Here is a 451,466-nt window from a genome sequence, read left to right as displayed (position 1 = left end):
TCACATTTTCAAGTGGGGTTGCTCCTTAACTTCCACAACTGGCCCATCAAGGCGGGAGGCCTCAAGCGGCTCGTCAATACCAGACCCTGATCTGGATTTGGCCCCATGCCTGGGTCGAAATGTCGCTTCCATTTCTGGCGGCCTACACTCGATCACCTGAGCGTGATCACCGTGGCTCCCGCGCCACCCTGGTTCTGCGGCGCGTCCTCCACCTTCGCGATGCCGGGGTGGCCCTTGAGGGCCTCGCGGACCGCGGCCTTGAGCCGGCCGGTGCCGTGGCCGTGGACGACGCGGATGAACTTCTGGCCGGCGGCGATGGAGGTCTCCACGAAGCGGTGGATCTCGGTGTCCACGTCGTCCGAGGCCCGGCCGATGAGGTTGATCTCCGACTGGATGTCCTCGGCGTCGCCGCGGAACCGCACGGAACCCCTCCGGGGGCTCCCGGAGCCCAGGGCGCCCCGGTGGATGGGCTCGAGCTCGCCGGCCCGGGTCTCCAGGCGCCGGCCCTGGGGGGTCTCCAGCACCACCCGGTCCCCCTTGAGGCTGGCGATGCGGCCCTCCACCCCCAGGCCCCGGTGCCGGGCGAAGCCGCCCTCGCGAAGCTGCGGGAGGTCCTGGGCCCGGGGCGGGGCGGCGCCGGCGCGAAGCTCGGTGCGGGCGATCTGCTCGATGGTCTTGACCCGCTCCCGGGCGTCGGTGCCCACGCGGTCGGCGTTGAAGGGCTCGGTGGCCTTGTGCTTCTCCTTGAGCTCTCTCACGAGGCGCTTGGATTCGTGGTCGATGAAGTCGAGCACCCGCTGGACCTTCTCGGCGGATTCCCGCTGGAACTTCTCCTGGCCCAGGCGGAGGGCCTCCTCCCGGTGGGCGAGGATCTTCCGGTCCTTCTCCACGGCGGCCGCGGCCTCCTTGAGGGCCTGGGTCTCGTCGGCCAGGCGCAGGCGGTCGGCCTCCAGCTGCCGGAGGAATTCGCGCCAGTCCTGCTCGCGCCGTCCCAGCACCTTCTCGGCGTGGTCGAGGATGGACCGGGGCAGGCCCAGCTTGGCGGCGATGGTCAGTGCCCGGCTCTGGCCGGGCATGCCCACCATGAGGCGGTAGGTGGGGGCCAGCCGCTCCTCGTCGAACTGCACCGAGGCGTTCTGGAAGCGGGGGTGGCGCAGGGCCCACTGGCTGATCTCCCCCAGGTGGGTGGAGCAGAGCACCCAGCACTGGCGCCGGGAGAGGGCCTGCAGGAGGGCGATGCCCAGCGCCGCCCCCTCCTTGGGATCGGTGCCGGTGCCCAGCTCGTCCAGCAGGACCAGCCCGCCGGTGCGGGCCTGGCCCACGATGCGCTTGAGGTGGAGGATGTGGCTGGAGAACGTGGACAGGCTGCCGATGAGGGTCTGGTGGTCCCCGATGTCGGCGTGGAGGGTGGCCAGCTCCGGCACCTCGGTGCCGGGCCGGGCGGGGATGGCGCAGCCGGACCGGGCCAGGGCCGTGAGCAGGCCCACGGTCTTGAGCACCACGGTCTTGCCGCCGGTGTTGGAGCCGGAGATGATGACCCCCGGCCGCTCCCGGTCCAGCTCCAGGGTCAGGGGCACGGCGTCGTGGTCCAGGGGGTCCAGGTCCAGCGCGGCCCGCACGTTGGGCAGGAGCAGGGGGTGGCGGGCCTCCAGCAGATGGAGCCGGTCCCGGCCCAGGTCGGGCAGGGCGCCGTCGCACAGAACGCTCCAGCGCAGCAGGGCGAGGCCCTCGTCCGCGTCGGCCTGGAAGCGGTGCCACCGCTCGAAATCGAAGCGCCGGGCCCGGAGCCCCTCCAGCAGGTCCCGCAGGAAGGCCTGCACGGCCTGGAGGTACTCGCGGTCCGCCTCCACGTGGTCGTTGTTCAGGGAGACGGCCTCGAAGGGCTCCACGAAGACCGTCGCGCCGCTGCTGGAGCGGTCCAGGACGAGCCCGGGAAACATGCCCCGGCGCTCGGTTCGCACCGGCAGGCAGAACCGCCCGTTGCGCTCGACGACGTTGAACTCCTGGAAGGCGTCGGGGAAGTCCCTCAGGATCCTCTGCAGGCGGTTGCTGACGGCCTGGAAGCACCGGGACCGGACCCGGTGCAGGTCGGCCAGGCCCGGCACCCGCATGGGGTCCAGCTGCCCGTCCTCGGTGAAGCTGCGCGCGAGCTGGTCGGCCACGGGGCCGGGGTCGGGCAGGAGGTCGGCGGTGACCTGGAGCCGGTCGATGCCCAGCTCCGTGCCTTCGGGACCGGGCTGGTCAGCCGGCCATTCCAGGCCCCTGGCCGTGCGCAGCAGGGTGGCCAGGGAGCGCAGCCCTTCCCGGAGCTGGCGCCAATGCTCGGGCTGGGGCCAGCCGGCGGGGTTCAGCACCTCGTCCAGGGCCTCGTCGAAGGGCACGATGGGCAGGGCGCCCGGATCCAGGGACCAGGTGGGCCCCAGCTCCATCTGCTTCAGGCGCCGCAATCCGCAGAGGCCGTCCCAGGGATGGAGCTCCCGGAGGGCCGCCCGGCCCAGGCGCGTGCGGGCCCCCCCCGCCACCAGGGCGGCCAGGGTGGGGAACTCGACGGCTTGGAGTTCGGAGGCGAGGGGTGGTCTTGTCATCTGGGCACGAAAAAGGCCCGCCGTGGGCGGGCCTCTCTATCCTATCGGAAACGAGGGCATCAGCCCATCAGCCTCCGCTCCTGGGCGAGGCGCTTCAGCGTCTTCTTGCGTGCGGCGAGCATCTTCCGCTTGCGCTTGGCGCTGGGCTTCTCGTAGTGCTGACGCTTCTTCAGCTCGCTGAGAATTCCAGACTTCTCGCACTTCCGCTTGAAGCGGCGAAGCGCGTTCTCGAAAGTTTCATCTTCCTTGATTTTGACCAGTGGCATGTGGGGACACCTCCTTCCGCCTTGAATTCGCCCGAAAACCAGAACTCCGGTTCAAGGGCCGTCCATCAGGTTACCAGCCGTATGCAGGTATTGCCAGCATTCGTTGTTGAAGATGACCAGTTGGCCGCGCCCGCTCCTGCGGTCTATAATTGCATTTTCTCGAGAATTTATGGCCCTGGCTCACCTGCTCATCGTGGACGGCGAATCCTTCCGGACCCCCGACCTGTCGGCGGTCATGCGGAACGAAGGCTGGGACGTCGTCTGGGTGCAGGGGGCCGCCAGCGGCTTCCAGGGCGCGGCCTCCACCCCCCCGGACGTGGTCCTGTTCGATCCCCAGGCCATCGGCGGGGAGGGCCTGACCCTGCTCCGGGACCTCCAGCTCCGCAAGCCCGGCATCGCCCTCGTGGCCCTCGGGGGCACGGAGGCCGACGTGGCGTGGGCCCTGAAGGCGGGCCTGGACGTCACCGCCCTGCATCGCATGGGACGGGAGACCTCCCTCCAGGCCTGGCCCGCGACCCTGCGCTCCTGCCTCGGGGGCTTCGGCCCCGGGGCCCAGAAGTTCACCACCGAGGACCTCTTCGCCGACATCCTGACCGACCTCGACGAGGTGCCCCCGGAACAGCCCAGGGCCGTCACCCCCCCGCTGCCCAAGGATTTCACGCTCGGCGGCGTCCCGAGCATCTCCAGCTTCTTCGAGGGCTCCGAGGTCGACATCAAGGCCACCGGCCCGCTGCCCCAGGTCCCCGAGAACTGGCCGCCGCCGGCCCCGCCCGAACCGCCGGCCCCCCTGGACGAGAGCATGGAGGAGTTCGGGAACTACTACCTCCTGGAGAAGGTGGCCGTGGGCGGCATGGCCGAGCTCTTCAAGGCCCGGCAGCGCGGCGTGCACGACTTCGAGAAGATCGTGGCCATCAAGCGCATCCTCCCCCACCTCTCGGACAACGACGAGTTCGTGCGGATGTTCATCGACGAGGCCAAGCTCGCCGCCCAGCTCACGCACCCCAACATCTGCCAGATCTTCGACCTGGGCAAGGCCATGGGGTTCTACTACATCGCCATGGAGTTCGTGGACGGCCGGGACCTGCGCAGCCTGCTGCGCAAGGTGCGGGAGTACCGCCTGCCGGTGCCCGAGCCCATCGCCGCCGCCGTCACCATGAAGGTGGCCAGCGCCCTGGACTACGCGCACCGCAAGCGCGGCATCAACGACAAGGAGCTCAAGCTCGTCCACCGGGACATCAGCCCCCAGAACATCCTCATCTCCTACGAGGGCGCGGTGAAGCTGGTGGACTTCGGCATCGCCAAGGCCGCCACCAAGAGCACCCAGACCATGGCGGGAGCCCTCAAGGGCAAGCTGCTCTACATGAGCCCCGAACAGGCCCTGGGCGGGGCCCTGGACGGCCGGTCCGACATCTACTCCCTCGGCCTGGTGCTCTTCGAGCTCCTGACCGGGGAGCGCTGCTTCCAGGCCGACAGCGAGCTGGGGGTCCTCGAGAAGGTCCGCATGGGCAAGGTCCAGGAGGTGCGTTCCGTCAACCCGGCCGTGACCCCGGAGATGGCCGCCATCGTGAACAAGGCCCTGAACCGCGACGTCGACCACCGCTACGTTTCGGCCCGGTTCCTGGAACGGGACCTCAAGAACCTCCTGGTGAAGACCAGCAGCGAGCCCACGGAGCACGACGTCGCCGAGTACGTGAACATGGTCCTGAAGGGGTCCCGGTCCGAGCTGGAGGAACTCCTGCAGCACCGCTACCCGGTCCTTCAGCCGGCTTCCCCCGTGCCGCCGCCCCCGCGCCCGCCGCAGCCGCTGCCGGTCCAGCCGCAGCCCCAGCGGGTGCGCCCCCCCGAGCCCATGCCCATGCCGCCGGCTCCCATGGCCCACGCCCAGCAGCCGCTGTGGCTCATCCCCGTCCTCATCGCGGTGATCGCCGGTGTGGCCTGGGTGGCGTACCGGATATTCAACTAATTGCCCTTTCCCCCCTCCCGGCGGTTCCAGGTATCCTTGATCCATCCGAATCATTGGCGTTTCCCTTCCCTTGTGTATGGAGTATTCATGGACCTCAGCAAAGACCAGCAGCAGTTCTACGAGCAGGCCCGTGAGCGTTGCCGCCAGGACGTCGACCAGATGAACAACACCATCCGGGTGGAGTGGCAGCACCTGAACGACGAGATCAAGCGCGTGCAGGAGCTCATCCAGACCCTCGAGACGCGCAAGCAGACCGTGGGCCAGATCTACGCGTCCTCCAGCGAAATGCTGGGCATCGCCAACGATCTGGATGTGTCCCCGGCCATCAAGGACAGTTCCGAAGACACCGCCGACGAGCTGGGCGTCGGGGAGATTGATCTCTGATCCATGGCAATACGAGCGTTGCTGAGCCGGACCCTGGGGCTTCCCCGGGGTCCGCTTCGTTCCGGGGAGGGCCTTTGAGCGATGAGACCGAGCAGGTCAACCGTGCCCGGGGGAAGTTCGCAGCCATGGCCGCGGCCTTCTTCCTGGGCGTCTTCAACGACAACTACTACAAGCAGGCGGTGCTCATCCTCGCGGTGGCGGCGGGGCGGATCAGCCTGCAGGGGGTGGCCATCTTCGTGTTCACCTTCCCCTACCTGCTCTTTGCGGCCCCGGCGGGCTGGGCCTCGGATCGCTTCGCCAAGCGCACCGTCGTCATCACGGCCAAGGCCGTGGAACTGGCCGCCATGCTGGTGGGGGCCGCGGGCATCGCCACGGGCAACTGGTGGCTCATCATGGTCATGCTCGGCACCATGGGCACCCAGGCGGCGTTCATGAGCCCGGCCATCAACGGCTCCATCCCCGAGCTCTACCCCGGGGACTACGTGACCCGGGCCAACGGCCTGCTCCGCATGGTGGTCACGGTGGGGATCCTCGTGGGCATCGCGGCGGCGGGCTTCACGCTGGACGTGACCGGGGCAGGCTTCCACGGCATCGACCGCGGGCGGCTCCTGGTGGGCGCCGGCGTGATCCTGGTGGCTCTCGGCGGGCTCGCGGTCAGCTTCAAGGTCGCCTCCTATCCCGCGGCCGACCCGCGCGCCCCCTTCCCGTGGCTGGGCCCCCTGGCCACCCTGCGCGACCTCGCGGGCATCCGGAAGGACCGCCTCCTGGCGTTCACCGTGGGGGCCTCGGTGTTCATCTGGTTCTCGGGCTCCCTGCAGGTGCTCCTCATCAACCCGCTGGGCATCCAGGAACTGGGCCTCAGCAAGTCCCTGACCAGCGCCCTCATCGTCAGCCAGCTGGCCGGCATCGCCGCCGGCGGCATCCTCAGCCCCCGGTGGGCCAAGGGCGAGGACTGGCACCGGGTGCTGGCGCCCGCGGGGGCCGGGATGGGCCTTTCGATGATGGCGCTGCCCGCCCTGCGCCTGCTGCCCGCGCCCTTCGTGGTCCCTGCGGTCTTCGTGGCGGTGGCCCTGGTGGGGCTGTTCGGCGGCATCTTCCTGATCCCCGTGGAGAGCTTCATCCAGCGGCGGCCCGAAGCCTCCCGCCGGGGCGCGGTCCTGGCCTCGGCCAATTTCGCCGTGTTCGGCGGAATCATGCTGAGCGGCCCGCTTTCGAACCTCCTCAACGCCCATTGGGCCCCCACCACGGGCATGTGCGTCGTGGGGTGCCTCGCCCTGGTGCTAAGCGCGGGCATGCGGGTCCTGCTCCGGAGTGCGCAATGGGCGTGACGGCCTCCCTCTTCATCGCACTGGGCCGCGGCCTCCTCTCGCTGCGCTACCGCATCCGGGTCAAGGGGCTGGAGGAGGTGGCCTCCCGGGGCGCCGGCGGCATCCTCTTCCTGCCCAACCACCCGGCCCTCATCGATCCGGTCATCGTGGCCGGGACCCTCTACCCCCGGTTCCGCCCCGCCTCGCTGGCGGACCGGGACCGCATCGCCAGCCCCGGCATCAACTGGATCACGAAGCAGTTCGGGGCCAAGCCGCTGCCGGACCTGGCCAAGTACGGCGAGAGCTGCCGGCCCGAAGTGGAGCGGGTGATCCGGGAATGCGCGGAGGACCTGGCCCAGGGCCGGAACATCCTGCTCTACCCCGGCGGCCACCTCATGCGCAGCCGCCTGGAGGACCTGGGGGGCAACAGCGCGGTGGAGACCATCCTGGCGGCGGCGCCCGGAGCCCGGGTGGTGCTGGTGCGCACCCGAGGGCTCTGGGGCAGCCGCTTCAGCCGCGCCGCGGGGCACTCCCCCGATTTCATGCGGGTCCTGGCCCGCCAGGCCCTGGACATCCTCGCCAGCTTCGTCTTCTTCTGCCCCCGCCGGGAGGTGACGGTGGAACTGGCCGAGCCCGCCGACTTCCCGCGGTCCGAGGGCCGGGAGGCCATGAACCGGAGGATGGAGGCGTTCTTCAACGAGGACGCGCCGCCCGCCCTCCACGTGCCCGCCACGCCGTGGGAGCCCGGCGGCCGCCGCGTCCTTCCCGACCCGCCCCAGGTGCGTCTCCAGGGGGACCCGGGGGAGGTCACCCCGGCGGTGCGGGAGCAGGTGCAGGCCCGGCTGAGGGACATGTCCGGGAAGGCCGGGCTCCAGGACGCCGACCAGCTCGCCCGGGACCTGGGCATGGACAGCCTGATGCGCCTGGAGCTCCAGCTCTGGATCGAGCAGGAATTCGGCCACCACCTGGGCGACCCGGATTCCCTGGTCACCGTGGGGGACGCGCTGCTCGCGGCCTCGGGCCACGCCATCGACACGGCGGGGGCCCCCCTCAAGCCCGTGCCCTCCTCCTGGTTCCGGCCGATGGGGCTGCCCGCGCTCGTGCCCGAGGGCGCCACCATCCCCGAGGTCTTCCTGCGCCAGGCGGCGCGGGATCCCGGCAGGGCGGTCATCGCCGACCAGGCTTCGGGCGTGAGGACCTACCGGGACCTCATCACCTCCATCCTGGCGCTCAAGCCCGTCCTGGAAGCCATCGAGGGCCCGTACGTGGGCATCATGCTGCCCTCCAGCGTGGGCGCGGCGGTGCTGTACCTGGCCGTGCTCTTCGCGGGCAAGACGCCCGTCATGGTGAACTGGACCACCGGCGTGCGGAACATGACGCACGGCCTGGACCTGCTGGACGTCAGGCGCGTGCTCACCGTGGGCAGGGTGGTCGAGCGCATCCAGTCCCAGGGCATGGACCTGGAGGCCCTGCGGGACCGCCTCCTGCTCATGGAGGACGTGGGCGCCTCCCTGACCCGGGGCGCCAAGCTCAAGGCCCTCCTGGGCGCCTGGCTCTCGTGGAAGCCCCTGCGCAGGGCCCGCATCACCGAAAACGCCGTGGTGCTCTTCACCAGCGGCAGCGAGAACCTGCCCAAGGCCGTCCCCCTGACCCACGGCAACCTGCTGGCCAACGTGCGCGACATCACCGCGGAATACCGGTTCCTGGACGGAGCGCGCTTCGTGGGATTCCTGCCGCCCTTCCACTCCTTCGGGCTCACGGGCACCGTCGTGCTGCCCCTGTGCTGCGGGTTCCAGGCCGTGTACTACCCGGTCCCCACCGACGGCACGGCCCTGGCCCGCCACATCGAGGCCTACCGCGTCACCGCCCTGGTGGGCACCCCCACCTTCCTCAACGGCATCGTGCGGGTGGCCCGCACCGCCCAGTTGGAGTCCCTGGGCTTCGTGATCACCGGGGCCGAGAAGTGCCCCGAGGCCCTCTTCGAGGCCATCGGCCAGCGCTGGCCGGGCATGGTGATCCTGGAGGGCTACGGCATCACGGAGTGCTCGCCCGTGGTGGCGGCGAACCGCGAGGAGGGACGCAGGCACGGCACCATCGGCTGGTGCATGCCCTCCGTGGACCATGCGCTGGTCGACCCCGACACCGGGGAGCGGTCCCTTCCGGGGGCCATGGGCATGCTCCTGGTCAGGGGGCCCAGCATCTTCGGGGGGTACCTGGGGTTCGACGGACCCTCGCCCTTCGTGGACTTCGAAGGCCACGCCTGGTACCGCACCGGGGACCTGGTCCGCGAGGAGGACGGCAGGCTGGCGTTCGCAGGCCGGCTCAAGCGTTTCGTGAAGATGGGCGGCGAGATGGTCAGCCTTCCCTCCGTGGAGGAGGCCCTCCTGGCCCGCTTCTCGGGCCCCGGGGACGACGAGGCGGTCCTGGCCGTCGAGGCGAAGGAGACCGGCAACGCCGTGGAACTCACCCTCTTCACCATCCGGGGCGTCACCCGGGAGGAGGCCAACCAGGCCATCCGGGAGGCCGGTTTCAGCCCCATCCACAACATCCGCACGGTCGTGGACCTGGAGAAGATCCCGGTGCTGGGCACGGGCAAGACGGACTACAGGACGCTCAAGGCCCTGCTGTAGCGTCGTCCGGAGTGGTCTCCCGGTTCCCCAGCATCGTGTGGGGCGGAAACCACCGGTCCAGCACCGCCACGTGCCGGGCCGCGAATTCCCGGGCCAGGAACCCGGCCCTGGCCTTCAGGGGCACCCCGGAGGTGTCCGCGGCCACGCCCGTTGCGTCCAGGCCCATGCTGGAGGCCAGGTAGAGGGCCCTGGGCAGGTGGAAATCCGAAGTGACCACCACGGCGCGCTTCACCCCGAAGACCGCCTGGGCCCGCCGGAGGCTGTCATAGGTGCGCCTGCCGCCGTAGTCGCTCACCACCCGCTCGACGGGGACCCCCCGGCGGATGAGCCATTTCCGCATCGCCTGGGGCTCGTTGTAGTTTTGCGCCCGGTTGTCGCCGGAAACCAGGATCCAGCCCACCTGGCCGCCCCTGAACAGCGCCAGGGCGGCCTCGAGCCGCCCCTCGAGGATCGGGGAGGGCTCGCCGTCGGCGTACACGCCGGCCCCCAGGACCAGGGCCGGCCCCTGCACTGCCGGAAGGGCATTCCGCAGAAAAATGCGGGAAGCGAACTCCTTCGGGAACCATAGGAGAATCCAAAGCAAATCAATGGTAAAGAATACAAAAAGGGTTGCCCACAGCCACCGCCGTGAACCCGAACGGAGAGTAACCCAGGCAGATAGTCCCATCGTGAGTTAGCATAGACCCTTACCCCCATTGGGGCCCAACGCGAGTGAGAATTAATGAATCATACAAGCCCCGTGCGGCCATTGACACCTTCCCTTCCCCGCGTGGGCCTCGCCTTCGCCGTGCCGGCCCTGCTCGCGCTGGGCGGCACGGGCTGCTACCGGGCCACGGGGTTCCAGCGGACCACCGTGGTCGCGGAGGCCATTCCTGAATCGGGTGGCGACCGGGTGTCGGGCCTCAAGTCCACCGCAGGCCCCGGCGACTACTACCTGGGCAACGACTTCGTCCAGGTGGCCATCGACGGCACCCGCTGGGGGGATGCCTCCCAGGTCCCCATCGCAGGAGCCCCATCGGGCGGCAGCATCGTGGACGCCGGCTACGTCGCCCTCGACACCAGCTACCAGCGGGTCAACATGCCCGGGGATTCCCTCGAACGGCTCACGCCCGTGGTCAACCAGGATCCGGACATCCAGGTGGTCTTCGACACCTTCGAGCCCGAGACCCTCACGGAGCCGAGCACCCTCACCATGCGGGGCCGCATCCTCGACAAGGCCCACAAGCTCACGGGCGCGGACTGGGAGACCTCGGGCATCGTGCGGGGCGTCTCCGTGGTCCATGTGCTCTCCCTCGGCAAGCTCTCCCGCTACGTCCTCGCCTCGACCACCGTCGTGAACGAAAGCGGCTCCCCCGTGGGCGTGCGCAGCATCGGGGACTTCCTCCACCAGACTTCGAGCGGCTACCGCTTCTGCGTTCCCGCGGGCGTGTCCGTGTTCGGCGAACCCCTGGCCAAGCCGTGGGGCGTCCAGATCCCCGGCAGCGATTTCGGAAACCCCATCGCCACTTCCGTCCAGTCGGCCATGGTGGTGCTGATGGCCGTCGAGCCCAGCGCCGCATCCATCGATTCGCACGCGTCCATCGGCATCATGAGCCAGGATTCCCCCGCGGTCGCCGTCGCATCCGACCCCCAGGACGCCCTGGAGGCCATGCGGCCGTCGTTCCCGGAACGCCTGGTGGTGGGCTGCCTTCCCCTCCCCCCCGCGGGCCTCGCGGCGGGCGCCTCCCTCTCCTACAACCGCCGCCTCTACATCGTGGGCGGGATGAGCAGCTCCACCGCCATGCCGAACCACGGCGAGGCGCTGTTCGACGAGATGGCCCTGACGAAGTACAACGCCACCGACGGGCTCTGGCCCCTGGGCTTCGGCCAGATGAAGTTCTCCCTGACCGGGTCGGCCATGAGGCAGGGCCCGTTCCCCACCGAGGTCCGCGTCGAGCGCAACGCCGGCCAGACCGGCAAGGATATCTGGATCCCCGAGCGCGTCGTCTGGCTGGAGCCCGGCGAGAACATCACCGGGACAAGCACCTTCTCGGCCGACTCGACGTCCATGTACCTTCCCGCGGGCACCTACCGCATCGTGGTGACCAACAAGGTCGGCCAGCAGATCAAGTACGAGACGGTGAACTCCTACAACACCCTCAGGCCCCTGCTCAGCGGCCCCATCGTCATCTACCCGAGCCAGGGTTTCTACGTCGGGTCCAAGGACTACCTGTGCCCCGAAGCCGACCAGATCGTCAGCGAGACCGGCACCGCGATCCGCGGCCTCTACGCGGCCCACCTCTTCGATACGCGGGAGGCCGACGCCCCCGAAGGCAACATGCAGCCGATGCGCTTCACCTTCAAGGGCACCGGCACCACGCCCGATCCCGCCTTGCGCAGGACCCGGACCCTCTCGACCTACTACGACGCCATCTCCAAGAAGGTGGCCGTCGCCGTGGCCCCAGGCCAGGACCAGTTCCGCGCCGGCAACGAGATGTTCGGCACCGGTTTCTTCAGCAACGTGCAGACCCGCTACTTCTGGCTCGCCAACGGCATCCCCACCGGCGAGATCTCCGATGCCGGCAACCCCGTGATCAGCGGCGGCACCTTCCGCGCCTACGCGACCCGGGGACCCCTCTCGGACCTCCAGACCAAGGACATCACCGCCTACGAGGGCCAGACCAGCAACAGCCACTCCTTCATCGTCTGGCCCAGGTCCCTGCCCGCGGGCTGGACCACCTTCGACGTGCCCGGGCCCTCCCAGGCCAGCGGCGGCGGCTACCTCCCGGTCGAGAAGCTGGTCTCGGCCCTTGCCGAGGCCGTCCAGGTCGTGGCCACGACCGAGAAGGACATGGCCGCCGACGGCCACCGGCTCTACAACGACTTCCGCATGGAATTCGACGGCGTCGGCTGGAGCGCAGCGCAGCTCGCCGCCGTCAAGAGCGATCCCTTCGTGATGAACGCCCGCACCTCCGAGCTGCCCGGCTACGGCACCGCCACCGCGCTGGGCACGCCCGCCGCCACCGCCTACCGTTTCGGCGGGGCCCTGCAGCCCGACAACTGGACCCTGTCCGACTTCATCACCCAGGCCCGGGGCTCCTTCACCATCGTGCACCGGCCCCGGGGCGCCAACGGCCTCTTCACCCTGACCGGGTTCGACCGCACCGTTCCCGTGGGCACCGGCGTCAACGCCTGGTGGACCGGCAAGGGCTTCTACGCCGACGGCACCACCAACGGCGGCTTCGACGCCATCGAGCTCCTGCGCGGCGAGGGCTTCGTCAAGACCGCCCCCGATCCCTGGTTCCAGGAATTCCTCCAGGTCCGGGCCGACTGGTTCGCGCTCCTCAACCAGCAGACCCCCGCGGCCTTCACCAAGGCCCTGGGCCTGTCCTCGGCGAGGTTCAGCCTCGACACCCCCGTGGGCCTGGCCCGCACCTACCTCAAGGCCACGCCCGTCCTCGCCAACCCGCCCATCGCCGGCACCACGCCCACCTCGGACCTGGTGCAGGACCTCTCCACCGTGCTCGCCGCCCTGAAGTCCGGCGCCGCGGTGGCCTCCACCGGTCCCTTCCTGGACGTGACGGTGGGAGGCGCCGGTCCCGGCGGCCTGGTGAAGGGCCCCCTGGCCACGGCCAATGTCGTCGTGAACCTCTACAGGCAGGACTGGATGCCCCTGGACCAGGTGCGCATCGTCATGAACGGCAAGGTGGTCAGCACCATCGATCCGGCCGCCCTCACCCGGTCCGCCACGGACGACCGCCTCTTCAGCGGCACCTTCCCCGTCGCCCTGCCCACCACGGGCACCGGCGCCTGGATCGTGGTGGAAGCCGGCGTCGCCCTCGACCAGACCGGGCCCTACAAGGCGGGAACGCCCTGGTACGAGATCATGCGGGGCATCTACCCCATCGCCGTCACGAACCCCATCTTCATCGATGTGACGGGCACCGGCTACACCCACCCCTGACGTGACCCCATGAGCGAGTGGCTCCCCCAACGCCTGCCAGAGGACATCGAGGCCGAACGCGCGCTGTTGGCCACCTGCTGCGCGCCGGGGGCCGAGACGGCCGCCACCGAGGTCTCCTTCGTCCTGACGGAGGAGGACTTCGTCCACCCCGCCCACCGCGCGGTGTTCAAGGCCCTCAAGTCCCTGATCGAGGCCCAGCTGGAGGTGAACTCCCTCACCCTCAAGGACGCCCTCGACCAGGCCGGGGACCTCGCCCGGGTGGGCGGGTTCACCGGGCTGGTGGACCTCCTCAGCGCCGAGGAGGTGGGACGGCCCAAGGTGCTGGCCGACCTGCTCATCCGCAAGCGCAAGCTCAGGCAGCTCATCCGGCTGGGGGCCCAACTGGTGCGCCAGGCCGCGGAGGAGGAGGCGCCCCCCGACACCCTCGTGGAGCAGGCGGCGGTCGACCTCTTCCGCCTGGCCCAGGGCCAGGACAAGCGGGGCCTCGAGCACATCGCCGACGTGGCCAAGGACGCCATGGAGAACCTCCTGGACCGCCTGGAGGGCCGCGGCTCCACCGGCCTCAGGGTGGGCTTCTCCAGGCTGGACGCCATCACCCAGGGCTTCCAGCCCGGCAACCTCATCATCCTCGCGGCCCGCCCCGGCATCGGCAAGACGGCCCTGGCCCTCAACTGGCTGCTGCGTTCGGCCATGTACCATCAGGCCCACGCGGCCTTCTTCTCGCTGGAAATGTCCAAGGAGGAGGTCTTCAACCGCCTGCTGTCGGCCCACTGCGCGGTGAACCTCCGCAGCGTGGCCGCCGGCAACTTCGACGAGGCCATCCAGGCCCGGCTGCTGAAGAGCCGGGACGCCCTGCTGGAGCTCCCCATCTACATCAACGACCAGGCCGCCATCACCACGCGCGAGATCACGGCCATGGTGGACCGCCACCTCTCCCACGCCAACCACAAGCTGGACCTGCTCATCGTGGACTACCTGCAGCTCCTGAGCAGCCCCGACTCGTCGCGCGCCGCCAAGCAGAGCGAGGCCACCCGCATCGGCGAGATCAGCCGCGGCTTCAAGCTCCTGGCCAAGGACCACGGCATCCCCATCGTCGTCCTCTCGCAGCTGAACCGCGAAGTGGAGCACCGCCAGGGCGGGCGCCCCCAGCTCTCCGACCTGCGCGACTCCGGCGCCATCGAGCAGGACGCCGACATGGTCATGTTCATCCACCGCCGCATGCAGCCCCCCGCCGACGGCCAGGTGGAGGACGACCGCAGCGCGGAGCTGATCATCGCCAAGCACCGCAACGGCCCCGTGGGCTCCGTGGGGCTCTACTTCGAGGGCGAGTACGCCCGCTACCGCGAGATGGAGCGCGCCACCGATCCCGGGCAGGGCTGATGGCCACGGCGCTGCCGCTCTACCCCCTCTCCTCCAAGGTCACGGCCCTGCGGGGGGTGGGACCGGCCTTCGCCGAGGCCTTCGAGGCCGCCGGCATCACCACCCTCAAGGAACTCCTCTGGTCCCTGCCGTACCGCTACATCGACCGGGGCAGCCTCCAGAAGATCGGCGAGCTCGACACCCGCTGGAGCCCCGACCGGGAGCCCGTGACCGTGCTGGGCACCGTCAAGGACCTCCGGAGCACCACCACCCGCTTGCAGCGCATGGCCCTCACCGAGGTGCTCCTGCAGGACGGCACCGGCACCATCCGCCTCATCTGGTTCAACCAGGGCTACCTGGCCAAGGCCCTGCGGCCCGGCGACCGGATACTGGCCTTCGGGCCCGTGGCCATGGGCCGCGGGGGCCTGGAGATGCGGGGACCGGCCTTCGAGAACATGGGCAAGGCGGCCGACGAGGAGAACCTCTGGATCCGCCGCTTCCTCCCCCTGTACCGCAAGCTGGGCCCCATCACCGGCCGGTACCGCCAGAAGCTGGTCCAGGAGGCCCTGGCCCGCGCCGCGGACCCGGGCGAGTGGCTGCCCCCGGACCTGGCCCGCGGCTATCCCGACACCCTGGGCGCCCTCCGGCTGCTGCACCAGCCCCCCGACGACGGGGACGCCGACCTGCTGGACGCCCACGCCACCCCCGCCCACCAGCGCCTGGCCTGCGAGGAGCTCTTCGCGTTCTCCCTGGGCGTCTCCCTGCGCCGCGCGGGCCGCATGGCGCGACGCGGCCAGCTGGTGGCCACCTCCCCCGAGCTGCGCGAACGGCTGCGGAGCTTCCTCCCCTTCCGGCTCACCGGGGCCCAGCGCACGGCCTTCAAGGAGATCGTGGAGGACCTCACCTCGGGCCGGGTCATGCACCGCCTGCTCCAGGGCGACGTGGGCAGCGGCAAGACCCTGGTGGCCTTCCTGGCCATGGCCATGGTGGCCGAGACCGGGGGCCAGGCCGCGCTCCTGGTGCCCACCGAGGTCCTGGCGCGCCAGCACGCAGCCACCTTCCAGCGGATCCTGGGCGACCAGGCCGGGCGCATGGAGCTGCTCCTGGGCCCCATGAAGGCCGCCGCGAAACGCGCCGCCCTGGCCCGCATCGCCTCCGGCGAAGCCTCCTACGTGGTGGGCACCCACGCCCTCTTCCAGGAGTCCGTGGCCTTCAGCCGGCTCCAGCTGGTGGTGGTGGATGAGCAGCACCGCTTCGGCGTGCGCCAGCGCGAGGCCCTCAAGGAGAAGGGGCTGGACCCCCACTGGCTGGTCATGAGCGCCACCCCCATCCCCCGGTCCCTGGCCCTGGCCCTCTTCGGCGACCTGGAGCAGTCCGTGCTGGACGAACTGCCCCCGGGCCGCCAGCCCATCACCTCGAGGCTCCTGGAGCCCGACCACGCCGGGCGCGCCTGGGAGCTGGTGGAGCGCGAGCTCCAGGCCGGGCACCAGGCCTTCGTCATCAGCCCGGCCATCGACCCCCAGGACGAGACCAAGGTGCCCCTGCGCGACATCCAGGCCATGGAGGGCCTCCTGCACGCCCAGTTCCCGGACGTGCCCATCGCCGTCGTCCACGGCCGCCTCAAGGCCGACGAGCTGGCCCTTCGCATGGACGCCTTCGTCAAGGGCGAGGCCCGCATCCTCCTGGCCACCACCGTGGTGGAGGTGGGCGTGGACGTGCCCAACGCCACGGTCATGGTGGTGGACCACGCCGAGCGCTTCGGCCTGTCCCAGCTCCACCAGCTGCGGGGCAGGGTGGGCCGCGGCTCGGCGCGCAGCCAGTTCATCATGCTCTCGGCCAGCGAGACCGAGCGCCTCCGCGTCCTCACCGAGACCCAGGACGGCTTCCGCATCGCCCAGAAGGACCTGGAGCTGCGCGGGCCCGGCGAATTCTTCGGCACCAGGCAGGCCGGCCTCCCCAGGTTCCAGGCCGCGGACCTGGTGCGGGACCGCAGGCTCCTGCTCGCCTGCAAGGAGGCCGCGGAGAAGGCCCTGGCCAGGGGCCTCACCGGGCCGCAGAGGGACTGGCTGAAACAGGAACAGGCACGGCTCAAGCTGGCGGAGATCTCATGACAGGCTGGAGGCCCACGGTGGCCGCGATCATCGAACGCGAAGGACGCTTCCTGGTGGTGGAGGAGACCGACGGGGTCCATCCCGAGCGCGTCTTCAACCAGCCCGCGGGCCACGTGGATCCGGGCGAGACGATGCTCGAGGCCGTGGTGCGCGAGACGATGGAGGAGACGGGCCTTCCCTTCACCCCCCAGGCCTTCCTGGGGGTCTATCACCTCAAGGCGAGAAACGGCCGCGACTACCTGCGCTCCGCCTTCATCGGCACGGTGCCCGAAGGGCAGGAGCCCGCTCCCCGGGACAGCGTCATCCTGGCCTGCCACTGGCTCACGCGGGAGGAGATCGCCGCGCGGCCCCGGTCGTCGGTGGTGGTGGCGTGCATCGACGACTACCTGGCGGGGACGCGCTACCCGCTGTCGGTCGTGGAGCGGTCGTTCTCCGACAGGTGATCCCGTACGGCCCGCGCCGCCGCGCGATTCGGCGATAACAGAAAGTTTTTTACAGGAACCATTCAAGCTTCTCAGCACGCATGTATTGGTATGCGGTGCGGGTAAACCAGCCAAGCTGTCGGCATTCCGAAAAACCATTTATAAATCCCTGCCCGTTTCCTCGTAAGCACGGATTCGGCGGGACTTCCCCGGGAAAAGGGCCTGATAGGATGGCGTCAATCCCTTTCGCCCGCAGGCTCTTTCTCCCGCAATCCAACCGGAACCCCTTCCTGATGGACATGCCGCACGACAACCTCCACGAACCCGGGGACCCGTCCGAGGTCCTGCAGCGCATCTGCGAGGTCCTGGCCCGGAAGACCGACAACGACTTCAGCCGCTACAAGCCGGGGACGCTCCAGCGCAGGATCCAGAACCGCGCGCGGGCCACGGGCTCGCGATCGCTCCAGGACTACCTCGCCCACCTCCGGGACTCCCAGGAGGAGGCCGAGGCCCTGCTGGCCGACCTGCTCATCGGCGTCACCGAATTCTTCCGCGACCCCATGGCCTTCGTGAGCCTGGCCAACAACCTGATGGCGGAACTCGCGTCGGGGAAGGCCGATCCGGATCCCCTCCGCATCTGGGTCCCGGGGTGCTGCACCGGCGAGGAGGCCTACTCCATCGCCATGCTGGTCAGGGAGCAGCTGGACGCGCTGGGCGCCACCCGTCCGGTGCGGATCTTCGCCACCGACATCGACACGAGCGCACTCATGCACGCCAAGGCGGGCCGCTACGCCCCCGAAGCCCTGCGGGGCGTCTCGCCGGACCGCATGGCACGGTTCTTCGTGCCGGAGGGCGCCCTCTTCCGGGTGGTGAAGGAGCTCCGGGACATGTGCGTCTTCTCCGTGCAGAACCTGGTTCGGGACCCTCCCTTCTCCTCCCTGCACCTCATCGCGTGCCGGAACGTGTTCATCTACCTCCAGCCGGACCTTCAGCGCAGGCTGGTCCCCCTGTTCCATTTCGCCCTCAAGGCCCGGGGCCTCCTTTTCCTGGGGCCCGCGGAGGGGCTGGCCTCCAACCCGGACCTGTTCGAGGCCGTGGACAAGGTCCACCGCATCTTCCTCCGTCGCGAGGTGCGGTACCGGCTCCCGCTGGACTTCCCCCTCGGGGACCGGCGGCTCCTGTACCGCGACCGGCCCAGGGCGGAACGGGCCCCCGGCGGGCCCGCCGCCACCACCGACGGGCTTTTCGAGCGGATGCTCCTGGAGGAGTACGCCCCGGCCAGCGCCATCGTGAATGAGCTCGGGGACGTCCTGTTCTGCGCCGGGCGCATCGGGCGGTTCCTCCATCCGCCCATGGGTCCGCCCACCAGCAACCTGCTCCAGAGCACCGCCGGCCCCCTCCGGAGGGAACTGCGCAGCCTCCTGGCCCAGGCGGCGGACCCTGACGGCGCGGGCCCGGCCACAGCCGTCGTCAAGGCCGATTCGGGGCAGGGCGAGGAGACCCTCCGCGTGACGGTGCGCCCCATGCCGGGCCTGGAGCGGGAATCCGGGGTGTTCGCGGTGATCCTGCAGACGCTGGAGCCGGTCGGGCTCCAGGCGCCCCCCTCCGGCGGGGACAACCCGCTCCTGGACCAGATGGAGATGGAGCTCCGGGCCACCCAGGCCGAGCTGCAGGCCACGATGGACGAGCTGGGCTCGACCAACGAGGCGTTCAGCGCGTCCAACGAGGAGCTGCAGGCCTCCAACGAGGAGCTGCAGGCCTCCCAGGAGGAGCTCCGGTCGGTGAACGAGGAGCTCACCACCCTCAACCACGAGCTCCAGCAGAAGGTCGGCGAGCTCCGCCTCGCCAACAGCGACCTCCAGAACCTCCTCGGGGCCACCGAGATCGCGACCATCTTCCTGGACGCGGACCTGCGCATCACCCGCTTCACGCCGGCCTCCGCGGACGTGTACCGGCTCATCGACGGCGACCTGGGCCGCCCCATCGGCGACATCCTGCCCCTCTTCCGGGGCGCCGACGTCCTCGAGCTGGCCCGCCACGTCCTCGCCACCCACGGGATCCGGGAGGAGCACGTCCAGGGCGCCGACGGGAAGCGTTGGTTCATCGTGCGGGCCCTGCCGTACCGCACCCTCGCCCAGGCCGTGGCGGGCGTCGTGCTGACCTTCACCGATATCACCGAGATCATGCTGGCCCAGCGCGCCCTCGCCGAGAACCAGGAACGCATCCAGGTCAGCGAGGAGCGCCTTTCCTATTCGCTGCAGCGCAGCCACACCGGCGCCTGGGAGTTCGACAACACCGACGGCTCCGCGTACCGGACCCTGGAGCAGGCGCGGATCTTCGGCTACGACTCGACCGAGGGCGAGTGGACCCGGGACCTCTTCCTGGAGCACGTGGTGCCCGAGGACCGGGCCGAAGTCCGCCGGATCATCCGGGAGGGCGCGGCCTCGGGTTCGGACTGGACGTTCCAGTGCCGCATCCGCCGCACCGACGGGGAGATCCGCTGGGTGCTGGTGGCCGGTGGCGCCAGGGGCGGGAGGGACCACAAGCCCGGGCTCATGGCGGGGATCATCCAGGACATCACCGCACGCAAGCAGGCCGAGGAGGAGGTCCGCCGCTCCGAGGAGCGCTTCGCCCTCACCTTCCACGCGAGCCCGGACGCCATCGCCATCACGCGGATCGAGGACGGCACCTACCTGCTGGTGAACGAAAGCTTCACCCGGTTCCTGGGCTTCGCCCCAGGCGAGGTGCTCGGGAAGACGTCCATCGAGCTGAAGGTCTGGGCCGATCCCCGGGACCGGGACCGGTGGACCGGGGAACTGCGCCGGGAGGGCCAGGTCACCTGCCTCGAGATGTCCTTCCGCAAGGCCGACGGCAGCATCGCCGTCGGGCAGGTGTCCTCCAGGATGATCACCCTGGCCGGCGAGGCCGTGCAGCTGTCCATCATCCGGGACATCACCCGCCAGCGCAGCGAGGAGGAGCACCGCCGTCTCCTCGAAGCCGAGGTGGAACACATGCAGCGGATGGAGAGCCTCGGACGCCTGGCGGGGGGCATCGCCCACGACATGAACAACGTCCTGGCGGCCATCTTCGCGCTCACCCAGGCCCTCCGGGTGCGCCACGCGGACGACGCGGAACTGGACGGGGCCCTGGCCACCATGGAACGGGCCGCGGGCCGCGGACGGGACCTGGTCAAGGGCCTGGTCGGGTTCTCCCGCAAGGGCCTGAGGGAACCGGCGCCCGTCGACCTCAACGGCCTCGTCCGGGAGGAAGTGGCCCTCCTCGACCGGACCCTCATGCAGAAATACAGGCTGGTGATGGACCTGGACGAGACGCTCCCCTCGATCATGGGGGAGGCCGGCATCCTGGCCAGCGCGCTCATGAACCTGTGTATGAACGCCGCCGACGCCATGGCGCCGGGGGGCACCCTCACCCTCCGCACCCGCCGCCCCGCCGAAGGGCTCGTGGAGGTCTGGGTCGAGGACACCGGGGAAGGCATGCCGCAGGAGGTCGTGAAGAAGGCCATGGAGCCGTTCTTCACGACGAAGCCTTCCGGCAAGGGCACCGGCCTCGGCCTGTCGATGGTCCTCAACGCGGCCCTGGCCCACGGCGGGACCCTCGCCCTTCAGAGCGAACCCGGAAAGGGCACCCGCGCCATCCTGCAGTTCCCGGAGGCCGCGGCCTGCCAGGGCCCCGCCGCCCCCGAGACGGCGCCGCCGGTCCCGCCCCTGGCCATCCTGATGGTCGACGACGACGAGCTCCTGCGGGCTTCGGTCCCCACCATGCTCAGGATGCTGGGCCACCACGTGGAGACGGTGGACGGCGGCGCGGCGGCCCTGGCGTGGCTCGACGCCGGCGGCAGGGCGGATCTGGTGCTCCTGGACATGAACATGCCCGGGATGGGGGGCCTGGAGGCCCTGCGGGGCATCCGCGCCCGGAACGCCGCCCTCCCCGTGCTGCTGGCCACCGGCTACCTCGACCCGGACCTGGAGGAGGGCCTGGCGGAGGATCCGCTGGTGCGCGTCCTGGGCAAGCCCTTCACCCTCGTCGGGATCCAGAGGAAGTTCCTGGAGCTGTTCGGAGGCTGACGGAACGTATCTCGCCGCGTGCCTGATGCCTTGAACGATGTCCCTGGAATTTCTTTTGGCCTCCTTTACCTGGCCAGGGCCAACAGGAGCGGGAAGCAGCTCCTCCTGCGCCCGCTTGCGGCTTTCGCGGCCTGGCATATCCATTCCGGGACGCAAAGAGCGGTCCGGTCTTCGGCCGCCCTGGATGCGTTCGTCCTGAATGGTGCCTTGACGGGCAGGAGGGGCTCCCGTGGGTGGCGGATCTTCTCGACCGTTGCGGAGAAAGAGTCTTGGTCCCTGGCTGGTTGCGCCATGGATCCTCCTTCCGGTGCTCCTTTTCATGGCGGGACCCGCACATGGGAGCGGCCTCCTGCGGGGAGCCCTGGACGTGGATCCAGGCCATGGCGCCGTGGCCCTGAGGATCGAACTGGGCCCCGGCCTGGGTTGCCCGGCATTCAGGTATGCGCCTGCCATCGTTGGACGGTTTGCGCCGGTCCTCGAGGCGAGGGGGGGCTCGGGGTTCGCGCTCTGGCCGGGCGTTCTGGAATTGGCATTGCCCGGTGGGGGGGCACCCGAAGGGGAACCGCTCGCGAGATGGACGTGTCCGGACGGTTCAGGCGGGAGCGCGATGGCTGTTCCAGCCGCGGGCGTCGCGTGCCATGACCTCTGGAGGAAGTTCGGATACGGCATCCAGGATCCGGGCCGGGTGCCTTCGCCCCTTGTGCCAGGCCTCCGAACCCCGGGTCATGGGGTCTGGGCAGGGCCAGGCGGGGACCTTCTCCTGCCCCTTCCGGAGGGAGACGGGGACGATGCGGGGCGGGGCGCGGATGGCCTTCCTTGCGCCCTGCTGGCGGTTCGGGGGGAGACCGCCTTCGAATACCGGAAGGCGCCCCGCCCGGAGGCGACCACGCCTCTGCGCTTCCGCCTCTCGGCCATCCGGTCCAGTTCCGGCGAAACGCTTTCCTTCACCTACGGCGAAAACGGGGATTTCTTTGAAGCAACCCTGGGGCCCGAGCACCTTCGAGTCGCCCTTGCAGGCCTGGCCGCAACGGCCCCGGTTCCGGCCCTGGATTCTTGGGCCCCTGAAGGGCTCCATCGGAATACGGAAGCGCGGCTGAGGGTCACTTACGAAGGCTCGTCAGGAAACCCGGAATTCTCCGTCACGGCCATGGTGGACCCGGCAGGCGCGGACGCCTGTCCCGTGGAGGAAGTTCGGATACGGCATCCAGGATCCGGGCCGGGTGCCTTCGCCCCTTGTGCCAGGCCTCCGAACCCCGGGTCATGGGGTCTGGGCAGGGCCAGGCGGGGACCTTCTCCTGCCCCTTCCGGAGGGAGACGGGGACGATGCGGGGCGGGGCGCGGATGGCCTTCCTTGCGCCCTGCTGGCGGTTCGGGGGGAGACCGCCTTCGAATACCGGAAGGCGCCCCGCCCGGAGGCGACCACGCCTCTGCGCTTCCGCCTCTCGGCCATCCGGTCCAGTTCCGGCGAAACGCTTTCCTTCACCTACGGCGAAAACGGGGATTTCTTTGAAGCAACCCTGGGGCCCGAGCACCTTCGAGTCGCCCTTGCAGGCCTGGCCGCAACGGCCCCGGTTCCGGCCCTGGATTCTTGGGCCCCTGAAGGGCTCCATCGGAATACGGAAGCGCGGCTGAGGGTCACTTACGAAGGCTCGTCAGGAAACCCGGAATTCTCCGTCACGGCCATGGTGGACCCGGCAGGCGCGGACGCCTGTCCCGAGCGGTTCTGGAACAACCTCCAGGTCACGCGCATCACGGATGAATCCACAGGGGAATCGGTGGCGTTCGCCTACGGAAAGCCTGCGCAACCCCTCGACCCGGGCCCTGCCTTGATCGAGGACCGGATGCCTGCCGTAGTCCGGGAGATCACCCTGCCCGGGGGGAGGACCCTCGTCCTCGAATGGGAGGGTTGCAGGAACGAGGCTCCCGGGGGAACCCGGTTCGGAGTCGCCGCTCTAAAGGAAGGCCGGATCCTCGGCCACGAATTCAAGGAAACGGCCGCCGCCTATCGCCGGATCCCAACCGGCGCGCGGGAATCCATGCCGCCGGGCCCTCCGGTCTGGGTCCATCAGGCACGTCACTTCATTCTGGGACTGGAACGGCAGGCTCCGACCCCGTGCAGGACCCATATTCGGGACCATTGGAACCTTATTAATAGCGAACCGGACATTGGTTCAATCCCGACGTTTGAAGAGGACGGGCCTTCGTCCACCCTGCGGCCCGTCGCAGGGCGGCTGACCCGGCAAGTCACCTGGACGGAGGGAACCCCTCCAGAGGACGTGCATGAATCGGGCCGGCCCGGTCTCAAGGGGGGTTCGGGGTTCGGCCCGAATGTGCGGATGGGACCCATCCGGTACGACCCCGCGAAACGGGAAGCCACGATGGAATCCATTTCCGGCCTTCCACCCCTTGGTGCGGCCGGCCGGGTCATGACGCCGGAGGAAGCGGGGAGCCAGGGGGCCACCATCCTCGCAAACGAAATCGCAAAGAACATGCAGTCCATTCGAGAAACCAGCCAAAGGGCCAGCGGCATCCAGGCGAGCCTGGCGGCCGCATTGGCCTCGACGAAGGCCCTCGAGACCCAGCAGACCGCCCAGAGGGAACGGCTGGATGAACAGATCCGAAGCCAGGGGAAGCAGCAGGCCGCCCAGTTTGAACTCTGGAAGCTACAGTCAGGCCTTCAGGCGGAAGCCGAGCGCAGGGCCCCGATTCAGCCTGCCCAGGCCCAGCCGGCCCAAGTCCAGCCGTGGTGGGCCATCATTCCAGCGTCGCTCATGAACGATGGGATTCCTCCGCTGACGGAAGAGGAGCGGGTTGGGTCCAGGCCACGGTACAACCGGTCGGGGGATCCGCTGGGGGTGGATCGGCCCCCGCTCAAACCCAGAGAGGACCAGGAGGTCGTCCTGCTCCTCAGCAGACCGGTGACGGGTGCATTGGGATTCCTTGCGAGCCACACCGCCACGATCATCCAGACGAAAGGGCTGGACCTCGTCATTCAGTCCGGGCCGGATGTCCAGGGTTCAGGGCTCAATATCGCAAGTGTCGATATCACCCCCGCTGGACAGGGTCGGGCCCGGTTCGCAAAGGAGGCTGCGGTCACCCAGGTCCAGGCCAAGTGGTTTGTCCCATCCGGCCTGCTGACCGAGAACAGGGCCAGGTCCTTGGCGGATGAGTGGAATGGACACCATGTCAAATATTTCGACCACGAAAGGCATCTTCCCGTGACCACTTGCAACACCTTTTCCAGGTGGTTCGCCAGAAGACTCAATCTGAAATTGCCAACCGACATGCCAACACCGATCCTGTACGGTTGGACCAAGGAATTCGACTAGGGGGAGGAAATGTCATGAGCGTTCGGAACCGTTTCCTTGCTGGATTGGCCCTAACCGCCTCCTTGTCCGGGCAGCAGGCCCTGGTGCTGAGCCAGGGGCAGATCGTTGCCTTCCACGGGAATTCAATCGGCATGATCACGAAGCAGCTGGCCAAGGATGAGGCCACCTTCCGTTTCAACGGGCGCGATTACCCGAATGGCGGAAAGCTTTTCGAACAAATGGTAAGGGACACTGAAAAATCCAGCGTGCTGGATTCCCTGAAGATCGTGAACGGCGACATGGCATTCGAAGGCAGGCCCATCGAGGCTGGAACCCGCATCTTCCAGGTGGACGTCGCCATCCGGTGGGGGGACCTGATCGCGTGCCTGGCCCTGGTGCCCCATAAGGCCATGAATCGGCTTGAACCCGGACGCGCAATGGCGCTCGTCATCTTCTCGCCAAGGACGGGCCAGGGAGCCTTCAGGACGCTTCACGTCGAGGGAAAGGGCTCCAGCGACCTCTGGCTGCTGGATCCGATCGAGCATGCGAAGAAACGCTAGAGGGCTGATTCATCCCGGCAGCTTGAGCCGTGCAGCGATCCTCTCCACCAGCACCTCCGGCACCAGCCCCGAGATGTCCCCGCCCATGCCCCCGACCTCCCGGACCATGCGGCTGCTCACGACGCTGTATTCCTCCTTGGGCATGAGGAAGACGGTCTCCAGGTTCGCCGAGAGCTTGCGGTTCATCAGGGCCATCTGGAACTCGTACTCGAAGTCCGAGAAGGCCCGCACCCCGCGCACGATGAACTGGGCGTCCCGCTTGCGGGCGTAGTCCACCAGCAGGCCGTGGAAGCTGGTGACCTCGACGTTGGGCATCTTCCCGATGAGCTCCTTGAGGAACTCGACCCGCTCGGCCACGGTGAAGGCGGTGTTCTTGGCCGGATTGTGGAGGACGGCGACGATGAGGTGGTCCACCAGCTTGTCGGCGCGAAGGATCAGATCCCAGTGCCCGAACGTGACGGGGTCGAAGGAACCAGGGTAGATGGCAGTGCGCAAGGGAACTCCTGCGGAAGGCGAAGGTCCTAGTTTAGACTTGTGGGATGAACAACGCGCGCCTTTCCATCGGTCTCCTTTTCGGCGGGGAAAGCCCGGAACACGAGGTGAGCATCGTGTCGGCCCGGAGCATCGCCGCCCACCTGGACCCGGACCGCTTCGAGGTGCGACCCATGGGCATCGCCCGCAACGGCGTGTGGGTGCTCAACGGGGACCCCTTCGCGAGGCTCTCGGCCGGGGAGCTGCCGGAACGCGGGCCCTATCCGTTCCTGCCCCTGGAAAGGGGCGCCGAGATGGCGGAGCTGCCCGACGTGTTCTTCAACGCCATCCACGGGGCGGGGGGGGAGGACGGGCAGATCCAGGGCTTCCTGGAGCCGCTGCACCGGCCCTACACCGGCGCCGGGCTCCTGGCCATGGCGGCGGGGCTGGACAAGTGGATCACCAAGCGCATCTGGGAATCCGGAGGGCTGCCCGTGGTGCCCTACCTGGGGCTCACGGAGGAGGAGTGGAGGCGGGGCCCCGGGGAGGTCCTGCGGTCCGTGGCGGCCCTGGGCATGCCCGTCTTCGTCAAGCCGGCCAACCTCGGGTCCAGCATCGGCATCGAGAAGATCAAGGCCGCCGCGGACCTGCCCGCGGCCCTGGACCGGGCCTTCACCTTCGACCGGCGCGTCCTGGTGGAACAGGGCCTCACGGTGCGGGAACTGGAAGTGGCGGTGCTGGGCGGCGACGACCCCGTCGTCAGCGTCGTGGGGGAGATCCTTCCGGCCGGGGAGTTCTACGATTTCAAGGACAAGTACCTGGACGGCAAGAGCACGACCCGAATACCGGCCGAGCTGCCGGAAGGCGTCGCCAACCTGGTGCACCAGTACGCCGTGGACGCCTTCCGGGCCCTGGACGCCTACGGCATGGCCCGGGTGGATTTCTTCCTGGACCGCTCTACCGGTCGCCTGTTTCTCAACGAGATCAACTTCATCCCCGGTTTCACCAGCATCTCCATGTATCCCAAGATGATGGAGGCCAGCGGGGTGCCCTACGCGGAACTCCTGTCCCGCCTGGTCGACCTGGCCATCCGGCGCTTCGAGGAGAAGGCAAAAAAGACCCGGCTGTTCCAGAGCGGCAGCACCTGGTACGAACAGCCTTGAGAAGTTGAAGGTTGGGCCTATCCTGGAACTACCGAGGGGCTTCATGGACGGCATTTCCGCAGGCATTTCCGGCATCGGCGTTTCCGCGCAGGGCGTCGCCCTGTCGGCCAACAACGTCGCCAACCTCAACACCGACGGCTACAAGGCCAAGACCCTGGGGCAGCAGGATCTCCAGCAGGGGGGCGTCAGGGCCTCCGGCATCGGCGAGAGCCAGGAGCCCACGAACCCCGGCGGATCCAACGTCGACCTGGCCACGGAGGCCGTGAACCTGGACACCCGGGGCCTCAGCTACAAGGCTGACCTCAAGTTCCTCCAGGTTCAGCAGAACCTTCTGGGCGTCGCGCTGGACATGAAGGCCTGATCCAACCATCCTCGGAGGATGAGGAAACGGTCCTTGGCGATGGTCACGGTGGCCCTGATGGGGTTCGCCTCGGGTCTGCCCCTGTATCTGACCGGCTTCACCCTCAAGGCCTGGCTGACGGAGTCGGGACTCGATCTCAGGGCCATCGGCCTGTTCGGCCTGGTGACCCAGCCCTACGCCCTCAAGTTCATGTGGGCCCCGGTCCTGGACCGCTTCCTGCCCCCCTTCCTGGGGCGGCGCCGGGGCTGGATGGTGCTCTTCCAGGGCGCCCTGGTCCTGCTCATGGTCCTCATGGCCCTGGCGGACCCCAAGGTGAGCGTCACCCGCATCGCCCTGCTGGGCTTCATGGTGGCCTTCGCGAGCGCCAGCCAGGACATCGTGGTGGACGCGTGGCGCCGGGAGGCCTTCGCCGAGCGGGATCTGGGGCTGGCCAACGCGGTGCACATCGGGGCCTACCGGGTGGCCATGCTCGCCAGCGGGGCGGGGGCCCTCATCCTGGCGCAGGCCGCGGGGTGGCGGGCCACGTACCTGGCCATGGCCGGCCTGATGGCGGTGGGCGCCCTCGGCACCTTCCTGGCCTGGTCCACGGACGGCCAGGTCCGGCCCCCGAAGACCCTCCGGGAGGCCGTGGTGGCGCCGCTGGCCCAGCTCCTGAAGCGCCCCGCCATCGTCGAGATCCTCGCCTTCTGCCTGCTGTACAAGATCGGCGACCAGCTCGCCGACGCCATGAGCGCGCCCTTCCTGCTCCGGGGCATGGGGTTCACCAAGCTCCAGATCGGCGCCACCACCAAGACCGTGGGCATGGTCTCCATCATCCTGGGGGGCCTCCTGGGCGGGCTCCTCATGAAGAAGCTCAGCCTCAGGCGGGCCCTGTTCCTCTTCGGCCTGTGCCAGGCGGCCTCCATCCTGGCCTTCTGGGCCCTGTCCCACCTGGGGCCGCGCCTGGCGGTGCTGACGTTCGCGCTGGCCCTGGAGAACCTCAGCTTCGGCATGGGGGGCACCGCCTTCGCCACCTTCATCATGCTGCTCTGCGACCGCCGCTTCACGGCCACCCAGTACGCCCTGCTGAGCAGCCTCCTGGCCATCACGCGGGGCTACCTCACGGCCCCGGCGGGGTGGTTCGCCCTGCGCTTCGGGTGGTCGGGATACTTCCTCACCTGCGCCCTGGTGGCCATTCCGGGGCTCCTGCTCCTGGCGCGGTACGACCATTGGGGAATCGTGGAGGACAATCCCGGCGCAGAGGGCTAGAATTCGGGCCGACCCTCACCTACCGGAGCCACCATGTTCGAATCCGCCGAACTGGGCCATTCCATCGAGAAAGCCGTCTACGACCAGGAGGTGCCCGCCCTGCGCGAAGCCCTCCTGGACGCGCAGTACGACCTGGCTTCCGCGAAGAGGTTCCCCGTGATCATCCTCATCGCCGGGGTGGACGGCGCCGGCAAGAGCGCCACCGTCAACACCCTGAACGAGTGGATGGACCCGCGCCACATCCTCACCCACGGCTTTTCCGAACCCTCCGACGAGGAGCTGGAGCGCCCGCACATGTGGCGTTTCTGGCGGCAGCTGCCCCCGAAGGGCAAGATGGGGATCTTCGACGGGAGCTGGTACACCTGGCCCATCCTGGAGCGGGCCTACGGCCACATCAAGGATGCTCGCCTCGCGCAGTCCCTGGACAAGATCCGCCGGTTCGAGGAGATGCTGATCAACGAGGGCGCCCTGGTCGTGAAGTTCTGGATGCACCTCTCGAAGCAGGCCCAGAAGAAGCGCCTGAAGAAGCTCGAAGGCGACGCCCTAACCCGCTGGAGGGTCACGGACCGGGACTGGAAGCACTTCGAGATGTACGACACGTTCCGCGAGGTGGCCGAGCGCACCCTGCGCAGCACCAGCACCGCCGAGGCGCCCTGGATCGTGGTGGAGGCCGCGGATTCCCGGTACCAGAAGCTGACCGTGGGGAAGATCCTCCTGGAGCGCCTCCGGGCCCGCCTGGACAGCCCCGCGCCCCCGCCCGCCATCGTCCACGCGCCCCCCGCCGCCTCCAGCATCGACGGGCTGAACATCCTCAAGACCCTGGACCTCACCCGGAAGGTGGAGAAGGCGGAGTACGAGACGGAGCTGGAGAAGTACCAGGGCCGCCTCAACCTCCTCACCCGCCACAAGGCCTTCAAGGACCACAACGTGGTGATGGTCTTCGAGGGGGCCGACGCGGCGGGGAAGGGGGGCAGCATCCGGCGCATCACCCAGGCCATCGACGCCCGCCTGTGCGAGATCACCCCCATCGCCGCCCCCACCGAGGAGGAGCGGGCCCAGCCCTACCTCTGGCGGTTCTGGCGCCGCCTGCCCCGGCAGGGGCGCTTCGCCATCTTCGACCGGAGCTGGTACGGCCGCGTCCTGGTGGAGCGGGTGGAGGGCTTCTGCACCGAGGCGGACTGGATGCGCGCCTACGGGGAGATCAACGACTTCGAGGACCAGATGGCGCGAAGCGGGACCATCGTGGCGAAATTCTGGCTCCAGATCAGCCGGGAGGAGCAGCTCAGGCGCTTCAACGAGCGCCAGGAAAGCAAGTTCAAGCGCTTCAAGATCACCGATGAGGACTGGCGGAACCGGGAGAAGTGGGACGCCTACGAGTCGGCCATCTGCGACATGCTGGACCGCACCAGCACCGAGATCGCCCCGTGGACGCTGGTGGAGAGCGAGGACAAGTACTATGGGCGCCTGAAGATCCTCCGGACGCTCTGCGCGCGCATCGAGGAGGCTCTTTGACCCGGACCCACCCCGCCGCCCTGTGGATGGTCCTGGGGCCGCCCGCGGGGCTCCTGCTCCTGGGCCTGTGCATGGCGGCCTACCGCTGGCTGAGGCTCCGGCGGCGCCCGGTGGTCGACTCCGAGGAGGTGCTGCTGGGCGCCGTGAGCCAGAGCCTCCAGGAGCGGGGCCGGCTCGCGGCGAGCCTGGGCGAGCTGCGCACGGTGCACGAGCGGCTCCTGGACGCGCTGCCCTTCGGCATCCTGTGGGTGGACCAGCGCCAGAACCTGGCGGCCATCAACGCGGCGGCCCAGGCGCTGCTGGGCGTCAAGGCCGGCGTCGTGGGGCTGGAGGCCGGCTTCGTCCTGGAGGCCTACCCCTGGCTCCTGGAGGGCCTGGCTCGGGCCCCGGGGCCTCCGTGGCGCTGCGAGGGCGGGGGGCGGCGGTGGCAGCTCCGGCGCATCGAGGCCCCCCACATCGTGGGCGCCCTCCTCCAGTTCGAGGACGTCACGGACCTGGAGGCCGAGGAGCGGCGCCTCCAGCTGCGGGACCGCTTCGCCGAGCTGGGCGAGATGACCGCCGGCGTGGCCCACCAGCTCAAGAACGGCCTGGCCGTCCTGAAGGGCCACGGCCAGCTCCTGGATCGCGCCGGGCACCGGGACGCCGCCCAGGCCGTGCTGGCCGAGACCGACGCCCTTGAGCGGCTGGTGCAGCGCTTCCTGCAGTGGGCCAAGCCCCTGGAGCCCCAGTGCGTCGACCTGCGTCTGGAGGAGGTGGCCTCCCAGGCCGCCCAGGAGGTGCACCGGCGCCCGGCCTTCTACGACCGGGTGGTGACCGTCGAGGGGGCCGGAAGGGCCCAGGCCGACCCCATGCTGCTGCACCAGGCCCTGCTGAACCTCCTGGAGAACGCCTGCCACGCCACCCCTCCGGGCCGGCGGGTTCAGGTGCTGGTGCGGGACGGCGTGGTGGACATCCTGGACGAGGGGCCCGGGCTCAGCCCCGAGACCCTTTCCCGCATGCTCCGCCCCTTCGAGAGCGGCCGCCCCGACGGCACGGGCCTGGGCCTTCCCCTGGCCCTGAAGTGGCTCAACGCCCAGGGGGCGGACCTGGCCTTCTTCCCGCGGCCCGAGGGCGGGACCCGGGTGGAGGTGAAGCTTTGAGACGATGCCGGAGTGGACGATGACGATCCTCGACCTGAGCCCGCAACCCGGTGGAGAAGGCCTGGAGCGGGCGCTCCGCGACCGCCCGACGATCCTCGCCTACCTGGAGGACCTCCAGCGGACCGGGGCGGAGGCGGGGCTGCTGCTCGAGGGCCATGCGAGCCTGCCCGCGCGCGTGGAGGAGGTCCGGGAGGATCCCCCCTGCTTCCGGGTCCGCCTGGGGCGGGCCCTGCCCGAAGGCTGGCGCGCCGGGGCCACGCTCCTCTTCACCCTGGACGGCATCCGCCTCCTCGCCCCGGTGGACCTCCTGGAGCGCGGGCCGGAGGAGGCCTGGTTCGGCCTTCCCGCCTCGGTGGGCTTCGCCGACCGGCGCACCCGCATGCGGGCCCATTTCGGACCCCGGGAAAAGGCCACGGTCACCGTCCTGGAGGGCTTCCTGGGTGCCCGGGGCGCCACCGGGCCCCTCCTGAACCTCTCGCTGGAAGGCATCCGCATGCGCGTGGAGCGGGCCATCACGGTGCACGGGAAGGCTCCGATCGCCGTGGGCGCGGCCACCTTCCCCCCGGGGGCGAGGTTTCCCATCCTGCGCATCGACCAGCTGCCCTATTCCCCGGCGCTGGTGTGCGCCGGGGTCCTGGCGCACGTCTCCCATGCCGCCGACGGCATCCAGATGGGCATCCGCTTCGAGGACCTGGGGGAGATGGAGGCCCAGACCATCCGGCAGATCCTGGGCCGGAGGCTGCCCCGGTTCGGCGCCGGGTTCCCGGTGCGCGGGCACCGGGAGCCGCCCGGGAGGGCCACGGTGGCCGTCCAGCACGGCGAGGCCGTCGCCGAGCCGCCCGGGGACCCCCGCAAGGCGGGCCGGCGCATCCTCCTGGCCCTTTCCGACGGCCTGGACCGCGCCATCCTGGCCTCCGCCCTGCGCGCCGAGGGCTACCGCAAGGTCCACGAGGCCCGGAACACGGCCGAGGCCCTGGACCACCTGAAGGTCTTCCCCATGGACCTCGTGATCCTCGGGGAAGTGGTGGGAACCCTCTCCGCGGCGGACTTCCTCGCGAGGGTCCGGCGCCAGACCGGGGACCGCACGCCGGCCCTGCTCCTCGCCGCCCAGGTGGACGTGCGCACCCTGGCCCTGGCCCGCACCGCGCAGATCGAGCACGTGCTGCCGCTGGGGCAGGACCTCGGAGACGAATTCCGGGAGGTGCTGGCGGGGCTGCTGGCCACCCTCTGATATGTATTGGCCTGTCAAGGCTGGCAGCCAACTATTTCTCTTTTCCGGCAGTGTGTAGGGAGCAGAACGGACGGCATGCCGACGGTTGATCAGTCTGATATGCGCGGGTTGGGTACCGCATGACAACGGGTTCGTCGAGGAGCTGCCTCGATCTAGTGGCGAGGGTCATTCCAGAAGCGAATGCCTCTTAGAGGGTTCGAGGATTCTCCCACCGTTGTCCGTTCTGCTGCCGACACACTGCGGCTGCACTTCAGCCAGCTAAGGCTTGGGGGTAGGCGGTGGCAGGGCCTGGCCAATGGCCCAGAGGAAGCCGGTCAGCTCGCGGGCGATGGCCGTGCAGGTCTGGACCTTCTTCTTGCCCCTGGCCTCGAACTGCCGGTAGCGTGCGCAAAGGCGCTTCTGTGCAGCCCAGGCGATGGTCTGCACTGCTTCTGGAGCACGTTCGGCCCGTCTTTGCAGGCTCGGGGTTTTCCTCGCGGGATGCCGGTAGGTCCATGCTGCCTCCACCAGGACCCTGCGCACATGGCCATTGCCGGTCTTGGTGATCCCCCCGCGGGACCGGGTCTCGCCACTGGAATGCTCGCTGGGAACCACCCCCAGATACTTCATCAACTGGGGTGCATTGGCGAATCGCCTCAAATCGCCGATCTCAGCCACGATCGTGGTCGCAGTGAGGCGGTTGATCCCGCGCAGGGCCATGTAGCCTTCGATCAGCCTGGAGAAGGCCGAACTCGATCCGGCGGTTTCGATCTGCTCGTCGAAGGCCGCAACCCGTCTGGTCATGGCCTGGACCGTATCGACATATTCCTGAAAGACGATTTGTTGGACCGGCTGGTCGAACTTCATGGTTTCCAGCCAGCGGAGATGGGCCTGGGTCCACCGGGTTTTTCCGGAATAGGTCCGCCCGTGCCGCAGCAGGAAGGCCAACAGTCGCTGCTTGGCGACGTGCTGCAAATGCTTCAGGTCCTCCCGAGCCCGGGTCAGATCCCGCAGGGCCTCCTGGGCTTCGTCGGGCACCCATATTGCCGTTAGTTCCCCGGCCCGGTGGAGCCTGGCCAAGGTCAGACTATCGCGGCGGTCGGTTTTGACCCGGTCCCCAGGTTTCCTGGGAATGAGGGACGGCGCCACAACCTGGCACTCCAGCCGTAAAGCGAGTAGTTGCCGATAAAGGATGTAACCGCAGGGGCCCGCTTCGTAGCAGAACGAAAGCGTCGCGCCATCCTTCCGGAGTTGCCTCACAAGTTTCACCACGGCCTCCGGTGTATTGGCGATCTCACCCACGTACCGAACTTCCCCTTCGTGGGCTTCAGCCACCGAGACCGCAATCGTCTCCTTGTGGACATCCAGCCCGACGTACTTGCTCACCTTGCTAGAATCGTTCACGGCCTGTCCTCCTCAATTACGGCTCTGAGCCGGTTGTGTAATGCGCACTGAGCTTAACCCGCGTCATTTAAGGACGGACAGGCCCCTTTGAGGAGCCTGGGGCCTTGCCTCGGTGGGCCTTGCGCACCACCCTTTAGACAGCCGGGCGGAGGTTAGGGCTACCGCAGGGATGCGACCCGAGCGCCGACCCGGGCCCGGAAACAGGGTGGGCCGGAGTCATCCGGCCCCGTCCTTGGCAACCGCCTTTCCAACCGGCCCAGTTTCTGGGCTTCAGGCGATAAATCCCGGGGGTCTGGGGGCAGAGCCCCCGGGGATCTCGTTCTAACGGCCCGCCTGATTCGTGTCAGGCCAATACATGATGTCTAGACCGGCCTCCGCCCCTCCAGCGCCCGGTCCAGGGTGAGGTCGTCGGCGTACTCCAGGTCGCTGCCGATGGGCAGGCCCAGGCCGATGCGGGTGGTCTTCAGGCCCAGGGGCTCAAGGATTCGGGCCAGCCACGCGGCGGTGGCCTCCCCGTCCAGGGTGGGGTTGGTGGCCAGGACGATCTCCTGGATCCGCTCGTCCTCGAGGCGGTGCAGGAGCTCGCGCACCTTGAGCTGGTCCGGGCCCACGCCCTTGAGGGGCGAGATGAGCCCGCCGAGGACGTGGTAGCGCCCGTGGAAATGTCCGCTGCGCTCGAAGGTGAGCACGTTGCTGGCCTCGGCCACAACCACCAGGGTGCGGGTGTCCCGCTGGGGATCGGCGCAGATGGAGCACACGGGGCGGTCCGTGAAGGCCCCGCAGGTGGTGCAGAAGCCCACCGACGTGGCGGCGTGGCGCAGCAGGTCGCCCAGGTGCTCCATGGCCCCGGGGCCTTCCTTGAGGAGGTGGAGCGCCATGCGCTGGGCGGACTTGGAGCCCACCCCCGGAAGCTTCTGCAGGGCCTCCACCACGGCTTCCAGGGGGGCCGGGAGCTTCATTACAGGCCGAGGCCGGGGATGTTGAGCCCGCCGGTGAGGCCGCCGGTGATCTTGCCCATGGACTCGTCCACCTTGGCGGAGGCGTCCTTGAAGGCGGCGGAGATGAGGTCCTCCAGCATGCTGGGATCCTCGGGGTCCATGGCCTCCTTGGCCACGGAGATGCCCACCAGCTCCTTGGAGCCGTTGAGGGTGACCTTGACCATCGCGCCGCCGGCGGTGCCTTCGGCCCTCAGGTTCTTCTGGGCCTCCTGGAGCTTGGTCTGCATGGCCTGGGCCTGCTTCATGAGGAAACGCATGTCCATGGTGTTCTCCTACGTTGACGGGGGTTTGGGATGATGGAGGTGGGGCATGTGGAGGTGGAGCTTCCGGAGCCGGCGGGCCAGGCGGAGCATCACGAAGTAGCCCACGGGCATGGCCAGGGCGCTCAGCACGAAGCCGCCCAGGAGGTAGGGCAGCAGGATGGGCTTGAGCATCGCGAACAGGCCGTCCAGCCCCTCCCGGGAGATGAAGCTCCGCCACGTGATCGCGTGCCAGTGGATGGCGCTGAGGTTGAGATTCATCCCGCGGCCCAGGAGGAGGTTGCCCGCGAGGGCGCTGGCGGTGGCCATGGGGACCATGGTCCAGGGGTTGTTGATGAAGCAGGCCAGGAACATGATGGGCCGGTGGAGGCGCCGCGACAGGAAGCACGCCAGGAGGACGATGGCCGTGTGCAGCCCCAGGAGCGGATTCCACGCCAGGGAGAAGCCCACGCCGAAGCTGAGGGCGATCTGCTCGGAGGTCATCTCCGGATGCAGGATGTGACTCTTGAGTGAGGCCCACAACCCTGGCCTGGGTGCGTCCTGCGAGGGCTGGTCGGTCATCGGGTCCTTGGGGCGAAGTGGTCGAAGCTGAGGTCCGGCAGGGGCCGGAGCGTATCTCCATCATAGTGGAGAAGGGGCCCTTCGCCTCCATCCAGCGCGGTGCCCACCGGAATCAGGGGGATCCCCAGGATCCGCTCCAGGGCCGCCCGGGGCAGGGAGGATGAGAAGCACCGCGCGTAGTCCTCGCCTCCGGTGACGGCGTCGGGCGACAGGGCGCGGTCCAGGACGATGGACCGGCCCGAGGCCAGGGCCAGGGTGCGGAGATCCCGGCTCAGGCCGTCGGAGATGTCCATGCAGGCATGGACCTCGGGAATCGCGGCGAGCCGGGGGCCCAGGCCGATGCGGGGCCGCGGGTCCAGGTGGGCCGAGACGTCGGGATCGGGCAGGAGCGGGTCCTGGCCGGCCTGGAGCTTGTGGAGCCCCCGGAGGCTCGCCCCCAGCTCCTGGTCCGCGAAGAGGCCGTCGCCGGCCTCGAGGGTGTCGCGGCGAAGCCAGCGCCGGGCGGAGCCGAAGGCGGTGATGCCCAGGCCCAGGCCCCGGTCCCGGCCGACGGTGTCGCCCCCCAGGACGGGGACCCCGGCATCCCGGGCGGCCCCGGCCAGGCCCTGGAGGAATTCGTCCACCCAGTCCGCCTCCAGGTCCCGGCCCAGGGCCAGGGTGAGGGTGAAGCCGGTGGGCGCGGCGCCGCTGGCGTCCAGGTCGGAGAGGTTCACCATGAGGAGCTTGCGCCCGAGGAGGCGGGGAGGGTGCCACGCGCGGCTGAAGTGCTGGCCGTCCTCCATGAGGTCGGTGGTGACCAGGAGGGTCTCGCCGGGGAGCGGCGGGGGGACCTTCCCGCAGTCGTCCGTGAGGTCTCCGCCGCCCGGAAAAAGATCCCGGATCCTGGCGAGGATGGCATTTTCCGATAGGCGCACAACCCCTCCTGGTTCCGTACGATAGCCCAGAAAACCAGCCTCGGCCACCCGTGGCATTCCGTCACAATCCGGCTTGGAGGGAAGGGTTCGAGATGATAGGTTTGAAGGAGTGCAAACAGGTGGGGCCGAAGCCCCTGATAAGGAGAAACTCATGGCCATCACCAAGGTTTGGATCGAAGAAGGTTGCATCGTGTGCAACGCCTGCGACGCGGAATGCCCCGACGTCTTCCTGGTGACCGACACCACCTGCGTCATCAAGGCCGACGTCCGCGAGGACGGCCTCGAGACCGAGAACCGCGACGAAATGTCCGCCCTGAAGGGCGAGTTCCAGGATTCCCTGGAAGCCGGCATCGAAGCCGCCGCCGCGGGCTGCCCCGTGGAAGTCATCAAGTTCGAGAAGGCCTAGGCCTTTCCCGACCCCATGAAAAAGGCGCCGCGAGGCGCCTTTTTCATGGGAGCGACAGGCTTCTAGCTCTCGCGCAGCCCGACGTTCACCTCGAAGTCGCCGAACTCCGTCGTGAACGGGATGGCGATGCAGGGCACGTCGCCGCTGCGGCTGATCTTGTGGCCCACGCCGATGACGACCGTGGGGATGGAGATGTTCAGCTGGTGGCCGTCCTGGATCAGGCTGCGGCGGGCGTCCCCCACCACGATGTTGCCGATCTCGCCGATGGCGTCCTCGACGTTCTTGTTCAGGGACTGGATGTCCTCCATGAGCATGTTGGAGGCGATCTTGCAGGCCAGGCTCTCGGGCATGCTGATGATGATGGAGCCGGAGGTCTCGCCCGTGAGGCCGATGATGGCCGACACGTCGTAGGTGGTGATGAGGTCCTCCTTCAGCTCCAGGCCCGATTTCTCGGCCTGGATGCCGGCCATCATGTCCAGGCTGCGGAGGGTCGACTCGATGAATGGGTTAATGAAGGCAACGTTCATGGGGGGGTAGCCTCTCGGATTGTTTTCATTATTTCACTGGTTACGGTCCCCTGGCGCGGATTATTTCCACAACCGATTGAAGGCGGCACGCTTCAAGGGCAGGATAAAGATGTAGGTTGACTGGAGTTTTCCCCGATGCTGGACCGATTGCAAGCCGAATTGAAGACCTCGATGATGGCCCGGGACGCCGCCCGGACCGCGGTGCTGCGCATGGCCCTGGCCGCGTACAAGAACGAGGCGGTGGCCAAGGGCCTGGGGCCCCAGGGCGTCCTGGCCGACGCGGACGGCCTCACGGTCATGAAGCGGCTGGTGAAAAGCCGGGAGGACAGCGTCGAGCAGTTCACCAAGGCCGGCTATGCCGACCGGGCGGCAACCGAGCTGGCGGAAATCCAGGTCCTCAAGGAATTCCTCCCCTCCATGCTGGGGGGAGCCCAGCTCGAAGAGGCCGTGCGCGCCGCCATCGCCCAGACCGGGGCCCAGAGCCGCAAGGACATGGGCGCCGTCATGAAGGCCCTCCAGGCCGCCCACGGGGGCGCCTACGACGGCAAGGCCGCCAGCCAGATCGTCAATTCCCTGCTCGCCTGACCCTGACACCCACCGACCTGAAAGAGAACCGATGAAGCAGACCAAGATGTTGATCCAGACCCTCCGGGAGGTTCCCCGGGACGCCGACGTCGTGAGCCAGCAGCTCATGATGCGGGCAGGCATGATCCAGAAGCTGGCCGCGGGCATCTACGACTACCTGCCCCTGGCCCTGCGGAGCATCCGCAAGTTCGAGCAGATCGTCCGCGAGGAGCTCGCCAAGGACGGCTGCCAGGAACTGCTGATGCCCACCGTGCAGCCCGCGGAGCTCTGGCAGGAATCCAAGCGCTGGTCCTTCTACGGCAAGGAACTCCTGCGCTTCAAGGACCGCAAGGACGCCGACTTCTGCCTCGGCCCCACCCACGAGGAAGTGATCACCGACATCGTCCGCAAGAACGTCCGCAGCTACAAGCAGCTGCCCATGAACCTCTTCCAGATCCAGACCAAGTTCCGGGACGAGATCCGGCCCCGGTTCGGCCTCATGCGCGGCCGGGAGTTCATCATGAAGGACGCCTACTCCTTCCACGTGGACGACGCCGACGCCGACAAGGGCTACTGGGAGATGTTCAACGCCTACAAGCGCATCTTCTCCCGCCTGGGCGTCAAGTTCCGCCCCGTGGAGGCCGACAGCGGCGCCATCGGCGGCAGCTTCACCCACGAGTTCCACGTGCTGGCGGGCTCGGGCGAGGACGGCATCCTCTCCTGCGACTCCTGCGAGTACACCTCCAACGTCGAGAAGACCGAGGCGCCCCGCGTCCCCGCGGTGGACCACGGCCCGGCCCTCCCCCTCAGCCGCTCCCACTTCCGCACCCCCGGGATCACGGCCATGGAGGAGCAGGCCCGGGCCTTCAAGGACGACGTCCACGACGGCCTGCCCCTGCACCAGACCTCCAAGGTGTACTGGCTGACCGCTGAGTTCCCCGTGGAGGGCGACACCGTCCGCCAGGTGGCCGTCGCGTGCGTCCTCCGGGGCGACCACGAGCTCAACCCCGTCAAGGTGAAGAACTTCCTGGGCGCCGTGGACCTGCAGCCCATGGCCGACGGCGAGGATTTCTGCGGCGCGGCCCCCGGCTTCCTGGGCCCCCTCCCCCAGGAGGGCACCCGCCACTGGGCCCTCCACCAGGCCCCCAAGGATGCCCTGGTGTACCTCGTGGACCGTTCCCTGGAAGGCGCCGTCAACCTCACCTGCGGAGCCAACGTCACTGAATGCCATCACTTCGGCTTTGACCCCAAGCGCGACCTGCCGGGCGCGACGTTCCTCGACCTGCGCCTGGCCCAGGAGGGCGACCTCTGCCCCCGCTGCGGCGCGGGGCACTTCCAGGCCTTCCGGGGCATCGAGGTGGGCCAGGTCTTCAAGCTGGGCACCAAGTATTCCAAGTCGATGAACTGCGTCTACGTGGACGAGCACGGCAAGGAGAACCCCATGGTCATGGGGTGCTACGGCATCGGGGTCACCCGCACCGTGGCCGCGGCCATCGAGCAGAACTACGACGCCGACGGCATCGTCTGGCCCTGGCCCATCGCCCCCTACCAGGTGCACCTCCTGGACCTGGATCCGGGCAACGACCAGGTGCGCGCCGTCGCCGACGGCCTTGAGCGCGACCTGGAGGCCGCGGGGTTCGAGGTGCTCCACGACGACCGCGAAGGCCTGAGCCCGGGCGCCAAGTTCAAGGACGCCGACCTGCTGGGCTTCCCCCTGCGCGTCATGGTGGGCTCCAAGGGCCTCAAGGACGGCGTGGTGGAACTCAAGGACCGCCGCACCAAGGAGCTGCGCAAATTCAAGCCTGAAGCCCTGGTGGCCGAAGTGACGGAAGCCAGGGACCGCATCCTGCGGGATCTGGAGATCCAGGGCGGGAGGTGAGCATGTCGGAAGGCCCGGTCTACCTGACCACCTTCATCGAAGGCGTGCTCGTGCACGGATCGGCCATGCCCTTCGTGCTCCTGGTGCCCTCCGTGCACCCCCCCCACCGGGGGCTCCTCATGCCGCCCCAGGTGCCGTGGTCCCCGGGCTACCTGCCCCCGGCCCTCCTCCAGGCCCAGATCGACGCCACCTGGAAGATCCCCTTCCGCTTCCACGACCCTTCCCGGCTGCCGGTGGTCTTCGACGAGCGCACCTCCCGGCTCCCGACCCCCTGGCTCCTGCGCCTGGAGGGCCTCGAGGGCCAGCAGCGGCTCTACCTGACCCACCTCCTGCGCACCAAGGCGCCCGAGGAGCAGGTCCCGCCGCCCCCCGAGGGCGGGCAGTGGGTGGGCGAGAAGGCCCTGGCCTCCCTGGACCTGGTGCCCGGCGTCCGGCGCCTTTGCCAGGCGGCGCTTTCGCTGGTGAAGGAACTGTAGGCGGATTCGGCGCACGTCCAGGGTGCCCGGCCCGTGGCTGCGGAGCAGCGGGACTGTGGCATCATGCCATTCGGGAGTGATGCATGGTTCAAGGGGCATTCATGACGGCGCGGCCGGCGGTCTTCATCGACAGGGACGGCACCCTCAACGTGGAGGTGGGGTACCTCCACCGCGCCGAGGACGTGGTGCTGGTGCCCGGGGCCGCCCAGGCCCTGGCCCGGCTCAACGCCCTGGGCATCCCCGTGGTGGTGGTCACCAACCAGAGCGGCATCGGCAAGGGCCGCTACGGCTGGGACGAGTTCAACGCGGTGATGGAGCGCATCGCCGAGCTCCTGGCCGAGCATGGCGCCCGCATGGACGGGATCTACGCCGCTCCGCATCACGAGCGGGGCCAGGGGGACTACGCCCATCCCGACCATCCCGACCGCAAGCCCAACCCCGGCATGCTGGTGCGGGCCGCCGAGGAGCACCGGCTGGACCTTTCCCGCAGCTGGATGATCGGCGACAAGGAACTGGATCTGGACGCCGGCCGCAACGCGGGCTGCAGGTCGGCCCTGGTGCGCACCGGCTACGGGTCCCAGGTGGACGGCGCCCGGGCCGACCTGGTCGCCGCGGACCTGGCCGAGGCCGTCGACCGCATCCTGGCCCAAGGCTTCTGATGGCGAAACTGGCCCCCAAGTACGCCGCGCTGGTGGTGGTGGGCCTGGCCTTCTTCGCCGACACGGTCGTCTACGCCATGCTGCCGCCGCTCCTGCCGGAGTACGCGCGGCTCCACGGACTGAGCCAGACCCAGCTGGGCTTCCTCTTCGGAAGCTACGCCGGGGCCCTGCTGCTGGCAGCGCTCCCCCTGGGCACCTGGGCGGACCGCCGCGGGCGCCGCGGACCCTTCCTGGGGGGCCTGGTGGGCTTCGGGGCAGCCACCATCCTCTTCGCCTTCGCGGGGAGCTTTCCCCTGCTCCTGGTGGCCCGGGTCCTCCAGGGCATCGCCGCGGCCGCCACCTGGGTGGCGGGCCTGTCCATGGTCGCGGACCACTTCCCCTCCAACCAGCGGGGCAAGGCCATGAGCACGGTCTTCGCCTGCGCCAACATCGGCCTGTTCCTGGGCCCGGCCTTCGCGGGGTGGATGACCCGCGTCTGGGACATCCGCGCCGCCTTCCTCTTCGCCGCGGGCCTGGCGGTGCTGGACGCCGTGGTGCGCCTCACCCTCCTGCCCGCGGACCCCCCGGCCCAGCCCTCGGGGACGGGCTACCTGGGCCTCCTGAAGGACGGCACGGTGCGGGTGTTCGCGGGAGCCATGGTCATGGGCTCGCTCCTGGGGGCGGTGCTGGAGGCGGTGCTGCCCCTCCACCTGTCCCTGCACCTGGGCATGGACGCCATGGCCATCGGCCTGGCCTTCACCACCACGGCCCTGGCCAGCATCGTCACCTCGCCCCTCGTGGGCCACTGGACCGACCGCCGCGGGCCCCGGGGGCCGCTGAGCCTGGGCATGGTGCTGGCCGCGGTCCTGCTGGCCACGGCGGCCGTCCTCCCTGGCCGCGCGGCCGTGTACGCCTTCATGCTGGCCATGGGGAGCACCTGCAGCCTGCTCATGTCCCCCTGCGGGCCCGCCCTGGCCGGGCACGTGGAGGGGAAGGGGAGCACCGACTTCGGGTCGGTGTTCTCCCTGCTCAACATCGCGTTCTCCCTGGGCCTGATGGTGGGCCCCATGGCGGGGTCGGCCCTGGCGGACCTGGTGGGACTCAAGGTGGCCATGGCGGTGCTGGCCGCGGCCTTCCTGGCCTACCTCCCGGTCCTGCGGACCGCCAGCCGGCATAAATAATTTAATCATGTTGCCAAGGCGGGCTCCCCGGCAGACTGGTACCTATGCTGATCCGGAAAAAGGGCCTCGTGCCCGGAGTCATCCTCAAGCGGTACAAGCGTTTCCTCGCCGACGTGGAGCTGGAGGACGGGTCCGTCGCCACGGCCCACTGCACCAACACCGGCACCATGGCCACGTCCTGGGAACCGGGCGACGCCGTGCTGCTGGAACCCAGCGCCAACCCCGCCCGCAAGCTGGCCTACACCTGGCTGGCCTGCAACCGCGGGGGGGCCTGGGTGGGGGTGGAGACCGGCATGCCCAACCGGGTGGTGGCCGAGGCCGCCCGCCAGGACCGCCTGCCGGGCCTGCCCGGACTCCATTCGGTGCTCACCGAGCAGAAGTACGGCGACGAGCGGAGCCGCATCGACGTGCTGGCCCGGGACGCCGAGGACCGCTGCGTCTACATCGAGGTCAAGAACGCCACCATGCGCGTGGGGGACCTGGCGTGCTTCCCTGACGCCGTGAGCCTGCGCGGCGCCAAGCACCTGCGCGAGCTCCGGGCCATGGTGCGCCTCGGGCACCGCGCGGCCATCGTGTTCTTCGTGCACCGGGGCGACGTGACGGGCTTCGACGCGGCGCGGGAGATCGACCCGGACTACGCCGCCGAGCTGGACCGGGCCCTGGAAGGGGGCGTGGAGATCCTGCCCCAGGCCGTGGCCCTGGAGGCCCGGCGGGAGCCCGGAGGGCTCTGGAGCCTGGCGTGGGACCTGCCGGGTGTGCTTCCCTGGCTCCGGAGGATGTGAAAACCCCGGGGTATGACCTACAATCAAAGATCCGATACGTTCAACTTGCCCAACTGATGGAGAAGCCATGTCCGAACTCTTGAAGACCCCCCTCAACGCCGTCCACCGGGCCCTCGGGGCCAAGATGGTGGACTTCGGCGGCTGGGACATGCCCGTCCAGTACCCCGCCGGCATCATCGCCGAGCACGTCGCCGTGCGCACCAAGGTCGGCCTTTTCGACGTGAGCCACATGGGCGAGATCCGCGTCAAGGGCCCCCAGGCCATGGCCTTCCTGGACTGGCTCACCCCCAACGCCGTGGTGAAGCTGGCCCACGGGCAGATCCACTACACCGCCTTCCTGTACGAGAACGGCACCTTCGTGGACGACCTGCTCCTCCACAAGATCGCCGACGACCACTTCCTGCTCGTGGTGAACGCCTCCAACGTGGACAAGGACTTCGCCTGGGTGAAGGAGCACGCCGCCAAGTGGGACGTGGAGGTCACCAACGAAAGCGACCAGACGGGCCAGGTGGCCCTCCAGGGACCCCTCTCCATCGACGTGCTCCAGCCCCTGGTGGACATCGACCTCTCCCAGATCAAGTACTACTGGTTCGCCTTCGGGAAGTTCAAGGGCATGCCCGTCATGTTCGCCCGCACCGGCTACACCGGCGAGGACGGCTTCGAGATCTACTGCCCGGCCGAGAAGACCGAGTGGGTCTGGAACGAGCTCATGCAGAGCGGCAAGCCGCTGGGCCTCGTGCCCACCGGCCTGGGCTGCCGCAACACCCTGCGCCTGGAAGCCAAGATGGCCCTCTACGGCCACGAGATCGACGACACCACCAACGCCCTGGAAGCGGACCTGGGCTGGATCATCAAGCTCAACAAGGGCGAGTTCCTGGGCCGGGAGGCCCTGGCCACCCTCAAGGAGCAGGGCTTCAGCCGCCGGCTGGTGGGCTTCCGCATGCTGGAGAAGCGCGAGATCGCCCGCGACCACATGGACGTCCTCGTGGACGGCAGGAAGGCCGGCTACGTCACCAGCGGCTCCCCCAGCACCACCTGCGGCTTCAACCTGGGCCTGGCCTACGTGCCCGTCAGCCACGCCCCCCTGGGCTCCCGCATCCACATCGACATCCGCGGCAAGGCCTGCGAAGCCGAGGTGGTTCCCACTCCCTTCTACAAGCGCGCCAAGTAGTTGCACCTGGCCACCCCTGACCGGCCCACCGCGGCTAGAATCATCCCTCTGGAGGAATCCATGTACCCCGCCGACGTGAAGTACACCAAGAACCACGAATACCTCAAGCCCCTGGGCGACGGCACCGCGCTGGTGGGGATCACCCACTACGCCCAGGAGGCCCTGGGCGACGTGGTGTTCGTGGACATGCCCGAAGTGGGCGCCCGCTTCAAGGCCGGCGACGAGTTCGGCACCGTGGAGTCCGTGAAGACCGTGTCCGAGATCTTCATCCCCTCCGCCTGCGAAGTGCTCGAGATCAACGGCGAGCTCGAGGCCCACCCCGAGTACGTCAACGAGGACGCCTACGGCAAGGGCTGGATGCTCAAGATCAAGCTGGACGGCGCCCTGAACCCCGAACTGCTGGACGCCGCGGCCTACGAGGCCCTGGTCAGCGCCGAGAGCCACTGAATGACCTGGCCGGCCCCGGATAGCCCCCGGCGATTCCGGGGCCGGCTTCTCGCCCTGCTCGTGGCCTGCGCGGGCCTGGGTGCCCTGGCCTCCGCGCCGCCCCAGCCGCCCAAGACCGCCTCCGCCAAGGCCCGGCCCGAAGTGGCCCGGCTCAGGACCCTGGTGGAGGACGGCGAGCGCAACGCCCGGGAGAAGGACTGGGACGCCGCCTCCACCCGCGCCGAGGAGGCCGAGGTGCTCGTGGCCGACTGGCCCGCGGAGGCCCTGGAGACTCCCGAGGTCAAGGCCCTCCTGGACCGGCTCCTGGAGCTGGAGCAGCACCTGCCCGACAGCGAGGGCGTGCCCGCCACCCCGGATCCCGGCCTCAAGGAGGCCACCGAGGTCGTGCCCCTTTCCGGCGAGGCCCTGAAGGCCGAACTGGAGCAGGTCAAGGGCGGCACCGAGGGCGCGCTGTACGACTTCCCCATTGACCTCAACGACAAGGTCCTGGCCTGGGTCCACGAGTTCACCACCAGCAAGCGGGGCTTCATGGAGCGCACCCTGTCGCGGGCGACCATGTGGCTGCCCATGGCCCGGCAGATTTTCGCCGAGGAGCGCATCCCCCAGGACCTGGCCTACCTGGCCGTCATCGAATCGGGCTTCATCAACAGCGCCCGGAGCTACGCCCAGGCCGTGGGCATGTGGCAGTTCATACGCTCCACCGGGCGCATCTACGGCCTCAACGGCAACGCCTGGGTCGAGGAGCGGCGGGACCCCGTCAAGGCCACGCGCGCATCGGCCCGCTACCTGCGCCGCCTGTACGAGACCTCCGGCGACTGGTACCTGGCCCTGGTGGGCTACAACGCCGGCCCCCTCACCACCGACCGCGCCGCCCAGAACCTGGGCAGCCGAAACTTCTGGGACATGGCCCGCAGCCGCTGGCTCCGGAACCAGACCAAGAACTACGTGCCCGAGCTGTGCGCGGCCATCCTCATCGGCCACGACCCCCAGCGGTACGGCTTCAAGGTGGAGCAACTCCAGCCCTACGCCTACGAGACGGTGGAGGTGGACAGGATGACGAGCCTCGCCGTCCTGGCCCGCTACGCCGGCACCGACGTGGAGTCCCTCAAGGAGCTGAACCCCGAGCTCCTGCGTTCCAGCACGCCCCCGGGACGCTACAGCCTGCGGGTGCCGCCGGGCCTCAGCGGCGCCACGGCCCGTGCCCTGGCCAGGATCCCCGCCGGCCAGAGGCTGGACTTCCAGAGCTACAGGATCCGCAAGGGCGACACCCTGGCCAAGGTGGCCGCCAAGTTCAAGCTCAGCCCCGAGGACCTGCTGGAGGCCAACGACCTCAAGAAGGCCCAGTTCAGGGCCGGGAAGGTCATCAAGGTGCCGCCCCCGCCCCCCGCCCCCATCGACACCCGCGACCTCCTCACGCCCGTGGAGCGGAGCCAGGTCATCGAGGACCACCCCCTGGAGGCGCTGCCCGCCATCCCCTCCCCGGCCCCGGAGGCCCCTGCGCAGGCCGCGCCGGCCGCGGACCTGCCGCCGGTGCCCCAGGCCGTCAAGACGCCCGCGCCCAGGCCGGCCCTGGAGGCCCGCCCCAAGACGCACCTGGTCAAGAAGGGCGAGACGCTCTACGCCATCGCCACCCGGTACGGCGTGGATGTGGAGCATCTCCGGAAGTGGAACAAGATCAAAGGGAACCGTATCCAGAATGGGCAGAGGCTCCGCCTTGGCCCGTGAATTTCCGCTTGCGGTTTTCTCCATCCGGTGGCATGATTATTACTTCCCCCGGGGCTATAGCTCAGCTGGGAGAGCGCTTGCATGGCATGCAAGAGGTCAGCGGTTCGATCCCGCTTAGCTCCACCAAAACAGAGGCCACCAACCCGGTGGCCTCTTTTCTTAAAAAAACAGATATGCTCGCCAGCCTCAACCACGCCTTCCTCAGCTTCGGCCCCCACGAGGTGCTGAAGGACGTCACCTGGGCCATCCAGGAGGACGAGTGCTGGGGCGTCATCGGCCGCAACGGCGCCGGCAAGAGCACGGTCTTCAAGGTGCTGCTGGGCGAACTGGAGCTGGACAACGGCACCGTGGTGCGGCCCACCGCCGAGCGGGGCATCCGCGTGGGCCACTACGCGCAGGACCTGGTGCCGGCCACCGGCGGCACCATCCTCGAGGAGGCCATGGCCGCCTTCGGGGACGTGGAATCCCTGCAGCACGAGATGCGCGACCTCGAACACCGCATGGCCGAGCCGGGCGTGGACCTGGACGCCGTGATGGAGCGCTACCAGAAGGTGCAGGAGGCCTTCGAGCGCCTCGACGGGTTCACCATCCGCAGCCGGGCCGAGAGCATCCTGTTCGCGCTGGGCTTCGCGCCCGAGCTGATGGAGAAGAACGTGCTGGAGCTCAGCGGCGGGCAGAAGAGCCGGGTGATGCTCGCCAAGGCCATCCTCCAGGGCCAGGACCTCCTGCTGCTGGACGAGCCCACCAACCACCTGGACCTGCCCAGCCTGCGCTGGCTGGAGAGCTTCATCAACGGCACGAACGCCACCGTGGCCGTCATCAGCCACGACCGCTACTTCCTCGACCGCATCGCCACCAGCATCCTCGAGATCGAGCTGGGCCGCAGCCGCGCCTACGAGGGGAACTACACCGAGTTCATCGAGAAGAAGGAAGCGGAGATCGAGATCGCCGAGCGCCATTTCGAGCGCCAGCAGGAGTACATCAAGCGGCAGGAGGACTACATCCGCCGCAACATCGCCGGCCAGGACACCAAGATCGCCCGGGGCCGCCGCACGCAGCTCTCCAAGATGCAGCGCCTGGAGAAGCCCCTCAAGGACCGCCGCCGCATCAAGTTCAGCTTCCCCGAGACCCAGCGCAGCGGCGACACCGCCCTGGTGCTGGACAAGGCCTCGGTGGGCTGGGACGGGGTCCCGCTGTTCGAGCCCCTGGACCACTTCCAGGTCAAGCGCGGGCAGAAGCTCGCCATCGTCGGCCTCAACGGCACCGGGAAGTCCACGCTCCTGAAGGCCATCGCCGGGGAGATCGAGTTCATCACGGGCGGCTCGCGCCTGGGCAGCCAGGTGAAGCTGGGCTACTTCGACCAGCACCACAAGAACCTGGATCCCCGCAACACGGTCTTCCAGCAGATCCAGGCCGTGATCCCCATGGCGCCCAAGCAGGACGTGCTGGGCTTCCTGGCCAAGTTCTCCTTCCGCGGCGACGAGGTGGACAAGCCCGTCACCGTGCTCTCCGGCGGCGAGCGCGCGCGGCTCTCCGTGGCCACACTGATCCGCGAGGGCGTCAACCTCCTGCTGCTGGACGAGCCCACCAACCACATGGACATCCACTCCATGGAGGCCATGGAGGACACCATCCTCAGCTTCACGGGCGCGGTGGTGGTGGTGACCCACGACCGCTACCTCCTGGGGCGTGTGGCCGACAGCATCCTGCGCGTGCACGAGAACCGGACCGAGTTCCGCGAGGGCGGCTACGAGGACAACCAGGCCTGGGTCGACCTGGACATCGGCCAGGAGCCCGCGGAGGCCGAGGTGGAGGAGGAGAAGCCCCGGCGCAAGCCCGAGCCCCCCAAACCCCAGCCCCAGAAGTCCCAGCCCCAGAAGCCGCAGCCCATCGACCGCGAGCGCCAGAAGACCGTCAAGCGCTGGGAGCGCAAGGTGCAGGAGGCCGAGGCCGCGGTGGCGGACCTGGAAGGCCGTCTCGCCGGGCTCGCCAGGGAACTGGCCGCGGCGGACCCCGCGGACTGGGAGGTCTTCGGCGCCAGGCTGGGCGCCCAGAAGGCCCTCGAGACCGAGCTCGCCTACGCCATGAGCGCCTGGGAGGAGGCCCAGACCGCGCTGGAGGAAGCCCAGAAGTAGCCGCTATACTGGCGTATCCATTCGATGGGGGTACCAGGGTGACTGTCTTCTTCCGATACGGCGCGATGAACGCCGGCAAGAGCATCCAGGTGCTCACCGTCCGCTACAACTACCACGAGCGCCACCAGAGCGTGCACCTCTACAAGCCCAGCGTGGACACCCGCGAGGGGGCCAACCTCATCCGCGCCCGCATCGGCCTCGAGGCCCCCGTGGACGCCATGATCAAGCCCGACACCGACATCTTCGAGCTCCACGCCGCCACGGTGGCCGGGAAGGGCGCGCCCAACTGCATCCTCATCGACGAGGCCCAGTTCCTCACCCGCGAGCAGGTGGTCCAGTTCTGCGACCTCTCCGACCGCACCGGCATCCCCGTCATGGCCTTCGGCCTGCGCTCGGACTTCCGCGGGGAGCTCTTCCCGGGCTCGGCCGCGCTGCTGGCCCTGGCGGACCGCATCGAGGAGCTGAAGACCATCTGCTGGTGCGGCAAGAAGGCCACCATGAACGCCCGGATCGTGGACGGGAAGGTGGCCCTGGAGGGCCCCCAGGTGCTCATCGGCGGCAACGAGAGCTACACCGCGCTGTGCCGCAAGCACTGGAAGGAAGGCATCAGCGCGCCGCCCTCCCCATTACAGGCCTAATGGATTGATCGGCATCGCGACGTAGGCCATTCTTGGAGGTTGGAGCACCTATGAGCCTTCTGCTGGCCGTGGACGTCGGCAACACCAACATCGTCCTGGGCATCTTCGACCTCGCCGCGGGGGACGCGGGCCCCATCCTGCATTCCTGGCGCCTGGCCACGAGCCGGGAGCGCACCGTGGACGAGTACGGCCTGTCCAGCCTCGCCCTGCTCAAGCACGCTGGGATCGATCCCGCGGCGATCCGGCACGTGGTCATCTCCAGCGTCGTGCCGCCCCTGCATCCGGTCCTGGACGCCTGGCTCCGGGTCTACTTCAAGGCCGAGCCCCTCTGGATCGAGCCCGGCATCAGGACGGGCCTCAAGGTCCTGCTGGACAACCCCGCCGAACTGGGCGCGGACCGCATCGTCAACGCCGTGGCGGGCCTGGAGGCCTACGGCGCCCCGCTGATCGCCGTGGACTTCGGCACCGCCACGACCTTCGACGTGGTCAACGACAAGCGCGAGTACCTGGGCGGCATCATCTGCCCCGGCCTGAAGATCAGCGCCGAGGCCTTGTTCCAGCGCGCCTCCCGGCTGCCCCGGGTGGAGATCGCCGAGCCCGAGCGCCTCGTGGGGCGCTCCACCATCCAGGCCATGCAGTCCGGCCTCTTCTACGGCTACGTGGGCCAGGTGGACGGCATCCTGGAACGCCTGCTGGCCGAGTTCCCGGGCTCCAAGGTGGTGGCCACCGGCGGCCTGGCCAAGGTCATCGCCCCCGCCAGCCGCTTCATCCAGGAGGTGGCCCCCGACCTCACCCTGGACGGCCTGCGCATCCTCTGGCTTAAGAACCGCAAGCCATGCCCCTCCCGCTGATCCGCCTGGGGGTGGTGGATTCCACCCAGGCCTTCCTGGAGCGCCACCCGGAGCTGGGCTGCTGCGGCGTCCTCGCCGGCGAACAGCGCCTGGGCCGGGGCCAGGCCGGCAACACCTGGGTGAGCCGCCCCGGCGCCGGGCTCTGGCTATCCGCATGCCTGCCCGCGCCCCGGGTGCCCCCCGGCCTCCTCCTCCAGCGGGCCATGGCGGCCGTCGTGGAGGTCCTGGAGCCCTCCGGGGCCCCTCTGGGCCTCAAGTGGCCCAACGACCTCGTGGCGCGCAAGGAGGGCCGCCTGGTGAAGGTGGGCGGCATCATCGGCCAGGCCAAGGGGGACCGGGTCCTCCTGGGCCTGGGCATCAACCTGGAGCAGGCCCCCGACATCCCCGGCCGGAGGATCCCCCCCGCCTGCCTCCGGGACCTGGCCACCGGCCCCGTCCCGGCGGCGCCCGCCCTGGCCCGGGACATCCTGGACGCCTGGGAGGACCTGGAGATCCTCCGGGTGCCGCCCTTCCTCTGGCCTGGCGCCGGGGACGCCGTCCGATGGGAGGAGGGGCAGGGTGTCTGCGTGGGTTGGCTGGGCGACGGCCGGCTGAGAGTGGAACTCGCCGGCGGGGGTTTTGCCGATCTCACGGCAGGGGATGTGTCCGGCCTGGCCTAAGCTACATAGGCGTCACAACATGTAATGGCGATGCACCTATGCCGCCAGAAATACATGTACCTAATACCGTGTTCCAGGCACCTGCCAATGGGTGACGGAATGGCACATGCCGGGCGGGTTGATCCACAACTGGCCGCTCAAGGATGGCGGGATCAGGAGGGTGGTCAACCCCAGAGCCTGATCCCTTCGGCGATCCTCGGCTCCTCGGCGCCTCGGCGACAAGCATTTCCCCACAGCCTTCGAACGGATGGGATTCTGCAAACCCGAAGATCCTCTTGCGCCTTTCGCCGCGTTGGAACGGATTGCCACATTTATTTCTGGCGGCCTACCCGAACAGCGTCCGGAAGGCCGCGCGACGGGTCCAGGCCATGTAGAGCTCCAGGACCAACGCCACCATCCCGGGCCCGATGCCGGAGGGCAGCAGGAAGACGTGGAAGCAGATGATGTTCACGATCACCGGCGCCAGCAGCGTAAGGGCCAGGGGCACGAACCGGCCGAGGAGAAGCAGGACCCCGGCCACCACCTGGGTTCCCGCGACGAGCTGGAGCAGATAGCCGGTCTTCATCATCGCCCCCGCGAAGGCGGCGGCCCCTTCCGGCATGGGCGCCGTGGGCCTGGGGAGGAAGTCGAGGAAGCCGTTCAGGCCGGTGACCGTAAAGAGCAGGCCAAGTACCAAACGAGCTGCAATGGGTGCGGCCTGGGAGAGGAATCGAGGAAGAGTCATTTGGGCCTCCCTTCCTTGGATGCCGGTCAGACGCTTCCTTTCTCCAGCATCGTCTTCAGCCGAGCGTACCCGCTCTTGCTCACCGGCAGGCGGGTCCCGTCGTGCAGCACGGCCACCCAGCTCTCCGACGGCGTCTGCTCCAGGCGGGCCAGGCGGTCCAGCTGGATGATGAAGCTCCGGTGGATGCGCAGGAAGCGGTTGGGGTCCAGGCGGGTCTCCAGGCTGGAGATGGTCTGCTGCTTGAGGTGGCTCTTCTCGGGGGTCTTCAGGAGCACGTAGTCGTCCTGGGCCTGCACGTAGTCCAGCTTGGCCAGCGGGATGAGGGTCACCTTGGTGCCGTCCTTGACCACGAGGCGGTCCAGGGGCCAGTCGCTGCGGGCGGCGTCGGAGAGCTCCGCGGGCTGGGGTCCGGCGGGGGCGCCCTGGTCGCATCTCGCCTTGGCGCGCACCAGGGCCTCCTCGAACCGCTCGGCGTCGAAGGGCTTGAGGAGGTAGTCCACGGCGTGGACCTCGAAGGCCTTCAGGGCGTGCTGGTCGTAGGCGGTGATGAACACGACCGTGGGCTGGGGGTCCAGCAGCTCCAGGACCTCGAAGCCGTTGAGCTTGGGCATCTGGATGTCCAGGAACAGGAGGTCGGGCTTGTGCTCCGTGGCGGCCTTGACCGCCTCGAAGCCGTTGGCGCAGCTGGCGACGACCTTGATCTCGGGATGGACGCCCAGGTGCTCGGCGACGATGGCCCGGGCCAGGTCCTCGTCGTCCACGACGATGGCGGTGTAGGTTCTCTCGTTCATGGCTTGACCTCGCTTGGAAAGACCATCCGGACCCGGTGGACCCCGTCCGACGTGCCCGCCTCGAACCGCATGCGGTCCCCGAACCGCATCTGGAGCCGGCTCCGCACCTGCCTGAGCCCGAGGCCCAGGCCGGGCACGACCGGGGTGTCCGCATCCACGGGGTTCTCCACCAGGAGCTCGAGCACGTTGCCCTCCCGGCGGGAGGCCACGCGCACCACGCCGCCCTCGGTGAGGCCGGCGATGCCGTGCTTGATGGCGTTCTCCACCAGGGGCTGCAGGAGGAGGGCGGGGATCGGCTCGCCCAGGGTGGACGGGTCGATCTCCCACTGGACCTGGAGCCGGCTGCCGAACCGGATCTGCTCGATGGAGAGGTAGGCCTTGAGCAGGTCCACCTCCTCCGACAGGGAGACCAGGCGCTTCTCCCCCAGGCGCAGGCTGCCGCGCAGGAAGTCCGAGAGGAGGATGCACATGGCGCGCGCCCTGGGAGGGTCGATGGTGGTGAGGGCGCTGATGGAGTTGAGGCTGTTGAACAGGAAGTGGGGGTTGAGCTGGGCCCTGAGGGCGCGGAGCTCGGCGTCCTGGGCCAGGATGCGGAACTCCGCCTCCCGGGCCTCGGAGAGCTTGCCCAGGTCCACGGCGTCCAGGAGGTAGTGGAGGGTGAGCGTGGCCAGGTAGAGCACCACGCCGATGCCCAGCAGGGTGGGCAGGGCCGCCTGGGCCCGGTGGTAGAGCCCGGCCAGGGGCGTCAGCTTGTCCAGGCACCAGGCCAGGGCCACGCCCGCCCAGGCCCAGAGGGCGGCCATGATCACGGCCGCCAGGATCCACGCGGTCCAGTGGCTTCCCAGGCGCGTGGACCGCAGCGGCAGGGCGCGGCACAGGTACCAGGAGGACAGGAACAGGAACGCCCCCCCCGCGCACATGGGCACCCCGAGCACCAGGGCCTCCGCGAGGCGCCAGCCCTGGCTCATGGCCACGAAGGTCAGGAGCGCCACGATGGGGACCCACCCCAGGAGGTAGGTCCCCAAGCGGGCGCGGCTGCTGGTGATGGGGTTCACGTCAGTTCATTACGGTGAGGCCGCCGAACAGGACCAGGCCCGTGACGACCAGGTGGACCCGGGGGGCGTCCCCTTCGGCCGAGGGCATGTGGAGGGTCTTGTCCTCGAAGCCGCCCAGCATCGCCGTGCCCTTCATGGACACCGCCCAGTGCTGCGGGATCTTGATCTCGCCGCCGCCGAAGAGCACGAAGACGTCCACCCGCACCTGGTTGCCCTCGACGGTGGCCTGGCGCAGGTCCAGCTCGAACCCGCCGAAGATCGCCGTGAGCTCCCCGCCCTTGAAGTCCTGGTGCGTGACCCGGCGCTTGTTCCCGCCGAAGATGGCCGTGGAGGAGATGAAGCTGTCGTGCGCCGCCAGGTCGGGGGGGACGCCGCGGTTCTTGCGCAGGGCCTTGGTGACCAGGAAGACGCCCACGGCGACGATGAACAGGGGCCCCATGGCGTTGGCGAGGCTGTCGCTGCCGAAGTTGTGGATCAGGATGAAGCCGCCGGCGAGGATGAAGAGGTAGCCCGAGATCCCCTTTTCCGCGGAGCCGCGGCTCAGCTTGCCGATGCCCACGATGATCAGGATCACCGGCCAGAGGTTCAGGAAGAAGTGCTCGTGGTCGCGGACGAACGGCAGGTTGTCCAGGGCCGCGAGGATGCCGAAGACGATGATGGCGATGCCGATCCACAGGCGGGTGGAGTGGGGCTGCGGTGCGGGGGTCTCGTTCATCGTTTGCATGGATCTCTCCAGTAAAGCCTAGCAGATCGTCAGGAGCGGCCACTTTTCTGTGCGCTGTTCATGGGGATGAGGGCGACCAGGGTCGGGGTGAGCAGCGCGGAGAACCACCAGAGGGCCACGGGGCAGCAGTCGATCACGCCCTGTATGAATTCCATGGTTCCAACCTCCCTGCATCCAGGCTACGGAACGCAGGGGCCCGGGGGAGGGGCCATTCGGCGAACGCCGGAGCAGGATCGGCGAACGGCCCTTAGAGGGTGTCTGCTAAAAGGAAGGCCCCGCGATGATGGCACCGGCCATGGCAGGACAAGGACCGCGAGGAGAGCGATTCGGGTAATCGGTCGACGAGTGGAACGCTGGACTGCCGTGGCCGCTGCCATCACCCGAAGGGCGGCGCCCAGAGGCCCGCTTCTCGTGTGCAAGACCCTTGAAAGTATGACTTATACTTCCTGCGGGCCTTGCGCTCGATAATCGGGCCTCTGGACGCCGTCGCGGGGCCTTCCTTTTAGCAGACACCCTCTAATCCCAGTCCACGCGGCCGCCGCGGCTGCGTTCCAGCCAGAGCGCGGCCAGGGCCGCCTCCCGGGCCCCGTCGGCCGTCAGGGGCAGGCGGAACCGCAGGACGGCCTCCTCCCCGCGGAAGTCCTGGCCCAGGATCTCCGCCTCCGGGAAGGCCCCCAGCACGGAGAAGGGCAGGTGGGCCTGGCCGGGTCCCGCGGTGATCGAGCCCTGGCGCCAGGCCCTCACGGTCTCCAGGAGGCCCTGTTCCCGGGCCAGGGCGACGGCGCCCTGGACGCCCTCCGTGTAGGCCCTCACCAGGCCTCCCGTGCCCAGCTTCGTGCCTCCGAACCACCGGATGCACACGGCCAGGACGTCCACCAGGCCCTCGCCCTCCAGGACCCGGAGCATGGGCGGCCCGGCGGTGCCCGAGGGCTCCCCGTCGTCGTCCGAGCCCTGGGCCCCGCCCAGCTCCCGCCAGGCCGCGCAGTGGTGGTTGGCGTCGAAGTCCCGCTTGCGCAGGCGCGCCAGGATGGCCTCCCGGGCCGCGGCGTCGCCGGCGGGGTGGAGCTCGGTCAGGAAGACCGAGGCCTTCTCCCTGAACTTGTGGACGGCGGGTGCGACGGGGCGCTGCATGTCTTCCAGGATGCCAAAAAAAGCTCCCGTTTCCGGGAGCTCTTTTGCCTACTTCGTGCCGAGGTCCTGGAGGATCTTCGGGTTGGGGTCGTCCTGGGCCAGGATGGTGTGGCAGGTGTCGCAGTCGCCGGCGATGGTCCTGCCGTCCTTGCTGACGTGGCTGCCGTCGTGGCAGCGGAAGCACCCGCCGTCCTGGTGGCCGATGTGGTTGGGGTGGGTGCCCCAGGTCAGCTTCATCTCGGGCGAGACGTTGCGCAGGTAGGCGTCCTTGACGGCCACGGCCGCGGCCTCGATCAGCGCCTTCTTCTCCTTGTACACCTCGGGGTAGTTGGACTGGTAGAAGTCGACCAGGGCCTTGGGGATCCGGGCGGTGGCGTCGTTCTGGTCCCTGTACTCGACCTTGAGGACCTCCACGCCCTTCTTGTGGATGAAGGGGATGTCGCGGCTGACCAGGCCCTCCTGGATGCGGCGGTCCATGGCCCACTCGGGGCTCTCGAAGGCGTGGGTGGGCCGGTTGTGGCAGTCCACGCAGTCCATGCCCCGCTGGGGGAGCTTGGCGAGCTGCTCGGGGGTGAGCTTGGTGTCCGTGGAGACGTACTCGACCGACTGGCCCTTGTCGTCGCGGTAGATGACCCGGGGGATCACCTGGCGCCGCTCGTCGCCCGCGGAGTAGGTGATGCGCTCGGAGGTGTCGATGTGCCGCCCGTGGATGCCGGTGTTGGCCTCGCCGCTGCGGCCGCCGATCTTGAGCATGAGGACGGTGATGGCCGGCGTGTTGGCGATGTCGTCGCCGTAGTGGGTCTTCACCAGGATCTTGTTGCCGTGGAACTTCTGCGGCCAGTGGCAGGATTCGCAGGTCTCCTTGGCGGGGCGCAGGCTCTCGACGGGGCTGGGGATGGGCCGGTGGTAGTTGTTGAAGACGACCCCGAACAGCTGGCGCACGCCGGCGAGCTTGGCCCTCATGAAGGAGTCCGCGCCGGGGCCGATGTGGCACTGGGCGCAGCCCACCCGGGAGTGCGGCGAGTCCACGAAGGCCCGGTATTCCATGATCATGGGCGTGTGGCAGGTGAGGCCGCAGAACTTGCTGGAATCCATGTACTCCACGCCCCGCACCGTCGCCACGCCCAGGAGGGCGATGTTGAGGACGGTGGCCACGGCCACCACGGTCAGGACGTGGCGGATGTGCCGGGTGGTGAGGTCGACCTTGGGCATGACCTCCGGCGCCTCGCCCGCCTTGGCCATCTTCTTGTATTTGAGCCACATGCCAAAGGGGATGAGGACCAGGCCCACCAGGAACAGCAGGGGCAGCAGCACGAAGAGCAGGATGCCCACGTAGGGCAGCGCCGAGTGCGGGCTGGCCAGCTCCCGGAACCAGGACCACAGCAGCGTGAAGCCCGTGGCCGTGGTGAGGATGCCCGCGCAGATGCTCACCCAGTTGTCGCCGTAGAAGAAGGCGTGCCTGAACCACACCGTGAGCCGATCTCTCCAATCCATGGTCAAACTCCTATTCGGACAAGAATATCCGATATTGAACCTGTTGGGAACGAGGCATTAGATCACAAATTCGGGGGGAGCGCCGAGCTTGCGCAGACTTCGGGACAGGCGTTCGCGGTAGCGTCCGGCCAGGTCGGCGCCGGGCAGCCACCGGGCCTTGTCCCAGTCCAGGGCCAGGACCTGGCCGTCCGGCAGCACCTGGAAATTGGTGGCGTTGAGGTCCGGGGCATAGAGGCCCCAGGCGCACAGGGCCCCGAGGAGGGCCCGCACCTGGGGCAGGGCGGCCTCGTCCCAGGTCCGGGGCCACGGCGCGCCCCCGGCGAAGCGGGTGAGGAAGGCCCCCTCGCAGCCCCAGAGCCGGGGCCGGAAGGCCCACCCCAGCGGCTCGACGGTGGGGAAGCCGGCTTCCCACAGGGCCCGGTGGATCCGGTACTCCCGCTCGAAGCGCTCCGGCCCGGGGTAGATCGACGCGTTCATGTGGCGGACGAGGCCGCCCCGGCGGTAGGGGCGGATCACGGCGTCCCCGCACCGGTAGACGCCGCCACGCCCGAAGGACCCGCCCAGGGGCTCCGGGGCGCCTGCCAACTCCAGGCCGGGCGCCGCCGCCAGGGTCCACAGGCCCTCCCGGCCCGGCAGGGCCGCGGGCCGGGCCTCGGGGACCGGACCCGGTTCCCTGGGCGCGAAAGGCCAGGCGGATGGAAGGGGCGGATGCATGCCCCCCATTAGATCATCCTTCGGAGGTCCACGGCCCCCGCCGCGTGGGAACCCGCAGGGCCTGGGCCAGGAGCGCCAGGAAGGCGTCCCGGTCCACCACCCGCGCGCCCAGGTCCTCCAGGTTGGCGTTGGGCACCTGGCCGTCGATGAGGTGGAAGCCCCAGCCCCAGGCCAGGCGGCACAGGGCGGCGAAGGCCGCCCGGGAGGCGTAGCTCTCCAGGCTGAACATGCTCTCCCCGAAGAAGGCCGCCCCCAGGGACACGCCGTAGAGGCCGCCGCACAGCTCCCCGCCGCGCCAGGCCTCGATGCTGTGGGCGTAGCCCTCGCGGTGCAGGGCGAGGTAGCCCGCCCGGATCTCCCGGGTGATCCAGGTGCCGCCCTGGCCGGGGCGCTCCACCCGGGCGCAGTGCTCCACGACTTCCGCGAACCGGGTGTCGACGCGCACCTCGAAGGGGTTCCGGGCCAGGGCGCGGCGGGTGCTGCGGGAGAGGTGCTCGTCGCCGGGGAGGAGGATGGCGCGCCTGGGGGGGGACCACCAGAGGATGGGGGAGCCCTCGCTGTACCAGGGGAACACGCCCAGGCGGTAGGCGCCCAGGAGCCGGGGCACCGAGAGGTCCCCGCCCACCGCCAGCAGGCCCTCGGCATCCGGGAACCGGGGGTCGGGGAAGGCCGGGGAGGGGCCGAGGCTGTAGACGGGGCTCATGGGAGGGCCGTCCTCATTCACCGATGGGCGTGATCTGGATCCCCTGGTAGTAGTGCTTCAGGATGCCGTCGAAGGTGGCCCCCTCCAGCGCCATGCCGTAGGCCCCGGTCTGGTCCATGCCGACCCCGTGGCCCCAGCCGCGGCCGTAGATCACCCAGCGGCGGGTGGGCGCTTCGCCCACGGTCGTCATGCGGAAGACGTTGTCCTTGAGGCCCAGGAGGTTCCGGATGTGCATGCCCCGGAAGCGGTGGGGGCGGTTCTGGCCGTCGCGCACGACCATGTCCGTGACCCGGCCCTGGGGGTTGTGGGTGAGCTCGAAGCCGCGAACCGCCTTGATGCCGGCGCGGGTGCGCAGCCGGTCCAGGAGGTCGGCCTCCTTGATCTCCACCTTCCAGTGGGCGGTGGGATTGTAGCGGTCCAGGGCCGTGCCGTCGGGGTCCAGGCGGCGCACCAGGAGGGGCGAACCGCCCGGGACGGGGGTCCACCGCACGCGGTCGCCCACCTGCACCGCGCTCTCGGCCACGAGGCGCAGGCTCCCGCCGGGGGCCTCCTCCGCCACCAGGATGGCGGGGGCCAGGGGCAGGGGGCCGGGGCCGCCGTTCTTCACGCGCACCTGCCCGTCGCGCAGCAGGGTGCCCTCCAGGAATTCCGCGGGCTCCAGCTCCTGCCAGAGGCGCCCCAGCACCTGGAGGGCCTGGCCCAGGGTGGGGGCGGTGCGCCAGAGCGCCGGCGGCGCGATGCCGCGGCGCGCCAGGAAGGAGGCCAGGGGCTGGTCCGCGGCGCCGGGGACCGCATCGCCCAGGAAGTAGCGGGCGTCCTCGGGGCGTTCCTGGCCGTCCACCACGTCCGCGAAGCCCAGGGATCGCGCCAGCCACAGCAGGATGTTCCGCTCCGGGGCCACGGGGGCCCGGCCCAGCCTCGACGCCAGGGCGGCCACGGTGGCCCGCAGGTCGTCCACCCGCGCGGGCTGGGTCATCCGGGCGGTGTCCAGGAAGGCCGAAGGCACCAGCCCCGCGGCGCAGAGGCGCAGCAGTTCCGTGGTGAGCCACGGCGTGTCGCCGGCCACCTCCAGGGCGCCCTTGAAGGTGATCGTCTGGGGCGCGGCCGCGTAGTTGGAGACGCCCTTGAGGTAGGGGCTGCCGTCCCCGAAGACGAAGGTGTTGTCGATGGTGGCCCCGCCCGAGTCGGCCATGAAGAGGGCCTGGATGGGCCTTCCGCCGTAGGTGGCGATGAGGCCGGCGGTCTCGGCCACGGCCCGGTCCGTGAGGGCCTGCTCGCCGTCGCGGCCCCCGTAGACCTGGTCCGCCACGGTGTCCAGGAGGTCGAAACCGTCCTTGGCGCGCTTGCCCAGGTTCACGAACGCGTAGGTGCGCGCCGCCACCGCCTGGGCCTTGAGGGCCTCCAGGGCCGGGTACTCCCAGGCCCCCATCTCCCGGGGCACCACGCCCCGCAGGTAGGTCTCCAGGTCGAGGGTGTTGACCACGGAGAGCCGCCCCTGGGCGTTGGGGAAGATCCGCATGGCGCCGCGGTAGCGGCCCTTGCCCACGATCGTGGTGAGCTCCCTGGCGGGCGCCAGCAGGACGCCCGCGTTGGGCAGGGCCAGGCGCTCGTAGCGCTCGGTGACCGCGTAGAGGGCCCGCGCCTTCCTGGGCGCGCCCTTGCGCTTCTCCGTGGACACCCACAGCTCGTCGTAGCCCTGGGCGGCCAGCTTCTCGAGGATGGGTTCGGCCTCCCTGGCGCTCTCGAAGCGGCCCGTGAGCACGCGCCAGGTGCCGCCGTCGGGCACCTCCACCCGGTCGGGACGCTCGCCCAGGGTGGCCAGCTTCTTCATGACGGCCGTGGCGTCGGCCAGGTTCATGGCGGTGCCCACCTGCACCCGGTACTCGTCGGTGGGATCGGCCTCGCCGCGGCTGTCCCACCAGATCCTCAGCTTCTCGCCCTCGGCCACCTTGAGGATGCGCCGGCCCTCCAGGCTGCGCACCTCGCCGCCGCCTTCCAGGCTGACGATCCACTCCAGGGCCTGGGTGTCCAGCCCCACGCGGATCTGGGGAGCCGCCGCAAGAACGGGCACGGCGAGACAGAGCAGGGCGGGGAGGGATCGCATGGCTCCAGCTTAACGCATGGAACATGAATGATGGGTTCATTGAATGGAGATGCGGCCTGTCCGGTTCATCGGGTGTCCTGGCGACTTCAGCTTGAAAAAATTTCAATAATGGGGAGTTGACATGAATTAGTAGTTAATTAAATTCATAACCGAGACCCGCTCCAGGACCCTTCCCCCGCCCGCACCGCCTCATCCCACCCCGCCGCTTCCTTCCAGGAGGTCCGCCATGCCCATGCCCCGCGCCCTGAAACGTCTCGAGTCCGCCCGGCTCCCGTGGTTCCAGTTCAGGGACCCTGGCCGCTGGCGCCTGGGCCGCGACCGGCACCGGCGGCGCCTCCTCTGGGCCGTGGACTTCCAGAAGGCCTGTCCGGCGCTCTGGCGCCACGGCACGGCGGCGGAGGAGGCCCGCGCCCAGGCCCGCACCGCGGCCAAGGCGGCGGCGAGAAGGCCCCGGCGCTTCCAGAACTAGGAGCCTGTCTACGTAATAGGAGGCCCCGCGATGATGGCACCGGGGCTAGCAAATCAAGGAAGGCGAGGAAAGCCTCAGCGGGACTGCGGTTGACGAGCCTGACGCAGAGTTGCTGGCCCCGCTGCCATCACCCGAAGGGCGGCGCCCGGAAGCGCGCTTATCGTGTGCAAGTCCCTTGAAGGATTGACCTAATCCTCCTGCGGGCCTTGCGCTCGATAATCACGCTTCTGGGCGCCGTCGCGGGGCCTCCTATTACGTAGACAGGCTCCTAGAGCTTCTCCCAGTGACTCGCCTCGTAGGTGTGCTTGATGGCGTAGTCGGTGTGGATCTGGGCCAGCTGCAGGTCCCCTGACGCGTCCTCGTTCACGGCGTGCCACCGGCAGTAGGCGTCCAGGGCCGAGGGGCCCGCCTCGCGGGTGCCGTTGCCGCTCCATCCCATGCCGCCGTAGGGCACGTGGACCTCGGTGCCGGTGGTGGAGTTGTTGATCGACGTCAGGCCCGCGCGGATCTCCCGCGCGAACCGCTGCGCCAGGGCGTGGTCGGCGGTGTAGATGGCGCTGCTCAGGCCGTAGGGCGTGGCGTTGGCCCACTCCAGGGCCTGGTCGAAGCTCTCCACCTGGCAGAGGTTCACGGTGGGGCCGAGGATCTCGGTCTGGAACAGCTTCATCTTCGGGGTGACGCCCTCCCACACGCAGGGCTGCATGAAGTGGCCCTTGGCGAGGGGGCCGTGCACCTTGGCCGTGCGGTTCTCCTCGGTCCACTTCGCGCCGCCGCAGAGCAGGGTCCCGCCCTCCTCGAGGCCGCCGTGCCAGTGGTCCTCGAAGGCCTTGGCGAAGCGGGCGTTGATCATGGGCCCGAAGAAGACGTCGGGGTTGCTGATGGGGTTGCCCAGCTCCAGGTCCGCCACCGCGGCCAGGAAGTCCTCCTTGAACCTGGCGTAGATGTCCTTGTGGATGATGATGTTGCCCACCGAGGTGCGGCGCTGGCCGGCGGTGCCGAAGGCGCCCCACAGGGCCCCGCGCACGGCGTTGGCCAGGTCGCAGTCGGGCATGACCACCATGGGGTTCTTGCCGCTGAGCTCCAGGCTGGGCACCGTCAGGTTGCGGCCCGCGGCCTCGGCGATGAGCCGGCCCACGGTGGTGCCGCCGGAGAAGCAGAACTTCTGGTAGAAGCCCTTGTCCAGGCCCGCCACCACGTGCTTGCCGCACCCCGTGCGCCCCTTGCCGTTCAGGATGTTCACCACCCCGGGGGGGAGGCCCGAGTCCATCATGCACCGCGCGAAGAGGTAGGCGATGGTGGGGGCGTCCTCGGAGGCCTTCCAGACGACCGTGTTCCCGCACAGGATGGCCGGGATGATCCGGGCCGCGGGGGTGGACAGGGGGAAGATCCCGCCGGCCATGACGGCCACCACGCCCAGGGGGCGCCGGTGGACGGTGATGGCGCGCTCGGGCAGCTCCGAGGGGATGACCTGGCCCAGCTGGCGCCGGCCCTCGCCCTGGAGGTAGTGACAGAGGTCGATGGTCTCCTGCACTTCGCCCCGGGCCTCGCGGATGGGCTTGCCCACCTCGCGGGTGATCACCGCGGCCAGCTTCTCCTTGTGGCGGGCCAGGGCCTCGCCGATGCGCCCGACCAGGGCGCCCCGCAGCGGCGCCGGCATGCGGCTCCAGGCCGGGAAGGCGGCGGCGGCGGCCTTGGCGGCCTTCTCCACGTCCCGTTCCCCGCACTCGGGGAAGATGCCGACCGTGTCCCGGGTGTCGATGGGGGACCTGGAATCGAAGGAGGGCAGGTCGCCCTCCACCTCGCGGCCGCCGATCCAGTTGAACCCGATGACCGTCCTTCCATGGCTCGACACTGAGGGGGGATTGTCCTTCAGGTACATTTCGGGCTCCGGGGTACGTTGAACGTCCCAGGATAGCCGGGAGGGGGGCCCTTTCACACGGGTTACTTGTGACCTGCGACCTTGGACGAAGGGGTGCCACTCCGGCCATACTCTCCTGTCCGGAGGGTAAGTTGCGTAGATTCGATGTGGTGGTCGTGGGCGCCGGGATCGGCGGGGGCTCGTTCGTGTACAACCTCCTGAAGCAGGGCTTCACGGGGTCGATCCTGGTGGTGGACCGGGGGGATGCCGTTTCCACGGGCGCTTCCGCGTATTCGGCGGGGGGTTTCCGCAACCTGTGGACCACCCCCATCAACCAGCAGCTCTGCACCCGCAGCATCGGGATCCTCAAGTCCTTCCAGGACGAGATGGGCGTGGGCATCGGGTTCCGCCAGAGCGGCTACCTCTTCACCTACTACCAGGACGCCTGGAGCCGCATCCCGGCCGCCGCCGAAATCTGGAAGGCCAACGGCGTGGACTTCGAGCTCTTCACCCCCGCCCAGGTGGAGGCCATGATCCCCGGCCTGCGCTGCTCGGTGGACGCCGTGGACCCCGACGTGCGCGAGTACCTCGAGATGGAGCCCATCGCCGGGGCCGTGTTCGGCAGGGACTGCGGGAGCTTCGACCCCAGCCAGGCCGCGGTGGGCTACTTCGAGCGGGCCCTCAAGGACCACCCGGGCAAGGCCCAGCTGGAGCTGCGCACCGAGGTGGAGGCCCTCACCTTCGACGCCGCGGGCAGGGCCACGGGCCTGCGCATCACGGGCCCCGGGGGCCAGGAGACGCTGGAGGCGGGCCTGGTGGCCCTGTGCTCGGGTCCCTGGACCAACGGCCTCCTGAAGCGGTCCGGGTGCCCCGATGAGGATCTCATGCCCATCGTGGCCCAGAAGCGCATGATGTTCCTCACCGACTTCCCCGACCAGGACCCGCGCTGGCAGGACATCCCCCTCACCATCATCGACCAGGGGATCTACTTCAAGTACGAGAGCGGGAACCTCCTCATCGGCAAGGCCAAGGCCGACACCCCCGACAGCCTGGACACCACCTTCGAGCCCGACTACTACGTGGAGGAGATCAACCTGGTCATGCAGGAGCGCATGCCCCCCACCGCCACCTGCAAGCTCAAGAGCGGCTGGGCCAGCCTCTACGACACCACCGGCCCCGACCACAACGCCATCCTGGGCTGGCACGCCAACCACCCCGGCCTGCTCCTGCAGGTGGGCTACAGCGGCCACGGCGCCATGGAGAGCCCCGCCGTGGGCATCGGCCTGGCCGAGCTGGTCATGACCGGGGGCTACCGCAGCATCGATCTCGCGCCCCTGCGGTGGAGCCGGTTCCGGGAAGGGGATCTGGTGAAGGAGACGATCGTCATCTGACGGTATGATGGGGGTCCTGGGGGACCCTTGTTCGACAACATCCACATCGCCACGATCCTCGTCTCGTACGTGGCCATCCTGTTCGCCCTGAGCGTCCACGAGGCCGCCCACGCCGCGGCGGCCTACTACCTCGAGGACGACACGGCCGCCCGGCTGGGCCGCATGACCCTGAACCCGCTGGCCCACATCGACCCGCTGGGGACCCTCATCCTGCCGCTGCTGGGCATGATCTCGGGCATCCGGGTGCTGGGCTGGGCCAAGCCGGTGCCGGTGAACCCGGGCCGGCTCACCCGGAAGTACCCCATGCGGGTGGGGTACGCCATGGTCGCCGCCGCCGGGCCCGCCTCCAACATGGTCCAGTCCCTGGTGTTCCTGGTGATCCTGGCGGTCCTGATCCGCGTGGTGGGGCCCGAGAACCCCTCCATCCGCCTGAACTGGTTCTTCGCCTCCATGCAGATTCCCGTGGAGCGGTTCATGCAGGTGCCCGGCATGGGCACCGGCACGGCGCTGGCCATCACGCTCCTGGGGCGCCTGGTCTGGATCAACATCGGCCTGGCCATCTTCAACCTGCTGCCCTTCGGGCCCCTGGACGGCGCGGGCATCCTGCGCGGCTTCCTCCCCCACCACACGCTGCCCACCTTCGACCGCATCCAGCCCACCATCACCATCGTCCTCCTGGTGTGCTTCCTGGTGCTGCCGGTGGTGATCACGACGATCCTCAGTCCCTTCTTCTACGTCGCGGACGTCCTGTACATCACCCCCCTGGCCCGGCTCCTGCTCGGAGCCTGAGCCCCCACCGGAGCCCGAATGGAAGAGAAATTCATCACCAACGCCGAAGACGTGGAGGGCGAGTCCGCCACCTTCCTGGAGGCCTCGAGGCGCAGCCAGGCCATCTGGGAGGACCTCCCGAAGCACCCCTCCAAGTACCGGGTCCTCACCGGCGAGCGCCCCACGGGGCCGCTCCACATCGGGCACCTCTTCGGCACCCTGGCCAACCGGGTGCGCATCCAGGAGCTGGGCGCCACCACCTTCATCGTCATCGCCGACTACCAGGTGCTCACGGACCGGGACAGCGCCGAGAACGTGGGCGCCAACGTCCGCGAAGTGATCCTGGACTACCTGGCCTCGGGCCTGGACCCCGAGAACGGCCGCACCTTCTTCTTCAGCCACAGCCACATCCCCGAGCTGAACCAGCTGCTGCTGCCCTTCATGAACCTGGTCACCACCGCCGAGCTGGACCGCAACCCCACCGTCAAGGAGGAGATCAAGGCCGCGGGCCTCAAGCAGGTGAACGCCCTCATGTACACCTACCCCATCCACCAGGCCGCCGACATCCTCTTCTGCAAGGGCAACGTCGTGCCCGTGGGCCGGGACCAGCTGCCCCACCTGGAGCTCACCCGCAAGATCGCGCGGCGCTTCAACGACCGCTTCGCCGCGGACGCGCCGGTCTTCCCCATTCCCGACGCCCTCCTCTCCGACATCCCCCTGGTGCTGGGCACCGACGGCCAGAAGATGAGCAAGAGCCGCGGCAACACCATCATGCTCAAGATGACCGCGGAAGAGACCGCCAAGGTGATCAAGGGCGCCAAGACCGACGCCGACCGCAACATCGCCTACGACCCCCAGAACCGCCCGGAGGTGGCCAACCTCCTGCGCCTGATCTCCATCTGCACCGGCGAGGCCCCCGAGTCCATCGCGGCGGGCATCGGCGACGGCGGGGGCGGGAAGCTCAAGGGCGCCCTCACCGAGGCCCTCAACGCCCACCTGGCGCCCATGCGCGAGCGGCGCGCCCGCTACGCCAAGGACCCCTCCTACGTGCAGGACGTGCTGCGCCGCGGCATCGCCCGGGCCCGGGAGGAGGGCATCGCCACCCTGAAGCAGGTGCGCAAGGGCATGAACATGGACCACGGGCTGGACGGCTAGGCCGGCCAAGGGATGCGCGCCGGATTCCCGCTACCATGGCAGGGACTGGAGCGCCTGCCATGACACCGTCGGACATCCTCGCCGAGCTTGAACTCCCCTACGACGGCCTCCCCGAGGCCGCGCTCCTGGAGGCCATGGACCAGCCCGCGGCCGTCATCCCCGGCCTCCTGACGATCCTGGAGGAGGCCGCCGCCGACCCCATGGACTACATGGACGCCGCGGGTTCCAACGCCCACCTCTACGCCCTCTACCTCCTCGCCCAGTTCCGGGAGCCCCGGGCCCTGGCCCCGCTCATGGCCATGCTCCGCCTGCCTGCCGAACAGCAGGACGCCCTCCTGGGCGACCTGCTCACGGAAGGCGTGCCCTCCCTCCTCGCGTCGCTGTGCCTGGGAGCCCCCGAGGTGCTGGAGGCCGCCGCCGGCGACGTGGACCTGGACCCCTACGTGCGCGGCGCAGCCATGGACGCCCTCCTGGTGCAGTCCTTCCAGGGGCACCTGCCCGAGGAACGGCTCATGCGGAGCTTCGACGCCCTTCTCAGCGCCTTCGAGGCCCGGGGCCCCGCCGAGGATCCCACCGCCTGGGCCTTCCTCGTCATCGCCCTGGAGACCGCGGGCTTCGCCCCCTTCCTCCCGCGCCTCCAGGACGCCTGCGCCCGGGGGCGGGTGGACCGGGAACTGGTGGACGAAGGCGAGCTGGAGGAGGCGCTCACGAAGCACAACGCCCACCAGCGCCGCCGCTTCCTGCTGACCCACCACCTGGTCGAGGACGCCCTGCTCTCCCTGGAGGAACTCCACTGGCCCGGCGACGGCAACGCATTCGAGGACGAGCCCGTGGAGGACCTGCCCACCTTCGCGCCCGAGGCCCTGCAGTCGATCATCGCCCGCCAGGGCTACCCGCGCGACGCCGCGACCCCCGCGCTCAACGCCCCGTGCCCCTGCGGCAGCGGGAAGAAATACAAGCGCTGCTGCGGGAAGCCCTAATACCCCGTCAGCAGGGCCCTCTCCCAGTCCGGGCGCCCCCGGAGCGCCGCCAGCCTCGCCATGGGCGCCGCGTCGTATTCCACCTTCAGCAGCCGCGCCTCCCAGACGTCCCCGGCCGGCTCCAGCAGCGCGTACCGCGCCTCCGGGCTCCCGTTGACCACCGAGTGGCGGTAGGGTTCGTCCACGTGGAAGGCCTGCAGCCCCACGCTGCCGGGGTTCACGATGAGCTGCCCCCGCGCCGTTCGCGCCACCCGCGGCGTGTGGGAATGCCCGCAGGCGATGACCGGGGCCGCGACGGAGCCCAGCCTCCCTTCCACCTCCTCCGCCGTCGCCGGCCGGATCCCGCCGCCGTCCACGGTCTCCAGGAAGTACACCAGGTCCGACGCCGGGGTCCCGTGGCAGAGGAACACCGCCTCCCCCAGCCGCCCGGTGCCCGGCAGGCTCCGCAGCCAGGCGAACTCGGCCTCGCCCAGCCTGCCGTGGGCATAGGCGTCGGACGCGCCCATCGCCCCCCCTTCGAGCACCTGCCGCTCGTGGTTCCCCGCCAGGTGCAGCCACCCCGTCCCCATGAGGAACCGCGCCGTCTCCAGCGGCAACAGCGGCCCCGAAACGGAGTCCCCCAGGTTCACCACCCGGTCCACCCCGCGTCCTTCCAGGTCCCGGACCACCGCCTCGAGGGCCGGCAGGTTCCCATGGATGTCAGAAACCAGAGCGACGCGCATGGAAAAAGCTTAGCGGGTCCCGCCCCCGGTTGCCTCCGGATCCTCGCCCGCCCGCACTGCCAGGGCGCTTTTCCCGTTTGAATTTTCCTTGCGTTCCGCACCATGGCGGGTAAACTAGAACTTCCGAGTCGGTTCCTTAGCTCAGCTGGTTAGAGCATCTGACTCTTAATCAGAGGGTCCAGGGTTCGAGTCCCTGAGGGACCACCAGTCGGAACAGCACTTAGGCCCACCCACAAGGTGGGCCTTACTGTTGTATGACACCCAGGTGACACCCCATTGCGAAATTTACGGTCTTGGTTGGGTGTGGAAATGGGTGGACGGTAGGCTCATTCCGGACCCCCCCCCTACGACCTCCTGTTGAGCGCCTACCGTTCCCAAGTGTCTCCGCGCCGGATATGGTTGCGGTTGCGGCGGAGGGATCCAACCCTTCTCGGGTGGGATGGACATATTCCGACCTTGTCATCGCCCTCGCCTTGTAGCGGTTCTTCCTGTTCACGTCGACCTTCTTCTCCTTGCTCAATGCCGGGAGCTGGTAACCGGTCTGGATTCAATTCTGTCACACGACTCCTGACGCATCTGGTGAAAATAAAAATACTTGGGGGCATTGACTGACGTACAGAAAAACACGGAACTGGACCGCAAGGAGGTACCAATGCACGTGGCTGAAACGGTCAAGAACGCCCTCGCAGAGGAACTGCAAGCGGAAATCAGGGAGCTGATGGCAGAAGCTTCTCGACGCACTCAACAGGTCAAGTTGCGCGTGAACGATGTGGTGGCCCAGTACGGCTTCGCTCGATCCACCGTCTACAACCTAATGAAGGACGGCACTCTGCCCTACACGCAAGTGCGTGGCATGAGGTTGATTGCGCGTGAGGACGCCGATGCCCTGGCCCCTTCGAGGAGGCAAGCCTGATGTGTGAGGCCCCTTGCGCCACGAACGCCCACAACCTGAGGCATGTCTATAGCCTTCGCTCATTCGTCAAGCGCCTAATTGTTCGCATGGCTTGCCATCGGCTGATCCCGACCTGGCTCCCCGATTTCCTGATCCAGCGAGGGGGGCTTGTCCATGACTGAAGTCAGCCTCTACCAGATCAAGCCGAAGGACTTGGAGACTAGGCCGCCCTTCTCCGACTTGTTCCCGGTCAACCAGGTCGCGGTGGAAACCCTGGCCGAGTCCATGCGGGCCGATGGCTTCCTTAAGGTATACCCCATCGCCGTCTGGAATGGAGTTGTGGTGGACGGCCACACCCGCCTTGCCGCCGCCATAAAGGCCAACCTCATTGAAGTGGAGTGTGCCCACCTGGCCTTCGAGAGCGAGGACGAAGCCTTGACCTTTGCCATAGAGGCCCAAGTCAACCGCCGAAACCTCTCCGATGCTGAACTCTTCCGATGTATCGAAACGTTGGATGTACGTAGGACCAGGGCAGAAGGTCAGCCGAGGGAAGTGGGAAGATTCCAACCGATTGCGCCAGATGGCGCACACGGTGCAGCCCGCACGAGCTCGGCAACCGCCGAATTGCTGGGTATCTCCCCTCGCAAGGTCGAGAGGACCCGTACTGTTCTGGATCATGCAGCTGACGAGGTGAAGCAGGCGGTGCTCGCAGGCGAAAAGACCATCAACGCTGCCTACAACGAGACCCAGGCAGAGCGGACTCCCAGGCCGAAACCCAAGCCGAAATCCAAGCACGACAGCCGTGACGAACGTATCGCCGACCTGGAGGTTGAGGTCGCCGAACTCAAGGAACGGTTGGCCGAGATGGCAGACCTCCTCCAAGGTGCCCAGGCCGACAACGAGAGCATGGCCAGGATTCTGGATGCCGATGATCTTCGAGCGGCATATCAGATGGAAGTCCACCGAGCGAGCGAACTGGCCCGGGTCACCCAGTCCCGGAACAACGGGCTAATGGATGAGAACGCCGAACTCACGCGGCGACTCAAGTCCGCCTTGCGCAAGATCCAGCTCCTCACTAAGGCGGGCGCTCCCCCTTCGACCGAGGAAGAGGAGATCATCACCACCTTCGAGGAGGTCATGTGAACCCCTTTGAAGGGACCTTTCCGCCTCTGCGGGACTTCCAGGCCAATGCCCATGAGGCCCTGCGGCAGGCGGCCCGCGAGGGCCAAAGGCGGATCATGGTCATGGCTCCCACCGGAGCCGGCAAAACCATCCTGGCCATGAACGTCATCAACGAGACCATGAAGAAGGGCCGCCGGGCTATCTTCGTCTGCGACCGGAAGACCCTCATCGCCCAAACCTCCAACGTGGCCAGGGACCTGGGCCTGGGGAACCACGGAATCATCCAGGCCAATAACCCTATGATGGACCTGTCCCGCAAATTCCAGATCGCCTCCTGCCAGACCCTTATGCGTCGCGGCTGGCCAGAAACCGACGTCCTGGTCATCGATGAGGCTCACACCCAGTACAAGACCTGGGTGGACTATGTGATGAGCCCGGAATGCACCGCCATGGTGATCGGTCTCAGCGCCACCCCCTTCTCCAAGGGGCTGGGCGGGATATTCACCAAGCTCATCAACGCCGCCACTCTCCACGACTTGACCAAGCAGGGGATCCTGGTCCCCATGCGGATCTTCTCCTGCCGCAAGCCGGACATGACCGGGGCGGAGACATCTGGCGGAGAATGGACGGACCGCGCTGCCGAGGAGCGCGAACTGGTCATCGTCGGAGATGTGATCTCCGAGTGGCAGCGCTTGGCGCGCGGGCTCAAGACCATCATCTTCGGCGCTACCATCCGCCACTGCACGGAGATGACCCGCCAATTCAATGAAGTTGGGATCGCCGCGGCTACCTTCTGCGCCGATACCCCGGACGAGGAGCGCGCCCAGCTCCTGGCGAACTTCTCTTGCGGGGCCCTCCAGGTTCTCGTCAGCGTGGAGGCCCTGGCCAAGGGTTTCGATCAGAAGGACGTCGCGTGCATCTGCGACTGTCGGCCCCTCCGCAAGAGCCTCTCCACCGCGATCCAGATGTGGGGACGCGGCCTCCGCTCCAGCCCGGAGACCGGCAAGGCTGAGTGCTTGCTGCTGGACTTTAGCGGCAACATCATTAGATTCGCCGATGACTATAGCCGGGTCTATTTCGAAGGCTTGGAAAAGCTGGACGCTGGCGAAAAGCTGGACCTTGAAATCAGGAAGGACAAGGAACGCGAACCCAGGGCCTGCCCGAAATGCGGATACACTCCCGTGGGCAGGCGTTGCGTGGGTTGTGGCTTCGAGTCAGTGCCCAAGTCCCTTGTGGAACACCTCCCCGGCGAAATGCATGAAATCAAACTGAACGGGAAGACGCTGGCACATGACCAGACGGACCTATACGCCCAGTTGGCGACCTACGTTAAAGCCAACACTGCCCCGGAGAAGCAGCGCAAGCGGGTTTGCGCCCTGTTCAAGGACATCACTGGCACCTGGCCTCCGCGGGAATTCCAGGTTGAAACCGCGCCGATCGTGAATCCCTCGCGGAACACTCTGAACAAGATCCGAAGCCTGAACATTGCCTTCGCGCATCGGAGGGTGTCATGAGGGATGAGAAAACGACGGATGCTGCCCGGGGATGCTGGAAGGAAATACTCACCTTGCTTGGCGTGGATCCCAGGTACCTTGAAGACAGGCACCAGGGTTGTCCCTTCTGCGGCGGGAAGGACCGGTATCGGTTCGACGACAAAAACGGGAGCGGCAGTTATTTCTGTTCCGGCTGCGGGGCAGGTAAGGGAATAGATTTCGTGATGAATCTTCGTTCCTGGGGATTCGCCAGGGCTGCTTGTGAAGTGGATTCCCTCCTCGGTCGCGTTCGTGCAGATGAATCGAAGCCGGAACGTTCGACGAAGGACAAGGCGAAGGCCCTACGTCGACTCCTGGAACACGCAGATCGTGTCGTTCCGGGTTCAGTCTCATGGGAATACTTGAACCAGCGTTGCGGCCATCCAGGCTGCATCCTGGGTGATCTACGCCACCATGCCGGGCTCAAACACAGTGTGAGTGGGCTGACCTTCCCTGCGCTATTGGCAATATTGCGCTATGCCAACGGGGTCGGTGCTAGTGTCCATCGAACATTTTTGAATCGGGACGGCACCAAGGCCCCGGTTGACCCCGTGCGCATGATGATGCCATCCCCTCTGCCCCTGGCTGGTTCGGCCATAAGGCTGGGGATGTGTGCGGAACGTCTTGGAATTGCCGAAGGTCTGGAAACTGCCATCTGTGCTGGGAAGTTGTTCAATCTGCCGGTCTGGTCTGCCATCAGCGCCAATACCCTCTTGGACTGGCAACCTCCGGAGGGTGTCCGGTCGGTAGTAATCTTCGGCGACAACGACCTTTCCATGACCGGCCAAGCTGCGGCATTCGACCTTGGGAAAAAGCTCCGCATCAAAGGCATCGACGTTGAAGTTCAGATTCCCCCTTCACCTGAATCCGACTGGGCGGACGTGTGGTCAACCCAACAACATCCAGGAGCAGTGTAATGGGCGGATATTCGAAACTCTTCTCTTCCATCGTTACCTCCTCGGTATGGTGCGAGGACAACGCTACCCGCATTGTATGGATAGCCATGCTCGCATCTTGTGATGCCCACGGCGTTGTCGATGGTTCGATCCCCGGATTTGCCAACCTAGCCCGAGTCACTCTCCCCGAGATGCGCCAAGCAATTGATCGACTTTCATCCACTGACCCTGACAGCCGCACTCCAGACAATGAGGGGCGGCGGATTGAAGCTTTCAACGGTGGCTGGAGGATCTTGAACTATGAGATTTACCGCAATCGGCTGCAAGAGAAGGCTGGGAGCAAGGCAAGAGCCATGCGGGAGTCCCGAGAGAGGAAAGGTAACGCGTTACCTTCAGGAGTAATGCGTTACTCGGATGGGCAACAAGTTACGATACCTGCTTCTGCTTCTGCTTCTGCCTACCAGGGGGAACCTATAACTGGAACACAGATAGCTGAACAGGAACTTGACTGGGCTGGTCCCATTCCGATGGAGGAGGACAGCGATGAAAATTGATCTGCAGGTTCCAGGAAAAGCAAAGCAGTTCAATGCGATTCAGGGCATTAAGGCTGGCCTGCCCTTCGTCCTTTCGTGCAAGAAGCGTAGTAGGGCATATTACATCGCCCTCAAGGTAGGCCTTGAGGTGATTTCATGAAGTTCTGCAAAACCCTGATTGAGCATGCAGGACCCGTCTTAAACAATCCACACTTGCCGGGGTGGACCGGCCTAAGGAGCTAATGATGGTCAGCAAAATAATGACTTCTACTGGCAAACGCCTCCCACCCAACGCTGGGAAGGGTCGGAAGAAGGGTGTTCCCAATCGAGTCACTGGCACCGTGAAGAAGGCCATCGAGGACGCCTTCATCGAACTTGGCGGCAAGGCATGGCTGGTCAAGCTGGGTGAGACCGACCCGCGCACATTTGCGACCTTGTTGAACAAGCTTGTGCCTGCAGACATCCACGCGGAGGAGAAGGGCAAGGTTATGACTCTTGAGGATCTCGTCTGCGGGACTACCGACGAACGGATTCGGTGATGTTTGAGTCGGTTTGGGCGGCAGGTCAGGTTGACTTCAGTTGAGGGTCAGGGTGCCAACGGCGATGGTGACCGGTAGGGCGGGCGGGCCCGACTTGCCCATGAGGTTGCCCATGCCGCTGTCCTTGAGATATACGCTTCCGGCGGAGGCCCCAGGCACCAGGGTGAGGGCGATCTTCGCGATGATTCCGCCCCCCAGGTTGGGTACGACGGCCCCAGTGGCGTGGCCTTTGCCTGCGACGATTCCCTGGAGCCGGGCTCCCGCCACCCAGCCTTGGGCGAATTGCAGGCCGATGTCCACTTGGTTGAAGCGGTCGCCGTTGGTCACCACTGGTGTCGTGACCCAAGCTACCTTGGTGGTGTCAGCATCGAAGGCGATCCGTAGCGACGTGGAGGGGGTAACTGCGCGGATGGCGTCGGCAATGGCAGACTGTGGGAGATGGCCACACTGATTCTTGACACTGAGGGTGAACCGGACCACTACCGAAGACTCAATCGATGAGAGTGGCCCAGGCTTTTCTTCCCCGGGTGGAAGTTGCGCCTGATCCATTGCGCAGTCGATGCCGGATTGAATTTGAAGTAGCCAAGAGGGCTGGCCTTCTCTTCTGGTGAGCCGCCTCCACGCCGCCCCAGGTGGGCTTCAAGCCTCAGGACCGCTTGGGCTGGGCTAGTGCTTTCTCGTGGACCTTCAAACCCATGCTGGAGTCAGCTGCAATATTGCATTCGGGCGATGCGGTTGTCCTGCTTGCCAGTCCAAGCCCGACCGGCTCCTGCCGAACCGGGCCATGACTTCCAGTTCTGAGGACCACGTGGGTTGGCCATGGTCTCCATAGAGGTGGTCTCCTCGGGTTTTGGGAGGTGCCCTCTCGGATGAGGGGTTGAAGGTCTGCGCCACTTGGCTTTTGGAGTGCGGCCCTGCATCACGACCTGTAACTGCACCGGGTTCGGAGTCGAGGCCTGCCCCTTTCCAAGCTTTTCGAAGGCTGAGCGGTGTCGAAGATCCAGGTTCATGGACGGGGGCACCTAGAATCCTAAGTTCTCCGCCATTTCCTTGAACTCATCTTCGGTAAGACCAGGGTGCGCCTTCATGCAGGCCTCCATCGCTTCCTGATTGCGATACTGCTTCGCCTCCTTCTGCTGGAAGGTGGGCGTCTCGCTGGGCTTCTCGAGATCCTTGGCCATGAATCTATCCATCCATATCATTCAATGCGGTGCCAAGTGGTTGCCTGTCGGGGCCACTTTGCCTTGGGAGAACGCCCTTGCATCGCGACTTAGAACTGAACCGGGTTCGGAACCGAGGCCTGCCCCTTCCCGAACCTCGCGGAGGCTGATTCCATGGCGCACAGCTGCTCCTGCAAATCCTTCACGATGGAGGCGTCCGGTCCATACTTCGCTGTCTGCCGCTCCAGCAGGCCGCGCAGAAATTCGATCTGTGAGGGCATTGATCCTCCCCTGGAACTCATGGTTGAAGATGACATCTGTGTCTTGCCCGGCATCTCCTCCAGCCAGGACTCGGCCTGCTTGGGGTTTACTGCCCCGTATTTCTTTGCTGTGCCGGAGGGGTCGGGGACGGTGCGTTCGACGGAGGAGTAGAAGGTTGGGGCTAACTGGAAGAGAGTCTGTCCGGTGGCATGGAGTTGTCGGATTTGCGCCTTCTAGATCTCCTTCTTCGGGATCTTGGCCTTGAGGTAGTCCAGGAGCCGTCCTGGGCATGCAGTAGGGTCCGCTGGCCCACCTCGCCTTCGGTTTTGGAAGGAGTCAGTAAGGGCTTGTTGCAGGCAGCCTTAGAATCCATGGAACCTCACCATCTCGTCATACTCCTCTGGTGTAAGACCAGGATGCACCCTCAGGCCGGTCTCCTTCGCATCCGATAACCATTTCTGAAACTGGTCGATTCTCCTGCTGCTGACCGCTGCCACATCGCCAGGTTTCCCTGTTGAATCATCTGTGGTCATTTGATATCCGTCTTTCGTATGGGGGCCTTGGCAGCCACTGTGGCGCGGGACTCGGGTTTGTACGGAGGGATGAACCGTTTCAAACATTCCTTCGGTCCGAGTTTGTCTTTCAGCTACTCAATGCCCTTGATGACCTCGCATGGGTTCGGGCCAGGGCCACGCCATTCGATAGTCTGCGCGAAGTTGAGGAGCCTACCCAGGGTACGGACGCAGTTTATGGCGGTGGGGACAAGGGTCTTCTCTTCGGTGCCCTTCTCGCAAATCGTGCGGTAGAGGTCCTTCACCTGCTCGAGCTTGATGTCGTTGACGAGCCGGGTGCCGATGGCGGGGAGTATGTGCCGGGTCATCCAGCTGGTGAAGTCGGCCTTCGCCTTCTTCGTGCGGGAGGTGTATTCCAGGTCGAGGACGAACTTCTCGTAAAGGTCCTGGATGGACTTGGGGCTGCGCTCTTTGCGGACGATGGAGCGAATGTCCTTGCCTTCACGGAACAGCTTGCGGAGCCGCTGGGCCTCGTATCGGGCAGCGTCCAGGCTCATCACCTCGAGTTCGTCGCCCTTCTTCGGCTTGCAATACTGGCCGAGGTTGACCCAGGTCTGCTTCTTGTCCCGGGTCCCAACGTAGTAGAAGCTCTTGAACCCGGCGGGGGTGATCAGCAGGCAGAGACCAGGGACCTGCCGATCCCACAGCTTCTGGCTCTTGCCGTTGCCCTTGGCCCGGTCGCAGAACGTGGGGGTGAGGCTGAACTCTGAACGCTTCATGGTTAGTCCCTCCCAGTAGCGGAAATGACCAAAATTTCAACAGTGGTTGCCTCGTGAAGTGGCATTCCACTGGAGAAGGCCAAGCTCGGCACGTAAGCACTCATCGCGTCCTCCATTTCAGGTTGATTCCTGCGCATGGGACCTTGTGGTCCTGGGCACCGTGCCATCTTGGTCGGTTGCCGCGCCCACGATGGGCGACTCCTCATGCAACCCTCATCATACACTTTTCTTGGAAAGCAAGGGAATCTCGGTTTCGTCGATGTTAAGTAATTAGCAGTTCCCAGCCTTCATTGGAGCTGTCTCCCACGCAGTCCATGGGGTCCTCCAGTCCAAGGAGGGGTTGGGCCTCTGAAATGAGGCACTGAGCGGGTCAAGATCCCCATCCTGGGCGAAGTTGCAGGAGATGCCCATGGCGTTGGGGACGAGGCCTGGGGACCCCCCGCGTCCAAGAGAACGTGGCCCTCGCCCCGGGCCTAATGCCGCTCCGGCCTGGCTCTCCGCTTTCCGATCCACTGACCAAGTCCGGTGGTGGCGTAAGCCCAGCGCCGCCCTGCTCCAGGGGCTCCGTAAGACCGTACACGACACGAAGATCCCCGCGCCGGTGTTCGGGCGCCCGTGGATGACCTTCTTTATTGCATCGATGTTATGGGGTTTCAAAAGGCTGGCCTCATTGATCCGCGAGTCCGTGGCATAGCTCTGGGGGAAGACCATGCCGTATTTGGCGGTCGTGAACCCATCCGGGAGCCGCTTGATCTCGGGTCGCCCAATGATTGAGAGAGGGCGCCTTGCCCTTGGGATGGTGATTCAGGCCGTCATCGAGTCTAGCGATAAGTTGAAGATCCGGAATTGCTCTGCAGCATGAAGGTGACCCTCAAGGTGGCGACGCCATCCTGATCCCCCTCAAGATTGCCGGAGCCTAAGTTTCCCTGGAGAACCAGTACGACCTCGATAGAATTGAATATTCAATAACAAATCGAGGGCCCACATGCCTACAAAGCCTACCGCCTCAAGGAGGGTTTCTGCGAAAGTGCTAAACACGATCAAGCGCTCGCATCTTCTGCAGGCCCTTCAAGATTTCCAGAACGGCAAACCCCACGAATTTGTGGCTTCGATCGGCTACGACCTCATCCATGAAGGTGCAACATTCCCTCCCAAGGCAATTCTCGGCCTTGCTGGACAGTACGCGCTAGGCCGAGTGCTCCAACCCGAGGACTTTTCAGGAGGAGAAGGCAGCACTTGTTTTCGAATTCTCCGCAAGGAAGGGTTCACCGTCATTCCCAAGACTGCACCTTTGGCTGAATTCGTTATTGGTAAGACATACAACCGTAAGAAGGATATTCATAAAAAATTCAATGGGCAGGAACAGGGTGGGATCTCTACCCCTGCAGAATGGCCTTATATTTTTCTTTTCACGGGTGATTCAGGAAATCAATTTGGCTACCTTGATCATTGGAATGAAGATCAGTCCGTGTTCACCCTCGCAGGTGAGGGGCAAGAAGGTGACATGGAAATGCAAGGGGGTAATCTTGCCATCCTTGAGCATTCGAAAAACAGCAAAGAACTTCATCTTTTCAAGGCCCTAGGAAAGTACAGGCCGGTGGAGTATATGGGTCGATTCCATTACCAAACGGACCACCTCACCCGAGGAATGGACAAGACAGGCAATGAAAGAAATGTGATTCAATTTGACCTTATCCCCTGGGTTGAGTTTCGTCCAACAGCAGACGCAGCCGAATTGGAAAGTGAGACGGATAAAATCCGAGGGCGTTCCTGGGCAAGCCCACCCAAGGGGCAGAAAAGGCCTGGCCGGCGATCAGCTTCTGAAGGGATGGTTATTGAGCGAGATCCTGGAGTTCGCGCATATATCTTGGACCTCGCGAAGGGGCAATGCGAAGCTTGTGGAAAGGAGGGGCCTTTCAAAGACAAAAGGGGCCGCATCTATTTAGAGGTTCATCATGTATGCCAACTCGCGTATGATGGCTCCGACACTCCCGAAAATGCCGTGGCACTTTGCCCAAACTGTCACCGGCAGTTTCACCATGGTGCCTCGGCAAATCAGCTAATCCAGAATATCTATCAACAAGTGGCTCGCCTAACTCCTGAAACTCCGCAAATTAAGGACGATACAGATTAAGGTAGCCCTCAACTTCCTCGAAGATGGAGTCGCACAATGCTCCTGCACTCGTGGCCCCGCAACTCAACCTTTCTTCCTCCCCAAGCCGGCCATTTTAGGACTCAGCCCCGAACCTCAAACTGATTGATTGGCTCTTCGCTGGGCCTCATTACGATAGATCCCTAATCCCCCCACCCTCAGTTGGATATTTCTGGAAAGTGCATCGGCCATGGCTTGGTTATTTTTAATCGGATCACGAGCTGTCAGCGAGGCCCGGTCCGATTCTGATTGGGATTTCGTCAGGATCGGCGATGATGCCCTTCCAATGAGAGATCACGTTCCTGCGGGCGTGCCAGAGCGGTTGATCAATGTCGTTGACTTCGACGAGGCCACGTTTGCTCAGCTCTATGAGAACGGCAGCCTCTTTCTGCACCACGTTTTCCGGGACGGAATTCGGTTGTCCGGACCAGCCGACTCTTGGGAGCGGCTGCGAAAGGGATTCGAAGTACAGCGGGTGTTTCAGATTGAACTGGAACAGATCCGGGGGCGGCTGGCGGTGATGGACCGGGTTGAAATTTTCGGAAGGACTTTCCTGATGCCCTTAGTCCACGCCCACACGGAGCTCAAGAACCTGGCGATCTTTACCCTGGCCCACCATGGCATCTACGAATTCAACAAACATCGGTGCTTACCTCGGTTGGCTCAACATCTTGGGATTCCACTGATGGTTCAAGACCTCTCCGCTTTTTACAACTATTCTGTCCGGGAACTGGATGTGGACTTGCCCTTCAGCCCGGCGGACGAACCCACGTGCTCAGCGGTCCTACACAACGCCTATCGAATGGCACAGGAGGCTTGCAATGCTTGTCGATAAATCCATGCTTCCAGTTCTAGCGGCCCTATTTCGTGACTATGTCGGTTCTGACGACCCCATGACCTTCATGAGGAAAAACCGCAAACAAATTCAGCAGCACGTGGACACCATCACGGAACAGGTCACCCTACATTTCACAGAGGAGCGCCCCAGAAATTCGATGGGGGCGCGGCAGCTGCTGAGTGGCATTGATCGCAAAGCACTCGCCCATGAGGATGGAATGGTGATCCGATGCCTGGTTGAGGTATTACGTGAGTATGAAGTGTTCTTGGATAAGCGCTATGTGGATACGGCCCAAGTGCTCAACTCCGTCTTCATCGGGAACCTGCGTGATCTATGCCTGAAGCTGGCCTTCCACAGTATCTTTGCAGGATCGCAGGAATCCAAACAATTGGCGGAGATCCTTGGGAGGATCGGTTCATGAGCGACCAGGAACAATCTACCGTTCTTCTCAAGTCCTGGGAATGCATGCAGAACCTTGCGAAGAGCAATGGCGAATCCGCCTGGAAGGTCAAGACCTGGGCCATCTCCGTATGGTCCGCCATGACCGCCTATGCCTATACCTCCCATGCCAAGGAAGTCATCATTGTTGCAATTGTGCTGGTGGTGACCTGCCTACTCGTGGAAGTGTCGATCCGACAGGTCCAGTACAAATTCATCGAGAAGTCCCTTGAGATCGAAAAATGTGTGAACGAAATCCTCGTAGGCGAGATTCCGAGGCTTCCCGCCACCGGCATATCTACCAACATTCAGACTCCCGGCATGTCGGACTTTTTCAAAATGTTCGATCTGCGCCGCTGGATTATTTGGTTGCCAACTTTGATCCTGGTGATGTTTTCATTGATTGCATATCGGCTGCTGCCCTAGTGGCTGGGGCCCAATGGGGGTTCATGTTACAGCTGGAGCTGCAAGTGACTAAATAATTAATTATATGCGACATTATTGCCGGTTTGCCGAGGACAGAATGAAGGATTTGAAACGTATCTCTTCTTTATAGAAGTTGTAAGCTTGATAAATTGCTAAAATCGCTGATGAAATCACTATGACAGCCAGTCTTCCGCAATGGATGATGGTTGGTGCAAGAAGAACAGTTGCAGTGACAGCGAGATTTACAACGGCCCAAAAAAGGCCAATAATAATAAAATCAACAATAGAAATATACTGGTCCCATGATTTAATGCTTTCTGGAAGACTTTCACCCTTGGGAAGCAATATTTCCTTTCCCGATTTTCCAACAAATAGAAGAACCGATAACGGAATTGCTGTTATATATTTAGCTAGTTCTTTTTCGCTTACAAGAATCCATCCTATAGCTCTGAATTTGAGATAGCCCATAAAGAGTAATGCGGTGCAAGTAGCAATTATTAGAAATTCAAATGATATAAATATACCAAATATAATGAGTATGATTCTGTTTGTAATTGCTTTACTGGTCATTATGGATGCTCCATATGCCGTTCTTGCTCAATCCGCTTAAACAAGGCCAAGGCTGTACCAAAGATTACGTCAGGTTCTGCGTCGGTTCTCATTTTGAAACCGTGAACCGTATCAGAAGTATGAACCGGAACAACCTGTTCCCCTTCCATGCCAGTGACTGTACCGTGGCCATAACCATCTGCTGCCATAATGATTGAGGCATCGGTCAAAGACGCTGAAAAACCCGTAGCGATTAAACCATCTAGAGCTTCATTTATAATCGCTTCAACCATTAAATGTAAATCAGAATTAATTCCATTCTCTTTGCCGTTTTCATTTATGTTTAGGGAAGACGAATTCCTATTTATCAAATAGTCTCGAAGCGGTTTCCAAAGAATACCAAATAGCGGATTCGGTGGATATACTTTTGATTTTATTGAAATGATTTTGTCCAATGCTTTAATTTTAATGTAAAATTGCCGAAGGTCATTAATGAATTCTAGCTCGATCGAATTTAATATTTCATTTGTTGTTGCTTGATAAATTTGAGGGAATATTCTGAAAAACTTTGTTCTTTCAATTTGATTTGGAACATGCAGAAAGGCAATACCTGCAAATTTAGGAATATATACGAATGGACTTGAAGCAGAAAGTAGATTCTTTTCATTTTTGTTTTCTTCTGCCTTTTCAGCTTCATTTACAACGCTAAGATCTGCTTCAGGTCTGTATTTTGCCAGTCTGCCATAAAAGTAAGCAATTCCTTCGGTTGATAAAAAGGATTGCCCATCCAGGATTGTCCACTTTGCCTGGCCCAAGGTCAGGATCGCTGGGTTTTCAATGGCCATTGCAACTTGCTCAGCCCGGGCGTTGCCTGCCTTAAGGACTCTAGCGAGACAAAACGTGCCAAATCGTGGCATTTCGTACCCCCTTCGTCTGATCAATAATTGTCAACCGAACTTTTGTCGTTTCTTAATGCTACACACAGCTCGTTCAATCACCCCAAATTTTCCCCGAACGGTCGAAATTGAGGGTTGAACGGTGCTTTTGGGAGCGGGCGATATTCATCTCACTCACGGCTGCCCAGGGTGCCTGTTCGCAGCGGATGCACGGATGGAATCGACAATAGTGGTTGGAGCGAGGTGGCCGTAATCCTTGCTCACCATCCGGGTTAGGCTTTCTTTGATTCCTTGGTGATGACCTTCTCACCGGTTTTTGGGTGCTTCCCTGCCAACGCTGCAGAGAGCCAGTCAGCTGTGGATTGACTGGCTTCAGCCAGGATGCCTCTGGCGCTCATGTGGGTGTAGGTTCCCGTGACACCCGGAAGCTTGTGCCCCAGCAGAGTGTCGAACACCTGGGGAGGGTATCCCAACTCTGCGCATGTAGAGTTGAAGGTGCGGCGGAGATCGTGGATCACGCAGTCGGCTACGAACTCCTTCTTATCGCCCTTGCCTTGCCACTCTCCAAGGGCAGCCCGTTGCACTACCTTTGCCCATGCGCTTTTTGGACTGGACAGGGGACCGGTGGTGGGACCCTTGGTTTCCTTTTTGCTGGCGCCATCCTTGTCTTTTAGCTTCAATCGACGAAAGTATCCGGGGAAGACGAAGCTCGAAAGCTTGTCTTTGCCCCTGCGGTTCAGGATCTCCTTGAGGTGGGAGTTGAGCGGCAGTTCCTTCTTCCCGGCCTTCTTGCTCGTCTTGTGGACTTTGAAGGTCATGGTGCCGCCATCCATGTCGATGTCCTCCCATCGGAGGTTCAGGGCTTCGGCCTTGCGCAGCCCGCTAAGGAGGAGGAACCGGAAGACATCACCAATGAGGGTGTCCAGTTTCTTCTCGTCCTCCATGCCAGCCAGGGCATCACCCAGGGCCGCGAGTTCCTTTTCATCCAAGGTGCGGTCCCTGGCTACTTCAGTCGGCTTCTCGAAGCGGATCACAGGATTGCTGCCGCTCGGCCTCCAGCCCTCACGCTCCGCGATGTTCATAAGCCTGCCCATCATAGTTACTGCCCGGTTCGCCGTTACCGTATGCCCCTCTGCAGCGATGGATTTGTGGATGCGCTTCACGTCGGCAAGCCCAAGGTCGGGAACAAGCCGGGATTCCAGGCCTGGGATCGCCTTGCCCATTTTCTTGAGCAGGGACTCGAAGCAGACCTGGGTATGCTCTCGCAGCTTCGGCTTCTCCTCGTCCCGCCAGACATCCACGAGCGCCTGGAAGGTCTTCTGATTTCGCTTATCCTTCAGGTCGGCCTTTGCGTCCTTGCCGTCCTCATGGAGTTTGCGGAGTCGCCGGGCCTCCTCCCGTGCATTGCTTACCTTCCAGGCTGGGAAGGTGCCAATAGTGCCCTGGACCTTCGTCTTGTCGGCCCTGGTGAATTGAAAGATAAAGCTCTTGGCTCCGCTGGGAGTGACCCGTAGTCCGAATCCGGCAGTTGTGATGTCCCACACCCGCAGCACCCCGCTGCCGGGCTTAAACCGCTCGACCATGCTGTCAGTGATCTTCTTCTTCAAGAGTCCCCCTGTATGACACCATGGTGACACTCTACCGCCGAATCCTCAGCTGTCCATCTGTTTCTTGGATTGTGTTAACTATCAAATTACACTGTCATTTGGGACATGACACTGGATGCCTGTGGACACTCTTAACCGTAGTTCCCTCTATCTCTTAATCAGAGGGTCCAGGGTTCGAGTCCCTGAGGGACCACCAGTCGGAACAGCACTTAGGCCCACCCACAAGGTGGGCCTTACTGTTGTTGCCCTGCTCCTGTCCCGATCGGGAACACCGCCGCCTTCTTCAGTTCGTCAAGGAAGCTCGCTTCCACCCAGTAGATGGCCATCCTTCCGTTCTCGCCCGGACGGCGGTCCAGGTCCTGCAGGCGCCGGAGGGTGATCTTCTCGCCCCGGGCGAACGACTCCTTCCCGCCCCGGGCCGAGGCGAAGAAGAGGTACGTGCCATCCTGGCTGAGGCTGGCGCTTTCCTCGCCGTTCCCGGGGTGATTGATCATCGGGCCCAGATTCCGGGGCAGGCTCCACTGGTCCTTGGCGTTGCGGAAGAGCACATAGTAGTCCAGACCCCCCACGGAATCCTGGAGGCCCATCGCAGCCACGATCATCAGACTCTCGTCCGGCGCGATGAAAGGATTGAAGCGGGCCTTGCCGACCTGGACACGGTCCGGCAACCTTTCTGCGGCCTCGAGGCCACCGCCCCTCCGGCGAGCCCGCCAGATGCTTCCCCTGCCGTCCGCTCCATCCCGGCAGAAGTACAAGGTGCCCTCGCGGGTGGCGGTGGGGAAGAAGCTGCCATCGGGACCGTTGATGTCGGACCCGAGGCGCCGGGGCGCTCCCCACCCTGCGGGTCCGCGCTCCATCACCCAGATCCCCATGGGGGCGGGCGCCTGGGCCTCCGGATCCTCCGGGCGGTCCGACACGAACCAGAATCGCTTGCCGTCCGGACTGATGTGCGGCTCCAGGGTCTTCCACCGTGGATCGGCTGCGAACTCAGGCACTTCGGGTGCGGTCCATCCGGAGGCCGTCCGCCGGACCTCCACGATGGCGCTGTGGACGAAACCCTCGGACGAGACCCGGAAATAGGCTTCATTTCCGTCGGGAGAGAAGGTGATGTCCCGGGTCGTCATCCCTGTGTTCACGAGGCCGGGCGCGAACAGTTTTGGCGTCCTTCCCGGAGCGGGCTGGTTCAGGTAGGGAGCATGGCCGGGCTGGCCCGCATCGGAAACGTGGGAGAACGCTAAGGCCAAGACGTTCAGAAGGACGCAAGCCCATGCCCGCAGCCCTCGATCGAAACGGAAATTGAAGGACATCATCCCTCCTGACAGGCCGTTCCCGGTTGTTCAGACCCGACTATAGCGGCTCTTCGCGCAAGCGTGCGGCTGTCCTGCCGACCTTCGTCCAGGGGGTGCCTTCTTGGACGACCCGGTTGACGGCCATTCTCCGCGACCCATCTCCCCGGGGAGGCCGGCCCGGCGCCTTCACGCCTTTCCGCACGACCCCAGGTTGTATCGCAATTCCTCTATCCCGAAAGGCTTAGCCATAAGCGTGACCTGGTCGTAGGCGGCGACGAGATCCAGCGCGTCCTGGTCGGTCCGCCCCGTGGCGAGCAGCACCGGAATCCCCGGGCAGAGGGCGCGCAGGCGGGGCAGGGTTCCGGCCCCGCCCAGGCCGGGCATGTTCATGTCGAGGATCACCACGTCGGGCCGGTAGCCCTCGCCGAGCCGGGCCAGGGCCTCCTCCCCGCAGGCGGCCGCGGTGAACGTGTGGCCCAGGTACTCCAGGACATTCTGGAGGGTGCTCATCATGAATTCGTCGTCTTCCACCAGGAGCACGTCCAGGACCGGACCGGCGGCCGCCGCGCGGGGTTCCGCCCCGTCCACCGGGGCCGAGGCCGCCGGGGCGCAGGCCGGGAAGGTCATCCTCACCCGGGTGCCCCTGCCGGGTTCGCTCTGGAGTTCCAGTTGGCCGTGGTGGGCCTTGACCGTGCTGTAGACCATGGACAGGCCCAGGCCGGTGCCCTTGCCCACGCCCTTCGTGGTGAAGAAGGGATCCAGGGCGCGGTCCAGCACCTCGCGGGTCATCCCGCTCCCGTTGTCCTCCACCACGGCCTCGATCCTCTGCTCAGGCAGGTTCCGGGTCCGAAGCACCAGGGTGCCGTTCTCCGGCATGGCGTCCATGGCGTTGATACACAGGTTCATGAACACCTGGGCGAAGGAGCCGGCGTCGCCCTTCATGGGCCGCAGCGCCGGATCCAGGTCCAGCTCGAAGCGCACCTTCACCAGGGTCGTGCGCTCCAGCAGCTTGATCTCCTCGCGCACCACGTCGTTCAGGTTCAGCAGGCGGTTCTCCACCACGCCCGCCCGGGCGAAGCTCAGCAGCCCCTTGACCACGTTGGTGCCCCGCTCCGCCGCCTTGACGATGGTCTCGAAGGCCCGGTGCGTGGCGCTGTCCGCTTCATGGACTTCCAGGTTCACCGAGGCCAGGGTCAGGATGGCGCCCAGCACGTTGTTCATGTCGTGGGCGACGCCCCCGGCCAGGAAGCCGAGACTTTCCATCTTCTGGGACTGCACAAGCTGGCTGTGGGAGGCCTGCAGTTCCGCGGTGCGCTCCTTCACCCGCTCTTCCAGGGTGGCCTTGGCTTCCGTCAGCTCCCGGGTGCGCTCCTCCACGCGCTCCTCGAGGTGGGCGTTCCGCCGGGCCAGCGCCCAGGTCCTCCACCGGGCATAGGCGATGGCGCCCGCCACCACGCCGAGGCCCGCCAGCACCCGGAACGTCCAGGACCCCCACCAGGGGGGGAGCACCCGGAAGCGGATGGGCGTTGAATACACCCACGGCCCGCCGCCGGCCTGGCTGCGGACCTGGAAGGCATAGAGGCCGGGGGCCAAACCCGTGTACCTCGCCTCCCGGCCTTTGGCCGCATGCCATTCCGGCTCCAGCCCCTCGAGCCGGGCCCCCAGATGGAGGTCGTCCTGGTGGTGGATGCTGAGGGCGGCGAAACGGGCCTCGAACGTGTTGCTCCGGAAGGGCACGTCGAGGGGCTTGTCCGGGACCTCATGGAAGGACGCCTGGCCCAGGGTGAAGGCATAGGTCCGCAGCACGGGCGGGGGCGGAAGGCCATCGTAGGCCCGCGCCACGAAACGTGCGATGCCGTCGACGGTCCCGATCCACACGTCGCCGTTGGGGTCCGGGAGGAAGGCCATGTTGTTGGTGCCGTCGCTGACGAGTCCGTCGCGGTAGGTGAACACCTCCACGCCTCCACCGGCATGCACGAGGTGCACGCCCGCGCCGGAGCCGACCCACAGGTTGCCGTGGACATCCTCACCCAGGAGGAAGATCGTCAGGGCCGGATCGATCTCCGCGTCGAAATGCTTCAGGATGCGGAACCGCCCCTTGTCGTAGCGGGCCCGCGCCACCCCGAGGTTGCTGGAGTAGGCCAGGAGCAGGTCGCCGTTGCGAAGGGACCGCGTGAAGTCCAGGGCGTCCTCGCGCAGGCCGTCCTGGCGGGTGAAGCGGCGCCATCGGCCGCCTTCGCGGAGGGCCAGGCCATGTTCGCCCGCGGCCCAGAGCCGGCCTTCGGCATCCTCGTGGAGGTCCCCGATGGATTCCCTGGGTGTGCCGCCAGGCAGCGGTTCAGGGGTGAAGCCCCACAGGCTCCCATGGCCGGTTCCCCGCAAAAGGCCGCCTGAATCCGTCGCCACCCACAGCGTGCCCGAGCGGTCGAACACCAGGCGGAAGATGCGGCCATCGGCTCGAACCCCCTGCTGCGGCCCGAATTTAACGGTCTGTCCCGTGGCCGGGTCCCACCGCCGCACCCAGGCCGAGCCCGCCAGATAGAAGGCGCCATCAGGCCCCTGGACCACGGACCGGACCTGGGTGTCCTCCGTTCCGGGGATCATCTGCCATCCGCCGGGCCCCAGCCGGGCCAGTCCCCGCTGGGTCCCCGCGAACATCGTCCCGAACCTGTCCCGGATCAGGCTCCAGACGCACGGATCCGCCAGGCCGCTCTCGGCGCCATGGCTGCGCCAGAACCGGCGGCCCTTGACCCTCCCGAGCCCCCGTCCACCCGCCCAGAGGGCGCCCCCCCGATCCATCAGGACGGCCGCTCCGAGCCCTCCGGGCCACCCCTCCTTCACGCCCATCCTCAGGACGTCCCCCTTGTCCAGCCACACAAGCTCGCTGTTGCCCGGCATCCAGAGCCGTCCCCGTCCGTCCACGTGGAGGCTCACGCCCCCATTGGTTCGTTTCACCGGGAACGGCGCGGGTTCGAACCTCCCCTGCCTGAGGCACCAGAGGGCCTCCGTCGAACGGGCCCAGAGCGTTCCCGTTCCATCCACCGCGAGCGCACGCAGGGGCCGTTTCCCGAAACCCGCGGGGCCCGCAAGCTCCTGCCAGGCCCCGCCCTCCGCCCTGAACACCCGGGCCCGGTGACCATCCCAGGAGGAGGCGACCAGCCCCCCTCCTTCGGGCAGGGATGCAAGGGCGGCAACGGCGCCCCCGGGCCAGGAGGGCATGGTTTCGAAATGATCCCCGGTGGTTTGCCGGTAGGGGCCGGTGGCGGTTCCCACATGGAGGCGCCCCCCGGGTCCGACGGCCAGGGCCGTGATGGACGGGGCCGGATCGGGCAGGCCGGCGCCCACGGCAACGAACCGGTCCCCCTCGCTGCGGGCCAGGCCCCGGAAGGTGCCGATCCAGAGCTTCCCGTCGGGATGGACCAGGACCGCCTGGACCACGCTGCTGGGCAGCCCATTCGGACGCCTAAAGCTCTGGAAGGATTTCCCGTCGAAGCGGTGCAGGCCCGTCTCGGTGCCGACCCAGACGAACCCGTCCCTGTCCTGGCTGAGTGTTGAAATGTTTAGGTCCTGAAGGCCGTCCTCGAGTCCGAATTCCAGCCACTTCAAGCGGCCGGGGGGCTCCGGCGGGCGAGCCCGCAGCGATCCCAGGCCCACCAGCAGGGCCAGGGTCAGCCGCAAGAGGTCGTTCATGGTTGCCAAGGCAGGCCCCCTAGGCTTGCTCCGGACCATGGAAGGGCGATCGTAGCAAGCTTGCTTCTGCTAATTGTTTCAGCTTTTGTAATTTAGCTGGAATGCAAATATTATACAACCAAAGTCCTGGAACCGTGAAGGATCATGGAAGCCGAGGTCCCGGGCGCCCCTCCCGCGGCCCCGTTCCGGCAGGAAGTCCCCCGGATCCATGCCTTCTGCCGACCCCATCCCTTTTTCAAGGGTTGGTGCCCACCCCGGTTCTGGTCATGATGGGAGTCTCGATTCAGATCACCCTGTTCAAGGAGCATTGCGTGGGAAACGGCGTCGGATCCCTTCCTTCCGCCGGGGCATGGGCGCGGATGGGCCTGTTGGCCTGGGTGGCGGCATTCTCGTCCGCGGGTCTCCCTGCCCAGGCGCCCTCGGGCTACCTCGAGGCCGGGATCGGGCGCCGGCAGGGGGACTACGGCCTCGCCACCACCAACCGCCTGGACCTGGCCTACGGCGCGGCAGGCCTGGCCACCTCCAGCTACGACGTGAACGTGGCGGTCCCCTACCTGCGGGTTGAAAGCCAGGAGGGGGGCAAGACCATAAGGACGACCGGGTTGGGGGACGTCCTCGTCCGGGGCCTCCGCCGCATCCTGCCCGAGACCCTCGGCGGCCAGGCCCTGGACGGGGGCCTGGCCGTGAAGCTGCCCACTGCCAAGAAAGACAAGGGACTTGGGACCGGGCTGACCGATGTGGGCGGCTTCCTGGCGGCCCACCAGCGGTTTGGCCGGATCCAGTTCTCGGCGTCCGGCGGCTGGATCCAGAGCTCCTCCAGCAAGGACGCGGCCGGGACTCCCATCCGCGCAGGCATCTACACGGCCGGCGCCGGGCTTTCCTACGAAGGCAGACGTTCCAAGGTCTCCCTCACGTGGCTGGGCCAGGGTTCCCAGTATCCGGGAATGCCCGCCCCGCGGGAGGTCGCGTTGGAGCTGTACCAGAGCCTCGGGTATCCCTTCGCCCTCGGCGCCTCCTTCGGCGCGGGGCTGAACGATGGAGCCCCCAGGACCCGCTTCGGGCTCTCCCTCTCCTACCGCCCCTGAGGATCCGATGCCCGCCCTTGGAGAGGAGGCCCTGCCCTGAAACCGCTCTGGCCCGCGCTGGTCTTTGCCGTCACCCTCGGTCTGCGCCTGGCGGGGATCGTGGATCCGGCCGAGCTGCTCCTCCGCGATGCCCTGCTGCGCCGTCTCCCCTCCAAGCCGGCCGCCAAGGTCGCGGTCGTGCTCATCGACGAGGAGGCCCTCCGCGCGGGCGGCAGCTGGCCCTGGGACCGGGCGCGGCTGGCCGCCCTGGTCCAGGGGGTGTTCGACGCGGGGGCCAAGGGCGTCGTGATCGATCTGCTGCTGCCGGAGGAGAGGGCGGGAGACGCCCTGCTGGCGCGCGCCCTGGAGCGGGGGCCGTCCCTGCTCGCCGCCGGCATGGACGATTCGGGCGAGTGGGTGCTTCCGAACCGGGCCCTGCGGGGGGCCGCGGTGGGACATGTGAGCTACGACCTGGACCGGGACGGGGTGGTGCGCCGGTTCTCCTCCACCAAGGAGCGGGGTGGACGGGTCCTCCCCGCGCTCTCTGTCGCGGCCGCGCGCCTCGGCGATCCGCGCCGGCCGGTGCCCGTGGCCGTGACCCTCCGGCCCGGCTACCGCACCTGGCCGGTCCCCGCGGTGGACGCCGCCACGGTGCTCGCGGGTCGTCCGGCGGAGGCCCTCCGGCAGCGGATCGTCTTCATCGGCATAAGCGCCGCGGGCGTCGGGGACCGGTTCGTCTCGCCCCTTTCCAGGGACGGCTCCCCGGATCCCGGGGTGCTGGTGGAGGCGGTGGCGGCCGAGGCCATCCTGTCCGGGGACCTGATGCGGGAGGCTCCGCCCCTCGTGGACGCGCTGCTGGCCTTCGGCCTCGCCCTCCTGGGGGCCTTCCTGACGGAGGCTCCGGGCCGGGTCCGCCGCGCCCTCGCCCCCGCCGTCCTTCTGGCCCCGCCCTTGTTCGCCCTGGCGGCCCAGGCCTTCCTCAAGGTCGAACTGGCTCCCCTGGCGATGCTGCTGCCCCTGGTCATCCTGGCGGGATTGGCGCGGGTGCGGCGGGCGGGGCGGGCCGAGGGCGACGCACGGTCCCGGATCGAGGAACTGGAGCGCCTCCAGGCCGCCCAGGCGGCGCTGCGGACCCAGGATGCCGAGGCCCGCCGGAGGGTGGCCCACGAGCTCAAGACCCCCCTGACATCCATGAAGGGGCTGGCCCAGCTCCTGGCCCAGTTCAACCTTTCGGTGGAGGAACGGAACCGCGTCGCCGGGATGGTGGTGTCCGAAACCTCACGGCTCGCCCGGATGGTGGATGACCTCCTTGACCTGGAACGCCTGGGCCTGCGGGATTTCCACCGGGACGCCCGGCCCCTGGACCTCTCCGCCCTGTGGGGAAAGCGGGTGGACTTCCTCCGCGCCGGCACCTCGCGGGCGATCACCGCGGACCTGGCCGCCGGCCTGGGGGTGCTGGGAGACCCGGCCCTCCTGGACCGGGTCCTGGAGAACCTCGTCGCCAACGCGGTCAAGTTCTCCCCGGAGGGGGCCCCGGTGGCCGTCGCCCTCCGGGAGGCGGAGGGCTGGGCCGTCCTGGAGGTCGCCGACCGCGGGCCCGGCATCCCCCCCGGGGAGCGGGAGCGAATCTTCGGGCGGTTCGCCCGGGGCAGCGCCCAGGGGATGGCGCAGGGCCTGGGCCTGGGTCTCGCCCTGGTGGCGGAGGTGGTCGCCTGGCACCGCGGCGAGGTCGGGGTCCTGGAGGGCCCGGGGGACGGCAGTGTGTTCCGTGTTAGACTCCCGCTGGTCCGGAGGGCGGAATGACGTGGGTTCTCGTGGTGGACGACGACCTGGCGATCCGTGAGATGGCGGCCCTCGCCCTGGAGAAGACCGGCTACCGGGTGGCCCGGGCCGAGAATCTGGCGGCGGCCCGGCGCGCCATCCGGGACCGGCGGCCGGATGCGGTGCTCGCCGACATCTACCTGCCGGACGGGAGCGGGATGGACCTGCTGAGGGAGGTCCGGGAACTGCCGGATCCCCCGCCCGTCATCATCATCACGGCCAGGGGCTCCATCGAGACCGCCGCCCAGGCCCTGAAGGAGGGGGTCGCGGACTACCTGGCCAAGCCGTTCGATCTCCAGGACATGATCGGATGCGTGCGGGCCGCGCTCCGGCAGCGGGCGCCCGAGGTTCCGGCCGTCGAAAGCGGTCCTGCGAGCGTCATCATCGGCTCGCATCCTTCCATCGTGGAGGTCTACAAGGCCGCCGGCCGGGTCGCGCCCATGCACGTCCCGGTCATGATCTTCGGGGAGACCGGCACGGGGAAGGAGCTGGTGGCCCGGGCCCTCCACAGCTTCGGCAGGCACCCCGAGGGGCCCTTCGTGCCCGTCCACTGCGGCGCCCTCCCCGACACGCTCATTGAAAGCGAGCTTTTCGGCCACCGGAGGGGGGCCTTCACGGACGCCCACCGGGACCGCCAGGGCGCCCTGGCCCTGGCGAACGGCGGGACCGTCTTCCTGGACGAGATCGGCGAGATCTCCCCCGTCTTCCAGGTCAAGCTGCTGCGGTTCCTCGAGGACGGCGTCATCCAGCCCCTCGGGGCGGAACGCCCGGAACCCGTGGAGGTGCGGGTGGTGACCGCCACCTACCGGGACCTGAAGGCCATGGTGGCCAGCGGCGCCTTCCGGGAGGACCTCTACTACCGCCTCGCGGGTTACGAGATCCGGGTCCCGCCCCTCCGGGACCGGCTTTCGGACCTGCCCGCGCTGATCGCGCACTTCCAGTCGCGGTTCCTGGGCGAGCTGGGGCTGCCGGGGATCGGGGCGCTTTCCCGGGACGTGCTGGCGCTCCTGGCGGCGCACCCCTGGCCGGGCAACGTGCGCGAACTGGGCCACGTGGTCCGCCGCGCGCTCATCGAGTGCGGCTCCCTGGACGACCCCGACACCGTGCGGCGCATCCTCGGAGGCCTGGAGGGGCAGGGGGCCGGGACGGCCCTGTCGCCCGCCGCGTTCCAGGCGCCCTTCGTGTCCCTGGAGGAGATGGAGCGGATGTACCTCCTCGCCGTGCTCGCCCATGAGCGGGGGAACAAGACCGAGGCCGCCCGGATCCTCGGCATCGAACGGAAGACCCTCGCCCGCAAGCTCAAGCCGGTCGATGCGTACGGCGTGGACCTGCCGGATGGAGATGAATCATGAATTGGCTGATGGCCCCGCTGCTGTTGAATCTTCTCCAGGCGCCCGTGCCGCAGCCGGACGTTCTCCTGTACCAGTTCGAGGAGGTCAAGCCCTCCGTCCAGCGCTGGCCCGGAGGGGACAGGACCAAGGAACGCAAGGCGGCCCAGGGAGACACCGCCCCCCCGGGGGATGCGGTGCGCACCGGCTGGTGGGGCCGCACGGTCCTGGCCGTTCCCTCCCGCGGCGCCCGGTTCGAAATCCTCGCCAGCACGCACGTCAAGCTCGCGGGGGGGGAGCCGGGGGTGCTGCTGACCCTGGATCAGGGACGCATCATGTGCTTTTTCAAGGCCCTTACCGGAGGCCCGCAGGAGCGGAAGATCGCCGTACCCGGCGCCCTGCTGGCGGTCCGGGGGACGACATACGGGGTGGAGGTGGACTGGGCGGGCCGGACCACCCTGACCGTCTTCGAGGGCGTGGTCGAGGTCCTGGCCAAGGGGCACCAGGGCATGCCGTTCCAGGTGAAGGCGGGCGAAATGTCCACGTTCAGCCCGGCTGAAACGCCGAAGGTGGAGGTCGTCCACGGCCAGGGCTACCTGCACAAGGCCTGGAGCCAGGGCGGGCGCCCGGACACCGTCCTGGCCCCCGGGGCCCGCGTGCCGGCGGTGGTGGGGCAGGGCAAGCCGCACCCGACGCCCGGCGGTCCCAAGACCAAATAGGGCGAGTCGATCGGACCCGCGGCGGGGTCGAGAACGGGTCGAAATGACGCGAAGGCGGCCGGGGAACGGCCGGGAATCCTTCCGGGAGGCCGTGGCACGCTTATTGATTGAAAAAGTGCAAACCGAAGGTCCAGGTCTTGGAATGCCAAGCCCCCCCGCCTGAAATCAGGGTCCATGGAGAACATCAAGGTGGTCTCGGGCAGGTGATCGGCATTTCATTGAGCGCCATCTGTTTCCAAGCCCCGACACCTTCCCCGAGTACGAGAGGACACCCCGAATGCGGACCCAGCCATCCAGAGAATCGGGGTTTTCCCTGACGGAACTGCTCGTGGTCCTGGCCATCGTCGCCATCCTCGCCATCGCCACGGCCTCCAGCTTCGCCCCGAGGACGCCCCGGGCGGTCCAGCATGGCCTGCAGGACGTGCGAGGCATGGTGCTCCAGGCCCGGAGCCTCGCGCTATCCACCGGGCAGACGGTGGTCATGAGGCCCGATTTCACGACGAGCACCGTCCAGTACGTCGCCATCCAGAGCCTTGACCCCGCCAGCCCCGGCTACCTCCAGCTGGAGACCACCCCTCGCCTCACCACCGCCCTGGACGCCTCCTGGCGCCGGTACGCCAAGGTGGGGCTGAGCCTCCCCCTGGCGGCGAATGAAGTGGCGCCCCCGGGCGACGTCGCGGCCATGACGACCTTCATGGGCGGCACCGCCTTCTGGAACGCCCCGCTGGGTTCCTCCTCCCGGCTGTTCGGGTTCAACGCCACCGGCAACCTCCAGTCGGTGGCCGCCTCCGGCGGATCCGCCGCCACCCTGGTGGGGGGCGGCTGGATCGGCGTGACCGGCGCCAGCGCCAACCGTCAGGGCGTGCCCTACGGCGTGGTCCTGGTGAACGAACAGGGAATGACCCTCGCCTTCTACAAGGCGGACAGCCAACTCGACACCCCCCCGGAGCTGAAATGGAAACGCCTGGACTGATGCCGCCTCCCCGCCACGAGGCCGGATTCAGCATGGTGGAGATGCTGATGGTGGCCTTCATCATGGCCATCGGCCTCCTGGGACTGCTGACCCTCCAGGGGGCCTCCCTCGCCTCGGCCACCGCGGGGCGGGAGCGCGGAACCGCCATCCTCCTGGCGCACAACTTCATGGACGCGGTCACCGCGGAGGGCATCTTGAGCTCAGGCGAGCGCATGCAGAGCCCCACGGGCGCCGTGACCACCGGGGGCTACCGCTACATCGATCCCGTCCTCTACACCGCCCACGCCTCCTCCGCGGCCGAGAACCTCTTCTTCGACATCACCGGGACGGCCGTCGCCGCCAACAGCCCGAACCGGATCTTCACCCTCTCCTGGCAGCGGGACGCGGGGGTCCTGGCCGGCCAGAAGAACGCCGTGGCCAACTTCGTCGTCAACGTCCAGTGGCAGGAACTCGTCCGTACCAGCGGGGGCGCCACGGCCAGCGCCTCCAAATACTTCTCGGTGGGGCGCAATGTCCGGATCTGATCTCCCCCTCGCCTCCAGGCGCGGCTTCTCCCTCGTCGAGATGGCCGTGGCCATGGTCTTCATGGGCATCCTCATGGCCGGCATGGTCAGACTCTTCGCCGGGTCCACCTCGGTGATGGTCAGCGGCATGGAGACCATGAACGTCCAGCGCAAGTCGCGCCAGGGCCTGGTGCAGCTCCAGGAGGAGGTCCTGGCCGCGGGGCACCTCTACTACAAGCGCGTCGTCGCCGAGATCGATCCCACCAGCGCCGCGTCCCAGCCCCCCATGCTCATGCAGTCCACGGGCTACGTGCCCCCCGGCGGAACCGCCGCCGTGGACGAGCTCCAGATCGTCCTCGATCTTCCGCTGAACGCCCGGGGCACCCTGGCCGCGGGCTGCGCCCTGGGCGACGCCTCCCTGCAGGTCAACATGTCCTACGGTGGAAACATCATCCAGGCCGGCGACATCCTGTTCGTCCAGGACTCCAACTGGGAAGTGTTCCAGGTGGGCGCCGCACCCAACCCCGGAGGCGCCGTGGGCTTCACGGTCAACATCGTGGGCGCCCAGGAGAATCTGGTCGACGCCTACGGCAATGACACCAACCCCCTGGTGCATGCCCTGGTGCAGAAGCCCCACCTGCCCGGGGCCCAGATCAGCGTCTTCCGTCCCCTCCAGGTGGTGCGCTACACCGTGGTGCCCCGGAACCTGAATCCCGCCGACCCCGCGGCCGTGGTGCCCTGCCTCGTGCGCCAGTCGCAGCCCCTCGCGGGCAACGCCGGCGCCATCTTCGCGCCGGGCACCGCCGCCGTCGTGGCGCCCGCCCAGGAGCAGATCCTCCTGGAGAACGTCGTGGGCTTCACGGTGGACTGGAGCCTGGACGCAGGCAGGACCTGGCTGCGCGCAGGCGGGGCCGGGGACGCCTGGACCTCCATCCGCACGGCCCTGAACCAGGCCCTCGCCGCCAGCGCCAGCCCCCTGACCAAGCTGGCCGCGGGCGGAACCAGCCTGGCCGATCCCTTCTGGATGAACTACGCGCCCGTGCTCATCCAGCTCAACGTCACCACCCGCTCGGAGGTCCAGCGCACCGACTACGCGCGGGCCGGGGCGGCGAGCCCTGTCGCCTACCGCACGCGGCGGGAAACCATCATGCTGTCCCCCCGGAATTTCGGGCTCGGCGCCCCTTGAGGAGATGCTGACCATGCGCTACAACCCCAGGGAAGCTGGAGGCATTTCCATCGTCGTGGCCCTGATCCTGCTGAGCGTGGTCACCGTGGCCGCCATGGGCCTGAGCCGCACGTCGCTGCGGGAGATGCTCATCGTGGGCAACGAGTCCACGGGGCGCAAGGCCTTCGAGACCGCCGACTCGGCCATGGACTGGACCCTCACCTGGGGCAGCCCCTACTCCAACACCGCAGCCGACCCCGCCGCCGCGAGCCTCCAGAGCAGCATGACCGCGCTGCTGGCCGCGATCTACTCGGACACCAACAGGAGCGCCTACACCGACGCTTCGGGCACCATGCGCACCGCTCTGACCGGATCCGTCATCGGCGGCAACATGACGCCGCCGACGTCCTCCTACCTCCAGTCCACCGCCGTCCAGCCCTCCTTCGACGCCGAGCTCCGCTACCTGGGGGCCTACCAGCTGAGCAACACGACCCAGAGCAGCCTCATCAAGAGCAGCCAGAGCCTCTGGCTGCTGCAGACCACGGGCCGGGCCAACATCGCCGGCACCAACCAGTCCTTCGTTTCGCGCCGCGAATCCGTCGTCCAGTACATCAACTAGGCTCCCGGGAGATCCGCCATGCTTGCCAGGAACCGTTTCCTCACAGCCGCCCTGACCCTGCTCTGCCTCGCCCTGCCCGCAAGCGCCCAGGTGGAGCCCCAGCTCCTCACGCGCACGGACCTGCTGGACGTGTACAAGACCGACGCGGGCCGGAGCCAGCTCATCACGATCCTGGACTTCATGACCAGCAGCCGCGCCATCTACGAGGTGGGCACGTACTCCACCTATTCCGGGCGCGACAAGTGGGTCGACGCCGTGCCGCTCTCGGGGCTCACGGTGAAGAGGACCGGGAAGGACTACGGCTTCATCTTCCTCCTGAAGACCCCCGCCGTCCCGACGGTGGGCACCCCGGTGAACGTCTACCTCTACCAGTGGGCTCAGACGCAGACCTTCTATTCGGAAGGCGGCGCCCCGGTCGCCGGCACGCCCTACAACTTCAACGGGAGCTTCACGGGCACCGTGGTCACCTGGCAGGGCACGGCCTCGGCCACCATCGCCCAGATCACCCATGTGCGCTTCGCGCTCAGGACCGGCAGCACGACCCGCTCCATCGACCTTCCCTGCCCCTCGCAGGTGTGGAACAGCCCCTACGCCGCCTCCGCGACGGTGCCCACCGCCCCCGGCAACACCCTCGTCACCAACTACCAGAAGCGCGTCGCCGGGGGCACCACCATCCAGTACGACCCCTGGTCGGAGGCCAACAACACGGCCGTGAACCCCGCCACGGGAGGGATCCTGGCGAACATCCCCGCCGGCTATGCGGGCATGGGCAACTTCTACTATCCCCTGGACTACCTGTGCTGGATCTACGGCAGCAAGCTGATCCGCGGCACCAACGGGGTGGACTGGCGCAGCGCCCCCACCAGCGGGAACTACGCCTCCCCCGGAGGCTACGCCGTCCCCGCCACCACCGAGAACACGACGGTCCCCGATTTCGCGGCCTCCACCCCCGCGGAGGGCTGGGCCAACGGCCTGCCCGTGCTCACCCGGTACCAGGCGCAGAAGATCGCCTGCATCGACGTGCTCCTTCGCAAGGACGGCAAGTTCAACTGGATCTACCGCTACGTCGACGGCCGGGTCGACAACCCGGGCAACTCGGAGGAGGGCGGCGCCCCCACCACCTCCATCACGGCCAATCCCAGCCAGAGCGCCCTCTGGGCCGACACCACCGTCGCCAACCGGCGCTTCCTGCGAAAGCTCATTTCCGGCCTGGACGGCACGGGAGGGGGGCTGACCACCAACGGGACCAGCCTGCAGCTGATGGGGCCCTCGGGCTGGGTCCAGGCCTACGCCTCCGCCCCTGCCAGCTATGACGCCATGGACGCCGTGTCGGCCACCGGCAACAGCGCCCCCATCGGGCCCATGGATCCCCGCACCCCGCAGCCCTGGGCCTACGCCCTGGCCAACACCTACTACCGCGCCAGCATCGAAGTGAACTCCACCGTGTTCGAGGCGTCCAACGCCTCCTGCCCGGGCAAGACCTACGTCGTGATCTTCCCCACCCTGGGCCTCACGGACTCCACGGACACGGGCTCGCCCACGCGCATCTCGCAGGACGCCGCCGTGGCGTACCAGAACTACACCACCAACGGCAACTCCGGCCTGAACAAGGGCGGCACGGGGGCCTACCTCAAGGCCCCGTCCATCACGGCCCTCACGCCCACCACGGACAACTTCCACCCGGGCGTCCTGTCGGACATCGCGGCCTTCGGCGACAGCTCCAACAACTCCGGCAGCTGGGGCGCGGCCTGGGAGGTCGCTCCCGGCCGGGCGCGGTCCGCCGCCAACCCGGGCATCCAGACCATGGTGGTGAGCGTGGGCCTGCCCGGCAACCTGAACTACGATTCCGCCCACAACCAGCGCTCCTACGAGGGCGAGTTCTTCAAGATCGCCCAGTGGGCCGATCCGTCCCGCACGGACCTGGGCTACGGAGGCTGGCGCCCCAGCAAGGGGAACAACCCGGATCAGTCCAAGCTGGACGGGGGCCAGGTCTTCTACTACCCCTCCGGAAGCCCTTCGGCCCTGGAGGCCAACCTCAACGACGTGGCCAACTACATGGTCTCCGGCGCGGCCGCCCTCAGCGCCCCCGCCACGCCTACCACGGGCACCAAGACCACCACCCAGGCCTACTTCGGCATCTTCAAGACCAGCCGCAAGCCCGCCTGGACCGGCAACCTCTTCTCCGTGGGCATCAAGCGCACCCTCGACACCGTCACCAACACCGAGGTCTTCTCCTTCTACGGCAACCAGGGCGAGAGCACCATCGGGTGCGTGATGATCCTGGACACCAACGGCGACCCGGTACTGGACGCCTCGGGCAAGCCCACCTACCAGTGCGGCCTGAACAACTTCGACGACCACCACCTGTGGAGCGCCTTCGACATCTTCGGCACCTACGTCGCCGCCGACCTGCCCCTGGGCGCGACCGTCCATCCCGAGAACACGCTGTCCGGGACCCCCACCCTGTGGAGCGACCGCACCATCTGGACCCTGACGCCGGGCACGACCGCCAAGGTGCGCTTCCGGTCGAGCAACAGCGCGCTGGTGAGCACCCTGGTGACCCAGTTCGCCGCCGCGGGCCTGTTCCCCTCCACCCTCTCCACCGCCGCCGCGCGGACGGCTTCCGTGCAGGCCTTCCTCGACTACTATTGCGGCAAGGCCGCCACCGACGCCACCCGGAACCGCGTGGGCATCTTCGGTGACATCATCAACTCCGCGCCCCTGGCCATCGAACTGGGCCCCGGCAACCTGCCGACGGGCCTCACCTGGCCCGGCGGGACGGATCCCCACGCCCGCCTCCTGCTGGTGGGCACCAACCAGGGCTTCCTGCACTGCTTCATCGAGGCCGCCAACAGCAACGCCGGCGTGGTGACCGCCAGGGCCGCCGAGCTCTGGGCCTTCGTGCCGCCCGACATGCTGGGCACCATGTACGACGTCTACCTCAACCAGGACGTGGAGGACACCGTGCCCCACCGGTACCTGGTGGACGGCGATCCCGCCCTGTTCTGGGAGGACAAGCCGGTTTCCGGGCAGCTCATCGGCGACAGCCGCGTCTCCCTGGGCGCCGAGAACGCCATCGTCGTCTTCGGCATGCGCAAGGGCGCCCGCAGCTACTACGCCCTGGGCCTGTCGTCCGCCACGGACGGTTCGGTGACCCCCGAGAACTTCAAGATCCAGTGGGTCGTGGATCCCCAGCTGGCCTCCTCCAGCGACGTGGTCAAGAAGATGGCCATGAGCACCTCCGTGCCGGTGTTCACCTACGTGACCACCGACGGGACCATCAGCACCCAGAAGGCCGTGGTCTTCCTCACCGGGGGCTACGCCAACGCCCAGGTGGACAGCGCCTACCGCACCAAGGGCACCATCACGAACGCCGAGGGCATGGGCCGGTCCATCCTGGCCCTGGACGTGTTCACCGGCGCCCCCCTCAGGACCTGGGACTTCTCCGCCAGCACCGCCGTGGGATCCATCCCCGCCGGCGTGACTCCCGTGAGCATCTTCAACACCTTCCCCATAATCCAGCGGGTCTACTTCACCGACATGAAGGGCAACGTGATGGCCCTGAACTCCAACCTGAAGGCCACCGAGGCCACCTTCCGGCTGGATTCCAGCAACGTCAGCACCTGGATCACCGCCCCCCGGTTCATCTACAGCAACGCCGGCATGCGGTTCACCCAGAGGCCCGACGCGTTCCGGCTGGACGGCAACTACCCCGTGGCGGTGCCCGACAGCTCCGGAAGCAGCACCGGGACCCTCAAGCCCCTGACCGTCATGGTGAGCGCCGGGTCCGGCGACAACAACAACCCCACCGACGCGCCCGAGACGTACCCCACCAACGCGTCCGTCACCCCGCCCACCCTCAACCGGATGCTGGTCCTGGCCGACCGCCAGGACAGCCAGAACCTGGGCTACGACACCACGGGCATCCCCGACACCAGCCTCCAGCCCATCACCTACGGGTCCTGGACGACCACGTACGCCGACCCCCGGGTCACCCCCGGCGACCCCAACTACCTGTTCAAGAACAAGACGGGGTACTACTTCACTCTCAAGGACGGAGCCCTGCCCTCCGCGGTGGGCGGCGTGACCCACGACAAGGTACTGGTGAGCCCGCTGACCAAGCTGGGCACGCTCTTCTTCTCGATCTTCAACATCAACGGCAATTCCGGCTTCGGCTGCTCCTCCAACGCCTTCACCCGCACCTTCCGGGAATGCGACATCATGCGGCCCCTGGCGGTGGACACCCAGGTGCAGGCCAATTCCACCGTGGGCGACATCACGACCCTCAACAAGGGCGCCGACAACTGCTCCGGCCTGGCCTTCTACTTCAATTCCCTGAGCAGCCAGCTCGCCGACGCCGGGGACCGGGTGGTGCAGGGCGGGGCCGTGAGCGCCAAGACCGGCTCCTTCACCCAGCAGGTGGGCGCCAATACCCCCGACATCAAGTCCGTGAAGGACCAGGAGAGCAGCCGCGGGTTCCGCATGCGCACCTGGCGCGTCATCCACTGAGGTCCACAAGGCGAACATAAGGGGGCTTGATCCGGAGCGCGAGGCGTCCAGGTTATTCTGGCGCGGCCCCTAAACCTCCCGCCCTCCGCCCGGGTCGATCCTGCATCCCCTCAAGTCCCTGGAGATCCCATGCAAAGAAATGGCCTCATGGCCCAGCTCGTGGCCGGTTCCCTGATCCTGGCCAGTCCCCTGGCCGCCGCCGGTCCCGGCAGCCACCCCGCCGCCGCCACGGCCAGCCGTCCCGTCTACGGCACCTTCGGCTTCGACACCGCCGGCATGGACCGCACCGTCGCCCCCGGGGACGATTTCGGCCGGTTCGCCAGCGGCACCTACATCAGGAACCTCGCCATCCCCGCCGACCGCGCCGATTCGGGCATGTTCGCCCTCCTGCGGGACCTCAGCCAGAAGCAGACCCGGGACATCGTGGAGGCCCAGGCCCGGCTGAAGGGCGCGAAGGCGGGGTCCGAGGCCCGGAAGGTGGGGGACTTCTACGCCACCTTCATGGACGAGGCGGCCATCGAGGCCAAGGGCCTCGCGCCCCTGAAGCCCACCCTGGACGCCATCCAGGCCATCGGCGACCGCGCCCGGCTGGCGACCTACTTCGGCAAGGCCACGCGCCAGGGCATGCGCATGCCCCTGGGCCTGCGCATCGGCCAGGACATGAAGGACCCCGGCATCATGTCCGTGAGCGTGGGGCAGGGCGGCCTGGGCCTGCCGGACCGGGACTACTACCTGGACACGAAGAACCCCAAGTTCGAAGGGATCCGCGTCAAGTACGTGGCCCACATCGCCACGATGTTGCGCCTGGCGGGCTTCGGCGACGCCGAGGCGCGGGCCCGGGGGATCTTCGGCCTGGAGGCGAAGATCGCCGCCACCCACTGGACCCGGGTCCAGCAGCGCCAGCGGGAGAAGCTCTACAATCCCACCCCCGCGGCGGAGCTGGAGACGGCCTACCCCGGCGTGGGCTGGGCCTCCCTCCTGGCGGCCGCGGGCGTCCAGGACCAGAAGGTCATCATCGTCTCCAACCCCAGCGCCGTGGCCGGCGAAGGCCGGCTCATGGCCACGGAGCCCCTGGAGACCTGGAAGGACTACCTGGCCTTCCATGCCCTGGAGGGCGCCGCCCAGTGCCTGCCCAAGGCCTTCGTGGAGGAGGCCTTCGCCTTCCACGGCAAGGTCCTGGCGGGCCAGCCCGAGGACCAGCCCCGGTGGAAGCGCGGCGTGGACATGACCAGCCGGGTGCTCGGCGAGGCCGTGGGCAAGCTTTACGTGGCCAAGTATTTCCCCCCCGAGGCCAAGCGCCAGATGGACGTGCTGGTCAGGAACGTCATCCAGGCCATGGACCAGCGCCTGGCCGACCTCGCCTGGATGGACCCCGCGACCAAGGCCGAGGCCCGGGCCAAGCTGGCCCGCTTCACGCCCAAGATCGGCTACCCCGACACGTGGCGCGACTACTCCGCGCTGGAGATCCGCCGCGGGGACGCCCTGGGCAACCTGCGCCGGGCCGCCGAGTTCCAGTACCAGCGCCAGCTGGACAAGATCGGCAAGCCCATCGACCGCTCCGAGTGGAACATGACGCCCATGACGGTGAACGCCTACGCCAACCCCGCCTGGAACGAGATCGTCTTCCCCGCCGCCATCCTGCAGGCGCCCTTCTTCGACCCCAAGGCCGACCCCGCGGTGAACTACGGCGGCATCGGCGTCGTCATCGGCCACGAGATCAGCCACCACTTCGACGACCAGGGCCGCAAGTACGACAAGGACGGCAAGCTCTCCGACTGGTGGACGCCCGAGGACGTCAAGCGCTTCACCGCCCTCACGGACAAGGTGGTCCGGCAGTACGCCGCCTACGAGCCCCTTCCGGGCACCCACGTGAACGGAGAGCTGACCCTGGGCGAGAACATGGCCGACCTGGCCGGCATCAACGTGGCCTTCGACGCCTACCACGCGTCCCTGCAGGGCAAGCCCGCCAAGGTGCTCGGCGGCTTCACCGGCGACCAGCGCTTCTTCCTGGGGTTCGCCCAGGTGTGGCGGAGCAAGTACCGCGACGAGGCCCTCCTCAACCGCGTGACCACCGACCCCCACACCCCCGGCTTCCTGCGGCCCAACGTGGCGCGCAACCTGGACGCGTGGTACCAGGCCTTCGGGGTCAAGGAAGGCCAGAAGCTCTACCTGGCCCCCCCGGACCGCCTCAAGGTCTGGTAGCTAGTCGAACACCTCCACGATGCGGATCGCCCCGCCCCCCTCCGACCCCCCCAGCAGCACCACGTGGCCGGAGGCGAGGCGGGCGGCCGCATGGCGGTACCGGGTGGTGACCGCGGACATCGCCAGCCGGCTCTGCCCGGTGCCGGGATCGAAGGCCTCCACCGTGGCCGTGGCCATGGAATTCTCGCCGGAGGAGGCGTAGGTCAGCCCACCCGCCAGCAGCACCTTCCCGTCCCCCAGGAGGGTGGCCGTATGGCTGGCGCGGGGGCGAAGCATCGTGCCGAGGGTCTGGAACCGGTTGGCGGCGGGGTCGTACACCTCCACGAGGGAGGAGACGTCGGTGCCCTCGAGGTCGGGGGTCGTGCCGCCCGCGATGAGGACCCGGCCGTCGGGCAGCAGGGTGGCGGTGTGGTTGAAGCGGGCCTGGGCAGGCGCGCCCGCGGGGGAGAAGGTGCCGGTGGCGGGGTCGTAGAGCTCGGCGTTGCGCCAGGTCCTCTGGCCGCAGGTGTAGGCGCAGGTGCTGTCCCGCCCTCCCACGACCAGGACCCGGCCGTCCTGGAGGGTCGTGGCCGTGTGGCCCGCGCGGGGCAGGGCCATGGCTCCCGTGGCCGCGAACCGCTTCTGGACCGGGTCGAACACCTCGGCGGCCGGGAGGGCGGAGACATCGGAACCGGGGAGCGGCAGGCCGCCCGTGACCAGGATGCGCCCGTCGGCCAGGGGGGCCGCGCCGTGGTCAAAGCGCGGGGTCAGCATCCCGGCGTCGAGGGTGGAGAAGGCGCCGTCCTGGTAGACCATCGCGGAAGCCAGGGCCACCATCCGGCTCTGGGCGGCTTCGACCCCCAGGCCGCCCAGGAAGAGCCAGCCCCCTCCGGGCAGGGGCGAGGCCGTGTGGCTCCAGCGCTTGCCGCCCGTTTCGCCCGCGGACTGGAAGGTCTGGCTGGCCGGGATGAACCGCTCCGCCAGGCTGGACTCCACCCCGCCCACCACCAGGACGCTGCCGTCGGCCAGAAGGGAGGCCGTGTGGTTGACCCGGCTGACCAGCAGGTCCGTCCGGCGCTGCAGGTCGACCCAGAAGCCTTCCACGGTCAGGGCCGCCTGGGCGACGGACCCGCCCGCGGCCCGGGCCCGGACGTGGTAGACGCCCGGGGCGTCCGGGGCGACGTAGCGTCCGGCCGCGTCCACGGTGCCGCCCCCGGGTTCCACGACCTCGTAGACCGCCGGAATGGGGTGGCCCTGGACGTCGGTTGCGGTGACCCGGGTCTCGCCCTTGACCTTGAGGGTCGACGCGTCGATCCGCAGCTGGGCGGCCGGGGCCGGCGCCGGGCTCGATCCGGAGCCCCCCCCGCAGGCCGCGAGGGCGAGCATGGCGGCCATGGGGGCGGCCATCCTGGCCAAGGCCGGGAGGTTGGTGAAACACTTCAAATTTTCAATTTGTAACGCTTCTTTCAAAGCTGCCTCCCGGGTGTTCTGGAATCCAGCCCTGTTCTACGACCTTCCCGCGGAAGCCGTTGAGTCCCTTTTTTTGCAAAATACAGGCCTGGCCGGGAACATCCACAAGAAGTGCAATCATTTCAAGCGTAGCTCAGGATAATTCCGCCATAAAAAAGTACTATGAGACTCAATCTCATTATTATATTCTTAACCCATGGGTCGCCAATGTTCCAACTTCCTCCTGCCTCCGCCTGATCTGGGCGGCCTGCCCAAGGGGCGGCCCCTGAGTGCCCTCCTCCTGTCGCTGCCGTTCTACGCCCTGGTGGCGGGCGCCCTGGCGGTCCTCTCCGTGCGGCCGGGGGAAGCGGCCGTGAGGCCGACCATCGCCATCTCCCTGGAGGAGGCCCTGCCCATGGCCGCCCCGCCGCCACCCCCGCCCGCAGGGGGCGGCGCCCCCACGGCGGTCCGGGCCACCCCCCCTCAACCCGCCGAGGAGGAGGTGCCGGTCGTGGCGCCTACCCATCTGCCCACGGCGCCTGCCCCAGCGGTCTCTGGTCCGGTTGGTTCCGGGGGACCTTCCGGAGTGCCCGGCGGCACGCCAGCCGGCGCGCCGGCTGGCGTGCCGGGAGGACAGGTGGGCGGAACTCCGGGCGGACAGCTTGACGGCGTCCTGCCCCCGGTCTTCGATGCGGCCTACCTGCAGAACCCAGCCCCGGACTATCCGCCGCTCTCCCGCCGCCTGCGGGAGGAGGGGCGCCTGGTGCTCCGGGTCCGGGTGGGGGTGGACGGCCGGGCCGAGGACATCGAGGTCCGCACCAGCACCGGCCATCCCCGCCTTGACCAGACGGGTATCCAGACCGTCCGCCGCTGGCGCTTCGTGCCCGCACGGCGCGGCGCCGACAAGGTGCCTGCCTGGGTGCTCATTCCCATCACCTTCAACCTGGACGCCTAGGCGTCCCCAACCCCCCCTTTGCCGGGGCGCCCCGGGCGCCCCCAGGAGTCCCATGTCCGCTCGAACCTTGTCCCTCGCCCTCCTGGCGCTGCCCCTGCTGTCCCAGGCCCCCCGCAGGAGGCCTCCCTCCCCGAAGTGAAGGTGCGCGGCCGCGCCGCCAAGGAGGACCCCAAGGCCCCCGTGGCGGGGTACGTGGCCACCCGCACCGCCGCCACGAAGCTGGACCTGCCCCTGGCCGAGACGCCCCAGGCCATCACCGTCATCACGGCCGACCAGATCCGGGAGCAGGGCGCCCGCACCATGCAGGAGATCCTCCGCTACGCGCCGGGCGTGAACGCCGACGTGTACGGCCTGGACAACCGCGGCGACTGGTTCCTCCTGCGGGGAGGCAGCCAGGGCTCGACGCTGCTGGACGGGCTTCGGCGGCCCCTCAGCGGGTGGTACGGCATCGTGCGGGACGAGCCCTTCGCCTTCGAGCGGGTGCGGCTGGCGTCGCCCACCTGACTACTTCTCGTGGTGCTCGAAGACCCCGTTCCATCCGGGCCCGGGCGGATCGGAGAGGTAGTGCCGGCACCGCTCCGCCAGGAGGCGGCCGGGGCCGTCGCCTTCGTCCAGCAGGGCCAGGGCCTCCCCCCAGCGCCCGGCCTGGTAGCGGGCGAAGGCCTCCCCGAAGCGCGAGGCGGCGGCCACCTGCTCCGGGGTGGCCTCGGCCCTGAGGGCGATGAGCTCGTGGAGCCCGATGGGAACCTGCTTGCCCTTCACGGTGACCCGGTCCACGGGCCGCGTGAGGATGGCGCTTCCGGCCGCGGCCACCGTGGCCTCGCTCACGAGGATGCGGGTGCCGTAGACCTTGTTCAGGCCCTCCAGGCGGCTGGCGAGGTTCACGTTGTCGCCGATGGTGGTGTAGTTCATGCGGGCGTCGTACCCGATGTTGCCCACCACGGCCGTGCCGGTGTGGATGCCGATGCGGGTGTGGAAGGCGATGCCGGCCCAGGCCGCGTTCAGCTCCCGGATGCGGTCCTGGGCCCTCAGGGCGCTGGCGCAGGCCCGCAGGGCGTGGTCGGCCACGGGGTTGGGGGCGTTCCAGAAGCCCATGACGGAGTCCCCGATGAACTTGTCCACGGTGCCGCCGTGCTCGATGAGGATCCGGGTGACGGCCTCGAAGTAGGCGCCCAGCTTGGCCACCAGCTCCTCCGGGTCCACCTGCTCGGAGATGCTGGTGAAGTCCTTGATGTCGGAGAAGAAGAAGGTGAGCTCGCGCTTCTCGACGCCGATCACGGCCTCCCTGCCCAGGCGCATGAGGCCGAGCACCACGTCGGAGGGCACGTACTTCTTGAAGCTGCGCAGGCCGTTGCGCATGTTCCGGATGGACTGGCCGATCTGCACCACCTCGAGGATGGAGGTGGGGATCTCCGGCGCGTCCCCCAGGTCCAGGAGGCGGATGCGGTCCACTTCGCCCACGAGTTCGCCCAGGGGCCGCGCGATGGCCCGGGAGATGGCGAAGGCCAGCACGAGGCTGAGCCCGACGAAAAGCAGGGTGATCCCCGCCGTGAGGCGCAGGCTGTGCTTGATGCTGCCCAGGATCTCCTCCTCGGGCACCACCACGCCGATAGTGAAGTGGTAGACCGGCTCGGGCCGGAAGGAGGCCAGCATCCGGCGCCCGGAAGGGTCCCTGAAGGCCAGGAAGTCCCAGCCCTTCATGGCGGGCGCCGTCCGGCGGGCCAGCACCGCCTCCCGCACGGCGGGATCGGCCAGCTCGCCGATCTCCCGCAGGCCGTATTCCATCCGGCCATCCCTGGGGGTGGCCTTGATGATCAGGCCCAGGTCATGCCCGGCGCCCATGGGCATGGCCACCACGTGGTCGGCCGCGTCGATGATGAAGGCCTTGCCCGTCCGGCCCACCCGCAGGCCTTCCAGGAAGCTCGAGATGCCCGCGATGTTGAGGTCGATGGCGGTGACGCAGAGCAGGCCGCCCTTTTCGTCGTACACCGGATTGACGTTGGAGTAGTTCAGGCCCGCGCGGGTGCCGTAGACGTCCGTCCACGTGAGCTTGCCGGCCTCGAGGCCGGCCTTGTACCAGGGCCGGAGGCGGGGGTCGTACCCCGTGTCCAGGCCCGTGCGGGTGTCGGGGTAGTCCTTGGCGTAGGCCGGGTTGGCGTGGTGCCAGACGCTGACGACCTCGCGGGCGGACCGGTGCACGAGGCGGCGGGAGATGGTCCCGTCGGGCATGGTGCGGGCCTGGTACTTGTGCCCCGAGGGCAACCCCACGTCGATGACGGTGAGGGAGGGGTTCACGGCCAGGGCGTCCACGAGGAAGCCCGTGAAGGAGGCCTCCCGGGCGGGGTCCAGGTTCCCGGTGCGGATCAGGGAGGCCAGGAGGAGGTTCAGGCGCTCCGCCCCCGCCAGCCGGGACTCGAGCTTGTCGCTGACGGAACGGGAGAGGCGCCCCATGGCCTGGCGGGTGGTTAGGTAGAGCGCCTGGCGGGTGCCGAACCAGAGGGCCGTGGCCACCGAGGCCGCGGCGAGCAGGATCAGCCCGGAGACCAGGGTGGAGATCGCGACCTTGAGCGAGTAGCGCTTCATGGGACGTTCAGGCGAACGGCTTGCGGGGCGGGGCCTGGTCCGCCCCCACCCGGCCGGTGGCGATCTCGGCGGCGTAGTAACTCTCCCCGGCAAGCGGGCACCCCGCCATGCGCCGGAGCATCGCCAGCTGGCCCACGTGGGTCAGGGCGTCCGCCAGGGGGCCGTGCACCAGGCGCTCCCAGTCGGTGACCGCCGGACCTGAGGCCAGCCGTTCGTCCAGCCTCTCCAGGGCCGCGTGGAAGCGGGCCGATTCGATGTCCCAGGCTTCCGGCACGGCCACCTGCCACCGCCTCTCGCCGATGACCATGGAGTGGGTCCAGTCCAGGAGGTCGCTGATGTGAGAGAGGATGGCCAGGGGGGTCTTGCCGCCGCCCTCGAACCCGGCGAAGGCGGGAGGGGCGCCGCGGAGGCATTTGCCACCCCGGTAGGCAAGGGTGGCGAGCAGGTGACGGAGGAATTCGCGCGGGTCCACGGGAGTCTCCATGAGGCGACAAGGTTACCACCCGGAAGCGGGGGAGCGGGATATCATGGCGGCTTCAGGGAGGAGGTACCCATGGTCGCCATTCCCAGACCCGCCCCCGGGGAGATCCCCGCCAGCTACGCCGGGTATGCCGCCCAGGTTCCCGAGGGGGACCTGGATGTCCTTCTGGAGCGCCAGGAAAGGCAGCTGGCCGAACTGCTGGCCGCGATCCCCGAAGAGCGCGGCGCCTTCCGCTATGCGCCGGGGAAGTGGAGCATCAAGGACCTGGTGGGGCACCTCGCCGACACCGAGCGGATCATGAGCTACCGCCTGCTCTGCGTCGCCCGGGAGGAGAGGACGCCCCTGCCCGGGTTCGAGGAGGACGACTACGCCCGGGCGGCGCGGGCCGACGCCCGCCCGCTGGCGGAGCTCGCCGCGGACTTCGTGGCGGTGCGCCGGGCCACCCTCACCCTGGTGCGGGGCCTGGCGCCCGAGGCCTGGACCCGCCAGGGCACCGTCAACGGCAAGACGGTCGCCGCCAGCCACCTGGGCCTCGTCATCGCCGGCCACGCCGCCCATCACCTGGAGGTGCTCCAGGAGCGCTACCTGGGAGGGGGCGGCCTCTCCTAGTGTAGGCCGCCAGAAATACCTGTAACGCCAATACAGCTCGTCGCATCCAAGCGGCAGGTGAGAACTTTGGCGCAAGTGGGGCGAGTTGATCTAACTGTGGAGCAATTCAGACGCCTTGAGGAAATGGCGCGGAGCCGGACCTTGCCTGCGCGCAGCGTCCTGCGGGCCAAGATTGTTCTTCATCGAGCTTCTGGCGAGTCCTTTCGTGACATCGGCCAGGCTTTGGGCTGTGATCATCGGACTGCTTGGCAATGCCTCAAGCGATGGGAGGAAGCGGGCTTCGATGGCCTCGAGAGGGAACGCCCAGGTCGAGGCCGGAAGTCTTGGGTGATTGCTTTGAAGGGGCAAGAGGTGCTCCATAAGACGACGCAGGAACAGCCCGTCAATGCCACGCACTGGAGCCGGGCCTCCATGGCGCAGGCCACCGGGGTGAGCGAGAGCACGGTGGGACGCATTTGGCGTCAGAATGGCCTCAAGCCGCACCGCACCGTTGGTTTCAAGTTAAGCAACGATCCTCATTTCGAAGAGAAGTTGGTGGACATCGTGGCCCTGTATCTGGACCCTCCGGAGCATGCCATCGTGCTGAGCGTAGATGAGAAGAGCCAGATTCAGGCCCTGGACCGGACTCAGCCTGGCCTACCGATGAAGAAGGGTCGCTGCGGCACCATGACGCACGACTACAAGCGCAATGGAACGACCACCCTCTTTGCGGCCATGAACACGCTGGATGGTACGGTCATCTCGGCCACGATGCCACGTCATCGCCATGAGGAGTGGCTGAAGTTCCTCAAGCGGCTTGAGCGGGGTACGTCGAAGCGACTCGCTCTGCACATCATTTGCGACAACTACGCCACCCACAAACATCCGGCGGTCAAAAGCTGGTTGAAAGGCCATTCGAGGGTCCACGTTCACTTCACCCCCACCAGTTCATCGTGGTTGAACATGGTGGAGCGATTTTTCCGGGACATCACGGAGAACCGCATCCGAAGGGGTATTTTCAGATCCGTCCCGGAACTCGAAGCAGCGATCCACACCTATATCGCGAGACACAATGCCGCTCCGAAACCATTTGTTTGGACCGCGTCCGCGAACGATATCCTCGCCAAGGTGACACGAGCACGGCAGGCCCTCGCGGCCATTCGGACGGCCTCTGCCAAGGGTTGACGGCGAACCTGCCTTTTTCTTTTCCTCGGTATCCTCGGCCTCCTCGGCGCCTCGGCGATGGTTTTCTCAAGTATCAGTCGGCGCAAAGATTACATGCGCCGAAGCACCCGTCGAAAAGCCCATCGCCGAGGCGCCGAGGAGGCCGAGGATACCGAGGAAAGAATTCTGGCCTGAACGTCCCGGCGTGATTGAGCGCACTCCTGACCCGAAGGAGGAAGTCATGGGTCGGCATTGGGGCGAAGATTGGGGCGACAACTATCCCCATCGAGATATCACCGAAGCCATCATCCTCGCTGCCATCAGGGTGCAGATAGTTCTGGGGCCTGGACTCCTGGAAAATGCCTACAAGGCTTGCCTCGCCCATGAACTCAGGTTGGCCGGACACGAGGCCCTACGCGAGGTTCACCTCGACATCACCTACAAGGAATTGTGCGTCGAGAATGCCTACATCATGGATATCGTGGTGGACCACAAGGTGGTCGTCGAGGCGAAGGCCATTGCGAAGTTTTCGGATGCCGACTTCGCCCAACTGAATAGTTGCCTCCACTTGAACGAAGCCGCTTCGCGGCAGGGTGAAAAACGCCCGTCCAGTCCGGTCGCTCACCGGGGGACTTGCGGAAGTATATAAAAGCAGGCTCCTTGGTTATGGCGGTGTGTCAGCACCGTCCCCATAACCAAGGAGGAACTGCATGCGTGCAGATAGTGTATCTCTGTCCAGATTTTCCGGCGATCTCCGAATGGCGGGCCGGGCGGAAAGAACCATCGAGTTGTATGTCGCTTCGGCCCGGCGTTTCGAGGAGTTCCTCGGCCAGGACCTGCCGGATGCGAGCCAGGAGGCGATTCGGCGCTGGGTTGACCATCTCCGCGGCCAGGCGGTCGGGGCGTCCCGGCTTGGGCAGCATTACTCGGCCCTGAAATTTCTCTATTCAAGGACACTGGGCCAGCCGGAGAAGGTGGCCTGGATCACCATCCCCAAGGCCAAGGCGCACCTGCCCTCGATCCTCGGCCGGCCTGAGATCCAGCGGCTCCTGGACGGGTTCACGACCGCCAAGTACCGCATGTTCTTCACCCTGATCTATGCCACCGGCTTGCGTATCAATGAGGCCAGCCTGCTGGAAACCCGTGATATTGATGCCATGCAGAAGGTCATCCATGTCCGCCATGGCAAGGGTGGCAAGGAGCGGATGGTGCCCATGGACGGCAAGCTCTACGGGTTGCTGCGGACCTACTACAAGCACGAGCAGCCGCCGAAACCCTGGTTGTTCGCCTCCAAGTTGGGCAACCCCATCTGCCCTGAGACGGCGCGCCGGGCCCTGTTGTGCGCGGCAGCCGCCTCCGGCATCGGCAAGATCGTGGGTCCGCACATGCTCCGCCACGCCTTCGCCACCCATCTGCTGGAGAACGGGGAGGACCTGCGCCGGATCCAGGTTGTCCTGGGCCACGGCAGCATCCGGTCCACTCAGATCTACACCCAGGTCGCACCAAGCCAGGTTGCTGCCATCCGCAGCCCGTTGGAAGACCTGCCGGATTGAGGCGTGGGGCCCCGGCCCCGGTTCGACATCGGCGAGATCGTCCGCAGGCACCGCCCCGCCCTGGAGGCCAGGCATCACCTTGCCCCGGGACAGAAGAAGGTGCTGACCGCGATCAGTCGTTGCCGCACCGCCGCCCTCGGCGGCCACAAGCTGGTCTGCGAGCACGGCGACTATGAGCGGATCGCCTACAACTCCTGCCGGGACCGGCACTGCCCGAAGTGCCAGGCCCTGGCCCAGGAGAAGTGGATCGCCGCGCGCAGTCGACGGATCCTGGCCATTGGCCACTTCCACGTGGTGTTCACCCTGCCGGCTGAACTGCGGGCTCTGGCCCGGCTCCACCCGGCCGAGGTCTACCAAGCCATGCTGCGCGCCGTGGCCGATACGCTTCTGGAGCTGGGCAGGACCCGCAAGGGCCTGACCTTTGGCCTGACTCTGATCCTGCATACCTGGACCCGGGAACTGGCCTTCCACCCCCATGTCCACGCGCTGGTCAGCACCGGCGGCCTGAGCCTGGATGGCGGCCGTTTCATCCGGCTCAAGCACCGCTACCTGTTTCCCCTGAAGATGCTGGGCGACGTGTTCCGCGGCAAGGTCCTGGCCGCCCTGGGGGCCGCCCGGGATGGGGGCAAGTTCCCGGAACGTACCGTGGCCGCCTACGCCCAGTTGATCGCACAGGTGAAAGAGAAGCGCTGGATCGCCTACGTCAAGAAGCCGTTCCGCAAGTCCGGCCACGTGCTCCATTACCTCGGGCGCTATACCCACCGGGTGGGCATCGCCAATTCCCGGTTGGTGGATGTCACGGACGACCAGGTGACCTTTCGCACCAAGCACGGCCTCACCGCGACCCTGGAGCCGCCGGAATTCCTCCACCGCCTGGTCCAGCACGTCCTCCCCCCGGGCTTCCGAAAAATCCGCCACGCCGGCCTCTACGCCGCCGCCCAGCCCGGAGGTCTGTTGGACCAGGCCCGGCAGGCCCTGGGCGAGACCAAGGTCAAGGCAACTCCATCCCCGGTGACATGGCTGGAGCAAGAGATGCGCGCCTGCCCTGTCTGCGGCGGCATGCTCCACCGGGTCCGCCTGGATCCCACCGCCCCCCGGGCACCTCCCGAAGTTGACGCCCCATGCTGACCGTCCCCACAACGACCAGGCTTTCTCGCGCCGCAACCTGCCACCACGGTGGGCTGGAGAGGGTCTGCTCATGGACAGGAGCGGAACCATCGCGGCCAGAACAGAGCGTGAAATCGAAGGTCAGGGAGACGATGGCCAAGGCGTTTCCACCATCCTCAGGCGGCCTGCCAAGCTCGATTTGCCCATAGCAGCCCAGTCGCGCCGGCCCCTGCCGCTCCGGGCTTGTTCAAGACCGTAAATCGGGTTGCGCGTCATCGCACCGACCCAGCCGAAGGCCTGGGTTCCGCGAACCCGATTTACTGACTATTTGCAAATTTCGAAGTGGGCCTGCTGATCAATTTTCATAACTGGCCCCTCAAGGACGGGGGCACCAAGCGACTCGTCAACACCAAGCCCTGAACTGGACCCGAGGCGAAGGGGGGGGACAAGGTGTTACCTGTTCTTCTGGCGGCCTACACTAGTGTAGATTGGACGTCAGGAGCACGCATGGCCACCCGACGCCCCCCCACCCCCGAGCCGGCGAAATCGCCCTTCGCCTACCCCTGGGTCAACCTCGGGCTCTGCGCCGTGTGCGTCTACGCCGGCATCCTCGCCGCCATGGTGTGCATGACGGCCAAGGACAAGACCGCCTACTTCTTCGCGGCGGCCTTCTCCTTCATCGGGGCCTTCCGGCTTTTCCAGAACTACCTTAAGATCCGGAAGCCCAGAGGCTAGAAGGCCCTGGCGGAGGTGTCCATGCCGAAGCTGCGGGTGCAGTGCTTCTCGATGTCCATCGACGGTTTCGGCGCCGGGCCGGACCAGAGCCTGGACCAGCCGATGGGGGTGGGCGGCATGGCCCTGCACGGGTGGTTCATGGACACCCCGACCTTCCGGCGCATGACTGGGCAGCCGGGGGGAACGCCGGGCCCGGACGAGGACTTCGCGGCCCGGGGATTCCGGGGCATCGGGGCGTGGATCCTGGGCCGGAACATGTTCGGGCCCGTGCGGGGACCCTGGCCCGACGGTTCCTGGAAGGGCTGGTGGGGGGACGAGCCGCCCTACCACACCGACGTGTTCGTCCTGACCCACCATCCCCGGGAGGCCCTGCCCATGGCCGGGGGGACGGTCTTCCACTTCGTGACCGGCGGCATCCACGAGGCGCTGGAGCGGGCCTTCGCGGCCGCCGGGGGGCAGGATGTGCGGCTGGGGGGCGGGGCCGCGACGATCCGGCAGTACCTGGCCGCGGGGCTGGTGGATGAGCTTCACCTGGCCATCTCGCCGGTGCTGCTGGGGTCCGGGGAGCCGCTGCTGGCCGGCCTGGATCTGCCGGTGCTGGGGTACCGCTGCGTCGAGCAGGTGGCCACGCCGAAGGCCATGCACGTGGTGCTCGCCCGGGATGGGGACCGGTAGGCCCTTGGCATGAATTTGAATTCGATGTGGTAACAACACCAAGGCTCGTCGCCGGAGATTGGCGGGTTTCATCACCTTCATCCCAGACATCGATGTTTGTCCCTGTTTCGCAGGGCAAGGGCTTGGATGGGTCGGCGCAGGCGGGTCATGCGCGCACCGGCCCAGACCATCGCTGGCCCTGCGTAACCGGGATGAACGCCGATATTTGGGATGAAAAGGGATGGGGCCGCAGACTCCCATTTCGTGCGCATCACCATCTCTTATTGAAATCCAAGATTTGCAGGGCCCAGGCCGCGGGATCAGAGCGGCGCGCCGGCGGCGTCCACGAAGTCCACGACGCGCCCCCCGGTGATGCGGGCCAGGGCCTCGAGGGTCGTGCGCACGGAGGTGGCGTCGGTGCCCGCGGCGGGGAAGATGGTTTCATACCGGCCCAGCTCGCGGTCCAGGAGGATCTCGACCCCCTCCAGGGCGAAAGGGCACACGCCGCCGGGACGGTAGCCGGTGACCCGCTCGGTCTCCCCGGCGTCGGCCATGGAGACCTTGGAGCCCAGGACGCGCTTGAGGGTGCCCGAGGGGATCCGCTTGTCGCCGGGGCACACCACCAGGGTGTAGGCCTCGGCCTTGTTCCGGAAGAGGAGCGACTTGGCGATGCGCGCGGGCTCGACGCCGTGGCGGGCCGCGGCCAGCTCCACGGTGTGGGTGCTGCCCGGCTCGAACTCGATGGCCTCCAGGCCGTGATCGTGGAACACCTTCTGGACCTTTTCCGGAACCATGCGGCGACCCCCCGGGGACATTGTCCCAGAACGGCCCCGCGATACCATGGGGCCATGTCCGTCCTCCGCCCAGCCGAACCCCGCGACGCCGCGCCCCTGGCGGCCCTGGCCGAGCGCGCCTTCCGGGACGCCTTCGCCGCCGAGAATACGCCCGGTGACATGGATCTCCACTGCCGGGCCTCGTACGGCGAGGCGATCCAGGCCCGGGAAATCCGGGATCCGGGGCTCACCACCCTGGTGTGGGAGCACGAGGGGGGCCTGGGCGGCTTCGTCCAGCTGCGGGGGGGACCCGCCCCGGCCTGCGTTCCCGGTTCGAGCCCCTGGGAGATCCTGCGCCTCTACGTGGACCGGGCATGGCACGGCAGGGGCGTGGCCCAGAGCCTCATGGGCACGGCCATCGCCCTGGCGGAGGCGGGCGGCGCGGACCAGGTGTGGCTGGGTGTGTGGGAGCGCAACCCTCGGGCCATCGCGTTCTACCGGAAATGGGGGTTCGAGGCGGTGGGGGAGCACGTCTTCGTCGTGGGGACGGATCCCCAGCGGGACCTCGTCATGACCCGGTCCGCGCTGCCCCCGGCGGACCGTCCCGACCCCGCGGGCCCATGACACCGTCTGGGTTGAAACATTAATTCCTGGGTTTATGATGATCCAAGTCATCAAACCCGGCCCCAGGATGTCCCGAAGGAGTGCGTGCCTTGCTGCAGACCCGTTTCGACCTCACCCAGAAGGACATCCCCGGGCAGTGGTACAACATCGCCGCGGACTTCCCCGAGCCCATGGCCCCCCCGCTCCACCCGGGGACGAGGGAACCCGTGGGGCCCGAGGCGCTCCTGGCCATCTTCCCCGAGGCCCTGGTGCGCCAGGAGGCCAGCACCGAGCGCCACATCGCCATCCCCGACGAAGTGCGGGAGATCCTTGCCCTCTGGCGCCCCACGCCCCTGTTCCGGGCGGTGCGGCTGGAGAAGCTCCTGGATACGCCGGCCCACATCTACTACAAGTACGAGGGCGTGAGCCCCGCCGGCAGCCACAAGCCCAACACCGCCGTGCCCCAGGTCTGGTACAACAAGCAGGAGGGGGTCAAGCACATCGCCACCGAGACCGGGGCGGGGCAGTGGGGGTCCAGCGTGGCTTTCGCCTGCAAGCTCATGGGCCTGGACTGCAAGGTGTGGATGGTGAAGGTGAGCTACCACCAGAAGCCCTACCGGCGGATGCTCATGGAGACCTACGACGCCAAGGTCTATTCCAGCCCCAGCGACCAGACCGCCTTCGGACGCAGCATCCTGGAGAAGGACCCCCACTGCGCCGGCAGCCTGGGCATCGCCATCAGCGAGGCCATCGAGGCCACCGTCACCACCCCCGGGACCAAGTACTCCCTGGGCAGCGTGCTGAACCACGTGTGCCTCCACCAGACCGTCATCGGGCAGGAGGCCATCGCCCAGATGGAACTGGCCGGGGAGTACCCCGACATCGTCATCGGCTGCGCCGGCGGCGGCATCAACTTCGCGGGCATCGCCTTCCCCTTCCTCCAGCAGAAGATCCGGGACAAGCGCCCCACCCGCATCGTCGCCGTGGAGCCCTCGGCCTGCCCGACCCTGACCCGGGGCGAGCTGCGCTACGACTTCGGGGACATGGCGAAAATGACGCCCCTGATGATGATGTACACCCTGGGCTCGGACTTCATGCCCCCCAGCATCCACGCCGGCGGCCTCCGGTACCACGGCATGGCCCCCACCGTCAGCCACGCCCTGAAGCTGGGCCTCATCGAGGCCACCGCCGTCAAGCAGCGCGAAGCCTTCAACGCCTCGGCCACCTTCGCCAGGACGGAAGGCCTGCTCCCCGCCCCCGAGTCCGGCCACGCCATCGCCGCCGCGATCCGGGAGGCCATGGCCGCCAGGGAGGAAGGAAGGAAGAAGGTCATCGTGTTCAACATGTCGGGACACGGCATGCTGGACCTGGCGGCCTACGAGGCCTACTTCGACGGGGATCTGCAGGACGTCTAGGCGCCTGTCCAGGCACCCTCTAGCCGAGCACCTTGGCCATGAAGTCCGAGTGCAGGTTCCAGTGCAGGAACCCGGCCAGCCCGAACAGGAAGCCCAGGCCCGCGAAGACGATGGCCACCCTGAAGAGCCACCGCTTCCGGGTGAGGGCCGTGACGCCCGCCAGCGCGATGCCCACGCTCAGGCACGCCTCCGCCAGGTCGAACTGGTCGTCGTGGACGTTCATGGCATCGTAGTCCCTGGCGGCCTGTTCCGCTTCGGCCCTGATCTGGGTCTTCTCCGCATCGGCCTTCTTCGCGGCGGCCTCCTGGGCGGCGATGCGGGCCTCCACGCGCGCCTTGGCCTCGGGCCGCATGGCGGGGGCGGACTCCAGGACGGCGCGGAGGAGGTCGGCGGAATTCTCGGCGATGTGCTGCTTGGTGCTCTTGCTCTGGTAGTAGGCCCACTGGTCCACGGCGCGGGCCTGGGACTGCTGCATGGCCTGGACGACGTTGCCGTCCTTGACGTTGCACAGGGCCATGAAGGTGGCCACCACGGCCACGAAGAGGGCGATGAACCCGTTGAACCGGCTGTCTCCGGCATGGTCCTGCACTTCGTTCTGGATGGGTTCGAGGGCATCGGGCATGGGGGGCTCCTGTCGCGAACAAAGTATAGTGGTAGGATCGATCCTCCGTTCCGGAATCCGCACCGTTCCTCCCGGGAGTTCCCATGCTCCGATCCGCGGCAGTCCTGTTCCTCTCCCTGGGCCTCGCGGCGGCCCCCCCTGCCTGGGTGCAGAAGGGCGGCGTCGATCCCGAGGCCTACCCCGCGGCCCGGTACCTCACCGGCTACGGCCTCTCCAGCCCGGGCGGGTCCGAGGCCCAGCAGCGCTCCCAGGCCCTGGCCATGGCGCGCGAGGCCCTGGCGGCCTCCATCCGCACCCGGGTCACCTCCGACTTCACCAGCAGGGTCACCCAGCAGGACCAGCACATGACCCGGTTCGCCCAGAACCTCGTGCGCACCCGCGCCGACGTCGAGCTGGACGGGCTGGACACCCTCCTGGCGTGGGCCGATCCCGCGTCCAGGGTCACCCACGCCCTGGCCGTGCTGGACAAGCCCCGGGCCCTCCAGCTCCTGGGGGACAAGGTGGACCGGCAGGCCCGGGAGTGCGCCGGCGCCTTCGAGCGGTCCCGGACCGGCGGCGACGTCCCGGGGCTCCTGCGGGCGCGCCAGCTGCGCGAGGGCCTGGAGGAGTCCCTGCTGGTGCGGGCCGTGCTGGGCGGGGCGGCCACGCCGGTGTCCTGCCCCCCCGGGGCGGACATCGACCGGGAGCTGCGCAAGGCGCTGGCGGCCCGCAAGGGCCTGGACGGCCTCGTGGCCACGGCCGCCCTGGACCTGGGGGGCGGGCTGCCCCGGGGGACCCGGGTGCTCATGGATCGCATCACCTACGCCGACACCCCCTTCTGCGGGAGCCTTTCGGCCTACCTGGAACAGGCGCTGGGGGCCGAACTGGTGGCCTGCGGCCAGGTGAAGATCGTGGACAAGACCGCGGCCGCCGAGGCCATCCGCCAGGGGAACCTGGGCGCCGACTACGCCGAGACGCTGCGCTCCCAGGCGGTGGTGCGCGGCACCTGCTTCGACCTGGGCGAGGAGGTGAGGCTCAGCCTGCGGGTGACGGCCGCCTCCGGCGAGGAACTGGCGGCGGCCTCCTTCGGGATCCCCGCGGCCCTCCTGGCCAAGGCCGGACTGAAGCCGGCCCCGGACAACCTCGAGGACGCCCGGAAGACCCTGGCCATCTGCGACGCCAGGGTCCAGGCCTCCAGCCTGAAGGTGAAGCTGGCCCTGGACCGGGGCGACGGCGGCATCTACCGCAAGGGGGACCGGCTCCACCTGTTCCTCAAGGCGAACATGGACTGCTACGTGAAGGTGCTCTACCACCAGGTGGACGGCACCAACGTGGTGGTCTTCCCCAACGCCTACCACCCCGACGCCCGCATCCAGCGGGACCGCCTCTACCAGATCCCCCCGGACGACGACAGCTTCAACCTGGAGGTGCAGGAGCCCTTCGGCGTGGAGATGGTGAAGGTCATGGCGTCCACCGCCCCGCTGGACCCGCCCGCGGCCGCGCCCCAGGGGCTCCAGGCCGTGCGCGCGGACCTGGCCTCCATCGTCGGCCACGCCCGGGGCATCACCTTGCGCAAGGCCGAGGCCCAGTACGCCGAGGACACCGCGGTGGTCAACACCCTGCCTGGCGGGAAGCCCTGACCCAGTCCGCGAAGGCGAGGTCGTCGTTGAGAAGGTGGTCCAGGAGCCAGGGGCGCAGGATCTCCAGGAGCCTGCGCGGGGCTTCCAGGGCCGGGTCGCCGAACTGCAGCGTCAGGAGGCCCACCTCGGTCAGCAGCTGGACATGCTTTTCCTGGTGCGGCCTGAAGCCGGGGAAGGCCACGGCCAGCATCTGGATCTCCTCGGCCTTGAAGTGCGCCTCGGCGTGGGTCGTGAGTTTGAAGAGGATGGCGTAAAGCTGGGCCGGGGAGGCCCCCGAGCGGATCCCCGCGTGGAGTTCGGCGTAGATGGCGAAGAGGCCCTTGTGTTCCTGGTCGATCTGGTCGATCCCCGTGTTCAGGTCTTCCGACCAGACTAGCTCGTCCATCCCATCTCCATTGGGGCCCATCCGTTGATACTAACCCACCCGGGTCCGCGCCCGCGGGAAATGGCGGGCCGGGGGCGGGTGGAGGTATGCGACAGAGCCTGTCCATGGCCCCTCCATGAGAAGATGGCGGGAAGGAGACCGCCGATGGCCGAGCATCGCCTTACCGCAACGGAGCAGCGCGTCCTGGGCTGCCTGATGGAGAAGCACCTCTCCACGCCCGACTACTACCCCCTGACGCTCAATGCCCTGGTGAACGCCTGCAACCAGAGCACCAACCGCGATCCGGTGATGGCCCTGGACGAGGCCGCCGTCCTGGAGGCGCTCCAGGAGCTGCGGGACGGCCAGGCCGTGTGGTTCGTGGGCGCGGCCGGGAGCCGGGTGCAGAAGTACAGCCACCGCCTGGCGGAGTCCCGGGGCCTGTCCGTGCAGGAGTGCGCCATCCTCGCCGAGCTCCTGCTGCGCGGTCCCCAGACCCCAGGTGAACTGCGCAACCGCAGCACCCGGATGTATCCCTTCCCGGACCTGGCCGAGGTGGAGGCGGTGCTGGAGCTGATGCTGGAGGCGGAGGAACCGCTGGTGGCCAGACTCCCGCGGCTGCCCGGGACGAAGGAGACCCGCTACGCCCACCTCCTGGGCGACCCTCCCGAGGCCGCCGCCTCCGCGCCGGCACCCGCCGCGCCGTCCCGTTCCGCGGCCCTGGAGGCGGAGGTGGCCGCGCTGAAGGGGGAGTTGGCGCAACTGAGGGCGGAGTTCGAGGCGTTCCGGGGGCAGTTCGAATAGGGCGTGCCGGAAAACCCAAAGCTGTGAATCGCTGGGCCACCCTCACCCAGCAGATCACCGGCTTCCGCCACCGAATTGCGAACGCCCTGGGCCACGGGTTCGTCGAGAAGGGTTACGAGGACGCTCTGGACTTCCTACCTGCCTTCTCATCAATTCCGGCAAAGGGAGGATCGAAGTTCGCAGGCTGGGAATGAAGCCTCGCGAAGGAACCGGGGCCCTGGAACTCGAGGTCAAGGACGTCCAATGACACCTGCTGCGACCCACCCCAGCGTTGGCCCTGCGGAAACAGGGATTAACGCAGATATATGGAATAAAAGGGGATAGGTCCTCGTGGGAGTTGCCACTTTATCCTTGTTCGGAAGGTCCCCGGGTTTGCGGGCAGGACCTGGCTAGCGCGTCCTCGTCACGAGGATGATCACGGCCACCGGCAGCAGCAGCAGGGCCAGGACGGCCCAGGACGCGGGTTTGGCGAAGTTCAGGGTCCACCCCACGCCGATGGGCTTGGGCACCCAGATCCGGGCGTCGTCGGGGTTCACGTAGAAGAGCCCCCACCTGTAGAACGCCAGGCTCGCGTCCACCGGCCTGAGCCGGACGAAGTCCCGGGCCATGAGGGCGATCCCCGCCACCATCAGGGCCAGGAAGGCCCCGACGCCGGCCAGGATGACGCCGGGGCCGTGCGCGGGGGCCAGCAGGACGAAACCCATCACCACCGCCAGGCCCAGGCCCAGCAGGCCCCGCATGGGCGCCATGGCCATGGCCCGTGCCTTCAGCGGGTCCTTCTGCGAGAGGGCCAGCAGGATGCCCAGGGCGGTGGTGAAGGCCCAGATCAGCACGGGGATCCCGAAGACGACCCAGGGCAGGGCGGCCTTGGGGGTCCAGCCGTTGGCGACCCCGCGGGCGTCGAAGTGCATGGGCACGGGGTCCGGGAGGGACGGGAGGATCCAGGCGTAGAAGAGGGCAAGGCCCCCGAACCCGGCCACGGCCAGGAGGTCCCAGGGGGACAGGAGGGAGGGGCGCTGTGGGGGTGCCATGGTGAAAGTATGCGGTGGGAGGAAGTTTGATGTCCTTCCCTCTTCCGCGAACGCGAAATCTGTTTATATTGCCAATAACGTTCTTGTATAAAAGAATTCACGAAGGAGGATCCCATGGGCAAGCATCAGGTGCGCATCGCCTGGAACCGCGGTGAGGCGGCCTTCGTGGATTCGCGGTACAGCCGGGCCCACGAGTGGGTCTTCGACGGCGGTGCCCGGGTGCCGGCCTCCTCCTCCCCCCTCGTGGTGCCGCCGCCCATGTCGGACCCCGCCCACGTGGACCCCGAAGAGGCCCTGGTGGCGGCCGCGAGCAGCTGCCACATGCTCTGGTTCCTCTCCATCGCCGCCGGCAAGGGCTTCGTGGTGGACGCCTACGTGGACGAGGCGGTGGGGATCATGGGCCGCAACCCCCTGGGGAAGGTGGCCATGACGCGCATCGCGCTGCGTCCCGAGATCACCTTCTCGGGACAGGCGCCCACGGCCCGGCAGCTGAGGGAACTCCATGAGGCCTCCCACGAGTGCTGCATGATCGCCAATTCCCTCATCACCGAGATCGTGGTGGAGGAACCCGTCAGGCTACCTTGAACTTCCGGCCGATCCAGGTGCGGGCCAGGGGCGTCTCCAGCCTCCCGGAGCGCAGGTCGCCCAGGCTGTACAGGGAGAGGTCCAGCACGGTGGTGTCCGGGCCCAGGGTCCCGTCCTGGAGGCGGGCCTCCAGGTCCCCCTTCGGGACGGCGCGCAGGCCTCCCGCGTCCACCAGCACGGAGGCCGCGGGGTCCACCTCCGCCAATCCCAGGTCGCCCACCAGCCGGCGCACCTTGCGCAGCATGCCGTCGATGGCGCAGCCCGAGGGGGCCGAGGCCAGTTCCGGCTCGGCCACCGCCAGGATCCGGTCCTTCACCATCGCGAATGCGCCCTGGTAGGCGTGCCCCTTGTGGCGCCACTGGGCCAGGATGGCCTCCATGCCCTCCTGCAGGCGGGCCCGGGCCTCCGGGGACGGCGCCGGGTCCAGGGCCACCAGCCAGAGGCGGGCGGAATCGGGCAGGGGCTGGAAGGGTTCGGGCAGATGGGACATGGTGTCGCCTCGGTTTCCATTCTACCTGAGAACGAGTCTCGTGGGCAGTTCTGGCCCCGCGGGTCATAATGGATGCGAAACCGGAGGACGGGCCATGGAAAAGCGGCGGCTGGGCAGGAGCGACCTGATGATCACCTCCCTGGGCGTGGGCGCCTGGGCCATGGGGGGCAACAACTGGGCCTTCGGCTGGGGCCCCCAGGACGACGCGGATTCCATCGCGGCCATCCACGCCGCGCTTGAGGCCGGCTGGAACTGGATCGACACGGCCCCCGTGTACGGCCTGGGGCACTCGGAGGAGGTGGTGGCCCGGGCTCTCCAGGGGCTGGCGGACCGCCCCATGGTCTTCACCAAGTGCGGCCTGGTGTGGGACGAGGACCGGAAGGTCTCGGGGCGCCTGAAGCGCGAGTCGGTGGTGCGCGAGTGCGAGGAGAGCCTCCGGCGCCTGGGGGTCGACACCCTCGACCTCTACCAGATCCACTGGCCCGACCCGTCCCCCGACATCGAGGAGGCCTGGGAGGCCATCCGGGGCCTCAAGGCCCAGGGCAAGATCCGGTGGGCCGGCGTGTGCAACTTCAACCCGCAGCAGCTGGCGCGCCTGGGCTGGCCGGAGGAGGTCGCCTCCCTGCAGCCGCCCTATTCCGTCATCTCCCCCGAGGTGGAGACGGAACTCCTGCCGCTGTGCGCCCGGGAGGGCGTGGGGGTGATCGTCTACAGCCCCATGAAGAGCGGCCTGCTCACCGGCAAGATGACCCGGGAGCGGGTGGCCGCCATGCCCGATGACGACTTCCGCAAGGGCAAGGCCCAGTTCCAGGAGCCCAGGCTCACAAGGAACCTGGCCCTTGCCGACCTGCTCGGGGCCATCGGGGCCCGCCACGGACGCTCCGCGGGGGAGGCCGCCATCGCCTGGTGCCTCCGCCGCCCCCAGGTCACCGGGGCCATCGTGGGGGTGCGCAGCGCCGCCCAGGTGGCGGGGGTGGCCGGAGCCGCAAATTTCCGCCTCTCCCAGCACGAGGAGTCGGAAATCGCCGACTTCATGGCCGCGCATCCGGCGTAGCATAGGGCATCCCACAATCCGGAGGACGAGATGACCGCTCGCGTCAAAGAAATCCTATCGTGGTACGGCTCGGATAGCCCGGGCGTGAAGGCCAACCTTGCCCGCCTCATGAACACCGGGAAGCTGGCCGGCACCGGCAAGTTCGTGATCCTGCCCGTGGACCAGGGCTTCGAGCACGGCCCCGCCCGCAGCTTCGCCCCCAACCCCGCCGGCTACGACCCGCGCTACCACGTGGAGCTGGCCATCGAGGCCGGGTGCAACGCCTACGCGGCGCCCCTGGGCTTCCTGGAGGCCGTGGCCGGCGACTACGCCGGGGACATCCCCCTGATCCTCAAGCTCAACAACAGCGACAGCCTGGCCAAGGTGGGCGAGCCCTGCTCGGCGGTGACCGGCTCGGTGGAGGACGCGCTGCGCCTGGGCTGCACCGCCATCGGCTACACCATCTACCCCGGCAGCGGGGAGCGCAACGCCCAGTACGAGGCCCTGCGCGAACTGGTCCTGGAGGCCAAGGCCGTGGGGCTGCCCACCGTGGTGTGGGCCTATCCCCGGGGCGCGGGCGTTTCCAAGGAGGGCGAGACCGCGCTCGACGTGGTGGCCTACGCCGCGCAGATGGCGGCGCAGATGGGCGCGCACATCATCAAGGTGAAACCCCCGAAGGATTTCCTGGAACAGGCCGAGGCCAAGAAGGTCTACGAGAAGTACGCCATCCCGTCGGCGACCCTGCGGGACCGCATCCGCCACGTGGTGCAGTCCGCCTTCAACGGCCGGCGCATCGTGATCTTCTCCGGCGGCGAGGCCAAGGGCACCGAGGAGGTGCTCGCCGAGGTGCGCGAGATCGCCGCCGGCGGAGGCTTCGGGAGCATCATGGGCCGCAACGCCTTCCAGCGGCCGAAGAAGGACGCGCTTGAGCTGCTGGCCGCCGTCATGGCCATCCACGCCGGGGCCTGAAGAAAAGTTTAAAGAGTTCACATTCCGATTTTGAAGGGTCCTAGGCTGGGTCTGTCCGGGTTCCGCCGCGGGGTTGGCGGCGCCGGACGAGGAGGAACGTCTGCCCATCCGGGCGGCCGGGGAAAAGTGTTGCACCATCAATCGTGAAAAATTTCTCAATTCGCCCGGATCCTTGATTCCCGTCAAGGTGTCCGGTTCCGGCCCCTGGGACCCTGATCCCATCCAACCGTGGAGGAGCACCATGTTCTGCAACCAGTGTGAGCAGGCCGCCAAAGGCACCGGCTGCGAGGATTTCGGCATCTGCGGCAAGGACGAGGACGTCCAGTCGCTGCAGGAGACCCTCCTCTACGGCCTCAAGGGCATGGCCGCCTACGCCCACCACGCCCGGCGCCTGGGCAAGGTGGACGAGGCCGTCTCGGCCTTCATGGAGGAGGCCCTCTTCGCCACGATGACCAACGTCAACTTCGACGTGCCCAGCCTCCTGGAGCTGGTGCTGGAGTGCGGCAAGCAGAACCTCCGGGTCATGCAGCTCCTCGACGAGGGCCACGTGGAGCGCTACGGACAGCCCGCCGTGGGCGCCGTGGCCACGGGCACCCGCCCGCAGCCCGGCATCCTCGTCACCGGCCACGACATGGTGGACCTGGAGAACCTCCTGGCCCAGGTGGCGGGCACGGATGTCCTGGTGTACACCCACGGCGAGATGCTGCCGGCCCACATGTATCCGGTCCTGAAGAACCACCCCAACCTGGCCGGTCATTACGGCGGGGCCTGGCAGCTGCAGAAGTCCGAGTTCGAGGCCTTCGGCGGCGCCATCCTGGCCACCACCAACTGCATCCTGGAGCCCCGCGAATCCTACCGGGACCGCGTCTTCACCACGCGCGTCACGGCCGTTCCCGGCGGCACGCGGCTGCGCGGGGACGACTTCGCCTCCGTCATCGCCCGGGCCAAGGCCCTGGGACCGCTGCCGGAGCGCACCGGGCCTTCCCTGACCGTGGGCTTCCACCAGAGCGTGATCCTGGGCGCGGCGCCCGCCATCCTCGAGGCGGTGGCCAAGGGCGAGGTGACCCGGTTCTTCGTCATCGGCGGCTGCGACGGGGCGGAACCCGGGCGCAACTACTTCAGCGACTACGCGAAGAACGCGCCGGCCACCTCGTTCATCCTGACCCTCGGCTGCGGCAAGTTCCGCATCCTGGACCACGACTACGGCACGCTCCTGGGCCTGCCCCGGCTCCTGGACATGGGGCAGTGCAACAACGCGTACGGCGCCATCCAGGTCGCCGCCGGCCTGGCCGGCGCCCTCAACTGCGGCGTCAACGACCTGCCCCTGACGATTGTCCTCTCATGGTTCGAGCAGAAGGCCGTGGCCGTGCTCCTCACCCTCCTCCACCTGGGCGTGAGGAACATCGCCGTGGGCCCGGCCGCCCCCGCCTTCCTCAGCCCGAACGTCTTCAAGGTGCTCCAGGACGCCTACGGGCTGAAACTCACCGGATCGGATGCGATGGCGGACCTGGCCCTGGTATGATCCCAACGCGACCCACCCACCCGAGGATTTCCACGTGAAAGCCAAGAGTTCCGTCATCGTTCTGGGTCTGGCCATCCCGATTCTCCTCGGGGTGTTCTTCGGGTCCGGCGTCTACACCTTCGTCGCGGCCAACGGGACGTCGTACCTCTCCGACAAGCCGGCGGTGTGCACCAACTGCCACGTCATGCAGGAGAACTACGACGGGTGGCTGCACGGGTCCCACCACGCGGTGGCCACGTGCAACGACTGCCACCTGCCCCACGACAACGTCGTGCACAAGTTCTACGTGAAGGCCGCCAACGGCTGGCACCACTCCCAGGCCTTCACCGTGGGCGGCTATCCCGACCCCATCCGGATCAAGCCCGGCAACGCCGCGGTGCTGGAGGCCAACTGCGTGCGCTGCCACGCGGGCCTCACGGGCGACATCACGGCCCACGGCACCCTCGGGGTGCCCACGGACCCCGCGCGCAGGGCCGACCTCTTCGGCTGCGTCCGCTGCCATCCCGGCGTGGGCCATGGCAACTGAAACCCGAACCTCCCTTCCTTCCATCCTGATTCCGCGAGGCTGACCATGACCGAGACCAAGCCGCCCCTGTTCAACCGACCCGCCTTCAGGCTGGGACTCATCGCCGCCGCGGCCGCGGCTGGCACGATCCTCGTGCTCCTGCTCAACGCCAACATCTCCAAGCACAAGGCAGAGGCCTCCAAGACAAGCGTGCGCGTGGTGGACATGGACGAGAAGTCCGTGGATCCCGCGATCTGGGGCAAGAACTTCCCCCGCCAGTATGACGGCTACCTGCGCACCATCGAACGCTCCGGAACCAAGTACGGCGGCGGCGGCAGCGAGACCCTGGCCATCAGCAAGCTCACCGAGGACCCGCGCCTGCCCGTCATATTCGACGGCTACGCCTTCGCCCTGGACTACCGCCAGCGCCGGGGCCACGCCTACATGCTGGACGACCAGCGCGCCACCAAGCGCGTCACGGACCGCCCCCAGCCCGGCGCCTGCCTCCACTGCCACGCGTCGACCACCGTGCCCTACCGCGAGGCCGGCATCAAGGCCGGGGCGCCCGGCAGCCTCGACGAGGCCCTGGACAGCCCCAACGCCCAGGCCCAGCTCCAGGCCGGGTTCCAGGCCGTCGGCAAGCTCCCCTACGCCGAGGCCACCAAGCTCGTGAAGCACCCCGTGGCCTGCATCGACTGCCACGATCCCAAGACCATGGCCCTGCGCGTGACCAAGCCCGGCTTCATCAACGGCATCGACGCCCTGGCCCGGAGCGGCGAGCCGGTGCCCCACCTGCCCTCCATCGAGACCTGGCGCAAGGGCGACCGTTCCCGGAACTACGACGCCAACAAGGACGCCTCCCGCCAGGAGATGCGCTCCATGGTCTGCGGCCAGTGCCACGTGGAATACTACTGCGGCCCCAAGACCACCCTCTTCTTCCCCTGGAACAAGGGCCTGAAGGTCGAGCAGATCGAGGCCACCTACTCCGACTACAAGTTCTCCGACGGGCACCGGTTCTTCGACTGGAAGCACAAGCGCACCGGCGCCGAGGTCCTCAAGGCCCAGCACCCCGAGTTCGAGATGTGGAGCCAGGGCGTCCACGCCCGGTCCGGCGTGTCCTGCGCCGACTGCCACATGCCCTACGTGCGTGAAGGCGCCCTGAAGATCAGCGACCACCAGGTGCGCAGCCCCCTGCTCAACATCTCCCGCGCCTGCCAGACCTGCCACCGCTTCCCCGAGGCCGAGCTCAAGGCCCGCGTCGAGGCCATCCAGGACAAGACCCACACCCTGATGCTCCGCGCCGAGGACGCCGTGGTGGCGCTCATCAACGACCTGGAGAAGGCCAAGAACGACGGCATCCCCGAGACCGCCCTGGGCGACATCTTCGAGCTGCAGCGCAAGGCCCAGTGGCGCACGGACTTCGTCAACGCCGAGAACTCCATGGGCTTCCACGCGCCCCAGGAAGTGGCCCGCATCCTCGGCGAGGCCATCGACTTCGCCCGCCAGGGCCAGCTCGCCCTGCGCGACCTGCGGGAAAAGACCAAGCTCGCCAAGAAGTAAGGCCCCGGAGACACCCATGTCCAAGCCCCTGACCCGACGCGATTTCCTTCGCGAGGGTGGCCTCTGCGCCACCGCCGCGACCCTGGCTTCCTCTCCCCTGGCCGCCGCCGCGGTGGCCAAGGGGGCCCCCAAGGGGCCCGGCATCGCCTGGGCCAAGGCCCCCTGCCGCTTCTGCGGCGTGGGCTGCGGCGTACTGGTGGGAAGCCGGCAGGGCAGGGTGGTCGCCGTGAAGGGCGACGACCAGCACCCGGGAAGCAAGGGCCTCCTGTGCGCCAAGGGCTACAGCCTCCCGGGCATCCTCACCGGCGGCGACCGGCTCACCTCGCCCCTGATCCGGAAGAACGGGAGGCTGGTGAAGGCCACCTGGGACGAGGCCCTGGACCTGGTGGCCCGCAGATTCAAGGAGACCCTCGCCGCCAAGGGCCCCGAGGCCGTGGCCATCTACGGCAGCGGCCAGTGGATGATCACCGACGGCTACGCGGCCACCAAGTGGTTCCGGGCCGGCATGGGGAGCAACAACGTGGAGGCCAACGCCCGGCTGTGCATGGCCAGCGCCGTCACGGGGTTCATGAGCACCTTCGGCAGCGACGAGCCCATGGGCTGCTTCGAGGACCTGGCCCTTTGCGACGTGCTGATCATGTGGGGCAACAACATGGCCGAGGCCCACCCGGTGCTCTTCGGCCAGGTGCTGGAGAGCAAGGGCGCCAACCCCGCCAAGCGCATCGTGGACCTGGCGACGCGGCGGACTCCCACGTCCGACTTTGCCGACACGCACCTGCTCATGGCCCCCCAGAGCGACCTGGCCATCGCCAACGGCATCGCGCACCTGCTCCTGAAGAAGGGCGCCGTGGACAAGGCCTTCGTGGAAAAGCACGTGGTCTTCAAGCGGGGCAAGGAACAGATCGGCTACGGCCTGGCCGACAAGTCCAGGTTCGCGGACGAGGCGAAGAAGGTCACCTTCGAGGAGTACGCGGCCTTCCTGGAGACCTACACGCCCGAGCACGTGGCCAGGCTCAGCGGCCTTTCCGTGGCCGCCCTGGAGCAGCTGGCGGGGTATTTCGCCGACCCGAAGCTCAAGGTGATGTCGGTGTGGTGCATGGGCGTGAACCAGCACAGCCGGGGCACCTGGATGAACAACCTCATCTACAACCTCCACCTCCTCACCGGCAAGATCTGCAAGCCCGGCTCCACGGCCTACTCCGTCACGGGCCAGCCCAGCGCCTGCGGAACCGTGCGGGAAGTGGGCGACCTCGCCCACCGGCTCCCGGCCGACATGGTGGTCATGAACCCCGAGCACCGGGCCATCGCGGCGAAGATCTGGAAGGTGCCGGTGGAGCGCATCAACCCCAAGCCCGGCTACCATACGGTGGAGATGTTCCGGGCCCTGGACCGGGGCGACGTCACCTGCATGTGGATCCAGGTCACCAACCCCTTCGTGAGCCTGCCCAACGTGGACCGCTTCCGAAAGGGGGCCCGCAAGGACGGGCGGTTCATCGTGGTGTCCGACGTCTATCCCACGGAGACCACCGGGTTCGCCGACGTGGTGCTCCCCAGCGCCATGTGGGTCGAGCGGGAGGGCTTCTTCGGCAACAGCGACCGGCGCACCCAGCACTGGGACCAGCTGGCCGAGCCCCCCAAGGGCTGCCTCCCCGACGACTGGCAGATCGTCGAAGTGGCCCGCCGCATGGGCATGGGCGACCTCTTCCCCAGGGACCGGGCCACCTACGTGAAGGACCTCTACGAGGAATACCGGCAGTTCACGGTGGGCACCGGCAAGGACATCGGCACCTACGAGGAGCTCAAGGCGAACCGGGGCCTGCGCTGGCCCGTGGTGAAGGGGAAGGAGACCGCCCGCCGCTACGTGGAGGGGGAGGATCCCTACGTGAAGGCCGGGGAAGGCATCTCGTTCTACAAGAACAAGGCCGACGGCGGCAGGGCCGTGGTGTGGCTGCGCCCCTGGGAAGGCCCCGCGGAGGTCCCGGACGCCGAGTACCCGCTGTGGTTCACCACCGGCCGCATGCTGGAGCACTGGCACACCGGCACCATGACCCGGCGCGTCCCCCAGCTGAACAGGGCCCAGCCCAAGGGCTTCCTGGAGATCCACCCCGAGGACGCCAAGGCCGTCGGCGTAGCCGACGGCGGCCTCGTGAAGGTCACCTCCCGACGGGGCAGCGTCACGCTGCCGTGCCGCTTCGAGGCCCGGGGCCAGGTGCCCAGGGGCACCGTCTACACGTCGTTCTTCGACGAGTCCCAGCTCATCAACGCCGTCACCCAGGACAGCATCTGCCCCATCAGCGCCGAGCCGGACTACAAGAAGTGCGCCTGCAAGGTGGAGAAGGCATGAGAACCCTGGCGCTGTCCCTGCTTCTGGCCGGGCTGGCCCCGGTCCTCCCCGCCAGGGCCCCGGAGCGCCTCCACGCCTACGCTCCGCCGGTCATCCCCCACGCCCTCCACAAGGACGCATCCTGCACCGGCTGCCACGCCAGGGAGATCAGCGGCGGCGTGCCCGCCGTGCCCCACAAGGCCGGCGGCTGGTGCCAGTCCTGCCACGTGCCCTCCGGCGCCGCGGCCCCCTTCCGCGCCAACGCGTTCAAGGGCGAGCCGGCCTCCCGAGCGAGGGGCGCCAGGGCCTACCCGGGCGCCCCGCCCGCGCTGCCCCACGCCGTGGCGATGCGGGAGAACTGCCTGGCCTGCCATGGCCGGGAGGTCCATCCCGGAATGAGGCGCAATCCCCACCCGGGACGGGCCAACTGCCTGTCCTGCCACCTGGGCTAGATTTCAGGTAACCTCAGGGGATCGAGGGACAGGCGATGTTGTATTCCATGGCGACCGGCTATGCCCTGCGCGCGCTTTCCGCGCTGCCCGAGGACGGGTCCTACCTCCTGGCCAAGGAGCTCGCGGGCCGCGTGGAACTCCCCGGGCCCTACCTGGCCAAGGTCCTCCAGACCCTGGCCCACGGCGGCATCCTGGAGTCCATGCGGGGGCCCCACGGCGGCTTCCGGCTGGCCCGCCCCGCGGCCTCCATCACGGTGGGCGAGGTGGTGGCCATCCTGAACACCATGGACACCACCACCGTCTGCGTCATGGGCTTCACCGACTGCCTGAGCAAGGGGAAGCCCTGCCCGCTGCACGTCGCCTGGTGCGACGCCAAGGCCACCCTCGACCACACCATGGCCGAGGTGACCATCAGCGATCTCTACCGCCTGGACCTCTCGACCCTGAAGGTGGTGCCCCGCGTGAAGTGCATGGCGGAGGGAGCGGTCTGAAGGGCGGGGCCCCGCGAAGCCGGAAGGGGCACTTTTACCTGGAACTCAGGGGCACGGCTTGTAGAATGCAGGGGAATTTTCCATGAGGAGGTGCCCGTGCCACTGACCCATCGTTTGTCCGCGGAAGTCTTCGGAACCTTCTGGCTGGTGCTGGGCGGCTGCGGCAGCGCCGTGCTGGCCGCGGCCTTCCCCGGCGTGGGCATCGGCCTGCACGGCGTGAGCCTGGCCTTCGGGCTCACCGTCCTCACCATGGCCTACGCCGTGGGCCCCATCTCGGGCTGCCACCTGAACCCGGCCGTGACCCTGGGGCTGGCCGTGGGCGGGCGCTTCGCGTGGAAGGACGTCGCCCCCTACTGGGCCGCGCAGGTTGCGGGCGCGGTCCTCGCGGGCGGGGTGCTCTTCCTCATCGCCTCCGGCAAGCCCCTGTTCCAGGCCGGCGGGTTCGCCAGCAACGGGTACGGCCTCCACAGCCCCGGGCAGTATTCGCTGGGCTCGGCCTTCCTCACGGAGGTCGTGATGACCTTCTTCTTCCTGTTCGTGATCCTCGGCGCCACGTCCCGCAAGGCGCCCGCCGGGTTCGCCCCCATCGCCATCGGCCTGTGCCTGACCCTCATCCACCTGGTGAGCATCCCCGTGACCAACACCAGCGTGAACCCCGCCCGGAGCACCGGGGTGGCCTTCTTCGCGGACGGGGGCTGGGCCCTGGGGCAACTGTGGCTGTTCTGGGTGGCTCCGCTGGCCGGGGCCGCCCTGGCGGGCCTCGTGTTCCCCAGGCTGGACAAGGATTCATAGCCTGCAAGGATGGCTTTCTTTTATCCATTTTATTTTCCCCGTCCATCCCCGTTCATCGCCGGCAAATCATGCGAATGAATTTGCCGGCGATGAACGGGGAGTGCGCCAGGCCAAGCCTGGGCGAGGAGGATGGATGACCTAAGACAGACTGAAACCTCGCAATGGAGCCCAGCGGGGAGGCAGCAAGCCCCGCCCGGCAAAGCTGGCCAGCAGCCGGAACCGAGTCTTGCGTGGGGAAGGGCGACCGACCTCGTGAAGCGTAGACAGGGAGTGCATGGGCCGTGTGATGGAGCCCCGAAAGCATCCAACCGTGGGAGTCGACGCCGTTCTCCGATCGGAAGACAGCACCCGAAGGTCGCAAGGGCCTGACCGTAGGGTCCCACCGGGGTCATAGAGCAGGGCACGTGCACAGGGGTTCCCCAGGAACCTGGGAGATCCAGCCATCTCCGCCAACAACCCAGTGGTGAGGGAAGCCACGTAAAACGAACCCAGGCTCGCCGGGGGGTGCCGCCCCCGGCGGGAGCGAACAGCCGGCACAGGGCGGTACCGCAAACTGAAGGAAACGAAGGAGCGCGGGAGGGGTGGCCGGAAGTCGGAGCAGCTCATAGTAGCGATGATCGCGGGGAACCGGGCCGCCGGGACCCGCTGGAGCCAAGGAGCTGCCGGATCACGGAACCGTTGAAGGGAAAGATAATGGGTGCAATGACATCCAACAGCGTCTCCACGAAACAACAACGGATCGCAGAACTGGCCAGGATCCACCCGGAGGTGGCTTTCACCTCCTTGGCCTACCACATGGACCTGGACTGGATGAAGGAAGCCTTCGGGCGCACCCGCAAGGATGGGGCGACCGGGGTGGACGGCGTGACGGGCAAGGAATACGGGGAAAACCTGGAGTCCAACCTCCAGAGCCTCCTGAACCGGGCTAAGAACGGCGACACCTACAAGGCCCCTCCAGTCCGGAGAACCTACATCCCGAAAGGGGATGGCAGCCAACGCCCCCTGGGCATTCCCGCCTTCGAAGACAAGGTCCTGCAAAGGGCCGTGGTGATGGTGATGGAACCGCTCTATGAGCAGGACTTCCTGGACTGCTCCTACGGGTTCAGGCCCGGGCGCTCCGCGCACATGGCGCTGGAGGCGATTTGGCAGGGGTTGATGGACATGGGGGGAGGCTGGGTGCTTGACGTGGATATCCGTAAGTATTTCGATACTTTGGACCACGGGAAGCTGCGGGAAATCCTTGACCTGCGGATGAAGGACGGCGTTCTGAGGCGCCTGATCGGCAAATGGCTCAACGCGGGCGTGCTGGAGAAAGGATGCATCACGCACCCGGAAACCGGCTCGCCCCAGGGCGGGGTGGTCAGTCCGATGCTCGCCAACATCTACCTCCACGAGGTGCTGGACGTGTGGTTTGAAAGGGAGGTCAAGCCCCGACTCCGGGGTCGGGCCTTCCTGGTGCGCTACGCGGACGACTTCGTGATGGGCTTTGCCCAGGAGGAGGATGCCAAGCGGGTTATGGAAGTCCTGCCCAAGCGGTTCGAGCGGTATGGCCTGACGATCCACCCGGATAAGACCCGGCTGGTGGAGTTCTGGAAGCCGAGGGAGCCCAGGGACCCCAATGGGGGACCAGGCCACTTCGACTTCCTGGGATTCACCCACTACTGGGCCACGGCCAAGAACGGCCGGTGGGTGGTGAAGCGGAAGACCGCGAAGAGCCGGATGAGTCGGGCGCTCACGAAGATCGGGGAGTGGATGGCCAAACACCGCCACCTCCCGGTGCGTGAGCAATGGCGGACGATCAACCAGAAACTGGTCGGTCACTTCAGGTATTACGGGATCACGGGGAACTCCAGGGCCCTGGCGCACTTCCGCTATGAAGTTGGGCGAAGGTGGCGTGGATGGCTCAACCGGAGGTCCCAGCGGGCCCGCATGACCTGGGATCGCATGAACAAGCTTCTGGCTCGGTTCCCACTGGCCCCAGCCATCAGTTACGCATCGAAACTACGTCCTCAGCGACCGTGACGAGGAGCCGGATGCGGTAGTCCCGCACGTCCGGATCTGAGGGGGGCCGGGGGCGCAAGCTCCCCGGCCTACCCGACTGAAAAAGGATAAAAATTGAAATCCGGAATCCAGGCATTCAGCGGGCGGTGAGGATTGGAACCTGAATGCCTTGCGATTCGGGAATCAACCTCTAGATCTGGCCCAGGGTCTTCCCGGCGCTGCGCAGGTCCTCGCAGGCGCGGACGACGCGGTCGGCCATGCTCTGCTCGGCCTTCTTCATGTAGGGGCGGGGATCGTAGGCCTTCTTGTCGCCCACTTCGCCGTCGATCTTCAGGACGCCGTCGTAGTTCTTGAACATGTGGCCGGCGATGGCGCGGGTGAAGGCGTACTGGGTGTCGGTGTCCACGTTCATCTTCACCACGCCGTAGTCCAGGGTGGCGTGGATCTCGGCCAGGCTTGAGCCGGAGCCGCCGTGGAAGACGAGGCGGCTGCGCTGGCCGGGGAAGGCCTTGTCGATGGCGGCCTGGCCGTCCCGGAGGATCTCGGGGCGCAGGACGACGTTGCCGGGCTTGTAGACGCCGTGCACGTTGCCGAAGGTGGCGGCCAGAAGGTACCTGCCCAGGGGGGACAGGGCCCTGTGCACTTCCACCATGTCCTCGGGGGTGGTGTAGAGCTTGTCCTTGGGGACGCCGCTGGTGTCGTGGCCGTCCTCCTCGCCGCCCACGACGCCGGTCTCCACCTCCAGGATGATCTCGCTGGCGGCGCACCGCTTCAGGAGTTCCGCGGAGCGCCGGATGTTCTCGTCCAGGGGCAGCTCGGAGCCGTCGAACATGTGGGCGTTGAAGAGGTTGCCCTGGCCCGCGGCGCGGCGGCGCTCGGTCTCGGCGATGAGGGGGAGCACGAAGGTCTCGAGGTACTTGGGGTGGCAGTGGTCCGTGTGCAGGGCCACGTTCACCTCGTAGTGCTGGGCCATGTAGTGGACGTACTGGGCCAGGGCGATGGCTCCGTAGGCCATGCTCTTGACGCCCAGGCCGCTCATGAACTCGGCGCCGCCGGTCGAGATCTGGACGATGCCGTCGGCCTTGGCGGTCTTGAGGCCGAGGAGGACCGCGTTGGCGGTCTCGGTGGAGGTGACGTTGAAGGCCGCGTAGGCGTACTTCCCTTGCTGCGCCTTGTCGAGCATCGTGAGGTATTGGGCGGGGGTGACAACCGGCATCGGATTCCTCTTTTCTGGTCAGGTCGATTCAGTTTGACACCTGCCCGGGGCCTGGGGCAATGTGAGTCCTTCGGCGCCCGGTTTCCATCGAGGAGCAAAGCCCATGTCGCACCGGAAGGGATTCCTGGCGGTCCTCAACCTCACCGTCCTGGTGGCGGCCCTGGGGTATTTCGTGGACATCTTCGACCTGCTGCTGTTCCCCATCGTCCGGCAGCAGAGCCTCCTGGCCATCGGCGTGCCGCCCTCGGGGCTGCTGGACACCGGGGCCTTCCTCCTGAACGTCCAGATGACCGGCATGCTCCTGGGGGGCATCCTCTGGGGGGTCATGGGCGACAAGAAGGGCAGGCTCTCGGTCCTGTTCGGGTCCATCGCCCTCTACTCCGCCGCCAATTTCGCCAACGCCTTCGCCGCCTCGGTGCCCCTCTACGCCGTGTGCCGCTTCGTGGCGGGCTTCGGCCTGGCCGGGGAGCTGGGGGCGGCCATCACCCTGGTGAGCGAGGTCCTCTCCAGGGAGACCCGGGCCTACGGCACCACCCTGGTGGCGGCGGTGGGGGTGTCCGGGGCCGTGGTGGCGGGGCTCGTGGGCAACTACATGACCTGGAAGGTGGCCTACCTGGTGGGCGGGAGCCTGGGCTTCGCGCTCCTGCTCCTGCGCATCGGGGTGGCCGAAAGCGGGATGTTCGCCCAGATGAAGACCGGGGGGGTGGCGAGGGGCAGCCTCTGGATGCTCGTGAACGACCGGGACCGGCTCTTCCGCTACATGGCGTGCATCGCCATCGGCATGCCCACCTGGTACGTGGTGGGCATCCTGGTGACCTTCTCCCCGGAATTCGCACGGACCCTGGGCGTCATCGGCACCGTGAAGGCCGGCACCGCCGTGGCGTTCTGCTACGCGGGGCTGGTGCTCGGGGACGTGTCCTCGGGCGTGCTGAGCCAGGTGCTCCGCAGCCGCCGGGGGGCGGTGGCCGCGTTCCTGGTGCTCGACGCCCTGGTGGTGCTGGCCTACCTCTTCGGGCTCCATGGGCGGAGCCCGGCCTTCCTGTACGGCCTCTGCGCGGCCCTGGGCTACACCATCGGCTACTGGGCGGTCTTCATGACGATCGCCGCCGAGCAGTTCGGCACGAACCTGCGGGCCACGGTCACGATCACGGTGCCCAACTTCGTGCGGGGCGGCCTGGTGCCCATGGCCCTGCTCTTCGCCGCCCTGAAGGCCCCCATGGGCCTGGTGGGCTCGGCCCTGGCCGTGGGCGCGCTGGCCATCGGGATCGCCCTGCTAACCCTCTGGGGACTGGCGGAGACCCATGGGCGGGACCTGGACTTCCTGGAGCGCTGAAGGGCTTCAGAACACGGCGGCGGCGCCGCCGTCGATGGGGATGACCGTCCCCGTCGTCCAGCGGCTCTCGTCCCCGAGGAGGTGGATGGCCAGCGCGGCCACCTCCTCCTCGCGGCCGAGGCGGCGCAGGGGATTGACCCGGGAGAGCGCGTGCAGGGCCGCGGCCGGATCCGGGGCGGTCTTGAGGCGCGCGTCCACCATGGCGGTGTGGACGGGTCCCGGGGCGACGGCGTTGCAGCGGATGGCGCGCGGGGCCCACTCCAGGGCCAGCACCTGGGCCAGCATGTGCACGCCCGCCTTGGCCACGCTGTAGGCGGCGGTGTCGGGGATGGCCCGGATGCCCACGTTCGAGCCCACCAGCACGACGCTGGCGCCGTCCTTGAGGAGGCCGCCCAGGTGATGGCAGAGGAGCCAGGGGCCCTTCAGGTTGGATGCGATCATGCATTCGAATGCGAGGGTCGAGGTCCCCTCCACGCTGCCGGTGAGCAGGGAGCCCGCGGCCAGCACCATGCCGTCCAGGGGGGGGCAGTCCTTCGCGAACGCCAGCACGGCCTCGTCCCGGGTGTGGTCCAGGACGGCCCGGACGGCGTGGGGCAGGGTCTCCTTCAGGGCCTCCCCGCGGCGGCCGGCCAGGATCAGTTCCGCGCCCAGCGCGTCCAGGCGCCGGGCGCAGGCCCGGCCGATGCCCGAGCCGGCCCCCGTCACCAGGATCCGCCTGCCCAGGAAGGGCTTCACGGGAGCTTGACGCCGGAGGGCGTCACCACGCCGCCGGAGACGGCCCAGGTGAGGGCCTGCTCGGGGCTGATGGGCATGGGGGTGACCTTGGAGGCCTCCACCATGATCACGTAGCCGGAGGTGGGGTTGGGCGCTGTGGGGACGTAGACGGCCACCATCTCCTCGCCCTGCCCGAAGCCGGCCCAGGTGCAGTCCCGGTGGGCCACGAAGCCCAGGGTGTAGGCGCCGGGCCGGGGCCATTCCACCCGCACCACTTCCTTGAACGAGCCGCCCTGGCCGCTCTGGATGGCGCTCATGAGCTGCTTGGTGGCGCCGTAGATGCCCTTGACGACCGGGATGTACATCACCAGCTCGTCCAGCCACCCGAGGATCTGGCGGCCCACGAAGTTGCCCACCAGGGCCCCGGCCAGCAGCAGGAGGGAGATGGTGGCCGCCGCGGAGATGAGGGCCAGGCCCCAGGCGGGCGGCACCGGCAGGTGGAGCATGGCGGCGACCATGGAGGCCGGCCCCCGGAAGATGTCCACCAGGGAGTTGAAGATGGCACGGAGGATCCAGAACGTCACCACCGAGGGCAGCAGCGTGAAGAATCCCGCCAGCAGATATTTCCTGAACATGTTTGCCTCACACCTTCCGGTCGGGGGACTCGTGGGCCGACAGGCGCCCGTGGCCTGCGAGGAGGCTGGGGCCCAGCTTGCTCCAGAACTTCCGGAAGTAGGTCACCGCGCTCCAGATGGAAAGGATCATGGCCACCCAGAGCAGCAGCACGCCCATGCCCCAGAAGAAGCTGTAGGGCCTGGGGAAATGGATGAAGACCCGGAAGATCGGCAGGCCGGTCCAGTCCAGGAGCCAGCCGTCGAGCACCGGCCCCAGGAGCAGGCAGGAGATGGCGGCGATCTGGAAGCCCAGCTTCCATTTGCCCAGGCGCTCTGCGGCGATGGTGACGCCCTCCTCGCTCGCGATGCCCCGGAGGCCCGTGATGGCCATTTCCCGCCCCAGGATGATGAAGGTCATCCAGGCCGGGGCCATGCCCAGCTCCACCAGGCTGATGAGGGCGCCCATGATGAGGAGCTTGTCCGCCAGGGGGTCCAGGAGCTTGCCCAGGGTGGTCACCTGGCCCCATTTGCGCGCCAGGTAGCCGTCCAGGAGGTCGGTAAGGCTCGCCGCCCAGAAGACCAGGACGCCGATGATTTCATGATTGGTAACCCGCGTCAGGAGCACCACCACGAGGATGGGCACCATGAGGATCCGGGCGAGGGTCAGGTAGTTGGGTACGGTCATGGGATAAGGGGCACTTTCAGGGCTCTCGGCGATGGAGGGTCGAATCGTCTTCCAGGTTGAAGCTCCAGTCTAACGGCTCCGGAGGCTGTTCAACCCATCGAAGGAGTTGGCTTTAATCGTTTATATTATCGTCAAATCCCCTTTTCCGGCCAGCCTCTGCCACTGGGAGTCCTCGATGACCTCGAAGGCGCCCTCGGGGCCGTCGGGAAAGAGGAGGCTCTCCCGGGAGACGCGCACCCGGGTCCCGCGGGCCTGCAGGGCCGTCAGGAGCGCCAGGGCCTCCGGGTCCTCCAGGAGGCCGGTGGCCTCCAGGGCCAGGCCCACCCAGGGCACCTGGGGGTCCAGCTCGCGCAGCACGCCCAGGAGGAGGCGCCTTCCCACGCCGCCGTTGCCGGCGCCGAGCGATGCCCGGGTGAGCAGGAGGGGCCGGGGCCGGGCCTGGAGCGGGGCGGGGACGATGCGGGTCACGGGCTCGACGGCGCGAACCGGGGCGGGCGCCGGCGCGTCCGCGCCGGCCGTCTCGACGCGCCAGCCCGAGCCCTCCCGGTAGGGCGTGGCGGTGCGCCCGGAGCGCTCCAGGAACCGCTGGACGTTGTGCAGGAGCATCTCGTCGCCGCCGATGATCACGCGCAGGGGGAGGCCGGGATGGTCCTCCAGCACCCGGCTCACCTCCCGGAGGGCCTCGGAGACGGTGACATCGAAGAGTTCCAGGGTCAGGATATCCATGACTGGAGTTTAAATCTTTTGTCCACACCGAAAGCCGAAGAGTTCAAGGAATGGCTGCGGACCGCCGCGATGGAACGGGGATTCGCCCGCGTGGGCTTCGCCTCCTGCGCGCCCTTCGACCGGGAACGGCTCTCCCGTTGGTTCCAGGAGGGCCGGGGCGCGCTCCTGCCCTACCTGCGGGAGGAGGCCCTGGCCGACCCCGCCTCGGTGATGGAGGGGGCCCGCACGGCTCTGGTGGGGTTCTTCCCCTACGCACGGCCCGCGGCCGTGCCCGGCGCCGCCGAGGGCTCCCTGAAGGTGAGCCGCTACGTCTGGGGCCCGGACTACCACCGGATCCTCAAGCCCCGGCTCAAGGCCCTCCTCGCAGAGGCCCAGGAGCTCTGGCCCGGCCTCCAGGGCCGGGTGTGCGTGGACACGGCCCCGATCCTGGAGCGCCAGCTGGCCGCCAGGGCCGGCCTGGGCTGGCAGGGCAAGCACACGCTCCTCATCGCCGGCAAGGGCGGCTCCTGGGGCTTCCTGGGGGTGGTGCTGCTGGATGCCGAGCTGCCCCCGGATCCGCCCTTTCCCGGGGAGCGGTGCGGCTCCTGCACGCGGTGCCTGGATGTCTGCCCCACCGGAGCCCTGGAGCCCTTCAGGCTGGACCCCGGCCTCTGCCTGACCACCTACACCGTGGAGACCGAGGCGCCGCCGCCGCCCGCGGTGGAGGCGGCCCTGGCCGCCACCCGGTGGGCCGCGGGCTGCGACCTCTGCCAGGAGGTCTGTCCCTGGAACCGCGCGCCGCTCTGGGGCGACGGCGGGCTGTGGGGGGGGGCAAGCCCGCTCCACACCCAGCCCGCGGAGGCGGGCCGGATGGGCGTCGGAAGGTGGCAGTCGCTGACCCGCGGGACGGCGCTGCGGAGGGTCCGGCACCGGCACTGGCTTGCCACCCTGGGCAGGATATTGGGCTAGGGCGGGTTTCCTTGTTTATTCCCAAGCCGTTTTTCTATAACGTGGCACGAGGGGAAACCCACCGGAGAAGACCTAGATGGCGATAAAGAATTTCACGGTCCAGGACGCGATGTCGATGTACGGCGTCAAGGAATGGGGCTATGGTTTCTTCGGCGTGAACAGCAAGGGGCACCTCGTCGTCCACCCCACGCGGGACGAAAACCTGTCCTGCGACGTGTTCGACATCGTCCAGCACCTGCGGAAGAAGGGTGTGGCCACGCCCCTGATCCTGCGCTTCCCCCAGATACTCGCGGCCCGGGTCACGGAGCTGAACGAGGCCTTCCACAAGGCCATGCGCGAGTACGACTACGCCGGCAGCTACCAGGGCGTATACCCCGTGAAGACCAACCAGATCAAGGAGGTCGTCGACCAGGTGGTGAAGGCGGGCTACAAGTACCGCTACGGCCTGGAGGCGGGCTCCAAGCCCGAACTGATGATCGCGCTGTCCATGAACCTCCACCCGGACGCCCTGGTCACCTGCAACGGATACAAGGACGAGACCTTCATGCGCATGGCCCTCCTGGCCCGCAAGGCCGGACGCAATGTGCTCATCACCGTCGAGAAGATGACCGAACTTCCCATGATCCTGAAGGTGGCCAAGGAGCTCAAGGTCGAGCCGCTCCTGGGGCTGCGCTTCAAGCTCAACGCCATGGGGAGCGGGAAGTGGGAGAGCTCGGCGGGCGACCACTCCAAGTTCGGGCTCAACACCCAGGAGCTGCTGGAGGCGGTGGAGACCCTGGAGAAGAAGGGCCTCCTGGACTCCGTGGTGGAGCTGCACTTCCACATCGGCAGCCAGATCACCGACATCCGCCGGGTGAAGACCGCCATGAAGGAGGCGACCCGCATGTACGCCAAGCTCTACAAGCGCGGCGTTCCCCTGAAGTACCTCAACGTGGGCGGCGGCCTGGGCGTGGACTACGACGGCAGCCGCACCACCTTCAGCTCCTCCATGAACTACACGATCGACGAGTACGCCTCCGACGTGGTCTACACCACCCAGGACGTGTGCACCCAGGAGCAGGTGCCGGTGCCCAACCTCCTGAGCGAGTCGGGCCGGGCCATCGCGGCCTTCCACGAAGTCGTCGTGGTGGACATCATCGGCCTCATCGACACCACGCACACCAAGTACCGCGTCGAGCTCACGGGCAACGAGGCCCAGGTGCTCAAGGAGCTGGCCTACACCCGGGACAACCTCTCGGTGAAGAACTTCGCGGAGATGTACCACGACGCCATCACCCAGAAGGACGAGCTCATCACGCTCTTCAACCTGGGCTACCTGTCCCTGGACGACCGCGCCAAGGGCGAGATCCTTTTCTGGGAGGTGTGCCGCAAGCTCTCGAAGATCTTCAGCTACAAGAGCCTGAAGTACATCCCCGAGGAGTTCCAGGACCTCTCCAAGAGCCTGGCCGACAAGCTCATCGCCAACTTCAGCCTCTTCCAGTCCATGCCCGACCACTGGGCCATCGACCAGCTCTTCCCCGTGATGCCCATCCACCGCCTGAAGGAGAAGCCCACCATCTCCGCCACGCTCTGCGACATCACCTGCGACAGCGACGGCAAGATGGAGAAGTTCATCGACCTCAAGGACGTGCGGGACGAGATCAGCCTCCACGAGCCCAAGGGCGGAGAGCCCTACTACCTGGCCTTCTTCCTCACCGGCGCCTACCAGGACATCCTGGGCATGCGCCACAACCTCTTCGGCGCCCCCACGGAGGCCCACGTGGTGGTCAACGAGGACGAGGACTTCAAGATCCAGCAGATCATCCCCGGCGACACCATGGACCACGTCCTGCGCAGCGTCCACTACGACCCCGACGAGCTGGTGGAGGGCCCCACCCGCCGCCGCCAGAACAAGAGCGACGCCGGCGAGGCGCTGAAGGCGCTGCTGACGCAGCAGCGCAGCCTGCCGACGTACCTGGAGATGAACGAGCACTGATTCTACTGCCGGGGCCTGGAGATGCGCCCCCGCAGCTAGGGGAACAGCACCTTCACCTTCTCCACATGCAGCTGCATCTCCCGGTGCAGCAGGCTCACGCCCCTGCGCACCAGCCGCATGGCCTGGATGCTCTGGCGCGTCTCGTCCAGGCGGCGAGGGTCGGCGGGGTCCTTCACCAGGCGGTGGACGCCCGAGACCATGCGCAGGATGTGGATCTCCATGTCGTCCGCGCCGTCAGGGACCGCGGCGTCGTGGTGGCGGCGGCAGATGTCCTGGAGGTGGGCGGGGAGGCCCCAGATCTCGTGCACGGCGCAGCCGATGTCCACGTGGACCCGCTCCAGAACCTCGTCAACCACGGGATCCGGAAGGGGGGCCTCCACCTCCCCCGCGATGACGAGGGCCGCAAGGGAGCGCAGGGCGAGGGATTTGCCCATGTCGTGGAACATGCCCGCCAGGAAGGCGCGGTCGGCGCGGCCCACGTGCTGCTCGAATGCGAACTGGCTGGCTCCGAAAGCCACGGCCATGGTGTCCAGGAAGAGGTCCGACCACCTCTGCCCGAAGATCTCGTATTCCACGCGCAGCCCCACGTCGAACAGGCTGCGCCCCGCCACGCCGGCGGCGATCTCGCCCACGCCCCGCAGGCCGATGCGCATGACGGCCATGCGCATCTCATTGACGTCGGTGCCCCGGTTGTACAGGGCCGAATTGGCCACGCGCAGCACGTTCATGGAGATCGCGGGATCGGGGCTGATGGCCTTGAGGAGCCTGGCCATGTCCACGTCCGGCTCGTTGAGCAGGTCGATGATCCGCACCGCCAGGGCCGGGAAGGACGTGGGGTCCGGATGGTTCCGGCCGAAGTGCTCCATGACCCTGGGGACCAGCCGCTCCACCTGCTCCAGTTCCCCGGGCGACAGGGGCCGGGGAGGGGGCTCGGCCGCGCCGGAAAGGAGGGCCCAGGGCCCGTCGAAGGGGTCCGGCGCCGTCGCCGCGGCGGGAGCCTCCGCCGGGGCGGGGGCCTCCGCCGGGGCGACGGCCCGGGCCTCGGGAAGGCGGGCCTGGCCGCGGAAAAGGTTCCTGAAGGGATTGATCACTCCCCCATGGTAATGAAGGAAGCCGTTCCTGTCAGTCCCAGTCCTTGCGGGTGCGGTCCTTCTTCACGGCCCCGGCGCGCTTCTTGACGATGAGGCGCACCGTCCTGCTGGAACGGGTGGGGCGGGTGGGCCTGCGCGGGATCGGGGCCTTGAGGGCCTCCAGCACGGCTCCGGCCACCTTGGAACGGGCGTCCTCGAGGTTCTGCAGCTGGTCCCGGGTGCGCGAGCTCGTGACGATCCAGCGCCCGTCGGCGTCCAGCTGGTTGCGGACCCTGCCCCGGAGGCGGTCCAGGGACGCGGGGTCCAGGCCCTCGATGAGGGCGAGGTCCACCCGCACCTCAACCTTGGAGGCCACCTTGTTCACGTTCTGGCCCCCGGGGCCTCCGGCCCTCACCGCCTTCACCTGGAAGGCGGCGGCGGGGATGACGACCGTGCCGGTGACTTCGAGGGCGTCCATCCGGCGCCCTCTCAGTCCGTGATCTGGAAGAGTCTCTCGAACCTCACCACTTCCAGGAGGTTCATGACCGGCGGGGAGGGGCGGTGGAGCACGACGGCCACCTGGCGGGCCTCGGCGGACTCGCGAAGAAGGAGGATCATGCCCAGGGAGCTGGCGTCGAGGTAGGTCACCTTCTCCATGTCCAGGACGATGCGCTCCAGGGGCCCGGACTCCAGGGCTTCCCGCGTGCAGGCCTTGAAGCCCGGGTGGGCCTCGAATGTGAACCGGCCCTCGAGTCCGATCGTCGCCGTAAGGCCCTCAATCCGGCTCGTGAAATTCATGCGTCCCTCCCAGGCGTCCCAGCCAGAATACCCAGGGGCGGCCCGGTTTGCTATTCTGGCGGCCCGGACCCTCCGGATCGGAACCGTCCAATGCCCCTCTCCCTGCCTTTCTCAACTGGCCAGCTGGTGGTCGTGGTGCTCCGCGAGCCCCGGGAACGCATGTGGGGAAGGCTGCTGGGCCTGGAGGCCGCCGGCCTCGCCCTCCGGGGCCTGGACCTGCGGGTGTGGGAGGAGGTGCTGGCCATGGTCCGGCGCGGCGAGGAGGACCAGATCGCCCTGGGGACGCGCTTCTTCCCCATGCAGCGGGTGGAGTCGCTCTACCTGGACGAGCCCAGTTCGGGCGTGCCGAGCCTGGCGGCCGACTTCCTCCAGCGCACCGGCCGGGATCCCCAGGAGTTCCTCAAGGACTTGTGAAAAGGGCCGGGAGGCTTCCCTCCCGGCCCGTTCAACCGCTTGCTACTTGGCCTTCTCCAGCTGGTTCACGCCCTTGTTCACCTGGCGGCGGCCCACGGCCTTCTCCTTGCGGCCCTGCTTGATTTCGGCCTTGCCCTTGGCTTCGGTGCGCTCGGCCTTGGCATCCAGCTTCGCGGCGGCGTCGGTCTTCCCTTCGGCGGCGAGCTTGCCGGCCCGGGCCTCCTCGCGGCCGGCGCGGCGCTCCGCGGCCTTGCCCTTGGCCACTTCGGCCTGGCCGCGGACCTCCTTGCGGGCGCCGCGCTTGATGTTCTTCTCGCCGCGGTGCTCCAGTTGCTGGCCGGTGGGGGCGGCGGGAGCGGGGGGCGGGGCAGGGGTCTGGGCCACGAGGGCCGCGCTGATGAGGCCGGCTGCGATCAGGATGCCGAAGGTGCGGGTGTTGGCCATGGTGGTCTCCTTTGTGCGGGCTGGGCCGCTGTGGGGTTCATCCCCGCAAGGCAAGGTGCATGAAGGATGCCAAATTATAAGGGGTGACAATTCAGCATAAAGGAAAGGTTTAAGAGGGTTTCACGGGACTTCTTTCCGGGGGGCGTTGCAGGCGGCAACATGGGGTTGCATTCCTCCCCGCCCGCACCATGAGAGGATGTGGGGATGAAACGACTGGCCCTCTTCATCTCCGGCACCGGGGGCAACGCCCTGAACCTCATGGAGGCCTGCGCGGCGGGGCGGGTCCCCGCGGTGCCCGTGCTGGGGCTCTCCTCCAGCGCCAAGGCCGCGGGCGTCGAGCGGCTCGCCGCCCGCGGCCTTCCGGTGGCGGTGGTGGCGCGGCCGGACTTCACCGACGACCGGGCCTTCTCCCAGGCCTGCCTCGCCCGCGCCGAGGAGGCCGGGGCGGACGTGATCGCACTCTGCGGCTGGCTCAAGAAGCTGGACCTGCCGGCGGCGTGGGAGGGGCGGATCCTCAACATCCACCCGGGCCTCCTGCCCGCCTTCGGCGGCCCGGGGATGTTCGGCATGCACGTCCACCGGGCCGTGCTGGAAGCCGGGGCCGCGGAATCCGGCTGCACCGTGCACCTGGTGGACAACGTTTACGACCACGGGCGCATCCTGGCCCAGGCCCGGGTGCCGGTGCTGCCCGGGGACACGCCCGAGGCCCTCCAGCAGCGGGTGTACCTGCAGGAGATGGCCCTCTACCCGGCGGCGCTCCGGGATTTCCTCGCCTCCCTCTGATAGGCTGGACCCAGCGGATTGTTGAGGAGACACCATGTCCAAATTGCGTGTGGCCGTCGTCGGAGTGGGCAGCCTGGGCCAGCACCATGCCCGGATCGCGGCGGGATCGGAGGCCACCGAGCTGGTGGCGGTCGTTGATCCGGGCGAGGCCCGCGGCCGGGAGATCGCCGAGAAGTTCGGCACGAAGTGGGTCCCCGGCATGGCCGGGATCCTGGACAAGGTGGATGCCGTCCAGATCGCCGCGCCCACGGGCTTCCACCACGCCCTGGGGCTCGAGGTGCTCAAGGCCGGCCGGCACGTGATCATGGAGAAGCCCCTGGCGGCCACCCTCGACGAGGGCAAGGCCCTGCTGGCTGCCCTGGCCGCGGCGCGCCAGGCCCGGCCCGGGCTCGTGGCCGCGGTGGGCCACCTGGAGCGCTTCAACCCCGCGGTGACCGCGCTGCGCGCCCTGGGCATCAAGCCCCACTTCGCCGAGGCCATCCGGGTCTCGCCGTTCCCCATGCGCTCCATGGAAGTGGACGTGATCATGGACGTGATGATCCACGACCTGGACCTCCTCCTGGCGCTGATCGGGCGCCCCGTCGTCTCCGTGGAGGCCGTGGGCGTGCCGGTGCTCACCAAGTACGCCGACCTGGTCAACGCGCGCCTGCGCTTCGAGGGAGGCGCCTTCGCCACCGTCACCGCCAGCCGCGTGGCCCGCAAGAAGGAGCGGGTGCTCCGCGCCTTCGGGGCCCGGGCCTACGCCAGCCTGGACTTCGCCGCGCAGAAGCTCGAGGTGCTCCGCCTGGGCATGGGCCCCGACGGTCCGACGGTGCTGCCCGACGTCATCGACATCGTGGAAGGAGAGCCCCTGAAGCTCGAGCTGGAGGCCTTCTACGCCGCGTGCCTGGGCCAGGGCGAGGACCTCTGCCCCTGGCAGGACGCCTTCGAGGCCATGAAGGTGGCCGACATGGTCCAGAAATCCGTGGCCGAGTCCCTGGCGAACCTGAAGATCGACTAGTGTTCTACGATCTGGCGTCCCTCGCCAAGCCCCTGGTGACCGCGCCCCTGGCGCACCGGCACCTGGATCTCGACGAGGACCGCCGGGCGCAGCTGGGCTTCCTGGACCGCGCGGAGCCCCTCACCGTGCGCCAGCTCCTCTCCCATTCCGCGGGCCTGCCGCCCTGGCTCCCCTTCACGGGCGAGCCCCTGGCGGCCCAGCTGGGGCGGGGTTTCCCGTCCGGGGCCCACCCCAAGCTGACCCTCGGCATCCCGGGCACCAGCCTCTATTCCGACCTGGGGTACCGCCTGCTGGCCGAGCTCCTGGAGCGGCAGACCGGAGTGCCCTTTCCGGAGCTGGGGGCCCGCTCCACGGGCCTGGAGCCCGCGCCCTGGGCCCTGGCGCCGGTCTTCGCGCCCCAGGGGCCCGACCTGGAGATGTGGCGCCTCGCTGCGCCCGCGCTGCCCTTTCCTGCGCGGGATCCCCACCTGCCCAACGATGCCAATGCCCGGGCCGGAATGCGCGGCCACGCGGGGTTCGGTGCGGATGCCGAGGGCCTGCGAACCTGCCTGGATCGATGGGTGGCCTCCGGCGCGCCCCTGGCCATGTCCCGGGATGCGGCCCAGGGCGCCGACGGTTCGCGCTGGGGCCTGGGCCTCCAACGGGCCTTCACGGGCCAGGGACGCTTCGGCGCCCTCCTGGAGGGCGTCCGCCGGAACGGCGTCCACGTGGTGGAATGGGACCGGGACCGCCTCTCCCCGCCCGTGCCGGAAGCTCCGGCGGGGCCCCCTTCGGCCTTCTGGTACCACCTGGGCTTCACCGGGCCCGCGCTCTTCTTCCGGCCGGAGGACGGCCTCTGCGTGGCCGTGCTGGCCCACCGCGTGGGGCCCGCGGGCGAGCTGCTGGATGCCGCGCAGCTGCAGGCGAGGCGGCTCGAGGCCCTGCGGGCCTGGGTCTAGCGGGTCCAGCGGAACTCGAGTTCGGCGAAGTACCGGAACCCGTTCCGGGCCGCGCCCGGAACCCAGCCCACGGCGTCGTGCCGCTGCCAGGCGGCTCCGGCGCGCACGGTCGTCGCCTTGTCCACCTTCCAGGCGATGTCCTGCTGGATCTGCTTGAATGCGTCGGCCTCCGGGGACAGGCCGGGGTGCAGGGCGGTCCAGAGGTCCCGGTCGTCCCGGAAGGGGCGCACGCCGGCGATGAGCCAGGTGGTGGTGGAGAGCCGCGGGCCCAGGTCCAGTTCCAGCTTCGCGAAGTTCGAGTTGGCCTCGCCGCCCATGGCCTCGCCCAGGGGGTCGCCATGGGTGTAGAAGCCCGAAGGGTAGGTGCTGTTCACGAAGGAACGGTACGAGATGTCGGGGGAATTGGCGGTGTTGTGGTGCTCGATGCCCAGGCGCACGCCGGGCCACTCCAGGAGGATGCCGACGGTGTCGTTGCCCGCGATGAGGTTGGGGATGTAGTAGCTGTCCTTCTTGTCCCAGATGCGGAACCAGCGGAGGGAGGCGGCATCCTTCCGGACACCGGTGAGCTCCTTGCCGGTGTAGTAGAAGGGCCGGCGGGCCAGCACCTTCCACTGGAGCAGGACGCCCTTGCTGCCGCGGCCCACGTAGAACCAGGCCTTTTCGCTGGCGGTCACCCGCGCCAGCCAGTCGGATCGGAACCGCAGGCCCGCGTCGAAGTTCGTGGAGCTCTTGGCGCGGTTCACGGGCACGGGTTCCGGGCGGTTCGGGTCGTTGAAGTCCACGCCGCTCTCGGCCAGCACGTCCTTGGTGCCCGTGACGGCCGTGAGGTATTCGCCCAGGTTGTAGCCCTCGGTCATGGACACCCCGTTGCGGGTGCCGCCCCAGAGGACCGTCCAGTTGAGGTAGAACTCCACCTTCCCGTCCCGGGACCTGCCCTGGGTCCGCCACCCGGAGAAGAAGGGGCTCTGCGGATCCCCGTTCAGCTGCAGGTTCCGGGCGATGGACAGGGGCATCTGCGAGTTCTCGGGGATGGAGCGGCCGTTCTCGAGGCGCCCCGTGAACCCCTGGAAGCCCCATTCGCCCAGGGACCATTTCCCCAGGGACAGGTGCCAGTAGGGCGTCTCGACCCGGAGCTTGGGGACGGGGCGGGCGGCCTCGCCCAGCAGGTACCCGCCGGTGAGGCCGTAGCCCCAGACCAGGGGCTCCTGCTCGAACCCCGCGGTCCAGCCCCCATGGCGGTAGAGCGCGTGGCTGCGCATGACCGTGAAGTGGGACCTGCCCTGGGCGTCGGTGTTGGCCAGGCCCTGGATGGCGAAACTCCAGCGCCCGAGGCTGGCGCCGGCTTCGGCCGAGACGCCCGAGCCGATGTATCCGTTGCCCATGCCCAGGGAGTCGACCAGGGGGGCCGGAGCGCCGTGCCGGTCCGCGGTCCAGAGCCCCGCTCCGAACCAGGTCGCGCCGGCGGCCAGTCCGGAACCCAGCACCTCCCGGCGGTTCCAGCCTTCGGGAGCCTGGGCCGCCAGGGCCAGGCCCGGCAGGGTGATCAGGAGGCAGCGGAGGGCGCCGTTTCTGGACAGGATCATTCAATTCCCCAAGGAGTGGCCGTGGACCTTTGGCGTCAGGATGCTATTAATTAATTATTGGTTCCAGAACTACGCTTGCATCATTTTGCCCATGTTGGAGCTGGGTCCGACCTGCTCTTTTTCCGCCTCCCGGGCAAGGGCGTGCAGGATGTTGGCCGCGCGCAGCGGCGTGATGCGGTGGGCGCCGCCTCCGCGGGGGTTTCCGGGGCGCTCCCCTTCGGCCAGCCCCATGGCGGGACCCCGCACGGCCACGGAATAGGGACCCTGGGGCTGGATGAGGTGCTCCAGCGACATGTTCATGAGGGTGACCGTGGGCCGCCCCGCCCCCGCGCTGCAGTGGGACAGGCCCGTGTCGACGCCCACGCAGCCGTAGGCGTGGTACTGGACCGCGCAGGCCTCGGGGATGGTGGTGCGGCCGGTGAGGTCGATGGTCCCGGGGGCCAGGGCCGCCAGCTCCGCGGCCAGGGGCATCTCGTCGGGGCTGCCCAGGAGGACGGTGGCGAAGCCCTGGTCCATGAGGATCCGGGACAGTTCCGGCCAGTTCTCCTGCTCGGGGAACCAGCGCTTCTCCTCGCCCCGGGTGCCGAAGGCCAGCACCACGTAGGGCCTGCCGTCCCAGCCCGCGGCGCGCAGCAGGGGCAGGGCGCCCTTTCCCCCCAGGAGCCCGGGGGTGATGGGCAGCCACCGCAGGTCGGCCAGGCCCGTGAGCTTCTCGAGCAGGGGCTGGTAGCGCTGGACGATGTGGATGGGCAGGTCCCGGTACTTGAACGGGTGGGTGTAGAGCAGGCTCAGGTTGTTGTCGGCGATGCCGCCCCGGATGGGCACCCGGGCCATCCACGCGGCCAGGATGAGGCGCACGGACTGGCTGAGGTTGATGACCGCCACGGGGCGGTCCTTGCGCCAGCGCCGCAGCAGCATCCAGGGGTCGGGCTTGCCCACCCCCCCGGTCTCGATGACGCTCTCGGCGATGACGGAAGGCGCCGCCTCGCTGAACACGGCCGCGCCGATGGCGTGGCCCACCGCCACCCACTTGAGCGTGACGCCCAGTTCCGCGGCCGCGGCGTTCCATTCCCGCTGGAGGCTTCCCAGGAAGGGCAGGGCGAAGATGACGTCCCCCAGCTGCCTGGGGAAGCGGATCCACACCTCGGGCAGGGCGTCCCCGCGCCGCAGGCTCTCCTTGAGGGCTTCCGTCCCGTTCGCCCTCATTTGGCGTACAGGGCGATGACCCGCTCGATGGCGCCCGCGCAGGCCGCGCAGAACGGCACGTCGTCGCGGGTGAACATGACGCAGTCCTCCTGGGCACGGAAATACCCCGTGCCCTCGTAGTTGCAGCCCTCGAAGGCACCCACCTTCCCGGAGTGGGCGTCCGTGCCCAGGAGCCGGGTCTCGAAGGCCTTCTCCTCGGCGAAGAGGGCGTCCATCTCGGATTCGGGGCGGTTGGCCGCGCGCAGTTCCCGGCGCCGGGCCTGGGTCTCGTGGCTGGCCTTCTCGAAGGCCGCCTTCTGCCACGGCGTGGGCAGCGGCGTGCCGGCCCTGACGAGCGCCTTCCACTTGGGGGCCTTGGGGTCGGCGGTGGCGTTGAGCTCCCAGGGCTCGGGGCGATCCTTCGAGCTCTCGTAGGCGACGTCGGAGGTGTAGTACTCGTCGGCCAGGCCCGCGAAGTGGTGCCCGAACTCGTGCACGAAGACGTAGGGCGCGTAGAGGTTCCCGGCCGCCACGGTGCTGAACTGCCCGAAGATCCCGGCGCCGCCGTAGGTCTCGCCGTTGACGAGGATCTCCAGGAAGTCGTAGGGCGCGAAGGAGGCGGCGTCACGCAGGGCCCGGTTCTCGAAGGTCAGGATGTAGCGCTCGCTCCCGAAGGCGTCGTAGGCGGTGCCCAGGGGGCTGCGGCGGTGGACGCCGGTGGAGGGCCGGGACACGCCCGGGGCGTCGGCGGGGGGGCACAGGGCCCAGACGTTGAAGTCCTTCCGGTGCTCCCGGAAGGGGGACCTGGCGAAGAGGGCCTCGGTGAGCCTGCGGGCCTGCTGCTCGAACCGGGGCAGCTCCTCACGGGTGTAGCCGTCGCCCAGGATCAGGAGATCCACCTTTTCCGCCGGGGCGCCGGACCGCTGGATGGCGATGAGGGCGCCGGGGGAGGGCGGCGGGGCGGAATCGACCGACATGTCCGCGGGGTCCAGGGAGAACGACCAGATCTCGCGGAAGGCGTTCCGGGCATCCCGCTTCTTGACGTTGATCTGGACGGGGCCTCCGGGACGGGGGAAGCGCAGGGACTCGGAGAAGGTCCGCGGGGTGGAGCGGGCCTCGCCCGTGGTCTCCCACTCCCCGTAGATGGAATTGAAGCCCCGGGAGAAGAGGACCCGGTTGGTCGCGCGGTCCACCACCTCGAAGAAATACTTGCCCAGGTTGGAGGTGTCCAGGGCCTTGGCGGGGTCGCCGGGCCAGGGAAGGGGCTCCAGGACCGTGCGGTCCTGGGTGAAGGTCTCGGAGGCGGCGGTTCCGGTGTGGTAGTAGTCCACCCGAAGGGTCCGGGGGGCCTGGGCCATCAGTGCGGAAGCGAGGAACAGGGCGGAAAGGGTACGTAGCATCACAAGCCTCATGGATACTCCTATACTAGAACATTCCAGGAATCCCGCCGAACCCAGGCCCCCTTCGAGGTCCCCATGCTCACCCCCAGACAACGCCAGCACCTCAAGGCCAAGGCCCACCCCCTCAAAGCCAACGTCCACATCGGCAAGGCCGGGCTCACCGACGCCCTGGCCCAGGAACTCGACGTCATGCTCGAAAGCCTCGAACTCATGAAGCTCCGCCTCAACCAGAACACCCCCGAGGACGAGGCGAGCGCCGTGGAGGCCCTTACCGCCAAGGTTCCCGGCCTCGAAGTGGTGCGCGTCCTGGGCCACACGGTCCTGGTGTTCCGGGCGAGCCGGAACAAGCCCACCGCCTATCCCCTGCCCTGAAGGGAGTCCGGCGTGCCCTACCTGTCCTGGAGCGAGGGAGGCGTCGTGAGGCGCCACGAGGTTGCCGATCCGGTGCAGCTGGGCCGGGATCCCGTGCTGTGCCCCGTGGCCCTGCCCGGGGACGTCAGCGTCTCGCGGGCCCACGCCATGCTGGCGAAGGTGGGCGGCCGCTGGTGGATCCGGGACCTGGAGTCCCGCAACGGCACCCTGCTCAACGGGCTCTCGGTCTCCACGCCCATCGGGAGCGCCCTGGAGGACGGGGACGAGATCGGCCTGGGGGACTGGTGCCTGAAGTTCACGGAAGGGTTCCCCGGCCTGGACGGGATCAACTTCATCGAGGGCGTGGGCGACCTGTTCGCCGAGATCAAGCCCGAGCCCGGCCAGGCCATGGTGCTCCTGCGCGCCCTGGAGCTGCTGCACCGGTCCTCGGAGAGCCTGCTGCGGGAGGGCAGCTCGTACATCATGTTCCGCAGCATCCTGGCCGAGGCCCTGAAGCTCATGGGGGCGGAACGGGGCTTCGTGGTGATGGTGAACCCGGACGGGACCTGGCAGAGCCTGCACCGCGTGGGCGACGTGGAGGACCGCCAGGGCCTGTCCCATTCCGTGGTGGCCTACGTCCTCGCCCACCGCACCGGGGTGCTCAGCAACTCCCCCCTGATCGACCCCCGCTTCGGGGGCGAGAGCCTGCTCGAGCTCACCGTCGGGGCCGTCATGTGCGCCCCCATGGAGGTGGCCGGCGAGATCCAGGGCGTGCTCTACCTGGACCGCGCCCAGCAGGGCCGGCCCTTTTCCAGGTTCGATCTGGCCCTGCTGCAGGCCTTCGTGCGACAAGGCGCCGTGGCCCTGCGCCACACGGAGCTCGTGCAGAAGGCCATGCGCCAGGCCGAGATCCAGGGCGAGTATTTGCGCCTTCGGACCCTGCACGAGCGCATCGTCAAGCGCATGGGGGAGCTGCTGGGGGCCATGGGGTCGAGCCTGCGCTGGATCCAGAGCTATTCCGAGAGCGGCTACGGCGACCTGGCCGCGGTGCTTCGCCACCAGACCAGCCGCATCCAGCACCTCGTGGAATCCGGCCTCCAGGAGACCCTCCTGGAAGTGCCCCGGGAGACCCCCGTCTCCACCAGCCTCCAGGCCCTTCAGGAGGTGCTGGAGCCGGTGTGGCGGGACCTCCTCACCATCCGGAACATCCCACTGACCCTCGAGTCCGTCCCCGCCGGCACGGTGTGGGTGGCGGGGGACCTTGCCACCCAGGCCCTCATGGGTCTGGTGGAGCCCCTCCTCATGCGGGCCCCCGAAGGCGGAACCGTACAGGGCCGCTGGCTGGATCAGACTTCGGACTGGACGCTGCGCCTGGCCTTCTCCTCCGGGATGGCCATCCCCACGCCGGACCCCTGGACCCTCCGGACCCTCCAGGAGTCGGGCATCCGCTGGCACTGGAACGACCAGGCCCTGACCCTGGAGTTCCCCAAGGACGTCAACCACACCCAGGACAGCCGGGCCCTGCCCCTCCTGGGCCTGGTCACGGAGGAGATGGAACTGGTGGGTCTTTTCGAGAGCGTGGCCCAGGCCGAGGAACTGGGCCTCCACCTCCTGGAGGCCGAGCCGCCCCGCTCTCCGGTCCACCCGTTCAAGTACCTCGTCATCGACGCCAAGGGGACCCAGGACCCCGTGGCCGTCGTGGACGCCTACCGGCGCAACGCCAGCTTCACCACGGTGCCCATCCTCGTGGTGCGGGCCCGCGACGACCAGTTCCCCCAGTTCCTGGCCGCGGGCACCACGGACTGCCTTCCCGAGGGCTTCCGGTGGGAGACCCTCCACCACCGGCTCCAGGTGCTGCGCGGCCACGACGAGCTCCAGCGCAAGGCCCGGGCCGCGGAACGACTGGACTCCCTGCGCCAGATGGCCGGAACCCTCAAGCACGAGATCAACAACCCCCTGGCCGTGATCTCCATGCAGATCGAGCTCCTGGCCCGCAAGTACCCCGACGAGCCCAAGCTCCAGAAGGTGATGGAGATGGTGGAAAGGATCCGGGTGCTGGTGCAGGTCCTGCAGCGGATGCGGGAGGCCTCGACCGAGGACTACCCGGGCGGGGAGAGCATCTTCAAGCTGGGCTAGAAGAGCCTTACCCCATCCTCATCCACCAGTCCCTTGACGGGGAAGTCCCCGGGTCCCGTGGGCAGGCTTTCGCACTTCTGGATCCCGAAGCCCGCGCCCAGGGTCAGGACCTCCGGCGCCAAGCCGGGCAGGACGGCGTCGTAGAAGCCCCGCCCGTAGCCCAGCCGGTGCCCGTCCGCGGCGAAGGCGAGGCCCGGGACCAGGACCAGTTGCACCGGTGGGGAGGCGAAGGGGGACGCCAGCGGCTCCTGGAGGCCCCAGGCGCCGGGTCCCAGCGGAGGCGGGCCCCAGGCCAGGGTTGGCGGCGCCTTTTCCACGATTCTCGGGAAGAGGAAGGTCCAGAAGGGGTGGGCGTCCAGGAGGGGGCGCAGGTCGATCTCGGACCCGAAGGGCCAGAAGGCCGCGACGGAATGGATGCCCCGGGCTTCGCAGAAGGCGGCCAGGTGCCGGCAGGCCTCCGCGGACCAGAGGGCCCGCTCCAGGGGATCGACGGCGTCCCTCAGGGCCAGGTGGTGCCGCCTCAGCGCGGCCTTGTCGCGGAGTTCAGGCATAGACTTTGTAGAGGTTGTCGCGTTCCAGGGGCTCGAAGCCGGCTTCGGTGATCAGGCGCTCCAGCTCGGCCTTGGTGAGGGCCTGGGGGGTCTTGGCGCCGGCGAGGTGGGCGATGGACTCCTCGATGATGGTGCCGTCCAGGTCGTCCGCGCCGTAGTTGAGGCCGACCTGGGCCAGGCCCTCGGTGATCATGACCCAGTAGGCCTTGATGTGCGGGACGTTGTCCAGGAGGAGGCGGGCCACGGCCACCTCCCGCAGGTCCTGGTGGCCGGTGGTCTCGTGGATCTCGTAGGTCCGGCCCAGCTCGTTGTCCTCGATCTGGTAGGCCAGGGGGATGTAGGCCAGGAACCCCCGCGTGCGGTCCTGCAGCTCGCGCAGGCGCAGGAGGTGGTCCACCCGGTGCCGGGCCTGTTCGATGTGCCCGTAGAGCATGGTGCAGTTGGTGGGCAGGCCCATGCGGTGGCTCAGCTCGGCCACGCGCAGCCAGGTGCCGGCGTCCTTCTTGCCGATGCAGATCTTCTCGCGGATCTCCTCGTCGAAGATCTCCGCGCCGCCGCCCGGGCAGCTCTCCAGCCCCGCGGCCATGCAGCGGGCGATGAACGCCTCGATGGGGATCCCGGACGCCCGGGCGTAGTAGTCCATCTCCACCATGGTGAAGACCTTCAGGTGCAGGTCCGGGAAGCGGGCCTTGAGGCGCCGGAACAGGTCCTCGAAGTACTCGATCTTGAGCTTGGGGTAGTGCCCGGCCACCATGTGCAGTTCCCGCACCCCCAGGTTCTCGGGCTTCTCCATCTCGGAGACGATGTCGTCCGCCGAAAGCACGTAGGCCCGCGGATCGCCCGGCCGGGCCTGGAACGCGCAGAACTGGCAGTGGGTGACGCAGATGTTCGTGTAGGACATGCGCCGGCTCACCACGTAGTAGGTCTTCTTCCCGTGGAGCTTCAGCCGGACGAAGTGGGCCATGGCGCCGATGCCCGTGAGATCGGGGCTCTCGTAGAGCAGGAGGCCGTCGTCGAAGGTGAGCCGGATGCCCTGTTCCACCTTCTCCGCGATGGGGATGAGGCGGGGATCGGTGAGGTAGCTTTGCAATCCGAGGCTGAGGCTGTGCATGAACGTCTCCATCCTCCAGTCTAGCGGGGCGCGGAAGGAGGAAGCCTATCCTGGAATGGTTCATGGCGGCGGGACGGCAGGCGCTTCGTTCGGAAGGCATGGGCGCCGCATGAATGATGCCGGGAAAGACCTATATTGATGCCAGGGAAAGGGAGAAATGAAATTTGATGTTCATTGAAATGGGATGGAGGCAGGTTGATGAAATACATATTTAGCCCAGCGATCCGCTTGGCCCTCTTCGCGCTTGGGCTCCGGTCGTTCCTCCTGCTGTGGGGATAGTGCAGCATCCCCTGGGCGACTCCATGAAAAGGTCAGCCACAGCCTGGAGTCCTTTTCTCGGCGAACCTCGGCCTCCTCGGCGCCTCGGCGATGGGCTTTCGATGGGTGGGCCGGCGCGGGTGAGCCTTGCGCCGACAGCTCATGGAAAAGCCCATCGCCGAGGCGCCGAGGAGGCCGAGGTTCGCCGAGGAAAAGAAAAATGGAAACGATCGGCCCGGCCATTTTCTAGGCCGAGGCCCGCTTCATGCCCCGCAGGGCGACGGTCCACACGATCAGGCCGAACACCGTCAGCTTGATGAGCTGCGGCCAGAACGCCTCGACGCCCGCCCCGCGGAGCACGATGGCGCGCACGATTATCAGATAGTGGGTGAGCGGGATGACCTGGGCCAGGCCCTGGAAGAAGAGCGGCATGCCCTCGATGGGGAAGATGTAGCCGGACAGGAACACCATGGGCAGGAAGGTGAGGATGGCCATCTGCGTCGACTGGGCCTGGGTGTCGGCGGCGGTCGACAGCTTGATGCCCACGCCCAGCATGGGGATGATGAAGAAGAGCGAGGTGACGTAGAGCAGGGGCACGGAGCCTGCGACGGGCACGCCGAAAAGCACCCGGGCCGCGCCGAAGAGCACGGTCAGCTGCAGGTAGGCGATGCCCACCACGGGGATGATCTTCCCGAGGAACAGTTCGAACGGGCGCACCGGGGTGACCATCACCTGGTCCAGGGTGCCCCGCTCCTTCTCCTTCACGATGCTGCCCGAGGCGTAGATGACGCAGGTCATGGCCAGGATCACGCCCACGAGCCCCGGGACGATGAAGTTGGGGCTGCGCAGGTTCGGGTTGTACCAGGGCCGCACGCGCAGGTCGATGGGCGGGATGGGCTGGGTGGCCTGGCCGTAGCCCATGCGCTGGAAGAGCAGGGTGGTGCTGCGCATCTGGGAGACGCCCACGGCGGTGGCGATGGCGTTGGAGGCGGTGGTGGGATTGGAGGCGTCCACCACCACCATGGCCTCGGCCGTGCCGCCCGACCTGAGCTTTCGCGCGTAGTCGGGGGGGAACCACACGCCCACCTGGGCCCGGCCCATGTCGATCTCCCGGGTGAAGGCGGCCTCGCTGTCCGCGCGGCTCTTGAGGTCGAAGTACTGGGTGGCCACCAGGCCGTCGACGAAGTCGCGGCTCTCCTGGCTGCGGGACTCGTCGTAGACCACGCAGGGGAGGTGCTTGACGTCGGTGTTCACGGCGAAGCCGAAGATCAGTATCTGGGCCAGCGGCATGATGAGGACGAACCCGATGGTCAGGCGGTCCCTGCGCAGCTGCAGGAATTCCTTCCAGACCAGGGCCTTGATGCGGTTCCACATGGTTCACCTCAAGGGGGCGCCGCGGCCCTGGTCCACCAGGTCCACGAAGAAGTCTTCAAGGGAGGGGAGCTCGGGCTCCGCAGGGGCGAAGGGCAGGCCCAGGGACGCCACGGCCTGCAGGATGGCCCCGGGGTCGCCGCCTTCGGCGTAGGTGAGGCGGACGCTGCGCCCCTGCAGGACCGCGGACAGGACGCCCGGGATGGCCCGGGCCGCCTCCTGGAGGCGGCGGTACTCGGGGGTGCGCAGCGACAGCACCCGGCGGTGCAGGCTGGTCTTGAGGTAGGAGGGACTGCCGCTGGCCACCAGCCTGCCGCCCAGGATGAAGGCGAGGCGGTCGCACTGGTCGGCCTCGCCCAGGTTGTGGGTGGTCACCAGGATGGTCATGCCGTCGATGATGAGGTCGGCCATCGCCTCCCAGAACAGGCGGCGGCGCAGCGGGTCCACCCCCGAGGTGGGCTCGTCCAGGAAGAGCACCTCGGGCTCGTGGAGGGTGGCCGCGGCCAGGGACACCCGCTGGCGCTCGCCGGTGGAGAGGCCCGACACCAGGTGGTCCCGCAGGGCCCACACCTGCATCTCCTTGAGCCGGTGGGTGGTCTCCGCCTTCAGGCGCTCCCCCGAAAGGCCGTAGAGGCTCCCGAAGAAGGCCAGGTTCTCGCCTACGGTGAGGTCGGTGAGGAGGCTCGACTTCTGGCTCATGTAGCCCATGCGGGCGCGCACCAGCTGGCCCTCGGTGAACAGGTCCCGGCCCAGGGCCCGGGCGTGGCCGGACGTGGGCGCGAGGACGCCGCAGAGCATCCGGATGGTCGTGCTCTTCCCGGCGCCGTTGGGGCCCAGGAACCCGAAGATCTCCCCCTTGCGGATCTCGAAGGAGACCCCGTCCACCGCCGTGAAATCGCCGAAGCGCCGGGTCAGGTTCTCCACCTGCAGGACGGGCTCACTCATGGAGGGCCCCCTCCTGGGCGTTGAGGACATGGAGGAAATAGTCTTCCAGGGTGCTCTCGGATTCCCGCGCCGCGGCCACCCCGGGCAGGGCCCCCAGCTTCGCCAGGAGCGGCTCCATGGGCTGGTCCGGGAACCGGGCCCGGAGCACGTCGCCTTCGGCGAAGAGGTCCAGGGGCGACAGCAGGGCCACCTGGGCCCTGGCGAGCCTGCGGTCCGCCATGGTCAGGGCCGCCACGACCCCTCCCAGCTCCTCCCGGAACCCGTCCAGGGTGCCCTCGGCCAGGATCCGGCCGCCGTCCATGAGCAGCAGGCGCAGCGCGTACTCCGCCTCGTCCATGTAGGGCGTGGAGAAGAGGATGGCCACGCCGTCGTCGTGGATGGCGTGGAGCATGGTCCAGAACTCCCGCCGGCTCACGGGGTCCACGCCGGTGGTGGGCTCGTCCAGGAGGAGCAGGCGCGGCGCCGGCAGGAGGGCCGAGCACAGCGAGAGCTTCTGCTTCATCCCTCCGGAGAGGGCCCCGGACATGCGCTCCCGGAAGCGGGCGAGGTCCACGGACTCCAGCAGGGACGCGATGCGGGGGCCGGGGTCCCGGAGACCGTAGAGCCGGGCCTGGAGCTGGAGGTTCTCATCCACCGTGAGGTCGGGGGCCAGGCTGAAGACCTGGGGCACGTAGCTCAGGGTGTGGCGGTCGGCATGGAGGCGGAGGTGCCCGCCGGTGGGGTTCTGGAGGCCCATGAGCATGCGGAAGGTGGTGGTCTTCCCGGCGCCGTCGGGGCCGATGAGGCCCACCAGGTCGCCTTCGTCCAGGGCCAGGTCGAGGCCCTCCACGGCGCGGGTGCCGTTGGGATACCGGCAGGCGAGGCCGGAGGTCTCCAGGAGGCGGGCCATGGTCACTTGCCCCTGGGCTTGAGCTTGACGTCCACGGCCACGCCGGGGATGAGGCCCTTGTCCCAGCCGCGGGCCAGGTGCACCTGGGCGGGGTAGACGAGGTTGATGCGCTCCTCGGCGGTCTCCACCATCTTGGGGGTGTATTCGGGCACGCTGTTCACCTCGTCCAGGGCGGCGTCGAAGGTCCGGCCGTCGAGGGTCGCCACCTGCAGCGGCATGCCCTGCGCCACCCGGGGCTGGAGGGGCTGGGGGATGTAGAGGCGCACCCAGAGCTCGTCCAGACGCGCGACGGTGAGCACGGCCTGGGAGGCCCCCACGACGCTGCCCACCTCGCGCAGGCGGTGGATCACCACGCAGTCGAAGGGCGCCCGGATCTCCAGGAAGGACGCCTGCACCCGGCTCTGGTCCAGGACCGCCCGGGCCTTGCGGGCATCGGCCTCGGCGCCGGCGCGGTCCTCGGCGCGAAAGCCCGCGCGGAGCTCATCCAGGGCCTTCTTCTGCAGGTGGAGGGCCGCCTCGGCCCGGTCCCGGTCGGCCACGGCCTTGTCCAGGTCGGCCCTGGAGGCGATCCTGTCTCCGTGGAGGCTGGCGACGCGCTTGTGCGTGTCGGTCGCGAGGGCCAGCGCGGCCTGGGCGTCCCGCACCCGGGCCTCGCCCTGGGCGATGTCCTCGGGGCGGTTGCCGGCCCGGTACATGCGGTTCCTGGCCTCGGCCGAGGCCAGGCCCGCGGCGTCCCGGTCCACCGCGGACCCCAGTTCGGCCGCGGAGAGCCGCACCAGGAGATCGCCGGCCTTCACCCGCTGGCCCTCCTTCACGTCGATGGAGAGGATGGTGCCCGGCACCCGGGGGCCCAGGTCCGAGAGGTAGGCCTCGACCCGGCCGTTCAGGGTGACGACGCCGTCGCGGTTGCACCCGAGGGTGAGCAGGGCGAGCAGGACCAGGGCGGTCTTCTTCATACGGTCTCCAGGAAGGGCAGGGGTTCCAGGGGATGGGCGGCCACGCCCCGCCAGAACACTTCGAACCAGGTGCGCTCGGCCAGGGCGATGCCCGTGGGGGCCGGGAGCCCCGCGAGGCGCTCCGCGAAGATCGGGACCAGGTCGAGGATCTCCGCCTCCATGCGGATGAGGAACAGGCCCAGCAGGAAGGGATTGAGGCCCGGCCGGAGCTCGCCCCGGCGCTGGCCCCGGCGGAGGATGCCGAGCACGGCCATCTGCGCCGGACGCAGGCGGATCGCCAGCTGCTCGGGGATGGTCTCGGCGCCCCGCACGATCTGCCCCCGCACCATCGCCCGGAACCCGGCGCTGTCGTGCACGTGGAGGTGGAAGGCCTGCATGGCCAGCCAGAGCTTTTCGGCCGTGCTCCGCGGGTCCAGGGGATTGGCCAGCCGGCGCAGGTCCTTCACCAGGGGCGTGATGCGCTCCTCCAGGAGGGCCGTGAACATGGCCTCCTTGTTCTCGAAGTGGTAGTAGATGAGCGAGGGGTCGCAGCCGGCTTCCCGGGCGATGGCCCGCAGGCTGGCCCCCTCCAGGCCCTCCCGGCCGAAGACCTTCAGGGCGGCGTCCAGGAGGGTCCTGGGGTCCATCTTCACGGATTTGGGGCCACGGGGGCGGGGAGTTGCCAAGGGGAATCCTTTTTCAACGCTTGTTGAATTATGGGTTCCCCGGAAGGAAAGGCAACCCGAATTTCATCAGGTGTTGAAATAAGTTCCCGCGGGACGCGACGAGGCCCCCTCGCGGGGGCCTCGTCACGGTCCTGGCCGGTGCCTACTCCACCGAGATGGGGATCTCCGTGGTGTAGTCCAGGGTGATCACCTCGGGCTCCTCGAAGGCGATGCGGCCTTCCTCCACTTCCTTGATGGCCACCTGGGCCCAGAAGGAGGCGAGGCGGGGAGCCTCCTGGGGCTGGCCCAGCTTGTTCATGGGGACGGTCACTTCCACCTTGGGATAGGCGCCGCGCTGAAGCTGCTCGCAACGTTTACCCGTGACCACGACGAACCGGTACTTGTTGGCGATCTCTTCCGGAATATGGACTACGGTGCGCTGTACGGTCATGGACTTCCCTCGAAGAGGCCAAGTCTATCAAGGAAACTGGGAGAAATCCAGCGTTAGTATGGTATTGGAGGCTTGAAGATGAACATCCTGCTGGGCATCACGGGGGGGATCGCGGCATACCGGGCGGCGGAACTGGCGCGCACTCTCACCAAACGCGGGCATGTGGTCAGATGCTGCCTGACGGACGCGGGGTCCCGGTTCATCACCCCCCTCACCCTGGCCTCCCTCACGGGCCAGCCCTGCTTCGGCGCCAACCCGGACTACCACGAGTGGCGGCCCAACCCGGTCATCGAGCACATCGACCTGGCCCGCTGGGCGGACGTGGCGGCCGTGGTGCCCGCCACCGCGGACATCATCGGGAAGACCGCCAACGGCCTGGCCACGGACCTGCTGTCCACCCTGCTCCTGGCCACCACCGCCAGGGTGCTCTGGGCGCCGGCCATGAACAAGGCCATGTGGGCCCACCCGGCGGTGCAGGCCAACGTGGCCACCCTCAAGGGTTTCGGCCACACCATCGTGGAGCCGGTGGAAGGCCTCCTGGCCTGCGGGGAGGAGGGCGCGGGCAAGCTCGCCGACATCCTGGACATCGCCGACGCCGTGGAGGCCCTGGCCGGGCCCTCCCACCGCAGCTTCCTGGGCAAGCGCATCCTCGTCACCGCCGGGCCCACCCGGGAGGACCTGGACCCGGTGCGCACGCTCACCAACCGCTCCTCGGGGGAGATGGGGGTGGAGCTGGCCCGGGCCTTCCGCAACCTCGGCGCCCGGGTGGACCTGGTGCTGGGCGGCGAGCTTCCCGCGCCCTGGGGCATCGAGACCCACCGGGTGCGCAGCGCCCAGCAGATGCTGGAGGCCTGTCGGAAGGTGTGGCCGGACGCGGACGGCCTCGTGGCCGCCGCCGCCGTGGCCGACCAGCGTCCCGAAGCCTGCGCCCCCGAGAAGGTGAAGAAGCAGGAGGGTCCCGAGACCCTCACCCTGGTGCGCACCCCCGACGTGCTGGCCACCCTCGCGGGGGAGAAGCGCAGCGGCCAGTGGCTCCTGGGCTTCGCCGCCGAAAGCGAGGAGCACGTCCCCAACGCCACCGTGAAGCTCAGGAAGAAGCACCTGGACGGGGTCCTGGTGAACGACATCGGCTCCGGCAGGGCCTTCGGCCACCAGGCCAACACCCTCCTGCCCGTCACCGCCGCCGGCCAGGCCGAGCCCCTCGGGCCGCTGCCCAAGGACCAGTTGGCCCGGGCCGTTGCGAACTGGTGGGGGGACTGGCTGGCGTCTCGCTGACGTTCAGATCGCCGGATCCAGCCAGGCGACCGGCTCGCTGGGAACGCCCACCACGTTGCCGACGCGCACGGCGGCGGCGACGACCCAACCGGACGGCCTGCCGATCTGGCGCATGTCCAGCTGCAGGATCCCGCCGGGGCCCGGAAGATCCGGGCGGCTCCGCTCCAGCACCACCTCGCCCCGGGCGAGGACCTCCTGGGCCGTGGGGCGGCCCGGGCCCAGGGGGAGAAGGAAGACGCGGACCTTCTCCACGCCCACCAGGCCGCCGCCCCGGGCGTCCAGGACCGGCAGGCGCACCTCCAGCACGCGGTGGGCGGTCCAGCGGATGACGCAGGGGCCGGGCGCCGCGCGGGTGCGGGGAATGGGATCCCCCTTGCGCCCACAGGCGCCCAAGGAGAGGACCAGGAGGGTACAGATTATGGACCTTAGGGTCATGTTTGGTAGTCTGGGGGTTCGCACTATTCTATGATGCCCCAGTTTCAGCCCGGGGCCATCCGTGAGGAAGAGGCCATGCCCGTCACCAGATTGCTCATCGCGAACCGAGGCGAAATCGCCTGCCGGATCATGCGCACGTGCCGGGAGATCGACATCCCCACGGTCGCCGTGTATTCGGATTCGGACCGGGGGGCCATGCACGTGCGCCTCGCCATCCTGTCCGTGCCCATCGGTCCCACGCCCGCGCGGGAAAGCTACATGCGCGCCGACAAGCTCATCGAGGCCTGCCGGAAGACGGGGGCGGATTCCATCCACCCGGGCTACGGCTTCCTGGCCGAGGACCCCGAGGCGGTGCGCCTGATCCAGGACGCCGGCATCACCTGGCTGGGCCCCAGCGCGGAGGTGCTGGAGAAGATGGACAACAAGATCACCGCCCGGGAGATCGCCCAGTCCGTGGGCTGCCCCGTGCTGCCCGGAATCCAGGAGACCATGGGCGACGAGGAGCTGCTGGACGAGGCCCGCAAGATGGGCTATCCCCTGATGGTCAAGCCCGTGCTGGGCCGGGACGGCAAGGGGATGCGCCTGGTCAAGACCGCCGGGGACCTGCGCCGGGCGCTGCCCCGGGTCAAGGGCGAGAGCATCTTCTCCTTCTGGGACGAGCGGGTCTACCTGGAGAAGGCCCTCATCCACCCCCGCCACATCGAGGTGCAGATCGCCGGCGACGCCCACGGGAACTACGTCTACCTCTGGGAGCGGGAGGGCTCGGTGCAGCGCCGCTTCCAGCAGATCTGCGAGGAGGCGCCGTCCCCGGGCGTCTCCCCCGAGCTGCGCCGGACCCTGGGCGAGCAGGCCGTGGCCATCGCCAGGGCGGTGGGCTATGTGGGCATCGGCACGGTGGAGTTCCTCCTGGACCAGGAGGGCAACCACTACTTCCTGGAGATGACCTGCCGCATCCAGGGCGGCCACGCCGTCACGGAGTGGATCACGGGCCAGGACCTGGTGAAGTGGCAGATCGACATCGCCCAGGGCAAGAAGCTCCCCCTCACCCAGGACAAGATCCCCTTCTGGGGCCACGCCATCCAGTGCCGCATCAACGCCGAGGACCCGGACCGGGACTTCGCGCCCTCCTCGGGCCGGATCCAGTACCTGCGCTCGCCCCAGGGGCACAACCTGCGCAACGACAGCGGCGTCTACTTCGGCTGGGAGATGAGTCCCTTCTACGCGCCGCTGCTGGCCAAGATCTCCACCTGGGGCCAGACGCGCCAGGAGGCCCTGCAGCGCATGCACTCGGCCCTCATGGAGATGCGCCTGGGCGGCGTGCGCAACAACGTGGCCTTCTTCAAGACGCTGCTGGAGAACAAGCAGTTCCTCAAGGGCGACCTCCACACGGGGATCCTGGCGCATCCGTGGTGGAAGCAGAAGGCCGTGGGCCCCAGCCTCAAGTTCGCCGTGGCCGCCGCGCTCTTCGACGAGCTGGAGATGGAGGAGCGCCGGGCCCAGCAGCCCACCCCCAGGAACGACTGCGTCCCCACCAGCCAGGCCTGGAAGTCCCTGAACAAGTTCAATAGGCTCTGAGGTACTGAACATGAAACGAACCCTCGTCGTCGCCGACCAGACCGTTGAACTCGAGATCTACCGCCGCCGCGGCACCACCGTCATGACCTGGGACGGGGAGGAGGTGCCCCTGGACATCGTGAAGGTGGAGCGCTCCAGCTATTCCATCATCATGGAAGGCCGCAGCGTGGGCGTGAACATCGACCGCATCCGCAATCCCGACCCGGACCTCCACGGCTTCCGGGCCGCCACGTACGACGGGGCCTACGAGTTCACGCTCCAGGACCCCCGCAAGACCCTCCTGGCCGAAGCCATGGCCCGGAGCAAGCGCAGCGAGGCCAAGACGATCATCGCCCTCATGCCGGGCAAGGTGCTCAAGCTCCTCGTGCAGCCCGGGGACGTGGTGGAGGAGGGGCAGCCCCTGCTGATCCTCGAGGCCATGAAGATGCAGAACGAGTACACGGCCCCCACCGCGAGCCGGGTGGCCGCGATCCACGTGGAGGAGGGCGTCAACCTGGAGATCCACGCGCCCATGATCTCGCTGCAGAACCTGGAGAACCTCGATACCGGGGAAGCCCCCAAGGGGTGATACGATCGAGTAGGAAATCCCCGGGCGACCGGGGATTCCAATACAAGAGGAACCCATGGGTGGCAAGGAACCATTGCTGGATCTTCTGGGCCGCGTCCTGGCCCAGTCGGGCAATGGGGGCGTCGAGGCCGTCGGCCACTGGGAGGCCAAGGGCCGGGAAGTGCTGGCCAACGAGGCCAAGTACCGCGCCCTGGTGGAGGCCTCCGCCCAGATCGTCTGGACCTGCGACGGCCGGGGCTTCGTCACCGAGGACTCCCCCTCCTGGCGGGCCTACACGGGCCAGACCTTCGACCAGTGGTGCGGCTACGGCTACGAGGCCTGCATCCACCCCGAGGACCGGCCCCGGGTGATGGAGGTCTGGTTCAAGGGGCTCGAATCGTGCGTGCGCGTGCAGCAGGAGTACCGCCTGCGCCACCACACGGGCCAGTGGCGGTGGAACCACGTGCGGGCCGTGCCCCTGATGGGCCCCGACGGGACGGTGGAGTCCTGGGTGGGCATGAACATGGATATCCACGACCGTCTCTCCGCCCAGAAGATGCAGACGGCGCTCTTCGAGATCTCGGAGGCCGCACGGAGCCTGGGGGACCTGTACGCGCGGATCCACGGGATCATCAAGGCCTTCATGCCCGCGGAGAACTTCTACGTGGCGCTCCTGGATCCCGACGGGGAGACGGTGCGCTTCCCCTACTTCGTGGACGAGAACGACCCGCCCCCTCCGCCCCTGAAGATGGCCCATGGCCTCACGGACCTGGTGCTGCGCAGCGGGAAGCCCTGGCGCCTGGATCCCCGGCGGATCGAGGAGCTGGTTCTGGAGGGCCGCATCGCCCTGCGCGGGGAGCCGCCCCTGGACTGGCTCGGCGTGCCGCTGTCCTCGGCCGGGCGCGTACTGGGGATGCTGGCGGTGCAGAGCTACAAGGGCGGCGTGCACTATTCGCAGGGGGACCTGGAGCTGCTGCAGTTCGTCTCGGGCCAGATCGCCGCGAGCCTGGAGCGCCAGACCGCGGAGGAGGAGCGCAAGCGGCTCGAGGCCGAGCTCCAGCACGCCCAGAAGCTGGAGAGCCTGGGCAGCCTCGCCGGCGGCGTGGCCCACGACATGAACAACGTGCTCGGCGCCATCCACGCCGTCACCCAGACCCTCAAGGTCGTGCACGCGGGGGAGGACCGGCTGATGGCCTCCATCACCACCATCGAGCGCGCCGCGCTGCGGGGGCGGGACCTGGTCAAGGGCCTGTCGGACTTCGCCCGCAAGGACCTGCGGGAGGCCTGCCCCGTGGACCTCAACGAGGTGGTGGGCCAGGAATGCGAGCTGCTCCGCCGCACCCTGCTGCAGCGGGTCCGCCTGGACGTGGCCCTGGAGGCGGGTCTGCCCATGGTCATGGGCGAGCCCAGCGCGCTTGGCAGCGCCTTCATGAACCTGTGCGTGAACGCCGTGGACGCCATGGCCGACGGCGGCGTCCTGGTCATCCGCACCCGGGCCCTGCCCGATGCCCAGGTGGAACTGGCGGTGGACGACACCGGCCAGGGCATGGAGCCCTGGGTGCTCCAGCGGGCCATGGAGCCCTTCTACACGACCAAGCCCTACGGGAAGGGCACGGGGCTGGGCCTCTCCATGGTCTACAGCACCGTCAAGGCCCACGGCGGTACCATCGCCATCGACAGCAGGCCCGGCGAGGGCACGCGCATCCGGCTGCGCCTTCCCGCCCTGGCCGGGGCCGCGCGGCCCGCCGCGCCCGTGCCGGTCCCCGCCGATCCCGGCAGGCCCCTGCGGATCCTTCTGGTGGACGACGACGAACTGATCCGCGACGCCGCCCCCGAACTCCTGGAGCTCCTGGGCCACCAGGTGACGACCGCTTCCGGAGGATCGGAGGGCCTGGCCCTGCTGGACCTGGACCTGGAGGTGGACGTCGTGCTCCTCGATCTCAACATGCCCGGATTGAGCGGCACGGAGACCCTGGCCCTCCTGCGCGAGCGCCGCCCCGGCCTGCCCGTCATCCTGGCCACGGGCTTCCTGGGCGACGCCGTCACGCGGCTTCTGGCCACGGACCCCCACCTGCTGGCTCTATCGAAGCCCTATACGCTGGAGGAGGCCCGGGTGAAGCTGATCGAAGCCGTCAGTCGGTGACCGCGAAGGCCACCTTCTCGTTGCGGAACCGTTCCTTGGCCAGGAGCCTGACCGTGGCCTGGGTGTGGTCCGGGTTGAACGCAAGCGTGTAGTGCTTGTCCTTCACGAGGGAGCCGGGGACCACGTTGACCTTGTTGATCTTCTCCACGCCCGCCTCGGCGGCGCTGATGGTGATGGTGTCCTGGGAACGAAGATCGGCCGCCTTCGTGAAGGCCTGGTCGTTCCAGTTGGAGCCCGCGCGGTCCTTGGCGAACACGGGCACCACGATGATGCCTTCGTCCTCGAGCGCCTTGCGCCTGCCCACCAGGTAGTGGACGGAGTTGAGGAGGGCCTGCTGGGCCTGGCTCGCGGCGGTGAGCACGGTCAGGTCCTTGGTCATCTTCTCCTTCTCCGCGCGCAGCCCCTCCACGTCGGCGGTGAGCTTCTGCTGCTGGGCGGTGAGGTCCACGATGCTCGCCTGCAGCTCCTTGCTGCGCTCCAGGGCCTGGTCCCGCTCACCCTCGATCTTGGCCTTCCTCTCGGCCTGCAGCTGCGTGGGGCTCATGTCCGCCTTGCCCTGGGCCACCCAGGAGCCGTAGACGCCGTTGCTGTAGAAGTGGTAGACGTGGAAGCCCGGCGCAAGCTGGTCCACGGTCAGCACCTTGGCCACCAGCGCCTTGGCCTTCTCCTCGGGCACGCCCCGCTTCCTCAGGTAGCGCACGGACATGTCGAAGTGGGTGTCGTCGGCCTTGGCGATCTCAGGCCGGGGCAGGACGGCCCGCAGCTGGCCGATCTTCTGGTTGAGGCCCTTGATCTCCTTGTCCTTGTCCAGCACCTCCTGGAGCAGGGCCTGGTAGGAGCTGTTCTTCTCCACCTTGATGCGGGCCTCCAGGGCGGTCTTCTGGTCCGGGGTCAGCTCCAGGGTGTCGGGGTTGGGCGCCACGTTGTTGACGCCCGCCTGGGCGAGCTTTCGCTTCTCCTCGGCGCTGGCGGCGCCCGCCTTCTGGTTGAGGGTCTCCAGTTCGGCGGCCTTCTGGGAAAGATCCTTGACCTCCTTCTCGCCTTCGGTGCGGCCGCAGGCCGGGGCGACCATCAGCGCGGCCACCGCCGCCGCGGCGAGCAGGAACTTCGATAGGGTTGTCCGTGTCATGGCGTTCTCCAGGTGCGTGGAACCGGGAAATGGCGCTCCCCCCGGCTCCGGGGTTGGATGAAGGGACCTCCGTGAATAGGTCGGCACAATGCCTACCCGCCTTGGGGTTCGCCAAGGGGGCCTGGGACGAACCTCCCCCACCATGGGGCAGGTCTACGGTTTGGCTATTGGATGACCGCGGCGTCCCCTTGTTCCAATCCCGGGGGTGGTTTTCCGGAATCCGTGCATCTAAGCGTTATTACGTATGGGCATAGATGGTTAAACGCCTATTGTTCAATCAAGGCGGCCGATGTCCGGCGCCCGCGGGGGAGGAACCATGGCGAGTGGAGGACCGGGCTTGGACAAGTCCGGCTTGGCAGGCATGCAGACCGTTCTGGACGCCATTCCGACGAACATCGCGGTGCTGGACCCTGCCGGCAGGATCCTCCTTGTGAACCGGGCCTGGAGGGCCTTCGGCTTGGCCAACGGAGGGACCGGGAGCGAGGTGGGGGCCGACTACCTGGCTTCGGTGCCGGTGGAGGCCGTGGAGCTCCGGGAGGGGCTTCTGGACGTCCTGGCCGGCGGCAGGACGCCGTTCACCTTCGACTACACCTGCGACTCCACGGACCGCCGGCGCTGGTTCAAGATGATCGCAACGCCCCTGGACAGCCAGTCCGGCTGTCTGGTCAACCACATCGAGATCACGCACACGAAGGAAGCAGAGGAGCAAGCGAAGGCCAGCGCCGGGCTGTTCCAGGAACTCTTCGACCAGACGCCCGACCCTGTGACCCTCTCGGAATTCCCCAGCGGCCGGGTCGTCCTGGCCAACCAGGCCTGGACCACCCTGACGGGGGTCCCCCGGGAGGAGGCGGTGGGACGGAACCCGGCGGAACTCGGGGTGTGGCTGGATCCCGGGGCCAGGGGGGCCCTCTTCGCGGAACTCCAGGCCACGGGCGTCTGCACCGGGAGCAGGGTCGACCTCAGGTCCCGCGCGGGAGACGTCCGCCGGCTGCTCCTGAGCTGCACCCTGGTGAACCTGCAGGGGAGTCTGAAGGTGCTGATGACCGGCAAGGACATCACGGCCCAGCTGGCCGCGGTGGACGCGCTGCGGGAAAGCGAGGACCGCTTCCGGGTCATGGCCGAGCAGAGTCCCGTGGCGCTCTTCCTGCACAGGGAGGGGCGGTTCGTGTACCTCAATCCCGCGGCGGTCGCGCTTTTCCGCGCCGGGGGTCCTGCGGATCTCGTGGGGGAGCCCGTGCTGGACCGGGTGTGCTCCGGGGACCGGTGCGGGGCGGAGGACCGGATCCTGAAGGCCTTAGAAACGGGCGACCTGGCGCCGGCCACAGAGGAGCGGCTCACCCGGCTTGACGGCACATCCGTGGACGTGGCCATCAACGCCCGGGCCGTGGACTTCGAGGGGCTCCGGACCATGCTCGTCTTCGCCCAGGACATCGCGCCGCTGCGCCGGGCCCAGGAGGCCGAGGCCATGGCCCGGAAGGCCGACAGCCTCGTCCTGATGGCCGGCAGCATCGCCCACGACTTCAATAACCTGTTCGCGGCGCTCTCGGCGGGCCTGGACATCATCGACCTCCAGGCCTCGGACCGCCCCGAAGTCCTCCTGGCCACCGCCACCACCAGGGGGGTGCTCAAGCGCGCCATCGCCCTGTCCTGGAAGATGAACGATTTTTCCGGACGGGGCATTTCGAGGATGGTCCGCCTGGAGCTTCCGGAACTGCTCCGGCGCTGGGCCCCGGCTTCGGGCGCCCGGCACGGAGGCCGCGTGCCGCACCTGGAACTGGAAGGGGTGCCACCCATCAACGGGGATCCCGCCCGCCTGGAAGGGGCCCTGGACGCCATCGTGGCCAACGCCTGGGAGGCCATGGACGAGGCCGGCCTGGCCGGGGGCCAGGTGCGGGCGAGGCTCTTCATGGATCACCAGGAGGGCCCGCCGGGTCCCGGCGCACCGGGCGTCTGGGCATCGGAACGTCCCAAGGGCCCCTGGACCGTGTGCCTGGAAATCGCCAATGACGGCACCTGGCCGAACCCCGAGGTCCTCAGCCGGATGTTCGACCCCTTCTTCACCACGCGCTTCGTGGGGCGGGGACTGGGCCTGGCCTCGGTGCTGGGGGTGCTCCAGTCCCATGGCGCCGGCATCCACATCCTGCCCGGGCCGCAGGACGGCCTGGCGTTCCGGATCCACTTTCCGGTGGCCTAGGGTGCCGAGAGGGCCAGCGTCCTGGGGTGCACCAGGCGGTCGAAGTCCAGGTACCGCATCCGGACCACTTCCGTATGGGAGCCCGCGTTGAAGGCGATCTGCTCGTTGGAGGCCAGCCGCGGGTCCACGAAGACATCCATCCGGTAGAGGTTCCCGAAGGGCGGCATGGCCCCCAGCTCGCACTCGGGGAAGTCGCCCCGGAATTCCGGCTCCTTGGCCAGGTCCAGGTTCACCGCTCCGGTCCCCCGGCGCAGCAGGTCCAGGTCCACCTTGCGGGTGGCGGGCAGCACCGCCATGGCCAGATGGTCGTCCACCTTCACCACGACGGTCTTGGCCACCTCCTTGCCCTTGACGTGGGCGGACTCCGCCACGTCCATGGCCGTGTAGGCCTTGGAGTGGGTGATGGAGAGGTACTTGACCTCGTGGTCATCCAGGAAGCGCTTCAGTTTGGCGACAGGCATGGGTTCCTCCTTGGCCGTCGGCAGCTTGGAACCGAAGCATCGGGCATCGGGCGGTTTTCGCAAGGTGCAATATCCCGCTAACCCGCGGCCCGGAGCTCCTTCGCCAGTTCGAGGATCCCGATGGCTTCCGTGCGGTCGGCGAGGGGGTAGCGGTCCGGGCCAGGGTAGGCGCAGAAGCGCTTATGCGGATTCAGATCGGCACATGCGGAATGGAAGCCGCGTTCCAGTTTCGGCGCCATGCTTCGCGTGACTTCGACAGCCCAGAACGCTCCGCCGGGAAGGGTAAGCAGCAGGTCCAGTTCGGTTCCGTTGGAGGTCCGGTAGTAGTGGGCTTCGGTTCCCTCCGGGGCCGCGGTGATCAGCGTCTCGATCACAAAACTTTCCCAGGTCTGGCCCGCAACGGGGTGACCCAGCAGCGCCTCCTTGTCCCGGATTCCGAGCAGTGCGTGGGCGATTCCGCTGTCGCGCACATAGACCTTGGGCGACCTGACCAGGCGTTTCCCGGCATTGCGATTCCAGGCCGGCAGGCGTCTGACAAGCAACAGGTCTACCAACAGATCGAGGTATCTTGCGACGGTCTTCCCATCCACTCCCAGAGCGCTGGCGAGATTGGCCGCATTCAGGGCCTGGGCCTGATTGTGCGCCAGCATCGTCCAGAATCGCCGGAGGGTTTCGGCCGGGATCCGGGGGCCGAATTGCGGGATGTCGCGCTCCAGGTAGGTGCGGATGAAATTCCGCCGCCAGGTCAGGCTGACTTCGTCGGATTCGGCCAGGAAGCTTCGCGGGAACCCGCCCCTCACCCAAAGCGTCTCCAGCTGATCAGGGCCGATTTCCAGGGCGTCGAACGGGCCGAGCTCCGAATAGGAGATCCGCCCTGCGAGGCTTTCGCCGGATTGTTTGAGCAGGTCCATGGCGGCGGACCCGAGCAGGAGGAAGCGGCCATTGGCCTTGCCCTGCCTCCGCCCCCGGTCGATGATGCCGCGCAGCTGTTGAAAGAGCTCCGGCATGCGGTGAACCTCATCGAGGATGACCAGCTCGCGATCATGGCCTGCAAGATACCTGCTGGGATCTGAGAGCCTGGCACGGTCATTCTCGTCCTCAAGGTCCAGGTAGATCGAAGGGGACCGCTCGCCGATCTCCAGGGCGAGCGTCGTCTTGCCGGCCTGGCGGGGTCCCAGCAGGACGACCGCGGGAGAATGGTCCAGCAGGTCATGGATCCGGGGCGTGAGGCGGCGGGGCAACATGTATGTAATTATGGAAATAAATGCCATAATTGCAATGTAGATTTTAAGTCGTGAACAGTCACGTGCCTTGCTGGGCCAGAATGCGTCTGAACCAGGGCCAAGAGGCGGAGGCGGTGGCAACGCATAGGGTCAACCGCACCGGGCATCGGATTCACCTGGCAAGGTGCAATCCGCGGGTCTTCCGATTGTAGGAAAGATCAAGATATGACCGTTCGTCCCCCGGTTTTCGACCGTTCAGGGGAACCCGGCCGGGTATGGCCGCCCAAGGGGTAAGGTCCTCCATGGTGCCTCCCTCCCGACACGTCCTTTCCCTGGTCGCGCCCAATGATACAGACTGCCAAACCTCGAATCCCCGTCGTCCTGAGCGAAATGGAAATCCATTGGCTCATCACGTGGCATGACCTGAACATGCGCGGACCCGCCGCGACCTCCGCCAACTGCGGCCGGGACTGGAGCGCGCTCCGGAGGGAGGAACTGCTCACGGCCTGGGACCGGACCTCCGAGCGATAAGAAACATGTCCTAGGACCTGGAATCCGGGACCGGCGCCATCCTGTATGCGCCCCTGTCGCCCTACCTGGCCGAGAACGCCCGGCGCATGTACCACGCCCACGGTTTCACCCGCGAGGGGCAGGAGGTGGACTTCCTGAGCTTCAGGGAATTCCTGGAGACCCTCCAGGTTCCCGATGGCCGGGAGGCCACCTACAAGGATTTCCGGGTCTGGTTCCGTCGACACAGCCGATCCGCGCCCGAATTCGACGTCCACCGTCTCCACGAGGAGTTCAAGGGCGTGCTGACCGGCTACCCCGTGGATCGTCCCTGGCTGGACCGGGAGGCCTACCTGGGCCTGGGCGTGCGCCAATCCATCCTCCCCGAGGCCCAGCGGGCGAAAGTCTTCGACCTCTTCGAGAAATACCTGGCCTTCCAGGGGGAGGCACGCCTGTTCGAGCCCAACATCGTGGCGCACGGCCACCTTCCGGTCTGCCAGGCCCGCTGCGACCTGGTGGCCCTGTTGTTGAAGACCCTGCACAAGGCGGGGCGATTCATCCTGTGCGGGGACTCCAACCAGATCGTCCACCCGAACTTCTTCTCCTGGGCCCACATCAAGAGCTTCTTCTTCGAGCACGGGGATCTCGCCTCCAGGGACATCACCCGGATCCTGCAGGCCAGGTACCGCAACACGCCCCAGGTGACGAACCTGGCCAACCGGCTCCTTCATCGAACAGCCGGACACGTTCCGCACGCCCTGGGAGCGGAAGATGGAAGCCGAGAAGGCCAGGCGGGATGGGGAGTTGGCCGCGAGAGCTGCCGCGGAACCTGCCCCGCCCCTCTTCCCGGAAGAAGAAAGGTAGCTTCGGTGCCGCCCTAACGACACCGCCCACCAGCGTGTTTTGGCCATCATGGCCGAACCGGAACCGGAAGTGGACCTCCTGAAGAAGGACCCCCGCAAATGGTACCGGTGGATGGCCGCCTTTCACTCCACGACTCATCCCGGATTCGGGACCTAACGTCCCGAATCCGGGAAGGCGAGTGGGCGTGAGAAATCTTTCAGCCTGTTGGAAAACCATGATTTGGAAGGCTTATGCGTTTGGCGTCGTTCTGGCTACTCCACAATTCTCCCACCCCCTTGCACCTGCCCCAGCCGAGGACTCCGAATGAGGTTTTTCAGCGTTGAGCTTCGCCGCACGGTGGCCGCGCTCTTCCATCGTCCCGCCTTCTCACTCTTCGCCGTGCTTTCCATGGCCTTGGGGATCGGTACGGCCACCGGCATCTTCGCCTTGGCCAACGGCATCCTGCTCCGATCCCTTCCAGTGCCACGGCCCCAGGAACTTCGAACGATTTCCTGGATTGGAGGACGTGGAAACTTTCATTCATTCAGTGGGACCTTGAGGAGTGGTCTGCAGCACTCCGAGGGCAATGCGGTTTCGCTGGAGCTTTACCAGGCCTTCCGCAGCGCGGCTGCAGATTCCGCCCAGGTATTCTCCTTCCTGCCTTTGCCGGGGATCACCGCCAGGGCGGCCAGCGAGCCCCTGGTCACGGATGGCGTGATGGTATCCAGCAATTTCTTTTCTTCACTGGAAGTCCGGCCCGCTCTGGGCCGAACTTTCGGGCCGGAGGACGGGGCCGAAGGGGGACCTGAAACCGTAGTCCTGAGCCATGGTTTCTGGAGGCGCCAGTTCGGTGGGGACCCTGCCGCCCTGGGCCGGACTCTCTCCCTGAATGGTCGTCCCTATGTTGTCATAGGGATTCTGCCGGGCGCATTCCAGGGGCTGATCCCGGGCGCGAGGGAAACCTTCTACGTGCCCCTCTCGCCCCGCCAGACCCTTCTCCCAAGTTATCGGGCCACGTCGGAAAAACACTGGTGGCTGAGGCTGATGGCCCGGGTCAGGCCTGGCCGTGACGCTTCCTTCCAGGGGGCACTTGACCTGGAATTCCGCCGGCGGATCCAGAATCCCGGGGAGCGGCCCAGAATGGTGATTGAGGATGGCCGTCGGGGTCCAGGCTCGGGCCGGAAGCAGCACCGGCAAACCCTGGTCATGATGATGGGCGGGGCCGGCCTGTTGCTGCTGGCGGCCTGCGCCAACCTTTCCGGCCTCGCCATTACCCGCGGCGCCTCGCGCCGCCACGAGGATGCTGTCCGGGCCGCTCTGGGCGCCTCCCGCAGTGACCTTATGCTGCCGGTGATCCTTGAAGGCCTGGTGTTGGCCCTGATCGGCGGCGGGCTGGGCCTGCTTGTGGCCCTCGGGGTCCGCGATGGGCTTTCGCGCCTGCTGGCGGGAACCCCGGACGGTCTCGCCTACGACCTGGCCCTCAGCCCCGCGGTCCTGGGCTTTTCCCTGGCCGTGGCCGTGGCGTCCGGGCTCCTCTCCGGCCTGCTTCCGGCTTTGAGGGCCGCCCGGACCGACCCCCTCGGCGGTCTGCGTGAACACGCCAGCCATGGCGCGCGGCGCCCGGCCCTGGGCAGGATTCTGATTGTTGCCCAGCTCGGCTTTTCCTTGACCCTGCTTTCGGGAGCGGGCCTCCTGCTCCGTTCCATGCACGGTCTGCTGGCCATAAATCCCGGGTTCGACACCCGAAACCTGCTCCTGGTGTCGGTGGATCCCGGCAACACCGGCCACCCGCCACGGGCGGACTTCCACGAACTGGCCCTGGAAGGTCTCCGTGCCCTGCCGGGGGTTTCGGGTGCCGGCCTCAGCGGGTCGCCATTCCTCAGTGGATCCAGCGTGGCTACCAGTTTCGAACTGCCGGGAATGCCAGAAACAGCGGTCGGCGAGCGCAGCACCCTGGTCGTCCAGGTGAACGAGACCTTTTTCCCCACCCTGGGTGTCCACTTCAACCTGGGCCGAGGGTTCCTCCGGAGCGACGACCAGGGCTCCCCCAAGGTGGTCGTGGTGAACGAGGCTTTTGTCCACGCCTTCCTTCCCGGAAAGAATCCCCTCGGCCAGACCCTGCGCATGGGCACGGCGGAGGACTGGCAGATCATCGGGGTCTGTCCGGACATACGTCACGTCAACATCCGCAATCCGGCAGAGCCAACCGCCTTCCTCTGCTACCGCCAGGACCCGGGCCGGTCCGCCTGTTACGCCCTTCGCACCAGCGCCCCAACCGCGGTCCTGCTCCCCCTGGTGAGGAACGTCATCGCCGGGGTCGATCCGGCTGTCCCCATCGCCCGGGTCAGCACCCAGGAAGACCTGCGCGATCATGAGATCCGTCAGGAACGCCTGCTGGCGGCCCTTTCGGTGTTCATGGCCGGGTTTTCCCTCTTGCTGGCAAGTATCGGCATCTACGGCCTGATGGCGTTCAGCGTGAACCGGCGCATGGGCGAATTCGGGATTCGCTTGGCCCTGGGAGCGGCCCCCCTGGCCATCCAGTGGCTGGTCCTTCGGGAAGCCTTGGGCATGGCCGCCGCCGGAGCCATTCTCGGGCTGGGCGGTTCCCTGGTCCTGACCCGGATTCTGAAATCCTTCCTCTACGGGGTCAAACCGGCGGATCCGGCCATCCTTGCAGGGGCCGTGTTCGTGCTGGTCCTGGTGGCGCTGTTGGCCGCCCTACTGCCCACGCGCCGGGCCGCCCAATCCGACCCCGCCGAGACGCTGCGAGTACAATGAAACACAGGCCTGCCTCCTTCTGTATCGATTTCCCCGGGAGGCCTTCTGGCACGGTTCCTCGCCTACGGCCCAATCCAAGAGGAGATCCCGATCCTGCGTCCGTTCCTCGCTCCCTTCGCCGCGGTCTTTTGCTTTGCCCAACCGGTGGCCGACCCCGGCGGTCACTGGGCCGGAGCCATTCAGGTTCCGGGCCAGGCGCTGAGAATCCAGGTGGACCTGGAGCCCGGTCAACCTTGGCGCGGCCGGATCAACATTCCTGCCCAGATGCTGAAGGATTTCGATCTGGCCGAGTTGAAAGTGGCGCTGCCCGAAGTGGCTTTCCGGATGGCGGGCATCCCCGGCAATCCTACGTTCCTGGGCCTTTTCGAGAACGGAATGATCCGGGGCACCTTCAGCCAGGGGGGTAGGACCTTCCCGTTCCACCTGGAACGAGCGGAGGCGGATCCGCAGCCGGCCAGGGTCCCGCCCGCCGGAGTCGTGGAACAGGTCCTGGCTTTTGGCAAGGCTCCCTTCGTGCTGCCCGGTACCTTGACCCTGCCCGCGGGCAAGGGTCCATGGCCGGCCCTGGTGCTGGTCCATGGTTCCGGTCCCCAGGATCGGGACGGGACCATCGGGGCCAACGCTCCCTTCCGGGATCTGGCCTGGGGTTTGGCCAGGCGGGGCATCGCCGTCTACCGCTACGACAAACGTACCAGGGCCGCGCCGCAGGCCTTCAATACCGCATTCAAGGAACACATGACCGTCCAGGAGGAAACGGTCCTGGACGCTGCCGAAGCCGCCACCATCCTGCGTGGCCAGCCCCAGGTGGATCCAGGCAGGGTATTCGTTCTCGGCCACTCTCTGGGGGGCACCCTGCTTCCGCGGATCGGAGCTCGTTGCACGTTCGCAGCGGGCTTCATCTCCCTGGCGGGGGCGACCCGGCCCATGGAGGACATGATCCTTGAACAATACCGGTACCTCCATGTTCCAGAGGCCGTTCTGGCCGACATGACTGCCCGGGTCGCCAGGGTGAAATCCCTTGCGCCGGGAACAGCCGATTCCGGACCCTTGCCCTTCGATGTCCCGGCCTCCTATTGGTTGGACCTGAAGGGATATGATCCTGGCCGGGAAGCCGCGAAACTGGGAAAGCCGTTCCTGGTCCTGCAAGGGGGGCGGGACTACCAGGTCACGGAACAGGATTTCGCCGGGTGGAAGAAGGGGCTTCAGGGGAAGTCGAGGGCCACGTTCAAATGGTTCCCGGCTCTCAACCACCTTTTCATCGCCGGCGCCGGACGCTCGGAACCCAGCGAATATGCCGTGGCGGGACACCTGGACGAACGGGTCCTGGATGCCATCGCGGACTGGGTGAAGGCCGCTGGGGCCCAGGTTGAGTCCTAGGAATAAATGCTGACTGCAGCCATGCGTACACGTGGTGGCAAGTTCCTCCTCTGGCCCCAGACCGGGTTCCTTCGAGAAGATTCTAGTGTAGGCCGCCAGAAATACCTGTAACGCCAATACAGCTCGTCGCATCCAAGCGGCAGGTGAGAACTTTGGCGCAAGTGGGGCGAGTTGATCTAACTGTGGAGCAATTCAGACGCCTTGAGGAAATGGCGCGGAGCCGGACCTTGCCTGCGCGCAGCGTCCTGCGGGCCAAGATTGTTCTTCATCGAGCTTCTGGCGAGTCCTTTCGTGACATCGGCCAGGCTTTGGGCTGTGATCATCGGACTGCTTGGCAATGCCTCAAGCGATGGGAGGAAGCGGGCTTCGATGGCCTCGAGAGGGAACGCCCAGGTCGAGGCCGGAAGTCTTGGGTGATTGCTTTGAAGGGGCAAGAGGTGCTCCATAAGACGACGCAGGAACAGCCCGTCAATGCCACGCACTGGAGCCGGGCCTCCATGGCGCAGGCCACCGGGGTGAGCGAGAGCACGGTGGGACGCATTTGGCGTCAGAATGGCCTCAAGCCGCACCGCACCGTTGGTTTCAAGTTAAGCAACGATCCTCATTTCGAAGAGAAGTTGGTGGACATCGTGGCCCTGTATCTGGACCCTCCGGAGCATGCCATCGTGCTGAGCGTAGATGAGAAGAGCCAGATTCAGGCCCTGGACCGGACTCAGCCTGGCCTACCGATGAAGAAGGGTCGCTGCGGCACCATGACGCACGACTACAAGCGCAATGGAACGACCACCCTCTTTGCGGCCATGAACACGCTGGATGGTACGGTGATCTCGGCCACGATGCCACGTCATCGCCATGAGGAGTGGCTGAAGTTCCTCAAGCGGCTTGAGCGGGGTACGTCGAAGCGACTCGCTCTGCACATCATTTGCGACAACTACGCCACCCACAAACATCCGGCGGTCAAAAGCTGGTTGAAAGGCCATTCGAGGGTCCACGTTCACTTCACCCCCACCAGTTCATCGTGGTTGAACATGGTGGAGCGATTTTTCCGAGACATCACGGAGAACCGCATCCGAAGGGGTATTTTCAGATCCGTCCCGGAACTCGAAGCAGCGATCCACACCTATATCGCGAGACACAATGCCGCTCCGAAACCATTTGTTTGGACCGCGTCCGCGAACGATATCCTCGCCAAGGTGACACGAGCACGGCAGGCCCTCGCGGCCATTCGGACGGCCTCTGCCAAGGGTTGACGGCGAACCTGCCTTTTTCTTTTCCTCGGTATCCTCGGCCTCCTCGGCGCCTCGGCGATGGCTTTCTCAAGTATCAGTCGGCGCAAAGATTACATGCGCCGAAGCACCCGTCGAAAAGCCCATCGCCGAGGCGCCGAGGAGGCCGAGGATACCGAGGAAAGAATTCTGGCCTGAACGTCCCGGCGTGATTGAGCGCACTCCTGACCCGAAGGAGGAAGTCATGGGTCGGCATTGGGGCGAAGATTGGGGCGACAACTATCCCCATCGAGATATCACCGAAGCCATCATCCTCGCTGCCATCAGGGTGCAGATAGTTCTGGGGCCTGGACTCCTGGAAAATGCCTACAAGGCTTGCCTCGCCCATGAACTCAGGTTGGCCGGACACGAGGCCCTACGCGAGGTTCACCTCGACATCACCTACAAGGAATTGTGCGTCGAGAATGCCTACATCATGGATATCGTGGTGGACCACAAGGTGGTCGTCGAGGCGAAGGCCATTGCGAAGTTTTCGGAGGCCGACTTCGCCCAACTGAATAGCTGCCTCCACTTTGCAAATTTCGAAGTGGGCCTGCTGATCAATTTTCATAACTGGCCCCTCAAGGACGGGGGCATCAAGCGACTCGTCAACACCAAGCCCTGAACTGGACCCGAGGCGAAGGGGGGGGGACAAGGTGTTACCTGTTCTTCTGGCGGCCTACACTAGGTGCGCGCTTTGTGAGCCTCTGTTCTCTGCGCCCCAGCGAATCCTCAGCGCCTCTGCGTTTGGTCCTTCGCTGCCACCTTCCGACGTCCAGGTTCAATGCGAAGTGGGTCGGCGCAAACAATCGGAAGGACGGCCAACCCCGTCCATCTAATCGCTTGTTGGGAGTCCAAGGGCGACAACTTCAGGGACAGATCCGGTGGTCGGTCCCAGAATGCGCCAAGCCTCCTCGATCCTTGCCTGGCCGTGGGATGGCACCTTGACGTGCCAAACAAGATCGCCCTCGATTTCCTGGGCTGGAGTCGCTTCAGGAAGTACCTCGACCCGCACCCGGTCTGACGCTGAGCGAATCGAGGGCTCCTGCACCTGGATGTCGACTTCATGGTCCAGGTCGTTGAACAGGATCACCTTCTCCCGGAGGGTCCATTGCCGGGACTTCCCGTTCCTGGCCAGGGCAACCGTGGCTTCCGTCCGCTGACGTTGGACCCGGATCCCGGGAACTGGGCCAAAACTGAACAAGGTCCGTTCGCCGGGCTGAAGGCGCGGCAGGGCTACCTGCCCGAGTTGCTCTCCATTGCGGAATACCGTGGTCGGGGTTCCAGGGAACCAGGGGTAGCCGGGCTGTGAGCGCAGGGGTGCGACCAGGAACACTTCCGAACTGCTCCTCGGAAGCGCCCGGAGTTGCAAATTCGCTTCCGCGATGCTCTGGGCCAAAAGAATGCGCCTGGCCTGGGAGTCGGAGGGGATATCCCGCTTGCCGGCCAAGCTCCACGCAAGACTCAACTCTCCTGATTCCTCATAATGGGCAGGCGTTTCTTCCAGCGCATAGTTGTTTGAGACTGCCGAACCTCCGAGGACAATGGCTGTATTGGTCACTGAGTGGTCCACCGCCGGTGCGCTCGCAACGACCTCGACGGTGGCCCCTCCTGCGGATGGCATAAGCTGAATGCCAATGCTCACGGGTTGCGCCGAGAGGACGCGAGCGAATGACATCGAGGATGGGTAGCCAGCCCTTGTCGCCTGCAATCGATAGTCCCCAAGCGGCAGGAGTTGAAGCCGGAACACCCCATTCCGGTCGGTCGTTGCGGACCTTGTCCTTGGCTTGATGACGTCGGAGCTGGCAATCACTGCAACCCCGGCCAGAGGGTGGCCGCTCCTGTCCGTGACCCTCCCCTCGATGCTGCCCATAACGGCCACTTCTGGGGCGTTGTAGAGCAGCTTAACGGGCGGGGGCGGGATCGGGGCATGGATCGCCCTTTCCGGTTCCGCGTTCGAAATCTCCAGCCCGACGTTCTTCCAGTCCTCTCCCGTCGCCTGGCCGATGCTTGCATAGCACAGGAGTTCGAGCCCCTTCTCGCCCAGGCGGACCTCATAGGTGGGTCTCCAGCGGGCAGCTCCGGTGCGGCTCAGAACCTGGAGCCGGGCCTCTCCTGCCGCCGGGGAATCCAGCTCTACCGAAATGACGCTTTTGTTTCTTTTTGCCAAACTCTCCTTCTTGAAGAGAGAGGCGGAAAGGGCGCCCAATCGGGCTTGGACAACGGCCTGTTCCTTCCTCAAGTCTTCTGCCTGCGCAAGAATTGCTTCCGAACGGGCCTGGATCGCCCGTGCAAGATCAACGGCCGCCTTGGGATCCGGAACCTGGCCTGTCGGGGTCGCGCCTGAATCGGGCTTCAGATTGGTGATGGCAGCCATGGCTTCATCCAGGGCGCCAAGCTTTTGCACCAGCTCTTCCTGGCCGCGGGTCAGCGTCTGGATCTCGGTCTGAAGGGCCTTGGTGCCAGCATCAGGTTCAGTCCGGGCTTCTTCCTGGGTGATGCCGATGTTGCCCAGGCGGAGACCGGGGATGCCTTCGGCCTGGACGCGAATATCCTCCAAGGAAAGGCCTGGGGGAAGGTCCGTGAGCCGAATCCGCTGGGATCCAGGGCTGCGAAAGTTCCAGGTTGCCTCACGGGTTATCCAGGCTTGATGAGGATGGATCCTTACGCGGCTAAGGGAAAGGTTCAGGGCGGGTTCCTGGGCGGAAAGACAGAGGGAGAGAACGGGCAGGATCAGGCGGCGCATCAGTTCCCCTCCAATGAAAGATCGCCCACGTTGACAAGGTGTCCCACCAAGGGACCCTGGATCCGGGTCTTCTGAAGGACCGTGGCCTTGCCGCCGGGAGGCAATTGGAGGATCCAGCGTCGTATTCCTGTATGGATGGTTTCCCAGCCTGGAGTCGTACCCGACACCTGGTCCACTTTCACGGAATCCGTACCTGAGGTCACTGTCCGGTCCTGGACCTCGACTTCCACAGGGGTCGAAAACGTGCTCTCCACTTCAAAGCTCTCCTTGAAGACCCACTGACGCTCCTTGGTCTTGTCCCCGATTTCCGAATGGTTGCGCTCGAGGACTTCCCTGCGTGCAGTCAACCCAGGCACCGGGCCGTAGCTCAACCGGAGTGGGTCTCCAGGCCCCGGGGCTTCCATCTGGAGGGTGCCGACCCTTTCGGTGCCTTGGAGCATATCCACAGGGCTGCCTCCAACAAGGGGAAAACCGGGAGCAGGGAGGACCATGGCCATCAAATAGACATCGCTTCCCTGGCGGGGGATCGCCAGGTAGCGGAATGAAGGAACAAGATCGAGGCTGCCGATTCGGAAGCGCTGTTCCTCTCCCGTTCGCACCTGAACCTGGCCTGGCACCTTCAAGGTAGTCAGGGCGGCGGGCGAAACTGGATTCTCAGGAACAGGAATGCCGGGTTTTCGAGCGCCGGACTCCTGGTAACTCAGCCCAGGGAGGCGAATCCCTGCCGGAAGGTCCAGGCGACCTGAAGGGGCCTGGCTCAGAAGTTCCAGGCTGATTCCGTTCCAATTCTCATTGGTCGCTTGTTTCACGGCTGCGAACAGGACCAGTTCCAGGTGACGCTTGTCTGGGCTTAAGCGCGCCTCGTAGGCTGGTGCCCAGGATGCCTCCTGGACCCGGAAGGACAATTCCAGGCCCACGGAGCAGGCCCGGGGGACCTCCAATTCCACGGAGATGACCGTGGGATTGGCCTCGCCTTCCCGTTTCAGTCCTTCCATGGCTTCATCGTTCCGGTCAGCCCTCGACTTCAAGGAGCTTCGCTCCTCGCTCAAGGCCGCATCCTGGCGCGCAAGTTCGAGGCTCCGACTCTCGACCGCGAAACTGAAATCCAGGATGGATTGGGGCTTCAGGGCGCCGGTGGTCAGGGATTGCTGAAACCCCTTGGTTTGGGCGGCTTTAAGGTCCAGGAATAGCTGCCTGGCCTTTGCCTGGTTCTTCTGGCGAAGATCGAGGAGGGCCAGCCTTCCCCGGAGGTCAGCGGCCTCCTTCTCCAGGCGTTTCCATTCCGTTCGCTCACGGTAGGTCTGGGGGGCCTCCCTGACCGTCAAGTCACCGATTCGAGTTCCAGCAGGCCCCTGGGCTCTGAGGCGCAAGTCATCAAACCGGAGCCCTGCTGGAAGCCCAGGGATGATTACGCGGCTGGACCCTCCCTCCAGCAACTGGACGGTTCCCTTGCGGGTTACCCAACCTTCGCCTGGATGAAGACGGACAGCCGCAATCGTCGTTTCCACCGGGATCGGGTCTTTGGCTCCAAGGGTGCAGGCGACAGCCAAGAGAAGCCCTAAACGGCGCATGTTGACTCCGGGGGATGCGTTGAGCCTATCGACCCGCCCGGCCTTTTACAAAGGCAACTTTGTTGGGAAAATAAGTTGATGGCCGCTGCGCCCCGCCCTGGTCCTGCGGGGGCCTATCGGCGCGCATCGGACGATTCGATCCCGATCCCCAGCTCCAAAGCAAAAGCCCCTTGCGGGGCCTTTGCTTTGGAGCGGGCGATCGGGATCCCCTCCGGGCCGCGTCCGCTGCTGCGCCCGGCCCTGATCCTCCGGACAGCCCCCCGGGCTGTCCGGAGGGGGCCTACCGGCGCGCATCGGACGATTCGATCCCGATTGCCCGCTCCAAAACAAAAGCCCCTTGCGGGGCCTTTGCTTTGGAGCGGGCGATCGGGATCGAACCGACGACGTTCAGCTTGGGAAGCTGACATTCTGCCACTGAATTACGCCCGCGCTAACGTGCACGGTCAACGTATCACGGGGAGGGGAGGGGGTCAACCTGGGTGCTATCCTGGCGGATGCAGCATCCAAGCTCTGGAGGTTCCATGAAGGTGTTTTCAGGTGTGCCGGCGGTCCTGTGCGCGTTCGCGGCCTTTGCCGCCGCTCCCCATCGCACGAACTGGGAGCTGAAGGAGTTCACCTGGGTGAAGCTGGTGCCCGCCGAGGCGGGCGCGGCGCCGGCGCAGCACCCGGCGCAGCTGGACGCGGAGGCCCTGCGGCGCAGCCTGCGGGCGATCCGCTTCGAGGAGGGGCCCCTGTTCGAGGCCAAGGAGGTGGACCAGCTGGTCAAGCCGCTGCTGGAGGCCTTCGCCGTGGCCGACCCGGGCGAGGACCTCGTGCTGCTGAGCACGGGGCGCAGGGGCGGGGGGTTCATGAACCCGTCCTTCGGCATTACGGCGCGGCTCTTCGTGGAGGGGGGCAAGGTGCAGGTGATCGTGCGGGATGCGCGCCTGGATTTCGTGGACCGCTTCCGCGTGCGCGGCGACAAGCCCGAGTTCACCTACGGGTCCCGCGGCCAGGCCGGCAAGGTGGTGCTCAGGGGCGAGGGCCTGGCCTCCAGGCGCGGCGACTGGGTGGAGTTCCCTGCGGTGCCCTACGCGGCGCCCGCGCCGGTGCTGCCGGGGTTCCAGGGCGCCCCTCCACCCGAGCCCAAGGCCGCCCCCGCCGAAGGCCCCGAGGCCCGTCTGCGGGCCCTGAAGCGGCTCCGGGACGAGAACCTCATCACCGAGGACGAGTACCAGAAGAAGCGGCAGGAGATCCTGAAGAGCCTCTGAGCCGCTCCAGGACCCAGGCCTCCAGGGGCCCGGCGCCCGTCACCCGCTGCTCGGCGACCCAGATGGGCATTCCGGCGGCGCGGGCGGGGTCCAGCTTCACGGCGTCCTTCTCCGTGCACACCAGGCCCTCGGCGCCGGTGGCCCGGGCCTCGGCCTCCAGGGCCGCCAGGCGCGGGCCCAGGGGCTGATGGTCCGGGAAGGCGTGGTTGCCGGTCCAGGGGGCGCCGGCCACCAGCAGGTCCGCGAAGAACGCCTCCGGGTGCCCCAGGGCGCAGAACGCGAAGAGCGGCCCCGGACCGCCCAGGGGCAGGGGGATGCGGGCGCCGGTGTCCAGGCGCCGCAGGGAGGTGATGGCGAAGTCCACCCAGAACACCGGGCCCCCGGAACCGAAACGGCCCCACCAGGCCAGGATGGCGTCCCGGTCGGCGCGGCCGCCGCGGGTGACCACCAGTGCCGAGGCCCGGGCCGCCGAGGCCGCGGGCTCGCGCAGGTCGCCCAGGGGCAGCATGCGCCCGTTGCCCCAGCGGCGCACCCCGTCCAGCAGGAGCAGGTCCAGGTCCCGGTGGAGGCCCCGGTGCTGGAACCCGTCGTCCATGATGAGGAGGTCCGGCCGGGGCGCCAGGGACAGGGCCCGCAGGGCCGCGTGGTGGCGGCGCCTGCCCACCACCACCCGTCCGGGACCCAGGCGCCGGGCCATCATCAGGGGCTCGTCCCCGGTCTGGGCCGGGTCGGAGGCGGGGTCCACCTCCATGGGATCCAGGTCGCGCCGCCCACCGTAGCCACGGGAGACCACCGCGGGCAGAAATCCTTCTGCTTCCAAGGCTTCGGCCAGATGGAGGGTCACGGGGGTCTTGCCGGTGCCGCCGGTGGTCAGGTTGCCGATGGACACCACGGGCACCTCCACCCGGGCGGCCCGTTCCGGGTGCCGGTCGAACGCGCGGTTCCGCAGGGCCACGACCCCCCCGTACAGGGGGGCCAGGGGCGCGAGGATCCAGCGGAGCGGTTGCATTCCACCAGCATAAAGGGAAAAATCGCCTCCCAGTGAAGTTCCCAACGGAGTCGAAGGCAGGTTATCTTTAGATCCATCCCTCGGTTACCCATGTCCGAATCGAACTTCATAGGCCAGAGCAAGCTCACCTTCAAGGAAGGGGAGATTGTGTACCGCAAGGGCGACCTGGCCCAGACGATGTACGTGATCCTTTCCGGCAAGATCCGCATGTACGTCGGCACCGAACCCCAGGGCGACTGGTCCGAGGAACTGGCCAAGGGCGACTTCTTCGGCGAGGGCAGCCTCCTGGAGCCCATCCCGCGCCACCACACGGTCGTGGCCCTGGAGGACACCGAGGTGGTGACCATCTCCCGGGGCACCTTCCTGCGCATGATCCGCCAGAACCCGGAAGTGTCCGTGAAGATGATGCAGCGCCTGGCCCAGCGCAACCGCGAACTGGCCGGCCGCACGGACATGGACGTCTCCAAGGGCATGAAGGCCAGGGCGCAGCCCGCCGCGGTGAGCCTCGTGTCCGTCATCTCCGGGCGGAAGTTCAACATCCTCTCCCACGGCGCGCTCGTGGGCCGCTTCGACCCCAACACGGGCATCCACCCCGACATCGACCTCACCGAGGAGGACCCGCAGCTCAGCGTCTCCCGGCGCCACGCCCGGATCCTCTGCGAGCACAACCGGTACTTCCTGGTGGAGGAGCACGGCGTCGCCAACGGCACCTACATCAAGGGCGAGCGCCTCCCCCCCGGCGACGCCCGGGAGCTGAAGCCCGGGGACCGCGTGGGCTTCGGCATGGTGGTGCTGTTCTTCGAGAAGCCCTCGTGATCAGCGTCGAGGTGTGGCGCGACGAGCACGGCGTCACGTGGGAGCTCGTGCAGCTGGGCCTGGACGAGACCGGCGGCGGCTGCATCATCCGCCAGGGTTTCAGCAGCCTGGACCGGGCCGACGGCGACATGCGGGAGGGCGTGGAGATCATCGCGCGCTTCGGGGACGTGGAGGACGCGAGGTCCTTCCTGGAGGAAGAGGGCTTCGAGCGGGCCTGAGGGGGAACCGGATCCTCGGAGCGGACACTTGAAGGTCAAATGCCCCGGAACCCGGGCATTGGCTTGTTCAAGGAATCCCCATGCACGCGACCCTTCCCGTGGCCCTCGGCCTGCTCCTGGGCTCCCTCGCCCTGGGCGCCCAGGAGCGCATCTATTCGCTTCCGTCCGGCCTCCCGCCCGGCAGCGTGGGGGCCCTGGGGACGGGGATCACCACCCGCTCGAAACGGGTCAACGGACGCCTGGCAGGGCCGGGGGCCCGCCTGGAGAACGCCGATCTGAGGGGGGCCGATTTCGCCGGCCGCGACCTCACCGGGGCCCGCCTGGACGGAGCGGACTGCACGGGCGCCACCTTCCACAATGCGACCCTGACCGGCGCCAGCCTGAAGGGAACCCGCCTGTTCCAGGCCGACATCTCCGGCGCGACCGGGCTGGACCTCGCCGGGGCCCAGCTGCATCCCTTCTTCGAACCCGCCGGCGGGCCGGAGAAGACCGGAGCCCTGCGCTTCTTCCACACCGGCGGAGAGGAGGCGCCCCGGTTTCTCGTGGCCTCGCCCTGGGGCGAGGTGTTCTGGCTGGAAGGCTCGGCCTTGCGGCACCTGTCGCCCACGGGCGTCCAGTACGGGCTCCGGATCCTGGGGGAGGACCAGGCGGTGAAAGGGCTCGCCAAGGACTCCCTGGACCGCCTCTGGGTGTTCGGGGACCGGCGGAACGCGTGGCTCCTCCTCGCCGACCTGAGTCCCGGGCCCAGGTCCGCCCGGGGCTTCTGCCACACCCTTGCCGCGGAGCCGGGGATGGAACCCGTCGCCATCACCGCCGGACCCGGCGGGGACGTGCTGGTTTCCATATCCGGCGGGGCGCTCCACTTCCACGCCTACGACGGCAAATTCAGGGTGGACTCCCTCGGAACGCTTCCCGGCATCGGCCCCGCGGCGGTGGCCACGATGAACGCCGCCGGAACCGGGGTCTTCCTCGCGGGGCCGGAGCGCACGGATATCCGGGTCGTGAAGGTGGGCGGCAGGGGGGGCATCGCCATCGACCTGCCCGCGGGCTGCCGCGCCAACCGTCTCGTGCGCGGAGCGGGAAACACGGTGTGGTTCACCCTGACGGGTTCCCAGGAGGGGATCGGCTGCTTCGACGAGGACACCCGGGCCGTGACCTTCACCAAGCTTCCCCCCGGGGGAGGCCCCCGAATGCCCTGGGACCTGGCCCTGGACGCGGAGGGGGCCGTGTGGTTCACGCAGCGGGGAAGGTCCAGGCTGGGCCGCCTCAAGCCCGGAGGCGAGCCGGTCGAATTTCCGCTTCCCGAGGGCTTCCGCGCCTCGGAACTGGTGCGGGGCCCGGGTGGCCGGATGTTCTTCACGGTGGAAGGCGAGCGCCTCATCGGGTCCGTCCTGGCGGTGCCGCCCCTCGGGGAGGAGAAGAAGGCCTCTCCAGGCGGCGGATGGGACGTCGCGGTCTACGCGCCGCCCCGGGTGGAGCGGCGCAAGCCCCTCACGGACGCCGGGCGCCGCGAGCGCCACGGCGCCCGGGTGCTGGCGGCGGAAGAGCGCTACCGGGCATGGACCGAGCCGGCCCCCGCGCCCCAGGAGGAGGTGAAGTCAGCCCCCATCCCGGCGGGGCCCCAGGACCGGCTCGCGGCCCTGGACGTGAACCTCTCCTGGGGGGCCCTGCGGAGCATCCTGGCCAAGCACGGATACGGGTCGTGCCCGGACAAGAGCCAGTTCGCGCCGGAATACGGCACGCCCGCGGCCCTGGCCGCGCTGATCGCCGAGGGCATGGAGAACGCCGGCGCCATCGGCCGGGTGCGGGTCACCGACGCGGAAGGCCACTTCCTCACGTTCTGCGAAAAAGCGGACGTGGGCACCCGCTTCGGAAGCGAGGTGCCCACGGGGCGCTTCGTGGTGAGGACGCTGCGGCACTTCAACGGGGAGCACTTCGAGCACGACGTGATCGGAGCCTACCCCACGCGGTAGCTATTTCGCCAGGGCCCTGGCGGCCTTGGTCAGTTCGGGCACCACCTCGAACAGGTCGCCCACGATGCCGTAGGTGGCCAGCTTGAAGATGGGGGCCTCGGGGTCCTTGTTGATGGCCACGATGACCTTGGAGCCCGACATGCCCGCCACGTGCTGGATGGCGCCGCTGATGCCGCAGGCGATGTAGAGGGTCGGGCTCACGACCTTGCCGGTCTGGCCGATCTGCATGCTGTGGGGCAGGCCCCAGCCCGCGTCCACCGCGGCCCGGCTCGCGCCGACCACGCCGCCCAGGGCCTCGGCCAGCTCCTCGAGGAGCTTGAAGTTGGCGCCGTCCTTCATGCCGCGGCCGCCGGCCACGATCACGTCGGCCTCCGCGATGTCCACGTGGCCCGCGCCCTTGGTGAGGATCTCCTTCACCACGGCCAGGAAGCCGCCGCCTGGGGCGGGGAGGGTCTCCACGGTGCCCGCCTTGGCGCAGGGCGCCAGGGAGAAGACGTTGGGGCGGGTGGTGGCCACCTGCACGGGGGTCTCGAAGCGGGTGGTGGCCAAGGCCTTGCCGGCGTAGACGGGGCGGGTCACCAGGAGGCGGCCCTCCTCCATGGCCAGGCCGGTGATGTCCGAGGCGTAGCCCGCCCCGAGGCGCGCGGCGGCCCGGGGGGCCACGTCGCGGCCGCAGGAGGTCGCGGCGGCCAGGAGCGCGGTGGCGCCCTTGGCCTTCACGGCGTCGGCGATGGCCTGGGCGTACCCGTCGCTGGAATAGGCGGCGAGGCTCGGGTCCTCGATCTTCACGATCACGTCCGCGCCGTACTGGGCGGCCTCCTCGGCTCCGGCGCTCGTGGCGCCCACGAACAGGGCGCCCAGGCCCTTGCCCGCGGCATCGGCCAGCTTCCGGGCCTCGCTGAGGGCCTCGAGGGAAGGCTTGCGGATCTTCCCATCCTTCGTCTCACAGAAAACTAGAATCATCTCGACCTCGGAATGGGTGGTTTACAGGACCTTGGCTTCGTCGCGCAGGAGACCCAGGAGCGCCGCGGCCTGGGCGGCGGCGTCCCCTTCCAGCTTCCGGCCTTCGGGGCGGGAGGGGGGCAGGGCGAGGGTGACGGTGGTGACCGCGGGGGCCACGGGGGCGGCGTCGACTTCCTCGATGGTCTTCTTCTTGGCGGCCATGATGCCCTTGAGGTTGGCGTAGCGGGGCTCGTTGAGGCCGCGCTGGGCGGTGACCACGGCCGGCAGGGAGCCTTCCAGCACCTCGCTGTCCGCGTCCCCTTCGCGCTCGGCCTTGAAGCGGCCCTCGGCCAGCTCCAGCTTCGTCACGACGTTGGCCTGGGCCACGCCCAGGAGCTCGGCCAGCATGGGGCCCACGGAGGCGTTGTCGCCGCCGAAGCCCTTGTTGCCCAGCAGGATCAGGTCGAAGCCCTTGCCTTCGGCGAAGGCGGCCAGGGTCCGGGCCACGGCCAGGGGGTCCCCGGTCTCGGCGGACTTGACCAGCACGGCCTGGTCGGCGCCCAGGGCCAGCGCGTTGCGCAGGATGTCCTTGGCCTTGTCCCCGCCCACGGAGACGGCGGTCACTTCGGCGGCGGCGGTTTCCTTGAGGCGCAGGGCCTCCTCCAGGGCGTACTCGTCGTAGGGGCTGGTGATCCACTTGACGTCGCCGCCGTCGAGGGATCTTCCGTCCGCAGCCACCTTGATCTTGGTCTCGGTGTCGGGCACCTGCTTCAGGGCCACAAGAATCTTCATTCGATCTCCCGAAAAAAAGGGAGCCGCCCTTTCGGTACGGCCTAGTCCTAAATACTACCAGGGAATCGCCAAATGGTATCCTCGTGCCCATGACCGGACGCATGTATGCCGACAGCCTCGTGTTCACAGGGGGCGGGACGGGGGGGCACTTCTTCCCCGCCGTGGCCCTGGCCGAGGGGGCCCGGGCCCGCTGGGACCGGCCCATCGCCTTCGTGGGGGCCACCCGGGGCATCGAGGCGCGGCTCCTGCCCCCGGGCCCCTGGCCCTTCGAGCTGCTGGACGTGGAGGGCTTCGTGGGGCGCTCGCCCCTGAGGACCCTGCGCGCGGCCTGGAAGCTCTTCCGGGCCTGGCGGATCCTGGTCAACACCTGGAAGGTGCATCGCCCCTGGGCGGTGGTGGGGACCGGCGGCTACGGGGCCGGCCCGGCCCTCCTGGCCGCGCGGAGCCTGGGCATCCCCTACTTCCTCCACGAGTCCAACGCGAGCCCCGGGCTGCTGGTGAAGACCCTGGCGAAGGGGGCCGACGGCGTCTGGTGCGGCATGGAGGAGGCCCGCGGCGGCCTCCCCGGGGCCCGGTGCGTCCTGGCTGGGACGCCGGTGCGGGAGGCCTTCCTGCGCGACTTCCAGCCCCTGTCGGCCCAGCGCCCCCCCTACCGGCTCCTGGTGCTGGGGGGCAGCGGCGGGGCCCGGGCCCTCAACGAGGCGGTGTTCCTGGCGGCTCCCGGGCTCCTGGAGCGGTTTCCCCAGTGGGACCTCCTCCACCAGACCGGCCCGGGGCCCTTCGCGGACCTGGCCGCCCTGGACCGGCATCCCCGGCACAAGCTGGCGCCCTTCCTGGAGTTCATGGACCGCCAGCTGGAGGCCGCCAGCCTCGTGGTGACCCGGGCCGGGGCCAGCACCTGCGCCGAGCTCAAGGCCGCGGGTCGCCCGGCCGTCATCGTGCCCATGCCGGGCAGCGCCGGCGACCACCAGGTGGGCAACGCCCGGGCCATGGAGGCCGAGGGCCGCGCCCGGGTCGTGCTCCAGGGGCCCGGGATGCACCTGCCCCTGGCGGAGGAGGCGGCCCGGCTCATGGGGGATCCCGCCGTGCTGGCCGGACTGTCCCGCGCCGAACCCAACCGGGCGGTGGACATCTGCCTGGATGATCTCGCGTCCAGGATGCAAAGGAGCCTACACTAGGGGATGCACCAGCGCACCTGGCTCTCCCTCCTGACTCTCCCCATGGTGGCGATGTTCACCTACCCGGTGGTCTTCCACCCGGTGCAGGAAGCGCCGCGCAAGGAGGTCAAGCCCGCCAGCACCGATCCCCTGGCCGGCCTCTCCGACATCCAGGACGTGCTGTCCCTCATCAAGGACAACTACGTCGATCCCCCGGACATGGAGAAGGTCATCACCGGCGGCATCCAGGCCGCCCTGGAACGGGCCCATCCCCTGAACTCCTACCTCACCCCCGAGGACCTGCGCCTTCCCGATCCCGGGGCCGGCTCCATCGGGATCCAGGTGCTCAAGCGCCAGATCTACGCCCAGGTCATGGGCGTGACCGCCGGCAGTCCCGCCGCCAAGGCCGGCTTCCAGCCCGGGGATGTGATCCGGAAGGTGGACGGCGATTCCATCGGTCCCATGAGCAGTTGGACCCTGGAGCGCAGGCTGCGCGGGACGCCGGGTTCCGAGGTCGCCCTCCTGCGCTATGCGGCCGCCAACGGCGAGCTGAAGAAGATCTCCGTCAAGCGCGAGCTGGTCGCCCGTCCCCCCGCATTCGTGCGCAAGGAGGCCAAGGCCACCCTCATCGGCATGGAGGACCTGACCCCCGGCCGGGCGGTCGAACTCCAGGCCCTGCTGAAGGACCTGGACCACAAGCTGCCCCTCATCCTGGATCTGCGCCGCTGCAACGGCGGCAGCCTCAACGAGGCCGCCCTGGTGGCGGGCCTCCTGGCGGGCGCCGGACCGCTGGCCACCGTGCAGGAGACGGGCAAGGCCCCCGTCGCCGTGGCCGTCATTCCCGCCGGCCTGCCGACCTTCGCCAAGGTGGCCGTGCTCCAGGGCCCCTGGACCTGCGGCGCCGCCGAGGCCCTGTCCTCGGCCCTCAAGAAGCAGTCCGTGCCCGTCTTCGGCGAGCGCACCATGGGGCTGGGCGTGGAACGCACCCGCTTCCCCCTGCGCCAGGGCGGCGCCGCGGAAGTCGTGAACAAGCGCTGGCTGGGCGCCGGCGGCGAGTTCCTGGGCGTGGGCGGCGAGAAGCCCGCGGCCATGAAGGCCCGGACCGACCCCGCGCACCCCGGGGACGCCGTCCAGGCCGGCGTCATCCCCGATCACGTCTTCAAGAACCTGAAGCCGGAGGAGGACCCCATCCCGCGGATCCTTGAGATCCTGGAGGAGAAGGCCAAGGCCGCCCAGCTGAACATCCCGCGGCAGAACCGGCGCGACCCGGTGCTGGTGTCCGGGCTGCTGCGAAGGGTCCCGGCGGACCGGGAACCGGCCTAGGCCCGTGGCGACCCGACGCGGGGGCCGAGCCTCCACGCCCCGCCTGGCCGCGTTGGCCGTGCTCATGTTCGCGCTGGGCCTGGGAATCGGCGCCCTGTTCACCTCCCAGTCCTGCTCGAAGAAGGGCCGCCTTCCCGGCGACGAGGAGAAGGCCCCGCCCAAGCCCGCCCCCAAGCCCAAGCCCCGCAAGCCCGAACCGGTCCCGCCCGCGCCCGCGCCAACGCCCGTTCCCGCGCCCGAGCCGAAGTCGGCCCTGCCGAAGCTGGCGGTGGTCATCGACGACCTGGGCTACGCTCCCACCGAGCTGGTCACGCGCCTGTGCGCCCAGCCCGTGCCCCTCTCCGTGGCGGTCCTGCCCTACCAGGAGCACACCCGCGCCAGCGCCGACATCGCCCACGAACGCGGCAAGGAGGTGATGCTCCACCTCCCCATGGAGCCCGTGGGCTACCCGGCCCCCGGCAAGGACCCCGGCCCCGAGGCCGTGATGTTCGACCTCAAGGAGCCCGACCTGCGGGCCCGGGTGCGCAAGGCCCTGGCCGACGTCCCCTGGCGCAAGGGCGTGAACAACCACATGGGCTCGCGCATCACCCCCGACCGCACCCGCATGCGGTGGATCCTGGAGGAGATCCGGGCGAAGAAGTGCTTCTTCGTGGACAGCCGCACCGAGAAGGAATCCGTGGCCTATGACGTGGCCCGGGAGCTGTCCGTGCCCACCGTCCAGCGCAAGGTCTTCCTGGACGACGACAAGAGCTTCGCGGAGATGAAGAAGCAGTGGGAGCGGGCCCTGGGCATCGCGGCCAGGGAGGGTCACGCCGTGATCATCGGGCACATCTACCCGGAGACGGTGGAGGCCCTAGAAAAGCTCATCCCGGCTGCGAAGGGGAGGGTGCAGTTCGTGCGGGCCGGAGATTTGGCGCGGTAGCACCCTTGACGGCGGGTGGAGTCTGTATAAATTATTTAATTAATTTATCAGGAGCCACCCATGCGGGTCAGCCCAATCCGATGCGCATTTTCAGCCCTGCTTCTCCTCGCCAGTGCGACCGCGCAGGCCGCCAACCTCGGGAATGTCCTGAAATCACCTGGAATCATGAGCAGCGGGCAGGTGATGTATTCTCGGAACAAAATATTCGAGCTCACCATCAGGCCCTTCGGTGTTCTATGCATCGAGCGCATCGTTGGAACCGAAAAGCATGTCGTGTGGGCCGCCGGCGGCGGCGGAACCTCCCTCGAGCCGGTCTACAACCTTGAAATGCAAAAGGATGGAAACCTCTGCCTGTATGAGATGAAGCCCAGCAAGAGGCTCATCTGGCAATCCGATTCCCCACACATTATCGATAATCCATTCATGATCCTGCAGGACGATGGCAACCTTTGCGTCTACGGTTCATGGCGTGGACGGCAGGGTACGCTCTGGTGCAGGTTCAGGTAGGGGGCACGGCTAGAACCGGACCGTGATGTCCTCGCCCTCGTTCACGTGGACCGTGTCGATGAAGCGCACCCGCCGGGGGTGGCGGTTCAGGATCAGGCTCGCGGTGCGCACGCCGTCGCCGAAGGTGTGGACGCCGTCCAGGAGGTTGCCGCGGGTGACGCCGCAGGCCGCGAAGACGATGTGCTCGCCGGGGGCCAGGTCGTCCGTGAAGTAGATGCGGTTGAAGTCGACGCCCATGGCCTCGGCCTTCTCCCTGCTGGCGGTGTTCGTGTCCACCACGAGGCGGCCCTGGATCTCGCCGCCGAGGCACTTGAGGGCGGCCGCGGAGATGACCCCCTCGGGGGCGCCGCCGATGCCCATGACGGCGTGGATGCCCGTGCCGGAGACCGCGGCGGAGATGGCGGCGGAGAGGTCGCCGTCGCCGATGAGCTGGATGCGCGCGCCGGCGGTGCGGATGGCCTCGATGAGGTTGTCGTGCCGGGGCCGGTCCAGCACCACCACGGTGAGCTCGCTCACCTTGCGGTGGAGGGCCAGGGCGATGGCCTTGAGGTTCTCGGCGGGGGTGGCGTCCAGGTGGACCTTGCCCTTGGACGCGGGGCCGACGCAGAGCTTCTGCATGTAGAGGTCGGGGGCGTGGAGCAGCCCGCCCTTCTCGGAGGCGGCCAGCACGGTGATGGCATTGGGGGCGCCGGTGGCGCAGAGGTTGGTGCCTTCCAGGGGGTCCACGGCGATGTCGACGGCGGGGTGGCCCATGCCCAGGCCGAGCTTCTCGCCCACGTAGAGCATCGGCGCTTCATCCCGTTCGCCTTCGCCGATGACGATGGTGCCGTCGATGGGCAGGTGCTCCATGCTCTTGCGCATGGACTCCACGGCAAGCCAGTCGCTGTGCTTGCGGTTGCCGTTGCCGATGCTCACGGCGCAGGCTATCGCGGCCTGTTCCACGACGCTGAGAAACTCTCCGCTGAGGGACATTTCCATGATGGGCTCCAGGTTGTGAGGTGATCAGCCTTCGCGGGAGACCGATTCCTCGATCCACTCGAGGAAACTGTCCGAGCATGCTTCGACCGGGACCATGAGGATCTCCGGAATCTCGTAGGTGTGGAGTTCGGTGATGACCTGGGCCACCGCGTCGTACCGGTCGCGGCTGGTCTTGATCATCAGCATCACCTCCTCGTCGAGGTGGGTGCCGCCCTTGTAGTAGTAATAGCTTTTTATTGAAGGAAGGATATTGACGCAGGCGGCATACCCCTGGTCCACGACCGCGGCGGCAATGGTGAGGGCTGTCTCTTCGCTGCCACAGGTGGTGAAGATCGTCACGGCATTGATCATGGCCAATCAGGACTCCGGGCCGGTTCGTGGCCTGAGAGTCGAGTTTGCCACGGCTTGGGACGCCATCCCAAGGGAAGTCTCATGGAAATGATTATTTCCTATCGGTTGGGGTTGGACCGTTCCGGCCTGGAGGGGCTAAAACATCGTGTAACGATGCATGTCGAAAAAAAGGGCTCCACCCGCGTCAACGGTTCCAGGATGGGAATCGTCTAACCTGCATCAGCGGGAGATCATTCCGTCGTTTTCCCGACACCCGTTCCGGAGGATCCATCATGGGCAGCCATCCGATGAACCGACTCCTGTGGAGCGCGCCTCTCCTGGCGGGGCTCGCGGCCATCCAGCTCTCCTGCTCGGGGGACGACCACTACTACCGGGTGGGCACCCCGACCTATCCCGCAACCTGGGTCGCCGTGGCCGACCTGGACGGGGACGGCCGGGTGGACATCGTGGACGCCGTCCACTACGAGGGCGGGGGCGTCAACGCCTCCGGGTGGGTCTCGGCCCGCCTCCAGGACCCCGCAAACCCCGGCACCTACAGGGATCCCGTCCAGACCTCCGCCGGCGACAACCCGGCCTTCCTCGTGGCGGCCCGGCTCTCGCCTTCGGGCAACCCCGGCGTGGTGGTGGTGAACCGCCAGCTGGCCCTGAGCACCCGCGCGGCCAACACCGTCTCGGTCCTGTTCCCGGATCCGGCGGCACCCGGCGGCTTCAAGGCCCCCGTGGCCCTGCCGGTGGGCGCGCGCAACCCGCAGGCGGCGGCCGTGGGCGACCTGGACGGGGACACCTTCCCCGACGTGGTGGTGGCCGCCGACGGCGCCAGCACCCTGCTCCTGTTCACCCAGCAGGCCCCGGGCGGGACCTTCGCCGCCCCCGTGGCCCTGGCGGTGGGCGGGGAGCCCACGGCCGCCGCCGTCGCCGACGTCAACGGCGACGGGCTCCCGGACATCGTGGCCACCACGTCCGGCAACCTCGTCTCCGTGCTCCTGCAGGACCCCGCCCACCCCGGCACCTTCCTTCCGCACGTGGACTACGGCGTGGGCACCCACCCCGTGGCGGTGGCGGTCGCCGACCTGGACGGCGACGGCCGTCCCGACCTCGTGGTGGCCAACAACGGCACCGGTCTCGCCCCCACCACCCAGGGCGTCAGCGTCCTCCTCCAGGGCGCCCAGGCGGGCACCTTCCAGGCGGCGGTGACCTACGACACCGGCGATTCGTACGCCTCCTCCGTGGCCGTGGGCGACCTGGACGGCGACGGGCGCCCCGACCTCGTGGTGGCGAACGCGGGCCTGCCCGGCTACCCCGGCAGCGTCGCCTTGCTGATCCAGGACCCCGCAGCGGCCGGCACCTTCAAGCCGGCCGTGCGCTACGGCGGCGTCCAGGGGCCCGGCTCCGTCGCCATCGCCGACATCGACGGGGACGGCCTGAAGGACCTGGTGATCGGGGACGGCGCCCTCTTCGTGCGGTTCCAGATCACCGGCCGGCCCGGGGTCTTCGGGCCTCCCGCCCAGTACCGCCAATAGATCCTTTGGGGCTTGTGCCACCGGGCCGAACCGTCCAACATGGCACCATCCCCTCTTGAAAGGATCCCCCATGAAGTGGGTCGAAGCGTATCCGAACCAGTACCAGGACTGCGTCTGGCTTGATTTCACCTACCTCGAGGGGTTCATGCGGGACGCCCTCGCCGCCGCCGGCGTCCCCGGTCCGGACGCGGCCGTCATCGCCGACGTCCTCATCGAATCCGACCGGCGCGGCATCGATTCCCACGGCATCGGGCGGCTCAAGCCCATCTACATCGACCGCATCCGGGACGGCATCCTGGACCCCGTCACGCGCGTGAAGGTGGTGCGGGACCGCAAGACCGTCACGGTCCTGGACGGGCAGAACGGCATGGGCCACGTGGTGGCCAGGCAGGCCATGGAGACCACCATCGCCAAGGCCAGGGCCCACGGCATGGGCATGACCGCCGTGCGGAACTCCACCCACTACGGCATCGCCGGCTACTACGCCTCCATGGCCGCGCAGGCGGGGATGATCGGCATCACCGGCACCAACGCCCGCCCCTCCATCGCCCCCACCTTCGGCGTGGAGAACATGCTGGGCACCAATCCGCTCACCATCGGCTTCCCCACGGACGAGGACTTCCCCTTCATCCTCGACTGCGCCACCTCCGTCACCCAGCGGGGCAAGATCGAGAGCTACGCCCGCATGGGCAAGGACCTGGTGCCCGGCTGGGTCATCGACGAGGAGGGCCGCACGCGCACCGACACGGCCCAGGTGCTGGTGGACCTGACCCTGGGCAAGGCCGCCCTGACCCCCCTGGGCGGCATCGGCGAGGAGATGGCGGGCTTCAAGGGGTACGGCTACGCCACCGTCGTGGAAGTGCTCAGCGCGGCCCTGCAGGACGGCGCCTACCTCAAGCTCCTCAACGGCCTGGACGAGAACGGGAAGAAGGTCCCCATTCCCATCGGGCACTTCTTCATGGCCGTCGACATCGAGGAGTTCATCGAGCTGGCGCGGTTCAAGGAGATCGCCGGCAACATCATGCGGGAGCTGCGGGCGAGCCGGAAGGCCCCGGGCGAGGAGCACATCTTCACCGCGGGCGAGAAGGAGCACCTCGCCTGGCAGATCCGGAAGGAGAAGGGCTGCCCGGTGGGCGCCGCCCTGAGAAAGGACATGGAGACCTTGAGGAAGTGGTATGATCTGCCCTACCATTTCCCCTGGGACGCCTGAGTCTCAAAATCGAAGGAGGGCGGCCATGTCCTTCACCGTCAGGAAAGCGGAACTCCATGAAGGCCACGCCCTGGGACAGTTCGCGGAAGCCTGCTTCCGGGAGTCCTTCGGCTACCTCTTCCCCGAGGAGGCCCTGGACCTCCTGTGCTCCAAGGCCTTCACCACGCCCGTGATGGAGGGCCTCATCCGCAACGGCACCTGGATCGCGGTGGGCGAGGAGGGCTGGCGGGGCTACCTGGCCCTCTCCGCGGATCCGTGCCCCGTGGAGGGCCTGGCCAAGCCCCACCTGGAGCTTTCGAGGCTGTACGTGCCCGCCCCGTGGATGGGGCAGGGGGTCTCCGACGCCCTGATGACCGCGTTCCTGGACGACGCGAGGGCCAAGGGGACCCGGGGCGTGTGGCTGGAGGCCTTCGAGGGCAACCCCAGGGCGCTGCGGTTCTACAAGCGTTGGGGCTTCAAGGACCTGGCGGGCAGCGTGAAGATCCGGGAGGGCCTGCACCTGCCGCACCGGATCCTGGCCAGCGACCTGAGCGTGGTCATCCAGTAGGTTCCCGCCCAAGGACCCGCGCGACTCCCAACTCCACCGCATACAGAAGGCAGGCGACGCACCCCCCCGAAACGGAGGCGCCCAGGGACGGCAGGAGCCGTTGGGTCCTCACGAGGAAGAGGATGAAGAGGATGGCCATCCCTCGGGCCGTGGCCAGTTCCAGGGCCGTGAACTCCCGCCGGACCAGGTTCTTCTGGAGGAGGAGCAGCAGGAGGCCCAGGATGGCCCCGATGGCCACGTTCTCCGCCGCGTGGCGCCAGTAGAAGGAGCCCGCGGCTGCGCCCGCCAGTCCGCGCTGGATGGCAACGGGCCCCAGGAGGCCCAGAATTCCCCCGCGGATGGCCACGAGGACGGCATTCCAGGGCCAGCCGGGCTCCTCCGGAGGGTCGATGCCGGCCGCCTTCATCCGGGCGTGATCGACCCAGAGCCAGATGGCCGCCACCAGGGGCAGCCACAGGAGGACCAGGAGCAGAAGCCCGCAACCCAATGATTTTGGCATGCGCCTATTTGATCATGATGCGGGGCCGGCGGGGAGGGGCCTGCACCTGCCGCACCGGATCCTGGCCAGCGACCTGAGGGTGGTCATCCCGTATTTTTTGGGCTTTTCTCGGCGAACCTCGGCCCCTCGGCCACCTCGGAGATGCAGTCTGTTTCCTGGATCCCGCGGCGCATTTTGTCTATGCGCCGCAAGGCTTGAGAACGGAATTGCATCGCCGAGGCGGCCGAGGGGCCGAGGTTCGCCGAGAAAAGCGGAAGGGATTTAACTGCAGCCTGTGGTGGCGCCGCAGGTCTGGCACTTCAGGCAGGCGCCGTTGCGCACCAGGGTCAGGTGGCCGCACTCGGGGCAGGGGTCGCCGGTGTAGCCCTTCTGCCGCGCCGACATGAAGGCGGAAGGCGTGGTGGCGGGCTTGGCGGCGCCGGGGGCCGGGTGGCCGTGGGCGGCCATGGCGGGGGCGGGCTGGGGCGCGGGGGCGGTCTCGGACTCCGGGAACAGGGGGGTCATGCCGCCGATGGCGGCCGAGGCCAGGGCCTGGCTCTCGGGCTTGTGGTTGCCGTTCCCGCCGGTCATCTGCATGAGCTGCTCGGGCTCCACCTGGGCCAGCTCGTAGCGGCCCAGGTAGCTGATGGCCAGCTCCCGGAACACGAAATCGATCAGGCTGGTGGAGAACTTCACCGTGTCGCTGCCCTGGACCATGCCGTTGGGCTCGAAGCGGGTGAAGAGGAAGGCCTCGCAGAACTCCTCCAGGGGCACGCCGTGCTGCAGGCCCATGCTCACCGCGATGGCGAAGCAGTTGAGCACGGCCCGGAACCCGGCGCCCTCGCGGTGGATGTCGAGGAAGATCTCTCCGAGGGTACCATCCTCGTATTCGCCGGTGCGGAGGTAGAGCTTGGTGCCGCCGATGGTGGCGGCCTGGGTGTAGCCGCCGCGCCGGTTGGGAAGCTTCTTGCGGTAGGTGCGCACCACCTGGCTGGCCAGGGCCTGGCTCAGGGCATGGACCTTCTCGGCCTTGGGGGCCTCGTCGTCCACGAGGGTGTCGATGCCCTCCAGGAGGTCGAGGTTGGTGGCGATGGCCTGGCTCATCTTGGAGCCGTCCCGGTAGAGGGCGACCGCCTTGAGCATGTACTGCCAGGAGGCCTTGTAGATCGCGCCCACCTCCTCCACCGTGGCTTCGGCGGGGAGGTTGATGGTCTTGCTGATGGCGCCGCTGAGGAAGGGCTGGGCGGCGCCCATCATGCGGATGTGGCCCATGGGGGCGATGAAGCGCTGGCCCTTGCGGCCGCAGCGGTTCGCGCAGTCGAAGATGGGCAGGTGCTCGTCCTTGAGGTGGGGGGCGCCCTCCACGGTCATGGTGCCGGCCAGGGCGTCCAGGAAGGTCTGGGCGTCCTCCTCCCCGAAGTCCTTCTTCAGGCGGTCCACGGGGATCACGTAGGCGGGGTCGAAGGCGGTGGGGAGCTTGTCCTCGATGGCCTTGAGCTCCTCGACGGTCCAGCCCTTGGCCAGCAGCCGGCTCCGGGTGATGCCCGGGGTCTCGTCGGTGATCTCCAGCCAGCCCACCACGTGCCGCTCGATGTCGCGGATCTGGGAGGGGTTGTAGCCCAGGCGCATCATGGCCTCGGGGATGGCGCGGTTCACGAGCTTGAAGTAGCCGCCGCCGGCCAGCTTCTTGAACTTGACCAGGGCGAAGTCCGGCTCGACGCCGGTGGTGTCGCAGTCCATGAGCAGGCCGATGGTCCCGGTGGGAGCCAGCACCGTCACCTGGGCGTTGCGGAAGCCGTGGGCCTCGCCCAGCGCCAGCGCGCGGTCCCAGCTGTCCCGGGAGGCGTCCAGGATGGACTTGGGCAGCAGGTTCCCCTTGAGGCCCTGGGGCGTGATGGAGAGCTGCTCGTATTCCGACGCGGGGGCGTCGTAGGCGGCCCGGCGGTGGTTGCGGATCACGCGGAGCATGGCCTCGCGGTTGAGCTGGTAGCCCGCGAAGGGCCCCAGCTGCCCGGCCATCTCGGCGCTGGCGGCATAGGCGTCGCCGGTGAGGATGGCTGTGAGCGCGGCGCACCACTGGATGCCGGCCTCGCTGTCGTAGGGGATGCCCAGGCGCATCAGCATGGCGCCCAGGTTGGCGTAGCCCAGGCCCAGGGTGCGGAAGTCATAGGAGAGCTGGGCGATGCGCTCGGAGGGGAACTGGGCCATCAGGACCGAGATCTCCAGCACGATGGTCCAGAGGCGGATGGCGTGGCGGTACCCGGCCAGGTCGAACCCGCCGTCGGGGGTGAGGAAGCTGCAGAGGTTCAGGGACGCCAGGTTGCAGGCGGTGTCGTCCAGGAACATGTATTCCGAGCAGGGGTTGCTGGCGTTGATGGGGCCGTCGGAGGGGCAGGTGTGCCAGTCGTTGATGGTGGTGTCGAACTGGATGCCGGGGTCCGCGCAGGCCCAGGCGGCGTAGTTCACCTTGGCCCAGAGGTCGCGGGCCTTGAGGGTCTTGTGGACCTTGCCGTCGGTGCGGCGCTCCAGGTACCAGTCGCCGTCCTTCTCCAGGGCGCGCATGAACTGGTCGGGGACCCGCACGGAGTTGTTGGAGTTCATGCCGCCGACCGTGGCGTAGGCCTCGCCGTCCCAGCCCGTGTCGTAGGTCTTGAGGTCCCGGGCGAAGTCGCCCTGGGCGAGGCGGCTCATGGACTGGGAGAGGAAGGCCGAGGCCACGCCCTCCCCCTTGGCCCGGGCCAGGGCCTTGCGCAGCTTCTCGTTGGTGCGGGGATCGGCGTCGCGGGTGGTGGAGCCCTCCACGGCCTCGCACAGCGCGTTCCAGGTGCGGCCCAGGACGATGCTGCCGGCGGCCATCATGGCGACCTTGCGCTCCTCGGTGACCTTCCAGTCGATGAAGGCCTCCACGTCGGGGTGGTCCAGGTCCAGGCAGACCATCTTGGCGGCGCGGCGGGTGGTGCCGCCGGACTTGATGGCGCCCGCGGCGCGGTCGCCCACCGCCAGGAAGGACATGAGGCCCGAGGAGCAGCCGCCCCCCGAGAGGTTCTCGGTGGCGCCGCGGACCTTGGAGAAGTTGGTGCCGGTGCCGCTGCCGTACTTGAAGATCCGGGCCTCGCGGGTCCACAGGTCCATGATCCCGCCGGGATTCACCAGGTCGTCCTCGACGCTCTGGATGAAGCACGCATGGGGCTGCGGGCGCTCGTAGGCGGAGGTGGACTGGCACATGGCCCCGGTGAGCGGATCCACGTAGCTGTGGCCCTGGGCGGGGCCGGCGATGCCGTAGGCGTAGTGGAGGCCCGTGTTGAACCACTGGGGGCTGTTGGGGGCGCACATCTGGTTGGCGAGCATGTAGACCAGCTCGTCATAGAACGCCTGGGCGTCCGCAGGGGTGTCGAAGTAGCCGTGTTCCTCGCCCCAGTGGCGCCAGCAGCCCGCCAGCCTGTGGAACACCTGCCGGGCGTCCTTCTCCCCGCCGTTGGCCGCGTCGATGCCCTTGCGGCGGAAATACTTCTGGGCCAGGATGTCCACCGCCACCTGGGACCAGCTCTCGGGGACCATCACGTCCTTGGCCTCGAACACGACCGTTCCGTCCAGCTTGGTGATCCGGCTGGTACGGCCTACGAAGGGGATTCCCGCGAGCGGATCCTGGCCGGATTTGGTGAAGGAGCGGGAAATTTGCATAAGATCCTCAGGGTTGGGCTCGAGCTTCGTTGAAATGGCCCATTTCACGCGGCCTATCCAGCTTGCTACCAGGTTCGACATCAAGGGGTTGTGCTGGGTAGAAAGAATCACCCCAAGATCTTGGGGCGTCAAGGGGGAGCCGCCCCCTTTTTTTCGCCTTTGGAAAAGAGCCATAAAAATCAAAGTGATTATCCAACGGGCCTCCCCGGCCCCTCCGGTCCAGCCCGGGCTATGCCCCGGGGCCGCGTCAGGCTACGATGGAATCAAGCCGGGCCCCATGCATCGGGGTGCGATGAACCGGGTCAGATCGGAAGAAGCAGCCCTAAGTCGTTCCCCCGAGTGCCGTGGCAAGCCCGGCCCTTGCATGTACTTTTGAGAAAACCCTTCCCCTGGTCGGGGAGTCCCAGTAATCCTGTAGGGAATTATCAGATCCACCCTGGCCGGCATCGGACCGGCCCCGGATGCCGGAGTTCCCTGGAGGAGGTACCATGCGCAGACCTTGGTTCCCGCTCACGCCCTTCGCCGCGCTCGGTCTGCTGCTGGCCATCGGCTGCGATAAAGAAAGCAAAACCATCAAGATCGCCACCCAAAGTCCCCTGTCGGGCGCCATTTCCGTCATCGGCAGCGACATCAAGGGCGGGGCCCAGCTGGCGGTGGAGCAGCTGAACGGCCCCCTGACGAAGCTGGGCTACAAGGTGGAGCTGGCCTCCTTCGACGACCAGGCCAATCCGGACACGGGCGTGGCCAACGCCAAGGCGATCGTCTCGGACCCGGCGGTGCTGGGGGTGGTGGGCCACTACAATTCCGGGGTCCAGCTGCCCTCCTCCGAGGAGTACCACGCCGCCGGCCTCTGCAACGTGTCGCCCGCCAACACCAACCCCAAGGTGACCGACCGCGGCTACCCCGAGATCAACCGCGTCTGCGGGCGGGACGACGTGCAGGGCGCGGTGGGCGCCCGGTTCGCCCAGGCCAAGGGCATCAAGGTCATCTACGTCCTCCATGACAAGACCGCCTACGGCCAGGGCATCGCCGAATACTTCCGGAAGGAGGCCGAGAGCCTGGGCATGAAGGTGGTCGGGTTCAACGGCACGGAGGAGAAGGCCAACTTCGACGCCATCCTCTCCCCCATCATCGCGGCCCGCCCGGAGTGCCTCTACTTCGGCGGCATGTTCGACCAGGGCGCCGTGCTCTTCAAGCAGGCCCGGCAGAAGGGCTACAAGGGCATGTGCCTTTCCGACGACGGCTTCGATTCCTCCGACGCCGCCAAGATCGCCGGCGAGGCCCTGCTCCAGGGCGCCGGGACGTATTTCTCCACCGTGTCGGGGCCGGCCGGGGCCTATCCCGGCACGGCCCGGTTCATCGCCGACTTCAAGGCCCGGTTCGGCAACCTGCCCCAGCCCAACGCCGCCCAGTCCTACGACTGCGCCGCCCTCCTCCTCAAGGGCATCGAGAACGCCGTCAACGCCAACGGCGGCAAGCTGCCCTCCCGGTCCGAAGTCTCCTCCGCCGTGCGGGCCCTGAAGGGCTTCAAGGGCATCACCGGCGACCTGACCTTCAACGGCAAGGGCGACCTGGTGGCGGGCAAGTACTTCGTCATCCAGGTCACGTCCGCCGAGCCCGCCAGGTGGCCCTCGAACCGGATCGACCAGACCCTGTCCATCGCCCCCCCCCAGTAGCGAGGGCGCATGGGCCCGACGAAGCTGCGCCAGATCCTCCTTCCGCTGGGCCAGATGGCGGTGTTCGTGGCCGGGGCGGGCGCGCTGTGCTCGGCGGTCATGGTGCTCCTGGCCCTGCTGTGCCGGGGCACCGGGGCCGATCTGGCCCTGCGGGCCACCCAGGGGGTGGGCATCCTGGGCTACACCCTGTCCAGCCTGCCCCAGGTGCTCATCGACGGGGTGACCATCGGCTTCGTGTACGCCGCCATCGCCCTGGGCTACACCATGGTCTACGGGGTGCTCCAGTTCATCAACTTCGCCCACAGCGAGATCTTCGCCATCGGCGCCTTCTGCGGGGTCGAGTCCCTCATCGCCCTGAACGGCACCGGGCTCCTGGCCCGGGCGGGGGCCCTCGGCGGGTTCCTCTACCTGGGCCTGGCCCTGCTGATCGGCATGGCGGCCTCGGGGGGCATGGCGGTGCTGGTGGAACGGGTGGCCTACCGCCCCCTGCGCCATTCCCCCACCCTGGTGGCCCTGATCTCCGCCATCGGCCTCTCCTTCGCCCTGCAGGACCTGATCCGCCTTACCGAGAGCCTCACCACGGGCCAGTTCTTCCGGGTGATGCCCACCTTCGGCGTGTTCGACGCGCGCCTGACGCTGTTCCGCCTCGGCCCGCGGGTGATCGACATCCAGGTCAAGTCGGTGGTGGTCATCGTGGCGGCCATGGTCATGCTGGTGGCCCTGAACTACCTGGTGGGCGCCACCAAGGTGGGCAAGGCGATCCGGGCCGTGGCCCAGGACAAGGACACCGCCGCGCTCATGGGCATCGATGTCAACTTGATGATTTCACTCACCTTCCTGGTTGGCGGGGCCCTGGGCGGCGCCGCGGGCGTGCTCTATGCCCTCAAGTTCACCCGCATCGACCCCTTCGTGGGCTTCATGCCGGGCATCAAGGCTTTCGCCGCGGCGGTGCTGGGGGGCATCGGCAACCTGACCGGGGCCCTCCTGGGCGGCATGTTCCTGGGCATGATCGAAAGCTTCGCCGGGGCCTACCTGGGCACCTACACGATGGGGACCTTCGGGGCGGAGTACAAGGACATGCTGGCCTTCGTCATCCTTATCCTCGTGATCGTATTCCGTCCCAACGGCCTGCTCGGCGAGCAGGTCGCCCAGAAGGCGTAGGAGGCCACCATGCACGCGCTCCTCGCGACCTTCAGGGCCTTCCTCGACCGGGGGCGGACGCCCTACGCGGCGTGCTGCGGCCTGATCGCCCTGGGGTTCGCCCTGGTGTACGGCAGCCCGCGCTCGATCCCGGGCTTCCTGGTGTTCGTCTTCGCCGGCAGCTCCATCTACTGGCTGCGCATGAACCGGGCCGTGCGGCTCGCCCTGGCGGTGCTGTTCGCGGTGGTGCTGGTGCCCATCCTGGGCGCCCGGAACGTCTTCTACCTGGAGGTGATCTTCCAGATCGCCGTGTTCTCGGCCCTGGCGCTGGGCCTGAACATCGTGGTGGGGTTTTCGGGCCTGCTCAATTTCGGCTACATGGCCTTCTACGCGGTGGGCGCCTACCTGTGGGCCTTCTTCGGCAGCCAGCAGCCCTACCTGCTCCACGCCACGGTCACCACCCAGGTGCTGGGGACGCCCTTCTTCCTGGCCCCCGACTACTTCTACCTCTTCGTCTTCCTGGGCGTGATCGTGGCCGCCATCCTGGGCCTCCTCCTGGGCCTGCCGGTGCTGCGGGTGCGGGGCGACTACCTCGCGGTGATCACCCTGGCCTTCGGGGAGATCGTGCGCCAGCTGGCCAACAACCTGGACAAGCCCTGGAACCTCACCAACGGGCCCCAGGGCATCACCCCCATCCAGAGGCCGACCCTGCCCCCGGGCCTGCTGCGGGCGCTGGACGGCGCCCTGCGCCCGGTGGTGGGCCACCACGTCACCCCCAACCAGGCCTACAACATCCTGTTCTACCTCATCGCGCTGCTGGTTGTGGTGGGGGTCATCGTGATCACGTACCGCCTGGACGACTCCAACGTGGGCCGGGCCTGGACGGCCATCCGCGAGGACGAGCTCTCCGCCGGCGCCATGGGCATCAACGTCAACCGGCTCAAGCTCGGCGCCTTCGCCGTGGGCGCGTCCTTCGCCGGGGCCATGGGGGTGCTCTTCGCCGCCAGCCGCACCTTCGTGAGCCCGGAGTCCTTCACCTTCCTGCAGTCGGTGGGGGTGCTCACGATGGTCATCCTGGGGGGCATCGGCAGCATCACCGGGGTGGTGGTCGGCGCGACGGTGGTCACCCTGCTCAACATCCAGGTGCTGCAGAGCTTCTCCCTCTACCTGGCCCAGCTCCGCCAGAGCGACGCCGCCCTCCTCGGGTTCCACTGGAAGAACCTCTCCAACCAGCTGGATCCCAGCAAGTACCAGCGCCTGATCTTCGGGGTCATCCTCGTGGTCATGATGATCTACCGGCCCAAGGGGCTGCTGCCCGCCGTGCGCAGGCGGCGCGACCTGGGCGACGATCCCGGCGGGGCGGGGAAGGGGGACGGCCTTGGCTGAACCCGAGCACATCCTCACCGCCCGCGGGGTGGTCAAGCGCTTCGGCGGCCTGGTGGCGGTCAACCACATGGACGTGGCCGTGGAGCGGGGCCGGATCGTCAGCGTCATCGGTCCCAACGGCGCCGGCAAGACCACCTTCTTCAACGCGCTCTCCGGGCTCCATCCCTGCGACGAGGGCGCCGTGGAGTTCGCCGGGCGCCGCATCGAGAAGCTGCGCCCCTACCAGATCACGGCCCTGCGAATGGCCCGGACCTTCCAGAACATCCGCCTCTTCGGCAACATGACCGTGGTGGAGAACATCATGGTGGGCGCCTACGCTCGGATGCGCCAGAACCCCATCCAGGCCGTCCTGCGCACGGCGGCGTTCCGAGCGGAGGAGGCTGCGACCGAGCAGCGGGCCAAGGAACTCCTGGCCTACGTGGGGCTGAAGGGGGTCGGCAACGAGCTCGCGGGCAGCCTGCCCTATGGGGCCCAGCGCCGGGTGGAGATCGCCCGGGCCCTGGCCTCCCAGCCCACCCTCCTGCTCCTGGACGAGCCGGCCGCGGGCATGAACCCGGCGGAGTCCGAGGACGCCCTGCGCCTGTTCCGGCGCGTCCGGGACGAGCTGGGCATTTCGATCCTGCTCATCGAGCACGACATGAAGGTGGTCATGAACATTTCCGAGCACATCTACGTGATGGACCACGGCGAGCGCATCGCCGAAGGCCCTCCCGACGCCATCGCCGCCCACCCCCTGGTCATCGAGGCCTACCTCGGCAAGGGCGCCGCCGCCCGCAGGGCATGACATGAGCGTCCTCGCCCTCGACGACGTCCACGCCTGCTACGGCACCATCCACGCCCTGCTGGGCATTTCGCTCACCGTCGAACCCGGGGAGATCGTGGCCCTGATCGGCGCCAACGGCGCGGGCAAGACCACCACCCTCCGGGCCATCTCCGGCCTCCTGCGTCCCCGCAGCGGCACGGTGCGCCTCGAGGGCCGGCCCATCCACCACCTCCCCCCCCACGCCGTGCACCGCCGCGGCCTGGGCCTGGTGCCCGAGGGACGCTGCATCTTCCCCGACCTGACCGTCCTGGAGAACCTGGAGATGGGCGCCTACGTCCTGGACGACAAGGCCAGGATCCAGGAGAACCTGGAGAACGCCTTCAGCCTCTTCCCGCGGCTCAAGGAGCGGATCCGGCAGAAGGGCGGGACCCTCTCCGGCGGGGAGCAGCAGATGCTGGCCACGGCCCGCGGCCTCATGGCCGATCCCAAGATCCTGCTCATGGATGAGCCATCCATGGGCCTGGCGCCGGTCCTGGTGGACCAGATCTTTTCCATCATCCAGGAACTCAACGCGCGCGGCACGACCATCCTGCTGGTGGAGCAGAACGCCTCCATGGCCCTTGCCATCGCCCATCGCGGCTACGTGCTCCAGACCGGGCGGATCGTCCTCGCCGACACCGGCGCCAACCTGCTGGCCAACGATCTGGTGCGCAAGGCCTACCTGGGTGTCTGATACCATGGGCCAACCAGCCCGAAAGCATAGACCGGAGACCAGAATCATGGCGGATCGACCCAAGTCCCAGTACTTCGCGCGCAAACCCTTGGCGCTTCTGCTGGAGGAGATGAAAGGGGAGAACCGCCTGCGGCGCGTCCTCGGGCCCGTCCAGCTCTCCGCGCTGGGGATCGGGGCGATCATCGGCGCGGGGATCTTCGTGGTCACGGGGGAGGCCGCCCACAACGTGGCCGGTCCGGCCCTGATGCTCTCCTACGTCATCGCGGGGATCACCTGCATCTTCGCGGCCCTCTGCTACGCGGAGTTCGCGGCCATGGTGCCGGTGGCGGGCTCGGCCTACACCTACGCCTACGCGACCATGGGCGAGCTGTTCGCCTGGATCATCGGCTGGGACCTCATCCTGGAGTACTGCGTGTCCTCGGCCACGGTGGCCACGGGGTGGTCGGGCTACTTCCAGGACTCCATCTCCAAGCTGGGCATCCACATCCCCCACCTGCTCACGGAGTCCCCCTGGAAGTACGACGTGACCACGGGCCTGATGGTGCGCACCGGCTCCCTCCTCAACCTCCCGGCGGTCCTCATCATCCTCGTGATCACGGCGGTGCTGGTCAAGGGGATCCAGGAGAGCGCCTCGTTCAACGCCACCATGGTGGCCATCAAGATCACCGCCGTCCTCTTCGTCATCGGCGTCGGCTCCTTCTTCGTGCTCAAGAGCAACTGGCACCCCTTCGCCCCCTTCGGGTGGACCGGCATCAGCTTTTTCGGCCACGCCGTGGCCGGGCACGCCGACCCCAGCGGCAAGCCCCTGGGCATGCTCGCCGGCGCCGCCATCATCTTCTTCGCCTACATCGGCTTCGATTCCGTATCCACCCACACCGAGGAGGCCAAGAACCCCCAGCGGGACGTGCCCATCGGCATCATGGCCTCCCTGGTGGTCTGCACCTTCCTCTACATCGGCGTGGTGGCGGTGCTCACGGGCATGGTCCGGTTCGACCAGCTCGACGTGAACGCCCCGGTTTCCATGGCCTTCAAGCAGCGGGGCCTGGGCTGGGCCGAAGGGATCATCGCCACCGCCGGCGTGGCGGGCATCACCTCCGTGCTGCTGGTGATGATGCTCAGCGGCCCGCGGGTCTTCCTGTCCATGGCCCGGGACGGCCTCCTGCCCAAGGGCGTGTTCGGGGACGTGCACCCGAAATACCGGACGCCCTGGAAGTCGACCATTCTCATCGGGGCTTTCGTGGCCATCATGGCCGGCCTGCTGCCCATCGGGGTCCTGCTCCAGCTGACCAACATCGGCACCCTGTTCGCCTTCGTGATCGTGTGCGGGGCCGTGCTGATCATGCGCAGGAAGTACCCCGAGACGGAGCGGCCCTTCCGGTGCCCCTGGGTGCCCGTGGTCCCCATCCTGGGCATCGCCTCCTGCCTCATGCTGATGTTCTCCCTGCCCGTGGCCAACTGGTGGCGGATGTTCACCTGGCTGGCCTTCGGGATGGTGATCTACTTCGCCTACGGCCGGAAGCACAGCGTCATGAAGCACTACCTGGCGGGCGACGGGGACACGACCCACGTCTGACGTCCTCCAATGAATGCGGCATGCCGCCATTGAGAATTTAAGGAAGAATTTTCACCGACGACTGGCATCAAAAACGCCAGGCGACGCTCTCCCTTCGGATTGAACCACCGCCTGGCCCTCCGAGCGTGGAGCCCCGAACGCCGCTGCTTGAATACTCCATCGCATCATGAATCTGGAGTATCCAGTCCGCAGGGCAGGGGATCGCTCTGCCTCCAGGGTGCGTTTCCCCTTTGGAGGTGGTGCATGGATCCTACTGTTCCGGCGGTTCCCCGCCGTTCCCGGCTGTTCTCCCGCAAACCCCTTGCGGCCCTCCTGGAGGAGGCCAAGGGGGAGGACCGGCTCAGGCGGGTCCTGGGCCCGGTCCACCTCACGGCCCTGGGCATCGGGGCCGTCATCGGGGCGGGCATCTTCGTGGCCACCGGGGCCGCGGCGCGAAACGTCGCGGGCCCGGCGCTGATGCTCTCCTACGCCGTGGCGGCGGTGACCTGCGTGTTCGCGGCGCTCTGCTACGCGGAATTCGCGGCGATGGTGCCGGTGGCGGGCTCGGCCTACACCTACGCCTACGCCACCCTGGGCGAGCTCTTCGCATGGATCATCGGCTGGGACCTGATCCTCGAATACGGGGTGTCCAGCGCCGCGGTGGCCACCGGCTGGTCCGCCTACGCCCAGGGTCTCCTCGCCAAGGCCGGGCTGGGCCTGCCGCCGGCCCTGGTGGAATCGCCGTGGCGCTACGACGCGGCCTCGGGGGCCCTGGTGGGCACGGGGGCCCTCCTGAACCTGCCCGCGGTCCTCGTGGTGGCCGCGGTCACCCTCATCCTGGTGAAGGGCATCCAGGAGACGTCAAGGCTGAACACCGCCATGGTGGCCGTGAAGGTGGCCGCGGTGGTCTTCGTCATCGCCGTGGGGCTCTTCTTCGTGAGCTCCGCCAACTGGCGGCCCTTCGCCCCCTACGGCTGGACGGGCCTGTGCTTTTTCGGCCACACCGTGGCCGGGCAGGTGGACCCGGGCGGCAAGCCCGTGGGGATGCTGGCCGGCGCGGCCATCATCTTCTTCGCCTACATCGGGTTCGATGCGGTGTCCACCCACACGGAGGAGGCCAGGAATCCCCAGCGGGACATCCCGGTGGGCATCGTGGCCTCGCTGGCCGTTTGCACCCTCCTGTACATCGCCCTGGTGGCGGTGCTCACCGGCATGGTGCGGTTCGACCAGCTGGACATCAGCGCGCCCGTGTCCCTGGCCTTCAAGGCGAGGGGCCTGGGCTGGGCCGAGGGGCTCATCGCCGTGGCGGGGGTGGCCGGCATCACGTCGGTGCTCCTGGTGATGATGCTCAGCGGCCCCCGGGTCTTCCTGGCCATGGCCCGGGACGGGCTCCTGCCCCGAAAGGTGTTCGGGGTCGTGCATCCGCGCTACCGCACCCCCTGGAAGTCCACCGTCCTCACCGGCGCCTGCGTGGCCACCCTGGCCGGGCTGCTGCCCATCGACGTGCTGCTCCACCTCACCAACATCGGGACGCTCCTGGCCTTCGTGATCGTCTGCGCCGCGGTCCTCATCATGCGCAGGTCCCACCCCGGGGCCGAGCGCCCCTTCCGGTGCCCGTGGGTGCCGGTGGTGCCCGTCCTGGGCATCCTCTCCTGCCTCCTCCTGATGTTCTCCCTGCCGGCGGCCAACTGGTGGCGGCTCGGGGGCTGGCTGGCCCTGGGGATCCTGGTCTATTTCCTGTACGGCCGCCACCACAGCGTGCTGGGGAGGGGATCCGATGCACGCCCTTCATGAGGTCATCCGCTGCCGGGGCTGCCTGGGGGCCATGGACGACCGCGCCCAGGCGGGCCTGTGCGGCCGGTGCTGGAGCCTGCTCACCCGCCTTCCGGAGGAACGCTGCCCCCTTTGCGCCCTGGGGCACGGCTGGGGCGAGGGCTGCCCGGATCCCGTGGCCTGGACCTGGGGGGAGGCCCTCTGGGACTATCACGGCGGGCTGGGGGCCCTCCTGGTGCCCGCCATCAAGCGGGGGGAACTGGGGTGGATGGACGCGCTTCTCGGGCGGGCGGGGCGGGTGCCCCTGCCGGGCTGGACCGCGGGGTTCAGCCTGGTGTGCAATGCGCCCACCGCCCGGTTGCGGCGCTGGTACCGGGGCTTCGACCTGGCCGAGCGCGCCGCGTGGATGTTCGCCGGACGCCTGGGCACCCCCTGCCGCCAGGTGCTCCGCAAGCCGCTCTACACCCGCGCCCAGGCCGGCCTGCCCCAGGGCCGGCGGCGGCGCATGGGTCCCCACGTGACCCTGGAGCCCGGAGCGTCGGTGGAGGGGGAGGCCGTGCTCCTGGTGGACGACGTCTGGACCACCGGAACGACCCTGCTCAGGTGCGCCCAGGCCCTGGGGGCCGCAGGGGCCCGGGACGTGGCGGTCCTGGCGCTCTTCCGGGCCGGGAAGCGGGGAGGCCGCTAGGCCGTGGTATGCTTCGCATCGGCCCCCAGGGAACCCTGGGATCTGTATGCCTTTGAATGGAGTCGACCATGCCGAGCACCGCCACGTTCACCCCCGGTCCCGTGGGTTCGTTCATCAAGCACCATTTCCGCCACTTCAACGCGGCGGCCATGGTCGACGCGGCCGAAGGGTACCGCACCCACCTCCTGGAAGGCGGAAAGATGATGGTGAGCCTGGCGGGGGCCATGAGCACGGCCGAGCTGGGTCTGAGCCTCGCCGAGATGATCCGCCAGGACAAGGTGCACCTCATCACCTGCACAGGCGCCAACCTGGAGGAGGACGTCTTCAACCTGGTGGCCCACGACTACTACGAGCGCGTGCCCCACTACCGGGACCTCACCCCCGCGGACGAGAAGGCCCTCCTGGACCGCCACATGAACCGGGTCACGGACACCTGCATCCCCGAGATGGAGGCCATGCGCCGCATCGAGAAGGCCATCCTCAAGGAGTGGACGGGGGCCGACGCGGCCGGGGAACGCCATTTCCCGCACGAGTTCCTCTACCGCCTCCTGCGCAGCGGCGCCCTCGAGGAGCACTACCAGATCGACGTGAAGAACAGCTGGATGATCGCCGCCTGCGAGAAGAACCTCCCGATCGTCGTTCCCGGCTGGGAGGACAGCACCCTGGGCAACATGTACGCCGCCGCCGTGATCCGCGGGGACGTGAAGAACGTCCACACCGTCCGCACCGGCATCGAGTACATGACCTGGCTGGCCCGCTTCTACCAGGACGTCACGAAGGACTGCACCCTGGGCATGTTCCAGATCGGCGGCGGCATCGCGGGGGACTTCCCCATCTGCGTGGTGCCCATGCTCCACCAGGACCTGGAGCTGGAGGCGCCGCTCTGGGGCTACTTCTGCCAGATCAGCGACTCCACCACCAGCTACGGCTCCTACTCGGGCGCCGTGCCCAACGAGAAGATCACCTGGGGCAAGCTGGGGGCGGACACCCCCAAGTTCATCGTGGAGAGCGACGCGACCATCGTGGCGCCCTTGATGTTCGCCTATCTGTTGGGGTGGTAGATCTTCCGGACGACCGGCACCCGGAACGTATAGGTCGTTAATATTTGCGACCTGGAGGTCTTGTTCTCTTGATCGGCCCGGGTTCCCTCGTTAAACTTGGCCTACCTTTTGGAGGTTCCAATGAAGCGTTCCATCCTCGCCATCGCCGTCGCCCTCTGCGCCGCGTCGTTCTCGTTCGCCAGCGTGACCATCCAGAAGGAAGCCAAGGCCAAGGATCCCAAGGTCACCTGCAAGACCTGCCACACCGCCATGCCCTGCACCAAGACCAACCTGACCGACGAAGGCAAGAAGTGGGTTCCCGCCAAGAAGTAGTGCGAAACCCCTGAACATCGGAAGCGCCCACCTCGCGGTGGGCGCTTTCCTTGTGGGCAGAAGCTTCTAGGCCAGGCCGAAGTCCGAGGTCTCCAGTTCCTTCTTGACCGCGGCCATGAACAGGTCGGCGGTGGAGCCGTCGATGATGCGGTGGTCGAAGCTGAGGGCGCTGAACATCACTTCGCGGATGGCCAGGACGTCCTGGCCCAGGTCGTCGGTCACGACCACGGGGCGCTTCTTCACGGCGCCCATGCCCATGATGGCCACCTGGGGCTGGTTGATCACGGGCAGGCCGAAGGTGTCGCCGAAGACGCCCGGGTTGGTGATGGTGAAGGTGCCACCGGAGATCTCGTCGGGCTTGAGCTGCTTGGAGCGGGCGCGGCCGGCCAGGTCGTTGAGGGCCAGGGCCAGGCCGCCCAGGTTCAGCTGGTCGGCGTTCTTCACAACGGGGACGATGAGGCCCCAGTCCAGGGCCACGGCGATGCCCAGGTGCACGTCCTGCTTGTAGACGATGGAATCCCCGTCGACGCTGGCGTTGACCACGGGATAGGCCCGGAGGGCCTTGGCGGCGGCCATCATGGCGAAGGGCATGTAGCTCAGCTTGGTGCCGTAGGCGGCCTCGAAGGCCTGCTTGTGCCTGGCGCGCAGTCTGGACACGTTGGACATGTCGATCTCGAACACGGTGTACACGTGGGCGCTGGTGTGCTTCGAGAGGACCATGTTGTCGCTGATGATCTTGCGCATGCGGGTCATGGGCTCGACCCGGACCCGCTCGCCGGGGGCGAAGGCGGGGACGGAAGGCGCGGCCGGGGCGGGGGCGGCCTTGGGTGCGGCGGCCACGGGGGCGGCGGGCTTGGCGGTCAGGAAGGCCTCCATGTCCTGCTTGGTGACCCGGCCCATCATGCCCGACCCCGGCACGGCGGTCAGGTCCACGCCGTGGTCCTGCGCCATGCGGCGCACCAGTGGGCTGGACCGGGTCCGCAGGCGGCCCTCGAGGGTGTCTTCGGCCGGGGCCGCGGGGGCGGCGGGGGCCGGGGCGGCTTGCGCAGCGGCGGCCTGGGGCGCCGCTGCCGGAGCGGCCTTGGGCTCGGACCCGCCGGCGGCGGGCTTCTCCCCGGCGGCCCCGATGCGCGCCACCACGGTGCCCACGGGGACGGTGACGTTCACGTCCACGAGGATCTCCAGCAGGGTGCCGGCGATGGGGGCGGGGATCTCGGCGTCCACCTTGTCCGTCGAGATCTCGTAGAGGGTCTCGTCCTTGCCGATGGCCTCACCCGGCTGCCGGTGCCACTTCAGGATCGTTGCCTCGGCGATGGATTCCCCCATCTGGGGCATGACGACGTCGAAAGCCATTTTCGTGCTCCTAGCTGTCGAGGCGGGGCGCCTCGGTGTGGTGCTTCGTGATCCGCTGGTAGGCGTGGGCCAGCTCCAGCAGGGGGACATCCGATAGGGAGGGGCCGATGAGCTGCAGTCCCACGGGCAGGCCCGAGGCGAAACCCGCGGGCATGGAAAGAGCGGGCAGGGCCGCCAGCGCGGGGGTGACGGTGAAGACGTCCGACAGGTACATCGCCAGGGGATCGCCGGTCCTTTCCCCCAGGGGGAAGGCGGTGGTCGGGCTCACGGGGGTGGCCAGGACGTCCACCTTCCCGAAGGCGGCCGCGAAGTCCCGCGTGATGAGGGTCCGGGCCTTCTGGGCCTTCAGGTAGAAGGCCTCGTAGTAGCCCTTGGACAGGCAGAACGCCCCCAGCAGGATCCGGCGCTTGGCCTCCATGCCGAAGCCCGCGTCCCGGGTGCCGGCGATCATGCCGTCCAGGGTGTCCGAAGCCGCCCTGGCGCCGTACCGCACGCCGTCGAAGCGGGAGAGGTTGCTGGAGACCTCGGAGGTGTTGATGAGGTAGTAGGTGTCGATGGCGAAGGGGGTGTGGGGCAGGGAGACCTCCACCAGCTCGGCGCCCTGGGCCTCCAGGTCGCGCAGCGCCGTCTCCAGGACGTCCCTGACGCCGGCGTCGATGCCTTCGCCGAAGTACTCGCGGGGCAGGCCCACCCGCAGGCCCTTGAGCGCGCGGGGCCGGAGGTCGTCCAGGCGCTCCCGTCCGGGCAGGTCCACGCTGGTGGCGTCCAGGGGATCGGGACCGGCCATGACGGAGAGGACCGCCGCCAGGTCCCGGGCGGAGCCGGCCACGGGTCCGACGATGTCCAGGGAGGAGGCCATGGCCGTGACGCCGTAACGGCTCAGCACGCCGTAGGTGGGCCGCAGGGCGGTCACGTTGCAGAAGCTCCCCGGCAGCCTCACGGACCCGCCCGTGTCGGTGCCCAGGGCGAAGGGGGCATAGCCCGCGGCCACGGAGACCACGGAGCCCGAGGAACTGCCCCCGGGGACCCGGGTGGTGTCCCAGGGGTTGCGGGCGGGGCCCGAGGCGCTGTGCTCGCCGCTGGAGCCCATGGCGAACTCGTCCATGTTGGCCTTGGCCACCGGCACCGCCCCGGCCTCCAGGAGCCGGCGCACGATGGTTGCGTCGTAGGGGGCCCGATAGCCGCGCTGGATGCGCGAGCCGTTGCCCACGGGGGCCCCCTTCCAGTGGAGGTTGTCCTTGAGGACCATGGGGATGCCCAGGACCGGCGTCCGCTCGCCCCGGGTCAGGCGGGCGTCGGCGGCACGGGCTGCGGCGAGGGTCAGGCCGGAATCCTGGAAGACGGTGGCGTTGAGCCGGGGCTCAAGGCCGGCCATGCGGTCCAGGCAGCCGAGGGCCAGGAAGGTGGCGGACAGGTCCCCCGCTTCCAGGCCATCCCTCAGATCTGCCAACGAACTCGGACCCATGCCCAACTCCCGCCTCGGGTTCGAGTGTGCCACCAAATGGGGTATTGAGATAGATTCTCCAATCCCGTGACCGGGGCCAAAGGTCTTTCCGTACCGGGGGATCCTTGGCGGGTCCCCCTCCGGGGACGATTGTCCCCTTTCTTTTTCCCAAGAGTCCTGGGTTAATATCACAGACACACCGGACACGCCCTACACCCCGAAATGCTCCCGTTCGCCATGGAACTGAGATGAACCCATACGAAGTGCTGGAAATTTCGCCAGGAGCCACGATCGAGGAGATCAAGGCCGCATACCACCGGATGGCCAAGCAGTGGCATCCGGACCGGTTCACGGGCGAGGCGAAAGCCGATGCGGAGCGCCGCTTCCGCATGCTGGCCGAGGCCTTCAGCATGCTCAAGGACACGCCCAGCCGGGGCTCCGCCGCCCCCGCCCCGCCGTCCGAACCGGCCAGGGCCCAGGCCCCGGCACAGGCGGCCGCGCCCTCGATCCAGCTCGACGAAGGCCCGGACCGCACGGCGATCCCCAAGACCGCCGACGAGTGGTTCAAGGATGCCCAGGGCGCCTTCGAGGGCCGCGCCTACGGGCGCTCCCTGGCGCTGATCCTCTACGCCCTGCGCCTGGACAACGAACGCCCGGAATTCCACGCCCTGCACGGCAAGGTCCTGGAGGCCACCGGCGGGGACGCGCGCGGCAAGGTGAAGGCGCTTGAAACAGCCATCAAGCTCAACCCCAAGGATGTCGATTCCATGATCCTGCTGGCCCAGACCTTCCAGGGGCTGGGAATGCAGGCCCGGGCCACCCGGCTCTGGGAGACGGTGCACAATCTGGCCCCCGATCACGCGATCTTCAGGCAGCCCGGAAAGCCAGCCAACCCGAAGGGCAAGGCCAAGGAACAGATGGCGAGCCTGGGCGACCAGTGGAACGAACTCGTTGCGGAGACGCGCATCAAGCTGGAAAAGCTATTCAAAAGGGGTTGAGCATGCGGGTGGTGGCAGCGGGACGGACGGAAGTTGGGTGCGTTCGCAAGCACAATGAAGACAACTTCCTCATGGAACCTGACCTCGGCCTGTTTGTGGTTGCCGATGGGCTCGGCGGGCATGCCGCCGGGGAGGTCGCCAGCCAGATCGTGGTGGAGAAGGTGGGGCAGTTCATCACCCATACGGTGGAGCGGGACCGGACCTGGCCGGTGGAATACGACACCGCGCTGCCCTACGACGGCAACCGGCTCAAGGCCGCCCTCCTCCTGGCCGACCAGAGCATCCTGAACGACATCCGCACCAACCCCGAACGGGAGTCCATGGGCTCCACCGTGGTGGCCTGCCTGGTCAATGCGGACACCATCACCCTTGTCCACGTGGGGGACAGCAGGGCCTACCTGTTGAACCCGGACGGGATCCAGCAAGTCACCCGGGATCATTCATGGGTGGCGGAGCAGGTCGCCAACGGGATCCTGACCCCCGACGAGGCCCGCCGCCATCCCTTCCGCAACGTCATCACCCAGGCCCTGGGCAACGGAGGGGAGCTGGACATCTCCGTAAGGGAGATCCAGGTTAAGGAATTGGACCGGATTTTGCTTTGCTCCGATGGACTGTCAGGAATGGTTCAAGATCAGGAAATCTGGGAAATAGTCCAGAATGCCCCGGACATGGAAGAGGCTGCGGGACGCTTGATCGCCAAAGCCATGGGCAATGGGGGGGAAGACAACATCACCGTCGTCATCGTCGCGTTCGATCCGGATAAAAATGTTTGATAACAACATTCGGTTGACCGGAAAGATATAAAGGTTAAACTGAACCGCCTAATCAACTAAAGCGAGGCTCCAAGTGGGTCTTTTCGGTGGCAAAAAAAACCAGCTCGTGGGCCTGGACATTGGTTCCAGTTCCGTAAAGGTCTGTGAACTGCAGGTGCTAGGCAAAGGCGGGAGCCAGCGGTACCGGCTCCAGAAACTTGGCATAGCCCCGCTCCCCTTCGACGCGATCGTCGACGGGGACATCATGGACAGCAACGCGGTGGCCGCGGCCATTCGCCAGGTGCTCACGGAGCAGAAGATCAAGGCCCGGGACGTGGCCATCTCCGTGGCGGGGCAGCAGGTGATGGTCAAAAAAGTGACCTTCCCGCTCATGAGCCCCACGGAGCTGGCGGAATCGGTGCGGTGGGAGGCCGAGAGCTTCTTCCCCGCCGGCCAGGGCCTGGACGCCTACGCCCTGGACTTCGCCGTCCTGGAGGAGCGTCCCGCGGAAGGCAACATGGACGTGGTCCTGGTGGCCTGCCGCAAGGACAAGATCGAGTCCTACATCGGCTGCGTCGCCATGGCGGGCGCCCGTTCCGTCCTGGTGGACGTGGACGTCTTCGCCATCCAGAACGCCTACGAGATCAACTCGCCCCCAGGCGGGCGCGATGAAGTGGTGGCCCTGGTCAACATCGGCGCCCAGTTCACGAACCTGACCATGCTGGTCGGCCGCAAGTCGCTTTTCTGGCGCGATATCGCCTGGGGCGGCCACCGGTTCACGGACAAGCTCATGGAGGACTGGGGCGTGAGCCGCGAGGCCGCCGAGATGCTCAAGGAAGGCCGCGCCGCGGAGGGCCGGACGCCCGAAGAGGTCGAGCCCTCCCTCTCCTCCGTCTCCGACAGCTTCGCCGACGAACTCGGCCGCACCATCGATTTCTTCCGCTCCAGCTTCAAGGTGGACCGCCTGGACCGGGTCCTCCTCTGCGGCGGCAGCGCCAAGGTGGACAAGCTTCCCGAGATTCTCGGGGATCGTCTGAGGGTTTCCGTGGATCGGCTGAATCCCTTCCAGCTCCTCGAAATGGATGAGCGGAGCCTGGACCCGGCCGTGGTCAATGGAGTCGGCTGCACGGCCGCTGTTGCGGTCGGATTGGCCTTGCGCCAAGTGGGGGACCGATGATCAAGATCAACCTTCTGGGAGACACGCTCGCCCAGGTGGGTGGGAAGAAGGCCGAAAAGGCCGAGGCCGTCCCCGTCTACGCCGATTCCGCGGCTACCGGGCGTCCGAGCCTTCCCATCGCAGGGGTGCTTTTCGGCCTGGTCATCGCATCGGCGGGCGGCATCTACTACGTCATGCTGAACTCCCAGATCGAGCGCGAACAGCGCACCAAGGTCGAACTGGAAGCCAAGAAGAAGGAGCTCGAAAAATACATGGATCTTGAGCGGAAGTTCAGGTCCCAAAAGGAGATGCTCCAAAAGAAGAAGGAAGTGATGATGGGACTCAAGTCCTTCCAGCACCTTCCCGTCCACTTCCTGGAGGAACTCGCCAACGCGCTTCCCGACGACGTGTGGTTCCGCGAGATCAACCAGAAGGGGCTGACCATCAGCATCAAGGGCGAGAGCTCCAGTTTCGAGGCCGTCAATCAGTTCCGGAACCGCCTGGTGGAACAGACCAAGTGGTTCCAGAACGTCAACTACCCGGCCGCCAACAAGAACGGACGCACCGTCGAATTCACCATCTCCTGTGATTTGAAGAATTCGGCCTGAGGTAGCTATGAACTCGCAACTTCAGAAACAACTGTTGATCGGTGGCCTGGCGGGCTTGATGCTGGCCATCCTCATCGTCTTCTTCCTGGGCGGCAAGCGGGACGAGCTTGCGGGCCTCAAGCTGGTCAACCAGGGGCTCCAGGCCGACGTGGCCAAGGGCTACGCCCTCAAGGCCAACTACGAGAAGCTCAAGGCCGAGGTCGTCGAGCAGGAGAAGGTAATTGATGAGCTGATCAAGATCATGCCCACCGATGCCGACCGGGGCGAGCTCCCCTACCGTGTCAAGAAACTGGCGGACACCGCCGGCATCGAGCAGGTCTCCTTCACGCTCATGGCTCCCGTGGCCAAGGACTACTACACGGAATACCCGGTCCAGTTCACGTTCCGCGCGGGCTACCACACCCTCGGGCAGTTCTCCTCCCTGATCTCCGGCTACGAGAAGATCATCAATCTCAGCGAGATGGCCTTGAAGCGGGAGAGCAACCGCAGCCTGTATCCCGTCTCCGTCACCTGCAAGGTCAGCGCCTTCGTATACAACCCGGCCCCACCGCCTCCTCCGGCGGGCACGCCGCAGCCGAAACCGGCACCGGCACCGGCCAAGAAAGAAACGGGAGACTGAGACCATGGCACGGATCGCATACATCCTCCCCGCCTTGGCGCTCGGCCTTCAGCTTTGCGCACAGGGAACGCCTCCCAAGGAAGGTGCCAAGGGCCGCGCGGAATCCGTCGCGACTCCGGCCCTTTCCGCCAACCAGGGGATCAATCCCGACGAGCTGATCGCCGTCCGAGCGACCCCCTACAGGCCCACCCTGCAGCGGGACCCCTTCTCCGCCCCCACCGATGCGGAGCAGACCAACAAGGGGGACATGGTGGACGATATCGGCGTCAAAGGAATGGTGGTTTCCAACGGCAAGGTCTTGGCCGTGGTCACCGATGCCCGCGGGAACGTCCGTTCCCTGCCCATCGGGTATCGGTTCCGGGACGGTGAACTGGTCGGCGTCAACGACAAGTCCGTCACGTTCCATCAGTGGGATGCCAGCAGCACTAACACCAAAATCTTCCGAACCGTCGTCAAGACGTTCAAACGCGAGGAGGGTAAACGATGAATGCTCGCCTGAGTTCCTTGCTGGTCGCAGGGGGCGTGGTACTGGCGGGGATCCAATCCGGATCTCTCAACGGAGCCCTCCCTGATGCTGGCACCAACGCCGCCATCGCAACGCTTGCCGGGGCGAGCATGCAGCCGGGTGCCATCCAGGTGCTGAAGCTCAGCATCCCCGGATTCACCGGCGTTCCGCGCCTCCAGGTGCTGCCCAACCCGTCCCGGGTCGTTGTGGACCTCCCGGGGGTCAACCGCGGGGACAAGGTCACCCGGAAGGACATGCAGGGACTCGCGTGCCCCCAGATCCTCCGCTCCCGGCTGGCGCAGTTCGCCACGGCGCCGCAGCCCGTCACCCGCATCGTCCTCGAAGTGGTGCCCGGAACCCAGGCCACCGTGACCAGCGACGGCACGGGCGTGAGCATCACCCTCGATTCCGGACAGGGCGCGGTCCGCGCCCAGCTGGGAACCCAGGTGACGGTCGCCCCCGCGGCGCCCGTGCCCATGGAGACCGAGGCCGTTGCCGCCAGCCTGGCCGCCCTTCCCCAGACGCCCGCCCTGCCCGAGCGCGCGGCCCCCCAGGCCGTTGCCCAGCCCGCCGCGCTTCTGGCCGCTGCGGCTCCCGTCGAGCGCGCCGCCTACGTCGTGACGGAAGAGGCGCCCGCCGCCGCCCCCGTTCCGCCGCCGGCCCCGATCGTCCTCAAGGAGGAGGCCCCCAAGGTCGCCGCCAAGCCCGCTCCCCTCGTCCCCGTCCCGGTGGTCGGCGCGCCCTTCCAGGCCCTGCCGTCCCTGGCCGTGCAGTCCGTCCTGCCGACCGCCCTGGCCCAGGAGAAGGCCGCCCCGCGCCGCGAGGAATCCCGCAGCGGCCGCACCCTCGGGGATGTCTCCGGCCGCTACACCGGCGCCCGCATGACCATCGACGTGGTGGGCACCGACCTCACCAGCTTCCTGCGCATCATCGCCGACACGGCCCACCTGAACCTCATCGTGGATCAGGACGTGCAGGGCATCTACACGTTCAAGTTCACCGACACCCCCTGGGACCAGGTCCTGGACGTGATCCTCAAGCACGCCGGGCTGGGCAAGGAAGTGAGCAACGGCATCATCCGCGTGGCCAAGATCGAGAAGCTCCAGAAGGAGGAGGAGGACCGCAAGCGCCTCGACGACGCCAAGTCCCTCGCCGGCGACGTCCAGAGCATCACGCGGCCCCTGTCGTTCGCCAAGGCCTCCGAGTCCAAGACCATCCTCGACAAGATGCTCACCAAGCGCGGCGGCATCATCGTGGACGACCGCACCAACACCCTGATCATCACCGACCTGCCCAGGAACCTCCCCATCCTCGACGATCTCATCGCCCAGCTGGACGTTCAGATCCAGCAGGTGCAGATCGAGGCCCGGGTGGTGGAAGCCTCCAAGAACTGGGAGAAGGACTTCGGCGTCAAGTGGCCCACGTCCAACACCGGCAGCGCCGCCATCACCACCGGCGGGACCACCGCCGCCCCCTGGGGCAGCACCAACGGCCCCTCCTGGAACAGCATCAACAACCTGGCCACCACGGGCAATGCCGCCACCGTGGCCTTCTCGCCAGGCGCCACGAACGTCACCGACATCGCCAGCCCCGCGGGCGAGTTCTGGGTCTCCTTCCTCAGCAACCGCATGAGCGTTAACGTCATCCTCCAGGCCCTGGAAAAGCAGGGCGTGGTCAAGATCGTCTCCTCGCCCAAGGTGGTCACCCAGAACAACAAGAAGGCCAAGATCCTCTCCGGCGCGAAGATCCCCTATCCCGCCCAGCAGACCGGCGTGAGCGGCGGCGCCATCGCGGTGCAGTTCGCCGACGCCAACCTGGAACTCGAGGTCACCCCCCAGATCACCAACGACGGCACCATCCTCATGGACATCAAGGTGGAGAAGGCCGACGCGGACTTCGGGCAGCTGGTGGGCACCACGCCGACCATCACCCGCAAGGCCGTGGAGACCCAGGTGCTCGTGAAGGACGGCGGCACGGCCATCATGGGCGGCGTCTACAAGAACAACTCGACCCAGCAGTCGACCGGCGTGCCCTTCCTCAAGGACCTGCCCCTCATCGGCTTCCTGTTCCGCAACAAGATCAACAAGGACAGCAACGACGAGCTGCTGATCTTCATCACCCCCCGCATCCTCAAGAACTAGTTCCCGGGGAGGCACAAGGAAAGGGGCCCGCGAGGGCCCCTTTCCTTTGCCCCGGCGCCGGCCTACTTGCCGATGGGGAGGGTGCGCACGAGCCGCTTGCAGGTGTTGCAGAGGATCGTGTACGTGTCGGGCTGTTCGAAGTGGTATTTGAAGCCGGGCCCTTCCATGGGGGCCTGGTCGACCTTTTCCAGGCGGCCGAAGTGGTATTCGGCGATGCGAACGCTCTGGGGGACGGTGAGATCAGCGCCGCAATTGGGGCAGGAGATGGCAGCCATGCTTGCTCCTCGAGGGATGTTGAAGGGAAGGACGAAATTTCTACCTGATCAAAAGGTACCAGATGACGTAGCCCGCGAGGCCGAGAAAAAGCAGGCCCGCCACGACCCGGAGGATCACTTTCCCGATTTTATAGGCAACCCAGAGCAGCAGGAGCAGCAGAATGACCGCGATGACGGTCTGGGTCGTGGTCATGGGAGGAAGGTGCTGGGGGGCGGGCGGGGGGTGGGGAATCACGGTTCGGCTCCTTGATATCTGATTCACTCATGATGGCCGGGCAGGGGATATGATGGGGGTTCCTGGTACCATGGAATCTTCCCCGCACCGGTTCTGTGCCCCGGATGTGACCCTTTCGCCGTCTGCAGGAACATCCCCTTCATGCTCATCGATTATGCTGCCATCACCCACGTCGGCCGGGTGCGGAAAAACAACGAAGATGCCTATCTGGTGAGCGCCCTGGATGGGGATGAGCCCCTGGTGAACGGTTTGGGGCCCATGCCCAACACCTGCCACGCGGGGATTCTCGCCGCGGTGGCCGACGGCATGGGCGGCGCGGCCTCCGGCGAGATCGCCAGCCGCGAGGGGCTTGCGTCGGTGGCGGTGAACCTCTTCGGTCACTGGGGGCGGTTCCCGGCCCACCTGGCCAACGAGATGGGCCTCCTCAAGGCCCTCAAGCAGGCCGTGGAGGGCGCCTCCAGCGCCGTCCTGCGCTACGCGGACGCCGAGCGCTCCAGCCGGGGCATGGGCTCCACCCTCACCGCCGCCGTCATCTGGAAGGGCCATGCCTACGTGGCCCAGGTGGGCGACAGCCGGGCCTACGTCTACCGCAAGCCCAACCTGGTGCAGATCACCGAGGACCAGACCCTGGTGCGCGAGATGATCAGCAACGGCAGCATCACCGCCGAGGAGGCCAAGACCCACCCCCAGCGCAGCATGATCACCCAGGCCCTCGGCGCCCCCGTGCCCATCCGGGCCGTGCTGAGCCGCGTGGCGCTGCGGCGCGGGGACCGCCTCCTGCTGTGCTCGGACGGCCTCCACGGCGAGATTCCCGACGAGCACCTGGCCCTCCTGCTGTCCCGGGGCGATCCGGCGAACCTGACCCTGGAGGCCATGGCGCAGGAAGCCCTGGCCCGGGGCGGGCGGGACAACCTCACGGGCCTGCTCCTCACCCTGGACGACCCCGGCCTCGCCATGCCCAACCTCTACGAGCCCGTGCGCATCGTGGAGCCGCAGCTCTCCTCGGACCCGCTCCTGGCCAACGAGGACACCCATCCCAACCAGCCCATCATCAACCGTCTAGGCCGTTTCTTACGAGGGAACACATGAGCCTTATCCAAGGAACCCTATCCCTCAGGCGCTTCCTGGTCCTGGGGCCCGTCCCCTCCGAGCAGGAGCTCCACGAGGGCCTCAGCCAGCACTGCTTCCGGCCCTTCGAGGACGGCCTCGAGGAGGAGCGCATGGGCTGGTGCGACTGGCGCAACCTCCTCATCCTGCCCCCCGACCGGGACTGGGTGATCCAGGAGCGCTTCGCGGTCTTCGGCCTGCGCATCGACTCCCGCAAGGTGCCCGGCGCCCTCCTGAAGGCCCAGGTGGACCTGCGGCTGCAGACCCTGCAGAAGGAGAAGGACCTGGCCTTCGTGGGCCGCGAGGCCCGCACGTCGCTGGCCGAGGAGGTGAAGGTGGACCTGCTGCTCAAGGTGCTGCCCACCCCCAAGGTGGCCGAAGTGGCCTGGGACCTCAAGGGAGGCATGCTCTGGACCACCGCCTCCTCCTCCAAGACCCAGTCCGCCCTCTTCGAGCTCTTCATCAAGTCCTTCGGCCTGGAGCTGCAGCCCCTGGCGCCCCTGCTTCTCGCCGGGCGCATGCTGCCCCACATCTCGGTGGACTCCCTCATGGCCCTCGATCCCCTCGACCTCACGCTGGAGAATGCATGAAACCCATGGAACTCATTGAACAGGGCCGGTTCCTCGGCGAGGAGTTCCTGCTCTGGCTCTGGATGCGCGGCCTCAAGGAAGGCGGCGTCAGCGGGCTGGACGGGGACCAATCCGCCTGCTTCGTGGACGACGCCATGCAGCTGGTCACCGAAAGCGGCGACGTCAAGGAGCTGAGCCTTCGCAAGGGCAACCCCGCCGAGAGCCGCGAGGCCTTCGAGGCGCTGTCCCGGGGCATGCGCCCGGCCAAGGCCAAGGTGCGCCTCCTGTCCGGCGACATGGAGTGGACCTTCACCCTGGGCGCCGCGGGGCTGGAGATCAGCACCATGAAGCTCCCCCCGACCCAGGCCAAGGACCCCCAGGGCCGCATCGCGGACCGGCTCTTCCTGCTCGAGGAGGGCACGTCCCACCTGGAGCGGCGCTTCCAGGCGTTCCTGGAGGCCCGGGCGCAGGATCCCGAGGGCATGGCGGAGACCATGCGGGAGTGGATCCGCGGATCCCTGGCCGGCATCTCCGGCGAAGAAGTGCCATGGGAGGGCTGAAGGCGCTTGCCTTCGCCGCCGTCGCAGGCATCGTGGCCCAGGCGGCCCCGGCCACGGCGGAGGTGAAGGCCAGGCTCCCCAAGGGCGGCTCCGCCCGGATCCGCCTCGCCTTCCGGCAGGGGGTCCAGGTCGAGGCCACGCGCCTTCCCCGGAAGTTCCTGACGGTCCGCAGCGGCCCCTGGGCCTCCTACTTCGACCTCACGCCCGAAGGCAGGCTCTGGGCCCTCCACGCCCTGTTCCCCGAGGACCGCTGGACCACGACCGAAGTGCGCCACAAGGTGCGCTGGCCCGAGCTGGAGTCCGTGTGGCTCATGTCCGCGCTCTTCGTGGGCCACGGCCAGCACTACGACAAGCTCCAGGCCGCCAACCCGGCCCGTCCCGAGAAGCTGCGGCTGGGCGACGTGTGGGTGATCCCCCGCACCCTCCTGGCCCGGGAGCTGGGCGGCAGGGGCCAGGCCAAGGTGGACCGCAGCCAGCCCGAGGACGGCCTGGACGACGAGGCGCGGGTGGCCGCCTACCGCGCGCTGCTCACCTTCGGCGAGGACCGCCAGGGCAAGTTCGCCGCCTACCACCTGCGCAAGGGCGAGGCCCTCTACACGGCCGTGGTGATGCGCTACACGGACCAGGTGGACCCCAAGGGCGTGAACGACCTGGCGCTGGCCATCGCCAGGCGCAGCGGCATCGAGGAGGTGCGGGCCATCCAGCCCGGCCAGGTCATCAAGATCCCCCTGGAGCTCCTGGCCGACCCCTTCCAGGCCGAAGGTTCGGTGGCCCTGGCCGAGGAGCGCGAGGTGCGCGCCGAGGTGCGGCGCACCACCGTGGCGGAGGCCGGCCCCCGGCTCAAGGGCATCCGCATCGTCCTGGACGCCGGCCACGGGGGCGTGGACAAGGGCGCCGCCGCCAACGGGGCCTGGGAGTCCGATTTCGTCTACGACATCGCCATGCGCGTGCGCAGGCTCCTGGAGCAGGACACGGAGGCCGTGGTGTCCAGCACCATCCGCTACCCCAGCATCGGCTTCAAGGTGCGCGAGAGCATCACCCGCCCGACTCCCGACGCCGAGATCCTCACCACGCCGCCCTTCGCCAACGACGGCGAGAGCCCCAACGCCGTGAGCGTGCACCTGCGCTGGGTGCTGGCCAACGACCTCTTCGCGGGCTTCTGCCGCACCGGGGACGCACGGAAGACGCTCTTCATCAGCTTCCACGCCGACAGCCTCCACCCCTCGGCCCGGGGCACCATGGTCTACGTGCCCGGGGCGTCGGGCGTGCCCTCCAGCTTCGCCCTGGGCGACCGCCGCGCCGCCCGGGTGAAGGAGATGAAGGTCGGCTCCCGCGTGGCCTTCTCCGCCCGGGAGCGGCTGCAGTCCGAGGCCCGCAGCCGCCTCTTCGCCGAGGCCCTCCTGAAGGCCCTGGGCCTCGACGACCTCCCCGTCCACGGCAACCGCCCCATCCGCAACGTCATCCAGCGCTCCGGCAAGAGCTTCGTCCCCGCCGTCATCCGCTACAACGCCGCGGCCACCAAGGTGCTCGTGGAGGTGGCCAACCTCACCAACGAGGACGACGTGGAGAACCTCAAGGACCCCGCCTTCCGGGAACGCTACGCCGAGGCCGTGGTGAACGCGGTGAAGGCCTTCTACCGGAGCTGACGTGAAAGTCTTCGCTCGGATCAACACCATCGGGTGGGCGCACCTCTGGACGTCCCGGGAAGCCTACGAGGACGGCGAGGCGTCGGTGCACTTCTTCAATTCCCGGATCGATCCGCGGTGGAAGGAGCTGGCGCTCACGGAGGACCAGCGGGCCCGGCTGGAGGCGGGTGAGCTGGTGGAGATCGAGGATCCCGGGTACCTGGAGGGGGAGGGGTAGAAGGGATCTTCCTCAGAGCCCCAGGCGCTTCTCCAGCGAGGTCCGCTCGTTCTTGAACCCGGCCACCTCCCGGGCCTCCTTCAAGGTCGCCAGGGCGGTTTCCTGCTGGCCCAGCCTGGCCTGGCAGGTGGCCCGCATGAGGGCCACCCAGCCGCGGTTGGCCTCGGTGGGATTGACGGGGTACAGCGCCAGGGCGGCCCGCCACTCGCCGGCCCGGGCCTTGTGGTCCGCGGCCAGGAGGACCAGGGGCTCCCTGTCCGGGCCCTTCTCGGGGGCCCGGGCCTGCCAGGACTCGATGTCCTTGGCGCGGGCCTCCGCCTTCTCCCCCTCCTCCAGGGGGCGGCAGAGGTAGAGCATGAGGGCCTGGATGCGCTCGGGGCCGGGGCGGGCCTTGAGGAGGGCGGGGCGGGCCTCCTTCCACTGGCGCAGGGAGACGGTGGCCTGGGCGCGCAGAAGGCTTTCATGGGGGCCTTCGGCCTTGGCGGGGAGCAGCGCCAGGGTGGCCTCGGGATCCGTGCCGGCGCCCAGGCCCTCCAGGGCGGCCTTGGCCAGGGCGGGCTGCTCCTTGGCGGGGACGGCGCGGGCCATGGCGCGGGATGCCTCGGGCAGGCCCTTGCGGGCCAGGGCGCGCGAGAGTTCGACGCGCTGGGCGGGGGTGAGGGAGAGGATGCTCTCGGCGTCCAGGACGGGCAGGAGGCGCTGGGGCTCCTTCTTCTCCAGGCACTCCCGGACGAGGCCCCGCACGGCCTCGGCCCGCAGGTCGGCCACGGGCTTGGCTTCGCCCGGAAGGGGCTTGGCGGCCCGGAACTGGCCCACCGTGTCCAGGGCGGCCTGCCAGTGGCCCTCCTTGACCGCGATGCGCAGATTGATCATGAGGGCCCTGCGGGTGGCGTCCTCCTTGCCCCCGGCCTTCTTCACCCGGGCCAGGAGGGCCTGGGCGTCGGGGTAGCCCTCGGCGTCCTTGGGCGGCAGGGAGCCGTCCGACAGCAGGGTGGCCAGGGCCATGCGGGCCTCGTCGGCCTCGGGGGAGGCGGGCTTGTCCTCGATGAGCTTCTGGAAGGTCTTGGCGGCGTTGCGGGAATCGCCCGTGGTGCCCAGGAGCTTGCCCCAGGCCAGGTTCAGGCGGGTAAGGTAGGCGCCCCGGGGATAGAGCTTGCGGTAGTCGGCCAGGACGCCTTCGGCCTCGGAGCGCTTCTCCCCGGCGCACAGGGCCTCCATGATGCCCACCAGGCCCTTCTCGGTGGGCTTGGCGGTTCCCAGCGGCTTGAGGGAACGCACGGTGTCGAGGCCCTCGGCGGCCCGGCCCTGGTCGGCCAGGCACCAAAGGTACATCTCCTGGCACCGGCGCAGCGTCTCGGTCGGGAGGTCGGCGCCCAGGGCCTTGTTGAGGCGGGACTCGGCCTCCTTGGGCCGGCCGTGGTCCAGGGCGGCCTGGGCCATGGCGGGCTGGGCCTCGGGCAGGAAGGAGGAGTTGGGCCAGGTGGCCTCGAGCTTGTGGAAGGAGACGGCAGCGCGGGCGGTATCGCCCAGGCGGTCCTGGAGGAAGCCCTGGGCGAAGAGGACCGTCTCCCGCTCCTTGGCGTAGGTGCTCTTGAAATGGAAGCCGTCCAGCTGGTCCAGGACCTTGCGCTGGAACTTCTCGTCGCTGGAGGCCATGGCCTGGCGCGCCAGGGTCTCGGCCTGTTCATCCGTCATGCGCCCTTTGGGCGCCTTGGGTTCCGCCGCGCCCGCGGCAAGGGCCACCACCAGGAGGGCGGCGGTGAGGCCTCTCACGGCTTCCACCCCGCCAGGAGGGCCTTGCGGGCGGCATCGAACCGCTCCTGGTCCAGGACGCCCTTGGCCCGGAGGTCCTTGAGCAGCTGGAGGCTGCCCGATTCGGGGGTGCGGGGGTCCATGCGCTGGGCCAGCATCTCCATGCGGCCCTGGATGGCTTCCAGCCGGCCGATGCGCTCCTCCAGCTCCCGCACCCGGACCTTGAGGTCGTCCCGCTCCCGGATGAGGTGGGCCCGCTCCACGATGCGCCGGAGGGTCTGCCGGAACGCCTCGATCTGGAGGGGCTTGTTCACGAGGCCGTAGGCGCCCTTGTCCATGGCCTCCGTGGCCTCCCGCACCGTGCCGTAACCACTGAGCACCAGGACGGTGCAGCTGGGGTTCCGGGCCAGGGCGGCCCTGAGCACGTCCATGCCGGTCTTGCCGGGCATGACCAGGTCTGTAAGTACAAGATCGTAGGGCGGATGCGCCTTGCCGAGTAGTTCGTCGGCCTCTTCGCCGGAGGAGGCGGGGGTCACCAAGAAGCCTTCGGCCGTCAGGAGTTCCTGCAGGGTCTCCAGGAGGATGAGGTCGTCATCCACCAGGAGGAGGCGCTGGGGGGGGAGATGGGATGGGATGATGGGGGGTGGCACGTGGGTTCACCGAAGCTATATCTATTGTTTCGGATGGGGACGGCGCGGACCCAAGTTTTTTTTTCCTAATATTGATTAGGCCCTCATGCGGCGCCTTTGAGGCGGTACACATAGGCCAGCACCTGGGCCACGGCCTGGTAGAGTTCGCCCGGAATGGGCTTGTCCAGGTCCACGTTGTGGTAGATGGCCCGGGCCAGCGGCGGGTTCTCCACGATGGGCACGCCGGACTCCTTGGCCCGCTCCCGGATCTTGAGGGCGAGGTGGTCCACGCCCTTGGCCACGAGGATGGGGGCGGCGGTGGTGGGGTCGTAGCGCAGGGCCACGGCGAAGTGGGTGGGGTTGGTGATGACCACCGAGGCCTTGGGGACCTTGGACATGATCCGGCGCATGGCCGCGGCGAATATCAGGGACTTCTGCTTGCCCTTGATCTCCGGGTTGCCTTCGGAGTCCTTGGCCTCGTCCTTCACCTCCTGCTTGGTCATCTTCATGCCCTCCTCGTGCTGGTGGCGCTGGTACAGGAAGTCCCCCGCGGCCAGGGCGATCATCACGAGCATGATGTCGCGGTAGAGCAGGAAGATGGTCTGCCGGAAGTACTCCAGCGCCTGGGCCATGGGGTAGGTCATGGTGGCCAGGATGGCGGGGAGGCGCGGCACGACCACCAGGTAGGCCACCCAGGCCACGATGAGGAACTTCAGGATGCTCTTGAGGAGGTTGGCCACGGACTGGGGGGAGAACAGCTTCTTGAAGCCCGAGGCGGGGTTGAGCTTGTTGAATTTCGGGACCAGGAGCTTCATGTGGAAGCTGAAGCCGTGCTGCATGAACTGGTTGGCGAGGGCCAGGAGGAAATTGGCCACCAGGAAGGGGCCCAGGATCCTGCCGACCATCTGGAGCAGGCTGAGCGCCAGGGCATGGAGGTTGTTCTCCACGAGGAAGCCGGCCTGCCCGGACTTCCTGAGGATGAAGGTCATGGAGGCGGCGAGCCCGCCGACGGTGGCCGCGCCCAGGGACAGGAAGAGGAAGAAATTGGCCCAGAGCATGATCGTGGCGTCCAGGTCCGCCACGCGGAGGATCGAGCCTTCCTCCTTGGCCTTCTGCCTGCGTTTGGGTGTCGCCTTCTCGGTCCTTGAGGGATCAGCCATGGCTCACCAGCAGCCGCAGGGCCTCCCGGGGCGCGGCCTCCAGGAGGGGCCCGACCCAGGGGGAGAACTCCCGCAGGATGATGCCCAGGAGGATGAGGCCGATGGCGATCTTCAGCGGGAACGTGAGGGTGATCAGGTGGAGCTGGGGCATGAACTTGCCCGCGATGCCCGCGATGAAGTCGACGATGAAGAGCGTGAAGAGCACCGGAAAGGCCAGCTGGAAGCCCTTCACGAGGATCTGGCCCATCAGGACCACCACCAGCTGCGGATTGACGGCGAGGGTCCCGCCCATGGGGAGGATGCGGTAGCTCTCCACCAGGGCCCGGATCATCTGGTGGTGGAGGCCCGAGACGAGGATGAGGAGCATCGTGACCTGGTTGAGCAGCGATCCCGAGACGGCCACGGGGTGCGCGCTCACGGGATCCAGGAACTGCACGAAGGAGAACCCCATCTGGGTGTCCATGAGCTGGCCGGCGAAGGAGACCATGTCCACGATCCAGCTCACGGCCAGGCCCATGAGGAGCCCCGCGGCGAGCTCGGTGACCATGACCCCGGTGAGGTCCCACATGGTCTCCACCGGCGCCCGGGGGGCGCCCGCCAGGGGGGTGATGATCGCGGCGAGGAGCACCACCAGGGCCACCCGGGCCTGGAGGACCACCCGCGCCTGCCCGAAGCCCGGCATCGTGGCCAGGAGCCCGGTGAGCCGCACGATGGTGAGCATGAACACGAGGACCCTGGCCTGGGTGAAGACCCAGAGCGCGGGGTTCCCGAGGAGGGAGGGCATCAGTTGAGCGCCTTGATGACGCCGTTCCACTCCGTGAACATGCGCGTGGTGAAGTGGAGCAGGAGCCGCATCATCCAGGGGAAGCACAGCACCACGGTGGCCATGACGGCCACGACCTTGGGCACGAAGGCCACGGTCTGGTCCTGCAGGCTGGTGACCACCTGGAAGACGGAGATGGACAGGCCCACGATCATGGAGACGATGAGGGCGGGCCCGGCGACGTAGAGGGCCGTCCTCAGGGCGTCCCGGGCGATGTCGACGATGACGAGTTCGTTCATGCTCTCTTCTCCATCAGCCCGTGAACCCGCGCACCAGCGAGCCCACGATGAGGTACCACCCGTCCACCATCACGAAGAGCAGGATCTTGAACGGCAGGGAGATGACCACCGGCGGCAGCATCATCATGCCCATGCTCAGCAGGATGGAGGCCACCACCATGTCCACGATGAGGAACGGGAGGAAGATCATGAAGCCGATCTCGAAGGCCGTCTTGAGCTCCGAGATGAGGAAGGCCGGCATGAGCACCTCCATGGGGACGTCGGCCTTGGTCTGGGGCGTGGGCGCCTTGGCGATGCCCAGGAACAGGCCGATGTCCTTCTTCCGGGTGTGCCTGAGCATGAAGACCTTCAGGGGGGCGGCGGCCTTGTCCAGGGCCTGGTCCACCGTGAGCTCGTTGCGGTTCAGGGGCTGCAGGACGGTGGTGTTTATCTCGCGCCCCACGGGCGCCATGATGAAGAAGGAGAGCACCAGGGCCAGGCTGATCAGCACCTGGTTGCTGGGGGTGGAGGCCGTGCCCATGCCCTGGCGCATGAAGCCCAGCACGATGATGATGCGGATGAAGCAGGTCGTGGTCATGAGGATGGTGGGCGCCAGGGTGAGCACCGTCAGGAGCAGCACCGCCTGGAGGGTGGCGCTCAGGGCCGGACCCTGGGGGGCCTTGCCGAAGTCGACGGTCACGCTGGGCAGGCTCGCGGGGGCCTGCTGGGCGTGGAGGGCCGCCCCGGCCAGGAGAAGGAGAAGCAGTACGGGCCAGAACCTTCTCACGGCTTCTCCCCCCGCATCATGGCTTCCACGTCCCGCACGGCCATGGGCGTGGCGATGTCGGACTCGCGGGCCAGGGCCTGGGCGAAGTCCGCGGGGCCCCCGGCCTCCACGCTGTCCAGGCGGGCCAGGAGGGTGACGCCCTGGGGGCCGAGGGCGATGAGGAACTTCTCGTCGTCGGCCCGGAGGATGGAAACGAAACGGCGGTCGCCCAGGGCCAGGGTTTCCTCGACGTTGAGGCGGGCGCCCCCGCTGCCGGGAAGCCGCTTGGCCCCCCACCTGCGGAAGGCCCACAGCCCGCCGCCGGCCAGGCCCAGCACGATGAACATGGATCCCAGTGCCCGCCAGCCTGACGGTGCGCTGGCCTGGTCCCGGCCCTGCGTCGGTTTACCGTCATCCGGCACATATTTCTCCTGCAGGGCCCGCTCGGAGGGGCCCGGCGCCGGCGCCTGGGCCAGGGCCCACGGCCCCGACACCAGGAGGATTCCAGACAGGATGAGGCCTTTGATCGACACGACGGACTCCCGACACAGCGGCAGGAGGGTGCGACGGCCGTGCCAATACGGAAAAGAGGCCGGCAAGCCGGCCTCTTTCCAACGCGTTTGGTTCAGGCTACTTGGCGGGGACTTCCACTTCCACGGCCAGTTTCCAGCCGCCGGCGGCCTTCTTCCAGATGTGGACGTAGTTGGAGGTCTGGGGGCCGGAGGGGTCCTTGCGGGTCAGGGTGCCGCGGGAGTATCCCAGGTCGCCGCCGCCGGAGATGACGGCCTCGGTGGGCTGGAAGGTCACGGCATAGGGGTCCAGGTAGCGCTGCAGGCTGCCGGCGCCCTCGAGGGGGAAGCGGCCCTTGCGGTAGAGGCGGACGTTGGCGTCGACGCGGGCCTTGTAGGCGTTCTGGATGTTCTTGGCGGCCTCCTCCCCGAAGGCGGTGTCCAGGGCGGTGAGCTCGCTTGAAGCGGTGGGGCTGACGGAGGGAGCGGCAGGCAGGGCGGCGGTGCTGCGGGGCAGGGCGGCCGGGGCGGGCAGTTCGCTGGGATCGGGGGTGGAGACGCCGATGTCCAGGCGGACCTTCCAGGGGGAGCCGGCGTCCCGCTGCCAGATGCTCACGAACCAGCCGTAGGAGGCGTCCGGGGCGTCCTTGGAGCTCCTGAAGGTGTAGGGGCCCGTGGAATAGCCCAGGTCGCCGGCGGCGGAGGTCTCGACGCGGATGGGGAACCACAGGAGGGAGGCGCCCATCTCCAGCTGGGTGCCGTAGTAGGCCAGGCCGTTGACGGCCCGGGGGATGAAGACCAGCCCGTCCTTGTGGAAGGCGCCCATGAAGGCGGCCCGGATGCCGTCCTTGGCGGACTGGTCCGTGAAGGCGTATTCCGCCGCCACAAGGCTTTGCGCTGCGGGCGTGAGGGCCGGCCCGGTCTGGGCCACGGCTGAGGCTAGGACGAAGGTGAGGGGCAGAAGCAGCATCAAAAACTCCACAAAAGTTCGGTAAGTGGATGATACCGCCAAGGCCCTATCCTGTTGGTTACAACTTTCCCCGGGGCCCGCCCATGCTACCCGCCGTCATCCTTGCCGCAGGCGCCTCCCGGAGGCTGGGCCGGCCCAAGCAGCTGGAGCGCTACCAGGGGGAGTCCCTGCTCCGCCGGGCCGTGGCCGCCGCGGGCGCCTGCGGCCCGGTGGTGGTGGTGACCGGCTGCCGCGCAGAGGAGATCGAAGGGGAGCTGCGGGGCCTTGCCGTGCGGGTGGTCCACAACCCGGGCTGGGAGGAGGGCATGGCCAGCTCCATCCGCGAGGGGGTGCGGGCCCTGGGCGAGGGGGCCGAGGGGGCCCTCTTCCTGGTGTGCGACCAGCCGGCGGTGGACGCCGACCTGGTGGGGAGGCTCCTGGCCCGGTGGCGCGGAGCGCCCGTGGCCTGCGCCTACGGGGGCGTCCGGGGCATCCCCGCGATCCTTCCGGCCCGGGCCTTTCCCCAGCTCCTGGCCCTCGCAGGCGACACGGGCGCCCGGGGCCTGCTCCAGGGGGACGACGTGGTGGAGGTCCCTTTTCCCGAGGGGGCGTGGGACGTGGACGAACCCGGGGACCTCTGACGATGCCATGAGGCCCCTCGTTGCCGGTTGCTCGTGCGGATGGCCGGACCGATCCTGAGGGTCCGGAGGTCCCCCATGCGTCCGGCGACCCTCGGCCTGCAGGGGGGCCTCCTGGTGCGGCTGACGCGGCGGCTGCAGTTCAGGGCCGGGGTGGAGGCCGCCTCCACGATCCTGGATTCCGCCACCACCCGGTGGCAGGCGGGAATCACCTATGCCTTCCAGGTTCCCCTGGGCCATACTTCACCCACGAACCCAATGAGGTGAAGGCCCCAGGAGGCGCGATGCACGCACTCGTCGTCCATGCCCATGAAGAGCCGCATTCCTTCAACGGGTCCATGACCCGTGTGACCCAGGACGCCCTCCAGGCGCTGGGCCACACCGTGACCGTGTCCGACCTCTACCGCATGGGGTTCAAGGCCGTGGCTGACGGCGAGGATTTCCTGGAGCGCCGGGACAAGCACTACCTCAAGCGGCAGCTCGAGGAGAAGGCGGCCCTGGAACTGGGCACCCTCGCCCCCGACATCGTCGCCGAGCAGCAGAAGCTGCTGGCCGCGGATCTGGTGATCCTCCAGTTTCCCCTGTGGTGGTTCTCCATGCCCGCCATCCTCAAGGGCTGGGTGGACCGGGTGATGGCCATGGGCTTCGCCTACGGCGGGGGCATGCGGTACGACGAGGGCGGCCTGAAGGGGCGCAGGGCGATGCTCTCCATCACCACCGGCGGCCCCGAAGGCGCCTATTCAGAGTTCGGCCTCAACGGGGCCATGGACCGGATCCTCTTCCCCATCCAGCACGGAATCCTCTACTTCTGCGGCCTGGAGGTGCTTCCGCCCTTCGTGGTGTGGGGCCCGGCCCGTCTCACCGACACCGGGCGCCTGGCCGAACTGGAGCGCTGGCGCCGGCACCTGGCGGCGCTGGACACGCTGGAGCCCATCCCGTTCCATCCCCTGGCGCACTACGACGAAGGCATGCAGCTGAAGGCGGAATACCGGCAGGTCAGCTCCGGGGAATAGGCATCCCGTGCATGCGCAGGAACGACAGCTTGTCCCAGTACCCCCGCTGGAACACGATCCTGTCCTCCACCACGCGGAAGAACCCGCACCCCCTCAGCCCGAGCGGATCGCGCCACTCCAGGATGGCCCACTCGCCGTCCTCGAAGATGTTCTCCACGATGCAGATCATCTCGGCGGCCCGGAAGCCCTCGGCGAACATCCTGCGGATGGCCTCCCGGCCCTCCACGGGGGCCTCGGCGACCTGGTGGTTCACGGCGTCCTCGGCGTAGAACGCGGCCAGGCCGTCGGGGTCGGCGCGGTTGAAGGCCTTCGCCCAGGCCATGACGAGTTCCTTGGGACGCATGGGATGTCTCCTTCCGGGATTATACAGCCGGTTCCCGGCGCCAGGCCCAGAGCAGGGCGATGGCCGCGGCCAGCACCAGCACGCCGGAGACGCTGGCCTCCAGGCCGAATGCGCCGCCGGTCACCCATTCGGGGCGCGCCTGGAGCACGGGGTGGAGCCATCCCCTGGACGCGCCGGTGCCGCTGACGCTGAAGCCGAAGACGCTGCCCTGGGCCCAGTTCCAGCCCAGGTGGATCCCCACGGGCAGGGCGAGGCTGCGGGTGCGCAGGTAGGCCAGGCCCAGGAGGACGGCGGCCATGGCGATGTTGAGGGTGCCCCAGACGCGCGCGCTCCCGTGCATGCCCTGGTTGCCCCAGTGGGCCAGCGCGAAGAGGGCGGCCAGCACCAGCTGGGCGCCCCAGGGCCCCAGGCCGTCCACCATCCGCTGGAAGCAGAAGCCCCGGAAGAGGCTCTCCTCGAAGAGGGCGACCAGGAGGAAGGAATAGAAGCCGTAGCCCAGGACCCGGAAGGCGCGGTGGGGATCCAGCTCGAAGCGCACGCCGCCGGCGGCCCAGGTGAGCCCCGCGGCCGCGGCGATGAGGACCACGCCCAGCGCGGTGCCCCAGGCCAGTTCCGCCAGCCACCGCCGGTCCAGGCGCCAGCCCAGGTCGGCCAGGCGCTCCCGGCGGCGCCGGGTGACGGCCCAGGCCGCGGCGAGGGTGACCAGGAAGGGGATGGGCTCGAACCAGGCCCGGCCGACCCCGAGGCGCTTCAGGAACCGGGCCCCGGTCCCGAGGACCACCGACGCCACGATCAGGAGTGCGAGGTAGATGAGGATCCACCATCCGTTGCGCAGGCTGCCGCGCTCGTCGAAAAAGATCCGCCTCAAGGCCGGCTCCTCTGGAAAAAGGGCGGGAGCGCGGTTCCCCGCGTTCCCGCCCCGGACCTGCGTCGTGACGGACTACTTGATGGTGAGGTTCCGGGCCTGCATGAGGTTGCCCACGGCCTGCTCCAGGGCCGTGACGACCTTGGCGTAGTTGATCTGGGCCTGCAGCTCGGCGCTCTTGGCGTTGTCGAGGTTGGTCATGACCTGCAGGACGACGAAGTTGGTGCTCATGCCGTTCTCGAACTTCTTCTGCTCGGCCTCGAGGTTCTTCTGCTGGTAGTAGCGGGTCTTTTCCGCGGCCTTCACGCCCTTCTCGGCGGCCTCGACGTTGCGCACGGCGGTGCGGACCTGGAGGGTGATGCTCAGCTCCTGGTCCCGCAGGCTCAGCTCGCTGCTGCGAAGGCTGGCGCGGGCGGCGGACAGGTTGCCCTTGGCGGCGCGGTTCTGGATGGGCATGGAGAACTGGAGGCCGACGGTGTAGCCGGGATACTTGGCGCCGGTCAGGTCCTTGTTGACGGGACTCAGCGAATCGTAGTTGTTGGAGTTGCCGGTGTAGGTGCCGAAGGCGGAGAGCGTGGGCAGGGTCTTGTTCTCGGCGACCCTGGCGTTGAGCTGGGCCACTTCCTTGCCGATGCGGGCGGCCTTCAGCTCCACGCGGCGCTCGAGGGCCATCTTCACCGCGGCGGCCTCGTCGAGCTGCGTGTGGGCGAGGGTGGGGGAATCGGTGCTGTCCAGGGAGGTGGGACGCTCGGCGTTGGGATAGAGCGAGCGGATGAGGGCGTCCTTGGCGTTGGCGAGCGAGGCCTCGGCGGCGATGATGTCCTGCTCGGCCTGGGCCACCTGGGCCTCGGCGCTGGTCACGTCGATGGGCGCCATGGTGCCCACCTGCATGCGGATCGTGTTCTCCTTGAGCTGCTTCTGGGCCAGCTCGAGGGACACCTTCTTGTTGGCCAGGTAGCGCTCGGCGTAGACGAGATCCCAGTACTGGCCCTCGGTGCTGGCGACGAGGTTGATGATGGCCAGCTGGAACGTGTAGTCCGCGGCCTGGGCGTTCTTCTGGGCCACGACCATGGGGGCGGTGGTGACTTCCCGGCCGAAGCCCGCCAGGAGGTTCTGGCTGTAGGTCGCGGAAAGGGCGCCGGTGTAGGGGTAGGAATTGCTGGAGGGGACGTCGGGCGTGCCCAGGGTCAGCCCGCGGTAGTAGCTGTAGACCGGGGCGTACTCGAACTTGACGCTGCCGCCCCACACGAAGGCCTTGCCCACGTCCACGGTCAGGCTGCGGCCGTAGGAGGTGTACTGGGAGGCCACCGCCGTGGAGGAGCCCTTGAACAGGGGCGAATTGGAGGCGGTGTCGATGCGGGAGGACTGGGCCTGTCCCGAGAGGTTCCAGTCGAAGACGCCCTGGCTGGTCAGGTAGCCGGACTGGGTCTGCTCGCGGGCCTGCCGGGCGATGTCCACCTGCAGGTTGTTCTGCAGGGAGATCTGGATGGCCTCCTGGAGGCTGAGGTGCTTCCCTTCGGGAGCCGGGGTCTGGGCCACCAGGCTGTAGCACATTGCGAAGACGGGGACCATGGAGGCACGAACCATCACCACTCCTTAGGTGTCAAATGGATGAAACTCGATCAATCGGCATACGAACAAGAATAGAGCGGGTTTAGCCGCAACCCTATCTGAGCATGAACGGCCGGGAGGCCAAGGGCAAGGGGTATTTCACCGGGTGTTGAAATAGGCCGGGTCCCCGTAGGAATGGAGGGGGCCGACGGGAAAAGGTTTAGGGAACCGGCGCCCCGAGTTGCTTGCGGAGGCGGCGGAGGGCGGCCTTGGAGCCCTCCCACATCATGAGGTCGTGGGCCTCCTGGAACCCGCACCAGCGGTATTCGCTGTGCTCGTCCAGGGCCAGCCGCACCTGCGCGCCGGGCTCCACTTCCATGTGGAAGCAGATCTCCCGGTTGAACCGGGGGGGGCCGGAGGGGAGGCCCAGGATGGAGGGGTCCATCCAGAAGCTGTGGGTGAAGGCCATGTCGGTGAGGGTGCCCGTGAGGCCCGTCTCCTCCAGCAGCTCGCGGTGGGCGGTGGCCTCGGGGGCCTCCCCCGGCTCGATCATGCCGGTGACGCTGGACCACCAGAGGCCCTGGTCGGGGTTGCGCAGCATGACCAGGATCTCCACCCCGGCGGGGCTCCGGCGCCAGGTGAGGGCGGAGACGCTGCGGCTGGGGGCCGGCGCGGGCTGCACGTCCAGGCCCAGGGTCGCGGCCATGTGGGCCTGGAGGCTGTCGGCGGCCTGGTCCCAGGTGGGGGCGGCGTCCCCCAGAAGCGAGGCCAGGGAGCACACGCCCTTGTCGGTGATGCCGCAGGGCGTGATCCAGCGGAAATGGGCCAGGTCAGGGGCGACGTTGAACGCGATGCCGTGGGTGGCGATCCAGCGGTTGAGGTGGATGCCCAGGGCCCCCAGCTTCTCCAGGCCCCTGGGGGTCTCGACCCACACGCCGGGGAAGCCCTGGAGCCGGTCGGCCTTGACGCCGAAATCGGCGGCGCACCGGATCATGGCCTCCTCCAGGCCCCGCACGAGCCGCCCCACGTCCTCGCGGCCCCCCTTGAGGTTGCAGATGGGGTAGACCACGACCTGGCCCGGGCCGTGGTACGTCACCTGGCCGCCGCGGTCGGTCTCGAAGACCTCCACGCCGCGTTCCTCCAGGAAGGCGTCGGTCACGTGGATGTCCTGGCGGGTGGCGTTGCGGCCCAGGGTGAAGACGGGGTTGTGCTCGAGCACGAGGATCTGGTCGGGCCGGGTGCCGTCCTTGACGTACTCGGCCATGGCCTTCTGCATGCGGAGCCCCGCGGCGTAGAGCACGTGGCCCAGACGTCGGAACTGCGCGGGTCTGGATTGGGTGAAACCGATTCCTGTCATCTCTTCAGACTAACATCAGAGGGAGAGATCGTCGTCGGCCAGGGCCTTCTCGGTCTGGGCCCTCCGGTAGGCCAGGAGGCGCTCCCGGAGGCCCGGGTCCCCCAGGGCCAGGATGGCCGCCGCCAGCAGCGCGGCGTTGGTGGCCCCGGCCTTGCCGATGGCCAGCGTGCCCACCGGGATGCCCGCGGGCATCTGGACGGTCGACAGGAGGGAATCCATGCCGTCCAGGGCCCACCCCTTCATGGGGACGCCCAGCACCGGCAGGTGGGTCTTGCCAGCGCAGACGCCGGCGAGGTGGGCGGCGCCGCCGGCGGCGGCCACCAGGACCCGGATCCCCCGGCCCTCGGCGTCCAGGACGTAGTCGATGACCTTGTCGGGGGTCCGGTGGGCGGAGGCGACGTGGGCCTCGAAGGCCACGCCCAGCGCGGCCAGGGTGCGCGCGGTCTCCTTCATCGTCTCCCAGTCGGACCTGGATCCCATGAGAATGCCCACGAGGGGGTTGGCTGATTGCATTGGCGCTCCTTGACCAGGGAAAACCATTATCATGGGGGTATGGATCCAATGAACATCTCTTTGGGGGACATCCCCCTCCGCACCATCCTCATCGTGGATGATGATGCGATCGTGCGCAGGTATCTGGAAGCCCAGCTTTCGAGGCTCGGGTGCCGGCTGGCCTTCGCCGAGGATGGGGTGGAGGCCATGGCCCGCATCGAGGAGGACCGGCCCGACCTGGTGCTGCTGGACATCGTCATGCCGGGCCTGGACGGGTTCGAGGTGTGCCGCCGCATCAAGGGCAGCCTCGCCACGCAGCACATCCCCGTCATCCACTTCACCTCGCTGGGCCAGGAGGCCAAGGAGCGGAGCTTCGAAGCGGGCGCCGATGATTTCCTCAACAAGCCGCTGAACATCGTGGAGCTGCGGAGCCGGGTGCGCAGCCACCTCCTGATCCAGAGCCTCCAGGAGGAGCTCAAGGCCAACCAGGGCATGCACCGCGCCTGGCGCTGGGAGGAGCAGCCCAAGGCCCGGATCCTGGCGGTGATCGCCGACATCGACCTGCGGGAATGGGTGGTGGACAAGCTCCGCACCCAGGGCCACGACGTGCTGTGGGCCGACTCGCTACGCGCGTGCCTGGACAGCATGGGGCAGGGGCTGCCCGATCTCATGGTCATCGACCACCAGCTGCCCGACGGCGCCGCCGGCGACTTCGTGGGCCACCTGCGGAATTTCGCCAAGAGCCGCGACCTGCCGGTCCTCATGCTCTGCTCCCGCGAGGCCATGGAGCGCAAGCAGGTGGGGGGCGACGCGGGCCCCATGGACTACCTCGTCGTGCCCACCAACGGCACGGAGATGCGCGTGCGCGTGGACGTGCTGCTGCGTGAGGGCCGCCTCCTGGCGGGCCGCAGCGCCGACCGCATCGGGCTGGAGCGGGATCTGCTCGTGGACCCGCCCACCGGCGCCTATTCGGAGGCCTTCCTGGAGGCCCACCTCACCCTCGTGCAGGGCTGGCTGGCCAAGGCCCACCAGCCCCTGTCCCTGCTGGGCGCGGGCTGCTACCAGCAGGTCGCGGGGTGGCTCGAGGCCAAGGAGCACATGGTCCGAAGCGCCCGGTTCCTGAGCGCCGGCCTGAGGCAGGGCGAGGCCCTCTGCAGGGTGGCGGACCGCACCTTCGTGCTGCTCCTGCCCGGCACCGACGCCAAGGGGCTGGAGGAGCGCATCCAGGCCCTGTACAAGAGCGGCTTCACCGGGACCCTGGCCGGGCTCCCGGTGCCCCCCGGCGCCTCCGCCGGCACCGTCCTGCGCGGTCTCGCCCAGGTCCTGCAGAAGGGCCAGGGCTCCACGGCGATCCTTTGAAGGTCCTGGTGGCCGGAGGCGGGGCCGCGGGCATGATCGCGGCCTGGCGCGCCGCCGCCGCGGGCTGCGAGACCACGCTCCTGGAGGCCAACGACCGCCTGGGCATGAAGATCCGCATCAGCGGCGGCGGAAAGTGCAACATCACCCACGACGGTCCCATGGCCGCGGTGCTGGCGGCCTTCCCCAAGGCGCAGGCCCGCTTCCTGCGCCCGGCCCTGCACGCCTTCACCAACCAGGACGTGCTGGACCTCCTGGCCCGGGAGGGCGTGCACGCCCAGGCCCGGGACAACGGCCGCGTGTTCCCCGTGGACGGCCCGGGATCGGCCGCCAAGGTCACCGCCGCGTTCGAGGCCGTGGTGCGCCGCGCCGGCGTCCAGGTGCGGCTGGGGGCCCGGGTGCGGGCCCTGGAGGGGGAGGCGCCGGCCCTGACGGCCCTGGTGATGGAGGACGGCACCTGGCTCCGGGCGGACCGCTTCATCCTCGCCACAGGCGGCGCCAGCTATCCCAGGACCGGCACCCGGGGCGAGCTCCTGGCGGCCCTGGGGGCCCTGGGCGTGCCCGTGAGCCCCTGGTTCCCCGCGCTGGCGCCCATCCCCCTGCGGACCCCGCGGCCCGAATGGGAGGGCGTCGCCCTGCGGGAAGGCGCGCTCGTGCTCAAGGCGGGGCCGGGGGGCAAGGTCCTGGACCGGTTCAGGGGCGACATCCTCTTCACCCGGACCGGCATCTCCGGCCCCGCCGCCCTGGAGCTGAGCCGCCCGGCCGAAGCCGCCCGCAGGGCCGGGGCCGCGTGGCTGGGCTACGACCTGGGCGCCGGGGACGTGGACGGGGACCTGGTGGGGCTCCAGCAGGCCAATCCTCATCTCGCCGTGCGGACCTGGCTGGGCCGCTGGCTCCCGGAGCGCGTGTGCGCGCCGGCGCTGGCGGAACGGGGCATCGGCCTGGATCAGCGGATGAAGGATCTGCCGCGGGCGGCGCGGAAGGATCTGGCGGCGCTGTTGGAGGGCTTTCCGCTGGGGGAGCCGGGGCGGGTGGACCTGGAGAAGGGCGAGGTCTCGGCGGGAGGCGTCCTGCTTTCCGCGGTGGATCCGAGGACGATGGCGGTCAAGGGGTGGGACAACCTGCGGGTCTGCGGGGAGCTGCTGGACGTGGACGGGCCGGTGGGGGGCTACAACCTCCAGGCGGCGTTCAGCACGGGCTTTCTGGCCGGGAGCCCCGGTTGAACGCAGGCCAAGGCCTGCTTTTGTTTCCTTCCTCGGCGAACCTCGGCGATGCCTTCTGTTTCAAGCCTCTTCAACGCAATAATCCATTGCGCCGGCAGGCTTGGGGAAGAAATGCAGCGCCGAGGCCGCCGATGGGCCGAGGTTCGCCGAGAAAAAAGTTGCCGGACATCCTTTGCGTGACGTTTTCATTACCGGGGTAATTTTGACACCAGGCGACCCACTTCGGCCAGGATGGCGTCCCGGGACTGGGCGTTCACCTTGGCGCCGGTCAGGTAGGCGGTGACGTACATCGCCCGGCCACCCTTTGGGACGACGAGCGCGATGTCGTTGGCGGTGCCTGATTTCTCGAATCCGGAACCCGTCTTGTCCGCCACGTCCCAGGCGGGCGGAAAGCCGGCGCGCAGGCGGTGGGTGCCGGTGGTGGAGGTGGCCATCCAACCCTGCAGCCGGGCCTTGGAGGCGGCCGAGAGGGTGGAACCGGCCAGCAGCTCGCGCAGGGTGCGCGCCATGGCCTCCGGGGTGGTGGTGTCGCGCGGGTCGCCCGGGGGGACGTCGTTGAGTTCGGGTTCCTTGCGGTCCAGGCGGGTCGTGGGGTCGCCCAGCTTCCGGGCGAAGAGGGTGACGGCGCCGGGGCCGCCGAGGGCCTCCAGGAGCAGGTTGGCGGCGGTGTTGTCGCTGACCTGGACGCTGGCGGCGCAGAGGTCCTCCAGGGGCAGGGCGCCTTCGGCGGCCCGGGCCCGGGTGACGGGGGCGTAGTCCAGGAGGTCCTTTTCGCCGTAGGGCAGCAACCGGTCCAGGGCGGCCTGGCCCGCGTCCGCCTTGGCCAGCACGGCGGCGGCCAGGAGGACCTTGAAGGTGCTGCACATGGGGAAGCGTTCCCTGGAACGGTATTCCAGGATCTTCGCGCCGCCGGCGTCGAGGACGCACACGCCGAGGCGGCCCCGGCTCCTGCGCTCCAGGGAGCGGAGCTGGGGGGACTGGGCCGCCAGGACCGTCCCCAGCAGCGCCAGGGCCCAGATGCGCACTAGCCCTTGGCCTTCTTGAACTGGGCGATGATGTCGTCCACGGATTCCTTCTTGTCGTCGGCTTCCAGGGTGGCGTCGAAGATGTGCTCCTGGGTGGCGATGACCCGGTTGTCGAAGATCGCCTCCTCCCTGGGGGCGCCGCCCACCAGGGCGCCTTCGATGTTGAAGATGGCCAGGAGGCGGTTGAGGCCGTCCTTGAACTGCTTGAGGAGCAGCACCACCTTCTCCACCTTCTGCCGCGTGATGTCCTGGAACTGGAGGGTGTTCAGGATCTCGAAGGCCTCGTCGGCGACCGTGGTGAGGGGGGCCAGGCAGGCCTCCATGTCCGCGGGCGGGGGCGGGGGATTCATCTGGTGCTCGAAGAGGAACTCCAGGATCTCCTGGGCCAGCTGCGCGGGATCGGCGCCCTGGCTGGCCTTCTCCAGGTAGGTGTCCATCTGGGCGTGGAACTTCGCCTGGGCCTCCTGGGTGGCCAGCAGGGCCTTCACGGCGGCCTTGACCGAGGACTGGGCCTGGTCGCTGGCGGCCATGAGCACGTCGAGGCGGTTCATGACGTTCTGGGTGGCCTTCTCGGTGTCGGCGGTGATGGCGTCCAGCTGGGCCGCCAGTTCGGGCACCTGGGTGCTCTGCTGCTTCACGGAGCTGTCCAGCTGCTGGAGGTTCATCAGGGTGGAGTTGATGCTGGCCACCAGGGCCCCCAGCTCGCCCTTGGCCTGGATGTCGATCTGCTGGAAGATCTTGCCGTTGGTCATGTCCTCGGCGGCGCGGGCCAGGCGCTGGAGCTCGGTCTGGCTCTCCTGGTGGATCTCGGTGCGGATGGCCTGCACCAGGTCCAGGAGGGCGTCGAGGCGGTGGTCCAGGGCCTCGCCCCGCTCGCGGAACTCCTTCAGGAGGCCTTCCGGGTGGATCTCCTCCAGGCCGTTCTGCTCGCTGGGCTCGGTGGGGGTGAGGGCTTCCTGGTTTTCCATGGGATATCCCTGTGAGAGGTCCGGGTCAAGGGGCGGGACGGACGGTTATGGACGTTCCTTCGGTTAGTCCCCACGATTGCATAAGTTCCTTCGGAATACCAACGGTGTGGTCGTCCATGGCCTTGTTGAAGCGCACGGGTTCCACGGAGACGCCGTCGGGCCAGACGAGGCGCACGCTCGTCACCTGGCCGTAGGGCCCCATGCCCTGCCAGCGGGCTTCGGCGGCCCTGGACAGCTCCACGTGCTCGGCCTTCCGGAAGAGGGTGCCCTTGAGGGCCGAGGCCTTGAGGACGGCGTCGGGCTCGAGGATCGTGAGGCGGTGGGCCTCCTTGAGCTGCGCGCAGGCCTGGAGCACGCTCACCTCGCTCAGGCCGGTGGCCGCGATGACCTCCAGGAAGGTGCGGTACCCGTCCAGGAAGGGCAGGCACCTCCGGTCCTCCTGGAAGATGCGCAGGCCCTGGGTGAGGGCCGGTTCCTGGAGGCGGGGCCAGGGCACCACCTGGAGGCTGGGGAAGATGCCGCGCAGGTGCTTGCGGGAATCCGCGGTGCGGGCGGCCTCCATGAGCAGGTCCGGCACGGAGCGCCGGATGGTGGTGGGCGCCTTGAACTTGGTGGAGACGAACTCGAATTCGCCCCGGTCCCACTCCAGGATCTCGAAGGCGCCGGATTCCCCGAGGGTGCCGCCGATCTCCGCGTGGACCACGTCGCCGTTGAGGACGTAGAGGACCCCGGAGAGCTTGGCCTGGTTGACGAGGAGCTTGCCGGTCTTGCGGTTCACGTTCAGGAGCTGGACCACGTCCATCAGGGAGATGCTCTGCAGGTTGCCGCGGAGGGTGGACATCAGTCGCCCTCCCGCCGCCTGGAGATGCCCCGGTTCCTTTTCATTGACCGCCTTCGTTGATGGTCGAGATCATCTCGCGGACCGCCTTGTCCAGGCCCACGAGGAGGGCCCGGCCGATGATGGAGTGCCCGATGTTGAGCTCCTCGAGCTCCGGGATCGCGGCCACGGGGCCGACGTTGAAGAGGCTGAGCCCGTGCCCCGCCAGGACCTTCAGGCCGAGCTTGGAGGCCAGGCGCGAGGCCTCGCGCAACCTGTTCAGCTCGGGGACCGGATCGGCGCCGGGGGTGACGTCGGCGTAGACGCCGGTGTTGAACTCCACCGCCTCGGCCTCCAGCTTGGCGGCCATCTTCACCTGCTCCTGCTGGGGGTCGATGAACAGGCTCACGCGGATCTCGGAGGCGTGCAGCTCGCGGATGATCTGGCGGAGGTGGGCGTGGAGGAAGAGCGCGTCCAGGCCGCCCTGCGTGGTGAGCTCCTCGCGGGTCTCGGGCACGAGGGTGACCCACGCGGGCTTGATGGGAACCACCGCCTCCATGGCCTCGGAGGTGGCGGCGCACTCGACGTTGAGGGGCACGGCCAGCACGTCCTTCAGGACCTTGACGTCCCGTTCCTGGATGTGCCTGCGGTCGGCGCGGAGGTGGACGGTGATGCCGTGGGCGCCTGCGCTCTGGGCCATGAGGGCCGCCGCGACGGGTTCGGGCTCGTGACCGCCCCGGGCCTGGCGGATGGTCGCCACGTGATCGATGTTGACACCAAGGCGTACGGGCAATTCGGACTCCAGGCGGAAGTTGTCAGGGCAAGGTCAGGCTTCCAGCCTAGCAGAATCAGGCCAGGGCGAGGTCCGCCCGGGCCGCGATTTCCAGGGTCCGGAGGGCCTCCTCCATCAGGGCGGAGCTCCGCGCCTCCACCATGAGGCGGAGCTTGGGCTCGGTGCCCGACCAGCGCACGACGACGCGGAGGTCCTCGCCGTGGTCCGCCTGGAGCGCGGCCATGGCCGAGGTCAGGCGCGGACACGCCTCCACGGGCCGGCGGTCCCGGGCCAGGATGTTCACGAGGCGCAGGGGCCAGGCCTGGAAGCGCCAGGACCAGCGGTCCCCTTCCGGCCGCCGGAGGAGGGCCCGCAGGGCCGCAAGCGCCGTGGCCAGGCCGTCGCCGCTGGGCCCGACGTGCTTCTGGATGACGTGGCCGGAGGCCTCGGCGGCCAGGTCCCACTGGAGCCTGCCCAGTTCCCGGAGCATGAACTTGTCGCCCACCTGGGTGCGCACGAAGGGGATGGCGAGCCCCGCGAGGGCCTCCTCCAGGCCGGCGTTGCTCATGAGGGTGCCCACGACGCCCGGGATGGTCTCGCCTCGCGCCGAAAGGTCCTGGGCCAGGAGCCACAGGAGCTGGTCCCCGTCCACCAGTTCGCCCCGGGGATCGACCATCAGGCACCGGTCGCCGTCGCCGTCGAAGGCGATGCCGAGGGCGGCGCCGCGCTCCCGGACCTGGGCGGCGAGGCCGTCCAGGTGGGTGGAGCCCACGCCGACGTTGATGCGCGCGCCGTCGGCGGGCACGCCCATCCAGTGGACCGTCCCGCCCCGGAAGACGTGGGGGGCCCAGGGCGCGGTGGAGCCGTGGGCGCAGTCCACCACCATGGAGAATCCGCCGGGCAGGTCCAGGGGCTCCAGCTGGCGGATGTACTGCAGCGGAAGGGCCGTCTCCAGCGGCAGGGCCGCGGGCCCGGCCTTCATGGGGCCGAGGGCCTCGAAGGCGGCCTCGACGGCGGCCTCGTCCTCCTCGGCGAGCTTCTCGCCCAGGCCGTCGAACCCCTTGATGCCGTTGTCCTCGGGGGGATTGTGGCTGGCCGAGATCATGAGGCCCCAGGCGCCGGGGCGGAGCAGGGCGGCGTAGGCCACCGCGGGCGTGGGCACGAGGCCCAGGACGCACAGGCGCAGGCGCCCCCCGAGGCCGGAGACGAAGGCCTCGGCCAGGGGCTCCGAGCTGAGCCGGGGGTCCCAGCCGATCACCATCTCCCCGATGCCGCGGGCCAGGGCCACCTGGGCCCATGCGGCCCCCCAGCGGGCCGTCTCGTCCAGGGTCAAGGGGGACTCGAAGGCCTTGCCGCGAACCCCGTCCGTGCCGAAATAATTCAGAGCCATGGTCGTCCTTTAGGAATTTCAAACTGTCCAGGAATTCTACAACCCGGAGCCTTCCGGTGCCAGGGCTAGCCTGTATTGCACCTGGCGGAGCGCGATTCCGTCCTGCCACTCGGTGCGCCGGGCCGGGGTGAGCTCCCAGCCGTTCCGGTCGTAGAACCTGCGTCCCCTGGCGTTGCGTTCCATGACCCAGAGCACGGCCTCCCGGAAGCCCTCCTCCCGGAGGCCCTCGAGGGCCCGGGCCATGAGCGCGGAGCCGAGGCCCTGGCTCCAGGCCTCCCGCACCAGGTAGATGGCGTGGATCTCCCCCGCCGTGTCCGATTCCCGGTCCCGGCAGGGCCCCGCCACGGCGAAGCCCGCCAGGGCGCCGCGGGTTTCCAGGGCCCACATGGCCCAGCGCGGCCTGGGGGCGGCCAGGGATTCGGCGAAGGCGGCGGCGCTGGACTCGACCGACAGGCCCGCCAGGAGGGATTCGGGCAGGATGCCGGGGTAGGTGGCCCTCCACGCGTCCACCTGGACCCGGGCCAGGGCCGCCGCGTCCTCCGGCAGCGCCCTCCGGATCACCGGCAGGGTCACCGCGTGGGTGCGGAAGACCCGGTACCCCAGGAGCCCGGCCTCGTGGTGGGCGCGGGCGCCCAGGGCGTCCCGCTCCAGGGGCGGGAGCCCGGGGCTTCCCGAGCGCCAGGCCAGGAACCGCTTCCGGGAGATCCCGATGCAGAACCTCGCCGCGGGCCAGTCCAGGGCCGAGGGCAGGGCCGGCAGGGCCTCCCAAAGGGCCCGGTCCTCCACGAAGGTGGTGCCGAAGCCGAAGCCGGGGTCCAGGAGGATGCGCCCGGGATCGATGCCGGCCTGGAGAAGGCGCTCCTTCACGGCGCCCAGCTCGAACACGGCGTCGGTGGCGGATTCGTTGCCGGGGCCGCCGTAGGGCGGCATCGCCAGCGCGCCGTCCTCGAGGCGGCTGCGCATGGCGACGAGGCCGCAGTCGCTGTTGCGGGCGACGTGCAGGAGGCCGGGGTCCTGGAAGCCCGTCACGTCGTTGATGACGGCCACGCCCAGGCGCAGGCCCCGCGCCGCGACCTCGCCGTGGCGGGTGTCGAGGCTCAGGGGCACCTCGGGCAGGGCGGAACGCAGCAGCGCGAGGACGGGCTCCAGCCTCGCCCACTCCTCGTCGGCGGAAACGGCGGCGGCGCCGGGACGGGTGCTCTCCGCGCCCAGATCCAGCGCCCGCGCGCCCTGCGCCACGAGGTTCCTGGCCTGGCCGAGTGCCTTCGCGGGATCCAGGAACCGGCCCCCGTCGCTGAAGGAATCCGGAGTGATGTTGAGGATGCCCAGCCAGAGGGGCTCCTCAAGGTCCAGGGCGCCGCCGGCGGTCCGCCAGGAGGTCACGCCGGGCTGAGGGCGGGCTTGAGCCCCGGATCGGGCGGGTTGTCCATGGGCTTGCTGGAACTGGACTCGGAGGCGGACGGGGGCGGCTTGGGAGGCAGGACCTCGCCGTTCATGAGGCGGGTGACGTCGACCGCGTCCAGGGTCTCGCGCACCAGGAGGGCCTCGGCCAGGCCCACCAGGATCTCGCGCTTCTCGCGGATGATGGTCTTGGCCCGTTCGAAGTTGCGCATGACGATGGCGTGCACCTCGGAATCGATGAGGCGCGCGGTGTCCTCGGAGAAGTCCCTGCGCTGGCTGAAGTCCCGGCCCAGGAAGATCTCGTGCTCGCCCTGGCCGAAGCTCAGCGGCCCGAGCTTCTCGCTCATGCCGTAGTCGCACACCATGCGGCGGGCGATCTGGGTGGCGCGCTCGATGTCGTTGGCGGCGCCGGTGGAGAGCCGGTCGAAGAAGGCCTCCTCGGCCACGCGGCCGCCCATGAGGATGGCGATCTCGCCTTCCATGCGCTCCCGGGTGGAGGAGTAGCGGTCCCGTTCGGGCAGCTGCCAGGTGACGCCCAGGGCGCGGCCCCGGGGGATGATGGTGACCTTGTGCACGGGATCGGCGTTGGGGATGGTCGCGGCGACGACGGCGTGGCCCGCCTCATGGTAGGCGGTGTCGCGCTTGTCCTCGTCGCTCATGACCATGGACTTCCGTTCGGAGCCCATGAAGACCTTGTCCTTGGCCTGCTCGAAGTCGATCATCTCGACCCACTTCTTGCTGGTGCGGGCCGCATACAGGGCGGCCTCGTTGCAGAGGTTGGCCAGGTCGGCGCCGGCGAAGCCCGGGGTCCCGCGGGCGATGACCTCCAGGTCCACGTCGGGGCTGAGGGGGATCTTGTCGGCAGTGTGCACCTTGAGGATCTCGAAGCGGCCCTTGAGGTCGGGGCGGTCCACCACCACGCGGCGGTCGAAGCGGCCGGGGCGGAGCAGGGCGGGGTCGAGCACGTCGGGGCGGTTGGTGGCGGCGATGAGGATGACGCCCTCGTTGCCCTCGAAGCCGTCCATCTCCACCAGGAGCTGGTTCAGGGTCTGTTCGCGCTCGTCGTGGCCGCCGCCCAGGCCCGCGCCCCGGTGGCGTCCCACGGCGTCGATCTCGTCGATGAAGATGATGCAGGGGGCGTTCTTCTTGCCCTGCTCGAAGAGGTCGCGGACGCGCGAGGCGCCCACGCCCACGAACATCTCCACGAAGTCGGAACCGGAGATGGAGAAGAACTGCACCTTGGCCTCGCCGGAGATGGCGCGGGCCAGGAGGGTCTTGCCGGTGCCCGGAGGGCCCATCAGCAGGACGCCCTTGGGGATCTTGCCGCCCAGCTTCACGAACTTGGCGGGGTCCTTCAGGAACTCGACGATCTCCTGCAGCTCCTCCTTGGCCTCGTCGCATCCGGCCACGTCGGCGAAGGTGACGCGGCGCGCCGCGGTGTTGAGCCCGCGCGCCCGGGCCTTGCCGAAGCTCAGCGCCTTGTTGCCGCCCATCTGGGCCTGGCGCATGAAGACGAACCAGAGCACCACGAAGACCAGCAGCGGACCCCAGAAAACCAGCATGTACATGAAGTTGTTCTCGCTGGGCTTGGCGGCCTTGAACTCCTCGAGCTGGCCTTCCTGCTTCCAGCCGAGGATGGCCTTGCCCAGGTCCTGCATCGGGGGAGCGATGGTCTTGAACTTGTCAATGCTCTCGCCCTTGGCGGACTTGACCGGGTTCTTGTAGGTCCCCTCGATGTCCACGCCTGTGAGCGTGACGCTGCGGTATTTGCCCTCGACCCCCTCGGTGTAGAACGTCGAGAAGGGGATCTCATTGACGCGGGTGTTGGTGGGGATCTGCTTTAACGCCAGGAGGACCAGGGCGATGATCCCGATCCACACCAGCGCGCTCTTCATCATGGAATTCAAGGTGCCTCCAGGGGGGAACTCCCCGCCGATATCCAGTCTAACCTGCATCGGCTCGACCGGTTCCTGACTTTGGATGCCTCAGGGGGCCTCCAGGTTCTCAACAATGCTCCAAAGTCCATGGAAATAAGCTTTCCTGGGCCGTATTTGCCGGGCTCGCGCCCGTTCCGGAAAGGCGCCAGCCGCCCCAGGTCTTGGCGGCGCCGGGGCGCCTGGCCAGGTGGGGCAGCATCCAGGCGGCCAGATCCCGCAGGAGGGCGGCCTCCCTCGGCCAGCCCAGCTCCAGGAAGGCCGCGTCCAGGACCCAGCGCAGTTCCGGCCCTCCCCAGGCACGGGCCAGCAGGAGCCCGCCGGGGCCCGCGTCCCAGCGCGCGCCGCGCCAGCCCGCCACCTGCGCGTCCTTGAAGGCCGCGAGCTCCTCCACCTGCAGGTGGGTCTCCCAGAGGTGCGCGTCCAGGCTGGGCGCTTCCTGGCGCATGGGCCCCAGGAGCGCGCGCCAGCGGTTCCTGGGCGTGAAGGGATCGGCGTTGCTCGCGTCCTCCTTCCAGGTCACGCCCTTGGCCTTGAGGTAGGCCCGCAGGTCGGACCGGCGCGCCTGGACCAGCGGCGACCAGCGCGGGCCCTGGCGCGCCGGCAGCGGCGTGAGGCAGCCCGCGCCTCCGCCCCGGGCCAGGCGCACCAGGACCGTCTCGGTGTGGTCGTCCAGGGTGTGGCCGGTGGCCACGGCGATGGCCGAGCAGCTCGCGGCCTGGGCGCGCAGCCAGCTCCAGCGGAGCTCCCGGGCCGCGGTCTCCAGGCCCTGGCCCGAGGCCTTGGCATGGGCCCGCACGTCGAGCGAGGCCTCCACCAGGTCCAGGTCGGCGGAGCGGCATAGGCCCCGCACCAGGTCCGCCTCTTCGCGCGCCTCGGGGCGCAGCCCGTGGTCGGCGTTGGCCACCACCAGCTCCAGCCCCAGGGACTTGCGTGCGGCCCACAGGAAGGCCAGGAGGGCCAGGGAATCGCCGCCCCCGGAGCAGGCCACGAGCACCCTGCCGTCCCGTACGCCGTCGCCCCGGGCCAGCACCTCGCCGAGCCACTTTGTCTCCTGCCTGTTCACGAGAGCCCGGCGAGGAGCTGGGTGAGCTCCCGGGGCACGGGGCTGTCGGCCCACAGCGCCTCGGCCCAGGCCACCCGGATGAGGGAGCCCCAGTGCATGGCCCGCCCTTCCACGCCGCGCCGGAAGGCGGGGTCGGAGATGCGCGTCGGGGGCTGGGAAGGGTCGGCCGTGAACTGGCTGCCGAAGGCGTCGAAGGCGGCCATGCGCTGCTCCCACACGGCCGACACGTCCACCACCAGGTCGGGGCGGCCCGGGTTCTCGCCGCCCACCCAGGCCAGTGCGGCCGGGCGCCAGGGCTCGCCGGGGCAGGGATAGTTGCGCAGGCCCGAGTAGTAGGCGGCCTCCTTCACCAGGCGGAAGGCGCGGCGGTGGTCGGGGTGGCGGTCGTCGGGGTCGGGCAGGATCAGCACCGTCGGGCGCAGGGAGCGGAGCATCTTCATGACCTGGATGCGGTGGGGCTCCGTCTCCTCGAACCGCGCGTCGGGGAGGTCCATGATGATGCGCCGCACGCCCAGGATGCGCGCGGCCTCCATGGCTTCCGCGTGGCGGGTGGCCGCATCGCCGCGCGTGCCCAGCTCCCCCGCGGTGAGGTCGAGGATGGCCGCCGACAGCCCCCTGCGGGCCGCAAGGGCCAGGATGCCGCCCACGTGCACTTCCCCGTCGTCGGGGTGGGCGCCCACTACGAGCAGATCGAGCGCGTTCATGGCTCCTCCAGCAGGACCACCGGGCCGGCTTCGCCGAGGGCGGCCAGCATGCGGTCCAGAAGATCATCCTGACGCAGCCACAGGAGCCCGGGAAGGACCCGCTCCTGGGGCCTGCCCAGCGGAAAGAGGCGCTGGCGCAGGCGCTCGGGATCCATGCCCAGGGCCGCGCCGGCCTGGTTGCGCCGGAGGCGCCTGTCCAGGCGCCCCAGCCGGTGGCGGGCGCGGGCCACCTCCTGGGCGAACCGGCCGGAGGTGGCCGCATCCCAGCCCGGGTCGGGGTTCGCGATGAGGGCCGTGCTGGGCGGGGCGGCCCCGTCCGCGGCGCCGGGGAAGTCCTCCCAGCGCCCCTTCCGGAGGGGCTCGAGCAGTTCCGCGTTCAGGGCGGCGCCCCGCGGCACCAGGAACACCGAGGGCCGGCTGATGATGCGGGGCTTCACGAGGCCCACCCGCTCCCAGCAGGGCTCCGTGAGGCGCCAGTAGGCCCTCTCCCCGGGGCCCAGGACCACGGCCGCCAGGCCCGGCAGGAGGAGCGACTGCATGAGGGGGCGCAGCGCCGCCCCCGGACTCAGCCACCGCCCCCGCGGGCAGGGCTCGCCGGGCTCCAGGCGCATGCGCCTGCCGGTGCGGGGATCCAGGGAGAACCAGGCCGACTGCTGGCGGGGGTCCAGGCCGTAGCGCACGCCCCCGGCGTCCAGCAGCCCCGCCTGGCGCACCAGGTCCTGTTCCAGGTCCAGGCTCCGCCAGCGTTCCAGTTCCTCCTGGATGGGCTGGCGCAGGGCCGGGTCCGTGGGGGAGAAGGGCCGCAGGCCGCGCTTCCAGAGAGGCGCGCCCAGGGCCAGGGCGTGGCCCCTCAGCGTCGGCTCCCCGGGCAGGGGCACCTCGCCCCAGAGCCTTTCGGCCTCCAGCTGGTGCTCCCCCGTCCAGGGCAGCCAGCCTGCGGCGGTGTTGTCGGGCGCCGCGAACCGGAAGCGGTGGGGGAGGATGCGGTCCTCCTGGAAGCCGACCGTGGTGGCCACTTCCAGGCGGTCATGGTCCTCGTCGGCCAGCCAGTAGACGGCCTCACCGCCGAGCCTGCGGGCCTCGGCCAGCGCGGCAAGGGCCTTCACTACCGAAAGGGCGGGGGTCCAACCAGCACCGATCTGCTGGCCGGTGGCGACGCGGGGACAGGGGGACGGTTCCATGACTCAAGCCTATCTATAATAGGCCCATGGACGGAATTTTCCTTGAACCCTGGCTGCCTCCCCCCGGGCCCGACCTGGCCCGCCTGGCCATGGAGGCGGCCGACGAGGCCGGCCTCGCGCGGCTGGATTCCTGGCCGGAATTCCGCAAAGGGGGCATCGCCTTCGGGGACCTGCCCCCCTTTCTCGCCTGGCACGGCGTCCAGGGCGGGCACCACCTGATCCTGGTGCAGCCCCGGGAGGTGGGGGCCCTGGTTCCGGGCGCCCGGCCCCCGGGGCTGCCGGAAAGGTGGCTGGAGGATCTGGACCTGGAGGCCCTGGCCGGACCCCTGGCCCGGCACCCCGCCTTTGACGGCGGGGCCTCCGTCCACGTGGCGAGGGTCCTGGGCCCCGGCCGGGTGCGGGTGCGCACGCGGGGGGAGGCCCCCGGGGAGCTGGTGGCCCAGGTCCTGGAGCGGATCAGCTCCGTCCGGGGGTGGACCCTGCGGTGAGCGCCAGCCGGCCGACCCGGGTGAGGCAGGAGATCGTGGAGGCCACCGCGATGATGATCAGGATCGTGGCCACGATGCCGTCCGCGGCCCCGGCCAGGTCCCGGGTGTGCCCCAGGTCCCGCAGGGCGCCCAGGGCCCGGGCGATCTCAGGCCGGCGCTCCTGGATGGCCATCAGGCAGAGGCCCGCGGAGAAGGCGTCGGCCAGGATGCCGTAGATGAGCCGTATCTTCACCAGGTGGGGCTTGGCCAGGCACAGGGCCCCCACCGCGACGCCCGAGAGCGTGAGCGCCAGCACCGGCCAGAACAGCTGGGCGTGGAGCCCGGTCCAGAGGGGGCCGGCCGCATGCACCGCGCCCATGCGCGAGGACCAGGCGATGGGCAGGCGCCGGAAGCCCTCCACCCACCACGCCGCGAAGAGCAGCCCGAAGACGACCTCGGCGAAGGACCCGGACCTGGGGACGGGCTTCGGGCCCTGCTTGAGCAGGGGCGGGAGCTTCAGGGGGTCCCATGCCCGCGCGGAATCCTTGCCGCCCACCAGGATGAATACGAGCGTTATGCAGCCCAGGGCGAACAGGGCCGAGAACGCGAAGGAACCCAGGGCCTCCGCCATGGAAGCCAGGGGGTGGGCCGACAGGAAGGCCGAGGGCACCGCGATGACGGCGTGGAGCGGCAGGAGGATCCATACGAGGACGACCTTCACCACGAACCGGTAGAGCATGGAGAGGGCGGGGTCCAGCAGGGGCTTCTCCTGCAGGTACTGGCCGGCCACCTGGAGGGGGTTGCCCACCTTCGCCAGCAGCGCGGCCGTCTCGGCCTCGTCCAGGGGACGCCCCAGCGCCGCTTCGCGGTCCTCCTTCCGGCAGCGGAGGTCCTCGGCCAGTTCGGCGGCGATGTCCTGCTGGCTGGCCCGGGGCAGCCAGAACCGCACGGCCTGCACGTAGCGTTCGATCAAGTCCATGTCCATGCTCCTCAGAGGATCTGCTCAAGGGATAGGCCGATGCCGCGCCATTCCTCGATGAGCAGGGCCAGCGTGGCCGCGCCCTCGGGGGAGAGGCGGTAGAAGCGCTTGTTGCGTTTTTCCTCCTCCCGCCACTCGCTGAGGAGGAGACCCTGGGTCTCCAGGCGGCGCAGGAGGGGGTAGAGGGTGCTTTCGTCCAGTTCCAGGCCGTGGTCGGCCAGGGACTTGCGGAGCGTGTAGCCGTAGCGCTCCGAGCGGAGTTCCGCCAGGACCGCCAGCACGAGGCTGCCCCGGCGCAATTCGAGCCGCAGGTTTTCGAAGACGTCTGGGTTCATGGCCTCACACTGTGCGGCATATGCCGTTCGACACATAGTGTGTGTCACACAGTATGGTCTGTCAACCCCCTTGCGGCTTCAGGGTTTCCCGAGGGCCTCCAGGGCGGAGAACGTCAGCGCCAGGACGCCCGTGCGCAGGGTTCCCGGCATGGCGGGGGCGAACCCGGCCGAGTGCAGGGAAGGCAGGGGCGTGCCCGCCTCCTTCGCGGCCTTGAAGCGGGCCGGGTCCACCGTGCCGAAGCGGAGCAGGGCCGAGGGGATCCCGGCGGCCTTCCCGAATTCCCCGAAGTCCTCGGAGACCATGTCGGGCCGGCCCGGTGCGACGGCGTCCGGGCCCAGTTCCGCCGCGAGCCGGGCCGCGAGCCTGCGGGTGAAGTCGGGGTCGTTCCAGGTGGCGGGCATGGTCTCGCCCAGGTCCAGCAGGGGTTCGCGGGGGGCGCCGGCGGCCAGGGCCTCGCCCTTGGCCACCCGCGCGATGCCCGCCAGGAGCCGGGCCTGCACCTTCGGGTCGTAGCTCCGCACCGTCATGAGCAGGGTGACCTCGTCGGGGATGACGTTGGTCTTGGTGCCGCCGTTGATGGCGCCCACGGTGAGCACCGCGGGCTCCAGGGGATCCTTCTCCCGCGAGACCAGGGTCTGCAGGGCCAGGACGGTGCGGGCCGCCAGGACGACGGGGTCGACCGCGGCCTCGGGCCTGGCGCCGTGGCCGCCCCGGCCGTAGAGGGTCAGGGATCCGGAATTCACCGCGGCCATGGTGTAGCCGGCCACATAGCCCACACTGCCCGTGGGCAGGTCCGGCGAGTCGTGCAGGGCGATGGCGAAGGACGGCCTGGGGAACCGGGCCAGGAGGCCGTCCCTGAGCATCGCCTTGGCGCCCTCGCCGAGCTCCTCCGAAGGCTGGCCCACCATCAGGACCGTGCCCCGCCACTGGTCCCGGTGCCGGGCCAGGAGCGACGCCGTGCCCGCCCACACCGCCATGTGCGCGTCGTGGCCGCAGGCGTGCATGACGCCCTTGGCCTCGCTGGCGTAGGGGAGGCCCGTATTCTCCACCACCGGCAGCGCGTCCAGCTCCGTGCGCAGCAGCACCACGGGGCCCGTGCCGTTGCGCAGGACGCCCACGACCCCGCCGCCCACCGCCGCGACCTCGTAGCCCTCCTGCCGGAGGAGTTCGCCCATGCGCGCCGCGGTGCGGGTCTCGTGGCCGGACAGCTCGGGATGGCGGTGCAGATCCTGGTAGAGGGTCTCCAGCCGGGGCAGCATCCCCTCGAGGTCCGCCCGGACCGGCGGGACCGTCTGGGCGGAGGCGAGAACGGTCCAGGCGAGGGCCGGAAGAAGCCGGGGGTGGATGAGCATGGGAACTCCAGGGGGTCCGCGGTTTTTGGAAGGGCCTGGGACCAGCATACCTCCCCCCGGCCGGTCGTCGGGCGAGGGTTGACATGCGCGAACCCGAGGCCTAGATTGACTCCGCGTCGGCAAGAACCTTAGAACATTCCTAATTAGACCTTTATCCAAAAGCGATTGGCTGTCGCGTCCCATGGGGCGAATGGCGGATCTCCGTTCCTGAAAGGGCGGGTCATGCTCTTGCACTTCGAGGGCCTCGAGCCCTCAACCGGGAATTGTATGAACAGTCTCCAGCGTTCTTCCGCCCGGACGGGATTCCCGCCGGTCCTGGCGGCGAAGGTCCTCCGGATGCTGGATGACATCCGGACCCTCGAATCGGTCGAGGAAGCCGGAACGCACGCATTCCGCAAGGCTTCGCGTGAACTCCTGGGCCGATACCCCGAGGTGGTGTCGGCCCTTCACGCGCGGGGCCTGGGGGACCGTCTCCGGGCGGGGGGCGCGCCCGTCTGAAGCATCCGGTTTCAACCTTCCTGATCCGGGAGGGTCAGTAGACATTCCTTCCACCTTTGAAAGGACTGTCCATGCCGGCTCGCGGTCACCTCGGAACGAAGGCCCTCGACATTCTCCGGCGCCTCGGCATGGCGGCGATCCTTGCCGCCTCGCCCCTGGGCGCCGCCCCCCGTCAGGACGAAGCCGACCAGGTGGACCGGTACCTCGGCTCGCAGATGGAACGGCTCAGGATTCCGGGCATGGCGGTCGCCGTGGTCCGGGGAGGGCGCATCGTCCTGCTCCGGCACTACGGGAAGGCCAGCGTGGAGTTCAACGTTCCCGTCACGGATGAGACCGTCTTCTCGATCAATTCGGTGACCAAGGCCTTCACCGGCGTCGCGGCCCTTCGGCTGGTGGAACGGGGCCGCCTCGACCTCTCCGCCCCCGCCGGGCAGTACCTGTCCGGTCTGCCGGAAACGTGGCGCAAGGTCACGATCCGCCAACTCCTCAGCCATATGTCCGGCCTGCCCGACATCATGCGCGCCCCAACCGTAGAGACCGACGCACAGGCGGCTTGGGCCTGGGTCCAGACGCGCCCGGTCCTTTTCACGCCCGGCGACCGCTTCCACTATTGCCAGACCAACTACACCCTTATCCAGCGCATCCTGAACCAGCTCGAGGGGCGGGCGCCGGACGCGCCGCTGGCCGAAGAACAGTTCCGGATCGCGGGGATGGAGCATACGGCCTACGGCGATGCCTATTCCGTCATCGCAAACCGGGCGCCGACGTACCGGTGGAACCCGAACGGTCCGATGATCGCGGGCTACCGCGCCCCCTCCGCCCCGGCACCCGCCACCCTGGCCGCCACCTCCGAGCGGTTCCTTCCCTTCCGAAGGGCCTCGTCCGGCCTGAACGCCACCGCCCAGGACCTGGCGCGCTGGGTGATCGCGCTCCAGGATCACCGGTTGCTGAAGGAGGAAAGCCTGGAAACGCTCTGGACACCCGTGGCCTTCAGGGATGGGCGGCCCGGCAAGTGGGGCCTGGGCATGGAGGTGCTCGGACGCGGGACGCACCGGGCCGCGGGCATGACCGGCGGAGGCCGCGCCGCCTTCTCCATCTATCCGGAGGACGGCGTGGCCGTGGTCATCCTGACCAACCTCGCGGGCGCCTATCCCGAGGACATGGTCGACAAGGTCGCCTCCATTTTTGCGCCAGGCCTGCGGCTTTCGGGCGTGCCCGCCCTTCGGATCCTTCTGGAGGAGCAGGGTTATGACCAGATCAACGCCATCGCGGCCGGGATCGAGCGTGCGGACCCGGCCCTCGTCTGGTCCGAACCGGAATTGAACGACTGGGGCTACCGCCTCCTCAGCATGGGCCGGGCCCCCCAGGCGCTGGCGGTGTTCAAGCTGACCGCCGACCGTTTTCCGGGAAGCGCCAATGCCCACGACAGCCTGGCCCAGGCCTTCCGGGTCAACGGCGACCATGCCTCGGCGGCGATTCACTACCGCCGCGTCCTGGCGCTGGATCCGGGCAACGCCGAAGCCGTCCGCGTCCTGAAGGAAATCGCGCCCTAGAGCCGGATCACGAGCTCGCAGAGCCTCGCCGCGTAGGCCACCTCGTTGTCGTGCCAGCCGCAGACCTTCACCATGCGCCCGCCCACCACGCGGGTGAGGTCCGGGTCCATGACCACGCTCTCCTCCCGGCCGGTGAAGTCCCGGCTCACCAGGCCGCCCTCGCTCACGGCGAGGATGCCCCGGAGGCGCACGCGGGAAGCCTCGTCGAAGGCGTCGTTCAGTTCTTCGGAAGTGACGTCCCGGGACAGGATGGCGGTGAGGTCGACGAGGTTGACGTTGAGGCAGGGCACGCGCAGGGCCCAGCCGTCGAAGCCCGCCGGCAGGTGGGGCAGGGCGGCCCGCAGGGCGCCGAAGGCGCTGCTGGTGGTGGGGATGATGCTCATGAAGGCGGCCCGGGCGCGGCGCAGGTCCTTGTGGGGGAGGTCCAGGAGGCGCTGGTCGTTGGTGGCCACGTGGACCGTGCTCATGCTGGCGCTCTCCAGGCCGAAGGCCTTCTCCAGGACGTCCAGGATGGGGGCCGTGGCGTGGGCGGTGCAGCTGGCGTTGGAGATGACCCGGTGGCGCTCCGGATCCAGGAGGTGGCCGTTGAAGGGGTGGATCACGGTGAAATCGGCGTCGGGGCTCGGGGCCGAGATGACCACGTGGCGCACGGGGCCCTGCAGGTGCCGGGCGGCGCCCTCCCGCGTGGCGAAGCGGCCCGAGGCCTCCACGACCACGCGCGCGCGGTGGGCGCCGAAGGGGATCCGGGCGGGGTCGGTCTCGTGGAAGAGGGGATACTCCTTGCCCTCCATGACGAGGAAGTCCTGGTCGCCCTTGCGAAGGCCGAGCACCACGGGATGGTCGTCCCCGTGGATGGAGTCGAAGCGCAGGAGATGCACCACGGTCTCCAGGTCGGCGGGGTCGTTCAGGGCGCAGAGGCGGTGGGGGCGCTGCAGGGCCAGGCGGCGCGCGGCCAGCCTTCCGATGCGTCCGAGTCCGTTGATGGCGATCATCGGGCCAGCTCCAGGCAGAGGTCCCGCAGGCGCGCGGCGTAGGCGGTCTCGTTGTCGTACCAGGCGAAGACCTTCACGAAGCGGGGGGCGTGGACGCGGGTGAGGTACGGGTCCAGGATGCAGCTCGCCTCGCGGCCGCGCAGGTCCACGCTCACCAGGGGGGCCTCCAGGATCTCCACCAGGCCGGGGCGGGCGGCGGCGGCGCCACGGATGGCGGCGTGGACGGACTCCAGGTCCGCATCCCTGCCCAGGCGCACGCCCAGGTCGACGATGCTCACGTCCGGGGTGGGGACCCGCACGGCCAGGGCGTCGAACCGGCCCAGGGTCCACGGCAGCACCTCGCCCAGGCACCGGGCGGCCTCCGAGGGCGCGGGGATCATGCTCATGCTCGCGGCCCGCGCCATGCGCAGATCGGGGTGGGGCAGGTCCAGGATGCGCTGGTCGTTGCCGTAGCTCTCCACGGCCGTGGCAAGGCCGGCCTCCACGCCGAAGGCGCCGTCCAGGGCCCGCACCAGGTGGGCCAGGGCGTGGGTGGCGGGGCATGCCGCGCTGAGCACCGCCTCCCGGGACCGGTTCACGCCCACGACGACCGTGGCGTCGGCATCCGGGGACGGGGCGCTGATGACCACGTGGCGGACGGAGCCGCGCAGGTGCCCCGCGGCCTGCGCGCGGCGGGTGAAGCGCCCCGAGCACTCCAGCACCACCTCGGCGCCCAGGTCGCCGAAGGGGGTCAGGGAGGGGTCCACGGCCGCGGACAGGGGCACCCGCAGGCCGTCCAGGAGGAGGTGCCCGTCCCCGGCGGCGACGGGGAAGGGCGCCTTCCCGTGCACGGAGTCGTAGGTCACCAGGTGGGCCAGGGTGGCGGCGTCGGCGGGGTCGTTCACCCCCACGAGCTCGAGGCCCGGTTCCAGGTGGATCCGGCGCAGCACCTGGCGTCCGATGCGGCCCAGACCGTTGATGGCGATGCGCATTCGATTCCCCAGAATGGGGAGAGCCGGCAGGGGGTTCCCGCCGGCTCTCATCCGGTCCCGTCAGCGGCCTACTTCTTCGCGACGACCTTGGCCATCTCCAGCACCTTGCAGGAATAGCCCCACTCGTTGTCGTACCAGGCGACCACCTTCACGAAGGTGGGATCCAGCACGATGCTCGCGTCGGCGTCGAAGGTGGAGGTGCAGCTCTCGCCCCGGAAGTCCGTGGAGACGACCTTGTCGGTGGTGTAGGCCAGGACGCCCTTGAGGGGGCCGTCGGCGGCGGCCTTCATGGCCTTGCAGATGTCCTCCATGCTCGCGGGCTTTTCCAGTTCGCAGGTGAGGTCCACCACCGAGACGTCGGAGGTGGGCACGCGGAAGGCCATGCCCGTGAGCTTCTTGTTGAGGGAGGGGATGACCTTGCCCACGGCCTTGGCGGCGCCGGTGGAGCTGGGGATGATGTTCTCCAGGATGCCGCGGCCCCCGCGCCAGTCCTTCTTGGAGGGGCCGTCGACGGTCTTCTGGGTGGCGGTGGCGGCGTGCACGGTGGTCATGAGGCCGCGCTTGATGCCGAAGGAATCGTGCAGCACCTTGGCCACGGGGGCCAGGCAGTTGGTGGTGCAGCTGGCGTTGGAGATGATTGCCTGGCCGTCGTAGGAATCGTGGTTGACGCCGTAGACGAACATGGGGGTGTCGTCCTTCGAGGGGGCGCTGAGGATGACCTTGCTGGCGCCGGCCTTCAGGTGCGCGCTGGCGGTCTCCTTGTCCAGGAACAGGCCCGTGGACTCGATGACGATCTCCGCCCCCACCTCGTTCCACTTGAGGTTCGCGGGATCCTTCTCCTGGGTGAGGCGGATCTTCCTGCCGTTGACCACGAGGGTGTTCCCGTCGACCTTGATTTCGCCCTGGAAGCGGCCATGCACGGAGTCGTACTGGAGCATGTAGGCGAGGTACTCGGGCTCGAGGAGATCGTTGATCCCCACGATCTCCAGGTCCGGAAAATGTTTCACGGCCGCGCGAAACACCATCCGGCCGATTCGCCCGAACCCGTTGATCCCGATCTTAGTCATGCTGGCCTCCTGACCGCGTTTGGCCGAAGGGGACCCAGCCTGCAAGCCGTGGGATCCCGCTCAGCAGTTGACAGCAGGATACCGCAATGCGCCCAGATGTTGTTCAAGCTTCTTGGAGAGCGTGTTCCGGTGCATGCCCAGCTTGCGCGCGGCGGCGCTCTGGTTGCCGTTGTGGGCCTCCAGGACCCTCTCAAGGTAGATGCGCTCCATTTCCCGCTTCGCGATCTCGAGGGGGATGTCCATCCGAACGAGCTCGGCGATCAGTTCCTCCATCATGTGGCGCATCGGGGCGGCTCCAAGGGGTAGCCCAAAAAAATAGCACCTCGGATTGCGCGTGGACAGGCGAATTTACTTCGATCATGGCGCCTGCGCTGCGGAAAAACCTGTGGAATACTTGTGGAAACACCGGAGGTCTTCGTGCGCAAAACCAAGATTGTGGTCACGATGGGACCGGCCCTGGCGGAGAGTGGACGACTGCGCGGGGCGCTCGAAGTCGCCGACGCGGTCCGTCTCAACGCGAGCCACGGCGACCTGGCGGGGCGCCTGGAGGCGCTGGCCGAAATCCGGCGGATCTCGGGCGAGATCGGGCGGCGCGTGCCGGTCCTGCTGGATCTCCAGGGGCCCAAGTGGCGCGTGGGCGCCATGGCGGCCCCCGTGGAGCTGGCGGTGGGCACCATCGGCGCCTTCCACCCCGAAGGGGAGGGGCCGGGCACCGGCCCCGGAGGCGCGGCCTGGGCGGTTCCGCTGCCCCATCCCGAGCTGTTCCTGGGCGCCAAGGCCGGCCAGCGCTGGATCCTGGACGACGGCAACCTCGAAGTGGAGGTGACCGAGGTGCGGCCCCGGCTCGTGGTGGCCCGGGTCAAGGTGGGCGGGCTTCTCAAGCCCCGGAAGGGCGTCCATCCCATCGGGCTGGACGTGGCCTTCGATCCCCTGACTCCCAAGGATCTGGTGGACATCCGCTGGGGCGTGGACAACGGCGTCGACCTGTTCGCCCAGAGCTTCGTCCGGCGCGCCGGGGACGTGCGGGCCCTGGAGGCCGTCATCAAGGGCATGGGCGGCGCCCAGCCCATCATCGCCAAGATCGAGCACCCCGCGGCCCTGGACAACCTGCACGAGATCCTCGACGTGTCCTGGGGCGTGATGGTGGCCCGGGGCGACCTGGGCGTGGAGCTGGGGGTGGAGCGCGTCCCCAACCTGCAGAAGCACATCATCGCCTCGGCGCGCCACGCCCTCAAGCCCGTGATCACCGCCACCCAGATGCTGGAGAGCATGATCGAGAATCCCCAGCCCACGAGGGCCGAGGCCTCGGACGTGGCCAACGCCATCTGGGACGGCACGGACGCCGTGATGCTGAGCGCCGAGAGCGCCGTCGGGAAGTTCCCCGTGGACGCCATCCAGTGGCTGGCGCGCATCGCCGAGGACGCCGACGCCCACTTCCGGCCCCGCCTGGGCCGGACGGAGGACGCCCTCGCGCAGCGCCTTTCCTCGCGCACCGACGTGGCCGTGGCGTTCGCCGCGTGCCGCACCGCCCAGGAGATCGCCGCCAGCTTCATCGTGGTCTTCACCGAGGGCGGCGGCAGCGCCCGCATGGTGAGCCGGCTCGCGGGGGACGTCCCCGTGGTGGGCGTCACCATGGACCTGGGCAACGCCCGGCGCATGGGCGTCATGCGCGGCGTGCAGTCCCTCCTGCTGCCCAAGGCCCAGTCCGCCGACGACGCCATGGCCACCGTGGAGAAGGAGCTGCTGAAGTCCTTCGGCGCCGCCCGCGGGGAGAAGGTGGTCTTCACGCTCGGGCTGCCCCTCTACCAGGAGGGCTCCACCAATTCGCTCAAGGTCATCGAGCTGTGAAGGGCCTCCTGGGGTTCTTCGGCATGAGCCTCGGGGGCGCCCTGGGGTGGTGGCTGGGCGGACTCCACGGCATCACCCTGGCCGTCCTGGTCAGCTCCGTGGGCAGCGGCCTGGGCCTCTACTACACGCGCAAGCTCGCCGAACGGTACCTCGAGTGATCAGCGCCGGACTTCCAGTCCGTCCAGGAGCCTGAAGGCCTCCGCCTCGGTGACCCGCTCCACCAGGAGCCATTCGCCAGCGCCGGCGTCCGCCCACAGGCTGCCGGAGCCGAACCAGCCCCGCCTGCCGCCCCTGCCCTGGAGCAGGCGCACCGGGATCGCGGGGCCCGGCCGGGGCGCCGCGGTCACCCGGTGGCGGCCGTCCAGTGCCAGGCGCCCGCCCCGCCAGGTCCAGGAGGCCCCCTCCGCCCGCAGGGCGAGGCCCTGGCCGAAGGCGGTGTCGCCCTGCACCCGCACCGCGTCCGCCCAGGGGGCCTCGGGAACCCAGGTGCCGTCCTGGAAGGTCGAGGCCGCGTTCTCCCATCCCACCGCGCCCAGGTCGGCCAGGTCGGTGGTGCCGAGCTTGAGGCGGAAGGCCGAGGCCGGGACCATGTCGAAGGTGGGGTCCACCGGGAACCACCGCGCACCGATGCGGGCCTCCACCCAGAAATGCAGCCCCATGCCGTCGCCCATGGCCACCCACCCCACCACGCCCCGGGCCGGCACGCCCAGGCGGCGCAGGAGCGCCACTTCCAGGACGCCATGCTCGGTGCAGTCGCCGCGGGGATTGCGGGCCACCTCCTGGGCGGATGCGAAGCCCACGGTGTAGTCCTTGTCCCGGATCCAGTCGTAGACGAAGGCGGTCACCCGCCTGACCAGCTCGGCGCGGGTGGCGCCGGGGGGCGGATCCAGGCGCTTCAGGAGGCCGTCGAAGACGGGATCCCCGAACTGCGCCAGCGGGGTCGCGGCGAGGAAGGGCCGGTCCTCTTCCGCAGGGGCGCCCTTCACGGGCGGTTCGGCCAGTTCCGCCCCCGTCAGGGGCGCGGCGCGGGACAGGAGGAAGCGGTTGCCCCCCTGGGGCCGCTGCTGGGCGTCCGCGGGGAGGTCCAGGGTCCCCTTGCCCTCCCAGCGCACCGCCACCTCCCGCACCCACGGGAGGAACGGGTGGGGGGGAAGCGCCTTGAGGGTGGGCTCGAAGAAGGCCTTGTCCCCCTTGGTGGCGGGCTGGGCGGGCAGATCCTCCCGCTGGGAGACCATGACGATGCCGGCGAAGGATCCCACCGACTTGAGGTCGCCCTCCTGGGGGGAGATCCACATTTCCATGTCCTGGGCCATCGGCCCCTCGGAGGCCTTGCCCCGGAACCTAACCGCCCCGGGGTACCCCGGCAGGGGATCGGGTCCCACCGGCTCCAGGTCCAGGGCGGAGGGCTGCTGGGTGGAGACGTTGAAGCTATTCACGTGGATGGGGCGCCGCTCCGCGGCCGCGGCCTTCAGGAGGTCGTCCACGTCCCCGGGCCAGAGGACGGTGCCCGGCGGCAGGTCCACGGTGCGGGAGGGGAGGTTCCGGTAGGCCAGCTGGAGCTTCCCGGGCGCCGCGGGGGACCAGGAGGCCTGGCCCTCCAGGGGCTCCTGGGAGAGGGAGATCCGGAAGGTGAACGTGATGGAACCGTCGGGACGCTTCAGGGCGGTCTCGGAGAGGTCCTGGACGATGGGCACGCCCATGCGCTCCAGCCGCGTCCACTCCCGGGACTCGATTCGGACCCCCTCGGGGCCGCGGGTGAGCTTGCGCACCGAGCCCCCGGCCTCCTGGCCCGCGATCCACTCCCGGAAGGTGTGCGTCTCGGTGGAAGGCGGGGCCGCCAGGAGGGCGGCGGCCAGGGTCAGGGCGAGGATCGGTCGGAAGGGGACGGCCATGGGGTGCTCCGTCCCCACGATAACCTACCTCGGGGCGCCGCCGGGGTGGCGCATCCGCATGCCTTCCATCCGCCCCAGGAGCCTGGCGGCCTTCTCGCGCTGCTCGGGGGTGAGGAGCGCGCGGATCTCCATGCGCTGGGCCCGGTGCTCCAGCAGCAGGTCCAGGTTGGCGTCGGCCTGGGCGCGGTGGAGGGGCCTGAGGTCCTCGGGCTTGGCCTCGGGGTTCTTCATGGCTTCGGAGAAGGCCTTGTGGGCGGTCTCGGCCTTGGCGCGCAGGGCCTCGAGGGCGGGGCGGTGCCTGGCCCTGATCTCCTTGACGGAGGCCTTCTGGGCTTCGGTGAGGCGAAGGGCGCGGTCGAAGCGCTCTTCCAGCCTGGGCAGGCGGTCCCCCATGCGGGGACGGGGGGCGGGCGCGTCCTGGGCCAGGGCCGGCGCCAGGCAGATTCCCAGGGCGAACGCAGCGGTTGCGAGTGTTCTCATGGCCTGCTCCTGATGGGTGTGGGATTTCCTTCCACAGCATATGGGACTCCCGGGGCGCCGGGAGGGTTTAATGGAGAGGATGATCCGCACCCATTCCGCCATCGTCCTGCGTCCCACCCCCTTCGAGGAGGGGGGGCTGGTGGTGTCGTTCCTCACCGAGCACGGGGAACGGCTGGTGGGCCTGGCCCGGGGGGCGAAAAAGCCCACCGCCAAGTGGGTCTCGAGCTTCGAGCCCCTGGGGCTGGTGAAGGTGAGCTTCTTCGGCAAGGAACACGCCGAGCTCAAGCGGGTCACGCGGTGCGAGCTGGTGCATTCGCCCATGACCCTGGGGCATCTGGAGTCCAGCCTGGTGGTGGCCTGCCTGGCGGACGTCTTCGACCGGGTGGCCCGGGAGGGCGTGGAGGACGACCGCCTCTTCCGGCTCCTGTCGGCCTGCGCGAGGTCCCTGAAGGACGTTCCGTCCCGGTCCATGGCCGTCCTCGCCTACGCGGAGCACTGGATGCTCCACCTCATGGGCCTGCTGCCCCACCCCCGGCTCTGCGGCCGCTGCGGAAACGGGGAGGCCCCCCTGGTGCTCTTCACCCAGGACCACGGCTGGTGCTGCGCGGCCTGCACGCCCGTGGACCGGCGGGAGGCCCTGCCTCCGGGCGCCCGGGAGCACCTGAAGCTCCTGCGCACCCTGCCCGCCGCCGAGGCCCCCGACCCCGAAGGCACCGAAGCCGCCCGGGCCGTAACCTGGATCCTCCGGGACCGCCTGCGGCGGGAGCTGGGCGGCCTGAAGAGCTACGAGGTGCTGGAGAAGCTCATCGTGTAGCATTCCCTGGGTCCACAGGGAAAGGCAGTTGACATTTTCCCCTTACTGGATAAATTACCCCTGTTCGGTTTCCGTTTGCAGAAGGCGGAGAAGTCTTAACGTGCAGGTTCGGACCTGCGAGTTGAAGGCGCAGCTAGGCCACTCCAGGTAATGGTATGGCGGGCTGCGCTTTTCCCATTTCCCTTCTTTCAAGGTGCCCCATGCTCCGGTGGAATACGTTAAGCATCCGAAAGAAACTCACCATCAGCAATTTCTTCCAGACGGCGGTCGTCACGGTGGTCCTGGTGGCGGTGGCCGCCATTCTCTTGAACGACCTGGGACGGAAGGACCTGCACCTCAAGGGCGCAACCCTGGCGGCCCTCTCGGCGGAGGCCTCCAAGGCCGCTGTGCAGTTCTCCGATGTCAGCCTTCTGGAAACGCAGTTCGACCAGCTGCTGGCCTCCGACAAGGACCTGAGCCTGGCGGCGATCCTGGTGAAGGACCCTTCCACGGGGGCGATCACCGTGATGGCGCAGAAGAAGGACGCCTCCTCGGCCGATGTGGACGTCCTGGCCTTCACTCGGGAACTGGCCAGCCGTCCCCCCGAAGGGAAGGGGGAACAGCGGCTCTTCTCCGCCCTCGGACGCGAAGGGCTGGCCGTGCCGGTGGAGGACGCCAACAAGAAGGCGTTCATGGTGATCGGCCTTCACCAGGCGAGGGTTCGCGCCCAGATCTTATCGGGCATCGGCCTGATGTCCCTGGTGGCAGCTTTGATCCTGGGCCTGGGCTTCCTGGGGGCGCGGTCCGTGGCAAGCGCGCTGATCCATCCCCTGGAGGTCTTCCAGGACCGGATGAAGGACATCTCCAGCGGGGGCGGCGACCTTACCGCCCGCCTCGAGGTGACAGGGGATGACGAACTTGCCCATCTGGCCACCCACTTCAACCAGTTCGTGGGCCACATCCAGGCCCTGGTCCTGGAGGCCATGAGCGTTTCCGCCAGCATCGCCTCGGGGACCATGGAGATCGCAGCTGGAATGAGCCAGATGGCCGACGCCGCCGACGCCATCGCCCGCAGCGCCGAGGAACAGAAGGGCAGCGTCGCCCAGACCAACGGGAGCGTCAGCGCCATCAACAATTCGTTGCGCCTGAGCACCCAGCAGGTGGATGGCGCTCTGCAAGGCTTTGACAACGCCCAATCGGCCGCCGCCAAGGGGGAATCCTGCCTGGAGGCCTCCGTGCGGGGCATGCGCGCCATCAACGAGAATGCGGTACAGATCGGCAACATTCTTACGGTCATCACGGAGATTGCCAACCAGACGAACCTCCTTTCCCTGAACGCGGCCATCGAGGCCGCCAAGGCTGGCGAGCACGGCCGCGGATTCGCCGTGGTGGCCGAAGAAGTCCGGAAGCTGGCCGAACGCAGCGCCCAGGCCGCCAAGGAAATCGCCACCCTGATCACTACCAGCGAGAAGGCCATCGAGGAAGGTACCACCACGGTGAATGCGGCGAACCTGGCTCTTCGGGACATCCGGGCGGCCATTCAGGAGAGCGACGGCCACATGCGGGCCGTAGGCACGGAGAGCCGCACCCAGAGCCAGGACACCGCCCGGATTGTGGAGGCCGTTGGGGCTCTCGCCGGCATTGCCGAGGGCAACGCCGGCGCCACCGAGCAGATGGCCGCCACCATTCGTGAAACGACGAGGACAGTCAATGACCTTGCCCATCTCGCCGAAAAACTGAATACCCTCGTCTCCCGGTTCCGGGGCTGAACCGGGACGTTTCCACCCCTTTGCCAAGGAGGCAAACCATGCGCTCGTTCCTCATCCCTATCGCCCTGGTGGCCCTGTCGCTGCCGGGCTTCGCCCAGACCGCCACCCGGGAGGACGCCAAGGCCCTCGTCAAGGAGGCCGTCGCCTACCTGACCAAGAACGGGCGCGAGAAGTTCATCAACGAAGTGCAGTCGCCCAAGGGCGCCTTCCACTTCCAGGCGGGCCAGAAGAAGGACCTGTACATCTTCGTGTACGACGAGAAGGGCGTGGTGGTGGCCCACGGCGTGCGCCTGGACCTCGTGGGCAAGAACCGCTGGGATTCCAAGGATCCCGACGGCAAGCCCTGGATCCAGGACTGGACCAAGCTCGTGCAGGCCAAGGGCAGCGGCTGGATCGAGTACAAGGAGCTGAACCCCTCGGCCGGCAACAAGGTCATGCACAAGGCCTCCTTCGTCGAGCTGAAGGACAAGATGATCATCGGCTGCGGAATCTACCAGTAGGCCGCACACTTCCGTGACATCCGGCCCATCGGTGACACGATCGTGGCCGAACGAGGCCCCCGGCATCACGGTCCTGTAACATTCCCGGACGCGCCTTGACGAACGAACGGCCGTAACCGATACCTTGGCAACACGATCTTTGGATATGACGAAGCGGCGCGGAACCCCAGGGTCCGCGCCGCTTTCCCGTACCCGGAGACCCCCAGCCCAAGGAGGTACCATGTCCGCCCGCGACCGTTGCCCTCGGCCTGCCGAGATCCTGCCTCCCACCCTGCTGTTCAACGCCGTGCACCAGGCGGCGCCCCCCACGGACCGCCTGGCGAGCCTGATGCTCGCCTGCGGCGTCTACGCGGCCCTGGGCGCGGCGGTGCTGGGCGGGGCCCGGCACCTGGCCACCCGCGGCCCCATCTCCACCCTTCCGCCCGTGGTCATCTTCGACCCCGAACCCCCCACGGTCCTGCCCTCGGTCAAGGTGGACCCGCCCCCCTCCGGCGGCCCGGTGCCCGCGGGATTCAGGGCCGTCCAGCCGCCCCTGGACACCAACACCCTCCCCGACTATACGCCGGCGTCCCTCCCCACCACCAACCGGTCCGGGGAGATCGCGGGCGACCCCAACGCACCCGTGGGCCCCCGGGTCGTGGGCCTCCCCCCGGGCCCCGCCCCCACCCCCCAGGCCGCGCCCCGCGCCGCCCAGGTGGTGGAGCTGGAAACCCAGGCCATCCGGGTCCTGCACCAGGTCCCCCCCGTGTATCCGGCCCTGGCCCGCCTGGTGAGGGTGCAGGGGCCCGTGGAGCTGCGCATGACCATCGACACCTCCGGCGCCCCCACGGACATCCAGGTCATCTCCGGCCCCCACCCCCTGCTGGTGAACGAGGCGGTGCGGGTGGCCCGGCTCTGGCGCTTCCAGCCCGCCCTGCTGGACGGGACCCCCGTGGCGGCCACGTTCCGCCTGACCGTGGCATTCCGGCTGGAAAGATGAGGTAGGCTGTTCCTTTGGAGCAAGCCCTTGATCGCCCTTTCCGACGTCAGCAAGCAGTATGGCAAGCAGATCCTGTTCATCGATGCGTCCTTCCAGCTGAACCCCGGCGAGAAGGCCGGGCTGGTGGGGCCCAACGGCGCCGGCAAGTCCACCCTCTTCCGCATGATCCTGGGGGAGGAGAACCCCGACGACGGCGTGGTGAGCGTTCCCAAGAAGCTCTCCATCGGCTACTTCCGGCAGGAGGTGGACGAGATGTCCGGGCGTTCCGTCCTCGACGAGGCCATCGCCGGGAGCGGGCGCCTGGGGGATCTGCACCACGAGCTCACGGACCTGGAACACGCCATGGGCGACCCGGACCGCGCGGACGAGCTTGAGGCGATCATCGACCGCTTCGGCCACGTGCAGGAGGAATACCAGCACCTGGGCGGCTACGAGCTGGAGACCCGGGCCCGCACCACCCTGGAGGGCCTGGGCTTCGAGCCCGCGCAGATCGACGGGGACGTGGGGGCGCTGTCGGGCGGCTGGAAGATGCGCGTGTCCATGGCCAAGGTGCTCCTGGGGCGCTTCGACGTGCTCCTGCTGGACGAGCCCACCAACCACCTGGACATCGAATCCATCCTCTGGCTGGAGGGCTACCTCAAGTCGGTGTCGGCCACCCTGCTCATGACCTCCCACGACAAGGACTTCATGAACCGCATCGTCACCAAGGTCATCGAGATCGACGGCGGCGACATCGTCACCTATTCCGGGGACTACGACTTCTACGTCAAGGAGCGGGAGACCCGGGAGACCAACCAGGAGGCGGCCTACGCCCGCCAGCAGGCCAAGCTGGCCAAGGAGCAGCGCTTCATCGAGCGCTTCTCCACCCACGCCGCCAAGGCCGCCCAGGTGCAGAGCCGGGTCAAGGCCCTGGACAAGATCGAGCGCATCGAGCTGCCCAAGCGCCGCAAGGTGGTGAAGTGGGACTTCCGCCTGCCCATGCGCAGCGGCGAGGACGTGGCCATGCTCGAAGGCGTCTGCAAGGGGTACGGAGCCAAGAAGATCTACAACGACTTCGACTTCCACGTGCGCCGGGGCGAGAGGTGGTGCGTCATGGGCAAGAACGGCGCCGGCAAGTCCACCCTCCTCAAGATGGTGGCCGGCGCCCTGGAGCCGGACGCCGGTTCGGTGCGCCTGGGCGCCAGCCTGCGCCTGGGCTACTTCGCCCAGCAGTCCCTGGACCTGCTGGACCCGGAGCTGACGGTCATCGAACAGCTCATGCAGGACTTCCCCATGGAGGGCCTCGGCGTCCTGCGCAACATCCTGGGCGCCTTCCAGTTCAGCGGCGACGACGTGGACAAGCGCATCCGGAACCTGTCCGGCGGGGAGAAGTCCCGGCTGGTCATGGCCCGCATGCTCTTCAACCCGCCCAATTTCCTGGTGCTGGACGAGCCCACCAACCACCTGGACCTGGCCACCAAGGAGATGCTCATCGAGGCCCTGAAGGACTTCGAGGGCACCATGCTCTTCGTGTCCCACGACCGCACCTTCCTGCGCGGCCTGGCGAACCGGGTGCTGGAACTCGGCGGCGAGGAGCACGCGGGACCCCTGAAGTACCCCGGCACCTACCAGGAGTACGTCGCAAGCACCGGCCGCGAGGCCCCCGGCGTGCACAGCTGATGACGGCCCGCGCGCTGACCCTGCCCGCCCCCTTCGTCACGGAGGGCGGGGCGGTGCTGGCGGGAGCGGAGGTGGCCTACGAGGATTACGGCAATCCCCTGGGCCCGGTGATCCTGCTGGGCCACGGCGGCCTCTCGTCCCAGCGGGCCACGGACTGGTGGGGCGGCCTCATCGGGCCCGGGAGGCCCTTCGACACGGACCGGTACCGCATCCTCAGCCCCAACGCCCTGGGCGGCATGTACGGCAGCTGCAGTCCCCTGTCCATCGACCCCGCCACCGGCCGGAACTACGGCCCCACCTTCCCGGCCATCACCCTGGTGGACCAGGTGCGCTTCCAGGCGGCCTTCCTGGACGCCCTGGGCGTCGGCCGGCTGGCCTGCGTCGCGGGCCCGTCCATGGGTTCCCTTCACGCCCTGACCTTCGCCGCAACCTACCCCCACCGGGTGGACCGGGCCGTGGCCGTGGCCACCGCCGCCCGCATGACCGCGTCGGGCATGGCCATGCACCACTTCATGATGAACACCTTCCGCGCCGATCCCGGCTTCAAGGAGGGCTGGTATCCCCCCGGCACCCCCCTGGCCGCCGCCCGCATCATCTGGCAGGTCATGAAGCTCTACTACACCAGCGAGCAGCTGTTCCGGGAAACCTGCACCCAGCCCCACGCCCCCGGCGCCCAGTCCCGCCGCTCCGCCCGGGCCCAGGCCTTCCTCACCGCCCGCCAGGAGGCCGGCAGCGCCCCCTACGACGCCAACTGCTTCATCGCGTCCCTGAACGCGATCAACAGCTACGATCTGGGGGAGGGATTCGCGTCCCTGGAGGAGGGCGTGAGGCGCATCCAGTGCCCGGTCCTGCTGGTGAGCGTGGACACCGACAACGAATTCCCCCCGCGTGAAGCCGGGGAACTGGCCGCGATCCTGAACGCCGCGCGGCCGGGGCAGGCCACGACAGCCCTCATCACGTCCATGTGGGGCCACCTGGGCTGCGTCCAGGAACCCGAACAGCTGGGATCCATCCTGGAAGCCTGGCTGCAGGAATAGCTTTTTGACCCTTTTTTTGGTTCTTCACGGATTTCCGGGGAAGGCCGCACGGATCTTGAGGAAGAAGTAGGCCTCATCCCGGTACCCATAGGCGATCCGCTTCAGGACCTTGATCTTGTTGTTGATCCCCTCCAGGATGCTGGTGTTCAGGTGCCACCGGCAGTGCGAGAGGATGTCCTCGATCCGCTTGGCCAGGTTTTTCGCAAAACGTACCAAAGGCGGCAGGCCGCTTGAGGTGGCCATGGCCAGCCAGTTCTCCCAGGCCTTCCGGGCCCAGCCCTCTCGCTTAAAGCCCCACAGGGCCTTAAGGGCGTCCTTCATGACGTAGGCCGTCATGAGGGCTTGGTTCGCCTCCAGGAGCGCGTTGAGCCTGGTCTTGCTCTCCCGGTTGGGCAGGTTCTCCCAGTTGCCCAGCAGGAGCCACTTGGCCCCCTTGATGAGTTCCCGGGCGGCCTTGTCGTCCCGGCACCGATTGGCCTCGTTGACCCGGATTCGGTCGAGCACCTGCTTTCCGAAATTGGCCAGGACATGGAACTGGTCCAGGACGATCTCGGCATTGGGGCAGTGTTGGCGGACTTCCGCTTCGAAAGTGGGGGACATGTCCATGGCCACCGCCGCGATCTTGCGGCACCGCCGCTTGCCGAGCCATTCGAAGAAGGGCCTGATATCCGCCTTGCCCCGGCCTTTGCCCACCCAAAGCACTTGGCGGGTTTCGGTATCGGCGAACACCGTGGCGTAGCTCTGCCCCTTATGGAGGGCGAACTCGTCCATCATGAGCAGCCGGACCTTGCCTGGTCTGGCTGGCTCCAGCGTGCGCTCCAGATAGGCCTTGTCGATGTCCTTCACTGTGCCCCAGTGGAGGCCATAATGCTCGGCAGCCCGCTTGATGGGCATGACCTTGCACATGCGGGCCACACTCTCGGCCATGCGGTTGGTGACCCGTGCATAGGGTTCCAGCCAGTCCAGGGCCTCCAGCTTGGGTCCGCAGGCAGGGCAGGCCACCCGGGCACGCCAGACCACCAACACGGTATCCGCGTCGAACACGGGCAGGTCCCGGATCTCTCGCTGGGACCAGTCGTGCACCGCTGAAACCTTGCGCTGGCAGCCGCTGCAGGTCCGAGGGTGGACACCGAAGCCGAGCAACTCGATCCAGACCTGGGCGCGGGTACCCTTCTCCCCCGGTTCGAACCTTTCCACGGTTCCGACGCGATGCCCTTTCCATCCGCCCAAACGGGCAATAAGCTCCTTGGTAGGCAGCAGCGGCCTCCTCTCATCCTGGTTTCTCGACAACTCCAAGATGCCTGAAGTCCACTGCTGCCGACCTGTTACCCGATGAATCCGGCAATCTCGATCGAAGGGCCTATCGCCGAGGCGCCGAGGAGCCGAGGATCGCCGAGGAATAAAAAGAAGATCTTTTCTCGGCGAACCTCGGCCCCTCGGCGCCTCGGCGATAAGCTTTTCGTTTCAACTTACCTGGATGACGGGCTCAGAACGGCCCCTATCGACCGGACCCGGCCTCCTCGTCAGCACCAAGCTAAAGTGAGTGTGGGTCGGCGCCACCCCTCAAATCCGTGAAGAACCCTTTTTTTGCCTCTGCTAAAGGATCTCCACGGACAGGATCTTCGTTCCCAGTTCCAGGCCGTCAAGGATCGGCAGGGCGGTGGCGGGATCCTCCACCTCGCCCACCCGGGTGTACCTCCCCGTCAGGTGCGGCGCGGCGTTGGTGGTGATGAAGAACTGGCTGCCGCCGGTGTCCTTGCCGCTCAGGGCCATGCCCACGCTGCCGGGGCCGTACCAGGCCAGGCTGTCCTCGCAGCGGACGGTGTAGCCGGGGCCGCCGTCCATGGTGTCCACGGGGCTGCCCATCTGCACCACGAAGTCCGGGACGACGCGCGGGACGAGGCGGTCATTGAAGAAGCCCCGCCGGGCCAGGAGCACGAGGTTGGCCACGTTGATGGGGGCGTTGACGGGGTCGAGGGCCAGGACGACGCGGCGGCCGCGCTCGAAGGTGATACGCATGCGCACGGGCTTGCCGGAGCGGGCCAGGCGCAGGGCCTCGTCGCGGATGAGGTCCTCCAGGAAGGGGGTCTTCGGGGCAGCGGGCCAGGGGGTGGAGGGGTCCACCTTGGCCAGGAGGGTGTAGGCGTCGAGGCGGGCCGTCCAGCAGGGGTGTTCCAGGAACCGCGCCAGCAGGGCACGGCGCTGGGGTTCGGGCAGTTTCCAGCGTTCCAGGGCGGGCAGCAGGGCCTGGACGGCATCGTACATGGGCACGGTCCAGAGGCGCTGGACCAGGGCCTCCAGGTTGCCGGGGGCCCGGGGCAGGTCCTCCAGGGCGGCGGCCAGGGCCAACGGATCGGTGGAGCTGAGCAGGACGGAATCGTAGCGGTCCGCATCCTGGGGCGCGTGCTTGCGCAGGGCCTGCAGGTACCAGCTGGACAGGGGGCCGCCGTAGTTGCGGAATGCGTTCCGTTTCAGTTCGGTCAGGGCGTCGGGCTCGAGGGCGGGCAGCTTCCCGAAGTATTCCAGGGCGGCCATGCGCACCTGGATGCGGTCGGAGCCGAGGGCCTTCAAGGCCAGGGCGCTGGCGGCGGGGTCGGGCGTGGCGGGGAGGCCCTCCAGGAGCCGCTGGGCGGGGCCGGGGCCGGACGTGGAGGCCAGGGCCCCGGTGAGGAGGTTGAGGTGCTCCTGGGCCCGTTTGTCCCAGGGCCCGCGATTCCAGGCGTCCAGGTAGGCGAGGTGGAAGGGGTCGTTCATGCGCGCCTCGCCCTTCTCCTTCCCGGCGAGCACCAGGCGGAGGTGGGCCGCGCCGCCCCGGACGGGGTCGGTCTTGCCGGCCTTGAACAGCGCCTCCATGAAGGCGATCACCGGGGGATGGACCACGGCGCCGTTGAGGATCGCCGTGGCCAGGGGCCCTTCCAGGTGGAGGTGGGCGGGCCAGGTGGCGGCGTCCGCGGCCGTGAGGCTCTCCAGGGCGCTGAGGGCCTTGGGGGACTTCAGGCGGTTGAGGAAGTGCAGGGCCGTGAAGCGGTCCTGGGGCGTGACGGCCTCCAGGGCCCTGGCTTCCCAGACGGGCGCGGTGGGGTTGGCGAGCCACGGGGGCAGCAGGGCGGGGGCGCCCGGGGCGCCGATGCGCTTCAGGGTCAGCTCCAGGCGGGCGCGGTCGGCGGGGGGCAGCGCAGCCATCACCTCGGGGGCGAGCACCGGGGGCTTCCGGTCCCACTCGGCCTTCACCGCGTCCACGGGCGTGAAGGTGGCCTGGATCGCCGGGGGCGCGGCCTGGCTGGAGAGGGTGGCCACCAGGGTGAGGAAGGAGCTGCGGGCGTGCGGGAAAGGCATGAATTGATCCTTGGAGTAGGACTTATCTTACGCGAGGATGAAGGCCGGAGGCTGACTTGAACGACGTTGCGCCCATGGGGGCCCACTGGGTGCGTTTCCCGCGCTTCTTCGGGGACGCGATGATGATCCACGGCGCCATCGCCCGGCTGCGGGCGGCGGGCCTGCCGCTGGTGGCCTGGGGCCCCGGCTGGATCGTCGATCTCTTCGCCGGGAGTCCCGACTACGTCGCGGCCGTGCCGGATCCAGAGCGCAAGTACAGTCCCCTGAAGGCCGCGCAGCTCCTGCGTGCCCACCGTCCGGCTTCGCTCATCAACTTCCCCAAGAGCAGCCGCCCCGCGGTGGCGGGCCTGCTGGCCCGCGTCCCCCTGCGCCTGGGCTGCGGGGACCGGGGCGCCTCCCTCTTCTACACGCATAGCATCGCCTTCTACAAGCAGGACACGCCCTTCGTGGAACGCTACCAGGCCGTGGTGGCCCAGGCCTTCCCCCAGCTCCCCGAACCGGCGTCCTTCCTGCCCTTCCGGCCCCGGGCCGAAGCCCTGGCCGAGGCGGCCGAGCGCAAGGCGTCCCTGGGGCTGGAGGCTTACGTGGTGCTGGCCCCGGGCGCCAACTGCGCCTGCAAGCGCCTGTCGGTGGATTCCTTCGCGGCCCTGGGAACCCGGCTGGTGGCTGCGGGGATCACGCCGGTGATCCTGGGCGCGGGCCCGGTGGACCTGGCGCTGGCCGGGCAGATCGTCGAGCGGGTCCCCGGGTCGGTGGACCTCACGAACCAGGGCGGGCTCGCCCTCTCCGCCGCGTGGATCGCGGGGGCCAAGGCCCTGGTGGGCATGGACTCGGGCCTCGCCCACATCGCCGCGGGCTGCGGGACTCCGACGCTCGCCATCTTCGGACCCACGCGCCCCCGCCACTCCGCGCCCTGGGGCCCCCGGGTGCGCACCGCGCGCAAGGAGGGCCTCCCCTGCCTGGAATGCATGGGCGTCATCTGCACGGTGGAAGGGAATCCCTGCATGACGGCCCTGGCCGACGACTACCTCTGGGACGAGCTGCAGGCCGTTTTGCCTTGAATCCTCGCGGGTTTTGGAGCATCCTTCCGGGGAAAAGCATGCTCGAGGGGTGCCGATGTCGCAGCGCGAGGTGTTCCTGGCAGCCCAGCGAACCATCGCGTTGGTGCTTGCGGGAGGCCGCGGCAAGCGGCTCCTGGACCTGACCCGCAGCCTCTCCAAGCCGGCCCTGGCCTTCGGCGGGAAGTACCGCATCATCGACTTCACCATGAGCAACTGCGTGAACTCCAACATCCGCAAGATCCTGGTGGTCACCCAGTACAACTCCCACAGCCTCCTGGAGCACCTGCAGTTCGGCTGGACCTTCCTGAACGGCAAGTTCAACGAGTTCATCCACGTGCTGCCCGCGCAGCAGAGCCTGGAGAGCGACGCCTGGTACAGCGGCACCGCCGACGCGGTGCACCAGAACGTCGAGACCCTTGCCGCCCGCCGGCCCGAGAACGTCCTGGTGCTGGCGGGCGACCACATCTACAAGATGGACTACCGCCGGTTCCTGGAGGACCACCTGGAGAAGGACGCGGACCTGACCATCGCCTGCCTGGAGGTGCCGCTGGCGGACGCCCGGGAGTTCGGGGTCGCCCAGGCGGACGCCACCGGCCGCATCGTGTCCTGGGTGGAGAAGCCCCTGGAGCCCACGCCCGTGCCGGGCCGGCCGGACCTCGCTTTCGCCAGCATGGGGATCTACCTGTTCAAGGCCGACTTCCTATACGAGCAGCTGGCCCGGGATGCGGCAGATCCGGCCTCCTCCCACGACTTCGGCAAGGACGTCATCCCCTACCTGGTGCCCCGGGCGCGGGTGTTCGCCCACCGCTTCGAACGCAGCCACATCCGCAACATGGACAAGCCGCCCTACTGGCGGGACGTGGGCACGGTGGACGCCTATTGGGAGGCCAACATGGACCTCACCAACGTGGATCCCGAGCTGAACCTCTACGACTACGACTGGCCCATCTTCACCCACCAGGAACAGCTTCCGGCGGCCAAGTTCGTGCACAGCGGCCCCCACCGCAACGGCGTGGCCATCAGCAGCCTCGTGTCGGCGGGGTGCATCATCTCCGGAGCCACGGTGCACCGTTCCCTGCTCTCCAGCAAGGTGCGGGTCCATTCCCACGCCTACCTCCACGAGGCGGTGGTGCTCCCCGGGGCCGACATCGGCGAGCACGCCCGGCTGCACCGGGTCGTGGTGGACCGGGACTGCCGGGTTCCCGAGGGGCTGGTGGCGGGGGAGGACCCGGCGGCGGACGCTGCTCGCTTCCATCGCACGCCGGGAGGTGTAACCCTGATATCCCAGCGGATGTTGGACAACCTGCAGGACGGCCGATGAAGATTCTCCACGCAGCCACGGAACTGTTCCCCTACGTGAAGGTGGGAGGCCTCGGCGACGTCATGGCCGCCCTCCCGGGCGCCCAGCGGGCCCTGGGTGCCGACGCCCGCCTGCTGCTTCCGGGGTTCGGGGCCTTCCTGAACCAGATCCGGGACCTGGAACCCGCGGGCGGCTTCCCGGACCTCATGGGGCAGGGGGAGGCGCGCCTGCTGCGGGGCACCACCGCCGACGGCGTGCCCGTTTACCTGCTGGACCATCCGGGCCTCTACGACCGCGCGGGCGGACCCTACGCGGAGTACGGCGACAGCCACCTGCGCTTCGCCGCCTTCGCCTGGGCGGCCTCCCAGCTGGGCCGGAACGGCGACTGGGCCGGCTGGCGCCCCGACATCCTCCAGGCCCACGACTGGCAGACCGCCCTCATCCCCGCCTACTACGCCCAGGACCCGGGCCGCGTCCCCCTCACCGTCATGACCATCCACAACCTGTCCTACCAGGGGATCTATCCCGCCGCCCTCCTGCCCGAGCTGTGGCTGGGGCCCAGCATCTTCCACCCCGAAGGGGCCGAATTCTACGGCAAGCTCAACTTCCTGAAGGCGGGCCTGGCCTTCGCGGACCGCATCACCACCGTCAGCCCCACCTACGCCAAGGAGATCCAGCAGCCCGAGGCGGGCAGCGGCCTGGACGGCCTCCTCGCCAACCGGAGGCGGGACCTCGCCGGCATCCTCAACGGCGTGGACAACGCCATCTGGAACCCCGCCACCAGCCCCCACCTGGAGCACCACTTCGACGCCCGCCACCTCTCCGGCAAGAAGCTCAACAAGAACCTCCTGCAGCAGGAGACAGGCCTGGACGAGTCCCCCGGCGACCCGCTCTTCGGCGTGGTGAGCCGCCTGGCCGAGCAGAAGGGCCTGGACCTGGTGCTGGAGAACGTGGCCTACCTGCTCCAGCTCAACGCCCAGCTGGTCATCCTGGGCACCGGCGACCCCGTCCTGGAGCAGGGTTTCGCGGCCGCCGCCAAGGCCCACCCCGGCCGCGTGGCGTGCGTGCTCAGCTACGACGAGGGCATGGCCCACCGCATCCTGGCCGGAAGCGACGTGATGCTCGTGCCCAGCCGCCAGGAACCCTGCGGCCTCACCCAGCTCTACGCCTTGCGCTACGGCACGCTCCCCCTGGTGCGCCGCGCCGGGGGCCTGGCGGACACCGTGGTGGACACCAACGCCCAGTCCCTGGTGGATTCCACCGCCACGGGGTTCGTGTTCAAGGAGGCAAGCAGCTGGATCCTAGGGGAGACGATCGGCAGGGCCTGCAGGCTGTACCGGGAGGATCCCCGCACGTGGGCCAGGATCCAGAAGCACGCCATGGCGCAGAATTTCAGCTGGAAGGCGTGCGCTAAGGATTATCTGGAGCTGTATGAAGGGATGAGGCGGAAGGCGAGGGGGGAATAGGATTTCCTCATCCCGTGTGGAACCGCCTCGGGCCCCCAATGCCCTTTATTTCGGCGGTCAGCTGCTCGTCCTCCTAGCTCACTTTTCCCAGCGGGCGAACCACCCGCTGGGGGCGGGTTTGTGCCAAATCATAGGCCGCCTGAAGATTCAGCCAAAATTCAGGGGTAGTGCTCAATGCCTTGCTGAGAAGCCATGCCGTATCCGGCGTAACCCCGCGCTTTCCACGAACGAGTTCATTCACCCGCTGGGTGGGTACACCAATTGGGCTGCAAGATGAACCTGGGTAATATCCAGTCAAGCCGCATCCCTGCTTGTTCTGGTAAACGGTGAGGTTTGCCCTTTCCCCAGGACCCGGAACCGGCGGTGGTCGGAGACGCGTTGTCCTTCGTGGGCCAGGTCGCTCACCTCGAATCGTTCCGAAGCGGTGTCGTAGCTGGGCGCCACGCAGCAGAGGCGGTCGTGCCGGGACCAGCCGTGTTGTGGTAGTTCGGGGAGAACCTCAGGAAGCCGGCTGCAGCGGCCGCGCGAAGACCCCGAAGTTGTTCCCGTTGGACCGCTGCTGGGGCTCCCCGCCGGCGTTGCTGCTGGAGCCCATGGCCACGCCGCTGGGGTGGTTCACCAGCCTGGGATGGCCGTCCACGTCCCGCACCAGCGCGGTGGAGCCGCCGCCGTCCAGGTTCAGGCCGTCGGTGGCGCCGAAGCGGACCAGCCAGTCCACCACCTCCTCCATGGTGGCGCCGACGCTGTAGCCTTCCTGGCGGCCGTCGATGACCAGGAGGATCAGGTGGCGGCCGTCGCGGGTGAGGCCCACGGCGGTGCGGGGGTGGGTGGCCTTGTTGAACTTGGTTTCGGAGATCGTGCGGACGCCGTTCGCCAGCACCACCTCGGACCCCGCCACGGCGGTCCAGAGGCCGCCGGGGGTGAAGCCGGGGCCGGTCTTCAGGATGGCGGCGAAGTTGTCCCGGGTGGCCACGAGGGCGGAGGCGCCGATGCCCTTGGGCACGGCGGGGGAGACCACCTCCCCGCGGGCCATGGCCAGGCCCAGGAGGTCCTTGTCGCCGGGGGTGCAGCAGGGGTCGTAGAAGTTGGCGTTGATGGCCACCTGGAGGCGGTGGTGGGCCAGGAATTCGCTCGTGGTCTCGCTTATGGTCTCGATGGGTCCGGCGTGGGGGGTCGTGAAGAGCTCGATGCCGGGTGCCCGCAGGTCCACCCGCACGGCGAAGACCTTCTGGCGGCGGGGTTCGGGGGCGTCGCCGGTGGCGATCTCCACGCCCTGGTAGGCGGGGACCCAGGGGCCCGCCTTGAGCTGGGCCCGCAGGGGGGCGATGGCGACGAGACAGGCAACGGCCCAGAGGGCCCCGCGGATTCTCATGGGGGGTCTCCCGGTCAGAACGTGAGGCTCAATCCTACGGTCAGGGTCGAGACGGTCAGCTTGTCGAAGGCCACCTGGGCGGGGGTGGTGTAGCCCAGGGCCTTCAGGTCCAGCTTGCGGGTCTGGGCCTTCATGGTGGTCGACTGGTAGCGGGCCTCCAGGGCCACGGAACGGGTGATCTGGAAGCCGAGGCCGGCGCAGTAGTAGGGGACGAAGTTGTTGGCGTCGTAGTTGCTCTTGACCGGGCCGGCGGCGGCGCTGGTCAGGTCGAAGGTGCCGGTGCGGTTGGCCGAAACGTAGGCGACGCCCAGGCCGGCCAGCACGTAGAGCCGCGCGGGAAGGCTGCGGACGTATTCGGCCCCGTAGGTGAAGGCGTAGGTCTCGTTGGTGGTGTTGGCGGGGTAGGTGGCCTGGGCCCAGCCGGGCACCGTGAGCGTCTCGGGGGTGGTGCTGCTGCCCTTGAAGGTGAAGTACCCGAAGCGCATGCGCACCGAGTCCTGGCCGCCCAGGTTGTAGGTGTCGGTGACGTCCAGGGCGGCGCCGACGCTGGAGCCCACCCACTGCTTGGCGCCCCCGGAGGGCTGGGCCATGCCGATCTGCGCGCCCCAGGTGCCGCTTTCGGCGTGGAGGGCGCCGCAGGCCAGGAGGGCCGCGGCGGTGCTGACGATGGCGCGCAGGGAGGTGCCCATGAACGGATTCCTTTTGGCTGTATGGCGAAGGCCCATGGATGCAGTGTAAGGCATCCCGCCCCGGGAAGCCACGCCGCCGCCCGCCCCAGGGGGGGCGGGGACGGATGGTGAATTCAAGTTCAGGGGGTGGGCATCTGGCAGGAGGAGGCCACGGCGGCGGGCAGGTAGCAGTTCCGCACGTAGTCCATGACCATGCGGTCGGCGTTGAAGCGCCAGGCCAGGGTGCGCATGGAGCGCTGGATGGCGTGGATCCACTGGCGGGGAACACCGTTGGCGTCCTGCCGGTAGTACATGGGCACCACCTTCTCCTCCAGGAGCCGGAAGAGGGCGTCGGCGTCGCGCCGGTCCTGCACCTCGGTGGACTCGTGGATCTCGCCGTTCCCGATGGCGAAGCCGTTCTCGCCGTCGTAGGCCTCGGCCCACCACCCGTCCAGCACGGAGATGTGGAGGCCGCCGTTCATGACCACCTTCATGCCGCTGGTGCCGCAGGCCTCCAGGGGCCGCCGGGGGTTGTTGAGCCAGGCGTCCACGCCCTGGTAGAGGTTGCGTCCGATGTGGATGTTGTAGTTTTCCACGAACAGGATGCGGTTGCGGAAGCGCGGGTCGGCGGTGAGCTGGCCCACCTTCTGGATGAGGGCCTTGCCGGGGCCGTCGGCGGGGTGGGCCCGGCCGGCGAAGATGAGGTTCACGGGGCGCTGGGGGTTGTTCACCAGGGCGTCGAGGCGGTCCAGGTCCGTGAAGAGCAGGTCGGGGCGCTTGTAGGGCACGAAGCGGCGGGCGAAGCCGATGGTGAGGGCGTCGGGCTCCAGCGGGGCGGGCTCGAGGGGCGGAAGGCCCTGGCGGGCGCGCATGGCGGTCTGGCGCTCGCGCACGAGCTTGAGCATGCGGCCCTTGAGGACCTTCTTGATCTCCCAGATCTCGGCGGGGTCGATGGCGGCGATCTTGGTCCACAGGTCGGGGCGCACGATGCCTTCCATCCAGTTGACGCCCAGGTGGGTGGTCATGAGGGTGTTGAGCTCGGAGGAGAGCCAGCTGGGCACGTGCACGCCGTTGGTGATGTGCCCGATGGGCACGTCGTGCTCGCTGCGGGTGGGCCAGAGGTGCTGCCACATGGAACGGGCCACCTTGCCGTGCAGGGCCGAGACGCCGTTGGCGCGCCGGCAGTGCTTCAGGGCGAGGACGGTGGGGAGGAAGGGGGACCCCAGGTCGCCGGGGTTGGTGCGGCCCAGGCCCAGCACGTCGTGCAGGGGGAGCCGGAGGCCCTCGGCCAGGGCGCGCAGGTGCTCCTCGGCGAGGTCGGCGGGGAACTTGTCGTGGCCGGCCTCGACCGGGGTGTGGGTGGTGAACACCGTGCCCGACGCCGCCTCGGCGATGGCGGCCCAGGGCTCCATGTCGTCCTGCTGGATCCGGTGGCGGGCCCATTCCAGGATGGCGAAGGCCGAGTGGCCCTCGTTGAGGTGGATGACGCTGGGCGTGATGCCGAGAGCCCGCAGGGCCCGCGACCCGCCCACGCCCAGGAGGAGCTCCTGCTGGATGCGCATGCGGTTGTCGCCGCCGTAGAGGTTGGCGGCCAGGGCCTTGTCCTCCTCGCTGTTGGCGTCGTCCCGGGTGTCGAGCAGGATGAGGCGGATGCGCCCCACGTGGCATTCGAGGACCTTGGCCCACACCAGGCGCCCGGGGAGTTCCACGCTCACGCGGGCGGGCTTGCCGTCGGCGCCGATGGCCGGGTACACGGGCAGGTCCTCGAGTTCGAAGGGCTCACTGACGTCCTGCTGCCAGAAGGTTCCGTCCAGCATCTGGGTGGTGTAGCCGCGGTGGTACATGAGGCCCACGCCCACCAGGGGCACGCCCAGGTTGCTGGCGCCCTTGAGGTGGTCGCCGGCGAGGATGCCCAGGCCGCCGGAGTAGATGGGCAGGGACTCGTGGATGCCGAACTCGGCGCAGAAGTAGGCCACGGGGCGGGACTGGAGGCTGCCGGCGTGGATCATGCCCCAGGTGGTCAGGGGGTTCAGGTACTCGTTGAGCTGGCGCAGGGCGCGGTCCGTGCGGGTGGCGATGTCCACCTGGTCGGCGCGCTTCTCGAGCAGCTCGGGGGTGATCTCCTTGATCACCCGCACCGGGTTGCGGTGGGCCTTGTGGTAGATGTCCAGGTCCAGGTCCCGGAAGATGGCGCGCACTTCCGGGCGCCAGGTCCACCAGAGGTTGCGGGTCAGCTTCTGGAGCTTCTGTTGGAGCGTATCCATGTATTCAAGCCTTTCTGGGGGGGGCGGGTTGAGGAAATGACCATCTTAGCCGAGTCTGAGCACGACCACCCCCAGGGGGGGCAGGGTGAGCTCCACGGACTGCGGGAAGCCGTGCGCTGCCAGGGGTTTCGTCTCAACGGCGCCGCCGTTGCCGAAGTTCTGGCCCCCGTATAAAGAGGCATCGGAGTTGAGGACCTCCAGGTACCTGCCGGGGGCGGGGACCCCCACGCGGTAGCCGGTGTGGGGCATGGCCGTGAAGTTCAGGACGGCCACGGCGAAGGAGCCGTCGTTGGCCTTGCGGATGAGGGCGAGGGTGCTGTTCCTGCGGTCCTCGCAGTCGATCCACTGGAAGCCGTCCGGTGCGCAGTCCCGGTCGAAGAGGGCCGGCAGGCCCCGGTACAGGGTGTTGAGGTCGCGCACCAGGCGCCGGACGCCCTGGTGCTCCTGGAATTCCAGCAGGCCCCAGTCCAGGGCCTTGTTGTGGTCCCACTCGTGGTCCTGCCCGAACTCGCAGCCCATGAAAAGGAGCTTCTTGCCGGGGTGCAGGAACTGGTAGGCGAAGAGCAGGCGCAGGTTGGCGAACTGCTCCCACCGGGTGCCGGGCATGCGCCACAGCAGGGACTTCTTGCCGTGCACCACCTCGTCGTGGGAAAGCGGCAGCATGAAGTTCTCGGTGTCGTTGTAGAGCATGCTGAAGGTGATCTCGCCGTGGTGGTGCTTGCGGTGCAGCATGTTCCGGCCGAAGTAGGCCAGCGTGTCGTGCATCCAGCCCATGTTCCACTTGAACCCGAACCCCAGGCCCCCCACGCTGGTGGGCCGCGAGACCATGGGCCAGGCGGTGGATTCCTCGGCCACGGTGCAGGTGTCGGGGAAGTGGGAGTAGACCACCTCGTTCAGCCTGCGCAGGAAGGCCACGGCCTCCAGGTTCTCCCGGCCGCCGTAGCGGTTGGGCAGCCACTGGCCCTGGGCCCGGCTGTAGTCCAGGTAGAGCATGGACGCCACCGCGTCCACCCGCAGCCCGTCGATGTGGAAGCGGTCCAGCCAGAACAGCGCGTTGGCGATGAGGAAGTTCTGCACCTCGGTGCGCCCGTAGTTGTAGATGAGGGTGCCCCAGTCCATGTGCCGGCCCTTGCGGGGGTCGGCGTGCTCGTAGAGGTGGGTGCCGTCGAACTCGCCCAGGCCATGGGCGTCCCCGGGGAAGTGCGCCGGGACCCAGTCCAGCAGCACGCCCAGGCCCTCCTGGTGGCAGCGGTCCACGAACTCCTGGAAGTCCTGGGGCGAGCCGTAGCGGCAGGTGGGGGCGAACATGCCCAGGGGCTGGTAGCCCCAGGACGCGTAGAAGGGGTGCTCGCTCACGGGGAGCATCTGGATGTGGGTGAAGCCCATCTCCTTGGCGTAGGGGATGAGGGTGTCGGCCAGCTCCCGGTAGCCCATGAAGCCGCCGTCGTCCCGGCGGCGCCAGGAGCCCAGGTGCACCTCGTAGATGCTCATGGGGGCGTCGAAGCGGTTGCGCTTCCAGCGCTCGGCCATGAAGGCGCCGTCCTGCCACGTGTGGCCGCGGGGATCGTGCACCACCGAGGCGGTGCCGGGGGCGTGCTCGCACTGGAAGGCGAAGGGGTCGGCCTTCAGGGGCAGGACCTTGCCGGCCGCGCTCTTGATCTCGAACTTGTAGAGGTCGCCGGGGGCCATGCGGGGGATGAACAGCTCCCAGACGCCGGAGCTCGCGAAGGGGCGCATGATGTGCCGGCGCCCGTCCCAGTTGTTGAAGGTGCCCACCACGCTCACGCGCCGGGCGTTGGGGGCCCACACGGCGAAGTCCACGCCGGGCACGCCGTCGCGCTCCGAGGGGTGGGCGCCCAGCTTCTCGTAGAGGCGCAGGTGGGTGCCTTCGGCCATGAGGTAGACGTCCAGGTCGCCCAGGGCGGCGCTGAACCGGTAGGGGTCGTCCATCTCCAGGGGCTCCGGCCCCCACCCGTGGACCCGGAAGTGGTAGGGGAACCACTTGCGCAGCCGCGGCAGCACGGTCTCGAAGATGCCCTCGGGGTGCGTCATGCGCAGCTCGGCCACCACCTCCCCGGCGGGTTCCTTCACCAGCTCGACTTTCGTCGCCCGGGGCGCGAAGACCCGCGCCTCCAGCCCCGAGCCGGGCAGGGGGTGGAGCCCGAAGACGTAGGCGGGGTTGGAGCAGTCCCCGTTCAGGAAGGCTTGCGCGTCAAAACCTTGATCAGCCATTCGGTTTCCTCGGGGGGTGTCCGTCCAGTGTAAGCCAAACCCGCAACGCTTCGGTGACGCTCCAGGCCTGGGCGTCGCAACCCCTCTGGGCATGGGGGGCGTCGCCGTCCAGGATCTCCGGGAGCTGGCCCAGGCAGCCCGAGGCCAGCAGTCCGTCCAGGGAGCCCAGGATGGCCCGGGCCGCCTCCACGGCCTGGGGCTGGAAGCCGTAGGCCGCGGCCAGGGCCTCGCAGAAGGTGGGCAGGAGCCACACCCAGGCGGTGCCGTTGTGGTAGGCGGGCTTGCGCCGCGTGTCCTCGTCCCCCTCGTAGCGGCCCCAGTAGGGGTGCATGGGGTCGTTCAGGAGGCCCGAGGGGCCCAGGATGGGCAGGGGGGAGAGCACCGGCAGCGGCGCCAGGGTGCGCATGCCGCCGGGCACGAGGAGGTGCCGGGCGCAGGCCGCCACGGCCCGCTGGGCCCTTGCGCCCTCCACGAGGCCCAGGCTCACCAGGAAGAGCTGGTTGGGCCGCAGGTGGCCGTCGCCCCGGGCGAGGGCGGCGGGAACGCCGTCCCGGGCCTCCAGGTGGTCGTGGAACCAGCCCAGCTCCTCGTCCCAGAAGAGGTCCAGCGAGGCCCGGGCCCTCGCCTCCAGCCCGGCCCAGCCGGGGCCCAGCCGGCGCAGGAGCCGGATCCACAGGGCCTGGATCTCCACCGGGTAGCCCTGGCGGGGGGTGCCGGCGGGGTAGTTGGTGTCCATCCAGGTGAAGTGGGAGGGGCTCCACACCAGGCCCGAGTCCGCGTCCACCTTGATGCCGTTGGGCGTGCCGTCGCGGTAGCCCCGGGCGATGGCCTCCAGCACGGGCAGGAGGTCCTCGGCTCCGGCCTCCTCGGCGGCCAGGGCGAACCACAGCGGCGCGTCCGAGGTGTCGCGGTCGGCGGTGGAGTCCGCCGAGAGGGCGTTGGGCAGCGTGCCCCGGTCCTCGAAGGCGGCGAAGGTGCGCAGGATCCCGCGCACCTCGTCGACCATGCCGCCGGCGAGGAGGCCCCGGGCGGCGATGAAGGTGTCCCGGCCCCAGTCCAGGAACCAGGGATAGCCGGCGATGACGGTGAGGCCTTCGCCCCGGCGGGCCAGGAAGGCCCGGGAGGCCAGCCACAGCTGGAGGCCGAAGCTGTCCTTGGGCAGGGCGGAGCGGCCCAGGGCCTCGGCGCGCAGCTGGGTGAACCGGTGCAGCTCGGCCGGGGCCGGTTCGGTCGGGTCCGCGCAGAGGGCGAGGGTCACCGCCCCGGGGCGGTCCAGGGGCAGCTCGAACCAGCCCGGGCTCCAGGCGTCGCCCTGGGCGGTCATGCCCCGGGAGGCCTCCACGGGGTGGGGGATCCCCAGGCACCACTCGGGATCCGCGTGCCAGCGGCCGCGGTCGGTCCAGGCCGCGAGGCGCCGGTCCGGGCCGGGCTCGAAGAGGAACCCCATGCCCCCCTCCCGGTCCCTGGTGCTCGTGCGGAAGTAGTGGTCGGCGCCTTCGTTGGCGGTGGTCTCGGAGTGGTAGCCGCGGTCCTCCAGGTCCAGGCGCACGGTGAGCACCACGGAGGGGCCCTCGGGCAGGTCGGTCCCGATGGGCGGGGGCCCGTCGGGGCGGCGGAACCTCGCCACCACGGTGTTGCGGTCCGGCAGCAGGTCGATGGTCAGCTCCACCTGCACCACGCGGCCGTCGCCCGCGGGTGCCGCGAAGACCCAGCGCGCCGGGGGCCCGGCCGTGAAGTGCACCAGGTTCCCGCTGTCCAGGGGCGTCAGGAAGCCGTCGGCGTTCACCCAGGCCCGCAGGCGCTTGGCCAGGACGTGGCGGTCGCAGGGGACGGCGGGGTGGAGGTTGGCGCCCAGGAGGCAGTCGTACTTGGAGGCCACCGTGCCCAGGTCGGCCCGCAGGCGGGCCATGCCGCCCCGGCCGTTGGTGAGCAGGCAGGAGCCCTCCTTGGCGTGGCGCGGGAAGGTGGGGTCCGGGGACAGGAGGCGCACCTTGCCGGCAGGCGGGGTGCGGGCCTCCTTGAACCGCTCCAGCTGGATCTCGGCCTCCAGGGGGCGCGGAGCCCGGGCCAGGAGGGACGGGGGGACCGCCGCCACGTGCCCGGCGTCCGAGGGGATGCTGCGCAGGTGGATGGGCCCCAGGCCCGGGACCCGCAGGGACACGGCGAAGGGGGCGGCGTCCTCCACCAGGAGCCAGTGCTCCGGGGGCAGGGGCGTCACCCGGCCCAGGTCCTGCAGTCCCCAGCGGATGACCCGCGGGTAGCCGTTCCGGGCGGCGCGGATGGCGGCGGGGAGATCGGCCCGGACCGCAGCGGGGTCGAGGTAGGCCAGGGAGGCCAGGAAGGCGGCGGGGTCGGAGCCGGCCAGGGCGGCCACCTCCTGCCAGGCGGAGGGTCCCAGGGTCTCGGCGGGCAGGACCGTGGCCAGGGCCTGGTAGGCCCAGGCGGCCTGGGCGCGCCGCGCCCGGTACTCGGGGCCCGCCAGGCCCCGGGGGGTGCTCGCGGCAGCCAGGCAGTGGGCGGCCCAGGGCCGCAGGACGAAGGTCACCGAGCCGCCCGGGTTCTGGCGGAGGCGGGGGAAGGCCTGGCCCAGGAGGTCCAGGGAGGGGCGTTCCAGCTCCTCCCAGGCGGGGGCGGTGAGCAGCCACTCCTGGGGCTCCATGGTGAGGTTCACGAGCACCAGCACCTGGTCCCGGCCGTCCCAGGACGCGCGGCGCAGGGCCAGCACCGGGGATTCCCCGGAGCTCAGGCGCTCCAGGCGCGCCCCGTCGAAAAAGCAGGGGTGGGAGCCCAGCAGGTGGTTGAGGGCCGCCAGTTCCTCCACGAGGTTCTCGGCCGCGCCCCAGGCCATGCCCCGGGACTGGTGCACCTCGATCTTCTCGGTGGCCAGCCACTCCACGCCGCCGGTGAAGCCGAAGGTGCCGCACAGGCTGGTGAGGGCGCACAGGCGGTTCCGGTGCAGGGACCAGTCGGCGCCGCGCTTGGCGAGGCGGTCGTTGTCGTGCGTCTCGCTGTAGTGCACCAGGGGGCCGATGCGGCCGCCCTGGTGCGCGGCGTGGTCCAGGTAGGCCGCCACGTCGCGGGGGGAGTAGTTCTGGAAGAGCTCCGAGTACGCCCACTGCATGCCGCCCTCGGTGAGCAGGGTCTCCGTGAGCTCCCACGCGCCGCCCAGGCCCTCCAGGAGAAACACCGCGTCGGGGAATTCCTGGCGCACCCGGGCCACGATGTACTGCCAGGCCGGGAGCGGCACCATGTAGCCGGCGTCGCAGCGGAAGCCGTCCACGCCGCGCCGGCACCAGGTGAGCAGCGATTCCGCCACCACTTCCCAGAGGTGGGGCTCGCGGTTGTCCAGCTCCACCAGGTCGCCCCAGGTGGTGCCCCAGGCGCCGGGGCTGTGGAAGGTGCCGTCGGGGTTCCGGTGGAACCACTGGGGCCGGCCCTCCATGAGCCGGGAGCCCCAGCCGGTGTGGTTGACCACGATGTCCAGGAAGACCAGGCCCGAGCGCAGGTGCACCGCGTGGGCCAGCTCCTGGAACTGCTCGACGCCCGTGGTGCGCTCGTCGAACTCCACCAGGGCGGGGTCGATGGCGGTGAGGTCCTGCTGGGCGTAGGGGCTGCCGAAGCGCCCGAAGCGCGCGAAGGTCGTGGGGGTGGGGCCCAGGGGCAGCAGGTGGAGGATGCGGCAGCCCAGGGTCCCGAGGATGTGGGGCACGCAGGCGGTGAGCTCGCGCAGCTTGCCCGAGGGGGGGATCACGGTGAAGCCGCGCTGGTCCAGGCTGTTGAGCTGCTCGTCCAGCACGGGCTCCCGGGTGCTGCGGCCGGTGCGGGAAGGCCCGAACATGCGGGGGAAGGCGCAGTAGATGGTGTTGCCGGTGCGCAGGTGGTCGGGGTGGACGGAGATGCCCACGTCGGCGCCGTCGGGCCAGTGCTGGGTGCCGGCCTCGTCCAGGCGGTAGGCCTTGGCCCGGAAGTAGCCCACCTCGGTCAGGGGCAGGTCCAGCTCCCAGAGGCCGTCCCGCTGGGTCAGGGGGATGTCCCGCCAGGAGGCGCCGGCGAAGGTGCGGGTGCCGCTGGTGACGGCCCCGGAGAGGGCGATGACCTCCTGCCGGGCCTGGGCGCCCCGGGTGAGGTTGGTGCGCAGGAAGGCCGGGCCCTGTCCCTCGAGCGTGAAGCGCACGCGGTCCCCCACATACCGAACGATGCGGCTGCCGGGTGCGGGGGTCATGGCTGGCTGGGACAAGGGCACCTCGGGAAAGGGGCTACGGTTTCATTTCGGCCGCCGGGAGGCGGAAGGTGAATATGGCGCCCCGGCCCGGTTCGCTTTGCACGTCCACCTCGCCGCCCATGAGCACGGCCAGGTGCTTGACGATGGAGAGGCCCAGGCCGGTGCCCGGCACGCCCCGGGTGGCCGGGGCCCGGAAGAAGCGCTCGAAGATCCGGGGCAGGTCCTGCGAGCCGATGCCCGGGCCCTGGTCGGCCACGGAAAAGGCCAGGGCGTCGCCTTCCAGGCGCGCCGCGACCCGCACCTCGGATTCCGGGGGCCCGAACTTCACGGCGTTGGACACCAGGTTCTCCAGGAGCTGGCCCAGGCGCATGGGGTCGGCCCGGAAGGCGTGGCCCGTGGCGCCGGGTTCCACGTCGGACAGGATGCGCACGTTCCGGACCCGGGCCAGGGGCTGGACGCTCTCCAGGAATTCGGTCATGAAGGGCCCCACCGTCAGGGGCCTGGCATCCAGGCGCAGGGCGCCGGTCTCGATGCGGCTCAGCTCCGAGATGTCGTCCAGGAGCATGACCATGCGGTCCAGGCTGCGCAAAATGATCTTCAGGCTGGTGTCGCCCTCGGGGAGGACGAGGGCCCCGTCCTGGAGGTTCTCCACCGCCACCCGGATGCCCGTCACCGGCGTCTTCAGCTCGTGGCTGGCGTTGGAGATGAACTTCTGGCGGGTGGTCTCCAGGGCCTCGAAGTGGGTGATGTCGTCCAGGGTGACCAGCACCCAGGTCCCCTCCCCCGCGGGGGCGGGGAAGGGCACGGCCCGCAGGCGGATGGTCCTGGGGTTGCGCTTGAGGGTCCACTCCCGGAAGGCGCCCCCGTAGGCGTCCTGGAGGTTGCGCAGGCTCTCGGGCTCCCGGAAGGCCGACACCAGCGACTCGCCCTCCCCCAGGTGGCTGGAGGCGCCCAGGATGGTCCGGGCCTTGGGGTTGAAGAGCCGGATCTGGCGGTCCAGGCCCAGGAGCACGATCCCCGTGCGCAGGTTGGCGAGAATCTGGCGGCGCACCTGGTCCTCGGCCTCGACCTCGTTGGCCAGCCGGTGGTTCTCCGCCTCCAGGGCCGACCAGGCCCGGGGCAGGGCGCGGAACAGCTCCTCGCCCTTCTCCGGCAGGGGGATGGCCGCGAGGAGCCGGGCCATGGTCTCCCGGTGCCGCTTCATGGACAGGTGGAGGGAAGCCCCGCCCCCCGCCGCCGCCAGGAACCCGGCGACCCTCAGCACCGGCTCGATGTCGCTGGCCATGAGCGCGCCGCCCGCCAGGGCCAGGGCCCAGGGCAGGAGGGGCGTGGTCATCCGCTGCGACAGGTCCGGATGAGCGTTGGGCATGGTCTGGGGCTCCTTGGGTCCATTGTCCCGGCTATTCCCTGGGACTGATAGGGTTCTCCGGAAATTCCCGGCTATATGTTGAATTGATTGTTTTTTGGAACCTCCAGGACCTCCGCGCCATCCAGGAGTAGGATGGGCGAAAGCCCCCAGAGACCCATGGACGCCTTCCGCCTTCGCAAGTGGTACCTCGACTGCGTCACCCCCCACGGGGAGGTCTTCATCGGCTATTGGGCCCGGCTGAGCCTGGGGGGGCTGGACCTGAGCTACTGCAGCCGCCTGGGGGCCGAAGGGGAGGCGGCGTCCTCCTTCCGCCCTTCGGACGAGCCCAGGGTCCTGGACGGCCACCTCGGCTGGTCCTGCCGTCCCCTGGACCTGGAGGGCCGGTGGGAGGCGCGCTGCCCGCCATGCACGCTGCGGCTGCACGAGCGCCAGGGCCGGGACCTCACCTGGGCCTGCCTGCAGCCGGCCTCGGCGGTGGAGCTCGTCCTGGGCGGGCGGCGCCTCCGGGGCGACGGCTACGCCGAGCGCCTGGACCTCGGGTACGGACCCTGGCACCTCCCCTTCGAGGAGCTGCGCTGGGGGCGCTTCGCGGGCGGGGGGGCCTCCCTGGTGTGGATCGGATGGCGCGGGGCCGCGCCGCGGACCTGGACCGTCCTGGACGGCCGGGAGGTGGCCGGGGGGCGGGTGGAGGAGGACCGGGTGAGCCTTCCCGGCGCCACCCTGGAGCTCGAGGTCCCGGACCGCCTCGTCATCCGGGACGCGCCGGTCCTGCCGCCGGGCCTCCTCCGGTTCCCGGCCGTCGCCGGCCTCGTCCCGGCCTCCTTCGGCGCCCTGCGGGAGCGCAAATGGAGGAGTTCCGGCGTCCTGCACAGGGAAGGCGCTCCGGACGTCCGTGGCTGGGTCATCCATGAAACCGTCGGCACCCCATGAGGCCCCCCATGTCCCCCCGCCTCGGCAAGCTCCTCTACGCCCTCCTCTTCGTGGTCCTCCTGCCGCTCCTGCTCTGGGCCTGGGCGCGGGGCGCGGCCGGGCAGGTCCGGCTCCCGCCGCCGGGCCCCGCCTGGGCCGGCCGGATCCTGGCGGCGGCGGGGGGCCTGGCGATGCTCCTGGCCATGGCGACCCTCACGCGCCACGGGGAGGGCCTGCCCATGAACGCCTACCCGCCCCGGCGCCTCGTGGTCCGCGGCCTCTACGCCCTCACCCCGCATCCCATCTACGCGGGATTCTGCGTCCTGTGCCTGGGCGCGGCCATGGCCACGGGCTCGGGCAGCGGGTTCTGGCTGGTGGGCCCGGCGGTGGTCCTGGGCTGCGCGGCCCTCGTGCTGGGCTACGAGGGCCCGGCCCTGGACGCGCGGTTCGGCCGGGAAAGGCGCGGGCCCCTGCTGCGCCTTCCCGCGGCCCAGGACGGTCCGCCCACCCCGGCGGACCGGGCCTCCGCCTACGTCCTGGTGCTCCTGCCCTGGCTTCTGCTCTACGGGCTCGCGGCGGCCCTGGGCACGCCCCGGGACGCCCTCGACCTCGGCCTTCCCTTCGAGCGGGGCTGGCCGGTGGTGGAGGAGGCCGAGCTCCCCTACGCCAGCCTCTACCTGTGGGTCCTCGCCGTGCCCTGGCTGGCGCGGTCCGGCCGGGACCTGCGCCGGTTCTGCACCGCGGGGCTCGTGGCCACCCTTGCGGGCACCCTCTGCTTCGCGGTCCTGCCCGTGATGGCGCCCCCCCGGCCCTTCGAGGCGGCCGGGCCCCTGGGGCGCCTCCTGCAGTGGGAGCGCCTCCACGACACCCCCATGTGCGCCTTCCCGTCCTTCCACGCCGCCTGGGCGATCCTGGCGGCCGGGGCGGCCTCCCCCCGGTGGAAGCCTGCCGCCCGGCTCTGGGCGGCACTGGTGGTGTGGGCCTGCGCGGCCACGGGCATGCACACGCTGGCCGACGTGGCCGCCGGGGCCCTCCTGGGCTGGGGCGCCCTGCGCGCGGACGCCCTATGGGAGTTCCTGCGCCGCGGGGCCGAGAGGGTGGCCAATTCCTGGCGTGAGTGGCGCCTGGGGCCCCTGCGCATCATCAACCACGGGTTCTGGGCGGGCCTGGGGGTGGGCCTGGGGGTCCTCCTCATGTGCGCCTTCACGGGCGGAACCCTCACGCCGGAGATCCTGCTGGTGGTGCTCTGCGGCCTGGCCGGGGCGGGCCTGTGGGCCCAGCTCGTCGAGGGGGGCCCGGAGCTGCTCCGGCCCTACGGCTATTACGGCGGCGTGCTGGGCACCTTCGCCGGCGTCCTGGCCGGGCACCTCCTCTCTGGCCAGGGCTGGCTGCTGCTGGGCGCCGCAGCGGTGGCGGGGCCCGTGATCCAGGGCCTGGGCCGGGTGCGGTGCCTCGTCCAGGGCTGCTGCCACGGCCGGGTGGCGCCGGCGTCCGTGGGCATCCGCTACGTCCATCCCCGGTCCCGGGTGTCCCGGCTCTCCGGGCTCCGGGGCCTCCCCCTCCATCCCTCCCCCCTCTATTCGATCCTCTGGAACGGCGTGACCTGGCTGGTCCTCCTTCGCCTCTGGCGAGTGGGCGCGGGCCTCCCCTTCATCGCCGGCGTCTACCTGGTGCTCAACAGCCTGGGCCGGTTCGCGGAGGAAGGCACCCGGGGCGAGCCCCAGACCCCCGTCCTCGGGGGGCTGCGGCTCTACCAGTGGGTCGCGGTCCCCGTCGCGGCCCTGGGGGCCTTCCTCACGTGCCTGGGCGGCGCGGGTCCGGCCCCCGGGGCGCGCCTGGACGGGACGGCCTTCGCCGCGGCCCTGGGCGCGGGGCTCTGCGTGTGGCTGGCCCTGGGGGCGGACTTCCCGGAGTCGAACCGGAGGTTCTCACGGCTGGCGTGAGCGCCTTCAGGCCCGGGAGGCGTTCCTCCCCGCGATCCGGCCGAACACGATGCACTCGGGGATGGCCATGCCGCCCAGCCTGCAGGCCCCGTGCACGCCGCCGGTGACCTCGCCGGCGGCGAGGAGGCCCGGGATCGGCTGGTGGCGCCCGAGGTCCAGGACCCGGGCGTCGGCGTCGATCTGGATGCCGCCGTTGCAGTAGTGGAGCTTGGGGCGGAGCCGCACGAGGTGGTAGGGCGGTTCGACGCGGTACCGCTCCTGGGTTCCCAGGGGCCTGCCGAATTCCAGGTCGACGCCTTCGTCCAGCGACCGGTTGAAGTGCTCCAGGGTCTCCGACAGCGCGGCCGGATCGATGGCCTGGTCCTGGGCCAGCTCCTCGAGCGTCCCGTAGCGCTTCACGGCTCCGCGCTTCAGGCACTGGGCCAGGTTCGGGTACTGCCGCGCCGCCCTTCCGCCCACGATCAGCATGGGGTCCCGCCCGGCGGCGACCATTTCGCGGGCGCGGGAGAGCCGGTCCGCGAGCTCGTTCACGAAGCGCCTTCCGGTGGACGCGTCGACCATGACCCCGTGGCGCAGGCCCACCAGCACCGAGAACATGGTGCTGACCCCCCAGCCCTCCTCGTCCCGGGAAGTCCAGGGCCCCAGCTGGATCCAGGAGAGGTGGAGGGGCGTAGCGCCGATCCGGAGGGCGCTCACCAGGCCCTCGGCCGTGGCCCCGGGGTGGTTGGTGGTCTCCAGCGCGCCGTCCAGGCCGGGGTCCTGCACCCTCCGGAATTCCACGTCCTGGCACCAGCCGCCGCTGGCCAGGACGAGGCCCCGGGCGGCCCCGATCCTGCGGGGGGCGCCGCTGTCCTCCTGGGGGAAGATGTAGTCCGCGCGGACGGCGGCCCCGGTGACCCGGCCGTCCCCGTCGAGGATGAACCCCTCCAGCGCGGTCTGCAGCCGGATGGGGATCCCCAGCTCCCGGCACTTCACCAGGAGGGCCTGCAGGATCACGGAGCCGGAACAGTTGGCGGGACTGTAGGTGCGCGGAACGGAGTGGCCGCCCCCATGGTGCAGGCTGTCGGCGAAGGCCACGCCGAGGTAGTCCCGGCACCAGAGGAAGGCCTCCAGGGAACCGGCGGCCACGGTGCGCACGAGCTCGGGGTGGTTCAGCCCGTGGCCGGCCTTGAACATGTCCCCGGCCAGCAGGGCCGGCGAGTCCTCGATCCCCTCAGCGGCCTGGAGGGGGGCGTTGGCCACCGCGAACAGGCCGCCGCTGAGCGCGGAATTGCCTCCGGGCAGCTTCATCTTCTCGATGACCAGCACGGACCGGCCCGCGAGCCTGGCCTCGATCGCCGCCGAGAGCCCGGCGTAGCCGGAACCGACGACCAGGACGTCAAAGGTCTCGTCGAACATCGGAACTCCCTGGAGTCTTGCGGTGCGGGCTGCGGTCATGCGGGCACCGCCGCCTTCTTGCTGTTGAGGTACCCGTGCAGGCTGATCCCGGCGGATCCCGAAAGGCCGAGCTTTCTCCGGATGTTCTTCCGGTGGGTCTGGACGGTGTCGAAGGCCAGGTTCATCGTGGCGCAGATCTCCTTGGTGCTGAACCCCGCCAGGATGAAATTGCAGATCTTCATCTCCGTCTTGCTGAGCCGGTGGAGCGCGAAATCCATCTGCGGCCCCGTGTTCCGGGTCAGCGAGGCCAGGAGCTCGCCCAGGAAGTCGATGTAGCCGTTGCGCACCGCGTCGGAGGGCGCGGACCGGATCTTGTGCAGGATCGGCATCAGGTCGCTGGTGATCCTGCGGGAGAGCTTGGCCGAGAGCTCCTCCTGCTCGAGCTGGATGCTCTTCAGGACGCTGCGCAGGGCGATGTTGGCCTCCTCCGTGAGGACCCTGCCGGTCTTGAGCTCCTGTTCCATCGCCTTCTGCCTGGAGATGTCCTCGGTGATGATGATCCAGAGCCTGCTCCCCTCGACGGTGATCAGGCTCACGGTGAAGACGGCCGGGAAGCGGCGCTTGTCGAAGTAGAGGGCGTCCACCTCGACGCTCAGCACCTGGTTCTCGATGATGGTGTCCAGCATCCTCAGGACGGCGGCCTGCCCCGGCTCGTCGCAGAGCGAGCGGATGTGGGCGCCCTGGATGTTCTCGGGGTGGATGCCGAAGGTCTCGCAGGCCTTCTGGTTCGAACCGATGACCTCCAGGTCCTCGTCGACGAGGATGATGCCCTTGCCCACCCCCTGGAAGACGGTCTGCAGCATCTTCTGGGACCGGGCCAGGGCCTGGGCCCGTTCCTGGACCTGGCGTTCGAGCTCCGCCCGCTGGAGGAAGGGGCCGGTCATCTCGCTGAGCAGGACCAGGAAGCCCGGGGCGCTGCCGTCCCCCAGCGCGACGAGCCGGACGGCGAAGGCGGCCTGGAGGGCGGTGCTGGCGTACTTCGGCACCTGGGCGGAGCAGACCTCCAGGGCCCCCTGCAGGGTGTCGCAGGGCAGGCCCAGCCTGACCCAGAAGGGCAGCCCCAGGGTGGGCGCGTCGGCGAGGACCCGCCCGGCCTTGCGGTTGGTCCGGAGGATGACGCCCTGGGGATCGGTCACCAGGATCAGGTCCGACGTCGCCTCGAACAGCTCCTGACCTATGGAGGCGTCGAAGGACGCCCATCGCTGCTCCATGGCAACCCCCATCCGCGGCGCTTCGAATGGCTTGGCCGGAAGGGCCGGCCGTTCTCGTTTCGGGATGATCCGATCATTGTCCTGTGCCAAGGTCTTGTCAACGGCGAGTCGGGTATACCCGCTCCAGGACGGTTCCGGGGCGAAGGTAAAGCCAATGCGGATTTGGTTTTCCGTTGCCAATCGGGTAGGCGGCCCTACCCGAAATTGCCCCGCTTTCTCACCTTTGAGGGTTTCGGGCGGGGGGCCTACTGTGGAATTAATCCATAGGGTATTCATCTACCACTGAGGTTGCCGCGGGGCCTGGCCGCATGGGCCTCGCCCTGCACGGCAAACACCATAACCAGGAAAGGGGAACGACATGAAGAACCCAGACAACCTCGAGGCCAGGGGGAACCAGGACGACGGCCTGGGCGAAGCCCAGGGCTCCGATCGCAGAGGCTTCCTCAGGACTTCGCTCGCGGTGGGCCTGGCGGCCACGGCGGGGACCTTCGCGCTCAACCTCGGCGCCGCGCCCGCGCCCGACGCGCCCCCCGCCAAGAAGAAGCTGCCCACCAAGTGGGACGAGAGCTACGACGTGGTCGTCATCGGCTCCGGATTCGCGGGCCTCGCCGCCGCGGCCGAAGCCGCCGGCAAGGGCAGCACCGTCATCATCCTGGAGAAGATGCCCGTCTACGGGGGCAACTCCATCATCAACGGCGGCGAATACAACGCCTGGACCGACAAGCTGAAGATGCGGGAGAACTTCAAGCTCGGCGTCGACAGCCAGGAGATCCACAAGGCCGACACCCTCAAGGGCGGCGACTTCTTCGGCAGCCCCGAGCTGGTCGAGATCCTCGCGGCCGAGGCCCCCAAGGCCCTGGACTGGATGATCGACGAGGGCGGCCTGCAGCTCCGCCAGATCCTCAACCGCACCGGTGGCCATAGCCAGTACCGCACCCACACCTGCATCGAAGGCGTCGGCAAGGGCTTCACCGAGGCGCTGCGCAAGATCGCCGAGAAGCGCGGCGCCAAGATGCGCCTGAAGGCGAAGGTGAGCTGGCTCTGGCGCAAGGACGTCGACAGCCCCGTGCTGGGCGTCGAGCTCGAGACCGGCCGCGGCCCCGTCAACATCCGCGCGCGCAAGGCCGTGGTGCTCGCCTCGGGCGGCTTCGGCCACGACGTCCCGATGCGCACGATCTACAACCCGACCCTGACCGCAGGGTACAACTGCACCAACCACAAGGGCGCCACCGGCGAGATGATCCGCTACGCCCAGGCCGTCGGGGCCGACACCCTCCACATGGCCTTCATCCAGCTCTATCCCTTCGCCGATCCCGAAACGGGCATCCTGGACGCCCCCGCCGTGTACCCCTTCCGCGGGCCCGGCTACGGCATCGTCTACGTGAACGAGAAGGGCGTGCGCTTCGTCAACGAGCAGGAGCGCCGCGACGTGGTCGCCCGGGCGGAGATGGCCACCGGCGGCAAGAAGACCTTCTCCATCTTCAACGAGGCGATGATCCCCAAGATGGGCACGATGGAGGAGGCCAACAAGGCCGTCGCCGCGGGCCGCTTCGTCCGGGCCGCCACCATCGCCGAGCTGGCAACCAAGATCGGGCTCGACCCGGCCGTGCTCACCGAGACCATGCGCAAGCACGACTCCTACCTCAAGGACAAGAAGGACCCCGAGTTCGGCAAGAACATCACCAGCGTGATGGTCTCCCAGGAGCAGGGCCCGTACTACGCGATCGCGCAGTGGCCCGCCGTCCACCACACCATGGGCGGCCTGCGCGTCAACAAGGAGACCCAGGTGCTCGATATCTGGGGCAAGCCGATCCCGCATCTCTATGCGGCCGGCGAGATCACCGGCGGCCTGCACGGCGCCAACCGGCTGGGCGGCAATGCGACGCCCGACGCGACGGTGTTCGGACGCATCGCGGGCCTCAAGGCCGCGGCCGAGAAGATCTGACGGATACGCCACCGCCGCGGTCCCCGTTCAACCGGGGGCCGCGGCCCCGGAGGAACCACCCGATGAGACGATTTTTCGAATACGGGGTGATGGCCCTGCTCCTGGCGTTCGCCGGGGGGCTGGGCGCGGCCCCGGCGAAGGCTCCTGCGGGTTGCACCGCCTGCCACCCCGATTTCAAGAGCCTGCTGGGGGAGGCGCACCCGGCCGTCAAGGGCAAGGCGATCGCCGAGTGCCTCCCCTGTCACGGCAAGCCCGCCCCGGCCGCGGGAAAGAACGCGTTCGGCGTCAGGATCCACCGCGGACACGCGGCCCCGGAAAGCGGCGTGCCGTGTTCCGCCTGCCACGACTTCAAGCCGGGCCGGTCCTTCACCGTCAAGGGCGGCAAGCGGAACCTGGGCAAGCCGAACGCGGGCGATTTCGCACGGACCCGGGAGCTCATGCCGGTCCCGGGCGCCGCGGCGTTCCTTTCGGGCCAGCATGCCGCCAAGCTGGTCTCCTGCTCGGGGTGCCACGGTCCTGCCTTCCCCCTCAAGGGGGACGAAGTTGCGAACGACCGGTGCCTGGCCTGCCACGGCTCCTACGAGGCCCTTGCGGAGAAGACCAAGCCCAGGGAAGCCCACGGCCTGAATCCCCACAAATCCCACTACGGGGAGATCTCCTGCACCGCGTGCCATTTCGGGCACCAGAAATCGGTGGTCCTCTGCAAGGACTGCCACCCCAAGACCACCCTCGTCATCCCTTTCGACAAGTGAGTGGCACGACCATCCGAACAGACTGGAGTGAACCATGGGCAATCTCGGAATGACTGAAATCCTCCTGATCGGCGCCTGTCTGCTGATCTTCTTCGGGCCCAGCAAGCTGCCCGAACTGGGCAAGTCCCTGGGCAAGGGGATCCAGGAGTTCAAGAAGGCCAGCAAGGAACTGACGGCTGGGCTGAAGGACTGACCTTTCGAACCTACCTATTCATCGCCACGGCCACCGCAAGGTGGCCGTGGCTTTGCCCGATCGGGTCGACCTCCCGGTGTGGATGCCGGGTTCCCGGCCCCCTCCCGGCTTGTTCGGCCCTGGGCCCATTCAGGCCCGCGGCGCTCGTCCGGCCGGGTCGAAATGACGCGAATGCCTTCGTAAAGTCCCGAAGGACGCATTGGTACGGATCTTGAGGGCCGAACGGGTCCCGGAGGATCGGCTCCGGGGACCCCGTCCGCCGCCCCTGGCGTTTCCTTTCCAATCCACGCGCTTTTCAGGAGATCCACGATGCGATCCATCCATGTTCTCCCCGTCGTCCTGGGCCTCGCAGGCCTGCTCGGTTGCGGGGGGTCCGGTTCGGGCACCCCGGCCCCCCGGTCCTCCGCCATGAACGTCACCCTGGTCGACGGCCCAACAACGGCCTACACCTCCATCCTCCTCAGCATCCAGTCCGTCGAGATCAGCCGGGACGGCGGGTCCTGGATGACCCTGGGCACGGTGGGAGGCACCCCGGTCGACCTCCTCACCCTCACGGGCGGGGTGAGCCGGAGCCTGCTGAGGGGCGTGGCCCTGGACCCCGGCTCCTACGGCCAGATGCGGCTCATCCTGGGTTCCACCGGGAACTCGGTAGTGCTCAAGGACGGCACGACCCACGCCCTCACCGTCCCCTCCGGTGCCCAGACGGGCATCAAACTGATCGGGCCGTTCGTCGTCCAGGCCGGAACCACCGCCGACATCTGGATCGATTTCGACGCCGCCCACTCCGTCCAGGTCGTGGGCGCGGGGGCGTCCGGCAAGTACCTGCTGCGCCCCACCTGCTTCGCCTACGAGAAGGCCGTCACGGGTTCCATCACCGGAATCCTCACGGACCAGGCGGACGGGTCGGCCCTGGCCGGCGTGCCCGTTTTCGCCGAGGTCCTGGATGGAGCCGGGAAGCCGTCCATCGTCCGGAGCGCCACGACCGGCGCCACCGGCGCCTACACCCTCGATCTCCTGCCGGTGGGCGGCACCTACTACGTGGTCAGCCTGCCCGCCCCCGGGACGTTCTACGGGCCCAAGGCCAGCGACGGCTTCAGCCTCACCAGCGCCACGCCCACCTTCACCTTCAGCGCCGCCTTCACGGCCACGGCCGGCGTGGGCACCCTGAACGGCACCGTGACGCCCCTGGCCACCGCGAGCCAGTCGGACGGCATCGACCTGCTGGCCACCTTAGCCTCGACCCCCGGCGGCGCCACCCACACGTTCATCCTGGACCGGGACATGGCCGTCGTGGGTGCGACCGAGACTTTCACCTTCGGGTCCCTGCCGGCGGGCACCTACAGCCTGGTGGGTAACCGGACGACCACGGCCGGGGACGGTTCCACGACGGTTGCCGTCGCCGTGCCCGTCGCCGCCACCGTGACGGCAGGCGCCACGACGGCGGCCACGGTCGCCTTCTAGGCAAATATATATTTCGATAATTTCCGATGTGTGTATATTAACCCCATCCCCTTCGGACGGACGGGAGGGGCGGCATCGGAAAGGAAGCAAGGCATGGCAGAGGATCTCCGTTCGCTGGTGGACAGGCTGAAGGCCGTTTCCCACCCTTTGCGCCTGCGGGTTCTGGCCCTGGTGGGCGCGGGGGAGTTGTGCGTGTGCCAGGTGGCGGAGACGCTTTCGGTGCCCGCGTCCTCGGTTTCCGAGGCCTTGCGGGAGCTGCGCAGGGCCGGGTTCGTGACGGAGCGGAAGGAAGGGCGGTGGGTTTTCGTCTCGTGCCCGGAACCGGCCCCACCTCTTCTTGAAATCCTCCTTCGTGAAGCGTCGTCGTTGCCCGAGGCGAACCTGGACCGCGCCCGCGTCGCGGCCGTGAAGGGGATCCCGGTCCAGGACGTCTGCCGCAAGCAGCTGGCCGGGATGGACGAGGCGACCCATGTCTGAATGCTGTGGGGGCGCCAGGCCGGAACCGGCGCCGTCGTTCCTGCGCAGGGGAGGCTGGATCCTGCTGGCCCTTCCGGCCTGGATCCTGCTCTACGCGGTCATCCACCGGCTTTCGGAGGTGATCGCCTTCTCCCTGCTTGGCCTGGCGCCCAGGTCCCACCTGGGCGAGGCGGTGGCGTTCTTCTTCTACGACACGCCGAAGGTCCTGCTGCTGCTCACCCTGATCGTCTTCATCGTCACCTTCCTGCAGACGTTCATCAGCCCGGGGAGGGTGCGCGACGCGCTGTCCCGGCGGAATCCGGGCCTCGGCAACGCCATGGCCTCCCTGTTCGGCATCGTCACCCCGTTCTGCTCCTGCTCTGCGGTGCCCCTGTTCATCGGCTTCCTCAAGGCGGGCGTCCCGCTGGGCGTGACGTTCAGCTTCCTGGTGGCCGCGCCCATGGTCAACGAGGTGGCCCTGGGGATGCTCTTCGCGATGTTCGGCTGGAAGATCGCCCTGCTCTACGCCGGCACGGGGGTGGCCATCGCCTTCTTCGCGGGCCTCGTGCTGGGGCGCATGAACATGGAGCGCCACCTGGAAGGGTGGGTGCAGGAAGCCCTCAAGGCGCCGGCCCTGGCGGATGCCGGGGAGGAGCGGCCCTCCCTTGCCGCGCGCATCGGCCAGGCCGTGCAGGGCGTCAAGGACATCGTCGGCAAGGTCTGGCTGTACATCCTGGTGGGCATCCTGGTGGGGGCCTTCATCCACGGCTTCGTGCCCGAGGCCTTCATGGCGAGCCTCCTGGGGCGGAAGTCGTGGTACAGCGTGCCCCTGGCCGTGGCCATCGGGGTGCCGCTCTATTCCAACGCGGCGGGCGTGATGCCCATCGTGGAGGCCCTGCTGGGCAAGGGCGCGGCCCTGGGGTCCACCCTGGCCTTCATGATGGCCGTCATCGGCCTTTCCCTGCCCGAAACGGTCATCCTGCGCCGGGTCATGCGGCCCCGCCTCATCGGTGCGTTCGTGGGGGTGGTCGCGGCGGGCATCCTCCTGGTCGGTTATCTGTTTAACGCCATTCTCTGAAGGAGATCCCATGCTCATCGAAGTCTTCGGGCCCGGCTGCGCCAAGTGCGAGACCCTGCTCAAGAACACCAAGGCCGCCGTGGAGCAGTCCGGCGGGGACCACGCCGTGGTGAAGGTCTCCGACTACGCGGTCATGGCCGCCCGGGGCATCCTCAGCACGCCTGCCCTGGCCATCGACGGGCAGCTCAAGTTCCAGGGCAAGGTGGCCAGTTCCACTGAAATCCTTGACCTGATCAAGATCTGACCGCCCCTGACGATTCGACAACTGGAGGTACCATGTCCCTTCCGCGCCTCAGCGCCTTCGTTTTCGCTGCCTCCGCAGCCCTTTCCGCCCAGGTTCCCGCCCTGGACCCGGCCGGCCTCACCCAGGTCCTCAAATCCGGCACCTGGACCGTCGTCGAGTTCGGCGGGCCCACCTGCATCCCCTGCAAGAAGATGCAGCCCATCCTCGCCGAGCTCCAGCAGCACTATGGAAACCGCGCCCAGATCCGGAACTTCTACGTGACCGAGCACATCAAGGAAGCCCGGGCCTTCCAGATCATGGCCATGCCCACCCAGGTCATCTTCGATGCCTCGGGCCGGGAGGTGGCCAGGCACGTCGGCTTCTGGGAGAAGGCCGAATTCCAGGCTGCGCTCGCCAAGGCCGGCCTGAAATGACCGAGTGGCTCCAGAACCTCGCCGAGATGATGGCCCAGGCCTCTGCGGCCAAGCAGCTGGGAATCGTCTTCCTCGGCGGATTGCTCACCTCCATGAATCCCTGCGTGCTCGTGGCGGCCCCCCTCGTGGTGGGCTTCACGGGAGGAACCAAGGAGGGGCGGCACCATCCCATGATCCTCTCAGGGGCCTTCGTGCTCGGCCTGGCGGCGGCCTTCACCGCCCTGGGCCTGGTCGCGGCCCTGACCGGCTCGCTCCTGGGCGACATCGGATGGGGATGGAAAGCCTTACTCGGCCTGATCCTCCTGGTCGTGGGCCTTCACCTGCTGGGCGCCTTCAGCCTGCCCACCCCCTCCCATGGCTTCCTGGTCCGCTTCCAGGGAGCCGGGCTTGTCGGAGCCTTCATCATGGGCGCCCTGACCGGGACCCTTTCCGCCCCCTGCGCCACGCCCGCCCTCGCCGCGGTGCTCACCATCGTCGCCCTCCAGAAGAAGATCCTATGGGGGGGCGTGCTGCTCTTCGTGTACGCGGTGGGCCACGTGCTCCTGCTCTTCCTGGCAGGCGCATCCTCCGGCTGGGCCAGCAAGTATGCCGAGAGCCATTTCTCCAAGGTCATGGGGCGATGGCTCCCGAGGGTCATGGGGCTCCTGCTGGTGGGCTGCTCCGCCTGGGTCCTGGTCCTGGCCTGGCAGGCGAAGGCCGCCAGCTGATACTGGACGGCTGTCCCACCGCCTGCGGACGCAAGCAGTTCGAGCGGTTCGACCTTCCCTGCACGCCCCTGGAGCTGACCCAGTTCGGGGTCGAAAAGGGCAGCACCCTCATCGACGAGGCCGTGATCGCCCGGGTGGCCGAGGCCGTAGCGGCCAAGATCAAGGCATAGGACCGGGGTCCCCGGGAAATACCCGGATTCGTCCGGCGGGGAGCGCAATCCGGGCCTCGACTCCGGGCGCGAGGCCGCCCCGTTCGGCCAGATGGCGGGAGGTGGAGAACTGCAGGTGGCCGGTGGCGGGGGCCTGGACCTCCAGGACGGCCCGGACCAGGTCGCCATGGCGCAGCAGCGTGGCGATGCGGCCATTGACATAGGTATGGGCGGGGCGGTCCTCCGGGTAGCCGGGACGGCGGAACACCACGTCCCCGGGGGTGATGACCCACGTGACGGGCTGCCCCACGACAAACCCGGGTCCGGCCGCGGCCATCAGGTCGAGTCCGATCCAGTCCAGGACCAGGCTGCCCTTTTCAAGGTTGACCGCCTTCACGACCGCCGGCAGGATGTTCCGGTTGCCCAGCAGGCGGGCCACCTCCACGGAGCGGGGCGCTCCCATGACCTCCTCCGGGGTGCCTGTCTGCAGGGTCCGCCCCTTGGAGAGCACCACCATGCGGGAGGCCAGCATCGCCGCCTCATCCAGGTCGTGGGTCACCAGGACCATGGGAATGGCGAGGCCCCGCAGGAGGGTGGCCAGTTCCAGGTAGAGCTTCTCGCGGGTGACGCGGTCCACCGCCGAGAAGGGCTCATCCATGAGGAGAACTTCCGGTTGCCGGGCCAGGGCCCGGGCCATGGCGACCCGCTGCTGCTGGCCCCCGGACATGCGGCTGGGCCTGCGGGCTTCCAGTCCCTGGAGATGGACCCGGTCCAGCCAGTGCCGCGCCTGGGCCTCGCGGTCGGCCCCGCCCGTGGCCTCCAGGACGTTCTCCAGGGCCGTGAGGTGGGGAAAGAGCGCGTAGTCCTGGAACACGAACCCCACGCGCCGGCGGCGGGTGGGGACCCAGATGCCGGCGGCGCTGTCGTACCAGGTCTCCGCGCCCACCGAGACGCGGCCGTGGGCCGGCCGGACGAGGCCCGCCACGGCCCGCAGCAGGGTCGACTTGCCCGCCCCGGACGGCCCGACCAGGGCGAGGATCTCGCCCGGGGCGCAGTGGAACTCCGCCGCCAGCGGGATGGGGCCGGCCTGGTCGGCCCGGACGTGCAGCCCCGGTTCAGACATGGGTGTCCCGGCCGCGGGTGGTGGCATACGAGAGGGCGATGGCGCCCATGGAGATCAGCAGGAGCGCCAGCGCCATCGCCCCCGCGCCGGCCGGGTCGAAGGCCTGCGTCCGGTCGTAGATGGCGATCGCGACGGTCCGGGTCTCCCCGGGGATGTTGCCGCCGACCATGAGCACGACCCCGAACTCCCCCAGGGTGTGGGCGAAGGTCACCACCAGGGCGCTCAGGATCCCCGGCCAGGCCAGCGGCAGCTCGATGCGCCGAAATCGGCGCCAGGGCGAGAGGCCGCAGCAGTCGGCGGCCTCCAGGACGGACCTTGGAATGGCCGCGAAGGCCCGCTGCATGGGCTGGATCGCGAAAGGCAGGTTGAAGAGCACCGAAGCCAGAAGGAGGCCCTCGAAGGAGAAGGCCAGGGTCCTGCCGGCCAGCGAGGCGTAGAGCGAGCCCAGGGGGCTCCTGGCGCCGAAGGACACCAGCAGGTAGTAGCCCAGCACCGTCGGAGGCAGCACCAGGGGCAGGGCCACGGCCGCTTCCACAAGGCTCTTGCCGCGGAAGCGGGCCCGGGCGAGGAACCGCCCCAGGAGCACGCCCACGGGCAGCAGGAGGGCCACGGTCCAGGCCGCCAGTCGCAGAGAGAGCCCCAGGGCGGTCCAGTCCATGGTCAACCCCGCTCGCCGGGCAGCAGGAAGCCGTAGCGCCGCAGGATGGCGCGGGCCGCCGGTTGCTGGAGGTACGCATGGAAGGCGCGGGCGGTGGCCCCCGCCCCCCGGAGGAGCACCATGCGCTGGCGCAGGGGCTGGTGGAAGGATTCAGGGATGAGGTCGAACCGGCCCTTGCCGGCGAAGGCCGGGGAGCTGGCCAGGGAGTACGCGATGATGCTGCCCTGGGCGTTGCCGGACACGGCGAACTGGGCAGCCTGGACGACATTCTCCCCCAGGACGAGCCTGGGCTGGATGGCGTCCCAGAGCCCGGCCTTCTCCAGCGCCTCCTGGGCCCGTTTCCCGTAGGGGGCATGCTGGGGATTGGCGATGGCGAAGGATTGAACCCGGGCCCCCACGAGCGCGGCCCGCAGGTCCTGAAGGGTCCCGTCCGCCTTGAGGGGCGAGCCCGCCGGCACGAAGACCCCGATCCGTCCGGTCGCATAGAGGGTGCCTTCGTCGAGGGTCCGCCCGGATTGGGCCAGAAGCCGGACGAAGGCCTCGTCCGCCGAGAGGAAAAGCTGGAACGGGGCTCCCTGTTCAATCTGCCGGGCGGCATTGCCGGAGCTCCCGAAAGACAGGCGGACGGTCCGCCCGGTGTCGTGCTTGAACCGGTCCGCGATCTCCTCCAGGGCGAACTGGAGGTCCGCCGCCGCGGCGATGGTGGGGGGGGCCTCGAGCCTGGAGCGGTGACACCCGGCGAACAGCAGGGTCAAGAGAAGCAGGGCGCCGTAGAAAGCCCGCCGGCCATTCCTGGATGGAACTTCGTGCATGGACCCAGGATAGGGTAGGGTGGCCGGAATCGGGTAACGGTAGAATCGAGGGATGGAAACCCCGGATCCTAAGGACGCCGCCCAGGCAGGAATGGTCATCCAGGGCCTTCGGTTCCTGGTGCCCAGGGAAGCCCTGGAGGCGCTCAGGCGGGGGGCCCTCCTGGTGGACCTGCGCATGGATGAGCTGGTGGCCATGAAGGCCTTCGACGTCCCCGAGCAGATTCACATCTGCCATTCCGACCTGGCCGGCAACCTCGCCGGGATCCCCCGGGACCGCCTGCTGATCCTGGCGGATTCCTCGGGCGTCTACACCAAGGCCGCGGCGGCCACCCTGCGGGCGGCCGGGATCGAGCGCATCGCCTGTCTCAATGGGGGCATGCTCGCCTGGGATGACGCGGGGCTGCCCCTGGCCACCGATCCTGCGGCCCTCCTCTACGGGGCCTGCCCCTGTGTCTTGAAGCCGCGGAACTAGACCGCCCCGGCAGGCCTCTGGTCAAGTTTTCAGAGCCGGACGGCAAACCGCGGCCGGGCATCCGTCTTCCCCGCCCGGACCGGCCTTGGTCCGGTCCGCGCCCCACCGGGTGAACAGGTTCCGGGTGAAGGCCGCGAGCGCGTCCTCGTTGATGGCGTAATAGACCCACTTGCCCTTGCGCTGCTCCCGGACAAGGCCGGCGGCCCGGAGCTGGCCGAGATGGTACGCCAGCTTGGAATGGGCCAGCCCGCCCAGCTCGGCCGCGAGGTCGCAGGCGCACACCCAGACGGGTGCGTCCGGGTGCTCGGGTGAGCAGCAGGGGGTGGAGCGGCCCGCAGCCAGCAGGTCCAGGACCTTGAGCCGGAGGGGGTCCCCCAGGGCGGCCGCGATGGTGACGAGTTCGTCCATGCCTAGAATCATAGGTCGGAATGGGGTCATTTCAACTTTTCTTGACATGTCAAAAAAAGTTGACATATTTGTCCGTGGAGACCTTCGCCATGACCCGACACGAGGAAATGCCCTACCTGGACTTCCGCTGGGGTGTGGAACGGGAGACCCACCGCATGCTTCCGGACGGCCGGCTCAGCCCCGAGCCCCACCCCGCGGCCCTCCGGCCGGGCCCGTTCACCCGGGACTTCGCCGAAACCATGCTGGAGATCGTCACGGACCCGCTCCCGTCCATCGGCCGGGTGATGGAGGAGCTGGAAGGCCTGACCCGGGAGGCCCGGGCGGCGGTCCATCCTGAGCGCCTCTGGCCCTTCAGCATGCCCCCGCGGCTCCCGGAGGACGCCGGCATCCCCGTGGCCGCCCTGGGCCGGCGGGCCGTCCTGTATCGCCAAGGGCTGGCCCTGCGCCACGGCAAGGCGCGGCAGATGATCAGCGGGGTGCATCTCAACACGTCCTTCGGTCCGGCCATGGAAGGCTGGCTCGCCGGGCACGCCCCGCTGGGCGCAGGCGAGGACAGCTTCCAGCTCCGGCTGGCCCGGAACCTGTACGGGGACCTGGCCTGGTTCTCCATCCTCTTCGGGGCCTCCCCGGTGACGGCCGAGGGCGGACCCCTGGCCGTCTCCCATCGCAACGGACCGCGCGGCTACGCCCGGGCCGGGTTCCTGCCGTTCCTGGACCTCACGTCCACGAAGGCCTACCTCGACGGGATCCGCCGGGGCCTGGGGACCGTCTCCCCGGAATTCACGGCCCTGGGCCTGGTGCGGGACGGGCGGGTCCTGCAGCTCAACGGCAACGTCTTCCAGACGGAGAAGGAATTCTACGCGCCCATCCGCCTGCGCCAGGCAGCCCTGGCCGGGGAGTCGGGGCTCCAGGCCCTGTCCCGCCGGGGGGCCGGCTACCTGGAGCTGCGGTTCCTGGACGTGGATCCCTTCACGCCCACGGGCGTTTCGGAGGACGGCCTCCGGCTGATGCACCTCTTCATCCTGGACGGCCTGGCGCGGCCCACGGAGCCCCGGCCCACGGCCGTGCTGGGGGAGGACCTGGACCGGGCCGCCCGGGCCGCGCGCATGGATCCCCGCGCCCTGGACCCGGCCCTCGCGGGGGGCCTGGGAACCCGCCTGGATGAACTCGAACGCTGGGCCCTGGCGCTGGACGGCCTGGAGCCCGGGGGCCGCAACCTCCGGGCCCTGGACGGCTACCGGGCCCGGGTGGCCAGGCCCTCCCTTCTGCCCTCGGCCCGGCTCGCGGCGCTGTTCGAGGCCTCGGGGATGGACTGGACGGCCTTCGGCCTGCACATCGCGAATCAATTTCCGAAAGGAGTGAGCCATGCACTGGACTACGCCGGGGTATGAGGAACTGGAACTCTCCACCCAGCTCGTGATCAGGGAGGCCCAGGCGCGGGGCCACGCGGTGGAGGTGCTGGACGCGCCGTCCAATTTCATCCGCATCCGGGGCGCGGGGCGGGTGGAGTACCTCCGCCAGGCCACCCGCACCTCGGCGGACTCCTACGTGAGCCCGCTGATCATGGAGAACAAGAAGGTCACCAAGCTCCTTCTCGCCGAGGCGGGGATCCGGGTTCCGGAAGGCGGGGACTACGCCAGCCTGGAGGCCGCCGGGGCCGGCTTCCCGCGGTGGCGGTCCCGGGGCACGGTGGTGAAGCCCAACACCACCAACTTCGGGATCGGCGTCTCCATGCTGCCGGCGCCCGTGTCCGAAGCCGAATACCTGAAGGCGGTGGAGACGGCCCTGGCGGCCGACGGCACGATCCTCGTGGAGGAGCTGATCCCGGGGCGGGAATTCCGCTTCCTGGTGATCGGGGACGCGGTGCGGGCCATCCTGCACCGCGTGCCGGCGCGGGTCCTGGGCGACGGCCGGCATTCCATCGCGGAGCTGATCGCGCAGAAGAACGAGGACCCCCTGCGCGGCAAGGGCTACCGGAGTCCCCTGGAGAAGCTCCGCACGGGCCCCGAGGAGGCGGCGCACCTGCGCCTCGCCGGGCTCACGTTCGCGTCCGTGCCCGAAGCGGGCCGCGAAGTCGAGCTCCGGCCCAATTCCAACATCAGCACCGGCGGCGACAGCCTGGATTTCACGGACCGGATCCATCCCGGCTACTCGGAACTGGCCGTGGCCGCGGCCGCGGCCGTGGGGGCCCGCATCTGCGGGGTGGACATGCTGATCGAGGACGTGGAGCGCGAACCTTCCGCCGCCACCTACGGCGTCATCGAGCTGAACTTCAACCCGGCCCTGCACATCCACGACTTCCCGTTCGAGGGCGAGAACCGGCGCGTGGAGCGGCACGTCCTGGACTTCCTGGAGCTGTGACCATGCTGACCCTCGAAGGCCTCACCAAGACCTACCGCGGCGCCCTCAGGCCTGCCCTGGACGCCGTGGACCTGGGCGTGGAGCCCGGCGCCTTCCTGGCCCTCCTGGGGCCCAACGGCGCGGGCAAATCGACGCTCATCAACATCCTCTCCGGGCGCTGCGAGCAGGACCGCGGCACCGCGCGGATCGCGGGCAGGACCCTGGACGCGTCCGACCCCGCGCTGCGCACCCTCATCGGCATCGTGCCCCAGGAGATCCGCTTCGACTACGTCTTCACGGTCGAGGAGATCCTGCGCATGGAAATGGGCTTCTACGGCCTGCGGGCCGACCCGGCCCGGCTGGATTTCCTGCTGGAGCGCCTTTCCCTGGCATCCAAACGCAAGGAGAAGGTGCGGAGCCTCTCGGGGGGCATGCAGCGGCGCCTCATGATCGCCCGGGCCCTGGTGCACCGGCCGCGCCTCCTCCTCCTGGACGAGCCCACCGCCGGGGTGGACCTGAACCTCCGGCACGACCTGTACGGCTTCCTGCGCGAACTGAACGCGGAAGGCCTGACCATCCTGCTCACCACCCACTACCTGGAGGAGGCCGAGGAGCTCTGCGGCCGGATCGTGGTGCTGGACGAGGGCCGGATCGTGGCCGACGAGGCCCGGGACGCCTTCCTGGGCATGGCCGGGGACTTCCTCACCCTCGACATGCGCACGGAGGCGGAGTCCCAGGTCCGGAGCCTGTTCGAAGGCCGGGGCATGGCCGCCGAGGCCGGCGCCGGCCTGCGGGTGGTGTTCCCCAGGTCCGCCCGGGAGCCGGTGCTGGCGGCCCTCGCGGAGGCCTCGCCGCTGGTGGACTCCTTCCAGATCCTGCGGCCCCGGCTGGAGGACGTCTTCATGAAGCTCACCCGGAAGGAGGCCGCCCTTGTTTAGCCCGTGGATCGCGTTCCGGACCCTCTTCCTGCGGGAGGTGATGCGCTACCTGAAGCTGGCCGTGCAGACCCTTTTCGCCCCGTTCCTTTCCAACCTGCTGTTCCTCAGCATCTTCGGCGGACTCATGGCCTCGCGGAGCAGCGGCCCCGGGGGCGGGCCCTACCTCCGGTTCCTGGTGCCGGGGCTCGTGCTCATGGGGACCTTCCTGTCGGCCTTCCAGAATCCCCTGTTCTCCCTGGTGGCCATGAAGTACCAGAACACCCTCCAGGACCTGAGCCAGTACCCGCTTTCCACCGCTTCGAAGTTCGCCGCCTTCGCCCTGGCCGGAGCCCTGCGGGGCTTCCTGGTGGGCGTCATGACCTTCGCCGCGGCGGGCCTGTTCGCGGGCTACCACCTGCAGCACGCGGCCCTCTTCTGGGCCTTCCTGGCCGGCACCGCCTTCGTGGCCGCCTCCGGCGGCATCGTAGCAGGCCTCTACCTGGATTCCTTCGAGAAGACCAACTTCCTCGTGGCCCTCGTCCTGACGCCGGCCATGTTCCTGGCGGGCGTGTTCCAGGCCGCCGGCACCTCGCCCTGGCTGGACCTCATCGCCCGGTACAACCCGCTGGCCGCCCTGGTGGGGCAGGGCAGGGGGCTCTTCCTGGGGACCGGCGGGCCGGAGCCCGTCACCTTGCTGCTGGGCGCGGCCTTCTCCACGGGGTCCGTCGCCCTGGCCATCTGGGCCGTGGGGGCCCACAAAGGCATGAAGATCGAATAAGGAGCTTGCCATGACCCACGCCGCCGCATGCTGTGAACTCCCGTCCCAGGCCGAAGCAACGGCCCTGCGCAGGCTGCCGTACTTCTTCTCCGACGCCGCGGCCATCTGGCGCCGGGATCCCGCGCTGCGCGGGGGCGCCCTGAAGGCGCTGGAGATCGTCCTCTACGCCTCCTTTTGGGCCATGCTGCTCCACCGCGTCGCCCACCCCCTGCACCGGCTGGGGCTGCCCTTCGTGCCCCGGCTCCTGAGCCAGGCGGCGCGCTTCCTGACGGGCATCGAGATCCACCCCGGCGCCGTGATCGGGCGCGGGCTGTTCATCGACCACGGCATGGGCGTCGTCATCGGCGAGACGGCCATCGTCGGAGAGGATGTCCTGCTGTACCACGGCGTGACCCTGGGAGGTGTGGATGCCAGGCCCGGCCGCCGCCATCCCCGGCTGGGGAATGGGGTCATGGTGGGGGCGGGGGCGAAGGTGCTCGGCCCCGTGACCCTCGGTGACGGGGCCCGGATCGGGGCCCAGGCCGTGGTCCTCACCTCCGTGCCCCCGGGCAGGACGGCGGTGGGGGCGCCCGCGCGCATCGTTTGAACCGGCCCCCTGCGCGGTGACCCTCCGTCCATGCGAAGGGGAGGAAGGCCAGGCCCTTGTGGAAAACCCCCGGCCTCGACCTCCCCTCCTTGTCCGTTCCCGGCGCCTCTGCAAGACCTCAGCGCCCCAGCGTTTCAGCTTTTTCAAGGGAAACCGGCAATGGGGTCCACTGCCCATCCGCCCGGAATCCTCTGGGGAATGGATCAGACGCCGGGCCGCAGGGATCCCGAAGAGGCGCTGGGTCACAGCATCCCCGCACCTCGACCCGGCAGACTCGTCGAAGGCGTCACCCCTCTCAAGGAGCGATCCAGGCGGAGGGGCCGCGCCCCGGCAAACCAATGGGTCGGGCCGTGGCAGGGTGGGCCGCGCCTGAGGGCTTCCTCCTTCAGGCGCCTCCCTCCCGGTCTGCCGGAGGACCCGGAGGTCCATGGTCGCTTGGCAGAGCGACCGTCTGTTTTTCGAGCCGCATTTCGCATTCCCGAAGGAAATTATTCAGGGCCAGGCTAGGTCTGCTCGCCGAATTTTCGCCGGGGCCTGGGGCCCTTTGCCCAAAAAGCGTAATAAACAGGGGGCTTCTTTCGGATTCCACGAGAGTCGCCCCGGTATTTTCGTTTTACTTCCGGCTTGTTCCATAACAAACCATTTCTAAACTTGGGAGTGGAATTAAACGGAACAAATTGGGTTGAAGTGGCAATTTGTGGCATTCCCTCCCTCTCCCCTGCAATCTTTGAATGTTGTTGAAAGGCGACACCGGTGCTGCGACTTCGCGGAAATGCACCGGCCACCGTGGACGAAAAGGGCCGTCTCAAGCTGCCCACCACCTTCAAGGCCGACCTGGACGTCTTCGCCAAGAGCGAAGGCGAGCCCGGCCTGCGCGCGTACCTCACCTCCCTGGACGGCAAGGGGGCCCGGCTCTACCCCCTGCCCGTGTGGGAGGCCATCGAAGCCAGGCTGGCGTCGGTGCCCGGCACCAACCCCGCCAAGCGGCGGTTCCTGGAAGTGACGGCGTACTACGGCTCCGAAGTGGAGCCCGACGCCCAGGGGCGCTTCGTCATCCCGCCCACCCTCCGCGAGGCCGCGAGCCTCGTGGGCGAAGTGGCCATCCTCGGCCAGATGGACCACCTGGCCATCTGGAACAAGGAGGCCTTTGCCGGCCGGCTCGTGGCCGACCCCCTCACCACCGAGGACCTCGCGGCCCTCGCGGACCTGGGGATCTGACCATGGAACCCGTCGTCCACATCCCCGTCCTGCTTGCCGAAGTGCTGGAGAACCTCCCGGTCCCGGCCGGCGGCCGCGTGCTCGACCTCACCCTGGGCCTGGGCGGCCACGCCGAGGCCATCCTGGCCCGGTGCGACGCCGACACCCGCTACCTGGGCGTGGACCGCGACCCCGAGGCACGGGAGCGGGCCAGGGCCCGCCTGGGTTCCGACGCCCGGCTCACCATCCTCGCCGACACCCACGAGGACGTGTGGGACCACCCGTCCTTCCAGGCCTGGCAGCACCTCCAGGCCCCCGGCGGCCTCGACGCCGTCCTCCTGGACCTGGGCGTGTCCACCCTCCAGCTGCGGGACCCCCGGCGGGGCTTCAGCTTCATGGAGGAAGGCCCCCTGGACATGCGCATGGACCCGGAATCCGGGGAGACCGCCCTCCAGTGGCTCGCCGAGCAGACGGACGAGTCCCTGGCCGACGCGCTCTACGCCTACGGCGAGGAGCGGGCCTCGCGGCCCATCGCCCGGAACATCCTCCGGGCCTTCCACGACGGCCGGCTCCACTCGACCTTCGACCTGGCCCAGGCCATCTACAAGGTCCTGCCCCGGGACGTGGCCCGCAAGAAGAAGCAGATCGACCCCGCCACGCGCACCTTCCAGGCCATCCGCATCGCCGTCAACGGCGAGCTGGGGCGCCTGGCGGCGACGCTCGAAAAGGCCGTGTCCTTCCTGAAGCCCGGGGGCCGCATCGGCGTCATCTCCTTCCACAGCCTCGAGGACCGCATCGCCAAGCAGACCCTGCGCCGCCTCGCGGGCGTCTACGACGGCCCGGGGCGCACCTCCCCCGTCGTCCTCCCCAGGCTCATCAAGCTGGTGCACGCCGGCGGCCTCAAGCCCACCGAGGCCGAATGCGCCGCCAACCCACCTTCCCGCTCCGCGCGCCTGCGGATCGGGGAACGGCTCTCCGATTCCGAATCCACGAGGAACCCGCGATGAACGGAAAACGGTTCGACCCGCGCCAGACCCTTTCCCATGCCCCCCGCCAGGTGGAGGGCGAGGGCGTGCTCCGCATGCTCCTCCTGGTGTTCGCCCTGGCCATGCCCCTGGCGTCCATGGCCTACCTCAAGATCCAGCACACCCGCATGAGCTACGAGATGAGCGAGATCCGGGAGAAGATCCACAGGGAGGAGGAGGCCCGGCGGACCCTGCTCCTGGAGCGGAGCCGCTTCCAGCGGGACGAGGAGGTCCAGGCCTTCGCCGCCAAGACCGGCCTCGTGCCCCACAAACAGAGCCACCTGATCCCCACGGTCTTCACCAAGGAGGACCAGAGGCTGGCCAAGCTGCTGCCACCGGGGCAGGTTGGACTCTAGTAAGATTGGAATTCGCCCATCCGGGGCGTGAAAGTGGTTCTCATTGGCGATCGGCGGCATCCTCAGCGGCTCTCCCTCGCCCCGGCGCCTCCTGGGGAGGCCCGAGGCCTCGGATCTCGTGGCCGCCAGGCTGCCCTGGATCCTGGGGGGGTCCCTCCTGTGGATCGTGATGATCACCCTGCGCCTCATCTGGCTGCAGGCCGTCCAGCACACCTACTACCGGCTCCGGGCCGAGCGCCAGCACACCACGGTGGTGCCCATCGCGCCCATCCGGGGCGAACTGCGGGACCGCCGGGGCGGGTCCCTGGCCATCTCCCTGAAGGTGGAGAGCCTTTTCGCCAACCCGCCATCGTTCTACCCCGACTTCCGGGCCGGGAAGGGGGACACCGAGCGGAACTGGGGGGAACCTGACCGGCAGAGCGCCCAGAAGGCCGCCGCCCAGCTGGCGCCCATCCTGGAGATGTCCCGCGCCGCCGTCCTGGAGCGGCTCCTGCGCAAGAAGCCCTTCGTGTGGATCGAGCGCCAGCTTCCCGCGGGCAAGGTCGCGGCCATCAAGGCCCTGAAGATCGACGGCGTGGATTTCCTCCCCGAGAGCAAGCGCCACTACCCCCGGGGGAGCCTGGCGTGCCAGATCGTCGGGTTCATCAACATCGACGGCGTGGGCCAGCTGGGCATCGAGCGCACCTTCGACGAGCAGCTCGCGGGCAAGCCCGGCGAGCTCATCGCGCCCAGGGACGCCAAGGGCCGGCTCCTCATCATGCAGGAGAACTACGCCAAGATCCCCGTGAACGGGTCCACCCTCCAGCTCACCATCGACTCCACCATCCAGCACATCGTGGAGGAGGCCCTGGAGGAGGGCGTCAGGCGCAGCCACCCCGCCACCGCCTACGCCGTGGTGGTGGACCCCCAGACCGGCGAGATCCTGGCCATGGCCGGCACGCCCACCTTCGACCCCAACCACATCATGCCCAAGAGGTTCCTGAACCGCTCCGAATCGGAGTGGAGCGCGGCGGAGAAGGAGGAGTACCGGCGCGAGATGGACCGCCAGAAGGCCGCGCGCAAGGTGCACCCGGTGGAGGACAGCTACGAGCCCGGCTCCACCATGAAGATCTTCACCGCGGCCATGGCCCTGGAGGAGCACAAGGTGCACCTGGGCGAGATGATCGCCTGCGAGGCTGGGAAGTGGAAGTACGCCGACAAGGTCGTCACCGACACCCACAGCCACGGCACCATCCCCTTCGAGGCGGTGCTCTGGCAGAGCTCCAACATCGGCGCGGCCAAGATCGGCCTGCGCCTGGACCCCACCGTCCACTTCCAGTACCTCCGCAAGTTCGGCTTCGGCGAGACCACCGGCCTCAACTTCCCGGGGGAGACCGCCGGGCGCCTCCAGGCCCCTGACCGCTGGAGCCGCACCACCCAGCTCACCATGAGCTACGGCTACGGCCTGTCGGCCTCGCCCCTCCAGGTGCTCATGGCCGGGTGCGTGCTGGCCAACGGCGGCAAGCTCATGCAGCCGTTCCTCATCCAGAAGATCTTCAACGACCAGGGCAACCTCCTCCAGGAGTTCAAGCCCAAGGTCAAGGAGCAGGTGCTCAGCGAGGAGACCTCGGCGATGATGCGCGAGGCCCTCAAGGGCGTCATCACCAGCGGCACCGGCAAGCTGGCCCGGCTCGACGGGAACGTCGAGGCCTTCGGCAAGACCGGCACCTCCCGCAAGCTCGTCAACGGGCAGTACGACATGCGACGCCACTACGCGTCCTTCCTGGGGTTCTTCCCGGCCGACAAGCCCCAGTACGGCATGCTCTTCATGCTGGACGACCCCGCCGGGGACACCACCGGCGGCGACGTGGCCGCGCCGCTCTTCAAGAAGATCGGCGACGCCGTGATGCGCTACCGCCTCTCCCTGCCCGACTCGGGGCAGGAGGCCGACCTCAAGCTGGGCCTGCGGGACTGGCCCGTGAGCGAGAACGACGAGGCGGTGGTCCACGTGGAGATCGGCAAGGTGCCCGACCTCAAGGGCCTCACCCTCAAGTCCGCCATCCACCGGGTGGTCATGGCCGGGGGCGTTCCGAAACTGGAAGGCCTGGGCGACAGCGGCGGCAGGGCCTTCCGCGTGGAGGGCCAGGATCCCGCCCCGGGGACGGCCCTGGAACCCGGCGGCGCAGTGAAGATCAAGCCGAGGAGCCCATGAAGTTCAGCGATTGGATGCGGGACCAGGACGTATTCGCAGGCGGTGCGCTCGACGCCGAGGTGGCCCACGTCACCTGCGACAGCCGCGAGGCCGCCCCGGGGTGGGCCTTCGTCGCCCTGAAGGGCGGCGTGCGGGACGGCGCGGACTTCGTGCCCGCGGCCCTCGCCCAGGGCGCCTGCGCCATTCTCGCGGACCGGGACCTGGACGTTCCCGTGCCCTTCGCGCGCCTCGGGCAGGGCCGGCGCACCATGGCCCACCTGGCCCGGCGCCTCTACGGCCGGCCCGACCTGGCCCTGGCCCTCATCGGCGTCACCGGCACCAACGGCAAGACCACCACCACCACCCTCATCCGCCAGCTGCTCCTGGGCTCGGGCCTGGGCTGCGGCCTGGTGGGAACGGTGCTCAACGCCGCCGGCGCCCTGGAGGAGGAGGCCACCCGCACCACGCCCGAGAGCCCCGCCTTCTACCGGTGGCTGCGGCGCTCCGTGGAGGCCGGGGACGCCGCGTCGGCGGTGGAGGTCTCCAGCCACAGCCTCATGCTGGACCGGGTGGAGGGCGCGCGGTTCAAGGTGGGCCTGTTCACCAACCTCACCCAGGACCACCTGGACTTCCACGGGGACATGGAGACCTACTTCGAGGCCAAGGCCCGGCTCTTCGCGCAGTGCGGCGCCGGCCTGGCCAACGCCGACGACCCCTACGGAAGGCGGCTCCTGGAGCGGCCCGGGGTCCTGGGCTACGCCATCGAGGGTCCCGGCAGCTACCGCGCCGAGGACCTCGTCCTCACCCCAACGGGCACCTCGTTCCGGCTCGCCACCCCCCGGGGCGCCTTCGACGTGCGCAGCCCGCTCCTGGGGCGGTTCAACGCCTACAACCTGCTGGCGGCCCTGGCGGCGCTGGCGGAGGCGGGCTTCGCCCCCGCGGCCCTGCTGCCCGCGGTGGCCGGCCTCACCGGCGCCCCCGGGCGCCTGGACCGGGTGGACTGCGGCCAGCCCTTCGGGGTCATGGTTGACTACGCCCACACGCCCGACGCGCTGGAAAAGCTCCTCACGGAAGGCCGCCGGCTCCTGCCCGAAGGCGGCCGCCTCCACGTGCTCTTCGGCTGCGGCGGGGACCGGGACCGCACCAAGCGCCCCCTCATGGCCGCGGCCGTGGCGGGGGTCGCCGACGTCCTGTGGCACACCTCCGACAACACCCGCGGGGAGGACCCCGAGCGGATCCTGGACGACGCGGCCCTGGGCATCCCCGAGGCGCTTCGCGCCAACCCCGAACGCTACCACCGCGTGGCGGACCGGGCCCTGGCGGTCACCCAGGCCCTCGCGGCCTGCCGCCCCGGGGACCTGCTGCTCCTGGCCGGCAAGGGCCACGAGCCCTACCAGGACATCCGCGGCACCAAGCACCCCTACAGCGACCGCGGCGCCGTCGAGACCGTCCTCCGCGGCGGGACGGTGCCCCGCCCCTGGGCGGTGACACAGTGAGCGGCCTCTGGAACCTCTCCGAAGTGAGCGCCCGCGTGGGCGGCACCCTCCTGGGCGACGGGGGGGCCACGCCCGTGGCCCTCTCCATGGACACCCGCACCCTCGCGCCCGGCAGCTGCTTCGTGGCCATCCGGGGCCAGCGGGACGGCCACGATTTCGCCCAGCAGGCCGTGGAAGCGGGGGCGGGCTCGGTCATGGCCGACCACGAGCTGGCTGTCGACGTGCCCCAGCTCCTGGTAACCGACACCCTGGCCGCCCTGCAGCGGTGGGGCCAGGCGCGCCTCGAGGCCTTCCGCCCCCCGCACGTGTTCGGCATCACCGGCTCCGTGGGCAAGACCGGCACCAAGGAGCTCCTGGCCGCGGCCACCGGCGCCTGGAAGACCCCCGGCAACCGCAACAACACCCTGGGCCTGCCCGAGGCCCTGGCCACCCTGCCCGAGGACACCTCCGCCGTGGTCCTGGAGATGGGCATGAGCACGCCCGGCGAGATCCGCCGCCTCACCGAGATCGCGCCCCCCGACCTGGGGCTGGTCACCAACATCGGCCAGGTGCACATGGAGAACTTCGTGGACGGCCAGGAGGGCATCGCCCGCGCCAAGGGCGAGCTGGTGGCGGGGCTCAGGCCCGGCGGCCAGTGGGTGCACCTGGCCGGCGACAGCTGGTGCCGCTGGGTGGCCATGCAGCCCTGGGCCCGCGCCAAGGCCGTGCCCGTGGGCCGCGGCAGCGCCTTCGGGTGGCAGGACGAGGCGTCCCTGGGCCTCCAGGGGGAACGGTTCGTGCTGCGCTTCCCCGGGGGGACCGTGCCGGTGCGCCTGCGCCTGCGGGGCTCCCATCACGTGCGCAACGCAGCTCTGGCCGGGTCCCTGGCCATCCTGGCAGGGTACGCTCCCGAGGCCGTGGCCTCGGCCATGGGCGAGGTGGACGCGGGTCCCGGCCGGGGCCGGCTCCACGCCCTGAAGGGCGGCGGCTGGCTTCTCGACGAGAGCTACAACGCCATCCAGGAATCCGTCCTGGCCTGCGGCGAGGCCCTACTGACCCTTGACGGGGGGGACGCCGTCGCGGTGCTGGGCTGCATGCGCGAGCTGGGGCAGGGGGCCGCGGCCGTGCACCGGGACACCGGCGAGGGCCTGCGGGCCCTGGGCTTCAGCCGGGTGCTCGTCTACGGCGACCACGCCGCGGCCCTGGCCGCGGGCTTCGGGCCCGGCGCGCGGGCCTTCCCCGACTTCGAAACCCTGCGCGACGACGCCGGAGGCCTCGCCTCCATCCCGGCAGGCGCGCGCATCCTCGTCAAAGGCAGCCGGTTCTGGCGTTCGGAACGGGCCGTCGACTGGCTTCTCGAAACCTTCTCTCCCGGAAAACCATGATCCACTGGCTCCTCTTCCCCTTCCGCGACGCCGTCCCCGGCTTCTCCGTCTTCCGCTACATCACGTTCCGGGCCGCCATGGCCGCGGGCACGGCCATGCTCCTCTCCATCCTCGTCGGCCCCTGGGTGATCCGCACCCTGACCCGCCTGAAGATGGGCCAGCACATCCTCGAGGACAGCCCGGACACGCACCAGGCCAAGGCCGGCACGCCCACCATGGGCGGCCTGCTCATCGTGGGCGCCATCCTGGTGTCGACGCTCCTGTGGTGCGAATTGCGCAGCGGGGTCATCTGGGTGGCCCTGGTGTCCCTGGTCGGCTTCTGCGCGGTGGGCGCCATCGACGACACGAAGAAGCTCCTGCGCAAGCAGAACCTGGGCCTGCGCAGCTGGCAGAAGATGCTGCTGCTGGTGGCCATCACCCTCGTGGTGTCCTGGCTCATCCTCCACTTCAACCTCCGGGGCACCAACACCAGCCAGCTCTCCGTGCCGTTCTTCAAGAAGTTCCGGCCCGACGTGGGCATGTTCCTGGTGCCCTGGATCTGCCTGGTGGTGGTGGGCACGAGCAATGCGGTGAACCTCACGGACGGCCTGGACGGGCTGGCCATCGGCGGCACCCTCATCGTCGCCGCGACCTTCGCGATCCTCGCCTACGTGGCCGGAAACGCGAAGATGGCCCAGTACCTCATCGTCCCCTTCGTCCCCGGCGGCGGCGAGCTGGCGGTGTTCCTGGGGGCCATGAGCGGCGCCTCCCTGGGCTTCCTGTGGTTCAACGCGCACCCGGCCGAGGTCTTCATGGGCGACACCGGCTCCCTGGCCCTGGGCGGGGCGCTGGGCACCGTGGCGATCATGATCAAGCAGGAGCTGCTCCTGGTCATCGCCGGCGGCCTGTTCGTGCTGGAGGCCTTCAGCGTGATCCTCCAGGTGGGCAGCTTCAAGTTGCGCGGCGGCAAGCGCATCTTCCGCATGGCCCCCTTCCACCACCACATGGAGCTGGGCGGGCTGAAGGAGACCAAGGTGGTGATCCGGCTCTGGATCACGGCCATCGTCTGCTGCATGCTGGCGCTGAGCTCGCTGAAGCTGCGGTAGCCCGGGGAAAAGCGGCACGATAGGGGATCGTTTTCGTTTGTCAATGTTGACAATCGAAACTGAATGCGTAACTTTTCGACCGTCACCCTTCCGTCTGCCCTGCGGGGTTTTCCTCGGATGCAGGTGGGTCTCCAAGCCACCCGTCTCTTGGGTCGTCCGTTTTGGACGGCGGGGGGTTCCCGTGCCTCAGCTTCCCCGGAGGATCCCATGCACAAAGGAATCGCAACCACGATCGCGCTGCTCCTCGCCGCCGCCGCCCTGCACGGGGAGGATTACGCCGGCCTCATGGAGGCGACGAGGTCGGCCTGGCCCGACAGGAACCACCTGGGCGTGATCTGCGACTACCGCTTCAGCGCCGGGGAGGTGGCGGTGCTGGCCGCCTCCGCGGGGGCCGACCGGACGATCACGGTGGTGGACGTCCGTAATCCGGGCGAGGCACTGGCCACCGCGAGGAACGTGCGGGACCTGAAGGTGGACTGCCTGGTGCTGCTTCTGCACGATCCCCTGGTGCGCGACGGCGGCGTGACGGGCACGCAGGTGGTGCGCAGGGCCGCGTTCGAGGGCGTTCCCAGCCTGGGCACCACCCGCGCGGCCCTGGTGCAGGGCGCCGCCTTCGCCATGGGCGAAGGCACCGGCGGGCAGCTGCTGGTCACGGATACCCTCATCGGGACCGTGGGCGTCAGCCTGCCGAACGGAGTCGTCTGGGGGCGCAGGACCAGCGGCCTGCGGTTCCCCGGGACGGCCGAGGTGCGGGTGCTGGCGGCCAGGCGGTGATCCCGACAGGGAGAGTGGAAAGCATCTCCTTGATCTCTTCCCGGCGAACCTCGGCCCCTCGGCGATGCCGTTCTGTTCTTGAACCTTTCGGCGCATGGATTCAACGCGCCGCAGCGTCTTGAAACAGAATGGCATCGCCAAGGCGGCCGAGGTTCGCCGAGAAAAGATTGCATTTTGATTGGAATCTAGAAGACCAGGGGTTCCGGCTCCCCGAAGATGAATCCTTGTCCCCACGGCACATCGGCATCGATGACGGCCTGGAGCTCCTCGGTGGTCTCGATGCCCTCGACGATGTAGCCCACGCGCATGCGTTCGGCGAACACGGACAGGGCGTTGAGCAGGGCGGCCTGGTAGGGGCGCCGCTGGACGCCGCGGACGAGGCTCTTGTCCACCTTGAAGAAGTCCGGGGAGAGCCGGCCCATGTGGGCCAGGGAGGCGATGCCCGAGCCCAGGTCGTCCACGGCGATGCGCACCCCCAGGGCCCGGAGCCGCTTGGAGAAGAACTCGAGCTGGTCGAGGCTGTGGCGGGAATAGCTTTCGGTGATCTCGAAGACGATGCGGTGGGGGGGGATGGAGAGGTTCCAGAGCCAGGGCTCGATCTGGTACCAGAACTCGGGGTGCTCCAGCGTCAGGGGGTCCAGGTTCACGAACAGGAGGTGCTCGGTGATGGGGTGCATCTCCAGGGTGGTGAAGATGGCCCCGAGGCAGAGGAGATCCAGGCGCACCCGGGATTCGGCGGAGAGGGACACGTCCACCAGGAGATCGCCCACCGTGCGCATCAGGCCGGGCTGGGTCTCGAAACGGGTGAGCACTTCCCGCGCCACCGTCGTCCCGTCCTTGAGGTTGACGATGGAATGCGTATAGGTGACCGCGGGGCGACGGAAATCCAGAATGCTCTCGAGTAGGGATTGGTTCATCCAGCTCCGCCTTGCCAACCTCCATTTTCACTTCTTTTGCCGCTGGTGCCAAACTGGAAGAAAGGAGCGGGCATGGGAAGGGTCGTGGTGGTGGGCGCGGGACGTTCGGGGATGGGGGCGGCTGAGCACCTGGCGAAGGCGGGCAGGGACGTCGTGTTGACCGAAGGGAGGCCCGGGCCCGACGCGGCCGCGGCCGCGAGGCTGTCGGCCCAGGGGATTCCCGCCGTCTGGGGCTCCCATCCCCTGACGCTGCTGGACGACTGCGAGGAGGTGGTGCTGAGCCCGGGGGTCAGCCCGGCCATCCCCTTCGCCGCCGAGGCCGCCCGGCGCGGGATCCCGGTCATCGGCGAGCTGGAACTGGCCCACCGGGCCCTGCGGGCCCGCGGCGACGGTTCCATGATCCTGGCCGTCACCGGCACCAACGGCAAGAGCACCACCACCGACCTCACGGCCCACCTCCTGCGGCAGGCCGGCCTCCCCTCCCGGGCCTGCGGCAACCTGGGCACGCCCCTGGTGGAGGCGCTGGAGGGCGCCGAGGAGGGCACCCGCTTCGCGCTGGAGTGCTCCAGCTACCAGCTGGAGACCGTCCGGGACTTCCACGCCGAGGCCGCCGCCGCCCTCAACCTGACCCCGGACCACCTGGCGCGCCACGGCACCATGGAGGCCTACCGCGCGGCCAAGGTGCGGATCTTCTCCCACCAGACCCCCCTGGACCTGCGCCTGACGCCCCTGGCCGACCCGGCCTTCGAGGCGCTGGCCCCGGGCCGGGGGCAGGCCGCGCGGTTCGGCTGGGAGGCCCCGGAAGGCCCCGGCGCCTGGTGCGACGAGCACGGCACCCTCTGGCTCATCGACGACCACGGCGAGCACCCCCTGGTGCACCGGACGCGCCTGCTGATCCCCGGCGACCACAACGTGGAGAACGCCCTGGCCGCGTCGGTGCTGGCGGGCCACGGCGGCGCGGACCTGGACGCCATCCGGGAGGGGCTGCGCACCTACCCCGGCCTCGCCCACCGCATCGCCCTCTGCGGGGAGCACTGCGGCATCAAGGCCTACAACGACTCCAAGGGCACCAACGTGGACGCCACCCTCATCGCCGTGCGGGCGCTGCCGGGGCCCCTCGTGCTCCTCCTGGGGGGCCAGGACAAGGGGACCAGCTACGCCCCCCTGCGCGAGGCGCTCGCGGGCAAGCTGCGCAGCCTCGTCTTCCTGGGCGAGGCCATCCCCCAGCTGGAGCGGGACCTGGGGGACCTCCCCCACATCGCCGTCCAGCCCTTCGACGACGCCGTGGCCGCGGCCCTGGGCCTGGCCCGGGAGGGCGACCAGGTGCTCCTGAGCCCCGCCTGCGCGAGCTTTGACCAGTTCCGGAACTTCGAGGAGCGGGGCGAGCACTTCGAGGCCCTCATCCGGGACTGGGCCCGGGGCTAGCATGGATCCCCTCGCCGCGATCCGGTACCTCTCCCTGGCGGGCCCCGGCCCGCACCCCGGGCGGATCCTCGTGGTCGACGCCGGCCGCCAGCGCCTCGCGCTCCTGGAGGACGGGCGGGTGCTCGCCGAGTACCCCGTCTCCACCGCCTCGGCGGGGATCGGCGGCGAGGAGGGCTCCTTCCGCACCCCTCCGGGCTGGCACCGCATCCACGCCCGCATCGGGGCGGGGGCCCCGGCGGGGACCGTCTTCAAGGGGCGCGTCCCCACGGGCGAGCTCTGGGAGGGCGAACCCCGCGAGGAGGACCTCATCCTCGGCCGCATCCTCACCCTGGACGGCCTGGAGCCGGGGGTGAACGCCGGGCCCGGCGTGGATTCCCTGGACCGGTACATCTACATCCACGGCACCAACCAGCCCGGCCTCCTGGGGACGCCGGCCTCCCACGGCTGCGTGCGCATGGCCTGCCGGGACGTCCTGGACCTCTTCGACCGGGTGCGGGAGGGGGACCGCGTGATGATCGCGCAGGGGCCCATGGGCCGGCTCCACTTCACCGGGGCCGGCGGCAGCGGCATGAGCGCCCTCGCCCAGTTCGCCGTGCGCGAAGGGGCCGTGAGCGGCAGCGACCGCGGCTTCGACCAGGGGCGCAATCCCGGAGGCCGGGCCCTGCTGGAGAAGGCCGGGGTGCGCGTGGTCCCCCAGGACGGCTCCGGGGTCCCTGGCGCCGCGGCCGTGGTCTACTCCACCGCCGTGGAGGACGACGTGCCCGACATCCGGGAGGCGCGCCGCCTGGGGATCCCCCTCCTGCACCGGTCCGAGCTGCTGGCCCACTACGTCGGGGAAGGCCGGACCCTGGCCTTCACCGGCACCAGCGGCAAGTCCACGTCCGTGGCCATGGCCTTCGAGATCCTGCGCGGGGCGGGCCGGGATCCCTCGGTCATCACCGGCGGCGACCTGCGCGCCCTGCAGGCCGAGGGCCTCTGGGGCAACGCCTGGGCCGGGGGGTCGGACCTCCTGGTGATCGAGGCCGACGAGAGCGACGGGTCCCTGGTGCGCTACAGCCCCGCCGTGGGCGTCGTGCTGAACCTCCAGAAGGACCACAAGGCCATGGAGGAGGTGGCCGAGATGTTCCGCACCTTCCGCGACCGGACCCGCGAGGCCTTCTGCGTGGGGGACGCCCCGAACCTGGCGGAGTTCGCCCCCGGGGCCCTGGTCTTCGGCGCGGGCCCCATGGCGGAGCTGCGGTGCGAGGACGTGGAGGAGGGCCCCGACGGCTGCGCCTTCACGGTGCGGGGCGTGCGGTTCCGCCTGCCCGTGCCCGGGGTCCACAACGTCGAGAACGCCATGGCCGCCATCGCCGGGTGCCTCTCCCTGGGCGTGCCCCTGGAGGCGATGGCGGAGCCGCTGGCGGGCTTCCTGGGCGTCGCCCGGCGCTTCCAGAGCCTGGGCTCGGCCCGGGGCGTGGAGGTGGTGGACGACTTCGGGCACAACCCCGCCAAGATCGGCGCCTCCCTGCGCACCGCCCGGAACCGCGCCGGGCGGGTGCTGGCCGTGTTCCAGCCCCACGGCTTCGGCCCCCTGCGCTTCCTTCGCCGGGAGTTCGTCCAGGCCTTCGCCGCCGGCCTCCGGCCCGGAGACTGCCTCTGGATGCTGGACGTCTTCTACGCCGGCGGCACCGTGAACCGGGACATCTCCTCCGCGGAAGTGGTGGCCGAGATCAGCGCGCAGGGTGCCCGGGCCTTCCACGCGCCTTCGAGGGAGTGGCTGGTGGAGACCCTCGCCGCCACGGCCCGGCCTGGCGACCTGGTGCTCGTCATGGGCGCAAGGGACCCCTCGCTCACGGACCTGGCCAAGGCCATCCTTGCGCGGCTCTAGCACTACTGTGTCATAAGTATTGACAGCCTCCCCGCCCTGCCTATCCTATAGGCTAGGGCTACCTATGGTTGAGACTGCCGAAAGCCGTGCGCGTTTCGATGCCTACGCCGGATTACTGGCGAAGGCGGCCGGCCATGCCGATCGCCGTGAGCCAATGGCGCTCTATTGCCAGGGTTTGATCCTGCCCGGGGATCGAAAAAGCGTTGAGCCGATGGCAGCGCGGTTGGACCCGGTGCACGTCCAGGCCCGGCACCAATCCTTGCACCACCTGGTGGCTCAAGCGGGTTGGAGTGATGACGCGGTTCTCCGGGTGGCCCGGGACTATGCTCGCGAAGCCATGGAGATCCAGGGGCCGATTGAAGCCTGGATTGTCGATGACACAGGTTTCCCCAAAAAGGGGACGCACTCGGTTGGCGTGGCCCATCAGTATTGCGGGCCATTCGGAAAGACCTCCAATTGCCAATGCGCCGTGAGCTTGTCCATGGCCTCCCGCTGGAGCAGTGTGCCCGTGGCGTTCCGGTTGTATCTTCCGGAGGCCTGGGCCAAGGACATGGAACGCCGTGCCGAGGCCGGTGTTCCCGAGGCGGTTGTCTTTCAGCCCAAATGGCAAATTGCGCTCGCCCTCATTGATGGTCAGCGCACGGACAAGGAACCTGACCTGCCCGTGCTGGCTGATGCGGGCTACGGCGACATTTTCGGTTTCAGGGAAGGGTTGACGGAACGGCACCTCGTCTACGCAGTGGGGGTCAGCAAAACCACGACCGTCTGGGCGAACGGCAATGGGCCGCTGCCCCCCAGAAAACCCGGCGGAAAGGGACATCCGGCCAAGAGACTGAGGAGGGATGATGAGCATCAGCCCGAGACGGTCAAAGCCCTGGCGGAGGCCCTGCCCAAGGCCGCCTGGGCGAAGGTGCCGTGGGGAGAGGGAACCCGGGGCATCATGGAATCCCGGTTCGCGGCGCTGCGCGTTCGTCCCGCTCATCGAGACAACACTCGAGCGGAAATGCACCCGGAGGAGTGGTTGTTGATTGAGTGGCCCGAATCCGAGCAGGAGCCCACCAAGTATTGGTTTTCGACCCTGCCAGAGGCCACGCCACTCCGGCAATTGGTCCGGGTCACGAAACTGCGCTGGCGGATCGAGCGGGACTACCAGGAGATGAAAGACGAACTCGGCCTGGACCACTATGAGGGCCGTGGATGGCGGGGATTCCACCATCACTTGAGTCTATGCGCCGCCACGTATGCCTTCATTGTGGCGGAACGAAGCCGCCTTTCCCCCCCTACGATCCAATCCATCTTTGGCTTCATTCACGCACCACCCCAGCCCGCCCCCCTTCCCAGAGGACACCGCGCCCTTCCGCCCTGAGCGGCATTCGCCCTATTCCATAACGACGCTACGTCGAAGGCTGGAGCGGATTCTCATGGGTTCTCTCGCCTACTGTCCGACATGTGGGAAAAACCAAGGCGCCAATGTTATGACACAGTAGTGCTAGTGCCCCAGCACCTCCGCCAGGAGTTTCTTCAGCTCCTTCAGCCGGTACGGCTTCTGAACGAACGCCGCGGGCTTGACCCCCTCCAGCGCCTGCCGGTCGTAGCCCGAACTCAGGATCACCGGCACCTCCGGCCTCGAGGCCTGCATCCTCGCGAAGGCGGTGGCGCCGTCCATGCGGGGCATGGTCAGGTCCATGAGCACCAGGCCGGGCTTCTCCGCTTCGAAGCGCTCCAGGGCCTCGACGCCGTCCCGGGCCTGGATCACCTCGAAGCCCAGGGTTTCCAGGGCAAGGCCGATGGAATCCAGGATGATGACCTCGTCGTCCACCAGCAGGAGCTTTCCGGAGAACTCGCCCACGTGCTCGGCGGGGGCGGCGGGCCGGGGCGCGGCTGTCCTGGGGGAGGCGGGGAAAAAGATCTGGAACAGGGACCCGGCACCCTCGCGGCTCCGGATGCGGATGCCGGCCTTGTGGCCCCTCAGGATCCCCAGCATGGCCGAGAGGCCCAGGCCCCGGCCCTTGACCTTGGTGGTGAAGAAGGGGTCGAAGATCCGCGCCAGCACGCCGGGGCTCATTCCGCAGCCGGTGTCCTCCACCTCCAGCACCACGAAGGGGCCGGGTTCCAGGGCCTGGGCGGGGAAGTCCGCGCGGATCCGCGCCTGGTCCAGGTCCTCGGACCGGGTGCCCACGCGGATGACGCCCTCCCGGTCGCCCAGGGCGTCCGAGGCGTTGGTCACCAGGTTCATGATCACCTGCTGGATCTGGGCAGCGTCCCCTTCGATGGCGGGGAGGTTCCCGGCCAGGTGGATGTTGAGGGAGGCCCTCTTGGTGACCGTCACCTTGAGGAGGTGGACCATCTCGTTCACCACGGAATCCAGGTCCTGGGGTTTGACCGAGAACCGCCCCTTGCCCGAATACGCCAGCATCTGCCGGGTCAGCTCCGAGGCCTTGAGGACGGTGTTCTCCACGGCCTCCAGGTGCCCGAGGGCGGGGGAGACCTCCGGCAGCTTGAGCTGGGCCAGGTTGAGGTTGCCCATGATGGCGGTGAGGAGGTTGTTGAAGTCGTGGGCGATGCCTCCCGCCAGGACGCCCAGGCTCTCCAGCTTCTGGGACTGCCGCAGGGCCTCCTCCATGTGGCGCTCCTGGGTGATGTCCCTGGAGCTGCCCACGATGCGGTGGATGCGGCCCGTGTCGTCCCCGATGGGCACGAGGGTCGTGGAGAGGAAGCGGGCGCCGGCGGGGCCCGGGACCTCCTCCTCGAAGGTCACCGGCCTGCGGGCGGCGATGCACTCCCGGTTGTGGGAGATGAAGAATTCCGCGATCCGGGGCGGGCAGAAGGCCTCCAGGGGCAGGCCCGCGACCTCCTGGGACTGCCGCCCCAGGAGGGCTTCCGCGGCCGGGTTCATGCCCTCCAGGAGCAGTTCGCCCGCATCGCCGGCCTTGAACCAGAAGAGCGCGTCGGGGGTGTGGCTCTGCAGGGCCTGGAAGCGATCCTCGCTTTCGCGCAGGCGCTCCTCCTGGAGCCGGCGCCCGGTCTCGTCCATGGCGATGAGGACGGCGCCGACCACCTGGCCCTTCTCGGTCATCGGCCCCATGATGCTGCGGTACCAGCGGAGCTCCTGGTTCGGCCCCCAACCCTGGCCCTCGAAGACCTCGTGCCCGGATCCTTCCAGGATGCGCGCCAGGGCCCGGGCGCCCAGGGTCTTGGCGTCCCCGGCCATGCCGTCCAGGAAATCCATGCCGATGACGTCGGCCATGCTGAAGCCGGGGGCGAGCTTGTTGAGGTACCGGATGCGCCCGTCCCGGTCCAGGAGGGTGATGAAGGCGGGAACGTTGGCGGTGATGGCCGCGACGAGGTCCGTGAGGTTGCCCAGGGCCTTCTGGGCGTCCTCCTGGAGGGTCACGTCCCGGGTGATGGTCAGGAGGCAGGGGAGGCCGTCCAGGGAGACCAGCCGGCCCGACATGAGCCCCTTGATGAAGGTTCCGTTCTTGCGGCGGAAGGTGAACAGGCTGGCGTCGAACTCGCCCTTCTCCTTGAGCAGGGCCACCATCTTCTGGCGATCGGCGGGGTCGCCCCAGATGTCGAGCTCCACCGCGGTCCGGCCCAGCACTTCGTCCCGCTTCCACCCCGTGAGGCGCTCGAAGCCCGTGCTCACTTCGATGTAGGTGCCGTCGTCGAGGCGTGTGATGTTGATCGCGTCGGGGCTGGCGTTGAAGGCCAGGGCGAAGCGGGCCTCGCTCTTGCGCAGGGCGGCCTCGGCGGCCTTGCGGGACGTGATGTCGCGGATGTAGAGGAACAGGACGTCGGCCCCCTGGTGGGAGACCCGGGCCCGCGTCATCTCCACGTGGATCCGGGCGCCGTCCCGGCCCGAAAGCACCGTTTCCACGGCCGTCGTCTTGTCGAGGTCCAGGGTCGTGTCCGCCGTCAGGGCCCGAAGGTCCAGGGCGAGGATCTCCTCCGCGCCGTACCCCAGCATCGCGCAGGCCGAGGCGTTGGCGTAGCGGATCCGGCCGTCGGGGGCTGCGACCAGCACGGCGTCCGGGGCAAGGTCGAGGCCCGCTCCGAGAAGGGAGGGGGGGAAGGGTTCCCGGGTCAGGGGAGGGTTGGGCGGAGGCATGCCGGGATTCTTTCAGCACGTGGCGCGGGGAGGGGTTGGTCGGTAGATCTTAATTGATTATTGGTGGAACCTGACACAACGAATTAACTCTATGCACCTTGATTCATTTTGCCAGTCTTGCCACATTAAATAATTTATTTATCGTTTCTGCCATGATCCTGACCCTCTGCCTCCCCGCCCTCCTTCTCCTGTCCCCCTGCCCACCCGGTTCCCCCCGCAGCCTCGTCGATTTCCGCGTGGAACGGGCCCCCGAACCCCAGGTGGCGCCCGGCTGGACCATTCCTGATCCGCCGGATCCGCCTCTGGTGAAGGGCCGGGGCCGGGACGGGTCGGGGGACGCCTTGGACTGCGCGCCTGCCGCGGCCTTCAGCTCCTGTCCCCAAGGGAAAGCACCAGCACGGCGGCGATGACCAGCGCGCCGCCGGCGAGCTGGAGCGCCTGGAGGCGCTCGCCCAGGAGCAGCGCGCCCATCAGGGCCGTGGCCACGGGTTCGACGGTGCAGGCGATGGAGGCCTGGGTCGCGGTGATGCGCGACAGGCCCTCCATGACCAGCACCGTGGGCAGGACCGTGCCCAGGACCGCCAGGCCGGCCACGCTGGCCCAGGCGCCCGGGGGCATCCACGGATGGATCCCGCCCAGGAAGGGCGCCAGCGCCAGGAAGATCAGGGCGGCGAAGGTGCTGATCCAGAGCGTGGCCACCAGGGCGGGCACCCCCCGCTGCATGCGGGCGCCCAGGAACATGTACGCCGCGTAGCCCAGGGAGCTGGCCAGGCCCAGGACGACGCCCAGGAGATCCAGGCGCTGGGCGGGAAAGCCGATGGCCAGGGTGATCCCGGCGAGGGCGAGCGCCAGGGCCAGGAGGCCGCCCCGGCCCGGGCGCTCCCCCCGGAAGGCCCAGCTCAGGATCATCACGTGCGCCGGGTAGAGGTAGAGGAGCAGCGCGGTCAGCGCCACGGGGATCCGGCGGCTGGACACGAAGAACAGCCCCGCCTCCAGCACGAACAGGGCCCCCATGAGCGCCAGGCCCCCGAGCCGGGCCCGCGGAAGCCGGACGCTGTTGCGCCGGGGCACCAGGGCCCACAGGAGCAGGGCCGCCAGGGCGAAGCGCAGCGCCAGGGCGGTGGGGACGCCGACGCCCCGGGCCGCGGCCAGGCGATTGAAGATGCCGATGGATGCGAAACTGCACCCCGCCAGGACGACCAGGAGGATGCCGCCCGTGCGTTTGCCGGCGGTGTCCGTCACCGGGATCGCATGAGCAGGAGGCCTTCCACGGCGGGGATGTCCGCGGGCACGTCCACGCCCAGGCTCAGGTGCGGCGTGCGGGCCACTCCGATGGCCATGCCTGCGGCCAGGGCCCGCAGCTGCTCGAGCATCTCGAGCTTCTCCAGGGGGTGGGGGGGCAGGGCGGTGAAGGCGCGCAGGGCCTCGGGCCGGTAGCCGTAGATGCCCAGGTGGCGAAGGTACACCTCCAGGTGCTGGGGGCTCAGCCAGGGGCGGAAGTCCGCCAGGAACAGGGTGCTGTTGCGGAGGTAGGGGATGGGGCTGCGGCTGAAGTACAGCGCGCGGCAGGAATCGTCCAGCACGACCTTGACGTTGTTGGGGTTGAAGAGCTCCTCCGCATTGGTGAAGGGGCAGGCGGCCGTGGCCATGGGCAGGCGCGGGTTGTGCTCCAGGAGGCTCACGACTCCGGCGATGGTGTCGGGATGCATTGCCGGTTCATCTCCCTGGATGTTGAGCACCACGTCGAAGGATTCCCCCAGCGCGGCATAGGCCGCGGCCACCCGGTCCGTGCCCGAGGGCAGGCCGGGGTCCGTCATGACCACCCGGCCCCCGAAGCCTTCCACGGCCGCGGCGATGCGCGCGTCGTCGGTGGCCACCACCACCTCGTCCACGCCCGGGGCGTCCCGGGCCGCCTCCCACACCCACTGGATCATGGGCCGCCCGGAAATGGGGGCCAGGGGCTTGCCGGGGAACCGGGAGGCCTGGAATCTGGACGGGAGTACGGCGAGGGTGCGCATGGGAGAGCCTTTCAGTGACGGTTTGATCATAGCAAGGCCGAGGCCCCATGGGCCTCCCGGGGGCAGGGGCCGGAACCCATGAACTCCTGCGTGGAAATATGAAGGCCGATCACGCACAATCAAGGGTTTGGCTTTCAGGATTCAACACCGGAGGTTCCATTGACACGAAGGTTCGCCATCCCCGTAGGCATCACGGCGACGGGTCAGCACTACCCGGATCGCATCGTCACCAACGATGAGCTCTCCCAGATGGTCGACACCAGCAACGAGTGGATCATGTCCCGCACGGGCATCCGGCACCGCCGCTGGGTGGAGCCCGGCACCGGCTCGTCCGACCTCGGCGTGGGCGCGCTGCGCATGGCCCTGGAGCGCCGCGGCATGCGTGCGGACGAGCTGGACGCGATCATCTGCTGCACGGTGACGCCCGACATGTTCTTCCCGTGCACCGCCGCCCTCATCCAGGACAAGATCGGGGCCTCCAACTGCTTCGGGTTCGACATGAACGCGGCCTGCTCGAGCTTCCTGTTCGGCATGACCACCGGCGCCAGCCTCATCGCGGGCGGCACGGTGAAGAAGGTCGCCGTGGTGGGCTGCGACGTGATGACCTCGATCATGGACCCCACGGACCGCAACACCGCCGTGCTCTTCGGGGACGGCGCCGGGGCGGTCATCCTGGAGCAGGTCGAGGAGGGCTACGGCCTCCTGGACTACGAGCACAAGATCGCCGGCTTCGGCGCCCCCTTCCTCTGCATGAAGGCCGGCGGGTCCCTGCGCCCGGCCACCGCCGAGACCGTGGCCAACCGCGAGCACTTCATCTACCAGAACGGCAAGGAGGTCTACAAGAACGCCGTGCGCGAGATGGCCGAGGTGAGCCGCCTCATGCTGGACCGCAACCAGATCAGCCCCGCGGACCTGGCCCTGTTCGTGCCCCACCAGGCCAACCTGCGCATCATGGACGCCGCCGCCAAGCGCCTGGAGCTCCCCTACGAGCGCATGGCCAACAACATCGCCGAGTACGCCAACACGACCTCGGCCACCCTGCCCACCGCGCTGCACCAGTCCCTGGACGCCGGAAAGGTCAAGAAGGGCGACCTGATCGTGTTCGCCGCCTTCGGCGCCGGGTTCACCTGGGGCGGTTCACTCATGCGCTGGGCCGTGTGAGGATCATCGCCGGCACCCTCAAGGGCCGCCGCCTCGCGGCCCCGGAGGGGTCCCTGGCGGTTCGTCCGACTGCCGACCGGGCCCGGGAGGCCCTCTTCTCCATCCTCCAGAAGTGGCCCGCGGGCCCCTTCCTGGACCTCTACGCCGGCACCGGCGCGGTGGGCCTGGAGGCCCTCTCCCGGGGCTACGCCCCCGTGACCCTGGTGGAGAAGGCCCCCGAGGCCCTCGCCTGCCTGCGCACCAACGCACGGGGGGCCGAGGTGCGGGTCCTGGCCCAGGATGTCAGGCTCCTGGCCCCGGACGCCTTCCGGGATCTTGCGGTGGCCTTCGCCGATCCGCCCTACGAGGCCTCCCTGGAGGCCTGGGCCGGCCTGGGACCCCGGGTGGCGGGGTGGCTGGGGCAGGGCGGCATCCTGGTCTTCGAGGCCGCCGCGGGCACGGCGCTCCCGCCGGTGGCGGGCCTGGAGGAGGTGGAGACCCGACGGTACGGGGCCGCGGAGTTCCATATCTTCCGCTCGGCAGTCTGAGGTCTGGTTAAACTTCTCGGATGCCACGGTTTTCCATCAAGACCAAGCTGAGCGCCGTCATCAGCATCCTGGTGCTGGCCTTCGGGCTGTTCAACCTGGTGTTCTTCCCCCTGACCGTAAAGCGCCAGTTCCAGGCCCAGGCGGAAGCCAGCATGCACCAGGTGGCCGAGACCGCCAGTTACGCCCTGGCGTCGGCCATGGAGGACCGGGACCGCCGGGAGGTCGCCCGGATCCTGGAGGGCGTCAAGAACATCCCCTCCTTCAGCTTCTCGGTGGTCTTCGACGAGAACGGGAAGGCGGTGGACGAGTCCCCCGCCGCTCCCGGCTGGGTGGGCGCCTATGGGCGCACCGACGGCAGGACCAGCACGTTCCTGCGCCCCTCGGACGAGATCCTGGTGGCCACGGCGCCCATCTTCTTCCGCAACGCGTCCGGGGACCACGTGGGGACCCTGGTGCTGGGCTTCACCACCGACGAGATCCGGCAGGTGGTGCGCGTGAACATCCGGCAGGCCCTCTGGGTGGGCGGCACCGCCGTGGCCGTCGCCCTGCTCCTGGGCATCTACCTGGCCAGGCTCTACATCCGGCCCCTGGTGACGCTGACCGAGGCCGTGCAGCAGGTGGCCAGCGGCAACCTCCAGGGCATGGCGGTGGGCGCGACCTCGCACGACGAGCTCGGGGTGCTTGGCCGGAGCTTCGAGGTGATGACCAACAAGCTGAGGATTTCCCGGGACGAGATCGAGCTCCAGAACAAGCTCCTGGAGTCCCGGGTCCACGAGCGCACCGGGCAGCTGCTTGAGACCATCTGGGAGCTGGAGGAGATCCGGGCCAACCTGGAAAAGCTCGTGCAGGAGCGCACCCGGGGCCTGGAGCAGTCCCGGGCCGAGCTCAAGGCCTGGGCCGGCACCCTGGAGGAGAAGGTCCAGGAGAAGACGCAGGAGCTCACGGAGGTCAACGACAGCCTGCTGATGAGCCTCCAGAGGCTGCAGGAGCTGGACCGCATCAAGAGCGAGTTCCTCGCCAACATGAGCCACGAACTGCGCACGCCGCTTAACGCCGTCATCGGATTTTCGGGCCTGCTCATGCAGGAGCGGGAGGGGCGGGTCCCCTCCGACGTGAAGATGGACCTGTCCATCATCCACCAGAACGGCCGGAACCTCCTGGGCATGATCGACTCCATCCTGGACCTCTCCAAGATCGAGGCGGGCCGGTTCGAGCTGGACCTGGTCCCCATGGACCCCGGGCCCGCCCTGGAGGAGGTGGCCGCCCTGGCCACGGGCCTCATCGCGAACCGCCCCATCCGCTTCACCGTCGAGGTCCTGGGCGGGCCGTGCCGGATCCTGGGGGACACCGTGCGCTTCAGGCAGGTGCTCACCAACCTGGTGGGCAACGCCATCAAGTTCACCGAGCAGGGCAGCGTCTCCGTGCGCATGGAGCGCGCCGGGGATCGCCTGCGCATCGCCATCAGGGACACCGGCATCGGCATGAGCGGGAACGAGATGCAGAGGCTCTTCAGGCCCTTCCAGCAGGTCGACGGCAGCATCACGCGCCGCTTCGGCGGCACCGGGCTGGGCCTGGCCCTCTCCCAGCGCCTGGTGATGGCCATGGACGGGAAGATCACCGTTGAAAGCGAGAAGGGCAGGGGGAGCACCTTCACGGTGGACCTCCCGCTCCTGCCGGAGGCCGAATCATGACTGCGCCGAAGATCCTCTGCATCGAGGACAATTTCGTGAACTGGAGGCTCGTGCAGCGCCTGCTTTCCCAGGCCGGCTACGACATGCACTGGGCCGAGGAGGGCCTCAAGGGCTACGAGATGGCCCTCCAGCTCAAGCCCGCCCTCGTGCTCCTGGACATCAACCTTCCGGGCCTGTCGGGCTTCGAGGTGGCCACCAAGTTCAAGCACGACCCCGAACTCAAGGCCACGCCCCTGGTGGCCCTGACCGCCAAGACCCAGAAGGCCGAGCGCGAGACGGCGCTGGTGGCGGGCTGCGACGGCTTCATTCCCAAGCCCCTGGACCCCTTCACCTTCGTGGACCAGGTGGGGGCCTTCCTCCTGGGCCGCCGGGAGGAGCTGGAAAAGGCCCTGGAAGCCCCGGCCCTGCGCCAGTTCAACGTCCAGATGCTCGAGCACCTGGAGATCCAGCTCAAGGAGGCGCAGGAGGCCAACCGCAAGCTCATGGAGGCCCAGGCCGCCCTGGAGCAGCGCAGCGGCAGCCTGGCGCGCCTCCTGGCCCTGAGCCGGGAGATCCTCACCGAGCACGATCCCAGGACGCTGCTCCTGCGCATCCTCTCCGAGGTGCGGGTGGAGGTGGGGGCCACGGGCCTCACCGCCTACCGCCTGCACGGCAGCGGCAGCTACTACGACGGCGTGCGCTGGAACGGGGCCACCTTCGACGGCATGCCGGTCCTGCCCCTGGGCCACAGCTTCGTGGCCCGGGCCTGGTCCATGGGCGCCTCCGGGGTCCTCCACGGCGAGGCCCTCCGGAGCAGCCGCCTCTGGGAGGAGGGGCTGGACCTGGGCCTCTGGCCGCCCATGGGCAACGTGGCCGTGGTGGTGCTCCGCACCCACCAGGAGGGTGAGGAGATCGCCGGCTTCTGGATCCTCAGCCGCCCCGCGGAGCGGCCCTTCCTGGCCCAGGAGCTGGAGATGGCCACCCTCCACGCCAGCATCGCCCTGGTCAGCCTGGAGAACGCCGAGCTCATCGAGGACCTCAACAACAGCACCCGCGCGCTTGCCTCGAGCTACGAGCGCATCGAGGGCGCCTACCAGGACCTCCAGAACGCGCGGGCCGACCTGAACCGCCGGGACCGGCAGGCCCTCCTGGGCGACCTGTTCACCAAGATCGCCCAGCGCCTGGAAGCCCCCGTGCAGAGCCTGCACCAGCAGAGCCAGGTGCTGGACCACATGCCCGCCCCGGACGGCAACGGCCTGCCCGAGGCGCACCCCCGGGCCCTGGCCGAGATCCGCGAGGCCGTCTCGAAGATCGACGGCCTCCTGAAGGCCCTGCTGCGGCGGGTGGGCCGGGAGGCTCCCAGCAAGCCGGAGTGGCTGGACCTCCACGACCTCATCCAGCAGGAACTGGAACTGCTCCAGGCCGAGGGCGTCATTCCCGCCGAGGTGGCGGTCACCCAGGAGCTGAAGGCCCGGGTGCCCCTGATCTACGGCGTCTACGGGGACTTCGCCACCACCCTGCTCAACGTGGTGCACCACGCCCTGGGCGGGCCGACGCCGTCGCCCTCGCTGGCCATCCGTTCCACCCGCACGGAGGACGCCTTCCTCCTCCAGGTCACCGACGAGGGCGGGGCCATCCCCCCCATGGAGCTGGACACGGCCTTCGAGCCCTTCTCGGGCCTGCACCAGCAGGTCGTGATGGGCGTGAGGAGCCCCGGAGAGGGCCTGGCCGTGTGCAGGCAGCTCCTGGCCGCCTACGAAGGCGAAGTGGACCTGGTCAACCTGGGCGACGGCACGTCCCTCACCCTGAAGGTCCCGCTCAGATAGGGGACGGCCCCGGCTCCCCCCGGGGGGGAGGCCGGGGCCGGCGCCGGTACTACTTGAGTTCCTTGAGGAATTCCTTGACCTCGCCGGCCTTCTTCCCGGTGGGGGCGATCTCCATGTACTTCTTGAAGGCCTCCTTGGCGCCCTTGACGTTCTCGAGGCTGAACTCGACCACGCCCAGCAGCCAGTAGCTGTCGGCGAACTTGGGGTCCAGGGAGATGGCCTTGGTGACGAAGGTCTTGGCTTCCTTGAACTTGCCGGCGTTGAAGGCGGCGACGCCGTCGTTGTAGGCCAGCTCGGGCCGGGGGCCCATGACGGCGTCGATGGCGGCCTGGTAGGTCTTGATGCCCTCGGCGTCGTTCTTGACCTTGGCGATCTCGAGGAGGGCCACGAGCACGCGCTGATCCTTGGGGTTGCGCTTGTAGGCGTTGGCGAGGTAGGGCTCGGCCTTGAGCATCTGGTCCTTCTGGGCGGGGTCGGCCTTGCCGGCCTCGTAGAGGGAGATGCCCAGCACGCGCTCGACGGTGGGGAGGTTCTTCTCGATCCCGGCTCGGGCTTCCTCGTCCTTCAGGGCCGTCATGGCCTCCTTGAAGTCGGCCAGGGCGGACGTGACCAGGGGCACGGCCTCGGCGAACTTCTGGGCGTTGTAGAGCTCGACGGCCGCGTTGAAGGAGGCGGATGCGGACATGGACTTGCCTTCGCCGGCGGGCAGGTTCGCGAGGTTGGCCTTGAGGGCCTCCTCCGAGGCCTGCTGGGGGGTGAGCAGGACGACGTTGACGGTGGTGATGTCGGCGAGCTTGACCTTGAGGGTCTGCTTCTGGGTCTGGTACCCGGGGGCGGAAACGGAGAAGGTGAAGTCCTTGGGCTCGAGGCCCACCTGCAGGTAGCTGCCCTTTTCGTCGGCCTTGAGTTCCTTGGTCCAGTTGATGTCGGAACGGCTGAGCGTGATGACGGCCCCGGCCACGGGCTTGCCTTCCTTGTTGGTGATCTTGCCGCCGATCCGACCGGTGCTTTCGGCCGCCAGCGTCAGGCAGACCGCAGGGATCATGATGGCCGTAATGAGGTTTCGCATATTGCCTCCGAATAACCCCATGGTCCCATTTATGCAAGGGTTTGAGAAGTGGCCTGGAGGTGAACTGTGATACGCTGCCTTCAACCCACGGAGTGACCATGATTGCAACGGTTACACGGTCGTCCATCCCTGAGTTGGAATCCGTGACCGCCAGATTCGTCAACGCAGTGATAAACGCTTCAAAAATGAGGTTTAGTCTGCTGCTTGGGGCGCTCCTCCTCGTGCTTGCCGGCAGTCTGGGCGCGGCTCCGCCCGATCCTTCGTCCCGCGCCCATCAGGACCTGATGCCGGCCGTGGCCATGAGCCACTGCGCCGAGCGGCTCAAGCCGGCCTTCCGCTCCGGCGATCCCGGGGCCATCCAGGCCGCGGTCCAGGATGTGGAACTGCTCCGCAGGACCTACGGCACCCTGGACGTGCTGCCCCTGGTGGAGTCCATGGCCATCTACGCCAGGGACCTGGGCGCCCAGGGCGAACCGGCCCTGGGGCTGAAGGTCATCGACACCGTGGAACGCTGGGCCCCCCGGAACCCGACGCTCATGGGCGCCCGGGTGATCCTCATGCGCCAGCAGGGCCCCCAGGGGTACCTCTGGAGCATCGGGGAGGTCCTGGAACTCACCCGCCTGCGGCTGGCCAACCCCTACCACCGGTGGCTGTGGACCGTCCAGCACATGGCGTGGCTCCGCCTCCTGGCCACGCTGCTCCTCTGGGGATTCGCGCTCACCCTCGGCATCCGCTACCGCCGCGTGTTCCGCAACATCTGGGAGGAGCCGCTGCGCCGCGGCGCCATGAATCCCCATGTGATGGCCCTCCTGGGGGCGTTCCTGATCACCCTGCCGGTGATCTTCGGCCTGGATCCCGGCATCGTGGCCATGGTCTGGCTCTGGCTCCTGGCCCCCTTCCTCCTGCCCCTGGAGATCCGGGCGACCCTCTTCATCCTCCTCCTGCAGCTGGTCCATCCGGCGCTCTCCCTCCTGGAGCCCATGGCCGCCGTGAGGCCCAGCCCCAGCATCGTGACCCTCCAGCTGCGCCCCCAGCCCCTGGCGGGGATGGAGCGTTCCCTGGCCATGCTGCCCCAGGGTGACCGCACCTTCCTGGAGGGCTGGCGGCAGCTCGAATTCCAGGAATGGTCCAAGGCCCTGGCCACCTTCGAGTCCCTGCGCAGGAACCACCCCGACCGCGCGGAGGTCCTCAACAACCTGGGCGTGGCCCGGTACCAGCTGGGCGATCTCGCCGGGGCCCAGGCCTGCTTCGACGAGGCGGCCCTCCTCGGCCCCGACCGGGGCGAGATCCTCCTCAACCAGAGCGTGGTGGCCTTCCGCCAGATGGACGGCCCCCTGGGCTTCTCCAAGCAGGAGGACGCCAGGCGGGTCGCGCCGGACACCTTCAACCGGATCCTGGCCGCCAACCAGGCCCGGAACGACCAGCGAACCTTCGCGCTCCCCCTGCCGGACAGTCCGGAACGGGTGGCGGCGCTGGCCAGGTTCCAGGAGACGCCCGCGGAGCACGGTCCCGGCCGCACCAAGAACCTGCTGCTGATTTTCAACTTCCTCCTCCCGCTCGCGGCGGCGGTGGCCTTCTACTTCCGGCTCAAGAAGAGCATCAGCGAGGCGCACCCGTCCCAGTGCACGCGCTGCGGGGATCCCTTCCACACCACCGACAGCCCGGATTCGTTCGTGTGCTCCAAGTGCCACCACCTCTTCGTGCTCAAGGACGGCCTCCACGGGGAGAGCCGGAAGAAGAAGGTGGAGGAGGTGGGGGCCTTCCAGTCCGCCCAGCGCTGGCTCCACCGCTGCCTCATCGTGCTGCTGCCGGGAGCCGACCTGGTGCTCATCGGGGAGACGCGGGAAGGTCTGCTGGAGTATTCCTTCTTCTGCTTCGCCCTGGGGATCGTGCTCGCCACGGGCCGCTCCGTGCGCTACCCCGGGGAAGTGCTTCCGGATCCGGCTTCCATCTGGATGCCCCTCGGGCTTATGCTGCTGGCGGTGCTCTTTCTTCGTTCCTGGTTGAAGCTCCTGCCGAGAAGGGGATAGGCGAATGGCTCTGGAAGGCTCCCTCCGAGATTTCGATCTCTTCTCCCTGTTCAACATGATCAAGACCCAGGGGAAGAGCGGGACCCTCGTGCTCTCCCGCGCCCAGGAGTTCGTGAAGATCTTCTTCGACCAGGGGGAGATCGTCGGCTGCGACTCCAACCAGGTGCGCATGGAGGACCGCGTCGGCGCCATGCTGGTGCGCCTGGGCAGGCTCTCGGGCGAAGAGCTCATGGGCATGATCCACCGCCAGCGCCAGACCCTCAAGCGCATGGGCACCCTGCTCCTGGAATCGGGCCGGGTCTCGCCCCAGGACCTCCAGGACGCCCTGTTCAACCAGGCCATGTCGATCATCTACCGTACCTTCCGGTGGGTGGAGGGGGACTACCGCTTCGACTCCATCCTGCCCCAGGAGCTGGACCGCGAGAACTTCCCGGCCATCCCCGTGGACACCGTCCTCATGGAGGCGGCGCGGATCATGGACGAGTGGCCCGAGGTGCAGCGGCGCCTCCCGGACAACGGCCTCCCCCTGCGCAAGACCCCCTACGGCGCGGCGCTGAACCTGGACATCGACAAGGACCTGTCGACGGTCCTGGACGGCGGCTCCATGAACGTGGAGGGCTCCGGCCTCACCCACGAGCAGGAGACGGTCCTCACCTACTTCTCCAGCTCCACCAGCATCCAGAACGTGCTCCAGATCAGCCGCTATGACGAACTGGACACCTGCAAGATCATCGCCCAGCTCCTGGAGGCCGGCGTCCTGGAGGTCTCCACCGAGGCCGAGGAGCGCAAGCCCTCCGTGTGGGTCCTCCCCCCCGCCATGATGGGCAGGGAGGCCGCCCCTCCGCAGGGCCCGTCCTGGCTCTTCTGGCCCGCCGTCGCCGTCTTCCTGGCGTTCCCGCTGGCCTTCTACGTGCCCCATTCCAGGGCCTCCGCCAACCAGGGTCTCGCGAGCCTCCAGCGCGCCGACGTGCAGGTCTCCACGGACCCCGCCACCATGGCGCGGCAGGTCTGGGCCTTCCGCATGGCCTCCCCCGCCGACGGCGGCAGGAAGCTGGCGGATTCCCTGGGCATCACCCTGGATCCCCACATGGTCGTCCCGGACTTCTCACGGCAGCCCAATCCGTTGCCCCCGACGCCGCTGGAACGCGGCCAGGAACCGCAGTAGGCAGGCACCCATAGCCTTGACAAGAAGTATAAATTATACATGTTTATGTCCGGACCCCGCGCAGGGAGGAATCGGCCATGAACGTGTTGAGACCCGTGATTTGTTCTTTCATCCTGTCCATGGGCGCGGTCTCGGCGGTGGCGCTTCCGCCGGTTCACTACCTTGGCCGCATCAAATCCGTGACCGGCCTCCCGAAGCTGGGAATCGAGTTCAAATTCAATGAGTGTGATTTGAGTGGCGTGGAGAATCCGCACAGGAGCCACACCGTTCAAGTCCTCGCAATCGAACTTCCCAAGTGGGAAGTCCGGGTGCGCAAGCCGGGAGGGGGATGGGGCGCCGTGGACTTTCGGGAGATTGAACATGATTTGTTGGATAGATATATCAAGTTGACCGTCATAAAGAACCATGACTCGATGCCAGCCTATATTTTCCATTCGGACAAGAGCATGCATGAACTCAGGCGATGATGCCCAGGGATTCAGATAATGGCCTGGTGCGATCGCGAGTCTTGCCATCCGGCTCAGGCTTTGACCAGCCATTCCTTATCCTGCTTTTTCCCCAAAATCCAATTCATAAACGCAGATATATGGGATAAAAGGGGATAGGTTCACCTGGGAGTTCCCGTTTCATCCTTGTCCGGAAGGGCTCCGGGGTTGCGCCGAGGGGCTGGGAACTGCCGACGGGGAATGGCTACGACTCGGTTTCCCCGGGCTCGATGTCGATCAACCTCGGTTTCCGGGGGCGCGCGGCCCAGGCGACCAGGACGGAGATGAAGTAGAGCCCCTCCAGGACGACCCCGAAGAAGATGGTCGTGACGATGACGTCGCCGGGAGTCAGGAAGGCGCTGATGGTGAAGATGGCGACCGTGGCGTGGCGCCAGAACTTGAGCAGCCAGGTGGCGGTGACCAGGCGGAAGCGGGTCAGGAAGAAGACCAGCACGGGCAGTTCGAACATGAGGCCGGTGCCCACCACCGTGTAGATGAACAGGTCCAGGTAGTCCTCCAGGTGGAGGTTGGTGCGCAGCCCGGCCTGCATGGCCTCCTTGAAGAGGATGTCGCCCAGGAAGGCGAAGGCGTTCCAGTAGGCGAAAGCGGCGCCGCCCAGGAAGCAGCCCGTGGTCACCAGCACGAAGGGGATGGCGAAGCGCCGCTCGCGGCTGTAGAGCCCGGGCTTGATGAAGCCCCAGAGCTGGCCGAAGAGGAAGGGCGCCGCCACGAAGATGGCCGCCCAGATGGAAAGCCTCATGAGGGAGAAGAAGGGCTCGGTGAGGCTGGTGTAGGCGAAGGGGTCGAAGACCGTGGGGATCGGCTGGTGGGCGGCCTGGGCCTGGGCGATGGCGTGGCTCTTGAACGTCTCCATGAAGGGCTTCTGGGCCCAGGTCATCAGCCGGAAACGGAAGAAGTAGGTGAGGGCGAAGGCCCCCGCGACGATCAGGATGCTGCGGATGAGCCGCACCCGCAGTTCATGCAGGTGCTCCCAGAAGGACATCTGATTGGGAGGCGTGTCGGGTGTCGTCATGGAGGCGAGGTCGGGCGCCCCGCCCTATTTCTTCTCGGACGTGTTGCTGTTCACGTCGTCCTTGACCGAGTCGGTGATCTCGCGGCTGGCCTTCTTGAATTCCTGGATGCCCTTGCCCAGTGCCTTGCCGAGTTCGGGGAGCTTGGAGGGGCCGAAAAATATCAGCAGCAGGATGCCGATCAGCAGCATTTCAGTCAAACCGAGATTGCCCATGCTTCCTTCTCCTTGGTCTGGTAAGTGGCTTCGAGGCCCCACCGGGAACCTGACGCCGATGTCAGGTTGGCATGAAATGGAACCGTGGGGGTAAGTTTATACAGGGTAGACAGTTACCCGGCCGATGGAGTGGTACGTCCAGCCGGCGGCCTTCATGGCTTCCGGGCGGAAGAGGTTGCGTCCGTCGAACATCACCTTTCCCTTGAGGAGGCCCGCGACCTTCGGGAGGTCGGCCGCCGCGTACTGGGGCCACTCGGTGGCGATGAGGAGGGCGTCGGCCCCGGCGCAGGCTTCCATGAAGTCCGCGGCGTACTCCACCCGGTCCCCCAGTTTCGCCCTCACGTTGTCCATGGCCTCGAAGTCGTGCACCACGACCCGGGCGCCCAGGGCCGTAAGGCTGTCGATGAGCTCCATGGACATGGCCTCCCGGATGTCGTCGGTGTGGGCCTTGAAGGCCAGGCCCCACAGGGCGAATTTCCGGCCCGCCAGCGGCGCGGGGCTGCCCGAGGCGCACCCGAAGTGGGCGCGCACCTTCAGGGCCAGCACCTGCTTCTGGTGGCGGTTGGCTTCCACCGTGGCCTCCAGGGCACGCAGGGGGTGGGCGTTCTCCCGGCCCACCTTGAGCAGGGCCTGGAGGTCCTTGGGGAAGCAGCTGCCGCCGAAACCGGGCCCGGGATTCAGGAAGTACTTGCCGATGCGGTGGTCGCTGCCGATGCCCTGCTTGACGAAATCGACGTCGGCGCCCACCTTCTCGCACAGGCCGGCGATCTCGTTGATGAAGCTGATGCGCAGGGCGAGCATGGCGTTGGCGGCGTACTTGGTGAGCTCGGCGCTGGGCGGATCCATGCGGAGCCACTGGCCGGAGCTCGCCTCGAGGAACTTCGCGTAGAGCCCCTTCATGATCCCGGCGGCGTGGTCCGTCCTGCAGCCCACCACGACGCGGTCGGGCCGGATGAAGTCGTCGATGGCGCAGCCCTCGCGAAGGAATTCGGGGTTGGAGACCACCTCGAAGGCGCGGTCCGTGCGGGCCGCGATGGCCGCGTGGACCCGGGCGGCGGTGCCCACGGGCACGGTGCTCTTGTCAACCACGACCAGGGGCGGGGCGTCCGCGGGCCGCAGGCCCATGGCGGAGCCGATGGCGCCGGCCACGGAGAGGACGTACTGCAGGTCGGCGCTGCCGTCCTCGCTCTGGGGCGTGCCCACGCAGATGAAGGCGGCGTCGGCGGCGGCGATGCCGTCCCTGAGGTCGAGGCTGAACGACAGGGCCCCGGAGGCCTGGTGCTTCGCCAGCAGCTCGTCCAGCCCGGGCTCGTAGATGGGCGAGACGCCCTGGCGGATCTTCGCGATCTTCCCCGCGTCGGTGTCGATGCCCAGCACGCGGTGCCCGGCTTCGGCGAAGCCAGCCGCGGCCACAAGGCCCACATATCCAGTGCCGATGACCAGAACTTGCATATCCTACCTCTCGCTGATGACAGTCTTGCGCACGGGAGCGCTCCTGCAAGTGTATCCGTTGCCCTACCGGACCGCGAGCCTTGGTAGAATCACTTCCCTAGGAGGAATCATGGCTTACTTGGGCCTGATCGCGGGGCAGGGCGTCAACCTTTGGGAAGTGGTGCTCCACGCGGGCACCGTGGCCCGGGTGGTGCTGCTGATCCTGGGGGCCTTCTCCATCACCAGCTGGGTCATCATCGTGCAGAAGGCGATCCTGCTCAGCCGCAGCAAGGGCGTCACCGAGCGGTTCCGCGCCGTCTTCCGCAAGACCACCAACTGGGGCGAGCTCAAGGGCCGGGCCGCGGACTACACCATGAGCCCCCTCGTGGGCCTGTTCACCGCCGGCTTCTCCGAAGTCAACTACCAGCTCCGTCCCGCCCCGGGCCCCGCGGGGCAGAAGGCCCAGATCAAGAGCATGGAGGCCGTGGAACGCTGCCTCCAGCGCGCCTCGGTCGTGGAGATGGGGCGCATGGAGAACTACCTGGGCATCCTGGCCACCATCGCGGCCGTGAGCCCCTTCGTGGGCCTGTTCGGGACGGTGTGGGGCATCATCGACGCCTTCCACGGCATCGGCACGGCGGGCAACGCCAGCCTCGCCACGGTGGCCCCCGGCATCTCCGAGGCCCTGGTTGCCACGGCCCTGGGCCTGGTGGCCGCCATCCCCGCCCTGATGGCCTACAACTTCTTCCAGGGCCAGCTCAAGCACTGGCAGACCGAGCTGGACGACTTCTCCCTCGAGTTCATCGGCGTCTCCGAACGAAACTTCACCTGATGGCCTGCGGTCCGCGCACCCCCGTCTTCTGGCAGCGTCAGCCCGGGCTGCCGAGGCCGGTATTGGGCTTCCTGCGCTCCCGCCTGGAGGCGGCCCTGGCCGACCCCGCGGACCGGGCGCTCCTCGTGTGGCCCACCGTCCTGGGCGCCCCACGGGTGCGGGCGGAGTTCCCCGGGGGCCTGCCCGAGGCCGAGCTGCTTGCGCGGGCCGGCGCCATGCTCCCCCAGGAGGACCCCGGGCGGGCCTGGCGGGACGCCCTGGCGAGGTTCCCCGACACCGCCGACCGGGGCCCCGGGGGATGGGTCCCCCAGCGCATCTGGGACCCGCTCTCCTCCCTGGTGAGCCTGCGCAGCGGCGTGACCCTCCTGGCCCTGCTGGGCCTGCCGGAGGGGGAGGCGTATCCCCTGGCGGCGGGCGTGTCCCTGTTCAACGCCGCGCTGTTCCACGAATGCCACGACGCCCTGGAGCCCCTCTGGCTGGAGGCCGAAGGTCCCCTCAAGGCCGGGCTCCAGGGCCTCATCCTCATGGCGGGCGGCTTCCACCACCACCAGCTCCAGAACGCGCCCGGCATGGCCGGGCTCTTCGAGGACGCCGTGGAGGCCCTGGGCGGGAGCGGCGAGCTTGCCACCCCCTGGGGGACCGTGGCCTACGGCGCCGCCCTCGACCTGGTGCGGGAACGCCTTTCGGCCCTGGAGGACGAATTCGGCCTGCGGGCCGAGGAACCCCCCTGGGAACGCCTCTGGAGCCTCGACCGGCCCGAATGGGAGCTGATGTGATCACTTGCGACGTACTCGTGCTCGGCGGCGGCATCGCGGGCTGTTCGGCGGCGCTCCGGGCCGCGGAACTGGGCGCCGACGTGGTGGTGGTGGCCAAGGACACCCTGGGGGAATCCAACACCGCGTACGCCCAGGGGGGCATCATCGGCCTGCCGCCCCCGGACGCCCACGACTCCGCCGAACTCCTGGCCTCGGACGTCGAGGCCGCCGGGGCCGGGCTCTGCAAGCCCGAGGCCGTGGCCCTCCTGGCCGAACAGGGGCCCATCCTCTGCAAGGAGTTCCTCTGGAAGCAGGTGGGGGTCGACTTCGACCACACCGGCGCCCTGGAGCCCGAGCCCACCGCCGAGGCCGCCCACAGCGCCCGCCGCATCTGGCACGTGAAGGACGCCACGGGCCGGGCCATCCAGACCGCGCTCACCTCCAAGGTGCGCTCCCACCCGCGGATCCGGATCTTCGAGAACCACTCCCTGGTGGACCTCCTCACGGTCCCCCACCACAGCCGGGACCCGAGGGCCGTCTACGATCCCATCCAGGTTTGGGGCGCCTACGGCCTGAGCCCGGACGGCGTGGTGCGCATGTGCCTGGCCAAGCGCACCATCCTGGCCACCGGCGGCCTGGGCTACCTCTACCTCCACACGAGCAACCCGGCCTCGGCCACCGGGGACGGCCTGGCCGCGGCCTACCGGGCCTCGGCCCGCATCGTGAACTGCGAGTACGTCCAGTTCCATCCCACCACCCTCTATGTTCCCGGCAGGCCGCGGACGCTGCTCACCGAGGCCCTGCGCGGCGAGGGCGCGCACCTGGTGAACGGCAGGGGGGAGCGCTTCATGCGGAGGTACGCCCCCGAAGGCCTGGAACTGGCCCCCCGGGACGTGGTGAGCCGGGCCATCTTCCAGGAGATGGCGGCCACGGGGGAGCCCTGCATGTACCTCGACCTGGAGCCCCTCAAGGCCCGGCTGGACCTGGAGGCGAGGTTCCCCACGGTCCTGGCCACGTGCCGCAAGGCCGGCCTGGAGCCCCTCTCCCAGCCCATCCCCGTCGTGCCCGCGGCCCACTACTTCTGCGGCGGCGTGGCCGTGGACCTGGACGGCAGGGCCAGCCTCCCGGGGCTCTTCGCCGTGGGCGAGGTGAGTTGCACCGGGGTCCACGGGGCCAACCGCCTGGCCTCGTCCTCCCTCCTGGAGGGCCTGGTGTGGGGCTACCGCGCCGGCGAGAGCTGCGCGGCCGAGAGCCGGACCACGGCGCTGCCGGACCCGAACTCCCTGGAACCCTGGAGGCCCGTGCCCCCCGGCCCGGAACCCGACCCGCTGCTCATCGAGCAGGACTGGACGAGCATCCGCACCACCCTGTGGAACTACGCGGGCATCGTGCGCACCCGGGACCGGCTCACGCGGGGCCGGGGCGACATGGGCTACCTCTACCACCGCATCGAGGCCTTCTACCGCGCGGCGCCCCTGTCGCGCAGCCTGCTGGAACTGCGCAACGGCATCATCTGCGCCCGGCTCATCTTCAAGGCCGCGCTGCAGAACCCGGTGTCCCGGGGCTGCCACTACCGGCTGGACTGAACCGGGATTCCTTGGTTAACTGGAGGATCAACCCCCGGGATCCTTGTGCGGATCCCCTCAGCGCACGAGGGCGCCATGGCCGACTCGACCCGGAAACGCTATACCGTTTTCCTGCCCCGCACCGATTTCCCCATGAAGGCGGACCTGCCCCAGAGGGAACCCAAGCGGCTCGAGCGATGGAAGGCCGAAGGCCTCTACGCCAGGGTCGAGGCCCGCAAGAAGGCCGACAACGCCGCGGGCCTGGGCAGCGGGCGCAGGATCCTCCATGACGGCCCCCCGTACGCCAACGGGGCCATCCACATCGGCCACGCCCTGAACAAGATCCTCAAGGACATGGTGGTCAAGTCCCTGTGGCTGGACGGGCACGAGTCCCCGTACATCCCCGGCTGGGACTGCCACGGCCTCCCCATCGAGCACGCCGTGGAGCGCGACCTGGGCCCCAAGCGCCGGGAGATGAGCCGCAGCGAGTTCCTGGCCAAGTGCCGGGTGTACGCCCAGAAGTGGATCGATTCGCAGCGCTCCGGGTTCCAGCGCCTGGGCGTGCTGGGCGCCTGGGAGGACCCCTACATCACCATGCAGCCCCGCTACGAGGCCGACGTCGTGCGGCTCCTGGCCAGGCTCTTCGAGTGCGGGGCCGTCACCCGCAAGCTCAAGGTCGTGCACTGGAGCTACGGCGCCCGCACCGCCCTGGCCGAGGCCGAGGTGGAGTACGCAGACAAGACCAGCCCCGCGATCACGGTGGCCTTCCCGGTGCCCGACGAGGAGGCCCGGCGCATGCACCTGCCCACGCCCCTCTTCCTCCCCATCTGGACCACCACGCCCTGGACCCTGCCCAGCAACCTCGCCATCGCCATGCACCCCGACATGGAGTACGCCGTGGTGCAGGCCGTGGACCGCCACTACCTGGTGGCCGTGCCCCTCCAGGAGGACTTCCAGCGCCGCCTCGGCGTCCCCTTCCACGTGAAGGAGATCCGCAAGGGCAAGGCGTTCCAGAGCCTCACGGCCCGCCACGCCTGGCTGGACCGGGAGAGCCCCGTGCTGCTGGCCGACTACGTCACCGCCGACACCGGCACGGGCCTGGTCCACACGGCCCCCGACCACGGCGTGGACGACTTCAACCTCGCCCACCACCTGGGCCTCCTGCAGCTGGTGGGCCCCGACGGGCGCTTCACGGCCGACGTGAACGACCCCGAGCTGGAAGGAAAGAACATCTTCGACACCAACGTCCTGGTGGTGGAGCGCCTGCGGGCGTCCGGCGCGCTGCTCCACGACGAGATGCTGACGCACAGCTACCCGCACTGCTGGCGCACCAAGACGCCCATCTTCTTCCGGGCGACGGAGCAGTGGTTCATCACCATGGACGACGAGCTCACCGGCAAGGGCAAGACCCTGCGCGAGCTGGGCCTGGAGGGGGTCGAGAGCACCCGCTGGGTCCCGGCCCAGGGACGCAACCGCATCCATGCCATGATCGCGGGCCGCCCGGACTGGTGCATCTCCCGGCAGCGCGCCTGGGGCACGCCCCTGACCGTGCTTCGCTGCATGGAGTGCGGCGAGCCCCTGGCCACCGCCGACATCTTCGCAAAGGCCGCCGCCGCCATCGAGGAGGGCGGGGTGGAGGCCTGGGCCGAGCTCCCCCTGGAGCAGCTCAAGCCCGAAGGATCCGTGTGCGCCAAGTGCGGCGCCGACGCCTTCGCCAAGGAGACCGACATCCTGGACGTGTGGATCGACTCCGGCGTGAGCGCCGCCGTCGTGTGCGACACCCATCCGGAACTTAGCCGCGCGGACTACGGCAAGTTCATCTACCTGGAGGGCTCGGACCAGCACCGGGGGTGGTTCCACTCCTCGCTGCTCTTCAACCTCGCGGCCACGGGCGACAAGCCCTACGACACCGTCGTCACCCACGGTTTCGTGCTGGACGGCAAGGGCCAGAAGATGAGCAAGAGCCTGGGCAACGTGGTCACCCCCGAGGAGATCATGAAGACCCTGGGCGCCGACATCCTCCGCTGGTGGACGGCCTCCGTGGACTACAACGAGGACGTCCGCATCTCCAAGGAGATCCTGGAGCGCTCCGCCGACGCCTACCGGAAGATCCGCAACACCCTGCGCTTCCTCCTGGGCGCGGTGGCCGACTTCGATCCCGCTTCGGACGTGGTGCCCGAGGGCGAGTTCTCGCCCCTGGACGCCTGGGTGTGGGGCGCCTTCGGCGACATGGCCAACCAGGTCACCGCCGCCTACCGCAACTACCAGTTCATGGAAGCCGCCCAGGCGCTGCACTCCTTCTGCCAGCTGGAGCTCTCCGGCCAGTATTTCGAGATCATCAAGGACCGCCTCTACTGCGACGAACCCGCATCCGCCCGCCGCAGGAGCTGCCGCACCCTGTGCTGGAAGCTCGCCAAGGGCCTGTCGGCCCTCCTGGCGCCCATCCTCACGTTCACCGCCGACGAGGTGTGGGAGAACATCCCGGGCACCACGGACTCCATCTTCGAGCAGCGCTTCCCCGCTGGCACGCCCCACGCGGCGTCCGCCGAGTGGAACCGCTTCTGGGAGATCCGCCAGGCCGTGCAGGCCGCCATGGAGCCCCACCGGGCCGCCAAGACCATCGGCACCAGCCTGGACGCCCAGGTCACCCTGCTGCTCCCCGACGCCGACCTGGCCATGCTGGGGCGCCTGGGCGAGGATCCCCAGGACCTCCTGGTGATCAGCGGCCTGGAGCTGCAGGCCGCCCCCGACCTGGACGTGGTGGTCACGGCCCACGGAGGCGTCAAGTGCCCCCGCTGCTGGAACCACAAGGGCGGCGCGGGCCAGGGCGAGGACGCGGACCTGTGCCCCCGGTGCTGGGACGTGGTGCGGGCCCAGGCATGATCCGCCGCCTTCCCTGGCTCCTCCTCCCCGCCGCGGCCCTGGCCGCCGACTACGCCTCCAAGGCCTGGATCGTGGGCCTGCTCGCGCACCGGGGCACCCAGGTGGTCGTCCCCGGCTTCTTCAGCCTCACCCTGGGCTACAACCCCGGCGCCATCTTCGGCACCCTGGGCGGGGCCCCGGCCGGGGTGCGCAGCGCGGTCTTCCTCCTCGCCGGCATCGCCGCCGTGGCCTACTTCGGCTGGGAGTTCATGAGGGAGGCCACTCCCACGATCCAGCGCGTGGCCCTGGGCCTGATCCTGGGCGGCGCCCTGGGCAACGGCCTGGACCGCCTCCGCCACGGCGCCGTGGTGGACTTCCTGGACTTCGAGTTCTGGGGCTGGCACTACTGGACGTTCAACCTCGCCGACAGCTTCATCGTCTGCGGGGGGATCCTGCTGGGATGGACCCTGATCGTTGCCGCGCTGAAGAGCCGGGAACAGGCCAAGGGAATTAATTAAGTCTTTTTTATCATTTTTCATCCCGGCGCATCCCCGTTCATCCCAGGCGATTTTCTCGCATGGATTGGCGGCGCATGGCTGCCCACTCCAGGCGCCCGGGCGATGTAAGCGTTGAATTAGCCGGGGATGAACGGGGATGCACGGGGATGAAGAAGGATGAATTCCTTTCTTGATTTCGTGTAGCATATTGCGAGGTATATCCCTGTCATCTGGAGTCCCCATGCGTCTGCGATCCTCCGTCCTGACCGCGCTGGCCGTGCTGCTGGCCGCCCCGGCCCTGCGTTCCGACGAGGGGATGTGGACCTTCGACAACGTGCCCGCGGCGCGCATGAAGGCCGCCTACGGGTTCGCTCCGGACGCCGCGTGGCTCCGGCACCTCCAGCTGGCCACGGTGCGCTTTCCCGGCGGCACCGGCGCCTTCGTGAGCGCGGAGGGCCTCGTCATCACCAACCACCACGTGGGCCGCGGTTCCATCCAGCAGGTGGCCACGGCGGACAAGGACTTCATCCGGGGCGGCTTCACCGCCGCCGACCGCGCCCATGAGCTCAAGGTCCCCGGCCTGGAGCTCATGATGCTGGTCTCCACCCAGGACATCACCGCCAGGGTGCAGGAGGCCGCCAAGGGCCTGCCGGAGGCCGAGGCCCTCAAGGCCCGGCGCAACGCCATCTCCGCCCTCGTCAAGGCCGAGGAGGCGAAGACGGGCCTCACCTGGCAGGCCGTGAACCTCTACCACGGCGGCGAGCACTGGCTCTACGGCTACCGCAAGTTCACCGACGTGCGCCTGGTGGCGGCCCCCGAGCTGCAGCTGGCCTCCTTCGGCGGGGACCCGGACAACTACACCTTCCCCCGGCACAACCTGGACTTCGCCCTCTTCCGGGTGTACGAGAACGGCGCGCCCTACCGCCCCGAGGCCTTCCTGCCCTGGGCCACGTCCCCCCTGCGCAACGGCGACCTCACGCTGGTCTCCGGCCACCCGGGCACCACGTACCGGCAGGAGACCTTCGCCCAGATGAGCTATGCCCGGGACGTCTCCATCCCGGCCCGCATCGCCGCCCAGCTGCGCCGGCGCGCCGCCCTGGCGGCCTTCGCCGCCACCGGGGACGAACCCCGGCGCATCACCGCCGACGCCATCTACGGCATCGACAACGGCGTCAAGCGCATGGAGGGCATGCTCCTGGGCCTGCGCAAGCCGGGCAACCTCGAGAAGGTGGAGAAGGCCGAACTGGACCTCAAGGCCCAGGTGGAGCGGGATCCCGCCCTCAAGGCCGCCGTGGCCCCCAGCTGGGACCGCATCGCCCAGGCCGTCAAGCGCCAGAAGGAGCTCCTCGGGGAAACCTCGCTGCTGGCGGTGCGGGACGTGCTGGGTTCCGATTTCCTCCTCAAGGCCCTCACCCTCGTGCGCATGCCGGCCGAGGCCGCGCTGCCCACCGACAAGCGCCTGCCCGAGTACACCGACGGCGCCCTGAAGGCCACCCGGGACAAGCTCCTCAACCCGGCCCCCGTGCGCCTGGACCTGGAGCAGGTGCGCATCGCCGCGGGCCTGCGCGAGGCCCTCCTCCAGCTGGGCGAGGGGCATCCCGCCGTGAAGGCGCTCCTGGCCGGGCGCACCCCCGAGGCCGCGGCGCAGGCCGCGCTGGCCGGCACCGCCCTGGCGGACCCCGCCGCCCGCAAGGCCCTGCTGGAAGGCGGCGCGCCGGCCCTGGCCGCGTGCAAGGACCCCCTCATCGCCTTCGCGCGGGTCCTGGACCCCATCGTCCGCGCCGCCCAGGCGCGGCAGCAGGAGGAGGTGCAGAGCGTCCTGGACGAGCACAGCGGCCGCATCGCCCTCGCGCGCTTCAAGGTGTACGGCAAGGCCATCTACCCCGACGCCACCTTCACCCTGCGCCTCACCTACGGCCCCGTGGCCACCTATCCCGCCAACGGCACCCTCATCCAGCCCTTCACGACCTTCTACGGGCTCTTCGACCGGGCCATCGGCTGGGGCCCCGAGGCCGAGCACGGCGTGTGGTCCCTGCCCAGGCGCTGGTGGGACCTCAAGGACAGGCTGGACCTGGCCACCCCCTTCAACTTCGCCTACGCCTGCGACACCGTGGGCGGCAACTCGGGCTCCCCGGTCCTGAACGCCAAGGGCGAGCTGGTGGGCCTCAACTTCGACAGCAACATCGAGGCCCAGGCCGGCTACTACGTGTACGACGGCACCAGCAAGCGCTCCATCGCCGTGGATGCCCGGGCCATCCGGGAGGCCCTGGTGAAGATCATGGACGCCGGGTGGGTGGCCAAGGAACTGACCGGCAAGTGATTCCAGGAAGCAATCCGGAGCCAACCGGACTAGGATCGTTATTATCCCATCCAATTCTCATGGAGAAGCTATGACGTACGCCCTGCGCGCCCTAGGACGTTCCACCCTGCTGCTCGCCGCCGGCGCCCTGGTGGCGCAGGTTCCCCAGCTCCCCCGGATCCCCTTCGAGACCTTCACGCTGGCCAACGGCCTCCGGGTGGTGGTCCACGAAGACCACAAGGCCCCCATCGTCGCCGTGAACATCTGGTACCACGTGGGTTCCAAGAACGAGAAGCCCGGCAAGACCGGCTTCGCCCACCTGTTCGAGCACCTGATGTTCAACGGCAGCGAGAACCAGAACACCGACTACTTCAAGGTGCTGGAGAAGCTCGGCGCCACCGACATGAACGGCACCACCAACTCGGACCGCACCAACTACTTCCAGAACGTCCCCACCAGCGCGCTGGACACGGTGCTGTGGATGGAGTCGGACCGCATGGGCCACCTCCTGGGCGCCATCGACAAGGCCCGCCTGGACGAGCAGCGGGGCGTCGTGCAGAACGAGAAGCGGCAGGGCGAGAACCAGCCCTACGGCAAGACCTATGAGGCCCTCACCAAGGGCACCTACCCGGTGGGCCACCCCTACAGTTGGACGGTGATCGGCTCCATGGACGACCTCAATGCCGCCAGCCTGGACGACGTGAAGGCTTGGTTCCAGGCCTACTACGGCCCCAACAATGCCGTGCTGGTCCTGGCGGGGGACATCGACCTGAAGACGGCCAAGGAAAAGGCCGAGCTGTACTTCGGCTCCTTCAAGGCCAATCCGCCCATCGACCGCCCGAAGGTCTGGGTCCCCCGCATGACCGGCGAGCGGCGCCAGGTGATGCAGGACCGCGTGCCCCAGGCCATGCTGGCCATGGTCTGGAACACCCCCGAGCTGGGGAACGTGGAAGGCGAGCAGCTGAGCCTCCTCACCGGCGTGCTGGGCGGCGGGCGCACCTCCCGCCTGTACCGCCGGCTGGTGGAGAAGGAGCAGCTGGCCACCAACGTCTTCGCCTATGCCAACGCCCAGGAGATCAGCGGCCAGGTAAGCCTGCGCATCATCGCCCGGCCCGGCGCGGACCTGGGGAAGATCGAGCGCATCGCCAAGGAGGAGTTGGCGCGCCTGGTGGCCGAGGGCCCCGCCCCCGACGAGCTGGCCCGCCTGCGGGCGCGGCAGCAGTCCAGCTACATCCAGAGCCTGGAGCGCATCGGCGGGTTCGGCGGCAAGTCCGACATGCTCGCCTCCGGCCTCGCCCTGGCCGACGACCCCGAGCTGCGGTACAAGTCCGCCACCCGCATGCTGGGCTACACCGCCGCCGACATCCAGGCCGCGGGCCGGAAGTGGCTCGGCGACGGCGTCTTCATCCTGGAAGTGCACCCCTATGTGGAACCGAAGGCCGCCGCCAAGGACGCGGACCGCTCCAAGGTGCCCGCGCCCGGCGCCGTGCCGGCCCTGAAGCTCCCCGCCTTCCAGCGGGCCACCCTCTCCAACGGCCTCAAGGTCGTGCTCGCCGAGCGCCACGAGGCGCCCGTGGTGCAGCTCGAGCTGATGCTGGAAGGCGGCTCCGCCGCCGACGCCCAGCTCCCCAGCGGGCCCGGCACCGTCTCCACCACCCTGGCGATGCTGGACGAGGGCACGAAGACCCGCACCGTAAAGGAGATCCGCGAACAGTTCGAGCTCCTGGGCGCCACCTACGGCGCGGGCGCGGGCACCAACCAGGCCTTCGTCTTCCTGGGCGCCCTCAAGGCCAACCTCGACGCGTCCCTGGCGGTGTGGTCCGACGTGGTGATGAACCCCGTCTTCCCGGCCACCACGCTTGAGCGGGTGAAGAAGGAGCGCCTCGCGGCCATCGCGCAGCAGAAGAACAGCCCCGAGGGCCTTCGTTCCCGCCTCCTGGGCCCGGTGCTCTACGGCTCCAGGCACCCCTACGGGAGCCCCTCCTCGGGCACCGAGGCGCGCGTGGCGGCCCTCAAGCAGGACGACCTGAAGGCGTATCACCAGGCCTGGTTCAAGCCCGGCGGCGCCACCCTCCTGGTGGGCGGCGACATCACCATGGCCGAGCTCCTGCCGCGGCTCGAGAAGAACCTGGGCGTCTGGCCCAAGGGTGCCGCGCCCAAGGTCGTCGTGCCCCCGGCCCCCAACCCCGCGGCCACGACCCTCTACCTGGTGCACAAGCCCGGCGCCATCCAGTCCGCCATCAACCTGGTGGCCACCGCCGCGCCCCGGAGCGAGGCGGACGAGCCCGCCGTGGGCGCCATGCAGGCCGTGCTGGGCGGGATGTTCACCTCCCGCGTGAACATGAACCTGCGCGAGGACAAGCACTGGACGTACGGCGCCTTCGCCGGCGTCATGGACACCCGCACCGTGCGCACCTTCTACGCCGGCGCCTCGGTGCAGACCGACAGGACCGCCGAATCCGTGGCGGAGCTGGAGAAGGAGATGAAGGGGATCCTGGGCGCCGTCCCGGTCACCGAGGCCGAACTGGCCATGGCCAAGGACAACCTCACCCTGAGCCTCCCCGGCCAGTACGAGACCGTGCGCGCGCTGGTGGGCGGCATGCAGGAGATCGTCGCCTGGAACCTGAAGGACGACTACTTCCAGTCCTACGTGGGCCGGGTCAACCAGCTCAAGGCCGAGGACCTGATGAAGGCCGCCCGCAAGATCATCCCCGCCCAGGGCCGCACCTACATCATCGTGGGCGACCGGACCAAGGTCGAGCAGCCCCTGCGCGACCTGAAGCTCGGCGAGGTGAAGGTGCTGGACGCCGACGGCAACCCCGAAGTGGTGAAGTAGCGGAGCACCCATGCGACTGGCAGCCCTCCTCCTGGCCCTTCCGCTCCTGGCGGAGGGCTACCACGCCGCGCCCCCGGCGATCCGCAAGGTCCTCGACGCGCCCCTGCCGCCGTCGGCCCTGGTGAGTCCGGCCAGGGACAAGGTCCTCCTGGTGAACCGGGAGGCCTATCCGTCCATCGCCGTGATCTCCGAACCCCTGGTCAAGCTCGCCGGCGTGCGCGTGAACCCGCGCTCCAACGCCGAGCGCAGCTACACGTTCTACTACGTGGCCTACACCCTCAAGGACCTGGGGACCGGAACCGAAGTGAAGGTCGACCTGCCCCCCGGGGCCCGGGCCGGCATGCCCAGCTGGAATCCCTCCGGCACCCGCTTCGCGTTCACGCGGGAGACGGCCACCGCCGTGGAGCTGTGGCTGGGCGAGGCCGCCACCGGCGCGGTGCGCCGCGTGGACGGGCTCCGGCTCAACCCCGCCCTGGGCGGCGCCTTCACCTGGATGCCCGGCGGGGAGGCCCTCCTGGTGAAGGCCGTGCCGGAAAACCGCGGTCCCGCGCCCGACCCCGGAGCCAAGGCCCCCGAGCCCCGCATCCAGAGCACCACGGGGCCCGTGGTGGCATCCAGCACCTACGAGACCCGCGACGTGCTGAAGACGCCCGTGGACATGGACCTCTTCGACCACTACACCACCAGCCAGCTCCAGGTGGTCCCCGCCGCGGGCGGCCCGGCCCGTCCCGTGGGGCGCCCCGGCGTCATCGAACTCGCCGGGCCTTCCCCGGACGGCGCGCGGCTCCTGGTGAGCCGCCTCCACCGGCCCTACTCCGTCATCCGCGACTGCTCCCGGTTCCCCCGGGACGTGGAGGTGTGGGACCTGCAGGGCAGGGTGCTGGAGACCGTCGCCAGCCTGCCCCTGGCCGAGCAGGTGCCCATCCACGGCGTCCCCGTGGGCCGGCGCCACTTCGCCTGGATTCCCACTGAACCCGCCACCCTGACCTGGGTGGAGGCCCTGGACGGGGGCAATCCCGCCGCCAAGGCCGAATTCCGGGACCGGGTCCTGGCGGAGGCCCCCGGCGCCGCGCCCGTGGAGCTGGCCCGCACCCGGGCCCGGTTCGCCGGCCTGGCCTGGTTGGAGGACGGGCGCCGCGCCCTCCTCTCCGACTACGACGAGGACCTCCACTGGACCCGCACCTGGATCCTGGAGCGCCGGGGCGGCACGAAGCTGCTGTGGGACCTGAGCTCCGACGAGCGCTACCGCGCCCCCGGCTCCCCCGTGTACCGGGCCCTGCCCAGCGGCCATCCCGTCATCCAGGTGGTGGACGGCGCCATCCATCTCCAGGGCGCGGGCGCCTCCCCGGACGGGGACCGGCCCTTCCTGGACCGGCTGGACCTGGCCACCCTGCGCACGGAGCGGCTCTTCCGCTGCGACCGGGTTTCCTTCGAGCGGTTCCTGACCTGGCTGGACGTCAAGGCCGGGCGGTTCCTCACCCAGCGGGAGTCCCCCACGGACTACCCCAACCTCCAGGTGCGCACACTGGGCAGGCGCGTGAAGGCCGCCGAGGGCGAGGCGGCCTTCGCCTCCGCGAGCGCGCCCTGCACCCGCTTCGCGAACCCGGTGCCCGAGCTCGCGGCGATCCGGAAGCGTCTCGTGAAGTACAAGCGCGCCGACGGGGTCGATCTCTCCTTCACCCTCTACCTCCCGCCCGGCGCGAAGCCCGGCACCCCTCTGCCCACCATCCTCTGGGCCTACCCCCTGGACTACGCGGCCGCCGGCGCCGCCGGCCAGGTCTCGGGCAGCGACCAGCGCTTCACCTGGATCTCGGGCGCCTCCGCCGTCTTCCTGGCCCTGCAGGGCTACGCCGTCCTCATGGACGCCGCCATGCCCGTGGTGGGCGACCCGAAGACCGCCTACGACACCTTCCTGGAGCAGGACGAGGCCAGCGCCAAGGCCGCCATCGACAAGGCCGTGGAGCTGGGCTGGACGGACCGGAACCGCGTGGGCGTCGCCGGCCACAGCCACGGCGCGCTCATGACCGCCAACTTCATGGCGCACTCGGAGCTGTTCCGGGCCGGCGTGGCGCGCAGCGGCGCCTACAACCACACCATCCGCCCCTTCGGGTTCCAGAACGAGCGCCGCACCCTGTGGCAGGCCAGGGACACCTACCTGAAGATCAGCCCCCTGTGGAACGCCGACAAGGTCAAGAAGCCCCTCCTCCTCATCCACGGCGAGATGGACCAGAACCCCGGCACGGTGCCCTACCAGACCGAGCGGCTCTTCGAGGCGCTGCGGGGCCTGGGCGCCACCGCGCGGGTCGTCATGCTCCCCTTCGAGAGCCACGGCTACCAGGCCCGGGAGTCCGTGGAGCACACGCTCTGGGAGACCGTGGACTGGTTCGACCGCCACGTGAAGAACGCGAAGTAGCTCACTTCGAAAGCAGCGCCTTCTGCAGCTCCTCGATGCGGTTCGTGGCTTCGAGGATGAGGTTGTCCTGGTGCACCAGGTGCTTGAGGATCACCTCGATCTCCTCCTCCGCCTTCTTGTTGATCTCGTAGTCGTTCTGCGCCGCCAGGCGGTCCTTCTCGTTCTGGCGGTTCTGGCTCATCATCACCACCGGCCCCGTGTACGCGGCCTGGAAGCTGAGCACCAGGTTCAGGAGGATGAAGGGGTAGGGGTCCCAGGCCTTCAGGAAGCCCGGGTGGGTGCGCATCATGTACGCCAGGTAGATGTTGACCGCCATCCAGACGCAGAGCAGGAGGCTCTGCACGATGATGAACGGCCAGCTCCCCACCGCCGTCGCGACCCTGTCGGCGACCCGCTGGCCCAGGGTCATGGACTGGGCGGCCACCTCGTTGATGTTGCGCACCGGGGGGTGATCGTGGCGGTACTGGGCCGCCGGGCCCTTTTTCCTGTCATTCATGGGCAGCCTCGGGATCGTTTCCTTCCCGAGTATAGAGGCCCATGCCCTCCGCCGTCCCCCCGGGCGGCGTCAGGCATGGGGGGCGGTCAGCCCAGAACGGACATCAGGTTCGAGTCCGAGGCACTGGAAGTGCCGCCGATGTAGTCCAGGAGCGAATCCTGCCGGGCGCCCATGAGGGCGCTGATGACCGAGGAGGTGTCGGTCCCGCCCGCCTTGGCCTTGGCCAGGGCCGCCATGAGGGCCGAATCGGACGTGAGTCCGGAGGATCCGTAGGTGCTGGTGCCGCCCTGGAGGGCGCCCAGGAGGGTGGTGAGGCTGCCGGGGTTGTCCTTGAAGTAGCCCTTGAGGGTCGCCATGTCGCCGGCGACGTCCTTCTGGGTGCTGAAAAGGTCGTTCATGGCCTGGGTCACCGCCGCCGGCGCCTTGGCCAGGCTCTGGGAGGCGGAGGACAGGTTCAGCAGGTCGTAGAGGCCGCCGGAGGACGTGTTGGAGTTGTGGCTGCTGGAGCTGCCCGCCACGAGGGACTGGAGGATGATGCTGCCCAGGCTCTGGGAGTCGCTGGAACCGACGGAGGTGATGGTCATGGGAACTCCTGGGCAAACCCTGCCTTCAGGTATGCGGCAGCAAGATTCCTGCCATGCACACCCGGCTCAGCCAGGACTTGGGCGGGCACCTCCCAAGCGCCCGGATGGGATCCCGATTGGGAATGGGATGGCGGCCTGCCTGGCAGGGCTTTCCCCGGGCAGGAACGGCTTCGAGGCGATCCGAACGCGGGGGGTGGAGGACCTTGGACTGCTTCCGGCGCCTACGGTGCCGGCATCGACCTGCCCAAGGCGCAGCGGGACACCCCGGAGCCACGCCTTGGGTGCCAATGGCCAAGCCCAACGGCGCACCCGTTCATTTCAGGTTCAGGGATCGAGGTGGGGCTTAATATCTGTCTCCAATACTTGGAATACTCTGCTCGTCAAATCTCCGCCTGTCCATCCACACACGTATGCCATTACCATCTTTAATTGAGAGATTGCCATTGTCTTCCAGGACCAAACTGCAGTCTCTCCCTTGGCTGCCCGAGTTCCAGACAAACCCATTATTTTTTGCCTAAATACATAAATTGCCATCAGTTTGCATTACCATAAAACATTCTTCATTCATCCTGACCCTCCTGACGCCGAATTTCCTGACATTACTATGTTCCAACCTGAAAATGACGGCTAAGGTATAAAATTTGCGGCTTCTGATATTTGCACTCCTTGCAATCAGGTCTATTCCTTCATCTACATGAACTTTTGAATTATGAAAATGAACATCATTTTTGCCGTTATGCACATCGAAACCCCATGTCTTTTGGCCAGGCCTAAGCACAACGACATCTCCACAAAATGCAACGAATGGTGCGCTCAATAACCCTATGTCCAGGAATAGGTGACTTAATGGTCTGAATTTCATGGTTCCTCCAAAACGTGATGACCCAGGGCACGGCAATAAATAATTAGTAAAAATGGCCTGCCCAGGCATTCTGTCAAGGGCTCCGGGGAACCTGGGAATCGATGGCTCGCATTCCTGCCCAAGCCCTGCCATGCCGCCCTGGTCCCCAAGGCCGAACCGGGCAGGACCATCGACTCCGCACCGGCAGATTTCACCCGCGAGGTTGCCTCATATGAAGGGCAGGTCCTGGATCGTCATCCCGCAGCCGGGACGCCGACCGCAAAAGTCCCGCCGGCCAGCCCGCGGGTGCTGGAAATCGGACGGAATGCCAGGTCGTTGGCCTTCCTCAAATCCCAGGGCCCAGTTGGCCATGACCACGTCCATCGTGCCATCGCCCACCCGGGCGGTGGGGGCCGCGCCCCTTCGTCTAGCGCCGGATCCAGGCTGGTCCCAGGTCCGCGCCCGCCCTGGCCAGCCGCCTCAGGCCGGTGCCCTCCGGGTTGATCAGGTGGATGTCGTATTCCCCGTCCACCAGCCCGCTGAAGGCGATCCATTTCCCGTCGGGCGACCAGGAAGGCGAATAGGCCCTGCCCTCGAAGTCCCAGAAGCCCGGGCTCCCGCCGCTGGCCGGCACGATCCCGATGCGGGAGCGGGTGGGGTCGCTGCGCTGGAAGGCGATCAGGGTCCCGTCCGGCGACCAGGTGGGGAAGTAGTCGCTGTGGCTGGTGTCGGTGGGCGTGAGCTGCCGCGCCTGGGTGCCGTCGGCGTTCATCACCCAGAGGGCGGGGCTGCCCGCCCGGTAGGACGTGAAGGCGATGCGGGTGCCGTCCGGGGACCAGGCCGGGGTGACGTCCCCGTCCACCAGGGCGTTCCCGGGCTGATGGGGCGTGAGGTTGCGCGGGTCCTCCAGGGTCCGGCCGACGACTCGGGCGGTGAAGATGTCGCCGGCGTCGTCATCGAACCGGGAGTGGAAGGCGATGCGCAAGCCGTCCGGAGACCATACGGCCTCCCGTTCGACCACCGATCCGTTGGTCGAGAGCCGTACCGCGGGTTTGGCCAGATCCTCGACGAGCATGATCTGGGACGGCATTTCCGCGGTTCCGAAGCTGGTGTAGACCAGGCTCTTCCCGTCCGCCCGCGCATGGGGGCGGTTGCCCTCGTACCCCGCGCCGAGCACCTGCGGCGCGCCGCCGTCCAGGCCCACCCGGTAGAGCAGGCGGGAGCCGTCGGGATTCTGGCCGTCGAACAGGAGGTCGTAGACCGGCGGCCCAGGCTGGGCCTGGGCGCCGCCCGCGCCCCCTCCGCCGCACCCGGCCAGCAGGACCAGTCCCCATGCCGTCGCGAGCCTGAGGCTGAAGTATTTTCTGATATTCAGGTCGTGCATTCATTGCCTCCTTCGCAGACAGGTCGCCAAGTCGCTTGTCTACGGAAGGGGGCTTTGAGTGGTTTATGCGGTTTTTTCCCTAGAAGCAGAAGGTGGCTCCGGCCGTATCCTTCACCAGCAGCTCCCGGATGGCCGTGACCTGCACGGCCATCTGCATGAAATCCAGCGGCAGCAGCGCCTGGGGGCCGTCGCTGAGGGCCTGGGAGGGCTGGCAGTGCGTCTCCACGATGATCCCGTCGGCGCCGGCGGCCACGGCGGCCCGGGCGCAGGGGATCACCAGGTCCCGGCGGCCCGTGGCGTGGCTGGGGTCGGCGATGACGGGGAGGTGGGTGAGGGCCTTGGCGGCGGGGATGACCGAGACGTCCAGGGTGTTGCGGGCGTGGGCGCTCCAGGTGCGGATGCCGCGCTCGCAGAGGATGACGTTGCGGTTGCCTTCGCTCAGCACGTACTCGGCGGCGAAGAGCCACTCCTCCAGGGTCGCGGCCGGGCCGCGCTTGAGGAGGACCGGCTTTCCGGAACGGCCGGCGCGCTTGAGGAGGGCGAAGTTCTGCATGTTTCGGGCGCCGATCTGCACCAGGTCGGCCACGCGTTCCACGGCGTCGAAGGTCTCCACTTCCGTGGCCTCGGTGACGATGCCCAGGTCGAACTCCCGCCGGGCCTCGATCAGCAGCTCCAGGCCCTCCTGGCCCAGGCCCTGGAAGGCGTAGGGGCTGGTGCGCGGCTTGTGGGCCCCGGCGCGCAGGAGCCGCGTGCCGCTCTCGGCGACGTAGCGCGCCACGGTGAACAGTTGCTCGCGGCTCTCCACGCCGCAGGGGCCGGCCATGAGGGCCAGTCCGCGGCCGCCCACCTTGACGCCCCGCACGTCCACGATGGTGCGGCCCGGGGCGGCGTCGGCCGAGGCCAGCTTGAAGGGGGAGGTGATGGGCACCACCCGGCTCACCCCCTCCAGGGGCTCGATGCGGTCGGTCTTGAGGACCCGGGAGGCGTTGGGGGCCAGGATGCTGGTGGCCGCGGGCGAGTCCTGGACGTAGGCCCGCACCCCGGCCCCTTCCAGGACGGCCATGACGATCCGCACCTGTTCCGCCGTCGCGCCCTGCTCCATGAGGATGAGCATCGTTGCCTCCAATCCCATCTTAACGGGTCGGATATAACCTGTCTTGATGCGCATGGCGGCACGGGGCATCCTGGAACCACGAGGACTGATCATGGAAGCAGCGACCCTGAACTGCCGATCCTGCGGGGCCGCCGTGGGGGAGAACGACGTCCAGTGCCCCTACTGCCGGAGCCAGCTGGCCACCGTCGCCTGCCCCCGGTGCCTGGGCATGGTCTCGGTGCACGCCGCGCACTGCTCCCGGTGCGGCGCCCAGGTCACTCGCCACGAGGCCGCCCCCACCGACCTGGCCTGCCCAGCCTGCAAGGCCAAGCTTGTCCATACTTCCGTAGGGGACGCGCACCTGGACTCCTGCAACGCCTGCGGCGGGGTCTGGGTGGCCCAGAAGGAGTTCGAGCGCATCGCCGGAGGCCGGGAGGAGCGGGGCGGCGTGCTGGGCGCCCTGCCCGGGGAGGGGCCCCGGGGGCCCATCCAGGCCGAGGAGATCCGCTACCGCCCCTGCGCCCTGTGCGGGAAGTTCATGAACCGGGTCAACTACGCCCGCAACTCCGGGGTGATCCTGGACGCGTGCAAGGACCACGGCCTCTGGTTCGACCGGGACGAGCTGCGCCGGGTGCTGGCGTTCATCGAGGCCGGCGGCCTGGACAAGAACCGGGAGCGCGAGATCCGGGACCTGGAGGAGAAGCGCCGGAACAGCGCCCCCGAGGCCCCCAGGAGCATCCTCATGGCCGACGCCGGCGAGGCCCACGGCTTCAGCAGCCCGGGGCTGGAGGCGGTCGTCCGGGGCCTGTTCGGCCTCTCCCGCTGGTTATAGGGCCGCGATCTCCAGCAGCTTGAGGAACTTGGCAGGGTCAAGGCTGGCGCCGCCCACCAGGCCGCCGGCCACGTGGGGGACCTTGAGGATCTCCGGGAAGTTGTCGGGGGTGACGCTGCCGCCGTAGAGGATGGGCACGTCCCCGCCGGCCCCGCCCATGAGGGTGACCAGCTCCTTGCGGATGAAGGCGTGCACCTCGGCGATCTGCTCCACCGTGGCCACGCGGCCGGTGCCGATGGCCCACACGGGCTCGTAGGCCACGGCGAGGGGGCCTTCGGGGGCCTGGGCCAGGATGGACAGCTGGCCGCGCAGGACGTCGAGGGTCTGGTCCGCGTCCCGCTGGGCGAGGGTCTCGCCCACGCAGAGCATGGGCAGGAGGCCCTGGGCCGCGGCGGCCTTGAGCTTGGGCAGGAGGGTGGCCTCGGTCTCGCCGTTGTACTGGCGGCGCTCGCTGTGGCCCAGGAGCACGCCGGTGCAGCCGGCGTCCATGACCATGGCCATGGAGACCTCGCCGGTGTAGGCGCCCTTGGCCTCGGCGTGGGCGTTCTGGGCGTAGACCCGCACCGCGCTCCCGGCCACGAGCCGGCTCACCACGGGGAGGAGGGGGAAGGGCGGGGCGATGGCGGCGACGACGCCGTCCACGGGCTTGTAGGAGGCCAGGAGCGCGGCGCAGAAGGCCTCGGCGTCCCTGCGCAGGTGGTTCATCTTCCAGTTTGCGACGACCATTCTCATCATGTGATCCGATCTATTGGAGGGCGACGACGCCCGGGAGTTCCATGCCGCTGAGGAATTCGAGGCTCGCGCCCCCGCCGGTGGAGACGTGGCTCAGGCGCTTCGTGACGCCGGCCTTGTTGGCCGCGGAGACGCTGTCGCCGCCGCCCACCACCACGAAGGCGCCCCGGTCGGCGGCGTCGGCCATCTCCTCGGCGATGGTCAGCGTGCCGCTGGCGAAGGCGTCGATCTCGAACACGCCCATGGGGCCGTTCCACAGGAGGGTGCGGGCCTTGCGGATCTCGCCGGCATAGGTGGCGACGGTCTCGGGGCCGATGTCCAGGCCCAGCTTCCCGTCGGGCACCGCGGCGTCCTGGGTGATGTCGCACTCGGCATCGGCGGAGATGGCGTCGGCGACCACGTGGTCGGAGGGGATCAGGAGCCGGGTGCCGGCGGCCGCGGCCTCGGCCAGGAGGGCCTTGGCCAGATCCAGCTTGTCGTCCTCGCAGAGGCTCTTCCCGATGGGGATGCCCTGGGCCTTGAGGAAGGTGAAGCTCATGGCGCCGCCGATGAGGATGGCGTCGGCCTTGCCGAAGAAGTGGCGGATGATGTCGATCTTGTCGGAGACCTTGCTGCCGCCCATGACGGCCAGCAGGGGCTTGTCCGGGTCGGTCATGACCTTGCCCAGGGCCTTGAGCTCCTTCTCCATGAGGAAGCCCGCAACGGCGCGGCCCGCGGGCATGAAGGGCACCATGCCGCTCACGGAGGCGTGGGCGCGGTGGGAGGCCCCGAAGGCGTCGTCCACGTAGGTGTCGGCCAGCCTGGCGAGAGCCTGGGCGAACTCGGGCTTGTTCTTGGTCTCGCCCTTGTCGAAGCGCAGGTTCTCCAGGAGCAGCACCTGGCCGGGCTTCAGCGCGGCGGCCTCGGCCTCCACGGCCTCCCCCGCGACGCCGCTGGCCAGGCGCACGTCCAGGCCCAGGCCCTTGAGGTGCGCGGCCACGGGCGCCATGCTGAACTCCGCCTCGAACCCGGTGCCCGCGGGGCGGCCCAGGTGGGAGCAGAGCACCACGGAGGCGCCGCCGTCCAGGAGGTGGCGGAGGGTGGCCAGGGTCTCGGTGATGCGGGTGGCGTCCTTGATCACGCCCTCCTTGATGGGGACGTTCAGGTCCGCGCGGAGGAAGACCCGGTGGCCTTTGACATCAATGTCCCTGAGGGTTCTGAACGACATGGCGGTCTCCCGGAATTGGCGTTATTGACCCCAGTCTACCCCATTCCGGCCGAGGAAGCCGATCCAGCGGGGCGACGAGGCGGCCTCGAACGCGCCGCCGTGGTAGTCCCCTGCTTCGGAAACCAGCTCCAGGCCGCATTCCCGGGCCATGGCCACCAGCTCGCCCGGATCGTAGAGGCGCACGGATTCCGTGACCCGGCGCGTGGCGCCGGTGTCGATGCGGGTGAGGTCCATGCGCTTGATGATGCGCCCGCCCTCCAGGGACCGCCGGCTCACCACCCGCAGGCCGTGGTGCATGGCCTCGTCCTCCTTCACCAGGTTGGCCCGCACCTGGAACGCGTTGAGGTAGTCCAGCAGGAGCACGCCTCCGGGGCGGAGGAGGCGGCGGAGGTCCTGGAGCAGCGCCCGGTTCTGCTCGTCGGAGAAGTAGCCGAAGGGCGTGAACCACATGCAGATCCCCGCCAGGCTTCCCCCGCGCACCGGCAGGCGCCGCATGTCGCCCCGCAGGAGCCAGGGGCGGAGCTCTGCGGGCGCCATCGCCAGGAGGTCCCTGGAGAGGTCCAGGCCGAAGGCCAGGTCATTGGTGCGGCGCAGGGCCGCCAGGTGCCGGCCCGAGCCGCAGGCCAGATCCAGGACGGGCCCGGAGGCGAGGCCTGGGGCCCGCGCCAGGGCCATGGCCACCGCCGTCTCGGCCTCCTCGGGGCCGCGCCCGGCGTAGATGGCCGCATAATCCTGGTCGAACCAGTCCTTGAACCATTCCGGCACGCGCGACCCTCCCGTGACCATCCTCTCACGGCTGCGCGGTTACACTATCCCTTCGAGGAACCGTCATGCTCCGCCCCCAACAGATCGAAGACCAACTCCAGTTCATGCTCTCCACCCTCATCCAGCGGGAACTCCGGGATCCCGACCTGGGGTTCCTGACCCTCACGGCCGTGCGCATCACCGGGGACCGCAGCATCGCCCGGGTCTACTACACCGTCCTGGGCGACGACGCCCAGCTGGACCGCTCGCGCAAGGCCCTGGGCCGCGCCGCGGGCTTCCTGCGCACCCACCTGGCCAAGCACCTCAAGATGCGCCGCGTGCCCGAGCTGCAGTTCTTCCCGGACGCCACCCTGGAGGAGGGCAACAAGATCGAGGCCATCTTCCAGAAGATCAAGGAGGAGGAGGCGGCGCGTCCTCCCGTGCCCGAGGATGAGTCCGTGCCTTCTCCCGCGGCCGGGGAAGAGGCTTGATCCCCGGCGTCCACCTCGTCCACAAGGAGGTCGGCCAGAGCAGCTTCGACGTGGTCCGGACCTTCAAGCACGAGGCCTGGGAGGCCGGGCTCAAGAAGTTCGCCCTGGGCCACGGCGGCACCCTGGACCCCTTCGCGGAGGGGCTCCTGCTGGTGCTGGCGGGCCAGGCCACGCGCCTCATGGAGCTGCTCCACCCCCTGCCCAAGACCTACCTGGCCCGGGTCGCCTGGGGCTCGGAGACCGATTCCGGCGACCACATGGGCCTGGTGACCGCCGAAGGCCCCGCGCCCTCCCTGGAGGCCCTCCAGGGCGTCCTGGCGGGCTTCCTGGGCTGGACCGACCAGGTCCCCCCCGCCACCAGCGCCAAGAAGATCGACGGCGAGGCCGCCTACAAGAAGGCCCACCGCGGCGAGGTCTTCGAGATGAGGCCCTCCCGGGTCTACCTGCACGAGGCCGAGTGGATCTCCCACGACCTGCCCGGGGAGTCCCTCCTGCGCATCACCTGCAAAGGGGGCTACTACGTGCGGTCCCTGGCGAGGGACATCGGGCGCCTCCTGGGGCGCCCCGCGCACCTGAAGGGCCTCGTGCGCACCGCCATCGGCCCCTGGGAGGATCCCGGCAGCGGGAACCGGGTGGTCCTGGAGGGGCGGGACGTGCTGCCCTGGTGCTCCGTCCGGGTCCTGGACGACCGTGAGGCCGACCACCTCCTGCACGGGCGCCCGGTGCCCCTGGGCGGCCTGGAAGCGCCCGCGTGGGCGCTGCCTTCGGGCTTCCCCGATCCCGGCGCGCCGGTGGCGGGCGTGCACCAGGGGAGGACCGTGGCGCTCCTGCGGGAAAAGGAAGGCGCCTATTGGACCTGCGCGAATCTGCGGGGCGGAATCTAGCGGTCCGACCAGTGCAGCTTTTCCCCGAGCAGGTGGAAGAAGCTCGACTCCGGATCCTGGATCAGCGTGATCGCCCGTTCCGATTTCCTCAGCTCCAGCCGGTCCCCGGCATGGATTTCCATCTCAAGCTGCCCGTCCAGGGTCAGGTGGGCGTCCTCGGCCCGGTCCATGGTGATGGAGACGGGCAGGTGGGCCGGGACCACGATGGGACGCAAGGTAAGGGAATGCGGGCAGATGCCGGAGATGACCCAGGCGTCCAGGGCGGGATACAGGATCGGGCCGCCGGCGGAAAGGGAGTAGGCGGTGGAGCCGGTGGGGGTGGCCACGATGAGGCCGTCGGCCTTGATGCTGGCGGCGTCGTGGCCGTCCACCTGGATTCGGAACTCCATGATGCGGGCCACCACGCCCTTGTTCACCACGGCGTCGTTGAGGGCGGGGCGGCCGCCCAGGACGTCGTCGCCGCGGACCACCTGGGCGTGCAGCATGGTCCGGGTCTCCTTGCGGAAGGCCCCCAGGAAGTAGCCCTCGACCACCTCCCGGGCCTCCTCGGAGGGATGGCAGGTGAGGAAGCCCAGGGAGCCCAGGTTGATGCCCAGGAGGGGGGTGCCCCTCATCCCCACGTGGCGGGCCGCGGTCAGGAGGGTGCCGTCCCCGCCCAGGGCCAGGCACAGGTCGGGCACCGGGAGGCTCTCGCCGTAGCGAGGGTCCCCGCGGAAGGCCTCCGGGGGCAGGCCCGCCGCGTTCCAGGCGCCCTGGATCTTGGGATGGGCCCAGACGTCCCAGCCCCTGGCCAGGAACGTGGGGACCACATCCGCGAGGCCCTTGGCGAGCCAGGGGGACCTGCTCTTCGCGACGATAACGAGGGTGGGTCGGACCATGACCTTAGGTTACCCTGGGAGCATGGCGACGAAAGCGGAGAACTCTCGGAAACCTCGAAAGGCGGGGCGGCGGATCCCGTGGAAATGGATCGGGTGGGTCACGGCCGCCTTGACCGGAACCGCGGCCATCGTCCTGGCCGTGGCGTGGTCCGTCATGAGCCGGGACGTGGACAGCTTCCTCACGTTCTTCGCCCTTAGGGTGCCCAAGACCATCACCAAGGTCCTGGACCGCAACGGGGACGTCATCGGCGTCTTCGCGGAGGAGAACCGGGTGGTGATCCCCTTCGGGGACATCCCCAGGGCCTTCGTGGGCGCGGTCATCGCCACCGAGGACTCCGACTTCATGAGCCACGGCGGCGTCTCGGCTCGGGGCTTCCTGCGGGCCGGCTTCAATTTCTTCACCAGCTTCGGCCGGCGAAGGGAAGGGGCCTCCACCCTCACCATGCAGCTGATCCGCACCGTCACCGCCAAGCGCCAGAAGCGCCTGGACCGCAAGCTCAAGGAGGTCATCCTCGCCCTGAAGCTGGAGAAGGCCTACACCAAGAAGCAGATCTTCGAGCAGTACGCCAACGAGGTGTACTTCGGCGGCGGGCGCTACGGCATCGAGGCCGCCTCCCAGTTCTACTTCGGCAAGAGCGCGCCGCAGCTGGGCGTGGAGGAGTGCGCCCTCCTGGCGGGCCTGGTGCAGAACCCGAACTGGTACAACCCCTACAATCCCGATCCCAAGGCCAGGGCCGCGGCCCGGGCCCGGCGCAACCACGTGCTCCGGCGCATGGCCGCCGAAGGCTACATCAAGGACGCCGACGCCCAGACCCTCTCGGAGCGCCCGGTGCGGCTGGCCCGGGAGAACGCCCGGGAGGAGCAGGTGGCTCCCTATCCCGTGGAGGAGGTGCGCCAGTACCTCTACCGGAAGTACGGCAAGGACAAGGTCCTGGAGGGCGGCCTCGAAGTCACCACCACCATCGACTCGGTCTGGCAGTCCGCGGCCAACGACGCCGTGCGCGCCGGGTTGCGGGCCGTGGACCGGCGCCGGGGCTACCGCAAGGACGGCGTGCAGTTCGTGGGCGACCCGGAGAAGGTCAACCTGCCGGGGTGGAACCGCTACTTCGAGGCGGGGGATTCGGTGCGGGGCGTGATCCTCGCCTGGAAGGCCGGGGGCGCCGAGGTGCGCATCGGCAAGCGCACCGTCGAGGTGCCCGATTCCGCCTTCGCCTGGGCGGGCTCCAAGACCATCCGGTCGATCCTCCTGCGAGGCGCGGCCCCGCTGTTCATCGTCAAGCAGGCCAACGAGGACGGCGCGCCGGTCAAGCTCGAGCTGGACCAGGAGCCCGACGTGGAAGGGGCCCTGCTGGCCGTGGACCCCGGCACCGGGGAGATCCGGGCCATGGTGGGCGGCTACGACTTCAAGCGGTCCATGTTCAACCGGTCCTGGCAGGCGGAACGCCAGGTGGGGTCCTCCATGAAGGCCTTCGTGTACGGCGCGGCGTTCGCCAAGGGCCTCAACCCCGCAACCATGGTCGAGGACGTTCCCACCCGCTTCACCTACGACGCGACGGTCTACGAGCCCAAGAACTACGAGCGGGACTACTGGGGGCCCATCCCCATCTGGGAGGCGATCCGCGACTCGCGGAACATGGCCGCCGTGCGCACCCTTGAGCTCACCGGCATCGACAGCGTCATCGCCTTCGCCCGGGCCGCGGGCATCAGCGGCCACCTGAACCCCTACCCCAGCCTCGCGCTGGGCGCCTCGGACCTCACCCTCAAGGAGATGGTGCGGGGCTACAGCACCTTCGCGCTGGGCGGGAAGCAGGCCCCGGTGCCCTTCCTCATCAAGAAGATCGTCGACCGTTCCGGGCGCGTGCTGGAGAACTACGAGCAGTCCCCCGGCGACCAGGTGGTGGACCCCATGAGCAACTTCCAGCTCATCCAGTGCCTGCAGGGCGTCGCCCAGCGCGGCACCGGCGCCAGGGCCAACGAGCTGAACTGGCCCGTGGCCGGGAAGACCGGCACCACCAACGACCACACCGACGCCTGGTTCCTGGGCTTCTCCACCCGCATCACGTGCGGCGTGTGGGTGGGCCTGGACGCCAAGAAGACCATCTTCAGGGGCGCCGACGGCGCCAAGGCGGCCCTGCCCATCTGGGTGGACTTCATGAAGGCCGCCCTGCCGTCCACCCCCAGGGAGGACTTCCCGGTGCCCGAGGGCATGGAGTGGGCCGACATCGACCGCTACACCGGCCTGACCGCCACCAGCGCCACCCAGGCCACGGACCTGGTTCGCCTGGCCTTCAAGCCCGGCACCGCCCCCAAGTCCGCCAGCACCGGCGAGGCCATCCAGAAGGTGCGCGAGGCCCGGCAGAAGGCCAACACCCAGCCCGTGGAGAACCGCGCCTGGGGCGCCAACCTCGCGGTCCCCGGCCCGCCGGTGCAGGTTCCCATCGAGCTGCCGTGAGCTTGCGCATGATGTGAATAGATCGTATATTCGCATCTCCACAGGATGCGATTAGCCGTGAGCCGCCCCAAACCAGCCCTTTCCTCCGCCAAGCCCCTCCGCCTGGCCAGGGGTCTGGTCCCTCCCGTCGACCGGATCCAGGACCGATGGATCTGGCAGCACCCGGATTGGCCCGCGTTCACCTGGAAGTGGGACCGGCTGGTGGAACCCCTGGGAAAGGCGCGCCAAGCGCTGGGCCGGCTCCAGATGGCAGGGAAGGTGCTGGCCCCGCAGTCCTCGCGTGAGGTTCTTTCGGAGATCCTGGCACTTGAAGGTGTCAGCAGCAGCGCCATCGAGGGCGAACGGATCAATCCGGCCTCCATGGCCACCTCCGTGGCCCGCCATCTGGAGTTGCCGGTGGACCCGGGCGCCCCCATCGACCGGAACGCGGAGGGCATCGCGGCCGTGCTCTGGGACGCCCTTCAGAACCATGCGGCGCCGTTGTCCCTGGAGCGCCTGTGCCGTTGGCACCGGGCCCTGTTCCCGGAAAGCAGGCCTGACATCGCCGTCGGGATCCTGCGCCCCGGACGGATCAGCGTCGAGACCCCGGTTTCCGAGGAGGAGACGATCGTCCACCTGATGGCGGTGCCCAGGGAGGTGCTGGAACCTGAACTGGAGCGTTTCCTGGACTGGTTCAACGAAGGATCGGTGAAGGCCGGATTGGACGGTCTGGTCCGGGCAGGGCTGACACATCTCTGGTTCGTGACGATCCACCCCTTCGATGACGGCAATGGACGCATAGGAAGGGCCCTGACCGATCTGGCGCTCGCCCAGGACCGCGCAGGCGTTCCCCTGGCCCGCATGTCGAACCGGATCCTCCAGGTCCGCCCGGAGTACTACGCGGCGCTGGAGCGTGCCCAGGCCTTCGGGAGCGGAATGGAGATCACGCCCTGGCTGGAGTGGTTCCTCGACCAGGTGGCCGAAGCCTGCCTTCAGTGCGAACAGATCGTGCGGCGCACGCTGGCCAAAGGGGCGTTCTGGGCAAGGCACCGGGAGGACGACATCAACGAACGGCAGCGCAAGGCTCTCAACCGCATGCTGGAAGCCGGACCCGGCGGATTCCAGGGCGGGATGACGACGCGGAAGTACGCGTCGCTCAACCGCTGCAGCCTCATAACGGCATCGAGGGACCTTTCGGATCTCGCCGCCATGGGATGCCTGGCCGCGTCGGGGGGAGGGCGGAGCACCTCCTATCAGGTCGAATGGACGGGTTTCCTGGCCTGACCGGGGCATTTGTCATGGCGACGTAAAAGTACGAATGGGTTCGTTGACAAATACGAACCGGTTCGTATTCTAGGGTCATCCCCCCCCTGGAGCCCCCATGACCCGATCTCCGATCCGCCCATCCGATGGCGAGCTCGCCATCCTGCGGGTGCTCTGGGACCGCGGCTCCGCGACGGTTCGCGAAGTGCACTCCGAACTTTCGAGGAGCCGGGACATGGGCTACACCACCGTGCTCAAGCTCATGCAGATCATGGTGGAAAAGGGCCTGGTGACGCGGGACGAGTCGACGCGCACCCACGTGTACCAGGCCGCCCAGGGCGAGGAGCCCACCCAGGCCTGCCTCCTGGACGACCTTCTGCAGAAGGCCTTCCAGGGCAGCGCCGCCTCCCTCGTGGTGCGGGCCCTGGGCAGCCGCAGGGCCACCGACGGGGAACTGGACGAGATCCAGGCTCTCCTGGCCCGCCTCAAGGAGGACCGGAGATGATCCCGTTCCTGACCCGCCTGGGGCTCGTGCTGTTCCACGCGCTTTGGGAGGTTTCGCTCCTGGGCCTCGCGGCCTGGGGCGGGCTCCTCCTGCTGCGCCGCAGGTCCGCCCGGACGCGGTACGGCTTCGCCTGCGCGATGCTGGGCGCCATGGTCGCGGTGCCGGCGGCCACCTTCCTGATCTCCGCTCCCGGGGAGCCTTCCCGGGCGCTGGAGGGGGCGGTGCGGGTGCTGGCGCAGGAAGGCCAGGGGGTCCCGGCGGCGACGCCGTGGCTCGCCCTGGCCTGGATCCTGGGCGCGTCGCTCATGACGCTGCGCCTGGGGGGCGGCCTGTGGTGGCTGGACCGGGCCTACGTCCGGCCCTCCGTCCCGGCCCCCGAGGCCTGGCGGGCCGCGGCCGCGAGGCTCGCTTCCCGCATGGGGGTCCGGCGTCCGCTGGACCTGCGCGTCACGGAGAAGGCGGACTCCCCCCTGGTCATCGGGTGGCGCCGCCCCGTCCTCCTCGTTCCGGCCGCGGCCTTCCTGAACCTCGACCCCGCGGCCCTGGAGGCCGTCCTGGCCCACGAGCTCGCCCACGTGGGCCGGGGGGACTACCTCGCCAACCTCCTGCAGTCCGCCGCGGAGGCGCTCCTGTTCTTCCATCCCGCCGCATGGTGGCTGTCCGGCCACGTGCGGGAGCTCCGCGAGCACTGCTGCGACGACGCCGCGGCCGCCGTCTGCGGGGATCCCTTCCTGCTGGCCCAGGGGCTTTCGGCCCTGGAGCGCCTGCGGCGGACCCTTCCCTTCGAATCCGAACCGCCGTTCGCCCTCGGCGCGGCCAAAGGAGACCTCATGCCACGCATCACCCGCCTCTTCAAGCCCCGGGACGCCAGCGTCCCCTCCTTCCGCGGCCTCGCGCTCCTCCTGGGCGCCGCCGTCCTCGCGGGGGCCGCCGTCCTCGCGTGCCAGACGCCCCGGACCCGGCCCGTGGCCGAGCTGGACTTCAGCCAGGTGAAGGTCGCGCACCAGCCCGACGCCCCCGCCTACCCGCCCCTGGCCAAGATCGCCCGCATCCAGGGCACGGTGGAGGTCCGCGTGACCGTCGACGAGCAGGGCGTCCCTGTGGCCGTGGAGGCCGTCTCGGGCCCCGAGGAGCTGCGCGCCACCGCCATCGACTACGCCGGCTCCTGGAAGTTCGCCCCCGTGGTGAGGGGCGGCAAGGCCGTCAAGGCGCGCTTCACGATCACCATGCCGTTCCGGCTGCGGTAGGCCGCGTGCGCGCGATCGCGGCCTGCCTCCTCCTGCTGTGCGCCTGCGCCCGGCCCAAGGCCTGGCCCGAGCAGGTCCGCGCCGCCCTGCCTCCGGTCTCCGGAGGCCGGGACTTCGAGGCGGGCTTTCGCAACGGCGCCGACATGGTGCACGAGGCCCTGAAGTCGGGAATCCGGCCCTTCCGCCCCGTGCTGGACCGGCCCGCGCCCCCGCCGCGCCTGCTGGGGCCGGCCCCCGAGGGCCTGGAGACCCCCCGGCCCCTGGCCGACCTGGACCCGGACACGGGCCTCCTGGTGGTTTCGGTGGCCGGCGGCGGGGACTTCTCCCGCGGGCAGGTGCAGGGCTTCGACTGGGCCCTGGGCGCAGTCGGGCAGGGCCTCGTGCGCCCCATGGCGAAACCGGCTCCGCCCGCGGACTGGAGCCCCTGGGAGGAGCGGCTGACGCTCGCCTCGGGGTCCCGGTCGGTGGACCTCCGCTGGGCGCCGGGCCTGCTGGCCTGGAGCCTGGCCGAGGCGGGGTTCCCCCCGCGGCGGGGCTGGCGCCCCTGGAGCGATCCGGCCCCGCCCGCGTGGGCCGCCTTCACCGGGGACGTGCTCTGGGCCCAGACACGGGGCGGCCAGGCCCTGTCCATCGACCTGGCCTCCGGGGGCATCATCGAGGTGCGGCCAGGTTCCGCCCACGCGGCGCCCGGCAGCCTCGAGGCCTTCCGCGCGTCCGTGGAGCGGGAATTCCGGTCCGCGGCCTTCCAGGAGGAACTGGCCGGCCTGCGAAGCAGGGCCATGGCCGGCGGCATCCCGGAGATCCTCGCGGTGGGCCGGCGCCTCAGCGGCATGGGCGAGGCGGCCGAAGCCGAGGCCTACGCCTGGTTCAGGAAGGCCGCGGACCTGGGCGATCCCACGGCGATGCTGAACATCGGCGTGCGCCTCCACCACGGCCTGGGCGTGGCCGCGGACCGGGCCGCCTCCGGCCTCTGGCTGGACCGGGCCGCGGCGGCGGGCCTGCCCGAGGCCGCGGCGATCAGGACCATGCTGGAACAGGCTCCATCCGCCTCGGCAGGTAGCCCCGCGCCACCAGCTCCCGCCGCAGCGCCTCCGCCCCGGTGAACCGGATGGCGTCGAAGCCCAGCGCCTTGGCGGCGTTCACGTTGGCCGTGGAGTCGTCGATGAAGACCGTGCCCGCGATGGGGATGCCGCAGCGCTCCGCGGCCACCTTGAAGATGGCGGGGTCGGGCTTGACCAGCCCCTCCCGCCCGGACACGACGATCTCCTGGAACCAGTCCAGGAACGGGTAGTGCTTCCGGGCCATGGGGAAGGTCTCCGCGGACCAGTTGGTGAGTGCGTAGAGGGGCTGGCCGAGGTCCTTCAGCTCCGTGAGGAGCTCAACGGCGCCGGGGACGGTGCCGTTGAGCATCTCCTCCCAGCGGCTCCACCACCAGCCGATGGCCTCCCGGTACTCGGGCCAGGAAGCCTGCTTTTCCCGGATGGCCTCGGCGAAGGGCCTGCCCCCGTCCAGGGCGAGGTTCCACTGGGGGGTGCAGACGTTCTTTAGGAAGAACTCGGTTTCCGCGTTCCCGTAGACCTGCCGGTAGAGGTGCCTCGGATCCCAGTCGATGAGGACCCCGCCGAGGTCGAAGAGAAGGGCTGGTCGATCGGGCACGCGGTTCCTCCGTGCCTCCAGCTTACTAGTCGCGGCGCTTCTTGGGGAAGTCGCCGGGCTTGCTGGTCTTCCACGCGGGCTTCACGTAGGGCTTCTTGGCGGCGTAGGCGGGCTTCTGGCCGGGAGTCCAGCCGGGCTTCTCGCCGGGCCGGGGCTTGAAGGGGCGCTTCTCGGACGAGTAGTCCTTCTGGGGCGCGTCGGGGATGTCGAAGCCGTCGTGCTCGGGGCCTTCCACCATGGAGAGGAGCGCGGCCACCAGGGAGGCCGGGTCGCGGCCCTCGAGCATGCGCCGGGCCACGTCCAGCAGGGCGGGGGACTCCTTCTCCTTGAGCTTGTCCACGAGCCGGCGCGTGCGCAGCTCCTTGATCTCGGCCTGGGTGGGCACCCCGCGCCAGTCCAGCTTGAGGCCGCCGCGGCGGGCCCAGGCGAGCAGGATGCGGGATTCCTTGAAGCTCACCAGGGCCAGCGACGCGCCCTTGGAGCCGGCCCGGCCCGTGCGTCCCGAGCGGTGGATGTAGCTCTCCATCTGGGTGGGAATGCCCATGTGGACCACCAGGGGCATGCCTTCCACGTCGATGCCGCGGGCGGCCACGTCGGTGGCCACCAGGTAGCGCAGCTTGCCTTCCTTGAAGTTCGACATGATGCGGTTGCGGGCCTGCTGGCCCAGGTCCCCGTGGAGGCAGTCGGCGATGAGGCCGGCGTCCCGGAGGGACTGGGCCACTTCCTCGGTCTGCACCTTCATCTTGGTGAAGATCAGCGCCGCGGTGGGTTCGTCGGCCAGGAGGAAGTTCACCAGGGCCTTGGTCTGCAGGTGCTCGGCCATGATGCAGGGGGTGTGGTCGATGTCGGCGTGCTGGCTGTTGCCTTCGGCCTGGGCGTGGTTGATGCGGAAGGGATTCTTGAGGAACCGCTTGGCCAGGCTCGCGATGGGGGCGGGCAGGGTGGCCGAGAAGAGGAATGTCTGGGGGTCCGCGGGCACGCCGGAGAGGATCTTCTCCACGTCCTCCAGGAAGCCCATGTTCAGCATCTCGTCGCACTCGTCCAGCACCACCATGGAGATGCCGGAGAGATCGAGGGTCTGGCGCGTGAGGTGGTCCTGCACGCGGCCGGGGGTGCCCACCACGACCTGGGCGCCGTACTTCAGGGCCTTGAGCTGGGGCACGTAGCTGAGGCCGCCGACCAGGAGGGCGACGTCCAGGCGCGGCATGACGCTCTGGAGCTCCTCGGCCACCTGCTGGGCCAGTTCGCGGGTGGGGCAGAGGACGATGGCCTGGGGCCTGCGCTCGTCCTTGAGGCGGTGGAGCAGGGGCAGGCCGAAGGCCAGCGTCTTGCCCGATCCCGTGCGGCTCTGCACCAGCAGGTCGCGTCCCTCGAGTCCGGGCTGGAAGGTCTCCTGCTGGACGAGGGTTGGGGTGGTGAAGCCCCTGCGGCTCAACGCCGACAGAAAAGGCTCGGAGCAGCCCAGGGCTGCGAAGGTCTCGGTGGTCAAGTTGTCTCCCGGGGCGTCGCCGGATACATCGGAGCTGAACTGCGCCTGCCGGACCTGGCCCAAACAGCTAGTCTCCCACGAAAACCCCTTGAACGCCAGGAGTATTGTCGGGAGGCGTACCATGGGATAATGCCGCCATGATCACAATCCTGCTCATTCGTCATGGGATCGCCGAAGATCCCAGACACGGCCTCAGGGACTCCGACCGGGGCCTCACGACGGAGGGCTGGGAGAAGACGCGGTCCGCCATGAAGGGCCTCGTGCGCCGCGGCTACGCGCCGGCGCGGGGCATCTCGAGCCCCTTCCGCCGCGCCGCCGAGACCATGGTCTGCCTCAAGGAGGCCACCCCCGAGGGCTTCCCCGTGGGCTGCTGGGACGGGCTGGAGCCGTCGGGTTCGGCGGGCGCCGTAAGGGAGTGGCTGGACCTGATCGTGGGCCAGGCGCGCCCCTTCGAGATCATCGCCCTGGTGAGCCACCAGCCCCTGTGCTCGGACCTGGTGCTGCACCTCACCCGCAAGAGCATCGACTTCAAGAAGGCCAGCTGCGCCGTCCTGCACTGGGACGGCGTCCGCTTCTCCCTGGCGGCGCACTTCACCCCTGCGGAACTGCGGGGAGACGCTTGAGGACGGCCGGACAGTTCGCCGCCCTCCCCGGCGGCGTGACCCTCCACTACCGCGTCCAGGGCCGGCCCGGGGCGCCCTGGATCGTGCTCGTCAACGGCCTTCTGTCGGACACCACGATGTGGGCCGGGGTGCTGCCCGGGCTCACCCCGCGGTTCCGGGTGCTCACCTTCGACTGCCGGGGGCAGGGGCGCTCGGATGCTCCCCTCGAGGGGCCCTACACCGCGGCGCAGATGGCCCAGGATGCCTGGGAGCTCCTGGAACACCTGGATATCCGGAGGCCGTGGCTGGCCGGGCTCTCCAACGGAAGTTCGGTCGCCCTGGAGCTCCTGGCCGCCCATCCGGGAGCCTTCCCCGGGGCCGTGCTCACCAGCGCCATGGCCCGCACGGACTTCACCATGCGCCTGCGGCTCGAGCACTGGCTGCACTGCCTCGACCTGGGCGGGCCCGGGCTGCAGTTCGACGCCGTGGCCCCCTACCTGTGGGGGGACCGGTTCCTGGAGGCCAGGTACCAGGTCCTGAAGGCCTACCATGAATCAAAAAAGGAAGACGGCAAACCTTTCCACGGTTCACGACACCAGATAACAGGTGCTCTCCAATGGGACATTCGGTCGCGGCTGATGGCCATCCAGGAACCGGTCCTGTGTCTGGCCGGCGCCGAGGATCTGCTAACCCCCCCCTGGAAGTGCCTGGAAGTCGCCCAGGCCCTTCCGTTCAGCCGCTTCGAACTGGTGCCAGGCATCGGGCACGCTTTCCCCGTGGAGGACCCCCATCGTTATTGTGAAAAAATGACGACCTTCATATCTTCTTATTAACAATTCCGGCAAGATTTTTTTGTCATTCTCTTCCGATGGGTTATGATTCTCAATCCCAACCTCGTTACCGTTACCCGCATCCCCAAGGGGGGAATCCATGCCCATTGAAACCCAAGCCCCGGCAGTCCTGAGTCTTCAGGATCTGAAGGAGCAGTCCATCGGCCGCCTGGCCGAGATGGGCAAAGCCTACGAGATCGAGAACCCGCTGGGCATGCGCAAGCAGGAGCTGATCTTCCGGCTCCTGGAAGCCCAGGCCCAGCGCGAGGGCCTGTTCTTCGCGGAAGGCGTCCTGGAGGTCCTCCCCGAGGGCTTCGGCTTCCTGCGCGCCCCCGAGCACAACTACCTGGCAGGCTCCGACGACATCTACGTCTCCCCCAGCCAGATCCGCAAGTTCGGCCTGCGCTCGGGCGACACCCTCTCGGGCATGATCCGGCCTCCGCGCGGCGACGAGAAGTTCTTCGCGATCATGCGCATCGACGCCATCAACTTCGATCCGCCCGGATCGGCGAAGGAGCGCGTCCATTTCGACAACCTGATCCCCCTGTACCCCACCCAGATGCTCAAGATGGAGCGGGACCCGCAGGAGCTGAGCACGCGCGTCATGGACCTCATGACGCCCCTGGGCAAGGGCCAGCGCGCCCTCATCGTCGCGCCGCCCCGCACCGGCAAGACGGTGCTCATGCAGAACATCGCCAACAGCATCACCCTGAACCACCCGGAGGTGTTCCTCATCGTGCTCCTCATCGACGAGCGCCCCGAGGAAGTGACGGACATGGAGCGCAACGTGAAGGGCGAGGTGGTCTCCAGCACCTTCGACGAGCCCGCCACGCGCCACGTCCAGGTGGCCGAGATGGTCATCGAGAAGGCCAAGCGCCTCGTGGAGCACAAGAAGGACGTGGTGATCCTGCTGGACTCCATCACGCGCCTGGCGCGTGCCTACAACACGGTGGTGCCGCTGAGCGGCAAGGTCCTCTCCGGCGGCGTGGACTCCAACGCCCTGCAGCGGCCCAAGCGCTTTTTCGGCGCGGCCCGCAACATCGAGGGGGGCGGCTCGCTCACGATCATCGCCACGGCGCTGATCGAGACCGGCTCCCGCATGGACGACGTGATCTTCGAGGAGTTCAAGGGCACCGGCAACTCCGAGATCTGCCTGGACCGCAAGCTCAGCGACAAGCGGATCTTCCCCGCCATGGACATCCAGAAGTCGGGCACCCGCAAGGAGGACCTCCTCATCGAGGCCGCCAGGCTTGCCAAGATCTGGGTGCTGCGCAAGATCCTCAGCTCCAGCGGACCCGTGGAGAGCATGGAGCTGCTGCTGGACCGGCTCGGCAAATCCAAGAACAACGACGATTTCCTGGCCAACCTGCAGGACGCGCCGGCTCCCGGGGGCCGGCGATAGGAATTCACAGGGCGTTTCCCGCGTCGGATTGGACGGATGCTCCCCACCATGGGAGTCTGGACCTGCACCTCCCGGAGGACCGCATGGCCCAGATCGAGATCCCGCTTTCCAGCCGCAAGAAGATCGCCCTGGTCGCCCACGACCACAAGAAGCCCGAGCTCCTCGAGTGGGTGCAGTTCAACAAGGCCCTGCTGCTCGAGCACGAGATCTTCGCCACGGGCACCACCGGGACGCTCCTGGAGCAGATACTGGGCCCTGACATCACCAAGCTCTTCAGCGGCCCCCTGGGCGGCGACCTCCAGATCGGCGCCAAGATCGCCGAGGGGGAGATCGACCTGCTGATCTTCTTCTGGGATCCCCTGGAGCCCGCGCCCCACGACCCCGACGTCAAGGCCCTGCTGCGCATCGCGGCGGTGTGGAACATCCCCGTGGCCTGCAACCGGTGCTCGGCGGACTTCATCATCTCCTCGCCCCTGATGACCGAGGAATACATGCGGCTGGTGCCCGACTACCGGGCGCACCGGGACCGGCTCAAGACCGACAACTAGGAGGCTGGCGGCGCGTCACCTGTTCCTCTTCCATGCCGGCCGCGCGTCGGCGTCCGCCACCGCCCGCCCCAGCTCCAGGATGAACTGCGCCTGCTGCACCATGCCCCGCAGGTCCCAGGCGGGGTCGTACCGGTCCGAGGGGCGGTGGTAGATGCCCTGGTAGGAGGCGCCCTTGGCCCGGGAGGCCTCCGGGTTCTCCAGGTAGTCCCCCTGGCCCAGCAGGCTGAAGCCGGGGCTCAGGGCGGGGATGCCGGCCTTGGCGAAGGGGTAGTGGTCGCTGCGGAAGTAGAGGCCCTGGGTGTCGGGCTCGGGCTTGCGAAGGGTCATGCCCAGGGAGGCCGCGACGGTGCGGCCCAGGTCGAGGAGGGTGCTGCGCTCGCCGCCCAGGAACTCGATGTCGCGGCTGGGGCCCACCCAGTTGAGGCTCTCCAGGTTCAGGTCCGCCACGGTCTTCGCCAGGGGCCACAGGGGCTGGCGCACGTAGCCCTCGGCGCCCAGGAGGCCCTGCTCCTCGCCGCAGGTGAACAGGAAGAGCTGGGTGCGCCTCGCGGGGTGGCCCGCGGAAGCCTGGGCCAGGGCCAGCAGGGATGCCACGGCGGAGGCGTTGTCCACGGCGCCGTTGTAGATGCGGCCGTCCTGGATGCCCAGGTGGTCCCAGTGGGCGGAGAAGACCACGGCCTCGTCCTTGAGGTCCGTGCCGGGGAGGAGGGCGGCGACGTTGTACTGGGGGAAGGTGCGCACGGCGCTTTCCAGGCGGGCCTTGGCGGTGAGCTCCAGGGGCACGGGGCGGAAGTCGCGGGTGGCGGCGAGACGGCGCAGGGCGTCCAGGTCGCGGCCCCCGGCCTTGGCCAGGCGGCGGGCGAAGGCCTCGGTGATCCAGCCCTCCAGGGGCGCCAGGCGGGGGCCGGAGGCCACCATGAACTTCTCGCCCTGGAAGCCGGCGGTGACCACGGACCAGCCGTAGGTGGCCGAGGCGTCGGTGTGCACCAGGAGGACGCCGGCGGCGCCCTTGCGCGCGGCCTCCTCGAACTTCGTCGTCCAGCGGCCGTGGCGGCTGAGGCTTCCGCCCTCGAAGAGGCCCGGTTCGGCGGCGGTGGGCGGCGGCTCGTTCACGAGCATGAGCAGGAGCTTTCCGCGGCAGTCCGCGCCCTTGTAGTCGTCCCACCGCTCCTCGGGGGCGTCGATGCCGAAGCCCACGAAGAGCACGGGGGCCTCGAAGGCGGTCTCGGGGACGCCCTGCCCGCTGGTGGCCACCACGTCCTCGAGGAATGCCGGGGAGAGGGCGCCTCCGGGGCCGCGGAAGGTGATGGAGCTCTTCGCCAGGAGCGTGCGCGCGCCCAGCACGTCGATGCGCTGGCGGTAGCCGGCGCCGTTGGCGGGGGCCAGGCCCAGCGCGCGCACCTGCGCCTCCAGGTAGGCCACGGCCAGGTCGCCGCCGCGCTGCCCCGTGCCGCGGCCCTCCAGGAGGTCGTCGGCGAGGAAGGCCAGATGGGCGCGGATGGGGGCCTCCTGCACCTTCGGGGTGCCCCCCTGGAGCATGGCGAACGCCAGAAGGGCGGGCAGGGGGTTTCGCATGGTCACAGGGGCCAGGGGCCCGCTCCTTGGCGCAGGAGGACGGGCTCGTCCCCGGTGAGGTCGACGACCGTGGAGGCCAGGCCCGCGGGCTCCCCGCAGTCCACCACCAGGTCCAGCAGGTAGCCCAGGGCCTCCTGGATCTCCCAGGAGGTCGTCAGCGGCTCCTCGCCGGAGACGTTGCAGCTCGTCGTGATGATGGGTTCGCCCACCAGGCGCGTGATGGCGCGGCAGAAGGTGTGGTCGGGGATGCGCAGGCCCACGGTGCGCTTGCTCTGGAGGTAGCGCGGCACCTCGCGGCTGCAGGGCAGCACCGCGGTGTAGGGGCCCGGGAACATCTGCTTGAGGATGCGGAAGGTGGGCGTGTCCAGGTGGCGGGTGTACCGGCAGAGCATCTCCATGTCCGCGCAGAGGATGGACATGGGCTTCTTGGGGTCGCGGCCCTTCATGGCCTGGATGCGGTCCACGGCCTTCTTGCGCGAGACGAGGCAGCCCAGGCCGTACAGCGTGTCCGTGGGATAGGCGATCACGCCGTCGCGGGAGAGGATTTCGGCCACCTGGTCGAGGTGGCGCTGCTGGGGGTTCAGGGGGTGGAGGGAGAGGATCATGACGGTTCCAGGTTATCCCAACGGGCCCGTCCCGCGCTGGGGTGGCGATCGGGGCGCTGGAAGAAGCGCTCGGCCAGGGCCGGGTCCAGCACCCCCGCGGAGCCGGCGCGGCGGGCCTTCAGGGCGAGCAGGGCCACCACGGTGAGGCTGTCGGTGATCTCGCCGGCGAGGACGCGCTCGACGCACTGGTCGAAGGGCTCCCGGTGGCAGGTGAGCTCCTCGGTGTCCTCAGGCCCGTGCGCGCCGTCGGAAGGTGTCAGGTCCCGGGCCAGGAAGAGGAAGGTCTCCTCGTCCGTGCTGGAGTTGCTGGTGTGGAAGAAGGCCAGGGGCTCCCAGGTGGCGGCCTCCAGGCCGGCCTCCTCCGCGAACTCGCGCCGGATGGACTCGAAGGGGCTCTCGTGGGCCTCGCCGCCGCCTTCGGGGATCTCCCAGGTGTAGGCCTCCAGGGGGTAGCGCCACTGGCCCACCAGCACGACCCGGTCCTGGCCGTCCAGGGCCAGCACGCCGCAGGCGGTGCGCCGGAAGCCGCACACGGCGTAGCGGCAGCGGCCCCCGGCGCGGTGCTCGGCGTGGTCCTCCCGCAGCCGGATCCAGGGGGAGTCGTAGAGGACCTTCCGGTCCGTCACGCGGTAGGGGTTGGGATCGGCTGGGACGGGCAGGGGCGGGAGGCTCACGTGGTTCCCTGAAAAAAACAAGCGCCCGCTGCGGGAGCGGGCGCTGGTACTTCGTCGGTTGGGTCCGGACTAGCGGCGCAGGCCCAGGCGCTCGATGAGCGTGGTGTAGCGGGCCTTGTCCTTGCGGCGGAGGTAGTCCAGCAGGCGGCGGCGCTGGCCGACCATGATCATGAGGCCGCGGCGGCTGTGGTAGTCCTTTGCGTGCACCTTGAAGTGCTCGGTGAGGTCGTTGATGCGCTTGGTGAGGATCGCGACCTGGACCTCGGGCGAACCGGTGTCGGTGTCGTGCTGCTTGTAGTCCTCGATGATGATCTTCTTCTGTTCGACGTTCAGGGCCATGGTCGGCTCCTTTTGGGGTGAGTTCCCGTCACCTTTGGACCAGCCCCGAGCCGGCTCCAAGGTCAAGTCCGGAGGCTCCGGACGGTGTCAAGAATGGTGCGGATAAAGGGACTCGAACCCCCACGACCTTGCAGTCACTAGCACCTGAAGCTAGCGCGTCTACCAATTCCGCCATATCCGCATTTTTGCGCTGTCCCCCCTCGAGAGTCCATTTGTGCGCGAAACATAATCGTAGCCTGGGTCAGTGCCGGGATCAAGCGCCAATTTCACCACTGGCGGTACGGAATCCCGTTCGAGCCGGTCCCGGGGGCCAGGCTGTACACGTCGAACACGTTGCCGCCCCCCCAGCTGGAGCTGGTGGCGTCGTCGGCCATGGAGCGCATGCCCCACTCGGGCTTGTTGGTGAATGGATCCACCGGGATGCGGCGCAGGAAGCGGGTCTTGCCGATCTTGCCGGTGACGGGGACCCCTTCCACCAGGCTCTCCAGGGTCTCGGGATAGCCGTTGTTCTCGGGGGGCGGGGACTTGATCTTGTTGCCGTCGGCGGCGGCCTTGTAGGCGTCGATGGCCATGCGCATCTCGCGCAGGTCCCGGCGCAGCTCCAGCTCCCGCTGCCGGCGCACGCCGTTGCGGGCCATGGGGATCACCGCCGAGGCGAGGATCACCAGGACCGTGGCGGTCACCAGCATCTCCAGGAGCGTGAAGCCGCGCTGGCGCAGGGTCATTGGATGGTCACCAGGGAGTTCACGTAGCGCGCCGGGATGGGGTTGGCGCCCACCAGGTACTTGCCGTCCTGGATCATCACCGTGGCCTTGCCGGGTTCCACGGCCTCCAGCTCGATCACGGCGAAGGTGCCGCTGTCCGAGGCGCCCGTGGACCGGTTGAAGGTGAGCAGGACGAGGCCGTCCTTGGCCGGGGCCTGGGAGAGGGCGCCGCCCTCGGAGGTGAGGAAGTCGCCGGCGTTCACCGAGAGCACCTTGAGGCGGGGATCCACCTGCAGGGTCATGGTGCCGGAGGTGAGCCCCTGGGCCCCGCTGGCGAAGAGGTTCAGCGAGAGGCGCTGGCCCTTGGCGGCCTCGGTGGACAGGGGCGACATGAAGAACACCAGGGAGGAGGAGGCGTCGGCCATGGGGGCCGGGGCCGGGGCCGCCTCCTTGGGGGGCTCGGCGGCGGCGGGCTTGGCGGGGACGGGCGCGGGCACGGGAGCCGGAGCCGCTGCGGGGGCTTCGGGCGCCCTGGGGGCGGCCTTGGGCGGAACCGCGGACGTCTCGTCCTGCAGCCCCGAAGGCAGGGGCTTGCGCTCGGGCTTGGGCGCGAAGGGCTTGGAGGCGCCGGGGGCCTGGTCCGGGTCGAAGGGGCCGAAGTCCTCCTCCCCCAGGTCCGGCTTGCGCACGATGACGGCGCGCAGGGTGAGCAGGACGTCGGTGCGGCTCTTGTTCTTCTGGTTGCTGCCCAGGAGCTTGCCCAGGATGGGGATGTCGGTGATGCCCCAGATGCCCTGGAGGCTCTTGGTCTCGTCCTCCTTCAGGAGTCCGCCGAACACCGCGGTCTCGCCGTCCCTGAGCCGGGCCGAGGTCTCGATGATGCGCTGGCCCAGGTCGGGCCGGCCCTGGGTGGAGCCGGCCTTGAGGGTCTTGACCTCCGATTTCAGGTCGATGGTGATGTCGCCGTTGAAGTGGACCCGGGGCTTGACGGTGATCTTCACGCCCACGTCCTCGTAGCTGTACTGGGTCTGGGTGGCCAGGGTGCCGCCCAGGCTCGCCAGGGCCGAGGCCGCGGTGGTGCCGGTGGTGCCCGCGGTGGAGGTTCCGCCCAGGCTGGACTGGGTGGTGCTGATCTTCTCACCGATGTTGACCATGCCCGTCTCGCCGGAGATCACCCGCACGTTGGGGCTCGCAAGCAGCTTGCCCTCTCCGCTGCTCTTGAGGGCGTCCAGCGCCAGGGGCGCGAAGAGGAAGTTGAGGCTGGATTTCGAGATGCGGATGCCGCCGGTGTTGGAGTTGAAGCCGGAGGTGGTGTTGCTGGTGATGGCGCCGATGCGGTAGATGCCCGAGGTGGCGCTGGTGTCGGTGAGGTTGGCGGTGGGCAGCAGGCCCACCTGCTCCTTGGCGGTCTCGCTCACTTCCACCAGTTCGAGGTACACCACCACTTCGGCCTTGGCCTTGTCCAGCTGGGCGACGATGTGCTGGGCGATGGACAGGTCCGTGGCCTTGGCCTGCACGGTGATGGCGTTGAGCCGCTTGTCGATGAACACGCGCATGGTGGGCAGGATGGCGTTGAAGATCTGGCGCACCGCGTCCACCTCGGCGTTGGAGAGGTAGAAGGTCTGGATGAGCTTGTTCTCGTAGTCCGTGAGGTTCTGGGGGCTCTTCTTGAAGACCATGATGGTGTTGGGGTCGAGCACCTTGTAGAACAGGTCGCTCTGGAGCATCAGGGTGTCGAGCACGCGCTGGAAGGAGAGCCCACGCAGGTCCACGGAGACGGTCGGGTCCTGGGCGCTGGCGGAGCTGTGGAGGATGATGTTCACGCCGGAGGTCTTGCTGAGCTGCATGAAGATCTCGCGCAGGCTCGTCTTGCGGGTGAAGTTGAGGTCCATGCCCTCCAGGGAGCGGGGATTGATGGGCAGGGCGGGCCGGGCTTCGGCGCGCTGGCGGGCCTCCTCGACGCTGTTCTCCTTCTCCTCCGCGGCGCGCTGGCGGGCCGCGGCCTCCTCCAGCCGCGTCATCCAGTCCACCGCCACCTGGTTGGAGGGGTCCAGCACCACGGCCGAGGCCACCTCGCGGCGCACCTCGTCCTCCCGGCCCCGCTTCTTGGCGTCCCTGGCCTTGATCAGGTGGGCCTCGGCGGCCAGCGGCGCGGTCTTGCGGAAGCCGATCTTGGCCTGGATGTTGCCCGGATCCTTGTTCAGGATCTGGCGGTACTGCGCGAGCGCCTCCTCGTACTTGCCCTCGTCGAAGGACGCCTGGGCCTTGTGGAGGGCGCAGCCCAGGGCGAAGACCAGGGACAGCGTGACCGCGAGGGTCTTGGCCAGGTGATCGATGGTGGGTCGCAGGGTTCGCATCTTATCCTTCCGGTGGGTTTCAGAATTCATTGGCCGGTCCCGACCCGGAGTGGCCGCGGGGTTCCACGGCGTCGATCCGGAACTTGATGTCGGCGAACTTCACGTTCTGGAATTCGGCGGAGGCCTCCGTGACCTTGACGAGGCGCCACTGGGGGTTGAAGAGATCGCCCTGCTTGTAGGTGACCGGCTCGTCGCCCTTCATGAACGCGCCCAGGCGCCCGGACTTCTTCGTGCCCAGGTAGCCCAGGAAGCGGAGCCCCTGGGGCTTGCTCGCGGCCTGCTGGGCCCGGTCCGCGGCCAGGGCCTGGGCCGCGAGCTGTTCGGCGGTGGGCGGGGGCGGAGGGGGCGGCGGAGGCGGGGGCGGCGGCGGCGGGGGCGGGGGGCCTTCGAAGAGGAAGAGGTCCCGCAGCATCCGGTCCTCCGTGGGCAGTTCCCCGGCCTTGTCCAGCCTGGCCAGATCCGGCAGCTTCTGGAGCTCCCGGGCCTGGCGGTCGCCCAGGGCCACGGCGGCCGCGCGGCGGGCCTCGGCGCCCTTGGGGACGGCGGCCGGAGTGGACGAGGGCCACAGGTACCAGACCATCACCGCGAGGGCCGCCAGGGCGACCTGCACCCGGCGGTTGGACTTCAGGTCCTGGAGCATGGCCTTGGCGTCGGTGCCCTTGATGCCTTTAAGGGGTGCGCTCATGCTCCCTCCCCGGGTTCGAGGGCGGCGCCGGGGGCCTGGCGGAAGGCCCTCAGGACCACCGTCAGATGGGCCCCTTCGGGGCTCTCGTCCAGCTTGGCGCTGACCACCGCGAAGGGCAGCCTGCTGCCCTCCAGGGCGAGCATGTAGGTCTTCAGGCTCTTGAACACGCCCGTGAGGGTGAACTCCACGTCCACGGCCTCCAGGAGGCTGCCCTTGGCGCCCTCCTTGCTGGGCGCGCCGTACTTCACGGAGACGAGGCGGACCCCGTGCTTCTGCGCGAGCTCGAAGAGCTTCTGGCTGAGCTTCCAGTGCAGCTTTCCGATGCTCTCGGCGGGCATGTTGCGAAGGAGTTCGTCCAGGGCCTTGCGGTCGGTCCGGATGCGCTCGGCCTCGGCCTGGTACGCCTTGAGGTCGGCATTCTTGCGCTCCAGGTCCCGGGAGGCGTCCTGGGCGGCCTTGAGGCTGCGGCCGCGGCGCTGGGACGCGTCGGGCAGCACGAACAGGAGGATGGCGAGGCCCAGGACGGCCATGACGCCGCCGCCGACGAGCCGGAGGGTGCTGGAGCGAAGCGGCGCGATCATTCCTCACCTCCGCCGGAAGGCCGGGGCCGGGACCTCGGGGGCCTCGGGGTCCTGGCGGGGAAGGGGTTCTGCGGGACGGCCGGGTTCATGAGGGTGGGGACGTAGGGATCCCGCGCCGGGGGCTCGACGGCGGCGGGGCGCGGCGCGACGGGGCGGGGCGCGGCGGGGGCGGGCGCGGCGGGCCTTGGCGCCTCGGCCTTGGGGGCCGCCTTGGACGCCTTGGCCTGCGGGCCGTACTTGGGCAGGGGCTTGTAGGGCGGCGGGACGGAGAAGACGGCCAGGGTGTACTCGAAGTCGACCCCTCCGCCCTGGCGGTCCGATTCCCGCTCCAGGATCACCTGCTCGAAGAAGGGGTTCTTCTGGATGGACTCCACGAGGGCGGCCTCGGCCTCCCGGGTGCGGGCCTCGCCCCGGACCTTCACCTGCACCTTCTGGTCGGATCCGCGGGTGCGCTGCAGGGACTTGAGGCGCACGTCGGGCACCATGCTCCGCTCCAGTTCCGCGGTGAGGCGGGACCAGGGCAGGCTGCGCTCGGTGAAGATGCGCTCGGCCAGGCGCCACCGGGGCAGCTCCTTGGCCACATCCACGGAGCGGAGCTCGTCCATGACCTTGCGCTGGGAGTCCTCGATGAGCCGGGTGCGGGCGTTGGTGGCCACGGTTAGCTTGCCTGCCCGGGAGGCCTGCTGGTAGGCCCTCAAGGTGAAGCCCAGGGCGCCGGCCAGGACCAGGCCGCCCGCGGCCAGGGCCGCCCACCCGATGAGGGCGTGGTTGAGGCGCCAGAGGGTGCTGGGGGGGGCGAGGTCGAGCTTGAGTGCGGGAACGGCCATCAGAGGGCCTCCTGGGCCGGGATTTCGGGCTGGAGGATCCGGGTGGCGATCGAGCAGTCGGGCCACGTGGCGGCCCCCCACACCAGGACCTCCTGCGGCGAGCGGGAATCCCGCTGGAGGTAGGCGGAGGAGGGGAGCACCCGCTCCTGGATCCAGGCCTCCGCGGTGGCGGGCTCCGTCCACTGCCTCAGGAGGGCCAGGTTGCGCCCCCAGGAGGCCAGGGTGCCGGTGAAGGTGTCGGGACCGGCCGGACAAAGGGACAGCAGCATGCCGGGAACCTCACGGCTGGCGGCCAGTCGATTGTAGAGCCAGAGCCAGCGGGGGATGAGGCTGCGGATGGGCCGGCCCAGGGTGAGGGAGGCCTGCAGCCAGGCTTCCCGGGTCGTCTCGGCGATGCCGGCCAGGAGCCACGCGTTCTCTCCCAGGTCCAGGGCCTGCACGGACTGCGGGGCCTCCAGGGCCAGGCTCTGGTTGAACCGCCACTTGAAGAAGGCCTCCCGTGCCTCGGAACCCGCGGGGACCTCCACGATGTCCCGGATCAGCAGCGACGGGATCCAGGCGTCGTCCACCACCCAATGGGTGGGGCCGGGGGGAAGGCCCTCAAGCGCCATGACCAGCACATCCTGGGTGATGGGGCCCGACAGGTTCCGGGACTGGCCGCCGGCGTGGATGCGGTGGGGCTCCAGCCAGACCACGGATGCTGTTTTGGTCCCCAGGGTCATGGCGGTCATCTGCTAGGTCCCCCATGGGCAGGGTTTGCAATAGGGGGAATGGTTCCACGGTTCATCGGCAAGGGAACTCCGGCTCAGGCGAATCGACCCCCCATAGTATCGCCGGGGTTGGTGATTCCCAAGGGCGTGGACGGATTCCTGCCTTTTTTTCTACCAGTGGCGGTAGGCGATCCCGTTGGCGCCCTCCCCCGGGGCCAGGCTGTGGACGTCGAAGACGTCCCCGCCGCCCCAGGTGGCGCTGTCCGGATCGTCGGCCATGGAGCGAAGGCCCCACTCGGCCTTGCCGGTGAAGGGATCCGTGGGGATGCGGCGGAGGAGCCGGACCTTCTTCTCCTTGCCCGGCACCGTCACCCCCTCCACCAGGGCCTCCAGGGAGGCCGGGTAGCCGTCGTTGGCCGGCGGAGGGCCCTTGGCCGCGTTCTGGAGAGCGGCCGCCCTGTAGCCGTCGATGGCCGCGCGCAGCTCCAGGAGCGCCCGGCGGAGCTGCAGCTCCCGGTCCCGGCGCACCTTGTTCATGGCCAGGGGCAGGATGCCCGATGCGAACACGGCGAGCACCGTGGCCGCCAGGGCCATCTCCAGGAGGGTGAAGCCGCGGCGGGTCACGGAGCCGCCTCCGGCGCGGGGGGCTCGGGCCGTGCGGGGACGGGCTCGTCCCGCAGGCCGGACGGAAGGGGCCCGGGTTCGGGCCTTGGCGCGAAGGGCTTGATGGCGGTGGCGGTCTGGTCGGGGTCGAAGGGGGCGAAGTCCGATTCGCCCAGGTCGGGCTTGCGCACGATCACGGCGCGCAGGGTGAGGATCACGTCGGTGCGGCTCTTGTCCTTGCGGTTGTTCCCGAAGAGCCTGCCCAGGATGGGCAGGTCGGTGATGCCCCAGACGCCCTGCAGGCTCCGGGTCTCGTCCTCCTTCAGGAGTCCGCCGAAGATCGCCGTCTCGCCGTCCCGGAGCCGGGCCGAGGTCTTGATGATGCGCTGGCCCAGGTCGGGCCTGCCCTGGGCCGAACCGGCCTTGAGGGTCTTCACCGTGGACTCCAGGTCGATGGTGATGTCGCCGTTGAAATGGACGCGGGGCTTGACCTTGATCTGCACGCCCACGTCCTCGTAGCTGTACTGGGTCTGCGTGGTGAGGTTGCCCCCGAGGCTGGCCAGGGCGTTGGACGCCTGGGAACCCGCGGCGGCCGGGGCGCTGCCCAGGCCGCCCAGCTGGGACTGGGTGGTGCTCACCTTCTCCCCGATGTTCACCTCGCCGGTCTCACCCGAGACCACCCGCACGTTGGGGCTGGCCAGGAGCTTGCCCTGGCCGCTGGCCTTGAGGGCGTCCAGGGCCAGGGGCGCGAAGAGGAAGTTGAGGCTGGACTTCGTGATGCGCAGGCCGCCGGCGTTGGTGTTGAGGCCGCCGTTCATGGAGGAGGTGGTGGCGGCCAGGCGGTAGATGCCCGCGCCCGCGCCGGTATCCGCAAGGCTCAGGGTGGGCAGGAGGCCCACCTGCTCCTTGGCGGTCTCGCTCACCTCCACCAGCTCGAGATAGACGACGACCTCGGCCTTGGCCTTGTCCAGCTGGCTGACGATGCGCTGGGCGATGGGCAGGTCCGAGGCGCGGGCCTGCACGGTGAGGGCGTTGAGCCGCTTGTCCATGAACACGCGCATCTGGGGCATGATCGCGTTGAAGATCTGCCGGACGCTGTCCACCTCGGCGTTGGAGAGGAAAAAGGTCTGGATGAGCCTGTTCTCGAAATCGTTGAGGTTCTGGGGCGTCTTCCTGAACACCATGATGGTGTTGGGGTCGAGCACCTTGTAGAAGAGGTCGCTCTGGAGCATCAGGGTGTCCAGGACCTTCTGGAAGGGCATTCCCCGCAGGTCCAGGGAGACGCTCGGGTCCTGGGCGCTGGCGGAGCTGTGGAGGATGATGTTCACCCCCGAGGCCTTGCTCAGCTGCTGGAAGATCTCCTTCAGGCTGGTCTTGCGCGAGAAGTTCAGGTCCAGGCCCTCCAGGGACCGCGGATTGATGGGCAGGGCCGGCCGGGCCCCGGCGCGCTGACGGGCCTCCTCGATGCCGCCCTCCCTCTCCGCCTTCTCCCGCTTCCGCGCCTCGGCCTCCTCCAGGCGGTTCATCCAGTCCACGGCCACCGCGTTGGCGGGATCCAGCACCACGGCCGCGGCCACTTCCCGGCGCACCTCCTCCTCCCGGCCCTGCTTGCGGGCCTCCCGGGCCTTGACCAGGTGCGCCTCCGCGGCGAGGGGGGCCGTCCTGCGGAAGCCGATCCGGGCCCGGATGTTCCCGGGGTCCTTGGCGAGGATCGCCCGGAACTGCTCCAGGGCCTCCTCGTACCTGCCCTCGTCGAAGGTGGCCTGGGCCTTGTGGATGGCGCAGCCCAGGGCCAGCGTGAGCGCCAGGGCGGCCGCGAGGGCCAGGGGGAGGCGGTGGGGAGGGGTCGTCGGCATCATTTCCTTCCGGGAGGCTCAGAATTCGTTGGAGGGGACGCGGGCCGCCGGGCCCCGGGCCTCGATGGCGTCGATGCGGTGCCTGAGGTCGGCGAACCTCACGTTCTGGAATTCGGCTGTCGCGTCCGTGACCTTCACCAGGCGCCATCGGGGATCAAGGAGGCTGCCCTGGGCGAGGACCAGGGGCTCTTCGCCTTTCATGAAGGCCCCCAGGCGCCCGGATCCCGCCGTTCCCAGGTAGCCCAGGAAGCGGAGCTGGGGCTTGCCCGCGGCCTCCCGGGCCCGGTCCGCCGCGAGCTGCCGGGCCGCGAGCTCCTCCGGGGTGGGCGGAGGCGGAGGCTTTTCGGGCCTGGGCGGCGGCGGCGGAGGCGGGGGCGCCTCGAAGAGGAAGAGGTCCCGCGCCATCCGCGCGTCCGGGGGCAGCTCCCCGGCCTGGGCAAGGGCCGACAGGTCGGGCAGCTTCTGGAGCTCCCGGGCCTGGCGGTCGCCCAGGGGCGCCGCAGGGCGCCGCCCGGGACCGGCCGGCTTCGGGGCCTGGGCGGAGGGCCACAGGAGCCAGACCATGACGAACAGGGCCGCCAGGGCCGCCTGGACGCGCCGGTTGGTCTTGAGGTCCTGGAGCATGGAACCGGGGTCGGCGCCCTTGAGGTACGGTTTCATGGTTCCTCCTCCCCCGCGCCCGGGGCTCGCCGGAAGGCCCGAAGCGTCACCGTGAGGTGCGCGCCTTCCGGGGCCTCGTCCAGCTTGGCGCTCACCACCGCGAAGGGCAGCCTGCCGCCCTCCAGGTCCAGCATGAAGGCCTTGAGCTCGCTGAAGACTCCGAACACCGTGAACTCCACGTCCACCGCCTCCAGGAGGGCATCCCTGGCGCCCTCCCTGGCGGGGGCGCCGTACTTCACGAAGACGAGGTGGGCGCCGTGCCTGCCGGCCAGTTCGAAGAGGCGCCGGCTGAGCTTCCACTGGAGGTTGCCGACGGTCTCGGCGGGCATGGCGCCCAGGAGCTCGTCCATGACCTTCCGGTCGACCCTTATGCGCTCGGACTCGGCCTGGTACCCCTTGAGCTCATCCTCCTGGCGCTTCAGGGCCGCGGAGGCCTCCTTCGCGGCCTTCTCGCTGCTTTCGCGGCGCCTTGCGGCGCTGGGCAGCGCGAAGACGAAGATCCCCGCCCCCAGGAGCGCCATGGCTCCGCCGGCGACGGCCCTGAAGGTGCTCGAACGCAGCGTCGTGAGCACGGTCACCTCCGGGGCAGGGGGACGAAGGGGGGCGGCACGGAGTGGGCGGCGAGGGTGCACTCGAAGTCGACCCCGCCCCCCTGGCGCTCGCTTTCGCGTTCCAGGATCACCTGTTCGAAGAAGGCGTTTCCCCGGAGGGCCTCGACGAAGCCCACCTCGGCCTCCCGGGTCCTGGCCTCGCCCCTGACCTTCACCTGGACCTTCCGGTCCGCTCCCCGGGTGCGCTGCAGGGACCGCACCCGCACCCCCTCCACGAGGCTGCGCTCCAGCTCCGCGGTGAGCCGGGACCAGGGCAGGCTGCGCTCCAGGAGGATGCGTTCCGCCAGGCGCCACCGGGGCATCTCCCGGGCCACGTCCACGCCGCGCAGCTCGTCCAGGACCCGGCGCTTGGCCTCCTCGGACTGGCGGGTGCGGGTGCGGGTCTGCACCGCCTGCTGACCGGCCCGGGAGGCCTGCCGGTGGGCCCTCAGGGTGGCCCCGGCCGCTGCCGCCAGCACCAGGGCCCCCGCGGCCAGGAGGGCCCAGCCAATGGCGGCGTGGTTGAGCCGCCAGGGGGAACTGGGCGGGGCCAGGTCGAGCCGGAGGGCGGGGACGGCCATCAGAGGGCCTCCCGGTCCGGGAGGTCCGGGGGAAGGATGCGGCGGGGGATTCCCAAGCCGGGCCAGTCCGGGGCGCCCCACACCAGGAGCCCGTGGGGGCTCCGGGACTCCCGGTGGAGGTAGGCCGCCGAGGGCAGCACCCGCTCCTGGATCCACGCCCCGGGGGTGGCCGGGTCGGTCCACTGGCGCAGGAGGGCCAGATGGCGGCCCCAGGCCGCGAGGGTGCCGGTGAAGGCGCCTTCCCCGGCCGGGCACAGGGACAGGAGCATCCCCGGCACCTCCCGGGATGGCGCGAGGCGGTTGTAGAGCCAGAGCCACCGGGGCAGGAGGCTCCGGATGGGCCGGCCGAGGGTCAGGGAGGCCTGGATCCAGGTTTCGCGGGTGGCCTCGGGGAGGCCCGCCAGGAGCCAGGCGTTGTCCCCCAGGGAGAGGGCCTGCACCGCCTGGGGGGCCTCCAGGGCCAGGCTCTGGCCGAAGCGCCACCGGAAGAACGCCTCCCGGGCCTCGATCCCGGCGGGGAGCTCCACGATGTCGCGCAGCAGGACCGAGGGGATCCAGGCGTCGTCCACCACCCACCGGGCCGGGCCCGGGGGGAGGTCCGCCAGGGCCATGACCAGGGTGTCCGCCGTCAAGGGACCCGAAATGGCCCGCTCCCGCCCTCCGGCGTGGACGCGATGCGGTTCCAGCCATACCATGGAAGCTTGTCCACCTCCCCGCCTCATGACACCCCTCTTTCCGAACAAATATAAGCCTTAAATAATTTGAGCCAGGGGAAACGTGAGCCGGTCAACATCGCTGGAATGGCCCTTGAAGATCGTTGGTATCGGAGAAGTGAATGGAGCGAACCGGCAGGTGGTTCCCGGGTTGAGAGGGTTCGATTGCGTTTAATTGCATTAGAAGTTAATGGATTCAAGTCCTTCGCCGACCCCCAGAAGCTCAGCTTCCCGGTGGGCATGACGGCGGTGGTGGGGCCCAACGGATGTGGAAAATCCAACATCTCGGACGCCCTGGCCTGGGTCCTGGGCGAACAGCGGGCCACCCTGCTGCGCGGGGCCGAGATGGCCGACGTGATCTTCGCCGGCACCGGGCAGCGCAAGCCCATGGGCATGGCCGAGGTCAAGCTCACCCTGGAGATGCCCGACCCCGGCCACCCCGGTTCCGTGCGGGAGGTCGTCATCAGCCGCCGGCTCTACCGGGACACGGGCAGCGAATACCGCATCAACGGCCGGGAGTGCCGGCTCAAGGACGTGTCGGACCTGCTCATGGACACGGGCATGGGCACCCGGGCCTACTCCTTCATCCAGCAGGGCCAGATCGACCTCATCCTCTCCTCCAAGCCCAAGGACCGGCGTTCCCTCCTGGAGGAGGCCGCGGGCATCACCCGCTACAAGCTGCGCCGCACCGACGCCGAGCGCCGCCTGGAGGAGACCCGCGCCAACCTGCTCCGCCTGGACGACATCCTCTTCGAGCTCAACAAGCAGCAGGAGTCCCTCAAGCGCCAGGCCGCCAAGGCCCGGCGCGCCCAGGAGCTGGACGTCGCCATCAAGGCCACCCAGCGCATCCTGCTGGCCGGCAAGGCCTCGGAACTGGAGGAGGCCAAGGAGCGCATCCTGGAGAACCTGGACGCCCTGGAGCGGCGCATCGCCGCGCTGACGGCCCAGGCTTCGGAGAAGTCCTCGGAGGTGGAGGGCCTGCGCCTGGCCCTGGACGAGATGAACCACAGGCAGGACAAGCGCGCCCGGGCCGTCATGGGCCTGGACCAGCGCCTGGGCCTGCTGGACCAGGACCGCGGCTTCCAGGGGGAGCGCATCCAGGACTCGGAGCAGACCGCCGCCCTCCTCCAGGCGCGCCTGGACGAGCTCTCCGCGCGCTCGGGCGACACCGAGGCCGAGACGGCCCGGCTCCAGGAGGCCCTCAAGGCCGCCGAGACCGCGCTGGAGGCGCGGGACACGCTGGTGGCCGACGCCGAGGAGGCCGTGGCCCTGGCCGGGGGCGCCCTGCGCCACATCGAGGGCGAGCTCAAGGAGCTGCGGGCCCGGCGCGTGGAGGCCGAGCGGGAGGCCCTGGCCGCGCAGCGCCGGCGCCAGGCCGTGCACCAGGAGATCGCCCAGCGCTCGGGGCGCCTGGATTCGCTCAACCACGAGGAGGCCATCCGCGCCCCGCGCCTGGAGACCCTGGAGGCCGAGTCCCTGCGCCTGGGCCGCGAGGAGGAGGGCGCCGCCGGGCGCCTGGAGCAGATGGAGGAGGCCGTCCAGGTGCAGAGCCGCATCCGGCAGGAGACGGCCGAGGCCCACCGCGCCGCCGCCGCCGCCCTGCGCGAGGCCGAGGGCGCCCTGGAGGCCCAGGAGCTGCGCATGCGCCAGCTGGGCGACCTCCTGCGCGACGCCGCCGGCTCGGACGAGCAGCGCAAGGCGCTGGAGTGGCTGCGCGGCAGGGGGGTGCTGCCCACGGCCTTCGTGGACGCGGTCTCCGTGGACGACGAGCACCTGCCCGACCTGGAGCGCCTGCTGGGCGCCTGGATCCAGACCGTCGACCTGGGCGAGGCCCGCGGGGCCTGGGAGGCCCCGGGACAGCTCATCTTCAGCGCCGGCGGCCCCGCGGACCCCGTCCCGGCCCCGGAGGGCGCCTGGGCCCTGCGGGACGCCGTGAAGTGGCGCCCGGGCCGTCCCCGGCCCCTGGAGGGGCTCCTGAACCGCGCGTTCGCGTGCGAAGACGCCGCGCTGACGGAGCTGGCGAAGGCCCATCCGGACCTGGCCTTCGTGTCGCCCGCCCTGGTGAAACTGCCCTTCGGCCCGGTGCAGGGCGGCGTGGCCGCGCCCGCGGCCTCCCCCCTCAAGCTCCGCCACGAGTTCGAGGCCGCCAAGGCCGCCCGCGAGGAGGGGCTGGACCGGGTGGAGGCGCTGGAGTCCGCGGTGAAGACCGCCGACTACCGCATGCGGGAGGCCGCCGACCGCTTCAAGGAGATGGACGAGGACCACATGTCGGCCCGGCGCGTGCTGGAGGATCTCAAGGGCCGGCGGGCCTCGGCCTCCGCCCAGCTGCGGGAGATCAAGGAGGCCCAGGAGCGCGCCGACGCCCAGTGGGAGCAGCTGGAGGCGGAGATCGCCACCCTGCAGGCCCAGCTGCGCGACCTGGAGGCCCCGGCGGAAAACCCCGAGGAGGCCGAGCTCGTGGAGGCGGTGCACGCCGCCGAGGCCCGGCGCGCCGAGGCGCAGAAGGCCCTGGACGACCGGCGCGAGACGCTGGTGGAGGCCTCGCGCATGCGCGGATCCGCCTGGTCCGAGCGGGACGCCGTGCAGCGCCACCTGCAGCAGCTCCAGCGGGGCGTCTACGACCTGGAGGCCGAGAAGGGCCGCGTGCAGGCCGATATCGCCGCGAGCTCCGAGAAGGCGGCCCAGGCCGCCGCGCGCCTGGAGGAGCTGGAGCTGGAGACGAACCGCCTCCTGGTCGAGCGCCAGGAGCTGGTGGAGGAGCAGAACGCCGCCCTGCCCGGCATCGAGAGCGCCCAGGAGTTCGTGCGGGTGCAGGAACGCAACGCGCGCGAGCTGGGCCAGGCCCTGGAGAACGCCCGCCAGCTGCACCAGGAGTCCCTGCTGCAGGGCGCGCAGGTGCAGGGGAGCATGGAGGCCATGTCCCGGGAGATCGAGCTGGCGCTGGGCTTCACGGTGCCCGACTTCCTGGCGTCCATCTCGGACGAGGAGAAGGAGGCCTGGGCCATGGGCGAGCTGGTGCACCAGACGCGCATGCAGGAGCTGCAGAGCAAGCGCCTGGACCTGGGCGGGGTGAACCCGCTGGCCATCCAGGAGCTGCAGGAGGCCGAGGACCGCCTGGCCTTCATGAACGAGCAGCGGCGCGACGTGACGGAGGCCATCGGCAACCTGGAGGCCACCATCCGCGAGATCAACGCCACCAGCGAGGAGCGCTTCCGCGAGGCGTTCGAGTTCATCAACACCCGGTTCCACGAGGTGTTCCGCGAGGCCTTCGGCGGCGGCGCGGCCACGCTCATCCTGCAGGATCCCAAGGACCTGCTGGAGTGCGGCATCGAGATCACCGCGCAGCCCCCCGGCAAGAGCGCCAAGGCCCTCACGCTGCTCAGCGGCGGGGAGAAGGCGCTGACCGCCATCTCGCTCCTGTTCGCCATCTTCCACTACAAGCCCAGCCCCTTCTGCGTGCTGGACGAAGTGGACGCGCCGCTGGACGAGGCCAACGTGGGGCGCTTCGCGGCGATGGTGCAGCGCATGAAGGAAGGCACCCAGTTCATCGTCATCACGCACCAGAAGCCGACCATGATCGCGGCGGACACGTTGTACGGCGTGACCATGGAGGAGATGGGCGTATCGAGGCTCGTGAGCGTGCAGCTGCGGGAGGCGGCGCAGCTGGTTTGAAACGGTCATGGGAATGTCATGAACTGTTTGGAGAGGGTTCGGGTTGTCAACGCGAAAGAAACCTGAAAGTGTGGAAAACTAATTGATGTTTGATTTATTCAAACCTGCGAATCCTTAATATCTATTCGTTGATAACACTTGACATAACCATGGAACCCCCAAGGTTGGACTTACCCGGTTCCCGATGACCTGGACTGGATTCCTTGGGCTCCAGGCCGGAAATCCACAAGGTTTTCCACAAGGCGCCTGGGCACCCCCCGTGTGACCGTTTCGTAAACGCGCGGAAACACGATTGTTGCGGGGTCCATGGAGTCCTTTTTGTGCCCTTTTTTCCAGGGTGCTGCAATTCCCTGCATTTTTCGCCTTGACGGGTCCCCGGGCGCGGGAAGGGCCGCCCCGGTTACAGTCAATACATGGCCAAGGTTTCCTCCCACTACGAATGCACCGCCTGCGGCGCCCGGTTCCCCCAGCCCATGGGCAAGTGCGGGGCCTGCGGGAGTTTTGGAACCATCGAGGAGGTCCGGGGCAGCCTGAGGAAGGATCTCTCCCGGGCCCGCAGCGCCTTTTCCCAGAGCAGCTACCAGGACCCCGTGTCCCTGCTGTCCGTGGAGATCAGCGAGACCTCCCGCGCCGCCACGGGCCTTCCGGAACTGGACCGCGTGCTGGGCGGCGGCGTGGTGCCCGGGATGGTGGTGCTCCTGGGGGGCGAGCCCGGCATCGGCAAGTCCACGCTCGTCCTCCAGTGGGCCGCCACCTGCGGCGGGGACGTGCTCTACGCCAGCGGCGAGGAGAGCGAGCGCCAGATCAAGCTGCGCGCCCAGCGCCTGGGCGCCGAGAGCCCCGGCATCCACCTCTTCGCGGAGACCGACGTGCGCAGGATCCTGGAAGCCGCGGACCGCATGAAGCCCGCGCTGCTCCTGGTGGACTCCATCCAGACGCTCTTCGATCCGGAGTTCGAGTCCTCCGCGGGCTCGGTGAGCCAGGTGCGGGGCTGCGCCACGCTCCTGGCCCGCTGGGCCAAGACCACCGGCACGCCGCTCGTGCTGGTGGGCCACGTCACCAAGGACGGGACCCTCGCCGGTCCCAAGGTGCTCGAGCACCTCGTGGACACGGTGCTGGCCTTCGAGGGGGACCGCCACCACCACCACCGCCTCCTGCGCGCCCTCAAGAACCGCTTCGGCGCGGCCTTCGAGCTCGGCGTCTTCGCCATGACCGAGCGCGGCCTGGTGCCCGCCGAGGGCAACCCCTTCTGGCTCGACGCCGAGCCCAGGCCGGGCTGCGCGGCCACCGTGGTGCTCTCGGGCACGCGCCCGGTGATCGTGGAGATCCAGGCCCTGGTGGCTTCCGCGGGCCTGGGCATCCCGAGGCGCACCGCGCTGGGCATCGACGGCCAGCGCCTCTCCATGCTCTGCGCCGTGGCCGAGCGCCGCGGCGGCGTGCAGCTCCACGACCGGGACGTCTACCTGAACGTGGCCGGGGGCCTGGAAGTGGAGGACCCCGCCGCGGACCTGGCCGTCATCGCCGCGCTCACCAGCAGCGCGACGGGAAGGGTGCTCACGCCCAGGTGCCTGTTCCTGGGCGAGGTGGGGCTCACCGGCGAAGTGCGGCCGGTGTCCCAGCTGCCCCTGCGCCTGCAGGAGGGCGCCCGCCTGGGCTTCCAGAGCGCCGCGGTGCCGCGCATGGGACTGGACCTCGCCCTTTCCTCCCCCTTGGAACTCTTTCCGGAGCTGGGGATGGAGCGCCTGAAGGGCAAGGCCTGGCTGCTGGGCAGGACCGAAGGGCAGGACTAGGGTGCGCAAGATCACGTACCTCGCCTGAGGGGCCCCGCTTCCCGGGGCGGCCTCGGCCACAGCGGTTAGAATCCAGGGCAGTGAGGGATTCCCATGCGCTCAATGACCGCCTACGCCGAGACCGTCCTTCCCCTGGAACGGGGGGCGCTGCGCCTCACCGTGCGCTCGGTGAACCACAAGGCCCTGGACATCTCCCTGCGCATCCACCCCTCCTTCTTTCCCCTGGAGGCCGGCATCCGGGCCCGCGTGCGGGAGGCGGCCCTGCGGGGCAAGGTGGACCTGGCGGTGGAGGTGCAGGACGAGCCCTCCCTGGAGCCCCAGATCAACCGCTCGCTGCTGCGGTCCATGGCCAAGACCTGGCAGGAGGACGCCGAGTGGCTCAACCTGCCGCCCTTGTCCGCCGAGGCGTTCTTCCGGCTGCCGGGTGCCTGGCTGCCCCCCTCCGCCGACCTGGCGGAGCGGCTGGAGGGTTCCATCCTGGAAGCCCTGGACACGCTGCTGAAGCTCTGGAATGAAGGGCGGGAGAAGGAGGGCGAGCGCCTCCTGCCCGCCTTCCAGGACGGCGCGGCCCGCCTGGAGGCCCTCTGCGCCGCCTTGCAGGCCGAGAGCGAGGCCCAGGCCCGGGAACTGCCGGAACTCTACCGCAAGCGCCTGGAGCAGGTGCTGGAGGACGCCCGTCTGTCGGGTCAGCTACCGGCCGAGCGGATCATCGCCGAGGCGGGCGCCCTGGCGGTCCGGGAGGATGTGCGGGAGGAGCTTGTTCGCCTGGCCTCCCACCTGGAGGATTTCCGGGAGCGGCTGCGCAAGGGCAACCTGGGCGGCAAGGCCCTGGACGTTTGGAGCCAGGAGGTGCTCAGGGAACTCAACACCTGCGGCTCCAAGTGCAAGCGCCTGGCCATGACCCGGGCGGTCATGGAGGCCAAGGGCGTCCTGGATCAGATCCGGGAGCAGGGGGCGAACCTGGAGTAGGGGGCTAAAGATTTTTTTCATCCTCACCCATCCCCGTCCATCCCCGTTCATGCCCGGCTAATTAAACGCTGAATTTGCCGGCGATGAACGGGGAGTGCGCCAGGCCAAGCCTGGGCGAGGAGGATGGATGACCTAAGACAGACTGAAACCTCGCAATGGAGCCCAGCGGGGAGGCAGCAAGCCCCGCCCGGCAAAGCTGGCCAGCAGCCGGAACCGAGTCTTGCGTGGGGAAGGGCGACCGACCTCGTGAAGCGTAGACAGGGAGTGCATGGGCCGTGTGATGGAGCCCCGAAAGCATCCAACCGTGGGAGTCGACGCCGTTCTCCGATCGGAAGACAGCACCCGAAGGTCGCAAGGGCCTGACCGTAGGGTCCCACCGGGGTCATAGAGCAGGGCACGTGCACAGGGGTTCCCCAGGAACCTGGGAGATCCAGCCATCTCCGCCAACAACCCAGTGGTGAGGGAAGCCACGTAAAACGAACCCAGGCTCGCCGGGGGGTGCCGCCCCCGGCGGGAGCGAACAGCCGGCACAGGGCGGTACCGCAAACTGAAGGAAACGAAGGAGCGCGGGAGGGGTGGCCGGAAGTCGGAGCAGCTCATAGTAGCGATGATCGCGGGGAACCGGGCCGCCGGGACCCGCTGGAGCCAAGGAGCTGCCGGATCACGGAACCGTTGAAGGGAAAGATAATGGGTGCAATGACATCCAACAGCGTCTCCACGAAACAACAACGGATCGCAGAACTGGCCAGGATCCACCCGGAGGTGGCTTTCACCTCCTTGGCCTACCACATGGACCTGGACTGGATGAAGGAAGCCTTCGGGCGCACCCGCAAGGATGGGGCGACCGGGGTGGACGGCGTGACGGGCAAGGAATACGGGGAAAACCTGGAGTCCAACCTCCAGAGCCTCCTGAACCGGGCTAAGAACGGCGACACCTACAAGGCCCCTCCAGTCCGGAGAACCTACATCCCGAAAGGGGATGGCAGCCAACGCCCCCTGGGCATTCCCGCCTTCGAAGACAAGGTCCTGCAAAGGGCCGTGGTGATGGTGATGGAACCGCTCTATGAGCAGGACTTCCTGGACTGCTCCTACGGGTTCAGGCCCGGGCGCTCCGCGCACATGGCGCTGGAGGCGATTTGGCAGGGGTTGATGGACATGGGGGGAGGCTGGGTGCTTGACGTGGATATCCGTAAGTATTTCGATACTTTGGACCACGGGAAGCTGCGGGAAATCCTTGACCTGCGGATGAAGGACGGCGTTCTGAGGCGCCTGATCGGCAAATGGCTCAACGCGGGCGTGCTGGAGAAAGGATGCATCACGCACCCGGAAACCGGCTCGCCCCAGGGCGGGGTGGTCAGTCCGATGCTCGCCAACATCTACCTCCACGAGGTGCTGGACGTGTGGTTTGAAAGGGAGGTCAAGCCCCGACTCCGGGGTCGGGCCTTCCTGGTGCGCTACGCGGACGACTTCGTGATGGGCTTTGCCCAGGAGGAGGATGCCAAGCGGGTTATGGAAGTCCTGCCCAAGCGGTTCGAGCGGTATGGCCTGACGATCCACCCGGATAAGACCCGGCTGGTGGAGTTCTGGAAGCCGAGGGAGCCCAGGGACCCCAATGGGGGACCAGGCCACTTCGACTTCCTGGGATTCACCCACTACTGGGCCGCGGCCAAGAACGGCCGGTGGGTGGTGAAGCGGAAGACCGCGAAGAGCCGGATGAGTCGGGCGCTCACGAAGATCGGGGAGTGGATGGCCAAACACCGCCACCTCCCGGTGCGCGAGCAATGGCGGACGATCAACCAGAAACTGGTCGGTCACTTCAGGTATTACGGGATCACGGGGAACTCCAGGGCCCTGGCGCACTTCCGCTATGAAGTTGGGCGAAGGTGGCGTGGATGGCTCAACCGGAGGTCCCAGCGGGCCCGCATGACCTGGGATCGCATGAACAAGCTTCTGGCTCGGTTCCCACTGGCCCCAGCCATCAGTTACGCATCGAAACTACGTCCTCAGCGACCGTGACGAGGAGCCGGATGCGGTAGTCCCGCACGTCCGGATCTGAGGGGGGCCGGGGGCGCAAGCTCCCCGGCCTACCCGACTGGACGGGGATATAAAGGGGATAAAGGAAAATGAGAATTTCAGCCCTGTTCACAGGTTTTCCGGAACGTCCACCAGAATGGGCTCCTCGATGCGGCCCAGGCGGCTCAAGTGCCGCAGGCGCTCCAGTTGGATCATGGAGAGGCGGGTGCCGGCGGGGATGAGGATCATGCCGTCGGGGTTGAGCACGTCGGCCATGAGGAGCATGCCGGGGGCCAGGCTCTCGATGTCCAGCAGGCGGTGGGTGGCCTCGGGCTCGGCGGCGGGGTCCGCGCCCAGCACCTGGCCCAGGGCGGCCAGCACGGCCGGGTCGTAGGCGCCCTTCCGCAGGCGCAGCTGCTCGAAGACGACGCTGCGGGAGTGCCGCTGGCGCAGGCCCTCCACGAAGTCGGTGGCCACGCGCAGGATCCGGGACTCCAGGGGGAGGGCGTCCTCCCGGGTGCCGTCCATGGGGTAGCCCTCGCCATCGAAGTCCTTGGCCGAATAGAGGATGATCCGGGAGACGGACTTGAGCCTGGGGATGTTGGCCACCATGCGCGCGCCCACCTCGGGCACGGTGCGGAAGGCCTCCTGCTCCTGGATGGTGAGGCGCTCCCCCCGCGCCACCTTGGCCTGGATGTCCACGGGGATGGCCAGCCGGCCGATGGGGGCCAGCAGGGCCGCCAGGCCCAGGTCCCAGGGGTTCCGGATGCCCATGCGGCCGGCCATCTTCATGGCGTATTCGCGCAGGAGCTGGCTGCGGCCGAAGATCTTGGCGTCGAAGATGGAGAGCAGGTCCACCAGGGTCTGGACGCTGCCCGTGAGGGTCTGTTCCAGGAGGATCCGTTCGCCCGTGACCAGGTCGTACTGGCGGATGCCGGCCTCCAGCACCTCCGCCAGGTTCTCCTCGTCGCAGGGCTTGTTCAGGAACCGGAACACATGGCCCTTGTTCACGGCCTCCATGGCGGTCTCCAGGTCGGCCTGGCCGGTGAGCATGATGCGGGAGGTGTCGGGGGAGATGCGCTTGACCTCGGCGAGGAACTCCACGCCGTCCATGCCCGGCATGCGCATGTCGGCCACCACCGCAGCGAAGGGCAGGGAGGTGCGGATGAGCTCCAGGCCCTCGTCCCCGGAGGCGGCGGCGTGGAAGTCGAACCGCTTGCGGTAGGCCCGGCCGAAGGCGGCGGTGAGGAGGGGATCGTCGTCCACGAAGAGGATTCTGGCGAGCATGGGGACTCCGGAGGTCATTCGGGGAGCGGGGTGGTCAGGAAGGTCTTCCACCGCCCGGGGCGGTGGGGGTCGCCGTAGGCCAGGATCCGTTCATCGGAGCGTCCGTCCTGGAAGAGGTCCGCCGCGCCCTCCAGGAAGCCGTCGGCGGCGTAGAGCGCCAGTCCGGAAGGGAAGCTGCCGGAGGGAAGCGAGGGGGCGTGGTGCTCCCGGATGCGCTGGCAGAACTCCTGGGGCAGGCCCCACAGGCTCAGCACCTGGGCGCCCACGTGGGGGTGGTCGGTGCCGTAAAGCTGGCGCTCGGCGGCCACCAGGCCCTGGGCGGGGGCCTCGGCGACCCGGCGGTAGTCCGCGTCCGGGTCCAGGGCCAGGATCACCCGGCCGATGTCGTGGAGGAGGCCCAGGGAATAGGCGTCCTCCATGACGGCGGGGCGCTGCCCCTCCCCGGCGGCGATGGCCCGCGCGCCATTGGCCACGCCCTGGGAGTGGCGCCACAGGGCGCTCATGTCCAGTCCGGCGGGTTCGAGCGCCTGGAGGGCCTCCATGGCGCCCCGCACCAGGACCACGGTCTTCACCGTCTCCAGGCCCAGCATGCTGATGGCCTGCCCCAGGTCCGTGACCTTGCGCTCCAGGGAGAAGTAGGCCGAGTTCACCAGCTTGAGCAGCTTGGAGGCGATCCCCAGGTCCGACTGCACCAGGGCCACCAGGGCCGGCATGGAGGGATCCTCGCCCGACAGCAGGGTGCGGATCCGGCCGTAGATGACGGGCAGGCTGGGGATGGCCTTGAGGCCCGAGACGAATTTCCGGGCCTTCTCGTCCAGGCCGCCGGTCTCGCCCAGCACCAGCTCCTCCAGGACGCCCACCAGGATCTCCGGGTCCAGGGGCTTGGCCAGGAAGCGGTGGAAGTGGCCCTCGGCGGCCTCCATGAGGTCCACCCGGGGCTGGCCGGAAAGGACGACCCGCAGGGTGGAGGGGCTGGAGCCGTGCACGGCGCGCAGGAGGGCCGCGCCGTCCATGCCGGGCATGAGGAGCTCGGTCACCACGATGTCGAAGTTTTCCCGCCCCAGGAGGGCCAGGGCCTCCTGCCCGGAGCCGGCCAGGGCCACGTGCCACGCGGGCCGCTCCATGCGCATGGAGCGCCGGAAGGCCTCCAGGAGCATGGGCTCGTCGTCCACCAGCAGGATCCGCATCAGGCCTCCCTAGGCAATTGGATGACGAAGGTGGTCCCCACGCCGGGCTCCGTCTCGAAAAAGATCTTCCCCCCGTGGAGGTTGACGATGTTCTGGTAGCAGATGGTCAGGCCCTGGCCCGTGCCCTTGCCGACCCCCTTGGTGGTGAAGAAGGGTTCGAAGACCTTGGCCTGGACCTCCGGGGGGATGCCGGTGCCCGTGTCCCGCACCCGGATCTCCACGAGGCCCTCCCGGCTCCGGGTGGAGACGGTGATGGTCCCCATCCCCCCCCGGGCGCCGATGGCGTGGGCGGCGTTCACGATGAGGTTGAGGAACACCTGGCTGAGCTCTGCGGCGTGCCCGCGCACGGCGGGAAGCCCCTCCTCCAGATCCAGGTCCAGGGTCGCCACGTACTTCCATTCGTTGGCCGCGATGGTGGCGGCACTTCCGGCCAGGCGGTTCACGTCCAGGAGGGTGGGGTCCTTGGCTCCCGGGTGGGTGAATTCCTTCATGGCCCGGACGATGCGGGCCACGCGCTGCACCCCGTCCAGGGAGTCCTGGAGCACCTTGGGGAGCTCCGCGCACAGGTAGGCGAGGTCGGCGTCCTCCTCCGCCGCCTTCAGCCGCGGGCTGGGGCCCAGCTCCTCCCGGTAGAGGTCCAGGAGGCCGGTGAGCTGGATGAAGGCCTTCTTCAGGAGGGTCAGGTTGAGGTTCACGAACTGGATGGGGGTGTTGATCTCGTGGGCGATGCCCGAGGCCAGCTGGCCCACGGACTCCAGCTTCTGGGCGTGCCGGAGGCTGACCTCCAGGGCGGCGCGCTCCTGTTCGGCGAGCCTGCGCTCGGTCACGTCCCGGGCCACCACCAGGCCCTGGTGGCCGTCCGCGTCCCCGAACCGCGCCGCCCGGGCCTCCAGCACCCGGTAGGAGCCGTCCCGGTGGCGCAGGCGGAACTCCAGGACCGGGAGGGTCCCCCGGGCGATCAGGTCCTTCAGGGCGCCGGCCACGCCCGGGAGGTCCTCGGGGTGGACCGCCTCCTCCAGGAAGGGGTAGCGCTCGCCGGGGCCGTAGCCCAGGACCCGCGCATAGGAAGGGCTGGTGAACGTCCTTCGCCCCTGGTCGTCCACGATGGCCAGGATATCCATCATGTTCTCGGAGATCGCCTGGAAGAGCTCCTCGCTCCGGCGCAGCCGGCGCTCGGTGGCCATGCGCTCCCGGGAGTAGCGCGCCACCCGCAGGAGGGTGGGGGCGTCCCAGGCGCCCTTCACGAAGTGGTCCTGGGCCCCGTTTCGCAGGCACTCCATGGCCAGGTCCTCGTCGGTGTCGGCCGTCATCACCACCACGGAGGCCGACGGATTGGCCCGGCGCACCCGCCGGAGGGTCTCCAGGCCCCGGGAATCGGGGAGGTTCAGGTCCAGGAGCACCAGGTCCAGGCCCGGGGCGGCCAGCATCGGGAGCGCCGAGGCCAGGTCCGCGGCCGTCAGGCACTCGCTGCCGGGCTCCCGGGTGCGGAAGAGGTGGGCCACCAGGGCCAGCCATGCGCGGTCGTCCTCGATGACGAGGATCCTGGAGGCTGGGGGTTCCGGCTGCATGGAGACTCCATCGGCCGGAAAGGGCCGGGGGATTAACTTGCCTCCGGCTTCAGCGACCTTTGCATCAACCGGTTGACGGATTCCCTGGGATCGGCGCCCTCGAGCAGGCGCACCACCTCCTGGGTGATGGGCAGCTCCACGCCCAGGCTCCGGGCGAGGCCGAGGGCGGCCTCGGCGGTGAAGGCGCCCTCCACCACCTGGTTGCCCAGGGAGGCCGCCGCGGCCTCGGGGGTCATGCCCTTGCCCACCAGGGCCCCGAAGGTGCGGTTGCGGCTCTGGGGGCCGGTGGCGGTGAGCACCAGGTCGCCCAGGCCCGCCAGGCCCATGAGGGTGTCCCGGGTGCCCCCCAGGGCCTCCACCAGGCGGCTCATCTCGGCCAGGCCCCGGGTGATCAGGGCGGCGCGGGCGTTGTTGCCCAGGCCCAGGGACTCCACCAGGCCCGCGGCGATGGCCAGGACGTTCTTGAAGGCGCCGCACAGCTCCACGCCGGCCACGTCCCGGCTGAGGTAGACGCGCAGGGCCGGCGTGGCCAGGAGGGCCTGCAGCTCCGCGGCGCGGTCGTCGGGGATGGCCGCCGGCAGCGCCAGGACGATGGCGGAGGGCTGGGCCCGGCTCACCTCGTCGGCGAAGGTCGGCCCGCTGAAGACCCCCACCGGAACGCCCAGGATGCCCTCCAGGGTCTCGGAGACGCGCTTGAAGCTGCCCTGCAGGATGCCCTTGCTCACCGACACCAGGAGCTCGGGGCGGGAGGCCGTGCGGGAGGCCAGGTCCGTCCACACCTTGGGGTTCACCTGGGTGGGCAGGGCGGTCACCCAGAGTCCCGCCCGGAAGCCGTCCTCGGGGTCGAGGATGGGGCGGACGCCCTGGGGGATCTCCACGTCGGCCAGGGACGGGTGGCGCCGGGTGGTGGCGAGGGCGGTGACCAGGGAGGGGGGGTGGCCCCACAGGTCCACCCGGGCCCCCTGGCGGGCCCAGGCGATGGCCAGGGCGGTGCCCCAGGCGCCGGAACCGAAAATCGTGATATCGGGTTTCTTAGACATTCCTGCCGGCTCCCCAGAACTTCGACTCCGTGCCCTGCACAAGCCGGTTGATGTTGGCGGCGTGCTTGCGGATGACCAGGCCCACCAGGAGCGCCCAGGCCAGGATCGGCCACTGGGCCATGCCCTCCTGCACCGGGAGCCGCGCCCAGGCCCCCATGAAGCCCATGGCGGTGAGCAGGAGCACCAGGGCGGCCACGACGCTGCCCAGGCTCACGTAGCGGAAGACGAGCAGGCACAGCACGAAGGCGCCCAGGGCCGGCACGACCATGGGCGCGTGGTAGGCCAGCACGCACCCCAGGGCGGTGGCGACGCCCTTGCCGCCCTGGAACTTCAGCCAGGGCGTGAACACGTGGCCGAGCACGGCCGCAAGGGCCACGAAGGCCATGAATTCCGGGGCGAAGCCGAATTTCTTCGCGAGGAGGACCGGCAGGAACCCCTTGGCCGCGTCCAGCAGCAGGGTGGCGATGCCCAGGGCCTTGCCCCCGGCCCGCATGACGTTGGTGGCGCCGATGTTGCCCGAGCCCTGGGCGCGCACGTCGCCCTTGCCCGCGAGCTTGACCAGCAGGAGGCCGAAGGGGATGCTCCCGGCCAGGAAGGCTCCGAGGCACCAGATCAGGTAGAGTTTGATGGCAGGCATGGTCATCCCAGCAGGGTACCCGATCCGGGCCGGATTCGGGATAGCATGGCCCCGTGGGGAGGTCGCCATGCGCGCAGTCCATGCCCTGATCTGTCTTCCCGTCCTCCTTGCGCCGGGCTGCGGCGGCGGGTCCTCCCCTGCCGCTCCGGCGGCGCTCGCGGTCCAGCCGGCCGCCGTGACCGTGCTGACCGGCAGCACCGTGGCGTTCTCCGCCTCGCTGGGCGGGGTCTCCGGAGCGGCCGTCACCTGGAGCGTGGTCGAGGCCGCCTCAGGGACCATCTCCGCCGCCGGCGTCTACACGGCCCCCCTGGCGCCCGTGACCTGCCACGTGCAGGCGGCCCTCGCCTCCGACCCGTCCCGCACGGCCCGGGCGGCGGTCACCGTGGTGCCGGCGGCGCCGCCGGGAACGCCCGACCTGGGGCTTGGCGCGTCCCTCAACGGCTGGCTGCCGTTCCCCGCGGACAGCCCCTGGAACCAGGACGTCTCGGGCCTGCCCGCGGACCCGGCCTCCGCCGCCATCATCGCCTTCGTGGGCGCGGGCGCCGGACTCCACGCGGACTTCGGCTCGGGCACGTACGACGGCGCGCCCATCGGCATCCCCTACGCCGTGGTGGCCGCCACCCAGCCCCGGGTGGCCGTGGCCTACCAGGCCTACGGCGACGAGAGCGACCCCGGCCCCATGCCCATCCCCGTGCCGCCCCCCTTCGAGGGCGCAGATCCCACGGGCACCTCCGGCGACCGCCACGTCATCGTGCTGGACCGGGACAACAACTTCATCTACGAGCTCTACGGCTCCCAGCTGCAGACCGGCGGCTCCTGGAAGGCCGACAGCGGCGCCATCTGGGACGCCACCTCCAACGCCCTGCGCCCCTGGGGCTGGACCAGCGCCGACGCCGCCGGGCTCCCGCTCTTCCCGGGCCTGGCCAAGTACGGCGAGGTGGCCTCGGACAACCTCCGCCACGCGCTGCGCCTTACCGTGCCCACGACCCGCAGGGCCTTCGTGGCCCCCGCCACCCACTGGGCCTCCTCCAACACAAGCGCCAGCGCCCCGCCGATGGGCGCCCGCATCCGCCTCAAGGCCGGCAAGGACATCTCCGGCTTCCCGCCCCAGTCCCGGGTGATCCTGCAGGCCCTGAAGACCTACGGCATGATCCTGGCCGACAACGGCTCCGCGTGGTTCATCTCCGGCAGCCCCGACCCCCGCTGGGACAACGCCGACCTCCACGCCCTGGGAGGCATCACCGGCGCGGACCTGGAGGTGGTGCAGATGGACACGGTCCACACCACCGTGCCCACCGGCGCGGCCCCCGTGATCCAGGCCTTCGCCGCCTCCCCGTCGACCGTGGCGGCCGGGGCCAGCGTCACCCTGTCCTGGACCGCCACCGGCGCGACCCGGTTCTTCCTGACCCCCGAACCGGGCCCCGCGAGGGGCACCAGCGCCGTCGTGAAGCCCGCCGCCACCACGACCTACACCCTCCTGGCGGAGGGTCCCTACGGCAGCGCCACGCGGACGGCGACGGTGACCGTCAACTGATTCAGGCCCTCCGGACCTTGCGCACCGCCTCCTCCAGATCCACCGTCCGGAACGGCTTCTGCACGAACAGCGCCGGTGCCGTCCCCGGCGGGGGCGTGGCCACGTCCCTGGCCGAGAAGCCGCTGAGGAGGATCACGGGCACCTGGGGGTCCAGGGCGCGGATGGCCCGGAAGGCCTCGTTGCCGTCCATGCGGGGCATGGTGATGTCCAGGAGGACCACGTCGACGCGGCCCCGGTGCAGGGTGAACAGCTCCAGGGCCTCCTGGCCGTCGGCGGCGGCCAGGACCTCCATGCCGCGGTGCTCCAGGAAGTCCGCCACGATGCTGCGGACCATGGGCTCGTCGTCGGCCACCAGGGCGAGGCCCGTGAGGGGGGTCGCGCCCGCGGCCGCGGAGGCGCCGGAGAGGTCCCGGCCGGGGGCGGGGCCGGCGGAGGGGAACAGGATCTCGAAGCGGGAGCCCTGCCCGGGCGCGCTGGTGATGTGGATGCCGGCCTTGTGGCCCCGGAGGATCCCCAGCAGCGCCGAAAGGCCCAGGCCGCGCCCGGTGGCCTTGGTGGTGTAGAAGGGGTCGAAGATGCGCTTGCGGGTCTCCGCGTCCATGCCGCAGCCGGTGTCGGAGACCAGGAGCATGGCGTAGGTGCCGGGCTCGAGGCCCTGGCCCGGGAAGCGCGCCTCCAGGAAGGCCCGGTCGGCAACCAGCAGGCGGGTCTCGATGGCGATGGAGCCGGTGCGGTCGGCGATGGCGTCGGAGGCGTTGGTGACCAGGTTCATGACCACCTGCTGGACCTGCACCGCGTCGGCCATGATCATGGGGAGGCCGGGCTCCAGGTGGAACTCGAGGTCGGCCTTCTTGGCGATGGAGACGGAGAGGAGCTCGGTCATCTCCATCACCATGAGGTTGAGGTCCAGGAGGTCCACCTTCAGGCTGCCCCGGCCCGAATAGGCCAGCATCTGGTGGGCCAGCTCCGCGGCCCGCAGCACCGAGGCCTCGGCGCGCCTGAGCATGGGCGCGGCCACGGAGTCCGGCTCGATCAGGTCCTGCGCCATGTTCACGTGGCCCAGGATGGCCGTGAGGAAGTTGTTGAAGTCATGGGCGATGCCCCCGGCCAGGACCCCCAGGCTCTCCAGCTTCTGCTTGGTGCGGGCGATCTCCTCGGCGCGGGTGCGCTCGGTGATGTCCCGGATGGAGAGGACCACGCAGGCCTTCCCGTCCAGGGGCTGGCCCATGCGCAGGATGCGGCCCTCGAAATCGCACCGGCCCTCGGGGGTGGACAGCTCGAAGACGGCGGTCTGCAGGCGGTGCGTGTCCAGGGCCTTGCGCACGGCGCCCAGGAGGCTGTCGGCGGCGTCCCGGGGCAGGACCTGGGGGATGGTGGAGCCCAGGAGCGCGGCGGGGGCCGCGCCCAGGACCCTGGGATGCTGGCCGTAGATGCGCAGGAAGCGCCCGTCCTCGTCCAGCACGGCCATGGGGTCGGGCACGGCCAGCGCCATGGCCTCGGTGCGGGACTCCTCCTCCCGCAGCTGCCCGGTCATGTGCAGGGCCATGAGGCGGGCCCGCTGGCCGGTCTGGACCAGGGACGTCATGAGGCCCCAGAGGAGGAGGGTGATCAGGCAGCCGCAGGCGCCGATGCCCACCGGCAGGGACCACTCGGCGGTGCCGGCGAATTCGGGGCGCGCCCGGAATTCGAAGTTCCAGATGCGGCCGAAGACCTCCACGGTGCGCTCCAGCTTGCGTCCCTCCGCCAGGGGCGCGCCGTAGAGCTGCCGGGCCGGGCCCGGGTCCCCCCAGGGGCCGGCGTCCGTGATCGCCACGTCCAGCTTCCGGAGGGTCTCCTTGCCCAGGGCCTCGGCGATGAGGTCCTGCACCCGGAAGGCCCCGTTGATGCAGCCCAGGAATGTGCTCCTGCGCTCCTCCAGGGTGGCCGGGGCGCCGTGGTACAGCGGCAGCCGCATGAGGAGGCCCGGATCCGGACCGTCATACTGGAGCACCTTCATGGGACCGGTGAGCACGAGGGCTCCGGTGTCCCGGGCGCGGTCGATGTCGAGGCCCTGGCCGGGGATGGTGCGGGTGTCCCGCCCGATGGAGGTCCGGTTGGACTCCCGCGGTTCCGCGAAGAGGAGCACGAAGTACCTGGGGCGCAGGCCCGGCGGGTGGATGGCGAAGGCGGGGTCGCCCATCTCCCTGCGCAGGTCCCGCTCGGCACGGTCCCGGTCGGCTCCCGGGATATCCACGCCGTAGCTCACGGACAGGAGCCCCGGATGGTGGGTCCTGAGGTCGAGGGAGGCGAAGTACTGGTGGAAACGGTCCCGGTTGAGGCCCAGCGCCGCGGTGGAGTGGCCCCGGAAGCCCATGAGGATGTCGCGGTAGGCCTGGATGGTGTAGTGGAGGTTCTCCTGGGCGATGACGGCTTCCTGCTCGACGCGCGCGCGGGTCGCCTTCACCTGGAACCGCCGCGCCGCCAGGGCCCCCACCAGGGACGCGGCGAGGCCCAGGACGAGGACGAGGGTGACGATGCGGGGATTGCGCAGGATGACGCGCTGGTTGAGGGGATTCACGGGCACCCCTCCAGGGTGGAGTTGGACTACCAGGATACTAGTCCCTTTTTTCCAGGATCGTCCTGCGAAGGTAGTCCAGCGCCCAGGAGGCTCCCCGCGCCTGCATCTCCATGCGGGTCCCGAACATCGTGAAGGCCTTGTGGAAGGTCCCGTCCGGGCCCGCGGCGGCGACCAGGCAGGTGCCTACGGGCGCCGGACCGTCCTTGTCCTCGGTGGGACCCGCGTTGCCGGTGACGGCCAGGCCCCAGGTGGTCCCCAGGCGCGCGCGGATGCCCTCCGCAAGGGCCCGGGTGACGGGTTCGCTGACGGTGCCCGCGGCGCGGATGAAGGCCGGGTCCAGGCCCGCCAGGGAGGCCTTGGCGGCCACGGAATAGACCACGCCGCCGCCCTGGAACACGCGGCTGGAGCCGGGCACGGAGGTGATGCGGGCCGCCATGTTTCCGCCGGTCATGCTCTCGGCCAGCGCCAGGGTCTCGCCGCGGGCCTCCAGGAGGGCCAGCAGGGCGTCCTCGATGCCTCCCTCGGCGCCGACGAAGGCCAGGTCCAGGGGATGGTCCCGCCGGAAGTCGGCCTCCGCCGCCGCCAGGGCCGCGGGATCGCCGCCGCGGGCCAGCAGCTCCACATGGTGGAGGCCGGCGAGGATGGTCCAGTCGAGTCCGGCGTGCTTGACCCTCAGGGGCCGCACGCGCTCCTCCAGGGTGCTCTCCGGCACCGACCCGAAGACCATTCGCAGCGTGGAGGTGGAAGGGCCCCTGAAGGCCTCCAGGCCCGCCGCGACGTGGTTGTGCCACATGAGCTTCATCTCGCGGGGCACCCCGGGGAAGAGGATGATGGTCCGGCCCGGGTAGCCGGGCGGGTTCTCCCAGCGCACCCCGGGCGCCGTGCCCGCGGGGTTGTGCAGGGCCTCGGCGCCCAGGGGGATGAGGGCCTGCTTGAAGTTGGAGGCGGCGGGGGTGCGGTTGCGGCTCGCGTAGAAGTCCAGGATGGCCTGCCGGGAGGCGAGGTCCTCCACCAGGGGCGCGTCCAGCGCCTCGGCCCACACCTCCTTGGTGAAGTCGTCGAAGGTGGGTCCCAGTCCGCCGGTGCAGAGGATCAGGTCCGACCGGTCCAGGGCCTCCCGGAAGAGCTGCAGGAGGTCGTGGCGGGAATCGCCCACGGCCGTCTTGCGGTGGAAGGCCAGGCCCAGTTCCCCTAGGCGCTCGGCCAGCCAGACGGAATTGGTGTCCAGCCGGGAGGTGGTGAGGAGTTCCGAGCCGATGGCGATGCATTCGATGCGCAGCATGCCTCCAGCCTAAGCCAAAACGGGAGGGACCGCGAGGTCCCTCCCGTTCCGGAAACGCATTGGGCCTAGGCTTCGGCCAGCGCCTTCTTCCGGGCCTCGACCACCTTGTCGGCGTCGCGGCCTTCCAGCTCCTGCAGGTGGTGGAAGGCCCAGGTGAAGGAGCCCACGCCCTGGGTCTGGCTGCGCAGCTCGACGATGATGCCCTGGAGCTCGCTCTGGGGCAGGTAGCCGTCCACGATGTCCCAGCCTTCCCAGCCCGGCTTGGCGTCGAAGCCCAGGATCTGGCCGGCGCGGTGGCTGGTGATGATCTTCTGGGCCTTGGAGGTGTGCTCGGAGGGCACCGAGATGTGGATCTCCAGGATGGGCTCGAGCAGCACGGGGTTGCACTGGGGCAGGCCCTCGTTCATGGCCACGCGGGTGGCGGCCTTGAAGGCCATTTCGCTGGAGTCCACGGTGTGGAAGGACCCGAAGAAGAGCACGGCCTCCACGTCCACCATGGGGAAGCCCAGGGGGCCCTGCTTGGCGAATTCGTGGAACCCGTTCTCCACGGCGGGGATGTAGTTCTTGGGGATGACGCCGCCGACGATGGTGTCGGAGAACTTCAGGCCCTCGCCGCGCTGCCGGGGCTTGAACTCGATGTGCACGTCGCCGAAGGCGCCGTGGCCGCCGGACTGGTGCTTGTAGCGCCCGTGCTGCTTGACCGGCTTGCGGATGGTCTCGCGGTAGGGGATGGTGGGCTGGGCGAAGGTCACCTCGACGCCCCAGCGCCTGATGCGGTCCAGGGCCACCTTCAGGTGGATCTCGCCCTGGCCCCAGATCACGCGCTCCTGGGTCTCGGCGTTCTGCTCGATGGTGAAGGAGGGATCCTCGTCCACGAGCTTCTGGATGGCGGTGGAGAGCTTGACCTCGTCGCCGCTCTTGGCGCAGCGCACGGCCAGGGCGGTCATGGGCTGGATGGGGTCGGGCCAGGGCAGCTCGACCGGGGCGTTGAGGGTGAGGCAGTCGCCGGTCCTGACGGTCTCCATGCGGCCCAGGGCCACGATCTCGCCGGGTCCGACCTTGACCACCTTCTCCTGCTTGGCGCCGAAGGGCCGGGTGAGGGAACTGGGGCGGCCGGCGGCGAAGGCCATGCCTTCCGTGACCTCCCCGTGCCACACGCGGGCCAGGGACAGCTTGCCCACGTGCTGGGCGTTGAGGGTCTTCCACACCTGGACGAGGACGTCCTTGCCGGCGGGGATGCCCAGGCGCGCGGCGGTGTCGGCGGGCTCGGGGCCCTCGTGGCGCAGGAGCTTGAGAAGCCGGCGCACGCCCAGGTCCTTGTCGGCCGAACCCAGGAGCACGGGCACGATCTGGTCCCCCCGGAAGCCGCGGGTGAGGGTGGCGAACACCTCCTCGCGGGTGGGCACCTGCTCGTCCAGGAGCTTTTCCATGAGGGCGTCGTCCAGGGTGCTGATGGCTTCCAGCATTTCCTGGCGGGCCAGCATGGCCTCCTCCTTGATGGAGTCGGGGATGGGGATCTCGTCGGAGGGATGTCCGGGGTTGGCCTTGAAGGCCCGCTCCATGCTCAGTTCCTCGTACCCCGTGATGAAGCTGCCCGCGTGGATGGGATACTCGCGCAGGACGAGGGGGTGGGGGCTCATGGGCTGCAGGGCGCGCAGGGTCTCGGCGATCTTGCCCGGGTCCGTGAGGCTGTCCACCTTGTTGAGGAAGATGGTGTGGGGGATGTTGTGGTCGTCGAGCAGCTTGAGGATGGGGGCGGCCATGGGCGCGCGGGTGGGGTCGGCCTCGCACACCACCACGGCGGCGTCGGCCACCATCAGGGCGTTGATGCTCTCCTGGCTGAACTCGACCGATCCCGGGCAGTCGATGAAGGTCCAGGTCTCGCCCAGGTAGGTGGCGGTGGCGACCGAGGCCTCGACGCTCATCTGGCGTGCCTTGGCCTCGACCGATGCATCGCCGACGGTGTTGCCCTCCTTGACGGTCCCCTTTCTGGGGATGGCGTTGGCCGCGAAGAGGAGGCTTTCGAGAAGGGTGGTCTTCCCGGACATGTACGGCCCGACGATGGCCGCAACACGAGGGGCTGATTGGGGCTTTGGCACGGGTATCTCCTTGGTTTGGCTTTTGAAGGAAATGGTTGATGCCATCTTTTCGTCACGGCGGCCCAAAGGCAACCAAAAAGCTGGGGCCCGGAAAAACCGGGCGCAAGGTGTGCTTGAAATCCGGAGCGAGCGGGTCTCAACTATTGAGCCCCCTCCCATGTCCATTCGGCGGAAGGGGCCGGGATGCCCATGAATTCCCTGTATAACGATGGATTCTGAATGTTTTATTGGGGGGTGCCCATGCCCTGCATGATTCGTTTCAGCCATCCCGCAACACGCTTCCGGGCCGCGCTTTCCGGCGTTATTCTGTTGGCCGTGCTCGCGTGCGGCGGCGGAGGTTCGCCCCGCGCGGCCACTGAAGCCGTGGTGCCCTTCTCCCTCGCCAGTCCCTCCCTTTCCATGGAGGTCGGCCAGGACGGAACGGAGACCGTCACCCTCACCCGCGCGTCCGGCTTCACGGACGCGGTGGCGTGCTCGGTGGTGGCCAGCACGTTGCCCGCCGGCGTGAAGGCGGCCTTCGCCCCGGGCTCCACCACCGGCACGACGGCTGAACTGACGGTGCAGGCCGGCTACCCCGATCCCGCGGACGTCACCGGCAAGACCCGGGTCCTGCCCACGGCGGGCACCTACGCGATCACCCTCCAGGGCGTCAGCGGTTCCGCCACCGCCAGCGCCACCCTGCACCTCACCCTCACGAGCCCCACGAGGGCCTTCGCCTTGAGCTGGGTGGACAGCTCCGACACGCTCGACGACAGGGAGGTCATCTCGCTGGCCAGGGGCTCCAGCGTCACCCTCAACTTCGCCCCGTACAACACCAACACCCTGGTCTCCTACGCCGGAGGAACCAAGGCGGCCCTCGCCGCCACGGGGCTTCCCGCGGGCCTGGCCGTAGCCTTCGCGGACAACCCGGCGGAGCTGGACTATGTCACGACGGTCACCCTCACCGCGGCATCCACCCTGGCGGACGGGACCTACGCCTTCTACCTCACCGGCACTGTGGGCACCTCCGTGACGTACCTGCCGGTGGAGGTGTACGTATCGTCCACGACCTTCTGGATCCAGGCTCCGGCCGCGGTGAGCGTGGTGAAGGGCGGGACGCTGAAGGTGCCGGTTTCGCTGGGGCACAACGGCACCTACTTCCAGGACGCCGGCGGCGGCGATCCGGTCTACCTGGGCACCACCGCCCTTTCCGCGGGGCCCGTCGCCGGCCTGCCGGCGTCCTTCGACACGCCCTCCTCCACCGCCCTGGCCAGCGCCAACCTGACCATCGACGCCACCGCCGCCGCCCTGGGCACCTACGCGCTGCCGCTCGTGGCCACCCGCACCCAGGGCACCGCGGTCACCAGCACGGCCACCCTCCAGGTCACCGTCACCGACCCGGTGGGTCCCGCCTCCTACTGGCTCGAGGATCTGGAATGGGGCCAGACCGTGCTCAGGTCCGGCCTGCCCCTGGTTCCCGGCAAGCCGGCGCTGCTGGCGGCCCGCATCCTGGCGGACCGCGCCGGCATAGGCGCCCCCGCCTTCACCGCCACCCTGAAGAACGCGGCCGGCTCCACCCTCGACACGCTCACCCTCGCGGGTCCGGCGGCCCTCCCCACGGCCGTGGCCGAGGGCGACCTCGCCAGCGCCTACACCGCCGAGGTCCCGGCCGCGGACCTGGTGGCCGGGATGACGGTGGTGATCTCCGGCGGCGCGCTCTCCCAGACGCTCACGCCCGTGGTGGACGGCACCGGCTACCAGCTGGACCTGGTGCTGGTGCCCGTCGTCCACCAGGGCGCCGCGCCGGTGCTGCCGGCGGCCGCAGGGATCGCCTCGGCCATCAAGGCGGTGTGGCCCGTGAAGGCCGTGGCCACGTCCTTGCGCGCCGCCTACACCACCTCCACCGTCATCGCCACGCCCCCCGCCAAGGGCTCCACCGCCACCGACAACAGCTACTACGGCTGGGCCGGTATCCTGGACGAGCTCGTGGCGCTCAGGGCCGTGGACGGGAGCGCCGCCAGCTACTTCGGCTTCATCGACCTGGGGCTTCCGTCCAGCTGGACCGGGTCCAGCATCGTCGGCCTCCACCTGCAGGGCCAGGGTGTGGGGCTCGGCATCGACACGACCACCGGGGCGCGGTTCGGCGCGGGTCAGGCCGTGGCCTCCATGGTCCACGAGATCGGCCACGGCTTCAACCTCTCCCACACCCCCGGCGGCGGCGCCGGCACGCCGCAGCTGAACTACCCCTACGCCGGCGGGGGCATCGGCACCTGGGGCTACGATCCCGCCACGTCCAGGTCCTACGCGCCCGCCACGTACGCCGATCTCATGAGCTACCTCGACACGGTCTGGGTGTCGGACTGGAACTACCTGGCCGCCATGACCTTCATCGATTCCATCGGCGCCAGGGGCGGCGCCGTGGTGTCCGCCGCCGCCACCGCGGCCACCCGCACCCTGGTGTCGGGCTGGATCAGCCCCGGCGGGGAGATCCACCTGTCCCCCACGGAACTCGTCTCCGGTCCCGCCATCGTCCCCAGGGCCGGCACCCACGAACTCACGGTCACGCGCGCTTCCGGCTCCAGCACCGTCCGGTTCGGAGCAAGCCGCATCCAGGACCTCCCGGAGGGCTTCCGCCACTTCGCGTTCACGCTGGACGGCACCGACGAGATCAGGAACCTGGAACTTCGCCCCCCCTCCGGCGCCGCCCTGCGCAGGGTCCCCCGGGAAGCCGCCGCGGCGCGCCGCACGGCCCTGGCCTCCGAAGTCGCCTCCGGCGCCCTGGTGGCCGAGGAATCCGGAGGCCGCCTGAAGCTCACGTGGGACGCCGCAGCCAACCCTTATGCCACGGTGCTCCACGTGGGCGGCGCGACCACCGCGTTGGCGATCAGGCTAACGGGCGGAAGCGCGTCACTGCCCCTCGCGGATGTGCCTTCGGGCGGCACCTTCCTCGTTCGATTATCGGATGGTCTTAACCCGATCGAGGTCCGGGTGGCCAGGCCGTGAAACGGCCCTATTCCGACTTCGAGAACGCGTCGTGGATCTCGGACCCCGGCAGCGAGGTCTTGAACCATTCGTCCAGCGCGGCCGGCGTGCCGAAGAGCTTGTCCGCACCCGCGTCCTGGAGCTCCGAAGCGGTGCCGAAGCCGTAGGTGACCCCCAGGGGAATGAGCCCGTTGGCCTTCCCGGAGGCCATGTCGTCTGCCCGGTCGCCGACCATGTAGCCGCCGGGCTTCACCACGCCCTGGAGCCGGAGCTGGGTCAGCACCTCGCTCTTGGATTTGTAGCGGTCCTTGGGGGCGGTGCCGAAGACCTCGTCGAAGCTCAGCAGGAGGTCGAACTCGTGGAGCACCCTGCGGGCGTAGCGGGTGGGCTTCACGGTGACCAGGTGGAGGCTGTGGCCCTGGCGGCGGAGCCGGGTGAGCATGAGGGGGATCCCCTCGTAGACCCGGTGCTTGGCGATGCCCGATTCCCCGAAGTGGAACCAGTACCGGGCGATGGCCTCGTCCAGGCGCGCCGGGTCCGCCAGGCCGGGCAGGGACGCGAAGAGCTCCCCGGGCCCGAAGCCGATGAAGCGGCGCACCAGGTCCCGGGCGGGGGCGGGGATGCCCAGTTCGCGGCAGGTGAGTTCGATGCAGTGGACCATCGCCCGGAGCGGGTCCACCAGGGTGCCGTCGAGATCGAAGCAGATCAGACCCATGCACGAACCTCCTCTTGGAAGGGGGCCGCGGGGCGCCAGCCCTTTGGCCTAATGTCGATACGCCTGGATGCATTCCTCGATGAAGGCCAGGGCCTCGGCCTTGCCGGCCCAGCCGCCGCTGATGACGTCCTTGGATTCGAGGTTCTTGTACGTGAGGAAGAAGTGCTCCACTTCCCGGAGGAGGTGGGGCGGGAGGTCGGCGAGGGTGTCCACGTGCATGTAGTTGGGGTCCGAGGCCGCCACGCTGAGGATCTTGTCGTCCTGGCCCATGTCGTCGGACATGCGGAGGATGCCGATGGGCTTGGCCTCGATGATGACGCCGGGGTAGGTGGCGCCCACGATGAGCACGAGGATGTCGCAGGGATCGCCGTCGGGGGCCAGGGTATGGGGGATGAAGCCGTACTCGGCGGGGTAGTGGATGGGGGAGTAGAGCACCCGGTCGACCTTCACGAGGCTGGTGACGTGGTCGATCTCGTACTTGATCCGCGAACCGTAGGGGATTTCGACGACCGCGTTGACGATCTCAGGCGAATTTTTCCCAGGTCCGATCATGTGAAGCGACATGTTGCCTCCGAACTCTCCATGGTGCCATAGTCAGGCCCCCGCGGGGAGCCGGAGATGGACCTTGGTTCCCTGGCCCAGGCTGCTCTCGATGTTCATCAGGCCCGAATGGGCCATCAGGATCCGGTGGCTCACCGCCAGGCCCAGGCCCGTGCCGCCCCCGAAGGTGGTGTAGAAGGGGTCGAAGATCCGCGCCAGGGCGTCGGCCGCGATGCCGCACCCGTTGTCCTCCAGGGTCAGCCGCCAGTGGGGCCTGCCCCCCACGTTCTCCCGCACCGCGGTGAGGCCGAGCCTGGGCGAGGGGCGTCCGTCCAGGGCGCGCAGGCCGTTCTGGAGGAGGTTCACCGCCACCTGGCGCAGGAGGTCGGGGTCCGCGTGCCAGGTGGCCGCCTGGGGGACCCGGTTCTCCCACTGGACGTCCTCGGGGAGGCTGGTGGACTTGCGGACGTTCTCCCAGAATTCGGCCAGGGCGAAGGGCCTGGGCTTGGGGCTGATGTCCCGGCTGAAGGTGAGGGTATTGGCCACCAGGGTGTTCAGGCGCTGCACGCTGTCCTGGATGTGGTGGGCCAGCTCGGCCTGGGCCGGCATGTGCTGGAGGTCCTCCACCAGCATCCCCGAGAAGAGCGAGAGGCTGCCCAGGGGATTCCGGATCTCGTGGGCCAGTTCCGCGGCCATGAGGCCCATGGCCTGGAGCCGCTCCTCCCGGCTGGCCTGCTCGGCCCTCAGGTGGGCCTCGGTGACGTCCCGGAGGCTGATGATCTGGCCGGTGTCGGTGGGGCGGCTCTCCTGCTCCATGAAGCGGTCCTGCCCGTCGTCGCCCTTGAACCGCCGGAGGCCCAGGGGCGCTCCGGGCTCCCAGGGGTCGGGCCCGTCCAGGAAGGAGCCGCCCAGGCCCCGGTTGCGGTTGGTGAAGCGCAGCTCGCCGCCGGGCCCCACCACCCAGATGGCGTAGGGGACCGTCTCCAGGACGGTCTGGAGCTCGTTGCCCAGCTGTCCGAGCTGGTCCTGGAGGGATTCGTAGCGCTGCTGGAGCTGTTCCGAGGCCTGCGTGAAGGCCGCGAAGGCCTCCATGAGCTGCTGGGGCTCGGGCAGGACGGTCACCGGAGGCTCTGCTCGAGGACCTGCTGGAGGAGGGGCCGGTCGGTGTTCCGGGGCTCCTTGGCCACCAGGGCGCGCAGGGAGCCCAGGGCCACCGGGGTGCCCAGGGCGGCCAGGGCCTTGCAGGCCGCGACGCGGATCCCGGTGGGCTCGGCGGTGGTGAAGATCCGGCCCCTGCGGCGCACGAGCTCCTCCAGGAAGGGCAGGGCGGAGGGGTCCCCGATGGCGCCCATCACCTCGGCGGCCCGGGTCCGCAGCTTCTCGGGCATGCGGTGGTCGGTGGCGAAGGCGCCCAGGGTGGGGATGGCCGCGGCCGACCGGATCTGGCCGAAGGCGAACATGATCTCCAGCATCGTGTCCGGGTCCGCGTGCGCGAAGGCCGCGATGAGGGCGGGCATGGCCACGGGGCCCCCCACCTTCCAGACGGTGCGCACCGCCGCGCAGCGCACCCGCACGTCCCGGTGGGCCAGGCAGGCCTCGGCGGGCTTGAGGGCCGCCAGGTCCCCCATGTCGGCCATGAGGTTGAGGGTGTTGCGCACCAGGAACCACTTGGGGGATTCCAGGGACTCCACCACCGCGGGCAGGGCCAGGTCGCCCAGGCCGCGGATGACCTCCATGAGCCGGGAGCGCCGCTTGCGGTCCTGCTCCTCGCCCAGCACCTCCACCAGGGCCTGGGCGGCGGGCATGCCCACCTTCTCCAGGTAGGGGATCAGCTCGTTGAGGAGGGTCTCGGGGTTGGAGGTGTGCACCAGCTCCATCACGCGGGCCAGGGAGGGGGGCTGGGCCAGCCTGTCCCAGAGCCAGGCCAGGGCGTCGGTGCGCCAGGGCTCCTTCGATTCCAGGAACATGACCAGGGCGTCCAGTTCCAGGAGGAGGGCATGGGCGTGGCCGGGCTCGCCGCGCTGGACCATCTCGTCCAGGGCCGTGCCCAGGGCCTCGGTGGTGACGTGGTGCACCCGGGGCATGCGCTCGGAGCCGAAGTGCCCGGTGAGGCCGCCCAGGAGGGGCAGCTCGCATTCCGGGGGGATGCCGGGCACGGACAGCCAGTGGGCCACGCCCGCCAGGGTGCGGGCCGCCATCTCCCGGCGGTGGGCGTCGTCGCTGGTGAGGCTTCTGATCACCTCGTCGAGGATGGTGCCGAAGGTGTCCAGGCGGCCTTCGTCCAGCAGCTTGCGGAGGAACCGGAGGCGCTGGTCGTGGCTGAGCTTCCAGAGGTGGTCGTGCTCGGCGACGAGCCGGAGCTGCTCGTCCACGCCCATGGTCTCCCAGTCCATGCGGGAGACCAGGTCGTGGAGGTTTTCCAGGCCGAGCCCGCGGTTGCGCAGCTCGGTCTCCAGGGCCGCCAGGAGCCCCTGGAAGGAGGGGGAACCCTGGAGGATCCCGTGGAGGTGGTCCTTCAGCCCGTCCCAGGTGTCGCCCTGGCCCGCGCCCTGGGCCAGGAGCGTGGCGGCGGCGTGGGCGAAGAGCTCCGGGGCGAGGGCCTGGAAGCCCATGCGCAGGCCCGCGGGGGAATGGGGCAGGGTGTCCAGGCCGGCCACCACGGACAGGAGGGCCCCGGGGGGCAGCTCCTTCAGGGCCGTGCGCAGGCCCTCCATCTGCTGGGCGGTGGGGAAGCCGTCCCCGAACCCCATGCTGGACAGCGAGCCCGCCAGGAACGAGAGATCCGTCGGGCCGGTCTTCTCCAGGAAGGCCAGGTCGGCGGCGACGGCGGGGGCGGGGCCCCCGGGGCCGCCGGCGGCGGGTCCCCCGGAACCCGAGCCGCCTTCGCCGCCAAGGGTGCCGAAGCCGATGCCGGGGCCGCCGTCGCCGGCGGATTCGGGGCCGTCCGTGCCGGGGCCGCCGGGGCCGATGCCGCCGGGGCCGGGGCCGCCCGAGCCGAACTCCTGGGTGCCGGGGCCCCCGAAGCCGGGGGCGCCCAGGCCGGGGCCGCCGAAGCCCGGGGCGCCGGGTCCGGCTCCGGGAGCGCCGGTGCCCTGGCCGTACATGCTGGCCATCTTCTTCTCGTGCAGCTTGCGGAACTCGTGGCGCCACTGCTCGACCATGGCCTGGAGGGCGTCCAGGGTGGGCGCGGGGGGGGCCTTGGGGGCGGGCTCGGCCTGGGGCTGGGCGCCGGCGGGGATGGTCACGGGCCGCATGGCGGGGCCGGCGTCGGACTGCGTGCCGCCCTCCCCTTCGCGCACCTCGCGGTACTGCACCTGGCCCATCTGGACGTGGGGCAGGTTCTTGTCGGCGATGATCCGGCCGGCGCCGCCCATCTCCTCGATGCGGGCGGGTTTCAGGATGAGCAGGTCCAGGAGCTCCTCCACCTCCCAGGCCTCGATTCCCCGGCTGAAGATGATTCCCGAGATCTGCCGCTCCGCGAGGAGCTTCCCGGTGCTCGTGAGGTGGACGCCCTGGCCCTCGAAGGGCTGGCCGTCCACGAACATCCGGCCTCCGGAGGTGGCGATGTGGAGGGTGGGACTGTCCTCGAGCCAGTCCTCGATCTGCATCGTCAGGGCCTCCATGGACCCCTTGGCCCGCGGATGCGCGGCGGTGTACATCAACCTCGTCTTGAGGGCCATTTGAAGAGTCTGCAGGAGTTCCGGGAAGTCGCTCATGGCGTGGCGGGCTCCATGGGATCGCTCCACTCGCGGCGGAGCTGTTCGTAGTAGGTCTCGAGGAAGGCCAGGCGGCGCAGGGCCTCGGCGCGCCCGGCCTCGGTGTTCATGCTGCCGGCGATGCCCCTGGCCAGGCCCAGCCAGTGCTGGCCCCGGGCGAGGATGCCGGAGGTCTCGACGGGGTCGAAGGCCCCGGCGATGCAGTTGTAGTGCACGAGGCTGGCGGCTCCCAGCTTGCTGAGCTTGTCGGCGTCCCAGAGGCAGGCCGTCTCGACGGGCTCGAGCCTGCGGGTCAGCTTGAGGCCGACGTGATGCTCGATGGCGTGGCGGACCGCGGGGATCTTCCCGGGCGGGAAGTCCGTGCCCCGGAGGATGTCCTCCACGGCGTCGCTGGCCTCCTGGGCATGGTGGTCCTTGGCCCGGGGGTCGTTGAGCACCTTGCGGCAGTCATGGAGCCAGGCCGCGCACTCCACCGTCTCCAGGTCGGCCCCCACCAGGGGGGCCAGCCATTTCGCGATCTTCACCGCGGCCAGGGTGTGCTCGAACCGGTAGTCGAAGATGGGCCTGGAGCCGTGCGAGGCTCCCCAGAAGCGGATGGCGTCCGCCCGGGTCTGGGCCCCCAGGGCCTCCTCGCATCGCTCTCTCCAGGGGATCATGACGGTCATTCTCCCACATGCACCCGCAAAGCGTCAGCGGCGTGTGCGATCTCCTCGTACATGGGGCGGTCGTTCCAGGGGGGGCAGGCCGCGGCGAGCCGCTCCATGAGGGGGGCGAGGCCCCTGGCGGGGGCCATGCCGAGGATCCGGACCCCTTCCAGGGCCATGCGGGCCTCCAGGGCGAGCACCTGCTCCAGGGCGTCCACGGCCCGCATGAGCTTGCGGGCGGCGATGGGGCCCATGCTCACGTGGTCCTCCTTGCCGGCGCTGGTGGGGATCGTGTCGACGCAGGCGGGGTTGGCCAGGCCCTTCATCTCCGAGACCAGGGCCGCGGAGGTGACGTGGGCCATCATGAAGCCCGATTCCAGGCCCCCCTCCCGGGTGAGGAAGGCCGGCAGGTCGGAGTAGGCCGGGTTCACGAGCCGCTCCTGGCGCCTTTCGGAGATGCTGGCCAGGTCGCAGGCGGCGATGGCCAGCAGGTCGCAGGCGAAGGCGGGGTACTGGCCGTGGAAGTTGCCGCCGCTGCGGCTCTCCTGGGTCTCCGTGAAGATCATCGGGTTGTCGGTGGCGCTGTTGAGCTCGCGCTTGAGGATGTCCCCGGCGAACTGGAGGGCGTCCCGGGTCACCCCGTGCACCTGGGGGATGCACCGCAGGGAGTAGGCGTCCTGGACCCGGGTGCAGTCCTTGTGGCTCTCGGCGATCTCGCTGGTCTCGCCCAGGATCTCCAGCATGTGGGCGGCCACCTGGATCTGGCCGGGATGGGGGCGGGCCTGGTGGATGCGGGGGTCGTAGGGGGCCCGGGTGCCCCGCAGGGCCTCCAGGCTCAGGGCGGCGATCTCGTCGGCCAGGGGCACCAGGTCCATGAGCCGGGCCACGGCCAGGTTTCCGAGGGCGGTGATGAGCTGGGTGCCGTTGATGAGGGCCAGGCCCTCCTTGGGCTCCAGGGTGATGGGCTTGAGGCCGGCCTTGGCCAGGGCCTTGCCGCCGGGGATGTGGGCCGTGCCGTCCCAGGCCAGGCCTTCGCCCACCAGGAGGAGGGCCATGTGCGCCAGGGGGGCCAGGTCGCCGGAGGCCCCGACGCTGCCCTGGCAGGGCACCACGGGCAGGACGTCGCGGTTGAGGCAGGCCGCCAGGAGGCGGATGGGCTCGGGGCGGATGCCCGAGTGCCCCTTGAGCAGGCAGTTGATCCGCGCGGCCATGAGCGCCCGGGTCTGGTCCTTGGGCAGGGGCTCGCCCACGCCCGCGGCGTGGCTGCGCACGAGGTTGAGCTGGAGCTGCGCGAGCTGGTCGGGGGGGATCACCACGGTGGCGAACTGGCCGAAGCCGGTGTTGATGCCGTAGACCGTCCTCCCCTCGTCCAGGATCCGCTGGATCACCTTCCGGTTCTCCGCCACGCGGGCCAGGGCCTTCTCGTCCAGGGTGACGGCGGCCCCCCGGGCGATGCCCCTCAGGACGCGTGCGTCAAGGTCGTTTCCGTTCAGGCTGGTCATGCATTCTCCGTTGGAAGTGTCAGATGGGGTCTTCCTCGGGCTGCGGCGCCGGCGTCCGGAGGAGCCCGATGGCCACCACGAGGCCCAGCGCCAGGCATCCCGCCGCCACCCAGTAGGGCGCGGCGAAGCCGAACTTGGCGAAGGTGTAGGTGCCCAGGAGCGGACCCACGATCCTTCCGATGGTGGACATGGATGTGATAACGCCGAATAGGCCGCCCTGCTCGTCCCGGGGGGTGATCTGGCTGGCCAGGGCCGAGGTGGCGGTCTGGTTCATGCCCGAGCCCCACACCAGGGGGACCATGACCAGGAGGAAGGGCGCCTCCCAGGGGGCGTAGGGGATCAGGGGCAGGCTGCAGGCCATCATGGCCAGGCCCGCCAGCTGCGCGACCCGCTCGGGGATGCGCTTGGCCACGACCCGCACCAGCCCGCCCTGGTAGATGACGATGAGGATGCCCACGAAGGCGAACAGGTAGCCCACGCCCCTCTGGCTGAAGTTGAACCGCCTGGCGCAGAGGAGGGCGTAGGTGCCCTCCATCATGGCGAAGCCGGTCATGGCCAGGAAGGCGATGAGGAGTATCTGGGGCATCCCGGGGCGCTTCAGGGCGTGCACGAGGGCGTGGCCCCGGCTCTGGACCTTCCTTGCGTGGAGCCTCGCCTCGGGCGTGAGGGTCTCCGGGAGCAGGACCAGGACGAGCATGGACGCGATGAAGCTCATGCCGGCGGCGACGAAGAAGGGCAGGTGCCAGCCGTGGGCTGCGAGCATCGCCTTGCCCGTGGCGGAGCCGGAGAGGATCCCGGCCAGGGCCGGGCCCAGGACGAACCCCAGGCCGAAGGCCGCCCCGATGATCCCCAGGGCCTTGGAGCGCTCCTGGGGCGAGGAGGAATCCGCCATGGCCGCCTGTGCCACGGAGATGTTGCCCCCCGTGACGCCGTCCAGGACCCGGGCCGCCAGGACCCATTCGAACCTCCCGGTCATGGCCATGAGGAGGTAGGCCGCGCAGGTGCCCATGAGGGACATCCAGAGCACGGGCCTGCGCCCCACCAGGTCCGACACCCGCCCGAGGATGGGCGCGGAGATGAACTGGGCGATGGGGTGGATCACCAGGACCACCCCGGCCCAGAACACGAAGGGGGAATCCTTGAGGTTGAGCGCGTGGTTCACCCAGTCCATCCAGGGCGAGGGGTGCAGCGCCAGGTTTTTCGCATAGAGCGGGAGGATGGGAATGACGATGCCGAAGCCGAGGAGATCCACGACGACGGTGCAGAAAATGGCCAACTGGGCCCGTTTTGATGGCTGCATGACTTCTCCAACCTTCTAACATACAGAGTCGGAGCCTCCCTTTCACCTGCGGCGATTTCCCCCTTACCCCGCGGGGCGGATTCATGGTTATCTGGAAGTGCCATGAATTGAACGGACTGTATGAGCTATTACTAGCTGGGGGAACGGCAGCGATGGTCGGTTGGCATGCGGAGCATACCCTGGACACCTCGGCGGAACCCGGGGCGGTCTGGGCCAAGCTGGAGGAGGTATCCGCCTGGCCCCAGTGGGACACGGGCATCACCTACGCCGAGCTTTCGGGCCCCTTCTCCTCGGGGACCCTGGGGCGCATGAAGCTCCGGGGCGAGGGCTCCCGCACCTTCCGCCTGGCCCGGGTGGAGGTGCAGGCCTCGTTCACGGCCCTGGTGAAGCTGCCCCTGGCCGAGATCCACCACACCCACGCGCAGGAGGCCTGCGACCTGGGCACGCGCATGACCCATTCCATCGAGATAACCGGCCTGCTTTCATGGTTCTATGCCCTCACCCGGGGCCGGACGCTGCGGGAGGGCCTGGCCCCCGGCATGCGCACCCTGGCCCGCATGGCCTCAGGTAAATAATTAAAAAATAATCATTCCGGGCGGACGCCGTCGAGAATTTCCCCCACCCTCGCGATGCCCTCTGGGAATTCCGCGGGCAGGAGGCTGCACACCAGGTGCCCGTCCCCCGGCAGGTCGAAGAAGTGCCCGGGGTGGATGAGCACCCCCGCGTCCCGGAGGATGCGCAGGGCCAGGTCGTCTCCCGGTTCCAGGGCGGGTACGCGGAGGATGGCCGACCAGCCCCCCTCCACCCGGGCCCTGCCGAGGGAGGGGCGCCGGGCGAGTTCCGCGTCCAGGGCGGCCAGGTTCGACCTCAGGCGCGCCAGGAGCCCGGCCTGGATGCCCTTCGCAAGGCCCAGGAGGGCGCCGGCGGCGGCCAGGGCCGGGGCGGACACGGACAGGTACTGGTCGGCGATGAAGGCCAGGGGCTCCAGGCAGGCCCGGGCGGGTCCGCCCCGGGCGGCGATCCAGCCCAGCTTCACCTGGGGCAGGGCCGCGATCTTGCTGAGGCCCGAAAGCACGAAGAGGGGGCAGGGCGGGTCCGCCTCCGCAAGGGCGCTGGGGAGGTGGTCCGGCGCAGGCTCCAGGGCGTAGTCCGCGAACACCTCGTCCACCAGGAGCGCGAGGCCCCGCGCGGCGCAGAAGGCCAGGAGCTCCCGCCACTCCCCCCGGGACAGGAACTGGCCCGTGGGGTTGTTGGGGTTCACCACCACCACCGCCCGGGTGCGGGGGGTCACGGCCCCGGCCAGGGCCTGGAAGTCCAGGTCCCACCGGTCCGAGCGCAGGGCCGGCACCTGCCGGGCCTCCACGCCCTCCAGGGCCGCCAGCCAGTGGAAGAGGGGGTAGCTGGGCGAGGGCACCAGGACATCGTCCCCGGGGTCGCACAGCAGCTTGAAGAGCCAGGAGTAGGCCTCGGAGGTGGAGGCCGTGAGCACCAGGTCCCCGGGGTCCAGGCCGTGCCAGGCCGCCACCGCCTCCCGGGCCCGGGCCGGACCCCGGGGGTCCGGGTCGTACGAAAGGACCGCGGGCGAGGACAGCGCCGCCAGGATCTCCGCCTCCGGGTAGGGGACCCCGCAGCGGGTGGGGTTGGAGGAGGTGAGGTCCAGGAAGGGGCGCCCCTCCCGGCGGAACGCGGCGATCTCCCGGGTAAGGGGATTGGACTCGAACGAGCCGGGGAGGCGTCTGGATATCATGGATAGAGGATACAGGAGGCGGTCATGGCCAAGGTTCCCAACGTCGCAGTGCTTCTCTCCGGATGCGGCCACGTGGACGGCGCGGAGATCCGGGAGGCGGTCTTCACCCTGCTGGCCCTGGACCAGCACGGGGCCCGGGTCACGTGCTTCGCCCCGGACGCTCCCCAGGCGGAGGTGGTGGACCACCGCACCGGAACCCGCAAGGACGCCGTGCGCAACGTCCTGGAGGAGGCCTCCCGCATCGCCCGCGTGGGCAAGTGCATGGACCTGGCCAAGGCCGACCCCGCGCAGTTCGACGCCCTGCTCCTGCCCGGGGGCGCCGGCGTCGCCAAGAACTTCTGCACCTTCGCGAGGGAGGGCGCGGCCGGAACGGTGCGCCCCGACGTCCTGAAGTTCGCCTCGGCGTTCTTCGAGGCCGGCAAGCCCGTGGGCGCCATCTGCATCGCGCCGGCCCTGGTGGCCATGGTGCTGTCGGCCCTGGGCCGCAAGGGGACGCTGACCCTGGGCTCGGGGGAGGGCGTCGCCGGCGCCGTCGGGAAGCTGGGCGTCACCCACAAGGCGGTGCCCTCCGCGCGCGAGATCGTCATCGACGAGGGCCTGAAGCTGGTGACGACCCCCGCCTACATGTACGACGACGCCCGCATCTCGGACGTCTGGACGGGGATCGAGCGGTGCTGCGCCGAGGTGCTCGCGCGGGTGCAGTAGCAATCCACGGCCCCATCCTCGTTCATCGCAACCAGTCGGGTAGGCCGGGGAGCTTGCGCCCCCGGCTTACCCGACTGGTTGGGATGAAGGAGATAAAGCCCACCAATCCCCGGCGACAAACAATGGTTTTGTTACCACTTAGTCCAGCTCCTCCAGCCGCGGCGAAGCCCAGGCGCGCACCATGCGGCGAAGGGCCGGATTGACCATGCGCGCGGCGGCCAGCAGCCGCTCCTCCTCCGGCAGGGCCTTGATCCAGGGCGACGCCATGCCGAGGACCAGCCCCGAGTCCGGGTTCTCCAGCCCCCGGTCCAGGGCCACCAGCACCTGATGGGCCACCGGCACCATCTCCAGCCACCGTGAGGCCTGCAGCGCCTCGGCCTGGGGGGCGGTGAGGGGAGGCTGGATCAGGGCCTCCAGGTTCTCCGCGCCCAGCCGCGGGTGCTGCAGGAAGGCCTCCAGCACGCGGCGGTCGCGGTTACGCCAGATCTGCGGCCACAGTTGCCGGGGCGCGGCCATGGCCAGGCTGCGGCGCTCGCCCATGGTGAGGCCGGGCCACAGGGCGTTGAGGCGCTCCGTGGCATGCTGGCGGGCCTGGGGGTGGGCCGAGGCGTCCTGGGCGATGCTGGCCAGCGCCCGCCAGGGGAGGGTGGGCAGCAGGCGCGCCCGCAGGTGGGCGCCGATGCGGGGGTGCTGGGCGATCCACCGCAGCAGGAGGGGCCGCCGGCGCACCTCGTCCAGCTCCGCGGCCGCCTCGAGCCACCCGGGGGGAGGGGCGGGGTGCCGAAGGCGCCGGAGGAACTGGGGCCAGGGCATGTCGGGGGGAAGGGGCCAGGTCACCGGACCATTCTCTGCCATTGGCGGCCATTGGGATACTCTAGGGGCATGGAAGCCTGGACATCCTTCACCATCCTCGGCCGGGGGCGCGCGGGTCGGGCCCTGGCGGAGGCCTGGGGGGACCGGGTGGCGCTGCTGCCGGGCACCGCGAGGCCCGAGGGCCCGGTGCTGCTGGCGGTCCCCGACGGGGCCGTGGAAGCCCTGGCCCGGCAGTTCCCCGGCCGCTGCGTCCATCTTTCGGGGAGCCTGCACCTGGACGGCGTCCCCAGCGCACACCCCCTCACCAGCTTCGGCGGCGCCGCCGCCGACTGGCGGGGCACCCCCCTGGCCCTCACCGGCGACGTCCCGGTAGGCCTCGTGGCGGCCTTCACGGACCTGGGCTTCTCGCCCTTCGTCCTGCCCGCGGACCTCAAGCCCCTGTACCACGCGTGCGCGGTCCTGGCCTCGGGTCACGCCGCCACCCTGTGGCTCGGCGCCCGGGAACTGCTGGCGCGCCAGGGCGTGGCGCTGCCGGGACGGGGCCTGGCCCCCCTGGCCGAGGCCACGCTGCGCAACGTGGAGGCCCACGGCGCCGCGGGCCGCACCGGCCCCTTCGTCCGGGGCGACGGCGCGACCATCGAGCGGGACGCCGCGGCCCTGCCCCAGGGCTGGAAGGATGTCTTCCTGGAACTTGGCGATCTTTGACTGGAGCGAGCATGGCCGTGAAACAGATCCTCCCGGAGCCGGTGCTGGCCACCATCCGTCCCATCAGCCTCTCCATGCACGAGATCGAAGTGGAGCTCAACTTTCCCGCGGAGGCGGTGGAGGGCGGCGCCGTCCTGGCCCTCCCGGCCTGGACGCCGGGTTCCTACCTGGTGCGCGACTACGCGCGGTTCCTGGACCGGCTCGAGGTGGTGGACGGCGCGGGCCAGCCCAGCCCCTTCCGCAAGCTGGACAAGCAGCGCTGGAGCGTGGAGGGCTCCCCGCGCGGCCTGAAGGTGACCTACCGCCTGTTCTGCAACGACCTGACCGTGCGCACCAACCACGTGGACGCGCTCCATGCCCACCTGGTGGGCGCGGCCACCTTCCTCTATCTCGAGGGGCAGCCTTCGCGGCCCTGCGAGGTGCGCTTCGAAGGCTGGCCCAAGGGATGGCGCGTGGCCACCATCCTGCCCCGGCGGGAGGGGAGCTACCTCGCCGAGGACCACGACACCCTGGTGGACTCGCCCTTCGAGCTGGGCACCTTCCGCATGCACACCTTCCGCTCCCGGGGCTGCGAGTTCCAGGTGGCCATCACCGGCCAGCACCCCGGGGACGAGGCCCGCATCGTGGAGGGCACCGAGGCCATCGTGGGCGCCGCGGCGCGCATCTTCGGGGGGTTCCCCTTCCGGCGCTACCTCTTCCTCCTCACGTTCTGCCCCAGGATCCGGGGCGGGCTGGAGCACCGGGACTGCACCTCCCTCCTGGCCGACCCCCAGCAGCTGGAGAGGGCCGACGGGTACTACGACCTCTACACCCTCATCGCCCACGAGTTCTTCCACGTATGGAACGTCAAGCGGATGCGGGACGCGGCGCTGGGCCCCTTCGACTACCTGGCGGAGAACCCCACGCGCCTCCTGTGGTTCCACGAGGGGTTCACCAGCTTCATCCAGTACGACCTGGTGCTGAAGGCTGGCGTGGCGCCCTGGTCCTGGGTCTCCCGGAAGCTCGCCGCATCCTGGACCGACAACACCACCCGGCCCGGGCGCCTGGAGCAGAGCCTCGAGGAGGCCAGCTTCGACGCCTGGATCCGCCACTACAAGCCCACGGAGTTCTCCCCCAACAGCACCGTGAGCTACTACGACATGGGCGCGATGGTCGGCTGGATGATGGACGCCGAGCTGCGCCTGGCCACCGGGGGCGCCAAGGGGCTGGACGGGCTGTTCGCGCTCCTCTGGGAGCGCCACGGCGACGGCCACGTCACCGACCCCGACGTGCGCAGGGCTTACCAGGACCTCACGGGGAAGGATCCCCAGGCCTTCTGGAGCGCCCATATCCAGGGCCGGGCGCCGCTCGACGCGGCCGGCATCGAGAAGGCGTACGGCATCAGGCTGAACGCCCGCGCTCCCTGGGAGGCCCTGCCGGGCGCCGAGGCCGAGGATCCCGACGCCCTGCGCCGGGCCCGCGTCTGGGCCGGACTCACGTTCCAGCCCGGCGCCCCCGTCGTGCAGAACGTCGTCCCCGGCTCCCCCGCGGCCAAGGGGGGCCTGGGCTACGGCATGGAGATCCTCGCGGTGGACGGCTGGCGCACGGCTTCGGCCCAGGAGGTTCAGGGCCGCCTGGGCGACGCCGGCCCCGGCGACCAGGTGCGGATCCTGGCCGCGGAGCGCGGCCGCGTGGAGACCTACCTCCTGACCCTGGCCGAGAATCCCCAGCGCGTCGTCCACATCACGGCCGACCTGAAGGCGACTCTGGCCCAGAAGGCCGCCTTCCAGGCCTGGACCGGCCAGCCCTTCCCGGTGCGGCGCGCATGAACCCGCTGGACTGGGACCTGGGCAACCTCCCCGGGGGCATCCCCTGGGGCGGCGTGGACGAGGCCGGCCGGGGCGCCTGGGCCGGGCCCGTGGTGGCGGCCTGCGCCGTCCTGGACCGGGAGGCCGCGGCCCGCTGGGGCCACGTGCTGCGCGAAGCCAGGGACAGCAAGCTGGTCCCGCCCGAGAAGCGGGCCGCCATGGCTTCCGAGCTGAAGATGATCCTGCCCTGCTGGGCGGTGGCCGAGGTGGACAACATGGCCATCGACCGCGAGAACATCCTGGAGGCCTCCCTCCTGGCCATGCGCCAGGCGGTCTCCCAGTGCGAACTCAAGCCGCGCATCCTCCTGGTGGACGGCAACCGCGCCCCCCGCACGGGCCTGGCGGAGCGCCTCGTGGTGGACGGCGACGCCCTGAGCTGCGCCATCGCCTGCGCCTCCATCCTCGCCAAGACCCACCGGGACGCGCTCATGGCCGGAATGGACGCGTCCCTGCCGGGCTACGGTTTCGGCCGGCACAAGGGCTACGGGACCCCCGTCCACCGCAAGGCCCTGGCCGAGCTGGGCCCCTCCCGCATCCACCGCATCAGCTACGCGCCGGTGGCCGCGCTGCAGCGCCCGGAGGAGGGCCTGCGCGCCCCCCTGGCCGAGGCGATGGAGGCCTGCGCATCCGTCGCCGAGCTCCAGGCCTGGGTGGAGTCCGCGCTGCGCCCGGCCTACGCGCGCCTGAAGCTGGAGTGGATCGAGGCCCTGCGTTCGCGCTACGCCGAGCGGCTGGCCTTCCTCGCGGGGCCCGGGGCGTGATCCCCGTGCGCGTGGCCGTCGGGGCGATCCGCCGCGGCGGCAGGTTCTTCCTGCAGCGAAGGGACCTGGAATCGGCGCGCTTTCCCGGGCTCTGGGAATTCCCCGGAGGCAAGGCGGAGCCTGCCGAGACCCCGGAGGCCGCGCTGCTGCGGGAACTGCGGGAGGAACTGGAATGGACGCCGGAGCGCGCCGAACCCCTGGGGGCCGTGGAGCACGACTACGGCGGCTTCAGGGTGGAGCTCCACCTGTTCCTCTGCGAAGGCCCGATGCCCCTGAATGCGCAGTTGGCCTGGGGCTGGTTCGCCCCTGGGGAAATGGCGCGCCTGCCCATGCCCGCTGCCAACCTCCGGCTGGTGTCGCTGCTGGGTTCAGGCGCGCCACAACTATAGTTATGAGTTCAAATAGGGGAGCAATGTGCAATTTTGCGCCGTAACTCGCGGAATGTGGGGGTATAGTGGGGGCATGACCTGTTCTGGCTCGATTGGAAACGTGGTTTCGCGGGTGATTCTCGGCCTGGGGCTGGTGTTCTCCCCGGTCGCATGGGGCCAGGCCCAGCAGGGACAGGAAGTGGTGCTGGAGGCTTCCGCCGGCTCCAAGCTCGGCATCGCCGTCCCCCGGCCCCAGGTCGCCGGCCTCGCCGAAGCCAAGGCCACCGGGGACTTCCACGAGGTCCTGATCAAGGATCTGGACGAGGCGGGACCCTTCGCCGTCATCAAGGGCGCCCATCCCGCCGGAACCGACGCCTCCAGCTACAAGGGTTGGGCGGACGCGGGCACCGAGTGGCTCCTCACCACCACGCTGACGCGGGCCGCGGACGGCTCCGTGGAGGTGGTGGCCCAGGTGGTGGACGTCAAGGCCGCCCAGGACAAGAAGGCCCGCACCGCCGTCTTCAGCAAGCGGTACACGGGCAGGGAGGCCGCGCTCAGGCGCATGGCCCACAAGCTCTCCGACGACCTCATGTCCAGGCTGACGGGGCAGGCCGGGGTGGCCTCCACCTCCGTCGTCTTCGTGCGGCAGCTGAGCCCCGGCATCAAGGAGATCTACCAGATGGACCGGGATGGGGCGAACCTCATGCCCATCACCAGCTACAAGAGCCTCACCATCTCGCCCACCGTGGCCCCGGACGGCCGGGTCGCCTACGTCACCTACAAGGGCGGCGCCCCCGAGATCTGGGGCCAGAAGGTCGCGGGCGGGCCCCATGTGCGGCTCTATCCCGTGGCCGGCAAGGTCGAGGGGCACTGCTTCTGCCCCGTGTGGTCCCCGGACGGCAAGCGCCTGGCCCTGGTGCAGGGCGACCGGCGCGGCAACACGGACATCGTCGTGCTGGAAGTCGCCACCGGGAAGGTCCGGCGCGTCACGGACAGCAACTGCATCAACACGGACCCCTCCTGGAACCCCGCGGGGACCCAGATGGCCTTCACCTCGGACCGCGAGGGAGGCCCCCAGGTCTACCTGATGGAGGAGGACGGCTCCAACGTCCGCCGCCTGACCCGGGAGGGCACCTACAACGGCAGCCCCGCCTGGAGCCCCTCGGGCTCCATGGTCGCCTACGTCTCCCGTTTCGAAGGAAAATTCGATCTTTTCGTCTACAAGCTGGGAGATGGGAAGTCTTATCAAATCACCACCGGAGTGGCCAGTTCGGAATCCCCGTCCTGGTCCCCGGATGAACGGCGGATCGTGTTCACCAGCGGAAGCCGGGGGGGTATGCAGCTGTACACCACCGACCTTTCCGGCAACACGCTAAGAAAGCTCACTGCATTTGATGGTTGTCAAAGCCCTAAATGGACGCGGTCCAGATAAGGAAATATTTCGTGCCCGGATGTTCCGGGTCGCGTTAAACTTAATGCGTGTTGGAGGAACCTATCATGCGCTTCGTTCGAAACCTCATTCCTCTTTCTGTGGTCCTGACCCTGGGGATCGGCGTGGCCTGCAAGAAGCCCGCCCCTGCTCCGGTCGAGCAGCCCAAGGCCCCGGTCGCCACCGGCCCGACCCAGGAAGAGATCGACGCCCAGAAGCGCGCTGCTGAAGAAGCCGCCCGCCGCAAGGCCGAAGCGGAGGCCGAGGCCGCCCGCAAGGCCGCCGCCGCCGCCGAGGCCGAGAAGGCCGCCGCCTACCAGCGCGCCGCCGCCGCAGCCCTCAAGAACATCAACTTCGCCTTCGACAAGTCCGACATCCGCGAAGCCGACAAGGCCAAGCTGCAGGCCATCGCCGACTTCATGAAGGCCTATCCCCAGGCCAAGGTCCAGATCGCGGGCCACTGCGACGAGCGCGGCACCGTGGAGTACAACCTCGCCCTGGGCGAGCGCCGCTCCCATGCGGCCCAGGCCTACCTGGTGGGCCTTGGCGTCGCTTCCGACCGCCTCACGACCATCAGCTTCGGCAAGGAGAAGCCCCTGGTCGTCGGCAAGGACGAGGCGAGCTGGCTCGAGAATCGCCGCGACGAGTTCAAGCTCCAGTAGCGGGAAGCCGACCATGTGACATCCAAGAGCGGAGGGACACGTTCCTCCGCTCTTTGTCTTTCAGGAGGTGCCGATGACGAATCGGGCCATGCTCTCCACCCTGACGCTCACGGGCCTGCTGCTCTGCGTCGGATGTTCCTCAGAGGACCGCCTCAAGAAGGTCGAGGACCAGGTCACCGACCTCAAGGTGGAAATCTTCAAGCTGCGCAGCCAGATGGAGGACGCCAACAAGAAGGCCGCCGACGACCGCCAGGCCTCCGAGGTGTCCCGCACCCAGGACCGGCGCTTCCAGGCCGATCTCCAGGAGACCATGCGCCAGCTCCAGGACAGCACCCGGGTGCTCAACAACCGCCTGGGCGACGCCGCAGCAGCGCCCCGGCGCCCCGCAAGCCGTCCCCAGCCCGCCGACGAACCCCCCGCCGCCGCCTCGGACGACGAGAAGGCCTTCAACTCCGCCGTCCTGGACTACAACCGGGGCAACTACGCCCTGGCCGCCGACGGCCTCGCCCTCTTCATCAAGGCCCATCCCCAGAGCCCCCGCACGCCCGACGCGCTCTTCTATCTGGGCCTCTCGTCCTACAACCAGAAGGCCTACGACAAGGCCCAGCCCTCCTTCGAGCGGATCCTGAAGGAGTTCCCCAGCTCCAACCAGTTCCTTCCCGCCAAGCTCAAGCGCGCCCAGTGCCTCCTGAAGCAGGGCCTCAAGCCCGCGGCCATCAAGGCCTTCAAGGAGATCACGGACAGTTTCCGGGGCACCCCGGAGGCCAGGACCGCCAAGCAGGAACTGGACGACCTTGGGTTCTAGCTAGACAGCGGCTCTCCGGCGCACGACCTTGAGGACCTCGAACCAGAGGATGCTGGCGAAGCCGGCGGCGCATGCCATGCCCAGGTCCAGGCCGTGGATGGGCGCGAAGTGGAAGAGGCGCCGGCTCGCGGGCAGGATGAGCGCCAGGGCCAGGAAGGTGATCGTGCCGCCCAGCACCCACCAGAGGGCCTTGTTGGGGTTCCCGAGGCTGGCGAGGATGCTCTGCGTCCAGGACCTGTTGGTCAGGATGATGGCCAGGAAGGAAACCACCAGGGTGACGAAGGTCAGGGCCCGTGCTGCATCGTCTCCGTGACCGGGGCGGGCCAGGAGGTAAACGGCCACGCAGGCGCCCAGGGCGGTGGCCCCCTGCAGGAGGGCGAGTCCGACGGACTTCAGGCCGAACAGCCGTTCCTGGGGATCCCTCGGGGGGCGGGACATGATGCCGGGCTCGGCCTCTTCCGCTTCGAAGACCAGCGAGCAGGAAGGGTCGATCACCAGTTCCAGGAAGACGATGTGCACCGGCAACAGCAGGAGCGGCCATCCCGGGAAGAAGATCGGCAGGATGGAAAGGCCGGCGATGGGGATGTGCACCGCGAAGATGAAGGCCACCGCCTTGCGGATGTTGTCGAAGATCCGCCGTCCGAGCCTGACGGCGGCGACGATGGAGGTGAAATCGTCGTCCAGCAGCACCAGGGACGCCGCTTCCCGCGCGACGTCCGTTCCGCGGCCTCCCATGGCCACGCCGATGTGGGCCGCCTTGAGGGCAGGGGCATCATTGACGCCGTCCCCCGTCATGGCGACGACCTCGCGGTTGGCCTTGAGGGCGATGACGAGGCGAAGCTTCTGTTCCGGAACGACGCGGGCGAAAACGTTGACCTCCCGGATCCGCTCCGCGAGAACCTCGTCGCTCATCCGGTCCAGCTCCGGACCGGTGATGACCTTCCCGGGATCGGAAATGCCGGCCTGCCGGGCGATGCTTTCGGCCGTCGCGGGGTAGTCCCCGGTGATCATGATCACCCGGATGCCCGCCGTGCGGCACTCGGCCACCGCCGCAGGGACCGTGGGCCGGACCGGATCCTCCAGTCCGAGGAGGCCCAGGAATTCCAAGGTGAGGTCGTGGTGCTCCTCCGGAAGGGCGGCCGAGCTGAAGCGGCCCCGGGCCACGCCGAGGACGCGCAGACCCTTGGAGGCCAGGTCCGCCACGCGGGCCTCGATCCCGGCCTTCTGGTCCGCAGGCAGGTGACAGAGGTCCACCACGGCTTCGGGCGCGCCCTTGGTCGCCACCATGAACTGGCCCCCGCCGCAGTCCCAGGCATGGGTTACGGCCAGCAGGTCCGGGGCCAGCGGGTATTCCTTGGCCAGGGACCAGTCCGGATGAAGGTGTTCCGTTTCCATCAGCCACCTCTTCCCGGCGGCGTGGAGGGCGCGCTCCATGGGGTCGAAAGGGTCCCGCTTGCTGGCGAGGATGGCGTATTCCATCAGCTCGTGGACCGGCTCCGGAAGAACGTCGCCTGTCAGCTCCGGGGAGCAACCCTGCACATCCAGCCGCTTGAGGGTCATCTGATTGAGGGTCAGGGTGCCCGTCTTGTCGACGCAGAGGACGGTGGCCGCTCCGAGGCTCTCGATGGCCGGCATGCGCCGGGTGAGGACCCGGCTCCGGGAGATGCGCCAGGCCCCGAGGGCCATGAAAACCGTAAGGACGACCGGGAATTCCTCGGGAAGGATGGCCATCGCCAGCGCGATGCCGGCCAGCAGGCCCTCCCTCCATGCTTGCCCTCCTCCGCCCCGGGTGAGGGCGAAGAGGACCACGACCACGACGCAGGCGCTCAGGCCGGCCAGGGCGAACGTGCGCACCAGGCGGCCTGTTTCCTTCTGAAGGAAGGTGGGTTCGACGTCCACCTGCTGCAGGGCCCTGCCCAGCTTCCCGAGTTCCGTATGGAGGCCCGTTCCCACCACTTCCGCCACGCCCTGACCCGCGGTGACCAGGGTTCCCGAAAAAAGGGAGGGCAGGTCGTCCCCGCCGGGGACGTCGAGCGCCCTGCCTTCCGTCGAGGCCCTCTTGCGTACGGGAACGGATTCTCCCGTCAGCAGGGACTCGTCCACCGACAGGTTGATCCCGGCGCGAAGGAGGGCGTCCGCCGGGATCCGGTCCCCTTCGGCCACCACCAGGACATCTCCGGGAACCACTTCGCGGCCGGGGATGCGCCGCTGCGCGCCATCCCGGATGACCAGCGCCCGCGGGCTGGAGAGGTCCCGGAGGGCCTCCAGGGCGTGTTCGGTGCGCCTCTCCTGGACGATGGTGATGCCCATGACCACGAAGACGAAGCCGAGGAGCATCAGGGCATCCCCCGGCTCCCCCATCAGCAGGTACAGGGACCCTGCGGCCACAAGCATGATGAACATCGGTTCGCGGATCACCTCCCAGGCGATGGCCGGGAGCCCCCGCCTTTCCGGGGAAGGCAGCTCATTGGGCCCGTGGCGTTCCATGCGGAGCGCCGACTCCTGCTCCGAGAGGCCAGGGAAGCCGCCGAGGTCCAGGCTGGAAGGGCGGTGGGGGCGGGGAGGGGAAGTCATAGCGTCACCATTGCAGTCCTGCTTGCCATTCACCAATCCTGAGTCAAGATTCAGGTTATGAATACTCGCGTTGCAGCTTCCCGAACTGCGAAGTCAAAGTCCCGCCTGGAACCAAGGAGGTCGCCCGTCCAGCGACGGTCGAAGGCCACCGTGGACGCTGTCCTGACGGCCGCTGCTCAGGTTTTCGAGGAGCGGGGCTACGCGGAGGGAACCACCAACCGCATCGCGGAGGCCGCGGGCGTCTCGATCGGGACCCTCTACCAGTACTTCCCCAGCAAGGAGGCCCTGGCCGTGGCCTTGCTGGAACGCCACATCGAGGAGACCCGGCGCCGCATGCGGGAGTGGGTGGGCCACATGCTGGCCGAGAACCATACCCTGCACGCATCGCTGGAGGACTATGTCTCCGGAATGCTGGACGTCCATGTCCGGCGCCCCCGCCTCCAGCACATCCTCCTGGAGGAGACGCCCCTTCCGGAGCATGTCCACCGGCTCCTCCTGGAATCCGAGCATCAGTATGCGCGCACGCTGGCGGGGCTGCTTCGCACCTATCCCGATGTGCGGCACCCCGCACTGGAGCATGCCGCCTATGTGGTCATCCATACGGTGGAGGCGCTGACGCATCGGTTCGCCGCCCATCCGGAGGATCCCGCGATCGACCAGAGTTCCCTGTCGGCCGAACTGGTGGCGATGCTGGAGGCCTACCTGTCGGCCCGAAGCCTCAGGCAGGCTCCTGGCTGATCCGGTCCGTCCAGCGGTAGCCCTCGCCGCCCACGGTGGCGATGTGGCGGTTCTTGTCGTCGTCGCCCAGCTTCTTGCGCAGGTTGGCCACGTGCACGTCCACCGTCCGGGGCGAAGGCCGGGCGTCGGCTTCCCACGCCAGGCGCAGCAGGTCCGAGCGGCTGTGGGTGCGGCCGGGGTAGGTCACGAGGATTTCCAGGATCCGCATCTCCCGGCTGGTGAGTTCCAGGTTCCTGCCGTCCCGGGTGGCCGTCATGGCGGTGAAATCGAAGTGGTAGGGGCCGCTGGTGAGGACCTTGGGCGGCTCGGCGGCGCGGGTCCGGCGCAGGATGGCCCGGATTCGGGCCACCAGCTCCAGGACGGAAAAGGGTTTCACCAGGTAGTCGTCCGCGCCCAGGCTGAGCCCCTTGACGCGGTCGGCCTCGGCGCCCCGCGCGGTGAGCATGAGGACGGGCACGTCGTCGTTGGCCCTGCGCAGCGCCTCGATGACCTTGAAACCGTCCAGGTGGGGCAGCATGAGGTCCAGGAGGATGAGGTCCGCGCGGCGCCTGGCATGGGCCGCCAGGGCGGGGATCCCGTCACCCGCCACCTCGACGGAAAAGCCTTCGAATTCAAGATTCGTGACGAGCAGTTGCTGAAGCTCGACTTCGTCCTCGACTACAAGGAGGTGTGCCAATTCATGACTCCGGAACTATGAAATATTAACATGCGAGCTGGATCTCCAAGGTCGCGCAAAGGCCCCGTCCCGGTTCGGACGCGAAGGTCAGCCCCCAGCCCTCCCGCTCCACGACCTTGATGAGGAGGCTGAGGCCGAGGCCCTGGCCGTCCTTCCGGAAACCCTCCTTGCCCTTCTCCCGAATGCGCATGAATGGACGGCCCAGCGTCCGCATGTCCATGGAGTCCAGGCCGGGCCCCTGATCGCAGACCTTGATCAGGAAGCGCTTGCGCACGCGCGAGGTTTCCACCGTCACCGTGCCCGCGCCATGGAACAGCGCGTTCTCCACCAGGGTGAAGAGGGCGGCCCGGAGGGAGGGCAGGGCCGCCCGGCCCGCCTGGTCCGAACAGGTCAGCACCAGGCGCCGGTTCTCCGCCTCGAACGCGGGGGCCAGGTCCTCGGCGACGCCCTGGATCCACTGGGGGCTCACCACCTGCTGCGGGCCCGACTCCGAGGGGCCCTGGATGGCCATCAGGGCATGCTCGATGATCGTGGAAAGGCGGTCGGCCTCCTCGCCGATCTGGATCAACTGGGAATCCAGCTGGTCGGGGGGGAGGCGCCCCAGGCGCAGGGTGTCGCACCGGAACTTCAGGATGGCCAGCGGGGTCTTGAGGCTGTGGGTCATGGAGGCCATGCGGTCCGCGTCCAGGGTGGCCTTGCGCCGGGCCCGGGCCCGGAGGTAGAGGGCCAGCACCAGGGACAGGCCCACGATCACGGCCAGGGCCGCGGCCAGGGCGAACTGCACGCGCAGGTTGAGCTGGATGGCCCGGCCCTCGGCCCGGAAGGGGATGACGGTGAAGGTCCAGCCCGGGAATTCGTTGCTGATGAGCTGCACCGAGAAGGCGGAATGGACCCCCCAGTAGGGGTCGCCCTGCAGGTGGGGCTCCGCGCCCCAGGCCTGGGGCGACAGGTCCTTGCGGGACTCGTCGCCGTCCTTCAGCAGCACCACCCGGAAGCTCCGGGTGGGCCCGAAATGGTTGCGCAGGAACTGCTCGACTTCGGGGCTGCCTTCGCGCCAGGCCTTGGCCACGGCCCACCGGTCCCCCTGCAGGACGACCTTGGGGCCGCTGCGTTGTTCCCCTGGCAACACATCCGTGGGGAAGGAGATGAATACCTGGTCCTTCTCGGCCTTGGCGAACCAGGCGTTCAGGGTGGTCGCCTCGGCGGCCCCTTCCGCCCGCACGAGCGCGTCCCCCCTGCGGATCCATAGGCTCCGGGGGGCCGACCGGGCCCGCACGGCCAGGACCAGGGGTTCGGCGTTGAGGAACTCCTTCACCACCGGCTCGTCCCCGCGGGTGAAATCCGGCAGGCGGGGCAGGGTCATCCAGTCCGTCTCCACGCGGGAGATCTCGCTCATCCTGGGCTGGGACCACGCGTCAACCACCTTGTCGGCCTTCCACTTCCGCCAGACGAAGGGGGCGAGTACCAGCAGGATGGCCATGGACACGGCCAGAAGGTCCAGGATCCGGAGCACGCCCTTGCGCAGGAAGGTCCAGGCGTCGGAATGCCGGTTGTCCTGTTCGCGGAAAGGGCGGAAGCGGGCCACACGCCGGACCGTCATGGGAATCCTCGGGATGAACCATCAAGCATAGCTGACTGCCATCCCGCTCGTCAGGTGTGACGAACGACCAATGGAGCGGCGATAGGATGGATGGATAAGAAATTGCGGAATGGCCCACGGGTGTTCCTCCCCCAGCCAGCCGTCCTCCCTTCCACGGCGTCCACCCGGACCCCGCAGGAGTAGCCATGGCCTTCCTGACCCATCTGCTCGCCCACAACCCCCTGCTGATGCTCTTCGCGGTGGTGGCCCTGGGCTATCCCATCTCCAAGCTGCGGGTGGCCGGGGCCTCCTTCGGCATCGCCAGCATCCTCTTCGCGGGCATCGCCCTGGGCGCCGTGGTGGTCACCCCCGGCCTCGACCCCCTCGTGAAGAAGGACCTTTCCCGGGAGATGAAGCTGATCTACGAGCTGGGCCTGGCCATCTTCGTCTACGCCATGGGCCTGGCCATCGCCCACAGCTTCTGGGCTTCCTTCAGCAAGGAGGGCCTCAAGAGGAACGCCGTGGTGGCCGTGGTCATGGTCTTCAGCACCGCGGTGGTGGTGGTCCTGGCGAAGGTCCTCCGCTTCGACAGCCGCTACGCCGCGGGCCTCCTGGCGGGCTCCTTCACCAACATGCCCGCCCTCGCGGGCGTCATCGAGGCCCTCAAGCGCACCACCTCCGACGCCCTGGTCATCGCGCAGCCCACCGTGGCCAGCGCCATCGCCTACCCCATCGGCGTCCTGGTGCCTATGCTCAGCATTCCGCTGAGCAGGCGGATCTTCAAGGTGGACCTGGAGCGGGAGGCCGCGGCCCTCCACGGCTCCAGCTCCGGCTCCAGCCACCTGAAGGCCCGCACCATCGAGGTGGAGGCCCGGGCCGCGGGCCGGACCCACGTGGACCTGCGCGAGCAGGCCAACTGCAAGGTGGTGTTCAACCGCCTCAAGCGGGGCGGGGACTTCATCATGGCCCCCCTGGACGTGGCCCTGGAGGCGGGCGATCTGCTCGTCGTGGTGGGCACGCCCGAGGATGTGGAGCGGGCGCAGGCCTTCCTGGGCCGCAAGTCGGACATCGCGCTCCAGCACGACATCAGCGAGTACGACTCCACCCGCGTCTTCGTGAGCAATCACGACCTCATCGGCCGCCCCCTGAGGGACCTGCAGCTGCCCGAGAAGCACAACTGCATGGTCAGCCGCCTCCGCCGCGGCGACGTGTGGTTCGTGCCCGACGCCGACACGGTGCTGGAACTGGGCGACCGCATCCGCGTGGCCACGGCCCGGGACAACATCGCCGCCGTGGAGGAGCTCTTCGGCGACAGCTACCGCGAACTCTCCGAAGCCAGCTTCCTCACCTTCGCCATGGGCCTCGCCCTGGGCCTGGCCGTGGGCCAGATTCCCTTCCCCCTGGGCCACGGCATCATCTTCAAGCTGGGCTTCGCCGGCGGCCCCCTGGTGGTGGGCCTCGTCCTGGGCCGCTTCCACAAGCTGGGCCAGTTCGTGTGGAACATTCCCTACAGCGCCAACCACACCATCCGCCAGTTCGGCCTGGTGCTGTTCGCCGCCGGCATCGGCGTGATCTCCGGGGAGGGCTTCCGGCAGATCCTCTCCAGGAACATCAGCTGGCTGCCCATCTTCCTGCTCGCGGCCCTGGTGGTGGCCACCCTCGCCGACACCCTGGCCTACTGGCTCGGCCACAAGGTGTTCCGCATCCCCCTGAGCCTCCTCTTCGGCATCGTGGCCGGAACCCACACGCAGCCCGTGGTGCTGGGCTACGCCACCCAGCAGTCGAAGAACGACCTGCCCAACGTCGGCTTCGCGGCGGTGTACCCGCTGGCGACGATCCTGAAGATCGTGCTGGCGCAGGCGCTGCTGGCGATGACGCTCTGAAGGCAACCTTTTTTCGCCAAGGCAGCCGAGGAGCCGAGGCTCGCCGAGAAAGGATCAGCTTCCTGCGAGGATCTCCCGCAGGGCGTTCAGACCGGCTGCGGTGAGGGGGGCTCCCGGCGCGTCGACGGCATCGCGCAGCCTCTGGTCACGCCGGCCCATCGGCAGATCGGACAGGCGATCCGCCCGGACCCACTCCAGGCCCGGCGGCGCGGCTTCGGAGGCCACGCGCGCCACGATGGGGCGCACGGTCTCGCGCCGGTGCGAGTACACCTGGATCCACCCGGCCGGTTCCCTCCCCTCGATCCCGTAGGCTGCGGCCGGTTCCGCCGCGCCCTGGAACGCCGGGACGGCCCCGGCCGACGGCCAGCTCCAGAGCCCCGCCAGGAGCCCCTTGGCGCCCGGGGGACGAAGGAGCCAGCCCGGGCCCGACGCGATGGCGGCGAGATGGATCTCGACCTCCGTGACCTTCGTGCGGGGCTGCGCGGGGGGGATGCGGTCCTGGATGCCCAGGACGCGGGCCGCGCAGGCCCCCTGGAGGGGGCAGGACGCGCAGCGCGGGGCCGGGGTGCACACGGTCGCCCCCAGCTCCATCACGGCCTGGGTGAGCCGCGAGGGGCCGTGGGCGGCCAGGGCCGGGGCCAGCCAGTCCCGCAGGGCTCCTGCGTGGCGGCGGGGGTCGTCCTCCAGGGCCAGCACCCGCGCCGCCACCCGGAAGGCGTTGCCGTCCAGGGCGGGGGTGGGCAGCTGGAAGGCCTGGGCCGCCACGGCGGCCGCGGTGTAGGGGCCCAGGCCCGGAAGATCCAGGAGGCCTTCCAGGGTGCGGGGGAATCCGCCTTCGGCGATGGCCCGGGCCGCGCCCTGGAGGCTTCGGGCCCGGCGGTAGTACCCCAGGCCCGCCCACAGCCCGTGGATCTCGTCCTCGGTCCCCGCCGCCAGGGATGCGGCGTCCGGGAACCTCCCCATCCACCGCAGGAAGTACGGGATCACCGTGGCCACCTGGGTCTGCTGCAGCATGATCTCCGAGACCAGCACGGCGTAGGGGTCGGGATGGGGTGCGTCCAGGTCCCCGGCCCGCCAGGGCATGGGCCGGCGCACCGCGTCGAACCAGGGTGCGAGGGGAGCCAGGAGCGTGGCGGCGTCGGCGAAGGGCATCCCCCAGCATAAAAAAAAAGCGCTCCGGGGGGAGCGCTTAATTTACTGGTGCCCGCGAGCGGACTCGAACCGCTACGGCTTGTGGCCACCACCCCCTCAAGATGGCGTGTCTACCAATTTCACCACGCGGGCAGAACACTAAGGATGCCACGGGTTGCGGCACCCGTCAATCCTCACTTTTTGGCGGGCGCCGCCGGAAGCGCGGGCACGGGAATCGCGGGCGCGGGCTTGACGGGCGCGGTCTTCACGGCCGCGGCGCGGTCCAGGACGGACCGGTTCGCCTTGACGATGAGGACTTCGATCACCAGGGAGGTGACCATGAATCCCGCCGCGAGGTAGTACGTGAACTTGGCGAGGAAGGGCGCCGCGCCCCGGGCTCCGAAGGCGGAATTCGCGCCGCCGCCGCCGAAGGTGGCACCCAGCCCGCCGCCCTTGGATCCGGGCTGGAGCAGGATGACTCCGATGAGCAGAAGGCTCACGATCACGTGCAAGGTCAACAGCAATCCGTTCATGGGTACTCCGAACCCCCAAGCTTATCAGGAACCGAGGGCCGGGTCACGCTCAAGCCATCGCCGGATGGTGTCTTCCGCGACCCCCAGCTTGACCAGGTGTTCCGTTGCCATCTTCAAGCTCTGGCCCTCGTCCCTGCAGATGAGGAGCCGGCGCTTCCAGGCCTCCATGGCGCGGCTGTGCAGGTCGGTCTCGCCGGCCTGCATGCGCTTCTCCAGCAGGAAGCCCAGGTTGTTGGCGGCCTTGCGGTGCATGGGGTCGAGGCCCAGGGCGTGCTCGTAGGCCTCCGTGGCGTCCTTGGCCCTGCCTGCCACTTCCAGGGCGACGCCGCGGGCGTTCCACACGTCGGGGTCCTCGGGGGCCAGTTCCATGGCCAGGCGCACCATGGAGAGCTGGTCCTCGGGGCGCTGGAGGTTCCGGTAGCATTCCGACAGGCCCAGGTAGGCGCTGTATTCGCCGGGGTCCGCCTCCAGGGCGGACAGGAAGAGCCCCTCGGCCTCCTGGGGCAGGCCCAGGTGCAGGTGCGCGTAGCCGGTCTGGACCAGCAGGTCGGCGGCGCCGGGGCGCCGGGCCAGGGCCTCCTGGTAGCAGCGCAGGGCCTCCTCCCAGTGGCATTCCGACCGGGCCATGTCGCCCAGGGCCGCCCAGGGGTCGGCGGCCTCGGGGTCCGTCTCGGTGGCCAGGGAGAAGTAGCAGGTGGCCCCCTCCGTGTCCCCCAGGTCCCGCCGGATCTCGCCCAGCATGGCGTAGGCCTCGGAGAGCACCTCGGTGGGGGCGGTCATGGACGTGAGCTGGTGCAGTTCGCCCTGGGCCAGCTCCATGTGGCCCTGCTCGGAGAAGAGCTCGGCCAGGATGAAGTAGCTGGCGGGTTCCCTGGGCTGGATGCAGCGGGCCCGGTGGATGCACCGCAGGCCCTCCTCCAGCTCGCCCCGCTTGAGGAGCAGCTCGCCCAGGCTGTGCCAGCCCCAGAAGTAGTCGGGATCGTGCTCCAGGGCGGCCATGAACTGGACCTCGGCGGACTTGGAATCCCCCAGGTCCATGCAGGTGATGCCCAGGAGGCGAAGGGAACGGGGGTCCCGGGGCTGGAGGCTGAGGGCCTTCAGGAGCCAGGTCTTGGCCTCCTGGGGGTTCTCCCGCTGGATGCACAGCAGGCCCATGAGCTCCAGGGCCTTGGGGTCGGCGCCGTTGGCCGAGAGGGCCTGGCGCAGGAGCTTCTCGGCCTCGTCGGAGCGCTGCTGCAGGATCCGCACGAAGCCCATGTTGCGCAGCACGGCCGCGTCCTGGGGATGCTCGGCGCGGATGCTGGCCAACTGGGAGTGGAGCTCCTCCAGGTCCTCGAGCGTGCCGTGGTCGCCCTGGGCCATGATGCGCTCGAACCACAGGTCACCGTCGCCCCGGTCGAGGGCCAGCGCCTTGTCGAGGACCGCCTGGGCCTCCTCGTGGAGGCTGCGCCCGTTGAGGGCGCGGCCATAGGTCAGGCTTCCGGCAAGGGACTTGCCGTCGGCCTGTCGCAGTTCGTGGATTTCAGGGTCCAGCAGCCGGAGCCATTGACGGGGCATAGAGAACCTCCAGCAGAATCACCCAAGCTTACCCTCCAGGGTCTCGGCGATGCCATCGCAAAGAACCCGGGACATGGCCTCCCGTGTGTCCAGGGTGGCACTTCCCAGATGTGGTAGGAGGACCGCGCGGGGAGCCTTCAGCCATGCGGGATTAATATTCGGTTCATCCTCGTACACATCCATGCCGACCCCGCCCAGGAACCCCTGGTGGAGCATCTGGATGGCGGCGTCCTCGTCCAGGATGCCGCCCCGGGCCGTGTTGATGATGAAGGCCCCCTTGGGCAGGAGCTGCAGGATGGGGCGGGTGAGCAGCCCCCGGGTGTCGGCCGTGAGGGGGCAGTGGATGCTCAGGACCGAGGCCCGGGGCAGGAGGTCCGAGAGCGGAAGGCGCCGGGCGATGCCCGCGCCGAAGTCCACAGGGGTCCCCTTGCTCTCGCGGTCCCAGAACACGGGCTTCATGCCCAGGGCGAAGACCCTGCGGGCGAAGGCCTTGCCCACGGGCCCGGTGCCCAGGATGGCGCAGACCTTCCCGGCCACCCCCGTTCCCAGGACCTGGTCCATGGCCCAGCCCTTCCAGGTGCCGGAACGGACCAGGGCCTCGCCGTCCTTGAGCCGCCGGGTCAGGGCCAGGAGCAGAGCCAGGGCCAGGTCGGCGGTGGGGTCCGCGAGGACGCCCGCGGTATTCACGATGGCGATGCCCCGGCGGGCGCAGGCCTCCACGGGAAGGTGGCTCACGCCCGCCGAGCAGGTACCGATGACCTTCAGCTTGGGGGCGTAGTCCAGGTCGGCCTCCGACAGGGCCTCGGTGAGCAGCACCACCAGGGCCTCGGCGTTGGCCAGGCTCATCTTCCAGGCGATGGAGCGGAAGGGGGCGATGGACAGCTCCGGAAACCTCGCGCCCAGGCCCTGGAGGGACGGACCCGCCAGCGCCGAGGTGGAGAGGATCCGGACGCTCATCGCTGGAGTCCCTTGAGGGCGAGGCGCAGGGCTTCGGGCAGGGGGGGGCGGTCCGCGGCGAGGCCCTTGACGATGGGGAGGACGGCGTCCTCCCGGAACCCGAGGTTCGTGAGGGCCGAAGCCAGGTCGGCCTCCCAGGCGTCCCGGGGGGCTCCGCCCCCGGCCAGCCCGTCCAGCCCTCCCATGCCGCCCAGCTTCTCCGACAGCTCGAAGC

408 protein-coding genes, 5 tRNA genes, 1 other RNA gene and 1 riboswitch (1 of these 415 running past the window's edge) are annotated in these 451,466 nt (G+C 68.8%); of the genes, 228 read left to right on the top strand and 186 right to left on the bottom strand.

Going from position 1 to position 451,466, the window contains the following annotated elements:
* Positions 1-152: 152 nt before the first annotated feature.
* Together ACZ5MC_RS15975 and rpsU are read right to left on the bottom strand one after the other, a co-directional pair.
* Positions 153-2,585 carry an endonuclease MutS2 gene (locus tag ACZ5MC_RS15975; RefSeq protein ID WP_464516240.1) on the bottom strand — a complete coding sequence of 811 codons (2,433 nt, stop codon included), beginning with the start codon at positions 2,583-2,585 and terminating at the stop codon, positions 153-155.
* Between the two features lie 59 nt (positions 2,586-2,644).
* Positions 2,645-2,851: a 30S ribosomal protein S21 gene (rpsU, locus tag ACZ5MC_RS15970; protein ID WP_243335345.1), complete on the bottom strand. Its 207-nt coding sequence runs from the start codon at positions 2,849-2,851 to the stop codon at positions 2,645-2,647.
* 169 nt (positions 2,852-3,020) lie between these two features.
* Here rpsU and ACZ5MC_RS15965 point away from each other — a divergent pair, with 169 nt between their 5' ends.
* The 4 genes from ACZ5MC_RS15965 to ACZ5MC_RS15950 all read left to right on the top strand — a co-directional run bounded on the left by ACZ5MC_RS15965 (position 3,021) and on the right by ACZ5MC_RS15950 (position 9,135).
* Complete coding sequence (locus ACZ5MC_RS15965; protein ID WP_464516239.1) at positions 3,021-4,814, top strand: serine/threonine-protein kinase; 1,794 nt, start codon at positions 3,021-3,023, stop codon at positions 4,812-4,814.
* A gap of 87 nt (positions 4,815-4,901) precedes the next feature.
* Positions 4,902-5,198 (top strand): hypothetical protein, encoded by a 297-nt coding sequence (locus tag ACZ5MC_RS15960; protein WP_306601471.1) that lies wholly within the window; start codon positions 4,902-4,904, stop codon positions 5,196-5,198.
* A gap of 74 nt (positions 5,199-5,272) precedes the next feature.
* On the top strand, positions 5,273-6,526 hold the full coding sequence (locus ACZ5MC_RS15955; protein ID WP_306601470.1) for an MFS transporter: 1,254 nt from the start codon (positions 5,273-5,275) through the stop codon (positions 6,524-6,526).
* A complete protein-coding gene (locus ACZ5MC_RS15950; RefSeq protein WP_464516238.1) occupies positions 6,517-9,135 on the top strand; it encodes an AMP-binding protein in 2,619 nt (872 codons plus the stop codon). The genes ACZ5MC_RS15955 and ACZ5MC_RS15950 overlap by 10 nt, the downstream gene beginning before the upstream one ends.
* Here ACZ5MC_RS15950 and ACZ5MC_RS15945 read toward each other — a convergent pair.
* Entirely contained in the window at positions 9,119-9,646 is a 528-nt protein-coding gene (locus tag ACZ5MC_RS15945; RefSeq protein WP_306601468.1) for a SanA/YdcF family protein, read from the bottom strand. The two genes, ACZ5MC_RS15950 and ACZ5MC_RS15945, sit on opposite strands and share 17 nt — an antisense overlap.
* Before the next feature lie 237 nt (positions 9,647-9,883).
* Between ACZ5MC_RS15945 and ACZ5MC_RS15940 the strand changes: the two genes are divergently transcribed.
* The 7 genes from ACZ5MC_RS15940 (at position 9,884) to ACZ5MC_RS15910 (ending at position 24,923) form a co-directional block, all read left to right on the top strand.
* On the top strand, positions 9,884-13,078 hold the full coding sequence (locus ACZ5MC_RS15940; protein WP_306601467.1) for a CehA/McbA family metallohydrolase domain-containing protein: 3,195 nt from the start codon (positions 9,884-9,886) through the stop codon (positions 13,076-13,078).
* 9 nt (positions 13,079-13,087) lie between these two features.
* A complete protein-coding gene (gene dnaB / locus ACZ5MC_RS15935; protein WP_464516237.1) occupies positions 13,088-14,458 on the top strand; it encodes a replicative DNA helicase in 1,371 nt (456 codons plus the stop codon).
* The gene (recG, locus tag ACZ5MC_RS15930) at positions 14,458-16,548 is read left to right on the top strand and encodes an ATP-dependent DNA helicase RecG (protein WP_306601465.1); all 2,091 of its coding nucleotides are present in this window, start codon (positions 14,458-14,460) and stop codon (positions 16,546-16,548) included. The genes dnaB and recG overlap by 1 nt, the downstream gene beginning before the upstream one ends.
* Positions 16,545-16,991, top strand: a complete 447-nt coding sequence (locus tag ACZ5MC_RS15925; protein WP_306601464.1) for an NUDIX hydrolase — start codon at positions 16,545-16,547, stop codon at positions 16,989-16,991. The genes recG and ACZ5MC_RS15925 overlap by 4 nt, the downstream gene beginning before the upstream one ends.
* A 272-nt stretch (positions 16,992-17,263) precedes the next feature.
* The gene (locus ACZ5MC_RS15920; RefSeq protein WP_464516236.1) at positions 17,264-21,055 is read left to right on the top strand and encodes a CheR family methyltransferase; all 3,792 of its coding nucleotides are present in this window, start codon (positions 17,264-17,266) and stop codon (positions 21,053-21,055) included.
* 1,682 nt (positions 21,056-22,737) lie between these two features.
* The gene (locus tag ACZ5MC_RS15915) at positions 22,738-24,384 is read left to right on the top strand and encodes a hypothetical protein (protein ID WP_464516235.1); all 1,647 of its coding nucleotides are present in this window, start codon (positions 22,738-22,740) and stop codon (positions 24,382-24,384) included.
* 14 nt (positions 24,385-24,398) lie between these two features.
* Complete coding sequence (locus ACZ5MC_RS15910) at positions 24,399-24,923, top strand: hypothetical protein (RefSeq protein ID WP_306601461.1); 525 nt, start codon at positions 24,399-24,401, stop codon at positions 24,921-24,923.
* A gap of 9 nt (positions 24,924-24,932) precedes the next feature.
* Here the strand turns inward: ACZ5MC_RS15910 and coaD are convergent, their stop codons facing one another.
* On the bottom strand, positions 24,933-25,418 hold the full coding sequence (gene coaD, locus ACZ5MC_RS15905) for a pantetheine-phosphate adenylyltransferase (RefSeq protein WP_306601460.1): 486 nt from the start codon (positions 25,416-25,418) through the stop codon (positions 24,933-24,935).
* A 44-nt stretch (positions 25,419-25,462) separates the two neighbouring features.
* Between coaD and ACZ5MC_RS15900 the strand changes: the two genes are divergently transcribed.
* The 6 genes from ACZ5MC_RS15900 to ACZ5MC_RS15875 are packed head-to-tail and all read left to right on the top strand — an operon-like array spanning position 25,463 to position 32,048.
* Positions 25,463-26,557, top strand: coding sequence for a D-alanine--D-alanine ligase family protein (locus tag ACZ5MC_RS15900; protein WP_306601459.1), 1,095 nt, complete (start codon positions 25,463-25,465; stop codon positions 26,555-26,557).
* Positions 26,558-26,600: 43 nt separating this feature from the next.
* Entirely contained in the window at positions 26,601-26,918 is a 318-nt protein-coding gene (locus tag ACZ5MC_RS15895; protein ID WP_306601458.1) for a flagellar basal body protein, read from the top strand.
* 39 nt (positions 26,919-26,957) lie between these two features.
* Positions 26,958-28,166: an AmpG family muropeptide MFS transporter gene (locus ACZ5MC_RS15890; RefSeq protein WP_306602290.1), complete on the top strand. Its 1,209-nt coding sequence runs from the start codon at positions 26,958-26,960 to the stop codon at positions 28,164-28,166.
* Between the two features lie 33 nt (positions 28,167-28,199).
* Positions 28,200-29,678: a polyphosphate:AMP phosphotransferase gene (gene pap / locus ACZ5MC_RS15885; RefSeq protein WP_306601457.1), complete on the top strand. Its 1,479-nt coding sequence runs from the start codon at positions 28,200-28,202 to the stop codon at positions 29,676-29,678.
* Entirely contained in the window at positions 29,675-30,817 is a 1,143-nt protein-coding gene (locus tag ACZ5MC_RS15880) for an ATP-binding protein (RefSeq protein ID WP_306601456.1), read from the top strand. Before pap ends, ACZ5MC_RS15880 begins: the two co-directional genes overlap by 4 nt.
* 19 nt (positions 30,818-30,836) lie before the next feature.
* Entirely contained in the window at positions 30,837-32,048 is a 1,212-nt protein-coding gene (locus tag ACZ5MC_RS15875; RefSeq protein WP_306601455.1) for a PleD family two-component system response regulator, read from the top strand.
* A gap of 258 nt (positions 32,049-32,306) precedes the next feature.
* Here ACZ5MC_RS15875 and ACZ5MC_RS15870 read toward each other — a convergent pair whose 3' ends face one another.
* The 5 genes from ACZ5MC_RS15870 to ACZ5MC_RS15850 all read right to left on the bottom strand — a co-directional run bounded on the left by ACZ5MC_RS15870 (position 32,307) and on the right by ACZ5MC_RS15850 (position 36,164).
* The gene (locus tag ACZ5MC_RS15870) at positions 32,307-33,413 is read right to left on the bottom strand and encodes an IS110 family RNA-guided transposase (RefSeq protein WP_373432559.1); all 1,107 of its coding nucleotides are present in this window, start codon (positions 33,411-33,413) and stop codon (positions 32,307-32,309) included.
* A 380-nt stretch (positions 33,414-33,793) separates the two neighbouring features.
* Complete coding sequence (recR, locus tag ACZ5MC_RS15865; RefSeq protein WP_306601454.1) at positions 33,794-34,390, bottom strand: recombination mediator RecR; 597 nt, start codon at positions 34,388-34,390, stop codon at positions 33,794-33,796.
* On the bottom strand, positions 34,390-34,692 hold the full coding sequence (locus ACZ5MC_RS15860; protein WP_306601453.1) for a YbaB/EbfC family nucleoid-associated protein: 303 nt from the start codon (positions 34,690-34,692) through the stop codon (positions 34,390-34,392). The genes recR and ACZ5MC_RS15860 overlap by 1 nt, the downstream gene beginning before the upstream one ends.
* 9 nt (positions 34,693-34,701) lie before the next feature.
* Positions 34,702-35,250, bottom strand: a complete 549-nt coding sequence (locus ACZ5MC_RS15855; RefSeq protein WP_306601452.1) for a DUF2062 domain-containing protein — start codon at positions 35,248-35,250, stop codon at positions 34,702-34,704.
* Positions 35,247-36,164: a thiamine-phosphate kinase gene (locus tag ACZ5MC_RS15850; protein ID WP_306601451.1), complete on the bottom strand. Its 918-nt coding sequence runs from the start codon at positions 36,162-36,164 to the stop codon at positions 35,247-35,249. The genes ACZ5MC_RS15855 and ACZ5MC_RS15850 overlap by 4 nt, the downstream gene beginning before the upstream one ends.
* A gap of 151 nt (positions 36,165-36,315) precedes the next feature.
* On the opposite strand from ACZ5MC_RS15850, the gene ACZ5MC_RS15845 reads away from it, so the two are divergent.
* Positions 36,316-36,570: a ferredoxin gene (locus ACZ5MC_RS15845; RefSeq protein ID WP_306601450.1), complete on the top strand. Its 255-nt coding sequence runs from the start codon at positions 36,316-36,318 to the stop codon at positions 36,568-36,570.
* Positions 36,571-36,632: 62 nt separating this feature from the next.
* Here the strand turns inward: ACZ5MC_RS15845 and ACZ5MC_RS15840 are convergent, their stop codons facing one another.
* A complete protein-coding gene (locus tag ACZ5MC_RS15840) occupies positions 36,633-37,097 on the bottom strand; it encodes a chemotaxis protein CheX (RefSeq protein WP_306601449.1) in 465 nt (154 codons plus the stop codon).
* A gap of 135 nt (positions 37,098-37,232) precedes the next feature.
* On the opposite strand from ACZ5MC_RS15840, the gene ACZ5MC_RS15835 reads away from it, so the two are divergent.
* From ACZ5MC_RS15835 to ACZ5MC_RS15770, 14 genes are all read left to right on the top strand, one after another.
* Positions 37,233-37,682, top strand: a complete 450-nt coding sequence (locus ACZ5MC_RS15835) for a GatB/YqeY domain-containing protein (RefSeq protein ID WP_306601448.1) — start codon at positions 37,233-37,235, stop codon at positions 37,680-37,682.
* A gap of 31 nt (positions 37,683-37,713) precedes the next feature.
* Positions 37,714-39,540 (top strand): proline--tRNA ligase, encoded by a 1,827-nt coding sequence (locus ACZ5MC_RS15830; protein WP_306601447.1) that lies wholly within the window; start codon positions 37,714-37,716, stop codon positions 39,538-39,540.
* Between the two features lie 2 nt (positions 39,541-39,542).
* The gene (locus ACZ5MC_RS15825) at positions 39,543-40,016 is read left to right on the top strand and encodes a hypothetical protein (protein WP_306601446.1); all 474 of its coding nucleotides are present in this window, start codon (positions 39,543-39,545) and stop codon (positions 40,014-40,016) included.
* Positions 40,017-40,117: 101 nt separating this feature from the next.
* Positions 40,118-40,675 carry a D-glycero-alpha-D-manno-heptose-1,7-bisphosphate 7-phosphatase gene (locus ACZ5MC_RS15820; RefSeq protein WP_306601445.1) on the top strand — a complete coding sequence of 186 codons (558 nt, stop codon included), beginning with the start codon at positions 40,118-40,120 and terminating at the stop codon, positions 40,673-40,675.
* Positions 40,675-41,835 (top strand): MFS transporter, encoded by a 1,161-nt coding sequence (locus ACZ5MC_RS15815; protein WP_306601444.1) that lies wholly within the window; start codon positions 40,675-40,677, stop codon positions 41,833-41,835. Before ACZ5MC_RS15820 ends, ACZ5MC_RS15815 begins: the two co-directional genes overlap by 1 nt.
* A 44-nt stretch (positions 41,836-41,879) precedes the next feature.
* Positions 41,880-42,617 (top strand): DNA/RNA nuclease SfsA, encoded by a 738-nt coding sequence (gene sfsA / locus ACZ5MC_RS15810; RefSeq protein WP_306601443.1) that lies wholly within the window; start codon positions 41,880-41,882, stop codon positions 42,615-42,617.
* 67 nt (positions 42,618-42,684) lie between these two features.
* Entirely contained in the window at positions 42,685-43,788 is a 1,104-nt protein-coding gene (gene gcvT, locus ACZ5MC_RS15805) for a glycine cleavage system aminomethyltransferase GcvT (RefSeq protein WP_306601442.1), read from the top strand.
* A gap of 60 nt (positions 43,789-43,848) precedes the next feature.
* On the top strand, positions 43,849-44,235 hold the full coding sequence (gcvH, locus tag ACZ5MC_RS15800; RefSeq protein ID WP_306601441.1) for a glycine cleavage system protein GcvH: 387 nt from the start codon (positions 43,849-43,851) through the stop codon (positions 44,233-44,235).
* Positions 44,236-45,960: a lytic transglycosylase domain-containing protein gene (locus tag ACZ5MC_RS15795; RefSeq protein ID WP_306601440.1), complete on the top strand. Its 1,725-nt coding sequence runs from the start codon at positions 44,236-44,238 to the stop codon at positions 45,958-45,960. It abuts the gene before it with no gap.
* A 50-nt stretch (positions 45,961-46,010) separates the two neighbouring features.
* A tRNA-Ala gene (locus ACZ5MC_RS15790) sits at positions 46,011-46,086 on the top strand.
* A gap of 47 nt (positions 46,087-46,133) precedes the next feature.
* Entirely contained in the window at positions 46,134-48,095 is a 1,962-nt protein-coding gene (abc-f, locus tag ACZ5MC_RS15785; RefSeq protein WP_306601439.1) for a ribosomal protection-like ABC-F family protein, read from the top strand.
* 38 nt (positions 48,096-48,133) lie between these two features.
* Complete coding sequence (locus ACZ5MC_RS15780) at positions 48,134-48,733, top strand: thymidine kinase (protein WP_306601438.1); 600 nt, start codon at positions 48,134-48,136, stop codon at positions 48,731-48,733.
* Positions 48,734-48,783: 50 nt separating this feature from the next.
* Positions 48,784-49,584: a type III pantothenate kinase gene (locus ACZ5MC_RS15775; RefSeq protein WP_306601437.1), complete on the top strand. Its 801-nt coding sequence runs from the start codon at positions 48,784-48,786 to the stop codon at positions 49,582-49,584.
* The gene (locus tag ACZ5MC_RS15770; protein WP_306601436.1) at positions 49,569-50,243 is read left to right on the top strand and encodes a biotin--[acetyl-CoA-carboxylase] ligase; all 675 of its coding nucleotides are present in this window, start codon (positions 49,569-49,571) and stop codon (positions 50,241-50,243) included. The genes ACZ5MC_RS15775 and ACZ5MC_RS15770 overlap by 16 nt, the downstream gene beginning before the upstream one ends.
* A 325-nt stretch (positions 50,244-50,568) precedes the next feature.
* Here ACZ5MC_RS15770 and ACZ5MC_RS15765 read toward each other — a convergent pair whose 3' ends face one another.
* The 10 genes from ACZ5MC_RS15765 to ACZ5MC_RS15720 all read right to left on the bottom strand — a co-directional run bounded on the left by ACZ5MC_RS15765 (position 50,569) and on the right by ACZ5MC_RS15720 (position 59,683).
* The gene (locus tag ACZ5MC_RS15765; RefSeq protein WP_306601435.1) at positions 50,569-50,967 is read right to left on the bottom strand and encodes a DoxX family membrane protein; all 399 of its coding nucleotides are present in this window, start codon (positions 50,965-50,967) and stop codon (positions 50,569-50,571) included.
* A gap of 26 nt (positions 50,968-50,993) precedes the next feature.
* Positions 50,994-51,758, bottom strand: a complete 765-nt coding sequence (locus tag ACZ5MC_RS15760) for a LytR/AlgR family response regulator transcription factor (RefSeq protein WP_306601434.1) — start codon at positions 51,756-51,758, stop codon at positions 50,994-50,996.
* On the bottom strand, positions 51,755-52,813 hold the full coding sequence (locus tag ACZ5MC_RS15755) for a sensor histidine kinase (RefSeq protein ID WP_306601433.1): 1,059 nt from the start codon (positions 52,811-52,813) through the stop codon (positions 51,755-51,757). Before ACZ5MC_RS15755 ends, ACZ5MC_RS15760 begins: the two co-directional genes overlap by 4 nt.
* 1 nt (position 52,814) lies before the next feature.
* On the bottom strand, positions 52,815-53,537 hold the full coding sequence (locus ACZ5MC_RS15750; RefSeq protein WP_306601432.1) for a LiaF transmembrane domain-containing protein: 723 nt from the start codon (positions 53,535-53,537) through the stop codon (positions 52,815-52,817).
* Positions 53,538-53,566: 29 nt separating this feature from the next.
* Positions 53,567-53,692, bottom strand: a complete 126-nt coding sequence (locus ACZ5MC_RS15745; protein WP_306601431.1) for a hypothetical protein — start codon at positions 53,690-53,692, stop codon at positions 53,567-53,569.
* Positions 53,693-54,053: 361 nt separating this feature from the next.
* A complete protein-coding gene (locus ACZ5MC_RS15740) occupies positions 54,054-54,668 on the bottom strand; it encodes a YigZ family protein (protein ID WP_306601430.1) in 615 nt (204 codons plus the stop codon).
* A 48-nt stretch (positions 54,669-54,716) separates the two neighbouring features.
* Entirely contained in the window at positions 54,717-56,162 is a 1,446-nt protein-coding gene (locus ACZ5MC_RS15735) for a NapC/NirT family cytochrome c (RefSeq protein WP_306601429.1), read from the bottom strand.
* Positions 56,163-56,219: 57 nt separating this feature from the next.
* Complete coding sequence (locus tag ACZ5MC_RS15730) at positions 56,220-56,876, bottom strand: protein kinase family protein (protein ID WP_306601428.1); 657 nt, start codon at positions 56,874-56,876, stop codon at positions 56,220-56,222.
* A gap of 13 nt (positions 56,877-56,889) precedes the next feature.
* Positions 56,890-57,579 carry a leucyl/phenylalanyl-tRNA--protein transferase gene (gene aat / locus ACZ5MC_RS15725; RefSeq protein WP_464516234.1) on the bottom strand — a complete coding sequence of 230 codons (690 nt, stop codon included), beginning with the start codon at positions 57,577-57,579 and terminating at the stop codon, positions 56,890-56,892.
* A gap of 13 nt (positions 57,580-57,592) precedes the next feature.
* On the bottom strand, positions 57,593-59,683 hold the full coding sequence (locus ACZ5MC_RS15720) for a SpoIID/LytB domain-containing protein (RefSeq protein ID WP_306601425.1): 2,091 nt from the start codon (positions 59,681-59,683) through the stop codon (positions 57,593-57,595).
* 226 nt (positions 59,684-59,909) lie between these two features.
* On the opposite strand from ACZ5MC_RS15720, the gene ACZ5MC_RS15715 reads away from it, so the two are divergent.
* Positions 59,910-60,152 (top strand): hypothetical protein, encoded by a 243-nt coding sequence (locus ACZ5MC_RS15715; protein WP_306601424.1) that lies wholly within the window; start codon positions 59,910-59,912, stop codon positions 60,150-60,152.
* Positions 60,153-60,420: 268 nt separating this feature from the next.
* On the opposite strand, the gene ACZ5MC_RS15710 is transcribed toward ACZ5MC_RS15715, so the two are convergent.
* Positions 60,421-62,031, bottom strand: a complete 1,611-nt coding sequence (locus ACZ5MC_RS15710) for an aldehyde dehydrogenase family protein (protein ID WP_306601423.1) — start codon at positions 62,029-62,031, stop codon at positions 60,421-60,423.
* Positions 62,032-62,162: 131 nt separating this feature from the next.
* Between ACZ5MC_RS15710 and ACZ5MC_RS15705 the strand changes: the two genes are divergently transcribed.
* The 4 genes from ACZ5MC_RS15705 to ACZ5MC_RS15690 are packed head-to-tail and all read left to right on the top strand — an operon-like array spanning position 62,163 to position 66,304.
* Entirely contained in the window at positions 62,163-63,401 is a 1,239-nt protein-coding gene (locus ACZ5MC_RS15705; RefSeq protein ID WP_306601422.1) for an NAD(P)/FAD-dependent oxidoreductase, read from the top strand.
* A gap of 27 nt (positions 63,402-63,428) precedes the next feature.
* Positions 63,429-64,190, top strand: coding sequence for a site-2 protease family protein (locus ACZ5MC_RS15700; RefSeq protein ID WP_306601421.1), 762 nt, complete (start codon positions 63,429-63,431; stop codon positions 64,188-64,190).
* An 18-nt stretch (positions 64,191-64,208) separates the two neighbouring features.
* Positions 64,209-65,324, top strand: a complete 1,116-nt coding sequence (gene trpS, locus ACZ5MC_RS15695) for a tryptophan--tRNA ligase (protein ID WP_306601420.1) — start codon at positions 64,209-64,211, stop codon at positions 65,322-65,324.
* Between the two features lie 59 nt (positions 65,325-65,383).
* Entirely contained in the window at positions 65,384-66,304 is a 921-nt protein-coding gene (locus tag ACZ5MC_RS15690; RefSeq protein ID WP_306601419.1) for a DUF1186 domain-containing protein, read from the top strand.
* On the opposite strand, the gene ACZ5MC_RS15685 is transcribed toward ACZ5MC_RS15690, so the two are convergent.
* Positions 66,301-67,026, bottom strand: coding sequence for a metallophosphoesterase family protein (locus ACZ5MC_RS15685; RefSeq protein ID WP_306601418.1), 726 nt, complete (start codon positions 67,024-67,026; stop codon positions 66,301-66,303). The two genes, ACZ5MC_RS15690 and ACZ5MC_RS15685, sit on opposite strands and share 4 nt — an antisense overlap.
* A 130-nt stretch (positions 67,027-67,156) precedes the next feature.
* On the opposite strand from ACZ5MC_RS15685, the gene ACZ5MC_RS15680 reads away from it, so the two are divergent.
* The 8 genes from ACZ5MC_RS15680 (at position 67,157) to ACZ5MC_RS15645 (ending at position 72,540) form a co-directional block, all read left to right on the top strand.
* Positions 67,157-67,233 (top strand) — tRNA-Lys (locus tag ACZ5MC_RS15680).
* Positions 67,234-67,678: 445 nt separating this feature from the next.
* Entirely contained in the window at positions 67,679-67,939 is a 261-nt protein-coding gene (locus ACZ5MC_RS15675; RefSeq protein ID WP_464516233.1) for a helix-turn-helix domain-containing protein, read from the top strand.
* Between the two features lie 153 nt (positions 67,940-68,092).
* Entirely contained in the window at positions 68,093-69,061 is a 969-nt protein-coding gene (locus ACZ5MC_RS15670) for a hypothetical protein (protein ID WP_464516232.1), read from the top strand.
* The gene (locus tag ACZ5MC_RS15665) at positions 69,058-70,554 is read left to right on the top strand and encodes a DEAD/DEAH box helicase (protein ID WP_464516231.1); all 1,497 of its coding nucleotides are present in this window, start codon (positions 69,058-69,060) and stop codon (positions 70,552-70,554) included. Before ACZ5MC_RS15670 ends, ACZ5MC_RS15665 begins: the two co-directional genes overlap by 4 nt.
* Positions 70,551-71,489 (top strand): DUF7146 domain-containing protein, encoded by a 939-nt coding sequence (locus ACZ5MC_RS15660; RefSeq protein ID WP_464516230.1) that lies wholly within the window; start codon positions 70,551-70,553, stop codon positions 71,487-71,489. The genes ACZ5MC_RS15665 and ACZ5MC_RS15660 overlap by 4 nt, the downstream gene beginning before the upstream one ends.
* On the top strand, positions 71,489-72,022 hold the full coding sequence (locus ACZ5MC_RS15655) for a hypothetical protein (RefSeq protein ID WP_464516229.1): 534 nt from the start codon (positions 71,489-71,491) through the stop codon (positions 72,020-72,022). Before ACZ5MC_RS15660 ends, ACZ5MC_RS15655 begins: the two co-directional genes overlap by 1 nt.
* The gene (locus ACZ5MC_RS15650) at positions 72,012-72,161 is read left to right on the top strand and encodes a hypothetical protein (protein ID WP_464516228.1); all 150 of its coding nucleotides are present in this window, start codon (positions 72,012-72,014) and stop codon (positions 72,159-72,161) included. Before ACZ5MC_RS15655 ends, ACZ5MC_RS15650 begins: the two co-directional genes overlap by 11 nt.
* An 85-nt stretch (positions 72,162-72,246) precedes the next feature.
* Entirely contained in the window at positions 72,247-72,540 is a 294-nt protein-coding gene (locus ACZ5MC_RS15645) for a hypothetical protein (RefSeq protein WP_464516227.1), read from the top strand.
* 36 nt (positions 72,541-72,576) lie between these two features.
* Here the strand turns inward: ACZ5MC_RS15645 and ACZ5MC_RS15640 are convergent, their stop codons facing one another.
* From ACZ5MC_RS15640 to ACZ5MC_RS15625, 4 genes are all read right to left on the bottom strand, one after another.
* On the bottom strand, positions 72,577-72,867 hold the full coding sequence (locus ACZ5MC_RS15640) for a hypothetical protein (protein ID WP_464516226.1): 291 nt from the start codon (positions 72,865-72,867) through the stop codon (positions 72,577-72,579).
* A gap of 695 nt (positions 72,868-73,562) precedes the next feature.
* A complete protein-coding gene (locus ACZ5MC_RS15635; RefSeq protein WP_464516225.1) occupies positions 73,563-73,721 on the bottom strand; it encodes a hypothetical protein in 159 nt (52 codons plus the stop codon).
* An 89-nt stretch (positions 73,722-73,810) separates the two neighbouring features.
* Positions 73,811-73,981, bottom strand: a complete 171-nt coding sequence (locus tag ACZ5MC_RS15630; RefSeq protein WP_464516224.1) for a hypothetical protein — start codon at positions 73,979-73,981, stop codon at positions 73,811-73,813.
* Between the two features lie 626 nt (positions 73,982-74,607).
* Entirely contained in the window at positions 74,608-75,252 is a 645-nt protein-coding gene (locus ACZ5MC_RS15625) for an integrase arm-type DNA-binding domain-containing protein (RefSeq protein WP_464516223.1), read from the bottom strand.
* A gap of 102 nt (positions 75,253-75,354) precedes the next feature.
* A riboswitch (SAM-I-IV-variant riboswitch) is annotated at positions 75,355-75,465 on the bottom strand.
* Between the two features lie 814 nt (positions 75,466-76,279).
* Between ACZ5MC_RS15625 and ACZ5MC_RS15620 the strand changes: the two genes are divergently transcribed.
* The 4 genes from ACZ5MC_RS15620 to ACZ5MC_RS15605 all read left to right on the top strand — a co-directional run bounded on the left by ACZ5MC_RS15620 (position 76,280) and on the right by ACZ5MC_RS15605 (position 79,106).
* Positions 76,280-77,386 (top strand): HNH endonuclease, encoded by a 1,107-nt coding sequence (locus ACZ5MC_RS15620; RefSeq protein WP_464516222.1) that lies wholly within the window; start codon positions 76,280-76,282, stop codon positions 77,384-77,386.
* Between the two features lie 208 nt (positions 77,387-77,594).
* Positions 77,595-78,239 carry a nucleotidyltransferase domain-containing protein gene (locus ACZ5MC_RS15615; RefSeq protein WP_464516221.1) on the top strand — a complete coding sequence of 215 codons (645 nt, stop codon included), beginning with the start codon at positions 77,595-77,597 and terminating at the stop codon, positions 78,237-78,239.
* Positions 78,226-78,663 carry a hypothetical protein gene (locus ACZ5MC_RS15610; RefSeq protein ID WP_464516220.1) on the top strand — a complete coding sequence of 146 codons (438 nt, stop codon included), beginning with the start codon at positions 78,226-78,228 and terminating at the stop codon, positions 78,661-78,663. The genes ACZ5MC_RS15615 and ACZ5MC_RS15610 overlap by 14 nt, the downstream gene beginning before the upstream one ends.
* A complete protein-coding gene (locus tag ACZ5MC_RS15605) occupies positions 78,660-79,106 on the top strand; it encodes a hypothetical protein (protein ID WP_464516219.1) in 447 nt (148 codons plus the stop codon). The genes ACZ5MC_RS15610 and ACZ5MC_RS15605 overlap by 4 nt, the downstream gene beginning before the upstream one ends.
* 72 nt (positions 79,107-79,178) lie before the next feature.
* Here the strand turns inward: ACZ5MC_RS15605 and ACZ5MC_RS15600 are convergent, their stop codons facing one another.
* The 5 genes from ACZ5MC_RS15600 to ACZ5MC_RS15580 all read right to left on the bottom strand — a co-directional run bounded on the left by ACZ5MC_RS15600 (position 79,179) and on the right by ACZ5MC_RS15580 (position 87,137).
* Positions 79,179-79,676, bottom strand: coding sequence for a hypothetical protein (locus ACZ5MC_RS15600; RefSeq protein WP_464516218.1), 498 nt, complete (start codon positions 79,674-79,676; stop codon positions 79,179-79,181).
* Complete coding sequence (locus ACZ5MC_RS15595) at positions 79,676-80,572, bottom strand: hypothetical protein (protein ID WP_464516217.1); 897 nt, start codon at positions 80,570-80,572, stop codon at positions 79,676-79,678. The genes ACZ5MC_RS15600 and ACZ5MC_RS15595 overlap by 1 nt, the downstream gene beginning before the upstream one ends.
* A gap of 251 nt (positions 80,573-80,823) precedes the next feature.
* Positions 80,824-82,158 (bottom strand): tyrosine-type recombinase/integrase, encoded by a 1,335-nt coding sequence (locus tag ACZ5MC_RS15590; protein ID WP_464516216.1) that lies wholly within the window; start codon positions 82,156-82,158, stop codon positions 80,824-80,826.
* 233 nt (positions 82,159-82,391) lie between these two features.
* Positions 82,392-83,465, bottom strand: coding sequence for a hypothetical protein (locus tag ACZ5MC_RS15585; RefSeq protein ID WP_464516215.1), 1,074 nt, complete (start codon positions 83,463-83,465; stop codon positions 82,392-82,394).
* A gap of 168 nt (positions 83,466-83,633) precedes the next feature.
* A complete protein-coding gene (locus ACZ5MC_RS15580; RefSeq protein ID WP_306602289.1) occupies positions 83,634-87,137 on the bottom strand; it encodes a hybrid sensor histidine kinase/response regulator in 3,504 nt (1,167 codons plus the stop codon).
* A gap of 311 nt (positions 87,138-87,448) precedes the next feature.
* Here ACZ5MC_RS15580 and ACZ5MC_RS15575 point away from each other — a divergent pair, with 311 nt between their 5' ends.
* The 10 genes from ACZ5MC_RS15575 to ACZ5MC_RS15530 all read left to right on the top strand — a co-directional run bounded on the left by ACZ5MC_RS15575 (position 87,449) and on the right by ACZ5MC_RS15530 (position 102,040).
* On the top strand, positions 87,449-88,222 hold the full coding sequence (locus ACZ5MC_RS15575) for a hypothetical protein (RefSeq protein ID WP_306601416.1): 774 nt from the start codon (positions 87,449-87,451) through the stop codon (positions 88,220-88,222).
* 36 nt (positions 88,223-88,258) lie between these two features.
* The gene (locus ACZ5MC_RS15570) at positions 88,259-90,004 is read left to right on the top strand and encodes a sensor histidine kinase (RefSeq protein ID WP_306602288.1); all 1,746 of its coding nucleotides are present in this window, start codon (positions 88,259-88,261) and stop codon (positions 90,002-90,004) included.
* Positions 90,001-91,374 carry a sigma-54-dependent transcriptional regulator gene (locus ACZ5MC_RS15565; protein ID WP_306601415.1) on the top strand — a complete coding sequence of 458 codons (1,374 nt, stop codon included), beginning with the start codon at positions 90,001-90,003 and terminating at the stop codon, positions 91,372-91,374. Before ACZ5MC_RS15570 ends, ACZ5MC_RS15565 begins: the two co-directional genes overlap by 4 nt.
* Positions 91,371-92,069, top strand: a complete 699-nt coding sequence (locus ACZ5MC_RS15560; protein ID WP_306601414.1) for a FecR family protein — start codon at positions 91,371-91,373, stop codon at positions 92,067-92,069. The genes ACZ5MC_RS15565 and ACZ5MC_RS15560 overlap by 4 nt, the downstream gene beginning before the upstream one ends.
* A gap of 277 nt (positions 92,070-92,346) precedes the next feature.
* Positions 92,347-93,042 carry a pilus assembly FimT family protein gene (locus ACZ5MC_RS15555; RefSeq protein ID WP_464516214.1) on the top strand — a complete coding sequence of 232 codons (696 nt, stop codon included), beginning with the start codon at positions 92,347-92,349 and terminating at the stop codon, positions 93,040-93,042.
* Positions 93,024-93,566: a type IV pilus modification PilV family protein gene (locus ACZ5MC_RS15550; protein WP_306601412.1), complete on the top strand. Its 543-nt coding sequence runs from the start codon at positions 93,024-93,026 to the stop codon at positions 93,564-93,566. Before ACZ5MC_RS15555 ends, ACZ5MC_RS15550 begins: the two co-directional genes overlap by 19 nt.
* Entirely contained in the window at positions 93,553-94,731 is a 1,179-nt protein-coding gene (locus tag ACZ5MC_RS15545; protein ID WP_306601411.1) for a PilW family protein, read from the top strand. The genes ACZ5MC_RS15550 and ACZ5MC_RS15545 overlap by 14 nt, the downstream gene beginning before the upstream one ends.
* 13 nt (positions 94,732-94,744) lie before the next feature.
* Positions 94,745-95,329: a pilus assembly PilX N-terminal domain-containing protein gene (locus ACZ5MC_RS15540; RefSeq protein WP_306601410.1), complete on the top strand. Its 585-nt coding sequence runs from the start codon at positions 94,745-94,747 to the stop codon at positions 95,327-95,329.
* Positions 95,330-95,347: 18 nt separating this feature from the next.
* A complete protein-coding gene (locus tag ACZ5MC_RS15535) occupies positions 95,348-99,838 on the top strand; it encodes a pilus assembly protein (protein ID WP_306601409.1) in 4,491 nt (1,496 codons plus the stop codon).
* Between the two features lie 129 nt (positions 99,839-99,967).
* Entirely contained in the window at positions 99,968-102,040 is a 2,073-nt protein-coding gene (locus tag ACZ5MC_RS15530; protein ID WP_464516213.1) for a M13 family metallopeptidase, read from the top strand.
* Here the strand turns inward: ACZ5MC_RS15530 and ACZ5MC_RS15525 are convergent, their stop codons facing one another.
* Positions 102,041-103,414: a Kelch repeat-containing protein gene (locus ACZ5MC_RS15525; protein WP_464516212.1), complete on the bottom strand. Its 1,374-nt coding sequence runs from the start codon at positions 103,412-103,414 to the stop codon at positions 102,041-102,043.
* Between the two features lie 271 nt (positions 103,415-103,685).
* Between ACZ5MC_RS15525 and ACZ5MC_RS15520 the strand changes: the two genes are divergently transcribed.
* Positions 103,686-104,423 carry an energy transducer TonB gene (locus ACZ5MC_RS15520; protein ID WP_306601406.1) on the top strand — a complete coding sequence of 246 codons (738 nt, stop codon included), beginning with the start codon at positions 103,686-103,688 and terminating at the stop codon, positions 104,421-104,423.
* A 135-nt stretch (positions 104,424-104,558) separates the two neighbouring features.
* Complete coding sequence (locus tag ACZ5MC_RS15515; protein WP_464516211.1) at positions 104,559-104,927, top strand: TonB-dependent receptor plug domain-containing protein; 369 nt, start codon at positions 104,559-104,561, stop codon at positions 104,925-104,927.
* Here the strand turns inward: ACZ5MC_RS15515 and ACZ5MC_RS15510 are convergent, their stop codons facing one another.
* Complete coding sequence (locus ACZ5MC_RS15510; RefSeq protein ID WP_306601404.1) at positions 104,928-107,006, bottom strand: adenylate/guanylate cyclase domain-containing protein; 2,079 nt, start codon at positions 107,004-107,006, stop codon at positions 104,928-104,930.
* A gap of 7 nt (positions 107,007-107,013) precedes the next feature.
* Positions 107,014-107,478, bottom strand: coding sequence for a hypothetical protein (locus ACZ5MC_RS15505; RefSeq protein WP_306601403.1), 465 nt, complete (start codon positions 107,476-107,478; stop codon positions 107,014-107,016).
* Between the two features lie 81 nt (positions 107,479-107,559).
* On the opposite strand from ACZ5MC_RS15505, the gene ACZ5MC_RS15500 reads away from it, so the two are divergent.
* The 7 genes from ACZ5MC_RS15500 to ACZ5MC_RS15470 all read left to right on the top strand — a co-directional run bounded on the left by ACZ5MC_RS15500 (position 107,560) and on the right by ACZ5MC_RS15470 (position 113,309).
* Positions 107,560-108,096 (top strand): DinB family protein, encoded by a 537-nt coding sequence (locus ACZ5MC_RS15500; protein ID WP_306601402.1) that lies wholly within the window; start codon positions 107,560-107,562, stop codon positions 108,094-108,096.
* Between the two features lie 123 nt (positions 108,097-108,219).
* Positions 108,220-109,260: an IS630 family transposase gene (locus ACZ5MC_RS15495; RefSeq protein ID WP_306597910.1), complete on the top strand. Its 1,041-nt coding sequence runs from the start codon at positions 108,220-108,222 to the stop codon at positions 109,258-109,260.
* 220 nt (positions 109,261-109,480) lie between these two features.
* Positions 109,481-109,888: a GxxExxY protein gene (locus ACZ5MC_RS15490; RefSeq protein ID WP_464516210.1), complete on the top strand. Its 408-nt coding sequence runs from the start codon at positions 109,481-109,483 to the stop codon at positions 109,886-109,888.
* A gap of 61 nt (positions 109,889-109,949) precedes the next feature.
* A complete protein-coding gene (locus ACZ5MC_RS15485; RefSeq protein ID WP_306598614.1) occupies positions 109,950-110,792 on the top strand; it encodes a tyrosine-type recombinase/integrase in 843 nt (280 codons plus the stop codon).
* 3 nt (positions 110,793-110,795) lie between these two features.
* A complete protein-coding gene (locus tag ACZ5MC_RS15480) occupies positions 110,796-111,920 on the top strand; it encodes an IS91 family transposase (RefSeq protein WP_464516209.1) in 1,125 nt (374 codons plus the stop codon).
* Positions 111,921-112,406: 486 nt separating this feature from the next.
* Positions 112,407-112,634, top strand: a complete 228-nt coding sequence (locus ACZ5MC_RS15475; protein ID WP_306601401.1) for a hypothetical protein — start codon at positions 112,407-112,409, stop codon at positions 112,632-112,634.
* Between the two features lie 21 nt (positions 112,635-112,655).
* Positions 112,656-113,309: a dihydrofolate reductase family protein gene (locus ACZ5MC_RS15470; RefSeq protein ID WP_306601400.1), complete on the top strand. Its 654-nt coding sequence runs from the start codon at positions 112,656-112,658 to the stop codon at positions 113,307-113,309.
* Between the two features lie 299 nt (positions 113,310-113,608).
* Here ACZ5MC_RS15470 and ACZ5MC_RS15465 read toward each other — a convergent pair whose 3' ends face one another.
* Positions 113,609-114,082, bottom strand: a complete 474-nt coding sequence (locus tag ACZ5MC_RS15465; RefSeq protein ID WP_464516208.1) for a YbaK/EbsC family protein — start codon at positions 114,080-114,082, stop codon at positions 113,609-113,611.
* Between the two features lie 54 nt (positions 114,083-114,136).
* Between ACZ5MC_RS15465 and ACZ5MC_RS15460 the strand changes: the two genes are divergently transcribed.
* The gene (locus ACZ5MC_RS15460; RefSeq protein ID WP_464516207.1) at positions 114,137-114,685 is read left to right on the top strand and encodes a GNAT family N-acetyltransferase; all 549 of its coding nucleotides are present in this window, start codon (positions 114,137-114,139) and stop codon (positions 114,683-114,685) included.
* 89 nt (positions 114,686-114,774) lie between these two features.
* On the top strand, positions 114,775-116,079 hold the full coding sequence (locus tag ACZ5MC_RS15455) for a TrpB-like pyridoxal phosphate-dependent enzyme (protein WP_464516206.1): 1,305 nt from the start codon (positions 114,775-114,777) through the stop codon (positions 116,077-116,079).
* 19 nt (positions 116,080-116,098) lie between these two features.
* Here the strand turns inward: ACZ5MC_RS15455 and ACZ5MC_RS15450 are convergent, their stop codons facing one another.
* Positions 116,099-116,701 carry a DUF4337 domain-containing protein gene (locus ACZ5MC_RS15450; protein WP_464516205.1) on the bottom strand — a complete coding sequence of 201 codons (603 nt, stop codon included), beginning with the start codon at positions 116,699-116,701 and terminating at the stop codon, positions 116,099-116,101.
* An 83-nt stretch (positions 116,702-116,784) separates the two neighbouring features.
* Between ACZ5MC_RS15450 and ACZ5MC_RS15445 the strand changes: the two genes are divergently transcribed.
* Complete coding sequence (locus ACZ5MC_RS15445) at positions 116,785-118,320, top strand: DUF4384 domain-containing protein (protein ID WP_464516204.1); 1,536 nt, start codon at positions 116,785-116,787, stop codon at positions 118,318-118,320.
* Here ACZ5MC_RS15445 and ACZ5MC_RS15440 read toward each other — a convergent pair.
* The gene (locus ACZ5MC_RS15440) at positions 118,292-118,705 is read right to left on the bottom strand and encodes a bacteriohemerythrin (protein ID WP_306601394.1); all 414 of its coding nucleotides are present in this window, start codon (positions 118,703-118,705) and stop codon (positions 118,292-118,294) included. The two genes, ACZ5MC_RS15445 and ACZ5MC_RS15440, sit on opposite strands and share 29 nt — an antisense overlap.
* Before the next feature lie 144 nt (positions 118,706-118,849).
* Between ACZ5MC_RS15440 and ACZ5MC_RS15435 the strand changes: the two genes are divergently transcribed.
* Complete coding sequence (locus ACZ5MC_RS15435) at positions 118,850-119,485, top strand: YceH family protein (protein WP_306601393.1); 636 nt, start codon at positions 118,850-118,852, stop codon at positions 119,483-119,485.
* A gap of 389 nt (positions 119,486-119,874) precedes the next feature.
* Here ACZ5MC_RS15435 and ACZ5MC_RS15430 read toward each other — a convergent pair whose 3' ends face one another.
* Complete coding sequence (locus ACZ5MC_RS15430) at positions 119,875-120,516, bottom strand: DUF5808 domain-containing protein (RefSeq protein WP_306601392.1); 642 nt, start codon at positions 120,514-120,516, stop codon at positions 119,875-119,877.
* Positions 120,517-120,630: 114 nt separating this feature from the next.
* Between ACZ5MC_RS15430 and ACZ5MC_RS15425 the strand changes: the two genes are divergently transcribed.
* The gene (locus ACZ5MC_RS15425) at positions 120,631-121,101 is read left to right on the top strand and encodes an OsmC family protein (RefSeq protein WP_306601391.1); all 471 of its coding nucleotides are present in this window, start codon (positions 120,631-120,633) and stop codon (positions 121,099-121,101) included.
* Here the strand turns inward: ACZ5MC_RS15425 and ACZ5MC_RS15420 are convergent.
* Positions 121,088-121,591, bottom strand: a complete 504-nt coding sequence (locus tag ACZ5MC_RS15420; protein WP_464516203.1) for a hypothetical protein — start codon at positions 121,589-121,591, stop codon at positions 121,088-121,090. The genes ACZ5MC_RS15425 and ACZ5MC_RS15420 overlap by 14 nt on opposite strands.
* 94 nt (positions 121,592-121,685) lie before the next feature.
* On the opposite strand from ACZ5MC_RS15420, the gene ACZ5MC_RS15415 reads away from it, so the two are divergent.
* The 10 genes from ACZ5MC_RS15415 to ltrA (ACZ5MC_RS15370) all read left to right on the top strand — a co-directional run bounded on the left by ACZ5MC_RS15415 (position 121,686) and on the right by ltrA (ACZ5MC_RS15370) (position 133,260).
* Entirely contained in the window at positions 121,686-122,645 is a 960-nt protein-coding gene (locus ACZ5MC_RS15415; RefSeq protein ID WP_306601389.1) for an aldo/keto reductase, read from the top strand.
* Between the two features lie 30 nt (positions 122,646-122,675).
* Positions 122,676-123,593 (top strand): class I fructose-bisphosphate aldolase, encoded by a 918-nt coding sequence (locus ACZ5MC_RS15410; protein ID WP_306601388.1) that lies wholly within the window; start codon positions 122,676-122,678, stop codon positions 123,591-123,593.
* 241 nt (positions 123,594-123,834) lie between these two features.
* Positions 123,835-125,115 (top strand): hydroxylamine reductase, encoded by a 1,281-nt coding sequence (gene hcp, locus ACZ5MC_RS15405; RefSeq protein WP_464516202.1) that lies wholly within the window; start codon positions 123,835-123,837, stop codon positions 125,113-125,115.
* A complete protein-coding gene (gene nrfH / locus ACZ5MC_RS15400; protein ID WP_464516201.1) occupies positions 125,087-125,641 on the top strand; it encodes a cytochrome c nitrite reductase small subunit in 555 nt (184 codons plus the stop codon). Before hcp ends, nrfH begins: the two co-directional genes overlap by 29 nt.
* A gap of 45 nt (positions 125,642-125,686) precedes the next feature.
* Complete coding sequence (locus ACZ5MC_RS15395; RefSeq protein WP_464516200.1) at positions 125,687-127,180, top strand: ammonia-forming cytochrome c nitrite reductase subunit c552; 1,494 nt, start codon at positions 125,687-125,689, stop codon at positions 127,178-127,180.
* 16 nt (positions 127,181-127,196) lie between these two features.
* Positions 127,197-129,524 (top strand): molybdopterin-dependent oxidoreductase, encoded by a 2,328-nt coding sequence (locus ACZ5MC_RS15390; RefSeq protein WP_464516199.1) that lies wholly within the window; start codon positions 127,197-127,199, stop codon positions 129,522-129,524.
* A complete protein-coding gene (locus ACZ5MC_RS15385) occupies positions 129,521-129,955 on the top strand; it encodes a hypothetical protein (RefSeq protein ID WP_464516198.1) in 435 nt (144 codons plus the stop codon). Before ACZ5MC_RS15390 ends, ACZ5MC_RS15385 begins: the two co-directional genes overlap by 4 nt.
* Positions 129,956-130,002: 47 nt before the next feature.
* Positions 130,003-130,446, top strand: coding sequence for an RrF2 family transcriptional regulator (locus ACZ5MC_RS15380; protein ID WP_306601382.1), 444 nt, complete (start codon positions 130,003-130,005; stop codon positions 130,444-130,446).
* Positions 130,447-130,542: 96 nt separating this feature from the next.
* A complete protein-coding gene (aqpZ, locus tag ACZ5MC_RS15375; RefSeq protein WP_306601381.1) occupies positions 130,543-131,238 on the top strand; it encodes an aquaporin Z in 696 nt (231 codons plus the stop codon).
* 693 nt (positions 131,239-131,931) lie between these two features.
* A complete protein-coding gene (gene ltrA / locus ACZ5MC_RS15370; protein ID WP_464516197.1) occupies positions 131,932-133,260 on the top strand; it encodes a group II intron reverse transcriptase/maturase in 1,329 nt (442 codons plus the stop codon).
* Between the two features lie 169 nt (positions 133,261-133,429).
* Here ltrA (ACZ5MC_RS15370) and fbaA read toward each other — a convergent pair whose 3' ends face one another.
* A complete protein-coding gene (gene fbaA, locus ACZ5MC_RS15365; protein WP_306601380.1) occupies positions 133,430-134,455 on the bottom strand; it encodes a class II fructose-bisphosphate aldolase in 1,026 nt (341 codons plus the stop codon).
* A 103-nt stretch (positions 134,456-134,558) separates the two neighbouring features.
* Here fbaA and ACZ5MC_RS15360 point away from each other — a divergent pair, with 103 nt between their 5' ends.
* Positions 134,559-135,788, top strand: a complete 1,230-nt coding sequence (locus ACZ5MC_RS15360) for an MFS transporter (RefSeq protein ID WP_306601379.1) — start codon at positions 134,559-134,561, stop codon at positions 135,786-135,788.
* 6 nt (positions 135,789-135,794) lie between these two features.
* On the opposite strand, the gene ACZ5MC_RS15355 is transcribed toward ACZ5MC_RS15360, so the two are convergent.
* The 4 genes from ACZ5MC_RS15355 to ACZ5MC_RS15340 all read right to left on the bottom strand — a co-directional run bounded on the left by ACZ5MC_RS15355 (position 135,795) and on the right by ACZ5MC_RS15340 (position 138,527).
* Entirely contained in the window at positions 135,795-136,523 is a 729-nt protein-coding gene (locus ACZ5MC_RS15355; RefSeq protein WP_464516196.1) for an SDR family NAD(P)-dependent oxidoreductase, read from the bottom strand.
* The gene (locus ACZ5MC_RS15350; protein WP_306601377.1) at positions 136,520-137,137 is read right to left on the bottom strand and encodes a DUF502 domain-containing protein; all 618 of its coding nucleotides are present in this window, start codon (positions 137,135-137,137) and stop codon (positions 136,520-136,522) included. Before ACZ5MC_RS15350 ends, ACZ5MC_RS15355 begins: the two co-directional genes overlap by 4 nt.
* Positions 137,138-137,144: 7 nt before the next feature.
* A complete protein-coding gene (gene pgsA, locus ACZ5MC_RS15345; RefSeq protein ID WP_306601376.1) occupies positions 137,145-137,801 on the bottom strand; it encodes a CDP-diacylglycerol--glycerol-3-phosphate 3-phosphatidyltransferase in 657 nt (218 codons plus the stop codon).
* A 120-nt stretch (positions 137,802-137,921) separates the two neighbouring features.
* A complete protein-coding gene (locus ACZ5MC_RS15340; RefSeq protein WP_464516195.1) occupies positions 137,922-138,527 on the bottom strand; it encodes a hypothetical protein in 606 nt (201 codons plus the stop codon).
* Between the two features lie 69 nt (positions 138,528-138,596).
* On the opposite strand from ACZ5MC_RS15340, the gene ACZ5MC_RS15335 reads away from it, so the two are divergent.
* Together ACZ5MC_RS15335 and speA are read left to right on the top strand one after the other, a co-directional pair.
* Positions 138,597-139,475 carry an epoxyqueuosine reductase gene (locus ACZ5MC_RS15335; protein ID WP_464516194.1) on the top strand — a complete coding sequence of 293 codons (879 nt, stop codon included), beginning with the start codon at positions 138,597-138,599 and terminating at the stop codon, positions 139,473-139,475.
* Between the two features lie 76 nt (positions 139,476-139,551).
* Positions 139,552-141,450 (top strand): biosynthetic arginine decarboxylase, encoded by a 1,899-nt coding sequence (speA, locus tag ACZ5MC_RS15330; RefSeq protein ID WP_306601373.1) that lies wholly within the window; start codon positions 139,552-139,554, stop codon positions 141,448-141,450.
* 35 nt (positions 141,451-141,485) lie between these two features.
* Here the strand turns inward: speA and ACZ5MC_RS15325 are convergent, their stop codons facing one another.
* From ACZ5MC_RS15325 to ACZ5MC_RS15315, 3 genes are read right to left on the bottom strand one after another with little or no spacing between them, the layout of a single operon-like run.
* Positions 141,486-142,541 carry an HDOD domain-containing protein gene (locus ACZ5MC_RS15325; protein ID WP_464516193.1) on the bottom strand — a complete coding sequence of 352 codons (1,056 nt, stop codon included), beginning with the start codon at positions 142,539-142,541 and terminating at the stop codon, positions 141,486-141,488.
* A 31-nt stretch (positions 142,542-142,572) separates the two neighbouring features.
* Positions 142,573-142,998, bottom strand: a complete 426-nt coding sequence (gene arfB / locus ACZ5MC_RS15320) for an alternative ribosome rescue aminoacyl-tRNA hydrolase ArfB (RefSeq protein WP_464516192.1) — start codon at positions 142,996-142,998, stop codon at positions 142,573-142,575.
* Between the two features lie 11 nt (positions 142,999-143,009).
* Positions 143,010-143,318: an STAS domain-containing protein gene (locus tag ACZ5MC_RS15315; protein WP_306601370.1), complete on the bottom strand. Its 309-nt coding sequence runs from the start codon at positions 143,316-143,318 to the stop codon at positions 143,010-143,012.
* A 90-nt stretch (positions 143,319-143,408) separates the two neighbouring features.
* Between ACZ5MC_RS15315 and ACZ5MC_RS15310 the strand changes: the two genes are divergently transcribed.
* Complete coding sequence (locus ACZ5MC_RS15310; RefSeq protein ID WP_306601369.1) at positions 143,409-143,732, top strand: hypothetical protein; 324 nt, start codon at positions 143,409-143,411, stop codon at positions 143,730-143,732.
* Between the two features lie 42 nt (positions 143,733-143,774).
* Here ACZ5MC_RS15310 and ACZ5MC_RS15305 read toward each other — a convergent pair whose 3' ends face one another.
* Complete coding sequence (locus ACZ5MC_RS15305) at positions 143,775-144,176, bottom strand: hypothetical protein (RefSeq protein WP_306601368.1); 402 nt, start codon at positions 144,174-144,176, stop codon at positions 143,775-143,777.
* A gap of 204 nt (positions 144,177-144,380) precedes the next feature.
* Between ACZ5MC_RS15305 and purN the strand changes: the two genes are divergently transcribed.
* The 3 genes from purN to ACZ5MC_RS15290 are packed head-to-tail and all read left to right on the top strand — an operon-like array spanning position 144,381 to position 146,897.
* Complete coding sequence (gene purN / locus ACZ5MC_RS15300; protein ID WP_306601367.1) at positions 144,381-144,959, top strand: phosphoribosylglycinamide formyltransferase; 579 nt, start codon at positions 144,381-144,383, stop codon at positions 144,957-144,959.
* A 34-nt stretch (positions 144,960-144,993) separates the two neighbouring features.
* Positions 144,994-145,959, top strand: a complete 966-nt coding sequence (locus ACZ5MC_RS15295) for a Gfo/Idh/MocA family protein (protein ID WP_306601366.1) — start codon at positions 144,994-144,996, stop codon at positions 145,957-145,959.
* Complete coding sequence (locus ACZ5MC_RS15290; RefSeq protein WP_464516191.1) at positions 145,959-146,897, top strand: serine hydrolase domain-containing protein; 939 nt, start codon at positions 145,959-145,961, stop codon at positions 146,895-146,897. Before ACZ5MC_RS15295 ends, ACZ5MC_RS15290 begins: the two co-directional genes overlap by 1 nt.
* Here ACZ5MC_RS15290 and ACZ5MC_RS15285 read toward each other — a convergent pair.
* From ACZ5MC_RS15285 to ACZ5MC_RS15275, 3 genes are all read right to left on the bottom strand, one after another.
* Complete coding sequence (locus ACZ5MC_RS15285; protein ID WP_464516190.1) at positions 146,894-148,480, bottom strand: capsule assembly Wzi family protein; 1,587 nt, start codon at positions 148,478-148,480, stop codon at positions 146,894-146,896. The two genes, ACZ5MC_RS15290 and ACZ5MC_RS15285, sit on opposite strands and share 4 nt — an antisense overlap.
* 69 nt (positions 148,481-148,549) lie before the next feature.
* Positions 148,550-149,686, bottom strand: a complete 1,137-nt coding sequence (locus tag ACZ5MC_RS15280; protein ID WP_306601363.1) for a glycosyltransferase family 9 protein — start codon at positions 149,684-149,686, stop codon at positions 148,550-148,552.
* Positions 149,683-151,065, bottom strand: a complete 1,383-nt coding sequence (locus tag ACZ5MC_RS15275) for an IgA Peptidase M64 (RefSeq protein WP_306601362.1) — start codon at positions 151,063-151,065, stop codon at positions 149,683-149,685. The genes ACZ5MC_RS15280 and ACZ5MC_RS15275 overlap by 4 nt, the downstream gene beginning before the upstream one ends.
* 75 nt (positions 151,066-151,140) lie before the next feature.
* Between ACZ5MC_RS15275 and ACZ5MC_RS15270 the strand changes: the two genes are divergently transcribed.
* Together ACZ5MC_RS15270 and ACZ5MC_RS15265 are read left to right on the top strand one after the other, a co-directional pair.
* Positions 151,141-151,437 carry a YhbY family RNA-binding protein gene (locus ACZ5MC_RS15270; RefSeq protein ID WP_306601361.1) on the top strand — a complete coding sequence of 99 codons (297 nt, stop codon included), beginning with the start codon at positions 151,141-151,143 and terminating at the stop codon, positions 151,435-151,437.
* Positions 151,438-151,449: 12 nt separating this feature from the next.
* The gene (locus ACZ5MC_RS15265) at positions 151,450-153,552 is read left to right on the top strand and encodes a GAF domain-containing protein (RefSeq protein WP_306601360.1); all 2,103 of its coding nucleotides are present in this window, start codon (positions 151,450-151,452) and stop codon (positions 153,550-153,552) included.
* On the opposite strand, the gene ACZ5MC_RS15260 is transcribed toward ACZ5MC_RS15265, so the two are convergent.
* From ACZ5MC_RS15260 to ACZ5MC_RS15225, 8 genes are all read right to left on the bottom strand, one after another.
* The gene (locus tag ACZ5MC_RS15260; protein WP_306601359.1) at positions 153,549-154,103 is read right to left on the bottom strand and encodes a 5-formyltetrahydrofolate cyclo-ligase; all 555 of its coding nucleotides are present in this window, start codon (positions 154,101-154,103) and stop codon (positions 153,549-153,551) included. The two genes, ACZ5MC_RS15265 and ACZ5MC_RS15260, sit on opposite strands and share 4 nt — an antisense overlap.
* Positions 154,096-155,214 (bottom strand): aminofutalosine synthase MqnE, encoded by a 1,119-nt coding sequence (gene mqnE, locus ACZ5MC_RS15255; RefSeq protein WP_306601358.1) that lies wholly within the window; start codon positions 155,212-155,214, stop codon positions 154,096-154,098. Before mqnE ends, ACZ5MC_RS15260 begins: the two co-directional genes overlap by 8 nt.
* A gap of 504 nt (positions 155,215-155,718) precedes the next feature.
* Positions 155,719-156,846, bottom strand: a complete 1,128-nt coding sequence (locus tag ACZ5MC_RS15250) for an ABC transporter permease (RefSeq protein WP_306601357.1) — start codon at positions 156,844-156,846, stop codon at positions 155,719-155,721.
* A 3-nt stretch (positions 156,847-156,849) separates the two neighbouring features.
* Positions 156,850-157,788, bottom strand: coding sequence for an ABC transporter ATP-binding protein (locus tag ACZ5MC_RS15245; protein ID WP_464516189.1), 939 nt, complete (start codon positions 157,786-157,788; stop codon positions 156,850-156,852).
* Positions 157,781-158,677 (bottom strand): ABC transporter ATP-binding protein, encoded by an 897-nt coding sequence (locus tag ACZ5MC_RS15240; protein ID WP_464516188.1) that lies wholly within the window; start codon positions 158,675-158,677, stop codon positions 157,781-157,783. The genes ACZ5MC_RS15245 and ACZ5MC_RS15240 overlap by 8 nt, the downstream gene beginning before the upstream one ends.
* A 2-nt stretch (positions 158,678-158,679) precedes the next feature.
* Positions 158,680-159,633, bottom strand: a complete 954-nt coding sequence (locus tag ACZ5MC_RS15235; protein ID WP_306601354.1) for an HlyD family secretion protein — start codon at positions 159,631-159,633, stop codon at positions 158,680-158,682.
* A complete protein-coding gene (locus ACZ5MC_RS15230) occupies positions 159,630-160,298 on the bottom strand; it encodes a TetR/AcrR family transcriptional regulator (protein WP_306601353.1) in 669 nt (222 codons plus the stop codon). The genes ACZ5MC_RS15235 and ACZ5MC_RS15230 overlap by 4 nt, the downstream gene beginning before the upstream one ends.
* Before the next feature lie 142 nt (positions 160,299-160,440).
* Positions 160,441-160,728: a DNA-directed RNA polymerase subunit omega gene (locus ACZ5MC_RS15225; RefSeq protein WP_306601352.1), complete on the bottom strand. Its 288-nt coding sequence runs from the start codon at positions 160,726-160,728 to the stop codon at positions 160,441-160,443.
* Between the two features lie 78 nt (positions 160,729-160,806).
* On the opposite strand from ACZ5MC_RS15225, the gene coaBC reads away from it, so the two are divergent.
* Entirely contained in the window at positions 160,807-162,003 is a 1,197-nt protein-coding gene (gene coaBC / locus ACZ5MC_RS15220; RefSeq protein WP_306601351.1) for a bifunctional phosphopantothenoylcysteine decarboxylase/phosphopantothenate--cysteine ligase CoaBC, read from the top strand.
* A gap of 3 nt (positions 162,004-162,006) precedes the next feature.
* Here coaBC and ACZ5MC_RS15215 read toward each other — a convergent pair whose 3' ends face one another.
* A complete protein-coding gene (locus ACZ5MC_RS15215) occupies positions 162,007-162,396 on the bottom strand; it encodes a hypothetical protein (protein ID WP_306601349.1) in 390 nt (129 codons plus the stop codon).
* 117 nt (positions 162,397-162,513) lie between these two features.
* Here ACZ5MC_RS15215 and ACZ5MC_RS15210 point away from each other — a divergent pair, with 117 nt between their 5' ends.
* Genes ACZ5MC_RS15210 through ACZ5MC_RS15200 form a run of 3 tightly spaced genes read left to right on the top strand, consistent with a single transcriptional unit; the run spans position 162,514 to position 166,703 of the window.
* Entirely contained in the window at positions 162,514-164,013 is a 1,500-nt protein-coding gene (locus ACZ5MC_RS15210) for an acetyl-CoA carboxylase biotin carboxylase subunit (protein WP_306601348.1), read from the top strand.
* Between the two features lie 10 nt (positions 164,014-164,023).
* On the top strand, positions 164,024-164,581 hold the full coding sequence (locus ACZ5MC_RS15205; protein WP_306601347.1) for an acyl-CoA carboxylase biotin carboxyl carrier protein subunit: 558 nt from the start codon (positions 164,024-164,026) through the stop codon (positions 164,579-164,581).
* A gap of 55 nt (positions 164,582-164,636) precedes the next feature.
* A complete protein-coding gene (locus ACZ5MC_RS15200; protein WP_306601346.1) occupies positions 164,637-166,703 on the top strand; it encodes an ATP-binding protein in 2,067 nt (688 codons plus the stop codon).
* On the opposite strand, the gene ACZ5MC_RS15195 is transcribed toward ACZ5MC_RS15200, so the two are convergent.
* The gene (locus ACZ5MC_RS15195) at positions 166,693-167,832 is read right to left on the bottom strand and encodes a hypothetical protein (RefSeq protein WP_464516187.1); all 1,140 of its coding nucleotides are present in this window, start codon (positions 167,830-167,832) and stop codon (positions 166,693-166,695) included. The genes ACZ5MC_RS15200 and ACZ5MC_RS15195 overlap by 11 nt on opposite strands.
* Before the next feature lie 337 nt (positions 167,833-168,169).
* On the opposite strand from ACZ5MC_RS15195, the gene ACZ5MC_RS15190 reads away from it, so the two are divergent.
* Positions 168,170-170,026 (top strand): PAS domain-containing protein, encoded by a 1,857-nt coding sequence (locus tag ACZ5MC_RS15190; protein WP_464516186.1) that lies wholly within the window; start codon positions 168,170-168,172, stop codon positions 170,024-170,026.
* On the opposite strand, the gene ACZ5MC_RS15185 is transcribed toward ACZ5MC_RS15190, so the two are convergent.
* Both ACZ5MC_RS15185 and ACZ5MC_RS15180 read right to left on the bottom strand, forming a co-directional pair.
* A complete protein-coding gene (locus tag ACZ5MC_RS15185) occupies positions 170,023-170,487 on the bottom strand; it encodes an aminoacyl-tRNA deacylase (RefSeq protein ID WP_306601342.1) in 465 nt (154 codons plus the stop codon). The two genes, ACZ5MC_RS15190 and ACZ5MC_RS15185, sit on opposite strands and share 4 nt — an antisense overlap.
* 77 nt (positions 170,488-170,564) lie before the next feature.
* Positions 170,565-171,731: an ATP-binding protein gene (locus tag ACZ5MC_RS15180; protein WP_464516185.1), complete on the bottom strand. Its 1,167-nt coding sequence runs from the start codon at positions 171,729-171,731 to the stop codon at positions 170,565-170,567.
* 369 nt (positions 171,732-172,100) lie between these two features.
* On the opposite strand from ACZ5MC_RS15180, the gene ACZ5MC_RS15175 reads away from it, so the two are divergent.
* The 6 genes from ACZ5MC_RS15175 (at position 172,101) to ACZ5MC_RS15150 (ending at position 179,105) form a co-directional block, all read left to right on the top strand.
* Positions 172,101-172,241, top strand: a complete 141-nt coding sequence (locus ACZ5MC_RS15175; protein ID WP_306601340.1) for a hypothetical protein — start codon at positions 172,101-172,103, stop codon at positions 172,239-172,241.
* An 86-nt stretch (positions 172,242-172,327) separates the two neighbouring features.
* Positions 172,328-173,098, top strand: coding sequence for a hypothetical protein (locus ACZ5MC_RS15170; RefSeq protein ID WP_464516184.1), 771 nt, complete (start codon positions 172,328-172,330; stop codon positions 173,096-173,098).
* Positions 173,099-173,384: 286 nt separating this feature from the next.
* Positions 173,385-175,838, top strand: coding sequence for an ADOP family duplicated permease (locus ACZ5MC_RS15165; RefSeq protein ID WP_464516183.1), 2,454 nt, complete (start codon positions 173,385-173,387; stop codon positions 175,836-175,838).
* A 210-nt stretch (positions 175,839-176,048) separates the two neighbouring features.
* Positions 176,049-177,215, top strand: a complete 1,167-nt coding sequence (locus ACZ5MC_RS15160; RefSeq protein ID WP_464516182.1) for an alpha/beta hydrolase family protein — start codon at positions 176,049-176,051, stop codon at positions 177,213-177,215.
* A gap of 209 nt (positions 177,216-177,424) precedes the next feature.
* The gene (locus ACZ5MC_RS15155) at positions 177,425-178,465 is read left to right on the top strand and encodes an IS630 family transposase (RefSeq protein ID WP_306597910.1); all 1,041 of its coding nucleotides are present in this window, start codon (positions 177,425-177,427) and stop codon (positions 178,463-178,465) included.
* A gap of 220 nt (positions 178,466-178,685) precedes the next feature.
* Positions 178,686-179,105, top strand: a complete 420-nt coding sequence (locus ACZ5MC_RS15150; RefSeq protein WP_464515953.1) for a GxxExxY protein — start codon at positions 178,686-178,688, stop codon at positions 179,103-179,105.
* Positions 179,106-179,315: 210 nt separating this feature from the next.
* Here the strand turns inward: ACZ5MC_RS15150 and ACZ5MC_RS15145 are convergent, their stop codons facing one another.
* The 3 genes from ACZ5MC_RS15145 to ACZ5MC_RS15135 all read right to left on the bottom strand — a co-directional run bounded on the left by ACZ5MC_RS15145 (position 179,316) and on the right by ACZ5MC_RS15135 (position 183,226).
* Positions 179,316-181,226, bottom strand: a complete 1,911-nt coding sequence (locus ACZ5MC_RS15145) for a DUF4139 domain-containing protein (protein ID WP_464516181.1) — start codon at positions 181,224-181,226, stop codon at positions 179,316-179,318.
* Positions 181,226-182,797, bottom strand: a complete 1,572-nt coding sequence (locus ACZ5MC_RS15140; RefSeq protein WP_306601337.1) for a DUF4139 domain-containing protein — start codon at positions 182,795-182,797, stop codon at positions 181,226-181,228. The genes ACZ5MC_RS15145 and ACZ5MC_RS15140 overlap by 1 nt, the downstream gene beginning before the upstream one ends.
* A gap of 354 nt (positions 182,798-183,151) precedes the next feature.
* Positions 183,152-183,226, bottom strand: a tRNA-Gly gene (locus ACZ5MC_RS15135).
* 92 nt (positions 183,227-183,318) lie between these two features.
* Here ACZ5MC_RS15135 and ACZ5MC_RS15130 point away from each other — a divergent pair.
* Positions 183,319-184,047, top strand: a complete 729-nt coding sequence (locus ACZ5MC_RS15130; RefSeq protein WP_464516180.1) for an SHOCT domain-containing protein — start codon at positions 183,319-183,321, stop codon at positions 184,045-184,047.
* On the opposite strand, the gene lpxK is transcribed toward ACZ5MC_RS15130, so the two are convergent.
* On the bottom strand, positions 183,995-185,056 hold the full coding sequence (gene lpxK, locus ACZ5MC_RS15125; RefSeq protein WP_306601335.1) for a tetraacyldisaccharide 4'-kinase: 1,062 nt from the start codon (positions 185,054-185,056) through the stop codon (positions 183,995-183,997). The genes ACZ5MC_RS15130 and lpxK overlap by 53 nt on opposite strands.
* A gap of 90 nt (positions 185,057-185,146) precedes the next feature.
* Between lpxK and ACZ5MC_RS15120 the strand changes: the two genes are divergently transcribed.
* The 3 genes from ACZ5MC_RS15120 to ACZ5MC_RS15110 all read left to right on the top strand — a co-directional run bounded on the left by ACZ5MC_RS15120 (position 185,147) and on the right by ACZ5MC_RS15110 (position 188,063).
* Complete coding sequence (locus ACZ5MC_RS15120) at positions 185,147-185,872, top strand: cyclic nucleotide-binding domain-containing protein (protein ID WP_464516179.1); 726 nt, start codon at positions 185,147-185,149, stop codon at positions 185,870-185,872.
* Positions 185,869-186,090, top strand: a complete 222-nt coding sequence (locus tag ACZ5MC_RS15115; RefSeq protein WP_306601333.1) for a hypothetical protein — start codon at positions 185,869-185,871, stop codon at positions 186,088-186,090. The genes ACZ5MC_RS15120 and ACZ5MC_RS15115 overlap by 4 nt, the downstream gene beginning before the upstream one ends.
* Before the next feature lie 80 nt (positions 186,091-186,170).
* Positions 186,171-188,063, top strand: a complete 1,893-nt coding sequence (locus ACZ5MC_RS15110) for a pentapeptide repeat-containing protein (protein ID WP_464516178.1) — start codon at positions 186,171-186,173, stop codon at positions 188,061-188,063.
* Here ACZ5MC_RS15110 and ACZ5MC_RS15105 read toward each other — a convergent pair whose 3' ends face one another.
* Together ACZ5MC_RS15105 and ACZ5MC_RS15100 are read right to left on the bottom strand one after the other, a co-directional pair.
* Positions 188,064-189,026: an electron transfer flavoprotein subunit alpha/FixB family protein gene (locus ACZ5MC_RS15105; RefSeq protein ID WP_306601331.1), complete on the bottom strand. Its 963-nt coding sequence runs from the start codon at positions 189,024-189,026 to the stop codon at positions 188,064-188,066.
* Between the two features lie 21 nt (positions 189,027-189,047).
* The gene (locus tag ACZ5MC_RS15100; protein ID WP_306601330.1) at positions 189,048-189,797 is read right to left on the bottom strand and encodes an electron transfer flavoprotein subunit beta/FixA family protein; all 750 of its coding nucleotides are present in this window, start codon (positions 189,795-189,797) and stop codon (positions 189,048-189,050) included.
* 89 nt (positions 189,798-189,886) lie between these two features.
* Here ACZ5MC_RS15100 and ACZ5MC_RS15095 point away from each other — a divergent pair, with 89 nt between their 5' ends.
* From ACZ5MC_RS15095 to ACZ5MC_RS15080, 4 genes are read left to right on the top strand one after another with little or no spacing between them, the layout of a single operon-like run.
* On the top strand, positions 189,887-190,975 hold the full coding sequence (locus ACZ5MC_RS15095) for a UDP-N-acetylglucosamine--N-acetylmuramyl-(pentapeptide) pyrophosphoryl-undecaprenol N-acetylglucosamine transferase (protein WP_464517791.1): 1,089 nt from the start codon (positions 189,887-189,889) through the stop codon (positions 190,973-190,975).
* A 3-nt stretch (positions 190,976-190,978) separates the two neighbouring features.
* On the top strand, positions 190,979-192,277 hold the full coding sequence (locus tag ACZ5MC_RS15090) for a S41 family peptidase (protein WP_464516177.1): 1,299 nt from the start codon (positions 190,979-190,981) through the stop codon (positions 192,275-192,277).
* 4 nt (positions 192,278-192,281) lie between these two features.
* Complete coding sequence (locus tag ACZ5MC_RS15085) at positions 192,282-193,199, top strand: divergent polysaccharide deacetylase family protein (protein WP_464516176.1); 918 nt, start codon at positions 192,282-192,284, stop codon at positions 193,197-193,199.
* Between the two features lie 60 nt (positions 193,200-193,259).
* Complete coding sequence (locus ACZ5MC_RS15080) at positions 193,260-193,706, top strand: hypothetical protein (protein ID WP_464516175.1); 447 nt, start codon at positions 193,260-193,262, stop codon at positions 193,704-193,706.
* A gap of 9 nt (positions 193,707-193,715) precedes the next feature.
* On the opposite strand, the gene glpX is transcribed toward ACZ5MC_RS15080, so the two are convergent.
* Entirely contained in the window at positions 193,716-194,684 is a 969-nt protein-coding gene (gene glpX, locus ACZ5MC_RS15075; protein WP_464516174.1) for a class II fructose-bisphosphatase, read from the bottom strand.
* A 24-nt stretch (positions 194,685-194,708) separates the two neighbouring features.
* Positions 194,709-195,035, bottom strand: a complete 327-nt coding sequence (gene cutA, locus ACZ5MC_RS15070; protein WP_306602286.1) for a divalent-cation tolerance protein CutA — start codon at positions 195,033-195,035, stop codon at positions 194,709-194,711.
* A gap of 272 nt (positions 195,036-195,307) precedes the next feature.
* Between cutA and ACZ5MC_RS15065 the strand changes: the two genes are divergently transcribed.
* The 3 genes from ACZ5MC_RS15065 to ACZ5MC_RS15055 all read left to right on the top strand — a co-directional run bounded on the left by ACZ5MC_RS15065 (position 195,308) and on the right by ACZ5MC_RS15055 (position 198,312).
* The gene (locus tag ACZ5MC_RS15065; RefSeq protein ID WP_464516173.1) at positions 195,308-196,555 is read left to right on the top strand and encodes an FG-GAP repeat domain-containing protein; all 1,248 of its coding nucleotides are present in this window, start codon (positions 195,308-195,310) and stop codon (positions 196,553-196,555) included.
* A gap of 70 nt (positions 196,556-196,625) precedes the next feature.
* On the top strand, positions 196,626-197,765 hold the full coding sequence (locus ACZ5MC_RS15060) for an Ldh family oxidoreductase (protein WP_306601324.1): 1,140 nt from the start codon (positions 196,626-196,628) through the stop codon (positions 197,763-197,765).
* A gap of 25 nt (positions 197,766-197,790) precedes the next feature.
* Complete coding sequence (locus ACZ5MC_RS15055) at positions 197,791-198,312, top strand: GNAT family N-acetyltransferase (RefSeq protein ID WP_464516172.1); 522 nt, start codon at positions 197,791-197,793, stop codon at positions 198,310-198,312.
* On the opposite strand, the gene ACZ5MC_RS15050 is transcribed toward ACZ5MC_RS15055, so the two are convergent.
* Together ACZ5MC_RS15050 and ACZ5MC_RS15045 are read right to left on the bottom strand one after the other, a co-directional pair.
* Complete coding sequence (locus tag ACZ5MC_RS15050) at positions 198,302-198,811, bottom strand: hypothetical protein (RefSeq protein ID WP_306601322.1); 510 nt, start codon at positions 198,809-198,811, stop codon at positions 198,302-198,304. The genes ACZ5MC_RS15055 and ACZ5MC_RS15050 overlap by 11 nt on opposite strands.
* Positions 198,812-199,072: 261 nt before the next feature.
* Positions 199,073-202,471, bottom strand: a complete 3,399-nt coding sequence (locus ACZ5MC_RS15045) for an adenosylcobalamin-dependent ribonucleoside-diphosphate reductase (protein ID WP_306601321.1) — start codon at positions 202,469-202,471, stop codon at positions 199,073-199,075.
* 266 nt (positions 202,472-202,737) lie between these two features.
* Here ACZ5MC_RS15045 and ffs point away from each other — a divergent pair.
* The 11 genes from ffs to ACZ5MC_RS14990 all read left to right on the top strand — a co-directional run bounded on the left by ffs (position 202,738) and on the right by ACZ5MC_RS14990 (position 213,555).
* Positions 202,738-202,833: signal recognition particle sRNA small type (gene ffs / locus ACZ5MC_RS15040), an RNA gene on the top strand.
* A gap of 126 nt (positions 202,834-202,959) precedes the next feature.
* On the top strand, positions 202,960-204,147 hold the full coding sequence (locus ACZ5MC_RS15035; protein ID WP_306601320.1) for a branched-chain amino acid ABC transporter substrate-binding protein: 1,188 nt from the start codon (positions 202,960-202,962) through the stop codon (positions 204,145-204,147).
* A gap of 171 nt (positions 204,148-204,318) precedes the next feature.
* Positions 204,319-205,308 carry a branched-chain amino acid ABC transporter permease gene (locus tag ACZ5MC_RS15030; protein ID WP_373432570.1) on the top strand — a complete coding sequence of 330 codons (990 nt, stop codon included), beginning with the start codon at positions 204,319-204,321 and terminating at the stop codon, positions 205,306-205,308.
* A 9-nt stretch (positions 205,309-205,317) separates the two neighbouring features.
* Positions 205,318-206,673, top strand: a complete 1,356-nt coding sequence (locus ACZ5MC_RS15025; RefSeq protein ID WP_464516171.1) for an ABC transporter permease subunit — start codon at positions 205,318-205,320, stop codon at positions 206,671-206,673.
* Positions 206,666-207,457 carry an ABC transporter ATP-binding protein gene (locus ACZ5MC_RS15020; RefSeq protein ID WP_464516170.1) on the top strand — a complete coding sequence of 264 codons (792 nt, stop codon included), beginning with the start codon at positions 206,666-206,668 and terminating at the stop codon, positions 207,455-207,457. The genes ACZ5MC_RS15025 and ACZ5MC_RS15020 overlap by 8 nt, the downstream gene beginning before the upstream one ends.
* 1 nt (position 207,458) lies before the next feature.
* The gene (locus tag ACZ5MC_RS15015) at positions 207,459-208,169 is read left to right on the top strand and encodes an ABC transporter ATP-binding protein (RefSeq protein ID WP_464516169.1); all 711 of its coding nucleotides are present in this window, start codon (positions 207,459-207,461) and stop codon (positions 208,167-208,169) included.
* A gap of 46 nt (positions 208,170-208,215) precedes the next feature.
* On the top strand, positions 208,216-209,742 hold the full coding sequence (locus ACZ5MC_RS15010) for an amino acid permease (protein WP_306601317.1): 1,527 nt from the start codon (positions 208,216-208,218) through the stop codon (positions 209,740-209,742).
* Positions 209,743-209,985: 243 nt separating this feature from the next.
* Complete coding sequence (locus tag ACZ5MC_RS15005) at positions 209,986-211,515, top strand: amino acid permease (RefSeq protein ID WP_464516168.1); 1,530 nt, start codon at positions 209,986-209,988, stop codon at positions 211,513-211,515.
* Positions 211,499-212,182, top strand: coding sequence for a ComF family protein (locus ACZ5MC_RS15000; protein ID WP_306601315.1), 684 nt, complete (start codon positions 211,499-211,501; stop codon positions 212,180-212,182). The genes ACZ5MC_RS15005 and ACZ5MC_RS15000 overlap by 17 nt, the downstream gene beginning before the upstream one ends.
* A gap of 68 nt (positions 212,183-212,250) precedes the next feature.
* A complete protein-coding gene (locus tag ACZ5MC_RS14995; RefSeq protein ID WP_306601314.1) occupies positions 212,251-213,243 on the top strand; it encodes a deoxyhypusine synthase family protein in 993 nt (330 codons plus the stop codon).
* Positions 213,244-213,363: 120 nt separating this feature from the next.
* Complete coding sequence (locus ACZ5MC_RS14990; protein ID WP_306601313.1) at positions 213,364-213,555, top strand: hypothetical protein; 192 nt, start codon at positions 213,364-213,366, stop codon at positions 213,553-213,555.
* A 66-nt stretch (positions 213,556-213,621) separates the two neighbouring features.
* Here the strand turns inward: ACZ5MC_RS14990 and ACZ5MC_RS14985 are convergent, their stop codons facing one another.
* Together ACZ5MC_RS14985 and gatA are read right to left on the bottom strand one after the other, a co-directional pair.
* A complete protein-coding gene (locus tag ACZ5MC_RS14985; RefSeq protein ID WP_306601312.1) occupies positions 213,622-214,908 on the bottom strand; it encodes a dihydrolipoamide acetyltransferase family protein in 1,287 nt (428 codons plus the stop codon).
* A gap of 10 nt (positions 214,909-214,918) precedes the next feature.
* Positions 214,919-216,373, bottom strand: a complete 1,455-nt coding sequence (gene gatA / locus ACZ5MC_RS14980) for an Asp-tRNA(Asn)/Glu-tRNA(Gln) amidotransferase subunit GatA (RefSeq protein WP_464516167.1) — start codon at positions 216,371-216,373, stop codon at positions 214,919-214,921.
* Positions 216,374-216,600: 227 nt separating this feature from the next.
* Between gatA and ACZ5MC_RS14975 the strand changes: the two genes are divergently transcribed.
* The 7 genes from ACZ5MC_RS14975 to pilQ all read left to right on the top strand — a co-directional run bounded on the left by ACZ5MC_RS14975 (position 216,601) and on the right by pilQ (position 223,131).
* Positions 216,601-217,350, top strand: a complete 750-nt coding sequence (locus ACZ5MC_RS14975) for a J domain-containing protein (protein WP_306601310.1) — start codon at positions 216,601-216,603, stop codon at positions 217,348-217,350.
* Between the two features lie 2 nt (positions 217,351-217,352).
* Positions 217,353-218,123 (top strand): Stp1/IreP family PP2C-type Ser/Thr phosphatase, encoded by a 771-nt coding sequence (locus tag ACZ5MC_RS14970; RefSeq protein WP_306601309.1) that lies wholly within the window; start codon positions 217,353-217,355, stop codon positions 218,121-218,123.
* A gap of 73 nt (positions 218,124-218,196) precedes the next feature.
* Complete coding sequence (pilM, locus tag ACZ5MC_RS14965; RefSeq protein ID WP_464516166.1) at positions 218,197-219,279, top strand: type IV pilus assembly protein PilM; 1,083 nt, start codon at positions 218,197-218,199, stop codon at positions 219,277-219,279.
* Entirely contained in the window at positions 219,276-219,866 is a 591-nt protein-coding gene (locus ACZ5MC_RS14960) for a PilN domain-containing protein (RefSeq protein ID WP_306601307.1), read from the top strand. The genes pilM and ACZ5MC_RS14960 overlap by 4 nt, the downstream gene beginning before the upstream one ends.
* 7 nt (positions 219,867-219,873) lie before the next feature.
* Positions 219,874-220,485, top strand: a complete 612-nt coding sequence (locus ACZ5MC_RS14955) for a type IV pilus inner membrane component PilO (RefSeq protein WP_464516165.1) — start codon at positions 219,874-219,876, stop codon at positions 220,483-220,485.
* Between the two features lie 4 nt (positions 220,486-220,489).
* A complete protein-coding gene (locus tag ACZ5MC_RS14950) occupies positions 220,490-220,972 on the top strand; it encodes a hypothetical protein (RefSeq protein ID WP_306601305.1) in 483 nt (160 codons plus the stop codon).
* A gap of 128 nt (positions 220,973-221,100) precedes the next feature.
* Complete coding sequence (gene pilQ, locus ACZ5MC_RS14945) at positions 221,101-223,131, top strand: type IV pilus secretin PilQ (protein WP_464516164.1); 2,031 nt, start codon at positions 221,101-221,103, stop codon at positions 223,129-223,131.
* A 62-nt stretch (positions 223,132-223,193) separates the two neighbouring features.
* Here pilQ and ACZ5MC_RS14940 read toward each other — a convergent pair whose 3' ends face one another.
* Positions 223,194-223,406: a hypothetical protein gene (locus ACZ5MC_RS14940; protein ID WP_306601303.1), complete on the bottom strand. Its 213-nt coding sequence runs from the start codon at positions 223,404-223,406 to the stop codon at positions 223,194-223,196.
* A gap of 40 nt (positions 223,407-223,446) precedes the next feature.
* Positions 223,447-223,641 carry a hypothetical protein gene (locus ACZ5MC_RS14935; protein ID WP_306601302.1) on the bottom strand — a complete coding sequence of 65 codons (195 nt, stop codon included), beginning with the start codon at positions 223,639-223,641 and terminating at the stop codon, positions 223,447-223,449.
* A gap of 141 nt (positions 223,642-223,782) precedes the next feature.
* On the opposite strand from ACZ5MC_RS14935, the gene ACZ5MC_RS14930 reads away from it, so the two are divergent.
* The 5 genes from ACZ5MC_RS14930 to ACZ5MC_RS14910 are packed head-to-tail and all read left to right on the top strand — an operon-like array spanning position 223,783 to position 227,740.
* The gene (locus ACZ5MC_RS14930) at positions 223,783-224,730 is read left to right on the top strand and encodes a PP2C family protein-serine/threonine phosphatase (protein WP_306601301.1); all 948 of its coding nucleotides are present in this window, start codon (positions 223,783-223,785) and stop codon (positions 224,728-224,730) included.
* Positions 224,727-225,338, top strand: a complete 612-nt coding sequence (gene rdgC / locus ACZ5MC_RS14925) for a recombination-associated protein RdgC (protein ID WP_306601300.1) — start codon at positions 224,727-224,729, stop codon at positions 225,336-225,338. The genes ACZ5MC_RS14930 and rdgC overlap by 4 nt, the downstream gene beginning before the upstream one ends.
* Positions 225,335-225,877: a hypothetical protein gene (locus ACZ5MC_RS14920; RefSeq protein ID WP_306601299.1), complete on the top strand. Its 543-nt coding sequence runs from the start codon at positions 225,335-225,337 to the stop codon at positions 225,875-225,877. The genes rdgC and ACZ5MC_RS14920 overlap by 4 nt, the downstream gene beginning before the upstream one ends.
* Positions 225,865-227,523: an N-acetylmuramoyl-L-alanine amidase family protein gene (locus tag ACZ5MC_RS14915; protein WP_464516163.1), complete on the top strand. Its 1,659-nt coding sequence runs from the start codon at positions 225,865-225,867 to the stop codon at positions 227,521-227,523. Before ACZ5MC_RS14920 ends, ACZ5MC_RS14915 begins: the two co-directional genes overlap by 13 nt.
* A 1-nt stretch (position 227,524) precedes the next feature.
* Positions 227,525-227,740 carry a hypothetical protein gene (locus ACZ5MC_RS14910; RefSeq protein ID WP_306601297.1) on the top strand — a complete coding sequence of 72 codons (216 nt, stop codon included), beginning with the start codon at positions 227,525-227,527 and terminating at the stop codon, positions 227,738-227,740.
* 12 nt (positions 227,741-227,752) lie between these two features.
* Here ACZ5MC_RS14910 and ACZ5MC_RS14905 read toward each other — a convergent pair whose 3' ends face one another.
* The 8 genes from ACZ5MC_RS14905 to ACZ5MC_RS14870 all read right to left on the bottom strand — a co-directional run bounded on the left by ACZ5MC_RS14905 (position 227,753) and on the right by ACZ5MC_RS14870 (position 234,567).
* Entirely contained in the window at positions 227,753-229,513 is a 1,761-nt protein-coding gene (locus ACZ5MC_RS14905; protein WP_306601296.1) for a tetratricopeptide repeat protein, read from the bottom strand.
* Positions 229,510-230,142 carry a response regulator gene (locus tag ACZ5MC_RS14900; protein WP_464516162.1) on the bottom strand — a complete coding sequence of 211 codons (633 nt, stop codon included), beginning with the start codon at positions 230,140-230,142 and terminating at the stop codon, positions 229,510-229,512. Before ACZ5MC_RS14900 ends, ACZ5MC_RS14905 begins: the two co-directional genes overlap by 4 nt.
* A gap of 83 nt (positions 230,143-230,225) precedes the next feature.
* Positions 230,226-231,281 carry a flagellar biosynthesis protein FlhB gene (gene flhB / locus ACZ5MC_RS14895; RefSeq protein WP_306601294.1) on the bottom strand — a complete coding sequence of 352 codons (1,056 nt, stop codon included), beginning with the start codon at positions 231,279-231,281 and terminating at the stop codon, positions 230,226-230,228.
* Entirely contained in the window at positions 231,274-232,065 is a 792-nt protein-coding gene (locus tag ACZ5MC_RS14890) for a flagellar biosynthetic protein FliR (RefSeq protein ID WP_306601293.1), read from the bottom strand. Before ACZ5MC_RS14890 ends, flhB begins: the two co-directional genes overlap by 8 nt.
* A complete protein-coding gene (gene fliQ / locus ACZ5MC_RS14885; RefSeq protein WP_306601292.1) occupies positions 232,065-232,343 on the bottom strand; it encodes a flagellar biosynthesis protein FliQ in 279 nt (92 codons plus the stop codon). The genes ACZ5MC_RS14890 and fliQ overlap by 1 nt, the downstream gene beginning before the upstream one ends.
* A 13-nt stretch (positions 232,344-232,356) precedes the next feature.
* Positions 232,357-233,109: a flagellar type III secretion system pore protein FliP gene (fliP, locus tag ACZ5MC_RS14880; RefSeq protein WP_306601291.1), complete on the bottom strand. Its 753-nt coding sequence runs from the start codon at positions 233,107-233,109 to the stop codon at positions 232,357-232,359.
* Complete coding sequence (locus tag ACZ5MC_RS14875; RefSeq protein WP_464516161.1) at positions 233,106-233,621, bottom strand: FliO/MopB family protein; 516 nt, start codon at positions 233,619-233,621, stop codon at positions 233,106-233,108. The genes fliP and ACZ5MC_RS14875 overlap by 4 nt, the downstream gene beginning before the upstream one ends.
* Before the next feature lie 97 nt (positions 233,622-233,718).
* On the bottom strand, positions 233,719-234,567 hold the full coding sequence (locus ACZ5MC_RS14870; protein WP_306601289.1) for a Cif family virulence factor: 849 nt from the start codon (positions 234,565-234,567) through the stop codon (positions 233,719-233,721).
* 83 nt (positions 234,568-234,650) lie between these two features.
* On the opposite strand from ACZ5MC_RS14870, the gene ACZ5MC_RS14865 reads away from it, so the two are divergent.
* The 3 genes from ACZ5MC_RS14865 to ACZ5MC_RS14855 all read left to right on the top strand — a co-directional run bounded on the left by ACZ5MC_RS14865 (position 234,651) and on the right by ACZ5MC_RS14855 (position 236,197).
* On the top strand, positions 234,651-235,187 hold the full coding sequence (locus tag ACZ5MC_RS14865; protein ID WP_464516160.1) for a nucleotidyltransferase family protein: 537 nt from the start codon (positions 234,651-234,653) through the stop codon (positions 235,185-235,187).
* Positions 235,188-235,262: 75 nt separating this feature from the next.
* Positions 235,263-235,451: a hypothetical protein gene (locus tag ACZ5MC_RS14860; protein ID WP_464516159.1), complete on the top strand. Its 189-nt coding sequence runs from the start codon at positions 235,263-235,265 to the stop codon at positions 235,449-235,451.
* Between the two features lie 17 nt (positions 235,452-235,468).
* Positions 235,469-236,197, top strand: coding sequence for an NAD(P)H-dependent oxidoreductase (locus ACZ5MC_RS14855; RefSeq protein WP_306601286.1), 729 nt, complete (start codon positions 235,469-235,471; stop codon positions 236,195-236,197).
* On the opposite strand, the gene ACZ5MC_RS14850 is transcribed toward ACZ5MC_RS14855, so the two are convergent.
* The 5 genes from ACZ5MC_RS14850 to purE all read right to left on the bottom strand — a co-directional run bounded on the left by ACZ5MC_RS14850 (position 236,181) and on the right by purE (position 240,826).
* Positions 236,181-236,540, bottom strand: a complete 360-nt coding sequence (locus ACZ5MC_RS14850) for a nuclear transport factor 2 family protein (protein ID WP_306601285.1) — start codon at positions 236,538-236,540, stop codon at positions 236,181-236,183. The genes ACZ5MC_RS14855 and ACZ5MC_RS14850 overlap by 17 nt on opposite strands.
* Before the next feature lie 19 nt (positions 236,541-236,559).
* A complete protein-coding gene (locus tag ACZ5MC_RS14845; protein WP_464516158.1) occupies positions 236,560-237,408 on the bottom strand; it encodes a lysostaphin resistance A-like protein in 849 nt (282 codons plus the stop codon).
* 72 nt (positions 237,409-237,480) lie between these two features.
* On the bottom strand, positions 237,481-238,992 hold the full coding sequence (locus ACZ5MC_RS14840) for a TolC family protein (RefSeq protein ID WP_306601283.1): 1,512 nt from the start codon (positions 238,990-238,992) through the stop codon (positions 237,481-237,483).
* Between the two features lie 184 nt (positions 238,993-239,176).
* Positions 239,177-240,313: a lipoyl(octanoyl) transferase LipB gene (gene lipB, locus ACZ5MC_RS14835; protein WP_306601282.1), complete on the bottom strand. Its 1,137-nt coding sequence runs from the start codon at positions 240,311-240,313 to the stop codon at positions 239,177-239,179.
* Positions 240,314-240,328: 15 nt separating this feature from the next.
* Positions 240,329-240,826 carry a 5-(carboxyamino)imidazole ribonucleotide mutase gene (purE, locus tag ACZ5MC_RS14830; RefSeq protein WP_306601281.1) on the bottom strand — a complete coding sequence of 166 codons (498 nt, stop codon included), beginning with the start codon at positions 240,824-240,826 and terminating at the stop codon, positions 240,329-240,331.
* Between the two features lie 48 nt (positions 240,827-240,874).
* Between purE and ACZ5MC_RS14825 the strand changes: the two genes are divergently transcribed.
* Together ACZ5MC_RS14825 and ACZ5MC_RS14820 are read left to right on the top strand one after the other, a co-directional pair.
* On the top strand, positions 240,875-242,164 hold the full coding sequence (locus ACZ5MC_RS14825) for a response regulator (protein ID WP_464516157.1): 1,290 nt from the start codon (positions 240,875-240,877) through the stop codon (positions 242,162-242,164).
* Complete coding sequence (locus ACZ5MC_RS14820; RefSeq protein ID WP_464516156.1) at positions 242,161-243,384, top strand: BaiN/RdsA family NAD(P)/FAD-dependent oxidoreductase; 1,224 nt, start codon at positions 242,161-242,163, stop codon at positions 243,382-243,384. Before ACZ5MC_RS14825 ends, ACZ5MC_RS14820 begins: the two co-directional genes overlap by 4 nt.
* Positions 243,385-243,572: 188 nt before the next feature.
* Here ACZ5MC_RS14820 and bla read toward each other — a convergent pair whose 3' ends face one another.
* The 10 genes from bla to bshC form a co-directional block, all read right to left on the bottom strand.
* Positions 243,573-244,409 (bottom strand): class A beta-lactamase, encoded by an 837-nt coding sequence (gene bla / locus ACZ5MC_RS14815; protein WP_464516155.1) that lies wholly within the window; start codon positions 244,407-244,409, stop codon positions 243,573-243,575.
* Positions 244,409-245,377: a methyl-accepting chemotaxis protein gene (locus ACZ5MC_RS14810; protein ID WP_306601277.1), complete on the bottom strand. Its 969-nt coding sequence runs from the start codon at positions 245,375-245,377 to the stop codon at positions 244,409-244,411. The genes bla and ACZ5MC_RS14810 overlap by 1 nt, the downstream gene beginning before the upstream one ends.
* 25 nt (positions 245,378-245,402) lie before the next feature.
* Positions 245,403-246,218, bottom strand: a complete 816-nt coding sequence (locus tag ACZ5MC_RS14805) for a DUF4388 domain-containing protein (protein ID WP_306601276.1) — start codon at positions 246,216-246,218, stop codon at positions 245,403-245,405.
* 40 nt (positions 246,219-246,258) lie between these two features.
* Positions 246,259-246,987: a pyridoxine 5'-phosphate synthase gene (locus ACZ5MC_RS14800; protein WP_464516154.1), complete on the bottom strand. Its 729-nt coding sequence runs from the start codon at positions 246,985-246,987 to the stop codon at positions 246,259-246,261.
* 55 nt (positions 246,988-247,042) lie between these two features.
* Complete coding sequence (locus ACZ5MC_RS14795; protein ID WP_464516153.1) at positions 247,043-248,356, bottom strand: phosphohexomutase domain-containing protein; 1,314 nt, start codon at positions 248,354-248,356, stop codon at positions 247,043-247,045.
* Between the two features lie 36 nt (positions 248,357-248,392).
* Positions 248,393-249,739, bottom strand: coding sequence for a dihydropteroate synthase (folP, locus tag ACZ5MC_RS14790; RefSeq protein WP_464516152.1), 1,347 nt, complete (start codon positions 249,737-249,739; stop codon positions 248,393-248,395).
* Entirely contained in the window at positions 249,736-251,664 is a 1,929-nt protein-coding gene (gene ftsH, locus ACZ5MC_RS14785) for an ATP-dependent zinc metalloprotease FtsH (protein WP_373432548.1), read from the bottom strand. Before ftsH ends, folP begins: the two co-directional genes overlap by 4 nt.
* A gap of 97 nt (positions 251,665-251,761) precedes the next feature.
* Positions 251,762-252,757: a tRNA lysidine(34) synthetase TilS gene (tilS, locus tag ACZ5MC_RS14780; RefSeq protein WP_464516151.1), complete on the bottom strand. Its 996-nt coding sequence runs from the start codon at positions 252,755-252,757 to the stop codon at positions 251,762-251,764.
* Positions 252,754-253,461 (bottom strand): bacillithiol biosynthesis deacetylase BshB1, encoded by a 708-nt coding sequence (gene bshB1, locus ACZ5MC_RS14775; RefSeq protein WP_464516150.1) that lies wholly within the window; start codon positions 253,459-253,461, stop codon positions 252,754-252,756. The genes tilS and bshB1 overlap by 4 nt, the downstream gene beginning before the upstream one ends.
* Positions 253,458-254,642 carry a bacillithiol biosynthesis protein BshC gene (bshC, locus tag ACZ5MC_RS14770; protein WP_464516149.1) on the bottom strand — a complete coding sequence of 395 codons (1,185 nt, stop codon included), beginning with the start codon at positions 254,640-254,642 and terminating at the stop codon, positions 253,458-253,460. Before bshC ends, bshB1 begins: the two co-directional genes overlap by 4 nt.
* Positions 254,643-254,668: 26 nt before the next feature.
* On the opposite strand from bshC, the gene ACZ5MC_RS14765 reads away from it, so the two are divergent.
* Positions 254,669-255,130 carry a hypothetical protein gene (locus tag ACZ5MC_RS14765; RefSeq protein WP_306601269.1) on the top strand — a complete coding sequence of 154 codons (462 nt, stop codon included), beginning with the start codon at positions 254,669-254,671 and terminating at the stop codon, positions 255,128-255,130.
* Here the strand turns inward: ACZ5MC_RS14765 and ACZ5MC_RS14760 are convergent.
* From ACZ5MC_RS14760 to ACZ5MC_RS14750, 3 genes are all read right to left on the bottom strand, one after another.
* Positions 255,099-256,088 (bottom strand): hypothetical protein, encoded by a 990-nt coding sequence (locus ACZ5MC_RS14760; RefSeq protein WP_306601268.1) that lies wholly within the window; start codon positions 256,086-256,088, stop codon positions 255,099-255,101. The two genes, ACZ5MC_RS14765 and ACZ5MC_RS14760, sit on opposite strands and share 32 nt — an antisense overlap.
* An 11-nt stretch (positions 256,089-256,099) precedes the next feature.
* Positions 256,100-256,423, bottom strand: coding sequence for a PadR family transcriptional regulator (locus tag ACZ5MC_RS14755; RefSeq protein ID WP_306601267.1), 324 nt, complete (start codon positions 256,421-256,423; stop codon positions 256,100-256,102).
* Positions 256,424-256,501: 78 nt separating this feature from the next.
* Positions 256,502-257,776 (bottom strand): amidohydrolase, encoded by a 1,275-nt coding sequence (locus tag ACZ5MC_RS14750; protein WP_464516148.1) that lies wholly within the window; start codon positions 257,774-257,776, stop codon positions 256,502-256,504.
* A 267-nt stretch (positions 257,777-258,043) separates the two neighbouring features.
* Between ACZ5MC_RS14750 and ACZ5MC_RS14745 the strand changes: the two genes are divergently transcribed.
* Complete coding sequence (locus tag ACZ5MC_RS14745; protein ID WP_306601265.1) at positions 258,044-258,274, top strand: hypothetical protein; 231 nt, start codon at positions 258,044-258,046, stop codon at positions 258,272-258,274.
* 71 nt (positions 258,275-258,345) lie between these two features.
* Positions 258,346-259,827: a serine hydrolase domain-containing protein gene (locus tag ACZ5MC_RS14740; protein ID WP_306601264.1), complete on the top strand. Its 1,482-nt coding sequence runs from the start codon at positions 258,346-258,348 to the stop codon at positions 259,825-259,827.
* Here the strand turns inward: ACZ5MC_RS14740 and ACZ5MC_RS14735 are convergent.
* The 4 genes from ACZ5MC_RS14735 to ACZ5MC_RS14720 form a co-directional block, all read right to left on the bottom strand.
* Entirely contained in the window at positions 259,824-260,819 is a 996-nt protein-coding gene (locus ACZ5MC_RS14735; protein WP_306601263.1) for a type I glyceraldehyde-3-phosphate dehydrogenase, read from the bottom strand. The genes ACZ5MC_RS14740 and ACZ5MC_RS14735 overlap by 4 nt on opposite strands.
* Complete coding sequence (locus ACZ5MC_RS14730; protein WP_306601262.1) at positions 260,816-261,790, bottom strand: type I glyceraldehyde-3-phosphate dehydrogenase; 975 nt, start codon at positions 261,788-261,790, stop codon at positions 260,816-260,818. The genes ACZ5MC_RS14735 and ACZ5MC_RS14730 overlap by 4 nt, the downstream gene beginning before the upstream one ends.
* Positions 261,791-261,858: 68 nt before the next feature.
* Positions 261,859-262,857: a type I glyceraldehyde-3-phosphate dehydrogenase gene (gene gap / locus ACZ5MC_RS14725; RefSeq protein WP_306601261.1), complete on the bottom strand. Its 999-nt coding sequence runs from the start codon at positions 262,855-262,857 to the stop codon at positions 261,859-261,861.
* Between the two features lie 60 nt (positions 262,858-262,917).
* Positions 262,918-263,142: a helix-turn-helix domain-containing protein gene (locus ACZ5MC_RS14720; protein ID WP_306601260.1), complete on the bottom strand. Its 225-nt coding sequence runs from the start codon at positions 263,140-263,142 to the stop codon at positions 262,918-262,920.
* 132 nt (positions 263,143-263,274) lie between these two features.
* On the opposite strand from ACZ5MC_RS14720, the gene pyk reads away from it, so the two are divergent.
* Entirely contained in the window at positions 263,275-264,705 is a 1,431-nt protein-coding gene (gene pyk, locus ACZ5MC_RS14715) for a pyruvate kinase (protein WP_306601259.1), read from the top strand.
* A complete protein-coding gene (locus ACZ5MC_RS14710) occupies positions 264,702-264,863 on the top strand; it encodes a hypothetical protein (protein ID WP_306601258.1) in 162 nt (53 codons plus the stop codon). Before pyk ends, ACZ5MC_RS14710 begins: the two co-directional genes overlap by 4 nt.
* On the opposite strand, the gene ACZ5MC_RS14705 is transcribed toward ACZ5MC_RS14710, so the two are convergent.
* Complete coding sequence (locus ACZ5MC_RS14705; protein WP_464516147.1) at positions 264,864-266,597, bottom strand: transglutaminase-like domain-containing protein; 1,734 nt, start codon at positions 266,595-266,597, stop codon at positions 264,864-264,866. It abuts the gene before it with no gap.
* 24 nt (positions 266,598-266,621) lie between these two features.
* Positions 266,622-267,077, bottom strand: a complete 456-nt coding sequence (locus ACZ5MC_RS14700) for a Spy/CpxP family protein refolding chaperone (RefSeq protein WP_464516146.1) — start codon at positions 267,075-267,077, stop codon at positions 266,622-266,624.
* Positions 267,078-267,147: 70 nt separating this feature from the next.
* On the opposite strand from ACZ5MC_RS14700, the gene recO reads away from it, so the two are divergent.
* The 6 genes from recO (at position 267,148) to ACZ5MC_RS14670 (ending at position 273,814) form a co-directional block, all read left to right on the top strand.
* Positions 267,148-267,891, top strand: a complete 744-nt coding sequence (gene recO / locus ACZ5MC_RS14695; RefSeq protein ID WP_464516145.1) for a DNA repair protein RecO — start codon at positions 267,148-267,150, stop codon at positions 267,889-267,891.
* A gap of 200 nt (positions 267,892-268,091) precedes the next feature.
* Positions 268,092-269,639: a methyl-accepting chemotaxis protein gene (locus ACZ5MC_RS14690; RefSeq protein ID WP_306601254.1), complete on the top strand. Its 1,548-nt coding sequence runs from the start codon at positions 268,092-268,094 to the stop codon at positions 269,637-269,639.
* Positions 269,640-269,677: 38 nt separating this feature from the next.
* Positions 269,678-270,139, top strand: coding sequence for a cache domain-containing protein (locus ACZ5MC_RS14685; protein WP_306601253.1), 462 nt, complete (start codon positions 269,678-269,680; stop codon positions 270,137-270,139).
* Positions 270,140-270,359: 220 nt separating this feature from the next.
* Complete coding sequence (locus ACZ5MC_RS14680) at positions 270,360-271,118, top strand: energy transducer TonB (RefSeq protein ID WP_306601252.1); 759 nt, start codon at positions 270,360-270,362, stop codon at positions 271,116-271,118.
* Between the two features lie 27 nt (positions 271,119-271,145).
* Entirely contained in the window at positions 271,146-272,777 is a 1,632-nt protein-coding gene (locus ACZ5MC_RS14675; protein ID WP_306601251.1) for an ABC-F family ATP-binding cassette domain-containing protein, read from the top strand.
* Positions 272,777-273,814 (top strand): alpha/beta fold hydrolase, encoded by a 1,038-nt coding sequence (locus ACZ5MC_RS14670; RefSeq protein WP_306601250.1) that lies wholly within the window; start codon positions 272,777-272,779, stop codon positions 273,812-273,814. Before ACZ5MC_RS14675 ends, ACZ5MC_RS14670 begins: the two co-directional genes overlap by 1 nt.
* A 24-nt stretch (positions 273,815-273,838) precedes the next feature.
* Here the strand turns inward: ACZ5MC_RS14670 and ACZ5MC_RS14665 are convergent, their stop codons facing one another.
* Positions 273,839-275,011 (bottom strand): ISL3 family transposase, encoded by a 1,173-nt coding sequence (locus tag ACZ5MC_RS14665; protein ID WP_464516144.1) that lies wholly within the window; start codon positions 275,009-275,011, stop codon positions 273,839-273,841.
* Between the two features lie 399 nt (positions 275,012-275,410).
* Positions 275,411-277,150: a peptidylprolyl isomerase gene (locus tag ACZ5MC_RS14660; RefSeq protein ID WP_464516143.1), complete on the bottom strand. Its 1,740-nt coding sequence runs from the start codon at positions 277,148-277,150 to the stop codon at positions 275,411-275,413.
* A gap of 56 nt (positions 277,151-277,206) precedes the next feature.
* Between ACZ5MC_RS14660 and ACZ5MC_RS14655 the strand changes: the two genes are divergently transcribed.
* Genes ACZ5MC_RS14655 through glgA form a run of 3 tightly spaced genes read left to right on the top strand, consistent with a single transcriptional unit; the run spans position 277,207 to position 280,977 of the window.
* A complete protein-coding gene (locus ACZ5MC_RS14655; RefSeq protein WP_306601247.1) occupies positions 277,207-278,211 on the top strand; it encodes a glycosyltransferase family 9 protein in 1,005 nt (334 codons plus the stop codon).
* Positions 278,212-278,266: 55 nt separating this feature from the next.
* The gene (gene glgC / locus ACZ5MC_RS14650; protein WP_464516142.1) at positions 278,267-279,532 is read left to right on the top strand and encodes a glucose-1-phosphate adenylyltransferase; all 1,266 of its coding nucleotides are present in this window, start codon (positions 278,267-278,269) and stop codon (positions 279,530-279,532) included.
* Entirely contained in the window at positions 279,529-280,977 is a 1,449-nt protein-coding gene (glgA, locus tag ACZ5MC_RS14645) for a glycogen synthase GlgA (RefSeq protein WP_306601245.1), read from the top strand. The genes glgC and glgA overlap by 4 nt, the downstream gene beginning before the upstream one ends.
* Before the next feature lie 73 nt (positions 280,978-281,050).
* On the opposite strand, the gene ACZ5MC_RS14640 is transcribed toward glgA, so the two are convergent.
* From ACZ5MC_RS14640 to ACZ5MC_RS14610, 7 genes are all read right to left on the bottom strand, one after another.
* Positions 281,051-281,218 (bottom strand): HigA family addiction module antitoxin, encoded by a 168-nt coding sequence (locus ACZ5MC_RS14640; RefSeq protein WP_373432547.1) that lies wholly within the window; start codon positions 281,216-281,218, stop codon positions 281,051-281,053.
* Between the two features lie 258 nt (positions 281,219-281,476).
* Complete coding sequence (locus ACZ5MC_RS14635) at positions 281,477-282,349, bottom strand: phosphodiester glycosidase family protein (RefSeq protein WP_306601244.1); 873 nt, start codon at positions 282,347-282,349, stop codon at positions 281,477-281,479.
* Positions 282,350-282,363: 14 nt separating this feature from the next.
* A complete protein-coding gene (locus ACZ5MC_RS14630; RefSeq protein WP_464516141.1) occupies positions 282,364-283,038 on the bottom strand; it encodes an outer membrane beta-barrel protein in 675 nt (224 codons plus the stop codon).
* Positions 283,039-283,157: 119 nt separating this feature from the next.
* On the bottom strand, positions 283,158-285,281 hold the full coding sequence (glgP, locus tag ACZ5MC_RS14625) for an alpha-glucan family phosphorylase (RefSeq protein ID WP_464516140.1): 2,124 nt from the start codon (positions 285,279-285,281) through the stop codon (positions 283,158-283,160).
* 45 nt (positions 285,282-285,326) lie between these two features.
* Entirely contained in the window at positions 285,327-287,513 is a 2,187-nt protein-coding gene (gene glgB, locus ACZ5MC_RS14620; protein ID WP_464516139.1) for a 1,4-alpha-glucan branching protein GlgB, read from the bottom strand.
* A complete protein-coding gene (locus ACZ5MC_RS14615; protein ID WP_464516138.1) occupies positions 287,506-291,750 on the bottom strand; it encodes an amylo-alpha-1,6-glucosidase in 4,245 nt (1,414 codons plus the stop codon). The genes glgB and ACZ5MC_RS14615 overlap by 8 nt, the downstream gene beginning before the upstream one ends.
* A gap of 19 nt (positions 291,751-291,769) precedes the next feature.
* On the bottom strand, positions 291,770-293,104 hold the full coding sequence (locus tag ACZ5MC_RS14610) for a sensor histidine kinase (protein WP_306601239.1): 1,335 nt from the start codon (positions 293,102-293,104) through the stop codon (positions 291,770-291,772).
* Positions 293,105-293,236: 132 nt separating this feature from the next.
* On the opposite strand from ACZ5MC_RS14610, the gene ACZ5MC_RS14605 reads away from it, so the two are divergent.
* Both ACZ5MC_RS14605 and ACZ5MC_RS14600 read left to right on the top strand, forming a co-directional pair.
* The gene (locus tag ACZ5MC_RS14605) at positions 293,237-294,034 is read left to right on the top strand and encodes a hypothetical protein (protein WP_306601238.1); all 798 of its coding nucleotides are present in this window, start codon (positions 293,237-293,239) and stop codon (positions 294,032-294,034) included.
* A gap of 8 nt (positions 294,035-294,042) precedes the next feature.
* Positions 294,043-295,956 (top strand): prolipoprotein diacylglyceryl transferase family protein, encoded by a 1,914-nt coding sequence (locus tag ACZ5MC_RS14600; protein ID WP_306601237.1) that lies wholly within the window; start codon positions 294,043-294,045, stop codon positions 295,954-295,956.
* A 6-nt stretch (positions 295,957-295,962) separates the two neighbouring features.
* On the opposite strand, the gene ACZ5MC_RS14595 is transcribed toward ACZ5MC_RS14600, so the two are convergent.
* Both ACZ5MC_RS14595 and ACZ5MC_RS14590 read right to left on the bottom strand, forming a co-directional pair.
* A complete protein-coding gene (locus ACZ5MC_RS14595) occupies positions 295,963-297,354 on the bottom strand; it encodes a flavocytochrome c (protein WP_464516137.1) in 1,392 nt (463 codons plus the stop codon).
* 35 nt (positions 297,355-297,389) lie between these two features.
* On the bottom strand, positions 297,390-298,604 hold the full coding sequence (locus tag ACZ5MC_RS14590) for a PAS domain S-box protein (RefSeq protein ID WP_464516136.1): 1,215 nt from the start codon (positions 298,602-298,604) through the stop codon (positions 297,390-297,392).
* A gap of 358 nt (positions 298,605-298,962) precedes the next feature.
* Here ACZ5MC_RS14590 and ACZ5MC_RS14585 point away from each other — a divergent pair, with 358 nt between their 5' ends.
* From ACZ5MC_RS14585 to ACZ5MC_RS14545, 9 genes are all read left to right on the top strand, one after another.
* A complete protein-coding gene (locus tag ACZ5MC_RS14585) occupies positions 298,963-300,549 on the top strand; it encodes an FAD-dependent oxidoreductase (protein WP_306601234.1) in 1,587 nt (528 codons plus the stop codon).
* 62 nt (positions 300,550-300,611) lie between these two features.
* A complete protein-coding gene (locus tag ACZ5MC_RS14580) occupies positions 300,612-301,301 on the top strand; it encodes a cytochrome c3 family protein (RefSeq protein WP_306601233.1) in 690 nt (229 codons plus the stop codon).
* 34 nt (positions 301,302-301,335) lie between these two features.
* Positions 301,336-301,494 carry a Sec-independent protein translocase subunit TatA/TatB gene (locus tag ACZ5MC_RS14575; RefSeq protein WP_306601232.1) on the top strand — a complete coding sequence of 53 codons (159 nt, stop codon included), beginning with the start codon at positions 301,336-301,338 and terminating at the stop codon, positions 301,492-301,494.
* Positions 301,495-301,803: 309 nt separating this feature from the next.
* Entirely contained in the window at positions 301,804-302,955 is a 1,152-nt protein-coding gene (locus tag ACZ5MC_RS14570) for a DUF4382 domain-containing protein (RefSeq protein WP_306601231.1), read from the top strand.
* Between the two features lie 93 nt (positions 302,956-303,048).
* Positions 303,049-303,432, top strand: a complete 384-nt coding sequence (locus ACZ5MC_RS14565) for an ArsR/SmtB family transcription factor (protein ID WP_306601230.1) — start codon at positions 303,049-303,051, stop codon at positions 303,430-303,432.
* Complete coding sequence (locus ACZ5MC_RS14560) at positions 303,425-304,489, top strand: permease (RefSeq protein WP_306601229.1); 1,065 nt, start codon at positions 303,425-303,427, stop codon at positions 304,487-304,489. The genes ACZ5MC_RS14565 and ACZ5MC_RS14560 overlap by 8 nt, the downstream gene beginning before the upstream one ends.
* Positions 304,490-304,499: 10 nt before the next feature.
* The gene (locus ACZ5MC_RS14555) at positions 304,500-304,733 is read left to right on the top strand and encodes a thioredoxin family protein (protein ID WP_464516135.1); all 234 of its coding nucleotides are present in this window, start codon (positions 304,500-304,502) and stop codon (positions 304,731-304,733) included.
* A gap of 32 nt (positions 304,734-304,765) precedes the next feature.
* On the top strand, positions 304,766-305,146 hold the full coding sequence (locus ACZ5MC_RS14550) for a TlpA family protein disulfide reductase (RefSeq protein WP_464516134.1): 381 nt from the start codon (positions 304,766-304,768) through the stop codon (positions 305,144-305,146).
* Positions 305,143-305,853: a cytochrome c biogenesis CcdA family protein gene (locus ACZ5MC_RS14545; protein WP_464516133.1), complete on the top strand. Its 711-nt coding sequence runs from the start codon at positions 305,143-305,145 to the stop codon at positions 305,851-305,853. The genes ACZ5MC_RS14550 and ACZ5MC_RS14545 overlap by 4 nt, the downstream gene beginning before the upstream one ends.
* 159 nt (positions 305,854-306,012) lie before the next feature.
* Here the strand turns inward: ACZ5MC_RS14545 and ACZ5MC_RS14540 are convergent, their stop codons facing one another.
* Genes ACZ5MC_RS14540 through modA form a run of 3 tightly spaced genes read right to left on the bottom strand, consistent with a single transcriptional unit; the run spans position 306,013 to position 308,595 of the window.
* Positions 306,013-307,125: an ABC transporter ATP-binding protein gene (locus ACZ5MC_RS14540; protein ID WP_464516132.1), complete on the bottom strand. Its 1,113-nt coding sequence runs from the start codon at positions 307,123-307,125 to the stop codon at positions 306,013-306,015.
* Entirely contained in the window at positions 307,118-307,783 is a 666-nt protein-coding gene (gene modB / locus ACZ5MC_RS14535) for a molybdate ABC transporter permease subunit (RefSeq protein ID WP_464516131.1), read from the bottom strand. The genes ACZ5MC_RS14540 and modB overlap by 8 nt, the downstream gene beginning before the upstream one ends.
* Positions 307,784-307,785: 2 nt before the next feature.
* Complete coding sequence (gene modA / locus ACZ5MC_RS14530) at positions 307,786-308,595, bottom strand: molybdate ABC transporter substrate-binding protein (protein WP_464516130.1); 810 nt, start codon at positions 308,593-308,595, stop codon at positions 307,786-307,788.
* 52 nt (positions 308,596-308,647) lie between these two features.
* Between modA and ACZ5MC_RS14525 the strand changes: the two genes are divergently transcribed.
* Positions 308,648-309,067: a rhodanese-like domain-containing protein gene (locus tag ACZ5MC_RS14525; RefSeq protein WP_464516129.1), complete on the top strand. Its 420-nt coding sequence runs from the start codon at positions 308,648-308,650 to the stop codon at positions 309,065-309,067.
* Between the two features lie 21 nt (positions 309,068-309,088).
* Here ACZ5MC_RS14525 and ACZ5MC_RS14520 read toward each other — a convergent pair whose 3' ends face one another.
* On the bottom strand, positions 309,089-309,475 hold the full coding sequence (locus tag ACZ5MC_RS14520; protein WP_464516128.1) for an ArsR/SmtB family transcription factor: 387 nt from the start codon (positions 309,473-309,475) through the stop codon (positions 309,089-309,091).
* Between the two features lie 89 nt (positions 309,476-309,564).
* Between ACZ5MC_RS14520 and ACZ5MC_RS14515 the strand changes: the two genes are divergently transcribed.
* The 13 genes from ACZ5MC_RS14515 (at position 309,565) to ACZ5MC_RS14455 (ending at position 323,563) form a co-directional block, all read left to right on the top strand.
* The gene (locus ACZ5MC_RS14515) at positions 309,565-310,866 is read left to right on the top strand and encodes a glutamate--cysteine ligase family protein (RefSeq protein WP_464516127.1); all 1,302 of its coding nucleotides are present in this window, start codon (positions 309,565-309,567) and stop codon (positions 310,864-310,866) included.
* On the top strand, positions 310,841-311,836 hold the full coding sequence (gene gshAB / locus ACZ5MC_RS14510; RefSeq protein WP_464516126.1) for a bifunctional glutamate--cysteine ligase GshA/glutathione synthetase GshB: 996 nt from the start codon (positions 310,841-310,843) through the stop codon (positions 311,834-311,836). The genes ACZ5MC_RS14515 and gshAB overlap by 26 nt, the downstream gene beginning before the upstream one ends.
* A gap of 2 nt (positions 311,837-311,838) precedes the next feature.
* Positions 311,839-312,753, top strand: a complete 915-nt coding sequence (locus ACZ5MC_RS14505; protein ID WP_464516125.1) for an ABC transporter ATP-binding protein — start codon at positions 311,839-311,841, stop codon at positions 312,751-312,753.
* A complete protein-coding gene (locus ACZ5MC_RS14500; protein WP_464516124.1) occupies positions 312,746-313,510 on the top strand; it encodes an ABC transporter permease in 765 nt (254 codons plus the stop codon). The genes ACZ5MC_RS14505 and ACZ5MC_RS14500 overlap by 8 nt, the downstream gene beginning before the upstream one ends.
* Positions 313,511-313,520: 10 nt before the next feature.
* Positions 313,521-314,096 carry a serine O-acetyltransferase EpsC gene (gene epsC / locus ACZ5MC_RS14495; RefSeq protein ID WP_464516123.1) on the top strand — a complete coding sequence of 192 codons (576 nt, stop codon included), beginning with the start codon at positions 313,521-313,523 and terminating at the stop codon, positions 314,094-314,096.
* A 753-nt stretch (positions 314,097-314,849) separates the two neighbouring features.
* Positions 314,850-315,314, top strand: a complete 465-nt coding sequence (locus tag ACZ5MC_RS14490; RefSeq protein WP_306601212.1) for a division/cell wall cluster transcriptional repressor MraZ — start codon at positions 314,850-314,852, stop codon at positions 315,312-315,314.
* Positions 315,315-315,316: 2 nt separating this feature from the next.
* The gene (gene rsmH, locus ACZ5MC_RS14485; RefSeq protein ID WP_464516122.1) at positions 315,317-316,300 is read left to right on the top strand and encodes a 16S rRNA (cytosine(1402)-N(4))-methyltransferase RsmH; all 984 of its coding nucleotides are present in this window, start codon (positions 315,317-315,319) and stop codon (positions 316,298-316,300) included.
* Positions 316,297-316,674, top strand: coding sequence for a hypothetical protein (locus ACZ5MC_RS14480; RefSeq protein WP_306601210.1), 378 nt, complete (start codon positions 316,297-316,299; stop codon positions 316,672-316,674). Before rsmH ends, ACZ5MC_RS14480 begins: the two co-directional genes overlap by 4 nt.
* Positions 316,675-316,717: 43 nt before the next feature.
* Positions 316,718-318,865, top strand: coding sequence for a penicillin-binding transpeptidase domain-containing protein (locus ACZ5MC_RS14475; protein WP_306601209.1), 2,148 nt, complete (start codon positions 316,718-316,720; stop codon positions 318,863-318,865).
* Complete coding sequence (locus ACZ5MC_RS14470; protein ID WP_464516121.1) at positions 318,862-320,340, top strand: UDP-N-acetylmuramoyl-L-alanyl-D-glutamate--2,6-diaminopimelate ligase; 1,479 nt, start codon at positions 318,862-318,864, stop codon at positions 320,338-320,340. Before ACZ5MC_RS14475 ends, ACZ5MC_RS14470 begins: the two co-directional genes overlap by 4 nt.
* Complete coding sequence (locus ACZ5MC_RS14465; protein WP_464516120.1) at positions 320,337-321,704, top strand: UDP-N-acetylmuramoyl-tripeptide--D-alanyl-D-alanine ligase; 1,368 nt, start codon at positions 320,337-320,339, stop codon at positions 321,702-321,704. Before ACZ5MC_RS14470 ends, ACZ5MC_RS14465 begins: the two co-directional genes overlap by 4 nt.
* Complete coding sequence (gene mraY, locus ACZ5MC_RS14460; protein ID WP_306601206.1) at positions 321,701-322,789, top strand: phospho-N-acetylmuramoyl-pentapeptide-transferase; 1,089 nt, start codon at positions 321,701-321,703, stop codon at positions 322,787-322,789. The genes ACZ5MC_RS14465 and mraY overlap by 4 nt, the downstream gene beginning before the upstream one ends.
* A 207-nt stretch (positions 322,790-322,996) precedes the next feature.
* Positions 322,997-323,563, top strand: coding sequence for a hypothetical protein (locus tag ACZ5MC_RS14455; protein WP_464516119.1), 567 nt, complete (start codon positions 322,997-322,999; stop codon positions 323,561-323,563).
* Between the two features lie 185 nt (positions 323,564-323,748).
* Here ACZ5MC_RS14455 and ACZ5MC_RS14450 read toward each other — a convergent pair whose 3' ends face one another.
* Complete coding sequence (locus ACZ5MC_RS14450) at positions 323,749-324,480, bottom strand: EAL domain-containing protein (protein ID WP_306601204.1); 732 nt, start codon at positions 324,478-324,480, stop codon at positions 323,749-323,751.
* A 72-nt stretch (positions 324,481-324,552) separates the two neighbouring features.
* On the opposite strand from ACZ5MC_RS14450, the gene murD reads away from it, so the two are divergent.
* The 3 genes from murD (at position 324,553) to ACZ5MC_RS14435 (ending at position 329,141) form a co-directional block, all read left to right on the top strand.
* The gene (gene murD / locus ACZ5MC_RS14445) at positions 324,553-325,905 is read left to right on the top strand and encodes a UDP-N-acetylmuramoyl-L-alanine--D-glutamate ligase (RefSeq protein ID WP_464516118.1); all 1,353 of its coding nucleotides are present in this window, start codon (positions 324,553-324,555) and stop codon (positions 325,903-325,905) included.
* A 1-nt stretch (position 325,906) separates the two neighbouring features.
* Positions 325,907-327,775: a L,D-transpeptidase family protein gene (locus ACZ5MC_RS14440; RefSeq protein WP_464516117.1), complete on the top strand. Its 1,869-nt coding sequence runs from the start codon at positions 325,907-325,909 to the stop codon at positions 327,773-327,775.
* Between the two features lie 64 nt (positions 327,776-327,839).
* On the top strand, positions 327,840-329,141 hold the full coding sequence (locus ACZ5MC_RS14435; RefSeq protein WP_306598195.1) for an IS701 family transposase: 1,302 nt from the start codon (positions 327,840-327,842) through the stop codon (positions 329,139-329,141).
* A gap of 123 nt (positions 329,142-329,264) precedes the next feature.
* On the opposite strand, the gene ACZ5MC_RS14430 is transcribed toward ACZ5MC_RS14435, so the two are convergent.
* From ACZ5MC_RS14430 to kdsB, 3 genes are all read right to left on the bottom strand, one after another.
* Entirely contained in the window at positions 329,265-331,883 is a 2,619-nt protein-coding gene (locus ACZ5MC_RS14430; RefSeq protein ID WP_464516116.1) for a hybrid sensor histidine kinase/response regulator, read from the bottom strand.
* A gap of 366 nt (positions 331,884-332,249) precedes the next feature.
* On the bottom strand, positions 332,250-333,125 hold the full coding sequence (locus ACZ5MC_RS14425) for a DMT family transporter (protein WP_464516115.1): 876 nt from the start codon (positions 333,123-333,125) through the stop codon (positions 332,250-332,252).
* On the bottom strand, positions 333,122-333,901 hold the full coding sequence (gene kdsB / locus ACZ5MC_RS14420) for a 3-deoxy-manno-octulosonate cytidylyltransferase (RefSeq protein ID WP_306601199.1): 780 nt from the start codon (positions 333,899-333,901) through the stop codon (positions 333,122-333,124). Before kdsB ends, ACZ5MC_RS14425 begins: the two co-directional genes overlap by 4 nt.
* 159 nt (positions 333,902-334,060) lie before the next feature.
* Here kdsB and ACZ5MC_RS14415 point away from each other — a divergent pair, with 159 nt between their 5' ends.
* Genes ACZ5MC_RS14415 through ACZ5MC_RS14400 form a run of 4 tightly spaced genes read left to right on the top strand, consistent with a single transcriptional unit; the run spans position 334,061 to position 339,085 of the window.
* Positions 334,061-335,062 carry a beta-ketoacyl-ACP synthase III gene (locus ACZ5MC_RS14415; protein WP_464516114.1) on the top strand — a complete coding sequence of 334 codons (1,002 nt, stop codon included), beginning with the start codon at positions 334,061-334,063 and terminating at the stop codon, positions 335,060-335,062.
* The gene (locus tag ACZ5MC_RS14410) at positions 335,059-335,589 is read left to right on the top strand and encodes an RsmD family RNA methyltransferase (RefSeq protein ID WP_464516113.1); all 531 of its coding nucleotides are present in this window, start codon (positions 335,059-335,061) and stop codon (positions 335,587-335,589) included. The genes ACZ5MC_RS14415 and ACZ5MC_RS14410 overlap by 4 nt, the downstream gene beginning before the upstream one ends.
* A 20-nt stretch (positions 335,590-335,609) precedes the next feature.
* Complete coding sequence (locus ACZ5MC_RS14405; protein ID WP_306601196.1) at positions 335,610-337,280, top strand: ATP-binding protein; 1,671 nt, start codon at positions 335,610-335,612, stop codon at positions 337,278-337,280.
* Complete coding sequence (locus ACZ5MC_RS14400) at positions 337,277-339,085, top strand: hybrid sensor histidine kinase/response regulator (RefSeq protein ID WP_306601195.1); 1,809 nt, start codon at positions 337,277-337,279, stop codon at positions 339,083-339,085. The genes ACZ5MC_RS14405 and ACZ5MC_RS14400 overlap by 4 nt, the downstream gene beginning before the upstream one ends.
* A 49-nt stretch (positions 339,086-339,134) precedes the next feature.
* Here the strand turns inward: ACZ5MC_RS14400 and ACZ5MC_RS14395 are convergent, their stop codons facing one another.
* A complete protein-coding gene (locus ACZ5MC_RS14395) occupies positions 339,135-340,154 on the bottom strand; it encodes a carboxypeptidase-like regulatory domain-containing protein (protein WP_306601194.1) in 1,020 nt (339 codons plus the stop codon).
* A 185-nt stretch (positions 340,155-340,339) separates the two neighbouring features.
* Between ACZ5MC_RS14395 and ACZ5MC_RS14390 the strand changes: the two genes are divergently transcribed.
* From ACZ5MC_RS14390 to ACZ5MC_RS14380, 3 genes are all read left to right on the top strand, one after another.
* On the top strand, positions 340,340-342,184 hold the full coding sequence (locus ACZ5MC_RS14390) for a tetratricopeptide repeat protein (protein ID WP_306601193.1): 1,845 nt from the start codon (positions 340,340-340,342) through the stop codon (positions 342,182-342,184).
* Between the two features lie 4 nt (positions 342,185-342,188).
* Complete coding sequence (locus ACZ5MC_RS14385; RefSeq protein ID WP_464516112.1) at positions 342,189-343,349, top strand: DUF4388 domain-containing protein; 1,161 nt, start codon at positions 342,189-342,191, stop codon at positions 343,347-343,349.
* A 77-nt stretch (positions 343,350-343,426) separates the two neighbouring features.
* Positions 343,427-343,816, top strand: a complete 390-nt coding sequence (locus ACZ5MC_RS14380) for a hypothetical protein (protein ID WP_464516111.1) — start codon at positions 343,427-343,429, stop codon at positions 343,814-343,816.
* Positions 343,817-344,039: 223 nt separating this feature from the next.
* Here the strand turns inward: ACZ5MC_RS14380 and tatC are convergent, their stop codons facing one another.
* The 3 genes from tatC to ACZ5MC_RS14365 form a co-directional block, all read right to left on the bottom strand.
* Positions 344,040-344,867 carry a twin-arginine translocase subunit TatC gene (tatC, locus tag ACZ5MC_RS14375; RefSeq protein ID WP_306601190.1) on the bottom strand — a complete coding sequence of 276 codons (828 nt, stop codon included), beginning with the start codon at positions 344,865-344,867 and terminating at the stop codon, positions 344,040-344,042.
* Positions 344,868-344,891: 24 nt separating this feature from the next.
* Positions 344,892-345,080 (bottom strand): twin-arginine translocase TatA/TatE family subunit, encoded by a 189-nt coding sequence (tatA, locus tag ACZ5MC_RS14370; protein ID WP_306601189.1) that lies wholly within the window; start codon positions 345,078-345,080, stop codon positions 344,892-344,894.
* Positions 345,081-345,176: 96 nt separating this feature from the next.
* Complete coding sequence (locus tag ACZ5MC_RS14365; RefSeq protein ID WP_306601188.1) at positions 345,177-346,532, bottom strand: UDP-glucose dehydrogenase family protein; 1,356 nt, start codon at positions 346,530-346,532, stop codon at positions 345,177-345,179.
* A gap of 109 nt (positions 346,533-346,641) precedes the next feature.
* On the opposite strand from ACZ5MC_RS14365, the gene ACZ5MC_RS14360 reads away from it, so the two are divergent.
* From ACZ5MC_RS14360 to ACZ5MC_RS14325, 8 genes are all read left to right on the top strand, one after another.
* Positions 346,642-347,343 (top strand): MotA/TolQ/ExbB proton channel family protein, encoded by a 702-nt coding sequence (locus ACZ5MC_RS14360; protein ID WP_306601187.1) that lies wholly within the window; start codon positions 346,642-346,644, stop codon positions 347,341-347,343.
* Positions 347,343-348,119, top strand: coding sequence for a DUF309 domain-containing protein (locus ACZ5MC_RS14355; RefSeq protein ID WP_306601186.1), 777 nt, complete (start codon positions 347,343-347,345; stop codon positions 348,117-348,119). The genes ACZ5MC_RS14360 and ACZ5MC_RS14355 overlap by 1 nt, the downstream gene beginning before the upstream one ends.
* Positions 348,116-349,684, top strand: a complete 1,569-nt coding sequence (gene nadB / locus ACZ5MC_RS14350; RefSeq protein ID WP_464516110.1) for an L-aspartate oxidase — start codon at positions 348,116-348,118, stop codon at positions 349,682-349,684. Before ACZ5MC_RS14355 ends, nadB begins: the two co-directional genes overlap by 4 nt.
* Positions 349,685-349,759: 75 nt before the next feature.
* On the top strand, positions 349,760-352,546 hold the full coding sequence (gene ileS, locus ACZ5MC_RS14345) for an isoleucine--tRNA ligase (protein ID WP_464516109.1): 2,787 nt from the start codon (positions 349,760-349,762) through the stop codon (positions 352,544-352,546).
* Positions 352,543-353,043, top strand: coding sequence for a signal peptidase II (gene lspA / locus ACZ5MC_RS14340; protein ID WP_306601183.1), 501 nt, complete (start codon positions 352,543-352,545; stop codon positions 353,041-353,043). Before ileS ends, lspA begins: the two co-directional genes overlap by 4 nt.
* A gap of 220 nt (positions 353,044-353,263) precedes the next feature.
* A complete protein-coding gene (locus ACZ5MC_RS14335; RefSeq protein ID WP_464516108.1) occupies positions 353,264-355,342 on the top strand; it encodes a S46 family peptidase in 2,079 nt (692 codons plus the stop codon).
* A gap of 70 nt (positions 355,343-355,412) precedes the next feature.
* Positions 355,413-358,157, top strand: coding sequence for a M16 family metallopeptidase (locus tag ACZ5MC_RS14330; protein ID WP_306601181.1), 2,745 nt, complete (start codon positions 355,413-355,415; stop codon positions 358,155-358,157).
* Between the two features lie 10 nt (positions 358,158-358,167).
* On the top strand, positions 358,168-360,570 hold the full coding sequence (locus ACZ5MC_RS14325; protein WP_464516107.1) for a S9 family peptidase: 2,403 nt from the start codon (positions 358,168-358,170) through the stop codon (positions 360,568-360,570).
* Between the two features lies 1 nt (position 360,571).
* Here the strand turns inward: ACZ5MC_RS14325 and ACZ5MC_RS14320 are convergent, their stop codons facing one another.
* From ACZ5MC_RS14320 to aroF, 5 genes are all read right to left on the bottom strand, one after another.
* Positions 360,572-361,066, bottom strand: a complete 495-nt coding sequence (locus tag ACZ5MC_RS14320) for a DUF1003 domain-containing protein (RefSeq protein WP_306601179.1) — start codon at positions 361,064-361,066, stop codon at positions 360,572-360,574.
* An 86-nt stretch (positions 361,067-361,152) separates the two neighbouring features.
* Entirely contained in the window at positions 361,153-361,650 is a 498-nt protein-coding gene (locus ACZ5MC_RS14315) for a hypothetical protein (protein WP_306601178.1), read from the bottom strand.
* 514 nt (positions 361,651-362,164) lie between these two features.
* On the bottom strand, positions 362,165-362,512 hold the full coding sequence (locus tag ACZ5MC_RS14310) for a hypothetical protein (RefSeq protein ID WP_464516106.1): 348 nt from the start codon (positions 362,510-362,512) through the stop codon (positions 362,165-362,167).
* 406 nt (positions 362,513-362,918) lie between these two features.
* Positions 362,919-363,875: a TolB family protein gene (locus tag ACZ5MC_RS14305; protein WP_464516105.1), complete on the bottom strand. Its 957-nt coding sequence runs from the start codon at positions 363,873-363,875 to the stop codon at positions 362,919-362,921.
* A 79-nt stretch (positions 363,876-363,954) separates the two neighbouring features.
* Positions 363,955-364,989, bottom strand: a complete 1,035-nt coding sequence (gene aroF / locus ACZ5MC_RS14300) for a 3-deoxy-7-phosphoheptulonate synthase (RefSeq protein WP_306601175.1) — start codon at positions 364,987-364,989, stop codon at positions 363,955-363,957.
* Positions 364,990-365,080: 91 nt separating this feature from the next.
* Between aroF and ACZ5MC_RS14295 the strand changes: the two genes are divergently transcribed.
* Positions 365,081-365,800, top strand: a complete 720-nt coding sequence (locus tag ACZ5MC_RS14295; protein ID WP_464516104.1) for a zf-TFIIB domain-containing protein — start codon at positions 365,081-365,083, stop codon at positions 365,798-365,800.
* Here ACZ5MC_RS14295 and tpiA read toward each other — a convergent pair.
* The 3 genes from tpiA to ACZ5MC_RS14280 are packed head-to-tail and all read right to left on the bottom strand — an operon-like array spanning position 365,795 to position 368,504.
* Positions 365,795-366,532, bottom strand: a complete 738-nt coding sequence (gene tpiA, locus ACZ5MC_RS14290; RefSeq protein ID WP_306601173.1) for a triose-phosphate isomerase — start codon at positions 366,530-366,532, stop codon at positions 365,795-365,797. The genes ACZ5MC_RS14295 and tpiA overlap by 6 nt on opposite strands.
* A 13-nt stretch (positions 366,533-366,545) precedes the next feature.
* Positions 366,546-367,739: a phosphoglycerate kinase gene (locus tag ACZ5MC_RS14285; protein WP_306601172.1), complete on the bottom strand. Its 1,194-nt coding sequence runs from the start codon at positions 367,737-367,739 to the stop codon at positions 366,546-366,548.
* Between the two features lie 21 nt (positions 367,740-367,760).
* Positions 367,761-368,504 (bottom strand): methyltransferase domain-containing protein, encoded by a 744-nt coding sequence (locus ACZ5MC_RS14280; protein ID WP_306601171.1) that lies wholly within the window; start codon positions 368,502-368,504, stop codon positions 367,761-367,763.
* A gap of 65 nt (positions 368,505-368,569) precedes the next feature.
* Here ACZ5MC_RS14280 and rbfA point away from each other — a divergent pair, with 65 nt between their 5' ends.
* Complete coding sequence (gene rbfA / locus ACZ5MC_RS14275; protein ID WP_306601170.1) at positions 368,570-368,974, top strand: 30S ribosome-binding factor RbfA; 405 nt, start codon at positions 368,570-368,572, stop codon at positions 368,972-368,974.
* Positions 368,971-369,858, top strand: a complete 888-nt coding sequence (gene truB, locus ACZ5MC_RS14270) for a tRNA pseudouridine(55) synthase TruB (protein ID WP_464516103.1) — start codon at positions 368,971-368,973, stop codon at positions 369,856-369,858. Before rbfA ends, truB begins: the two co-directional genes overlap by 4 nt.
* Here the strand turns inward: truB and ACZ5MC_RS14265 are convergent.
* Positions 369,855-370,736: an NAD(+)/NADH kinase gene (locus ACZ5MC_RS14265; RefSeq protein WP_306601167.1), complete on the bottom strand. Its 882-nt coding sequence runs from the start codon at positions 370,734-370,736 to the stop codon at positions 369,855-369,857. The genes truB and ACZ5MC_RS14265 overlap by 4 nt on opposite strands.
* 109 nt (positions 370,737-370,845) lie before the next feature.
* Between ACZ5MC_RS14265 and ACZ5MC_RS14260 the strand changes: the two genes are divergently transcribed.
* From ACZ5MC_RS14260 to ACZ5MC_RS14240, 5 genes are all read left to right on the top strand, one after another.
* Positions 370,846-373,188, top strand: a complete 2,343-nt coding sequence (locus ACZ5MC_RS14260; protein WP_306601166.1) for a penicillin-binding protein 1A — start codon at positions 370,846-370,848, stop codon at positions 373,186-373,188.
* Positions 373,189-373,245: 57 nt separating this feature from the next.
* The gene (locus ACZ5MC_RS14255; protein ID WP_464516102.1) at positions 373,246-374,451 is read left to right on the top strand and encodes a Fic family protein; all 1,206 of its coding nucleotides are present in this window, start codon (positions 373,246-373,248) and stop codon (positions 374,449-374,451) included.
* A gap of 97 nt (positions 374,452-374,548) precedes the next feature.
* Complete coding sequence (locus tag ACZ5MC_RS14250) at positions 374,549-374,935, top strand: BlaI/MecI/CopY family transcriptional regulator (protein WP_464516101.1); 387 nt, start codon at positions 374,549-374,551, stop codon at positions 374,933-374,935.
* A complete protein-coding gene (locus tag ACZ5MC_RS14245) occupies positions 374,932-376,182 on the top strand; it encodes a M56 family metallopeptidase (RefSeq protein ID WP_464516100.1) in 1,251 nt (416 codons plus the stop codon). Before ACZ5MC_RS14250 ends, ACZ5MC_RS14245 begins: the two co-directional genes overlap by 4 nt.
* A gap of 5 nt (positions 376,183-376,187) precedes the next feature.
* Positions 376,188-377,285: a hypothetical protein gene (locus ACZ5MC_RS14240; protein WP_464516099.1), complete on the top strand. Its 1,098-nt coding sequence runs from the start codon at positions 376,188-376,190 to the stop codon at positions 377,283-377,285.
* Here ACZ5MC_RS14240 and ACZ5MC_RS14235 read toward each other — a convergent pair.
* On the bottom strand, positions 377,200-377,838 hold the full coding sequence (locus tag ACZ5MC_RS14235) for an HAD family hydrolase (protein WP_306601161.1): 639 nt from the start codon (positions 377,836-377,838) through the stop codon (positions 377,200-377,202). The genes ACZ5MC_RS14240 and ACZ5MC_RS14235 overlap by 86 nt on opposite strands.
* Positions 377,839-377,863: 25 nt before the next feature.
* Positions 377,864-379,327, bottom strand: a complete 1,464-nt coding sequence (locus ACZ5MC_RS14230) for a DEAD/DEAH box helicase (protein WP_306601160.1) — start codon at positions 379,325-379,327, stop codon at positions 377,864-377,866.
* A gap of 137 nt (positions 379,328-379,464) precedes the next feature.
* Between ACZ5MC_RS14230 and ACZ5MC_RS14225 the strand changes: the two genes are divergently transcribed.
* The 4 genes from ACZ5MC_RS14225 to ACZ5MC_RS14210 all read left to right on the top strand — a co-directional run bounded on the left by ACZ5MC_RS14225 (position 379,465) and on the right by ACZ5MC_RS14210 (position 382,709).
* A complete protein-coding gene (locus tag ACZ5MC_RS14225) occupies positions 379,465-379,950 on the top strand; it encodes a SixA phosphatase family protein (RefSeq protein ID WP_306601159.1) in 486 nt (161 codons plus the stop codon).
* Positions 379,947-380,762 carry an alpha/beta fold hydrolase gene (locus tag ACZ5MC_RS14220; protein WP_306601158.1) on the top strand — a complete coding sequence of 272 codons (816 nt, stop codon included), beginning with the start codon at positions 379,947-379,949 and terminating at the stop codon, positions 380,760-380,762. Before ACZ5MC_RS14225 ends, ACZ5MC_RS14220 begins: the two co-directional genes overlap by 4 nt.
* A gap of 127 nt (positions 380,763-380,889) precedes the next feature.
* Positions 380,890-382,161, top strand: a complete 1,272-nt coding sequence (gene rho / locus ACZ5MC_RS14215; protein WP_306602284.1) for a transcription termination factor Rho — start codon at positions 380,890-380,892, stop codon at positions 382,159-382,161.
* An 83-nt stretch (positions 382,162-382,244) separates the two neighbouring features.
* Positions 382,245-382,709 (top strand): methylglyoxal synthase, encoded by a 465-nt coding sequence (locus ACZ5MC_RS14210; protein WP_306601157.1) that lies wholly within the window; start codon positions 382,245-382,247, stop codon positions 382,707-382,709.
* A gap of 15 nt (positions 382,710-382,724) precedes the next feature.
* On the opposite strand, the gene ACZ5MC_RS14205 is transcribed toward ACZ5MC_RS14210, so the two are convergent.
* The 17 genes from ACZ5MC_RS14205 to ACZ5MC_RS14125 form a co-directional block, all read right to left on the bottom strand.
* Positions 382,725-384,284 carry a M28 family peptidase gene (locus ACZ5MC_RS14205; RefSeq protein ID WP_464516098.1) on the bottom strand — a complete coding sequence of 520 codons (1,560 nt, stop codon included), beginning with the start codon at positions 384,282-384,284 and terminating at the stop codon, positions 382,725-382,727.
* Between the two features lie 2 nt (positions 384,285-384,286).
* Positions 384,287-384,889 carry an L-threonylcarbamoyladenylate synthase gene (locus ACZ5MC_RS14200; protein ID WP_306601155.1) on the bottom strand — a complete coding sequence of 201 codons (603 nt, stop codon included), beginning with the start codon at positions 384,887-384,889 and terminating at the stop codon, positions 384,287-384,289.
* Positions 384,886-385,563 carry an NUDIX domain-containing protein gene (locus ACZ5MC_RS14195; RefSeq protein WP_306601154.1) on the bottom strand — a complete coding sequence of 226 codons (678 nt, stop codon included), beginning with the start codon at positions 385,561-385,563 and terminating at the stop codon, positions 384,886-384,888. The genes ACZ5MC_RS14200 and ACZ5MC_RS14195 overlap by 4 nt, the downstream gene beginning before the upstream one ends.
* Positions 385,564-385,632: 69 nt before the next feature.
* Positions 385,633-385,902: a 30S ribosomal protein S15 gene (gene rpsO / locus ACZ5MC_RS14190; RefSeq protein WP_306601153.1), complete on the bottom strand. Its 270-nt coding sequence runs from the start codon at positions 385,900-385,902 to the stop codon at positions 385,633-385,635.
* Between the two features lie 94 nt (positions 385,903-385,996).
* Positions 385,997-386,083 (bottom strand) — tRNA-Leu (locus ACZ5MC_RS14185).
* Positions 386,084-386,168: 85 nt separating this feature from the next.
* Positions 386,169-386,627 carry a type II secretion system protein gene (locus ACZ5MC_RS14180; protein ID WP_306601152.1) on the bottom strand — a complete coding sequence of 153 codons (459 nt, stop codon included), beginning with the start codon at positions 386,625-386,627 and terminating at the stop codon, positions 386,169-386,171.
* Positions 386,624-388,963, bottom strand: coding sequence for a secretin N-terminal domain-containing protein (locus tag ACZ5MC_RS14175; RefSeq protein ID WP_306601151.1), 2,340 nt, complete (start codon positions 388,961-388,963; stop codon positions 386,624-386,626). Before ACZ5MC_RS14175 ends, ACZ5MC_RS14180 begins: the two co-directional genes overlap by 4 nt.
* A gap of 19 nt (positions 388,964-388,982) precedes the next feature.
* On the bottom strand, positions 388,983-389,648 hold the full coding sequence (locus tag ACZ5MC_RS14170; RefSeq protein ID WP_306601150.1) for a hypothetical protein: 666 nt from the start codon (positions 389,646-389,648) through the stop codon (positions 388,983-388,985).
* Complete coding sequence (locus ACZ5MC_RS14165) at positions 389,645-390,229, bottom strand: hypothetical protein (protein WP_306601149.1); 585 nt, start codon at positions 390,227-390,229, stop codon at positions 389,645-389,647. The genes ACZ5MC_RS14170 and ACZ5MC_RS14165 overlap by 4 nt, the downstream gene beginning before the upstream one ends.
* Positions 390,226-391,056, bottom strand: a complete 831-nt coding sequence (locus tag ACZ5MC_RS14160; protein WP_306601148.1) for a PilN domain-containing protein — start codon at positions 391,054-391,056, stop codon at positions 390,226-390,228. The genes ACZ5MC_RS14165 and ACZ5MC_RS14160 overlap by 4 nt, the downstream gene beginning before the upstream one ends.
* On the bottom strand, positions 391,056-391,778 hold the full coding sequence (locus ACZ5MC_RS14155) for a hypothetical protein (RefSeq protein ID WP_464516097.1): 723 nt from the start codon (positions 391,776-391,778) through the stop codon (positions 391,056-391,058). The genes ACZ5MC_RS14160 and ACZ5MC_RS14155 overlap by 1 nt, the downstream gene beginning before the upstream one ends.
* A gap of 159 nt (positions 391,779-391,937) precedes the next feature.
* A complete protein-coding gene (locus ACZ5MC_RS14150) occupies positions 391,938-392,390 on the bottom strand; it encodes a type II secretion system protein (RefSeq protein ID WP_306601146.1) in 453 nt (150 codons plus the stop codon).
* Positions 392,387-394,225: a secretin N-terminal domain-containing protein gene (locus ACZ5MC_RS14145; RefSeq protein WP_306601145.1), complete on the bottom strand. Its 1,839-nt coding sequence runs from the start codon at positions 394,223-394,225 to the stop codon at positions 392,387-392,389. The genes ACZ5MC_RS14150 and ACZ5MC_RS14145 overlap by 4 nt, the downstream gene beginning before the upstream one ends.
* An 18-nt stretch (positions 394,226-394,243) precedes the next feature.
* On the bottom strand, positions 394,244-394,885 hold the full coding sequence (locus ACZ5MC_RS14140) for a hypothetical protein (RefSeq protein WP_306601144.1): 642 nt from the start codon (positions 394,883-394,885) through the stop codon (positions 394,244-394,246).
* Positions 394,882-395,457, bottom strand: coding sequence for a hypothetical protein (locus tag ACZ5MC_RS14135; protein ID WP_464516096.1), 576 nt, complete (start codon positions 395,455-395,457; stop codon positions 394,882-394,884). The genes ACZ5MC_RS14140 and ACZ5MC_RS14135 overlap by 4 nt, the downstream gene beginning before the upstream one ends.
* Before the next feature lie 2 nt (positions 395,458-395,459).
* Positions 395,460-396,056 carry a PilN domain-containing protein gene (locus ACZ5MC_RS14130; RefSeq protein ID WP_306601142.1) on the bottom strand — a complete coding sequence of 199 codons (597 nt, stop codon included), beginning with the start codon at positions 396,054-396,056 and terminating at the stop codon, positions 395,460-395,462.
* Positions 396,056-396,751: a hypothetical protein gene (locus ACZ5MC_RS14125; RefSeq protein WP_464516095.1), complete on the bottom strand. Its 696-nt coding sequence runs from the start codon at positions 396,749-396,751 to the stop codon at positions 396,056-396,058. Before ACZ5MC_RS14125 ends, ACZ5MC_RS14130 begins: the two co-directional genes overlap by 1 nt.
* Before the next feature lie 183 nt (positions 396,752-396,934).
* Between ACZ5MC_RS14125 and smc the strand changes: the two genes are divergently transcribed.
* The 4 genes from smc to ltrA (ACZ5MC_RS14105) all read left to right on the top strand — a co-directional run bounded on the left by smc (position 396,935) and on the right by ltrA (ACZ5MC_RS14105) (position 405,216).
* Positions 396,935-400,441, top strand: coding sequence for a chromosome segregation protein SMC (gene smc, locus ACZ5MC_RS14120; RefSeq protein ID WP_306601140.1), 3,507 nt, complete (start codon positions 396,935-396,937; stop codon positions 400,439-400,441).
* Between the two features lie 413 nt (positions 400,442-400,854).
* The gene (gene radA / locus ACZ5MC_RS14115) at positions 400,855-402,231 is read left to right on the top strand and encodes a DNA repair protein RadA (protein WP_306601139.1); all 1,377 of its coding nucleotides are present in this window, start codon (positions 400,855-400,857) and stop codon (positions 402,229-402,231) included.
* A gap of 93 nt (positions 402,232-402,324) precedes the next feature.
* A complete protein-coding gene (locus tag ACZ5MC_RS14110) occupies positions 402,325-403,200 on the top strand; it encodes a YicC family protein (protein ID WP_306601138.1) in 876 nt (291 codons plus the stop codon).
* Between the two features lie 687 nt (positions 403,201-403,887).
* Positions 403,888-405,216 carry a group II intron reverse transcriptase/maturase gene (ltrA, locus tag ACZ5MC_RS14105; RefSeq protein WP_464516094.1) on the top strand — a complete coding sequence of 443 codons (1,329 nt, stop codon included), beginning with the start codon at positions 403,888-403,890 and terminating at the stop codon, positions 405,214-405,216.
* 126 nt (positions 405,217-405,342) lie between these two features.
* On the opposite strand, the gene ACZ5MC_RS14100 is transcribed toward ltrA (ACZ5MC_RS14105), so the two are convergent.
* From ACZ5MC_RS14100 to plsY, 5 genes are read right to left on the bottom strand one after another with little or no spacing between them, the layout of a single operon-like run.
* Positions 405,343-406,500, bottom strand: coding sequence for an HD domain-containing phosphohydrolase (locus ACZ5MC_RS14100; RefSeq protein ID WP_464516093.1), 1,158 nt, complete (start codon positions 406,498-406,500; stop codon positions 405,343-405,345).
* Between the two features lie 14 nt (positions 406,501-406,514).
* A complete protein-coding gene (locus tag ACZ5MC_RS14095; RefSeq protein ID WP_464516092.1) occupies positions 406,515-407,687 on the bottom strand; it encodes an HDOD domain-containing protein in 1,173 nt (390 codons plus the stop codon).
* A complete protein-coding gene (locus ACZ5MC_RS14090) occupies positions 407,687-409,255 on the bottom strand; it encodes a hybrid sensor histidine kinase/response regulator (protein WP_306601135.1) in 1,569 nt (522 codons plus the stop codon). Before ACZ5MC_RS14090 ends, ACZ5MC_RS14095 begins: the two co-directional genes overlap by 1 nt.
* Before the next feature lie 32 nt (positions 409,256-409,287).
* Positions 409,288-410,295: an NAD(P)H-dependent glycerol-3-phosphate dehydrogenase gene (locus tag ACZ5MC_RS14085; protein ID WP_306601134.1), complete on the bottom strand. Its 1,008-nt coding sequence runs from the start codon at positions 410,293-410,295 to the stop codon at positions 409,288-409,290.
* Positions 410,288-410,932: a glycerol-3-phosphate 1-O-acyltransferase PlsY gene (plsY, locus tag ACZ5MC_RS14080; RefSeq protein ID WP_306601133.1), complete on the bottom strand. Its 645-nt coding sequence runs from the start codon at positions 410,930-410,932 to the stop codon at positions 410,288-410,290. The genes ACZ5MC_RS14085 and plsY overlap by 8 nt, the downstream gene beginning before the upstream one ends.
* A 67-nt stretch (positions 410,933-410,999) precedes the next feature.
* Between plsY and ACZ5MC_RS14075 the strand changes: the two genes are divergently transcribed.
* Positions 411,000-412,466, top strand: a complete 1,467-nt coding sequence (locus ACZ5MC_RS14075) for a hypothetical protein (RefSeq protein WP_464516091.1) — start codon at positions 411,000-411,002, stop codon at positions 412,464-412,466.
* A gap of 1 nt (position 412,467) precedes the next feature.
* On the opposite strand, the gene ACZ5MC_RS14070 is transcribed toward ACZ5MC_RS14075, so the two are convergent.
* The 3 genes from ACZ5MC_RS14070 to ACZ5MC_RS14060 form a co-directional block, all read right to left on the bottom strand.
* A complete protein-coding gene (locus ACZ5MC_RS14070; protein WP_464516090.1) occupies positions 412,468-415,023 on the bottom strand; it encodes a CHASE domain-containing protein in 2,556 nt (851 codons plus the stop codon).
* Positions 415,024-415,060: 37 nt separating this feature from the next.
* On the bottom strand, positions 415,061-416,305 hold the full coding sequence (locus ACZ5MC_RS14065) for a CinA family nicotinamide mononucleotide deamidase-related protein (protein WP_464516089.1): 1,245 nt from the start codon (positions 416,303-416,305) through the stop codon (positions 415,061-415,063).
* Positions 416,306-416,370: 65 nt separating this feature from the next.
* Complete coding sequence (locus ACZ5MC_RS14060) at positions 416,371-418,449, bottom strand: elongation factor G (protein WP_306601129.1); 2,079 nt, start codon at positions 418,447-418,449, stop codon at positions 416,371-416,373.
* A 270-nt stretch (positions 418,450-418,719) separates the two neighbouring features.
* Here ACZ5MC_RS14060 and ACZ5MC_RS14055 point away from each other — a divergent pair, with 270 nt between their 5' ends.
* Positions 418,720-421,386 carry a M66 family metalloprotease gene (locus ACZ5MC_RS14055; protein WP_464517790.1) on the top strand — a complete coding sequence of 889 codons (2,667 nt, stop codon included), beginning with the start codon at positions 418,720-418,722 and terminating at the stop codon, positions 421,384-421,386.
* 7 nt (positions 421,387-421,393) lie between these two features.
* Here ACZ5MC_RS14055 and ACZ5MC_RS14050 read toward each other — a convergent pair whose 3' ends face one another.
* Genes ACZ5MC_RS14050 through ACZ5MC_RS14020 form a run of 7 tightly spaced genes read right to left on the bottom strand, consistent with a single transcriptional unit; the run spans position 421,394 to position 429,782 of the window.
* The gene (locus ACZ5MC_RS14050) at positions 421,394-422,080 is read right to left on the bottom strand and encodes an HAD family hydrolase (RefSeq protein ID WP_306601127.1); all 687 of its coding nucleotides are present in this window, start codon (positions 422,078-422,080) and stop codon (positions 421,394-421,396) included.
* Positions 422,081-422,128: 48 nt separating this feature from the next.
* The gene (locus tag ACZ5MC_RS14045; RefSeq protein ID WP_306601126.1) at positions 422,129-422,644 is read right to left on the bottom strand and encodes an inorganic diphosphatase; all 516 of its coding nucleotides are present in this window, start codon (positions 422,642-422,644) and stop codon (positions 422,129-422,131) included.
* Positions 422,645-422,674: 30 nt separating this feature from the next.
* Entirely contained in the window at positions 422,675-423,742 is a 1,068-nt protein-coding gene (locus ACZ5MC_RS14040; RefSeq protein ID WP_306601125.1) for a sensor histidine kinase, read from the bottom strand.
* Positions 423,739-426,336 (bottom strand): HEAT repeat domain-containing protein, encoded by a 2,598-nt coding sequence (locus tag ACZ5MC_RS14035; RefSeq protein ID WP_306601124.1) that lies wholly within the window; start codon positions 426,334-426,336, stop codon positions 423,739-423,741. Before ACZ5MC_RS14035 ends, ACZ5MC_RS14040 begins: the two co-directional genes overlap by 4 nt.
* Positions 426,333-426,992: an HD domain-containing protein gene (locus ACZ5MC_RS14030; RefSeq protein WP_306601123.1), complete on the bottom strand. Its 660-nt coding sequence runs from the start codon at positions 426,990-426,992 to the stop codon at positions 426,333-426,335. Before ACZ5MC_RS14030 ends, ACZ5MC_RS14035 begins: the two co-directional genes overlap by 4 nt.
* A gap of 5 nt (positions 426,993-426,997) precedes the next feature.
* The gene (gene hutH / locus ACZ5MC_RS14025) at positions 426,998-428,482 is read right to left on the bottom strand and encodes a histidine ammonia-lyase (RefSeq protein ID WP_306601122.1); all 1,485 of its coding nucleotides are present in this window, start codon (positions 428,480-428,482) and stop codon (positions 426,998-427,000) included.
* Between the two features lie 19 nt (positions 428,483-428,501).
* Positions 428,502-429,782: an MFS transporter gene (locus ACZ5MC_RS14020; protein WP_306601121.1), complete on the bottom strand. Its 1,281-nt coding sequence runs from the start codon at positions 429,780-429,782 to the stop codon at positions 428,502-428,504.
* A 152-nt stretch (positions 429,783-429,934) separates the two neighbouring features.
* On the opposite strand from ACZ5MC_RS14020, the gene ACZ5MC_RS14015 reads away from it, so the two are divergent.
* Positions 429,935-430,357, top strand: a complete 423-nt coding sequence (locus ACZ5MC_RS14015; protein WP_464516088.1) for an SRPBCC family protein — start codon at positions 429,935-429,937, stop codon at positions 430,355-430,357.
* 11 nt (positions 430,358-430,368) lie between these two features.
* Here the strand turns inward: ACZ5MC_RS14015 and ACZ5MC_RS14010 are convergent, their stop codons facing one another.
* Entirely contained in the window at positions 430,369-431,529 is a 1,161-nt protein-coding gene (locus ACZ5MC_RS14010; protein WP_464516087.1) for a pyridoxal phosphate-dependent aminotransferase, read from the bottom strand.
* Positions 431,530-431,553: 24 nt separating this feature from the next.
* Here ACZ5MC_RS14010 and elbB point away from each other — a divergent pair, with 24 nt between their 5' ends.
* Positions 431,554-432,234, top strand: a complete 681-nt coding sequence (gene elbB, locus ACZ5MC_RS14005) for an isoprenoid biosynthesis glyoxalase ElbB (RefSeq protein WP_464516086.1) — start codon at positions 431,554-431,556, stop codon at positions 432,232-432,234.
* Between the two features lie 138 nt (positions 432,235-432,372).
* Here elbB and ACZ5MC_RS14000 read toward each other — a convergent pair whose 3' ends face one another.
* Positions 432,373-433,071: a hypothetical protein gene (locus ACZ5MC_RS14000; protein WP_464516085.1), complete on the bottom strand. Its 699-nt coding sequence runs from the start codon at positions 433,069-433,071 to the stop codon at positions 432,373-432,375.
* A gap of 45 nt (positions 433,072-433,116) precedes the next feature.
* On the opposite strand from ACZ5MC_RS14000, the gene ACZ5MC_RS13995 reads away from it, so the two are divergent.
* The 7 genes from ACZ5MC_RS13995 (at position 433,117) to ACZ5MC_RS13965 (ending at position 439,624) form a co-directional block, all read left to right on the top strand.
* Positions 433,117-433,752 carry a DUF2520 domain-containing protein gene (locus tag ACZ5MC_RS13995; protein WP_464516084.1) on the top strand — a complete coding sequence of 212 codons (636 nt, stop codon included), beginning with the start codon at positions 433,117-433,119 and terminating at the stop codon, positions 433,750-433,752.
* An 11-nt stretch (positions 433,753-433,763) separates the two neighbouring features.
* Positions 433,764-435,560: a M61 family metallopeptidase gene (locus ACZ5MC_RS13990; protein WP_464516083.1), complete on the top strand. Its 1,797-nt coding sequence runs from the start codon at positions 433,764-433,766 to the stop codon at positions 435,558-435,560.
* Positions 435,557-436,360, top strand: a complete 804-nt coding sequence (locus ACZ5MC_RS13985; protein ID WP_306601114.1) for a ribonuclease HII — start codon at positions 435,557-435,559, stop codon at positions 436,358-436,360. Before ACZ5MC_RS13990 ends, ACZ5MC_RS13985 begins: the two co-directional genes overlap by 4 nt.
* Positions 436,357-436,749, top strand: coding sequence for an NUDIX domain-containing protein (locus tag ACZ5MC_RS13980; protein ID WP_464516082.1), 393 nt, complete (start codon positions 436,357-436,359; stop codon positions 436,747-436,749). The genes ACZ5MC_RS13985 and ACZ5MC_RS13980 overlap by 4 nt, the downstream gene beginning before the upstream one ends.
* 100 nt (positions 436,750-436,849) lie before the next feature.
* Entirely contained in the window at positions 436,850-438,160 is a 1,311-nt protein-coding gene (locus ACZ5MC_RS13975; protein WP_464516081.1) for a hypothetical protein, read from the top strand.
* A gap of 65 nt (positions 438,161-438,225) precedes the next feature.
* The gene (locus ACZ5MC_RS13970) at positions 438,226-438,819 is read left to right on the top strand and encodes an OmpA family protein (protein WP_306601110.1); all 594 of its coding nucleotides are present in this window, start codon (positions 438,226-438,228) and stop codon (positions 438,817-438,819) included.
* 73 nt (positions 438,820-438,892) lie between these two features.
* The gene (locus ACZ5MC_RS13965; RefSeq protein ID WP_306601109.1) at positions 438,893-439,624 is read left to right on the top strand and encodes a tetratricopeptide repeat protein; all 732 of its coding nucleotides are present in this window, start codon (positions 438,893-438,895) and stop codon (positions 439,622-439,624) included.
* Here ACZ5MC_RS13965 and ACZ5MC_RS13960 read toward each other — a convergent pair whose 3' ends face one another.
* Positions 439,625-442,198, bottom strand: coding sequence for a cation-translocating P-type ATPase (locus ACZ5MC_RS13960; protein ID WP_464516080.1), 2,574 nt, complete (start codon positions 442,196-442,198; stop codon positions 439,625-439,627).
* 150 nt (positions 442,199-442,348) lie between these two features.
* Between ACZ5MC_RS13960 and ACZ5MC_RS13955 the strand changes: the two genes are divergently transcribed.
* Positions 442,349-442,936: a TetR/AcrR family transcriptional regulator gene (locus ACZ5MC_RS13955; protein ID WP_306601107.1), complete on the top strand. Its 588-nt coding sequence runs from the start codon at positions 442,349-442,351 to the stop codon at positions 442,934-442,936.
* Here the strand turns inward: ACZ5MC_RS13955 and ACZ5MC_RS13950 are convergent.
* Both ACZ5MC_RS13950 and ACZ5MC_RS13945 read right to left on the bottom strand, forming a co-directional pair.
* A complete protein-coding gene (locus ACZ5MC_RS13950; protein WP_306601106.1) occupies positions 442,917-443,612 on the bottom strand; it encodes a response regulator transcription factor in 696 nt (231 codons plus the stop codon). The genes ACZ5MC_RS13955 and ACZ5MC_RS13950 overlap by 20 nt on opposite strands.
* 25 nt (positions 443,613-443,637) lie before the next feature.
* A complete protein-coding gene (locus ACZ5MC_RS13945; RefSeq protein ID WP_464516079.1) occupies positions 443,638-445,212 on the bottom strand; it encodes a sensor histidine kinase in 1,575 nt (524 codons plus the stop codon).
* Positions 445,213-445,397: 185 nt separating this feature from the next.
* Here ACZ5MC_RS13945 and ACZ5MC_RS13940 point away from each other — a divergent pair, with 185 nt between their 5' ends.
* A complete protein-coding gene (locus tag ACZ5MC_RS13940) occupies positions 445,398-447,074 on the top strand; it encodes an aspartate:alanine exchanger family transporter (protein ID WP_306601104.1) in 1,677 nt (558 codons plus the stop codon).
* Between the two features lie 54 nt (positions 447,075-447,128).
* Here ACZ5MC_RS13940 and ACZ5MC_RS13935 read toward each other — a convergent pair whose 3' ends face one another.
* From ACZ5MC_RS13935 to ruvA, 6 genes are all read right to left on the bottom strand, one after another.
* Positions 447,129-448,226: an A/G-specific adenine glycosylase gene (locus ACZ5MC_RS13935; RefSeq protein ID WP_464516078.1), complete on the bottom strand. Its 1,098-nt coding sequence runs from the start codon at positions 448,224-448,226 to the stop codon at positions 447,129-447,131.
* A gap of 46 nt (positions 448,227-448,272) precedes the next feature.
* A tRNA-Leu gene (locus ACZ5MC_RS13930) sits at positions 448,273-448,358 on the bottom strand.
* 41 nt (positions 448,359-448,399) lie between these two features.
* Complete coding sequence (gene secG, locus ACZ5MC_RS13925) at positions 448,400-448,738, bottom strand: preprotein translocase subunit SecG (protein WP_306601099.1); 339 nt, start codon at positions 448,736-448,738, stop codon at positions 448,400-448,402.
* Between the two features lie 24 nt (positions 448,739-448,762).
* Positions 448,763-450,295 (bottom strand): tetratricopeptide repeat protein, encoded by a 1,533-nt coding sequence (locus ACZ5MC_RS13920; protein ID WP_306601098.1) that lies wholly within the window; start codon positions 450,293-450,295, stop codon positions 448,763-448,765.
* Positions 450,296-450,313: 18 nt separating this feature from the next.
* On the bottom strand, positions 450,314-451,252 hold the full coding sequence (locus ACZ5MC_RS13915) for an NAD(P)-dependent oxidoreductase (RefSeq protein ID WP_306601097.1): 939 nt from the start codon (positions 451,250-451,252) through the stop codon (positions 450,314-450,316).
* Positions 451,249-451,466, bottom strand: partial view of a Holliday junction branch migration protein RuvA gene (gene ruvA / locus ACZ5MC_RS13910; RefSeq protein WP_464516077.1) — the 3' portion only. Its footprint extends 373 nt past the window's final position; the window shows 218 of its 591 coding nt (coding positions 374-591); its start codon lies off the right edge, out of view — the gene reads right to left on this strand; the stop codon is at positions 451,249-451,251. Before ruvA ends, ACZ5MC_RS13915 begins: the two co-directional genes overlap by 4 nt.

Source organism: Mesoterricola sp. JemC181 (assembly GCF_055384585.1).
The sequence above is the reverse complement of the archived record's forward strand: the minus strand, read 5'-3'. Positions and strand labels throughout refer to the sequence as shown.

Bases quoted from the DNA above. Each gene is read 5' to 3' on its own strand.
- ACZ5MC_RS15975 (WP_464516240.1), bottom strand. From the start codon at position 2,585: ATGACAAGACCACCCCTCGCCTCCGAACTCCAAGCCGTCGAGTTCCCC.
- rpsU (WP_243335345.1), bottom strand. From the start codon at position 2,851: ATGCCACTGGTCAAAATCAAGGAAGATGAAACTTTCGAGAACGCGCTT.
- ACZ5MC_RS15965 (WP_464516239.1), top strand. From the start codon at position 3,021: ATGGCCCTGGCTCACCTGCTCATCGTGGACGGCGAATCCTTCCGGACC.
- ACZ5MC_RS15960 (WP_306601471.1), top strand. From the start codon at position 4,902: ATGGACCTCAGCAAAGACCAGCAGCAGTTCTACGAGCAGGCCCGTGAG.
- ACZ5MC_RS15950 (WP_464516238.1), top strand. From the start codon at position 6,517: ATGGGCGTGACGGCCTCCCTCTTCATCGCACTGGGCCGCGGCCTCCTC.
- dnaB (WP_464516237.1), top strand. From the start codon at position 13,088: ATGAGCGAGTGGCTCCCCCAACGCCTGCCAGAGGACATCGAGGCCGAA.
- recG (WP_306601465.1), top strand. From the start codon at position 14,458: ATGGCCACGGCGCTGCCGCTCTACCCCCTCTCCTCCAAGGTCACGGCC.
- ACZ5MC_RS15925 (WP_306601464.1), top strand. From the start codon at position 16,545: ATGACAGGCTGGAGGCCCACGGTGGCCGCGATCATCGAACGCGAAGGA.
- ACZ5MC_RS15920 (WP_464516236.1), top strand. From the start codon at position 17,264: ATGGACATGCCGCACGACAACCTCCACGAACCCGGGGACCCGTCCGAG.
- ACZ5MC_RS15915 (WP_464516235.1), top strand. From the start codon at position 22,738: ATGGTGGACCCGGCAGGCGCGGACGCCTGTCCCGAGCGGTTCTGGAAC.
- ACZ5MC_RS15910 (WP_306601461.1), top strand. From the start codon at position 24,399: ATGAGCGTTCGGAACCGTTTCCTTGCTGGATTGGCCCTAACCGCCTCC.
- ACZ5MC_RS15900 (WP_306601459.1), top strand. From the start codon at position 25,463: ATGAACAACGCGCGCCTTTCCATCGGTCTCCTTTTCGGCGGGGAAAGC.
- ACZ5MC_RS15895 (WP_306601458.1), top strand. From the start codon at position 26,601: ATGGACGGCATTTCCGCAGGCATTTCCGGCATCGGCGTTTCCGCGCAG.
- ACZ5MC_RS15890 (WP_306602290.1), top strand. From the start codon at position 26,958: ATGGTCACGGTGGCCCTGATGGGGTTCGCCTCGGGTCTGCCCCTGTAT.
- pap (WP_306601457.1), top strand. From the start codon at position 28,200: ATGTTCGAATCCGCCGAACTGGGCCATTCCATCGAGAAAGCCGTCTAC.
- ACZ5MC_RS15875 (WP_306601455.1), top strand. From the start codon at position 30,837: ATGACGATCCTCGACCTGAGCCCGCAACCCGGTGGAGAAGGCCTGGAG.
- recR (WP_306601454.1), bottom strand. From the start codon at position 34,390: ATGAAGCTCCCGGCCCCCCTGGAAGCCGTGGTGGAGGCCCTGCAGAAG.
- ACZ5MC_RS15860 (WP_306601453.1), bottom strand. From the start codon at position 34,692: ATGGACATGCGTTTCCTCATGAAGCAGGCCCAGGCCATGCAGACCAAG.
- ACZ5MC_RS15855 (WP_306601452.1), bottom strand. From the start codon at position 35,250: ATGACCGACCAGCCCTCGCAGGACGCACCCAGGCCAGGGTTGTGGGCC.
- ACZ5MC_RS15845 (WP_306601450.1), top strand. From the start codon at position 36,316: ATGGCCATCACCAAGGTTTGGATCGAAGAAGGTTGCATCGTGTGCAAC.
- ACZ5MC_RS15840 (WP_306601449.1), bottom strand. From the start codon at position 37,097: ATGAACGTTGCCTTCATTAACCCATTCATCGAGTCGACCCTCCGCAGC.
- ACZ5MC_RS15835 (WP_306601448.1), top strand. From the start codon at position 37,233: ATGCTGGACCGATTGCAAGCCGAATTGAAGACCTCGATGATGGCCCGG.
- ACZ5MC_RS15830 (WP_306601447.1), top strand. From the start codon at position 37,714: ATGAAGCAGACCAAGATGTTGATCCAGACCCTCCGGGAGGTTCCCCGG.
- ACZ5MC_RS15825 (WP_306601446.1), top strand. From the start codon at position 39,543: ATGTCGGAAGGCCCGGTCTACCTGACCACCTTCATCGAAGGCGTGCTC.
- ACZ5MC_RS15820 (WP_306601445.1), top strand. From the start codon at position 40,118: ATGACGGCGCGGCCGGCGGTCTTCATCGACAGGGACGGCACCCTCAAC.
- ACZ5MC_RS15815 (WP_306601444.1), top strand. From the start codon at position 40,675: ATGGCGAAACTGGCCCCCAAGTACGCCGCGCTGGTGGTGGTGGGCCTG.
- sfsA (WP_306601443.1), top strand. From the start codon at position 41,880: ATGCTGATCCGGAAAAAGGGCCTCGTGCCCGGAGTCATCCTCAAGCGG.
- gcvT (WP_306601442.1), top strand. From the start codon at position 42,685: ATGTCCGAACTCTTGAAGACCCCCCTCAACGCCGTCCACCGGGCCCTC.
- gcvH (WP_306601441.1), top strand. From the start codon at position 43,849: ATGTACCCCGCCGACGTGAAGTACACCAAGAACCACGAATACCTCAAG.
- ACZ5MC_RS15795 (WP_306601440.1), top strand. From the start codon at position 44,236: ATGACCTGGCCGGCCCCGGATAGCCCCCGGCGATTCCGGGGCCGGCTT.
- abc-f (WP_306601439.1), top strand. From the start codon at position 46,134: ATGCTCGCCAGCCTCAACCACGCCTTCCTCAGCTTCGGCCCCCACGAG.
- ACZ5MC_RS15775 (WP_306601437.1), top strand. From the start codon at position 48,784: ATGAGCCTTCTGCTGGCCGTGGACGTCGGCAACACCAACATCGTCCTG.
- ACZ5MC_RS15770 (WP_306601436.1), top strand. From the start codon at position 49,569: ATGCCCCTCCCGCTGATCCGCCTGGGGGTGGTGGATTCCACCCAGGCC.
- ACZ5MC_RS15765 (WP_306601435.1), bottom strand. From the start codon at position 50,967: ATGACTCTTCCTCGATTCCTCTCCCAGGCCGCACCCATTGCAGCTCGT.
- ACZ5MC_RS15760 (WP_306601434.1), bottom strand. From the start codon at position 51,758: ATGAACGAGAGAACCTACACCGCCATCGTCGTGGACGACGAGGACCTG.
- ACZ5MC_RS15750 (WP_306601432.1), bottom strand. From the start codon at position 53,537: ATGCAAACGATGAACGAGACCCCCGCACCGCAGCCCCACTCCACCCGC.
- ACZ5MC_RS15745 (WP_306601431.1), bottom strand. From the start codon at position 53,692: ATGGAATTCATACAGGGCGTGATCGACTGCTGCCCCGTGGCCCTCTGG.
- ACZ5MC_RS15740 (WP_306601430.1), bottom strand. From the start codon at position 54,668: ATGCAGCGCCCCGTCGCACCCGCCGTCCACAAGTTCAGGGAGAAGGCC.
- ACZ5MC_RS15735 (WP_306601429.1), bottom strand. From the start codon at position 56,162: ATGGATTGGAGAGATCGGCTCACGGTGTGGTTCAGGCACGCCTTCTTC.
- ACZ5MC_RS15730 (WP_306601428.1), bottom strand. From the start codon at position 56,876: ATGCATCCGCCCCTTCCATCCGCCTGGCCTTTCGCGCCCAGGGAACCG.
- aat (WP_464516234.1), bottom strand. From the start codon at position 57,579: ATGAGCCCCGTCTACAGCCTCGGCCCCTCCCCGGCCTTCCCCGACCCC.
- ACZ5MC_RS15720 (WP_306601425.1), bottom strand. From the start codon at position 59,683: ATGCGATCCCTCCCCGCCCTGCTCTGTCTCGCCGTGCCCGTTCTTGCG.
- ACZ5MC_RS15715 (WP_306601424.1), top strand. From the start codon at position 59,910: ATGCCCATGCCCCGCGCCCTGAAACGTCTCGAGTCCGCCCGGCTCCCG.
- ACZ5MC_RS15710 (WP_306601423.1), bottom strand. From the start codon at position 62,031: ATGTACCTGAAGGACAATCCCCCCTCAGTGTCGAGCCATGGAAGGACG.
- trpS (WP_306601420.1), top strand. From the start codon at position 64,209: ATGGAAGAGAAATTCATCACCAACGCCGAAGACGTGGAGGGCGAGTCC.
- ACZ5MC_RS15690 (WP_306601419.1), top strand. From the start codon at position 65,384: ATGACACCGTCGGACATCCTCGCCGAGCTTGAACTCCCCTACGACGGC.
- ACZ5MC_RS15685 (WP_306601418.1), bottom strand. From the start codon at position 67,026: ATGCGCGTCGCTCTGGTTTCTGACATCCATGGGAACCTGCCGGCCCTC.
- ACZ5MC_RS15675 (WP_464516233.1), top strand. From the start codon at position 67,679: ATGCACGTGGCTGAAACGGTCAAGAACGCCCTCGCAGAGGAACTGCAA.
- ACZ5MC_RS15670 (WP_464516232.1), top strand. From the start codon at position 68,093: ATGACTGAAGTCAGCCTCTACCAGATCAAGCCGAAGGACTTGGAGACT.
- ACZ5MC_RS15660 (WP_464516230.1), top strand. From the start codon at position 70,551: ATGAGGGATGAGAAAACGACGGATGCTGCCCGGGGATGCTGGAAGGAA.
- ACZ5MC_RS15655 (WP_464516229.1), top strand. From the start codon at position 71,489: ATGGGCGGATATTCGAAACTCTTCTCTTCCATCGTTACCTCCTCGGTA.
- ACZ5MC_RS15650 (WP_464516228.1), top strand. From the start codon at position 72,012: ATGAAAATTGATCTGCAGGTTCCAGGAAAAGCAAAGCAGTTCAATGCG.
- ACZ5MC_RS15645 (WP_464516227.1), top strand. From the start codon at position 72,247: ATGGTCAGCAAAATAATGACTTCTACTGGCAAACGCCTCCCACCCAAC.
- ACZ5MC_RS15635 (WP_464516225.1), bottom strand. From the start codon at position 73,721: ATGGCCAAGGATCTCGAGAAGCCCAGCGAGACGCCCACCTTCCAGCAG.
- ACZ5MC_RS15630 (WP_464516224.1), bottom strand. From the start codon at position 73,981: ATGCCCTCACAGATCGAATTTCTGCGCGGCCTGCTGGAGCGGCAGACA.
- ACZ5MC_RS15625 (WP_464516223.1), bottom strand. From the start codon at position 75,252: ATGAAGCGTTCAGAGTTCAGCCTCACCCCCACGTTCTGCGACCGGGCC.
- ACZ5MC_RS15615 (WP_464516221.1), top strand. From the start codon at position 77,595: ATGGCTTGGTTATTTTTAATCGGATCACGAGCTGTCAGCGAGGCCCGG.
- ACZ5MC_RS15610 (WP_464516220.1), top strand. From the start codon at position 78,226: ATGCTTGTCGATAAATCCATGCTTCCAGTTCTAGCGGCCCTATTTCGT.
- ACZ5MC_RS15605 (WP_464516219.1), top strand. From the start codon at position 78,660: ATGAGCGACCAGGAACAATCTACCGTTCTTCTCAAGTCCTGGGAATGC.
- ACZ5MC_RS15600 (WP_464516218.1), bottom strand. From the start codon at position 79,676: ATGACCAGTAAAGCAATTACAAACAGAATCATACTCATTATATTTGGT.
- ACZ5MC_RS15595 (WP_464516217.1), bottom strand. From the start codon at position 80,572: ATGCCACGATTTGGCACGTTTTGTCTCGCTAGAGTCCTTAAGGCAGGC.
- ACZ5MC_RS15585 (WP_464516215.1), bottom strand. From the start codon at position 83,465: ATGTCCTTCAATTTCCGTTTCGATCGAGGGCTGCGGGCATGGGCTTGC.
- ACZ5MC_RS15580 (WP_306602289.1), bottom strand. From the start codon at position 87,137: ATGAACGACCTCTTGCGGCTGACCCTGGCCCTGCTGGTGGGCCTGGGA.
- ACZ5MC_RS15565 (WP_306601415.1), top strand. From the start codon at position 90,001: ATGACGTGGGTTCTCGTGGTGGACGACGACCTGGCGATCCGTGAGATG.
- ACZ5MC_RS15560 (WP_306601414.1), top strand. From the start codon at position 91,371: ATGAATTGGCTGATGGCCCCGCTGCTGTTGAATCTTCTCCAGGCGCCC.
- ACZ5MC_RS15555 (WP_464516214.1), top strand. From the start codon at position 92,347: ATGCGGACCCAGCCATCCAGAGAATCGGGGTTTTCCCTGACGGAACTG.
- ACZ5MC_RS15550 (WP_306601412.1), top strand. From the start codon at position 93,024: ATGGAAACGCCTGGACTGATGCCGCCTCCCCGCCACGAGGCCGGATTC.
- ACZ5MC_RS15545 (WP_306601411.1), top strand. From the start codon at position 93,553: ATGTCCGGATCTGATCTCCCCCTCGCCTCCAGGCGCGGCTTCTCCCTC.
- ACZ5MC_RS15540 (WP_306601410.1), top strand. From the start codon at position 94,745: ATGCGCTACAACCCCAGGGAAGCTGGAGGCATTTCCATCGTCGTGGCC.
- ACZ5MC_RS15535 (WP_306601409.1), top strand. From the start codon at position 95,348: ATGCTTGCCAGGAACCGTTTCCTCACAGCCGCCCTGACCCTGCTCTGC.
- ACZ5MC_RS15530 (WP_464516213.1), top strand. From the start codon at position 99,968: ATGCAAAGAAATGGCCTCATGGCCCAGCTCGTGGCCGGTTCCCTGATC.
- ACZ5MC_RS15525 (WP_464516212.1), bottom strand. From the start codon at position 103,414: ATGGCCGCCATGCTCGCCCTCGCGGCCTGCGGGGGGGGCTCCGGATCG.
- ACZ5MC_RS15520 (WP_306601406.1), top strand. From the start codon at position 103,686: ATGGGTCGCCAATGTTCCAACTTCCTCCTGCCTCCGCCTGATCTGGGC.
- ACZ5MC_RS15510 (WP_306601404.1), bottom strand. From the start codon at position 107,006: ATGAAGCGCTACTCGCTCAAGGTCGCGATCTCCACCCTGGTCTCCGGG.
- ACZ5MC_RS15500 (WP_306601402.1), top strand. From the start codon at position 107,560: ATGGTCGCCATTCCCAGACCCGCCCCCGGGGAGATCCCCGCCAGCTAC.
- ACZ5MC_RS15495 (WP_306597910.1), top strand. From the start codon at position 108,220: ATGGCGCGGAGCCGGACCTTGCCTGCGCGCAGCGTCCTGCGGGCCAAG.
- ACZ5MC_RS15490 (WP_464516210.1), top strand. From the start codon at position 109,481: ATGGGTCGGCATTGGGGCGAAGATTGGGGCGACAACTATCCCCATCGA.
- ACZ5MC_RS15485 (WP_306598614.1), top strand. From the start codon at position 109,950: ATGCGTGCAGATAGTGTATCTCTGTCCAGATTTTCCGGCGATCTCCGA.
- ACZ5MC_RS15475 (WP_306601401.1), top strand. From the start codon at position 112,407: ATGGCCACCCGACGCCCCCCCACCCCCGAGCCGGCGAAATCGCCCTTC.
- ACZ5MC_RS15470 (WP_306601400.1), top strand. From the start codon at position 112,656: ATGCCGAAGCTGCGGGTGCAGTGCTTCTCGATGTCCATCGACGGTTTC.
- ACZ5MC_RS15465 (WP_464516208.1), bottom strand. From the start codon at position 114,082: ATGGTTCCGGAAAAGGTCCAGAAGGTGTTCCACGATCACGGCCTGGAG.
- ACZ5MC_RS15460 (WP_464516207.1), top strand. From the start codon at position 114,137: ATGTCCGTCCTCCGCCCAGCCGAACCCCGCGACGCCGCGCCCCTGGCG.
- ACZ5MC_RS15450 (WP_464516205.1), bottom strand. From the start codon at position 116,701: ATGCCCGATGCCCTCGAACCCATCCAGAACGAAGTGCAGGACCATGCC.
- ACZ5MC_RS15445 (WP_464516204.1), top strand. From the start codon at position 116,785: ATGCTCCGATCCGCGGCAGTCCTGTTCCTCTCCCTGGGCCTCGCGGCG.
- ACZ5MC_RS15440 (WP_306601394.1), bottom strand. From the start codon at position 118,705: ATGGACGAGCTAGTCTGGTCGGAAGACCTGAACACGGGGATCGACCAG.
- ACZ5MC_RS15435 (WP_306601393.1), top strand. From the start codon at position 118,850: ATGGCCGAGCATCGCCTTACCGCAACGGAGCAGCGCGTCCTGGGCTGC.
- ACZ5MC_RS15430 (WP_306601392.1), bottom strand. From the start codon at position 120,516: ATGGCACCCCCACAGCGCCCCTCCCTCCTGTCCCCCTGGGACCTCCTG.
- ACZ5MC_RS15425 (WP_306601391.1), top strand. From the start codon at position 120,631: ATGGGCAAGCATCAGGTGCGCATCGCCTGGAACCGCGGTGAGGCGGCC.
- ACZ5MC_RS15420 (WP_464516203.1), bottom strand. From the start codon at position 121,591: ATGTCCCATCTGCCCGAACCCTTCCAGCCCCTGCCCGATTCCGCCCGC.
- ACZ5MC_RS15415 (WP_306601389.1), top strand. From the start codon at position 121,686: ATGGAAAAGCGGCGGCTGGGCAGGAGCGACCTGATGATCACCTCCCTG.
- ACZ5MC_RS15410 (WP_306601388.1), top strand. From the start codon at position 122,676: ATGACCGCTCGCGTCAAAGAAATCCTATCGTGGTACGGCTCGGATAGC.
- hcp (WP_464516202.1), top strand. From the start codon at position 123,835: ATGTTCTGCAACCAGTGTGAGCAGGCCGCCAAAGGCACCGGCTGCGAG.
- nrfH (WP_464516201.1), top strand. From the start codon at position 125,087: ATGCGATGGCGGACCTGGCCCTGGTATGATCCCAACGCGACCCACCCA.
- ACZ5MC_RS15395 (WP_464516200.1), top strand. From the start codon at position 125,687: ATGACCGAGACCAAGCCGCCCCTGTTCAACCGACCCGCCTTCAGGCTG.
- ACZ5MC_RS15390 (WP_464516199.1), top strand. From the start codon at position 127,197: ATGTCCAAGCCCCTGACCCGACGCGATTTCCTTCGCGAGGGTGGCCTC.
- ACZ5MC_RS15385 (WP_464516198.1), top strand. From the start codon at position 129,521: ATGAGAACCCTGGCGCTGTCCCTGCTTCTGGCCGGGCTGGCCCCGGTC.
- ACZ5MC_RS15380 (WP_306601382.1), top strand. From the start codon at position 130,003: ATGGCGACCGGCTATGCCCTGCGCGCGCTTTCCGCGCTGCCCGAGGAC.
- ltrA (WP_464516197.1), top strand. From the start codon at position 131,932: ATGGGTGCAATGACATCCAACAGCGTCTCCACGAAACAACAACGGATC.
- fbaA (WP_306601380.1), bottom strand. From the start codon at position 134,455: ATGCCGGTTGTCACCCCCGCCCAATACCTCACGATGCTCGACAAGGCG.
- ACZ5MC_RS15360 (WP_306601379.1), top strand. From the start codon at position 134,559: ATGTCGCACCGGAAGGGATTCCTGGCGGTCCTCAACCTCACCGTCCTG.
- ACZ5MC_RS15350 (WP_306601377.1), bottom strand. From the start codon at position 137,137: ATGTTCAGGAAATATCTGCTGGCGGGATTCTTCACGCTGCTGCCCTCG.
- pgsA (WP_306601376.1), bottom strand. From the start codon at position 137,801: ATGACCGTACCCAACTACCTGACCCTCGCCCGGATCCTCATGGTGCCC.
- ACZ5MC_RS15340 (WP_464516195.1), bottom strand. From the start codon at position 138,527: ATGGATATCCTGACCCTGGAACTCTTCGATGTCACCGTCTCCGAGGCC.
- ACZ5MC_RS15335 (WP_464516194.1), top strand. From the start codon at position 138,597: ATGGAACGGGGATTCGCCCGCGTGGGCTTCGCCTCCTGCGCGCCCTTC.
- speA (WP_306601373.1), top strand. From the start codon at position 139,552: ATGGCGATAAAGAATTTCACGGTCCAGGACGCGATGTCGATGTACGGC.
- arfB (WP_464516192.1), bottom strand. From the start codon at position 142,998: ATGGACGCCCTCGAAGTCACCGGCACGGTCGTCATCCCCGCCGCCGCC.
- ACZ5MC_RS15315 (WP_306601370.1), bottom strand. From the start codon at position 143,318: ATGAATTTCACGAGCCGGATTGAGGGCCTTACGGCGACGATCGGACTC.
- ACZ5MC_RS15310 (WP_306601369.1), top strand. From the start codon at position 143,409: ATGCCCCTCTCCCTGCCTTTCTCAACTGGCCAGCTGGTGGTCGTGGTG.
- ACZ5MC_RS15305 (WP_306601368.1), bottom strand. From the start codon at position 144,176: ATGGCCAACACCCGCACCTTCGGCATCCTGATCGCAGCCGGCCTCATC.
- purN (WP_306601367.1), top strand. From the start codon at position 144,381: ATGAAACGACTGGCCCTCTTCATCTCCGGCACCGGGGGCAACGCCCTG.
- ACZ5MC_RS15295 (WP_306601366.1), top strand. From the start codon at position 144,994: ATGTCCAAATTGCGTGTGGCCGTCGTCGGAGTGGGCAGCCTGGGCCAG.
- ACZ5MC_RS15285 (WP_464516190.1), bottom strand. From the start codon at position 148,480: ATGATCCTGTCCAGAAACGGCGCCCTCCGCTGCCTCCTGATCACCCTG.
- ACZ5MC_RS15280 (WP_306601363.1), bottom strand. From the start codon at position 149,686: ATGAGGGCGAACGGGACGGAAGCCCTCAAGGAGAGCCTGCGGCGCGGG.
- ACZ5MC_RS15275 (WP_306601362.1), bottom strand. From the start codon at position 151,065: ATGCTACGTACCCTTTCCGCCCTGTTCCTCGCTTCCGCACTGATGGCC.
- ACZ5MC_RS15270 (WP_306601361.1), top strand. From the start codon at position 151,141: ATGCTCACCCCCAGACAACGCCAGCACCTCAAGGCCAAGGCCCACCCC.
- ACZ5MC_RS15260 (WP_306601359.1), bottom strand. From the start codon at position 154,103: ATGCCTGAACTCCGCGACAAGGCCGCGCTGAGGCGGCACCACCTGGCC.
- mqnE (WP_306601358.1), bottom strand. From the start codon at position 155,214: ATGCACAGCCTCAGCCTCGGATTGCAAAGCTACCTCACCGATCCCCGC.
- ACZ5MC_RS15250 (WP_306601357.1), bottom strand. From the start codon at position 156,846: ATGTGGAACCGCATCAAGGCCCTGGTCTGGAAGGAATTCCTGCAGCTG.
- ACZ5MC_RS15245 (WP_464516189.1), bottom strand. From the start codon at position 157,788: ATGAGTGAGCCCGTCCTGCAGGTGGAGAACCTGACCCGGCGCTTCGGC.
- ACZ5MC_RS15240 (WP_464516188.1), bottom strand. From the start codon at position 158,677: ATGGCCCGCCTCCTGGAGACCTCCGGCCTCGCCTGCCGGTATCCCAAC.
- ACZ5MC_RS15235 (WP_306601354.1), bottom strand. From the start codon at position 159,633: ATGAAGAAGACCGCCCTGGTCCTGCTCGCCCTGCTCACCCTCGGGTGC.
- ACZ5MC_RS15225 (WP_306601352.1), bottom strand. From the start codon at position 160,728: ATGACCGTACAGCGCACCGTAGTCCATATTCCGGAAGAGATCGCCAAC.
- coaBC (WP_306601351.1), top strand. From the start codon at position 160,807: ATGAACATCCTGCTGGGCATCACGGGGGGGATCGCGGCATACCGGGCG.
- ACZ5MC_RS15210 (WP_306601348.1), top strand. From the start codon at position 162,514: ATGCCCGTCACCAGATTGCTCATCGCGAACCGAGGCGAAATCGCCTGC.
- ACZ5MC_RS15205 (WP_306601347.1), top strand. From the start codon at position 164,024: ATGAAACGAACCCTCGTCGTCGCCGACCAGACCGTTGAACTCGAGATC.
- ACZ5MC_RS15200 (WP_306601346.1), top strand. From the start codon at position 164,637: ATGGGTGGCAAGGAACCATTGCTGGATCTTCTGGGCCGCGTCCTGGCC.
- ACZ5MC_RS15195 (WP_464516187.1), bottom strand. From the start codon at position 167,832: ATGACACGGACAACCCTATCGAAGTTCCTGCTCGCCGCGGCGGCGGTG.
- ACZ5MC_RS15185 (WP_306601342.1), bottom strand. From the start codon at position 170,487: ATGCCTGTCGCCAAACTGAAGCGCTTCCTGGATGACCACGAGGTCAAG.
- ACZ5MC_RS15180 (WP_464516185.1), bottom strand. From the start codon at position 171,731: ATGTTGCCCCGCCGCCTCACGCCCCGGATCCATGACCTGCTGGACCAT.
- ACZ5MC_RS15175 (WP_306601340.1), top strand. From the start codon at position 172,101: ATGGAAATCCATTGGCTCATCACGTGGCATGACCTGAACATGCGCGGA.
- ACZ5MC_RS15170 (WP_464516184.1), top strand. From the start codon at position 172,328: ATGTACCACGCCCACGGTTTCACCCGCGAGGGGCAGGAGGTGGACTTC.
- ACZ5MC_RS15165 (WP_464516183.1), top strand. From the start codon at position 173,385: ATGAGGTTTTTCAGCGTTGAGCTTCGCCGCACGGTGGCCGCGCTCTTC.
- ACZ5MC_RS15155 (WP_306597910.1), top strand. From the start codon at position 177,425: ATGGCGCGGAGCCGGACCTTGCCTGCGCGCAGCGTCCTGCGGGCCAAG.
- ACZ5MC_RS15150 (WP_464515953.1), top strand. From the start codon at position 178,686: ATGGGTCGGCATTGGGGCGAAGATTGGGGCGACAACTATCCCCATCGA.
- ACZ5MC_RS15145 (WP_464516181.1), bottom strand. From the start codon at position 181,226: ATGCGCCGCCTGATCCTGCCCGTTCTCTCCCTCTGTCTTTCCGCCCAG.
- ACZ5MC_RS15140 (WP_306601337.1), bottom strand. From the start codon at position 182,797: ATGCGCCGTTTAGGGCTTCTCTTGGCTGTCGCCTGCACCCTTGGAGCC.
- ACZ5MC_RS15130 (WP_464516180.1), top strand. From the start codon at position 183,319: ATGAAGGTGTTTTCAGGTGTGCCGGCGGTCCTGTGCGCGTTCGCGGCC.
- lpxK (WP_306601335.1), bottom strand. From the start codon at position 185,056: ATGCAACCGCTCCGCTGGATCCTCGCGCCCCTGGCCCCCCTGTACGGG.
- ACZ5MC_RS15120 (WP_464516179.1), top strand. From the start codon at position 185,147: ATGTCCGAATCGAACTTCATAGGCCAGAGCAAGCTCACCTTCAAGGAA.
- ACZ5MC_RS15110 (WP_464516178.1), top strand. From the start codon at position 186,171: ATGCACGCGACCCTTCCCGTGGCCCTCGGCCTGCTCCTGGGCTCCCTC.
- ACZ5MC_RS15105 (WP_306601331.1), bottom strand. From the start codon at position 189,026: ATGATTCTAGTTTTCTGTGAGACGAAGGATGGGAAGATCCGCAAGCCT.
- ACZ5MC_RS15100 (WP_306601330.1), bottom strand. From the start codon at position 189,797: ATGAAGATTCTTGTGGCCCTGAAGCAGGTGCCCGACACCGAGACCAAG.
- ACZ5MC_RS15095 (WP_464517791.1), top strand. From the start codon at position 189,887: ATGACCGGACGCATGTATGCCGACAGCCTCGTGTTCACAGGGGGCGGG.
- ACZ5MC_RS15090 (WP_464516177.1), top strand. From the start codon at position 190,979: ATGCACCAGCGCACCTGGCTCTCCCTCCTGACTCTCCCCATGGTGGCG.
- ACZ5MC_RS15080 (WP_464516175.1), top strand. From the start codon at position 193,260: ATGCGGGTCAGCCCAATCCGATGCGCATTTTCAGCCCTGCTTCTCCTC.
- glpX (WP_464516174.1), bottom strand. From the start codon at position 194,684: ATGGAAATGTCCCTCAGCGGAGAGTTTCTCAGCGTCGTGGAACAGGCC.
- cutA (WP_306602286.1), bottom strand. From the start codon at position 195,035: ATGATCAATGCCGTGACGATCTTCACCACCTGTGGCAGCGAAGAGACA.
- ACZ5MC_RS15065 (WP_464516173.1), top strand. From the start codon at position 195,308: ATGGGCAGCCATCCGATGAACCGACTCCTGTGGAGCGCGCCTCTCCTG.
- ACZ5MC_RS15060 (WP_306601324.1), top strand. From the start codon at position 196,626: ATGAAGTGGGTCGAAGCGTATCCGAACCAGTACCAGGACTGCGTCTGG.
- ACZ5MC_RS15055 (WP_464516172.1), top strand. From the start codon at position 197,791: ATGTCCTTCACCGTCAGGAAAGCGGAACTCCATGAAGGCCACGCCCTG.
- ACZ5MC_RS15050 (WP_306601322.1), bottom strand. From the start codon at position 198,811: ATGCCAAAATCATTGGGTTGCGGGCTTCTGCTCCTGGTCCTCCTGTGG.
- ACZ5MC_RS15045 (WP_306601321.1), bottom strand. From the start codon at position 202,471: ATGCAAATTTCCCGCTCCTTCACCAAATCCGGCCAGGATCCGCTCGCG.
- ACZ5MC_RS15035 (WP_306601320.1), top strand. From the start codon at position 202,960: ATGCGCAGACCTTGGTTCCCGCTCACGCCCTTCGCCGCGCTCGGTCTG.
- ACZ5MC_RS15025 (WP_464516171.1), top strand. From the start codon at position 205,318: ATGCACGCGCTCCTCGCGACCTTCAGGGCCTTCCTCGACCGGGGGCGG.
- ACZ5MC_RS15015 (WP_464516169.1), top strand. From the start codon at position 207,459: ATGAGCGTCCTCGCCCTCGACGACGTCCACGCCTGCTACGGCACCATC.
- ACZ5MC_RS15010 (WP_306601317.1), top strand. From the start codon at position 208,216: ATGGCGGATCGACCCAAGTCCCAGTACTTCGCGCGCAAACCCTTGGCG.
- ACZ5MC_RS15005 (WP_464516168.1), top strand. From the start codon at position 209,986: ATGGATCCTACTGTTCCGGCGGTTCCCCGCCGTTCCCGGCTGTTCTCC.
- ACZ5MC_RS15000 (WP_306601315.1), top strand. From the start codon at position 211,499: ATGCACGCCCTTCATGAGGTCATCCGCTGCCGGGGCTGCCTGGGGGCC.
- ACZ5MC_RS14995 (WP_306601314.1), top strand. From the start codon at position 212,251: ATGCCGAGCACCGCCACGTTCACCCCCGGTCCCGTGGGTTCGTTCATC.
- ACZ5MC_RS14990 (WP_306601313.1), top strand. From the start codon at position 213,364: ATGAAGCGTTCCATCCTCGCCATCGCCGTCGCCCTCTGCGCCGCGTCG.
- ACZ5MC_RS14985 (WP_306601312.1), bottom strand. From the start codon at position 214,908: ATGGCTTTCGACGTCGTCATGCCCCAGATGGGGGAATCCATCGCCGAG.
- gatA (WP_464516167.1), bottom strand. From the start codon at position 216,373: ATGGGTCCGAGTTCGTTGGCAGATCTGAGGGATGGCCTGGAAGCGGGG.
- ACZ5MC_RS14975 (WP_306601310.1), top strand. From the start codon at position 216,601: ATGAACCCATACGAAGTGCTGGAAATTTCGCCAGGAGCCACGATCGAG.
- ACZ5MC_RS14970 (WP_306601309.1), top strand. From the start codon at position 217,353: ATGCGGGTGGTGGCAGCGGGACGGACGGAAGTTGGGTGCGTTCGCAAG.
- ACZ5MC_RS14960 (WP_306601307.1), top strand. From the start codon at position 219,276: ATGATCAAGATCAACCTTCTGGGAGACACGCTCGCCCAGGTGGGTGGG.
- ACZ5MC_RS14955 (WP_464516165.1), top strand. From the start codon at position 219,874: ATGAACTCGCAACTTCAGAAACAACTGTTGATCGGTGGCCTGGCGGGC.
- ACZ5MC_RS14950 (WP_306601305.1), top strand. From the start codon at position 220,490: ATGGCACGGATCGCATACATCCTCCCCGCCTTGGCGCTCGGCCTTCAG.
- pilQ (WP_464516164.1), top strand. From the start codon at position 221,101: ATGCAGCCGGGTGCCATCCAGGTGCTGAAGCTCAGCATCCCCGGATTC.
- ACZ5MC_RS14940 (WP_306601303.1), bottom strand. From the start codon at position 223,406: ATGGCTGCCATCTCCTGCCCCAATTGCGGCGCTGATCTCACCGTCCCC.
- ACZ5MC_RS14930 (WP_306601301.1), top strand. From the start codon at position 223,783: ATGCTCATCGATTATGCTGCCATCACCCACGTCGGCCGGGTGCGGAAA.
- rdgC (WP_306601300.1), top strand. From the start codon at position 224,727: ATGAGCCTTATCCAAGGAACCCTATCCCTCAGGCGCTTCCTGGTCCTG.
- ACZ5MC_RS14920 (WP_306601299.1), top strand. From the start codon at position 225,335: ATGAAACCCATGGAACTCATTGAACAGGGCCGGTTCCTCGGCGAGGAG.
- ACZ5MC_RS14915 (WP_464516163.1), top strand. From the start codon at position 225,865: ATGGGAGGGCTGAAGGCGCTTGCCTTCGCCGCCGTCGCAGGCATCGTG.
- flhB (WP_306601294.1), bottom strand. From the start codon at position 231,281: ATGGCTGATCCCTCAAGGACCGAGAAGGCGACACCCAAACGCAGGCAG.
- ACZ5MC_RS14890 (WP_306601293.1), bottom strand. From the start codon at position 232,065: ATGCCCTCCCTCCTCGGGAACCCCGCGCTCTGGGTCTTCACCCAGGCC.
- fliQ (WP_306601292.1), bottom strand. From the start codon at position 232,343: ATGAACGAACTCGTCATCGTCGACATCGCCCGGGACGCCCTGAGGACG.
- ACZ5MC_RS14870 (WP_306601289.1), bottom strand. From the start codon at position 234,567: ATGCTGCTTCTGCCCCTCACCTTCGTCCTAGCCTCAGCCGTGGCCCAG.
- ACZ5MC_RS14865 (WP_464516160.1), top strand. From the start codon at position 234,651: ATGCTACCCGCCGTCATCCTTGCCGCAGGCGCCTCCCGGAGGCTGGGC.
- ACZ5MC_RS14860 (WP_464516159.1), top strand. From the start codon at position 235,263: ATGCGTCCGGCGACCCTCGGCCTGCAGGGGGGCCTCCTGGTGCGGCTG.
- ACZ5MC_RS14855 (WP_306601286.1), top strand. From the start codon at position 235,469: ATGCACGCACTCGTCGTCCATGCCCATGAAGAGCCGCATTCCTTCAAC.
- ACZ5MC_RS14850 (WP_306601285.1), bottom strand. From the start codon at position 236,540: ATGCGTCCCAAGGAACTCGTCATGGCCTGGGCGAAGGCCTTCAACCGC.
- ACZ5MC_RS14840 (WP_306601283.1), bottom strand. From the start codon at position 238,992: ATGGTTCGTGCCTCCATGGTCCCCGTCTTCGCAATGTGCTACAGCCTG.
- lipB (WP_306601282.1), bottom strand. From the start codon at position 240,313: ATGACAGGAATCGGTTTCACCCAATCCAGACCCGCGCAGTTCCGACGT.
- purE (WP_306601281.1), bottom strand. From the start codon at position 240,826: ATGCAATCAGCCAACCCCCTCGTGGGCATTCTCATGGGATCCAGGTCC.
- ACZ5MC_RS14825 (WP_464516157.1), top strand. From the start codon at position 240,875: ATGAACATCTCTTTGGGGGACATCCCCCTCCGCACCATCCTCATCGTG.
- ACZ5MC_RS14810 (WP_306601277.1), bottom strand. From the start codon at position 245,377: ATGGAAAACCAGGAAGCCCTCACCCCCACCGAGCCCAGCGAGCAGAAC.
- ACZ5MC_RS14805 (WP_306601276.1), bottom strand. From the start codon at position 246,218: ATGTCCACCCTCCGCGGCAACCTGCAGAGCATCTCCCTGATGGACGTG.
- ACZ5MC_RS14795 (WP_464516153.1), bottom strand. From the start codon at position 248,356: ATGGCTCTGAATTATTTCGGCACGGACGGGGTTCGCGGCAAGGCCTTC.
- bshB1 (WP_464516150.1), bottom strand. From the start codon at position 253,461: ATGAACGCGCTCGATCTGCTCGTAGTGGGCGCCCACCCCGACGACGGG.
- bshC (WP_464516149.1), bottom strand. From the start codon at position 254,642: ATGGAACCGTCCCCCTGTCCCCGCGTCGCCACCGGCCAGCAGATCGGT.
- ACZ5MC_RS14765 (WP_306601269.1), top strand. From the start codon at position 254,669: ATGGACGGAATTTTCCTTGAACCCTGGCTGCCTCCCCCCGGGCCCGAC.
- ACZ5MC_RS14760 (WP_306601268.1), bottom strand. From the start codon at position 256,088: ATGGACTTGATCGAACGCTACGTGCAGGCCGTGCGGTTCTGGCTGCCC.
- ACZ5MC_RS14755 (WP_306601267.1), bottom strand. From the start codon at position 256,423: ATGAACCCAGACGTCTTCGAAAACCTGCGGCTCGAATTGCGCCGGGGC.
- ACZ5MC_RS14750 (WP_464516148.1), bottom strand. From the start codon at position 257,776: ATGCTCATCCACCCCCGGCTTCTTCCGGCCCTCGCCTGGACCGTTCTC.
- ACZ5MC_RS14745 (WP_306601265.1), top strand. From the start codon at position 258,044: ATGAACAGTCTCCAGCGTTCTTCCGCCCGGACGGGATTCCCGCCGGTC.
- ACZ5MC_RS14740 (WP_306601264.1), top strand. From the start codon at position 258,346: ATGCCGGCTCGCGGTCACCTCGGAACGAAGGCCCTCGACATTCTCCGG.
- ACZ5MC_RS14735 (WP_306601263.1), bottom strand. From the start codon at position 260,819: ATGATCGCCATCAACGGACTCGGACGCATCGGAAGGCTGGCCGCGCGC.
- ACZ5MC_RS14730 (WP_306601262.1), bottom strand. From the start codon at position 261,790: ATGCGCATCGCCATCAACGGTCTGGGCCGCATCGGACGCCAGGTGCTG.
- gap (WP_306601261.1), bottom strand. From the start codon at position 262,857: ATGACTAAGATCGGGATCAACGGGTTCGGGCGAATCGGCCGGATGGTG.
- ACZ5MC_RS14720 (WP_306601260.1), bottom strand. From the start codon at position 263,142: ATGCGCCACATGATGGAGGAACTGATCGCCGAGCTCGTTCGGATGGAC.
- ACZ5MC_RS14705 (WP_464516147.1), bottom strand. From the start codon at position 266,597: ATGGCCGTCCCCTTCCGACCGATCCTCGCCCTGACCCTGGCCGCCGCC.
- ACZ5MC_RS14700 (WP_464516146.1), bottom strand. From the start codon at position 267,077: ATGAGAACACTCGCAACCGCTGCGTTCGCCCTGGGAATCTGCCTGGCG.
- recO (WP_464516145.1), top strand. From the start codon at position 267,148: ATGGAGAGGATGATCCGCACCCATTCCGCCATCGTCCTGCGTCCCACC.
- ACZ5MC_RS14690 (WP_306601254.1), top strand. From the start codon at position 268,092: ATGCTCCGGTGGAATACGTTAAGCATCCGAAAGAAACTCACCATCAGC.
- ACZ5MC_RS14685 (WP_306601253.1), top strand. From the start codon at position 269,678: ATGCGCTCGTTCCTCATCCCTATCGCCCTGGTGGCCCTGTCGCTGCCG.
- ACZ5MC_RS14680 (WP_306601252.1), top strand. From the start codon at position 270,360: ATGTCCGCCCGCGACCGTTGCCCTCGGCCTGCCGAGATCCTGCCTCCC.
- ACZ5MC_RS14670 (WP_306601250.1), top strand. From the start codon at position 272,777: ATGACGGCCCGCGCGCTGACCCTGCCCGCCCCCTTCGTCACGGAGGGC.
- ACZ5MC_RS14660 (WP_464516143.1), bottom strand. From the start codon at position 277,150: ATGCCTTTCCCGCACGCCCGCAGCTCCTTCCTCACCCTGGTGGCCACC.
- glgC (WP_464516142.1), top strand. From the start codon at position 278,267: ATGTCGCAGCGCGAGGTGTTCCTGGCAGCCCAGCGAACCATCGCGTTG.
- glgA (WP_306601245.1), top strand. From the start codon at position 279,529: ATGAAGATTCTCCACGCAGCCACGGAACTGTTCCCCTACGTGAAGGTG.
- ACZ5MC_RS14635 (WP_306601244.1), bottom strand. From the start codon at position 282,349: ATGAGAATCCGCGGGGCCCTCTGGGCCGTTGCCTGTCTCGTCGCCATC.
- ACZ5MC_RS14630 (WP_464516141.1), bottom strand. From the start codon at position 283,038: ATGGGCACCTCCCTGCGCGCCATCGTCAGCACCGCCGCGGCCCTCCTG.
- glgP (WP_464516140.1), bottom strand. From the start codon at position 285,281: ATGGATACGCTCCAACAGAAGCTCCAGAAGCTGACCCGCAACCTCTGG.
- glgB (WP_464516139.1), bottom strand. From the start codon at position 287,513: ATGGCTGATCAAGGTTTTGACGCGCAAGCCTTCCTGAACGGGGACTGC.
- ACZ5MC_RS14610 (WP_306601239.1), bottom strand. From the start codon at position 293,104: ATGCCCAACGCTCATCCGGACCTGTCGCAGCGGATGACCACGCCCCTC.
- ACZ5MC_RS14605 (WP_306601238.1), top strand. From the start codon at position 293,237: ATGGGCGAAAGCCCCCAGAGACCCATGGACGCCTTCCGCCTTCGCAAG.
- ACZ5MC_RS14600 (WP_306601237.1), top strand. From the start codon at position 294,043: ATGTCCCCCCGCCTCGGCAAGCTCCTCTACGCCCTCCTCTTCGTGGTC.
- ACZ5MC_RS14595 (WP_464516137.1), bottom strand. From the start codon at position 297,354: ATGTTCGACGAGACCTTTGACGTCCTGGTCGTCGGTTCCGGCTACGCC.
- ACZ5MC_RS14590 (WP_464516136.1), bottom strand. From the start codon at position 298,604: ATGGAGCAGCGATGGGCGTCCTTCGACGCCTCCATAGGTCAGGAGCTG.
- ACZ5MC_RS14585 (WP_306601234.1), top strand. From the start codon at position 298,963: ATGAAGAACCCAGACAACCTCGAGGCCAGGGGGAACCAGGACGACGGC.
- ACZ5MC_RS14580 (WP_306601233.1), top strand. From the start codon at position 300,612: ATGAGACGATTTTTCGAATACGGGGTGATGGCCCTGCTCCTGGCGTTC.
- ACZ5MC_RS14575 (WP_306601232.1), top strand. From the start codon at position 301,336: ATGGGCAATCTCGGAATGACTGAAATCCTCCTGATCGGCGCCTGTCTG.
- ACZ5MC_RS14570 (WP_306601231.1), top strand. From the start codon at position 301,804: ATGCGATCCATCCATGTTCTCCCCGTCGTCCTGGGCCTCGCAGGCCTG.
- ACZ5MC_RS14565 (WP_306601230.1), top strand. From the start codon at position 303,049: ATGGCAGAGGATCTCCGTTCGCTGGTGGACAGGCTGAAGGCCGTTTCC.
- ACZ5MC_RS14560 (WP_306601229.1), top strand. From the start codon at position 303,425: ATGTCTGAATGCTGTGGGGGCGCCAGGCCGGAACCGGCGCCGTCGTTC.
- ACZ5MC_RS14555 (WP_464516135.1), top strand. From the start codon at position 304,500: ATGCTCATCGAAGTCTTCGGGCCCGGCTGCGCCAAGTGCGAGACCCTG.
- ACZ5MC_RS14550 (WP_464516134.1), top strand. From the start codon at position 304,766: ATGTCCCTTCCGCGCCTCAGCGCCTTCGTTTTCGCTGCCTCCGCAGCC.
- ACZ5MC_RS14545 (WP_464516133.1), top strand. From the start codon at position 305,143: ATGACCGAGTGGCTCCAGAACCTCGCCGAGATGATGGCCCAGGCCTCT.
- ACZ5MC_RS14540 (WP_464516132.1), bottom strand. From the start codon at position 307,125: ATGTCTGAACCGGGGCTGCACGTCCGGGCCGACCAGGCCGGCCCCATC.
- modB (WP_464516131.1), bottom strand. From the start codon at position 307,783: ATGGACTGGACCGCCCTGGGGCTCTCTCTGCGACTGGCGGCCTGGACC.
- modA (WP_464516130.1), bottom strand. From the start codon at position 308,595: ATGCACGAAGTTCCATCCAGGAATGGCCGGCGGGCTTTCTACGGCGCC.
- ACZ5MC_RS14525 (WP_464516129.1), top strand. From the start codon at position 308,648: ATGGAAACCCCGGATCCTAAGGACGCCGCCCAGGCAGGAATGGTCATC.
- ACZ5MC_RS14520 (WP_464516128.1), bottom strand. From the start codon at position 309,475: ATGGACGAACTCGTCACCATCGCGGCCGCCCTGGGGGACCCCCTCCGG.
- ACZ5MC_RS14515 (WP_464516127.1), top strand. From the start codon at position 309,565: ATGACCCGACACGAGGAAATGCCCTACCTGGACTTCCGCTGGGGTGTG.
- gshAB (WP_464516126.1), top strand. From the start codon at position 310,841: ATGCACTGGACTACGCCGGGGTATGAGGAACTGGAACTCTCCACCCAG.
- ACZ5MC_RS14505 (WP_464516125.1), top strand. From the start codon at position 311,839: ATGCTGACCCTCGAAGGCCTCACCAAGACCTACCGCGGCGCCCTCAGG.
- epsC (WP_464516123.1), top strand. From the start codon at position 313,521: ATGACCCACGCCGCCGCATGCTGTGAACTCCCGTCCCAGGCCGAAGCA.
- rsmH (WP_464516122.1), top strand. From the start codon at position 315,317: ATGGAACCCGTCGTCCACATCCCCGTCCTGCTTGCCGAAGTGCTGGAG.
- ACZ5MC_RS14480 (WP_306601210.1), top strand. From the start codon at position 316,297: ATGAACGGAAAACGGTTCGACCCGCGCCAGACCCTTTCCCATGCCCCC.
- ACZ5MC_RS14470 (WP_464516121.1), top strand. From the start codon at position 318,862: ATGAAGTTCAGCGATTGGATGCGGGACCAGGACGTATTCGCAGGCGGT.
- mraY (WP_306601206.1), top strand. From the start codon at position 321,701: ATGATCCACTGGCTCCTCTTCCCCTTCCGCGACGCCGTCCCCGGCTTC.
- ACZ5MC_RS14455 (WP_464516119.1), top strand. From the start codon at position 322,997: ATGCACAAAGGAATCGCAACCACGATCGCGCTGCTCCTCGCCGCCGCC.
- ACZ5MC_RS14450 (WP_306601204.1), bottom strand. From the start codon at position 324,480: ATGAACCAATCCCTACTCGAGAGCATTCTGGATTTCCGTCGCCCCGCG.
- murD (WP_464516118.1), top strand. From the start codon at position 324,553: ATGGGAAGGGTCGTGGTGGTGGGCGCGGGACGTTCGGGGATGGGGGCG.
- ACZ5MC_RS14440 (WP_464516117.1), top strand. From the start codon at position 325,907: ATGGATCCCCTCGCCGCGATCCGGTACCTCTCCCTGGCGGGCCCCGGC.
- ACZ5MC_RS14435 (WP_306598195.1), top strand. From the start codon at position 327,840: ATGGTTGAGACTGCCGAAAGCCGTGCGCGTTTCGATGCCTACGCCGGA.
- ACZ5MC_RS14430 (WP_464516116.1), bottom strand. From the start codon at position 331,883: ATGCCTCCGCCCAACCCTCCCCTGACCCGGGAACCCTTCCCCCCCTCC.
- kdsB (WP_306601199.1), bottom strand. From the start codon at position 333,901: ATGCGCACCCTCGCCGTACTCCCGTCCAGATTCCAGGCCTCCCGGTTC.
- ACZ5MC_RS14405 (WP_306601196.1), top strand. From the start codon at position 335,610: ATGCCACGGTTTTCCATCAAGACCAAGCTGAGCGCCGTCATCAGCATC.
- ACZ5MC_RS14400 (WP_306601195.1), top strand. From the start codon at position 337,277: ATGACTGCGCCGAAGATCCTCTGCATCGAGGACAATTTCGTGAACTGG.
- ACZ5MC_RS14395 (WP_306601194.1), bottom strand. From the start codon at position 340,154: ATGCGAAACCTCATTACGGCCATCATGATCCCTGCGGTCTGCCTGACG.
- ACZ5MC_RS14390 (WP_306601193.1), top strand. From the start codon at position 340,340: ATGAGGTTTAGTCTGCTGCTTGGGGCGCTCCTCCTCGTGCTTGCCGGC.
- ACZ5MC_RS14385 (WP_464516112.1), top strand. From the start codon at position 342,189: ATGGCTCTGGAAGGCTCCCTCCGAGATTTCGATCTCTTCTCCCTGTTC.
- ACZ5MC_RS14380 (WP_464516111.1), top strand. From the start codon at position 343,427: ATGAACGTGTTGAGACCCGTGATTTGTTCTTTCATCCTGTCCATGGGC.
- tatC (WP_306601190.1), bottom strand. From the start codon at position 344,867: ATGACGACACCCGACACGCCTCCCAATCAGATGTCCTTCTGGGAGCAC.
- tatA (WP_306601189.1), bottom strand. From the start codon at position 345,080: ATGGGCAATCTCGGTTTGACTGAAATGCTGCTGATCGGCATCCTGCTG.
- ACZ5MC_RS14365 (WP_306601188.1), bottom strand. From the start codon at position 346,532: ATGCAAGTTCTGGTCATCGGCACTGGATATGTGGGCCTTGTGGCCGCG.
- ACZ5MC_RS14360 (WP_306601187.1), top strand. From the start codon at position 346,642: ATGGCTTACTTGGGCCTGATCGCGGGGCAGGGCGTCAACCTTTGGGAA.
- ACZ5MC_RS14355 (WP_306601186.1), top strand. From the start codon at position 347,343: ATGGCCTGCGGTCCGCGCACCCCCGTCTTCTGGCAGCGTCAGCCCGGG.
- ileS (WP_464516109.1), top strand. From the start codon at position 349,760: ATGGCCGACTCGACCCGGAAACGCTATACCGTTTTCCTGCCCCGCACC.
- lspA (WP_306601183.1), top strand. From the start codon at position 352,543: ATGATCCGCCGCCTTCCCTGGCTCCTCCTCCCCGCCGCGGCCCTGGCC.
- ACZ5MC_RS14335 (WP_464516108.1), top strand. From the start codon at position 353,264: ATGCGTCTGCGATCCTCCGTCCTGACCGCGCTGGCCGTGCTGCTGGCC.
- ACZ5MC_RS14330 (WP_306601181.1), top strand. From the start codon at position 355,413: ATGACGTACGCCCTGCGCGCCCTAGGACGTTCCACCCTGCTGCTCGCC.
- ACZ5MC_RS14325 (WP_464516107.1), top strand. From the start codon at position 358,168: ATGCGACTGGCAGCCCTCCTCCTGGCCCTTCCGCTCCTGGCGGAGGGC.
- ACZ5MC_RS14320 (WP_306601179.1), bottom strand. From the start codon at position 361,066: ATGAATGACAGGAAAAAGGGCCCGGCGGCCCAGTACCGCCACGATCAC.
- ACZ5MC_RS14315 (WP_306601178.1), bottom strand. From the start codon at position 361,650: ATGACCATCACCTCCGTCGGTTCCAGCGACTCCCAGAGCCTGGGCAGC.
- ACZ5MC_RS14310 (WP_464516106.1), bottom strand. From the start codon at position 362,512: ATGAAATTCAGACCATTAAGTCACCTATTCCTGGACATAGGGTTATTG.
- ACZ5MC_RS14305 (WP_464516105.1), bottom strand. From the start codon at position 363,875: ATGCACGACCTGAATATCAGAAAATACTTCAGCCTCAGGCTCGCGACG.
- aroF (WP_306601175.1), bottom strand. From the start codon at position 364,989: ATGCTCATCCTCATGGAGCAGGGCGCGACGGCGGAACAGGTGCGGATC.
- ACZ5MC_RS14295 (WP_464516104.1), top strand. From the start codon at position 365,081: ATGGAAGCAGCGACCCTGAACTGCCGATCCTGCGGGGCCGCCGTGGGG.
- tpiA (WP_306601173.1), bottom strand. From the start codon at position 366,532: ATGAGAATGGTCGTCGCAAACTGGAAGATGAACCACCTGCGCAGGGAC.
- ACZ5MC_RS14285 (WP_306601172.1), bottom strand. From the start codon at position 367,739: ATGTCGTTCAGAACCCTCAGGGACATTGATGTCAAAGGCCACCGGGTC.
- rbfA (WP_306601170.1), top strand. From the start codon at position 368,570: ATGCTCCGCCCCCAACAGATCGAAGACCAACTCCAGTTCATGCTCTCC.
- ACZ5MC_RS14265 (WP_306601167.1), bottom strand. From the start codon at position 370,736: ATGGTCCGACCCACCCTCGTTATCGTCGCGAAGAGCAGGTCCCCCTGG.
- ACZ5MC_RS14250 (WP_464516101.1), top strand. From the start codon at position 374,549: ATGACCCGATCTCCGATCCGCCCATCCGATGGCGAGCTCGCCATCCTG.
- ACZ5MC_RS14245 (WP_464516100.1), top strand. From the start codon at position 374,932: ATGATCCCGTTCCTGACCCGCCTGGGGCTCGTGCTGTTCCACGCGCTT.
- ACZ5MC_RS14225 (WP_306601159.1), top strand. From the start codon at position 379,465: ATGATCACAATCCTGCTCATTCGTCATGGGATCGCCGAAGATCCCAGA.
- ACZ5MC_RS14210 (WP_306601157.1), top strand. From the start codon at position 382,245: ATGGCCCAGATCGAGATCCCGCTTTCCAGCCGCAAGAAGATCGCCCTG.
- ACZ5MC_RS14205 (WP_464516098.1), bottom strand. From the start codon at position 384,284: ATGCGAAACCCCCTGCCCGCCCTTCTGGCGTTCGCCATGCTCCAGGGG.
- ACZ5MC_RS14200 (WP_306601155.1), bottom strand. From the start codon at position 384,889: ATGATCCTCTCCCTCCACCCCCTGAACCCCCAGCAGCGCCACCTCGAC.
- rpsO (WP_306601153.1), bottom strand. From the start codon at position 385,902: ATGGCCCTGAACGTCGAACAGAAGAAGATCATCATCGAGGACTACAAG.
- ACZ5MC_RS14180 (WP_306601152.1), bottom strand. From the start codon at position 386,627: ATGACCCTGCGCCAGCGCGGCTTCACGCTCCTGGAGATGCTGGTGACC.
- ACZ5MC_RS14175 (WP_306601151.1), bottom strand. From the start codon at position 388,963: ATGCGAACCCTGCGACCCACCATCGATCACCTGGCCAAGACCCTCGCG.
- ACZ5MC_RS14170 (WP_306601150.1), bottom strand. From the start codon at position 389,648: ATGAGCGCACCCCTTAAAGGCATCAAGGGCACCGACGCCAAGGCCATG.
- ACZ5MC_RS14165 (WP_306601149.1), bottom strand. From the start codon at position 390,229: ATGATCGCGCCGCTTCGCTCCAGCACCCTCCGGCTCGTCGGCGGCGGC.
- ACZ5MC_RS14160 (WP_306601148.1), bottom strand. From the start codon at position 391,056: ATGGCCGTTCCCGCACTCAAGCTCGACCTCGCCCCCCCCAGCACCCTC.
- ACZ5MC_RS14155 (WP_464516097.1), bottom strand. From the start codon at position 391,778: ATGACCCTGGGGACCAAAACAGCATCCGTGGTCTGGCTGGAGCCCCAC.
- ACZ5MC_RS14145 (WP_306601145.1), bottom strand. From the start codon at position 394,225: ATGCCGACGACCCCTCCCCACCGCCTCCCCCTGGCCCTCGCGGCCGCC.
- ACZ5MC_RS14140 (WP_306601144.1), bottom strand. From the start codon at position 394,885: ATGAAACCGTACCTCAAGGGCGCCGACCCCGGTTCCATGCTCCAGGAC.
- ACZ5MC_RS14130 (WP_306601142.1), bottom strand. From the start codon at position 396,056: ATGGCCGTCCCCGCCCTCCGGCTCGACCTGGCCCCGCCCAGTTCCCCC.
- ACZ5MC_RS14125 (WP_464516095.1), bottom strand. From the start codon at position 396,751: ATGGTATGGCTGGAACCGCATCGCGTCCACGCCGGAGGGCGGGAGCGG.
- radA (WP_306601139.1), top strand. From the start codon at position 400,855: ATGGCCAAGGTTTCCTCCCACTACGAATGCACCGCCTGCGGCGCCCGG.
- ACZ5MC_RS14110 (WP_306601138.1), top strand. From the start codon at position 402,325: ATGCGCTCAATGACCGCCTACGCCGAGACCGTCCTTCCCCTGGAACGG.
- ltrA (WP_464516094.1), top strand. From the start codon at position 403,888: ATGGGTGCAATGACATCCAACAGCGTCTCCACGAAACAACAACGGATC.
- ACZ5MC_RS14100 (WP_464516093.1), bottom strand. From the start codon at position 406,500: ATGCTCGCCAGAATCCTCTTCGTGGACGACGATCCCCTCCTCACCGCC.
- ACZ5MC_RS14095 (WP_464516092.1), bottom strand. From the start codon at position 407,687: ATGCGGATCCTGCTGGTGGACGACGAGCCCATGCTCCTGGAGGCCTTC.
- ACZ5MC_RS14090 (WP_306601135.1), bottom strand. From the start codon at position 409,255: ATGCAGCCGGAACCCCCAGCCTCCAGGATCCTCGTCATCGAGGACGAC.
- ACZ5MC_RS14085 (WP_306601134.1), bottom strand. From the start codon at position 410,295: ATGTCTAAGAAACCCGATATCACGATTTTCGGTTCCGGCGCCTGGGGC.
- plsY (WP_306601133.1), bottom strand. From the start codon at position 410,932: ATGCCTGCCATCAAACTCTACCTGATCTGGTGCCTCGGAGCCTTCCTG.
- ACZ5MC_RS14075 (WP_464516091.1), top strand. From the start codon at position 411,000: ATGCGCGCAGTCCATGCCCTGATCTGTCTTCCCGTCCTCCTTGCGCCG.
- ACZ5MC_RS14065 (WP_464516089.1), bottom strand. From the start codon at position 416,305: ATGCTGCGCATCGAATGCATCGCCATCGGCTCGGAACTCCTCACCACC.
- ACZ5MC_RS14060 (WP_306601129.1), bottom strand. From the start codon at position 418,449: ATGGCATCAACCATTTCCTTCAAAAGCCAAACCAAGGAGATACCCGTG.
- ACZ5MC_RS14050 (WP_306601127.1), bottom strand. From the start codon at position 422,080: ATGGGTCTGATCTGCTTCGATCTCGACGGCACCCTGGTGGACCCGCTC.
- ACZ5MC_RS14045 (WP_306601126.1), bottom strand. From the start codon at position 422,644: ATGTCGCTTCACATGATCGGACCTGGGAAAAATTCGCCTGAGATCGTC.
- ACZ5MC_RS14035 (WP_306601124.1), bottom strand. From the start codon at position 426,336: ATGAGCGACTTCCCGGAACTCCTGCAGACTCTTCAAATGGCCCTCAAG.
- ACZ5MC_RS14030 (WP_306601123.1), bottom strand. From the start codon at position 426,992: ATGATCCCCTGGAGAGAGCGATGCGAGGAGGCCCTGGGGGCCCAGACC.
- hutH (WP_306601122.1), bottom strand. From the start codon at position 428,482: ATGACCAGCCTGAACGGAAACGACCTTGACGCACGCGTCCTGAGGGGC.
- ACZ5MC_RS14020 (WP_306601121.1), bottom strand. From the start codon at position 429,782: ATGCAGCCATCAAAACGGGCCCAGTTGGCCATTTTCTGCACCGTCGTC.
- ACZ5MC_RS14015 (WP_464516088.1), top strand. From the start codon at position 429,935: ATGGTCGGTTGGCATGCGGAGCATACCCTGGACACCTCGGCGGAACCC.
- ACZ5MC_RS14010 (WP_464516087.1), bottom strand. From the start codon at position 431,529: ATGATATCCAGACGCCTCCCCGGCTCGTTCGAGTCCAATCCCCTTACC.
- elbB (WP_464516086.1), top strand. From the start codon at position 431,554: ATGGCCAAGGTTCCCAACGTCGCAGTGCTTCTCTCCGGATGCGGCCAC.
- ACZ5MC_RS13995 (WP_464516084.1), top strand. From the start codon at position 433,117: ATGGAAGCCTGGACATCCTTCACCATCCTCGGCCGGGGGCGCGCGGGT.
- ACZ5MC_RS13990 (WP_464516083.1), top strand. From the start codon at position 433,764: ATGGCCGTGAAACAGATCCTCCCGGAGCCGGTGCTGGCCACCATCCGT.
- ACZ5MC_RS13985 (WP_306601114.1), top strand. From the start codon at position 435,557: ATGAACCCGCTGGACTGGGACCTGGGCAACCTCCCCGGGGGCATCCCC.
- ACZ5MC_RS13970 (WP_306601110.1), top strand. From the start codon at position 438,226: ATGCGCTTCGTTCGAAACCTCATTCCTCTTTCTGTGGTCCTGACCCTG.
- ACZ5MC_RS13965 (WP_306601109.1), top strand. From the start codon at position 438,893: ATGACGAATCGGGCCATGCTCTCCACCCTGACGCTCACGGGCCTGCTG.
- ACZ5MC_RS13960 (WP_464516080.1), bottom strand. From the start codon at position 442,198: ATGACTTCCCCTCCCCGCCCCCACCGCCCTTCCAGCCTGGACCTCGGC.
- ACZ5MC_RS13945 (WP_464516079.1), bottom strand. From the start codon at position 445,212: ATGACGGTCCGGCGTGTGGCCCGCTTCCGCCCTTTCCGCGAACAGGAC.
- ACZ5MC_RS13940 (WP_306601104.1), top strand. From the start codon at position 445,398: ATGGCCTTCCTGACCCATCTGCTCGCCCACAACCCCCTGCTGATGCTC.
- ACZ5MC_RS13935 (WP_464516078.1), bottom strand. From the start codon at position 448,226: ATGCCCTTCGCCGACGCCGCCACGCTCCTGGCTCCCCTCGCACCCTGG.
- secG (WP_306601099.1), bottom strand. From the start codon at position 448,738: ATGAACGGATTGCTGTTGACCTTGCACGTGATCGTGAGCCTTCTGCTC.
- ACZ5MC_RS13920 (WP_306601098.1), bottom strand. From the start codon at position 450,295: ATGCCCCGTCAATGGCTCCGGCTGCTGGACCCTGAAATCCACGAACTG.
- ACZ5MC_RS13915 (WP_306601097.1), bottom strand. From the start codon at position 451,252: ATGAGCGTCCGGATCCTCTCCACCTCGGCGCTGGCGGGTCCGTCCCTC.